Raw genomic sequence first — 461,373 nt, 5'->3', positions numbered from 1 at the left:
CGATTTCTCCTCCCTCGTGGAGCCGCTCGTGAAATCCGGGTACGACGGCTGGTTCATGGTGGAGGCCGAGCAGGACCCCGATGTCGCCGATCCCCTTGAATACGCCCTCCTCGCGAGGCGGTACCTCGCCGAGGAGCTGGGGGTCTGATCGAATCCGCCCGCCGAGTCGGTGGGCGCGGGGGAGGAGGCCGGTCGTCGGGTCCGCGTCTTAGACTGGTCCTCGGCCCCCGCCGCGTTCGTGAGGGCCGGACGACGAGGCGAGAGCGAGAGACGAAGGATGAGGCCCATGCCCACGCGAGAAGCGACGGGACGACCGGTGTACGTCGCGAGGCGGCAGGGGCTGACCGAGCAGGTCCAGGAAGCTCTCATCGAGATGATGCTCGAGGGGCTCATCGCCGATGACGCGCCGATCCGGATCGATTCGCTGGCGGAGGCGCTGGGGGTGTCGGCCACGCCGGTCCGCGAGGCGCTGGCGCGCCTGGAGGGGCTGGGACTGGTCATCCGGTCGAGTTACAAGGGGTATCGGACGGCTCCGCGGTTGTCGGGGGCCGAGCTCGCCGATCTGATGAGCGTGCGGCGCCTGCTCGAGCCGGAAGCCGCGCGGCTGGCGTGCGCCCGGTGCGATGAGGCGTTCGTCGAGCGCCTGGCGGGGATCGTCGCCGAGCAGCGGCGGTCGCTGTCGCTCGACGGGGTGGAGGAGACGCGGGCGTTCATGCGCGCAGATCAGGAGTTCCACCGGGCGATCCATGCGGCGTCGGGCAACCGGTTCTTGGCGTCGTCGGCGGACGAGCTGGGCGGGAACGTTCAGCGGTGGAGGCATTTCAAGGACCGGATCGTCACCGATGCGGATCATTCGCTGGCCGAGCACGAGCGGATCGTCGAGGCTTTCCGGTCGGGGGATCCTCAGGCGGCGGCTGACGCGATGACCCGTCACATCGATCGTCTGGCGGAGCGTTTGCGCGCGGAGACCGAGGACTGAGGAGCCGTTTCCGAGGGCTGGGGGAGAGGACCTCTTCTTTCTTCTCATACAGAATATATGATCTTTTATGTAGACAATCTGATGTTTGATCGGATACGGTGATCCACAGCACGCAAAGAGGCGTGCCCGTCGAAAGCAGGAACACATGCACGACACACCACTGGCCGTCGTCACCGGCTCGGGGCGAGGAATCGGGCAGGCGATCGCCGAACGGCTCGCCGACGATGGGATGCGCCTGATCATCGCCGACATCGACGACGACACCGCCCGCCAGACCGCCGAGCGCATGACCGCCTCGGGACGCACCGCCCACGGCATCGGCCTCGACGTCGCCTCGCCCGAATCCGTCGCCCGGGCCGTCGCCGAGACCACCGACCGCTTCGGCCCCATCCGCGTCCTCGTCAACAACGCCGGAATCGTCTCCAATACCCCGTGGGAGGACACCGGCCTCGACGAGTGGAACACGGTCCTGGCGATCAACCTCACCGGGACCATGCTCATGACTCACGCCGTCCTCCCCGTCATGCGCGACGCCGGATGCGGGCGCGTCATCAACATCGTCTCCCTCGCCGGGCGCAACGGCGGCGTCAGCGTCGGACCCGCGTACGCCGCCTCCAAGGCCGGCGTCATCGGACTGACCCGCCACTACGCCGGCAAAGTCGCCCGCGACGGGATCACCGTCAACGCCGTCGCCCCGGGAACCACCGCCACCGCCATGGCCTCCCGATTCACCCCCGAGCAGATGGCCGCCATCAACGACTCGATCCCCGTCGGCCGCCTCGGTCGCGTCGACGAGATCGCCGCCGCCGTCTCCTACTTCGCCGGCCCCCACGCCGGCTTCACCACCGGCGCCGTCCTCGACGTCAACGGCGGCATGCACTTCGCCTGAAAACCCCACCGATCCCATCACAGGAGGAACGATGTCCACCAGCTACCTCGCATGGATGGCCGAGAACACTCCCAGCCGCTACTGCAACGACTCGGCCCTGACCAGCACCATCACCAGAGCCCTCGACAACGGGGCCGTCGGCGTCACCACCAACGCCCCCCTGTCCTACGAGGCCCTGACGACCTCGGAGCCCCAGGACCTCGACCCCGAGTCCAGCGTCGACGCCTCCGCGACCGGCGACGAACGGGTCGTCGAGCTCCTCGGCCGCGTCGTCCGCCCCATCGCCAGGAGGCTCATGCCCCTCTACGAGGCCTCCGACGGGCTCTACGGATACGCCCGATCCCAGGTCCAGCCCAGCGCCTCCCACGACTACGACGCGCAGCTCGCCCAAGGGCTGGCCATCGCCGAATTCGGCCCCAACGTCATGGTCAAGATCCCCGGGACCGAATCCGGGGTCCGCGTCCTCGAGGAACTCGCCGCGCGCGGCATCCCCACGACCGCGACCGTATGCGTCTCCGCCTCCCAGATCCTCGCCGTCGCCGAGGCCTACGAGCGCGGCGCCGAGCGCGCCCGCCAAGCCGGCATCGCCCCCGCCCGCTCGACCTCCGCCTTCGTCATGGGGCGTCTCCAGGACTACCTCGCCATCGTCAACGAGAAGGAGAACAAGGGCCTGGCCACCGAGGACCTCGAAGAAGCGGTCGTCGCCGTCGCCCGCCGACTCCTCGACGCCCTCGCCGACCGCCCCGGGGCCCCCGTCCTCATGCCCGCCGCATTCCGCCACCCCCGTCAAGTCACCCTCCTGGCAGGGGCCCCCTTCGAGGCGACCATCCACCCGAAGATCCAGGACGCCCTCATCCAGTGGGACGCCGAATCCGGGATCCCCCGCGAATCGGGTATCTCCGCGCCCCTCGACCAGACCCGGATCGATCGGGTCCTCGACGCCATCCCCGACTTCGCCCGCGCCTACGAACTCGACGGGCTCGCTCCGCACGAGTTCGACGACTTCGGCGCCACGAAGTTCACCCTCAGCGGCTTCTCCGCCGCATGGGACCAGTTGCGCACCCTGTAGCCCCATCGCAGCGGCGAGCGCCCCGCTCTCGCCGCACCCGCCGGCAAGCCGGACGTCGTCACCACCAGGACCGTCGACGCCCCGCTCGGCCGCGCCCTCGAGACCCCGGCCGACCCGCCCCGACCTCCCGGACGCACGGTCGACCGCCTTCCCGACCCCCGTCGCTCACAGCGCCGTGAACGAAAGGAACCCCATGTCCGCCCGTACCGCACCCCGCCACAGGAGGACCCGATGATCGCCCTCCTTTGGCTCGCACTGTCCATCGTCGTCATCGTCGCCCTGATCCTATGGGTTAAGCTCCACCCCGCCGTCTCCCTCGTCATCGGCACCCTCCTGCTCGGCGCCCTCCTGGGCATGCCATTGCTGGACATCGCCACGACCACCACCCAGGGATTCGGCTCCCTGATGACCAGCCTCGGGCTCTCCGTCGGCTTCGGCATCATCCTCGGCCAGCTCCTCTCCGACTCCGGCGGCGCCAAAGTCATCGCCCGCACCCTCGTCGGACTGACCTCCGACCGCTTCGCCATGTACGGCCTGGCCTTCGCCGCCTTCGTCCTGGCGATCCCCGTGTTCTTCGACGTCACCTTCGTCATCCTCGTCCCCCTGGCCATCGCCATCGCCCGAGAGGCCCGCAAGCCCCTGCCGCTGGCCATCGGCTCGGTCGCCATGGGCGCCGGCGCCGCCCACACCCTCGTCCCCCCGACCCCCAACCCCCTCGCCGCCGGCGACATCATGGGATTCTCCGTCGGCTACATGGTCGGCGTCGGCGGGATCATCGGCCTGATCGCCGTCATCGGCGGCGTCACCGTCTACTCGATGATCATCGACAAGGTGTGGAAGCCCGAGCACGACGTCGCCGAAGAGCCCTCCCTGCGGGCCGTCCCCGGGGAGGACAAGGAACCCGGCTTCTGGCTGTCCCTCCTGCCGATCCTCACCCCCCTGATCCTCATCCTCATCGGCACCGTGTGGGGGGCCGTCACCGACGCGGAGATGCCGGTCCTCCTCCACTTCGCCTCCGACAAGACCGTCGCCCTCCTCATCGGCACGCTCGTCGCCTATCTCGTCGCCTCGCGCAACCTGAGCCGGTCGGAGATGGAAGAATCCGCCAACAACGCGATCCAGTCGGCCGGCATCGTCCTGCTCATCACCGGGGCCGGCGGCTCCTTCGGCGCCGTCATCAAGGCCGGCGGAGTCTCCGACCTCATCGCCGAGGCCGTCGCCGGCCTGGGCGGCGGGCACCTCGTCGGCCTCCTCGCCTGCTACTTCGTCGGCATGTCCTTCCGCGTCGCCGTCGGATCGGGGACCGTCGCCTCCATCACCACCATGACGATCTTCGCCTCCCTGGCCCCCACGATCGGCATCCACCCGGTATGGGTCGCCGCCGCCTGCCTGGCCGGCGCCCTGTCGATCGGGCACATCAACGACTCCGGCTTCTGGGTCACCGCCAAGATCCCCGGATTCTCCATCACCGGCGGACTCAAGGTCTACACCCTGCCGCAGTTCATCGCCTCCGTGTTCACGATCATCCTCGTCATCCTCGGCTCCTACATCGTGCCGATCTCCTGACGGCATCGCGCCCGCCGAATCGCACCGGTCCGGCGGGCGCGACACGACCCACGAGTCCGGGTGGGGCGGCCGCGACCGCCCCACCCGGACCGTCGTCACGACCCGGGAAGAGCGCCGATCGCCGCCCGGTAGGCCTCCTCGAACGCCTCGAGCCTCGAATCGTAGGCGCCGCGCAGCTCCCCGCGCGTCCGAACCGCCTCGCCGACCGGCACGCGGTAGTCGGCCTCCCCGCCCAGCAGGGCGCGAACGGCCATGAGGGCCGCCCCTCGCATCGTGATCCTCTCGCCCACTACCGGGGCCAGGTCGACCCCCAGGCAATCGGCGACGAGCGGCAGGATCTCCGGGTAGTGGCGCACGACGCCCCCCGACGCCAGGACGATGTCCGGGCGCGCCCCGGCCTCGACGAGCTGACGATGGATCCGCAGATAGCTCAGCGCCAGCCCCTCGCCGACCGCCCGCCACGCCTCCCGCGGCCCGGTGGCGGCCGTCACCGACGACAGCCCAGCGCGAGCCCGACCGGCCCACCCCGTCGATCGCTCGCCCGTGAGGAACGGGAGGAACACCGGGGCGCCGTCGACCGGCGGGGCCGACCAGACCCGGCGCCTGTCCTCGGTGTCCAACGGGACGGCGAGAGCCCCCCACCACGTGAGGACGCGGCCGACGTCGTTGAGGGCGCCGCCGACCAGCGCGTCCCCGTGCGACACCCGGTACGACCACAGCCCCCGCGGGATCGGGCCGTCGGAAGAGGGCACGAGGACCCGCATCGCCCCCGAGGTCGCCGCCGACAGGGCGAGCGCCGACGGCCCGATCGCGCCCACTCCCCAATTCGATGCCAATCCGTCGGGGACGGGGGCGAACCACTGCGCCGAGGCCGCCTGCGGCCAGCGCGAGGCGGCGCTGCCGGGGGCGGCGGCGACCCGCTGCGTCGGATCCGCGAGCGGCGCGAACCAGTCCGGCCGCGCGTCGACGAGTCCGAGCACCGCATCGCAGTAGCCGGCGCCCCGACGGTCGAGCAGCCCCGACCACGCCGCCGACGAGATCGATTCGATCCGCCGGCCCGTCAGCCTGCGGACGACGTATGTGCCGATGGACTCGACGGCCGCCGTCTTGTCGAGGAGCCCCGGGGACTCCTCGCGCAGCCACGCGAACTTCGGCGCGTGGTACGAGGTGTGCAGGCGCGCGCCCGTGAGCTGGTGGATCTCGTCCTCGTCGACTCGGGCCCGCAACTCGTCGAGCTGCGCCCAGGAACGGGAGTCGGCGTAGGTCAGGCAGGGGGTCAGCGCGTCGCCGGCGGCGTCGACGCAGATGAACGACGAGGCGAAGGAATCGGCGGCCACCGCGTCGACCGCCGTCCGGCCGAGGGCCAGGAGCGTCTCCCCGATCGCCGCGGCGCACCCGTCGACGACGAGATCCGCATCGATGACGCTGGCCCCGTGGGAGTCGGTGGCGAAGTCGTGGCGCCGCTCGGCCGCGCATCCGTGAAGGGCGCGGCCCCGGGCGTCGAAGACGCAGGTCCTGACGGAGGTCGACCCGATGTCGATGGCCAGGACGAGGGGCCGCTGGGCGCGGCGCGCCTCGACGTGCGGGTCGTGGTCGGACGCGGGGACGAACGAGACTGCCATGGGTGATCCTCCGATCCGCGAGGACCCGCACCGTCATGCCCGGTCGGCTCGATCCTGTCCGACCTGCTGCCTGATGCGCTCGCGCTGGTTATCGATGTGGTCGAGCATCGCCTGCGACGCCGCCGCCGGGTCCCCCGACTCGAGGGCGAGGAGGATCCGCTCGTGCTCGGTCACCGCGATGTCCCGGTCGATGATCAGTCCGGGGGTGAACCGCCTCCAGCGGTGGATAACGCCCCCGAGCATCCCGAGCATATCCGCGATGTACCTGTTCCCGGTCCCCTCCCAGATGGCGCGGTGGAACGCGTCGTCGGCGTGCATGAAGGCCAGGTAGTCCTCCATGGTCTCGGTGCGCCCGGTGCGCTCCTGCTCCTCGTACGCCTCGCGGACACGGCGCACGACGGGGGCGCCGTGCGAGCAGGCCAGTTCCGTGGCGGCCGGCTCGAAGATCCGCCGGGCCGCCATGATCTGGTCCATCTCGAAGGGAGTCGGGGGGTTCGACACCTCGAAGCCGATGTGGGCGCGGCGCCCGACGAGGCCGGCGGACTCGAGCATCGTCAGGGCCTCCCGGACCGGGGTCGTCGAGACCCCGAACTCTTCGGCGAGGGTCCTCGTGCGCAGGAAGTCCCCCGCGTTGTACTGCCCGGCGAGGATCCGATCGATGAGGATCGACTCGATCTGATCGGCGAGAGTGCCCCGCAGTAGAGCCGGCGGCGGTTGCGTCACGTGTGTCCCCCAGGAGCGAAGATGCGTCAATGCGGCGGGTCTCAGCATAGTGCCCGAACGGGGCCGTCCACGCGCGTGGACGGCCCCGCGGGCGGTCTCTCAGCCGAAGTACGCGCCGCCGTTGACGTCGAGGAGGACCCCGGTGGTGAATGCCGCCTCGTCGGACGCCAGGTAGCACACGGCGGCGGCGATCTCCGAGGGCTCGCCGAGCCGGCCCAGGAGGATGTGGCGCGCCTGGTTCTCGATGCGCTCGGGGGAATACCCGTCGAGGATCGCCGTGCGGGTCGTCGCCGGGCACACCGCGTTGACGGTGATGCGGTGCTGGGCCAGGTGGCGGGCCATCCCCCGGGTGATCGAATTGACCCCGCCCTTGGCGGCCGCGTAGCTCATCGCCCCCTCGAACCCGCCGTTGCGCCCCGTCAGCGAGGAGATGTTGATGATCCTCCCGGCGCCGGACTCCTTGAGGTAGGGCAGGGCCGCCTGGGAGGCGAAGAACGTGCCCGACAGGTTGATGTCGAGGACGCGGTTCCACTCGCCCGTCCGCTCCATCTCCTCGATGCTCGTCGTGCCGAGGACGCCCGCGGAGTTGACGATGATGTCGATACCGTCGTGCGCATCGGCGATGGAGGCCATGGCGGCGCGCAGGCCCGCGCCGCCGTTGACGTCGACGCGGACTCCCAGCGCGCGTCCGCCGGCCTCGACGATCGAGTCGGCGACGGCTCGCGCCCGATCCTCCTGGAGGTCGGCGACGGCGACCCTGGCGCCCAGGTCGGCGAGGGCGCGGACGATGGCCTCGCCGATGCCCTGGGCCGCTCCGGTGACGACGGCGGATTTTCCATTGAGATCGAACATGGGGGTTCCTCTCGGGAATCGGGTCAGAAGCGGATGGACGAACGGTCGAGGACCGCCAGCCGCTCGATGCGGGCGGCCTCCTCGATGTGCTTGAGGTAGCGCAGCCCCCGGTCGGCGCACTCGCGCCCGGTGGGGAAGGCCTGGGACTCGATGGTGATCCAGTCGTCGTACCCGATGTCGAAGAGCGCGTGGTAGTGGCTCTTGAAGTCGATGCACCCGCCGCCCGGGTAGGCGCGGTTCGAGTCGGAGAAGTGGACGTAGCCGATCCACTCGCCCCATCGGCGCACGGCGGCGAAGGGGTCGCGCTCCTCCATGTGCATCGAGTGGGTGTCGATGTGCATGGTGACGTTGGGCCTGTCGATCTCGAGGAGGAAGGACCCGAGCTCGTCGAGGGTGTTGAGCCAGTTGGAGATGTACTGGAGGATGTTCTCGACGACGATGTGCCCCCCGGTCGAGTCGGCGTGGTCGGCGAGGGCGCCGAGGGCGTCGACGAGGCGCGCGCGTGACGCCCGTGGAGGCGAGGTCGGGGATGTTGCCGCGCATCGTGCCGACGACGACCGAGCAGTCGAGCTCGGCGGCGAAGTCGAGGTGGCGCTTGAGGCGATCGACGGCCGCGCTGCGGGTCGCGGCATCGTCGACCGTCAGCCCCAGGCCGTTGACGAGGAGCTCCTGGCCGGTGCAGATGCTGGCGAATCCGAGGCCCCGATCGCCGGCCACGGCCCGGTAGGCGGCGGCGTCGTGGTCCTGGGGGCTGTGCATGTACAGCTCGATGCCGTCGTAGCCGAGTTCGGCCGCGGTGGCGGTGACCTCGTCGAAGTCGCCGCGCAGGACGACGGGCATGCGGCTCGGGAGGTCGTCGAGGGCGACCTGGACCCCGTACTTGAACGTCATTGTTCGTCCCTCCTGTAGTCCCGGCGGATCCGGCGCCGGGCGGGGCGCGCAACGCGCCCCGCCCGGTCGGCCGTCACTCCTGGCCGAGGATCGTGTTGGACAGCTGCTGGTAGATCCGCAGGAGGCTCGAATGGTCCTCCCCGTCGAATCCGTGGCTCTTGAGCGAGGACATCATCTGCCGGGCGATGGCGGTCAGGGGCATGTAGGAGTCCGTCTCCGCCCCGGTGGCCAGCGCGTTGTTGAGGTCCTTGATGTGCAGGTTGATGCGGAAGCCGGGGGAGAACTCCTGGTTGAGCATCTTCTCCGCCTTCTGCTCCATGACGGCCGAGCCGGCCAGGCCGCCGCGGATCGCCTGGACGACGGAGGCCGGGTCGACCCCGGACTTCTGCGTGAGGACGAGGGCCTCGGCGAGGACCGCGATGTTGACGGCGACGATCGACTGGTTGGCGAGCTTGGCGATGTTGCCGGCGCCGAGGGGGCCGACGTAGGTCGCGGACTTGCCCATCGTCAGCAGGAGGTCCTTGACGGATTCGAAGACCTGCTCGTCGCCGCCGACCATGATCGCGATGGTCCCGGCGATGGCGCCGGGCTCGCCGCCCGACACGGGGGCGTCGATCATCGCGGCGCCGGCGGCCTCGACGATCTGCCCGGCCTGACGGGACACGGCGGGCGCGATCGAGGACATGTCGATGAAGACCTTCCCGGCCGACAGGCCGGCGGCGATGCCGTCCTCGCCCGTCAGGGCGGCGAGGACGTCGGGGCCGTTGGGCAGCATCGTGATGACGACGTCGGACGCCTCGGCGACCGCGCGCCCGCAGCCGGCCGAGACCGCTCCGGCTTCGACGACGTCGGCGACGGCGGCCTCGTTGAAGTCGAAGCAGACGACCTCGTGCCCGGCCTTCATGACGTTCTTGGCCATCGGGCGGCCCATGATGCCCAGGCCGATGAATCCAACCTTCATTGCGTGTTACTCCATTCCGTGTGGTGTGAGCGCGGTCCGGGACTGCGGATCAGTCGAGGTCCTTGGCCTCGGGCAGGCCGTTGGCGGTCCATCCGCCGTCGATGAACAGGGTCTGGCCGGTGATTCCGGAGGCGTCGTCGGAGGCGAGGAAGGCCACGCCGGCGGCGATCTCGGAGGCTTCGAGGAATCGCTTGTTCGGCAGGATCGACATGATCGCGTCGACGTCGATGATCCCCTCCTCGATCCCCTTCTTGACCATGTCGGTCATGACGTACCCGGGGGCGACGGCGTTGACGCGGATGCCGAAGCGCCCCATCTCGTTGCCCAGCGCGGCGACGAGCGCGTTGACCCCGGCCTTGGAGATCGCGTACGGGGTGCGCTTGGAGGTCGGTCGGGCGGAGTTGCCCGACGAGGTGCAGACGACGACCCCGCCGCCCTGCTTCTTGAAGTGGCGGGCGGCCGCCCGTGTCGCGAAGTAGTAGGCCTTGAGGTTGAGGTCCATGAGGAAGTCGTACTCCTCCTCGGGGAAGTCCGTCGCCCACTTGCGGATCTGCACGCCCGCGTTGTTGACGAGGACGTCGAGGCGCCCGTGTGTGTCGACGGTGGAGTCGATCATCCGGTCGATCTCGTCGACCTTCGTCAGGTCGATGACGTAGGGCTCGGCCTCGTACCCGGCGGCGCGGAACTCCTCGACGGTCCGGTCGAGGGCCTCGGCGTTGATGTCGGCGAGGATCATCCGGCCGCCCTCAGAGGCGAGGCGCTCGGCCATGGCCTTGCCGAGCCCCTGGGCCGCTCCGGTGACGATGCAGACCTTGTCGGTGAATCTCATGGGAGCTCCTCAGCCGATCGTGGCGGCGAGCAGGGGGGCCCACCCGTCGTTGATGAACTGGTCGGTGGTGCGGTTCGTCGACCCGAAGGTGATGAACTCCTCGGGGGTCATGCCGTCGACCTCGTAGGCCTTGCGGAACTCGGGCATCGTCATCAGCCGGTCGATGACGTCCTCGTCGACGGGGACGTCGATCCTCTCCTCGAACGGGCCCTCGAGCTCGCCGAGGGCGTCGGCGATCTTCGGGGCGATGGACATGATCATTGTCGCGCCGGCCAGTTCGGTGATGTGGTAGGCGCCGCGGCAGCCGGCGGGCATGAGGTAGGCCTCGTAGCCGCGCTCGGCGAAGATCGAGTAGGCCCTCTTGATGCAGGCGGTGCCCGCCTGGATGATGTCGGACTCGGTGACGACGTCGCTGGAGTCCTGGGCGACGTCGCGCAGGTAGTCGTCGAGGCGGCCGACCATGAGGACGGCGACGTTGAGGCCGGGCTCAATACCCGCCGCCCGGGCCCGCTCGATGCCGCGCTGGAGGGCGGCGCCGGTGGCGAGGACCTGGGGGACGGTGAACGAGACGGTGACGACGACGTTGTAGCCCTTCGCCGACAGCTCCTCGGCGGCGCGGATGCCGGACTTGGTGGCCGGGACCTTGAGACACACGCGCGGGTCCCACTGGGCGTAGCGCTCGGCCTGGGCGAGGACCGCCTCGTAGTCGCCGGTCTTGTTGGGATTGGTCTGGGCGCAACAGCGGCCGGTGCGCACGTCGGCCTCGTCGTGCACGGGGTCGAGGGCCTCCTTGACGTGGAGGGTGACGCGCTTGACGAGCTCTTCGACCTTCTCGGTGCCCTCGAGGTCGGCGGGCACGTCGGCGATGAGGGGGGCCCAGTAGTCGGGGCGGGCGGCGAGGGTGGAGGCGACGAGGAAGGGGTTGGTGGTCACGCCCTTGGCCCCGTTGCCCAGGGCGATCTCGAGCTCGTCGATGATGGCGCTGTCGTGCCAGTAGACGGAGTCGGTGGTCGAGGTCATCCAGCGCAGGAATTCGTTGTTCTCTTTCATGTCGTCTGCCAGGGGGATCCCGTGGCTCTCCTTCCGGGTCGATAGCAGTGCTCCGGGCGGCGCCTGGCGCCGTTCGCGCGTCGGGTCGAGGGAGTCGTCGCGATGCGCAGCCGAGGGAGTCGTCGAGGGACCGCATTGTCCTCGATGCGTCCAAGGTAACATCTTGATGCATCATATGCAATGCATCTGCTACAGTGCGGAGCGTGCTCGGGGACACCGCCCCGAGCGGACAAATGGCGAGGGCTCGCGGGTCTGCGCGAGGATCCCCGCCGTTCACCGACATCCGTAGGCAACGACGCAAACGGAGCGCATACGACGCCGGGACCGCCAGAACCCCGTTCGGCGCCGCGTCAACCGCTGAATCGCCCGAGGCGATCGAGCAGCACCCATCCACAAGACCCAGTACCTAGGAGTACTCGCATGAGTCTTCACCGAACCGGTCTCACCGCTAAGACCACCAGCACCCACCAGGACGGCGGGCCCCGATGAGCGCACTGAGCCTGTTGATCATCGCCCTGATCGCCATCGCGGTCCTCCTGCTCCTCGTCATCGTCCTCGACGTGCCCGCCTACGTCTCCCTCCTCCTCGTCGCGATGGGCACGGCCCTCGTCGCCGGCATCCCCATCGCCGATGTCGTCCCGACGATGATCGAGGGGATGGGCAAGACCCTCGGGTCCGTCGCCATCGTCGTCGGCCTGGGCGCCATGCTCGGACGGCTCGTCGAGGTCTCCGGCGCCGCCGACCACATGGCCCGGGCCTTCACCGAGAAGCTCGGCGCCGCGCGCGTCGTCATGGCCGTCACCGCGGCCTCCTTCATCCTCGGCATCCCCGTCTTCTTCGACGTCGGCTTCATCATCCTCGCCCCGCTGATCTTCGCCTTCGCCCGCAATGCGAAGCTCTCGCCCCTGGCCATCGCCTTCCCCGTGTGCGTCGCCATGACGACCCTCCACACGATCATCCCGCCCCATCCCGGTCCCGTCGCGGCCGCCGCCGCCCTCGAGGCCGACGCCGGGCTCGTGACGATGTGGGCGCTCCTCATCGCCCTCATCGTCACCGTCATCGGGTACTTCGTCATCAAGCCGATCAACTTCAAGAAGATCGCACTCGCCCCGTCCCCCGCCGAGAGCGCCCAGGGCTCGACGTCCGTCCAGTACGGCCCCGCCGAGGGCGGCAGGGTCCCCGGCGCCGGGACGACCGTGTTCGTCATCGTCCTGCCGATCCTTATGATCATGGCCGGCTCCATCATGGTGATGAACCTGCCCGAGACCTCGGCGATCCGGCCGATCGCCGACTTCGTCGGCAAGCCCGCCACCTCCCTGCTCGTCGGCGTCCTCGTCGCCTACGTCCTCATCATGCGCATCACGAAGTGGAAGAAGGGGCAGATCGCCAAGGTCGCCGACTCCGCGCTCGACGCGGTCGCCATCGTCATCTTCGTGACCGGGGCCGGCGGCGTCTTCGCCAACGTCCTCGTCAAGACCGGGATCGGCACCGCCTTCTCCGACCTGCTGACCTCCATCGGCATGCCGACGATCCTCGCCGGCTTCGTCATCGCCGCCGCCCTGCGCGTCGCTCAGGGATCGTCCTCCGTGTCGATCCTCACCGCCGCCGGCCTGATCTACCCGGCGGTCGTCGCCGGCGGGTACTCGCCGACTCAGGTCGCGCTCATCACCATCGCCATGGGATTCGGCGGCCTGTTCTGCAGCCACATCAACGACTCGGGATTCTGGATCGTCACCAAGTACCTCGGGCTCTCCGTCTCGCAGGGCCTGCGCACATGGACCGTCCTGACCACCGCCGTGTCCGTCGTCGGATTCCTCGTGACGGCCGCGCTGTTCATGGTCGTCGGCTGACCGCCACCGGGTCGGGACCGCTCGCCACCTCCTGCGCGACAGCGGTCCCGGCCCGGTTCTCCTGAGACAATCGTCCCCACGAGACGCCCATGATCGGAGCCCCCATGAAGTTCGTCCTCGCCCCCGACTCCTTCAAGGAGAACATGACGGCCCAGGAGGCCGCCGACGCGATGGCCGTCGGCGTGCGCGACGTCCACCCCGACGCCGACTGCGTCCTCGTCCCGATGTCCGACGGCGGGGAGGGCTTCATCCAGGCGGTCGCCGCCGCCTGGGGAGTCGCTCTCGTCGAGACCGACTCGGTCGACGCCCTCGGCCGTCCCATCCGGGCCGCCTACGCCTGCTCCGGCGACAGCGCCGTCCTCGACGTCGCCTCCTGCGCCGGCATCGAACTCGTCGCCCCCGCCGACCGCGATGTCGCCTCGTCGAACACCGACGGCCTGGGCGTGATCATCCGCGACGCCCTCGACCGGGGCGCGCGCCGACTCCTCATCGGCATCGGCGGATCGGCCACCAACGACGCCGGCATCGGCATGCTCCACCGGCTCGGCGCCCGCTTCTACGACGCCGAGGGCGCCGAACTGCGGCCCCTCCTCGCCGACCTCGCCCGTATCGCCCGCGTCGACACCGCCGACCTCGACGTCCTCCTCGACGGCGTCGACATCCGTGTCGCCTGCGACGTCACCAACCCGCTCAACGGCTCCACGGGCGCCTCGGCCGTCTTCGGCCCCCAGAAGGGCGCCACCGACGAGCAGATCCCCGTTTTCGACGCCGCTCATCACCGTTTCGCCGTCGTCTCCGGGCACGAGGACGACGCCCTCCTGCCCGGATCCGGCGCCGCCGGCGGCCTCGGCTTCGCCCTGCGCGCCTTCTGCGGCGCCGAACTGGTCCCCGGGGTCGACCTCGTCGCCGCCGCCGTCGGCCTCGACGAGAAGGTGCGCGGGGCCGACTGGGTGTTCACCGGCGAGGGATCCGTCGACTCCCAGACGATCGACGGCAAGACCCCTGCGGGCGTGACCGCTGTCGCGCGGGCCCACGGCGTCCCCGTCATGGTCTTCGGCGGGCGCATCAAGGACGGGTCGGAGAATCTCCTCGGCATCGGCGTCACCCGCATCGTCAAGGTCGGCGACCCCGATGAGCCCCTCGAGGAGGCCCTGCGCAACGGCCAGAAGAACCTGCGCCGCGCCGTCGCCCAGGCTCTGGCCGACCTCTGACCGCGCGTTAGCCCCGGGCGGCGCTGCCCGAGCGGGGCCGGCCCGCAGGCGTCCGGGCGCAGACGGCGGCCGCTGCGAGGGGAGCCGACTGCGGGGGGTCGGACGAACGCGGCGACCATTCGCGACGGGGGGTCAAGGCCCTGCCTCGATTCGGCCGCTGACGGATCAGGCGCCCGGCCATTGCAGCGCCGAGCGGTTCTTCAGGCGTCCTCCCGCCGGGACAACAGCGCAACCGCGAATGACGGCGCAATCGGAAGAGAAGGGATGAGCGTCGCCTGAAGCGCGTGGTAGATATCGGGTTTGCCTGACCAGGTCCCCGACGCGGGGGCGTTCGTCGCATCGAGCTCCTCGCGCCACGCCCCGGGGCGTTCGATGAGGTGCTCGCGCGCCCAGTTCCAGAAGACCTCGATGTCGGCGCCGTAGGAGGAGTCGCCCGAGGCCGCCCGGAGCGTCGCCGCCGCTCCGATCGCTTCGCACAGGACCCAGTACATCCGTTCGTGCACGACGGGGCGCCCATCGAAGTCGACCGTGTAGACGAATCCGGATTCGCCGTCGACTCCCCACCCCTCCATGAGGGCTCGGCGATACATGTGAGCGGGGGCGACGTGGAGCAGGTCGTGGTGGGGCAGGCCGGCCGCATCGCAGGCGAAGGCGACCTCGATCATCAGCCTCGACCATTCCAGCCAATGCCCGATCGTCGAGCCGAAGGGCCGGAAGGGGTCCGCCGGCCGATCCCGGTTGTAGTCGAGGAGAGGACTCCAGTGCCGGTCGAAGTGTTCGGGCAGGCGGAATCTGTGCGCGATGAAGACGTTGACGATCCTCGCGCAGATCCGCTCCGCGCGTTCGAGGAGGATCCGGTCGTCCGTGGCGCTCCACGCGGCGAGGAGGGCCTCGACCATGTGCATATTCGCGTTCGCGCCCCGGTAGGGGTCGAGGGAGAGGTCGTGCGGATCGCGCGCGTCCACGACCATTCCGGAGTCCTCGTCCCACCACAGGTCCTCGAAGGAGTCGAGCGCCGCCGAGAGGAGTGTCTCGGCGCCGGGGACTTCGGCGACGAGGCCGGTCGCGGCCGCCAGGATGACGAAGCTGTGGTCGTAGGAGACGCGTGCGCCGGGCATCGGTGCGCCGTCGGCGTCGACCCCGGAGTGCCAGCCGGATCCGTCGGCCGCTCGCAGCGGCCCGTCGAGGAGCGCGTGGATGCCGTGTTCGGCGAGTGCGGGGGCATCGGTGTCGCCCAGGAGGCGGCCGAGGGCGAAGCAGTGCGTCATCCGTCCGGTGATCCACAGGCGGGTGCCCATTGAGGGGGCGATGCGGCCCTCATCGTCGAGCCATCCGAAGCCGTGAGCGGCGCGCGCCGCCTTGGCGAAGTCGAGGAGGGCTGCCCCCTCGAGCTGGAGTTCGTTCGAGAGCGTGTGCGACATGTCAATTCTCTTTTCCCGCCGGCGTCTTCGGAGTAAGGATCTCGACGTTCGCGCGGTGAAGGCTTTCGAGGAGTTCGGCCGAGGGCTCCATATCGGTGATGAGGTAGTCCGCCAGGGACAGTGGGCCGATGGAGGCGAAGAGGCGGCGTCCGGCTTTCGAGGAGTCGGCGAGTATTGCGACGCGGCGCGCCCTCTCGGCCATGTGGGCGAGCATTGCGGCCTCGTCGAGGTTGCTCGTCGAGAAGCCGTTCTCGTCGAACGCCCCGACGGCGATGAAGGCGAGATCGGCGCGGATGTCGTTCTCGATACCGGAGATCGAGCTGGCGAAGGCGACCGGTCCGATCGTCACCTGCCCGGAGATCCGGACGTGCCCGCCGAAGACGTAGAGGTCTCGGCATGAATCCGGGTTGAGTTCGGAGGCGAGGCGAAGATTGTTCGTCGCGATGATGAGTTCCCGTTTGATGCCCAGTTCGTGGATGAGGGGGAGGACGGTGCTGCCGCCGTTGATGAACAGGACGGCTCCGTCGCAGACGAGGCCGGCCGCGAGGGAGGCGATCGCCCTCTTCTGCTGGGGCTGAAGGCGGAGGCGGTCGTCGATGCGCGTGTCGTGCCAGGGGACGGCGAAGGTCGACATCGCCCCGCCATGGGTGCGGATGAGTGCGCCGTCGGAGTCCAGTTGGTCGAGGTCGCGGCGAATCGTGTCGGAGGAGACGTTGAAGTGCTGGGCGAGAGTTGTCACCGTCACCTGTCCCAGGGAGTTGACCTGCTGAATGATGGCGGCCTTGCGGCCTGCGGGCAGGCGGTTCGAGGTGCTCTCCATGAGGGAAGTGTACCGCTTTCAGTGTGTCAATGCGCCTAGTTACGTAATCGTTATCTTTAGTAGTCTAGAAGTTCGAAGAAAATCGCTCTAATCTTGCACTGAAACATCTTGAAACAGAGAAAACATGCAAGATGTTGCACATTGCATCAACGACGATGGAGATGATCATGCGCAGTACTCGGTGGCTTGCTGCGTTATCCGCAGCAGCCGTGGCATCAATAGGGCTCGCCGCCTGCGGCGGCGGAGGAGACTCCGCGGGCGAATCGACTTCCGGCGGCAACGGCGACGAGGTAATGCTCGAATTCGCCCAGTGGTGGGAGCCTGAACTTCCAGACGGTTCCTTCCGCGCGCTCATGGACGAGTTCGAAAAGGAGAACCCGGGCATCAAGGTGAAGCTCCTGTCGGGGCCGTACGCGTCGACGAAGGAGCAACTCGTCGCCGCATCCGCCTCCGGCACGATGCCCGACGTCGTCGGACTCGACGGAGCATGGGTGTCCGACTTCTCCAAGCAGGGGGCGATCGCGGACCTGACGGCGCTCATGAAGGACAACGGCTACGACGACTCCCAATTGGCGAGCCAGATCGCGATCGACGGAGCGACCTACATGATCCCCGTCGTCAACTTCGTCTACCCGATGTTCACGAACACGACCCTCCTCGACGAGGCCGGAGTCTCTGCGGTCCCGACGAATCGGAGCGAGTTCGAGGACGCCGCGAAGAAGATCCGCGCCACGGACTCCGATGTCAGCGGGTGGGCCCTGCCCCTCTCCCTGGAGACCCCCAACGGAATCCAAAACGACGTCATGTCGTGGGTGTGGGCCTCCGGCGGAACGATGCTGACGAAAGACGGCAAACCGGATGTCGCGAACGAGGACGTCAAGAGCGCCGCCGAATACATCAAAGGACTGTGGGATGCCGGAGTCGTCTCACCCGGCGCCTTCACGATGAAGGAGCAGGACAAGGTCGAGGACTTCACGAACGGTCGCGTCGGCTTCATGATCGACTCCCTCGCCCACATCAACACCATTCGCGAGGGCAATCCGGACCTCGCGTTCGAGATCTCCGCGATTCCCGCGAAGGACGGCTACACAGGGGAACGCGGAATGCCCTACGCCTCGTGGGGGATCGGGGTCTCGGCGAGCTCGGAGCACCCGGAGGAGGCGTGGAAGCTCGTCGAATTCCTCATGTCGAAGGAGACGAACGCGACCCTCGCCAACGATGCGAAGGCCTTCCCGGGGAACAACGAGGCCGTGCCCGCGTTCGTCAACGATGACGAACTCTTCAAGAAGGCCTTCGAGATCTGGGACTCCGGAACACCCGCGAACGAGTTCACGGGCCTGCCCGTCGCCGAAACGCTCATGCGCGAATTCGACGAACCGTTCCAGAAATACCTCAACGGGGAGATGGACGTCGACACGATGCTGAAAACCGCCCAGGACTCGTGGATGGAGGAGTTCTGACCGACCGGCCGTGGGGCGCCCTCGGGCGCCCCACGGCCGACGGCTGACACTCATCATGACAACTCGAACGGACTTGCCCACGAGAGCCGACCGCCCCATCGAGAATCGGCCGCCCCTCGCCGAGCGCGCGAAACAGATGACGGTCCCCTACGCCTACCTCGCTCCGACGCTCGCCCTCCTCGCGATGCTCATGGCGGTGCCGATCGTCATGGTCGTCTGGTACTCGTTCCACAGCGGAGCGATCACCGACAAGAACCCCCATTTCGTCGGACTCGAGAACTACGCCGACATCCTCACCGACTCGAAGTTCCACACCGCCCTCGCGAACACCGCGTGGTTCGTCGGGGCCTCCGTCATCGTGCACATGATCATCGGCCTCGCCTTCGCCATGCTCCTCAACGCCTCATGCCTGTCGGCGGTCACCAAGACGATCTTCAGAACCCTCTTCGTCCTCCCATGGCTGCTCACCGTCGCGATCATCGCGATCCTGTGGCGGCTCATCCTCAACCCCAACGGCGTCGCCAACGCGCTCCTGTCCGGCATCGGCCTCGTCGACCCCCACAAGGAATGGCTCGCCGACCCCCACCTCGCGCTCCCCGCGATCATCTTCATCAACATCTGGTCGGGATACCCGTTCTTCATGATCTCGATCCTCGCCGGCCTGCAGGGAATCCCCACGGATCTCTACGAGGCGGCCGAAGTCGACGGTGCCGGGCCGATCCGCAGATTCTGGTCGATCACGCTTCCCCAGCTCAAACCGATCATCGTCTCGATGGCCCTCCTCGACGTCATCTGGACCTCTCAGCAATTCGCCCTCGTCTGGATGACGACGGGCGGAGGGCCCCTCAACAAGACGGACATGCTGTCGACCTACACCTACAAACTCGCCTTCGCCGAGTACTCCTTCTCATCGGCGTCGACGAGCGCCGTGATCGTCCTCGTCCTGTCGATGGTCCTCGCATTCCTCTACGTCCAGAGCCAAAGAACGAGGGAGTGACATGCTGACCAAGAAGCGACGTACCGTTCTCACGCGCATCCTGACATGGATCGGGCTCCTCGCCGGCGCCTCATTCGCCGCTCTCCCGGTGCTGTGGATGATCTCGTCCTCGTTCAAGCCGAATCCGCGAATCTTCGCGACCCCGCCGAGTCTTGTCGAGAAGGGGAGCTCGCTGAGCGCCTACCTGTCGATCTTCCACGACCCGGAGAAGATCCGATTCTTCATCAACAGTTACGTCGTCGCGCTCTCGGTCTCGGCGCTGACGCTCATCGTCGCCATCCTCGCCGCCTTCGCGTTCAGTCGCTTCGACTTCTCGGGCAAGCGGATCCTCACCGTCGTCATCGTCTCGGTGCAGGCCGTTCCGCCGATCACGCTGCTGATCCCCTTCTTCGGGCTCATGGTCGCGCTCAAGCTGTACAACACGTACTACGGACTCATCCTCACGTACATGGTGTTCACACTGCCCTACGCGATCATCATGCTCACCGGCTACCTCAACACCCTCCCCCGAGAGCTCGACGAGGCGGCGAAAGTCGACGGAACGACCTCGTTCGGGGCGCTGTGGCGGGTACTCGTCCCGATCTCGATCCCCGGGATCGTGTCGGTCGGCATCTACACCTTCATGATCGCGTGGAACGAATACCTCTTCGCGCTCACCCTGACGAGGACGAACGACATGCGCACCGTTCCCATCGGCATTCAACTCCTCATGGGGCAGCACTCCTACGAGTGGAACGAAATGATGGCGATGTCCGTCCTCGGCTCGATCCCCGTGCTCCTGCTCTTCATCTTCTTCCAGCGCTACTTCATCGGAGGTATGACCGCTGGATCCGTCAAGAACTGATCTTGACACCCTCAATGAAAGAAAGGTCCACACATGTTGTGCACAGGCGATGAGATTCTGTCGGTCGCGAATACTCACGGCTTCGCCGTCCCCGCATTCAATATTTCGAGCTACTCGATGCTGAGGGCAGTGGTCGACGCATGCGAGGAGAAGAGGTCTCCCCACATCATCGCGATCCATCCGGACGAGTTGACGCACATCGGCACCGACATGCTCGCGTCGATCATCAAGATCGCGTACACGTCCTCGGTACCAACCGCGATCCACCTCGATCACGGCGCCTCCTACGAGCAGGTGCTCCTCGCGATCCAGTCCGGTTTCACCTCGGTGATGATCGACAAGTCGTTCTCCCCCTTCGACGAGAACATCGCGGAGACCTCGCGCGTCGTCCGCGCCGCCCACGCGGTCGGCGTATCGGTCGAAGCAGAACTCGGAACGATCGGAGTGTCGGACAAATACGGGGAGACCGGCTCGGAGGAGATCCTCTACACGGACCCCGATGACGCCCAGCGATTCCTGGAGGAGACCGGAGTCGACTCGCTCGCCATCGCGATCGGGACCCGGCACGGCCTGTATCCCTCCGAGGTGAAGCCCGAACTCAGGATCGACCTGCTCGCCGAGATCAAGGACCGTCTGAGGATCCCCCTCGTCCTCCACGGCGGATCGAACAACTCGGACACGGAGATCGCCAGCGCCGTCCACGCCGGCATCAACAAGATCAACATCTCCTCGGACATCAAGGCCGCCTACTTCCTCAAGATGCGCGAAGTCCTCACGGACATCCACCTGCGCGAGCCCAACGTCATCGAGCCCCCCTGCGAAGAGGCCATGCGCGAATGCGCCGCCCAGAAGATTGATCTCTTCGAATCCGCCGGCAAGGCCGGTCTCTACTGAGGGGTGAATCGTGGAAGAGGGAAGGATCGTCCTCGGTCTGGGGGGGACCGTTGACCATGAAGTCGTCTGGGACCCGTCGAAGGTGCAGGAACTGGCGGAACGAATGGCCGTCACCATGGACGAGATCGAGGACGATCCGACCCCCTTCGCCGAGGACGCGAGATCGGCGTTCGTCTACCTCTTGCAGATGATGCATCGGGGCAGGGGCGGAGAATGCCATGTCCGCGACATCCGCTCCCTGATGGACCTGGACCGCGAATTCGAGAGCCGCACGACTCTCGGCGGCACGTGCGTGAGGGCCGCACTCGCCATGGACAGGATCGGGATCGCGACGACCGTTCACCTGGTCTCGATCAACGACGATGTCAGACGGCTCCTCCCGCCGGGCGTCGCCCGGATCTGCAGCGCGGATGACGATTCGTTCGAACCCCACGTCATCGTCCAGTTCCCCGCGGACGAGGAGGTGGCGGTCGAGGGCGGAGTCGTGCGCAGCGGGCGCCCCAACAGGGTGATCCTCGTCAACGACCCCCCGAACGAGCTCATGAGGCTGAGCCCCGACCTCGCGCCCGCGGTGGCTCGGGCGGGCGCGGTGATGATCTCGGGGTTCAACACGATGAAGTCCTCGGCGCTGCTGCGCGAGCGGCTCGCCGAACTGCGCAGGCTGCTCGGCGGCGTCGGCGCGGGAACGCCGATCGTGTACGAGGACGCGGGCTTCCACGACGAGGGGATGCGCGCCGTCGTCCTCGAGACGATCCCCGATCTCGTCTGCGTTCATTCGCTCAACGAGGACGAGGCCGCCGCCTACCTGGGACGGGGCTTCGACCCGGGGTCGGGCGCACAAGTCGCCCGCCTCATGGAGGACCTGAGGGAGCGCCTGAGGGCGCGAGCCGTCCTCCTCCATACGAGCCACTACGCGGCGGTCATCGGCGAAGACGCGGAGAGGATCGCGCATGCGGCCGACTCCGGGTGCCGGATGGCGTCGACGAGATTCGCCTACGGAGACGATTTCACGCGCGATGAGTTCGAACGGACCCGGTCGGCGCCCCTCGACAGCATCGGGGCGCGCCTTGCGAGCGATTCGGACATTCGTCGGCGCGGAATCCGCATCGCGCCGTCGTACGACATCGATGCGCCCCGCCCCACGACGATCGGACTCGGAGACTCGTTCATCGGAGGGTTCATGGCCGCCTTCGCGCCGACGGCCTAGAGACGGACGGAGTCAGCCGGGTCGGGCCCGCTCGGGGCCCGTCGAGATGCGCCGCACGGGCGTTCTTCGGCGCGCACGTCGCAGCCCTTCCAGTAGTCGTACGTGAACAGGTACGTGCCGGCGGGTCTTCGCGATCGCGTTGTCCGGGCAGACGCCGAAGCGGCCGTCGCAGGACATGCGGCGGGGGCCTCGAAAAGCGCCGACTCTCATCCGCCCCGGACGGCCTCGTCGAAAGCCGACGATCGGCGCACGGCCTCGAACTTCTCGCGAGCCCGATGCGGAGCAGTGCGCAGTGCCGGGCGGCATCCGCTCGAAGGAGGCGTCCGGGTGCTTGGCCGCCGGGCCCGCCCCGTCACTCCCCGTAGCGGCTCGCGAAACTCTCCTCGAGGCGCTCCAGCGAGACCCCCCGCGTCTCCGGCACGACGAACAGGTAGAAGCACAGGGCCACGACGTTGATCCCGGCGAAGACCGCGTACGTGCGAGCCGCGCCCACGTGCTCCATCATCACCGGGAACACGTAGGTCACCACCGCGTTCATCAGCCACCCGCACCCCACGGCCAGGCCCTGGGCGACGCCGCGGATGCGCGACGGGAAGATCTCCGACAGGAGCACCCAGTTGACCGTCCCCGACTGCTTGGCGAACACGAACAGGCAGACGAGGACGACGACGAGCCACGGGAGGACACCGGGAACGGACGGGGCGATCGTCCCGTCGGCCAGCATGTGCGGGCCGATGCCCACGGCGAAGACGAGGGCCAGGGACGCCAGCGACAGCGTCACCGCCGTCTCCTGGTAGATGCCGACGTGGCGGCGGGCCAGCCGGCCGACGAGCCACAGGCCCAAGCCGGCGCCCGCGCAGGCCACCGCCCCGGTGACGACGTTGATCGAGATCGAATCGGCCGACGAGAAGCCCGCCGCGTGGAGGATCTTCGGCAGGTAGTACATCGCCGTGTTGATCCCCGTCAACTGGTCGAAGCAGGCCAGGCCGACGCCGACGAGCATCAGCCGGCGCGTCCAACGCGTCGACAGGGTCCGCCGCAGGGACCAGCGACCCTCGACGGCCTCCCGCTCGCGCGCGTCGATGATCTCCTGGACCTCCCCGGCGATGTCGTCGCCGTCCGAGCGGACCCGCTTGAGGGAGGCGACCGCCTCGGCGTAGCGCACGTTGGCCGCGTACCAGCGGCCCGACTCGGGCATGAGGCGCATCCCCACCCACAGGCAGATCGCCGGGATCGTCGCCAGGACGAGCATCCACCGCCACGCCTGGCCGTTGCCCGCGTCGACGACGACCCCGCCGATGCGCGCGAGGTCGTCCCACGCGCGCCAGGCCCCCGCGTCGACGGCTCCCGTCGGATCCGACGCGACCCGCGCCCGGGGGCCGCCGTGCCCGTAGGACAGGGCCGCGTTCATCGAGTAGGCGAGGAACTGGCCGAAGACGATCATGAACTGGTCGAGGGCGACGAGCGGGCCGCGCACACGGGTCGGCGCCTGCTCCGACAGGTAGATCGGCACGGTCGCCGAGGCCCCGCCGACCGCCCACCCGAGGACGAAGCGGAAGACGTACAGCGCCCACACGTTCGGCGAGAACGTGCAGCCCAGGGTCCCGATGACGAAGATCGCGGCGAGCAGGAGGATGTTGTGCCGCCGCCCGTACCGGTCCGACAGGCGCCCTCCGGCGATCGCCCCGACAGCGGCGCCGATCGCGAGGATCGCTCCGACGAGGCCCTCCTCGAACTCGTCGATCGCCAGGCCCCCGGCCTCGGCCGGCATGTACATGTACGGCAGGGCCCCGGCGATGACGCCGGTGTCGTAGCCGAAGAGCAGGGAGCCGAAGGTCGCGATGGCGGCGAGCAGGCCGATGCGGCGCGAGGGCCCCGAGGCCGGCGTATCGGCGACGAGGCGGGCGATCTCGTCTCGGGTCGGCGCGCAGGGGGCGCCCGGGTGGCGTGAGGTCATGGGGCCCATTGTGCGCTCTTCGCCCGCTCGGGAGGGAGAGCGGGCTGTGCCTTTTGACCCTCCTCGAGTCGTGACACGGGTTTTCCCCGGTGTGCCGGCTTGTGCGCCCGCCTGGAGGCTGCGGGTCCTCAGGGGTCTGTTTCCGGCCCGCCCGGGGTGAGGGCTTATCTCGGCGGCCTTGACCCGGTCAGTATCGGTCGTAGACTTCGCGGCGGTGACCAGCTCGAACGACGGTCACTACCAGCTCGCTGTCGGTGACGTCGTAGATCACTCGGTAGTTGCCGACACGGATGCGCCAGGCGTCGTGTTCCCCGACGAGCTTCTTCGCTCCGTGCGGTCTGGGGTCGTCTTGTAGGTCGTCGATCGCGTCAAGTACGCGATCGCGTGCCGGCCGCGGGAGTTTCTTGATCTGACGAGCCGCAGCGGTGGTGAACTCGACGCGGTAGATCATGAGGCGAGATCGGCGCGCAGCTCATCGAGTGTGACGCGAGTGCCGTCGTCGTCGGCTTTGGCCTGGCGGTAGGCGGCGACATCTTGGGCCATCTCGAATTCTTCGAGGGCTTGTAGATCGGCAACGCTGACGACGACGGCCGCGAGCTTGCCATTGCGGGTCACGCCGATGCGCTCACCCGCGTACATGGCGCGGCCGAGCACGTCGGAGAGCTGGCTGCGCAGTTCGCGCGTTGAGAGTTCGGTTGTCAGAGTATCCACGTCAACATAGTAGCATATTGCGTCATTGTGTACACAATGACGCCGTGCGGCCTATTCGACCGGGCGACACGGGGGCATGGGTGCGCGTCGGGTGCGACGCCGCCGGGACCCTCCCGTCACCGCCCCGGCCGGTCCGACGAGAGGATCCGTGACTTCGCGCCTCGAAGCAGCCCCGGCTGTTAGGGGCATGAATCAAGCGAGGAACCCTGCCGGCGCTCTCATGTCGGCGCACCCCCGCTGCGGGACCGGATCGCTGAGTGCGGGATAGGAACAAAGTGGGGAGCCCACCGGCGCGTGCGCGTTGGCGGACTCCCTGCTTTTCTCATGCGGTTGCGAGGTAGGCGATGACCGCTTTGCGGATGAGAGCGGACTTGGGCAGGTTCTCCTGTCGGGCTCTCTCAGTCAAAGCAGCATCCAGTTCATCGGTTGCTCTGGTTTTCCACGTGTGCCGCGCTGTTGCTTCCTCCATTCGAGGCCTCCCGGTCGCCATGAAGACGTCGGCGAGGTTGATCGGGCGGCCATCGCCTTCGTAGATGCGGCGCACGGTCTTCAGATCGCCGCGCTCGGCTCGCTCGGCGAGAGCCTCGTAGTCGGTCGTGTCATTGATCGCTGTCATTTCCATTCCTTTTCCACACCAGGTCGGGGCGATCCATCGCATGGAAGATCACCACGGTCCGCCAAGGCTTCAAGGCGGCGAACACCTCGATCACCCGATCTGTCTGGGCGTGAGGATGTCCAACGAAGGCGATCGTCCTATCGCCCGGCTCCCCATCGATCTCATCGACTGTGAGCGGATGAGTCATCGCCCAGTACGCATCAACCTTGCTGATGCCATGCTTGGCTGCCGACTGGGTGAACTCCACCTCGTCCTCATTGAACATGTCTACAGCATGCCATCAATAGGGGCCACAAAGTATGGCCCTTCATGATTGACTCCGTAGCGGTTCGTGTTTTCAGGGTCGGTGCGGGTGCCGCTCTGGGGGCGGTCGACTGGGCCCGTCCTGCGGCCTATTCGACCGGGCGACATGGGACGGAGGAGGGCATGGGTGCGCGTCGGGTGCGACGCCGCCGGGACCCTCCCGTCACCGCCCGGGCCGGCCCCGGCGGGCATCACGATCCCGCGCGATCATCGCGATCTGCCACAGCGCGTAGGCGACGAGGCCGCCGACCAGCGCCCACCGCGCGACCCCCTTGGCCGCCGGGGGGACCAGGCTCACCGCATACCCCAGGCCGGGCACCCAGTAGCGGCGGACGCCGCGGATCTGCTCCGGGACGACGGGGACGGGATCCGCCTCGTCGTTCGCATCACCGGCGAGGACGTAGCGGGTCGATCCGTCGCTGGCGGTCGAGCGCGTGAGGATCCGGTGGGTGACGATCTCGTCGGAGTCGGGCTCGGGCAGGTAGGCGACGACGGTTCCCGGGTCGAGGGCCCGCGCCCGGGCCCCGTCGACGGGGGCGACGACGACGAGGCTCCCGGCGGGCATCGCGGGGGACATCGAGCCGGTGACGACCGTCAACGGGACCCACCCGGTCAGGGCGGGGATCGCGGTCGCGAGGATCAGGGCCGCGCAGCCGACGGCGACGAGGATCGCCTCGATACCGGTCAGGGCGCGCCGCAGCACCCGCGCCCGCCGAGCGCTGCGGCCGCGGCGGGACGGGGGGCGGGAAGACGCGGGGTTCGGGGGCATCTCGGATCGGCGCCTCGCCTTCCCCGCCGCGTCGATCCGGCGGGCGCGGCGGGGAAGGCGGGGTGTCAGCCCTCGAAGGGCTTCTGCGCGGGGCGCAGCTGCTGTTCGAGGACGACTCGGAAGCCCGAGATCGCCACCTGCTCGTTCTGCTGGCCGGGCGCCGCGACCCAGCCGTCGCCGTGGGAGCCGTCGCCGTTGAGTTCGGGCAGGGCGGATCCGGAGTTGTCGGCCGTGCCGATCGGGTACTCGATCGTCGCTGTCACCGTGCACTCGGCGCCGTCGTCGGCGGCGGTCAGGGCGGCGGTGTTGGCCCCTCCGCAGTCCACGGTCGGGGTGATCGTCACGCCGGCACGGGGGTCGTTCAGCCCTTCGGGCAGGACCGCGAGGGAGGCCCTGAGGTTCTTGCCGACGAGGCCGAGCCTGACCTTCGTCGTGTAGGTGACGACGTCGCCGGGGACGATCCGGTCGACGGCGGGGTCGAAGGGGAGGGTGGCGTCCGCTGTCTCGTCCGTGTCGGGCGCGTTGATCCGCCAGTGCTGGGAGTCCGGGACGGGGGAGACGCGCAGGGACCCGGTGGTGACGGATTGGGAGGTCAGCGAGGCCTCGTCGTACCAGCGGGCGAAGGTGGCGCCCGATCCGGCGATGAGGACGGCGGCGGCGGTCAGGGCGAGGGCGGCGCGGGTGGCGCGTGACATGGTGTGCTCCTTCACGAGGACGGGGTGGGGCGGGCGGTGGGCGACGGCCGGGAGGCCGGCGCCCACCGCGGGGTCATCGGCGGGCGACGAGGACGTCGGAGCCGCCGCGTCGGACGACCATGAGGTCGCCGGCGGGAACTGTCGTGCGGGTGGTCGCCGTCGAGGAGAACCCGGTCTGGAGTCGCGCGGTGGTCCCGCGCACGAGGGCGAGGCTCTCGGCCCCGTCGCCGTCCCAGTCCCCCACGTAGACGCGGTCGGAGGCCCGGCCGATCTGGACGGTGGCGACGGGAACGGCGTCGCGGGCGTTCGCCTCGTAGAAGACGACGCGCCCGAAGGTGCGCACCGCGTAGGTCGCGTGCCCGTCGCCGTCCCAGTCGCCCCACAGGACGGTCGTGTTCTGCTGCCCGGCGGCCCTCTCGACGTGGAGGGGGGCGACCGCGGGGGTGACGGCGATCGTCGCCTCGGCACTGGCCAGAGGGGCCCCGTCCTTCCCGGTCAGGGTGGCGGTGACGGGGTAGTCCCCGGCCTTGGCGTCCTTGGGGACGGCGATGGTCACGGAGGCGGAGGCCGGGCCCTCGGCGGCGTCCTCGACGACGACCTCGGGGGCGCTCCACCCGTCGGGCAGCCCGCTCAGGGTCAGGGAGCCGCCGACGGCCCCTGGGGCGACGTAGTTGTCGATCGAGACGGTCACGGTGGTCGACGTGGTGCCCTGCTCGATCGCGGGCGCGTCGGCCGTCATCGTCTGGCACACGCCGCCGACCCATCCGATGGGGAAGGAGCGGTAGTAGATGGCCTCGGAGCGGTTGTTGTCCTCGCTGAGCAGGCCGATGAGCCCGTCGGCCTGGACGGCGATCGTCGAGTAGCTCGTGTTCCCCTCCCGGAAGACCCGTGCGAACGGCCAGGTGGCGCCGTCGTCGCAGGACATCCAGATCGTCCCGTGGGTCCGGTCGGTCCGGTTCCACCGGGATCCCTGGGCGTTCGAGAAGAGGAGGACCTTGGCGCGCGGGTCGGACGGGTCGGCCGTGGGGAAGGCGCGGATGATCTGGGCGTTGTTGCGCGAGTCGACGAGGCCCCGGTCGTAGCGCAGGTCCTCCCAGGTCTGGCCGGCGTCCCTCGACGTGGCGACGTGGCGCCCCCCGCGTCCGCCGCCGTCGCGCGAGTTGAGCATCAGGGTGCCGTCGGAGAGCTCGACGACTTTGTTCTCGTCCATCTGCGCGCCGATCGGGGAGCCGCGGTGCCAGGTGGCGCCGTGGTCGTCGGAGTAGACGGAGACCGCCTGCACGCCCTGATCGTTGAAGATCGTGAACTGCTGGACGAGCCGCCCGGGACGGGGTCCGTGGACGGTCTGGATGCCCTGGCCGGAGGCGGCGAAGCGCCACAGGTCCCGCTGGTCGGGGTTGACGGCCGGGGTGATGACCTCGTGGGTCCACGTGCGCCCGTTGTCGAGGGACTGGGAGACCTCGACCTGCATGACGTGCCGGTCCTCGGGGTCGTTGCCGCGATTGGCGATCTGCTTGTTGTGGATCGCGGTGATGAAGCTCTTGACGTGGAAGTTGAAGATCGCGCCGGTCTGGCGGTCGACGATGTACGAGGGGTCGGAGTAGCCCTCCTGCTGCTGGCAGTCGAGGGAGGGGCGGCCCCGGTGGATGTCGGTCTGGGGCCCCCAGGTCTTGCCGCCGTCGGTCGAGCGGCGCTGGACGATCGAATTCGGGTTCGGGGAGTCGTCACCAGAGCCCTTCCAGCAGGTGGCGACCCGGGGGCGCTCGTCGTAGGAGGCGAGGATGTCGCCGTTGGGGGCGACGGTGATCGCGGGGATCCGGTAGAAGAGGCTCCCCTCCTGGCGGGCGAGCCGCTCGGGGGCGGTCATGTCCCCGGCCAGGTCGGCGTTCGCGTCCGGGTGCGCCGAGGGCCCGGCCTGCTCGTAGTCGCCGGTGACGGACAGGGCCTGGCCGCGGATCGTCTCCTCGTGGATCTTCTCCTGGCCGGAGAAGGACGCGATGGTGACGCTGGGGAGCCACACCTGGGCGTCGGCGTCCCGCTCGGTCATCGTGTGCGTCAGGCCCGTGCAGGCGACGCGGCCGCCGTCGGCGGCGGAGCAGGCCGCGTCGGAGTCGAAGGTCGAGTCGAGGATCCGGTAGGAGTGCTCGGGGGAGGCTCCCGCGAGGGCGAGCGTGTAGGAGACGGTGTCCCCCGCCGTGTAGGAGGCGGCGCTCTCGCCGTCGAGGGTCAGTCCCTCGCTCCAGAAGTGGGAGGCCCTGACCGGGATCGGCGGGCCGGAGATCGGGCCGGTCTCGGCCAGGACGGGCCCGTCGTAGGACGTTTGGACTTTGAGGGTCACGGTCGGGGTGAACGAGCCGGCGGCGATGTCCTCGGCGGTGACGACGTGGGAGATGAAGCCGCGGCTCGTCGAGCAGTCCGTTTTCGTCTCGTCGGCCTTGATGCCGCTCCACCGGCACGGCTCGAAGGCCGTGAGGTTCGAGGAGGTCGTCGTCACGGCCCGGGTGGAACCGGCGGTGTTCCTCACTTTGAGGAGGAATCCGATCGTGTCCCCGATGTCGTAGACGTCCTTCGGGGCCGAGTCGGGGTCGAGGACGATCTCGACGTCGAGGCCGGCGTCGTCGATCGGCGCGGCGAGGGCGGGCGGGGTGAGTGCCGTCACCCCGGTCAGGGCGAGCGTCGCGGCGGCCGCCAGGGCGGGTAGCCGACGCGCGCGCGAGAGCATCGGTGGTCTCATGCGGGCTCCTGCTATCGAGGGGGAAGCCTCGTCGCTTCCCATCAATGGATCAGACATCAGTTGTCTGATGAATTGACGGTAGTGAGGATCTCCCCGCGCTGACCGCTCATTGTCGAGTCACCCTGAGAAATTTCAGGGGAGGATGAAGAGGAATGTCCTCAAAAACCCTGGTCTTCTCATCGGGGATTCCCCTGAGATCGGGTCGACCGTCGTCTTGCGCACGGGGGAAGGGGCCCGTCGGGCATCACATCGGTGAGGGCCGATCCGCCTCGCCCCCGGGCGCAGGAGGCCAGACGGCGCGTCGTATGCGATGCGGGGTGCTGCCGTGCGCGATGAGGAGTCGACTCCGCCGGTGCCGATCCGCCGGTGCCGAACGGCGCATCCCATATGGGGCGCCCCCATGCGGCGAGCCTCAGAGCATCCACGAGGCGCCCACAGCCCGCGCATAGATTCGAGGCGCTCACTAGGGGGCATTGATCGCAACACCCAAGGAGAGCTCCTCATGACCGCCCTGCCCGTCATCGCCGCCGACCTCGCCGCCATGGCCGTCCTCGTCTTCGGCCTCTACTTCCCCCGCCACCGCCGCGCCGACCTCGTCGCCGCCTTCCTCGGCATCAACGTCGGAGTCCTCGCCGTCGCCACCGTCCTGGCTAACTCCACCGTCTCCGCCGGCCTGGGACTCGGCCTCTTCGGCGTCCTGTCGATCATCCGGCTGCGCTCCGACGAGATCACCCAGCACGAGATCGCCTACTACTTCGCGTCCCTCGCCCTCGGCCTGATCTTCGGCATGTCCCCCTCCCTGACGCCGCTCGTCGCCGGCCTCGTCGCCCTCATCCTCGTCGTCCTCGCCGTCGCCGACTCCCACATGATCTTCGGGCGCTTCCGCAGTCAGCAGATCCAACTCGACCGCGCCGTCACCGACCCGTCCGACCTGCGCGACGCCCTCGCCGACCGCCTCGGAGCCAGGATCCTCAGCACCCGAATCCTCAAAGTCGACTTCGTCAACGACCTCACCCTCGTCGACGTCCGCTTCCGCGCCCGCTGACCGGCGCGCCCGACCCCAGGAGACCCGATGCCCACCGCGACCCTCGAACGCCCCGCCCCCCGCGCCACCGCCACCGGACCCGGCACCGCGCCGACCCCGGCCCCGCTCGTGCCCGACGCCCTCGACCCCATCGGCCTGGACGACCTCAACGCCGCCGCCGCGATGCTCGCCCGCGTCGACCGCAAGTACGTCCTCACCCGCGACGAGGCCGCCGAGGTCGCCGCCCGCCTCCACCCGGGCACCCGGGTCCTCCAGATCGGCCGGGTCCGCGCCCACTCCTACGAATCCGTCTACTTCGACACCCCCGGCCTCGACGCCTTCCGCATGACCGCCTCCCCCCGGCGACGCCGCTTCAAGATCCGCACCCGCGCCTACCTCGACTCCTCCCTGGCCTTCCTCGAGGTCAAGACCCGCGGCGGCCGGGGCCTCACCCTCAAGGAGCGCCTCCCCTACGGGCCCGACGACGCGGCCGCCGCCCGCCTCACCGACGAGGGGAGGAGATGGGCCTCGGCGGTCCTCTCCGGCATCGGCTACGAGGACCGCGCCGCCGCCTCCCTCGCCCCCGTCCTGCGGGGCTCCTACCGGCGCACCACCCTGCTGCTCGCCGGCTCCCAGGGGCGCGCCACCCTCGACTCGGACCTCTCCTGGGTCGACCTGCGCCTCCGGGAACGACCCGACGGGCCCGGCGCCGGACGACCGGCCGGGAGACTGGAAGCCCCCGGCCTCGTCATCATCGAGACGAAATCCGGGTCCTCTCCCTCCGACCTCGACCGGGCCCTGTGGAGATGCGGGCACCGCCCCGCGCGGATCTCGAAATACGCCACCGCCCTGGCCGCCCTCGACCCGTCGCTGCCCCGCAACCGCTGGCACCGCACCCTGCCGAGGCTCGTCGCCGCCTGAGAGCCGGGTCCCGATAGGCTGGCGCCGTCACCGCCCACCGGCGGCACCGGCTCGACCGAGCCGGATCCGTCACACCGGCCCAGCGCCGACCAGACCCGAGGAACCGCCATGACCCTGCCCTCCGCCAAGCTCGCCGAGCTCGGACTCGACCTGCCCCCCGTCGCCGCCCCCGTCGCCGCCTACGTGCCCGCCGTCCTCGACCGCGGCGTCATCCGCACCTCCGGCCAGATCCCCGTCGTCAACGGGGAGCCCGTGTGCGTCGGCGCGGTCGGCGCCGACGGGACCGATCCGGGGGCCGCCAACGAGGCCGCCCGCGTGTGCGCGCTCAACGCGCTCGCGGCCGCCGCCGAGGTCGCCGGCGGGGTCGACCGCCTGGCGGGCGTCGTCAAGGTCGTCGGATTCGTCTCCTCCCGCCCGGGGTTCTCCGGCCAGGCCGCGGTGATCAACGGCGCGTCGGAGCTCTTCGGCGAGATCTTCGGGTCGGCCCACGCCCGGTCCGCCATCGGCGTGGCGGCGCTGCCCCTCGACGTGTCCGTCGAGGTCGAGGTCGAGTTCTCGCTGCGCGAGGACTGATCGGGGTCGCGCCCCGCTCGGAGTCGCCCCCGTCGGGCGGGCGAACGGGAGCGGTGCGGCGCCCGACCCGGTCGCGGGGCCGCCCCGGTGTCGGCGAGACGTCCGGGCGGCCTCGTCCTACACTGAACGGGTACCCCGGCGGGGTATCCCGTCAGCCCCCAGATCGTGAGGACATCATGGCCGAGACCATGCCCGAAGCCGCCCCCCAGGACCAGCGGCAGACCTTCGCACTCGTCGACGCGCGCACCGGGACCGCCGACGCCGCCTCCGGCGGAGGATGCGGTTGCGGCGGCCACGGGCACGGCGGGCGCCACCGCGTCGAGGAGGACCCGTCCACCGCGGAGCAGGCCGAGGACGGTCGCGCCCGGGGATGCGGGTGCGGGGGCCACGGGCACCGCCACGGCCGGCACCGGCACGGCGCGCCGACCGGCGCCGCCCCGGCCGGCGCCGATGAGCTCGTCATCCACTCGATCCCCGCGCTCGTCCGCCACGCGGCCCTCTTCGCCGCCGTCGACGCGATCCCCGTCGGGGAGAACCTGACAATCGTCGCCCCCCACCAGCCCGACCGGCTCTTCGCCCGGCTCCAGCAGTCCGAGGCGCACTACCGGGTCGAGACCCTCGACGCGGGCCCCGTCGACTGGCGCTACCGGATCACCCGGATCTCCTGACCGCCGCTCGGCCCGGGCCCGCCGTTGCGCGAGAGCGCCCGGGCGGTGCGGACGGCGGGCCGATGAGGCCCCGGCCTGACGACCGCTGACCAATGCGGGCCGTCGCCCGCGTCCTCACGAGGCGCCGCGCGCTCCGATCACCGCGTCCGCGCGGTCCCGGCACGAATCGACCAACGCGATGTTGGCGGCGTCGACCGTGCGCACCCAGTGCGCGGCGTCCGCCCGATCCCGGCCGAAGGCCTCGTGCCTGGCCACCAGCCGCCGGTACACGTCCGCGACCGGGGTGTCGATATGGATCAGCAGGTCGATGAGGTCGCGGGCCTCCCTCCAGCCCGGACGGTCCAGCCCGAGGTAGTTCCCCTCGGTGATGACGATCCCCGTCGGCGCCACCGGGATCGACGCCGCCACCGGCTCGTGCAGGTCCCTCCGATAATCCGGCGCGAAGGTCGCGCCCGCCCCCGGGTCGGCGTCCCGGAGCCTGGACAGGAGGGCGACGTACCCCCGTGCGTCGAAAGTCTCGGGGGCGCCCTTGCGCTCGTGCAACCCCCACTCGTCGAGCACCGCGTTCGACAGGTGGAACCCGTCCATCGGCACGACCCCGGCGACCTCGACGTCCGCGGCCCCGCACATCTGCGCGACCAGCGCCGCCACCGTCGTCTTGCCCGTCCCCGGCGGCCCCGTCAGCCCGAGCACGCGGATCGGCCGGCCCGCGGCCAGTCGGTGGACGACCAGGTCCGTCACCTGCCGGGCGACCCTGATGGACGCGGACGCCCCGCCGCCCTCTTCGGCGGCACCGCCCGCGGACCCGCTCATCGCGGGCCTCCCCGACGGATGCGATCGACGCCCGACGCGCTCATCGCCGCTCGACGTCAGGGCCGGATGACCGGCAGCGTCGACCAGGGGAAGTTGATCCACTGGTCCGTTTCGCGCCACACGTAATCCGGGTCGATGATCGACGCCGGCTTCCGGTAGATGACCGCGCACCGGGCGTCGACCTTGACCTGGGTCTCGCCGTCGAGGGACAGCCCGTGCTCGTCGATGAGGTCCATGACCATCTTCAGGGTCTTGCCCGAATCCGCGACGTCGTCGACGACGAGGACGCGCTTGCCGTCCATCGCCGACACGTCCATCAACGGGGGCAGCAGGTGGGGCTCGTCGAGGGTCTCGCCGATGCCCGTGTAGAACTCGACGTTCATGGTGCCGACGGCCTTGACGTCCATCGCGTACGAGATCGCCCCGGCCGGGATCAGCCCGCCCCGGGCGATCGCGACGATGAGGTCGGGGATCCACCCGGAGTCGACGATCCGGCTGGTGAGCTCGCGGGACGCCTCGCCGAACAGGTCCCACGTGAGAACCTCGCGATCGGGCGCCGTCGACGCTTCGGTGTTCACGGCGCCCGTCCCGGCGCCGGCCGTCTGATCCGTCATATCGCTCCTGTATCCCGGGCGGGGGCGGCCCGCCGCACGATGTGGTGCACCTAGTCTCCCACACGCGCCCGCCCCCCTCGTCCCCCGCGAACCCCTCTCATCAGGGACGGGATCGACGAGGCGGGCCGGGCAAGCCGGTTGTCCGGGCTGTCGCGAGGGCGGGGGGCGAGGCCGGTCGGACGGGAGGGGAGCCGGCAGGGCCAGTCCGGGGGGCGGGGCGTCCCCCGTCAGGCGCGGCGACGGCCGCGCAGGATCGACCGCAGCTCTTTCGCGTAGGAGCCGCCGGGGTCCGCGGGAGACCCCTCGAACGTCCACGCGAGGATCCGCCCCGGGTCGAAGACCCGCGAGCACGCCCCGCACGCACTCACCCGCCGGGGCGCGCGGAACAGGCGGCGCTGGGCCCCGCACGCCGGGCACGTGCCGACCCACGGCTCCTGCGGCCTCGGCAGGTCCGCGGGCAGGCGCGCGGCATCCGGGGCGCCGAGTCCGCGCGCCGCCCTGCGCCACACGGCGTCGTGATGGTGGTCCGGGCCGACGAGCGCGTGGGCGATCTCGTGGAGGATCACCCCGCGCACCGTCTCCTCGTCGTACACGTCGACGAGCGGGCCCGACAGGGTGATCGTCCGCGTCGCATGGGTGCACGACCCGGCGCGGCGCTTCGCCCGGTCGAAGCGGAAAGCCCAGTCGGTCAGCCGGGCGGCGTCCATGAGCGCCCGCGCCTGGCGCTTCGCCCGCTCCCGGTTCACCCGGCCCGCGCGCCGTCTCGGCCGGGCGCCCGCGACGACTCCCGCACGACGAGCTCCCCGGGAACGTCGAGGACCCGCGGGGGCGGGTCCTCCCCCGCGGCCCTAGCCGCGATCCTCTCCAGGAGCAGCCCGACCGCGCTTCGCCCGGCGCGCGTGAAATCCTGACGGAACGTCGTCAAGCCCGGATTCCATATGCCCGACAGCGGGTGATCGTCGAAGCCGACGACGCTGACGTCCCCGGGAACCCGGCGGCCGGCCTCCTCAAGGCCCCGGATCAGCCCCATCGCCAGCTCGTCGTTGCCCGCGAAGACTGCGGTCACCTCCCGCGCCGACGCGAGTTCGCGGCCCAGCGCGCGAGCCGACTCGGCCTCCCACCCGCAGCGCATGGCGTGGGGCACCGGCGCCCCGTGGGCCCGCAGCGACGACTCCCACCCGTCCGAACGGCTCATCCCATCGGTGCGGGTCGGCACCTGGACGTGGTGAACGGTCGAGTGCCCCAGGGACAGGAGGTAGTCGGTGAGGGCCCGGCCGCCCTCCTTCTCGCACAGGGACACCCGGTCGTGCCCGTCGCCCTGCCGCCCGCCGATGACGACGACCGGCAGAGCATCCGGCAGGAAGGCCAGGGCCTTCTCGGCGACCGCGTCGTAGCGCAGGACGACGACCCCGCTCGGGTTGAGGTCCAGGACCGTGCTCATCGTCTCGGCCAGGGACGAGGGCGTCGAGTCGTCGAGCTTGGAGATCATCACCGAGTGGCGGCGCACCCGCGCCTCGTCCTCGATGCCCTGGATGGTGACGGCCGATCCCAGGAGGGCCGTGTTCGACGCGAGGACCGCGATGAGCCTCATCGTCGATCCCTTGAGGCCGCGGGCGAAGGAGCTCGGACGGTATCCGAGCAGGTCGATCGCCCGGGCGATCCGCCTCGCGCTGTCCTCGCTCAGGTGCGAGGAGTGATTGAGGTAGCGGGACACGGTCGACACCGAGACTCCCGCGCACGCGGCGACGTCGGAGATGACGGGGGGGCGCCGGTCTCTCTTCGGGGGCATCGGCTGGTTCCTTAGCGCGTGGGTGCGGGTGCGGGACGGCGGGCTCTCACTTCACCGCACCTCCCGTGATGCCCGAGATGATCCTGCGCTGGCCGATGACGAATAGGACGAGCAGGGGCAGCGTCATCACGATGATGTAGGAGAAGATCAAGTGCCAGTTGTTGAGGTACAGGCCTTCGCTGGCAACAGTGTACAAGTTGAGCGGGAGCGTGCTCATCTTGCCCGAGAGGATGAACAGGGCGTAGAAGACGTCGTTCCAGATGTACAGGACGATGAGGATCGTCGCCGATGCGAGCGTGGGGCGCAGGAGCGGCAGGATGATCGTGAAGAACACCCTCGCGGGCCCCGCCCCGTCGATCCGGGCGGACTCCTCCAGGGAGATCGGGATCGTGCGGATGAACCCGGTGATGAAGAAGATGACGATCGACAGGTACACGCCGACGTAGGCGCACACCATGCCGACGGCGGTTCCGGCGAGTCCCGTCATCCTCAGGAGCATCATCAAGGTGATGATCGACGGCGGGAGGACGACCCCGGAGATGAACACCGCGTACACGGCCGCCATCGCGCGCGACGAGCGGCGGGCGAGGACCCACGAGGCCATCGACCCGAAGAGGAGCGCGAGGAAGACGGACGGGATGGTGACGACGAGGCTGCCCAGGGCTGCGGGCCCCATCCGCCCCTGGGCGATGACGGTCTGGATGTTGTCGAGCAGGTGCCAGGAGGAGGGGAGCGCCAGACCGGGGACGACGGCCTCGGCCTGGTCCTTCCCGGCGGTGACGACGGCCACCCACAGGGGCACGCCGAGGAACGAGGCCGTCACCGTCAGGACGAGCAGGGCGTGCAGCACGGCGCCGGGGGTCAGGCGGGCGCGCGACGGGGTCGGTGCGGTGTTCACAGGATCGTGCTCTCCCTTCGGCGGAGCGCGGTGATGAGGGGGACGGCCATGAGGGAGACGAGGAGGAAGAGGACGAGGCTCATCGTCGTCGACTGCGAGTACAGGCCCTTGCCGAAGGTCCGCCAGATGAAGAGGTTGAGGATCTCCGTCGACCCGCCGGGCCCGCCGTTGGTCAGGGACTGGACGATGTCGAAGGAGTTCATCGAGCCGAGCAGCGCGGTGGCGACGTTGAAGGTCAGGGCGGGGGCCAGGAGCGGGAACTTGATCCGCCAGAACACGGCCGTCGGGCGGGCCCCGTCGACCTGGGCGGCCTCGAGGATCTCGTGATCGATGGTCTTGAGGCCCGCGAGGTAGGTGAGCATGGAGAACCCCATCCACTTCCAGGCGTGGACGACGGCGAGGATGACGAGGGTCCATGAGGGGGACCCGAGCCATTCGATGCGGATCTCGTGGCCGCTGAACCAGGAGGCGATCTGGTTGAGGGCCCCGTGGGTCGTGAGGATCGCCTGCCAGATGTAGCCGGCGGCGAGCGCGGACATGAGGACGGGGATGAAGAAGAGGGTCCGGCCGAGCCTGTTGAGGGGCGTGTCCTCCTCGAAGAGGACGGCCAGTGCCAGGCCGAAGAGGTTCTGGAACACGGCGACGAGGAGGGCGTACACCAGGGTGATGCGGATGTCGGCCACGAGGGCCCCGGAGGACAGGAGGGTGCGGAGGTTGTCGAGGCCGTTGAACTCGATGCTCTTCTTGAAGGCCGACCAGTCGGTGAACGCGTAGGCGAAGTTCATCACGGTCGGCAGGAGGAAGAAGGCCGCGAGCATCAGCCCCGCGGGCACGAGGAAGACGAGCGGGTGGCTCTGGGCCGGTCGCGGCCCGCCGGCGCGGGACCGCGTTTTCTCGCCGGTTGCTGTCGTCATTGCTGCGTCTCCATGGGCGTCGTCGGCGCGGGGCCGGTGCGGGCTCCGCGCCGACGACGCCTTCTCGATGGTGATGTGGTCTGGTCCCGTCCTAGAACCCCGCGGCCCCCTGGGCCTTGGCGATCTCGGCGAACTGGTCCTGAGTGGCCCTGGCGGCCTCCTCGGGGGTGACGGTGCCGTTGACCATGTTCGCGAGGTTGAGGTACAGGTCCGGGTTGGCGATCGCCTGCGACTGCATGGAGCCGACGGCGTTCTTCAGGGAGGCGGCCGAGTCGAGGAGGGCCTGGGGGACCGTGTCGGGGGTCTCGACGCTCGTGAGGACGGAGACGATGTTCTGGTCCTTGACGAACGCCTCGTACCCGTCGGACATCCAGAAGCTGAGGAACTGGCGGGCGGCGGCCTCGCGACCGGCGTCCCCCGACTTGAACGCGACGACGCCGCCGGTCTGCTGCGGGATCGAGGTCCCGATGGCGCCCTTCTTCGAGATGGGGAAGAAGCCGATCGTCTCGTCGAGGGAGGCCTTGTCGTTGCCGGCGAGGGCGGCGATCGCGTTGAAGGTGCCGTTCGTCTGGATGATCATGCCGGTCCTCCCCTCCCACAGGGCGGCCGACTGCTCGGTGTCCTTGGCCGACCCCGCGTCCGCGTTGTACAGGCCCCGGTCGAACATGGCCTTGTACTCCTCGATCGCGCCGAGGACGTCGGGCCCGGTGAAGGCGTCCTCGTTGGCGTTGATCCGGTCCCACAGGCCGTCCTTGGCGGCCTCGGCGAGCTGGACGTTGACGGCCCACTGGGTTCCCCACTGGGATCCCGCCATCTCGAAGAGGGGGGACTCCACCCCGGGGACGCTCGCGGCCTTGATCGTCTCGGCCGCCTCGATGAACTCGTCCCAGTTCCCGGGGATCGACGCGATGCCGGCGGCCTCGAAGACCTTCTTGTTGTAGTAGACGCCCTCGACGTCGGGGGAGGAGATGAGGGCGGCGTAGCGAGTGCCGTTGTAGGAGCCGCCCGCATCCGCGATGCCGTCGGCGTAGTCGCCGACCCAGGGGGCCCCGTCGAGGTCTTGGAGGAGGTCCTGGGCGACGAAGCCGGCCAGTGTGGAGGGGACGGGCTGCCAGAAGAGGAGGTCGGGCCGGTCGCCGGTGGCGATCTTCGTCTGGACGTTGGACTCGTAGTTGTCCGGGACGGTGACGACCTCGACCGTGGCCCCGGTGGCCTTCTCGAAGTCCTCGATGACTTTGAGCGGGATCTTGTTCGACGTCTGGGCGGCCCACAGGGTGAGGGTCGTCCCCTCGATCCGGGTGGTCGCGGCGGGCCAGCGCCCGGAGGGGGAGTCGGAGGAGGGGTCGGGTCCGGCCGTGGGATTGGTGCAGGCCCCGAGGACCGCGGTGCCGGACAGGAGGACCGCGGCGAGCGCCGGGGCGAGTCGGTGATGTGTCATGAAGACCTTCTCCCTTGAAGGAATGGCCCGCGGGGTCTCGCCGGTGAGTCGGTCGCGGGCGGGCTGACGATGGTGGAGGCGGGTCGGCGGGCAGCGGCTCGACCCGTGCGAAGACCTTACCAATGGTATCGATCTCATGCAATCTCTTCGAGAGTCTTGGTTTCAATAAATCATTCAGTAATTCCAAGAAGAAGGTTCTTCTGCTCAAGAGAGTGGTATCGTTCCCATTGCACCGTGATTGCCGCATCGGCATCGGCCGCGCGCTGTCGGGAGCCGTGCGCCTCGGAGCGAACAACCCCGGACAACGACGTCCGCCTGAACGAAAGACGCCAGACCCCATGCCACGACTGATACGCCCACTCCTGGCGAGCGCGGCGGCGCTCGCCCTCATCGCCGCCCCCGTGCGAGCGTTCGCGGACGAGCCCCGCCTCGTCAATGTCCTCCTCGGCAGGACTCCGACGACGAACGCCGTCCTCCCGCACGGCGACGGCGACTCGACCGCCCCGCAAGCCGTCATCCTCAACCCCTCCGCCGCGACCGACGGCGACACCGGCTACTCCCCCGACGCCGCCGTCACCACGATCCTCGCGGGCGCGGAGACCGGGAACCCCTCCGACAACAACGGATACGACGCCTGGCAGGACGTCTACCTCCAATACGACCTCGGCGAGCCCCGCGACATCTCGCGCATCCGCCTGTTCCACAACGGCTACCCCGCGGCGAGCTCCACCTTCAAGAACGTCGCGGTCGAGGCCTCGGACACCCCCGACTTCGCCGCCTCGACCGTCATCGGCGGTCCCGCCGACTACCGAGAGACCCGGGACTCCCACTACCAGCCGCAGGTCATCGAGCCCCCGGCCGGGCCCGTCACGGCCCGCTACGTGCGCGTGTGGCAGAGGGGCCACTTCATCGAGAACTTCAACCGCGCCTGGTCCGGATACTCCAACAAGGTCGGATTCCGCGAGATCGAGGTCCTCGCGACGCCCAAGGACGGCGAGGAGGCCCCGCGGGAGGAGCCCCGCAACCTCGCCCTCGGGAGGACCCCCTACGTCTACGGCCTCGAGCCGACGAACATCGCGGCGATCTCGGACGGCCGCCTCGACGGGGAGCCGGCCGTGCACAACAGCCTGGGCAGGCGATGGCTCCAATTCGAGTACCGCGATCCCCACGCGCTCTCGAAAGTCGTCCTCGCCCTCGAACCGGGCACCTACCGGAGCATCACCGTCGACGCGCGCCCGCTGGCATCGTCCGCCCACGGGGCCGTCATCTACTCGCGGCGCGACGTGGAGGTCGGCGAGGAGCCGATCGAGATCCCCGTCGAGGACAAGGGCATCATGGCGGGCGCGGTCCGCTTCACCGTTGAACGGGACCCGTCCTCTCCCACGCGATACCGGGAGATCGAGATCTGGGGCACGGGAGCCCCCGACGACGGGAGGGCCCCCGAGTACTCGCCCCCGGCCAGCGAATACACCAGCCTCGTGTGGAGCGACGAATTCGACGCCGACGCCGTGGACGAGGACAAGTGGAACATCATCGATGGGATGGCCAACCACGGCGCGATCTACACCCGCTCGGCCGTGGGCATCGCGAAGCGGGGCGGAGAGTCCTATCTCTCCATCTCCTCGCGCAACCACGACACGACGAGGGCCCTCGTCGACGCCGTCGGCTGGGATCGGTACGGGGACCAGGAACTCGGCGACAACGTCACGTGGTCCTCCGGGCGCGTCGAGACGAAGAACAAATTCTCCTTCGAGCACGGCCGCATGGCCGTACGGGCCAAGCCCAACGACAGCCAGGGCATCTGGCCGGCGATCTGGATGCTCGCCCAGGACGAGACCGGGCACGACGAGATCGACGTCCTCGAGTACCTCGGGCAGAACCCGTGGGGCGCGTGGACGACGAACCACTACGGCGTTCTCGGGAGCACCAAGGGGTCCGACGGCCACGAGAATATCTCCCCCATCGCCTGGAGCCAGGACTTCCACGTCTTCGAAGTCGAGTGGTCCCCCGAGCGGATCACCTGGTTCATCGACGGTCGGCGCGTCTTCTCCTCCCAGAAGGGCAAGGAGGTCGACGGCATGCACAGCCGCCCGATGTTCCCGATCCTGGAGACCCAGGTCAACGGCGGATGGGTCGGCAGCGTCGACCCGTCCAAGCAGGAGACCAAGCAGTTCAGCGAGTTCCTCATCGACTGGGTGCGCGTCTACCAGAAGGAGGACCAGCCCACGGTCCGTTTCGACGACCTCGACGAGAACGGCGGGGAGACCGGATACGCCATGCGCCCCGTGTCCCGCACCGGCGGATTGAGGGCGCTGAGCACCGGGGAGGCCCAGGACGAGGACAAGGACAACTTCTTCTACGGCGGGCAGCCCCGGTACGAGACCAGCAGGCTCGCGGTCGCCGACGGCGCCTCGGGCGAGCAGTCCCTCGTCTACGAGGTCCCCGCTGTCAAGGACGTTCACCTCACGACGTACTACCAGACCCTCGAGGGCCGCAACGACACCCTCAGAGGGCCCGGCGGCGACGCCTTGGCGCACGGGCACTCGATCCGGGAGGGAGCCGACGGGGCCCACGACTTCACGCTCATGCGCTCGACCGATGGAGAGCTCTGGGAGCCCGTTGCCATGACGACCGTCGAGAACTTCGTCGAGCCGCATCCGGCCTACGCCCGCACGACCTTCGACGCCCGCGACCTGCCCGAGGACACGCGCTTCATCAAGATCGTCTTCCCGAGGCCCCCCGCGCAGGACGCGATCGGGGCCGCCGCTCTCCCCGCCGCCCGATCCGTGTCGCCCACGGACATCCAACTCGCGAAGGTGACGGCGGTGCAGCGACGGGGCGCAGAACCCGAGCCGACTCCGCCCCCGTCTCACGACCCGCACGCACCCGTTCCCGAGCCTCCGGCGCCCAGCGACCCCGCGCAGCCCGCGCCCCCGGCGCCGACTCCGCCGCCCAGCGACCCCGCGCAGCCCGCGCCCCCGGCGCCGACTCCGCCGGAGGGGCGCCGGTCCGACCCGCCCGCTCCGCAGGCGCCCCGGCCACCCGCCCGGACGGGGGCCGATCTGGCGCGGACGGGCGGGGACCTCGCCCTCCCCCTCGCCATCGCCGCTGCCCTGATCGCCACCGGAACGGCCCTGCGCCGCAGCGCCCGACGATGACGATCCGCGAAGAAGAGGAGACCATGTCCCGTACCCATATCCGCCTCAGGAGCCCCGCCCCCTCGCCGCGCCCTCCCGCCGGCCCCCTCCCCACCGAACTCGTCCTGTCCTTCGAGGACGACGCCCTCCCGAGGATCGTCTACTGGGGCGAGGGCCTCGCGGACGCGGATGAGCGGACGGACGGTCTCCCCGACGACGGCCTCGCCGTCGTCGGACGCGCGCAGGTCATGGCGGGGGGCCTCGAATCGGCGGAGCGCCCGACCCTCGTCCCCACCCAGGCGGAGGGATGGACCGGGACGCCGATGCTCTCCGTCCACCGCGGCGGCACGGAGGTCTACCCCTCCTTCACCGTCTCCTCCGTGAGGTCCTCGGCCTCGACGTGCACCGTCGAGGCCGAGGACCCCGAGGTCGGACTGGGACTGCGGATACGGATCAGCATCGACCAGTGCGGCCTCGTCCACGAGGAGGCCCGGCTGACCAACAACGGGGACGACGACATCGACGTGCATCGGCTCTGGCTCTCCCTGCCCCTGCCCGCCGACGCCGTCGACCTGTGGACCCACACCGGGCACCACATGCGCGAGCGCTCCGCGCAAAGACATCCCCTCGTCGACGGCCTCTTCGCGAAGGAGACATGGGTCGGCAGGCCCGACTTCGACGCGACCACCCTCATCATCGCCGGAGAGAGCGGATTCGGCTTCGAGAAGGGCGCCGTGCGCGCTGTCCACCTCGCCTGGAGCGGCAACTCGACCCACTTCGCGCTGCGCACCCCCTACACCCCCGGGCTCGTCGGCGCCGGCGAGCTCCTCCACGCCGGCGAAGTCCTCCTCGGCCCCGGCCAGTCCTACACGACCCCCGGGCTTGTCGCCTCCTGGGGCGAGGGCGTCAACGCCGCCGCTGCCCGCTACCACGACCACCTGCGCTCCCTCCACCCGCGCCTGGACGACGCGCCCCGCCCCCTCACCGTCAACACGTGGGAGGCGTTCTACTTCGACCACGACGTCGAACGGATGCAGCGCCTGGCGCGGATCGGCGCGCGGATCGGCGCCGAGCGCTTCGTCCTCGACGACGGCTGGTTCGCCGGACGGCGAGACGACACCCGCGCCCTGGGCGATTGGACCGTCGACCCGCGCACCTGGCCCGGCGGCCTCCGGCCCCTCTCCGACCTCGTCCACTCCCTCGGCATGGAATTCGGCCTGTGGGTCGAGCCGGAGATGATCAGCCCGGACTCGGACCTGGCCAGGAGCCGCCCCGACTGGGTGCTGCGCCCCGCCCCCGGGCGCCTGCCCCTCCCCGGGCGCCACCAGCAGGTCCTCGACCTGGCGAACCCCTCCGCCTGGCGCCACGTCTTCAACGCCCTGTCCGCCCTCGTCGAGGACGAGGGGGTCGACTACCTCAAATGGGACCACAACAGGTTCGTCACCGAAGCCGTGTCGCCGACGACCGGGCGGCCCGCCGTCCACGGCCAGACCCTCGCCCTCTACCGGCTCATCGACTCTCTCAAAGAGCGCCACCCGGGCATCGAAATCGAGTCCTGCGCCTCCGGCGGGGGCCGTATCGACCTCGGCATCCTCGCGCGCACCGACCGCGTCTGGGCATCCGACTGCACCGACCCGCTCGAACGCGTCGACATCCAGAGGGGCACCTCCCTGCTCGTCCCCCCGGAGATGATCGGCGCCCACATCGCCCAGTCCCCCTCCCATATGACGGGCCGGGCGACCCTCCTGTCGACGAGGGCGGCGGTCGCCCTCACCGCCCACCTCGGCATCGAGTGGAACCTTCTCGACGCCGACGAGGACGACCTCGACGCCCTGGGCCGATGGGCCGACCTGTACAAGGAGATCCGGGGGCCGGGCCGCCGGGTCGTCCACGCCGACTCCGCCGACCCGTCGGTCAGGGTCGACGGGTTCATCGACCCCGACGGGAGGCGGTCGGTCTGGCGGTTCGCCGCGCTGTCCTCCTCGCAGCACTACCCCTACGCGCCGATCCGCCTGCCCGGCCTGCGCCGCGGCGCGCACTACCGGATCCGGCCCCTCGGCGGCCCGGGACTCTACGAGCAGGCGATGAGCCCGATGGCGCGCACCCGGCTCGAATGGTGGAACGAGGAGGGCGCCGTCGTCCCCGGAACGGTCTTGTCCCGCTGGGGGCTGCGGCCCCCCCACCTCCTGCCCGGCTCGGCGGTCCTCATCGAGGTCGTCGAGGCCCCCTGAGGCGAGGCTCCTGAAGCAGGGCCGCCCCCGGCGCCGCCCCGAACAGCCGGTCCCTCCCGCAGCCGATACCGCGTCCCCGCGGGTCAGGCCCCGCCTTGGGAACCGGTCCGGCAGGGGAGGGGCCGCGGTGGAGGAGGCGCGCCGGCGCCGTCGGCAGTCGGGTCGCGGTCCGGCCTCGCCGACGGCACCGCCCGTCGCACGACCCGGCGCGGCGCTCCGCCCGTTCCCGGTTCACCCGGCGTCGCCGACCGGGCCGAGCAGCCCGAGGATCCTCTTGACCGACACCTTCTGAGGGGTCCCCAACTGCTGGGCGAACATCGACACCCGCAGCTCCTGGATCATCCACGAGGCCCGCTCCACCTCCCCGGCGCGCACCGCGTCGTAGGGGAGCGACCGAGTGCGCTCGGCCTCGCGCGCGAGGAGCGCCTCGACCTCGTGGACCCGGCCCATGTCCTCCTCATCGCGCGCCAGCGCCCCCGGAGACGCCCCGGCCCGGGCCAGGCGCACCGCGCCCGCGCGCAGATACCGCGCGAGGTGGGGCAGCGCGGAGAAGGGCGTCTCGACGAGGAAGCCCGGGTGCGACAGGCGCCGGGTGTTCTCCCGGACATCGGCCGTGACCCGGCTCATCGACGCGGCCCCGTGCGAGCGCAGGGCCTCCTCGGCCTCGGCCTGGGCCTCCATCGCCCGCACGACGTGCCCGAGGATCTCGTAGACGCGGTCCTCGTGCAGGTCCCGCGCCCGGGAGGCGATCGCCTCGAACGCCTCGGCCGAGCGGATCGACCCGGGGCCCTGCGGGCCGGCGAGCTCGTCGACGAGGCTGAGGCAGGACGCGGCCTGGGCGTCGGCGACGAGGTCTGCCGTGCCCGGATAGGGGGAGGCGGCGAGCATCAGCGCCTGCCGGCCGGTCCACCGCGTCGTCACGCGCGCCTGCGGGAGGCGCACCCTGATGAGGAGCAGGCGCGCCAGGCCCTCGCGGTGGCGGCGGTCCGCATCGGCGGCGTTCGCCATGATCCGCACCCCGGCCGACGGGTCGGCGGCCGTCCCCTGGGGGACGAGGGCGGGGAAGCCGCGCAGGGTGAGGCCCCGGGCGCCGGGGGACTCCACCGACCGGGGGAGGGGCCGGTCGGGGAAGGCGACGAGGCCGTCGGCGTCGAGGGGCGTCGGGGCCGGGGCGCTGTCGGAGCCCCGGTCGGGCGCGCTCGGGCGGTCGCCGGCGGGCGTTCCGGGAGCGGCGGCGAAAACGGGGGAGCCCGGCTCCGCCGCGCCTCCCGGCCGCTCCTGAGCGGCCCCCGGGTCCCCGCGGCGGCCCTTGCGCCCCCGAGCCGAACGGTTCTGCGCGGCATCCGCGAAGGCCTCGGCGACGGCGCCGCGCACGGCCGAGCGGATCGCCCGATCCGCCTGCCCGGCGAGCGTCCGCTGCAAGTGGGCCAGGTCCTCGCCGGCGCCGAGCTCGCGGCCCGACCGGTCGACGACGACGAAGGTCATCCGCAGGTGCGAGGGCAGGCGCGCCGCCGCATGGGCCAGGTCCGAGTCGGATAGGTCGACGCCGCGCAGGACGCGGACCGCGTGGGAGAAGGCCGTGGCGAACGTCGGGCGCCGCACCGACCAGTCGACGCCCTCGGACGACGACCCGTCGAGGACGCCCCCCGGGGTCGGGCGGGACCCCTCGCCTCCCGCGGCGCAGGACCCGGCGCCGACCGTGGGCGCAGAGGCCGACCCGTTCGGCCCCGGTTCCGGCGCCGCCCCGGCCGCCGAGCGCCGCGCCGACGCCCCCGACCGCGACGCCATCCCCGTCGACGCCCCCCAGCGGGCGAGCCGGTCCATCGCCGCCGACAACGACATCGGATCGTCCCCGTCCGACGGGTCGGCGCCGGCCGGGGCCCGCGCCTCCCCGACGTCGACCCGCCCGTCGAGCGCGCGCCGCATCCACGCCGCCGCCTTCGCGCCGACCTCGGGAGCCGGGGCGAGGAGGCGCCGCTTCGCCTTGGGCAGCGCCCGGATCGTCTCGGTGACGAGCTCCTCGAGCATCCCGGGGACCAGCCAGTCCGTGCCCTCCTCGCTCACCCGATCGAGGACCTCGATGGGGATCGTCATCGTCACGCCGTCGCGCATCGCGCCCGGGGTGAACCGGTAGTCGAGGGGGAGCTCCACCTCGCCCGACGACCACTGATCCGGGAACCCCTCCTCGCCCTCGCCCCTGCCTCGGGGCAGGAGCAGGGACGACGTGTACGTCAGCAGATCCGGCCGTTTCTCGCGCTCGCGCTTCCACCAGTGGGAGAAGTGGCCGGCGGAGACGACGTCGTCGGGCAGGACGTCGTCGAAGAAGCGGGCGCGGGCCTCCTCGTCGGCGACGAGGCCGTGGGTGCGCGACCGGCGCTCGACCTCTCGCGCCTGATCGAGGAGCTCCTCGTTGCGGCGCTGGAAGGCGTGCCGTTCGCGCCACTGGCCGGCGACGAGGCCATGGCGGATCAGCATCTCGCGGGCCAGGGCGCGGGCCGTCAGGGGCTCCTCGTCCTCTCGCGCGCCCACAGGCCCGTCCTCGTGGGCGCCGTCGCGCGAGTCGCGCTCGGCGCCTGCCCCGGTCGTCGGCCGCTCGACATCGACACCGGGGGCCGCCGCCGACTCGGAGACGTCGTGCGCGCCGTCGGAGGGGACTCCTCCGGGCCCCTCCGGGCCCTCGGCGATCCCGGCGAGCTCCCCGGCCAGCGCCATCGCGAGGATATCGCGGCCCACCGACCCGATCGGCTCGGAGCCGAACCCGCCGGACCCCTCCGACGAGCCCAGCAGCCCCTGGGCGATCCCCGCCAGCGTCCCCGGGACCGCCACCGGCCCGCGGCCGACGGAGCCCTCGTCGAGCACCAGATCCCCCAGCCGCCCCAGCAGCACAGGCCGGTCCGCCACCAGCGTCAACCCGTACAGGAGGACCTTCTCCTTGACCATCGCCGCGCCCTTGGACGTCGACCAGAACGGCTCGGAGTACACGCGCTTGAGCAGCGGCCCCGCCACCGGCTCCACCCACTCCGGGCGGATCCGCGCCACCGTGCGGGCGAACAGGCGCGACGTCTCCACCAGCTCCGCCGTCATCACCCACGCCGGGCGGGACCGCGCCAGCCCCGACCCCGGCCAGATCGTGAAGCGCGTCCCGCGCGCCCCCCGGTACTCGCGCTTCGCCTCGTCCCACGACCCCAGATTCGACAGCAGCCCGACGAGCAGGGAGCGGTGGATCTCATCGGCGTCCACCGAGTTCGCGCCCTGCGTGTAGGCCACCACCGCCCGCGCCGCCGCCTCGTCGGCGGGACCGTGCGACGCCATCCACTCGACGTCGTCGGTGGACGGCTCCCCGATGGGATGCGCGTCCAGATCCAGGGGGCGGGCCATCTGCCGCAACTGGGACACGACGTCGCGCCACTCGCGGAAGCGCAGGTAGTGGAGGAACTCCGTCCGGCACAGCCGGCGGAACGCCGCCCCGGACAGGTCCCGCTGCTGGACGTGCAGGTAGCGCCACAGGTTGAGGTACGTGATGAAATCCGAATGGGGGTCCGCCAGGCGCGCGTGCGACGCATCGGCCGCCGCCTGATGCTCCGCCGGGCGCTCGCGCACGTCCTGGATCGACAGGGCCGCGACGATGACGAGGACCTCCGACGCGCAGCCGTTCGCGTCCCCCTCGATGAGCATCCGCCCCAGCCTCGGGTCGATCGGCAGGCGCGCCAGGTCGCGGCCGATCCGGGTGAGCCGGTGGCCGCCCGCGCCCGCCGTCGCATCCGGCTCCAGGGCGCCGATCTCGACGAGCAGCTGGACGCCGTCGCGCACCGCCCGACGGTCCGGCGCGTCGAGGAACGGGAAGTCCGTGACCTCCCCCAGTCCCAGCGACGCCATCTGGAGGATCACGGAGGCCAGGGACGTGCGCAGGATCTCCGGCTCGGTGAAGCGGGGCCGGGCCTCGTAGTCGCGCTGGGAGTACAGGCGGATCGCGATGCCGTCGGCGACGCGCCCGCACCTGCCGGCCCGCTGATCCGCCGACGCCCGGGACACCGGCTCGATCGGCAGGCGCTGGACCTTCGTCCGGTTCGAGTAGCGCGAGACGCGCGCCAGCCCCGGGTCGATGACGTAGCGGATGCCCGGCACGGTCAGGGACGTCTCGGCGACGTTGGTCGCCAGGACGACGCGGCGCAGCCGGTGGGGCTCGAAGACCCGGTGCTGCTCGGCGGCCGTCAGGCGGGCGAAGAGGGGGACGATCTCGATGTCCGAGGCGCGCGCCCCCCGGTCGTGACCGGCGCGGACCCCTCGGGGGCCGAGGTGGTCGAGGAGAGCCTGCTCGGTGTCGCGGATGTCGCGCTCGCCGGGGAGGAACACGAGGATGTCGCCGTCGCCCTCGGCGGCGAGCTCGTCGACGGCTCGGCAGATGGCCTGCTCGACGTCGAGGTCCTCGCCCATGCCGTAGCCCAGGGTCGGCAGGTCGTCGTCGGGGTCCTCGAGGACGAGGTGCTCGCGGCCGGGGGAGTCGGACTCGGGATCCGCGGCGGGCCCGCTCGCCCCGCCGCGCCCGCCGATGTCGGATCCGGGGGGATCGGCGGCGGGAGCGGTGTCGGCGGGGGACTGGGACGAGTACGAGGTCGGCAGGTCGGCGGCGAGGGGGCGGTAGCGGATCTCGACGGGGAAGGTCCGCCCGGACACCTCGATGACCGGGGCGGGGGCGATGAGGCGACCCCTGCCCGGCGCCCCCTCCCACGCCCCGAAGTGCTCGGCGAAGCGCGCCGAGTCGATGGTCGCCGACGTGATGACGACTTTGAGGTCGGGGCGCATCGGCAGGAGCCGCGCGAGGTAGCCGAGGATGAAGTCGATGTTGAGGCTGCGCTCGTGGGCCTCGTCGATGATCAGCGTGTCGTAGCGGCGCAGGAGCGGATCGGATTGGATCTCCGCCAGGAGGATGCCGTCGGTCATCAGCTTGACGAGGGTCGTCGGGCCGACCTCGTCGGTGAAGCGGACCTGATAGCCGACGACCTGGCCCGGGTCCTTGCCGACTTCCTGGCCGAGCTCGTCGGCGATGCGGTCGGCGACGGAGCGGGCGGCGATCCGCCGCGGCTGGGTGTGCCCGATCATGCCGGCGACGCCGCGGCCCAGCTGCAGGCAGATCTTCGGCAGCTGCGTCGTCTTGCCCGAGCCGGTCTCGCCCGAGACGATGACGACCTGATGGTCGCGGATGGCGGCGGCGATCTCGTCGCGGCGGGCCGACACGGGCAGGTCCGGGTAGTCGATGACGGGGATGGCGGCGGCGCGCGCGGCGAGCTGGTCGGCGGTGAAGGGGCGGAACGCGCGGGCGCGTTCGTGGTGGGGGCGGTGGGTCCGGCGGGGCTTCTTCTTCTGAGATTCCTTCGGATTCCTCGGGTTCTCGCGCTTGCGCCGCTTCCCTGCCTCGCCGCTGAGGCGGCGTGGTCGACGTCCGCCGTGCGAGCGACCCGGCTCGCCGGAGCCGCAGGATTCGAGGTTCTCAGGCACTCGGTCAGTCTACCGAGGACGGTGGTCGAGGGGATCGCCCCATGTCGACTATCGTTCGCGGTTCGGGCCCGGCTTGCGCATTCCTCTCGATAGAGTGAAGTGCTGTGCGGATTTCGTCTCCGACCTCAGGAGACGATGAAGATGCGAGGAAGCGGAGGACTGAGAATGCGGGGCTCGAAGGCACGGTCTCAGAGCCGATCTTCGCGCCGCGCATGTGGAGATCGAGATTCGACTTCCCCGTTTTCCGATAGATACGAGCTGTCGTTTTCGGTAGGCGGACTTCTTGAACGTGAGGCCGCGATCATCGTCGCCGTGTACCTCGAGCACGGCGACTGGTCCGTCGTTCGGAGGATTGCAATCGATAAGAATCTTCTCCAAACGAGGACTCGGTCGTCGGCGGTCCGAATGGTTCGGGAGACGATCAAGCGGCTGTCCGTCCTGGTGGGAGATCAGCTGCGTGCACTGCCGGAACTCACGGCGGCCGAACGCGCTCATGTCATGTGGGCGGCCGCCTGCCGACGCTACGCCCTGATTGGGGAATTCGCCGAGGAAGTCTTGCGCGAGCGCTTCCTTACCTTGACCCCGATCGTCGACCGCGAGGCCTATGACACCTTTATCCGCAACAAGGCGATCTGGCACGAAGAACTCGACGCGCTGTCACCTTCGACGGCCGAGAAACTCCGGCAGAAGCTCTTCAAGATGATGACCGATGCCGCTCTGCTTTCCCCGGAGGGAGTCATTGAGCCGGTGATCCTCTCGCCGACCGTTTCCACACTCCTCACCCCTGATGATTTCCGCTTCTTCCCGATGAGAGTGATCTGATGCCCCACGAGACCCGCTCGACTCTGCCGCTCCAGGAGGAGCACCTCTACCGGGTGCTCTCGAGTGAGAGATTCCTCAAGATGGAGGGGCTGGGAAACGAGGTCGCCCACTTCGTCTACGACTACGACCCTTCGTGGGAGGTAGACGTTCGGAAGGCGACGAAGCGCCTGAAGAACAGGCTCGCGAGTGAGCGTGGCATTCGCGTTCTCGAGATCGACTTGTACGAGCTCTGCGTCGCCTTGCTTCGGGACCGCAATGTTTGGGACCGAGTCCTCGCCGCAGAACCGTCCATGGAGAAGGACGAGTTCCTTCGGCTACTTCAGAACATGCTCGATCCGCAAACGCATCTGGCTCCTGCTATCAAAGAGAGGACCGCGGAGAAGGAGTTCGAGATCTTGTTCCTCACCGGCGTGGGGCGGGTCTTTCCCTACATCCGTTCTCATACGGTCCTCAATAATCTGCAGACGGTCGTTTCGGACAAGCCGATGCTGATGTTCTTCCCGGGGAGGTACGACGTGTCCGCAACGCAGGGATCGGCGCTCGTCCTCTTCGGCCGACTCAAGGACGATTCCTTCTACCGCGCGAAGCGGATCCTCGACCAGGAGGCATGAACGATGAAGCTCAATGACATCTTCCTCAAGGACGTCGCCCGCTCGATCGAGGGCGTCGTCAAGGCCGACGACGCGGAGAACCTGGCGGTCGAGGTCGAGGAGTACGTCCTGACGAACGACGCCGCGAAGGGCGTCGCCCCTTTGCTCGAGGAGTACACGAACTACACGAACGCGAACGGCGTGTGGATCTCGGGCTTCTTCGGATCCGGTAAGTCCCACCTCTTGAAGATGCTCGCCCATCTCCTCGGCAACGTTGAGGGTCAAGCGTTCCCGCGGGAGCGAGTGTCCGAGCTCTTCAGCGAGAAGACGGGGGACGCGATGCTGCGGGCTTCTCTTCAGAAGGCCGCATCGATTCCGGCGAAATCGCTGCTGTTCAACATCGATCAGAAGGCGACGCTGATCTCGAAGGATCAGACGGATGCGCTGCTCAAAGTCTTCGTGAAGGTGTTCGACGAGAGCCGAGGCTATTTTGGGAACGATGGCGCCGTCGCGAGGTTCGAGAGCGACCTCGATCGTCGTGGGCAGTACGAGGCCTTCAAGGAGGCCTTCGGGCGCCGCGCGGGAATCCCGTGGTCGCGAGGACGCGAGCAGACCGCGCTCGAGGGGCACAATATCGATGCCGCATTCGAAGAGGTGAACGGACGGGCGAACCCCGGGATCATCGGCCAGTACCAGAAGTCCTACGGGGTGTCGATCGAGGACTTCGCGGTTTCGGTCGCCGAATGGCTCGATGCTCAGGAACCCGGGTATCGCCTCAACTTCTTCGTCGACGAGGTCGGGCAGTTCATCGCAGATGACGTGAAGCTGATGCTCAATCTTCAGACGATCGCAGAGTCTCTCAACACGGCATGCCGGGGGAGGGCGTGGGTCTTTGTCACCTCCCAGGAGGACATGGAGAAAGTCCTCGGCGACCGTACGAAGCAGCAGGGCAATGACTTCTCGAAGATCCAGGCGCGTTTCGCAGTGAAAGTGAAGCTCACGAGCCAGGACGTCGAGGAGGTCATCTCGAAGCGCCTCCTCGAGAAGAACGAGGCGGGCACGGCTGCTCTTTCGCGGGTTTACAGCGAGTACTCGGAGGACTTCTCGACTCTCTTCAGTTTCGCCGAAGGGGCGAAGACCTACCGGAACTACGTCGACGAGGCGCACTTCATCGGCGCTTATCCTTTCGTCACCTATCAGATCCCGATGTTCCAGTCGGCGATCGAGGGGCTTTCGGATCACAACATGTTCGAGGGTCGAAATTCCTCGGTCGGAGAGAGGTCGATGCTCGGAGTCGTCCAGGAGGTCGCGAAGGCTATCGGCTCCGAACAGGTGGGGTACCTGGCGACTTTCGATCAGATGTTCGCGGGTATCCGCGCCTCCTTGAAGTCGGCGGCGCAGAGCGCGATCCTTCAAGCCGAAAGGCACCTTCCGGATCCCAATTCCGAGGTAACTGTCCTCGCGAACCGCTTGTTGAAGGCCCTGTTCCTCGTCAAGTACGTCGACACCTTCAAGGCGACGCCGCGTAATCTCACGATCCTCGTCTACGACCGTTTCGGGTTCGATCTGAAGACTCTTCGGACTCAGGTACAGTCGGCCCTCGATCTGCTCGAGAGTCAGTCGTACGTTCAAAGGAACGGGAACGTTTACGAGTACCTCACCAATGAAGAGCAGGAGATCGAGAAGGAGATCAAGGCGACGGAGATCGACCCTTCCGAGGTGTCGAGTCGGCTGTTCCGCATGATTTCTTCAGACGTCCTCAAGGCCTCGAAGCTGAAGTACGCGAAGAACGGCCAGGATTTCCCCTTCGCCTACAAGCTCGACGATGTCGTTCACGGCCCGCATCAGGAATTGACGATCCACTTCATCACGCCGGAGTCCGGTTACGCGGCCGAAGATGTTCTGACGAGAAGCTTCGGAGTGGACGAATTGCGCGTCGTTCTTTCCGCAGACCGCGATCTTCTGAGGGATCTTCGTTTACTCCTGAAGACGGAGAAGTACATCAAGCATCGGACAAACTCGGGAACACTGCCGTCGACTCAGGCGATTCTCCAGTCGAAGCAGCTCCTCAATGCGGAGCGGGCGAAGGAACTCATGGCGCGGATGAATCGCGCCGTCGGGGCATCTCGAATGATCATCAACGGATCGGAAGTGACGTCGACTTCCACAGATGCCCTTTCGCATGTGACCGACGGCTTCCAGGAACTCATCGGGAGGACTTACTCCCAGCTGGCCCTCCTCGGCGGGAGGACCTATTCGGAGACTCGGGTCGTCGATGTGGCGCATGGCGACGAAGGACTGATCGAGGAGTCGACGGTGTCGGCCCTTAAATCCGCCGCCGCAGAGGTCGAGGCCTGGGTCCTCAGCCTGTCGAGAACGGGCGAGCAGGTGACGATCAAGAAGATCGTCGATCATTTCGATTCCAAGCCCTACGGATGGGATCTCGGCTCAATCGAGGTCGTTGTCGCTTCGCTCGTCAGGGAGAGCAAGGTCGTGTTGTCGATCGACGCGAATCCGATCAGGCGAGAGGACGCGCCTGGTGCGATCAGGAACACGTCTCGCCATGCACACGTCGTCGTCGTGCCTCAAAAGGCCTTCGATCCGCGGAAGGTCTCCTCGCTTCGAGGATTCTGCTCGGACTTCTTCGACGAGGGGCAGACTCCGAGTGATCCTGTGGAACTGGCGCGTTATGCGAAGGACGAGTTGGGCCGCTTGGCGGGTGAACTCGAAGGCATCGTCGCGCGCGACGGGCGGCGCTACCCCTTCCTCGACGGTCTCGCTCCCGTGATCGAGAACCTTAAGAGGGTGGCCACTCAAGGAGCGGACTGGTTCCTCGAAGGATTCGATGCCGCGGATGAGCTGCTTGAACACAAGGAAGATTGGATCGATCCGATCAAGGCCTTCACCAACGGGCCTCAGGCGCAGATCTTCAACGAGGCGGCGCGCTTCTTGCGCGAGCAGGAGAGGAACCTGTCCTACATGCCGACCGGGCGTGCCAAAGATATCGTCATGGCTCTTGAGGATCCGAATGCCTTTCGCGGGAAGATGAACCGCGTGAAGGTCGATCTCGACCAGTTGAAGGGAGAGATGGAGGACCTCGTGGCCGCGAAGAGGGCCGAGGTTGGCGCCGCGATTGAAGATCGCAAGTCGGAGATCGAGCAGAGCGCGAAGTTCTTCGAGGCGAGACCGGCTGCGCGAGAGGAGGCCATTCGGCGGATCGATAGAGTGATCGCCGCCGTTCGGGCGGACAGCTTGATTCCGTCGATCCTCCAACGCGGCTCGGACTTCGAGGATGAGGAGTACCCCAAGATCGTGGGGTTGCTCGACGCCGTAGCTCCGGGCGAGGGGCCGACACCGCCGGTGAAGGCTCCACCGATCTCGGTGAAGAAAGTCCGAGTCGACGAGTCGGGAATCATCGAATCCGCGTCGGACGTCGAGGAGTATCTCGAGAAGCTGCGGAGGGCCCTGATCAGGACCCTCGACGAGGGAAAGCGAATCACCTACTGATGGACACTGCTGCTCTGAAGACTTTCGCCGCCGCGGCGCGGAACGAACTGATCCAGGAGGTCGAGGCGCGCCTCACCGCGGTGCTTCGGCCCGGATCTCCCGAACGCGTTGAGCGATTCGCGGTCGTCGCCTCCCTGGAGAAGGCGATCGAGGCCGCCGGGGGCGGCGAGGAGGGGCGGGCGAAGGTTGTTGATCGTGCAGCCTACATGTGGTTCAACAGGATCATCGCCCTGCGGTTCATGGATGCGAACGGGTACACCGGGGTCGGAGTCGTGTCGCCGGCGGCGGATCTCGTGGGACAGCCGGAGGTCCTGTCCTTGGCGAAGCGCGGTCAGATCGACCGCGAGGTCGTCAAGCGTCCGGCTGTTGCTGATCGAGTCATCGGTCTGCTCAATAGCAGTATTCAGGCGGCGCCCGGGGGTGAGGCCCAGGCAGAGGCGTACGCTCTGCTCCTCACGGAGTACTGCCGCTTCTGGAACTCGACAATGCCCTTTATGTTCGGTCGGGAGGGTGATGAGTCCGAACTGTTGATCCCGTCGAATCTGCTCGCCGAAGGATCGGTTCTCAATCGGGCTGTCGAGGTCCTCACGGTGGAGGCCTGCCAGGACGTGGAAGTCATCGGGTGGCTTTACCAGTTCTACATCTCGGAGCGAAAGGACGAAGTCTTCGCCGGATTCAAGAAGAATAAGAAGGCCGGGGCGAACGAGATCCCCGCAGCGACCCAGCTCTTCACCCCGCATTGGATCGTTCGGTACCTCGTCGAGAACTCGATCGGGCGACTATGGATGCTCAATCATCCGGATTCGCGGCTCGTTGAGCGGATGGAGTACTACATCGCCCCGGTGGAGGAGGAGACCAATTTCCTGCGGATCGCGACGCCGGAGGAGATCACCGTCATCGATCCGGCGTGCGGCTCAGGGCACATGCTGACCTACGCTTTCGATCTCCTCTATGCAATTTACGAAGAGGAGGGCTATGCCCCCTCGCAGATCCCCTCCCTCATTCTCGAGAAGAATCTCTGCGGCACGGAGATCGATCAACGCGCGGGCTCTCTGGCGGCCTTCGCGCTGACGATGAAGGCGGCTGCGAAGAGGAAGCTCTTCCTCAAGAAGCCGACGATTCCGAGGATCTGCGTCCTTGAGCCCATCGTCTTCCTGCCCGATGAGCTGGGTGTCTTGACTCGAGGCGGTGACGATCGGGCTGCTGAAGAGCTGTTCTGGAACCAGTTCGAGAACGCCGATACCTTCGGTTCGCTCATTCAACCCGATCCGGTGATGACTGAGCGGATGGCGGAGCACCTGAGGGAGTTGGAGGGCGAGGATTCCCTCTTCTCCTTCGAGGCTTTGCCGAAGGCTCATCGTGTCATCGAGCAGGCGCAGTACCTCCTGCCGGGCTACTCGGTGGTCGTCGCGAACCCTCCGTACATGGGCAGCAAGCAGATGAACGATCTGCTCTCACGGTTCATGAAAGAGAACTATCCCGACGGGAAGTCGGATCTCTTCGCCGCCTTCATTCAGCGGTGCGCCGACCTAGCCGCGGCGCACGGACTGAGCGCGATGATCACCATGCAGTCGTGGATGTTCCTCAGTTCTTCCGAGAAGCTCCGGCGCTCGCTCTTGCGCGAGCAGTGGATTTCTTCGATGATTCATCTTGGTACTCGGGCTTTCGATTCGATCGGCGGAGAAGTCGTCTCCTCGACGGCCTTCGTGATTGAGAACATCTCGCCTTTGGGACGTCCTGCTGTTTCATCCCGACGCGGAGTCTTCATCCGACTTGTCGATGGGAGGTCCGAGGCCGAGAAGATCGCGATGTTCAGGCGGGCGCAAAACGCAAGGACAGCCGAAGAAGGGTTCCACGGCACAACACATCGAGATTTCACAATGATCCCGGGCAGTCCGATCGTCTACTGGCTCAGTGAAAGGATGCGGGAGGCATTCTCTGTCAACCAGACTCTCGGGGAGAATGCCACACTCGCAGTCGGGCTTCAGACTGGTGACAACGATAGATTCTTAAGGGAGTGGTGGGAGGTGTCGTTCCGTCGTATCGCCTTCGCTTGCACCTCTCGTGAAGATGCCGCACGAAGCGGAGCTCGATGGTTCCCCTACAACAAGGGTGGCGACTTCCGGAAGTGGTACGGGAACCAGGAGTTCGTCGTCAACTGGGAGAACGACGGAGCCGAAATCCGTGTGTTTGGAACTGAAGACGGGGGTCGGCCCCGATCTCGACCCCAAAATACAGATACCTACTTTTCACCGTCTGTGTCATGGTCTGATATCTCCTCTGGAGAAGCTGCGTTTCGACGATATTCGGCTGGGTTCATTCACGACAGTACTGGACATTCTGGTTTTGGTGAGTCAAGCACTCTTGACAGAGTCGCCATGCTGATGAATTCCGCCTTTGCAGTCCGGATGCTACAAGTCTTAGCGCCGACTATGCACTTTCACATCGGCTATGTCGGCCAGGTGCCAGTTTCTAAGGATGCCAGGAAACTATCGGTCGAATGCCTGGATGAGCTTGTTGAGACTTCAAAGAGAGACTGGGATGACTATGAGATCTCATGGAATTTTGAAACCAATCCTCTTGTGTCGATCACTCAAGAACCTGCTTTTTTGCATCGGTAACCAAGGGATTCGAGGAGAAGCTCCAGGAGAGCTCGAAGGAATCCCAGTCTTCTCTTGATTCGTCGATCAACACGGACACAAACTCTAGGTTTTCATCTAATAGTTGTTGAACGATCGGCAATCCGGAAACTTGTCCAACTTCGAAGTTGAGGGTCGGCGCGATTGCCGACAGCTGCTCAAATGCGAGTCGAGAGTTGCTGAATGATAGGAGTGAAATGTGGTCGTCCAGACTCTCGACGAACATGGAAGTTCCGGCAACGTCGAAGATAAATCCGTTCGGGTAATAGCGGAAAGCTGGAGCTCCACTACTGATCTTCGACCATGACACAGACGGTGAAAAGTAGGTATCTGTATTTTGGGGTCGAGATCGGGGCCGACCCCCGTCTTCAGTTCCAAACACACGGATTTCGGCTCCGTCGTTCTCCCAGTTGACGACGAACTCCTGGTTCCCGTACCACTTCCGGAAGTCGCCACCCTTGTTGTAGGGGAACCATCGAGCTCCGCTTCGTGCGGCATCTTCACGAGAGGTGCAAGCGAAGGCGATACGACGGAACGACACCTCCCACCACTCCCTGAGGAAACGGTTGTTGTCAGCTGTGGCAAGCCCCTGCCGAAGGTCTGCGATGCTGGAAAGACTCGGGTTGAGAGCGAAGGATGTACGCATTTTTTCACTGAGCCAGTAGACGATCGGACTGCCCGGAAGAACGGCCATCGTGTCCTGACCAACTCTGAAGAATTTGTCACGAGATGCCAACGCATTTCGTTCGTTGTCTGGAGGGAATTTATTGGGCTTGCCGTCTTGGATGTCGGCGAGTGTGACCCATGTGTATGCTCCAGTGCATGTCGAAGGCCCCTGCTTCTGCCAGACGGTCGCGGATGTTCCGAAGGCTATCCGCATCACCATGTTGTCCAGGTGTGCCATGGAAATGATCGCGCCGTTGTCCTGCAGTTTGGTTCGAAGCTTCTCGAATGAAGAGAGGAACATCCAACTCTGCATCGTCACTTGGGCCATATAGCCGTAGGGTCGGAGCATGACAGGGATACGTTCGAGAAACGCCGCGAACAGATCGGCCTTGCCGTCGGGATAGTTCTCTTTCATGAACCGTGAGTCCTTGGCCGTCTTGTGGCAAGCTCGCGGAAGGCCAAAAAGGTTAGCTACATGCGTCGGCTTCATGAAATGGCTACCCCGATGGCTACCCTTGCACTCCCGAAAAGCGGTAATCATGATGCATGTCGGCATCGAAGCAGCGCAGCAAGGGAACCGGTTCGATTTACTGCAACTCGCGAGGGCAATGGGTTGCCGCGATAGAAGACGGGTGGACCAGTCGGGGAACTCGACGTCGGCTCACCTTGAAGGCGCGGACGGAGGCCGAGGCTCGACGACGCCTGGAAGAGGCTCAACGGCGAATCTCCACCGAAGGCCCGATTCCCAGTTTCTCGACGATCACAGTCAAATGCTGGGCTGATGCATGGCTCGACCATCGGCAGCGGATTGTTCGTCCGGGGACTTACGTCGCCGATCGTTCCGCGGTGACTCGCTGGATTATCCCGACGATCGGTCACATCCGGCTCGATTCCTTGACTCCTGTGGACATCCGCAGGGTGGCAAGGAACCAAGAAGCGGAAGGGCTCGCCCTGACGACCATGCAGAGGACTCACGCCGTCCTTCGCAAACTTCTTGTCGACGCCGTAGCCGACGGTTACCTGGTGAATTCCCGAGCGCGAGAGACGCCTGGACCCGGAGTCGGTGTCTCGCCTCGTCAAGCGCTCAGCGTCGAACAGGCGAAGGCGATCCTCGAGGTCGCCGAATCGCGATCGGACTCCTCCCGTTGGATCGCCGCACTCATCGAAGGTCTTCGCCCAGCTGAAGCCCTGGGTCTCACCTGGGACATGATCGATCTCGAAGACGAGACCATGACCCTCGCTTGGCAGCTCAAAGCCCTCCCCTACAAGGAACGCAGAAACCCCGCGAGTGGTTTTCGTGTTCCTCGAGGTTTTGAGTCCCGCCCCATCGAAGGCGCATTCCACCTCGTTCGACCGAAGACTCGCGCGGGTACGCGAGTCATACCGCTCGCGCCCCGCCTCGCCGCCGAGCTCCGGACCTGGAAAGGACAATGCGACTCCCCGCACGGACTGGTGTGGCCGAGAGAAGACGGCTCCCCGCGCTCTGCCGAGTTCGATAGGGGCCAGTGGTATGCCCTCGTCGACGAGGCCGGCATCCTCGTCACGCTCCCGGACGGGACCACTCGTCGTCCCCTGCTCTACGAAGCGCGCCACACGGCGGCCACGATGCTCCTCTCCGGCGGCGTCGACGAGACCACCATCAAAGCGATCCTCGGGCACTCCTCCGTGCTCAGTACCCAGTCCTACCTGCACACGGACCGGACGAGGACCCGCGCGGCACTCGCAACAAGTGCGGAGCTACTCGGACTCTGAGAGGTAACCTTGATCACGATCAATGGCTACCCGGATGGCTACCCTCGTGGGGCTCACCTGCCGACGCATGGGGAGCCGAGACCCGACGAACCTTCGTGAGGTAACCAGGTGAAGACCCTTGAACAGATCGTGGCGCAGCACCGCGAGGAATGGAAGCAACGGTCTCTCGAACAGCAGCGCCTCGAGATCGAGAACAATGAAGCGGTCGCAAAACTCTACGGGCTCGAAGACGAGATCGACTCCTACGTCCCCCTCGAGCGCGTCTCACTGACGAACAACTCCGCCTTCAGCTGGCCCGACAAGACTCCGGAGGAGAGAGACGCCGCCTTCGACCAGTCCTCGATCGTCGACCTCATCTCCTACTCCGTCGGATGCATGTTCGGGCGCTACAGCCTCGACTCGCCGGGACTGATCCTCGCCGACCAGGGCGCGACGCTCGCCGACTACCTTGCGAAGGTTCCGAACCCGACCTTCATGCCGGATGAGGACAACGTCATCCCGATGCTCGACGGCGACTGGTTCGCCGACGACATCGTCGAACGGTTCCGGCTCTTCCTCCGAACCGTCTTCGGCGAGGAGAACTTTGAAGCGAATCTTCGCTATGTCATCGAGACCCTCGGCGTGAAGACCTTGCGCGACTACTTCGTGAAGACAACGAAACGCAAGATGTCCTCGGCCTTCTACGACGATCACGTCCAGCGCTACAAGAAGCGCCCCATCTACTGGCTCTTCTCCAGCCCCAAGGGCTCCTTCAACGCCCTCATCTACATGCACCGCTATGTGCCCTCGACGGTCTCCGTCGTGCTGCGCTACCTGCGCGAATACATCACGAAGCTCGAAACGCACAGGGAGCAGGCCGAACGCTCCGGCGATGCGAAGGAAGCAGACCGCATACGCGCGATCCTCGTCGAACTCAGCGACTACGAACGTGAAATCCTCTATCCGAAGGCCACCGAGAACATCGAGATCGACCTCGACGACGGCGTGCGCCTCAACTACCCCAAGTTCGGCGCTGCCCTCATCACCATCAAGGGCCTGAAAGGCTCCGGTGACTGAAAGGGCGGCATGAGACGAGGAGGGCGACGATGAAAGACGGCGAACTGATCCTCTACAACGCTGCCGATGGCTCGCAGATGCAACTGCGAGCCTCGGAGGGTACAGTATGGCTCACGCAGGCCGAAATGGCGGACTTGTACGGGACCTCGGTGCCCAATATCGCGCAGATCCTCAGGCGCATCCTCGATGACGGGGAAGTCGACGAAGCAACTATTCACTCAGAGTTAATAGTTCGTCGAGAAGGGGAGCGCGAGGTTCGACGGCGCCTCAAGGTCTACAACCTCGACATGATTCTCGCGGTCGGCTACCGCGTGACGACTCCTCGCGCCGTCCAGTTCCGTCAGTGGGCGACGAGCGTCCTGCGCGAGTACCTCATCAAAGGCTTCGCGATGGATGACGCGCGCCTCAAGGGCGCGGAAGGCTGGGACTACTTCGACGAGTGGTTGGAGCGCATCCGCGACATCCGAGCCTCGGAGAAGCGCTTCTATCAGAAGATCCGCGACCTCTACGCGACCGCCATCGACTACGACCCGAAGTCGGGCGCGGCCAAAGCATTCTTCGCAAAGGTCCAAAACAAGATGCTCTGGGCAGTCACCGGACATACCGCTGCCGAAATCGTCTCTCTCCGCAGCGATCCTGCAGCGGCGAACATGGGCCTCACATCGTGGAGCGGTTTAGTCGTTCGGAAGCACGACGTCGTGGTCGCCAAGAACTACCTCGATGCAGCGGAGATCACGGAGCTTGACCGAATCGTCACCATGTACCTCGACTTCGCGGAGGATCAAGCTAAAAGGCGTCGAGCGATGACGATGAGGGATTGGGAGGAGCGCTTGGACGCTTTCTTGAACTTCAACGAACGAGAGTTGCTCACGCACGCCGGACGGGTCCAGGCAAAGGTTGCGAAGCAGATTGCCGAAGAGCGCTACGTGGAATTCGATGCCGCCCGGAAGCGACAGGAGGCCCTCGCCGCGGATGCGGAAGACTCACGGACGTTGAAGGAACTAGAGAAGAAGCTGGAGGAATGCGAATGAGCGGAGAAGTCGCACAGCACCTGCGCGAGAGACTCGCTCAGAATCGGATCGTCTTCTGGCACGACTCCGAAGGCGAATACGAGAACGAGCTTGATGGTCTCGACCTCGACGGAGTCAATATCATCCGCGTCGACGGTGACGAATTCGGGATTAAGCACAGGCTACTGTCAGACTCGAAGGGTGCCTACCTCGTCTATCGCCCCGGCACGACCCCCGTCGACACGCAGAACTGGCTTCTCGATCTCGAACTTGCCTACGACGTTTTCACCGCCGACAAGACCGCGATGCTTCAACGAGAGCTGGGTATCAACAACCCTGCACTCCTTCCTGTTATCGACGCTCATCAGAAGTTCTTCGGCGCCGCGAGGCGTAGGAAAGCGCTCGAGGACCTTCTTGCCAGGGGCGATGATCCTGCGCGCATGAGGGCCAAGATGTGCCAAGTACTCATCAAATCCTCCGGGCATAAACTCACAGATATCGTCCGCGAACTCCTCATCGACTACGCGAATGGTTCGACGTTGAAGTTCGATGAACTCGCGGTCTTCGGTCTTGACGATTTCTTCTGGGCAGGACTCAAGAACATCTACGGTTATGAAAGTTCGACTCCCACGATCGACGACTTCATCCTCTGGGTATTCCGTCTGGCCGTGAACGACTTCGCAGCAGACGACTCGGAGCAGTACCGAAATATTCGCTCCGACTTCTACTCATTGCGATACGACACGCGAGCTCAAGACACAATGAGGAAGCTCGCCTCACGAGCGGCCGACCAGCTGGACATCGCCTCGAGTCTCGATGACATCGACTTCCGCGATCTCATCGAGGGCATGATCTTCAAGGAGATCGATCAGAGAATCATCGTCGGCCTCGCAGACGCGATCGCCGACCGAACCATGACGCGCAACGAAGTTGCCGAGCTCATCGTTCGCCGCAAAGAAAGCCTCTGGTACGATCAGTACAAGGGCTTCTACCTCGCACTGCTCGACGCTGTGAATGTGCTCGCCATGATCTCCGCGATGCCCGAGTCGATCGCTTCCATCGCCGAGGGCCTCGAAAAATACCAGTCCGAATGGTTCATGATCGATCAGCTCTACCGGCGTTTTACGACGGCATATCGCATGCTTGAAAATCCCCATCCTCTCGAGGGGCTCAAGGCCGAGGTCGACAAGCAGTACGCGAACCGTTTCCTCTTCGGCCTTGGACAGGCTTGGCAGCAGGTTCTCGACACGATGAGCGAATGGAAGACAACAGCTCTTCCCAAGCAATCACTCTTCTACAAGGAGAAGGTCGCTCCTCTCATTTCGGGTGGTCGGAACAAAGCCGTCGTCATCATTTCAGATGCGCTGCGCTACGAAATCGCAGACGAGTTCGCGTCGCGTATCCGCTCAGAGGACCGTTTCAGTGCGATTCTCTCCGCGCGATTCGGAGCGTTACCGAGCTACACTCAGCTTGGAATGGCAGCCCTTCTTCCTCATGAAACTCTTGAACTGACCCCTGAGGGACTTCCCGTACTCGTCGATGGAAAACCAAGTAACGGAACCGCCAATCGCGACAAGATCCTCAAGACCGTCGACGGATGCGCGCTCCAGGCAACCGACATCCTCAACATGAACGGGTCGGAAATGCGCGAACTATATAAGAGCCACACGGTCTTTTTTGTCTACCACAACCGCATCGATGCGGCTGGTGATAAGCCTGCCTCCGAATCGACCGTATTTGAAGCGGCGGACGATGCGATCCGTGAGCTCGTCCGTCTCGTGAAGAAATGGACCAACGCCAACGCGACGAACATTTTCGTCACAGCCGATCATGGATTTCTCTACCAGGATGTCCCCCTCGAAGACGCCTACTACCTTTCCGACAAAGCGCAGGGCGAGCACGTCACGATGAAGAATCGTCGCTTCGTCCTCGGGGAGGCACTCGCTCCCTCGTCCTCGTTCATGACCTTCACCTCCGAGCAGGCGGGGCTCTCCGGAGATGTCGAGATCCAGATCCCGAAGTCGATCCATCGCCTCCGCATGCCCGGCCCGGGTTCTCGATACGTCCACGGCGGTGCCTCCCTGCAGGAAATCGTTGTTCCGGTCGTCGCCATCAACAAGAAGCGCACAAGTGATACCCGCCCCGTCGCTGTCGACCTCATGCCCGAGACTGACAAGATCACCACGGGCCAGCTCGCCGTGAAGCTCGCGCAACGAGAGGCCGTCACAGACAAGATTCACGCCCGACGGGTTCGTCTGGGACTCTACGTTGGAGAGGTACTCATCTCCGATACCCCAATCCTCACCTTCGAGAGCACATCTGAAGAGCCGCGCGACAGGTACCAGAGCACGGTCCTTCACCTCACGCAGGAGGCCGATGACTTCAATCTGCGTCCGGTCGAACTGCGCCTCGAAGAGCCGATCCCCAACACGACTCAATGGAAGACCTTCTCGAAAGCCAACTACATGCTGAGACGTTCCTTCACGACAGACTTCGACTTCTAGGAGAGACATGACCAACCTCGAAGACGCCCTCGGAACGATTGATCCGTTCGTCCAGACTGGAGCGATGGACGGCGAACCCGTGAAGTCCGAACTCGACCGGAAGATCAACGATCACTTCGCTGGATCCGTCGTCCGCAAGGACCTCGTGAAAGCCGTGCGTGGGAATGCAGTCGTCCCCTCCTACGTCCTCGAGTACCTCCTTGGGCAGTACGCCACCTCCGACGATGAAGCGACGATTCAGGCGGGAATCGACAGTGTTCGCAAGATCCTCGCGACCCACTACGTCAATCGCAATGAGCACATGCTCGCCAAATCCGAGATCCGCCGGAAGGGGCACCATCGCGTCATCGACAAGGTCACCGTTACCCTCAATGAGAAGAACGATGTCCACGAGGCCGAGTTCGAGAACCTTCAGATTAAGGGCGTCATCATCGACGACGCCACCGTGAAGAAGAATCCGAAGCTCCTCGTCGGCGGCATCTGGTGTATCTGCGACATTGAGTACTTCCACTCCGACGACCAGAAGGTCGTTCCATGGATTTTGGCTTCGCTCAAGCCGATCCAAGTCGCCGGCGTCGACATCGACCAGTACTACGAGGCCCGAGGAGCCTTCACAACGAAGGAGTGGACCGACCTGCTCATGCAGTCGATCGGTCTCAATCCCGAGCAGTTCACCGAACGCGGCAAGCTCATCGCCCTCACACGGCTCGTCCCCTTCGTCGAGCGCAATTTCAACCTCGTCGAACTCGGCCCGAAGGGCACTGGCAAGTCGCACACCTTCAGCGAATTCTCCCCGAACGGAATCCTTATCTCCGGAGGAGAAGTCACCGTCGCGAAGCTCTTCGTGAACAACGCCTCCGGCCGGATCGGCCTCGTCGGCTACTGGGACTGCGTGGCATTCGATGAATTCGCTGCCAACAGGCGAACCGACCAGAACCTCGTGAACGTCATGAAGAACTACCTCGCGAATAAGTCCTTCTCGCGAGGCACGAGCATCTACGGGGCAGAAGCCTCCATGGCCTTCATCGGCAACACGACGCACACTGTTCCGTACATGCTGAAGAACTCCGACCTCTTCGATGAACTCCCCGATGCTTACCGGGATCCAGCCTGGCTCGACCGAATCCACCACTACATCCCCGGCTGGGAAGTTGCCCCCATCAGGTCCGAGATGTTCTCAACGGGATACGGGTTCGTCGTCGACTACCTCGCTGAGATTCTGCGGGCGAAGCGCTCCGAGGACTTCTCCGACAAATACAAGGAGTACTTCACCCTTGACTCTTCGCTCTCTACACGAGACCAGGACGCTATTCGGAAGACCTTCTCCGGACTCATGAAGCTCATCCATCCGACTGGAGAAGCGACTGAAGAGGAGATGCGCGTTCTGATCGAGTACGCGATCGAGGGGCGCAAGCGGGTCAAGGACTCGATCCTCAGGATTGATGCCACGATGCGCGATGCTCCCGTCCGGTTCCGCTACTCGGATGCTGCGGGTGCATGGCACAACGTGACCTCGCTTGAGGAGAACCAGTACCCGCATCTTTACCTTCGCGATTGGTCGCTTGTCGCGGGCGAAGAGGCCGCGAGAGAAGAGATCATGGGGGCTTCTTCGGAAGGGGTGGTACCCGTGAGGACTCCACTTCCCGGGGTGGCGGCGGATCCGGTCGCGTCGACAAACTCGACGCCTGCTCGTCAGCCGTCTCTCTTCGAAGGCCCCAGAGACTTCTTCGCCGGTCAGAAGGGCGTCTCGTACGAGAATGTCCTCCTGCCGTACTTGCAGGGGGCCGAACGAATCAGGATCACGGACCCGTACATCCGCATGCCTCACCAGGGGCGCAATCTCGCGGATCTTTTGAGCCTGCTCGCGTCCACCAAGGAGGACGCCGATGAGATCGACGTCGAACTTGTGACCGCCGAAGAGAAAAAAGCGGAGTTCAAACAGACGCAGCTCATCATGCTGAAGAACATCAAGGAGGCTTCCGATGCCGTCGGCGTGCGTTTGCACGTTAGATTCGACGACACGATCCACGACCGTCGGATCGAGACAGATAAGGGGTGGAGGATCGATCTTGGCAAGGGCCTCGATATCTGGCAGAAGCCCAGTGAGAACCCGTTCGACTTCGCGCGAAGTCGCCAGGTCTTCCGTCTCGTGGGCTCGAACTTCACAGTTCACTACGTGAAGGTCGTTCAATAGTCCAGCTTTCCTCGCGTGAGCGGTGGCCGCGTGAGGCGAGAGGGGGAAGACGCCCCCGCCCCTGCCACGGTGATCGTCAACCCGGTGCGAGTCGGTTGAATGCGTGAAGGCCGATCCCGACGACGGGCTCGGGCGTGGCCGCTGGTGGGGTATCAGGGGTCGCCGCGGGTGAGAACGGGATGGTCGGCGCTCCGCCCGCGGGGCAGGACGCGACGAGCCCGAGACCCCGACCGCGGCGACGCCGAGGACGCGCTTCGCGCCGAGATCATCGCCGCCGCGATCGGGCCGGAGGGGAACCGCCCTCGTCAAGCCCCGCCCATCGGATAATGGCCGCATGCACGCCCTCATCGCCGGACTGACGACCCTCGACGTCCTCCACACCCTCGACCACCGCCCCGACCCTGAGACGAAGACGACATCCGTCGACCATGCCCTGTCCGCCGGCGGCCCCGCGACCAACGCCGCCGTCACCGTCGAAGCCCTCGAGCGCCTCGCCCGGACCCTCCGCCCGCGACCCGCCCCCGCCCCCCGGCCCGAGGACGCGGATCACGACGAGGCCCCCGCCTCGTCCGCCACCCTCCTCACCGCCATCGGCACCGGCCCCGCCGCCGACCTCATCACCGCCGACCTCGCCGCCGCGGGCGTCACCATCCTCGACGCCGCATCCGCCGACTCCTCCGCCGTCGGACCCGCGATCTCCTCGATCATCGAGCACCCCGACGGGCGCATGGTCGCCTCGACCAACTCCCGCACCCCCCTCGACCCCGACCTCGGGGCCCGCCTCCTCGACCGGGCCCTCCCCACCACCGGCGCCCCCGACGTCGTCCTCGTCGACGGGCACAACCCCGAGCTGGCCCGAGCGGCCCTCCTCGTCGGCGTCGCCCCCCGCGAGAACCCCGCCGGACTGGCCGAACCCGACCCCTTCGCCCTCGTCGACGCCAAACCGGACCACCTGCGCGTCCTCGACGGCGGCTCGTGGAAGGACTGGTTCACCCCGCTCCTGCCCCTCGTCGACGTCGCCATCGTCTCCGCCGACTTCTGCCCGCCCCTGCTCGCCGAGCCCATCGGCTCCGACATCGCCGACTTCCTCCGGGGCTTCGGCATCACCCGGACGATCCGCACCCGGGGCGCCCTGCCCATCCACTGGTGGTGGGACGGCGCCGACGGCGAGGTCCCGGTCGAGGCCGTCGATTCGGCATCGACCCTGGGCGCCGGGGACGTCCTCCACGGGGCCCTGACCTGGGCGCTCGGGAGGATGCACGAGGCCGGGGCGCCGACCCCGGCAGATCCGACGCCGGTCATCGCCTTCGCGTCGGCGGTCGCCACCGCGTCGACCAGGACCTTCGGGACGCGCCGGTGGAGGGACGATCCCGCGCTCGCGGACCTGGTCGGGGGGTTCCTCGACGGGCTCGCCCGCTGAAACGCTGGCGTCCCCGTCCGCCGCCCCGGCCGGAGGTGGGCGTTCATCCGCCGTCGACCAGCGCATGATCGTCGCCGGGGTCACCGCCCCTGGTGGGAAGGGGGTCGTCCGTTCGCGAGGCCCGCGCGCACGCGCGCAGGCCGGACGAGCGGCGGCGACGCCGGTCAGCGCATCGACTGGGTCTCCCGGGCGATCGGCACCCACTGGAGCGCCCACGCGACGGCGTGCGCGTCGAGCCGCTCCACGCCCTCGCCGAGCCCGAAAACCGCGTCGGCGACCACCTCGACCCGCGACCCGTTGGGCAGCAGGGCGAAAGCCTCCTGCGTCATCTCCAAGAGCCCGCTCTCGGCGTCCGCCCCGTCGTGGACGATGAGCGTCGGCGCCTCCAGCCCGTCGAGGAGGCGATCGGCCTCGTTCATCGACAGATCGATGAGGGTCTGCTTGGAGATCGTGAACTGGCGGCGCACCGACGGCGAATCATCCGGGATCGTCGTCGCCCCGTACCGCTCGAGATCGGACAGCTGGATGTCGGAGAAGATCTCCGTCCAGTCGTAGGACACCGGCCCGATCGCCGGCGACGACAAGACGAGGGCCTGCGCCTGCATCGGCCTGGCCGCGAGGGCGACCGTCGCGCCGAAGGAGTGCGCGTGGAGGACCTGGCGCGGCAGGCCCCGATCCGCCAACCACCCGGAGGCCGCCCGCAGGTCCTCGATCAGCGCGTCGAGCGTGATGATCTCGTCGCCGGAGGCCCCGTGCCCGGAGTAGTCGAAGGCGAGGGTCGCGTAGCCCGCCGCCCGGTAGGCGCGCGCGAGGCGGTCGAAATGCCCCGACGAGTGGCGGTCCGACAGGAACGGGTGGGAGAAGACCACCGCCGCATCGCCCGTGTCGACGGGGTCGATGAACGTCCCCGCCAGGCAGACGCCGCGGGGCGTGTCGATCAGGATCTCGCTCACCGTGCCAACCTAACCCGCCGCGACGGCCGAGCGCGAGACCCCGTCCGCCGGTCGCGCATGTGTGAAATCCCGCGTGCCGGCGGTCAGGCCGGACCGGGCTGGGCCGTGACGCCGCGGCGGTGAGGCTGGGCGGGCGGCGACAGCCGAGGGGGAAAGGTCCCGACGGCGCCGACGAGGCGCGGGCACAGCGATCGGATCGCCCAGCGGCCGAGGCCCCGCCGTGCGCGCCGACGAGGCGAGAGTCGCGCGCGAGCCCGCGAAAGGCCCCGGGTCGGACCGATCCGATTCACCCGGGACCGTCTGGCCTTGCGACACCACGGAACGCCCCCGGGTCGGACCGATCCGGCCGGACCCCGGGCGCCCGCCGGGCACTAGGACGGATCGGCGGCCCCGGGTAGGCTGAGGGCCCAACGACGGGCCGACGGCCCGCACGACGAGAGGGGCCGACATGGGCACGAAGTTCGGGATCGCACTGGGGCTCGCCGCGGGATACGTCCTCGGCACGCGCGCCGGCCGCGAGCAGTACGACAGGATCCGCTCGGCCGCCTCCCGCGTGCGCCGCGCCCCCCTCGTGTCCCAACCCCTCGACCGCGCCGGGGAGAAGGTCTCCGATATCGTCCGCATCCAGGGGGAGAAGGTCACCGACAAGGTCGCCGACGCCGTCAAGGAGCGCCTCTTCGGAGCCCCCCCGAACCCCGAGGTCCGGACCCGCGTCGTCTCCGTCGACGAGGACGCCCCCGTCGCCCGCCCCGTCGGCGACGAGCCCCCCGCATCGGCCTCGCCCCGTCGATGACCCCGCCGCAGGCCGTGGGGTCCCCGACGCCCTCGTCGCCGCGGGCCGACGACCCCGCGCCGACGGCCGCGCGCCCCGAGCCGAGCCGGGCCCAGATCCGCCGCTGGCGCCGCCACCTCGCCGAGGAGCGCATGGAGGCGAGGACCTACCGCTCCCTCGCCGAGCGCCGCACCGGCGAGGAGCGCGACGTGCTCCTGCGCCTCGCCGAGGCCGAGCGCCGCCACGAGGAGTACTGGCTCGCCCTGCTCGGCGACCGCGCCCTGCCCGCGCCCCGGCCCCGCCTGTCCGCCCGCCTCAGCGCGTGGCTCGCCCAAATGTTCGGCACGATCTTCATCCTCGCGATGGCCCAACGATCCGAGCAGCACACCGCCTACGACGCCGATGACGACGCCACCGCGCAGATGGCCGCCGACGAGCACATCCACGGCGAAGTCGTCAGGGGCCTGACCGCCCGCTCGCGCGAGACCCTCGCCGGCACCTTCCGGGCCGCCGTCTTCGGCGCCAACGACGGGCTCGTCTCCAACCTCGCGCTGATCCTCGGAGTCGCCGCCACCGGCATGGGCGCCCAGTACGTCCTCGCCTCCGGCCTCGCCGGGCTCCTCGCCGGCGCCCTGTCCATGGCCGCCGGGGAGTGGGTGTCGGTGACGAGCCAGCGGGAGCTCCTCGACGCCTCGATCCCCGACCCCGAGGCCCACCAGGCCGTCCCCTCCCTCGACGTCGACGCGAACGAGCTCGCCCTCGTCTTCCGGGCCCGCGGCGAGACCCCCGAAGAAGCCGACGCCCACGCCGCCCGGGTCTTCCAGCAGGTCGCGACGCCGGCGCGCACCGACTCCGGGGTCATCGCCGTGCGGGCCGCCCTGGGGGAGGGCGCGGCCTGCGCGCGCGGGGCCGACGAGCAGATCGGGACCCCGATGCGGGCGGCGGCGTCCTCCTTCTGCTTCTTCGCGCTCGGCGCGCTCCTGCCGCTCGCGCCCTACCTCGTCGGATTGACGGGCATGACGGCGGTCCTCGTCGCCGCGGGGCTCGTGGGCCTCGCGCTGCTGGGGACCGGCGGCGTCGTCGGGGTCCTGTCGGGGCAGGCGCCGATGCCGCGGGCGATCCGCCAGCTCCTCATCGGCTACGGCGCGGCCGCCGTCACCTCCCTCCTCGGGCACCTCTTCGGGGTGGTTGTCGGCTGATCCGGGGCCCCGCGCCTCGGGCCTCGCCTTCGCGTCTGCCCGTCTTCTCGCCGTGCGCGCGTCGGACGACCGTCGGGGGCGGGGCGCCGGCGCGGGCGGGGCCGAATCGCCCGGCCCCGCAGTCGCCGGAACCAGCGGGACCACCGAGGCCGCCGCGAGCCGTCGGGGCCGCATCGGACGTCGACGAGGGCGGGAGGATCCGGGTCGGGAGCCCCGGGACGAACGGGCAGGCAGCGGGTCCTCCCCACGAGGGCATTTCCCTTGGGCCCGTCGGCACGCGACAATGGTCGACGTGCTCGACGCCCTCAACGAGACCCTCCCGGATCTCTTCCGCGCCATCGACCTGCTCGGGGTCCTCCTCAACGGGGTCCTCGGCGGGCGTCTGGCGCGCACGAAGAACTTCGACGCGGTGGGCTTCGCCGTCCTGGCGATCATGTCGGCCCTTGCCGGCGGGATGCTGCGCGACGTGCTCCTCCAGTCCGGGCCCCCCGTCGCCCTGACCGACCCCTACTACCTGGGGACGGCGCTCGTCGGGGCCGGGATCGCGATGCTGTGGAAGCTCCAGTCGCGCCCGTGGCGCATCGCCCTGATTATCGCTGACGGCACGGTCCTCGGATGCTGGGCGGCGACCGGGGCGCTCAAGACCCTCGACGCGGGGTTCTCCTGGATCCCCGCGATCATGCTCGGCATCATCACGGCGGTCGGCGGCGGCATGATCCGCGACATCTCGGCGGGCAACGTCCCGCAGGTGTTCGGCGGGAACAACCTCTACGCGACCCCGGCCCTGGTGTCGGCGTCGATCATGGTGATCTTCTGCGAGCGGGGCCTGTCGACCGTCGGGATGCTCGTCGCTACGATCGTCGGCTCGGCGTTCACGGTGCTCGCCCACTGGAGGCGCTGGCAGCTCCCGCAGACGGGGGACTGGACGCTCACCTTGACGTCGACCCAGGTGCGCCGTCTCCTGTCCGAACGGTCGATCCGCTGGGAGGGGCCCCGCTGACCTCGGGCGCCACGATCCGCTGGAAGCAGCCCCGACCTCGGGCGCCGCGATCCGCGACGGGGCCGGGGGCGCGCGGCGAACGCAGCGAGGCCGCCGAGGAGCGGGTGGCGAACTCGCGGGACTCGGGGCGCGAGGGGGATGCGGTCTCGGAAGAGGCCGACCGGGTCCGCAGCGCGGGCTCCGAGGGCGCGGGAGAGTTGGGCGAAGACGGACGTTCGACGGGGGCGAGGTCCGTGGCAGCCGAGGGCGTGGGAGGGCCAGGGCAAGACGGCCTTGTCGGTGGGGGCGGGGGCCGAGGGCGCCGAACAGCGGGACCGCCACCGCGTCCGAATCGCGGATGGGCCCGATCTCACGCCCGGCCTGGCGGGACGGGCGAAGTGGCCCCCGCGACCGCCCGAGCACTAGCCTTTCGAGGTCTCACCACGCCCTGAACGAAAGGCCCCCACGTGACCACCCCGCTCGCCCCCGCCCCCGCGGCGCGCCGCTTCAAGAAGCGCCACCTGTCGATGATGGCCCTCGGGTCGGCCATCGGCGCGGGCTTCTTCCTCGGCACCGGGGTCGCCGTGTCCGAGGCGGGCCCCGCCGTCCTCATCTCGTACGCGCTCGCGGCCCTCATCGCCGTGTCGGTGATGTTCGCCCTCGCCGAGCTCGCCGCCGCCCTGCCCTCGACCGGCTCGTTCTCCACCTACGCGGAGGCCGGGATCGGCAGGTGGGCGGGCTTCACGTCCGGCTGGCTGTACTGGGCGATGCTCATCATGGTCCTCGGCATGGAGATCACCGGCGCCGCCGGGATCTTCATCGGTTGGTTCCCGTCGGTCCCGCAGTGGGTCGTCGCCCTCGTCATCGTCGTCGTCCTGGGCGGCATCAACCTCATGGCCGCGGGCGATTTCGGGGAGGTCGAGGCGTGGCTGGCCGGCATCAAGGTCGTCGCCATCATCGCGTTCCTCGCGATCGCGGTCGGCCTGGTGATCGGGGTGGTCCCGGGGCGCACCGACCCGGTCCTCGACACGCTCCTGGGCCACGGCGGGTTCCTCCCGAAGGGGATGGCGGGCGTGGCCGTCGGGCTCCTGGCGATCATCACGTCGTTCGGCGGCATCGAGATCGTGACGATCGCGGCGGCCGAGGCCGAGGACGCGAAAGCCGCGATGGGGTCGGCGATCCGCTCCGTGATCCTGCGGATCCTCGTGTTCTACGTGGGCTCCGTGATCCTCCTGATCTGCCTGCTGCCGTGGGACTCCGAGCAGATGGCGACGAATCCCTTCGCCGCCGTCCTCGAGATGGCGGGGGTCCCGGCGGTCGCGAGGATCATGGAGGCCGTCGTCTTCGTCGCCCTGATCTCCGCGTTTTCGGCGAACATCTACTCGTCGAGCCGCATGGCCTACTCCCTGTCCGCCCGGGGCATGGGGGTCCGCTGGCTCCTCGGGCGCGACGCGGGCTCCCTGGGGGCGTCGCGGGTCGGCGCCGGCGAGCGCGTCGGTGGCCTGGCCGGGGTCGTGTCGAGCGAGGGCGCGGGGGATCTCGCCCGGGGTCAGACACCGCGTCGCGCCGTGTCCGTGTCGATCGCCTTCGCGCTGGTCTCGGTGGCGCTCAACTGGTGGCTGCCCGAGGCGCTGCTCGGGATCTTCATCAATGCGATCGGCATGGTCCTGCTGATCATCTGGGTGTTCATCCTCATCGCGCAGATGCGTTTGCACGATCAGTTGGAGAGCGAGGGCCGACTGGGTCTGCGGATGCCGGGCTGGCCATGGCTGCCGTGGGTGGTGCTCGGGGGCCTGGTGGTCGTCGCCGGGCTCATGGCGTGGAATCCGGTGGCCCGCCAACAGCTCGTCGCGATGAGCGTCCTCACGCTCGTCATCGTCGGCCTCTTCCACGTCAAGGAGTGGTCGATGAATCGTCGGGGCGCGTGAGCGCCGACGCGGAGAGGCGGGCGCCGGGCCGATCGATCCCGGCGCCGGCGGGTTCGGCGCGCTGATCCTCGTCGGTCGGACTGTGCCGACCCCGCCTCGTCGACCGCGATCTGGCCGCCCCGACCCTGCAGCCCGGGGGTTGGCCCTCCCCTCCCCGGCTCCTCCGGTCCGTCGGGGCCGTGTCCTTTACGGCTCCGTCGGCTCGGGAGTCATCCATCACGGTCTCTTTCCTCCCCACCCCGCCCGCCCGGGTCGTGTTGATCGCGATCTTGTCCGTCCCGACCCCGCAGCCCCGACCTCGTCCCTCCCCGCCCCGTTTCGACCCTGTCCGTCGGGGCAGTCCCCGTTCCGGCCGCGTTCGCCCGGGAGTCGTCGACAGCGTCCCGTCCCCCGCCCGGCCGGCCCCGGCCCTGTCCCTCCCCATCCCGCCCGCCCGGGCCTCGTCCACAGGGCGCCGGCGCCGCGATCCCCCGACCGCCCCTGTGGAGGAAGGCCCCAGACGCGGGTGGGGAGCGGCATCATGGGCGCGTCGGTACGCAGAGGGACGAGGACCGCGCCTCGTCCCCCGTCGGGCAGCGGTGAACGGGCGCGGAGCAGAGGGGAGGATCTCTCTCATGGATCGGGTGCTCGGGCGCGCCGGGCGCCGGCGGATCGGCGACCTCGTCGTCGCGGCCGTCGTCGTGGTCCTGCTCGCATGGGCGCTGGTGCCCGGCCTGGGGCCCGATCTGCTCGGGATGGGCGGGCGCTGGGGGTGGATGGGGGCGGGCGGGACCGCCGTCGACGCCCTGCCGGACACGTCAACGGCCCGGGAGCTCAAAACCCTGCCGGTGCGCGGCTTCGAAGAGGAGGCCGCGGCCCCGGACTACGAGCGCGACCGCTTCGGCCAGGCGTGGGCGGACGAGGACCGCAACGGCTGCGACACCCGCAACGACATCCTCGCGCGCGACCTCGCCCGCCCGGCGTTCAAGCCGGGGACGAACGACTGCGTCGTCGTATCCGGCGCCTTGGCCGAGCCGTACGTGGGGGAGACGATCGAGTTCCAGCGGGGCCAGGACACCTCCGGCCTCGTCCAGATCGACCACGTCGTCGCCCTCGCCGACGCCTGGAGGTCCGGGGCCTGGCGGTGGGAGGGGGCGCAGCGCCAGGCCTTCGCGAACGACCCGGTGAACCTGCTGGCCGTCGACGGCCAGGCCAACACGGACAAAGGGGCGGCGTCGGCCGACCTGTGGCTGCCGCCGAACCGGGCATTCCGCTGCGAGTACGTCGCCCGCCAGATCCGGGTGAAGGCGCGGTGGGGGCTCTCGGTCACCGGCTCGGAGAAGGAGGCGATGGCGCGCGTCCTCCTGTCGTGCCCGTGACCGCGGCGCGAGTACTGCGCTCGGGAGTCACAGCCATCCGGACTCCATGGCGATGCGCACCGCCTCGGCGCGCGTGCGCGCCTGCGTCTTGAGCATCGCGGCGGAGACATGATTGCGCACCGTTCCCTGGCCCAACCCCAGATGGTCGGCGATGTCGGCGATCGTGCCGCCGTCGGCGACCGCGCGCAGGACGTCCGTCTCCCGATCCGTCAGAGGCGAGGCCCCGCGCGCCAGGGTCTCGACCGCGAGCACCGGGTCGATGACGCGCAGGCCCGAGGCGACGCGGCGAACCGCGTCCGCGAGCTGCTCGGAGGGGGCGTCCTTGACGACGAACCCGGAGGCGCCGGCGTCGAGCGAGCGCTGGACGTACCCGGGACGGCCGAAGGTCGTCAGCATGAGGACGCGCGTGGTGGGAAAACGTCGCCGGATCGCCGCGCACGCGGCGAGCCCGTCCACTCCGGGCATCTCGACATCGCTGAGGACGACTCCGATCTGGCGCCCGGCGGCGCGCTCGCCCTCGAGGACCGCCAGCGCCTCGGCGCCGTCCCCGGCCTGCCCGACGACCTCGATATCCGATTCAAGGCCGAGCAGGGCGGCGATCGCACCGCGCACGAGGGCCTGGTCGTCGACGACGAGGACGCGGATCGGCGTCCCGGAACTGGTCTGAGTCACGTCGATCAGCCTACGACTCGGCACCCGGGGCGAGAACGGGGCGCCCTGGGCGACCTCGTCGCGAACGCCGGAGGGGAACGGCGCTCGCGAGTCCCGGCCTCCGGACAACCCCCGGCACGGGACACCAGAGTGCGGGACCCGCCCCTGCGCTCCCGCGCCGTCAGGAGCGGCGCCCTACGGGGACAGGACGAGGGACAGCTCCCACATCCGCGCCTCTCCCGGCACCGGCCCCGCGGTGACGATCCCCGCATCGCCGACTCTGTCGCGCAGCCCCGTGATGCCCGAGCTCGAGCCCGAGCCCGAGCGTGCGACCGGCCGGGACCTCGCGAATCCCGAGCGGGGCCGGGGCGCGCCGTCGTTGACGACCCGCACCCCGTCGGATCGTATGGTCACCGTCACCCCGTCCGGGCTCGCGTGCCGCAAAGCGTTCGTCACGCCCTCGCGAATCACGTGGGCGACGAACACCGCGGGCGCCCCCGGGTCGGGCTCCCCCTCCCGGACGACGACGAAGCGCGCCCCAGAGGCCTCGACGAGTCCGCGCGCCGACTCGATCTCCGAATCTGGGTCGAGGGTCCGATTGCGGGCGACCACCGCGCGCACGTCCTCCAGCGCCTCGCGCGACAAGTCGGTGAGCTCGTCGATCCGCGCCCGGGCCTCGTCGATCCTGCCCGCGTCGACGAGGCGCCCCGCCAGATCCGCCGTCACCGTGATCCCCGTGAGCGTCTGCCCGAGGATGTCGTGCAGATCGGCGCTCAGGCGGGTCCGCTCGCGCTCGGACGACAGGAGGAGGTCCTGCTGGTGGGCGAGCCGGTTGCGGTCCTCGCGCAGGATCGACTCGCGCGCCATCAGGCACACGACGAGGCTCATGACGACGGTGAGGATCGCCATCGGCGGCTCTCCGGGCAAGAGGATCACCTGGAGGGCACTCAGGGCGATGGTCGCCGCCGCCAGGGGCCAGACGAGGCCGACCGGGCTGAGCAGGGCCACCGCGGCCGCGAGGTAGGACGCGAGGTAGGGCCCGCCCGTGCCCCCGGCGACGCGCGAGATGACCACGGCGAGCGCCGTCTGGACGAGGGCGAGGAGCACGATCGTCGTGATGAACCGCCCGGTGACGCGCCGCGAGGCCGGGGCCGTCGGGTTGACGATCCAGGACGCCACGTAGGTCAGGGCGAGGACGCCGACGCAGACGAGGACGGCCAGCGACTCGGGCCGGTCGAGACCGGCGTCGATGGAGGCGGCGACGGGGAACCCGAGGAAGACGAGGAACGGCGACGCCCAGGCCAGGGCGATGAGCCGTTCGCGCCGGGTCGTCCCCGACGGGCGGTTCGCGACGGGGGAGAGGGGGTCGGCGTCGGGCGGCATGGGGATGACTCTAGGGGTCACCGGGCGGTGTCGCGGCTCTGGGCGCGGATCGCCACGACGGCGAGGAGCGCGGTCCAGGCCAGCCAATTGGCCGCCCACTGCCATTCGATGTTCTCCCAGCCGAACAGGGGGGTTTGGGCGAGCTTCATCATCCCGTAGAACGGGGACCACGGGGCCAGGGCCGTGAAGAATCGCCCCATCTGCTCCAGGGGGATGAACATCCCCGACAGGAACGAGCCGACGACGCTGACGATCGAGGTCAGGGCGAACACGCCGTCGGAGCGCACGAGGAACCCGGCCGCCAGGCCGAGAGCCGTCGGCATAATGGTGGAGGCGACGATGATGAGCGCGGAGGCGGCCCATGCTCCGGCGTCCATGCGAGAGCCGGTGGAGGCGCCGACGGCGAAGAGGATGGCGATGACCACTCCCGACACCATGACGGAGGCGATGACGCGGGCGGCGATGATGGCCGCCGACGAGATCGGGGTCATGGCGAAGAGGCGGGAGACGCCGGAGACCCGTTCGAGGGAGACGTTGGCGCCCATGGACGAGGCCGTCATGATGACCCCGTAGATCGCCATGTTGATGAGGACGGCCGCGGCGACGTTCCCGTGCCCGATGTCGTGGTCGGCGTAGGAGGCGTTGGTGCCGAACATCAGGTACATGAAGATCGGCAGCCCGATGGAGAACCCGAGGGAGAACGGGTTGGTGATGAGGGTGAAGAACGACGACCAGGCGAGGGAGCCGAGGCCGTCCCAGCCCGATCCGGGGCGCCGCTCGGCGGCTGACCTGATCCGGGGGGCCGGTTCTGGGCCGGGGCCTGCGGCGGTCGTGGGGAGAGGGGATGTCATCGTTCACTCCTGAGTCTGGACGAGGGCGGCGAAGGCGTCCTCGAGGGTCGCGGTGGTCAGGTGGAGGTCGTGCGCGCCCGGGATCGCCAGGAGGGCGCGGGCGGCGTCGTCGAGGTCGCGGCCCTCGACGGACACGAGGGCGTCGGGGGATGAGCCGGGCGTCTCCTCGTCGTCCCAGCGGACGCGCCAGGACGGGGAGTCGGCGAGGCGGGTGAGGGCCGCTTCGGCGTCGGGCCGTGACGTTCGGGGGAGGTGGATGCTCAGGCGCCGGGTCCGCGTCTCGGCGCGGATCTCGTCGGTGGGGCCGTCGCGCAGGACGCGTCCGTCGCTCATGATGATGGTCCGCTCGGCGAAGTCCTGGGCCTCGGCGAGATAGTGGGTGGCGAAGACGATGGTTCGGCCCTCGTCGGCCTGGTCGCGCATGAGGGCCCAGAAGGCGCGGCGGGCGACGGCGTCCATGCCTGCGGTGGGTTCGTCGAGGATCAGGAGGTCGGGGTCGGGCAGGAGGGCGAGGGCGAGGCGTAGGCGCTGGCGCTCGCCCCCGGAGAGCCTGCCGACGCGGCGCCGGGCGAGGCCGGTGAGGGCGGTGAGGTCGAGGAGGGCGTCGAGGTCGAGGCTGCGCGTGTGGGTGGCGGCGAAGAGGCGGAGGGTGCGGTCGACCGTGTAGTCGGGGAGGAGGGCGCCGCTCTGGTGGACGACGCCGACGAGGCCTCGGCGGATGGCGTCGCGTGGGGCGAGGCCGAAGAGCCTGGCGCTCCCGTGAGTCGGGTGCTGCAGTCCGAGGGCGAGGTCGATGAGGGTGGTCTTGCCGGCGCCGTTGACGCCCAGGAGAGCGGCGACCTGCCCGCGCGGGATCGTCAGATCGACTCCTGCGACGGCGGTCACGGTCCCGAAGGACTTGTGGGCGCCCCGGACGTCGATGACGGGCGGCGCGGGGGAGTGGGGGTCTGGTGCTGTCATGGGGATGATCGTCGCCGGTGCTCCGGGCGCTCGGCAGTGCCGAAGGGGAGGGGGAATCCCATGACATATGTCAGGGGGAGGCCCCTGGTCGGATCTTTTCGCTCCCGCGGCTCGACGATTTCCCCGGAAAACGAAATTCAGGGCCTGTTTTTCGCGGGAAATGTTCGTTTTCGGGGGAAATGGTGAGAAGGGGGGTGTGGCCTATGCCATATCTTTACCTTCTTGTGACGTTCTGTGACCGAATCGCAATGCACACATGATGGACCCGTCAAACACCCGATGGATGGCCGTGTATAGGGTCACGACGTATCCGGTCGAACACCGCCGGACTTCCCCTTCAACAGGAGGACTCTCCATGAATCTCAAGAGGACCTGGCTGGCAGTCCCGGCAATCCTCGCCCTCGGCCTGACCGCCTGCTCCGGCGGCAACGGCGGTTCCGCCGCCTCCGGCTCCGATTCGGCCGCGACGGGCAGCGCAGTCATCACGACGAACGGCTCCGAGCCGCAGAACCCCCTGATCCCGGCCAACACGAACGAGGTCGGTGGCGGCAAGATCCTCGACCTGATCTTCGCCGGACTCGTCTACTACGACGCCAAGGGCGCCACCCACATGGAGATGGCCGAGTCCATCGAGCCCAACGACGACTACACCCAGTGGACGATCACCCTCAAGAAGGGCAAGAAGTTCTCCGACGGCACCGAGGTCAAGGCCAAGAACTTCGTCGAGGCCTGGAAGAAGGCCTCGGCCGAATCCATGCTCAGCGTCAACTTCTTCGCCATGTTCGAGGGAACCGACGACGAGGGCGCCGGCGAGATCACCGGCCTGGAGGCCTCCGACGACTACACCTTCACCGCATCCCTCAAGGAGTCGACCCCCGACTTCGCCGACCGCCTCGGCTACTCCGCGTACTTCCCGCTGCCCGACTCCACCCTCGACGACATGGACAATGGTGGCCAGCACCCGGTCGGCAACGGCCCCTACATGGTCGACGGCGAGGACGGCTGGGAGCACAACGCCCAGATCAAGCTCGTCCCCAACCCCGAGTACGCGGGCGACAGGACCCCGAAGAACGACGGCGTGACGATCATCTTCTACTCCTCGCAGGACGCCGCCTACCAGGACCTCCTCGCGAACAACCTCGACGTCCTCGACGCCATCCCGGACTCGGCCTTCTCCACCTATGAGACCGAGCTGTCGGGCCGCTCCGTCAACCAGGCCGCCGCGATCTTCCAGTCCTTCACCCTCCCCGCCCGCATCGAGCACTTCTCCGGGGAGGAGGGCAAGCTCCGCCGCCAGGCCATCTCCATGGCGATCAACCGCGAAGAGATCACCGAGACGATCTTCGGCGGCACCCGCACCCCCGCCAAGGACTTCACCTCCCCCGTCGTCGACGGCTACAACGACTCCGTCGCCGGCTCCGAGGTCCTGACCTACAACGCCGACAAGGCCAAGGAGCTGTGGGCCCAGGCCGACGCCATTTCGCCCTTCACCGGTACCTTCACCATCGGCTACAACTCCGACGGCGGACACCAGGCGTGGGTCGACGCCGCGACCAACTCCATCAAGAACACGCTGGGCATCGAGGCCGAGGGCGCGCCCTACCCGGACTTCAAGTCGCTGCGCGACGACGTTCACAACCGCACCATCGCCGGCGCCTTCCGCACCGGCTGGCAGGCCGACTACCCGGGCAAGTACAACTTCCTCGCCCCGACCTACGCCACCGGTGCCGGCTCCAACGACGGTGACTACTCGAACCCCGAGTTCGACGCGCTCCTGACCCAGGCCGCCGCCGTCACCGATCACGCCGAGTCCGCGAAGATCCTCGACGAGGCCCAGACGATCCTCTTCCAGGACCTCCCGGCCATCCCGCTGTGGTACGCCAACGTCAACGGGGGCTGGTCCGAGAACGTCGACAACGTCGTCTTCGGCTGGAACTCCGTCGCCCTGTACTTCGACATCACCAAGAAGTGACGACCCGGCGACCCGGTCTTGCGGCCGGGTCGCCCGCGAGACTCATCCGCCGGGGGCGGTGGGGGCAACCCCACCGCCCCCGGCGTATCCGGGCCCTGTGATCTGCCAGACGAATCGGGTTCGGCCGTGGACGCCGTCCCCGCGCGTCCGGGGCCTGTCGCGCCCGCGCTGGTTCCGAGGAATCACCGGCTCCCCATCGCTCCGCGCGCCGCTGTGAGCGTTCGCCTCGTTCCGCGGAGCGGATCATCCCCCGTTTGCCGATCGTTTACCCTATGATGCCCAGAGTGCGCGCAGGCCCCGCCTCGCGCGCACCGCCGGACCCGAGGGCCCGGGCGCCCCACTGCGCGGCACCCAGCCGCGCCACTATCGAAGGACTGTCCATGCTGCGCTACATCGGACGGCGGCTCCTCCAGACCATCCCGGTCTTCTTCGGAGCGACGTTCCTGATCTTCGCAATGGTCTACCTGATGCCAGGTGACCCCGTCCAAGCCCTCGGCGGCGACCGCGGACTCACCGAGGCCGCCGAGGCCAAGATCAGGGCCGCATACAACCTGGACAAGCCCTTCTGGATGCAGTACCTCCTCTACCTCAAGGGCGTCGTCACCCTCGACTTCGGCGAGACCTTCTCCGGCCAGCCCGTCTCCTCGGTCATGGCCCACGCCTTCCCCATCACCATCAAACTCGCCCTCTACGCGCTGACCATCGAAGCCGTCCTCGGCATCATCCTCGGCGTCATCGCCGGCATGAGGCGCGGCAAGGTCTTCGACTCGACGATCCTCGTCATGTCGCTCATCCTCATCTCCGTCCCGACCTTCGTCCTCGGCTTCGTCTTCCAATTCCTCCTCGGCGTCAAATGGGGGATCTTCCCCACCACCGTCGGCGTCAACGTCTCCCTCGAATCCCTGACGATGCCCGCCATCGTCCTCGGCGGCGTCTCCCTCGCCTACGTCATCCGACTGACCCGCCAGTCCATCTCCGAGAACGTCTCCGCCGACTACGTCCGCACCGCCCGCGCCAAGGGCCTGCCCGGCGGACAGGTGATGACCCGCCACATCCTGCGCAACTCCCTGATCCCCGTCGCCACCTTCCTCGGCGGCGACCTCGGCGCCCTCATGGGCGGCGCCATCATCACCGAGGGCATCTTCAACATCTCCGGCGTCGGCGGCACCCTATGGCAGGCGATCATCAAGGGCGAGCCCGCCACCGTCGTCTCCGTGACGACCGTCCTCGTCCTCGTCTACATCTTCGCCAACCTGATCGTCGACCTGCTGTACGCCGTGCTCGACCCGAGGATCCGCTATGAGTGAGTTCATCCCCTCCGCCGCCATCGCCCGCACGCGCGCCGGCCAGGACCACTACGTCTCCGACATCGACGAGACCGGCCTGGGCGCCGTCGACGCGGTCGCCGACGACTCCGCCCCCTCCTCCATGTGGGGCGAGGCGTGGAAGAACCTGCGCCGCCGACCGATCTTCTGGATCGCCGCCGTCATCATCGGCCTGGCCCTCGCCCTGGCCGCCTTCCCCTGGCTCTTCACCAGCCAGGACCCGCGCTTCTGCGAGCTGTCCAACTCGATGGCGGCCCCCGGCGACGGCCACCCCTTCGGCTTCAACCGCCAGGGCTGCGACATCTACGCGCGCGTCGTCTACGGCGCCCGCGCCTCCGTCACCGTCGGCGTCGTCACGACCATCCTCGTCGTCCTCATCGGCGGGACCATCGGGGCCCTGGCCGGCTACTTCGGCGGATGGTTCGACTCCCTCCTGTCGCGCATCACCGACATCTTCTTCGCCATTCCCCTGCTGCTCGCCGCCATCGTCTTCATGCAGATGTTCAAGGACAACCGCAACGTGTGGATGGTGATCCTCGTCCTGTCGACCTTCGGCTGGACCCAGATCGCCCGCATCACCCGCGGCGCCGTCATGAGCGCCAAGAACGAGGAGTTCGTCACCGCGGCCCGAGCGACCGGCGCCTCCAAGGCCCGGATCCTCATGAGCCACATCATCCCGAACTCGATGGCCCCGATCATCGTCTACGCGACCGTCGCCCTGGGCACCTTCATCGTCTCCGAGGCGTCCCTGTCGTTCATGGGCATCGGCCTGCCCCCCTCGGTCGTGTCATGGGGCGCGGACATCTCCGCCGCCCAGGCCTCCCTGCGCACCAACCCCATGGTGCTCTTCTACCCGGCCCTGGCCCTGGCCCTGACCGTCCTCAGCTTCATCATGATGGGCGACGCCGTGCGCGACGCCCTCGACCCGAAGGCGCGCAAGTGAGAGAACCGACCGAGCACCCCGTGACCCCCACCGAACTCGACGACGCCGCGATCGCGCCCGACGAACAGGCCGACACCCCTGCCGCGCCCACCGACGCCGAACTCGAGGACGCCGTCACCCGCGCCGTCCTCGCCGGCGCCGATCCCGCCCCGGCCGCCAGCGCCGACCTCCACCCCGACGACCAGAACCCCCTCCTGAAGATCACCGACCTCGAAGTGACCTTCACGACCTCCACCGGCGTCGTCCCCGCCGTGCGCGGCGCCAACCTGACGATCTACCCCGGCCAGACCGTCGCCATCGTCGGCGAATCCGGATCCGGCAAGTCGACGACCGCCGCCGCCGTCATCGGCCTGCTGCCCGGCACCGGCGCCGTCGCCGGCGGCACCATCGAATTCGACGGCCAGGACATCACCCACCTGTCCACCAAGGACTGGGTCTCCCTGCGCGGCTCCGGCATCGGCCTCGTCCCCCAGGACCCGATGTCCAACCTCAACCCCGTGCTCCGCATCGGCACCCAGGTCAAGGAGGCCCTCAAGGCCAACAACGTCGTCCCCAACTCCGAGGTCGGCGCCCGAGTCGCTCAGCTCCTCGAAGAGGCCGGGCTGCCCGACGCCGAGCGCCGCGCCAAGCAGTACCCCCACGAGTTCTCCGGCGGCATGCGCCAGCGCGTCCTCATCGCCATCGGCCTGGCCGCCCGCCCCAAGCTCCTCATCGCGGACGAGCCGACCTCCGCCCTCGACGTCACCGTCCAACGGCGGATCCTCGACCACCTCGGGTCCCTCACCCGCGACCTGGGCACCGCCGTCCTCTTCATCACCCACGACCTCGGGCTCGCCGCCGAGCGCGCCGAGCAGCTCGTCGTCATGCACCGGGGCCGCATCGTCGAATCAGGCCCCGCCCTGGAGATCCTCCAGCACCCCCAGCACCCCTACACGAAGCGCCTCGTGTCCGCCGCGCCGTCACTGGCCTCGGCCCGCATCGAGTCCGCGCACGCCCGCGGCATCCGGGTCACCGACGAGGAGCTCACCGGCTCCGGCAAGGGCGCCACCGCCACCGACGAGATCGTCCGCGTCGAGCACCTCACCAAGGAGTTCGACATCCGCGGAGCCAAGGGCGGGGCCAAGACCTTCCGCGCCGTCGACGACGTGACCTTCGGGCTGCGCCGGGGAACCACCCTCGCCGTCGTCGGCGAGTCCGGGTCCGGCAAGTCGACCGCCGCCAACATGATCCTCCAGCTCCTCGAGCCGACCTCCGGCACCGTCTTCTTCGACGGGCGCGACACCTCGCAGATGAGCGACAAGGAGCTGTTCGCGCTGCGCCGGCGCCTCCAGGCGGTCTTCCAGAACCCCTACGGGTCCCTCGACCCGATGTACTCGATCTTCCGGATCATCGAGGAGCCCCTGCGCATCCACGGCTACGGGACCCGCGCCTACGCCGAGCAGGAGCTGGCTCGCGCCCAGGCCACGGGTCGCGAGCCCGAGGAGTGGATCACGAAGCTCCTGTCCTCGGAGTCATCGAATCTGAGTGCCGCCGAGAAGAAGGAGCTCGATCCGCGCCGCCTGCGCATCAAGCGGGTCTCTGACCTGCTCGACATGGTGGCACTGCCCCGTTCGGCGATGCGCCGCTACCCGAACGAGTTGTCCGGCGGCCAGCGTCAGCGCGTGGCGGTCGCCCGTGCGCTCGCGCTCAACCCGGAGGTCATCGTCCTCGACGAGGCGGTCTCCGCCCTCGACGTGCTCGTGCAGAACCAGATCCTCTACCTGCTCAACGACCTGCAGGCGCAACTCGGCCTGTCGTACCTGTTCATCACGCACGATCTGGCGGTCGTCCGTCAGATCGCCGATGACGTGGTCGTCATGGAGAGGGGGCGCCTCGTCGAGCAGAACACGACCGATGACCTCTTCGCGCATCCCGTCCAGGAGTACACGCGCGAGCTCATCGACGCCGTGCCGGGGCGCCAGATCCAGCTCAACCTCTGAGGCGGCGAGGGGTCCCTGCGGGTCGCTCAGTTCTCATGGCCTCCTCGGGCGGGCATTGCCCCGAGGAGGCCATGAGTGTTTGAGGCCATGGCACCCGGCATTTCCCCCGATAACGAAGGTTTCCTGCGCTATCGGGGGCTGTTTTTGCGTTATGCGGGGAAACGGCCGGGGTCGTGGGGGCGGTGTGTTGGGGGTGCTGTGCGGGGGTGGCGTGCCGGGGTGGTGCGTGGGTGGGGTGCTGTGCGGGGGCGTCGCGCAGGCGATCGGGCGACGCCCCTCCGCCCGGACCCGGTGGACGACGCGCGTTTTCGGCAGGACGAGGGAGTGGCTGAGACCCCGTCCGCCTGGACCGGGCCCCTACCGGAGCATCTCAGCCCCATGGCCTCCTCGGGCGGGCATTGCCCCGAGGAGGCCATGAGCGGTTGAGGCCGTAGCACCTGGTGTTTCCCCCGATAACGAAGGTTTCCTGCGCTATCGGGGGCTGTTTTTGCGTTATGCGGGGAAACGGCGCGGGGAATGATGTGTGGAGAGGGCGTACCGACGGGGCCCTGCTCACCCGCGCCCGGCCCGGGCGAGCAGCACCGGCGGCGAGGGGGATCAGGCCCCGGCCCCGACCAGGCCCTTCGACTCCAGCCAGCGCGCCGCGATCTGAGACGCGCTCGCGCCCTCGACCGTCGACTGCCGGTTGAGCTCGACGAGGTCGGCGGCGCCCAACGCCGCCGACACCCGGTTGAGGACCGCCGCCGCCTCGTCGTCGATCGCGTCGGAGACGACGGGGATCACCCGCGACGACAAGAACAGGGCCTGCGGATCCTCCAGGACGACGAGGTCCGGGTCGGCGAGCACGGGATCGGAGGAGTAGATGTCGACGAGTTGGACGTCCCCGTCGCGCAGGGCCTTGACCGTCAACGATCCGCCGGAGTCCTCGATCGGCGTGAACCCGACCGACACTCCGTAGGTCGAGGCCAGCCCCCGGGGACCGTACGGACGGGTCTCCAACTCCGAATTGCCGCCGAGCACGAGGCCCTCGACGCCCGCCAGGTCGCCGATCGACGTCAGGGAGTGCTCGCGGGCGAAATCCGCGGTGACGACGTAGGAGTCCTGGTCGGACGCCTCGGCCTGATCGAGGACCCGCAGCCCCTCGGGCATCGCCGAGGCCAGGGCCTCGGCGACCTCCTCGGCCCCGGTCTGCGGGGCGTCGGGCACGAGGTACTGGAGAAGATTGCCCGTGTACTCGGGGAAGACGTCGATCGCGCCCTGCTGGAGCTCGGGCATGTAGACCTCGCGCTGGCCGATGCGCAGTTGGCGATCGACCGTGTAGCCGGCGGCCTCCAGGGCCTGGGCGTAGACCTCCGCGAGGATCTCGTTCGAGTAGTAGTCCTGGGAGCCGACGACGATCGAGGGCCCGGACGAGTCCGGCGAGCCGGGGGACGCCGAGGACGCGGAGGCGTCGAGGTCGGCGGCGGAGCCGCAGGCCCCGAGGACGAGGGCGCAGGCGGCCGCCAGTGCGGCGCCGACGGGCCTCAGGGGGCGTGCGGAGGAGAGGGAGAGGACGGTCATAGGGCGTTCCTTTCGGGAGCGGGAGCCTCCGGTCGGAGGCGCCGGTCGAGACGACGCTGGCCGAGGGCCAGAGCGGCGTCGAGGACGAGGGCGAGGAGCACGACGAGGAGAGCCCCGGCGAGCATCTGCGGGTAGTCGCGGGTCTTGAGCCCGGCGTAGAGGAAGCGGCCGAGCCCCGCGTCGGCGGTGTAGGCCGCGAGGGTCGCGGTCGCGACGACCTGGAGGACCGTCGAGCGCAGCCCCGCCATGATGATCGGCGCGGCGGCGGGCAGCTCGACCCGGATGACGATCTGGGTCTCGGTCAGCCCGATGGCCCGCGCCGCGTCGACCGTCGACGGATCGGCGGAGGCGACGCCCGAGTAGGCGCCGGCGAGCATCGGGGGGATCGCGAGGACGAGGAGGGCGATGATGGGGGCGACGACGCCGATGCCGAGCCACAGCCCGGCGAGCGTGAGGACTCCGAGGGTGGGGACCGCGCGGGCCGCCCCGGTCGTCAGGGTGACGAGGCCGCCGAATCGTCGGGTGTGCCCGATGGCGACGCCGACAGGCAGGGCGACGAGGGCGGCGAGGGCGACGACCGCGCCCGTGACCCCCAGGTGCTCGACGAGGCGGCGGCCGATCCCCGCCCCGCCCGTCCAGTGGGCGGGGTCGGCGATCCATGCGAGGGCGTCGAGGAGCAGGCTCATGAGTCCGCCCCCGGTTCGGCGGCGTCGAGGGCGGGGCGCGTCAGGGGTGTTGAGGCCGTCGGGGGCGTGGAGGGGCCATCGGCGCCCCCGGCCTGACCGGCGGTTCGGGTTCCAGCGGCGCTCTCGGTTCGAGCGGCTTGTGAGATCCGGGCGGTTCCACCGGCCTGAACGGCGTCTCCGACCTGAGCGGTTCTCCTGGCCCGAGAGGCCCCTGGCCCGCCCCTGTCGCCGACGCGCGCCCACGGGGTCAGCGCCCCGCCGACGGCGACGGTCGCCGAATCGAGGACGAGGGCGAGGAGGACGGTCGCGACGAGGCCGACGACGACCTCGACCATCAGGCCCCGTTGGAACCCGTCGGTGAAGAGCAGCCCGAGGGACCGCACGCCGACGACCGCGCCGACCGTTACGAGGGACACGGTCGACACGACGACGACTCGCGCTCCCGCGACGATCACCGGCAGCGCCAAGGGCAGTTCGATGGCGACGAAGCGCCGCAGACGGCTGTAACCGGCCGCGTCGGCCGATTCGAGGACCGATGCGGGGACGGAGGCGAACGCCTCGGCGGCCTGCCTGACTAGGACCGCGACCCCGTACAGGGTCAGGACGACGACCATATTCGCCGTCGAGCGGATCGGCACGCCGACGATCAGGGGGACGACGACGAGCATCGGCAGTGAGGGGATCGCGTAGAGGACCGACAGGACGGACAGGACGGGGCCGCCGACCCTGCGGGAGCCGTGCGCCCACCGGCCCAGGGGGACGGACAGGAGCACCGAGGCGACGACGGCGGACACGGAGATCGCCAGGTGGGTCCCGGCCAGGCCCCCGATGAGCCCGAGGTTGGCGGCGAGCCACGTCATCGCCCGGCCCCCGCCTCGTCGTCGAGGTCTGCGTCGAGGTCGTCGAGGACGCCGACGGGCCTGCCGTCGCCGTCGACGACGATCCTGGCCCCTGCCGGGCCGTGGACGCGCAGGCGCCGCCGGGCCGAGTCGGCGCCGACGAAACTGGCGACGAAGTCGTCGGCGGGCGCGGACAGAATCTCCTCGGGGGAGCCGACCTGGGCGATCCGCCCGCCGGCGCGCAAGACGACGATCCTGCTGCCCAGGAGGAGGGCCTCGTCGATGTCGTGGGTGACGAACAGGATCGTCGTGCCCAGGCGGCGCTGGAGTCCGAGCAGCTCGCGCTGGAGGTCGGCGCGGACCAGGGGGTCGAGGGCTCCGAAGGGCTCGTCCATGAGGAGGAGGTCGGCCTCGTTGGCGAGGGCGCGGGCGACCCCGACCCTCTGGCGCTGCCCGCCGGAGAGCTGGGCGGGGAAGCGGCGGGCCATGGACGCGTCGAGGCCGACGAGCTCCATGAGCTCCATCGCGCGGGCCCTGGCCCGGCGCCGCGTCGCCCCGTCGAGGACGGGGACGGTCGCGATGTTGTCGGCGACGGTGCGGTGGGGGAACAGGCCCCCGTCCTGGAGGACGTAGCCGATGGAGCGGCGCAGGCGCACGGGGTCCTGGTCGGCGACGTCGACGCCGCGCACGAGGACGCGGCCCGAGGTCGGCGCGATCATCCGGTTGACCATCCGCATGAGGGTGGTCTTGCCGGAGCCGGACGACCCGAGGAGCACGGTGGTCCGGCCGGCGGGCGCGTGGAGGGTGACGTCGTCGACCGCCGGCTCGTCGGATCCGGGGTAGGTCTTGGAGACGCGTTCGAAGTCGATCATCGGAGGCTCCCGTCCTCGTCCGCGTCGCCGTGGAGGACGCGGATCATCTGCTCGGCGCCGGCCCCGCCCTCGTTCATCGTCCGGTGGGCGTCGACGACGCCGGACAGACTGTGCCGCACGAGGGCGCGGGGGGCGCGGATGCGGCAGTCGGCGATGGCGTCGGGGTGTCCCTGGGGGATGTCGGCGCTGAGGCCGGAGGCGTCGCCCGAGTAGGCGGTCAGGCGCCCACCGGTGGGGACGGTTCGGGTGCGGAGGATCTCCGGTCCCTCGAATTCGTGGAGGACGACGGCGCGCATCATCGGGTCATCGCCCGGCCTCGGCCGCGGATCGGGCTCGTGGGGGCGGGGGCGAGGGGCGGGGGGATCGAGGAGTCCGCGGCGTCGGCGAGTCGGGCGAGAAGGGGGGTGAGGGAGTCGATCTCGTCGGCGGTGAATGGGGCGAGGAGGTCGGTCAGGGCGCGGGCGACGACTGCGGAGGAGACGGCGAGGCGGTGGCGGCCCGCGTCGGTGAGGGTCAGGAGGGTGGCGCGGCGGTCGGCGGGGTCGTGGTGGCGGTCGACGAGGCCGTCGGTTTCAAGGCGGTCGACGAGGCGCGAGGCGGCGCCGATGGTGATGTGCTGGATGCGGGCGATGTCGCGGATGCGGGGGTCGGCGGGGTGGTCGGCGATGGCTCGCATGGTGAGGTAGCGGCCGAGGGTGGCGGCATCGGGTGTGTCCCATAATTCGCGTTCGAGGCGGTTCCATACGGAGATCTCGGCGTGGATGAGGGCGTCGAGGAGGCCGATCGCGCGACTCGAGGATGCTCTCATGCCAATGGATATTGACATATCAAGTATTGGTGCGTCGTCGGATGTGCGCGATCTCCCACTGCGGGATGCGTCCGGATGCGTCGCTGGTGGCGGGATGCGTTCCGGGCGCCGCCCGGGTCCGGTCGCCTCGGCGTTGCGGGGGGCGAGCGCGTGGCGTCCGTCGGCGGTGCGATGCGTCCCGGATCCCGGATCCCGGATGCCGGATCACGGGCTTCGGACTCTGGATGCCGGACGCGGTGGCGGCGCGGCAGTCGTGCCGGCCGGTGCCCGCCGGGCACGGGCCCGTTCGCCGCCGGATCGGGGTGACGACGCAGGCGCGACCGCGGTGGCGGGGCGATCTGCGGCGCGGGGACAACGCGCAAGGGGCGCGACCGCGGAAAGGCTCGGGGTGAATCGGACAGGGGCCGGCGCGCGGCGGATCGTCGCAGGTCGGCCCGGACGTTGATCCGTCGTGGGCGCGTCCCGTAATGTATTCATTTACTGAGGTGAGGCTCACCTCAATTAATTAAAGCAGTTGATTGCTCAGGAGTTGATACCGATGCCCCTCGCCCGATCGCGCCTCGCGACAGCGGCCCTCGCCCTTGCCCTCCTCGTCCCGGTCGGTGTCGCCGCCCCTGCGATCGGCACCCTGCCGGGTGCGTCGACCGTCGCCGCGGGGGCCCATGACTTCGCGTTCGTCAAGGCCCATGCGCAGGCGCAGAAGGCCGAGGGAGAGGACGGGCACGTCGCCGACATCTACGTATCGACGATCAGCACCGATTCAATGGGCCTGCGCACCGTCATGGTCTACGGGCAGTTCCGCCTGCCCACCGACTCGTCCGAAATCAAAGTCGAGACCATCGATTCGACCGACTACCTGCCCCGCGAGAACAGCGCCAACGTCCTGACCCACAACGGGGCGATCACAACCCCGCTCATCTGGTCGACCGAGGACCCCGCCACCGACAAGTGGTCGCGGCGCCTCTTCCAGATCGCCGACCCCATCACGGTGCGCCGCGGCGAGAAGGCCCTGAGCATCACCCTCGAGGGCAAGACGACCGAACTGACGATTCCCGCGGAGGCCGCCACCCTCAACACCGATGACCTCGCCCAGGCCATCACCGAGCACGCCGCCACCTACGAGCACAACATCAGCGCGGGCATGAAGATCTGCAAGGACACGGTCGACGCCTACCTCGCGCAGGACGCGGCCGCCCGCGCACTCCTCGCCCGTGCGACCGGCGGCGGAGCCGACGCCCCCTCCCAGGCGGACGTGGAGAACGCCCGCAAGGCCCTCAACGAGGCCTTCGGCGGCCTCGCCCCCGAGCCCTACGACCGCGCCCCCCTCGCCGCCGCCGTCGCCGAGGCGAACTCCCTCCTCGACGCCAACGGCGCCGACGGCATGCGGCTGACCCCGGCCAGCCGCGACGCGATCGTCTCCGCACTGGGCGTCGGCGCCGACCTGCTCTCGCGCGAAGACCCCGCTCACATCGCCGTCTCCGCCCACGGAGACCCCCTGCCGACCCACCGCGACTTCGACACGGCCCTCGCCGCGCTGCGCGCCGCCCTCGACGCCAAGGCCTACGAGAAACACACCGCCGCGAGTACCGCCCCCCTCACGGCCGCCCTCGACCGCGCCATCCGCCGCGTGCCTGCCGCCGGCAAGGGATTCGAGGCCACCGGCCGCAACGCCCTCATGGACGCCATCGACGACGCCCGGAAGCTGCTCGACGATGCCGCGTACGCGACCGACGAGTCCATCGCCGCCATGGTGCGCCGTCTCGACGACGCCCTCGCGGGCCTCGTCGAGACCGACCTGGCCGACGCCGCGGCGTTCGTCATCACCGTCCGCTACCAGCGCCCGATGACGACCGCCCCCACCGCGATGATCCACGAGTACTTCACCGGCCCCGACTCCGCCCCCATCGAGGAGGCCATCGCGGTCCGCGAGGGCCAGGAGATCCGCCTGCGGCTCGACGACCCGATCATCAAGACGTTCCCCGGCTACCGGCCCGTGAGCTTCCACTACAACTCCGACGACTCGACCCTGCGATTCGTCCGAGTCCTCACCGATTCGACCGGGGCGTCCGTCATCGCCCTGCGGGCGACGACCGCCAATCCCGAGGCCGGAGCCTCCCTCGACATCCGCTACGCGCCCGGTGACGCGGACGCTCACCCGGACCCCGAGGCTCCCGCGGCGCCGACCGATCCGGTCAAGCCGGAGGGCCCGGTTAAGCCCGAGGCGCCCGCGAAGCCCGCTGATCCGGCCGCGCCGAAGGCGCCGACAGCACCCGCCGACCCGGCCGCCCAAGGGGCCGCCCCCGCCCGGACCGACGCCTCCCCGGCCCCCGCTGCGCGCCCGGCCAAGACCCTGGCCTCGACCGGAGCGCACGCCCAGACGGTCGTCGGACTGAGCGCGGTCGTCGCTCTGGCCGGCATCGGCCTGTCCGGCATCGGCCTGGCGAAGCGCCGCCGCTCCTGACGGGCAGCACGGGACGAAACGCCGGGGCCCGGGACCGCGTCGACGACGCGATCCCGGGCCCCGGTTCAGTCCGACGAGGTCAGGCGACCAGACCCGAGTACCGGGTCCGGGCCCGCTCGAAGCGCTCGGCGACGTTCTCCCAGTCGACGACGTTCCACCACGCCTTGACGTAGTCGGCCTTGACGTTCTGATAATCGAGGTAGAAGGCGTGCTCCCACATGTCGATGAGCAGCAGCGGGACCGTCGCCACGGGGAGGTTCCCCTGATGGTCGGTGACCTGGAAGGTCACGAGGCGCTCGGACAGGGTGTCCCACGCCAGGACGGCCCACCCCGACCCCTGCAGGCCCGTCGCGGCGGCCGTGAACTGCCCCTGGAACTTCTCGAAGGATCCGAAGAACTCGTCGATCGCGGAGGCGACCTCGCCGGTGGGCTCGCCGCCCGCATCGGGGGCCATGTTCGTCCAGAAGATCGAGTGGTTCGTGTGCCCGCCGAGGTTGAACGCCAGGTTCTTCTCGTAGAGGTTGATCGCCGCGAAATCACCGGAATCCCGGGCGGCCTCGAGCTTCTCCAGCGCGGTGTTCGCGCCGGCGACGTAGGCCGCGTGGTGCTTGTCGTGATGCAGCTCCATGATGCGCCCCGAGATGTGGGGCTCCAGAGCGGCGTAGTCGTAGGGCAGGTCGGGAAGCGTGTAAACGGTCATGGCGTCTCCTCGTCGTGGGTGCGGTATCAACGCCCGTTCGGGCACACTGCCAGGGTACAGGCCCTAGGTCCCATCCGCTCGGGCGAGGACGCCGGGCCGACGAGAAGGGGCGCTCACGACCCGCCAGATTCTCCTCGATCCACGTCAGGAGCAGCGAATGCCATGCGTGCAGATGAACCACGACGTCGCGAACATTCCTGTCCCGCGTCCAGTGGGCTTCCCCCTATTGGCGACATCGAAGGCGAAAGACGCGCTCGCCTCGTCGGAATCCATGGAATCGAGGAGGCGATCGAGGGCCTCGAAGCGCGAGGTCGCGGCGTTCAGCAGGTCGGCCTTGTTCGTCGGTCGTGCCAATGCGGCCTCCTCGAGGTTCCGGTATGACCGATCCGAGCCTATCGCGAGGTGCTTTCAGCGTGATGAGCACTGAAGAACGTCGCCGGGGACGCCTCAGACGCGAGGGGCGGGAGCCTCCTGCTCGGCCCGCGTCTGCGAGGTTTTCGCCGCGGCCAGAAGCCGCCGCGCACCGAGATAGGCGAACGCCGCCACCGACCCGAGCAGCAGGCCGAAGACACCCGACAGAACCGTCTCGACGATCCACTGGACCGCCGAGCCCGCGTCGGCGACCGCCTCGACCGCGAGTTCGACCACGTGGTGCAGCGGCTCGAAACCGAGGCTCGCCAGAGCCGTGATGACGATGTGCCCGCCGACCCACAGCATCGCGACCGTGCCCACGACGCCGATCGCGATGAACACCTTCGGCATGGTCGAAACGATCCCCGCGCCGAGCGCGGCGACGGCGCCCTTCTTCTTCGCCAGGTGCGCGCCGATATCGTCCATCTTCACGAGGATCGCGACGAGGCCGTAGACGAAGAAGGTCATGAAGAACGCGACGGTGACCATGATGCCCACGCGCACGAGGTTCGAGTCCGAGTCGACGTTCGCCAAGGAGATGAGCATGATCTCCGCGGACAGGATGAGGTCCGTTCGCGTCGCCGAGGAGACCATGTTCTTCTCCGTCTCCTCGGGCGTCACGCGACCCTGCTCGTTGCCGTGGCCCTTTTCCGCGTGACTGGGGACGAGCCCGAATTTCGCGAGCACTTTCTCCGCGCCCTCGAAACACAGATAGGTGCCGCCCAGCACGAGGAGGATCGGTAAGAGCCACGGCGCCACCCACGTGAGCAGCAGGGCGGCCGGCAGGATGATCGCGAGCTTGTTGATGAGCGAGCCGCGCGCGATCTTCTTGATGATCGGCAGCTCGCGGCTCGGGTCCAGTCCGGCGACGTACTGCGGGGTCACGGCCGTGTCGTCGATGACGATGCCGACGGCTTTCGAGGAGGTCTTGACGGCGCCGGCGGCGATGTCGTCGAAGGACGCGGCGGTCATCTTCGCGAGGGTCGCGATGTCGTCGAGGAGGGCGATGAGGCCACCGGGCATGGGCGTTTCCTTCGGGGGTTGCGAGGGCGGGCTCGGTCCGGGCCGCGATTGCGGAGGTGCGGTCGAGGCACTGGCCGACGCGCGCGCCGCGGGTCCAGACCCGCGGCGCGCGAACGCTCCCATCATGCCAGGCCCACGAGCGCGGCGCCTATGCGCGCGGCCGTAGTGAGGCGCTCATTCATCCGGCGATGCGGGCCTCGTCCCTCGGCCCACGCGCATCCTCAACGTGCGCGTGGGCCGAGCCTCAGGATGCGCGTGGATCGACGTTAAGCCTGGGCGACGACCTCGTCGCGCGCCCGGATGAACGCGTCGACGCAGGCCAGGACGTCCTCGCGTGAGTGGGCCGCCGACAGCTGCACGCGGATCCGGGCCCTGCCGCGCGGGACGACGGGGAAGGAGAACGCCGTGACGTACACGCCCAGGTCGAGCATCCGCGCCGCGATCGTGCCCGCCGCGCGCGCGCCGTCCTCGCCGGGGAACATCACGGCGTGGATCGGGTGCGAGCCGGGCAGCAGCTCGAAGCCCGCCTCGGACATGAGCGAGCGGAACAGCGCCGACATGTCGGCCAGGTGCTCCCTCGCGTCGTCGGCGTCCGCCGCGATCCGCAGGGCCTCCCGCGATCCGGCGACGACGGCCGGGGCGAGGGTGTTGGAGAAGAGGTAGGGGCGGGCCCTTTGGCGCAGCATGTCGACGACCGCCCGGCCGGCTGCGACGTAGCCCCCCGAGGCCCCTCCCAGGGCCTTGCCGAGGGTGCCGGTGAGGATGTCGACCCGATCGGCGACGCCGAAGAGCTCGGGAGTGCCCCGCCCACCCGCGCCGACGAAGCCGGTGGCGTGCGAATCGTCGACCATGACGAGCGCGCGGAACTCCTCGGCGAGATCGCAGATGCCCGGTAGAGGGGCGTAGGAGCCGTCCATGGAGAACACGCCGTCGGTGACGACGACGACCTGCTCGGCCCCGGCGTCGCGGGCGGCGGTCAGTTGGGCGCGCAGGTCGTCGAGGTCGGCGTTGCGGTAGCGGTAGCGGGCGGCCTTGCACAGGCGGATGCCGTCGATGAGCGACGCGTGGTTGAGCTCGTCGGAGACGATGGCGTCGGCGGCGGTGAACAGGGCTTCGAAGATCCCGCCGTTGGCGTCGAAGCAGCTGGAGAAGAGGATCGCGTCCTCGGTGCCGAGGAAGGAGGCGATCTCGCGTTCGAGGGCGCGATGCTGGTCCTGCGTCCCGCAGATGAAGCGCACGGAGCTCATGCCGAAGCCCCACCGGTCGAGGGCGGCCTTCGCGGCCTCGGCGGGGCGGGGGTCGCCCGCCAGACCGAGGTAGTTGTTCGCGCAGAAGTTCAGGGCGGTGCCGGCACCGGTCTCGACGGCGGGGCCCTGGCGGCCGAGGATCTCGCGCTCGGACTTGTACAGGCCGGCCTCGCGGATCTCGTCGAGGGCGGCTTCGAGGGCGGGGGTCAGGGTGTCCATGGTGCTGCTCCTTCGCGCTCCGCCCCGGGGGCGGAGTCTCAGATTCCTGGGATGATGGCAGTGCTGGCGACAAGAGACCCAGGGGGCTCTTCTCGACCGTCTGGTTCGGGTGGTCAGCCTCAACTGTGTCATGCCGATGGCGGTTGGGCAGTGGCCTCGGGGCCTCGTTGCCCACTCCCCGGGGAGCGGGCAGAGTCTTCAGGTTCGGGTCGGTGCTCTCTCGATGCCGCTCCTCGATGCGGAGGTTCGCAGCGCGAGGCCCACCATCAAGGGTCGGCCGTGGCCTGCCTCGAAAACCGCGGTTCGGAAGCCGACGTGCGCCTTCGAGCCCTGCGTGCTGCGCCTCGTGAGATCGGGCTCCCCGGTTTCATCGGCGGACGGGCGGTGGCCGGGCGCATCACGCCTCCCAGTCGAGGATCACCTTCCCGGCGGTCCCGGAGGCGGCGGCCGCGAACGCCTCCTGCCACTGCTCGGGGGCGAAGCGGTGGGTGATGATCGAGCGGACCGAGTCCCGCAGGGGCTCGGAGGTCTCCATCATGTAGGTCGCGAGGTACCAGGTGTCGAACATCTCGCGCCCGTAGACGCCCTTGATGGTCAGCATCCGCGTGATGACCTTCCCCCAGTCGACGGGGAAGGCGCCCTTGGGCAGGCCGAGCAGGGCGATCGTCGCCCCGTGCGTGCAGTGCTCGATGAGCGTCGACAACCCGCCCGGGGCGCCGGACATCTCAAGCCCGGCGTCGAAGCCCTCGCGGATCCCGAGGTCGGCCATGACCTCGGGGAGGGTGCGCTCGGTGATATTGAGGGCGACGTCGGCGCCGGCCCGCTCGGCCAGGGCCAGGCGGTCGGCCTGGAGGTCGGTGACGACGACGTGGCGGGCTCCGGCGTGCTTGGCGAGGGCCACGCACATGATGCCGATGGGGCCGGCCCCGGTGACGAGGACGTCCTGACCGGTCATCTCGATCTGCTGGCACGAGTGGACGGCGTTGCCCAGCGGGTCGAAGAGGGCGCCGAGCTCGGGGTCGATGGACGAGGGCTGGGCCCACACGTTCCCGGCCGGGACGACGACGTAGTCGGCGAATCCGCCGTCGCGGTTGACGCCGATGCCGATCGTGCGGATGCACATGTGGCGCCGGCCCGCCCGGCAGTTGCGGCACCGGCCGCACACGATGTGCCCTTCGACGCTGACGCGCTGGCCGACGTGGAGCTCATCGCGGGCGAAGCCCTCGGCCACGCCCGGCCCGATCTGAGTGATCTCGCCGCAGAACTCGTGCCCGAGGGTCTGCGGGGGCGTCAGCGATCCGGGGGCGCCCCCGTCCCAGTTGAAGAGGTGGACGTCGGTGCCGCACAGTCCCGCCCGCTGGACGCGGATCTTGACCTCGCCGAATCCGGGGGTCGGCTCGGGGATCTCGCACAGGTCGAGGCCAGGGCCCGAGGTGGTCTTGCGCAGTGCCCGCATGACGGCTCCTTCGCGGTGTCGACGAGGCGCCGGCCGGGCCGGCGGGAGGGGGGATGAGGACTCCTCCACCATTGTGCGCCCGCGCGCCCGCACCTGGGGAATCGGCGGTGCCTCCCGCGGGTGGGGTCGCCCGCGGGAGGCTACTCGCAGGCCACGCCGTCCTTGTCGCGGTCGAGTCGAGGGGCGTACCCCGGCTCGCCGGCGTCCAGGGGCGCGGCGCCCGCAGCTCGGGCCTCGCTGCAGTTCGCGTAATACGCACTCGGTTCGGGGGCCGGCGGGGCCTCGACGACGGGGGCAAGAGCCTGCTCGGCTGCGGCTTGCTCGGCCACGGCCTGTTCGGCGGCTGCTTGTTCGGCCGCCGCCTGTTTCGCGGCTGCCTCCTCCGCGGCCCTGCGCGCCTCTTCCCGGGCCTTCCGGGCTTTCTTCTCGCGCTCCTTCCGTGCCGATTCCTTCTTCTGCGAGTCTGGCGGCAAGGGGATCGACACGACCGCTGCCGGAGACTCGGCAGGAGGCTCGGGATCATCCTTTCCGGCCGAGGCGCCGGCGCCGATGAGGGCGATGAGGACGACGCCGGTCAGAACACGACCGCGTTTCGTGCGAGGGAGTCGAAGGCCATGAGAGTTTTTCTTTCGCGGGGAGGATGGGATGCAGCCTTGATCGGATCCTCGGAATACCTCAGAGAAAACCCGTGTTTTCCAGTCGGGGCGGGCCCTCGTAGGCTGAGGCCCATGACCCAGACCCCCGTGCCCGCGCTCGACGCGGACCTCATCGAGGCCCTGCGCGCCGACCTCGTCGCCGCGGACTGGACGGGCGCCTCGATCGACGCCCTCCTGTCCGACACCGCGCGCGACGCGCTCGACCGCGCCCAGCGGGTCCCCGCCCTCGTCGAACTCGACGGGCGCGACGAGCCCGCCGCCATCCTCACCCGCTTCTTCCTCCTGGGCGCCGCCGAGACCGCCGACTCCCTCGACGCCGCCCTGCCCGGCCTCGGCGCCGCCGGAGCGATCCGCCTGGGACTGGCCGCCCAGCCGCCGGCCGAACGCGCCCCCTCCCCGGACACCCCCGCCGCCGGAACCCACCCCAGCCGCGGCCTGATCCCCCTCGTCGACCTGCGGCCCCACGACGTCGAACCGCCCGAACCCGAGGCCCCCGGCGGCGCGCGCCCCCGCACCTGGTGGATCGCCTCCGACCTCGGCCAGGCCCAGACCGGCCGGCCCCTGGCGCCCGATCACGTCATGGGCGTGGGAGGGGCGACCCGATCCCTCCTCGCCCTGACGATCCGCCGGCCCGTCGGCTCCGCCCTCGACCTCGGCTGCGGATGCGGCATCCAGGCCCTCGCCCTGGCCTCCCACGCCGACCGGGTCGTCGCCACCGACCTGTCCGAGCGGGCCTGCGCCTTCACCAGCTTCAACGCCGCCCTCAACGGGGTCAGCCTCGACGTGCGCGTCGGCTCCCTCTTCGAACCTGTCGCCGACGAGGCCTTCGACCTCATCGTGACGAACCCGCCCTTCGTCATCACCCCCGAGTCTGTGCGCTCCTCGGGCGGCGTCGGCGTCCTCGAATACCGCGACGCCGGCATGAGCCGCGACCGCCTCGTCGAGACCCTGATCCGCCAGGCCCCCGCGCGCCTGACCGCCGGGGGAGTCCTCCAGATGCTCGCGAACTGGGAGATCCCCGCCGACGCGGACCCCGACGCCGACTGGTCGGCGCGCATCGACCGATGGCTCGAGGACCTGCCGGTGGACGCCTGGGTCGTCCAGCGCGACGTCGTCGACACCGCCCGCTACGTCGAGATGTGGATCCGCGACGGGGGCTCCCACCTCGATGGGCGCGAGGCCTACGAGCGGACCTACGAGAGGTGGCTCGCGGACTTCGCGCGCGCCGGGGTCGGGGCCGTCGGCATGGGGTTCATCGCCGTGCGCCGCATCGACGAGGCCGGGGCCGCGGACGCGGGGGATGGCGCCGGACAGGGGGTGCGGTCCTACGACTTCCAGATCACCGGGGCGGCCCCGGTCGGCGCCGATGCCGAACGCGCCCTCGACGCGCTTCGGCTGCCGGAGGATCTGTGGGGTCTCGTCCTCGTGCGCGCCCCCGACGTCACCGAGGAGCGCCACTACGTGCCCGGAAGCCCGGACCCGACGGTGATGATCCTCCACCAGGGGGCCGCCCTGGGCCGGTCGATCCGGGTGGGGACCGCCGCCTCGGCCGTCGTCGGCGCCTGCGATGGGGAGCTGACGTGCGGGCAGATCGCTGCCGCCGTCGCCCTCCTCACCGACCGGGCGCCCGACGAGGTGCGGGACGAGGTCGGCCCGGTGCTGCGCGACCTGATCCGCGCCGGAATGCTCTCCGTCGCCACCGGCCAGTAATATCCCCGGAAAACGAAATTTAGGGGCTGTTTTTGGTGGGAAATGTTCGTTTTCGGGGGAACGGTGAGAGGAGAGGAGGGCTATGAACGAGACGCCCCCGGCGCTTGAGCGCGCCCTCGACTGGCGGCGCGGCGCCCGCCTCGTCGGTCCCGCCCGCTCGCCCCGCGCCCCCTCCGTCATCGACGCCCTCCTCGCCGCCGGCTGCCTCGCCATCGCTGCCGTCGACGCCTCGCTCATCGGGGACTACGGCCCCCACCCGGCGCTCCTGGCATCGACCGCCCTCGCCGTCGTCATCGGCTGCGCCCAATGGGCCCGCAAGACCGCGCCCATCGCCTCCCTGGCCGTGACCATCCTCGGCCTCCTCGCCTACGCCGTCGTCATCGCCCGCTCGTCACTGTGGCTCGGGTTCTCCCCGATCCTCCTGACCGCCCTGCCCTCCCTCCACGCCGCCATCCGCTGGATCCCCGACCGCCGATACGGCGCAGCGGCCCTCGCCTGGGCGGTCGTCGGCGCCGTCCTCGCGCCCATCGACCTGCTCGTCGTCTCCCCGGCCTCCCCCCTGCGCCGCGGGATGCTCCTCACCGGCTCCCCGCAGGCCCAGGCCCTCAACCTGTGGTCCGTCTCGGGGGGCCTCGCCCTGCTCGGCGTCCTCGCCGTCCTCCTCGTCGCCATCGACGCCTCCAGGCGCCGCAGCCGCGCCCTCGCCGTCGAGGAGCGGCTCGACCGGGAGAAGGACGAGGCCTCGGCGGCCGAGCGCCTGCGCATCGCGCGCGAGCTCCACGACCTCCTCGGGCACGGCCTCACCTCCATCGCCGTCCAGGCCTCCACCGTCCTCGCCGTCGGCACCGACGCCCACCGAGACGACGCCCTCTCCTCCATCGCCTCGACCGCCCGCACCTCCCTCGCCGAGGTCCGCGACCTCGTGCGCGCCCTGCGCGACGCCGACTCCCCCACCGCCCCCACCGCCGACCCCCGGGCCCTCCTCGCCGCCGTCGACAATGCCCGGCGCGCCGGCCTCGTCCTCGACGCCGCCCTCCCCGACCCCGACGAGCTCGACTCCGTCGTGGCGACCTGGCCGGCCACGACCCGCCTGGCCCTCGTGCGCGCCCTCCAGGAGGGGCTGACCAACGCGATCCGCCACGGGGACGGGACCGCCTGCGTGCGCCTGACCTGCGCGCCCGACGGGGCCAGGCTCCTCCTGACCAACCCCCTGCCCGCACGGACCGGCCGACGGGGCTCCCGGGGGACCGGACTCATCGGCCTCGCCGAGCGGATCGCCCTCGCCGGCGGGACCCTCGACGCCTCCCCGGACCCCGGAGGGCGCGTCTTCACCCTCGACCTGCGCCTGCCCGCCGCCCGACGACACGAGGAGCCCCGCCCGTGACCGACATCCGCGCCGTCGTCGTCGACGACCAGCGCCTCGTGCGCGCCTCCTTCGCCATGCTCCTCGACGCCCACGACGGCATCGAGGTCGTCGCCCAGGCACCCACGGGGGCCGACGCCCTCGACGTCCTCCCCCGGGTGGGCGCCTCGATCGTCCTCATGGACATCCGCATGCCCGTCATGGACGGCATCGCCGCCACCCGGGCGATCCGCGCCGACACGCGTCTGCGCGACCTGCCCGTCCTCGTCCTGACGACCTTCGACGACGAGGGCCTCGTCCTCGAGGCCCTGCGTGCCGGCGCCAACGGGTTCCTCCTCAAGGATGTCGATCCGGGCGTCCTCGTCGAGGCGGTCCGGGTCGTCGCCTCCGGCGGGTCCTGGCTCGACCCCGCGGTCACCGGGATCGTCCTCGCGCGCCTCGGCGAGTCCGAGGACGACGGGGCCGAGGCCCCCGATGCGGCCGAGGCCTGCGAGGAGCGGGGGGTCGCCCGCGCGCGGGGACCCCGCCATGAGGGCCGGGGCCTCCACGAGCCGTTGACCGCCCGCGAGGAGGACGTGCTGGCGCTGGTGTGCGAGGGGCTGTCGAATCGGGCCGTGGGGGAGAGGCTCTTCATGGCGGAGTCGACCGTCAAGACGCATGTCACGTCCCTCCTGGGCAAGACGGGGACCTCGAATCGGGTCGAGCTCATCGTCCACGCCTATCGGGTGGGTCTGGCCGACCCCGGCGCCGTGCCCTTGCCCTCCGGTGATTTCCCCGGATAACGAAATTTCGGGCCTGTTTTTCGTGGGAAGCGTTCGTTTTCGGGGGTAATGGCAGGGGAGAGGGGAGGGCCGCTGAGCCGGACGCGGCCCGCCTCCCCCCGAGGGAGGAGGCGCCCGCCCGCGGCCGCCCGAGGAATCCGCCCCACGGGGGATCCGCCCCGCCCTCCCAACGGGGATCGTGGACGCATGAACACGAGAACCCGTATCCGGTCCCACCGGAGCCCGACGTCCCCCATCGCCCCCGGCATCCCCGCGGATCCGACGACCCCGGCCGGCCCTACCGCTCTCGACGCCGATACCGGCCCCATCGCCCCCACCGGCCTGTCGACCCCCGCGGGTCCAGCGGCCATCCCAGCCTCCGCAGGCGGGCACGGTATCCCCACCGGCCTGTCGACCCCCGCGGGTCCGGCGACCCCGACCCGCACCGGCGGCCCCGGCACCCCGACCCGCACCGACCCCGAGACCCCGACCCCGGGCCTCGAACTGCGCGGGATCGACAAGTCCTTCGGCTCCCACCGGATCCTCTCCGGCCTCGACCTCACCGCCCGCCCCGGACGCGTCTACGCCCTCCTGGGACCCAACGGCGCCGGCAAATCCACCGCCCTCTCCATCGCCCTGGGACTCCACCGCCCCGACGCCGGCGTCGTCCTCGTCGACGGGAGGCCCTGGACCCGCGAGGCCCTCGGCCGCATCGGCGCCTCGATCAACGGGCCCGCCCTCTTCCCCCACCTCGACGCGCGGCGCAACCTCCTCGTCCACGCCCACCTCACCGGCACCGACCCCTCGGCTATCGACCCCCTCCTCGACGCCGTCGGCCTGTCGGGCGCGGGACGGACCCGCGCCCGGAGGATGTCGACCGGGATGAAGATGCGGCTCGCCCTGGCCATCGCCCTCCTCGCCGACCCCGACATCCTCCTCCTCGACGAGCCCCAGAACGGCCTCGATCCCCAGGGCGTCATCGACCTGCGCGAGATGCTCATCGACCTGGCCCGAGACGGGCGAACCGTCGTCGTCTCCAGCCACCAGCTCGGGGAGATGGTCCGCATGGCCGACGACGTCGGCGTCCTCGCCCACGGGCGCCTCGTCCACGAGGGGCCGCTGTCGGACCTGGCCGACCCGGACGACGCCGTCGGGCTCGAAGAGGCCTACCTCGCGCTGACCTCCGGACCCGCGCCGACGAGAGGGGAGTCCGTTGGCGCCTCTTCTTCGCGTTCTCAGGGCTCCACCCCCGAACCGACGACAGGGGAGTCGGACGAGAGGGGGGAGGCGAAATGAGTGCCCCGAGGATCCTTCGCGCCGAGGTCGTCCGCCACCGCGGCACCTTCACCTGGTGGTCGCTGCTCCTGCCCATCGGCTTCACCCTGTGGTGCCTCTGGCTGGCCACCGCCGCCCAGAGCTCGGGCCTGGCCTCTTCCGAGGGCAGGTGGGACGGCGACGTCCTCGGATGGCTGTCGTTCTACGCGATCGGCTTCCTCCTCCCGATCTCCGCCCTCGTCGGCGGGGCCTGCCAATGGCGCGAGCAGCACCAGCGCCACGGCGGCGCCCTGTGGCGGGACGTGTCGCCGACCCGGGTCCTCCTCGCTCGGCTCGCGGTCCTGTCCTCGGCGATGCTCGCCTCCCAGGCGGTCGTCATCGGCCTCGTCGTCGGCCACGCCCTCGTCATGGGGGCCGGATGGGGGCCGGTCGACCGGTGGCTGCCGCTCGTCGCCGTCATGTGGGCCGTGGGCTCCTCCGGGGCCGCCGGGGGAGTCCTCGCGGCGAGGGTCGCGGGAGGAACGGGCACGGGGGCCGCGGTTGTCGGCGCCTTCGCGTGGTCGTTCGCCGGGGCCGTGGGGGCCGAGGCCGACGACTGGGCGCTGCGGCCGTGGACGTGGGCGGTGCGGCCGATGCTGCCGCTGCTCGGCACCCACTCGAACTCGGTCGTCCTGGAGGAGGGGGCGCCGGCGTGGGAGTACCCCGTGGCGCCGGGGGTGCTCCTCCAGGCGGGCCTGTGCGCGGTCCTCGTCGTCTGCGTCCTCGCGGCGGACGGGGTGATGCGGGGCGTCGAGGCGAGAGGCTCGCTCTTTCTGCCGGGGTGGGCGCGGGCGCAGTGGATGCGGGGCCTGCGGGCACGTCGCCTGCGGGCGCGGGGCGTCGCCGGCGGGGGTTCGGGGGAGTCCGAGGTCCGCGCCGGGCGTCCGGTGGGGTGCGGGGCCGGTGCCGGGCCTGGGCCTGCTGTCGAGCGCCTGGCGGGGCGCGGGACTGATGCCGGCGGCGAGGCCCGGGCCTCTGTCGGCGCTCGCGGCCTCGGCTCCCCGGGGGCGAGCGTCGGACTCGCCGGCGCCGCCGCGACGGGACCGCGCCGGTTCCCCTCGGTCGTCGCCGCGACGGAGCCGAGCCGGATCCCCTCGGTCGTCGCCGGGGTCGGCCCGCGCGGACGGGTCCGGTCGTTGCGGGCCGTCGCCGCCGTCCTGCCGTGGCCGGCGTGGACGATGCTCGCACTCGTCCTCTTCGCGGTCCTGGCAGTGGCCCGGGTCTATCCGCGGGCCACCGGCGTGGGGGCGCTCGCCCTTCTCGGCATGCCGACGGCGGGCTTCGTCGTCGGAGTCACCTCGTGGACGGCGTTCGAGGGGGCGTGGCGCGGCCTCGTCCTGCGCGTCCGCCCCTGGAGGGTCCTCGTCGCGTGGGCGTGCTGCGCGGGGGCGTTCCTCATGGCGGTCTCCTCGGCGGGCCTGGCGGTTCTCGGCGCTCGATCGGCGGTCGGGGCCCTGGTCCTGACAGCGGTGTCGGTGATGTGCGCCGCCGCCGGGTGGGCGTGCGCCGAGGCGGTGGGCGCCCCCTGGGCGTCGGCCCTCGGGTTCTTCGCAGTACTCTCTGCGGCCGTGGTCTGCGGCAACGAGGCCCTCTCCGCCTCTTGGCTGTGGCTGGGGGCTCCGGCGGGGTGGGGGTGGATCGCGTGGTCGGATCCGACGAGGCTCGGGCCGGTCGTCGTCATGAGCGCGGGGCTCGGCGTCCTCGCCCTGGTCGGGGCGGCGCTGGGGTCGGCGCGGGCGGCCCGGCGGATGAGGTGAGGGCCCGCTCGATGCGGGGACGCGGCCGGGGCCGGTGTCGCCGCTCCCGCGGGTCTTGACGGGGGCTCCGACGAACGATTTCCCCGGAAAACGAATTTCGAGGGCTGTTTTCGGTAGGAAATGTTCGTTTTCGGGGGAGAGGAGCGTGGAGAGGTCGGGGTGCTGAGGGGAGGGGAGACCGCCGGGGCGACGCGCAGGGCGGAGGGCCCCGGGCTCCAGATGCCGACGGTCCGATGTAAGGTCGGGCAACGGCGGGGCATCGGGATCGCACCGGGCCTGGCCGACGGCGTCGGGGATCCCACCTCGCCCGCAGGAGAATCGGAAGGTCAGGAACATGGCAGCGTCGAAGCTGGTCATCGTGGAGTCCCCCGCGAAGGCGTCGACCATCGAGGGCTATCTCGGACCCGACTACCACGTCACCGCGTCCATCGGGCACATCCGAGACCTCCCCCAGCCCAAGGAACTGCCCACCGAGATGAAGAAGGGCCCCTTCGGCCGCTTCGCCGTCGACGTCGAGCACGGCTTCACCCCCTATTACGCCGTCAACCCCGACAAGAAGAAGAAGGTCGCCGAGCTCAAGCGGGCCCTCAAGGAGGCCGACGAGCTCTACCTCGCCACCGATGAGGACCGGGAGGGCGAGGCCATCGCCTGGCACCTCCTCGAGGTCCTCAAGCCCAAGATCCCGGTCAAGCGCATGGTCTTCCACGAGATCACCCGCGAGGCCATCGCCCGCGCGCTGGAGAACACGCGCGACCTCGACACCAACCTCGTCGACGCCCAGGAGACCCGGCGCATCCTCGACCGCCTCTACGGCTACGAGGTCTCCCCCCTCCTGTGGCGCAAGATCCGCCCCTCCCTGTCCGCCGGCCGCGTCCAATCCGTCGCCACGCGCCTCGTCGTCGACAAGGAGCGCGACCGCATGGCGCACGTCTCCACCGAGTACTGGTCGATCGACACCTCCATCGAGGCCAAGGGGGAGGCATTCACCGCCCGCGTGTGGCAGATCGACGGGCACGCGGTCGCCACCGGCTCGGACTTCTCCGAGAAGGGCGCCCTGTCGGACAAGGCCGAGCGGGCCGGAGCCGTCCACCTGACCGGCGAGCGCGCCCGGGAGATCGCCGACGCCCTGACGGCCGCGCCCTCCTCGATCGTCGACTCGGTGACGCACAAGCCCTACCGGCGCCGGCCGGCCGCCCCCTTCACGACCTCGACCCTCCAGCAGGAGGCGTCCCGCAAGCTCCACTGGAACGCGTCCTCGACGATGCGCACCGCCCAGTCCCTCTACGAGTCCGGCTACATCACGTACATGCGCACCGACTCGACGGCCCTGTCCTCGCAGGCCGTCTCGGCCGCCCGCGCCCAGGCCGCCGAGCTCTACGGCCCGGACGCCGTCGCCGCCGAGCCGCGCGTCTACGGCAAGGCCTCCAAAGGCGCGCAGGAGGCCCACGAGGCGATCCGCCCCGCCGGCGATCACTTCCGAACCCCCGCCCAGGTCGCCCCGCACCTGTCGCGCACCCAGCTCGCCCTCTACGACCTCATCTGGAAGAGGACCGTCGCCTCCCAGATGGCAGACGCCGTCGGCTTCACCGCGACCATCCGAGTGCTCACCGGCATCAGCCTGGACGACGGGCGGCACGACGTCGTCTCCTCGGCCTCCGGCACCGTCATCACCTCCCCCGGCTTCCGCCTCGCCTACGAGGAGGGCCGCGACCAGGGCCGCTACGACGCCGAGAAGCAGCGCGAGGACGCCGAGAAGGTCCTGCCCGACGTGGCCGAGGGCGACGCCGCCGACGTGCGCGAGGCCTCCCCCGACGGCCATCGGACCCAGCCCCCCGGCCGCTACACGGAGGCCACCCTCGTCAAGACCATGGAGGAGCTCGGCATCGGCAGGCCCTCGACCTACGCCGCGACGATCCAGACGATCTCCGATCGCGGCTACGTCACCCACCGCGGTCAGTACCTCGTCCCGACGTGGCTCGCCTTCTCCGTCACGCGCCTGCTCGAGGAGAACCTGGCGAACCTCGTCGACTACGACTTCACCGCGTCGATGGAGTCCGACCTCGACCGCATCGCCGCCGGCCAGGAGGACGGCACCGGGTTCCTCACGGGGTTCTTCCTCGGCGACAACGGGCTCGGCGACTCCTCCGGACTCCAGCACCAGGTCGCCTCCCTCGGCGACGACATCGACGCGCGCGCCGTCAACTCCCTCGACATGGGCGGCGGGGTCACCCTGCGCGTCGGGCGCTACGGCCCCTACCTCGAGAAGGAGGACGGGACCCGGGCGAACATCCCCGCGGAACTCGCCCCCGACGAGATCGACGCCGAGAAGATCGACGAGCTCTTCGCCCTGGCCGCCGACGACGGGCGCGAACTCGGCGTCGACCCGGCCACCGGTCACATGCTCGTCGCCAAGAACGGCCGTTTCGGTCCGTACATCACCGAGGTCCTCCCCGACGAGGCCGGCGATGACGCGCCCGAGGGCCGCAAGACCGCCAAGCCCAAGCCCCGCACGGCCTCGCTCTTCAAGACGATGGACCTGGCGACCGTCTCTCTCGACGACGCCCTGAAGCTCCTGTCGCTGCCGCGCGAGGTCGGGGTCGACCCGGCCACCGGAGAGGCGATCACCGCGCAGAACGGCCGCTACGGCCCCTACCTGAAGAAGGGGGCGGATTCGCGGACGCTGTCCTCGGAGGATCAGCTCTTGACGATCACCCTCGACGAGGCCCTCGCGATCTACGCCCAGCCGAAGGCCCGGGGGCGAGCGGCGGCCCGGCCCCCGTTGCGCGAGTTCGGGCTCGATCCGGTCACCCAGAAGAAGGTCACCGTCAAGGACGGGCGCTTCGGTCCCTACATCACCGACGGGGAGACGAATGTGACGGTGCCGCGCGCCGAATCCGTCGAGGACCTCACCGAGGAGCGCGCCTTCGAACTGCTCGCGGACAAGCGCGCGAAGGGGCCGGCGCCCAAGCGCAAGACGTCGGCTCGGTCGACCGCCCGTAAGACGTCCGCGAAGAAGGCGCCCGCGAAGAAGACCGGGACGGCGAAGAAGACGACGAAGGAGTGACGGGCCGGTCGACGGGGGACCCGTCGGCGAGACGGGGTCGCGGACTCAGATGCCCGCGGCGCATGCGAGGATTCTCCCATGGAGCTGACTGAGGTGGAGCACACGATGGCCGACGGCGGCGTCTTCATCACTTTCGAGGGCGGTGATGGCTCGGGCAAGTCCACCCAGATCCAGCGCGTCCGCGCCTGGATCGAGGCGCGCGACCACCACGTCCTCGTCACCCGCGAGCCCGGCGGCACCGCCCTGGGCCATGACCTGCGCCGCCTCATCCAGAACGGCCCCGAGGACGTCGACGCCCGGACCGAGGCCCTCCTGTACGCCGCCGACCGCGCCTACCACGTGGCCACCGTCGTGCGCCCCGCCCTCGACCGGGGGAGGATCGTCCTGTCGGACCGGTACATCGACTCCTCCCTGGCCTACCAGGGCGCGGCCCGCGATCTCGGCGTCGACGAGATCGCCGCCCTGTCCCGGTGGGCGACGAACGACCTTCGCCCGTCCCTGACCTTCCTCCTCGATCTGCCGCCCGAGGTCGGCGCGCGCCGCCGCACCGACGCGCCGGACCGCCTCGAACGGGAGTCCCGGGACTTCCACGAGCGGGTCCGTCACGAGTACCTGCGCCTAGCGGACGCCGAGCCCGACCGGATCGTCGTCATCGACGCGGTCGGGACCCCCGACGAGGTGTTCTCCGAGATCCGGGGCGTTCTCGAGGAGCGCTGGGCGCAGCTCGGCCTCGCGCCGGCGGCCCCCGTCGGCGACCAGGACGGTCCGAGCGGGGCCCGGGGCGCCGACGGGGCGCGCGGCTCCGGGGACGACGAGGAGACGGGCCGGCAGGACGGCCCGCGGGCCGCCGCGCCCGTCGAGGAACCGGTGCGGGGGATCGGGTCGGCCGCGCCGGTCAGGGCCGCGGGCCTGCTGGGCCTCCTCGGCGACGAGGCCCAGGGCGCCCTGTGGGATCCCGCCGAGGACGGCAGCCTCCTATGACGGCCCCCGGCCCGGTCTGGGGCGAGCTCGTCGGGCAGGAGGCGGCGGTGAGGGTCCTCGTCGAGGCCGCCGCCGGAGCCCGGGCTCTCATCGACGGCCCGCGCGGGGAGGGCGACGGCGCTCCCGCGACGGACGACCGGAATGGGGCGGCCTCGGCGGATTCGCGGTCGATGAGCCACGCGTGGCTCATCACCGGGCCCCCGGGATCCGGCCGATCCGTCGCGGCCCGCGCCTTCGCCGCGGCCCTCCAATGCACCGGGCCCGAACCGGGGTGCGGCCGGTGCCCCGGATGCCGCACGACGATGGGCCGCACGAACGGCGATGTCCGCTTCGTCGCCACCGAGGGCTCGATCATCACCACGCAGACCGCCCGGGGCCTCGTCCACCAGGCCCAGTCCGCCCCCTCCCAGGGGCGCTGGCTCGTCATCGTCGTCGAGGACGCCGACCGCCTCAACGAGCAGGGCGCCAACGCGCTCCTCAAAGCCATCGAGGAGCCGCCCGAGAGGACCGTGTGGGTCTTGTGCGCGCCCAGCCCCGAGGACATGATCCAGACGATTCGGTCCCGCTGCCGGCATTTGGGGTTGCGGATCCCCCGGGCCCAGGCGGTCGCCGACCTCCTCGTCCGCGAGGGGGCGGCCGATGCCGCGACGGCCCTCGAATCGGCCCGAGCCGCCCAGTCCCACATCGGCCTGGCCCGGGCACTGGCCCGCGATCCGCAGATGCGCCGGCGCCGACGGGAGATCATCGCCGCGCCCGTGCGCGTGCGCTCCGTCGGCGAAGCCGTGTTCGCCGCCGATCGGCTCCTGGAGACCGCGAAGGAGCAGGCCGAGGCCCAGACGGCCGAGCGGGACGCCCGCGAGAGGGCCGAGCTCATGCGCCAGCTCGGCGTCGAGGACGGGGAGGCCGTGGCCCGTCAGTCCCGGGGCCTCCTCCGATCACTGGAGGAGGACCAGAAGCGCCGGCAGAAGCGGGCCCTCAACGACGCCCTCGACCGCGCCCTCGTCGATCTGCTGGCGATCTACCGGGACGTCCTCATGATCCAGCTCTCCACGGGCCAGGAGCTCGTCAATACGGATCTCGCCGACCTCGTCGCGGAGCTCGCCGGGGACTCGCGTCCGCGCCAGACGATGGAGAGGATCGCGTCCATCGAGGACGCGCGCCGCAGGCTCCTGGCCAACGGGAACCCGCTCCTCGTCCTCGAGGCGATGGCGATCTCCCTGCGCCCCCAGGTCTAGGGAGGATCGGCGGGATCAAGGGCGTCGAGCCGGCCGATCGTCTGGCTCGGGCGGGGGCCGGACCGCCCGGCCGGGCGCGTGACGACGGTGAGATCCCAGGACGTGGGCGGTCCCGCTGGTCGGACCCGTTTCACGACCTCCCACGAGACTCCTTTCATTACGGGCTAGCAACGGTCGCCGCTCGGGCATCGGCGGGATGCGGCGAGGGGCTCGCCGCTCTCGCCGGCCGGGTCTCCCGTGGAGGGGCGAGTCGGTCTTCGGCCGGCTCCGGCTGAGCATCGCGCGAGGAGGCGGATCCGCACGCGAGGGCGGGCCCTCGTACACTGCGCACATGAGAACGCGCAGCATCGGCATCGTCATCGCCTCGGTCCTCGCCGTCATCATCGTCGTCACGATGGTCATCGCGATGATCTGGCAGGGGTTCTCCTCCCCGGTCCGGCCCGCGTCCCCCTCCACGGGCGCGACCACCGCGCAGAGCGCGCCCCCGATCGCCGCCGCGGGCGCCGAGGACTTCTACGCCCAGACCATCGAGTGGACGGACTGCGATCCCGACGCCATCACCTCGAAATCCGAGCGCGCCCCCCGCGACATGTCGTCCTACAGGTGCGCGACCGTCACGGCCCCCCTCGACTGGGACGACCCCCGGGGCGAGCAGATCTCCTTGTCCCTGGCGGTTCACCGCTCGGGGAGGGACGGCGCGCCCGCCCTCTTCTACAACCTCGGCGGGCCCGGCGGGGCGGCCGTCAAGTCGCTGACCCACCAGGTCGGCGAGAACCTCGGCGACGCCCTCGTCGACGCCTACGACATCGTCGCCCTGGACCCGCGCGGCGTCGGAGCCTCCACCCCGGTCGTCTGCATGACCGATGAGCAGCGGGACCGGCACAACGCCGAAAGGGTCGCCGCCGGCGAGGACGACCCCCGGGCGAGGATCGCCCAGATGGAGGAGAACACGCGAGAACTCGCGGCCGGGTGCCGGGAGCTGTCCGGCGACCTGTTCCGCCACATCGACACCGTCTCGGCCGCGCGGGACTTCGACATGGTCCGGGCCCTGCTCGGACAGGAGTCCTTCAACTACCTCGGCTACTCCTACGGGACCTTCCTCGGGGCCACCTACGCCGAGCTGTTCCCCCAGTCCACCGGCCGCCTCGTCCTCGACGGCGCCCTGGATCCGTCGCTGAGCGTCTCCGAGGTGTCCGAACTGCAGATGAGGGGGTTCGAGGCGTCGATCCGGCATTGGGTGGAGGACTGCCAGGCAGCGGCCGGATGCCCCCTCACGGGGGACGTCGACGCCGGGGTCGCCCAGGTCGCCGACTTCCTCGAGCGCCTGGGGGATTCTCCTCTGGAGACCTCCGATCCCGACAGGCCCCTGACCCAGAACCTCGCCCTGACGACGGTCATCGGGCTGATGTACTCGACGCAGACCTATTCGGCGCTGACGGAGGCGATGAGGCAGGCCATCGGCGATAACGACGGTTCTCAGATGCTCTTCCTCGCGGACTTCCTCAACGACCGCAACTCTGACGGGACCTACTCGTCGACGTCGGCCGACGCCCTCATCGCGATCAACAGCCTCGACTACCCGCCCGCGGGCACCCCCGAGGAGTGGGAAGCCCAGGCGAAGCGGCTCAAGGAGGAGCTGCGGGTCTTCGGGAGTTTCGCCGGGTACTCGTCGGTGGGCCTCGACCAGTGGCCGGCCGAGCACGCGCCGCGCGCTCCGATCGCGGCGGCGGGGGTGGGCCCCGTCGTCGTCATCGGGACGACCCACGACCCGGCGACCCCCTACGTCATGGCGCAGTCGCTGGCCGAGCAGCTCGAATCCGGTGTTCTCGTGACGAACGAGGGGTGGGACCACACCGCCTATTCGAAGCTGGCGAACCCCTGCGTCGTCGATGCCGTCGAGGGGTACCTCGTCGGCGGGCGGGTGCCCGAGGACGGGCTGGTCTGCTCGTCGTGAGCGCTCGGATGGGATCGGGACGATGCCGATGATGCTCCGACGCGCGTCTGCTCGCCATGAACGTGGTGGTGGGAGTCGGTCGGCTCTCCTGTGATCGGTTCCATGGGTGGAGGCCTCGGCGGTGGTTTGCTCCGGCGACTCGTGGACGATTACAGTAGGCGCGTTGCCTGAGGTCCTGATGGGATTGCGGGCGCGGCCGCCTTAGCTCAGTCGGCAGAGCGATTCACTCGTAATGAATAGGTCGTGGGTTCGATTCCCACAGGCGGCTCCACGTGAAGCCCCAGGACATCGTTCACCGATGTCCTGGGGCTTCTTCGTGCGCTCGGGGTTTTCGCATGCCGGGGCTGAAGCTGGTGAGTTGTGCCGCGTCGGCGGCGCGCGTGGCTGTGGATGCGATTCGTGCAACTAGTGGACCCGGCGGTGCTCGACTGCGGGGGTGCGGATGGGAGTGTCCGTGTGTGTGGGGGGTCCATCGCCGACTACCTCGATTTCCTGGACTTATCCCCTCAAAAATGATGGCCGGTGAAACTCGCGGTCGAGCAGGATCGATACCTCGGCTCCCCTTTCCCCCGAAAACGAACATTTCCTACCGGATTAGGTGGGAAATGTTCGTTTTCGGGGGAGGAGAAGAGAGGAGGGGGGAGTGCGGAGTGCCTGTTGAGGACGGTACTGGACGAGGACTCGGCGGTCAGAGTCTGCGGTGTTCACCGGTCCGTGTCGTCATGGCTAGTGGGGAGGCCGACCCGATCCGAGGGCGGGGGCCGGGGTCTCGTCCTCGGGAATTCGGCCCGGGGGTTGGGGGAGGGCGAGGCGTGGATTGCCTCCATCGGGTCCGGCCTGAAGGGCGGGGGCCGGGGTTTCCTCCTCGGGTTGTTCCTGCTTTCGAGAGTCCGGCCCGGTCCGGGAGAGGGGAATCGGTGCTCCTCCTTCGGTTGCTCCTGTCCCCCGGGGAGTTCAACCCGACCTAAGGGGTGGGAACCAGGCAACCCGGTCCCCACCCCTCCTCGGGCGCGGCGGTGGATTCCTCCGTGCGTACCGCCGCCGTTAGCCGACGCTCAGCGGTCCCTTCTCCTGCGGGTCAAAGCGGCGAGACCCCCAATCCCCAGAACGAGGCCGAGGCCGGCGAGCATCGCGGCATCGGTACCGGTGGTGGCGAGGGTGGTGGGGGATGTGGTCGTGTGGGGTCGCGGTGTCGGAGCCGGCTTCGACCCGGCCGCGGGCTCGGGTGCGGGTGCCGGCTCCGGTGCGGGGGTGGGGAGGGAGAAGGCCAGGATCGTCAGGGGTGTCGAGGCCGTGCGTGCGCCGGTCTCGTCGACGAGCACGATCCGGTGGTCCCCGACCTCGATCGACGAATCGACCTCGTAGGAGAACACGACCCTGCCGTACCGGTCGGCCACGGTCGACCCGATGAGCACCGAATCGGAGTGGAGCCACGCGCTGACCCGATCACCGGGGGTGAACCCGCGCCCCGTGATCACCACGGTCTGCCCATAGACCACCGACACCCGATCGACGACAACCGACACCTCATCCGGCTGTGGCTGCGGACCCGGCTCAGGCTCAGGCTGTGGACTTGGCTCAGGCTGTGGACCTGGCTCTGGTTGCGGGTCAGGCTGAGGCTGGGGATCTGGCTCTGGTTGCGGTTGCGGCTGGGGCTGGGGATCCGGCTGCGGCTGTGGCTGCGGACTCGGCTCAGGCTCAGGCTGGGGCTGGGGATCCGGCTGCGGTTCGGGAACCGGCGTCGCCTCGATCGTCACCGTGGCCGGAACCGTCAGGCGCGTCGAGCTCCTCGGCGTCCGATCGGCCGCATCGAAGGCCGTCGAACCGTCGGCCCCCACCCAGTCGTTGAGATTCGCCCCGAGGGAATCGACCGTTCCGGTGATGGCGTACGTGCCGGCCGCCGCCGGGTCGACCGAGGACACCTCCCAGGAGACGGGCAGCGTCCCGGTGCCCCTCCCGTGGGCCAGGGTGACATCGATCCGGTCGGGCAGCGCCGCCCGGATCTCGTCGAGGGACGCCCCCTGGGCGAGGGATGCGCCGATGCCCTCGGCGGCGCCGTCCGCGACTGCGGTCGCGTCCGCGTTGCGGATACGGTCGTAGTCGGCCCGGGTCAGGGAGATGATGCCTCCGTGCTTGGTCGACGGGGCCATGAAGAAGTCCGAGGCATCGAGGTACTGCCATCCGGCGTCGAGGTCGTCGGTCCACATCGGTCGGTATCCGGTCGTGGGGATGACATCGACGTAGAGGTACCAGCGGTCTCGGTCGTGGCGCTTGAACACGGCGGGTCCCTCGACTCCTCCGGGGTTGCCTCCCGACCAGCTCGCCCCGATCTTCGTCTGGGTCTTCGTCCATTCGGTCTCCGGCTCCCACCAGCGGGCGGAGGAGGTCGATTCCATGAAGATGCCGTTGCCGAAGGCGTTGTCCTTGGTAATCCGGTAGGTGGTGCCGTGGTCCTGGATCATCGTCGTGTCGATGGCGTTGCCGCCGGTGTCGACGAAGACGCCCCCGTAGCGGTAGGTCGCCTCGGTGAAGTCGGTCGTGGATCCCCACAGGACCCGGTTGTAGGTGGGGCCGGAGTGGGTGGTGTCGGCGGCCTCGAAGGTGTTGGACGACCAGTAGAAGACGAAGGCCCCGGTCCCGTCCTCGTGATAGTCGGGGACCCACAGGGCCTCGGGCGCCCAGGCCATGCCGAGTCGCGGGGAGTCGGGGGTTTGGAGGTCGATCTGGCGCAGGTCGGACCAGTGGACGAGGTCGGTGGACTCCCACACGTTGAGCCGGGTCGATCCGTGGTTGGCCCAGTGGCACCAGTTCGTGCAGCCGGCGCTGCCGGTCTCCCCGCCGAAGACGCGCAGGTCGGTGGCGATGATGTAGTAGACGCCGGTCTCGGGGTTGCGGGTGATGAATGGGTCGCGGACCCCGGTGGTGCCCAGGTGGGAGGCGAGGATGGGCTGCCCGCCGTTGAGAGGGTCCCATTGCTCGGGGTTGTCGCCGCGGGAGATATCGAGGTAAATCTTCTCGGCGTAGCCGGCGGAATCCTCGAGGAAGTGGACCATGAGGTATCCGTAGGTGTCGTGGGCGCCCGCTCGGGGGCGGACGGTGACGGGGATGTCGGCGCTGGCCGTGACGCCGCGGATGGTGGCGGTGGCGGTCAGCGAGGCTTGGATGGGGGCGGCCCCGGTGTCAGGCTGCTCGGCGCGCGCGGTGAGGCCGTCGGGGTCGACGCTCACGGGCGAGTCGGGGGCGGCGCTCCAGGTGACGAGCCCGTTGGAGTCGGGCAGTCGGGTCGTCGAGTCGGTCAGGGAGATCGGGGGGAGGGAGGTGACGAGGTCCTCGGCGGCCCTGGCGAAGCTGTCCTCGTGGAGGAGGGCGTCTTGGGCGGCCAGGTCGGCGATCTCGTCGTCGTTGAGGGCGCGATCGTAGACGCGGAAGGCGGCGACCTGGCCTGCGAAGAGGGGGTCGGGCCAGGGGGAGCGGCCGATGGTGTTGAGGGATTGGTCGGTGATCGAGGCGGGGGTCAGGGCGGTGGCCGCCCGACCGGCGAGGGCCCCGTCGATGTAGTAGGAGATTGTTCCGGCGCCTCCGTCGATGACGCTCGTCAGTTGGTACCAGCGGTGGGGGTCGAGGGTGATGGAGGATCGTGCGTTGTTCTCGCCGGGGTTGGATCCGGTGGTGATGGCCGTGCGGGTCGTGCCCGTGACGGTGGTGAAGAAGTAGCTCTGGTTGACCTCGTTGCCGATGTTCCACACGAAGTTCGGGGTACTGGTCATGGACGGGTCGAGGAGGATCTCGGTGGAGATCGTCGCCGAGTCGGCGGAGACGAGGAGGTCGTCGGGCAGTTCGACCCAGTTGCCGGTGGAGGTCTTCGGGCCGCCGGTGAGGGTCAGCGAATCGCCGGTCCATTGGGAGTCGGCGGAATTGTGGACGAGGGCGGCGCCGAATGCGGAGCCGGCGGCGGTGTTGGGGACTTCGGCGCCGGAGGTCTGGGAGAAGAGGTATTCGACGAGGGGCTCGGTTCCCGGGTCGGGGGTGTCGGCTGCGTGGGCGGGGGCGGCGAGTCCGGCGGCGAGGACGAGGCCGAGGGCTCCCGTCCCGATGCGCCGCAGGGCGGTGCGTGGTCGGTGCTGCGATGCGAGGGGCATGGAATCACCTTCGATTCATCGTGGCGCCGTGGGGGAGGGGCGCCGGTGGGATCGGGCGCGGGCGGTGTGCCGCGCTGGGGGCGGTCGACGTCCGCGTCGGACGCCCCACCATAATGATAACGTTCACACTCGCATGTTTCCAAGGTTTCAGAAGAAGCGAAGACCGGTCATCCCCTCCGGTCCCGCGAGCGATCCGGACGGATCCTCCGCGTTCATCCGGGTTGTGCCCCCGAAAACATCGGCGAACAATGGGCCCGACCGGAAGGAGCGCGATGGGCAACAGGATCGATACGCAGGACCGTCTGATCGCCGCGACGCGCCAGATCATCATCGACGAGGGCGTCGAGGCGACGAGCCTGGAGAGGATCTGCAAGCGCGCGGGATTCACCCGCGGAGCCTTCTACTCGAACTTCGCGTCGAAGGACTCGCTCCTGGCGGCCCTGGCCGAGGACGAGTACGACGGGCTCATCGCCCGCCTGCGCGCGACCGTCGAGGCCTGGGCGGCGCGCCCCGGGATCGCCGCCCCCTCCCGGGGCGCGGGGCCGACAATCGACGGCGCCGATGATCGGCCCCGCCCGGAGGCGGCGGCCGGCGCCGACCCCCGCGCGCCGATGATCGAGACCCTCCTGTACGAGGCCCTGGACGCCATCGGCATCGACAAGGCCCTGTACCTCGTCCACTCCGAGCTCCTCATGCGCTCGATCCGCGACCCCGAGTGGGGCGAGCGCCTCCTCGACATCAACCTCGCCTTCGTCGACGAGCTCGGCTACGTCCTCGAATGGATCCTCGAAGCGGCGGGACGGCGCCTGACCCGCAACCAGCGGGCGATGACCCATTCGGTCATCGGCATCGTCATGCGCGCCGCGGGCGTCGCCGCCTGGCGCGAGGTCGTCGGCCCCCGCTCGCGCTCGACGGGTCCCGCCCGGCCCGAGGCGGGACCCGTCCCCGTGCGCGACTCCTCCGCCCGCGAGGTCCTCGACGTCGTCCTCGAGATCCTCTACGCCTCCTCCGAGCCCGTGGGGGAGGTCGCACCCGAAGCGGGGAAGGGGCCGCGTCATCCCGGATAGTTGGAAACTTGAAATAAAAAGACGACGACTTTCCCGCGAGAAAACGCCGAATATACCGCACCGTATTTGAGGGCCCCGCCCGGGGGGCCCACGCTGGTAGCCGATGAGCAGACCAGAGACCAGCGCGCCGATCCTGCGCTACGGCACCGTCGACTCCGCCCTGACGGTCCTCGCCCGGATCGCCCGCGACGCCCCCGGCCCCGCGCCCCTGACGACCGTCGTCGCCCGCCACCAGACCGGCGGACGGGGGCGTTCCGGGCGCGCCTGGGCCGACGACCCCGGGTCCCTCCTCCTCGCCGTCCTCGTCGACGTACCCGACGCCGACCTCTCATGGACCACCCCCGTCGCCGGCCTCGCCGTCGCCGCCGCCATCGCCGACCTCGGCCACCGCCCCCGCCTCAAATGGCCCAACGACGTCCTCGTCGACGGCCGCAAAGTCGCCGGCATCCTCTGCGAGCACATCGACTCCCCGACAGCCCTGCGCCCCCTCCACCGCGTCGGCGTCGGCATCGGCCTCAACCTCGGCACCGTCCCCTCCGGCGCCGGGCCACTGGCCGGCGCCCTCGACCTGGCCGGCGCCGACCGCGACGAGACCGCCGAGTCCCTGATCCTCGCGATCCGCGACGGGCTCGCCCGCCTCCTCGCCGCCGACCGCCCCGCCTGGAAGCGCGATTACGAGCGCCTCCTCGCCCGTCCCGACGCCCCCTGCTCCGTCCGCCTGCCCGACGGCGCCCGCCTCGACGTGCGCCCCACCGGCGTCGACGACGACGGGGCCCTCCTCGCCCTCGACGCCGACTCCCGCCCCATACGGATCGCCGTCGGCGACGTCGACCTGCCCTCGTCCACCGGCCCCCGACCCCCATCAGGAGTCCACGCATGAGCGCGCACCGCCCCATCCGACGCCTCCTCGTCGCCAACCGCGGCGAGATCGCCGTGAGGATCATCCGCACCGCACGCGACATGGGCATCCCCTCCGTCGCCGTCTACACCGACCCCGACGCCGCCTCCCTCCACGTCGACCTCGCCGACGAGGCCCACCGGATCGGCGCCGCCCCCTCCGCCCACCTCGACGCGGACGCCCTCCTGGCGGCCGCCCGGGTCGGCGGCGCCGACGCCGTCCACCCCGGCTACGGGTTCCTCTCCGAGGACCCCGCCTTCGCACGGGCCGTCGCCGACGCCGGCCTGACCTGGGTCGGCCCGCGCGCCGACGCCATCGAGGCCCTCGGCGACAAGATCCGCGCCCGCGCCCTCGCCGTCGACGTCGGCGCCCCCGTCATCCCCGGCGACGCCCTCGATGCCGACCCGGGCGCCGCCCGCGACCGCGTCCTGTCCTTCGCCGCCGACGAGGGGTACCCCGTCCTCATCAAGCGCGCCGACTCCGGGGGCGGGCGCGGCATCACCCGCCTCGACGACGAGGACGCGGCCCGTCGGTACTTCCGCGACCTGCCCGACGGCGCCTCGATGCTTGGCTGCTTCGTCGAGAAGGCCGTCCTGCGGGCCCGCCACGTCGAGACCCAGTGCGCGCGCGCCGCCGACGGCGGATTCCGCGTCGTCTCGACCCGCGACTGCTCCGTCCAGAGGCGCAACCAGAAGGTCGTCGAGGAGGCCCCCGCCCCCCACCTGCCCGCCGGCGTCGAGGACCTCCTCGCCTCCTCCTCGCGCGCCCTCTTCGACGCCGTCGACTACGTGGGCGCGGGCACCTGCGAGTTCCTCGTCGACCCCTCGGGGCGCGCCTACTTCCTCGAAGTCAACCCCCGCCTCCAGGTCGAGCACACCGTCTCCGAGGAGATCGTCGGCATCGACCTCGTCCGCGAGCAGCTCCTCCTCGCCCAGGGCGCCCCCCTCACCGAGCCCCTGCCGACCCGTGGTCACGCCCTCGAAGTGCGCATCACCTCCGAGGACCCCGCCGACTCCCTCATGCCGACGACCGGGACGATCCGGTCGATGACCTGGCCCGGCGGCCCCGGCGTGCGCATCGACTCCTTCGTGCGGGCCGGCGACGCCATCGGCGCAGGCTTCGACTCCCTCATCGCCAAGCTCGTCGTCTGGGCGCCGACCCGGGACCAGGCTCTCGCCCGCCTGCGCCGGGCCATCGACGAGGTCGAGGTCCAGGGCCTGGCCACCCCCGCCCCCCTCCTGTCGAGGATCGTCTCCCACCCGGACTTCACCGGCCCCGACACCCCCGGGGCCGCGTCCCGACCCGATGGGCCCGACTGCGGCCTGCGCGTCCACACGACGTGGCTGGAGGACATCGGGCTCCTCGACGAGGTCGCCGCGGACACCGCGGGCCTCGCGCGCCCCGCGCCCGACCCGCGCGAGCCCGTCGGGGCCCGGAGCGTCGACCTGCCCACCGAGGAGCTCGTCATCGAGATCGACGGGCGCCGCACCCGCCTGCGCGTCCCCTCCCGCCTCCTGGGGGCGGTCCCGGCCGACCCCGGGGCCGTCCGCCGCCAACCCACCCGGCGCCACCGCGCCCGCGCCGCCCACGCCTCCGACTCGTCCACCGACGTCCTCGCCCCCATCCAGGGCACCGTCGTGCGCATCGCCCTGGGCGAGGGCGACGCCCTCGCCCAGGGCGACCTCGCCGTCGTCCTGGAATCGATGAAGATGGAGAAGCCCGTGTACGCCCCCGTCGCCGGGACCGCCTCCTCCATCCGCGTCGCCGTCGGCGACACCGTCCACCCCGGCGACGTCCTCGTCGCCATCGACCCCGAGGAGCGGCCATGACCCCCGAGCAGATCCTCACCGAGGACGACGCCGACACCGGCATCGTCTCCCGCGCGAACTTCGTCGAGCACAACCGCAGCGTCGTCACCGCCGCCGAGGAGCGGGCCCGCGCCCGCCAGCACCCCCACGGCCGCCAGACCGCGCGCGAGCGCATCGCCGCCCTCCTCGACGACGGGTCCTTCACCGAGCTCAACCGCTTCGCCGGGGGCGACATCGTCAAGGGGTCCCTCGGATCGGCCGTCATCACCGGCATCGGCACCATCGACTCGCGGCCCGTCGCCGTCTACTCCCAGGACTTCTCCGTCATGGGCGGGACCCTCGGGCAGGTCGAGGGCGATAAGATCCTCCACCTCATGGACGCCGCGCTCTCCCTGCGCATCCCGATCATCGCGATGCTCGACTCGGGCGGCGCCCGCATCCAGGAGGGGGTCACCGCCCTGGCCCAGTACGGGAGGATCTTCAAGAAGACCACCGAGTGCTCCGGCGTCGTCCCCCAGATCTCCCTGATCCTCGGGCCCTGCGCGGGCGGCGCCGTCTACGGCCCGGCCCTCACCGACTTCATCATCATGACGAGGCGGTCGTCGTACATGTTCGTCACCGGCCCCTCCGTCGTCAAAGCCGCCACCGGCGAGGAGATCTCCCAGGAGGACCTCGGCGGCGGGGACCTGCACAACACGATCTCCGGCGTCGCCCACTTCCTCGCCGAGGACGAGGCCGAGGCCCTCGACTACGCGCGCACCCTCCTGTCGTACCTGCCCTCCCACTGCAGCGAGGAGCCCCCCCGATTCGCCTACGACCCCGCGACCTGCGCGCCCTCGGCCCCCGAGCGCGTCGGCGACCTCGTCCCCGAGTCCCCCAAGCAGGCCTACGACATGGTCGACGTCATCGAGGCCATCGCCGACAACGAGGAGTTCCTCGAGGTCCAGCCGCTCTTCGCCCCCTCCGTCCTCATCGGCTTCACGAGCTTCGAGGGCCGCCCCGCCGGCGTCGTCGCCTCCCAGCCGCTCAACGACGCCGGGACCCTCGACGTCGACGCGTCGGAGAAGGCCGCCCGATTCGTCCAGTTCTGCGACGCCTTCTCCCTGCCGATCGTCACCCTCGTCGACGTCCCCGGCTACCGGCCCGGCTCCGAGCAGGAGCGCGCCGGCATCATCCGGCGCGGTGCCAAGCTCATCACCGCCTACGCCACCGCCTCGGTGCCGATGGTGACGATCATCGTGCGCAAGGCCTTCGGCGGCGCCTACATCGTCATGGGCTCGAAATCCCTGGGGGCCGACGTTAACTTCTCCTGGCCGTCCTCCCAGATCGCGGTTATGGGCTCCGAGGGCGCCGTCGACATCGTCTTCCGGCGGGAACTGGCCAAGGCCGGCTCGCAGGGCAGGGACGTCGCCGAGCAGCGGGCCCGATACCAGGAGCTCTACGACAAGCACTCGGTCAACCCGAACCTCTCCCTGCGCAACGGCGAGCTCGACGGCCTCATCGAGCCGGGCCGGACCCGCGAGGCCATCTGCCGCTCCCTCTCGCTCCTCATCCGCAAGGAGCGGCCCGCCCCCAGTCCGAGAATCCACGACAACGCCCCCATGTGACCCCTGTGTGACCCCGCCGCGCCCCCGGCTCCACCCCTCCCGACGAACGGACCCGACATGACCTCCTTCCTCACCGGCCTCGACTCCGACTACGCGCTGATCCTCGGCGGCCAGGGCAGCTCCTGGCAGTCCGAGCTCACCCGCGACCTCGGACTGCCCCGCCGGGGCGACGCCCTGCGCGGCGCCGTCGCCTCCGCCCGCGCCCTCCTGGCCCCCGTGGCCCTCGACCTCATGACCTCCGCGCCCGGAGCAGTCGACCGCGTCGACGCGATCCTCGACGGAGCGCCCGCCGACTCCCTCGACACCGCGCCCGCCGTCTGCGTCCCGGCGATCGCCCTCGCCCAGTACTCCGCGCTCCTCGACCTGGAGGCCACCGGCCTCGACCTGCGCCGCTCCCGCCCCGCGGCCCTCCTCGGGCACTCCCAGGGGGTCCTCGGCGTCGAGATCGCCCGAGCCCTCCTCGACTCCGACGAGGAGCGCCTCCACGGGGTCCTCGCCATCGCCTCCCTCATCGGCGTCGCCGCCCAGCGGGTCGCCCGCCAGGCGGGGGCCGTCTCGCGGCCCTCCGGCTCCCCGATGCTCTCCGTGTCCGGCGTCGGCGCCGGCCTCGTCGATCGGGCCCTGGCCGAGGCCCCCGGCGCCGCCGTCGGCGTCGTCAACGGGCCCGAGGCCCGCGTCCTCGTCGCCGCCCCCGCCGATCTCGCCCGGGCCCGCGCCGCCATCGAGGGCCTCGTCGCCGCCCACAACACCGCCCTCGACTCCCACGAGCGCGGCGGGGCCCCCCTCGTCGCCTCCTTCGACTGGCTCCCGGTCGACGCCCCCTTCCACAGCCCCCTCCTGGCCGGCGCCGTCGACCTCGTCGACGAATGGGCCGGGCGCATCGCGGACTCCGGCCGCGCCCTCGACGCCGCGCTCGCCCACGACCTGGCCCGCGCGATCCTCGTCGACCCCCTCGACTGGCCGGCCCGCGTCGACGACGCCCGCCGGCGCGGCGCCTCCTGGTTCCTCGACCTCGGGCCCAGCCCCGTCGTCGGGCGCCTGACCGCCCCCCTCCTGGCGGGCACGGGGTCGGGCGTCGCCGACGCGTCCACCCACGAGGCCCGCACCGGGCTCGACGACGGGACCCTCGTCCCCGAGGCCCCCGTGTCGTGGGACGACTTCGCGCCCCGCCTGGTGTCCCTGCCCGACGGGCGCACCGTCGTCGACACCGCCTTCACCCGCCTGACCGGCAGATCCCCGATCGTCCTGCCGGGCATGACGCCGACGACCGTCAGCCCCGAGATCGTCGCCGCCGCAGCCAACGCCGGGCACTGGGCCGAGATGGCCGGCGGCGGGCAGTACTCCGAGGAGGTCTTCGCCGACAACCTCCAGGGCCTGCGCGACCTCCTCCAGCCGGGGCGCACCGCCGGGTTCAACACGATGTTCTTCGACCGCTTCATGTGGAACCTCCAATTCGGCGTCCAACGGATCGTCCCCAAGGCCCGGCGCGCCGGAGCCCCCATCGACGCCGTCACCATCGCCGCCGGCATCCCCGAGCCCGACGAGGCCGCCGACCTCATCGCCCAGCTCGCCGACGACGGCTTCACCCACCTGTGCCTCAAGCCCGGGACCGTCGAGCAGATCCACGCGTGCCTCGACATCGCCGACGCCAACCCCGGCACGACCCTGATCCTCCAGGTCGAGGACGGCCACTCCGGCGGGCACCACTCGTGGGAGAACCTCGACGACCTCCTGCTCGCGACCTACCCGCGGATCCGGGCGACCCCCGGCGTCGTCCTCGCCGTCGGCGGCGGCATCGGCACCCCCGCCGACGCCGCCCGCTACATCACCGGCCGCTGGTCCACCGATCACGGGCGGCCCGCCATGCCCGTCGACGCGGTCCTCGTCGGCACCGCCACCATGGCCTGCCTGGAGGCCCGGACCTCCCCGCAGGTCAAGCGGCTCCTCGTCGAGACCCCCGGCGTCGGCGGCGACGGCTGGGTCGGCCGTGGGCTCACCGCCGGGGGCATGACCTCGGGCCAGAGCCACCTCGACGCCGACATGCACGAGATCGAGAACTCGTCGTCGCGCGCCTCCCGCCTGATCCACGAGATCGGCGGCGACCCCGACGCCCTGCGCGAGCGCCGCGACGAGCTCGTCGACGCCCTGTCGCGCACCGCCAAGCCCTACTTCGGCGACCTGGAGGAGATGACCTACGCGCAGTGGGCCGAACGGGTCGTCGACCTGTCCTTCCCGTGGGCCGACTGGACGTGGGCCGACCGCGTCCTCGACCTGTTCCACCGCATCGAGGCGCGCCTGGCCGACGCCGACCACGGCGACGTCGAGACCCTCTTCGCCTCCGCCGACGACCTCGACGACGCCCCCGCGGCCCTGGCCGCCCTCCTCGACGCCTACCCGCGGGCCCGCACCACCCCCGTGGCCCCCGCCGACGCCGCGTGGTTCCCCGTCCTGTGCCGCAAGCACCACAAGCCGATGCCCTTCGTCCCCGCCCTCGACGCCGACCTGGCGCGCTGGTGGGGCACCGACACCCTGTGGCAGGCGCAGGACGCGCGCTTCGACGCCGACGCCGTGCGCATCATCCCCGGGCCGAGGTCGGTGGCGGGCATCGACCGGGTCGACGAGCCGATCGGCGAGCTCTTCGCCCGCTTCGAGGCCGCCGTCGCCGACGAGGTGGCCGCCGGCGGTGGGCGGCCGGAGCCGGCGTGGTCGCGCCTGGCCGGGGCGGCCAGCGCCGAGGAGTTCCTGCGCGCCGTGCCGAGCATCGAATGGGCGTCCAACCTCGTGGCCAACCCGGCGCGGACGATGCCCGAGTCCACGTCGGTCGTCGTCGACGGGGCGGGGGCCTCGATCGTCGTCCACTGCGACACCGCGTGGGACCGCCTCGGGGCGGACGCCCCCCACGCGGTCCGCGAGATCGTCCTGCCCCTGACCCTGCCGGAGGGGTGCGCGACGGGCGCCGTGCCCGTCGTCGACATGGAGCGCCTGTCGTCGACCGCCTACGACCTGCTCGCCGGGGCCGCCGGCGTCGGCACGACGACCGTCAACGGCGACCGCATCGACCGGATGCCCCGGGTCGAGCCCGACGAGGGCTTCGGCACCGTTCACGACTCCTTCACCCTCTCGGCGGACCTCGGCGGGGCGCACGCGGCCGTCACCGGCGCCGCCCTGCGGGCCGACCTGGCGCCCATCGTCCCCGACGCCCTCGTCGGCCCCTGCTGGCCGGCGATCTACACGGCGCTGGGCACCGCGGTGCGCGACGGGGTGCCCGTCATCGAGGGCCTCGTCAACGCCGTCCACCTCGACCACACGGTCCGTCTCGACGGCGCCCTGCCGGAGGCGGGCTCGCGCGTCGACGTCGTCTCGCGCTGCGCCGAGCTGTCGGAGTCGAGCGCCGGGCGGGTCGTGCGCGTCGAGGTCGCCCTGTCCCACGAGGGGGTGCCCGTCGCCCGCCTGACCGAGCGCTTCGCGATCCGCGGCCGCGTCGCCTCCTCCCAGCCCCCGTCGCCGGCGCCGGAGCTGGACGGCGAGGCCGGGGCCGTCGACACGCCGCGCTCGTTCCTGCGCCGCGCCGTCGTCACCGCCCCGGCGGACATGACGGCCTTCGCGAACGTGTCGGGCGACTTCAACCCGATCCACACGAGCGCCGCCGCCGCGGGCCTGTCGGGCCTGCACGCCCCCCTCGTGCACGGCATGTGGCTGTCGGCCACCGCCCAGCACGTCGTCGAGGCCGCGGGGACGTCCCCCGCCGACGCCCCGGCCTCGCCGGGCGCGGTCCGCGCCGTCCAGGGGCCCGCGATGCGCCTGGCGTCGTGGCAGTACCGGATGGTCGGCATGGTCGACCTGTCCGACAGCGTCGAGATCACCGTCGAGCGGGTCGGCCTGGTCGGCGGCGCGCTCGTCGTCGAGGCGACGTGCCGGATCGACGGGGAGGTCGTGTCCATCGGCCGCGGCGTCCTCGACGCGCCCCGCACCGCCTACGTGTACCCCGGCCAGGGCATCCAGCGCCCCGGCATGGGGCTGGACAAGCGGTCGGCGGCCGCCCGCGAGGTGTGGGCGCGCGCCGACCGCCACACCCGAGCGGCCCTCGGCTTCTCCATCGAGGCGATCGTCCGGGACAACCCGACGAGCGTGCGCGTCGGCGACCGCGTCCTGCGCCATCCGGAGGGCATCCTCAACCTCACCCAGTTCACCCAGGTGGCCCTGGCGACCCTCGCCTACGCGCAGACCCGCGACCTCGAGGCGCGCGGCGCCCTCGTCGACGGCGCCCTGTACGCGGGCCACTCCCTGGGCGAGTACAACGCGCTGGCGGCGTGCGCCGGCATCTTCCCCTTCGAGAAGGTCCTCGAGATCGTCTACCACCGGGGGTCGGCGATGCACGACCTCGTCGAGCGCGACGACCGGGGGCGGTCCGACTACCGGATGGGGGCGCTGCGCCCCGACCAGTTCGGCCTCGACGACGCCGGGGTGCGCGCCTACGTCGAGGACCTGTCCCGCTCGACCGGGGAGTTCCTCCAGATCGTCAACTTCAACCTCGAGGGGCGCCAGTACGCGGTCGCCGGCACGGTCGCGGGCCTCGACGCGCTGGCCGCCGACGCCGGGCGCCGCGCCGACCTGGCGGGCGGGCGCCGCCCGTTCATGCTGATCCCCGGCATCGACGTTCCCTTCCACTCCGAGCGCTTGCGCGCCGGCGTCGACCCGTTCCGCGCCCGCCTGGAGGAGCTGATCCCCCAGGGCGTCGACACGGGGGCGCTCGTGGGCCGCTACATCCCCAACCTCGTGGCCCGCCCCTTCGAGGTGACGCGCGACTTCGCCGAGGCGATCCTCGAGGTCGTCCCCTCCCGGGCCGTCCAGCGACTCGTCGACTCGTGGGACGAGGCCGCGGACGATCCGGACACGGGCCGGGTCCTCCTCGTCGAGCTCCTCGCCTGGCAGTTCGCCTCCCCGGTCCGGTGGATCGAGACGCAGCGCCTCCTCATGGCCCCGTCCGACGAGGGCGGCGCCGGCGTCGAGCGGGTCGTCGAGATCGGCCTGGGGTCGGCGCCGACGCTGGCGAACCTCGCCGAGCGGACCCTGGCCCTGCCGGGCCGGTGGGGGGACGTCGAGGTCCTCAACTGCGACCGCGACGCCGCCCGGGTCCTCGCCGAGGACGCGATCCCCGCGCCGGCGGAGGCCGTCGATCAGGAGGAGCCGGCCCCCGACGCCCCCGTCGACGCCCTCCCTGCCGCCGAGGCCGCCCGACCCGAGCAGGCGGCGGCCCCGGCGCCCGCCGCCCCGGCCGCGCCCGCCTCGGGGGCCGTCTCCGGCGCCCAGGCCCCCGATCTGCCGTTCCCCGCGTCGCGGGCGGTGCGCACCCTCCTCGCCCTGTCGACGAAGATCCGCCCCGAGCAGATCGACGACGCCGACACCGTCGACACCCTGACGAACGGCGTGTCCTCCAAGCGCAACCAGCTCCTCATGGACATGGCCGCCGAGCTCGGCGTCCCCACGATCGAGGGCGCCGCCGAGGCCTCCGTCTCCGACCTCCTCGTCGCCGTCGACGCCACCGCCTCCTCCTACCGGCCCTTCGGCCCGGTCCTGTCCGAGGCCATCGGCGCCCGCGCCCGCAAGCTCCTCGGATCGGCGGGCCTGCCCGCCGGGCACATCGCCTCGCGCGTCACCGGCGTCTGGGGCCTGCCCCAGGGGTGGGCCGACGCGGTGTCCGCCGAGATCCTCCTGGGCACGCGCGACGCCGACTCGGTGCGCGGCGGGGCGCTCGCGGACCTGCCGACCGCCGCCTCGTCGGCGGCCGACGTCGACGCCCTCGTCGACGCCGCCGTCGCCCGCGTCGGCGAGGCCGCGGGCGTGTCCGTCGCCCTGCCGGGGGCCGCCTCCGACTCGTCGGGCGCGGTCGTCGACTCGGCGGCCCTCGACGAGCTGACGCGCAAGATCCTCGGCCCCGGCGGCGTCCTCGCCTCCCAGGCCCGCCAGACCCTCGCCCTCCTCGGACTCGATGTCCCGGCGTCCGCGGGGGAGCGGGAGGAGTCCCTCGCGGACCTCGCCCAGGCCGTCGAGGCCGAGCTCGGCGCCGACTGGGCCGCCTCCGTGGCCCCGGCCTTCGATGCCGAGCGGGCCGTCCTCCTCGACGACTCGTGGGCCCTGATCCGCGAGGACCTGGCCCGCGTGTTCGCCGGCGCCCTCGACGCCGACGACATCGATCCGGCGCGGATCCGCGGCGCCGGTCGCGATCTGGCCGACCTCGCCTCCTGGTACGCCTCCCACTGCGGGGACGCCGGGCGCGCCGCGTTCTTCGCCCGCGCCGCCGACCTGGCCCGCGAGGACGCCGACCTGCTGTTCGCCGACGACACGGCCCTGGTGACCGGCGCCGCGCCCCGCTCCATCGCCGCGGGCCTCGTCGCCCGGCTCCTGAGCGGCGGGGCGACCGTCGTCATGACCTCCTCGCGCGTCGACGACGCGCGACTGGCCTACGCCAAGGACCTCTACCGGCGCCACGGAGCCGTCGGCTCGGCCCTGTGGCTCGTGCCCGCGAACATCGCGAGCCTGCGCGACGTCGACGCCCTCGTCGACTGGGTGGGGGCCGAGTACGCGGAGACCTCGGGGGCGACGACCACGGTCGTCAAGGAGGCGCTGCGGCCGACGCTCCTCCTGCCCTTCGCGGCCCCGCCGGTGTTCGGTCGCCTGGGCGAGGACCCGCACAGCGCCCTCGCCCAGGAGCGCCTCCTCCTGTGGAGCGTCGAGCGCCTGATCCACCGGGTCGCCGGCCTCGACGCGTCGACCGACATCGCCCGGCGCACCCACGTCCTCCTGCCCGGCTCCCCCAACCGGGGGATCTTCGGCGGCGACGGCGCCTACGGCGAGGCCAAGGCCTCCTTCGACGCGATCTGCGCGAAGTGGCGCAACGAGACCGGGTGGACCGAGCGGACGACCCTGGCGCACCCGAAGATCGGATGGGTCAAGGGCACTTCCCTCATGGGCGGCAACGACGTCCTCGTGCCGGCCGCCGAGGCCGCCGGCGTCCACGTGTACACGAGCGACGAGATGGCCGACCGGCTCGTCGACCTGTTGACCCCCCGGGCGCGGCGCAGCGCCGCCGACGCCGTCCTCGACGTCGACCTGACCGGCGGCCTGGCCGACGCGGGCCTCGACCTGCCCGCCCTCGCCGAGCAGCAGCGCCGGGCCCTGGCCGACGCCCCCGCCCCCCGGGAGGAGCGGCCCGCGGCGAGCATCCGCGCGCTGCCGGGCCTCGTGCGCCCCCGCTTGGCCGAGCGCCTCGACTGGGGCCCCGTCTCGACGCCCCTCGACGACCAGGTCGTCGTCGTCGGCATCGGCGAGGTCGGCGCCTGGGGGTCGGGGAGGACCCGCGCGGAGGCGGAGAACGCCGACTCGGACATCGACCTGACCGCCGCGGGCGTCCTCGAGCTCGCGTGGATGACGGGACTCGTCCACTGGTCGCAGACCCCCGCGCCGGGCTGGTACGACGCGGCCGATGCGCCCGTCGACGAGGCAGACGTGTACGACCGCTTCCGCGACGAGGTCGTCGCCCGCGCGGGCATCCGCCCGTTGAGCGACGACGGGTTCCTCGTCGACGGGGGGTCGGATGACGAGGCCACCGTCTACCTCGACTCCGATCAGGAGTTCGCGGTGCGCGACGAGGCCGACGCCCGCGCCTACGAGGCCGCCGATCCGGCGCGCACCCGCGTGCGTCGCGACCCGGCGACCGGCGAGTGGCTCGTGCGCAAGACGGCGGGCTCGGCGGTGCGCGTCCCGCGCCGCGCGACCCTGTCGCGCAGCGTCGGCGGCCAGATGCCCGACGACTTCGACCCGACCCGGTGGGGCGTGCCCGCGGCGATGGTCGAGGCCCTCGACCGGATGGCCGTGTGGAACCTCGTCACCGCCGTCGACGCGTTCCTCTCGTCGGGCTTCACCCCCGCCGAGCTGCTGGCCGCCGTCCACCCGGCCGACGTGTCGTCGACGCAGGGCACCGGCATCGGCGGCATGGAGTCGCTGCGCCAGGTGTTCCTCAGCCGCTTCCTCGGCGAGGACCGCCCCCAGGACATCCTCCAGGAGGCCCTGCCCAATGTCGTCGCCGCCCACACGATGCAGTCGTATATCGGCGGCTACGGGCAGATGATCCACCCGGTCGGCGCCTGCGCGACGGCCGCCGTCTCCGTCGAGGAGGGCGTCGACAAGATCCTCCTGGGCAAGTCGGACTTCGTCGTCGCCGGCGGCATCGACGGCGTCTCCGTGGAGTCCCTCACCGGCTTCGGCGACATGAACGCGACCGCCGAGTCGGCGGCGCTGGAGCGGCGGGGGATCACGAGCCGTCACTTCTCGCGGGCCGGCGACCGGCGCCGCGCCGGCTTCCTCGAGGCCGAGGGCGGGGGCACGGTCCTCCTGGCCCGCGCGTCGGTGGCCGCCGACCTGGGGCTGCCGGTCCTCGCGGTCGTCGCCTACGCGCGGTCCTTCGGCGACGGCGCGCACACGTCGATCCCCGCCCCGGGCCTGGGGGCTCTCGCCGCCGGACGCGGAGGGTCCCGATCGGCGCTGAGCCGCTCCCTGGAGGCCCTCGGGTCGGGCGTCGACGACGTCGCCGTCGTGTCGAAGCACGACACGTCGACGCTCGCGAACGACCCGAACGAGGCGGAGCTGCACTCGCGCCTGTCGCGGGCTCTGGGGCGAGAGCCGGGCAACCCGTTGCACGTCATCAGCCAGAAGACGGTGACGGGGCACGCGAAGGGCGGCGCCGCGCTCTTCCAGATCGGGGGCCTCGTCGACGTGTTCACCCGGCAGACGATCCCCGGCAACCGGAGCCTCGACTGCCTGGACCCGCAGATGCGCGGCTTCACGCCGCTCGTGTGGCTGCGCCGGCCGCTGGACATGTCGGCCCGCCCGGTGCGCGCCAGCGTCCTGACCTCCTTGGGCTTCGGCCACGTGTCGGCCCTCATCGCCCTCGTCCACCCGTCGGCCTTCGAGTCCCGCCTGGCCGACGAGCGCGGCGCGGACGAGGCCGCCCGCTGGCGCGCCCGCGCCGGCGAGCGCCTGGCCCGGGGTCGGCGCCGACTCGAGCGGGGGATGATCGGCCGCGCCGACCTGTTCACCCCGGTCGACGGGCGCCGACTGCCCGAGGGCGATGCGCACGAGGCGGAGGCCGCGATGCTCCTCGACCCGTCGGCCCGCCTGGGCGCGGACGGCGTCTACGGGGGCGCCCGGCGATGAGCGGGGAGTGCCGAGGGGAGCCGCCCGTCGGGGCGCCCCTCGTCGGTTGGGGGCAGGGGGTCGACCTCGTCGATCTCGCGTCCTTCGCCGACCAGTTGGGCGCGCCCGGGTCGGTCTTCCCCCGGGTCTTCACCGACCGCGAGTGGGCCCGGTGCGCGTCGCGTGACGCGGTCCCCGGCGGCGCGGGAGGGTCGTCGGCGGCGCGGGCCCGGCCGGGCACCAGGGCGGTCGAGTCCCTCGGCGCCCGCTGGGCCGCCAAGGAGGCGGTCGTCAAGGCGTGGAGCCAGGCCCTCGACGGCGAGCCGCCGCCGATCCCGCGCGACGAGCTCGACTTCTCGCAGATCGAGGTCGTCGTCGACCGGTGGGGCAGGCCCTCCCTCCGCTTCCACGGCGGGGTCGCCCGCGCCCTCGACTCCCTCGCACGCTCGCGCGGCGCCCGCGCCTCGTGGGGCGTCAGCCTCTCCCACGACGGGCCCTGGGCGATCGCCCAGGCGACCGTCCTCCTCCTCGCGGACCCCGGTCCGCGGGCCCCGCGGCCCTGACGGGCCCCGGATCCGACCAGCGGCGGGTTCCCCGCCGGAACGAAAGGACATTCGCATGACCACAGCCCCCGCGTCCCCCGTCCTCGTCGACGACCTCCTGCCGGGGCGGACGCTCCTGCGCTCGGCGGCCCTCGTCGGGGCGGGAGCCTGCGCCGTCGGCCTCCTCGCCCAGGCGACGATCCCCCTGTGGCCGGTGCCCGTCACCGGCCAGACCCTCGGCGTCATGCTCGTCGGCGCGGTCCTCGGCTCGCGGCGGGGCGCGGCGGCCCTGGGCCTGTACGCGCTCCTGGGCGTCGCCGGCGTCCCGTGGTTCGCGTCGATGGGCGGCGGGCCCGCCTACGCGCTCCAGCCGTCCTTCGGGTTCGTCCTCGCGTTCATCCCGACGGCGTGGGTCATCGGCCGCCTGTCGGAGCGGTCGTGGGACCGGCGCCCCCTGGCGTGCGTCGGAGCCTTCGGCATCGCCTCTCTCATCCCGTTCCTCATCGGCGTCCCGTGGATGTGGGCGGTCCTCCACCTCCTCCACGGCAAGACCCTCGGGCTGATGGCGACCCTGGAGGCGGGGCTCATCCCGTTCGTCCCCGGAGGCGTCGTCAAGTGGGCGCTCGGCGCGGCGATCCTCATCGGGGCGCGCCGGGCCGTCGGCGGCCGCGAGTGAGCGGACGGCGTCAGCGGTCGCGAGAAACGCGCCGGTGGGCCATGCTTGAGGGGTGTCCGGGCGCCCCCGAGGCGTCGCCATCGTCTGGAAGGAGAACCCCATGAGTGCCGATTCCGCAGGCTTCGCCGCCTCCGACGTCCTGGCCGACGATCTGCAGAAGGTCCTCGTCGACGTCACGGCCCTGTCCCTGGCCTCCAAGCAGCTGCACTGGAACATCGTCGGGACGGGCTTCCGCAGCCTTCACCTGTACCTCGACGACGTCGTCGCCATCGCCCGCGAGGCGTCCGATGAGGTCGCCGAGCGCATGCGCGCGATCCAGGCGGTTCCCGACGGCCGCGCCGATGTCGTCGCCCAGACCGCGACCCTGCCTGCCATCCCCGAGGGCGTCGTCTCGACCGCCGAGGGGATCGATCACGCGGTCGCGGCGATCACCGCGGTCGTCGCGACGATGCGCGATGTGCACGAGAAGGTCGACGCCGAGGACGCGACCTCGGGCGACATCCTCATCGGGTACATCGGGCGCCTTGAGCAGCAGGCGTGGTTCATCCGGTCCCTCGCCGACCGGGGCTGACCCGGGACGTCTCCCGTCCCGGCGCACCCCGGGGCGGGTCGCACGCGCCGTCGCGCACGCACCTGCGCGACGGCGTTCGTGTATAATTATGCGTTTGGTGGAAGACGTGAGATGAGGGCTCCAGCAAAAAGGCTGGGCGATCACTGCTTTTGAGGGATGCGCGTCTTCTCGCGTGGATCTTCTTCGCATGTTCATTCGTCTGATCGTGCGGAATTATGCGTATCGGGTTAGGGTCGACGGGCATGCGCAGACCGACGACCCGATGAGAGGCACCCGTGAACCCCGACCTCGCGCCCGACGACAGACCGCTCGACGAGGCCCTCGGCACGCGCTCCGCGGCCGATATGACGACCGCCGCGGCCGCGGCCATGACCGTATCGGCCCCCGGAACTCCCGCCCCGGTGGCGGGAGCCTCCCCCGACGACGCGCTCCCCGACGAGGCCGACGCCTCCGTCTCCTGGGGCGTCGTCGTCCCCGCGGTCCTCATCGCCCTGGCCCTTATCGCCCCCGTCCTCATCTGGCCCTCCTCGACGCAGGAGATCGTCTCGGCCGTGTCCTCGACCGTCGTCAACGACATCGGCTGGTACTACACGCTCATCGTCGTCGGATTCGTCGCCTTCTCGGTCGTCATCGCCGCCTCCCGCTACGGCGACATCGTCCTGGGCTCCGACGACGACGAGCCCGAGTACTCCCGCACCTCCTGGTTCGCCATGCTCTTCGCCGCAGGCATGGGCATCGGCCTCGTCTTCTGGGGCGTCGCCGAGCCGCTGAGCCACTACGTCGACCCCGTCCCCGGGACCGCCGCCGGCTCCGAGTCGGCGCTCGCCCAGTCCGCGATGAACACGACCTTCCTCCACTGGGGCCTGTCCGCCTGGGCGATCTACGTCGTCGTCGGCGTCTCCATCGCCTACATGAGCCACCGCCGGGGCCGGCCCGTCTCGATCCGATGGATCCTCGAGCCCCTCCTCGGCGAGAGGGTCAAGGGAAGGATCGGAGACGTCATCGATATCGCGGCCCTCGTCGGCACCCTCTTCGGCGTCGCCACCTCCCTGGGGTTCGGCGCCTCCCAGTTCACCGCCGGACTCGAGTTCCAGGGGGTCCTCGCGCAGACCCCGACCGTCCTCCTCCTCGTCGTCCTCGTCATCTCCGCCCTCGCCGCCCTGTCCGTCGCCTCCGGCCTCGACGTCGGGATCAAGATCCTGTCGAACGGCAACCTCGTCCTCGCCGCGGTCCTCATGGTCGCCGTCCTCGTCCTGGGCGAGCCGCTCTTCGTCATGCGCGAGTTCGTCCAATCCCTGGGCCAGTACATCCAGAACTTCATCCCCATGTCGTTCCGCACGCTGCCCTACCAGGGGGTCGACGGCGAGGCGTGGCTCGGCGCGTGGACGACGTACTACTGGGGCTGGTGGATGAGCTGGTCGCCCTTCGTCGGCGTCTTCATCGCCCGCATCTCCAAGGGGCGCACCGTCCGCGAGTTCGTCGTCGGCGTCCTCGGCGTGCCCACCCTCGTCACCTTCCTGTGGTTCACCGTCATGGGCGGCACCGCCCTGTTCCAGCAGATCTACGGCGGCGCCGACCTGACGGCCGACGACCAGTGGACGACGACCGCGCTCTTCGCCATGGTCGACCGCCTCCCCGGCGGAGCCGTCCTCGCCGGACTGTTCATGCTCCTCCTCGTCGTGTTCTTCGTGACGAGCTCCGATTCCGCCTCCTTCGTCCTGGGGATGCTCTCCTCGGGGGGCGCCCAGACGCCTCCACTGGGGATCCGCCTCTTCTGGGCGGCGTTCCAGGGGGTCATCGCCGCCGTCCTCCTGTGGGCCGGCGCGGGCGCCGGGGACCTGACCGCGGGCCTGGGCGCCCTCCAGGTCCTGTCGGTCCTCACGGCACTGCCGTTCTCCATCGTCATGGTCGGCGCGTGCGTGGCGATGACGATGGCGTTCTCCGACGAGCTCGACCGGCGCCGCCGCGCCGAGCGCAGGCTCCTGCGCGAGCGGATCACGAGCCTCGTCGAGGAGACCGTCGAGGCGGCGCCGCGGCGCCCCCACCGCCGATGGATCCCCGCCGAGCCGCTCTACACGGCGCCTCGGCGCCGCCGCCAGGCGCCCGGGAGCGGATCGGGCCCGGCCGGGGGGCGCAGGGGCGCCGACGGCTGAGCCCCGCCGGCGCGGGGCCGGAGCGTCGGACGGGCGAGGCGGCGAATGTGTCCCGTCCCACAGTCGAGTCGCCTCTCTGTTCACCTTCCGTTCACGTGGACCCGTGACGCTACGGATGGCGATCCACCCGGCATCGCCATCCTCAACGGAAGGCGACCACTCCCGTGACCTCCCCCTCGACCTGCGCGCCGACCCGCGGCGCGCGCGCCGGAAACGACCGGCTCTGGCACCTCGGCTTCGGACTCCTCCTCGTCGTCGGAGTCCTCGGGTTCTCCGCCTGGGCGATGGGCTACGTCGGCCCCGGCGCCACCATCGCCCTCCTGCTCCTGACGATCGCCTTCGGCTGCTTCATGGCGTTCAACATCGGGGGCAACGATGTCGCCAACTCCTTCGGGACCTCGGTCGGCGCCGGGACCCTGACCCTCAAACAGGCCCTCGTCATCGCCGCCGTGTTCGAGGTCGCCGGCGCGGTCCTGGCCGGCGGGTCCGTCACCGACACGGTGCGCTCGGGCATCGTCGACCTGGGCGGCATCGACCTCGAGCCGATCCGCTTCGCCTACATCATGATGGCGGCCCTCCTGGGCGCCGCGCTCTGGCTGCTCTTCGCGACCTGGCGCGGCTGGCCCGTGTCGACGACGCACTCGATCATCGGCGGCATCATCGGCGCCGCCGTCGCCCTCGGCCTCACCTCGGGCACCGGCGGCCTCGACATGGTCCAGTGGTCGCAGATCGGGGAGATCGCGATCTCGTGGATCCTGTCCCCGCTGCTCGGCGGCATCGTCTCGTGGTCGCTCTACTCGTGGATCAAGCGGTCGATCCTGTCGTACAACGACCGGGCCAACGCCCAGCTCGAGGAGATCGACCGCGAGAGGCGGGCCCACTCCCAGCGCCACCGGGAGCGCTTCGACCAGCTGACCGCCCTCCAGCAGGCCTCCTACACCGGGTCCATCGCCCGTGACGCCGTCGCCATCCGCCTGCCCGAGTTCGAGCCCGGGCAACTCGAATCCGACTTCTACAAGGAGCTCTTCGAACTCGATCGGCGCGCCGAGTCCGTCAACGCCCACCGGGCCCTCGAGCGCTGGGTCCCGGTGCTCGCGGCGATCGGCTCGATGATCGTCGCGGCGATGGTGGTCTTCAAGGGGCTGCGCAATGTCGACATCGGGCTGAACGCCGGGGGATCGGTCATGGTGATCCTCATGATCGGCGTCCTCGTATGGATGGCGATCTTCACGCTCGCCCGGTCCCTGCGCAAGCTCGCGCTGCCCCGCTCGACCTTCCTCATCTTCTCGTGGATGCAGGTCTTCACGGCGGCGGCCTTCGCCTTCAGCCACGGCTCCAACGACATCGCGAACGCCATCGGGCCGTTCGCCGCCGTCCTCGACGTCCTCAAAACCGGCGAGGTCGGGGAGAAAGCGGTCGTCCCGGCGGCGCTGACGGTCGTGTGCGGCATCGCCCTCGTGTCGGGACTGTGGTTCATCGGCCGCAATGTCATCAAGACGGTCGGCAGCGGGCTGACGGAGATCCACCCGGCGTCGGGCTTCACCGCCGAGCTCGCCGCCGCCTCGGTCGTCATGCTCGCCTCCGCGTTCGGCCTGCCGGTGTCGTCGACCCATATCCTCATCGGGGCGGTCCTCGGCATCGGCGTGGCCAACCGAGCGGCGAATTGGCGCCTCATGCGGCCCATCGCGACGGCGTGGGTCATCACCCTGCCGGCGTCGGCGGCGGCCTCGGCCCTCATCGCCGTCGGGCTCGACGCGATCTTCTGACCGCCGGCCGTCGACCGGCTGCCCCGTCGCGGGGGAGGGGTCGCGGGCCCGATCGCTTGACGACAAAGCGTCACGAACAGGCCGGCGCCAACCCAGTAGCCTGTCCGTCATGACGGAATCGATGAGCGCGTCAGAAAACGACTGCCGCCGCAGCGCCCCGCCCGCGCGCGGGGACGGCGCGCAGCCCCCCGCCGTCGTCCTCGTCAACCTCGGCACCCCCGCCGCGCCGACGACCCGGGACGTGCGCGCCTACCTGCGCGAGTTCCTCTCCGACCGCCGCGTCATCGAGATGAGCCCGCTCCTGTGGCGGCCGATCCTCGAGGGGATCATCCTGCGGGTCCGCCCCGCCCGGACCGCCGAGAAGTACCGGACCGTGTGGATGGACGAGGGCTCCCCCCTCATGCACTACACGAGGAGCCAGGCCCGGCTCCTCCAGGACGCCCTCGGCGGCGCGGCCGTCGTCCGTCCCGCCATGCGCTACGGCGCCCCCAACCTCTTCGACGTCCTCGACGAGCTCTACGCCGCCGGGTGCCGCAGGGTCGTCGTCCTGCCCGCCTACCCCCAGTACTCGGCGACCACCGTCGCCTCGATCAACGACGTCGTCGCCCGTTGGCTCCAGCAGCGCCGCGATCATCTGGACCTGCGCCTCGCCCGCTCCTTCCCCGAATCGGCGACGTACATCGAGGCCCTGGCCACCGCCCTCGAGGCCCACTGGTCCGAGCACGGGCGGCCCGACTTCGCCGCCGGCGACCGGCTGCTCGCCTCCTACCACTCGATCCCCGTCGCCATGCACGAGGCGGGCGACCCCTACCGATCCGAATGCGAGGCCACCTCCCGCGCTCTCGCGGCCCGGCTCGGACTGCCCGCCGGCGCCCTCGAGACGACCTTCCAGTCGGTCTTCGGTCCGGCCCAGTGGCTCACCCCCGCGACCATCGACACCGTCGCCGCCCTCGGCGGGGCGGGGGCGGGCCGCGTCGACGTCGTCTGCCCAGGGTTCATGGCGGACTGCCTGGAGACCCTCGAGGAGATCGACCAGCTCAACCGCGAGACCTTCCACAAGGCCGGCGGGCGCGAGTTCCACTACATCCGGTGGGGCAACGACTCCCCGGGCGCGGTCGCCGCGCTCCTCGACGAGGCCAGGCGCGCCCTCGCCGGCTGGATCGACTGACCGCGCGCCCCGGCGCCGCCCCGTGCCCCCGCGGGCGCCCTCCCGACGTCGCGGCGCCGAGGCCCGCGCCATCCGCCGTCCAGGGGGTCGGCCGCGACTCCCGGACGGCGCCCTCAGTCCTCGTCGAGCCGGCCGGCGATCCGCGTGAACACCCGGTTGAGGACCCTGATCTCCTCGTCGCTCAGGCCGGCGAGGGCGTAGCGGCGGATCACCGCGCGCTGGACCTCGGCGGCGGCCCGGTAGGCCCGCTCCCCGTCGTCGGTCAGCCGGACGATGCCCCCGCGCCCGTCGCCCTGGCAGGAGGTCCGGACGACGTGCCCGCGTTCGACGAGGCGGCGGATCGTGTGCGTCAGGCGCGAGGGGCTGAAGACGACCTCGCGCGCGAGCGCCGACGGTCGGATCCCCTCCGACCCGGCCCGGTGGACCTGGAGGAGGACGTTGTACTCCGGCAGGCTCACCGAGCACTCCGCCTTGAGAGCGGCCTCGATGGCCGTCGACAGGCGGGCCGTCGTCGTGAAGTAGGCCTCCCAGGCGCGTCCTCGCGCGTCGGCTGCCAGCTCGGTCATCGTCGTCCTCCGGGGAGGGTCTCGAGGTCGGAGCATCCGGGATGCTCGCTGACGAGGGGGCCGGTGACCCGGCGGGCGAGGGGTCGGATGCGGGTCGTTCGTGTCCCGACAGCGGAGAGGGGCGCGGGGGAGCGGCCGGCCGGGGATTCGCGGACGGCCTCGGCGGGGCGGGCCGTCGATGAGTGCGCGGGGGCGCCGTCGTCGTTGAGGGCGCTTCCGGTGGTGGGATGGCAGACGCTGATGAGTCCGAAGTGCATGTCAGTCCTGCGGGTCGGGATCGATGAATAAATTTACAACTTTCAACTAAGTGGTGTCAATCGTTTCGCGCCGATCCGCGCGGTCGGCGGGGCGCTCCCGCTAACGGGGCCGTCTCCAGGGGCGGCGCTCATCCCTCGACGCGGGATTCTTTTCCGCGACGGGCGCGAATCGGCGAATGGAATCGTCGAATCCGTGCGACGGGTTATTCGGCGAGAATCCCGCATGATAATAGTGATCGCTCACACGAATGATATCGAGTGCGCCCTTCTTGAATTCCTCTCGTTCCTCCATTAGCGTTCGATACGGAAGTCAATGGGGAAGAAGAATTCGCGCCAGTCGAATTCCAGAAGAAAGGATTCCCATGAAGAAGACCCGCGTCGAGCTCGTCGACGACATCGACGGGACCATCGCCGCTCGCACCGTTTCCTTCGCCTTCGACGGAGTGAGCTACGAGATCGATCTGTCGGAGGAGAACATCTCCGAATTCCGCGACGCCCTCGGGCGCTGGATCGACGCCGGCCGCCGCACCGGAGGCCGCGCCGTTCGCAGCCGCAAGGCCTCCTCGGCGATCGATTCTGGCAAGATCCGCGAATGGGCACGGGCCAACGGCATCGAGGTCTCCGACCGTGGCCGCATCCCCGCCGAGATCGTCGAGAAGTACACCGCGGCCACTAAGTGAGCGAGTGAATTCCAGGGGTTCTCGGACGAGAACCCCTCCCCGACTCGGGCGCCCGGAGAATCCGGGCGCCCGAGTCGAGTCTTATTCGTCGGCGCGCCGACGATGGTGATCGGCCGCACTCCGATCGTCCCGCGCGATCGTGACAAGCCCCTCGGGTCGATGGAACAATGGGGGCATGACATACACACTGGTGCTGCTCCGCCACGGCGAGAGCGATTGGAACGCGAAGAACCTCTTCACCGGCTGGGTCGACGTGCCCCTGTCGGACAAGGGCCGGGCCGAGGCCGTCCACGGCGGCGAGCTCCTCAAGGAGGCGGGCGTCCTGCCCGACCTCCTCTTCACCTCGATGCTGCGCCGCGCGATCATGACGGCCAACCTCGCCCTCGACGCCGCCGATCGCCACTGGATCCCCGTCCAGCGCGACTGGCGCCTCAACGAGCGCCACTACGGCGCCCTCCAGGGCAAGAACAAGAAGGAGATCCGCGACGAGTACGGCGAGGATCAGTTCATGCAGTGGCGCCGCTCCTACGACGTGCCGCCGCCCGCGATCGAGGCCGGATCGGAGTTCTCCCAGGACGCCGACCCGCGCTACGCCGGTGAGCCGATCCCCGCGACCGAGTGCCTCAAGGACGTCCTCGAGCGCCTCCTGCCCTACTGGGAGTCGACGATCGTCCCGGCCATCACCACCGGCAAGACCGTGATGATCGCCGCGCACGGCAACTCGCTGCGCGCCATCGTCAAGCACCTCGACGGCATCTCCGACGACGAGATCGCCGGCGTCAACATCCCCACCGGCATCCCGCTCGTCTACGAGCTCGACGAGGAGACCCTCGCGCCCGTCAAGAAGGGCGGCACCTACCTCGATCCCGAGGCGGAGGCGAAGATCGCCGCCGTCGCCAACCAGGGCAAGTGATCTGATCCGGGACGGCCTCCCGGGATGTGAGAAGGCTCCGAGGATCGTGGTCCTCGGAGCCTTCTCGCGCCTGCCGTCTCGTCGACCCGCAGACCCGCGGGCCGACGAAGGGCTCAGGCGGCGTCGCGCCTGGAGAAGACCGCCCACGCGACGACCAGCGGGATGATCGCCCACGCGGCGAAGATCCACACGGCCTGCGCATGGGTGAGGAACTGCGCCGGATCGGCGTCCGCCCACGTGTGCGCGAGCGAGAACGGGTCGGCGACGGCCGAGGCCACGTTGCCGGGCAGCACCTGAGCGATCTTGGTGGCCCAGTCCCATTTGACCGCCGCGACGCTCAGCGGGATCGTCAGGACGAAGAGGAGGACGGCGATCGCCGTCACGGCTCCGGCGGTCGAGCGCAGGAGGAATCCGAGGGCCGAGGACATCAGGGAGATCCCGGCGTAGGACAGCGCGGTGCCCCACACGTAGCCGAGGTACTCGGGGTCGGTCAGGCCGATCGCGTGCTCGCCGAGGAAGGGGAAGGAGATCCCCCAGGCGATGAGGATGGAGGCGGCTCCCAGGAGGAAGGCCCATGCGGCGCCGACGAGGGACTTGCCGAGGAGGACCCGCGTCCGCTTGGGGGTCGCGGCCAGGGTCGAGCGGATCTGGCCCGAGGAGTACTCGCCGGTGACGATGAGGGCGCCGAGGACCGCGACGACGAGCTGGCCGAAGATCGACCCGGCGGCGATCATGTGGGGGGCCTCGGCGGAGCCTCCATCGAAGGAGGCCAAAGCGATGGTCATTCCCGCGCCGAAGGCGACGGTGATCGCGACGGTCGCCAGGCTCGTCACCCATGTCGAGCGCAGGGAGCGCAGCTTGATCCATTCGGCGCGGACCGCGCGCCACGGGGTCTGCCGTCCGGCGATCGTCCGGCGGCGGGCCGTGGACCAGGCGAAGGGGGAATCGGTCGTCATGGGGGTCTCCTGCGGGTGCTGGTCGGTTCGGGGGGCGGTGGGGGCGTTCATCGGGCGCCCGCCTGGGTGTACTCGACCTCGTCGTGGGTCAGGGCCATGTAGGCCTCCTCGAGGGAGGCGCGGATCGTCACGAGTTCGTGGAGGGCGATGCCCGCCCCGGCTGCGAGGTCGCCGATCCGCTCGGCGGTGGCGCTCGTGGTGATGAGGGAGCCGTCCTCGCCGGGCCCGGCCTCGATGCCATGGGAGGCGAGGAGGGCGCGCAGCTCCTGGGGGCGGGGGGTGCGCAGGCGCACGGAGTCGGAGGTCGTCGCCGCGATGACCTCGTCGACGGGGCCGGAGGCGATGATCCTCCCGCGCCCGATGACGAGGAGCTGATCGGCGGTCTGGGCCATCTCGCTCATCAGGTGCGAGGAGATGAAGACGGTGCGGCCCTCGTCGGCCAGGCGCCGGCAGGTCTGGCGGACCCAGCGCACGCCGTCGGGGTCGAGGCCGTTGACGGGCTCGTCGAAGATCAGGGTCTGGGGGTCGCCGATGAGGGCCGCGGCGATCCCCAGGCGCTGGCCCATGCCGAGGCTGAATCCCTTGACGGGCTTCTTGGCGACCGACGTCAGGCCGGTCAGCTCGAGGACCTCGTCGACGCGCGTCAGGGGGATGCCGTTGGAGACGGCGAGTTGGACGAGGTGGGCGCGGGCCGAGCGCGATCCGTGAACGCCCTTCGCGTCGAGGAGCGCGCCGACCTCGCACAGGGGGGCGGCGAGGTCGCGGTAGGGCTTGCCGTTGACGGTGACGCTGCCCGAGGTCGGGGCGTCGAGTCCCATGATCATGCGCATCGTCGTCGACTTGCCGGCCCCGTTGGGTCCGAGGAATCCGGTGACGGTGCCCGGTTCGATGGTGAAGGAGACGTCGTCGACGGCGGTCGTCGATCCGTATCTCTTGGTCAGTGCGTGGGCCTCGATCATCGGGGCTCCTTCCTCTGTCTGTATCGGTGTGTTAATACAGTGACATAGGAGGAGTGATTGTGTCAAATCATTAATACAGTCGTCGTCCTCTCACGGATTCCGCGCGTGCGCCCGCAGTTCACGCGCGATCCCCGTTTCCCGTCGCGCCACGGTCCGACGCGATCGCGGGGCGGAGCCGCTGCGCCGGGAGGCGCCGGGGCCCACCGGACGATGCCGCGCCCCTCGCAAGTGGCCCTCCAGGCCCCCGGTCCCCGCGCCCGTCGCCCGGGCGCCGACGACGAACACGACCCGATGGGCCACCGACACCGCATGACCCCGAACCTCTCGAGCAAGCGCGCGACCAGCGTCAGATCGACGATCTGCCGACGCGTCAGACCGACCGACCCGTCGACCGCCAGGCGCAGCGCCCGGGTCCGCAGCTCGTCGAGGACGCCGTCGGTCTCCTGGAACAGCCCGACGGCTCAGATCCTGATCGACGATCAGGAGGCGCTCCAGCCGCGATCCTCGCCGCAGCCCCGGGCGCGCTCCCGCCGGCCCACTAGGGTGGAGGCGTGCCCGAGATCGTCACGCTCATCATCGTCGCCGCCCTCGGCGTCGTCGTCGGAGCCGTCGGCGTCGGCGCCTACCGCGTCTCCCAACGCCAGATGAGCGAGGCCCCGCCCCGGAACGACGCCGACGAGCAGGGGCTGAGCCCCGACGCCCTCGCGATCCTCTCCGCCCTGCCGCACATCTCCCTCGTCCTCGACGCGGACCGGACCATCATGCGCGCCGACGCCGCCGCCTACGCCAAGGGCCTGGCCCGGGGGAGGTCCCTCGATCACGAGCGCCTCATCGGCCTCGTCGACCGGGTCGGCGAATCCGGCACCGCCATCACCGAGGACCTCGAACTGCCCCGCTCCAGCGTCGACGACGCCGCGCTCCTCGACTTCCGCATCCGCGTCGCCCCCCTGCCCAAGGGCCGATCCCTGATCCTCGTCGAGGACCGGACGATCCAACGGCGCAACGAGGAGAGCCGGCGCGACTTCACCGCCAACGTCTCCCACGAGCTCAAAACCCCCGTCGGGGCCGTCCGCCTCCTCGCCGAGACCATCGCCGCCAACCCCGACGACGCCGGGGCCGTCGCCCACTTCGCCCCCAAGCTCGTCAGCGAGGCCGACCGCCTCTCCCACCTCGTCACCGACATCATCGACCTGTCCCGCCTCGAAGCCCCCGACCCCCTGGCCGCCGCCCGGCGCGTCGACATCGACGAGGTCGTCTCCAGCGCCCTCGACCGCGAAACCACCCCCGCGGCGGCGGCCGACATCGACCTTGTCCGCCCGTCCGCCCCCAGCCGAGCCCGGGTGTGGGGCGACCGCGACATGCTCGTCACCGCCGTGCGCAACCTCGTCGACAACGCGATCCGCTACTCGCCGCCCGGCTCGTGCGTCGGCATCGACGTCCAGGCCGACGAGGACGTCGTGCGGATCAGCGTCGTCGACTCCGGCGTCGGCATCTCCGCCGAGGAGCAGGAGAGGATCTTCGAGCGCTTCTACCGCGTCGACCCCGCCCGCTCGCGCAACACCGGCGGGACCGGCCTGGGGCTGTCCATCGTCAAGCACATCGCCTCCGACCACGGCGGAGCCGTCGCCGTCTGGTCGAGCCCCGGACGAGGATCGACCTTCACCCTCGTCCTGCCCCTCGTCGACATCGGGGCCCCCGCCCACGACGCCCCCCTCGCCCCCGGAAGGAGCGACCAGCCATGACCGCCATCCTCATCGTCGAGGACGAGGACGCCTACCGGGAGTCCCTCGCCTACAACCTGCGCAAGGAGGGCTTCGACGTCGGCGAGGCCGCGGACGGGGAGACCGGCCTGGTCATGGCCCGCAGCGGCGACTACGACCTCGTGCTCCTCGACCTCATGCTCCCGGGCATCTCCGGCACCGAGGTGTGCCGGCGCCTGCGCCCCGCCCACGACGTCCCCGTCATCATGGTGACCGCCAAGGACGAGGTTGTCGACCGCATCGTCGGCCTCGAACTGGGCGCGGACGACTACGTCTCCAAGCCCTACTCGTTCCGCGAGCTCCTCGCCCGCATCCACGCCGTCCTGCGCAGGCGGGGGACCGCCCCCCTCATCGACGACGATGTGGACGTCCACGAGGTCGGCGCGGTGCGCCTGTCCGTCGACCGCCACGAGGTCAGCGTCGACGGGCGGCCGGTGGCGATGCCCCTGCGCGAGTTCGAGCTCCTCGAATACCTCGCCCGCAACCCCGACCGGGTCCTCACCCGCTCCCAGCTCATGGACCGGGTGTGGGGGCCCGGGTACATCGGCGACACGAAGACCCTCGACGTCCACGTCAAGCGCCTGCGCGCCAAGATCGAGCCCGACCCCTCCCGCCCGGTCCGCCTCGTCACCGTCCGCGGCGTCGGCTACAAGCTCGTCTCCCACGAGTAGGCGCCGGGCCGCCGTCCCCCGACCTCTCCCGCGCACAGGAGGCCGGAACGGCTCTGAACCCGGCCCGAGGGCGTTTGCGCCGCGGATGATAGACTTGGGGCCGCTATCGGCTTAAATGCAGGGAGAGTCTCCATGTCCTTCGAAATCGGCCAGACCGTCGTCTACCCGCACCACGGTGCCGCCACCATCGAAGAGATCTCGACCCGCACGATCCGCGGCGAGGAGAAGACCTACCTCACTCTGCGCGTCAACCAGGGCGACCTGACGATCCAGGTGCCCGCCGACAACGTCGACCTCGTCGGCGTGCGCGACGTCGTCGACGAGGACGGCCTCGAAGAGGTCCTGTCCGTCCTGCGCGCCCCCTACATCGAGGAGCCGACGAACTGGTCGCGCCGCTACAAGGCCAACCAGGAGAAGATCGCCACCGGCGACATCGTCAAGGTCTCCGAGGTCGTCCGCGACCTCACCCGTCGTGACGACCAGAAGAAGCTCTCCACCGGCGAGAAGCGGATGCTCACCAAGGCCCGCCAGATCCTCACCTCCGAACTGGCCCTCGCCCGCGGCATCGACAAGGCCGCCGCCGCCGCGCGCCTCGACGCCGTCCTCGAGGAGGGCCGTGTCGACGACCCCGAATCCGACGCCGCCCCCGCCCAGTGACCCGGCCATGAGCCCCTCCCCCCTGGCCGTCCTCACCGCCGCCGGATCGGGGACCCGCCTCGGGTGCGACGGCCCCAAGGCCCTCGTCAACGTCGCCGGCGCCCCCATGGTCCTGCGCGCCGCGCGCGCACTGGCGGCAGCCGGCGTCCGGGGGATCGTCGTCACCGCCCCCGCCGACCGGCTCGACGCCTTCCGCGCCCTCTTCCCCGACGAGCGCCTCCCCGGCGGGGACGCAGCCCGCGTCCGCGTCGTCGCCGGCTCGCCCCGCTCCCGCCAGGCCTCGGTCGCCCTCGGCTGCCGGGCCCTCGACGCGCTCGCCCGAGAACTCGGCGAGGAACTGACCGACGACACGACCGTCCTCGTCCACGACGCCGCCCGCTGCCTCACCCCCGTCGACGCGATCCGCCGGGTCGTCGACGCCGTCGTCCCCGCACGGCCCGCCGTCGTCCCCGCGATCCCCGTCGTCGACACCCTCGCGCGCATCGACCCCGACCTCGCCGCGGACGGCCCCCGGCCGATCCTCGGGCCCGCCGACCGCCGCGAGCTCATCGCCGTCCAAACGCCCCAGGGATTCTCCTGGCGGGTCCTGCGCCGCGCCCACGAGGCCGGAGCCGGGCGCTCCGTATCGGACGCGACCGCGGCCACCGACGACGCGGGCCTCGTCGCCGCCCTGGGGATCCGGGTCGAAGCCGTCGCCGGCGACCCCCTCGCCCTCAAAGTGACGACCCCCCTCGACCTCGATCTGGCGACCCTCCTGGCCGACCGGGCCCGCTGACCGGCGCGCCCGGTCCGGGATCGCGAGGGCCGTAAAGGTCGTTAAAAAGTCGAAACACTCCGGTGCAATGGGATCTGGTCACGGGGGCGTGATAGTTTCTCGACGGACTCGCGCCCGCGGGTCTGCCGCGGCCATGTCAGGAGCAGGAATGTCCACCACCCCGGCCGTCGCCCCCGAGCAGGGGCGCCCCAAGATCCTCACCCGCCCGATCCTCGAATGGGCCCTGTGGGACTGGGGGTCGGCGGCGTTCAACGCCGTCGCCACGACTTTCGTCTTCTCCGTCTACCTCACCGGCACCGACCGCTTCGCCCCCGGGGACGAGGCCTCCGTCCACCTGACCACCGGGATGACGGTCGCCGGCATCCTCATCGCCGTCCTCGCCCCCATCACCGGCCAGCGCGCCGACCGGCGCGGCAAGGGCGGCGTCTGGCTCGGATGGTTCACCGGCATGGTCGTCCTGTGCTGCGCGGCGATGTTCTTCGTCGCCCCCGACTCTCCGCTGGGCCGCTCGGGCGCCATGTGGCTCGGCATCGGCCTGCTCGGCCTGGGCAACGTCTTCTTCGAGTTCGCCTCCGTCAACTACAACGCGATGCTCAACCACCTGACGACCAAGGAGAACATGGGGCGGGTCTCCGGGCTCGGATGGGGCGCCGGCTATGTCGGCGGCATCGTCCTCCTCCTGATCCTCTACATCGGGCTCATCGGCCCCAACCTCTTCGGCGTGCCCACGGACAACGGCCTAACGGTCCGCGTCTCCATGGTCATCGCCGCCGCGTGGTTCGCCCTGTCGGCCGCGCCAGTCGTCCTGCGCCCGCCCAAACCCGCCGTCGTTCACACGGGCTCCGACGAGCACGAATCCCTCCTCGACTCCTACCGCCTCCTGTGGGGAACGGTGAAGTCCCTCTACCGCGACGCCCCCCAGACCCTGTTCTTCCTCATCGCCTCCGCGGTGTTCCGCGACGGGCTCGCCGGCGTCTTCACCTTCGGCGCGATCCTCGCGGGCACGGCCTTCGGCTTCTCCTCCGGGGACGTCCTGATCTTCGCCATCGCCGCGAACGTCGTCGCCGGCCTGGCCACGGTCGGCTTCGGGGCCCTCGACGACCGCTTCGGACCCAAGAAGGTCATCATCGTCTCCCTCGTCGCCATGGTCGCCTCGGGGATGGGGGTGTTCCTCCTGCACGACCGGGGGCCCGTCGTCTTCTGGAGCCTGGGCCTCGTCCTGTGCGTCTTCGTCGGGCCGACCCAGTCGGCGTCGCGCTCCTTCCTCGGGCGCATGATCCCCAAGGGCCGCGAGGGGGAGGTCTACGGCCTCTACGCGACGACCGGCCGAGCAGTGTCCTTCCTCGCGCCGGCCATGTACGGCCTGTTCCTGCGGATCGGCGAGTCCGTCACCCCCGCCGGCCAGGACTTCACGTACTGGGGGATCCTCGGGATCATCCTCATCCTGCTCGCCGGTCTGCTCCTCACCCTGCCCGTCAAGGCCCACCGGGCCCACCTCGATCACCTCGGGGAGTGACGCGGGGCCGATCCGCTCAGCGGGACCGGTCCCCGGGGCCCGATGGGGTCCTCCCGCGAAGGACCACTCCTCCCCGGACCCCGGGCGCCCGGGGGTCGGGCCTTCGAGATCGACCCGCTCGCCGCCGCCCCTGGGCGTCGGACCCCCGGGCGCCCGCCGCCAGCCCATATTCGGCACCCCCGCACCGCTCCCGCTCACCCCGGACCCCGGTGCGGGGGTCCGCGGGATCACCGCGTCGGCGAGACGAGGACGAGGAGCGCGTCGGCCCGCCGCCCGGCCCCGTGCTCGGCGGTCGCCGGGATGTCGACCCAGTGGTCCTCCGCCATCTCCACCTCCCACGACGCGTCGACGAAGTCGAGGGCGGCGAGCAGCTCCTCCGCCCGGTAGGTCGTCCCATGGTGGCCGCGCCACGGCGGATTGACGGCGTGGGTGGCGACCGCCAGCCTCCCGCCGGGCGCGAGCCGGCGCGCCTGGAGGGCCAACAGTCCCGGTAGGGAGTCTCCGTCGGGGCCTCCGTGGACGAAGAAGACGGTCACCGCGTCGAAGAGCCCCTCGATCGGCGCCGAGAAGGCGTCGCCGACGACGCCCGCGACGCGCCCGCCCACCCCCTGAGCATCCGCCGCCTCCATGAGACGGCGGATCGCCGTCGGCGAGAAGTCCACGCCCACCCCGGTCCAGCCGTGATGGGCGAACCACAGGAGGTCGTCCCCCTCCCCGCAGCCGATGTCGAGGACCCTGCCGGGCTCCCACGCGGCGGCCATCCGGTCGAGCCACGTGTTCGAGCGTCCCGACCACAGTCGATCCGTCGTCGAGTAGCGCTCCTCCCAGCGCTCGGCCGCGGAAACGGGGGAGGAGGGGCAGATCGGGCGATTCGCGTCAGTCATGCGAGCACCTTAGACCACCCCGATCCCGCCGACCTGGGAGGACGCGGACAGGGGAGCGGACCGGTGACGGGCCTCCCCGGATCGCTGGGACGGGCCTCGCCGGGACGTCGGGCGCTGCTGCGGGTGAGGACCGGATCCGAGAACTGAGGGCCCGCCCCGTCACCGGGGCGAGCTCTGGAGGAGCCCCGATCCGCTCGGCGATTCAGGCGCGCACGACGAGGGCGACCGCGGACGCGGCCAGCCCCTCGGAGCGCCCGGTGAACCCCAGGCCGTCCGAGGTCGTCGCCGACACCTGGACCGGGGCGCCGACGACCTGCGACATGCGCGCGCACGCCTCGGGCAGGCGAGCCCGCATCCGGGGGCGGTTCCCCACCACCTGGACGGTCGCGTTGCCGACCCGCCACCCGGCCTCGGTGGCCATCCGCACGACCTCGCGCAGGAACTCCTCGCCCGAGGCCCCGGCCCACTCGGGCCGCGACGTGCCGAACACCGAGCCCATCTCGCCCAGGCCCGTCGCCGCGAGGATCGCATCGCACACGGCGTGCGCGGCGACGTCCCCGTCGGAGTGGCCCTCCAGAGGAGTCTCGCCGGGCCAGGCCAGGCAGGCGAGCATGAGGGTCTTGTCCCGGGCGACCTGCGGGTCCGTGGTGAAGGCGTGGACGTCGACGGCCTGGCCGATGCGGAAGGGGACTGGGGAGTTCGCTTCGCTCATGCGCCCAGGGTAGGGGAGTCCCGATCGACGAGGACGCAGGCCCGGCCCCGTCGAGGGCGACGATTCCGATCCCGGTCCGATGAGAGTCCGGCTCGTTTCGGAGGACGAGCCCGAATCGCGGGAATGACGAACGAGCGCGAGGTGGCCTCCCGCGCCTGTTCGCCACCCCCGAAGTCGACGGGCCAAAACCGCCGAAGCCCGGCGGACGCCTCGGCCCCGCGATCGGGGCGCCGATAGAATCGGTTCGTGCGCTACATCTCGACCCGCCGCCGCCCCGACGACGCCCCCCGCCGCTTCTGCGACATCCTCCTGACGGGCCTCGCCCCAGACGGCGGCCTCTACCTGCCCGAGGAGTACCCGAGGCTCGGCGCCGACGCCCTCGCCCGCGCCCGCCGCACCCTCGACGAGGACGGCTACGCGGCGCTCGCGGCCGACATCCTCGCGCTCTACATCGACGACATCCCCGCCGACGACCTCGCCGGCATCTGCGCGCGCGCCTACAGCGCCCCCGCCTTCGAGGACCCCCGGATCGTCCCCGTCACCCCCCTGGCCGGGGCCACCGACACCCACGGGCGCCCCGCCGACCTGCGCCTCGCCCGCCTGTCCGGGGGGCCGACCGCCGCCTTCAAGGACATGGCGATGCAACTGCTCGGGGAGCTCTTCGACTACGAGCTCGCCCGCCGCGGCGACTGGCTGACCATCGTCGGCGCCACCTCCGGCGACACCGGGTCGGCCGCCGAGTACGCGCTGCGCGGACGCGAGGGCCTCGGAGTCGTCATGCTCACCCCCGCCGGGCGGATGACCCCCTTCCAGCGCGCCCAGATGTTCTCCCTCCTCGACGACAACATCGTCAACGTCGCCGTCGACGGCGTCTTCGACGACTGCCAGGACCTCGTCAAAGCCGTCAACATGGACGCCGAGTTCAAAGAGCGCTGGCACATCGGCGCCGTCAACTCCATCAACTGGGCGCGCCTGCTCGCCCAAGTCGTCTACTACGTCGCCACCTGGATCCGCGCGACGAACTCCGACGACGAACGGGTCAACGTCGTCGTCCCCTCGGGCAACTTCGGCAACATCTGCGCCGCCCACATCGCCCGATCGATGGGCGTGCCGCTGGGGGCGCTCATCGTCGCGACCAACGAGAACGACGTCCTCGACGAATTCTTCCGCACCGGCGTCTACCGGGTCCGCTCGGCCGCCGACACCCTGGCGACCTCGTCGCCGTCGATGGACATCTCCAAGGCGTCGAACTTCGAGCGCTTCGTCTTCGACCTGCTCGGCCGCGACGGGCGGCGCACCGCCGATCTGTTCGGCGCCGCCCTCGGCGACGACGGGGCCTTCGACCTGTCGGGCTCCCCCGAATTCGCCCGCATCCGCGACGACTACGGCTTCGCGTCCGGGTCGTCGACCCACGCCGACCGGCTCGCCGAGATCGCCCGCACCCTCGACGAATCCGGGGAGCTCATCGACCCGCACACCGCCGACGGCGTCCACGTGGCGCGCGAATGGGCCCCGAGGCTCGACGGCCCGGTCGTCGTCATGGAGACCGCCCTGCCCGTCAAGTTCGCCCGGACCATCGCCGAGGCCACCGGGAGCCCCGCGCCCGTGCCCGCGCGCTTCGCCGGCATCGAGGACGGCGAGCAGCGCGTCGTCGACCTGCCGTGCGACGTCGACGCCCTCAAGGACCTCATCGTCGAGAGGATCCGCCCGGGTCGCCGACACGACGGATGAGAGGCTAACCGCCCGCCCCGCCCCGCTCGTCGGCCCTCCCGCTCCACCGCCTCACGACGACCGGCCCCGCCCCCGCGCGCCCACCGGGCCGCGCCGTCCTCGGCCATCGGTAGGATCGACGCCATGACGCTGCACCTGCACGACTCCAAGACGGCCCGCCTCCAGCCCCTCGACCCCGTCGTCCCCGGACGGGTCGGCATCTACCTGTGCGGCGCCACCGTCCAGGGCTCGCCCCACGTCGGGCACCTGCGCGCCGCCGTCGCCTTCGACGCCCTCGTGCGCTGGCTGCGCCGCACCGGCCTCGACGTCGCCTACGTCCGCAACATCACCGACATCGACGACAAGATCCTCACCAAGTCCGCCCAGGCCGACGCCCCCTGGTGGGCCTGGGCCTACCGCTTCGAACGAGAATTCACCGACGCCTACCGGACCCTCGGCGTACTCCCCCCCACCTACGAGCCACGCGCCACCGGCCACATCCCCGACCAGATCGACCTCGTCCGACGCCTCGTCGACCGGGGGCGCGCCTACGCCGACGGACGCGGCAACGTCTACTTCGACGTGCGCTCCCAAGCCGACTACGGGTCGCTGACGCGCCAGCGCCTCGACGACATGCGCACCACCGAGGACGAGGCCCAGATCGACGCCGCCGTCGAGGCCGGCAAACGCGACCCCCGCGACTTCGCCCTGTGGAAGGCCGCCAAACCCGGAGAGCCCGCCACCGCCTCGTGGGAGTCCCCCTGGGGCGCCGGCCGGCCCGGCTGGCACCTCGAATGCTCGGCGATGAGCCGGCGCTACCTGGGCGACGAGTTCGACATCCACGGCGGAGGCATCGACCTGCGCTTCCCCCACCACGAGAACGAGCAGGCCCAGTCGCACGGCGCCGGCTGGGGGTTCGCCCGCCTGTGGGTCCACAACGCGTGGGTGACGACCAAGGGCGAGAAGATGTCGAAGTCCCTCGGCAACGTCCTGTCCATCGGGGCCCTCACCGACGAGCACCCCGCCGCCGCCGTCCGCTGGGCCCTGTCCACCGTCCACCACCGCTCGGCCATCGAATGGGCGCCCGAGACCCTGCCGGCGGCCGCCGCCGCATGGGCGAAGTTCTCCGGCTTCGTCGAGCGGGCCATCGGGGTCGCCGGGGAGGCCGGGGCCGACGAGATCCTGCTCGGGCCCGACGCCCTGCCCGAGGGCTTCGTCGCCGCGATGAACGACGACCTCAACGTCGCCGGGGCCCTGGCCGTCGCCCACGAGCACCTCAAGACCGGCAATACGGCGATCGCCGAGGGGGACGCGGCCGCGGTGCGCCGCGAGCAGGTCCTCGTCCGCTCGATGCTCGACGTCCTCGGCCTCGACCCCGCCTCGCCGCAGTGGCGCTCCTGCCTGGGCGCAGGCGGCGGCGCCGGCTCGGCCGAGCACGACGCCCTCGACGCCCTCGTCCAGGCGCTCATCTCCGAACGAGCCGAAGCGCGCGCCGCGAAGGACTGGGCGCGTGCGGACGCCCTGCGAGACCGCCTGACCGCCGCCGGCATCGCCGTCGCTGACGGGCGCGACGGGGCCAGCTGGCACCTCGGGTGACCGGGGCTGGTCTGGCCGGGACGAGGCTTAGTCCGGTCAGGCCGGGGAATGATCGGCTGGGGCTGGTCCGCCAGCCCCCTCGCGGCCGGGCGGGAGGTGCTGCCGGCGCGGGTCAGACGCGCGCCGCCTGATGCCGGCGTGGACGACCCGGCCACGCGGGAACGACGGAGAACGGGGGAAGGGGGCGCCGCCCTCGTGAATCGAGTCGCATGCCGACGCCGGACGGGGGGCAAACCCCCGCCCGACCGGTAGGCTGACGGGCGGGCGCCGGGATCGACCCGCAGATCGGCGCGCCCCCGCGGCCGAGGCCGCCCCACCCGACTCCGACGTAAGGGGAACACCATGGCCGGAAACTCCGGACGCCGCGGAGCCGTGCGCAAAGCCGGCTCGAAGAAGGGCGCCCAGGTGGGCACCGGCGGGCACTCGCGCCGCCGCCTCGAGGGCAAGGGCCCGACCCCCAAGGCCGAGGACCGCACCTACCACCCCGCCCACAAGCGCAAGGTCGCGCGCGAGAAGCGCGAGGAGCAGGAGGCCGCCATCGCCCGGGCGCGGGCGAGGACCTCGATCAAGATCCCCGCCGGGCACGAGCTCATCGCCGGTCGCAACCCCGTCGCCGAGGCGGTCCGCGCGAACGTCCCCGTCGAGCGGGTGTTCGTCCTCGACACCGTCAAGGACGACCGCGTCGAGGAGGTCATCCGCCTGGCGGCCGGCATGGGCGCCCCCGTCCTGGAAGTCACCCGCCGCGACCTCGACGTCGCCACCGACGGGGCCGTCCACCAGGGGGTCGCCATCGAGGTGCCCGGCTACGAGTACGCCCACGTCGACGACCTCATCGCCGACTCCCTCCAGCAGATCGGCGAGCCCCTCCTCGTCGCCCTCGACCAGGTGACCGACCCGCACAACCTCGGCGCGGTGCTGCGCAGCGCGGGGGCGTTCGGGGCCGACGGCGTCATCGTCCCGGAACGGCGCAGCGCGGGGGTCACCACGACCGCGTGGAAGGTGTCGGCGGGCGCGGCCGCCCGGGTGCCGGTCGCGAGGGCGACGAACCTCGTGCGGGCGCTGGAGGACTGCAAGAGGGCCGGTTTCTTCGTCGTCGGCCTCGACGGCGGGGGAGATGCGGATCTGCGCGGCCTGCCGCTGGCGACGGGGCCCCTGGTCGTCGTCACGGGGGCCGAGGGCGCGGGATTGTCTCGCCTGGTGCGCGAGACCTGCGACCAGGTCGTGTCGATCCCGATCTCGTCTCGCGTCGAGTCGCTGAATGCGGCCGTGGCGACCGGCATCGCCCTGTACGAGGTGGCGTCCGTTCGCGCCAGCGCGGAGGCGCAGTAGTAGCAGAGGCGGCAGTGGAGTCGGAGTGAGGGTCCGGGCAATTCGCGGGCGCCGGCGACTTGCGCGACGGGGTGGGTCCGGGCGCGCGAGGGTCCGGGCGCAGGGCCGCGTGCGAGCCGGGCTTCCCTGGAATGCGGTTTCCCCGGAAAACGAATTTTTGGCCCTGTTTTTGGTGGGAAATGTTCGTTTTCGGGGGAAATGAGGGGAAGGGCGGGGGAGCCGCGGCGCGGGGTATCCGTGTCGGCACGGGGTATCCTGATGGCGCGCCCCGGTTCCCGGGGATGAACCGATTGAGGACATCGGAATGGTTGTCGCAACAGCCGTGTTCCCCGTTCGCACGGGGGTCTGCCTCTCGTTCATGCCGTTGAGTATATATCAATATACATTGATGATATTGGAGTTGTTAGTAAGAGGGTTAGAAACTCTTGCGTCAGGGTTCTTCCTGTGCTCTAATGATTGTGCTGCCAGTCACCATTTACGGGAAGGGGGCGTGCGGTGGCGCGTGAACGATCAGGGGAGGCCATCAGGGGACGGCGGAAGCCCCTCGGAGAGCTCCGGTTCCTCCCTCCCCAGAGCGATCTGACCGACTCCGAACTGTCGGAACGGACGCGATCCTTCTGGGCCAAGAGCGGCAGGAGGAATCCGGAGGAGTGGCTCTCGGTCCCCCAGCACCTGATGGACGCCTGCGATGTTGCAGGACGATTGTTCGACGACTACGCCTCCCCGCATCAGCGGCGCCTCATGGCCTCCGTATGGAAGGGGGACGAGGGCGCGGCCCGCGCGATGCTCGGTTTCCTCGCAGGCCTGCATGATGCGGGCAAAATCAGCCTCGAGTTCTCCTGCCAGGTGCCCTCGCTCGCCCAGTTCATCCGCGACCACGGCATCGACGTGCCCCATTGGCGCGACATCCCCGACAGGGGCCAGCTCCCCCACGGCTTCGTCACGCACTTCGCCCTCGTCGACGCGATCGCCGCCGGCGGCGGGGACCGCCGCAGAGCCGAGCAGTGGGCGGCGATCGCAGGAGTCCACCACGGACGCTACCCGAATCCGGCGATCATGGACACCGCCAGGCGCATGTACAACATCGGTCCGGGATGCGCCTCCGAAGAGCCCGAATGGGCCCGGGCCCGCGGCGAGGTCATCGAATGGATGGCCAGGAGAACGGGATTCCCCCTCGTATCCGAGAAGCCGACGGCCCTCCCGGAGCTGCCGGTCGCAGTGGCCGCCGCCTACGCCTCCCTCGTCGTCATGTCGGACTGGCTGGCCTCGAACGAGCAACTGTTCCCCCTGCTGCATCAGGAGCGCCGGCACGAGTCCATGTCCCCGGGCGCTCAACGGGAGAGAATCGAGGCCGGCTGGGCGAAAGCTCGGATCCCCGCCCCACTGCGGCTCAGCGAGGAGCGCGAGAGCGATATCGCCCGCCGCTACCGGCGCCGCTTCGAATGGAACGAAGGGATCTCCCCGACCCGCGCGCAGATCAGGGCCGTGCAGATCGCCGAGGCCGAGGATCCGGATCTGATGATCGTCGAGGCGCCCACCGGCTCCGGCAAGACCGAGCTGGCGTTCCTCGTCGCCGAGGCCATGATCCGCCGGCGCGGCCTCCAGGGGGTGATGATCGCCCTGCCGACCCAGGCGACGACGGACGCGATGTTCTCCAGGGCGCGGCGATGGTTGACGAATCTGCTCGGCGAGGAGCCCCAGGCGCTCGGCATCCACCTCGCGCACGGGAAGAACGACCTCAACGAAGACTTCGTCCGCATGCTCGACGATGTCGGTGACCCCGTGCAGATCTGCGACGAGAACGGGTCCGGCTTGTACGCGAGCAAGTGGATGGCGGCGCGATGGCGGGCGACGCTGTCCCCGGTGGTCATCGGGACCATCGATCACGTCCTCCTCGCAGCGCTCAAATCCCGGCACGTCCTCATGCGGCATCTGGGCCTCATGGGCAAGGTCGTCGTCATCGACGAGGCGCACGCGGCGGACGACTACATGGAGACCTACCTGGAGTCGGCCCTCACGTGGCTCGGAATGTACGGGGTCCCGGTCGTCCTCCTGTCGGCGACCCTTCCATCCGACCGGCGCCGAGCCCTGGTGGCCGCCTATCGTCGAGGGCGGGCAGGCGGGACTCGCGCCGACGACGTCGGCCTCGACGGGGACATCGGCTACCCGGTCATCACGACGGTCGGCGATGAAGGGCGAACGGTGCGCAGCGAAGCCGTCCCGGGCGGGGGGACTCACGTCCGCAAGAGGATCGTCCCCCTGGACGCGCCTGACGCCGGGGCTCTTGCGGATTTCATCGACGGGCGCCTCGATGAAGGAGGATGCGCGGCGGTCATTCGCAACACCGTCAAGGAGGCGCAGGAGACGTACCGGGCGATGGCCGAGCGCTTCGGGGAGGACTCCCTCACGCTCCTCCATTCGCGGTTCCTGGCCTGCGACCGGGCGGCGAAGGACCGGCTGATGCTCCGCATGTTCGGGAAGAGCCCGGAGGGCAGGCCGCGTCGCCATGTGGTCGTCGCGACGCAGGTGATCGAGCAGAGCCTGGACGTCGATTTCGATCTCATGGTGACCGACCCGGCCCCGATGGACCTGATCCTGCAAAGAATCGGACGGCTCCACCGACACAGCGGCAGAGCCCGTCCCCCGGGGCTGGAGGAGGCCGAGTGCTTCGTCCTCGTCGAGAACGCGGAATCGACGCCGTGGGGGTACAGCCGCGGATCCAAGGTCGTTTACCGGGACCATCGCATCCTGAGAACACTGGCGATCCTCAGCGAACACTCCCAGGGCCTCGTCGTCGCCGCGCCCGAGGACTGCTCGGCGCTCACTCAACGCGCCTACTCGGAGGACCCCGTCGCGGACGGCTCGTGGAGTACCGCTCTGGCCGAAGCCGCCGAGGCGGAGAGGGCCGCGGTGAACAAGTCTCGAGACAAAGCATCCCAATGGTCCCTCGACAGCCCCTCCTTGCCCGCATGGAAGGGCGATGCCCTCTTGGGGTCTTTCGAGGGGAATCTCGCGACCGGAGAAGAGGAGCAGCCGATGAGGGGCGTCGTCGCCCGAGCGGCCGTTCGAGACGCGGAGGACCAGATCCCGGTGATCGTCATCCCGATCGACCCGGCGCTCGGCGGAGTCGCCACGGGGCTGCCGTGGCGGAGCGCTCCCGGAGAACCGGTCATGCTGGACACGAGCGTGTGGCCCGACGCCGAGGCGACGAGGGAGATCCGCTCATGGAGCCTGTCCCTTCCGCCGTGGCAGTTCACGAACCGCGATGAGGATGTGGACGAGGCCATCACCGCAGTTGCCCGTGCCCTCTGGGACGATGAGCGGGTCAGGCAATGGGGCTTTCTGGACCATCCCCTCCTCAAGGGGGAACTGGTCCTGCCGATGATCAAAACCGATGAGCACTCGGATGCGTTGGAGGCCGAGGTGCGGGGACGACGACTCGTGTACACGAATCACCGAGGATTGGAGGTGCAGGACCTGTGAGCGAACCCGACTACAACCTGCTGGACGAGCGGTGGATCCCGGTTCTGCTGTCGGACGGCGCAGTGGAACGGATGGGAATACGAGAGGCGTTCTCCCGGGCGGCCGAGATCGTCGATCTCGCCTGCGAGCTGCCGAGCCAGAGGATCGCCATCGAGCGCATCCTCCTGGCGATCTGCTACCGGGTCATCGACGTGCCCGACCTCGACACCTGGATGGCACTGTGGGACTCCGGCGTCCCCGAAGAGCCCATCCAGGAATACCTCGACCGTTGGGAGGACAGGTTCTTCCTCTTCGGGGGCCGTCGGCCCTTCATGCAGGCCCCGGGCCTGCGCACCGCGAAGGACTCGGTCTCCGGACTGGAGAAGATCGTCGCGGATGTCCCCAACGGGGAGCCGTTCTTCACGATGCGCACCGGCGCCGCCCTCGAAACGATCCCCCCCGATGAGGCGGCGATCTGGTTGATCCACGCCCACGCCTTCGACCCTGCCGGCATCCGATCGGGCGCCGCGGACGATCCCGAGGTCAAAGGCGGCAAGGGCTACCCGATCGGGCCGTCGTGGACCGGGCAGCTCGGCCTCGTCTGGCTCAAAGGCGGGACCCTCGACGAATCCCTCATCCTCAACCTCGTCGCCGCCGACCACGGCTCGCTCCGAGGCCCGGCGAGCACCGGCCCCCTCGGCGCGTGCTCGTGGGAGTCCGATGACATCGAAACGGGCATCCGGCGAGACTACAGCCCGGAGGGGAACCCCGATCCCGACGGGTACGCGGTGTCCCGCCTCCTGACATGGCACTCCCGTCGAGTGCGCCTGGTTGGCGACCGCAGCGGCGTGACGGGTGTGGTCCTCGCCCAAGGGGACAAACTCGGCCCGCAGAACATGCAGCGATACGAGCCGATGAGCCTGTGGAGGTACTCGTCGCCGCAATCGAAGAAGTTCGCCTCGCCGACCTACATGCCGAGGAAGCACGAGCCCGGGCGCGCCTTCTGGCGGGCCCTGCCGGGCGTCCTCCCCTTCGTCCAACAGGTGACCGGCCCCGATCGGCAATCCCACACGGCCTTCCTCCCGAGCGAGACGATCCAATTCCACAAGACGCTCGACTCGTCCACGGCGCCGACGGAATACCCGGTTCGCATCCGAGTCGAAGCCGTCGGGATGGCCTACGGGTCGAACGAGTCGGTGATCGACGACATCTACCACGACGAGGTGACGATGGCCACCGCCCTGCTCCAGGAGAAGAACACGAACCTCTATCAACTCGTCGTCGAGCAAGTCGAGGCGACCGAATCCGCGGCCCAGGCGATCGGGCTCCTCGCCGCGAACATCTCCCGGGCCTGCGGGGAGCGCGGCGACGGAGCCGGCGACGGGGCCCGTGACCGGGCGAAGACCCGTTACTTCGCCCTCGTCGACGATCCCTTCCGCGTCTGGCTCTCTCGCCTCGAATCCGGGAGCAGGATCTCCGCCGAGCGCGCCGCCTGGAGGCGCGAGATCCGTCGCCTCGCCCTGATGCTGGCCGACGAACTCCTCGACCAGGCTCCCCCCACCGCGATCAACGGGCGCGACACCGGCATGACCTTCATGAGCACCGCGAAAGCGGAAAACATCTTCAGAAAAGCCTTGAACGCGATCGCGCCGATCGAGCACCGCGAACAGAAAGGAGAGCAGGAATGACCACAGCACCTCGTGCAGAGCAGGCGGATCCCCCGCGCGATCTCGCGCGCGCCGAGGACGTCAGGACCAGAACCCTCTCGGCGATCTCACGGCTGCGTGGCCCCTCCCCCGCAGCCGTGGCCGGACGGGCCCACCTCAGATCCGCTGTCGGCAAGGAGGTCGGTTCCGTCCCCGCGATCTGGTCCCTCACCCTCGAATCAGGGTCGGAGAAACTCCTCGGCAACGAACCGACCCGAGGGGAGAAGGCAGTGCACCTAGCGTTGACGCTGTGGGCGCTCCACCAGGGGTCCCACGACACCCCGATGCACTTCACCAGCCCCCGGGGGGCCACGATCGGATCATCCGTCAGGAGACTCGCAGTGGCCGGAGCCCCCGACGGGCAGGGACCCGAGACCCACCCGGTGTACCGGCGCCTGTGCGCGATGATCGCTGCGCAGACCTTCACCGCCCTCGCGATCCAGGCGCGAGGCCTCATCCACCTGCTGAGCTCCGCAGACATTCACGTCGATTACGGGCGGCTCGCCTCGGACTTCTACCAGTGGCAGGACCCCCGACTCCGATCCCGCATCATCCGCCAATGGGGACGCGACTTCGCAAGAACCCCCCGATCAGACCGGGAAACCCCGACTCCGCCCCTCCCGGACGACGGCCCCGCAGCCCCCTCATACTCCGACTCCTCCCACTGAAAGGCCCACTCCCATGACGCGTTTCGTCGACATCCACATCCTCCAGACCTTGCCCCCCTCGAACCCCAACCGCGACGACACCGGCGCCCCGAAGAACGCCGTCTTCGGAGGAGCCCGTCGCATGCGGATCTCCTCCCAGGCCATCAAGCGCGCCACCCGAATGGATTTCGAGAGTGCCCTGCCCGAGGGCAACAGGGGGATCCGCACCAAGCGGATCGTCGAACTCCTCCGCGATGCGATCGTCGACCGACGAGCCGACCTCGCCGAGCGCGCCACCGACCTCGCCGAGACCGCGCTGACCGCGATCGGGTTCAAACTCGGCGACCCGCGCGGCAAGAAAACCGACGAGCAGCTCAAAGAAGCCGGATTCCTCGTCTTCCTGTCCGCCAAGCAGATCGAGCACGTCGCCGACGCCATCGTCTCGGTCAGTGACGAGCAGGACGTCAAAGCGGCGTTCAAAGCACTCAAGCCCAAGAGCCTCGTCGACACCGACCACTCAGTCGACATCGCCCTGTTCGGGCGCATGGTCGCCGAGCCCAACTCCCTCAACGTCGACGCCGCCTGCCAGGTCGCGCACGCCCTCGGCGTCGGCGCGGTCGAGTCCGAATACGACTACTACACCGCCGTCGACGACGCCAAGAGCGCCGACGACGAGGCCGACGAAGGGGCCGGGATGATCGGCACCATCGAATTCGCCTCCGCGACCCTCTACCGCTACGCGACGATCAACCTCGACCTCCTCGCCGAGAACCTCGGGTCCGTCGCCGTCGCGGACGAGGCCGTCAGGCTCTTCGTCGACAGCTTCGTGCGGGCCATGCCGACCGGCAAGATCACGACTTTTGCCAACAGGACTCTTCCCGACGCGGTCCTCGTCCACGTGCGCGACGACCAGCCGATCAACCTCGTCGGGGCCTTCGAGACCCCCGTTCAGGCTGACCGCTCCGGGTACGTCGCGCCAGCCGTCGACCAATTCATCGCCTATGAGAAAGCAGTGGAAGAAGGGACAGGAACGGCTCCCCTGGCCTCCCTGGCCGCCTGGACCACCGACCGGGCCGACCGATTCGACGAGCTCGGACACCGAGTCCCCCTCGTCGACCTCGGGACCCAGACCGTCGCAGTCCTCCAGGACGCTCGATGAGCAAGGTCCTCATCCTCAGGCTCGCGGGCCCCATGCAATCATGGGGGGCGTCGAGCCGCTTCACCCAGCGCACCACCGAGGCGTTCCCGACGAAGAGCGGAATCGTCGGACTGCTCGCCGCGGCCCAGGGGCGCAGACGCTCCGACCCGATCGAGGACCTCGCCGGGCTCTCATTGGCCGCCCGGATCGACCAGCCCGGCCAACTCCTCAGGGACTTCCACACGGCTCACCGCGAGCACACGTCCATGCCCCTGTCCCACAGGTTCTACCTGTCGGATGCGGTCTTCACCGCGTTCATCGAGGGGCAGGACCGGCTCATCGAGACGCTGAGCGAAGCGATCCGCAATCCCGTATTCCCCCTGTTCCTCGGACGCCGGGCGTGCCCGCCGACCCTGCCGCTCCTCCTCGACGTGCGCCGGGAGAGCGCGTGGGACGCGCTCGTCGGATTGCCCTGGCAGGCCGCGCGATTTCACCAACGTCAGCACAAAGCGGAAAGAACCGTGAGCCTGCGCGTAGTCGCCGACACCGGGATGATCCCCTCCGCTGCCGATCCAGGACGCAGCATCCAGGACGTCCCCGTGAGCTTCGACTCCGCGCGCAGGCTGTACGGGGTCCGCCAGGTCGAGGAAACGCGCATCCTCATCGACAACCCGGAGTTCGCTGGAACCCCTAACACGCCCGTCCTCGGCGTCACGGCGCACGATCCGATGGAGGTGATCTGATGTACCTCACCCGCATCTACCTCAATCCCTACCGGAGGGGATGCCGGTATCTGGTGGCCTCCCCCCAGCGGATGCACGCCGCCGTCCTCGGCAGTTTCCCGCCCGGGGCATTCGAGGGGGCAGGGGAAGGGCGCGTGCTGTGGAGGCTCGACCGTCCGGGTGGTCGAACCGCGTCGCGGGCGGATCGCGGTCCCGCCCTCGCCCTGTACATCTCCAGCCCAGCGCCCCCCGACCCCGCTGGGATCGTCGAACAGGCCGGATACGAAGTCGACGGCGGCGTCGCCATCAAACGCACCGACGATTTCCTCAACTCGTTGCGGAAAGGACAGCGATGGGGGTTCCGCATCACGGTGAACCCCACATTCCGCCAGAGCGACCAGAGAGGGCGCAAGGGCGAGGAGAAGATCCTCGGGCACGTCACCGTCGCGCAGCAGACGAAGTGGCTGCTCGATCGGGCCGCTCCCAATGGATTCGCGATCCCGACGGCGAAAGAGATCGGCGGGGACCTCCCAACGATGGTCGCTGACGACGGGGAGCGCCGTGACGGCGAGGCGCTGCTGGTGGGCCTCGTCGATCGTCGACACGAGAGATTCATCCGACGGCGCGATGACGGGGCGGATCAGGTGACGTTGAATATCGCGACCTTCGAAGGGGTCCTCAGCGTCGTCGACCCGCAGGCGCTGCGCCGAGCACTGGTCAACGGCATCGGCAGGGCGAAGGGCTACGGCGCTGGTCTCTTGACCCTCGCCCGGCCATGAACGCCCTACCCGGTGCGCGGCCGCCGGATCCGAAGGCCCTGGTTCGAGTCCGCGACCGACTGACCTTCCTGTACGTCGAGAGGTGCGTCGTCCACCGGGATTCCAACGCCATCACAGTGACGGACTCGCGAGGAGTCGCGCATGTGCCGGCGGCAGCCCTATCGGTTCTGATGATGGGGCCGGGCGTGAGGATCACTCATAGCGCGGTGTCGCTCCTGGCAGAAAGCGGGTCGACGGCGGTGTGGGTGGGGGAGAACGGGGTGCGGTACTACGCCCACGGTTCCCCGCCCTCACGGTCATCACGGCTCCTGGAGGCTCAGGCCCGTGCGGTCAGCGATCCGGCCATGCGCCTGTCGGTGGCGCGGAGGATGTATCTCATGCGTTTCCGGGGTGAGAACGTGGCGGCCCTGAGCATGCAGCAGCTGCGGGGCCGGGAGGGCGCGCGGGTGAGGCGCCTGTACAGGGAGAACGCACGACGGACCGGCGTCGAGTGGGATCGTCGCGAGTACGATCCGGACGACTTCGAGTCGGGGTCGGTCGTCAACAAGTGCCTGTCGGCAGCCAACAGCGCGTTGTACGGCGTGATCCATGCGGTCGTCGTCGCTCTGGGGTGCTCGCCTGGATTGGGTTTCGTCCACACGGGGAACTACAGGTCGTTCGTCTACGACATCGCCGATCTGTACAAGGCGGATCTGTCGATTCCCGTTGCTTTCGACGTGGCCTCGGAGGATTTCGAAGCCGGTGTCGGCGAGGAGACCCGACGGCGGATGAGGGATGCGATTCGTCAGGAGCGAATCCTGGAAAGGTCGGTCAGGGATATTAAGGATCTTCTCTCTGCGGCGATCGAGGGGGACGTCGAGGAGGATGATCTCGACGTGGACGATGTGCGTTTGTGGGAGGACGAGGCGACTTCCGTCCCGGCAGGGATTTCCTACTCGACGAGGGACGAACGGTGATCGTGCTTGTCCTGTCCGCGGTTCCCGATGGGCTTCGGGGGCATGTCACGCGGTGGCTTTTGGAGATTTCCCCGGGGGTGTTCGTTGGGAATCTCAGTGCGAGGGTGCGCGAGCAGCTATGGGGAATCGTCGAGGAGGGTATCGGGGCGGGTCGGGCGATCATGGTTTTCCGTGCCGCCAATGAACAGGGTTTGTCTTTTCTCATTGCGGGGGATCCTTGGGAGCCGAGAGATTTCGAAGGATTGAGGCTGATGGTCAGGCCGAATGTTGTGGGGGAGCAGGTGGCTCCCGAACAGCTGCTGGGGGATGGGGAGCGTCGAGGCCGCCCGGGTATCAGCGATTTTGAGAGGAGGCGGAGGGCTCGGCGAGGTTTCCCAAGATCTGATCGACAGGGGCGTTAAAATTCCTGATCACGAAGTGTGTTCCCCGCTCACGCGGGGATGAGCCCCGGCGCTTTGGTGTTTCTGGGCATATACGAATGTGTTCCCCGCTCACGCGGGGATGAGCCCTCATCCGCAGCGCCGGCGCCCCCGTGGTCCTTGTGTTCCCCGCTCACGCGGGGATGAGCCCACGTCAGACATCCACAGCCGTCCCTTATGGGCGTGTTCCCCGCTCACGCGGGGATGAGCCAACATCGCGAACGTCCAGGACTCCGGGGAGGACGTGTTCCCCGCTCACGCGGGGATGAGCCCGCCCTGGCGCGCACGACGTGGGGGCCGTTGGGGTGTTCCCCGCTCACGCGGGGATGAGCCGGCACCGGTTCCGGGCGGGTGGGCTGCGCCGCTGTGTTCCCCGCTCACGCGGGGATGAGCCCCCGGACACCACGCCTTCCAGCGACCCCACGGTGTGTTCCCCGCTCACGCGGGGATGAGCCCACGACAGCGTCACCTCGTAGCCGACGGCCTCCGTGTTCCCCGCTCACGCGGGGATGAGCCCCGCCCCCACCCAGAAGCAACTCTGGGTGGGGGGTGTTCCCCGCTCACGCGGGGATGAGCCCGCACACGACAGAGCCAAGGCCGCGGGGATCGTGTGTTCCCCGCTCACGCGGGGATGAGCCCGGGTCCAGCGGCTCAACCGGAGCCCACTCTACGTGTTCCCCGCTCACGCGGGGATGAGCCCACCGGAGCCGACTCTTGCCACTGGCCCCGCTTGTGTTCCCCGCTCACGCGGGGATGAGCCGCCGGCGCTCGTGGCCGTGGCGACCAACGAGGAGTGTTCCCCGCTCACGCGGGGATGAGCCCGCCGGGGAGTCGTTGGAGACGATTCAGCGCAAGTGTTCCCCGCTCACGCGGGGATGAGCCCGTCCGGCGCGCTCGATGCCACGCTGAAGGTCAGTGTTCCCCGCTCACGCGGGGATGAGCCCCCAGACCATGAGCCAAACAACGCTCGACTTACGTGTTCCCCGCTCACGCGGGGATGAGCCCCAATGAGCACCGTCCTCCTCGCCACGGCTGCCGTGTTCCCCGCTCACGCGGGGATGAGCCCGTGCAAGGGGGGACAAACCGGGATTCGGGCCGGTGTTCCCCGCTCACGCGGGGATGAGCCCTCGGACAGCAGCTCGCCCAGCCACAAGACCCCGTGTTCCCCGCTCACGCGGGGATGAGCCCCGTCCCGGTTGGGGATTGCCGTCGATCACGCCGTGTTCCCCGCTCACGCGGGGATGAGCCCTCCTGGGGGAAGAGATGACAGAGCGATACCTGGTGTTCCCCGCTCACGCGGGGATGAGCCCGCGATCGGGCCTTGGCTGCCTATGAGGAATACGTGTTCCCCGCTCACGCGGGGATGAGCCCCCGCTGCCTTTGGTGGCCGCCGGCCAGCGCATGTGTTCCCCGCTCACGCGGGGATGAGCCGGACTCTTCAAGGGTCCGGTCATCGGACAGCTCGTGTTCCCCGCTCACGCGGGGATGAGCCCACAACGAAAAAGAAGAAGGAGGGGGCCTCCACGTGTTCCCCGCTCACGCGGGGATGAGCCCAAAGCAAGCCCATACCAGACCGCCCCCGTCGCGTGTTCCCCGCTCACGCGGGGATGAGCCCTGGGTCAGGGCCGCAGACGTGGATTGGATGTCGTGTTCCCCGCTCACGCGGGGATGAGCCCGAGAGCCGCCGGCCTGGGTCAACGTGTAGTTGGTGTTCCCCGCTCACGCGGGGATGAGCCCCAGCCAGTCGCTGACAGTGACCCTGTCGCCAGGTGTTCCCCGCTCACGCGGGGATGAGCCCTCTGCGAGTCGTCTCTCCCGCGCAGATCACCAGTGTTCCCCGCTCACGCGGGGATGAGCCCACATCGAAACTCGCCCGCACCCTCGGCTACTCGTGTTCCCCGCTCACGCGGGGATGAGCCCTCACCGCCTACGACATCACTGAGGGGGTGGGGGTGTTCCCCGCTCACGCGGGGATGAGCCCGCTACGCTCCTACGTCGCCAAAGGCATGCTGCGTGTTCCCCGCTCACGCGGGGATGAGCCGTCGGAGGTGTTCCGCATGTGCTTACCTGTGGTGTGTTCCCCGCTCACGCGGGGATGAGCCTCACTCGTGGGCGAATTCTCGGGCCCTGGCCGTGTGTTCCCCGCTCACGCGGGGATGAGCCCGCTCCCGTCAAGAGCGGGCATTCACCCCCGCAGTGTTCCCCGCTCACGCGGGGATGAGCCCGACATGGAACAACGCATCACCACCGCGAGCCGATGTTCCCCGCTCACGCGGGGATGAGCCCAACGCCTCGCGTAAATTCCAGCCCACCCGCATGTGTTCCTCGCTCACGCGGGGATGAGCCCGAGGGCCCGAAGGCCAGCTAGGGCGCCGGCCCGTGTTCCCCGCTCACGCGGGGATGAGCCCCAAGGCCCGATCCCTGCTCGCGGTGCTGGTCTGTGTTCCCCGCTCACGCGGGGATGAGCCCCCCACCATCATCGAGGACACCCAGTGACCACCGTGTTCCCCGCTCACGCGGGGATGAGCCCGCGTTGCAGTTTTTCGCCCAAAAAGCGTGGAGGTCTTCCCCGCTCACGCGGGGACGGATTAATGGCCTATCCAAGACCGTCCGCAATTTCCCCGGAAAACGAATTTTTGGCCCTGTTTTTGGTGGGAAATGTTCGTTTTCGGGGGAAATGAATGAAGGGGGGGGAGGGCGGAGCGCGGAGGAGGAGGATCGGGGAAAAGGGGCCCGGGCGCGGATTATGCACAGACGGTACGAGGACGGCGTTGTCCACAGGCAAGGGCATCGAGCTCGCGCCCGGAATCCCCGTCCTGATCCACTAGGGGGATGACCGATCACGTCGAGCCCCCGGGCCCCCGGATTCTCGTCATCAATGCGGATCCGATGACTGACAGCCACGTGCGAGACCTCGTCTCCCTCGCCGGAGGGACCTTGGTCGACGAGGCCGATGCCGCCGACCTCATCATCACCGGAGACGAACTCGCGCGCCCGACGAAAACGAATACGGGAGCGCCGACGATCCGTGTCGGAGCAGCCGGCCAGTTCCGCATCCCCGGAGACGAGGCGCTCCTCGTCGACGCCATCGCAGCGAGCGCACGTCGACGACCACCAGGCGTTTCTCCCGTTCCCACGACGATTCTCGTCGCCGGATGGCACGGGGGAGCAGGAACGACCCTTCTCGCCCGGGGCCTGGCCCGCACCGCCCCCTCGGTCCTCATCGATGCCTCGGGCGACGCCCCAGGGGTCCTCCAGGCCGACGAGGTCGACCACGGATGCCTCACCTGGGCAGACCTCGACCCCGGAGAGTCCTCATTCCCAGCCGCGATCATCGAGCGGCTCCCGGAAATGGGGGCCTCCCGGGTCCTATCCGCGGACTCCTCATCGGCTGCGACCTGCGCCGACCCGAGAACCATCCCCGTCATCGACGCCGCCCTCGACCATCTGAGGACCACAGCGAACGGGGGAGGCGGGCGGGGGATCGTCATCGACGCCGGTCGTTGGTCGGCGCCTGCCCGATCGCTCGCGCGAGCCCGCGCCGACCTCGTCGTCCTCGTCGGCAGGGGAGACGGCGACACCGACGCATCCCTCGCCGCCTCCACGACGCGTCTGCCGGCGCCCGGTCGGCTGGTCGTCGCCACCACCGCCTCGCGCCCCTCCGGGTGCCTCGGGCTGGGGCTCGACGCGACGTTCATCAGGCACCCGCTGCTGCGCACCCGACCCACCAGCAGGGGGATGGCGTCGCGCCTCACCGGCGGACGTCGTGCCCGCAGGGAACTCCACCGGATCTGGGAGGCCGCCGCCGGCGCGAGCCTCGCCGGCTGGATCGCCGACCCGTCCAGGGGCGAACGATGATCGGGCGCCTCCTGGACTCGCGGCCTCGCCGCGGCGGCTCTCCCCCGCGCCGCCTCCCCGTCCGATGGGACCCCGGATCGTCCGGGACCGCCCCCGGGCCGAGTCGCTCCCGGGGCGCTTCCCCCGCGTCCCCGCTCGACTCCTCGACCCCTCCCGCTTCGCGCGAGTCCGCCCGGGAGGCCTCCCCCGAGGAATCCCGGGCGTTACGGGCCCTGGCCCGAGGCGAGAGCCTCGCCGACGCCGTGCGCGACGGCGCCCGGGCCGGCGCGGGACTCGACGAGATGGCCGACAGCCTGACCCGCGTCCGCGCTCTCTCCCGAGGGCTTGGCCCCGTCCTCGCCCCCGTCCTGGCCGACCCGAGCATCACGGATGTCCTCGTCAACGGCTCCCAGGCGTGGATCGATCGAGGAGGAGGGCTCGAACGCGCGGACCTCGATCTGGGGACCGACGACGACGTGCGCTCCTTGGCGATCCACATGGCTGCGGCTTGCGGGGATCGTCTCGACGAGGCCAGTCCCATCGTCGACGCGACCCTGCCGGGAGGCATCCGACTTCACGCGGTCCTGCCGCCCCTGTCCGCCGCCGGACCGCTGATCTCGCTGCGGACGAGCCGCTCGGGCGGGCTGTCCCTCGCCGACATGGAGGCCGACGGCACGTGCGCGCCCCTCATCGGACGGGTCCTGCGCGCCCTCGTCGACCGCAGGGCGAACGTCCTCGTCTCCGGGGCCACCGGCTCCGGTAAGACGACGCTGCTCGCCTCGCTCCTCTCCCTCGTCCCACCGGACGAGAGGATCGTGTGCATCGAGGAGGTCACGGAGCTGCGGCCCGTTCATCCGCACGTCGTCAACCTGCGAGAGCGGAGGGCGAATGTCCAGGGCGCCGGGGCCGTCACCCTCGCCGACCTGGTCCGCGCCGCCATGCGGATGAGGCCCGACCGCCTGGTCCTCGGCGAATGCCGGGGCCCAGAGGTCCGCGAGGTCCTCACCGCCCTCAACACCGGCCATGACGGGGGGGCGACGATCCACGCCAACGGAGCCGATGAGGTGCCCGCCAGGCTCCAGGCGCTCGGGGCGCTGGCGGGGCTCGGTGAGGCGGCGGTCAGCGCCCAGGCCGTGGCGGCGTTCGACGCCGTCGTCCACATGAGGCGCCGTCCTCGGCGCGCCGGGGATCAGGGGCCGGGCCGGTGGGTCGCCGAGGTGGGAGTGCTCGTCCGGGAGGGTGCGGGACTTGGGTGCGAGCTCGCGGTGCGGGTCTCGCCGGAGGGGGATGTTCGACGTGGACCCGGGTGGGAGCGACTGGCTCGTCGGCTCGGCCTCGATGCCGGCGGGATCGGTGGGGCCGGGGCTGGCGGGGATATTCCCGGCGGGGCGAGCACTGGCGGGGGGATTGACGAGGCCGATGTCGGCGGTGCGGCGAGCCGCCTGGGCGAGGCGGGGGCCGGGCGCCCGCCGGGGGTGTCCTGCGCATTCGGATCCGAGGCGCGGGTCGTCCCGGGGGATGGGACGAATCATGCGGCTCTGGCCCCTGGCGGGGAGGGGCCTGGGCGCGCGGGGCATCCCGTAGTGGGCGAGGCGGTCTTGGTCTTCGAGAGGGAGGGGCTTGGGCGCGCGGGGCGTCCCGTTGGGAGGTTGTGGCTCCCGATCGGCGATCCGCCGCTTCGCCGCGGGGAGGCCTCGTGATCGGGGTGTGGATCGCCGCGCTGTCGGCCTGGGCGCTGGGGATGATCCGTCTCGTCGATCATGCGCGGCGCAGGCGAGTGGTCGACGCGTGGAGGAGGGGAGGCGGGGGCGGGTCTTGGGACCGGCCGCTCCCGGGCCTTGGACGCCCGTACCGGGCTCTTCGCGCTGTCGGCCGGCGAGGAAGGCGAGGACGACTGCCGGGGCCGCCCGAAGGGGGGCGTTTGGCCCTGCTCGTCGCGGAGGTTTCCGCCCGTCTGGACGCCGGCGCTCCCGTCGAGACGGCGTGGCGGGCCGCATGGGAGAGGGCCGGGCTCGAGCCGTCGTTCACCGGGCTCGACGAGGACGGGGTGCCCGTGGTGATACGCGATTTGTCGAGGAGTCCCTGTGCGTTGAGTGCCCGTTCGCTGGCCGGCGTCGTCGAGGCGCTGCGCTCGCGAGGGCCTGCCGGGGCCGCCCGCAGGCGCGCCGCCCGGGCCGTTGCAGCGGCCTGCGTCTTCACCCGCGCTCTTGGCGCGCCCCTGGCGGAGATCCTGAACACCGTCGCGGATGGGGTCGATGAATCCGAGGCCGCCGAGGACGCCCGGAGGGTCGCCAGCGCGGGCCCCGTGGCTTCCGCGCGCATCCTCACGTCCCTGCCCCTGATCGCGTTGAGCGCGGCGTGGGCTATGGGTGCCGACCCCTGGGGTTTCTTCACCGGAGGAGGGGCGGGCGGCGCGTGCGGCCTCGTCGGTGTGGCGAGCCTCCTCGGCGGTCATGCCGTGTCCAGGCGGATGCTCGCCCGTATTCGCGCGTCGAGCGAGCACGTGGATTCGGCGATCATCTGCGACCTGGGGGTCGCGGGCATCGAATCGGGGGCGTCGATCCCTCGGACCGTCGAGGCCCTGGGGACTGCGATCGGGGATCCGGAGGTCTCTCGGATCGGGGTGGAGCTGCGTTATGGAGTGGGCTGGGCGAGGGCTTGGGATGAGGCTCCCGAGGTTGTCGGGGCTCTTGCCGACGCCCTCCAGCCGGCGTGGGAGGACGGGGCCTCGCCCGTTCCCCTGCTACGCCGGGCGGCCTCTCAGATCCGTGGGCGCCGTGCGGCGGACGCCCGGGCCAGTGCCGAGGAGCTGGGGGTTCGCATGGTCGTGCCCCTGGGGATCCTCCTGCTGCCCGCTTTCCTCGCGCTCGGGCTCGCGCCGATCGTCGCGTCGTTGCTGGGCGAGGGCCTCGGGATTTTCGCATAGGAGGGCGTTCTCGTTTGCGAGCATTCGCTGGTGGAACGATTCGGCTGGATCAGCGCCTGCCCGGTCGGATTGTCCACAGGCGGCGCGCGGCTCCCGTGATCCACAGTTCCGCCAGCGGTCATGGCGGTGGCCCGGATGCGGGCGCGACTCTGGAGTCCCCGGGGATTCCGGGGGGAACAGGAGAACACCATGAACCTCATCGATCATGTCGACCGCGCCGTCATCCGGCTCGGGATCACCACCGCCGCAGGCCTCGAGCCTCGCGCCGCCGTTCGCAGAGGCGCCGATCGGAATGTCGCCGACGAAGAGGGGTCGACGACCGTCGAGTACGCGATCGGAGCCGTCGCGACTGCCGGTTTGGCGGGATTGCTCGTCGTCGTCCTCAAATCGGGGGCCGTCAAAGGATTGATCCAGGGGATCATCGAGTCCGCCCTGACGCTATGAGGAGCCGTGCGTGCAGGGGGAACCGCTACTCCGACAGGCGCCGCCCCCGGTCGGTCCCTGGAATACGGCGCCGACGGGGGGATTCCTCTCAGTGCGCGTCCTGCCGTCGGTGGCGTCATCGCGGGACTGGGGGATTCGTCGGCCGCCCGTCCGGTACTCGGTGCGGCGGGGAAAGAAGCGACCTGGAAAGGGGGCGTGGTGGGCTCCTCGGCGTTCCTGGGTCCGGCGTTGGGGGAGCGGCGCGCGGGCGATGGGGTGAATCGGTCTCGTGCGAGGCTCGAGCATCGGACAGGGACAGGGACAGGGACAGGGACAGGGACAGGGACAGGGACAGGGACAGGGACAGGGGCGGTGGATTTCGGCGACGATTGCTCGTCGACACCGCGGGCTTCCATCTGAGATGCCGCAAGCCCCTCGTCGAACACCGCTTCTCCACCAGACGGGAGGCGTCCCAGGACGGCAGTACGACGGTGGAGTTGGCGATCGGGTTCTTCGCGGTCATGGTCGTGATCTCCCTGATCGTCGCCGTCTCCGCCGTCGGTCTGACCCGGTCTGCCCTCTGCCAGTCGGTTCGAGAGGGGGCCCGGGCCGCCTCGATCGGGCAGGAGTCGGCTCAGGAGGCGGCCGCCCGCGCCTATTCACGGGGAGGCCCGGCGCCGGCGATCTCAGTCGCCCGGTCCGATCGGTGGATCACCGTCACCGGAACGGTACCGGTCGCGGGGATCCCGGGTCTGCCTCCGGCCCGGTGCGAGGTGACGACGACGCTCGAGCAGGCGATCCCGTGAGAGCGCGAGTCCGGGCTGAGGAATGGACTCGTGCGGAGGGCGAGGAGGGATCCGGGACGATCCTCGTTCTCGGGGCCGTCCTCGTGGCGAGCCCCCTCATCGCGGTCCTCCTGGTCGTCGGCGGCATCGGCACCGAACAGGCCCGGCTCCAAGCGGTCGTCGATCTCGCGGCTCTGGCCGGCGCTGATGTGTCGGCCGTCGCCCAATGGGAGGATGTCGGGGATAGGCCGTGCGCCGCGGCCCGCTCCGTCGTCGAGGCCAATGGAGAGGTCATGTCGGAGTGTTGGACCGAGGGCGTCGATACGCTCGTCGTCGTTTCGGGGCGCGCGGGGGCAGCGGGGATCGTGATTCCGATCGAGGCGCGGGCACGAGCCGGTGTCGACCCGTAGGTCGATTCCCGGATTGGATTCCCAGGGAAATTTCAGGTTGAGTCGATGGATCTACAAGGAGTGCTTCGTAATGTCGTGCTCATCGGGGAGCGAGAGCCCCGATGAGCAGACAGATGAACAAGAGCCGCACGGTTCGCGAAAGGGTTGCATCGAGAAGACTTGCACTGTGTTGATGGGATCTCAGAAGGGGTCGGCCGTAAGGCCGGCCCCTTCTGGGGTCTGTGGGCGGCTCGGGCTTCGGCTCGACCGTCTCCGCGGATGCGCGGATCGCAGCATGGTGGGTGCTTGCGGCGAGCGGGAGCTCCTGTGTCTCTGCTCACAGCAGTGTTAACGTTATCCCTATGGTGATCGGAGCTTGCGACTCGGCTCCGCCTCGCCGAAGATCGACTCACGTCAACGAGGACACCAGGAGGACATATGACCACGACCGACATCCGCGCCGCCATCGAGAACGGCGAGACCTCCCTCGGCATCGAATTCGGTTCCACCCGCATAAAGGCCGTCCTCATCGGCCCCGACCACCAGCCCCTCGCCTCGGGCGGGCATTCCTGGGAGAACCGCCACGTCGACGGCCTGTGGACGTACACCCTCGACGACGTGCGCGCAGGACTCCAAGACGCCTACGCCCGCCTCGTCGACGACGTCAAGGCCTCGTACGGCGTCGTCCCCACGACCTACGGCTCCCTCGGCATCTCCGCGATGATGCACGGATTCCTCGCATTCGACGCCGACGGCGACCAGATCGCCCAGTTCCGGACCTGGCGCAACACCAACACCGCCGCAGCCGCCGACGAACTGATCCGCGCCTTCGACTTCAACATCCCCCTGCGCTGGTCCATCGCCCACCTCCACCAGGCCATCCTCGACGACGAGCCGCGCATCGCCTCGATCGCCTCGATGACGACCCTCGCCGGATGGGTCCACGAGCAGCTCACCGGCCGCCACGTCCTGGGGATCGGCGACGCCTCGGGCATGTTCCCCATCGACTCGCGGACCATGGACTACGACCAGGCCCGCATCGACGCCTACGACGCCCTCGTCGCCGACCGGGGATTCGGCTGGAGACTGCGCGACCTCCTGCCGACCGTCCTCGTCGCCGGACAAGACGCGGGAACCCTCACCGCCGAAGGAGCCGCCCTCCTCGACCCCACGGGAGCCCTCACCCCTGGCATCCCGATGTGCCCGCCCGAGGGCGACGCCGGCACCGGCATGGTCGCGACGAACTCCGTCGGTCAGCGCACCGGCAACATCTCCTGCGGCACCTCCGTATTCCTCATGGTCGTCCTGGAGAAGGCCCTCGCAGAGCTCCACACTGAGATCGACATGGTCACCACCCCCGACGGGTCGCCGGTCGCCATGGTCCATTCGAACAACGGGGCGTCCGAGATCGACGGCTGGGTGGCGATGTTCGTCCGGTTCGCCCAGATCGCCGGCATCGACCTGTCGACGCCGAAGGTCTACGACCTGCTCTACGAGCACGCGATGACGGGGGCCCCCGACGGCGGGGGCCTGCTCGCCTACAACACGCTGTCCGGCGAACCGCTGATGGGCCTGGAGGCCGGCCGGCCGATGTTCGCCCACGCCCCCGACTCGGACTTCACCCTGGCCAACGCCATCCGCACCCAGTTGATGAGCATCTTCGCGGCGGTGCGCATCGGCATGGACATCCTCGCCGACGAGGACGTCGCCCTCGACAAGCTCTTCGGGCACGGCGGGCTGTTCAAGACGCCGGGCGTGGCCCAGCAGGTTCTCGCCGACGCCCTCGGCATCCCCGTGTCGGTGGGGGCGACGGCTGGCGAGGGGGGAGCGTGGGGGATCGCGGTCCTCGCCCGCTATCTCGTGGCCCGGGCGGAGGACGAGTCGCTGCCGGCCTACCTCGACGAGAGGGTCTTCGCCGATGCGCAGGCGAGCGTCCTGGAGCCCGATCCGGCTGGGCGCGCCGGGTACGACGCGTTCCTCGCGCGCTATCGGGCCGCGTTGCCGGCGGTTCAGTCGATGGCCGATCACAGCTGAGGGCGTCTCCCGTTCGACGGGGTGGTCGACGAGGGCGCCGCGGGCCTTTCGGGGTCCCGGCGCCCGCGTCCGTCGCGCGGTCATTTACGTCGATTACGAAGAAAAGGCCTTCGTTTTCGCAGGAAATGTTCGTTTTCGGGGGAAATGGGGGGAGTGGGGGCCGGGCGCGAGCCGCTACGATGACCCTCATGGGTAAAGCAAGCCGCCGCAAGAAGGTCGCCAATCCGGACACGCTCGCCGCCTACCGGGCGCCGATCCCCTTCGTCGCCCGCCCGTTCGAGGGGCTGTCCAAGGAGGTCGACCTCGTCGCGATGCGCGAGATCATCCCCTGCGCGACGATGACCGCCCGGACCGACGACGCCCACGGAGGCGTCGAGTTCGACCTCGTCACCCTCCTGCCCGATGGCCGCCCCGCGATGGTGCGCTCCGACGGCCGCATCCTCGTCGCCCTCCAGACCCGCTTCAACTCCGCCGACCTCTCCCACGACGTCGCCGCCGCGCTCCTCGCCGCGATCGACGCGCGCGCGGGCGGCGACCAGGGGCTCATCGACATCGACGTGCGCGACCCCTCCGAGCGCCTCCAGGACGTTCTCGACCCCGAGGGGTTCACCGCGATGAAGATCGTCGACGACTTCTCCTACTGGTTCGACCCGGCCGAGGAGGTCGACGACCAGACCCGCAGGGCTCTGGAGCAGAACCGCGAGGAAGTCATCCCCACCGAGGCCGTTCCCGGCACCACCGGCATGTTCTGGTGCGAGATGAACCGGAACTTCGTGCGGTACGCGACGGACATCGAGGAGAGCCCCCTGTTCGACGCCCTGGCCCGCCTGGCCGCGACCGGCCGGGCCCACATGGGCGAGGGGTCGCGCTTCGTCGGCGCGTTCCGCGCCTGCGGCATCGCGATCCCCGTCTTCGAGCTCGCCGAGGGCGTCACCGCCGTCGATGTCGCCGATGACGCGCAGGCCCTGGCCGCCGCTCTCGATGAGGCCCTCGCTTCCTCCAAGCCGCTGACGGCCGACGAGCGGCGTCTGCGCCAGGGCCTCGTCTCCCGGCAGGTGACGATCCGCTAGCCCGAGACGATTCCGAACCGCCCCGACGGCGAACGCGTGACGGACGCCCCGGCGAATGCCGGGGCGTCCGGCGTCGGAGCGCCCGCGCCGCAAGAAGCGCGGACGGAGGAGCGAGAGCGGGCCGTGGCGAATATCATGGACCCGTGAGCTCCTCGGTCACGGTCAGCGGCGGACGCACCGCCCCGCAGCGGGTGGCGGCGATCCTGCCCGCCCACAACGTCGGCCGCGATGTCGCGGCCACTGTCCGGGCCTGTCGGGCCATCCCCGGCGTCGATCTCCTCATCGTCGTCGACGACGGGTCGGACGACGACACCGGCCGCTCGGCCCGGGCCGCCGGAGCAGTGGTCGTCCGCCACTCGGTCGCCCGAGGACGCGCCTCGGCGATCGAGACCGGCGTCAAGGTCGCCGCCATGCGCGACCACGCGGACTGGCCGGCCCGCCACCTCCTCATCCTCTCCCCGGATCTGGGCGAGTCCGCCGTCGAGGCGACCGCCCTCGTCGAGGCCGTGACCTCGGGGATGGCCGATTGCGCGTGCTCCGTCCCCCCGGTCGACCCCTCGGTGTTCCGGGGCCGCGCCCAGCGGCTCGCCCGGGCGGCGATCCGACGCGCCACCGGCTGGGAGCCCCGCTACCCCCTGTCGTCGCAGCGCTGCGCGACCCGCGAGGCGATAACGGCGGCGATGCCCTTCATGTCGGGGTACGGGCTGGAAGTCGCGATGACGGTCGACATCCTCGTCGCCGGGCTGTCGATGATCGAGATCCCCTGCAACTTCGTCCACTCGGGCGCCGACCCGCTGATCGGCGCCCGCAATCGTCCCGCCCGACTGACTGACGCCGCTGTCGCCTCGGCCCGCAAGGTCCTCGCCCACGCCCGCCTGCCGGTCTCGGCTCGTCCCGCGGGCGGTCGCGTCGGGGGGATCGGCGCCCCCTATCCGAGGCCCGCGAGCGAGCGCCGCGCGGCCGAAGGGGCCGCGGCCCCCGCGTCCTCATAACGGCTTCCCCGCGAGAGCCGGCGGCCCTCTACGTCTACCCGGCGGTGCGCAGGCGCAGGGAGTTGAGGACGACCGCCACCGACGAGCACGCCATCGCGGCGGCGGCGAGCATCGGGTTGAGAAGCCCGGCGATGGCCAGCGGCACCATGAGGACGTTGTAGAAGAACGCCCAGAACAGGTTCTGCTTGATCGTGCGCAGGGTGCGGCGGGAGATGCGGATCGCGGTCGCGGCGCCGCACAGGTCCGAGGTCGTCAGGGTGATGTCGGCGACCTCGATCGCCAGATCCGTCCCCGAGCCCATCGCCATCCCCAGCCCGGCGGCCCCCGCCTGGGCGAGCGCGGCGGCGTCGTTGACCCCGTCGCCGACGACGGCGACGACGCGCCCCTCGTCCTGGAGGGTGGCGACGACCTCCCGCTTGCCGTCGGGCATGACCCCGGCGAACACCCGGTCGATGCCGACGCGGCGGGCGACGTGGCGGGCGGCGGATTCGTTGTCGCCGGTGACGAGGATCGGCTCGATCCCGAGGCCGACGAGGGCGGCGACGGCGTCGGCGGAGGTGTCCTTGACGGCGTCGCGCACGACGAGGACGCCGATCGCCCTCCCGGGCAGCGTCTCGGGGAGAGCCCTCCCCGTCGTCGCGTCGGAGAGGACGGAGGGGTCCGGTGCCCAGGCGGTCGGGGTCTGCGGGGCCGGGGGCGCGTCGGGGGAGGGCTCCTGGCGGGAGACGACGGAGGCACAGTAGCCGGCGTCGGTGACGACGCGGACGAGCTCGGCGTCGTCGTGCGGCTCGACGAGGGTGACGGTGGCCTTCTCGGTGGCGAGGTTGACGGAGGCGGACACCCCGGGCAGTTTGCCGAGTTTGCGTTCGACGCGGCCCACGCACGATGCGCAGGTCATCCCCTGGACGTCGAGGGTGACGACGGCGAGGGCGTCGGGGCCGGGCGCGGGGAGGGAGGGCGTTGGGGCGCCGGTAGCGGCGTCGTCGGGCGGTGCGGGCTCCGGGTCGGACCAGTCGGGGACGAGGGCGGCGACGACCGCCGTCGCCCCGGTGGCCTCGGCGTCGTGGACGGCGCGGGCGCACTCCTCGTCGAGCCCGATGCCCAGGCCGGTGATCCACGAGGCCCGCCCGACGAGGACGAGATCGACGGGACGGCCGGGAGCATCGGGGTCTCCTGCGGCGTTCGAGGGGACGAGGGCGGACACTCCCAGCCCGGCGTGGTTGGCGAAGGCCGCGGCGGGGGGCACGGAGGTCCCGCGGGCGCGCGCCGCCGAGCGGATGGCGGCGGCGACCGGATGCTCGGAGGGGGACTCGGCGGCGGCGGCGAGGCGCAGGGCCGCGTCCTCGTCGAGGGGTCCGGTTCCGGGCGCGGGGTGGGCCGGGGAGACGGATTCGAGGGTCATGCGACCGGTTGTCACGGTCCCGGTCTTGTCGAGGACGATCGTGTCGACGGCCCTCGTCTGCTCGAGGACCCGCGCGGATTTGATGATGATCCCGAGGCGGGCGGCCCGTCCGGTGCCGACGAGGAGCGCGGTGGGGGTGGCGAGTCCGAGGGCGCAGGGGCAGGCGACGACGAGGACGGCGACGGCGGAGGCGATGGCCTGCTGGGCGGGGGCGCCGGCGAGGAGCCAGCCGATGAGGGTGGCCGCGGAGACGGCGATGATGACGGGGACGAAGACGGCGGAGACCCGGTCGGCGAGGCGCTGGACGGGGGCTTTGCCGGCCTGCGCCTCGGCGACCATCCGCCCGATGCGGGCGAGCGTCGTCTGGGAGCCGACGCGCCGGGCCCGGACGACGAGCACCCCCCACGTGTTGAGGGTCGCCCCGGTGACGTCGTCGCCGGGGCCGACGTCGACGGGGACGGATTCGCCGGTGAGGAGCGAGGAGTCGAGCGCCGACTCCCCTTCGAGGACCGTCCCGTCGGCGGCGACCTGCTCGCCGGGGCGGACGAGGAAGAGGTCGTCGACGCGCAGGTCCCAGGCGGGGATCCGCCGTTCGGCGCGCGCGCCACCGTCGGCGTCGACGAGGAGGGTCGCCTCCGCGGGCTCGAGTTCGAGGAGGCTGCGCAGCGCGTCGCCGGCCCGGTAGCGGGCCCGGGCCTCCATCCATCGGCCGGCGAGGAGGAAGACGACGATCATGCAGGCGCCCTCGAAGTAGATCTCCGCGTGGTGGCCGGCGTGGGGGGCTCGGGGCAGGAGGGTCATGCTCATCGTCATGCCGAGGCGCCCGGCCCCACCGGCGAGGAGGGCCCACCAGCTCCACAGGGTCGAGGCGGTGACGCCGAGGGAGACGAGGGTGTCCATCGTCGTCGAGCCGTGGCGCCCGGCGGCGATCGCGGCCCGGTGGAAGGGCCAGGCCCCCCAGACGACGACGGGGGCGGAGGCTGCGGCCGCGGCCCATTGCCAGCCGGTGAATTGGAGGGGAGGGGCCATGGACACGGCCATGACGGCGGTCGCGAGGGGCAGGCAGACGAGGAGGCGGCGTTTGAGGTCGTCGGCGCGTCTGCGGGTGGCGTCGCCGATGGGGGCGGCGTCGGGAGCGGGGGTGCGGAGGGCGGGTGGTGCGGCGGCGGGGAGTGTCATCGGGGTCGATTCGTCGGGTGCGGCCGCGCCGGGGCCCCGCCGGTTGGTCGGAGGGCCCCGACGCGGGCGGGGTCACAGGTCGCGGGCGATGCCGACGAGGTCGAAGCCGGCCTCGTCGACGGCGGCCCGCAGGGCGTCGTCGGCCAGGTCGACGTCGGTGACGACGGTGACGGTCGAGGTGCCGCCGGATGCGAGGATGACGTCGATGTTCTTCACGCCGGGGATCTCGTGGAGCTCCTCGGTCACCGACATCACGCAGTGGTCGCAGGTCATTCCGTTGACGGACAGTTCGATGGTGCGGTCGATGGTCGTGGTCATGGTGCTCTCCTGGCGGGGGTGAGGGTGGGGATCAGGATTTGACGAGGCGGGCGATGGCTTTCGTCGCCTCGTCGATCTTTATGCGGGCGGCTTCGTCGGACTCCTGGGCGGCGGCGACGATGCAGTGGCTCATGTGGTCCTTGAGGAGGCACATGGCGACGGAGTCGAGGGCGGATTGGGCGGCGGAGACCTGGGTGAGGATGTCGATGCAGTAGTCGCCGTCGGCGACCATCCGCTGCAGGCCCCTGACCTGGCCCTCGATGCGGCGCAGTCGCGCGAGGTACTGGTCGGTGGTGCCGGCGTAACCGTGGGACATCGACGGGGCTCCTCGGGGTGTCGGTGCGGCCGCGCCCGGTCGGGCGCCACTGATGAAGATACCCCTGGGGGGTATAAGTGTCAATGGTCCCGGCGACGGTGGGCTCGTCGGAGAATCGGAGGCGATGACGGGTGCGGGGCAGGCGTGGGCGCCCCCGGCGGGGGAATGATCGGCTGGTCGCCGGCGATGCTCGGCCCGGAGCATGGCGCGGACCGGCTCCGGCCTCCTCCTGCCGGTCCTTGTCCCGCGGCTCGGCGAGGGGGAGGATCGAGGGATGGCGACGGGAGACGGCGAGGACAGGGGCATCCGAGGGCTCTACGACCTTCTGGTCGACGCGTTCGAGATCGAGGAGTGGTGGCCGGCCGACACCGACTTCGAGATGATGGTCGGCGCGGTCCTCACCCAGAACACGGCGTGGACCAATGTCGAGACCTCCCTGTCGGCCCTCCGGGACACCGGCCTGCTCGATCCCGCGGCCCTGCTCGCCTGCCCGCAGGACGTCCTCGCGGACCTCATCCGCCCGTCCGGCTCCTACAACCAGAAGGCCGGCTACCTGCGCGCCCTCGCCTCCTGGGCCATCGAGAAGGGCGACGCCGCACGACTGATGAGCACCGCCGAACTGCGCGACGACCTGATGGGCGTTCGGGGAGTCGGCCCCGAGACCGCCGACGACATCCTCCTGTACGTCTACGGGCGCCCCGTCTTCATCTTCGACGCCTACGCCAGACGGCTGCTCAAAGCCGCCGGATTCCCCGTCGCGACGACCTACGAGGCGACCCGCCGCCTCCTCGCCCCGGCCGTCGACGAGGCCGGGCTGACCGCCTCCGAGCACGGCCGCCTCCACGGGCTCATCGTCGCCGCGGGGAAGCATGCCCGCGCCCACGGCTGGGAGTCGATTCTCGCGGGGGGTGGGGAAAGGGCGGCGGCCCCGTGAGGCAGCGGCGCGCTCCTGGGCTCGGGGCGCCGCGAAGGGGAGCGCCCGCCGCAGTGCCGACTCTCGGCCGTCGTCGTGATCGCGGGGGCTCTGCCCGCTGATCGCAGGACATCCGCGCGCGGGTCGTCCCGGTCGGGTCCGACAATGGTGCGAGGGGAGGAGGCTTCCAAGCGCGCACGTGTCGTCCAATGGAGGGTTCGTCACAGAGGGGACTCGTCGAACGCATGACTGAGTAAGGTATGCCTCGCCTATCTTTCTCGATGAAAGGACGTCATGCCCACGCGCAGACTCCGCAGGGCCCTCGTCGCGGCGACGGCCCTCAGCCTCCTGGCCCTCCCGGCCACCGCCTCGACCGCCGCCCCGCGCATGGCCGCGCGCCCCGCCCCGGCCGCCCCCCAGCCACTATCCGACGACGACCTCGCCGATCTCGACGACCTCTTCGGCGACGACGACGCGCCGACGAGGGGCGACAAGCCCTCCTCCGGCACCGCCTCGACGGCCTCGGACGAGAAGCCCGGCGCCGCCGGCGCCCGCGAGGAGGACGGCGACCTCGACGCCCTCGATGACCTCCTCGGCGGCGGGGGCTCCCCGACCCCGCCCCGGAGAACCCCGCCCGAATGGGACGAGGACGGAGAGGATTTCCTCGGGGACCCCGACCCCGCCCCGCCCGCATCCCCCGACGCGCCGAGAGCTCCTGACGGGCCGGGCGAGGCCATCGCCTCCCACGCCGACTCCGCCGGATTCCGCTGGACCGGCACCAACGAGCGCTCCCCCTACACGATGCGGATCCGCCTGACCGACCGCGTCCAACTCACCGGGGGCAAGGGCATGGCCTCCTCCCTGCCCGCCACCGGCTGCGACGTCACCGGGGACTCGGCCCCCGACATCGTCGCCGGAGACCCCGTGTCCGGGCGCGTCGACATCATCGACCACATCCCCGTCGGCTCCGGCTCCGACGAGCTGACCCGCGCCATCGACGCCCAACCCGGGCGCATCGCCCTGCCGGCCCCCTCCGGCGCCGCCGGATTCGGCGCGGCCGTCGCCTGCACCTCCCGCGCCCTCGTCGTCGCCGGAACGGACTCGACCCTCTACCGCTACGCGCTGCCCGTCACCGCCGCGTCGACCCCCGTCGCCGTCCGACTCGACGACGGGCCCGTCGCCTCCATCGCCTCCCTGTCGACGCCCGGACGACCCTCCGACCTCATCGCCGTGAGCACCGCCTCGCGCATCCGCGTCATCGACACCGCGGCGCCCGCCCCGACCGATCCGGCCGCGGCCGGCAGCGGAGTCGATATCGTCCATGGACTGACGAAAGCCCCGATCCTCCACGCGATCGGCGACATCACCGGAGACGGGGCCCCCGACCTCGCCGCCGCCCTGCCGGACGCCGGGCGCGTCCTCGTCATCACCGACCTGACCTCCGCCGGATCGGTCGCCGGCCGCGCGTTCTCCGCGACCGCCCCCGCCGGGGGCTCCTTCGGAGCCGCCGTCGCCGCCCTCGGCGACATCACCGGCGACGGCCTCGCCGACTTCGCCATCGGAGCCCCCACAGCCGGCCACGGCGAGGGCGCCGTCGCCGTCGTCAACGGGCGCCGCTCAGGGGACGTCACCGTCGACCTGACCGCCGCCCGATCCGCGCTCACCCCGGTCTCCGACGCCTCCGGAGCCCGCGCCGGCACCCTCCACCGGATCCACGAGCGCCTCGGCCTGGGCGCGGGCCTCGCCCTCCTGCGCGACGACTCCGGCGCGGGCCGCGACGCCCTCGCCATCGGCCTGCCCGACAACAAGGACGACTCCGGGGCCCTCATCGTGCCGACCGCCGAACTCGCCCGCGACCACATCGCCCTCGAAGGGCTCCAGAGCCTCGAAGGGCGGATGATCGCGGCCCTGGCGAACGGGGCCGCCGGCGACGGCGCCGCCCTGGCGGTCCTGCCCCACCGGCCCGGCGACCGCCTGATCCCCCTCCTCGTCGGCAACCGGGACACCGGGCGGCTGGGCGTGTGGACCGTCGACCCGGCCGCCGGGGACGGCCCCTCCGCCGGCCCCGATGCGAAGAACCTCCCGCCCAAGCCGGTCCTCCCGCCGGTCAGGCCCGCCCTGACGCCGACCGACCGCGACGACCTGCGCACCTGGCTCGGCGAGTTCGGCCAGGGCCTCGGATCGACCCTGGCCCGCGGCTCCTGCGACGTCACCGGCGACGGGATCGCCGACATCGTCTCCGGCAACCTCACCCGCTCCCAGTGGCGCTTCGACCCCTTCTACGCCGAGACCACCGAGACCCGCGGCTGGGTCCACAACGTCACCGGCCAGATCCAGGTGATCCCCGGCGGCACCCGCGGCGCGGCCCTGCCCGTCGACGGCGTCGTCTCCATCAACGGCCCCGCCGAATCGGGGACCACCGACTACGACGCCTCCATCGGCCTGTCCGTCGCCTGCCTGCGCGACGCGAACGGCGACGGCATCGGCGACATCGCCTTCGGCTCCCACACCATGGGCCTGGCCTGGGTGGTCTACGGGGGCCCCGACCTGGCGGCCACCGACCTCGACGCCCTCACCGCCGACCGCGGCTACACGATCCGCCTGCCCCGCAAGGGCAACCCCGCCGCCCACCTGGCCGACGCCGGCGACCTCAACGGCGACGGGCTGAGCGACGTCGCCGTCGTCATCCAGAACACCGCGCTCAACAACGCGGCCATCGCCGACGACCAGGCCCTCGGCGTCGCCTACGTCGTCGCCGGCAACGCCGACGGGCACGAGGTCGACCTGTCCCGCGAGGCCGTCGCCGACTCGTCGGACGTCCTCGCCCGCGTCATCACCCCCGCCGGATTCCTCGCCACCTCCCTCGACCCGGTCGGCGACGTCGACGGCGACGGGAGGACCGACTTCGTCCTGGCCGACTACACGCACGCCGAGCGGACCAACGTCGTCTCCGGGACGGCCTGGCTCCTGACCGGCGTCGCCAACGGCGCGCGCATCGACCTGGGGGCCGACGGCTCGTGGACGGGCAGCCGCCTGACCGTCCCCTCGGACGCCTCCTACCGGCTCGGCGTCGGCGCCTCCGTCGCCGCCGCAGGGGACGTCGACGGGGACGGCTTCGGCGACGTCGTCATCGGCTTCGACGGCGGGCACGTCCTCAACCACGCGCGCGGCGGCATCGCCGTCCTCCACGGCGGAGCAGACCTGCCGGAAACCATCGCCCTGAACCCGGCGGGCACCCCCGATCCTCGCGTCTGCGTCCTCACCGCCCCCGGCGAGGGCGCGTGGGCCGGGCACACCGTCGACGTCCTCACGCGAGCCGGCGCCTCCCCGCTCATCGCCTTCGGCTCGCCCGGGGCGCACGAGGGCGACGGGCGCGCCTACCTCGTCGACGCCTCGGCCGTCGAGGGCGCCCGCACCGCCGACGGGGCCGCAGCCGCGGACGGCCGGGGGTGCTCGACGACGATCGAGGCGCTCGGGGACGCCGTGCGCGTCATCGACTCGGCCGCCGAGAAGGGCGCGCGCGCCCGCTTCGGCAAGGGCCTCGCGTTCGTCGGGAACCACCTGGGGATGCCGACCCTGGCCGTGAGCGGCGACGGCGTCATCGACGACGAGCCGAAGGACGTCCTCGGGGTCTCCCACGCCGCGCACGTCATGGCGATCGGGCTCCGTCTGCCGGCGGCCGAGGCCCCGGCCCCGGGCCCCGACGGGTCCGGCTCGGGCACCGCCGATGCGGTCCCGACCCCGCGTCCCGACGAGGGCGGGCGCCCCGCGTCGACGGGCGCCGCTCCCGCGGGCGAGAGGACGGCCGGGGCCGGCCTCCCCGCCCTCGCCCGCACGGGCGGTCCCATCGCCCTGACCCTCCTCGTCGCCGCGGGCCTGGCGGGCCTGGGCGTCGCCGCCGGCCGCAGGAGGACCGATAGGCCCTGACCCGCACGCCGCGCCGGGAGCCCAGCGCTCCCGGCGCGGCTCCGGCCGACGGGGGATTCCCCCCGCCCAGGACGACGGACGCGGGGCGCGGCACCGCCGTTTCCCCGGACGCGACGCCGCCCCCGCATCCGGGGAGGCCATCGGGTCGTTGGGGACCCCCACCCTCCGAGGACCCGCGCCCGGCACCCGAAGGTGTGAACGGCCGTGCGGGGCTCCACGCCCGACGGGGACCGTCCTCCCCGTCGGCGCCCCTGCGCTGGCCCCGGCGCCCGGGCGCGGACTCCGGCGCCGTCCGATACCCTGGCCGCAGACCGGAACGAGGCGGGCGAGCCCCGCCGTCCCGGCCCGAACGATCCGGCCCCGCGGGCGGAAGGAGGGCAGATGCGCGCGCGCCGACGGCCGCGGTTCTACGCGCCGCGCCGAGTCCCCCAGGCATTCGCCCCCGCCCACGTCAGGCTCCGCCTCCTCCCGCTCGCCCCCGCCCTCGCCGCCACCGTCGTCGTCGGCATGATCTCCGAGGCCGCCCTCGTCCCCGACGCGTGGAGGAGCGGCGCGGGCTCACGGGCCCAGGCGATGGGCGCCGACATCTCCCAGCGCTACCAGCGCCTCTTCTTCGACGAGCCCGGCCTCGACACCCTCTTCGTCCGCGGCCTCGCGAGCACCGCGAAAGCCGCCACCGCCATCGGCAGGGCCGCTCTCCGCCTGTCCCGCAGCATCGGCGTCGACCGCGAGAGGGCCGCGGCGATCCTGCCGCTGCTGCCCAGGCGCGGCTACGACATCCTCATGACCGCGATGCTCTCCGTCGGAACGGCCGTCGGCGCCCTGCGCGGCGGGGACATCCACATCGCCGCCCTCTACGACTCCGCGGCCGAGCCCCCCGTCCTCGAGCCCCCCGCGGGCCACGCGCGCCCGCACCTGCGCCGCGTCGATCCCCCGGCCTCCCTGCGGGACATGTGCGCCGATATCGACGACATGTACTGGGCGATGACCGACGGGCAGCCCCTGAAGATCACCCGCGTCGGGCGCGGTCCGCGACGACGCTGGCTCGTCAGCGTCCCCGGGACGGCGCACATGGACTTTCCGTCGAACGCCAATCCGGCGGACATGGAGTCGAATATCCGGGAAATGCTCGGGATGGCGTCGGGGATGCGCGTCGGCGTCATCCGGGCCCTCCACCGGGCCATGGAGATCGACGGGGTCGACCCCCGGGACCGCGCTCGAGAGCCGGTCCTCATCTGCGGGCACTCCCAGGCGGGGGCCATCGCCGTCGCCCTCGCGTCGACGCCGCCCGAGGCCGCCGGCGTCAACGTCGTCGGGATCCTCGCCGTCGGCGCACCGGCCCGGCGAACCCGCCTGCGCCCCGACGTGACCATGGTCGCCGTCCAGCACGACCAGGACGTCGTCCCCGCCATGGACGGCAGCCCCGACCGCGACCCCGACCAGCGGGTCCGCATCGGCCGCTCCCTCGTCAGGCCCCGACGGGACCCCCTCTACTACGCGCACTCGTCGGCGACCTACACCGAGACCGTCCGCCAGCTCGAGCGTAAGACCGCCGTCGCCCCCTGGGGGAGGGCCGCCCAGGCCGTGACCGCGCTCCAACGGATGCTGCCCGCCGACGGCGAGGAGACCCGGGTCGGCGTCTACGAGGTCTGGCAGGACCTCCTCGAGCCCGTCGCCCGGGACCGCCTCGACGCCTTCCTCTCCCTCGACCTCAGCGCCTCCTACGAGCCCGTCGACTACGAATCCGACTACCGGCCGGCCCCGCTCATCGACCTGTCCCGCCCCGACCGCAGGAGGCCCGCCCGGACGGACGCCGGCGGGCGAGCCGCACCCGCCGACGGCGCGCAGGAGGAGCGGGAGGACCGCCGCGCCGACGGACGCCCCGACCGATGCCCGACACGAGAGGACGACGCCCCATGAGCGAGCAGCCCGGAACCGGACAATGGCGGGAGGTGCGCCGCTGGATGCACGCGGCGACCCCCGTCAACAAGACCGTGCCGACCTCCTCCGCCTGGCAGCAGAGGCTCCCCCAGATCGCCAACCCCCTCGTCATCGGCGCGCTCGGCATCGGCGCGATCGGGGCGGGAGTGGCCCTGCGGGCCCTCAAACCGGCTCGCCGCCCGGGCCGCTCGGACCGTTTCCGCACCCTCGTGCTCGCCGCGATCGACGGGCTCTCGGACCGTCCCGATCCTCGCCAGAGTGCCGGGGCCGATTGGTCGGACCGCCCGGGCCCGGCCCCCGCCCAGCGCAGGGAGGTCGGCGTCGACGTCGGGGAGGGCTTCGGCAAGCCGTCGCTCGTCACCGCCGACATCATCCTCCCCGCCGACGACCCCCTCCTCGACGACGGGGGCGCCGCCGGGATCCTCGACCGGGCGACCCGGGCGATCTGGGACAACCGGGAGATCGCGCCGGTCGCCGTCCGGGCGAGGGTCCTCGTGCCCCTCGCCCCCGATGACGACGCGACGGCCAGGTCGGAGCCGAGCGCTCGGACCCGCATGGACGACGCGACGGCCGGAGACGTCGACGAGGAGGCCCCGACCCTCGCCGATGCCCGCGCCGATGCCCGCGCCCCCGGCGTCGGCGACGACCTCCCGGACAGCCCCCCGCCCCGCCGAACGCCCGACGCCGCGCCCCCGCCCTCCCGGGAGCTGCGGCTCGTCGCCGACATGACCGCCCTGGGCTTCGACGACGAGACCGCCCGCCCCGTCGACCTCTACGAGCGCTACGGCGCCCCGGCCTCGGACCCCGCATGGAAACCGTGACCGGCGGCGCGCCGCCCGCCCCTCGGAGAGGAGAGCCCCGGGAGGCCGAGGTCCGGCTCCCGTCCCCGGCCCGATCCGGCCCGGACGGGGCCGGAGCCCCCTGGTGGCGGGGGGCCGTCGTCTACCAGGTGTACGTCCGCTCCTTCCGCGACGCCGACGGGGACGGGATCGGCGACCTCGCGGGCGTGCGCGCGGGCCTCGACGACCTCGCCCGGCTGGGCGTCGACGCCATCTGGCTCAACCCCTGCTACCCGTCGCCCCAACGCGATCACGGCTACGACATCGCCGACTACCGGGACGTCGACCCGGTCTACGGGACGCTCGCCGACCTCGACGCCCTTATCGCCGACGCCCACGCCCGCGGGATCCGCGTCGTCATGGACATCGTCCCCAACCACTGCTCCGACCGGCACCCGTGGTTTCGCGCCGCCGTCGCCGCCGACCCCGGATCCGACGCGCGCTCGCGCTTCCTCTTCGTCGACTCCGACGGATCCGACGAGCCGCCGAACGCGTGGACCTCGGTGTTCGGCGGCAGCGCGTGGACCCGCGTCCCCGACGGGTCGGCGGACCCCCAGTGGTACTTCCACGCCTTCGACTCCTCCCAGCCGGACTTCGACTGGTCCGCCGAGGACGTGCGCGCCGGTTTCGACGACATCCTGCGCTTCTGGTTCGACCGCGGCGTCGACGGGTTCCGCATCGACGTCGCCCACGGCCTCGTCAAGAGGACGCCCCTGCCGATCGACGACCCCTCGCAGGACGGGTTGTGGCGCCAGGGCGGCGTCGTCGACGTCTACCGGCGGTGGCGGCGGATCGGCGACTCCTACCGGGGATCCGACGGCGGGGATGAGCCCCGGTACTTCATCGGCGAGGCATGGGCCGACGACCCGGCGTTCCTCCGGTCGATCACCGCGCCCGACGCCCTCCACCAGTCCTTCGCCTTCGCCCTGCTCATCCAGCCGTGGTTCGCCCACCGCCTGCGCGCCGCCATCGACGCCTCCCTGGCCGCCGCCGGCCCCGAGGGCCCCGCCTGGGCCCTGTCGAACCACGACGTCCACCGGCTCGCCACCCGCCTGGGGCAAGAGCGGATCGACCGGGACTTCGATCCCCTCGACATGCTCAGCGGCGCGCGCAGGACCGGGCCGGTCGACCCCGACCTCGGCCTGCGCCGCGCTCGCGCCGCCGCGGCCCTCCTCCTCGCCCTCCCCGGCACCGTCTACCTCTACCAGGGCGACGAGCTCGGCCTGTTCGAGGTCCTCGATCTGCCCGACGGGGCCCGTCAGGACCCCATCTGGAGGAGGACCGGGGGGCGCGAGCTCGGGCGCGACGGATGCCGAGTCCCCCTGCCGTGGACGGCGGACGGCCCCTCGATGGGGTTCGGGCCGGATGACGGGGCCGCGCCGTGGCTCCCCCAGCCCGAGGACTACCGCGGGCATGCCCGCGACCGGGCCGAGAACGATCCCGCATCGATCCTCGCCCTCCACCGCCGGTTGATCGCCCTGCGCCGGGATCTCGTCGGGTCGGCCGATGGCCTCGAGTGGATCGATCCGGCGCCTCCCGGGGTCCTCGCGTTCGCTGTGGGCGGGCTCGTGTGCGCGACGAACACCGAGGGGGCGGACGCCGCGTGGCGGCCCCCGGCGGGGGCCCGGCTCGTCCTGAGCACCTGCGACGGGGCGGAGCCGGGGGTTGTTCCCGGGGACTCGACGACCTGGTACGCCCTCGATGCCTGAGTCATGGTTTGGTGCCCGTTGTGGGCGTTCAGTCCGTCGATGCGGGCGTTTCCTACCGGAACGAAATCCGGGGCCTGTTTTCGGTGGGAAATGTTCGTTTTCGGGGGAAATGAGGGGAGGGATGGCGGGAGCTCCCGGGGATCCGCGGGTGAACTGCGGGATCCGAGGGCACTGCGAGGGCGCTGCGGGGGCGCGGCCGTAGGGCCTTAGAGGACCCAGCGGGCGATCTGAGGGGCCAGTCCGATGTAGGAGGCGGGGGTCAGTCGCAGGAGCCGCTCCTCGACCTCGTCGGGCAGGCCGAGGCCGACGATGAACTCGCGCATCTGGTCGGCGCCGACGTCGTGGCCGCGCGTGAGCTCCTTGAGGCGCTCGTAGGGGTTCGCCATGCCGGTCGCGCCGCCGATGGCGGCCGCCCGCATCGCCTGCTGGACGGCCTCGCCGAGCACCGCCCAATTCTCGTCGAGGTCGGCGGCCATGCGCTCGGCGTCGATGTCGACGCCGTCGAGGCCGCGCACGAGGTTGTCGTAGGCGAGAACCGAGTGGCCCAGGGCCGTCCCGATGTTGCGCTGAGTCGTCGAGTCCGTCAGGTCGCGCTGCATCCGGGAGGTGACGAGGGTCGAGGCGAGCGAGTCGAGGAGGGCCGCCGACACCTCGAGGTTCGCCTCGGCGTTCTCGAAGCGGATCGGGTTGACCTTGTGCGGCATCGTCGACGACCCCGTGGACCCCTGGGCCGCGAGGTTCTGATGGAAGTACCCCATCGAGATGTACGTCCAGCAATCGGTCGCCAGGTTGTGGCAGATGCGCCCGGCGCGGGCGATGTCGGAGTACAGCTCGGCCTGCCAGTCGTGGGATTCGATCTGGGTCGTCACAGGATTCCACGTCAGCCCCAGCCCCTCGACGAAGGCGCGGGACACGGCGGGCCAGTCGGCGTCGGGCACCGAGACGACGTGGGCCGCCCACGTGCCGGTGGCCCCGTTGATCTTGCCGAGGTACTCGGCGGCCTCGACCCTGCGGATCTGGCGGCCGAGGCGGTGGGCGAACACCGCCATCTCCTTGCCGATCGTCACCGGGGTGGCGGGCTGGCCGTGGGTGCGGGCGAGCATCGGCGCGTCGGCGCCGGCCTCGGCGAGGCGGACGAGGCACTCGTGGAGGGCGCGGACGGCGGGCAGCCACACCTGGTCGACGGCGGCCTTGACGGTCAGCGCGTAGGCGAGGTTGTTGATGTCCTCGGAGGTGCAGAAGACGTGGACGACCTCGCGCAGGCCGGGCAGGGGGGAGTCGGGGCCGAGCGCGTCCGCGGCGGCGTCGAGGTGCTCGCCGATGAGGTATTCGACGGCTTTGACGTCGTGACGGGTCTCGGCTTCGAGCTGGGCGAGCCGGGCGATCTCGTCGGCGCCGAATCGGCGGGGCAGGGCCCGCAGGTAGTCGCGCTCGGCGTCGGCGAGCCGGGGGGCGCCCGGGAGGACGCGGTGGTCGAGGAGGTGGATCATCCACTCGATCTCGACGTGGACGCGGGCGCGGTTCAGGCCGGCCTCCGACAGGTGGTTGGCGAGGGCGGCGACGGCGGGGCGGTAGCGGCCGTCGAGGGGGGAGAGGGGCTCCCCGGAGGAGGCGAGGTCGGCGTAGCCGGCGTCGGGCGAGAAGAGGGGGGAGGGGCGGGTGCTCATGCCCTCATCATTCCAGACCGGGGGGCGTCGGGGCGCCGCGGCGGGGCGGGGGCGTCAGGCGAAGCGGCGGACGACGGCGAGGAGGTCGGCGGCGTAGGCGCGCCCGAAGAGGGCGCAGTGGACGATGAGGATGTGGAGCTGGTGGAGGCCGGTTCTCTCGCGCCATCCGTCGGCCAGGGGGGAGGCCTCGTCGTAGGCGGCGATGATCCTCTCGAGGTGGGGGCATCCGAAGACGGCGAGGGCGGCGAGGTCCTCCTCCGCGTGCCCGCCCTGGGCGGCGGGGTCGATGAGGACGGTCCCATCGGGGGTCCACATGACGTTGCCGCTCCACAGGTCGCCGTGCGTGCGGGCGGCCAGGGCTCCGTGCGCGGCGACGAGGCCGGGCTGGTCGTGGTCGAGCCCCCCGGCGCAGAGGCGGTCGCAGAGACGGTCGATGGCGCGGGCCTCGTCGGGGGCGAAGGCGCCGCAGTCGAGGTAGGGGGCGATCCTCTCGGTCGCGTAGAACTCGCCCCACGAGGCGCTCGCCCGGTCGGGGGAGGGCGGCAGGGTGAGGGGGGCGTCTCCCATCCACCCGTCGCCGTGGTGGCCGGGCGGGGGAGCGCCGAGGTGGGTGGCGCCGGCCGCGTGGGTTCGGGCCAGGGCGCGGCCGAAGTCCTCTGCGGCCCGGGGGGTGGGGCTCGCGCGGGTCAGGAGGGGCTCGTCGATCCATGTGGGCCCGCGGTCGAGGACGGGGACGACGCGGGCGGCGCCGGGGCCGGAGTCGGCGAGCCAGGCGAGGCCGTGGGCCTCGTGGCTGATGCGCGAGGGCGTCGGATCGGTTTTGCGCAAGCGTTCCACGGGGACTCCCGGTCGGTCGGCCCGGCGCCGCGTCCACAGGCGTCGCCGGGGGTGGGTTCTCCACAGTACCCGGCGGGCCCTCCGCCTCGTCCACAGGCGGGGCGCCGGCGCTTCCCGGGGCGTCGCCCGGAGCCCTAGCGTCGGTGGAGACGCAACGACGACGAGGGGAGGAGCGGGAGTGGACGCGCACGGGGGAGGCGCCGCATGGGCGGTCGCCGATGACGGCATGCTGCTCTTCGTCGACAACGGGGGAATGGGGGCCGTGAGGGCGTCCGCCCTCATCGAGGGGGCCGTCGCGGGGGTCGGCGCCGTCGCGCTCGCGTCCTGGAGCGGGCCGGGCTCCGACGAGGCGCGTGCGCGCCTCGAGCGGTGCCGGGGGGCACTGGCGTCGGCGCGGGACCGATGCGAGTCGGCGGTCGCCCAGGCCAGGGTCCATGCACGGGAGGCCCTGATCGGCCCGGGCGTCGGGCCCGCCGGACCGGATGCGCCCTACGGGGGTCGGTGATGGCGGGCGATCCGTTCCTGTCCTCCGTCGTCGTCTCGTCGACGGCGACCAGCGTCGACACGGCGGAGGTGGCCGGGGCCTCCGTCCGGTTGCGGGCCGCGGCCGGGGACGCCAGGGCGGCGGCAGCGGCCCTGGACGCGGCGCGCTCGGACGCCGCCGCCTGGTGGGGGAGGGCCCCGGCCCGCACGGCGGTACTGGCCGCGGAAATCGAGGAGGCCCGGGCCCTGGCCCGGGCGAGCGCCCGGGAGCTCGAGGGCCTCGCCGACGCGTTGAGCCTGGCCGCCGTCGTCTACGCGGCCGCGGAGGGGGACGCCGCCCGTTTCGAATCCGTCCTGGCGGCCGCGTCGGGTCACCCGCTCAGGCCCTTCCCGACGCACGTCGGGCCGGCGGTGCGCCGCTGGTTCGACGGGCACGGCATGAGCGGCTGCCCCGATTGGCTCGTCGACCTCTTCGCCGGCGGCCTCGTCATGACGCCCGTGTCCATGGGCCGCCTCGCCGCCGAGGGCAAGGGGTTTGCCGGCGGGACGGGGGACGCGGCCACGGGGGCCCGCGTGCAGATGGACCTGGCGGCCCTGGCCGACCGTCTCGTCGCCCACACTCTCGTCCTCAAGGGCGAGGGTGCGGATCTCGACGCCCCGGGGGCGGTCGGGGCCGCGCGCCTGGCGGCCTCGTGGGGCGCCGGGCTGGGGGCGGGGGCCGTCGGGGGCTCGACCAGTGTCCTCGTCGCCACGGGCGCGCCGGGCGAGCGGAGGACGAGGGTCGTCGGCACGCGGACCGAACCGGAGTTCGCCGCCGTGTCCGCCCTGCCCGGCGACCCGCTGGGGGCCGTCGCGCTCCTGTCCCTCGCGGGGACCGCGGGCGGCGCCCTCTCGCCGCTGATGAGCCGATCCGATCCGCTGCGCGAGGCGAGGCGCCGCTTGAGCGCCCCCGGCGTGGGCTCCGCGCCGGTCGCCTCGCCGACGCCGATGACGGGCCGCGATCTCCTCGGCGAGCTGGAGGGCATGGAGAGCGGCGAGGGGATCGGGAGGATCAAGATCCTCAAGCACGAGACGCCGGGAGGGTCCGGGACCCGGGTGTCGTGGAGCGTCGTCATCCGGGGGACCCAGGAGTGGACGACCGGCGGGGCCCACCCCCAGGACCTCCTGACGAACCTCCAGGCGGTCGGGGGTCGCGAGTCCGCCCAGGGCGCCGCCGTCGTCGAGGCGATGCGGATGGCCGGCGTCGAGCCGGGCCAGAAGATCGACCTCGTCGGGCACTCCCAAGGGGGGATCATCGCCGCGCAGATCGCCTCCGATCCGCGTCTGGCCGAGGAATTCGACATCGCCTCCGTCCTCACCGCGGGATCCCCCATCGGCGGCTTCGCTCCGCGCCCCGGCGTTGACGTCCTCGCCCTGGAGAACGTCCGCGACATCGTCCCGGCGCTCGACGGGCTGGGCAACCGGGGACCGCGGACGACGACGGTGGCCTTCGACGGGGCGGCCGTCGACGGCGTCGAACCGGGAGGGGGCGTTCCCGCGGCCCACGACGCCGGCCTGTACCGGGAGGCGATGAGGCGCCTCGAGGCCGCCGACGAGGGGCCCGCCGCCGAGGTCGGCGCGTGGGCGGGCCGCCGCCGCCAGGCCCTCGGCCTGACGGGGGAGACGACGACCACCGCGTTCGTCTTCGAGACGACGAGGAGCGCCGGCGACTGAGCCGCCCGGGGCCCGGGGTGGTAATGTGACGCCCGTGACACGGGGTGCCACAGGCTGAGAACACACCCGTTGAACCTGTCCAGTTAGAACTGACGAAGGGAATGTCGCATGCTCACTCACGCGACCGCACGCACCGTCCTCGACTCCGTCCGATCGACGGCGCCGCTCGTCTCGTGCATCACGAACTCCGTGGTCACCAACTTCACGGCCAACGCCCTCCTCGCCATCGGCGCCGCCCCCGCGATGGTCGACATCGTCGGCGAGGCCGGCCCCTTCGCCTCCGTCGCCTCGGGGCTCCTCATCAACCTCGGCACCCCCACCCCCGAGCAGCGCGAGGCCGCCGTCGAGGCCGCCGGCGCCGCGAACGCCGCGGGCACCCCCTGGGTCCTCGACCCCGTGGGAGTCGGCTCCCTCGTCCACCGCACCGAGCTCGCCCACCGCCTCGTCGACATGGGGCCGGCTGCGATCCGCGGCAACGCCTCCGAGATCATCGCCCTGGCCGGCGACGGCAGCGGCGGGCGCGGCGTCGACGCCGCCGACGAGGTCGACGCCGCTCTTGGCTCCGCCCGCCTGCTCGCCGCCCGCACCGGAGGGGTCGTCGCCGTCTCCGGAGCCGCCGACGCCGTCGTCTCCGCCGACGAGACGATCCGCGTCGCCGGAGGATCCGAGATGCTCACGCGCGTCACCGGCGGCGGATGCAGCCTCGGCGCGATGATCGCCTGCTTCCTCGCCGCCGGCCGGTCCGCGGGTGTCGGCGACGCCGATTCGGTCGCGGCCTGCCACGTCGCCTACTCGGCCGCTGCCGAGATCGCCGCCGAGGGCGCCGCGGGCCCCGGGTCCTTCGCCCCCCGCTTCCTCGACGCCCTCTACGGCCTCGCCGGCTCCGACCTCGAACGGATCCGGCTCTCATGACCGCCGCCCGACCCGCCCCCGACCTCACGTGCTACCTCGTCACCGACGAGGACCTGTGCGCCTCGGCCGGGCGCAGCGTCCTCGACACCGTGGTGTCCGCCGTCGACGGGGGAGCGACCTGCGTCCAACTGCGCGCCAAGACGACCGACGGCGGCCCCTTCCTCGACCAGGTGGTCGAGGTCGCCCGCGCCGTCGGCGACCGGGTGCCGATCATCGTCAACGACCGCGTCGACGTCTTCCTCGCCGCCCGCGCCCTGGGGGCGCCCGTCGCCGGCGTCCACGTCGGCCAATCCGACCTGCCCGCGCCCGTTGTCCGCCGCCTCATCGGCGACGACGCCTACCTCGGGGTGTCCGTCGGCACCGACGACGAGGCCCTCGCCGCCCGACGGGAGGGCGCCGCCGATCACGTCGGCCTGTCCGTCCTGCGCTCGACGACAACGAAAACCGACACCCCCGACGTCCTCGGATACGACGGGTGCGAGCGCCTGGCGGCCCTCGCCGGCCTCCCGTCGTGCGCCATCGGCGGGGTCGGCGCCGCCGACGTCGCGCCCTTGGCGGCCGCCGGGGTCGACGGGGCCGCCATCGTCTCGGCGATCTGCTGCGCCCCGGACCCCGCCGCGGCCTGCGCCCAGGTCGTCGCCGCGTGGCGGCAGGCCCGCGCATGAGCGCCGTCAAAACTCTGACGATCGCTGGATCCGATCCCAGCGGGGGCGCCGGCATCCAGGCCGACATCAAATCGATGAGCGCCAACGGCGCCTACGCGATGAGCATCGTCACCGCGCTCACCGCCCAGTCGACCCTCGGGGTCTGCGGGGTCCACCCGGTCCCCGTCGACTTCGTCCGCCTCCAACTCGACGCCCTCCTCGACGACGTCTCCCCCGACGCCACGAAGATCGGCATGCTCGCCACCGCCGACCTCGCCCGCGCCATCGGGGAGTACCTGCCCCGCCTGGCCCACACGGTCCTCGACCCGGTGATGGTCGCCACCTCCGGCGACCGGCTCCTCGACGCCGACGCCACCGCCGCCGTCCTCGACCTGTGCACCCGCGCCGACCTCATCACCCCGAACCTGCCCGAGACCGCCGTCCTCCTCGACCTGCCGGTCGCCACCAGCGTCGACGAGGCCGTCGCCCAGGCCGAGGAACTGGTCCGACGCGGAGTACGACGCGCCCTCGTCAAGGGCGGGCACCTCGACGCCGACGCCACCGACGTCTACATCGACGAGCACGGGCCCGTCCTGCTCACCAGCCGCAGGATCCCCACGAACAACACCCACGGCACCGGCTGCACCCTCTCGTCGGCCATCGCCGCTCAGCGCCCGCGCCACGACACGTGGATCGACGCGGCGCGCGCCGCCAAGGACTACCTCACCGGGGCGCTCGCCGCCGCCGACTCCCTCGGAGTCGGGCATGGGCACGGCCCCGTCCACCACTTCCACGCCCTGTGGGCTCCGAAGGAGACGCCATGACCTTCAGCGACGACGCGTGGGCGGCCATCGCCCCGATCCGGGCCGCCATCGACGCTCACCCCTTCATCGGGGCCCTGCGCGACGGGACCCTCGACCGGGAGGTGTTCGACGGCTACATGACCCAGGACGCCCTCTACCTCGCCGACTACGGGCGGGCGCTCGCGGGCCTGGCGACGATGAGCGACGACCCCGACGACTTCGTGTTCTGGGCGCAGTGCGCGGCGAACTCGATCCTCGTCGAGCGCCAGCTCCACGCGTCCCGCGTCGACATCATGGCGGACGCCGAGGCGTCGCCGACGTGCCAGGCGTACACGAGCTTCCTCCTGGCCTCGCAGTCCGGGGGCGACTACCCGGTCGCGGCGGCCGCCGTCGTCCCGTGCTTCTGGATCTACCAGGTCGTCGGCGATGATCTCCTGGCCGCGGCGGGCGACGTCGGCGATCACCCGTACGGCGACTGGATCGCGACCTACGCGGACCCGGTGTTCGCCGAGCAGACGGCCGCGGTCCGCGGGATCGTCGACCGCCTGGCCGCCGAGGGAGGGCCCGGCGTCGCCAACCGGATGCTCCGCGCGTTCGTCCAGGCCAGCCGTTACGAGTGGATGTTCTGGGACGCCGCCTACCGGCAGGAGACCTGGCCGGTGTGATCCGAGGCCCCGGCCCCGCTTGTCCCCGCTAAGCGTCGTCGCGGCGATGGGAGCGGCCTCGTCGTTTCCCCCGGGACGCCGGGACACGGTGGGCGCCGCTGGGGCGGCAGCGGACCGGGAGCCCGGTCCGGAGGGAGGGGGGGCACCGATGGCCGTCCCGGGGGCCGGGGCTCGCGCAGGGGCGCACGCGCGCCCGGAACGGTCGTCGGGGTTCAGTCCTTGGCGGCGCCGATCAGCCCGGCGACGAGCGACGAGATGACCGCGGTGATGATCGCGCCGATGAAGCACGACCAGAAGCCGCCGGTCTCGAAGGGCAGGCCGATCGCGCCCGCCAGCCACCCGGTGAGCATAAACATCAGGGCGTTCGTCACCAGGGCGAAGACCCCGAAGGTCAGGACGTACAGGGGTAGCGCGAGGGTCTTGACGATCGGCTTGATGATGGAGTTGACGAGGGTGAACACCAGGGCCAGCCCCGCCAGTGTCAGGAGCGTCGTCGTCAGGTCCGTCCCCTGGGGGATCGAGATCGACGGGACGAGGAGCGCGCAGACCCACAGGCCCGCCATGGTCGCGATGAGCCGAACGATGAAATCCATGCCCCGATTCTCCCCGACTCCCAGGCGGGCCGCCACCGGCCCGCCTGCTGAGCCGACGGGTGCGAGGACCCCGCCGATGCGATAGGACTGGGCCATGACCTCCTCCTGCACCGGTGAGCCCGCCCGCGACCCCGCCCTCGGGGAAACCGCCCTCGTCGACCAGGCCCGTCCTGCGGATGGGGCCGTGTCGTCCTTCGACTCGGACTCGCGCCCCCCGGTCACTCCTCCCGGGGGTTCCCGCCCGGTCGCGCCGGCGGCGGGCGCGACCATCTCCACGGTCCCCATCCGCCCCGCCGTCGCCGCCCTGCCCCGCTACGTCCCCGGAGCCGCACCGGCCGGCGCCGACAAGCTCTCCTCCAACGAGATGCCCGACCCGCCCTCGGCGGGCGTCCTCGACGCCGCCGCCCGGGCCCTGGCCCGGATCAACCGCTACCCCGACCTGACCGCCGCCCCCGTGCGCGAGGCCCTCGCCGCCCGATTCGGCGTCGACGCCGACCGGATCTGCGTGGGGACCGGCTCGTCGGCGATCCTCGTCGGCGCCCTGACCGCCGTCTGCGCACCGGGCGAGGCCGTCGTCTTCCCCTGGCGGTCCTTCGAGTCCTACCCGATCGCCGTCCCCGCCTGCCACGGCTCCCCCGTCCCCGTGCCCCTGGCCGCCGACGGGAGCGCCGACCTGGACGCCATGGCGCGGGCCGTGACCGCCGCGACCCGCGCCGTCATCGTGTGCACGCCGAACAACCCGACCGGAACGGCCCTGAGCGCCGCCCGCATCCGGGCCTTCGTCGAGGAGGTGCCGCCCGACGTCCTCGTCCTCGTCGACGAGGCCTACATCGACTTCGCCTCCGACCCGTCGGCGACGACCGCGATCCCCCTGATCGACGAGCACCCCAACGTCCTCGTCATGCGGACCTTCTCCAAGGCCCACGCCCTGGCCGGGGCCCGCATCGGGTACGCGATCGGCGCCCCTTGGATCATCGCCGCCGTCCAGGCCGTCCTCATCCCCTTCGGGGTCTCCGGCGTCGCCCAGGCCGCGGCCCTGGCCTCCCTGGAGCGCATCGACGAGGTCGAGGCCGGCGTCGCCCGCATCCGCTCCGAGCGCGACCGGATGGTCGCCGCACTGCGGGGGGCCGGGTTCGACGTGCCCGACACGCAGGCGAACTTCCTCTTCCTGCCCGGTCGCGGCCCCGGCCTCGTCGAGGACTGCGCGCGGGCCGGCCTCGTCGTCCGCCCCTTCCCCGAGGGGGTGCGGGTGACGGTCGGAGCACCCGATCACAACGACCGATTCCTACGGGCCGTCGGCGTCCTGCCCTGACGCCCGGGGTGCGGTCGGGCGTCCGACACCGCTCAGACGGGCGCGACGAGGGTTGCGACGATCCCGACGCACCACAGGGCCTCGGCCGCCCCGATGACGGCGGGCGCCATGGAACCCCTCCGGCGCCGGATCGCGGGCGTCGCGGCGGCCCGCAGGAGGAGAACCGCCCAGGCGGCGCCCGCCCACCACGAGACGAGGCCGGAGGCGCAGGCCCAGACGACCCCCGCCCCGCAGGCCGCGTGCCAGGCGATGGCGCCGGCCGCCCACCGGGGGTCGTCGCGCCCGCGGAGCAGGGAGCGCACGACGGGCACGGTCCCGAGGAAGTAGGCGGCGAGGACGGCGGTCGCCGCCCAGATGCGCGCGCCCTCGCCCGGCGCGGCGCCGAGCCCGTGGGCGACGGGGGCCATGAGGCAGGACGCGAGGATGCTCGTCGCCCGGGTGATGAGGGCGCGCTCGCGCCGGCGCAGCACCTCCCACAGGGCCAGGGCCGTCATCGGGGCGAAGGCCGGGGCCCAGGAGAGGACGGAGGGCCGGGCCGCGACGAGGGCGAGGCCGCCGACGAGGGACAGCGCCGTCCAGACGGCGAGGGCGGGGAGCAATCCGCGGCGGCGCCGCGCGGGGCGCTTGGCCCACAGCTCGACGGCGTTGAAGCAGCAGAAGGCGCACAGCCACGTCGCGGCGAGGAGGAGGTGGAGGGGCGCGGGCCCGCCGATGAGGGCTCCGACGAGGAGGGGCGCGAGGGTCATCGGCCAGGCGCCGTGCTGGTCGGGGAGCCATCCGTCGCGCATGAGGCCGCGGACGTGTCGGGTCCGGGGGGCGGTGGGCGACGGCGGGGAGGCCATGGGGCCATCGTAGGGTGTGTCAGGTGAGCCTGAGTAGGGCGATCGGGGTCGCCGGGGGCTGAGGGATTTCGATCACTGAGACGACCGGTCCGGATCGTGAAGACAGGTGAACGATGGGCTCATGCCCACGACACAGACACCCCCGATCGACCAGGAGGCGGCCCAGGCCGCCATGGGCGGCGAGGACCGGTCGGCGCGCATCGCCGTCACCGTCTTCCCCGTGATGATCCTCGCCGCCTTCGCCCTGGCGATGATCCTCCCCGACGTCTTCCAGCCCCTCGGGGCCGGCACCAACTGGGCGCTCGGGATCATCATGTTCGGCATGGGGCTGACCTTGACCGTCCCCGATTTCGCGCTCGTCGTTCGACGCCCCCTGCCGGTCCTCGTCGGCGTCCTCGCCCAATTCGTCGTCATTCCCCTCCTCGCGATCCTCCTGACGTGGACCTTCCACCTGCCCGACGCCATCGCCGTCGGCGTGATCCTCGTCGGCTGCGCTCCCGGCGGCACCTCGTCGAACGTCATCTCCTACCTGTCGAAGGGCGACGTCGCCCTCTCCGTGACGATGACGTCGATCTCGACCCTGCTCGCCCCCCTGCTCACCCCGGTCCTCACCGGGTGGCTCGCCGGCGCCTACATGCCCGTCGACGCCGGCGCCATGGCGATGTCGATCGTCAAGATGGTCCTCGTCCCCGTCGTCGGCGGCCTCGCCGTGCGCGCCCTCTTCTCCCGGGTCGTCGAGAGGATCCTCCCGCTCCTGCCATGGGTATCCGTCCTGGGCATCTGCTACGTCGTCCTCGCCGTCGTCTCGAAGTCCGCCGACAAGATCCTGTCCGCCGGCCTGCTCGTCCTCGCCGTCGTCGCCTGCCACAACCTCCTCGGCTACCTCCTCGGGTTCCTCGCCGGCAAGGCCGCCGGAGGATCCGAGCGCGTCAACCGGACGACCTCGATCGAGGTCGGCATGCAGAACTCCGGCCTGGCCGCCACCCTCGCCGCCACCCACTTCGCCTCCACCCCCGAGACGGCCCTGCCCGGCGCCGTCTTCTCCACCTGGCACAACCTGTCGGGCGCCGTCCTGGCGATGTACTACCGGCACCGCCCGCTCGCCGACTGATTCGAGGCCCGGCTCCGGCCCCCGAGTCCCGCCTGCCGATGGACGACGGGGCTCGACAGGGCGCGCCCGTCCCCCAACGAGGCCGGTCCCACAGGCCCTCCCCGCGCGCGCCCGCGTCGGAGTCCCTACGCTGAAAGAATCACGGGGCCGACCCGTGGGGAAAGGCCGCCGTGTTCCTCGCCATCCGGGAGATCCGCCACCAGAGCGCGCGATTCGCCCTCATCACCTCCGTCATCGCCCTCCTCGCCTACCTGACGTTCTTCCTCGTCTCCCTCGCCTCCGGGCTGGCCTACTCCTACCGGGCCGCCGTCGACCAGTGGGGGGACTCGACGATCATCCTCACCCAGACTTCCAACGACTCCCTCCCGGCCTCCCGGATCGACGAGGAGGCCGTCGACGCCGCCGCGACCGCCCTCGCCGACGCCGGCCTCTCCCAGGCCTCGCCGCTGGCCTCGGCCGCCGTCGTCATCGAATCCGAGGACCCCGCCGCCACCCCGGCCGGAAGCGACCTGGCCGACGACGACGGCCTCGTCAAGACGGACGTCTACGCGTGGGGCGTCGATCTGGACTCCCCCCTCGTCCCCGCGGTCGTCGACGGGCGGGGGATCACCGACCCGACCACCCAGGTCCTCGCCGACTCCACCCTCGCCCAGGACGGGTGGAGGGTCGGCGACTCCTTACGGCTCTCCGGCGGCGACGAGGAATGGACGATCGCCGGCTTCGTCGACGACTACACGTTCCAGGCCGCCCCCGTGATCCTCGTCGACCGGCAGGCCCTGACCGACCGGGCGCCCGCGTCGATCGGCGTCACCACCTCCGCGCTCATCGCCCCCGACGCCCTCGACCCGCAGACCCCGGAGGGCGCCGCCGCACTCGCCGCCCTCGACGACGCCGACCTGACGGCCCTGGCCGCCGACGACTTCGTCGACACCCTGCCCGGATACTCCGCCCAGATCCTCACATTCACCCTGATGATCGCCTCCCTCATCGTCATCGCCTCCTTCGTCCTGGGGATCTTCATCTACGTCCTCACCCTCCAGAAGCGCGCGATGCTCGGCGTCCTCAAGGCGCGCGGCGTCCCGACCTCGCACCTCATCGCCGCCGGGGCCGCCCAGACCGGGCTGCTCGTCACCGCCGGAGTCGCCATCGGCCTCGCGCTGACCGCCGCCTCCGGCCTCGCCCTGCCGGCCGCCGTCCCCTTCCGCGCGAACATCGCCCTGTCGGCGCTCATCACCGCGTCGTTCATCATCATCTCCCTCATCGGCGGCCTGATCTCCGTGAGGGTCGTCGCCGGGATCGACCCAGTGGAGGCCATCCAATGAGCCGGACGACACCACCGACCACCGCCCCCGGCGCGGACCAGACCGGAGCGGACGCGGAATCCGCGATCATCCGGGTCGTCGGCGCCTCGAAGACCTTCACCCAGGGCGACGAGGAGATCACCGCCCTGCACCCGACCGACCTGACGATCGGCGCCGGCCAGTTCGTCGCCATCCTCGGCCCCTCCGGATCCGGCAAGTCGACGCTCCTGACGATCATGGGCGGCCTGCGCGCCCCCAGCGCCGGCGAGGTCCTCATCACCGGCAGGCCCTTCTCCACCCTGCCCGAGAAGAAGCGCGCGCGGATCCGGCACCGCTCCATCGGGTTCATCCTCCAGGCCGCCAGCCTCGTCCCCTTCCTCACCGTCGAGGACCAGCTCCTCCACCATGACCGCGTCGAACGCCGCCGCCCCCGGCCCGACCGGGCCGACGAGCTCTTCGACGCCCTCGGCATCGCCAAGCACCGGCGCAAGTACCCGGCGGACCTGTCCGGCGGCGAACGCCAGCGGGCCGCCATCGCCGCCGCTCTCTACCACGACCCCGAGCTGATCCTCGCCGACGAGCCCACCGCGGCCCTCGACTCCCACCGGGCGATGGACGTGGCGACGATCCTCGCCGACCTGACCCACGAGCGCGCCAAGGCGACCGTCATGGTCACCCACGACGAGCGCCTGATCGCCGTGTGCGATCGCGTCCTCGTCATGGAGGACGGAGTCCTCACCGAGCGGTGAGCCCCTCCCCCCGCCCGGGGCCCTCGTCGTCGGGGCCCTCCGGTTCCGGGCCCGTCCCCCCATCGGCCGGACCCTCCCGAGAGGCCTCCGCCTCGGCGCGCAGGGCAGCGGCCTCGACATCGGCCCGCTCGGCGTCCCACCGCTCCTCGACGGCCTCCCAGCGGGGCTCGACCTCGGCCTCGTCGTCGGCCTTGATCTCCTCGACCGCCGCGCGGCTCATCGTCCGGTGCAGGCGCGTGTCGTCGATGTTCGAATCCTCCAGGTAGCCGGCGAGCCGATCGGAGTCCCGGCGCGTGAAGCGCCGTCCGAGCTCCCACTTGCGCCTGACGAGATCGCGGATCCTCATGCGGCGCCGGTGCTCGACGGCGATCGCCTCGCGCTCGCGGGCCCAGGCGACGATGAGGACGGCGACGAGGGCCATGCCGACGTAGCCGATGAGGGGGAACAGGTGGCCGATGAGGGCCTCGAAGCCGACGAAGCTCAGGGCGTAGCCGACGACGAGCAGCCCGGCCATCGCCGGGACGAATAGGCCGGGGCGCTGGGCCGTCACGCGCTTGGCGAGCGCGTAGTACATGCCGATCGCCGTGTTGAAGATCATCCCGAAGATGACGACGGCCATCACCGAGCCGGCCACCGGGTGAATGGCGTTGACGAGGGCGAGCATCGGCATCGGCTTGCCCTGGACGGCCCCGACCTGGGCGAACAGGGAGGCGGCGGCGATGAGCAGGAGGAGGCCGAACGCGGCGCCGCCGACGAGGCCGCCGCGGCCGGCGACCTTGATGTCCGCCAGGTCGCCGCCCATGACCAGGGCCATCGACACTCCGGTCGCCAGGGTCAGACCGACGTAGTTGAGGCTCGAGAGCAGCCAGTTGCCGATGGCGGGGCGGATGTGGGATGCCGCCGCGTCCAGGTCGGCGATCGGCGCGTCGGCGTGCGTCAGGGCGTAGGCGGCGGCGCCGAGGACGAAGACGATGACGAGGGGGGTGAGCATCCCGATGACGGCCGTGACCTTGTCGACGTCGAGGAAACCGACGGCGAAGACGACGAGCGCCATGAGCGCCGAACCTGCCCACACGGGGACGCCGAACTGCTGGTTGAGGTTCGAGCCGGCGCCGGCGAGCATGACGAATCCGATGCTGAACAGCGTGAAGCTGGTGAACGCGTCGAGGAGGCGCGACACGATCGGGTGGGTCACCCGGTCGTAGACGATCGAGTGCTCCTTGGCGAGGAAGTAGCTGCCGAGCTGGAGGATGGCGAACCCGGCGGCGGCGAAGAGGACGGCCGCCAGGAGCGCCCCCCACAGGCCGGTGACGCCGTGGGCGATGAAGTACTGGAGCACCTCCTGACCGGAGGCGAAGCCCGCTCCGACGACGAGGCCGATGAAGGCCAGGGAGATCACGAGCATCTTCTTGAGCATGAGGATTCGTTCCTGTCGGGGACGGGACTCCTCGACTGTAGCCAGGACTGGGCGGGCGGGCCCGCTGGCTTACAGGCTCTTGACGATCCTCACACCCTGTTCGAGCATCCTGATGCCGGTGGTGCGCCATCCGGCGACGGCCTCGTCGGGCAGGTCCTGGGTGAGGACGCCGCATTTGAGATCGTCGGGCAGGGCCCCTGCGTCGCTCGCCGCCATGTCGTCGTGCCACTGCGGGGACCCGTAGTAGTCGATGAGGGCGCGGGTGTCGGCGTCGAGGGCGTCGGCCTCGTCGAGGAGGGCGTCGAACCGGTCGGCGAGGCGGCGCATCCGGTTCATGGTCTCCTCCATGCGCCGGATGCGCGAGGTCCTCTCGTCGCTCATGGGGCCTCCTCGGGAGGGGTCGGGGCCGTCGTCGTGCAATGGGCGCGGGGACGGCGGGCGGTGGTCAGCGGCCGTAGTGGCCCTGGTAGACGCAGTCGAAGGGGGCGTTGCCGCGCATCCGGTTCTCGATGGAGGACACGACGACGTCCTTGGCGGTGCGGGCCGCGTCGAGGGCGGGGGCGCCCTTGGCGATCTCCGCGGTGATCGCGGCGGCGAGGGTGCAGCCGGCGCCGGAGACGCGCTCGGTGCCGACGGCGGGGACCTCGAGGATTTCGAGGGTCTCGCCGTCGTAGTAGACGTCGAGGGCGGTGCCGGTCCCCAGGAGGGTGCCGGCTTTGGCGATGACGATGGGGACGCCCTGGTCGTGGATGCGCTTGGCGGCGTCTGCGAGGGCGTCGACCGTGGTGATGTCGTCGACGCCGGCGAGGGTCCGGGTCTCGAAGAGGTTGGGGGTGGTCACGGTCGCCTTGGGGAGGACGAGGTCGCGCAGGGCGTTGTCGGTGTCGAGGGCGGCGCCGGGCTCCTGGCCCTTGCAGATGAGGACGGGGTCGAGGACGACGTTCGGGAAGTCGTAGTCGTCGAGGGCGGCGGAGACCGCCTCGATGGTCGCCGGGGTGCCGAGCATGCCGATCTTGAGGGCGGCGGGGGTGCCGTGGACGGCGACGGCGGCCTCGATCTGGTCGTGGATGACGGACGGGTCGATGGGGACGAAGCGGTGGCCCCAGTCGTTGGCCGGGTCGAAGGAGACGATGCACGTCAGCGCGGTGGCCCCGAAGACGCCGAGCTGGTGGAAGGTCTTGAGGTCGGTTTGGGCGCCGGCGCCGCCGGAGGCTTCGGATCCTGCGATGGAAAGGGCGAAAACGGTCATGGGGCCTAGGGTGCCCCCGATCGGCGGATAATTCCACTCGACGTGGGTGGGATCTCAGTTTCTTCTGAGAGGCGGTCTTCTAAGGGAGGAGGTCGATGGCTCCTGGTCGGGCTTTCATTGCGTGGATGACCAGTTCGTTTCCGCTGTCGAAGACGAGGACAGCCAGTTCGAGTAGTCGTCCTTTCGTGTCGAATCCGATTCTCAGTTGACGTGATGGGGTGTCTTCGTCGAGGTCTTCGATCCAGAGCGCCCATTCGGCGGCATAGAGTATGTCGTCGCCTTCGATCCCGTGTGTGCGTGCGGAGGGGTTGATCTTCATGCTGGAACCAGTTGGAGCGCCTTGCGGATAACGTCGGAGCGCGTGGTTCCTTCTTCTTTCGCTCGAGAGTCAAGGGCCTGGATCTCCTCTTCGGTGAGACGCAGAGCGATCACGTGCGAAGCTGCTGCCCCGCGTCCGGGACGACCCTTGCCTCGCTTCTTCAGCGCGGCGTAGTCGTATCCACTTTCGGCCTCGTCGGCCCATGCTTGGATTTGTTCTTCGGTGACCGGCTTGCCGTTGATCGTCTCATCGGTACTCATGCGAATATCGTATGACGAAAATAATGTCGGTCAAGAGCCTCGTGCGATGGCCCATTCTCGAAAGCCGCTTCTTCACGGCTCGGAGCACGTGAGCGTGTACAGATCGATCCTTGTCGTGGAAGAGGACTTCTCACGTACTCATGACTGATGCATAAAGAACCCCGGGGCGCCGCATCTGCGGCGCCCCGGGGTTCACGGAGTCGGGGTGGCGGGATTTGAACCCACGACCTCTTCGTCCCGAACGAAGCGCGCTACCAAACTGCGCCACACCCCGTGACCGTTCGAGTATACAGAGGCGGCCCCCCGCCGACAAAACCGCGCCCGACGGCCAACGATCCCCGCCCCGCCGATCGGGGGATCGCCCTCGACCGGCGCTTCAGGCCGACCGCACCCGGATCAGGGAGGCCTCGGGCCTCGTCGCGATCCGCACGCGCGCGTACGGCGACGTCCCCAGGCCCGCCGACACGTGCAGCCACGACCGCCCCTCCGCCGAGCGCCAACGGTGCAGGCCCTTGGCGTAGCGTCGCGGAAGATCGCAATTCGTCACCAGAGCGCCGAACACCGGCACCCCGATCTGCCCGCCGTGCGTGTGGCCCGCGAGGATCAGGTCCGCCCCCGACTCGGTGAAGGAGTCGATGACCCGCCGGTACGGGGCGTGCGTCACCCCCAGGCGCAACGCGAAGGGATCGGCCCAGGCCGGGGCGACCGGCGCGATCCGATCGCGTCGGATGTGCGCGTCGTCGGTGCCCGTCAGGCTGATCGTCACCGATCCGCCCGCCGCGCCGACCGCCAGATCCTCCGACCGGTTCGACAGGTCGATCCAGCCGGCATCGCGCATCATCCGGGTCATCTCCGACCAGGGCAGGTCCGGCACCGTCCGGTTGGGGGTCTTGTGGCGGCCCGTCAGATACGCCCCCCAGTTCTTGCGCAGCGGCGAGTAGTAGTCGTTCGACCCCAGGACGAACGCGCCCGGAGCCCCCAGGAACGGCGCGAACGCGCGGCGGACCAGGTCGAGTCCGTCGGCGGAGCCGAAATTGTCGCCCGTGGCGACCACCAGGTCGAAGGACTCCGAGGCCGCCACATCCTCGAGGAAGTCGATGAGGAACTCCTGGCCGGGGAAGAGATGGAGGTCCGCCAGGTGGAGGATCGTCAGGTCCCCGACGCCCCGCTCGGCGGGCAGGAGGATCTCGTAGCGGCGCAGCGTCGGCCATCGCCGCTCGACCGCCCCCCACGCGAGGGCCGAGGCCCCCATGAGCGCCGTCGCCCCCGCGACGATCCCGGCCGCCCGTCCGGCCGCGATCAGGCGGCGCGGCGCCAGCGACGGCTGATCGGCCAGGGACAGGAGGCGCGTTCGAGGACCCATGCCGCTTACTCCTCCTCTTCCGTGCCCTCGGCGGTCTGAGCGGCCTCGGCGCCGCCCCCCGCGGCAGCGGCCGACTGCGGTTGCTCCTCCGACGCCTCGGCGGGCTCTGGCTGGGGCAGGGCCACCGGAGTGCCGATATTGGCCTGCGGCATCGCCTCGACCGGCGTCCCCGCGAGGGCCGCCGACATGTACGGCGCCCAGATGTTCTGGCCGACGAAGGTCTCGCCGTAGATCGCCGAGTGGAAGACGCCGTTGATGACGACGTTGTTGACCGGCGTCGTCGAGGCCGCCGCGTGCCCGACCCACGCGGAGGTCGCCAGCGACGGGGTGAAGCCGGTGAGCCACGTGTTCGAGTTCGAGTCCGTCGTCCCCGACTTCGCGGCGAAGGGGCGTCCCTCGGCCAGGCGGGTCGACCGGTAGTACTGGGAGGCCGACTGGGACAGGAGCGTCGCCGTCTTGTCCGCGACCTCGGCGGAGACGACCTCGTGGCAGTCCGGCTGGTACTCCTTGAGCGTGACCTCGTCGCGGTCGGTGACGGTCGTCATCGAGTTCGGCATGCACATCCGCCCGTGGTTGGCCAGGGTCGCGAAAGCGGTCGCCATCTCCAGGGGGGAGGCCGACGACGACCCGATGACGTTGGCGGGGAAGGCCTCGGGGACCTCGCCGTTCTCGGTGATGCCGAAGTCGTAGGCGGTCTGGAAGATCTGGCAGAAGTCGACGCGGCTGGCCATGTTGACGAACGCCTGATTGACCGACAGGCCGGTGGCCTTGAGGACGCTCATCGGGCCGTCCTTGCCGGCGAGGTCGTTGACCCGGTAGGGGTCGGTGTAGATCGGGGCCCCGTCGCAGGTGAACGCCGCCGACCCGTAGTCGCGGTTCTTCGATCCGACGGACTGGTAGGCGGTATGGCCCTCCTTGAACCATTGGATCAGGGTGAACACCTTGAACGTCGATCCGACCTGGAACGACCCGTCGGCCGCGTAGTTGCTCATCGTCTGGCCGTCCTCGACGCCGTAGACGGTGTTCTGCGCCATGGCGACGATGTTGCCGGTCGCGGGCTCGACGGACACGAGGGCGTCGTCGACGTCGGAGGGGTCGTCGACGGGGATCGCGCCGGTCAGGGCGTTGAAGGCGTGGCCCTGCTTGTTCGGGTCGAGGGTGGTGCGGATCGTCAGGCCGCCCGTCTTGAGGAAGTGCTCGCGCTCGGCCTCGGTCTCGCCGAACGCGGGGTCGGCGAGGAACTGGCCGAGGACGTAGTCGCAGAAGTAGGCGACCGCCGAGTCCGCGCCGGAGCACCCCTGAGAGGCGTTGGTCGGGGAGAGCATCGCGTCGACGGGGGTGTCGACGCCGGCCTGATACTCCTCCGGGGTGATGACGGCCTGGTCGAGCATGACCTGCAGGACGGTGTCGCGCCGTTCCTGGGCGGCCTCGGGGTAGGAGAGGGGGTCGTATTCGACGGGGGACTGGACGAGGCCGGCGAGGAGGGCGGCGTCGAGGTAGTCGAGCTCGGAGGCGGATTTGGAGAAGTAGCGCTGGGAGGCGGCTTCGACGCCGTAGGTGATGGGGCCGAAGGGGGCGATGTTGAGGTACCCGGTGAGGATGTCCTCCTTCGACATCTTCTGCTCGAGGGCGAGCGCGTACTTGATCTCGCGGAGCTTGCGCTCCTTGGTCTGCTCGGTGGCGGCGGCGACCTGGTCGGCGTCCCCCTCGAGGTAGCCGCGCTCCTGGAGGGTGTTGCGCACGTACTGCTGGGTGATCGTCGACGCGCCCTGGGTGCCCGATCCGCCGAGGTTGTTGAGGGCGGCGCGGGCGATGCCGGTGGGGTCGACGCCGTGGTGCTCGTAGAAGCGCTTGTCCTCGATGGCGACGATCGCGGATTTCATGACGTCGGCGATGTTCGACGCGGGGACGACGATGCGCTGCTTGTCGTAGAAGCGGGCGATGACGGCGCCGGTGCTGTCGAGCATGTGGGATTCCTCGGCGGGCTCGACGACCTGCATGTTGTCGGGCAGCTCGTCGAAGATCGAGGGCGCGGCCTTGGCGGTCAGGGCGGCGGGGCCGGCGACCGGGATCAGCATGCCCGCTCCGACGACGCCCATGAGGGTCGCGACCGAGAGGAACGCGAGCAGGAGCGCGACGAGCTGAGCCGGGCGCATGTAGCGCGAATGCGACGAGGACATGACCCTAAGGATACGTGCCCGAGGGGCGGACGGGGCGGGGCGGCGCGTGGATGGCCGGTGTCGGCCGACGACGGTTTGTCTTCCCCCCATGGTGTGTGTATGGTCACAGTGATTGCTCGATGTTGAGCTGAAGGAGTCCATCCCATGACCTCTCCCGATGACGATCAGAGTTGGGTCGCCAAGGCCCTGTGCGCGGCTTACGAGCCCGATGCCCTTTTCGTCCAGGGGGCGACTCAGCGTCAGGTCAGGCTGCGCTGCCTTCAATGCGAGGTCCGTCTCGAGTGCCTGGCCGACGCGCTGGAGTCGGAGGCGAATTTCGGCGTGTGGGGAGGGCTGACCGAGCGGGAGCGCCGCGCGATGCTCCGCCATTACGCGCATGTGGAGGATTGGCGCGCGTGGTTGGAGTCCTCCGACGACCCCCTGGCGGTCGAGATCCGCTCGCCGAAGGTCCCCAGGGTCCTCGCTCACGTCCGCGGATGACCCTGGGTCGCCGGGGATGGGGGAGGGGGCGCGTGCGGCGGGCCCTCCTGTGACGCACGAGGCGGGGACACGCGTGCGCGGCGACCGTAGGATGTCACCATGACGACGTGGGAATACGCGACCATTCCGCTGCTGACGCACGCGACGAAGGCCATCCTCGACCAGTGGGGCGCTGACGGGTGGGAGCTCGTCCAGGTGATCCCCGGTCCGACGGGCTCGGAGAATCTCGTCGCCTATCTCAAACGGCCGATCGGGGGTTGAGCGCTCGGATGCCCCGGACGCGACGGCGGCCCGGACCATCGTGGTCCGGGCCGCCGTCGTGTCGTCTGGCGGAGGCGTCCGCGTCTCAGCGGGCGCGGCGCGCGAGGCGATCGACGTCGAGGAGCGTGACGGCTCGTCCCTCGAGCCGGATCCATCCGCGCGACACGAAGTCCGCGAGGGACTTGTTGACGGTCTCGCGGGAGGCGCCGACGAGCTGGGCGAGCTCCTCCTGGGTGAGGTCGTGGGGGACGTGGACGCCCTTGTCGGTGGCTGTGCCGAAACGGTCGGCGAGGTCGAGGAGGGCCTTGGCGACGCGACCGGGGACGTCGGAGAACACGAGGTCGGACAGGGACTCGTTCGTGCGGCGCAGACGCTGGGCGAGGGCGCGGAGCATGTGCTTGGCGAGCGCCGGGTTGGTGTCGAGGATCTCCATGAGGTCCTCGTGCTCGAGGTGCAGCAGCGAGGCCGGGGAGACCGCGGTGGCGGTCGTCGACCGGGGCCCCGGATCGAAGAGGGTGAGTTCGCCGATGAGTTCGCCGGGGCCGAGGACGGCGAGGAGGGACTCCCTGCCGTCGTTCGACGTGTGACCGAGCTTCACCTTGCCCTCGGTGACGATGTAGAGACGGTCGCCCAGGTCGCCCTCGTCGAAGAGGACCTCCCCGCGGCGCAGTGTCGTCTGCCCCATCTTCTGCTGGAGGGAGAGCTGCTGGGCCTCGTCCAGACCGCCGAACAGCGGGACCTGGCCGATGAAGTTTCCGTCGCTGATCATCTGGGTGGGCTCCGTTCTGATCATGCCCGTCGAATCGCGTCGGGCGATGGATGTCCTTGCGGGGACCGGCCCTCATCGGGCCCGAAAGTTCCCCTCGTCACACACATTATGCCCTGATCGCCGTGAATTCGCGATCGTCCGGCGAAAAGCCGCCGAACGCCCGTCCCCCGGACTCCAGGATCGGGTCGATCTGGGCCGGGGGGGGAGTGGCGCGGCGGCGCCGGGAGGCGGCTCGGGGAGGGCGGGCCTACCGCGGGGCGGCCGCCTTGGCGGCCTTGCGGCGCTGACGCGCCGAGAAGTAGGCGCCGGCGGGGTTGACCTTCTCGACCTCGGCGCGCAGCGCCTCCTCCGCCCGGCCCCGGCGCCGCGCCGAGTGGGAGACGGCGCCCAGGGCGATGAGCGCGAGCCCCAGGAGGAGGAGTCGGCCGGAGTAGCCGGACGCCTGCGCGTGGTGGACGAGGTTAGCCCCCACCGGGTGCGCGTTCGACACGGAGCGCAGGTAGTCGATGATGAGCCGGCCCCAGTGCGCCGGGGCGACGAGCCACGGCAGGCCGGCGAGCGTCACCAGGACGCCCGTGACCCACGGCCCCAGGGACGAGCGCAGCGAGAGCAGGACGAGGACCAGCCCGAGGACGGCGGCCGCGACGAGCTCGCCGAGCCCGACGGGGCTCAGGGCCCCCGTCGCCAGGGTGTTGCCCTCGGCCAGGGTCATGCGCGCGCCGGCGTCGGCGGCGAGGTACCAGGCGACCGGGACGAGCAGGAGGAAGGAGGCCAGGCTCGCCCAGTGGGCGCCGCCGCGGGAGGGGACCTCGGCGACGACGGTCGCCCCCTCGAAGATCGAGTCGTCGAGGGACCCGGGGGTCTCCTGGACGATCCGCCGTTCGGAGGCGTCCGAGCGGGGCTTCCACGCGGCCTCGAGCTGGGGCTCGCCGGACGAGGGGGTCGCGGTCATCAGGGAGCGGCGCCGGGTCGTCGTGTCCTCGATGGGGTCGACCGCCGTCGAGACGACGGCCACCGGGACGGCGGCCGCGGGATCGGGGGCGCCGGGCCCGGCCTCGGGGGAGGGGACGGGTTCTTCATCCGCGTCCTCGGGGGAGGGGGCCGCATCGGCGGCGCCGACCGGGCCGGGGGCCTCCCCGGACGACAGGCGGTTGGCGAGGAAGTCCGCGGGGGCCTCGTCCGCGGAGGACGCGGCGGGCCCGGGATCGGCGACGGCGTCGGCCCCGGCCTCGTTGGGCGGCGCGACGACGGGGATGGTCGTCGTGTGGGCGCCGACGACGACGGGCTCGATCTGAGAGGTCTCGAGGGGGCTGGCCTCGCCGACGATGTCCTCCTCGTCGACGATCTCGCCGGGCATCTCGATCTCCTCGCCGGTGAGGATCTCCGAGCGGTCGCGCGCCGCGGCCCACATGCTCGCCGAGGCGCTGGCGATCGGCTCGGCAGCCGCAGGGGCCCCGGTGTCGGGATGGCCCTCGTCGGCGGGGGGAGCCGACGACTCGGCGGCATCGTCGGGCATGCGGACGTCGGCCCCATCATGGTTCTCCGCGCCGGCCTGGTCGCTAGCCTCGTCGAGGTTGTCGGAGTCCGTCCGGCCTTGAACGGCGGAGGGGCCGGCTTCTGCTGGGGTCGGCGGCTCGGGGGCGCCGGACCCGTCCTCGACGGCTGATGGGGAGTCCTCGGCGCCGGTCGGCGCTCCGCCCCCGATCGCGGGGGGCTCGCCCGCGGCCCCGGCGTCGGGCTCGGGGGTCACGGGGTCGAAGGAGAACTCCGGGTCGACGATGAAGTCGCCGGTCTCGTCCGGTGCGGTGGGGCGGTCGTCGAATTCCTCTTCGGACATGGGTCCTCCTCGTGATCGGTGCTTCAGACGATAACGAGACTCGCGCGAAGAATCGGCATCAGCGCCCGGCAGGCCGCGGATCGGCGGCTAACGGATCGGTCACGGCGGCCGGGCCGTCCGGACCGGGAGCCTCCTGATCCTCGCAGTCCCGAGCCGGATCGGCGCTCCTGAGGGAACGAGCCCAGTAGATGCCGATCGTCGCCGTGACGAGGGTGAGGCCGAGGGCCGTCGCCACCGGCGCCGCCAAGGACACCCGCGTCATCGTCGAGACCCCGGGAGTGACGACGTGACCGCTGAGAGAGGTCCACAGGGGCAGGAGGAGATACGACGGCAGGATGAGAACCGCCCACGTGACGGACTGCAGGCCGGTCAGCGACCGTCGGGACAAGGAGGCGGCGGCGCCGAGGAGAAGCGCGACGAGCAGGCCCCCGGCGGGCTGGAGGGAATGGGCGGCGACGACGCCGGACATGCTCTCGGCGCCGATCCTCGTGGTGTCGGCCGGGGCGATCTCGATGAGGATGATGTCCGCCAGGAGGATCGCGAGGACGACGAGGACCGTCGCCCATGTCCGCCGGTGGGCGCGCAGCGCCGACGATCGGGTCCCCTCCCCCCGCCGGGCAGGCGCGCCGATCCGATGGAAGGCCACGGCGGTCCCCAGGAGGATCGCCGAGACGATCACCGGGTAGAGGTTCCACAGGACGGTCGCCGTCATGTCGTCGAAGTTGATGGAGGCGGCCATGAGGATCGGTACTTGAACGACGCCGATGAGCTGGAGGAACCCGATAATCATCGACCAGCCGAAGGCCACGTACATGCCGACGGGCGATTGGGCGCAGTTGACCGAGACGAGGCCCAGGAGGATCGCCGCGAGAGCCATGCCGACGAGCCCCTCCACCGACGCCAGGGGCATTCCCAGGGCCGTGAGCGTCTGAACGTCGGACATCGCCGTTCCCATGAGGACGAGCGCGATCGGCGTGAAAACGAAGGCGAACGCTCCGCTGCGCATGTGCGGCGATTCGAGGGCGGCCAATGACGGGTGCATGTGCGCTAGTAAAGCATCGACCGGCCCGCCCCGGGCAGAACCGGGGACCACTTCACCGCTCCCCTCCGGGGCCGTGCCGGCGGATCGCCGGACGGGCCCCGTTGCGGCGTCGACCCCCTCGCGGGGGGCGCGCCTGCGGGCGAGGATCCGATCCGGGTCGTGAGGCGGTGGGGCACCGGTGCGCGGCGCCCGGTCCTCGTCGCCCCCGTACCCTGGTGGGGTGAGCATCGACCCGCTGATCGACCCGGACGCCGCCCTCATCGCCCGCGCGGCCGCCCGCCCCGAGGTCGTCGCCGCCGTGGACGCGGCCACTGCGGCGACGGCCCGCCTGCGCTTCCACGAGGGACTGCGCCGCGGGTGGGAGGAGGCGCGCGCCGAGGCCGCCGTCCGCGAGGCCGCGGCCCTGTCGATCCTCCTGGGCGCGAGGACCAGCGTCGACGACCTGCGCCTCCTGAGCCTGTCCGACGCGCGCGGGGCCGACGCGCAGACCGTTCCCGTCGACCCCCGGGAGGACCCGCTCGCGGACGGGGAGGGCGGATCCTCGCCGTCCGAGGGCGCGGGGCCGGCGGATCGTTCGCGCGACCCGGCCGAGGACCTCGCCCTGGGGCTGTGGCGATCCCAGTGGGGGCTCGCCTCCGGCTTCGACCCGATCAACACGCGCGCCCCTGTGAGGCGCCGACCGCGCCCGCTGCCCGCCCTGACCGCCGCGATCCACCGGGACATCTGCTCGGCCCTGATCGCGTCGGGGCGGCTGGGCCGGGAGGGAGTCGCCGTGCCGGCGGACCCGGCGGCGATGGCGCGCGCCGCCGCCTACATCCGCGCGCCGCTGCCGGCCGTGGCCTGCGCCGGCGCCCTCGTCGCCCACTTCCGCGTCCGAGAGGTCTTCGCCCCGGCGTCGGCCGGGGTCGGCGGGGCCCTCGCCCGGTGGGTGCTCGTTACGCGCGGCGTCGACCCGACGGGGGTCGCGGCGATCTCGGCGGTCGACGCCCTCGATCCGGCGGCGGCCTCGCGGGCGCTGGCCGGGTGGGTGAGCGCGGACGAGGAGGGCGTCGCCCGGTGGCTCGTCCACGTCGCCGGGTCCGTCGAGTACGGGGCCGAGGTCGGCCGCGACATCGCCCTGCGCGTCCAGGCGGGTCGGCTCGGCTCGGGCTGAGGCGAGCGGCCCTTCGCCCCAGCCCCCATTTCCCCCGAAAACGAACATTTCCCACCTGATCCGGTAGGAAATGTTCGTTTTCGGGGGAGGGGAGGAGGGAGAGAGTGAGCGGGTGAGCGAGTTGGCGGGTTCGCGGCAGGAATGCGTGCATGACGTCGGCGCGCCGTCGAGGGTTCAACGCCCGTCTCAGCCTTTTTGGGCTGTCGGCGAACACGCTCAATTCCCGATCGAGCAGAGGGGGCGCTTCGTGAACCTAATGCGCTTGTCGGGTTCGGCCGCCGCGCGGTGGGAGGATGGACCACTGAGACCATCGACGACATGGATGCGGAACCGCCCGGGCCGCGCGCTCGGAGTCCAGACCGGGACGATCTCACAGCACTGGCATGGGGCGAGACCGCGGCCGCTCGAAGATCTGGGGGCCGTCGCCGATCTTCTTGGGGTATCGGTCGCCGATCTGGTAACTCCCCACGATCCGGGGTCTGGCGCTCCCCCGCTAAGTTTCAGCGCCTCATGCGGGGGTAACTCCATGATTCGGGGGCTGGTAGGCCCAGGGGGACTCGAACCCCCAACCCACGGATTAAAAGTCCGCTGCTCTACCATTGAGCTATAGGCCCGGACCGGCGGTCCGCCGGGCCCAGCGGAAGCAGGGCCCGCACTCATTGTAGGAGGTCGAGCGCCCGATGACCCAAATGCGCGCCCCCCGTCGCCCCGCCATGCTCGAACCCGCCCGGGCCGAGGCCATCGTCGGCGACGAGGACCCGGCGCAGGCATCGGCCGTGGCCCACGCCTCCGCCTGGGCCCTCATGGGCGTCGGCGACGCCGACTTCGGCCCAGACGCCCTCGCCCGCCTCGCCGAGGTGATCCGCACCGACGGAGTCGACGTCATCGCCTCCGTGTGGTCGCGCAGCCCCGAATTCACCCTCCCCGGCGCCCTCTGGCGCCTCTACCTCCTCGACGAGTGGTACCGCCGCGACCCCCGGGCCGTCGAGCGCCGTCACGACGAGGGGATGAGGGCCGACATCATCCCCGGCCTCGAACATCCCGTCGACATCCGCCCCCTGGGCGAGGTGATGGACGAGATCGGGGCCCTCCTGGCCGGACGGCGCACGGACGACGATCTCGACGCGATCCTCGACCTCGCCTCCCGCGCGATGCGCGTCCTCGCCGCCGGGGACAGCCTCGGCGCCTCGTGGATCGACGACCCCCGGGACCCCCTCGCCCATCCGGTGACCACCCGGGCCCGCGCGCTCCTGCGCACCGCCGAGGAACTCGACGCCGCAGCCCGGCAGGCGGCGATCGGCGCTCTCGACTGACCAGGGCACCCCTGTCGTGCGGCCTGCGACCGACGACGCCCTACTCGCTCCTCGCCGCGTCGCCCGCCGCGGGCGCGCAGCGCCCCAAGCGGGGGCCGTCCACCGGGCCGAGCAAGACGATCTCCTCGATGAGGGCGTCCACCTCCGCGCTGGCGGCCGATAGCGGATCGGGCAAGTCGATCTGCGGGCGCGGCGGTTCGTCGAGGCGCACATGCGACCAGCCCACCGACAGCTGCCGGCCCGTCCGCTCGCAGGCCTCCACCACTCGGCCGCGCAGCTCGGCGCGCGTCCCGACGGGCGGGCGCCGAGTGGCCCGCTCCACCGCCCCCTCGTCGACGAGCCCGACCATGAGGCCGACGCGCAGGAGATCGTCGCGCAGCCCCGAGGCCCCCGACAGATCGTGGTAGGCCAAATCCGCCCTGCGCACCCGCGGATCGTCCCACCCGCATTCGCAGCGCTGCGCCACCCGGGACAGCACCCGGTGCTTGATCGCCCAATCGAGCTCCGTGTCCACCTCGGAGGCGTCCCCGGTGCGCAGAGCGCGGGCCCCGCGCCGCGCCAGATCGAGGATCGCGTCGGTGAAGGGATCATCCTGCTCGTCGGGCGAGTGGGAGGCCCCGGCCAGACGATCGAGCGCCATGTCCAGCAGGTCCGGGCAGGAGATCGGCCCCATGCCGCCCGCCCGATCGCAGCGCGCCGTCGGATCCTCATTCCACACGTGCGCCGCCCCGGCGGGATCGACCAGCTCGCATTCGGCCAGATCCCACGCCCCGCGCTCGACGAGGGCGAGGGCGCCGTCCACGAGCGCCACTTTGAGCGCCGTCGTCGACGGGCTCATCGCCGAATCCCCGGCCACCACGTGCAGGCGCCGCCACCGGCTCGCATCGGCGTGGGGCTCGTCGCGGGTGTTGATGAAGGCCCGCTCGTGGGTGGGGTCGGCGGAGGTCGCGCCGTGGATGTGGCCGGCCCTCGCCGAGTAGCGCAGCGGTCCGATCGGGCCGTCGTCCGCCCCGACACCGCCCGGCCCATCCGACAACGGGGGCAGCGCGCCGGCGCCCGTGAGGATCTGCCGGGCCGCCAGCAGGCCGATGAGCCCTCCCAGTGGGAGAACGACTTCCCGTTCCACCTGATAGTTCTCATGACAGCCGAAGGTCGCCCCCCAGGCGTCCGTGTTCGATTTGAGCACGTGCAGGCGAGCGCCCCGCGACTCCAGGCGCTCGTTGGCGGCCGCCGTCATCGCGCGCAGGAGGTGATCCCCCGCCAGATCGTGGGCGACGACGTCGATCAGGCTGGCGCACTCCGGCCCGGCGAACTCCGGGTGCAGGCCGACATCGACGTACAGGCGCGCCCCGGTGGCGGTGAAGCGGTGGGAACCGCTGGCGGCGCGCGAGACGTCGCGGAACAGCTCCTCCACCGCCTCCCGAACGCTCAACGGAGCGCCGTCACGAGGACCGCCCACCCAGGCGCTGGTCGCCCCGTACTCGGTCTCGATGCCGACGACGCGGTGGAGGCGCCCGGCCCCGGCGCTCACTGACCGCCCTGCTGGCGGAAGCTCTGCACGAAGGTGAGGGCATTGGTCTCCAGGACGTCGTCAATGCCCTCGAGGACCTCGTCGAGACCTTGCACCTGGGCGCTCGGCGCCGCGGGGGGCTCAACGGGCTCGGGCTCGGGCAGGTCGCTCTGCCGGTTCTGGGCGTGGATGCGGTCACTCATCGCGGTCTCCTGTCGGTGCCGGTGTCGTGGACAGTATGGTGCCGGTCGGCTCGTCGGCGTCGTCGGATTCGGCGGTGCGGTCGGGCTCGGCGTAGAAGCCCTCATCCCAATCGAAGACCTCCGGCTGGTCGGGCACCTCCAGGCCCAGCGCCTCCAGGGCGGCGATCAGGTGCTCGGCGCCGCCCCGCTCCAAGATCCCATCGGCTCCATGCGCGCCCTCGTACGCGTCGCCGCCAGCGCCCCGGCGCAGGGCCTCCTCGCAGGCCCGCTCGACCTCGGCGGCGGTCGGATGGGCCGGGTCGGGCAGGGTGACGCGCAGGAGGCGCTCGGCGTCGACGTCCACCACCAGCGAGGTCCAGCTCGCCGCCCACACCCGCCCGGGGAACAGGCGCAGGAACGCGGCCCGCCCGCCGGCGCGCGTATCGACGGGGGGCTCGGTGACGGCGGCTGCGACCTCGTCGTCGGTCAGGACGCGGCGCACGCTCCCGGCCCGCTCCAGGCGCGCCGCCAGGGACGTCGCGGGATCGACGACCGCGAACTGCAGATCGGCGGCCGCCAGTCGCGGATCATCCCAGCCGCACCCGTACCGGGCCCGCAGCCGCTCGAGAAGGGTCAGCTTGGCGCACCACTCGACCAGGTGGGCGGCGCGCCCCGGCCCCTGCTCGACGGCGTCGAGGGCCTCGGCCCACAGTCCCAGCACCGCGGCCGTCTCCTCATCGGGCTCCTCGTCCCCCGCGCAGGCGAGCACCTCGGCGAGGAACTCGCGCTGAATCTCCAGGGCCGTGGCCTCTCCGCCGGCGGCCAGGGGGCAGGACGCGGTCAGCGACATGTCGCGCGAGAAGACCCGGATGGCCCCGACCGGATCGGCCAGGGCCACCCGGTCCGCCAGGACGCGGGCCCGCCGGGGATCCTGCTCGACGAGGGACAGCACGCAGGCCGTCAGGCCCAGGCGCAGGAAGGCGCTCACCGCCAAGCAGGAGGAGTCCGCGGTGATGACGTGCAGGCGGCGCCACCGGCCCGCATCGGCGTGGGGCTCATCCCTGGTGTTGACGATCGGCCGGTTGCGCGTCGTGTACAGGGACACCTCCTGCTCGACGAAGTCGGCGCGGGCCAGGATCTGGAAGCCCGGCTCCCGGCTCTCCGCCCCCAGCCCCAGCCGGCCCGAGCCGCAGACGATGGAGCGGCTGACCAGCAGGCTGAGCATGACGTCCGACAGCAGATCCCAGCTCACGGCCCGGTCCACGGCGTAGGACTCGTGCGCGCCCCAGGCCGATCCGTGCGCATCGGTCGTGTTCTTGACGATCTGCACGCGAGCGCCCCGCTCCCGGCTCAGCGCCGTCTCCGCGCGGTGCATGAGCAGGTCCCCGGCCCGGTCGTAGCGGGCCGCCGCCAACGGGCCCAGGGCCTCGGGGGAGGCGTACTCGGGGTGGGTGTGGTCGACATACAGGCGGGCCCCGGTGACGGCGTGCGTCGACGACCCCCGGTAGTAGTGCTGGCCGAAGGCGTCCACGCGCTGGATCCACCGCACCGGCGAGCCCGTGAGCACCGCGCCGGCCTCCCGGTCCGTGCGGGCCTCGGGCGGCAGGTCGTGATCCCGCCCGTCGCGCGCGTCCCGTGAGGGCAGCTCCCCGGAGTAGTCGAAGCGGCACCCGGCGCCGGGCGCCAGCGAGCGGCCCTCTTTCGCGGGTACGTGCGGCGTCGAGGGCTGGCCCTCCCGGGCCGCCTGCGCGGCGTACGCGTACAGGAGGTCGACGGCCACCTGCTCGGGGACCGGCCCCGGCCTGGCGTGGTCTACCAGCGCGTACTCGGTCTCGATCCCCATGATGCGTCGAACTGAGATCACGGCGTCTCCTCCCCTGAGGCCGGGACGAGCGCGATGACGGGGTCGGTGCGCCGCCCCCGGCCGACGACGCGCGCCCATTCCTCCGGGTCCGAGGCCCCGGGCTGCTCGGCCGCATCGGCGGCCTCCGCGGCCACAGCGGTCAGCAGATGCTCGGTGGTGATGCCCCGTCGCCCCCTCAGGGCGTCCTTGACGGCGGCTCCCTTGGCCCGCTCGACCACCGAGGCGATCATCGCCCCCGAGACCAGGTCCGCCAGATGCCAGGTCTCGACCGCGCCCGAGCGGCGGTGGACGTGGAGGACCTCCGTGGAGCGGTCGCGGCGGAACAGGGCGTCGAGGACGGCGCGGCTCATCGACTCGACCGCCTCCGGCGCCCCGCCGTGGGCGCGGACCTCCTCGGGAGCCAGGGGCAGGTCCGCCGTGAGGTAGAGGGCGAGGATCTGCTCGCAGGCCCGGCGGTCGGGGCGGTCGATGCGCACCCGCACGTCCAGGCGCCCGGGCCGCAGGATCGCCGGGTCGATCATGTCCTCCCGGTTGGAGGCGCCGATGACCACGACGTTGCGCATCTCCTCGACGCCGTCGATCTCCGCCAGCAGCTGTGGGACGACGGTGGTCTCCACGTCACTGGATACGCCCGTGCCTCGGGTGCGGAACAGGGACTCCATCTCGTCGAAGAAGACGACAACGGGCACGCCGTCGGCGGCCTTGTCCCGGGCGCGGGTGAAGATCATGCGGATGCGCCGCTCGGTCTCCCCGACGTACTTGTCGAGCAGTTGGGGGCCCTTGATGCTCAGGAAGTGGGTGCGCCTGCCGGTGGCCGAGGCCAGGGACGTGGCCACAGCACGGGCGATGAGCGTCTTGCCGACCCCGGGGGGCCCGTACAGGAGCAGGCCCCGCGGCGGGCGCAGCCGGTGCTCGACGAACAACTCTGGATGCCTCATCGGCAGCTCGACGGCGTCGCGGATGCGCTGGACCGTGTCGTCCAGTCCCCCCACGGCCTCCCACGGGGTATCCGGCGCGGCCTCCAGCAGCAGGTCCTCGACCTCCTGACGGGGCACGACGGCGATGGCGGTCCCCTCGCGCACGTCGGCCATGAGGCAGTCGCCCTGCCTGAGCCGCTGCCCGGCCAGGTCGGGCACCAGGCGCAGGACGCGCGAGTCCTCGCCGCGCACCGCGACCAGGGCGTGCCGCTCGTCGAGGCGCTGCTCCATGACGACGAGCTCGCCCACATCGGCCGGATCCCCCAGGGCCACGGCGTGCAGATCCGCGTTGAGCAGCACCGGCGTCCCCGGGTCCAGGCCCCCCAGGGGGAGTCGCTCGCCGGCCCGCACCCGCAGCCGGCGCCCCGCCTGGGACACGTCGAGCAGGCGAGCCCCGGGATCGACCACGCCCACGACCGTGGCGTGCATCAGGGCCGGTTCGGTCAAGCGCGTGATCTCGCGGTGGGCGGCCTCCAGCTCGGCGCGCGCCCGCCTCAGGGCGTGGGCGAGCGCGCGGTTCTTCCGGGCGGCCACCGCGGCCGCGTCCTCCGCTTGCGTCCCGAGGACGGGGGAGGCGTCGTCCATGCGCTGCTCCTTTGCACCGACATCGCCGCCCGCCTATCCCGTGCGGCGGCTGGCGGCTATCTTAGGGAGGAGCGCACCGAGGCGGAAGACCTCTCCTCCCGAGCGACGCCGAGGAACCCGGCGCCGCCGCCCGGCGAGCAGCGGTCGGCGCCCTCGACTGGCCGGACACCGACCCCCTCAGGAGGCCTCATGGCAGCCGACGACACCGCCCCCGCTCCCCCCGATCGCCACGGGGACCAGTCGGCCCCCGCAGAGACGCCCGACTTCGCCGTCGAGACCGCCCTCGCCGCCGAGATGCTGATCCCCGCGTCGGCGCGCGATCGCCTCGTCGGCGTCGAGCACGAGGACTGGGAGTACGACGACGACGCGGACGCCCGGGCCCGCGCCCTCGTCGACGTCCCCGCCGACGTCGACCTGTCTCACCCCCTGGGCGAGGACTGGCCCCTGCCCGACGGGCGCTTCGCCGACCGCGAGCTGTCGTGGCTCGACTTCAACCAGCGAGTCCTCGAACAATCCGAGGACGAGGCCCTCCCCCTCCTCGAACGCGCGTGGTTCTCCGCGATCTTCTCCTCCAACCTCGACGAGTTCTACATGGTCCGCGTCGCCGGCCTCAAAAGCCGCCTGAGCGCCGGCATCGCCCGCACCGGCGCCTCCGGGATCGAGCCGCGCCGCCTCCTCGACGCCCTGCGCAGGCGCACCCGGGACCTCGTCGAGCGCCAAGCCCGCGGACTGCGCAAGACCCTCCTGCCCGCCCTGGCCGACGAGGGCGTCCACCTGCGCCGCTGGGACGACCTCGACGACGATGCCCGCACCGAGCTCACCCGCTACTTCCGCCGCCAGATCTTCCCCGTCCTCACGCCCTTGGCCGTCGACCCCTCCCACCCGTTCCCCTACATCTCCGGCCTGTCCCTCAACCTCGGGGTCGTCGTCAAGAACCCCTTGACCGGCAAACTGCACTTCGCCCGAGTCAAAGTCCCCGCCTCCCTGCCCCGCCTCGTCGCCGTCGGCCCCGGGTGCGGCGCCGTCCCCCTGACCCGGGCCGTCGACTCCGGGGCCTTCGACGTCATCACCTTGGAGGACGTCATCCGCGTCCACCTCGACCACCTCTTCCCCGGCGTCGAGATCGTCGAGGCGCACGCCTTCCGGGTGACCCGCAACGAGGACCTCGAAGTCGAGGAGGGCGACGCCGAGTCCCTCCTGGCCGCCATGGAGGTCGGGCTCCAGCGCCGCCGCTTCGGCCCCGTCGTCCGCCTCGAGGTCGAGGAGACCGTCTCCCCCTTCGTCCTCGACTTCCTCGTCGACAGGCTCGAGATCGAGCCCGCCGACGTCTTCGCCCTGCCCGCGCCCCTGGACCTCACGCTGTGCGACGAGCTCCACGACCTCGACCTGCCCCGCCTCAAATACCGGCCGCACGTGCCCGGCACCGCCCTCGGGCTCGTCGGCGTCGACCCGTCGACCCCCGACCTGTTCGCCCGCATCCGCGAGCGCGACGTCCTCCTCCACCACCCCTACGACTCTTTCGCGACCTCCGTCCAGGCGTTCATCACGCAGGCGGCGCGCGATCCCAAGGTGCTCGCCATCAAGCAGACCCTGTACCGCACGTCCGGGGACTCGCCGATCGTGTCCGCCCTCATCGAGGCCGCCCAGTCCGGCAAGCAGGTCGTCGCCATCGTCGAGATCAAGGCGCGTTTCGACGAGGAGGCGAATATCGGGTGGGGGCGCCAGCTCGAGCGCGCCGGCGTCCACGTCGTCTACGGCATGGTCGGCCTCAAGACCCACTGCAAGCTGTCCCTCGTCGTGCGCTCCGAGGACGACGGGCTGCGCCGCTACTGCCACGTCGGCACCGGCAACTACCATCCGAGGACGGCCCGCGGCTACGAGGACCTCGGCCTGCTCACCTGCGACCGGGACGTCGCCCAGGATCTCACGCGCCTGTTCAACCAGCTTTCGGGCTACGCGCCCCGCTCGACGTTCCGCCGCCTCCTCGTCGCCCCCCTGTCGATCCGCGACGGGCTCGTCGAGCGCATCCACGGGCAGATCGCCCGCAGGAAGGCCGGCGGGGACGCGTGGATCGGCATCAAGGTGAACTCCGCGGTCGACGAGGCCGTCATCGACGCGCTCTACCGGGCCTCGCAGGCGGGGGTGCCCGTCGACATCCAGGTCCGCGGCATCTGCGCGATCCGCGCGGGGGTGCCGGGCCTGTCGGAGAACATCCGGGTGAGGTCGATCCTCGGGCGGTTCCTCGAGCACTCGCGGATCTACGCGTTCGGCCCGCAGGGGGCGGAGGAGGTGTGGATCGGGTCGGCGGACCTCATGCACCGCAACCTCGACCGCCGCGTCGAGGCCCTCGTGCGGATCGTCGACCCCGATCAGGTCTCCTACCTGGCGGGTCTGATCCGCCGGGGCGTCGACGATTCGACGGCCTCGTGGGCGCTGCGCAAGTCGGACAAGTGGCGGCGTCGGGCGACCGCCAAGGACGGGCGGCCGCTGCGGGACGTGCAGGCCGAGCTCATGGCCGAGGTCGCGGCGCGCTCTCACGGGCGCTGAACGCGCGCGCCGGCGGGCGGGGCCTCGTCGCCGTCGGCGGCGGTGCTCCCATGCTGCCCCCGCGCTGAGGGACGGGGCCGACGGCCGGAGGACGACCGGTTCGTCGGTGGGCAGTGCCGCGTCGGGGGAGGGACGTGCGGCGGGCCTGATGCGGTGCCGGTACCCTGGGGATGTGTCCCGTCCGCCCCGCCCCGCACCGATCCCGACGCGACTCGTGCGCGCCGCCGGCGCCGTGGTGTGGCGGTTCGCCGACCCGGGGCGGACGCCCGTCGCCGGAGAACCCATCGACGAGCGCGACCTCGAGGTCCTCATGGTCCACCGCCCCCGGTACAAGGACTGGTCGTGGCCCAAGGGCAAGGCGGAGGCGAGCGAGCCGATCGTGTCGGCGGCCGTCCGCGAGGTCGAGGAGGAGACGGGCCTGGCCGTCGTCCTCGGCGCGCCTCTGACGACTCAGCGCTACCGCCTCGGATCCGGGCAGACGAAGGAGGTCCGCTACTGGGTGGGCTCTGTCGCCCCCTCCGGCGCCGACGGCCCCGTCCTGGCGACCCGGCCCCCCGTCGGTCGCGCCCCCGCCTCGGAGATCGACGAGGCCCGGTGGGCCGGCGTGCGGACGGCCGATGGGATGCTGACCAGGCGCGGGGACCGGCGCCTCCTCGCCGAGGTCGTCGGCAGGGCGCGCGAGGGGGGACTCGTCACCTCGACCCTGATCCTCGCCCGTCATGCGAAGGCCGAGCCCCGGGCCCGCTGGGACGGGTCGGAGAAGGACCGTCCGCTGACCCGCATCGGGTCCCGCCAGGCCGTCGACCTCATGGGGCTCCTCTCGGCCTTCGGCGTTCAATCCGCGGTGTCGTCGCCGTGGGAGCGGTGCGCGCGGACCCTGGCCCCCTGGGCGGGGCTCGGCGGGGCGCCCGTCTCGTGGGCGCCCGAGCTGTCCGAGGAGGCCGTCGCCGCCGACCCGGACGCGGCCCGCCGCTTCGTCGCCGGCCTCGTCGACCGCCCGCACGCGCCGGTCGTCGTCTGCGTCCACCGGCCGACGATCCCCGTCCTGCTCGACCCCATCGCCCGGGCCGCGCCGGCCTCCGTGCGCGCCGCACTGCCGCAGGCCGGGCCCTGGCTGCCCACGGCCGGCCTCCTCGTCGCCCACGTGTCCCACGGCCCCGACGGCCCCGGCGTCATCGCCGCCGAGAGGCACGTCACGCGGACGAAGGACGCATTCGCGTTCTGAACCGAGTGGTCGCCGGCCATTCGCCCGGGCCCGGGAGGACGGGCGCCTGAGCTCCGCAGCGTGAACCGCGGTGGGACGCCGAAGCGCCGATATGCGCCGCCGGATACCGTGCGGCAGAACGGAGAGCCCAAGCTCGTCCCGATCCGCGCCGTCGGCATGGTGTTCCAGCGCCCGACGCGTCGATCGTCGCCCGCAACATGCAGCAGGCGGCGCGCGTCTGCGACAAGACGAGGTTCTTCACCCTGGGGGACAGGGGCCGGCCGGGCGTGCTCGTCGAGTTCGACGACACGGGACTGGTGTTCTTTCGCCCGTCCGAGCGGGCCGCGGAGGACTGGATCTCGGGGCGCTTCGGCTGATCGGGGGCGGCGTCACGTCACAGGCCGGAGCCCTTGACCGATCGGGTGAGGGTCTCGGCGTCCATGGTGCGCACGAGACAGATGATCTGGCGGTCCCCCTGGGCCCAGGACTCCCGTGTGGGGACGAGCCAGGTGACGTCGAGGGCGGAGCTGACGTAGGGGCTGGCGACGTAGTCCTGGAAGCCGTCGACGCACGCGGTTTCGGCGCGCGAGTTGAGGGCGGCGTCGCCGGGGAAGTCGCCGTCGTCGAGGCCGACGACCGTGCTGACCTCCGCCTGGTGGGGGTCGGAGCAGGGGGTGGTCGCGACGGTGACGACGGAGTTCGATTCGGGCAGGTGGAGGCAGTCGCCGACGTCGAGGGACAGGACGGAGGCGTTGGAGCATCCGGCGATCCCCGCTGCTGCTGCGGCGAGGCCGAGGCCGGCGGCGAGGGCGAGGGCGCGGCGGGGGGCGGGGGAGGCGTTCACGTCCCCATCGTCACACACGCGCGGGCGCGCGGTTCGCACGGGGGTCTGCGTCTCGTTCATGCCGTCCATCGTCACACACGCGCGCGGGCGCGCGCGCCGCTGCACCCTCGCCCACGAACTCGTCCACCCATCGTCACACACGCGCGCGGGCGCGCGCCCAGTCGGGGGCCGGGGCGGTCGGAGGGCAGGGGTGGACCGGAGAGCCGGGGGCCGGGGGAGCCGCGGGCCGGGCGCCGGGCGGCCCGACGCGAGTCCCGGGCGGGGCGCGACGGCGGGGCCGGGGTCAGGCGGTGACGAGGAAGTGGACGATCCAGAACATGACGGCGGCGACGCCCGCGGCGGCGGGCAGGGTGAGGAACCAGCCGCCGACGATGTTGCCGGCCACCCCCCAGCGGACCGCCGACAGGCGCTTGGTCGCGCCGACGCCGAGGATCGCGGAGGTGATCGTGTGGGTCGTCGAGATGGGCGCGTGCAGGACGAAGGCCGACAGGTAGAGGACGGAGGCGGCGACGGTCTCGGCGACGAATCCGCGGGCGGGGTCGAGGTCGATCATCCGGCGCCCGAGGGTCCGCATGATCCTCCAGCCGCCCGAGTACGTGCCCAGCGAGATCGCGGTCGCGGCGGCGAGCTTGACCCACAGGGGGATCGTCATCTCGCCGGAGACGGGGTCGAGGATGTTGTGGTGCTCGCCGTAGCCGCCGGCGAGTAGGGCCATGACGATGACGCCCATGGTCTTCTGCGCGTCCTGGAGGCCGTGGCCCAGCGCCATGGCGGCGGCCGAGATGGTCTGGAGGATCCGGAAGCGGCGCATCGTCCGGTGGTACGGCAGGGAGCGCAGCGCCGCCAGGACCGCCTTCATCAGGAGGTAGCCGAGGAGGAAGCCGATGACGGGGGAGGCGAACATCGGGATGATGACGTGGCTGAGGATGCCGCCCCACATGACGACGGTCGACGACGCGAGGCCGGCGCCGACGAGGCCCCCGATGAGGGCGTGGGAGGAGGACGAGGGGAGGCCGAACCACCAGGTGATGAGGTTCCAGACGACGGCGCCGATGAGGGCCGACAGGACGATGACGAGGCCCTCGCGCTGGAGGGCGGGGTCGGTCGACATCGAGTAGTGGGTGATGTCGATGATGCCCTCGCCGATGGTCTTGGCGACCTCGGTGCCGAGCAGGGCGCCGACGACGTTCATCACCGCGGCCATGAGGAGGGCGACCCGGGGGGTCAGGGCGCGCGTCGACACGGAGGTGGCGATGGCGTTGGCGGCGTCGTGGAAGCCGTTCGTGTAGTCGAAGCCCAGGGCGATGACGATGACGAGGACGACGAGGATCAGGTTGAGATCCACGGTGTCAGGACTCCTTCACCGCGATCGCCTCGATGCCGTTGGCGAGGTCCTCGTACGCGTCGCAGGCCTTCTCGAGGACCTCGACGATGTCTTTGAGCTTGATGATCGTCACCGGGTCGAGGCCCGAGTCGAAGATCGTCGTCAGGGTGCGCCGGTAGGCCAGGTCGCCCTCGTTCTCCAGGCGGTTGATCTCGACCCAGTAGTCGCGCAGGTCGAGGGGGGATTTGAGGGAGGGGATCGCCTCGTTCGTCTGCTCGGCGCAGCGGGCGAGGATGTCGACCTGGTCGGACAGGAGGGCGGAGATGGGCTCGGGGATCTCTTCGATGCGGTAGACGACGAAGAGGTCGGCGGCCTCGTCGATGAAGTCCATGCAGTCGTCGAGGTTCGAGGCGAGCTGGCCGAGGTCCTCGCGGTCGAGGGGGGTGACGAAGGTCTGGTTGATCCGCCGGGTGATCGTGTGGTTGAGCTCGTCGCCGCTGTGCTCGACGTCGTGGAGCTGGTCGCGGATCGCGACGCGCTCGGCGGGCGAGGCGCCGAGGATCGAGGCGAGGAGCGAGGTCGCGGTGACGAGGCCGGAGGCCTGCTGGGCGAACAGATCGAAGAAGGTCGGGGCGTCGGTCTTGCCTAGCCGCATGGGGTGCCTCCCAGGTGTGTCGACGGGCGCGCCCGGTGTGGGCGCGGCGCTCCTTCAGAGTAGAGCAGGCCGGGGACCTCGTGAAAACCTGATGGACCCCGATTATTCACCGGATTCGGGGCTTGTGCGATGTCGCACACATCGGTGAGGGACTTAGCGCCCGCGCGGATCCCCGGGCGATCCGTCATGATGGGGGGTGTACGTCGAGGGCGCGACCGCGTCCTCGAATGACCGAGTGCCTCAGGAGGCAAAATGTCCGTGACTGAACAGGATGTGCGCGCTGCCGCTCCGTCGAACGCTCCCGAAGACGTCCTCGCGTGGGTCGCCGAGATCGCTGCGCTGACGACGCCTGACGCCATCGAGTTCTCCGACGGCTCGCAGGAGGAATGGGACCGCCTCACCTCCCTCATGGTCGAGACCGGCATGTTCACCAAGCTCAATGAGGACAAGCGCCCCAACTCCTTCCTGGCCCGCTCCAAGCCCTCCGACGTGGCTCGTGTCGAGTCGCGCACCTTCATCTGCTCCGAGAAGGAAGAGGACGCCGGCCCGACGAACCACTGGGCCGATCCCGCCGAGATGAAGGCGATCCTCAAGGAGAAGTTCACCGGCTCGATGGCCGGCCGCACGATGTACGTCATCCCCTTCTCCATGGGCCCCCTGGGCGGCCCGATCTCCCAGCTGGGCATCGAGATCACCGACTCGCCCTACGTCGTGTGCAACATGCGCATCATGACGCGCATGGGGTCGGCCGCGATGGACCTCATCGCCGAGGGCAAGCCGTGGGTTCCCGCGGTCCACTCGGTCGGCGTCCCGCTGGTCGACGGCGCGGTCGACGACAACTGGCCGTGCAACGACGAGAAGTACATCACCCACTTCCCCGAGACCAACGAGATCTGGTCCTTCGGCTCGGGCTACGGCGGCAACGCCCTGCTCGGCAAGAAGTGCTTCGCGCTGCGCATCGCCTCGACGATGGCCCGCCGCGACGGCTGGATGGCCGAGCACATGCTGATCCTGCGCCTGATCCGCGAGGAGACCGGCCAGCAGTTCCACGTCACCGCGGCCTTCCCCAGCGCCTGCGGCAAGACGAACCTCGCGATGCTCCAGCCCACGATCCCCGGCTACAAGGTCGAGACCGTCGGCGACGACATCGCGTGGATGCGCCCCGGCCCGGACGGCCGCCTGTACGCGATCAACCCGGAGGCCGGCTTCTTCGGCGTGGCCCCCGGCACCTCGTACGACACGAACCCGATGGCGATGGACACGATGAGGGCCAACTCGATCTTCACCAACGTCGCCCTGACCGACGACGGCGACGTGTGGTGGGAGGGCATCGACGGGGAGACCCCCGCGCACCTCATCGACTGGCACGGCAACGACTGGACCCCCGAGTCCGGTGAGAAGGCCGCCCACCCGAACAGCCGCTTCACCGTCCCGGCCGCGCAGTGCCCGATCATCTGCGAGGACTGGGAGGCCCCGCAGGGCGTCGCCATCGACGCGATCCTGTTCGGCGGCCGCCGTGCGACGAACGTCCCGCTCGTCGCCGAGCAGTACGAGGCCGCCCACGGCGTGTTCATCGGCGCCTCCGTGGCCTCCGAGGTCACGGCCGCTGCGACGGACGTCAAGGCCGGCTCGCTGCGCCACGACCCCTTCGCGATGCTCCCGTTCTGCGGCTACCACATGGCCGACTACTGGGGCCACTGGCTCGACATGCAGGCCGAGCTGGGCGACAAGTTCCCGAAGGTCTACCAGGTCAACTGGTTCCGCAAGGACGAGGACGGCAACTGGCTGTGGCCGGGCTACGGCGAGAACTCGCGCGTCCTCGACTGGATCGTGCGACGGGCCGCCGGCGAGGTCGAGGCCGTTGACGGCGTGACCGGCCGCTACCCGAAGTTCGAGGACTTCAACCTCGATGGGCTGGACATCGACCGGGCCACGTGGGACAAGCTCTTCGCCATCGACCCGGACGCCTGGGCGGCCGAGATGGACGACACGGAGGAGTACTTCCAGCAGTTCGGCGACAAGCTGCCCGCGGCGATCACCGAGCAGCTCGGCAAGTTCCGCGAGCGCATCGCCGCCGCCAAGGCCTGACCGTGGCCTGACCGTCGGCCGCTGATCGGCGATCACGAGCGCCCGTCCCCTTCTCGGGGGCGGGCGCTCCGCCGTTGGCGTGGTGCGGGGCCTGCGGGTTCTCGTCGGCATCGGGGCGTCGGCGGTCCTGGACGGGCGCGGGTAGCTAGCGGACGGGAGAAGAGGGCTCTCCCCTCGTGCTCGCGCTCCTCGTACCCGTGGGCCGGCGCTCCATCTCCCGCCGCGCCTGATGCGCAGTCCAGCCCTTTCCTTCGCGCCCGTGAGCCGGTGCCCCACGCCTGCAACCACCACCTCGGCGACGCCGCCCTCTCCTCGCGCCCGTGGGCCGACGGCGGCGTTCTGTCCCCCGTTCACACCGCGGCCTTCCCCTCGCGCCCGCGCGCCGGAGGCGCGCGGCGGGCACGCAGGACGGGGAGAGGTTTGCGCGCGCGGCGGGGAGTCGGTGAGGATGTGCGGGTGCGTGAACCCATGGAGCAGAAACCGTCGAGGACATCCGATGCGGATGAGGGGTCGACGTGGAGGAAATACCTGATCCTTCTCGCGTTGTCGCTGGCGGTGCCGGCCTACGGCGTGGCCGCCGTGGGGACCTCCGTGCTGACCGGCGCCTCGAACGACCTGTCCCTGATCGCGGAGGCGCTCCACATCGAGGACGGCGCGTACGACTACCTCGGCGCACTGGTCGGGGCCCAGGTCGGCATCGCGGCATTGGGGCTGGCGGGCGTCACGCTCCAGCCGAAGCGCTGGAACCGCGGGCGCGAGGACGGCGACGAGTCGGGCTGGTTGGCGGAGGTGCGGTGGACCGCGGGGCAGGAGAACCGCGTGTGGTGGCTGCTCCTCCTCATCTGCATGGTGTCCGGGCTCATCGTGTTCGCGTTGGGCGTGCAGGCGTGGGGGATGCGCAATGGCGTGGCCTGGGTCCTCGTCGCCGTGGTCTTCGGCGTCCATTCGGTGATCGTCGGGGTGCCGTTGATGGTGCGCAGCACGGGGACCGGGTCGGTGGTGTCGTACTGGTCCCAGGTCGAGAGGCTCGCCCGGGTCGTGTCCCTGTCCCCGATGGCGGCTCGGGATCTGCTCGCTGATCGTGGGGGCGCGATCGGCGACTCGCGGTGGAGGTTCCGCTTCCGGGCCTGGTGGAGGCTCGGCGCGTTCTTCGCGTTCGCGGTTCTCATGTTCGTCGTCTTCGTCGGTGCGGTGGCGTTCCTCGCCCCGTGGGCTCTGGCCCTGCTCGGCGGGCTCTCCGTCCTGTCCGTGATCCTGGGACTGTCGATGTGGGCGGGGCATCGCCGGCGAGCGGGCGACCGGTTGAGCGAGTCGCTGCTGATCCTCGGCGTGGTCGCGGCGACCGGGATCTTGGCGATTTCCGTCGTCGAGGCGACCGTGGCGGTCCTCCAGGGGGGAGGCCGGTTCGACGCCGGTGTTCTCGTCGTCACTGTGGTTCTCGGGATCGGCCTTGTCGTCGGGATGGTCCTCGTCTGGCGAGGCGGGGTGTGGACGTGGGGGTGGATGCGCCCGCTCCTGGTGGACGCGGTGGCCGAGTCGGTGCGCGCGGTCGCGGCCGCCCGTGGGGACTGCCGCAGGGACGAGAGGGAGGCTGTCCTCGCCGATGTGCTCCGGGATCGTCCGGGGGCGCAGGCGGATACGGTGCGCCTCCTGGCCGAGCCGGGGGCCGTGGAGGCTTCGGGTGCGCGTGAGGAGGCGGCGGAGCGCTGCGTGCGCCCGTGACCCGGGTTGGGTCGGCTGGGGTGTTGCGGCCGGTGGAGGGCTCGACGGGGACGGGTGTGCGCGCCGTGATCGTCGCCTCCGTGAGCGCGTCGTCGAGGAGGCCGGGTGTGGGCTGGAAGAGGCCGCGAGTCCGCGTTGTCCGGGGCCGACAGGGGGTCGGTCCCTGGGGCCGAGAGCGTGAACGAATGTGATCGCGCGAATGAACGTCTGCTGGTGCGCGCCGTATCACGGGAGAGCAGCTTTTCAGATTGTCAGACGATAAGTTACTGTGCATCCATTGTGCTGCGCCGTCGTGCGCGGCGCACGGCGGCTTCATGCCATCACGCAAAGAGAGCTCGCGCACCCGGCTCGGTGGAAGAAAGGGATTGACCCGGATGAATGTTCATAGCGCGCTGAATCGACGCGGGGGGGGGGGTGCTGGGATTCCTCGTTGCGGTGATCACCGCCGCCGTCGTCATGGTGGGGTCGGTTTTCCCCGCCCATGCGGCCGATGATCCCGCGATCAAGCTGTCGGCGACGAAACTCGTCGCGACGAACGGCGTCGGCGTCGAGTACGACGACCCCAATCATGCGCTGACGTACGGCAATGGCGAGCTGGTCCAGTTAACCGTCGCCTGGGACGCCAGCGAGGTCGAGAAGATCACGACCGACACCTCGTTCACGATCGAGCTCCCCGCCCCTCTGGACAGTCGCATTTTCCCGCGGACCGACCCGATGATCTACACCGATCCGGGCACCGGTCAGGAAGTCACGGTCGGGCAGTGCGTCACCGAGCAGAAGAAGACGGTCTGCACCTTCAATCAGGAGGCCGCCGACCGGTCCGCTCAGGGGTTCAAGAACTTCAAGGGCACCGTGAAGATGCTGATGACGATCCTCAGCGTTCACAGCGAGTCCACTCTTCCCTTCATCCTCAACGGCAAGGTCGTCCCTGTCCCGACGCCCGGGGGCAAGGGCATCGTCGAGGCCCCCTTCACCAAATGGACGTTGAACAAGTGGACCGGGAAACTCGAAAAAGGGCAGACCAAGAACCAGTGGACGATCGCGTGGAACAACGACTACCTGCGCGATAACCTCAAGCCCGCCGGCACGGTGAAGACCGATGGCAGCCGCTCGACCGTCGTCTTCCGCGATGCTCTCGGTGAGGGGCAGAAGTTCGATGCCTCCCGGCCTCAAGAAACCGTTCTCGTACTCAACGGTATTCCTTCTAATCCTTATCGTTATCAGCGTCTGCGCACTCTCAACGGCCCGGTTGACGCCCAAGGCAACGAGTGGGAACTCCAGGTTTCCCCTTCCGCCGATGGGAAGAATATCGACATCACGGTCACCGGCCCGTTCGCGCCTGAGTCGAATATGTCGGTGATCCTGCCGATCGTCTTCGACGAGCCCGTCAAGCCCGGCGTCGTCTACAAGAATCAGGTGCGGATCGACGGGCTCGACAGGGTCGCCAACGAGTCGAACTACTACGTCGAGACCGTCGAGATCACCGTCTCCATGGACCCCGGCTTCGGCACCTTCAAGATCCAGAAGCTCGTCGAGGGCAACGGCTCCGCCCTCGTCCAGGAGGGGACGACCTTCCCCGTCCTCGTCGAATTCACCCTCCCGAAGAAGGCCACCGACTACACGCCGCACTGGGCTCCCCCGGCCGGCTTCACCATGGATGCCGACGGGATCCACGGACGCGGGACGATCAACGCGATCCTCGGCCAGTCCGTCTTCTTCGACAAGAAGATCACCCTCCCGTGGAAGACCCAGGTCACCCTCTCGGAGGACCCGAACCAGTCCAACCCCGCGCCTCGCGTCCAGTGGGGAGAGCCCAAGTTCGACAAGCAGACCTTCGAGGTCCAGGATCAGAAGGCCGTCACCATCATGCTGACGAACACCGCGACGAAACTGCCCGTGGTCTCCGTCGGCGACTACGTGTGGGAGGACCTCGACAAGAACGGCCTGCAGGACGACGGCGAGCCGGGGATCGCAGGCGTTCAGCTGACGCTCGTGGGCCCCGACGGCGCGCAGGTCACCGATGTCAACGGCACCCCGGTCGCGCCGGTGACCACCAACGCCGCGGGCATGTACCTCTTCGAGAACCTGCCCGCCCTGCCGGCCGGCAAGCACTACACGGTCAAGGTCACCGCGCCCGCCGGCTTCCTGCCGACGAAGGACAACGCCGGCGATCGGGCGAAGGACTCCTCCGCCGAGGCCGGCCAGGCCGAGTCGACGGACCTCGTCAACGACGGGGACAAGGACCTCACCCTCGACTTCGGGTACATCAAGGCCGTTCCGGGCATTGATGTCGAGAAGTACGACGGCGACTGGAAGGGCGTGGCATTTAGCGCCGACGGGACTCCGGACCTGACCGACGGCCAGCCGACGGTCCTGCCCGCGGGCGACCGCGACACCGCCGACCAGGCCCTCGTCATCAAGGGCCAGGCCGAGCAGAAGGTCTCCTTCACCGTCACCAACACCGGCCTCGACAAGCTGACCAAGGTGTTCGTCGCCGACAAGACGACCTCCGGCCAGTCGCTCACGGGCATCGTCTGCTCCGTCAACGGCAAGGAATACCCGGCCGACGCCTCGGGCACAGTCTCCCTCGGGGACTATGTGCTCGCCCCGAAGGCGGCGTTCACCTGCACCGCGACGCTCCCGAAGTTCACCGACTCGACCCCGCACGCCGACACCGTCTCGGTCCAGGGCACCCCGGTCTCCGGCGGTGAGCCCGTCACGGACGAGGACCACTGGCACGCCAAGCCGGCCCCGAAGGTCTCCGTTGGCGACTACGTGTGGGAGGACGTCAACCGCGACGGCCTTCAGGACAAGACCGACCGCCCGATCAAGGGCGTGACACTCACCCTGTCCCGCTCCGACGGCAAGACCCCGAAGAACGCCGACGGCTCCGATGCGACCGTGACGACCACGACCGACGCCGACGGCAAGTACGGGTTCTCCGGATTGGAGGTCCTGCCGGCCGGAACCCACTACGTCGTCTCCGTCACCGCGCCCACAGGCTTCGTCCCGACGAAGGACAACGCCGGTGATCGGGCGAAGGACTCCTCGGCCGAGGCCGGGAAAGCCGAGTCCATCGATCTGGTCAAAGACGGGGACAAGGACCTCACCCTCGACTTCGGGTACGTCAAGGCCGTTCCGAGCATTGATGTCGAGAAGTACGACGGTCCGTGGGCCGGGGTCAAGTTCGGCGCCGACGGGACGCCGGAGCTGACCGACGGCCAGCCGACGGTCCTGCCCGCGGGCGACCGCGACACCGCCGACCAGGCCCTCATCCTGGGACGCGATGCCTCGAAGGGCGTGACGTTCACCGTCACCAACACCGGCACCGAGGGCCTGAAGAACCTCACTTTCGTCGACACGACGACCGGAGGCGACAAGCTCCAGGACCTGACGTGCACGATCGGCGGGAAGACGTACACCGCGAAGAACGGCGTCGTCTCGTTCCCCGCAGACGTCGTTCTCAAAGTCGGTCAGTCCTACGAATGCACGGCGACGCTCGCCGCCATGGGCCCGGGTGCCGCGCACTCGGACATGGTCGACGTCTCCGGTAAGGGCGTCGCCTCCTGCAAGCCCGCTAAGGACTCCGACCGCTGGCACGCGAAGACCCCCGGCGAGGTTTCCGTCGGCGACTACGTGTGGGAGGACGTCAACCGCGACGGTCTTCAGGACAAGACGGACCGTCCGATCGCGGGCGTCGAGTTGACGCTGGTCGGCCCTGACGGCAAGCAGGTGACGGATGTCACCGGCAAGCCCGTGGGACCGGTGAAGACCGACGACAAGGGCATGTACCTGTTCGAGGCGCTGCCGGTCCTCAAAGACGGGCAGAAGTACACAGTCAAGGTGACCGCTCCTGCCGGGTTCATCCCGACGAAGGACGGCCAGGGCTGGGATCGCGCGAAGGACTCCTCCGCCGAGGCCGGCCAGGCCGAGTCGACGGGGCTGACCAAGCACGGCGATAAGGATCTGACCCTCGACTTCGGGTACGTCCGTCCGCGCGTGAGCGTCGGCGACTACGTGTGGGAGGACCTCGACAAGGACGGCGTCCAGGACGACGGTGAGCCCGGTATCGAGGGCGTCACCCTCGAACTGGTCGGTCCCGACGCCAAGGCCGTGACCGATGTGTTCGGCACTCCCGTTGGACCGGTGAAGACCGATGGCAAGGGCATGTACCTCTTCGAGAACCTGCCCGTCCTGCCGGCCGGCAAGCACTACACGGTCAAGGTCACCGCGCCCACCGGCTTCGTCCCGACGAAGGACGGTCAGGGCGGCGATCGGGCGAAGGATTCCTCCGCCGAGGCCGGGAAAGCCGAGTCCATCGATCTGGTCAAAGACGGGGACAAGGACCTCACCCTCGACTTCGGGTACATCCGCCCGCGGGTCAAGGTCGGCGACTACGTCTGGGAGGACCTCAACAAGAACGGCCGCCAGGACTCCGGCGAGCCGGGCATCAAGGGGGTCACGTTGACCCTCACCGACTCCCAGGGCAACCCCGTGACCGACGTCAACGGCAAGCCCGTGGGGCCGGTGAAGACCGACGACAAGGGCTACTACGAGTTCACCGATCTCAAGCCCGGCACGTACAAGGTCACCGTCACCCAGCCGGAGGGCTACGACCCGACGACAGCCCACCAGGGTGATCGGATCGGCGACTCGTCCACCGGATTCGAGATCTCGGTCGATCTGATCAACGACGGCGACGAGGACATGACCCTGGACTTCGGCTTCGTCAAGAAGCCCGTCCCGGCTAAGCCCCCGCTCGCTAAGACGGGGTCATCGGCGGCGGTGGTTGCCGGTGGGGCTCTCGTCGCGCTGATCGCCGGTGGCATCCTGCTCGCTGTGCGCAAGCGCCGGCAGTGATCCGGTGGGTCGGGGCTATCGCCTGACGGCAATAGTCTCGACCCGGTGAGCGGACGCTCAAACGGCCCCCGTGCCCTCGGGATATCCCGGAGGCGCGGGGGCCGCTTTGTCGTCGGATTCGGGTCGGAATCGAGTCGTCGAATACCGGGTGACGATCAAGCCGAGCGCTGCTCCGAGAGCGTCCCCCACCTCCCCGCTCGTGACGGTGGAAGAGGCCTCGGCCGGCGTCCATCGGGTGCACGAATGTGCCGGAAGGCCAATCCCTGCCGCAGCAGTGTTCTGCGATGACCCCGGTTCCAGGGACGTGCTCCTCGCGGGAACGGATCGGCCAGACGATGGAATCCCCCGCATTTCAAGACAAACAGTGTTTTAGAGGAAAAGACCCGTGTGGGAGGAACCGTCTGCGCCCCTCCAAAATACAAGAGTTGAAATTTGACCCGCCTCCTGGCGATTGATACCCCTGTCCTGCCGCACTGGTCGTCGGATCGTGCTCGCGGACTCCGGCGACCACTGCTTGTGCTGGCGCCGTCTCGATTCCAGGAAGGTGATGACGTGGGACGACATGTGGCACGGAGCCACGATTTCGTACGGATGAAACACTTCGGAGCGCTCGTGCTTTTGTGCGCACTGCTCCTGCAAGTGATGGTCTTCGTGACCCCGGTTCGGGCCGCGAGGGCCGCGAACCCCTGTGCAGGGACGGTCAGCGACTTCGAATGGCAATCCGGTGACTTCGTCACAGGCGGACGGTTCGTCAGCGGCGGGGACGGCCAGGCCCGCGTCTCCTTCAGATTCGCCCTGGATGCCTCCGCCGCCGCGGGTGACGGATTCACCCTTACCCTGCCCGACGAGCTCGTCGTCCTCGGCCACGAGGCGGATATCCCCCTGAGCATCGAGGGCGTCGAGGTTGGCCGCGGCCACTGGTCCGGGAAGACCGCACAATTCGTCTTCAACTCGCAGATCGAGAAGTACGGGGACGTTTCCGGACAAGCATGGTTCACCGTCGGATGGGATCGTGCGCGCATCACCACGTCCGGCCAGTCCTACCGGATGACTTTCACCGGATGCCGCGGAAGCGGAACGCTCGACGGCGAGTACCTCGCCGATGGCCCCTCCGGCACCTCTCAAGGCAGCGGCAAGACCGGACGACTGCCCGAAGGGAACGAGCTCGGGAACTGGACGGTTTTCGTCGCCACGACCCGCACCGACGTCTACGAGCCCCTGGTGATCGAGGACTCGAACGGCCCGGGCTATGAACTCCTGTGCGAGGGCGTCACGGTCTCCGACCGCACTCCGGCCCCGCACACCGCGATCAAGGACACGCCGATCGACTCGGCGCGGTGGTCCTGCTCCCCGAAGTCGGGCGGGGGAGTGGTCATCTCCTTCAAGCCGCTCTCCGACGGCAGGTACCAGCCGGCCCGCGAGTCTTTGATGATCGAGATCCCCTGGCGCGCCACCGCGCAGATCGCCGACCTCGACGACGTCGTCAACACCGCCCGGATCTCCGTTGCCGAGAACGGGAAGCCGAAAGATGTCACCGGCAAGATCCTCATCCCCCGCCAGGGCGGGGACGCCACGGGGTATCGCGCGAAGTTCACCATCGAGAAGAAGACGACCGGTGACGGGGCCCCGTCGGACGCCCGATTCGAATTCGAGTACAAGTGCCTCGCCGACGAGTTTATCTCGCTGCCGGGAATCCGAGCCGGCGAAAGAACCGCCGAAGTCTCCACCCGTTCCTCCGCCACCTGCATCATCCGCGAGAAGGACCTCCCGCACAACGCCACCCTCTCCCTCGACGTCGTCTCGGGCGGCGCGTCGGTATCCCCCGTCGACGGCGGATTCGCCGTCACTTTCGCGAAGAATGCGCAATCTGAGGTGAGGCTCCTCGCGACGAACCACTACCGCCAGGAGACCGGCACGTTCAAGGTGAGGAAAGCCGTCGAGGCCAATGGGGCCGCCGTGCCGGAAGCCTTCACCGTCCGATACGACTGCGGCGACGGCTCCAAAACCCTCGTGGTCCCCGCGAACGGGACATGGGCGCAATCCGAGCCGATCGCCGCAGGCGCGACGTGCCGTCTGAGTGAGGACGAACGATCCGCCGCGTCCGCCGGCTACCGCCTCGATGCCCGGTTCTCCGACGCTTCCGTGACGATCGTCGGCGGGCGAACCAGCGAGGTCACGCTGACTAATACGTATACGCAGATCCGCGGCGGCTTCAAGATCAAGAAAACTGTCGACGCTCCGCAAGGGGCTCCTGTTCCCGCGCAGTTCCCGTTCCATTACGAGTGTCGTCACGGGCTCACCCCCGTCGCCTCGGGGGACCTGCTCATCGCCGGTGACGGCCGGGCCCACGACGCAGGGGTCTCCGTCCCAGTCGGCAGCCAGTGCACGGTGACCGAGAAGACCGCCGACCCTGCCGTCCGAGTCGACGGGTACACGCTGGAAGGATCCCCCAGGGCCGGCTCCGGCGCCGTCGAGACAACGCTGATGATCGACGAAGACCCCGTGACAGTCGACACCGCGGTCTTCCTCAACACCTATACCCGTGATGCGGGGACGTTCTCGGTGAAGAAGACCGCGACCCAGGAGGCCGTCGGCCACCGCTTCTCCTTCGCCTACACGTGCTCGCTCAACGGCCAGCCGCTTCCGAACGGGAGCGGGCGGATCGCGGCCGTGGCCGGTGGCGAGGCCGTCGGTGTCGGCGCGCAATTCCCGACCGGAGCCTCCTGCGTCGTCTCCGAAATCCAGGACGGTGCGACGATCCCCGGTTTCACTCTGAAGCCCCCCGCTCCGCAGACGATCACGATCGATGCTCCGAATCAGGTTGTTGAGGTCGTGTTCCACAACGCCTATACCCGTGATACCGGAGGTTTCACCGTCCGGAAGAAGGTCGATGGGACCGCCGCGAACCTGGCCGACGGTGCGGAGTTCTCCTTCACCTACACGTGCCTGGACCCCGCAACGTCCAAGACGACGGCTGACGGTCGATTCTCGCTCAAAGCGAACGAGTCGCAGACAATCTCCCCTCTTCCGACGGGCGTCTGCACGATCACCGAGGAAGAGCCGGCCGATGTTGACCACACCGACCGGATGACCACGATCACGGTCAACGGGGAGAGAACGGACGGGACCAGCGCTGAGTTCGCGCTGGAGAAGAACGCGTCGGTGAATATCGAGGTGACGAACACCTACACTCGCCGTCTCGGCAGGTTCTCGATCGCGAAGTCCGTTGAAGCTCACGGGGCCGACGTCCCCGCTGAGTTCACGTTCATCTACGACTGCGGACAGGGCGAGCGGACGATCGTGGTCCCGGGGAACGGGGACCCCGTCGAATCACCGCAGGTCGACGCGGGGACGACATGCACGATCCGTGAGGACACCGCATCCGCCATGGTTCCCGGGTACTCGCTCGATTCGCGCATTTCGCATGCTCAGGTGATCGTCCCCGATGAGGAGATCGTCCGTGTCGCCGCTCGTAACGAGTACTCGCCCATCCCTCCCGCTCCGAGAACCCCCGGGAAGACCGCACCCATGGTTCCGTCGGCGCCTTCGCTGCTCGCCAAGACGGGGTCGTCGGCGGCGGTGGTTGCCGGTGGGGCTCTCGTCGCGCTGATCGCCGGTGGCATCCTGCTCGCTGTGCGCAAGCGCCGGCAGTGATCCGGTGGGTCGGGGCTATCGCCTGACGGCAATAGCCCCGACCCGGTGAGCAGACGCTCATACGGCCCCCGTGATCATGATCACGGGGGCCGTTCTCCATTCCATATTCCATCTGTGCACCGCGATGCTTCTCGACGCGATTTCGCCCCTTGAACGCGTCCAAACGACGCCGAGACGCATGGTTGTGCACACACTGCGCCCCGCGACTCCTCCCCGGCCCGCTAAGCTGATGAATGTGAAGGTTCTCCTGGTGGGCAACGGGGGGCGCGAACACGCACTCGCCCGGGCCCTGATCCGCACCGCCACCGACACCGCCCCGGTCGATCTCATCGTTCAGGCCGGCAACCCCGGCCTCGAGCCTCTCGGCCGCTCCCTCGTCTTCAACCCGCTCGACCCCGCCGACGTCGTGCGCCGGGCCGTGGCCGAAGCCGTCGATCTGGTCGTCATTGGCCCCGAGGCCCCACTCGTCGCCGGCGTTGCCGACGCCGTTCTCGACGCCGGCATCCCCGTCTTCGGACCCACGCGCGACGCCGCCCGACTCGAAGCCTCTAAGTCCTTCGCCAAGCGGATCATGGAGGAAGCCGGGGTGGCCACGGCCCGCTCCTACACCTGTACGACGATGGACCAGGTCGACGCGGCCCTGACCGACCTCGGCGCCCCCCACGTCGTCAAGGACGACGCCCTCGCCGCCGGCAAGGGCGTGATCGTCACCGACGACCGGGATGACGCCCTCGCCCACGCCCGCGACTGCCTGTCGCGCGACTCGGGCGCCGTCGTCGTCGAGGACTACCTCGACGGCCCCGAAGTCTCCCTCTTCTGCCTGGCCGACGGCACGACCGTCGTCCCCCTCGTGCCCGCCCAGGACTTCAAGCGCGTCGGCGACGCCGACCAGGGCCCCAACACCGGCGGCATGGGCGCCTACTCCCCGCTGCCGTGGCTGCCCGACACCGCCGTCGACGAGATCGTCCGCGAGGTCGCCGTCCCCGTCGTCGCCCGCATGGCCCAGCGCGGCACGCCCTTCCGGGGCCTCCTCTACTGCGGCCTCGCCATGACCTGCGCGGGCATCCGCGTCGTCGAGTTCAACGTCCGCTTCGGGGACCCCGAGACCCAGGTCGTCCTCGAGCGCCTCGACTCGCCCCTGGCCCCCCTCCTGCACGCCGCCGCCACCGGGACGCTGGCCGACGCCCCCGCCCCGGCCTGGTCGGCCGACGCCGCCGTCACCGTCGTCATGGCCTCCGGCGGATACCCCGGCCCCCTCGACACCGGCCACGAGATCACCGGCATCGACGAAGCCGAGGCCCTTCCCGGCGTCCACGTGATCCACGCGGGCACCGCCGAGACCATCACCTCCGACCCCGCTGACGTGGCCGCCGGATGCTGCGGCTTCGAACCCGACACGGCCCTCGTCAACTCCGGGGGGCGCGTCCTCGACGTCGTCGGCAGGGCGCGCACCGTCGACGAGGCGCGGACCGCCGCCTACGCGGGCGTCGCGAAGATCCACTTCGACGGGGAGCACCACCGCACCGACATCGCCACCTGGCCGGCCGTCCTCGACGCCCCCGGCGCCTGACCCCGCGAGACACGGAGGAACGACCCCATGACCGCTCACCTCGAACTGGCCGGCTGGGAGCACGTGTCCTCCGGCAAGGTCCGCGACCTCTACGCCCCCGCAGGCCGGTCCGGGTCCCCCGACCGCCTCCTCATCGTGACCTCCGACCGCATCAGCGCCTACGACCGCATCCTCCCCACCACCATCCCCGACAAGGGGACGATCCTCAATCAGCTCGCCGTCTGGTGGATGGGGAGGGTCGACGACATCGTCGGCACCCACCTGATCGCCACCGAGCCGAACCCAGCGGACCCCGCGGATCCGCGGGCCGTCCCTGAGGCCGTCGCCGGGCGCGCCGTCGTGTGCCGGGCCCTCGACATGATCCCCATCGAATGCGTCGTCCGCGGATACCTCACCGGCTCGGGCCTGGCCGAGTACCGCGACCGCGGGAGCGTGTGCGGGATCCGCCTGCCCGACGGTCTCGTCGAGGCCAGCCGCCTCGACGCCCCGGTCTTCACGCCCGCCGCCAAGGCCGAGCTCGGCGACCACGACGAGAACATCTCCTTCGAGGCCGCCGCCCGAGTGGTCGGCCGGCCCCTGGCCGAGCGCCTGCGCGATGTCTCCCTGGCCCTGTACGAGCGCGCCCGCGCGATCGCCGCCGAGCGCGGCGTCCTCATCGCCGACACGAAGTTCGAATTCGGGCTCGACCCGGCCACTGGCGCCCTCGTCCTCGCCGACGAGATCCTCACCCCCGACTCGTCGCGCTTCTGGCCCGCCGACCAGTGGATCCCCGGCCGGGAGACCCCCAGCTTCGACAAGCAGTACGTCCGCGACTGGCTGGCATCGCCAGCCTCCGGGTGGGACCGGGGCTCGAACGCGCCGCCCCCGCCCCTGCCCGACGAGGTCGTCGCCGCCACCCGGGACCGCTACATCGAGGCCTTCCGCCGGATCACCGGCGCCGACCCGAGGCTCTGACCCGCTCCCGGACCACCGGGCCCAAGACCCGGGCATCCGACTGCCGGACGCCCGACACCCAACAAGGAGGAACGCCGTGGGGAGAATCATCGTCGAAGTGATGCCGAAACCGGAGATCCTGGACCCGCAGGGCAAGGCCGTCGGCTCGGCCCTGCCCAGGCTCGGCATCGAGGGCTTCACCGACGTGCGCCAGGGCAAGTGTTTCCACCTGGCGGTGGACGGCCCCGTCACCGACGCCCTCCTCGCCGACGCGCGCCGCGCCGCCGAGGAGGTCCTGTCGAACCCGATCATCGAGGACGTCGTGCGCGTCGAGGAGATCGTCGAGGCCGGGGGCGCCCAGTGACGCGCATCGGAGTGGTCACCTTCCCCGGCACCCTCGACGACCGGGACGCGGCGCGAGCCGTGCGCCTGGCCGGCGCCGAGCCCGTCGCCCTGTGGCACAAGGACGCCGATCTGCGCGGCGTCGACGCGGTGATCCTGCCCGGGGGGTTCTCCTACGGCGACTACCTGCGCTGCGGGGCGATCGCCGCCGTCGCCCCCGTCTGCCGCGAGGTCGTGCGGGCCGCCGGCCGCGGGATGCCCGTCCTGGGCATCTGCAACGGCTTCCAGGTCCTGTGCGAGGCGCACCTGCTGCCGGGCGCGCTGATCCGCAACGACCACCAGACGTTCGTGTGCCGCGATCAGGTCCTGCGCGTCGAGAACGATCGGACCGCGTGGACGCGGGCGCTGACGGCCGGAGAGGAGCTGACCGTGCCCCTCAAGAACGGCGAGGGCAACTTCCAGGCCTCCCCCGAGGAGCTTGAGCGCCTCGAGGGCGAGGGGAGGGTCGTCTTCCGCTACGTGGGCGTCAACCCGAACGGGTCGGCCCGCGACATCGCGGGAGTGTCCAACGAGGCCGGGAACGTCGTCGGCCTCATGCCCCACCCCGAGTACGCGGTCGAGGAGGGCTTCGGCCCGCTCGTGCGCGACGGGGACCTGGCCCGCGCCCACGGCGGAACGGCGGGACTGGCGATCTTCCGGTCCGCCGTCGCCTCCCTCGTCGGCGCCTGACGGGCGCTTCGCGCGTCGACCCTCGGGCCGGCGCCACCCACCTACGACACGCGCCGGCCGGGACCTCCCGAGCCGACGCCCCACGCACGACCGGCGGCCCAGCGCCGCACCCCACCGAATGGAGCCCCGCATGACCGCCGACGACGCGCACGGCGCGCCCCGTGAACTGCCCGATACCGTCGACACCGCCGCCGCCACTCCCGAACGGCCGATGCCGTGGAGGGACTTGGGATTGAAGGAGGACGAGTACCAGCGCATCCGCGACATCCTCGGTCGACGGCCGACGAACGCCGAACTGGCGATGTACTCGGTGATGTGGTCCGAGCACTGCTCGTACAAGTCCTCGAAGAAGCACCTCGTCGAGCAGTTCGGCGCCCGCACCACCGAGGAGATGCGCCGCCGCCTCCTCGTCGGCATGGGGCAGAACGCCGGAGTCGTCGACATCGGCGGCGGGTGGGCCGTGACCTTCAAGGTCGAGTCCCACAACCACCCCTCCTTCGTCGAGCCCTACCAGGGGGCCGCCACCGGCGTCGGGGGCATCGTCCGCGACATCATCTCCATGGGGGCCAGGCCCGTGGCCGTCATGGATCAGCTGCGCTTCGGCGCCGTCGACCACCCGGACACGGCGCGCGTCGTCCACGGCGTCGTCGCGGGCGTCGGCGGCTACGGGAACTGCCTGGGGCTGCCGAATATCGGCGGCGAGACGGAGTTCGACGCGTCCTACCAGGGCAATCCGCTGGTCAACGCCCTGTGCGTGGGGGTCTTGCGCCACGACGACATCCACTTGGCGAACGCCACCGGCGAGGGCAACCTCGTCGTCCTCTTCGGCGCCCGCACCGGCGGCGACGGCATCGGCGGGGCGTCGATCCTCGCGTCGGAGACCTTCGAGGACGGGATGCCCGCGAAACGGCCCTCCGTCCAGGTCGGCGACCCGTTCATGGAGAAGGTCCTCATCGAGTGCTGCCTGGAGCTGTTCGCCGCCAAGGTCGTCCAGGGCATTCAGGACCTGGGGGCCGCGGGCATCTCCTGCGCGACGTCGGAGCTGGCGTCGAACGGGGGCTCGGGGATGCACGTCGATTTGGAGAACGTCCTCCTGCGCGACCCGACGCTGACGGCCGGGGAGATCCTCATGTCCGAGTCGCAGGAGCGGATGATGGCGATCGTCGCCCCCGCGGACCGGGACCGCTTCTTCGAGATCGTCGACAAGTGGGACGTGGAGGCCTCGGTCATCGGGCGCCTGACCGGTGATTCGCGCCTGACCATCGACCACTTCGGGCATCGCATCGTCGACGTCGACCCGGCGACCGTCGCCCACGACGGCCCCGTGTACGACCGGCCCTACGCCCGGCCCGCGTGGCAGGACGACCTCCAGGCGGACACGTCGGCGTCGCTGCCGCGCCCGACCACGGGCGCGGGGCTCGTCGCGGACGTCCTCGCCGTCCTCGGCGACGTCAACCAGGCGTCGAAGGCGTGGGTCACCGACCAGTACGACCGCTACGTCCAGGGCAATACCGCGCTCGCCCAGCCCGATGATGCGGGTGTGATCCGCGTCGACGAGGAGACGAACCTGGGAGTGGCCCTGTCCACCGACGCCAACGGCTGGTACACGAAGCTCGATCCGGCGGCCGGCGCCAAGCAGGCCCTCGCCGAGGCGTATCGCAACGTCGCGGTCGTCGGCGCCGAGCCGGTGGCGATCACCGACTGCTTGAACTTCGGCAGCCCGGAGGACACCGACGCGATGTGGCAGCTCGTCACCGCGATGGAGGCCCTCGCCGATGGGTGCGTCGAGCTGGGGATCCCGGTGACCGGCGGGAACGTGTCCCTGTACAACTCGTCGGGGGCCCAGAAGAACCTGCCGTCCTCCTCGATCAACCCGACGCCGGTCGTCGGGATGCTCGGCATCATGGAGGATGTCACGCGGGCCAATCCGTCGGGGTTCGCCGAGGAGGGCCTGGCCGTGTTCCTCCTGGGGACGACGCGCGAGGAATTCGACGGGTCGGCGTGGGCGCGCATTGTCCATGGGCATCTCGGCGGGCTGCCGCCCGCCGTGGACCTGGGGGCCGAGGTGCGCCTGGGCAACGTCGTGCGCGCCCTGTCGGCGGCGGACGGACCGGATGCGCGCCCGCTGGTGCGCGCCGCCCACGACCTGTCGAACGGCGGTTTGGCGCAGGCCCTGGTCGACGCCTCCCTGCGCTTCGGCATCGGCGGCTCCTTCGACGTGTCGGACGCGGCGCGCCGCGACGGCGTCGGCGACCTGGAGATGCTCTTGTCGGAGTCGCAGGCGCGGGCGATCGTCGCCGTCCCGGAGTACGCGGTGGAGGCCCTCGCGGCGGCGGCCGAGGCGGAGGGCGTGCCGGCGGCTCGCCTGGGGACGACCGGCGGGGACATGCTCGTCGTCACCGGAGTCGACCTCCTGGGGGACACGGGCAACGGCGCGGGGTGGGTGGCGGACCTCGATGAGCTCAGGGAGGCGTCGGAGTCGGCGCTGCGCGACCGCTTCTAGGGGTAGTCGGTCGGGAGTTCGGGTGCGGTCCGTCGAGCGGTGCTGCTGTCCACGAGGGGCGCGGTCCCGTCCGGTGGCCGGGTTTAGGCGGGCGACCGGGGTCACGGGGTCTCGCCCGCCGGGCTCGCGCGTGCTGGCGGGGGCGGTGAGTCGATGGCCGGGCGCCGGTGCGGGGACGAGACCGGCCCTGGCCGGGCGCGGGGCGGGTCGTGGCGCGTGAGGGGACCGGGTCGAACGGGGGCCCGCCCCGCTGCGGGCCCCGTTCGAGGGGATCGGTGGAGGCTCCGATCTGAACAACGGGCCGCCCCGTTGCGGGTCCCCGGGGTGGGACCAGTATCCGGGAATCCCCGGATCTCACCCTGAAAATGCGTCTCGCACTTGTTTCGCATACCCGAAGACGTGCACACTGGTGACCAGGGGCCGAACGCGACCCCCGTCGCGGGTGCGAGTGACGGGGAATGCGCGTCGGCCCCTTTCATATGTGGCAGCATGAGGTCGCGGGCACGCCCGCGCCTGCGACCCGCGCTCGAGATGCCCGCCGGCCCCGACGGCCGCCGACCCGAGGAGTAGATGTGCCCGCTTTGTCGATCAGCTTCGGATTCGACCGGCCGACCGCCGACCCGTCGGTGACACTGCCCCAGCGGGCGGTCGCCTGGGTGGTCCACCTCTTCACGCTCTCGGGCATCGCCTGGGCGGCTCTGGCGACGATCAGCCTGATCAACGGCGACATCGCCGCGATGTGGGCCTGGTTGGGGGTCGCGCTCGTCGTCGACGGCGTCGATGGGACCCTCGCGCGCCGGGCGCGCGTGGGTGAGGCGGTTCCGTGGTTCGACGGGTCCGTCCTCGACATCGTCATCGACTACTTGACGTGGACCTTCCTGCCGGCGCTCTTCATGTACCTGTACCTGCCACTGGGGCCGACGCCGGTGGCCCTGACGATGTTCGTCCTCATCCTCGCGTCGTCGATCTTCTGCTACGCGAACGCGGGGGAGAAGTCGGTGGACAACTACTTCGTCGGGTTCCCGGCGGCGTGGAACGTCGTCGCCGTCATCATGTACGTCCTGCAGACCTCGGGGACGGTCAACATCGTCATGACCATCGCGATGGCGGCCCTGACGCTCGTGCCCCTCCACTACACGCATCCGATGCGCTGCTCGCGCTTCCGGTCGGTGACGCTGGTGGCGGTCGTCGCGTGGATCGCGTCGACGGGGGTCCTCGTCGCCCTTGTCCCGGCCCAGCCGCTGTGGGCGCTCGTCGTCTTCTGGGTCAGCGGCGGATGGTTCGTCGCCACCTGCCTGATCCGCTCCTTCACGGGGCCCGTGAAGGCCTGATCGTCGGCTTCTGCGAATTCCTACTCGATCCGGTCTCCTCACGAGCAGGTTCTCCAGGACGCGCAGACTCGGCCTCGATCCCCTCCCCCTCGACCCATCGCGCAGGGCCGGTCTCCCCGCCTCTGCCGGGCATCCTGCCTGCCCCGTGACTCCTCAGCCGCCTGAAACGGCCTGCCCATCCTCCATGGGCCGGTGCCGGGGTGCCGGGTCGTTCGCTCCACCCGGCGCGGCCGCGAGGAGCCTTGTCGGCCGTGGGGCTGCCGTGATGCCGGAGGGCCGGCTGCCGAGATCAGCGCGCCAAGCCCCGGCGGATCGAGGAGTCCCGCCACCAGCGGATGACCTCCAGGGCGATCGCGCCGACGAACATGGCGGCGATGAACGCGAGGACGCCGAGGGGCGCTTCGCGCCCGTGCATCCAGAAGTACACGTAGGGGGCAACGAAGGTCGCGACCGTCACGCAGAACCCGAGGATCCTCTTCGACAGGCGGCGCCCGGCGACCATGGCGATGATCCCCCACGTGTAGGGGACCGCGGTCACCACGTCGATGGTCCACAGGACCCATACCTTCCCGGTGAACCCGGGGACGAGGACGACCGGGAGGGCGCGCAGCGTCGAGTAGATGAAGACGACGGCGTAGGCGATGAACGTCGGGCTGACGATGAGCTTGATGAGCGCGGACCGGTCGATGAAGTGGGCGCCGGCGCGACTGGCCGCGCGCACCGCGGCGGGCAGTGCGGTCAGCGCGTCGATGCCTCCCAGGGCACGGGCGACAACCCCTCGGCGGGGCCCCTCGTCGTCGGACCAGGCGTCGAGGACGAGGGAGGGGTTGACGGCGACCGGGACGGCGCCGTCGCTCTCGGGCCCGGCGACGGAGACGAGGCCGGGGCCCAGGCGGTCCTCCAACCGGGCGACGTCGCCGGCGGGCAGGACGGACACCCAGAGCCGGTGACGCGACCGGGCGGCTTCGCGCAAGTGGTCGGAGAGGACGCGGACGATCTCGGAACCGTTGTCGGCGAGGTCGCCGGAGGCGCGGGCGACGTCGACGAGGAAGGGGGCGGAGACGACGCTGCGGGCGGTGAGGTCGCCGGGCCGGTCCGCTCCGGCGAGCCGGACGAGGACGTCGGGGTACCAGCTGTGGGAGGAGGCCTCCTCCAGATCGAGTACCGACCTGAAGGTCAGCGCCCTCTCCCAGGTGCTGCGCTCGTCCACCGGCATGAAACCTCCTTCCACCAGTGTCGTCGACGGCCGTGCCCCGCGTCTGTGGGGGGACCCCCTGAAACTCCCCCCCCCGGACTGGGGAGGACGGGCCCGGTTAGGATCCTCTCATGCCGAGACGACGAATCGATCCGACGGACGGCCTCGCGGCCGTGCGCGAGTGGCGCGAGGGGGGAGCCCCGCGCGCCCGGGTGCGGACCGCGGTGCGCTTCAGCCTCGAGGAGCTCGGGGAGCTCCACCCGGGCAGGTCCGTCGAGGTCCGGGTCCCGCCAGTGGGCGCCGTCCAGATCCTCCCGGGGACGACGCATCGGCGGGGCACCCCTCCGGCCGTCGTCGAGACGGACGCGGACACGTGGCTGCGATTGACGGTCGGCGATCTCGCATGGGGCGAGGCCGTCGCCGGGGGGCTCGTCCAGGCGTCGGGGGAGCGGACGGACTTGTCCGAGTTCCTGCCCTATCTGGGGTGAGCGGTCCGCGGGCGCCGATGATTCGACAGCACGACTGAGGGGCTGCGCCCTGGTCGGTCTATGCCGTCACGACGAGGTATCGGGCACGAGGGGGCTCAGGGCATTCGCCGGCCGAATCGCCTGCGGGCGCCGTCAGGCCTCGATGCCGGGGGCCGAGCCCGGGCCGTACCACTTCTTCGCGCGCTTCATCGCGTAGTGCTGGGCGACGGCGACAATGGCGGCGGAGGCGGCGGAGAACAGGACGATCGAGACGAGAGCGGCCTCGTCGTCGCCCTCCTTCGGGATCTTCTTGCCCGTGACGAGCTTCCACCCGGCCTCGGTCAGCTTGTTGGCGCCGAACGCGGCGACGGCGAGCGCCCCGGCACTGGCGAGCTTCCACCCGAGATCGTCCATGACGAGTCCTTCCGATAGGGCCGCCGCATCAGGCCGCCGGTGATCGGGGCCGGGCCCCGCGTCCTGGACCATCATGCCGCACGTCCCCCGCCTCGCGCACGCGGGCCCGGCGTCGTTCTCCACGGTAATCAGGTCCCCTGAGTCCTCCCCGGCTCGCGCATGCGGGCCCGGCATGACGCGCTGGAGGGGCGGGCGGCAGCGTCGATCCGATTCGCGTATGCGAACCCGGTGCTCGTCGGTCCATGCCGCGTATCGGTATCTGCTCCGATTCGCGCGCGCCGGGTCCGGATCCCCGTCCGCGAATACCGCCGGCGTCCGGCGTCTGATGCTGGGCCCGGCGGGCCGACGGGAACCCTCGATCGGGCCGGGCGCGCACGCGGCCGCGCGCCCGGCGGGCACCGGACCGGCACGAGGGGCGGGCCTCGGCGCGGGAGGCCCGAGTCGTCGTCTCGCCTGGGGCGACTTCGCCGCTGTCGAGGGGCTGGCCTCGGCGCAGACGACCCGCGTCGCCGCCGTGACGGGCCGGCGCCCTACACTGAGGGCGATCGACTCGATGGCACGTCGCAGACGAAGGGGCTCCCCATGACCATGACCCGCCTCGCCGCCTCCGCCCTGGCCGCGGCCTGCGCCGCGCTCCTCGCCGGATGCACGGCGTCCGTGGCCCCCACCGCCCCCGCGGACCCCTTCGCCGCCCCCCTCGTCCCGGGCGGGGAGAGCCCCGAGGCGCCCGAGGACGCGCAGTCCGCCCACCCGGGACTCCTGGGCGCCCCCGCCGCCCGAACGGGGCGCGGGATCGTCGTCGTCGCCGTCGTCGAGGGCTCCCGGCTGCCGTCCCGGGTCCGTGCGGCGTTCACTGAGGACACCGGCTTCGACCTGCGGATCGTCGAGGTCGCCTCGGCTCCGGAGGCCCAGGGATCGGGCGCGCAGGTCGTCGTCGGCCTCGACGCCGCCGAGGCGCTGGGGGCCGGCGGGGCACTCGCGGGCGCCCCGCAGGACGCGACGGCGCCCGAGGGGACGGCTCTGGTCGGCGCGCCCGGCGCCATCGCCTACGGCCGGGACGACGTGTGCGTCCTCGCCGACCGCTCGTGGATGTCGGCGAATGCGCTCGCGATGCCCGACTCCGCGGACGCCCTGAGCCGCCCCCCCTACGCCTCCCTCCTGGCGGTGCCCGATCCGCGGGCGACGAGCACCGGGAGGGCGTTCGTCGAGGCGGTCGCCGCGTCGACCGGGGAGGCGCTGGGGGAGTGGGCTCGCGGCCTGGGCGCGAGCGCCGTCATCGCCCCCTCCGTGGATGCGGCGCTCGCGCAGTGGACGGCCGCAGACCTCCTCGTCGACGACGAGGACGAGTCGAGCGAGGACGGCGGGGACGCGCAGTCGGACGCGCCCGGCGACCTGCCGCTCGTCGTCGCCCCGCGGTCGACGGCCGCGCGGGCCCTGAACAACACGGGCACCGAGTCGGCGGCCGTCCCGGTCCCCTCAACGTGCCTGGCGCGCACCGTCTACGCGGCCGGGGTCGCCGACGACGATCGCGAGTCCCTGTCGGACGGCGCGGAATCGCTCATCGCCTGGCTCCTCGGGTGGCGCGGTCAACGGGCGCTGGCCGAGGCCGGGGCCGTCTACCCCCTCGACGAGTCGGCGCTGGGCGACACGGCGGCGGACTGGTTCCTCGCGCCGTCGGGGGCCGAGGCCCCGTCCGACGAGGCGACCGCCGCCGCGGCCGGGCAGCGGGTCGTCATGTGGGAGGAAGGGCTGACGGCGCCGCCCCCCGCCGAAGAGGAGCCGCAGAGCTGAGAGCCGCCGCCGCGTCGGGCGGCGGAGGCTCCGCGGACCGTCTCGCGTCGACGAGGCCGACGAGGACGCGCGTTTAGTCGCGCAGCATCCTCGGGGCCACCCGGCACTCGGAGCCGATCCTCATCGGCCCGATCGCCCCGGACTCGCGCATCTCCTCCAGGCGCGGGACCACCCGTTCGACGACCTGCCAGGGGTCGATGGTGTTGAGGTAGATCCGCGTGCCCCCCTCGAAGCCCGCCAGCGTCGAGATCCGCCACTTGAGGAGGATCCTCCAGCGCATCGGCGTCGCCACCGACGGCGGCCGGTGGTACCACTCCTCGTTGCACGGCACGTCGGCGCCCGTGGCCGCGTGCGCGGCGTGAAGCAGGTCCGACACGGCCCGCATCCGCTCCTCGTCGGCCTGCCACGGCTCGATCGGACCCCCCAGCGGCCAGATCTCGATCCCCGGGAACCGGTGCCCGAAGCCCGCGAACGCGACCGCGTGGTCGTTCTGGGCGATGAGGAGCCGACGGGTCGCCCCGACCCGGAGGATCTCCTCGTAGATCTCCGGCTGGGAGCTCAACCGGTCCAATTCCGCCTCGGTCTGGACCGCCAGGTCGTCGATGGCGACGAGCTGCTTGTGGAGGTGGTCGAAGGACGCGCCCGCCGGCTTGAGCCAGTTCTGGAAGGCCGCGACGTAGCGGACCTGCGGGTTGAGGCCGTACAGGTCGCGCATCGTGCGCGCCGTGTACGCCGTGTACTGGTAGTGCTCGTCGGGGGACAGCGTCCCCGACCCCGCCAACTGGGAGTCGTCGGCGGCCCCGTCGACGAAATGGCGCCTGGCGACGATCAGGTCGTGCCCCCCGGAGAAGAACCCGTTGGCCTCGTGGAGCCTGGACGTCTCCGACATGGCGGCGAACTCCTCCTCGGTCAGCCCCGAGGCCAGGAGGCGCGCACGCACGACCCGCATGATGTGGTCGTAGCCCTCCGACGACGCCAGGTACTCCGCCATGCGGCGGCGCGCGTCCTCGGAGGGGACGTGCCCGTGATTGAGGTTCCAGTACTTGTAGGAGACGATCTCGAAAAGATTGGGGATCCGGCGGAACTCTGCGGTCGTGGCCCCCAGCTTCTCGGCGGGCAGCCCCGACAACTCGTGCCACCCGCCCCCGCCGTCGCGCACCAGACGGGATTTCTCCGGAGGCGTTTCCAGATAGCGGTGCTCGCAGAACGCGCAGTGGTCGCCCTCGTGGGACGGATCCAACGGGCGGTGCTCGCTGCGGGGAATCCCCATCGGCCGGTGGCCCCGCCCCGGAACGGTCCACACCTCCGTGCCCGTCAGCAGATTCTGCTGCTTGACCGTGCCGTCGGCCAGACGCACGATGGCTCGATCCGTTCGGGAGAGCTCCTTTGCCATGCCCCCAGACTACCCGCCCGGGGAGCCGCCCTCCCATCGGGGCCTCGCGCGCTGACCCCCGTCCCCCAGCTCCCCCGGCCGGAAGGGGGTCGTTGCCTCGACGGGGCGCTGCCGGCGGGCCGCCGGCACTGGTTCTAGGCTGTCCCCATGAGCAGAAGCCGCCTCTTCCAGCCGATTCGCGTCGGCTCCGTCGACGTCCCCAACCGCCTGTGGATGCCACCGATGTGCCAGTACTCCGCAGCGCCCTCGGGCCCGGGCCTCGGACGGCCGACGGACTGGCACCTCGTCCATTACGGCGCCCGCGCCCTCGGCGGGGTCGGGGCCGTCGTCGTCGAGGCGACGGCCGTCGTCCCCCGGGGGCGGATCTCCATCAACTGCCTGAGCCTGCACGACGACGCCCTCATCCCCGACTTCGCGCGGCTCGCCGACGTCATCCACGCCGGCGGCGCCCGCGCCTTCATCCAGCTCAACCACGCCGGCCGCAAGGCCTCGGGCCGCCCCATGTGGGCCGAGGCCGACGGCCCCGCCACCCCCGACATCGGCGGATGGGAGCCGGTGGGCCCCTCCCCGATCCCCTTCGCCGAGGGCCTGCCCGTCCCCCGCCCCCTGACCGGGGAGGAGACCGCCGCCGTCCCCGGAGCCTTCGCCGACGCCGCCCGACGCGCCGTCGCCGCCGGCTTCGACGGGGTCCAGATCCACGGCGCGCACGGCTACCTCCTCCACCAGTTCCTCTCGCCCGCCTCCAACGCGCGCTCCGACCGGTGGGGAGGGTCCGGCGAGAACCGCGCGCGCCTCATGCGCCAGACCGTGCGCGCCACCCGCGCCGCCATCGGCGACGCCGCCCTGATGATCCGCCTGTCGGCCACCGACTGGGTCGAGGACGACTCGCGACCGGGCGCCGCCTCGTGGACGCTCGCCGACACCCGGGGCCTCGTCGTCGACCTTGTCGGCGACGGCGCCGACATGATCAACGTCTCGACCGGCGGCAACGTCGTGACGAGGGTCCCCGCCGGTCCCGGGTACCAGGTGCCCGCCGCCCGCGCCGTCCGCGAGGCCCTGCGCTCCGCCGGCGCCCCGGTGCCCGTCGCCGCCGTCGGACTGATCTCCAGCGCAGCCCAGGCCGAGCAGATCCTCGTGTCCGGCGACGCCGACGTCATCGAGATCGGGCGGCCCCTGCTCACCGATCCGATGATCGGGCGCGCGTGGGCGTCCCGCTTGCGGGCCGAGGCCACGGCCCTGCCCGCCCCGCCCCGCCAGTACGAGCGGGGGACGCGCCGCCTGTGAGCCGCTGCGCGCCTCATGCGCGCGACGCCGCCGCCCCGACGGGGGACGGCGGCGCCGCGGCGCTGGGCCCGGTCAGGGCTTGGGGAGCCACCCCTGGGCGTTGCGGCCCAGCTCGGTGAGCAGGTCCGCGGCCTCCTGGGCGCGGTCGGCCTGGACGAACAGGTGGGTCTGACGGGCGGAGGTGATGACGTTGGCGACGATCGACCGGGCGGACAGCACCTGCGAGACCGTCGACGTGATCCCGATGGAGTCGAGATCGGCGGCTAGGCCCAGGGAGATGCGGGCGTAGGTCTTGGCGGTCGGCAGGCCGGCGTCCGCGGCCTGGTCGGTGGACAGGACGACGGTGTAGAGGTCCGCGTCCCGGACGATCGCGAACGGACGGATCCCTGTGGGGATGTCGTCGACGAGAGCGAACACGTACTCCCCCTCGAAGGTGGCCGAGAGAGAGGCGAGCGCTTGATCGAAGTTAGGCATTGAGGACATGGCGCCGAGCGTAGCGCCAGGCGCCCCCGGGATGGAACACGTGTCCAGGTCCCGGGCCGGCCGGCCCGTCACAGCCGGTCGAGGACGTTCGGGTGCGAGCCGGTGCGGCCCGCCTCTCCCTCGTCGAGCGCGTTGATGAGGGCCGTCTCCTCGGCCGTCAACGCGAAGGAGAACACGTCGAGGTTGGCTTCCTGGCGTTCGGGGGACACCGACTTCGGGAAGACGACGTCGCCCCGGTCGAGCGCCCACCTCAGGGCGACCTGGGTGCCGGAGGCCCCGTGGGCCCGGCCGATCCCGGCGAGCACGGGGTCGGATGCGGCCCTCCCGCGCGCCAGGGGCGACCACGCCTCGAACACCATCGAATGGGCGGCGGCGAACGCGCGGACCGAGGAGTTGGAGAAGAACGGGTGGGCCTCGGACTGGAGGACGTGGGGGGCGACCCGGGCGATGTCGAGGACGGCCCGCACGTGGTGGGGCTCGTAGTTCGACAGGCCGATCGCGCGGGCCCGCCCCTGGTCGTGGAACTCCTCGAGGACCGGCCAGGGCCTGGCGACGTCGCCGTCGTAGTGCATCGGCAGCGGCCAGTGGACGAGGAACAGGTCGACGTAGTCGGTGCGCAGGTCGTCGAGGGTCTGATCGAAGGAGGCGCGGGCGGGGCCGGGCTCGTGGTTGCCGTTGTTGAGCTTCGACGTGAGGAACAGGTCCTCGCGGGCGATGCCCGAGTCCGCGATGGCGCGGCCGACCTCGGCCTCGTTGCCGTACATCTGGGCGGTGTCGATGTGCCGGTAGCCGAGGTCGAGGGCGCTGCGCACCGCCTCGTAGACGCCGTCGACGACTTTGTACGTGCCGAAGCCGAGCTGGGGGATCGGCGCGCCGGTGGGCAGCGGGGGCGAGGGGATCGTCATGGCTCCAGGCTAGTGCGCGCGGACCGATTCCTCTGGGCGGCCGGGGCGGGGCGGGGGAGTCCCGTGCCGCGGGCCCCCGTCGGGGGAGGGCGGTCGGGGGCGGGGCGGGGATCGCTCCGCTCGGAGCCGCCGCGCCGGTCGCGCGGTGGGCGCGGACTCGTGCGGGGGGCAGGCGTCGGGTCCTGCCGCGCGAGGGCGGTCAGGAGGCGGGGCCGGCGAACTGGGAGTTGTACAGGCGCGCGTACGCGCCGCCGCGCTCGAGGAGGTCCTCGTGCCGGCCCGTCTCGACGACGTCGCCGTGGTCCATCACCATGATGACGTCCGCGTCGCGGATCGTCGAGAGGCGGTGGGCGATGACGAACGCGGTGCGCCCCTGGCGCAGGCGGTCCATCGCTTGTTGGACGAGGACCTCGGTGCGCGTGTCCACGGAGGAGGTCGCCTCGTCGAGGATGAGGATGTCGGGGCGCGAGACGAACGCGCGGGCGATCGTCATCAGTTGCCGCTCGCCCTGGGAGACGGAGTCGGTCTCGTCCGACACCCGCGTCTCGTACCCGTGGGGGAGCTGGCGGATCAGGCGGTCCGACGCGGTCTGCCGGGCGGCCTCGACGACCTCCTCGCGGGTGGCCCCCTCCGCGCCGAAGGCGATGTTGTCCTCGATGGTGCCGTCGAAGACCCAGGCGTCCTGGAGGACCATGCCGATGTGGGAGCGCAGGACGTCGGCGTCGAGGTCGGCGATGTCGACGCCGTCGAGGGTGATCCGTCCCGAATCGAGCTCGTAGAAGCGCATGAGGAGGTTGACGAGGGTGGTCTTGCCCGCGCCGGTCGGCCCGATGATCGCGACCATCTGCCCCGGCTCGACGCTCAGCGACAGGTCGTTGATGACCGGCGAGCCCTCGACGTAGGAGAAGCGGACGCGGTCGAAGACGACGCGGCCCCGGACCTGCTCGGTCGGCGCGAGGGCGTCGTCGGGGCCTCCCGCGGCCGCCGAGGGGTCGGCGCCCGCCCGGTCGGCGCCGGCGGCGCGGAGGCGGGCCTCGGCGAAGCTGCGGGCCCCCCGCTCGGGGGGCATCTCGTCGGCGTCGAGGAACTCGAAGACGCGCTCGGCCGAGGCGACCCCCGATTGGAGGGAGGTCGCCATCTGGGCGAGCTGGCCGATGGGCTGGGTGAACTGGCGGGAGTACTGGATGAACGCCTGGACGCCGCCGAGGGACATCGATCCGCCGGCGACCATGATCCCGCCGCCGACGGCGACGACGACGTACGACAGGTTCGAGATCATCCCCATGATCGGCATGATGAGGGTGGAGATGAACTGGGCGGCGAAGCTCGACCGGTACAACTGCGAGTTCGACGTGGCGAAGGACTCGGAGAAGTCCTCCTCGAGGCCGTACAGGGCGAGGACCTCGTGCCCGGTGATCGTCTCCTCGACGAGGTCGGAGACCTCGCCCGTGGACTTCCACTGCTGGCGGAAGTGGGGTTGCGCGCGGCGCATGAGGACGCCGGCGACGATGGCGCCCAGGGGGATGACGATCATCGCCAGGAGGGTGAGCCTCCACGACAGGGTGAGCATCATCGCGAGGATGCCGACGACGGTGAGGACCGCTTGGAGCAGTTGGGAGAGCGTCTGGTTGAGGGTCTGGGAGACGTTGTCGACGTCGTTGCTCACGCGCGACATCAGGTCGCCGCGCGAGTGCGCGTCGAGGTAGGACAGTGGGAGGCGCTCGATCTTGTCCTGGACGCGGTCGCGCATGCGCCACGAGGCGTTCTGGACGGCGATCCGCAGGATCCAGCCGGAGGCGAAGCCGATGACGGCCGAGCCCGCGTAGATCGCCAGGCACAGGAGGAGGATCCGTCCGAGGGCGTCGAAGTCGATGCCCTGGCCGGGGACGACCTCCATGGCGTCGAGCATCGCGGCCATGGTGTCCTGGCCGGAGGCGCGCAGGGCGTCGACGGCGGCCTGCTTCGAGGGGGCGCGGGCGATGAGCTTGCCGATGACGCCGGAGAAGATGACGTCGGTGCCGTGCCCGAGGACTTTGGGCGCCCAGACGTTGAGGGCGATGGATCCGGCGGAGACGACGAGGGCGAGGGCGACGAGCCAGTGGTCGGGGCGCAGTTGGCCGATGAGGCGGCGCATCGAGCCGGTGAAGTCCTTGGACTTCTCGACGGGGCCGATGGCGCCGCCGTAGGGGCCGCGGCGAGAGGGACTCATGCTGCTTCCTCCTCGGTCATCTGGGAGGCAACGATCTCCCGGTAGGTGGGGCACGAGGTCATGAGCTCGGCGTGGGTGCCGCGTCCGACGATCCTCCCGTCCTCGAGGACGCAGATCGCGTCGGCGTGGCGGATCGAGGCGACCCGCTGGGCGACGACGAGGACGGCGGCGCCCCCGGTGTAGTCGGGCAGGGAGCGGCGCAGGCGGGCGTCGGTCGCGTAGTCGAGGGCGGAGAAGGAGTCGTCGAAGACGTAGAGGTCGGCGCGCCGGTAGAGGGCGCGGGCGATGGCCAGGCGCTGGCGCTGTCCGCCGGAGAAGTTCGCGCCGCCGGGCTCGACCGGGTGGTCGATCCCGTCGTCGAGGGCGTCGACGAAGTCGAGTGCCTGGGCTCCGTCGAGGGCGCGCCTGACGCGCTCGCGCTGGGCGTCGTCGGGGTGGCGGGTGCCGGACACGGTGGTCGCGATGGTCCCGGAGAACAGGTAGGAGTGCTGGGGGACGAGGGCGATGCGGGATCGGAGCTCGTCGAGGGGCAGGTCGGTCAGGGGGACGCCGTTGGCGGTGACGGCCCCGGAGGTCGGGTCCATCATCCGGGGCAGGAGGTTGACGAGGGTGGTCTTGCCGGCGGCCGTCGGGCCGATGATCGCGGTGGTCGTGCCGGGGGCGAGGTCGAGGCTCACCCGGTCGAGGACGGGCTCCTCGGCGCCGGGGTAGCGCACGACGGCCTCGTCGAGGGCGAAGGACCAGGGGCCGTCGAGGCGGCGGGGCTCGTCGGGGTCGGCGACGGAGGGCTCGTGGTCGATGACGGCGGCGACGCGTCGGGCGGCGACGTTGGCGCGGGGGACGACGATGAAGATCATCGAGGCCATCATCACGGCCTGGGAGATCATCCCGACGTAGTTGATGAAGGCCATGAGGGAGCCGACCTGCATGTCGCCGGCGTCGATGAGGCGGGCGCCGAGCCAGAGGACGCCGATGGTGGCGCCGGAGATGATGAGGCCGATGGCGGGGAACATGAAGGAGAACCAGGCGCCGATCGACAGGGCGACCTCGCGGAGGCGGTCGTTGGCGAGGCGGTAGCGGGCGCGGACGAAGGGCTGGCGCACGAATGCGCGGATCACGCGGATGCCGGTGAGTTCTTCGCGCAGGGCGGTGTTCATCGCGTCGAGGCGCTCCTGCTGGCTGGTGAACAGCGGCGTCAGGCGGCGCATGACGATGAGGATGACGACGGCGAGGGCGGGGACGAGGACGAGGAGGAGGGGGGACATCCGCGCGTTCTGGCGGACGGCCATGATGATGCCGCCGATCCCCATGATCGGGGCGCCGATCATCACGGAGAACGCGAGCATCGTCGTCGTCTGGATCTGCTGGATGTCGTTCGTCGAGCGGGTGATGAGGGAGGAGGCGCCGAAGGAGTGGAAGTCCTGGGCGCTGAAGCGGTGGATGCGGGTGAAGATCCGGCTGCGCAGGGCGGCTCCCAGGGACATCGCCAGGCGGGCCCCGAAGTAGATGGCCAGGGCGGTGCACACCATCTGGATGGCGGTGACGCCGAGCATGAGGGCGCCCAGGCGCCAGATGGCGCCGGTGTCGCCGACGGCGACGCCCTCGTCGATGATGCGCGCGTTGTAGTTCGGCAGTTCGAGCGCGGCGAGGGTGGCGGCCGTCTGGAGGACGACGACGGCGAGGATCTCCCAGATGCGGGCCCTCAGGTGGCGCCAGGCGAGTGAGGCGAGCATTCAATCCCTCCGACATAAAATTTCAGGCTGCTGAAAAGCTTACGTCCCTGGGCCGCTGCGCCCCCTGCCAGTCGCAAGGATGCGGGCGACCTCACAGCCCCGGGCACTAGCATGGGCCCATGGCACCCAAGGCGCGCACCGCGGCGTTCACCGACGAGCAGATCGAGATCGGGCTGCTCCTGTTGATCTCCACCGCCTACCCCGATGCCGTCGGCCCCGACGACGGGTCCGAGGACGCCGCCATCGACGAGGCCCTCGCCCCCCTCGTCGGGCGCCATGGATTCGACGAGGAGCGCATCGCCCCCGCCCGCGCCGGCGCCCTCGCCGCGCGCCGCGCCATCGAGAACGGCTCCTGCCCCGAGGTCTCCGCCGCCCGCATCGACGCCGCCCGCGCCGACCTCCTCGAGCGTTGGGGAGCCTCCTCCTCGCGAGGGGCCCTCGTCTGGCCGCCCGCGTCGCGCACCGTCGCCGTGCGCCTGGGGGCCGGCAGCTGGGCCGACGCCCTCGCCTCCCGATCGATCCCCGTCTCCCGGCTCGGGCGCGCCCGCGGCTCCGGGCGCTTCGGCCCCGAGCGGATCGCCTCGGCCGTCAACGAGTACTTGGAGCACGCCCGCGCCCGATCGCACCCGGCGACCCTCGGCGGCTACGACCGATGGGTCCGTCAGGCCCGGGCCGGCGGGAGGACCGACCTCCCGTCGACCGCCACCGTGCGCCAGCGCTGCGGCACCTGGGACGGCGCCCTCGCCCTCGCGTCCGACCCGCGCTGACGCGTGGAACGGTGCGTGAGTCATGCGTCACAGAACTGTCGGGCCGTGAACCATTGACCGACGCGGTCCGCCGACTGGGGATCCATGCCCCGCGCCGCTACGATTAGCCCAGCCCACCCCCCGCACCGACGATCCTCGTGCGGCACCGATCGGAGACCCCATGTCAGTGCGCAACGCGCTCCTCGCCCTCGTCGCCCAGCAGCCCGCCGGCGTCTACCGTCTCAAGCAGATGTTCGAGGAGCAGACCTGCGGAGCCTGGCCCCTGAACATCGGGCAGGTCTACCAGACCATGCAGCGCCTCGAACGCGACGGGCACGTCGCCTCCCACGCCGAGTCCAGCGGAGGGCGCGACTCCGAGGTCTTCGAACTGACCCCGCTGGGGCGCCGGACCCTCGACGAATGGTGGGCCACCCCCCGTCGCCCGCGAGCACCCCGAGCGCGACGAGCTCGTCATGAAACTCGCCGTCGCCGCCGCCGACCCCACCGTCGACGTCGCCGGGCTCATCCAGACCCAGCGCCGCTCCACCCTCGGCGCCCTGCGCGACGTCACCCGCCTGAAGACCGGCGCCGACGACTCCGAGCTCGCCTGGAAGCTCATCCTCGAACGGCACGTCTTCGACCTCGAGGCCGAGCTCAACTGGCTCGACTACATCGAATCCGGAGCCGTCTCCGAAGCCTCCCGCCGCGCCGCCTTCGCCGCCGCCAAAGGGCGCGCCGTCACCTGGGCAGCCGACGCCTCCCCGACCGCCCAGCGCGCCCCGGCCCAATGACCCCCGTCGCCCCCCTCCGTCTCGCCGGCGTCGGCCAGGAGTACGGAACGGGCCGAGCCGCCGTCCGCGCCCTCGACGGGATCGACCTCGACCTGCGCCCCGGCGAACTCCTCGCCGTCATGGGGCCCTCCGGGTCGGGGAAATCCAGTCTGCTGGCCATCGCCGGCGGACTCGAAGTGCCGACCGAGGGGCGCGTCGAGGTCGACGGCGTCGACATCATCGCGCTCGACCCCGCCGAGCGCGCGACGATCCGCCGCCGGTCCATCGGCTACGTCTTCCAGAACTACAACCTCATCCCCTCCCTGTCCGCCGTCGAGAACGCCGAGATGCCCCTCCAACTCGACGGGGCCTCCCCCAGGGCCGCCCGCGCCGCCGCCCTCGCCGCCCTCGACGAGGTCCACGCCGCCGACCTCGCCGGCCGATTCCCCGAGGAGCTGTCCGGAGGCCAGCAGCAGCTCGTCGCCATCGCCCGGGCCCTCGTCGGCCGCAGGGCGATCATCCTCGCCGACGAGCCGACCGGCGCCCTCGACTCGGTCACCGGCGAGCAGGTGATGATCGCCCTGCGCGACCATATCGACGCCGGCGCCGCCGGTATCCTCGTCACCCACGAGGCCCGATTCGCCGCCTGGGCGGACCGCACCGTTTTCCTGCGCGACGGGCGCATCGTCGATCGGTCCCGCGACGACTCCATCGCCGATCTCCTCACCCGGCCATGAGGGCCCCAAGCCCCGTCGAGCGCTGGCGGCGCGCGCGAATCCCCCTGAAGATCGCCCGGCGCTCCCTCCTGCGCCACCGCTCGCGGAGCCTCCTCGCGATCATCGTCATCGCCCTGCCCATCGTCCTGACCATCAGCTCGATCCTCCTGTGGCACGGCCTCCAATCCCCCCGCTACGTCGCCTCCCGATGGCTCGGATCCGACCCCTCCGTCCAGGCCGTCGCCTCGCGGCTGTCCGAACGCCCCGTCTCCCAGGACGCCACCGGACAGGCCGTCGTCTCCGACGCAACGGGAGCCGCCGCCCCCCTCGACGAAGAGGAGCTCCGCCGCTGGGCGCCCGTCGCCGACGCCGTCCTCGCCGTCGACGTCCTCCACCGGGTGACGGTCCGCTCCCGGTCACGGGCCGCCGCCGCAGTCGTCGAGACCGCGATCCAGACGGGCAGCCTCGACGCCCCGCGCGTCGACCTCGAAGGTCTTAGCGGCGCCATCGGGGCCGGCGAGGCCGTCATTACCGCCGACCTCGCCTCCCAGCTCGCCGTCGGCGTCGGAGACGCCGTCGACCTGTCCCTCGTCGTCGACGGCTCCGGGACCCCCGACGAGATCCGCGGCCGCGCGACGATCACCCGCATCCACCCGGGCCGCGCCCGCACGCTCGTCGTCGGCGACGGGACCCTCGACATCGACCGGTCCGCCGTCGCCCGGGCGACCTACACGTCCTGGTTCGTCGTCGGGCTCACCCCGATCGGGTGGGAGGACGTCCGGCGGCTCAACGCCTCCGGCTACGTCGTCGTCTCCCGCGGCGTCCTCGCCGAACCGCCGGGCGCCGACGAACTGCCCGACGCCGTCGTCGCCTACGGGCCCCCCGACGACGGCGCCCCGGCGCAAGGGTGGCAGAGGCTCCTCCTCGTCTCCGGCGTCCTCCTGGTCCTCATGGAGATCGTCCTCCTCGTCTCCCCGCTGTTCACCGTCGCCCAGCGCTCGGCGATGCGCACCGCCGCCCTCCTTTTCGCCAACGGCGGCGACCGCGTCGACCAGAGGCGCCTGATGATCGACTACGGGCTCCTCATCGGAGCGGCCGCCGGGATCGTCTCCCTCGCCGCCTCCGTCCTCGCCAGGGCGGGGATCGGCTCGTTCCTCGGGCTCGGGGCCTCGATCCTCCCGGTGTGGCCGCTGGCCCCGGCCGGGGCGCTCCCCCTCCTCCTCGCCCTCGTCGCCTCCCTGTCGCCGGCCCGATCGGCGTCGTCGATCGACTCGGCCGCCGTCATCTCCGGGCGCACATGGGTGCCCTCGCGCCTCGTCAAGCGACAGATCGGCTACCCCCTGGCCCTCCTGACCGCCCTGCCGCTCCTCGTCGCCGCCGCCCTGACCGGGTGGATCTGGATCCTGTGCATCGGCGTCGCCCTCCTCGAAGCCGGGCTCATCGGATCCCTGCCCTTCGCCATGACCCGGTGGGGCGGACGTGGGGAGCGCCGGGCGATGAGCCTGCGCCTGGCCCTGCGCGACGCCGTCCGCAACGGGCACCGGACCTTCCCGGCGATGGCGTCGATCCTCACCGTCGTCTTCGTCGCCTCCGCGCTCCTTATCGCCCTGACCTCGTCGAACGAGGCCGCGTGGAGGTCCGTCGCCCACCACGGGCAGCGGGGGCAGGTTGTCGTCGCCGCCGTCGACCCGATGGAGGATCCGGCGCGGATGGTCGCCGTCCAGGATCGCGCGGCCCTCGCCGTCGCTGCGCGCTCCCCGATCACCTCCGAGGCGACGATGCGGGGGATGACGTGGGGCTCGCAGGGCAGCGGCGCCCCCGTGGCCGTCGAGGCCCTCTCCGCCGAGGGGCGCGAGCCCGTGACCCTCTCGATGCGCGCCCCGGCCATGGCCGAGCAGGACCTCGCCTACCTCGTCGACGACGGGAGCTACCTCGTCGCCGCGGGGCTCGTCGACGGCGGCGACATGGTCGAGGCCGTGACGACCCTCGAGCAGGGGGGCGTCCTCGTCCCCGAGGCCCATCTCATCGATGCGTTCGGCCGGGCGCGGATCCGCAGCCTCGACCTGGCCCCCCTCGTCGATCCCGGAGCCGGCGAATCCCCCGACGTCGCAGGGGCCGAGGTCATCGCCTTCGACTCGTTCCCCGCCGCGCTGCTCGACTCCCTCAACGTCGTCGTCCTGTCCCCCCAGGCGGCGCATACCCTTAAAGCCCCCGCTCGTCCGCTCGGACGGCTCCTCACCCTCGAATCCCCCGTCGGCGTCATCGGGGCCTCGGGCTTCGAGAACGCCGTGAGCGCGGAGGTCCCGGCGGCCGCAGTCGACGTCGTCCAGCCGTCGGTCGGCTCGGCCCTGGTGCCCTACATCGCGGCCCTCATCGCCGTCGTCGCCGCGATGGCGACTGTCGCGCTCGTCGTCGTCCTCTCCTCGTCGGACATGAGGCCCGATCTCGATACCCTCGACGCGATCGGCGCCGCTCCGGCCCTGCGCCGCTGGGTGACGAGCGCGCAGGGGGTGCTCCTGTCCCTCACCTGCATTCCCCTCGCCGTCTTGTCGGGGCTGGTCACCGGGGTGCTCGGCGTGCTCGCGCTGGAGCGCTCGGGGACCTTCCCCGACCTGTCGCCCCTCGTCCCGATCGTCCCCTGGGGCGCCCTCGGGGGCCTCCTCGTGGGGATGCCGATCCTGTCGGGGCTCGTGGCGGTGCTGTTCACCCCCCGGCGCCAAGAGCGCCTGCGCCCCGCCGACTGACAGCTGGCCGACTGGCGGACTGGTCGACGAGGACGGGCCCGTCAGTATCAGTAGCGGATGCGCGAATCTCGCCCGCGCAGCGCGTCCAGTTCGCGGCGCTCCTTCTTCGAGGGGCGGCCCGCGCCCCTGTCGCGCACGGGAACCGCGGGGACGAGGAGGCGGGGCCGGGGCTCGCTGAGGTCCTCGTAGCAGGTCCTCGCCTGCGGGGCGCCGACGCGTTTGACGAGCAGGCCCGCGACCCGCAGGACGCGGTCGAAGCCGTCGACGCGCAACCGGACCTCGTCGCCGACGCGGATCTTCTGCGCGGCCTTGGCGGATTCGCCGTTGACCTTGACGTGCCCGGCGCGGGCCGCGGAGGTGGCCTGCGAGCGGGACTTGACGTGGCGGGTGGCCCACAGCCACGTGTCGACGCGCACCGAGTCGCCGGGGGCGAGCGCTCCCGGGGGGATCGGCGGCGGGGTCTCGGCGACGGGCGCGCCGTCCGGGGCGGGGGCGTCGGTCATGGGCAGATCCTAACTCCTGCCGGATCCGTCAGCGGTTGGGATGCATTCCGACACGGGAGGCCCGGTGAGGAGGGCCTCCGCTTTGACGGCGGCGGCGAGGGCTGCGACTCGGCCGGGGGCGCCGGAGCGATCCGTGAGGAGGTCGAAGGGTCAGGCTCGACGACGAACGCCTGGCCGCCGTCGAGGAGCCGCGAGAGGGCCGTCGGGTCGACCCGTCGTCGCCGCGGCGTCATTCCCCCGGGAGATCCTGGCGCAGGGATTCTTCGAGCACGGGCAGATGGTTGTCGATGACATCTCGAACGGTCGCGGCGTCGACGCCGAAGTACTGGTGGACGAGGATGTTCCGAAAGCCGCGGATGCGAGGCCAGGGCACTTCGGGGTGGCGGGAGGTCGTCGCATCGGGCAGGTGCGTGACGGCTTCCCCGATGATCTGAAGATTACGTTCGATGGCATCCGTCGCCATGGAGGACAGGACCGAGTCCCCGTCGCCGTCGTCGAGCGCCCGGAGGTGCTCCCTGCATCGTTCGATCGCCTGGAGGATGTCAGTGACGCGGGCCAGAGGATCCCGGCTCACAGGGCCACCGCTTCTTCCAAGGCCGCCTGGGCCACCGGTTCTTTGAGGAGCTGCACGGGGAAGATGTCGACCGCCTCGGTTCCCAGCAGCGCGCGCGTCTCCTCCAGGAGGCCGGAGGCGCGCATGAGCAGATTCCCATCAGCCGGATCCATCTCGACGAGGATGTCGATGTCGCTGTCCGGATGCGCGGTTCCCCGTGCCACCGAGCCGAAGAGCAGCGGGTTCGTCGCCCCGTACTTCGCGAGCAAGCCGTTGAACTCGACGTGCCGGGCCGCAAGAAGGGCCCGCAATGCGATGGACGCGGGCGTGGCGGTGTCGTCGATCATGGGTCAAGGATAGCGAGCGCCCTCCGGAGGGCGCCGGGCGTCGACAGGGTCGGGGAGGACGGGGGCGCCGACCGCGGGGACGGCGGTGCGGTCGGCCTTCCGGGGCCGACGGAGGGGGCGTCGAGGCCCGGCGGGGCGGAATCGGCGGCCGAGGGCCCGGGCGGGGGCGGTTACTGCCCGGTGGGCCACCAGCCGATGGCGTCGGCGCCGCAGTAGCCGGCTGTCGAGTCGGTGACCGGCAGGTCGGCCGTCCACGTCGTCGCCGTCCCGTCGGTGGGGACCGTGACGCTCGATCGCATCGAGTCGATGTAGCCCCCTCCGAACGATGTGGATGACGAGCCCAGTTCGAAGAACACGTCGATGGAGGGGAAGGCGGACAGGGCCTGGGTGCGCTCGGCGGTGACGGTTCCCTCGAAGTGGGCGTTCGTCGGCGAGGTGAACGAGCACGAGGAGATCGTCACGGTGAGGAAGCTCGAGGGCCGCACCGAGTTGTAGGCCGTGGCGATCGCGACCTTGTCCGGGCAGGCGCTCTCGACGGCCGAGAGGACGGCGTCGTCGGCGAAGGAGAGCCGGGCGGCCTGGGCGGCGGCGTCGTCGACGCCCTCGCGGGTGAAGTCGTGGCACCACGAGTCGGCCTGGGCGGCGGCGATCTTATCGAGGTACTCCGTCCTCTGGGAGTCGAGGTCGGCGATCTCCTCGTTGATGGTCTCGACCTGGGCGGTCAGCTCGGCGGTCTGCGAGGCCGCCGAGGGGAGCCGGATGCCGAAGAGGACCGTCGGGATCAGGCAGAGGACGGCCAGGCCGGCGCCCACGCCGAGGAGGACGCGCATCGCCGTGCGGGAGGGCCCGCGCGCTGGTCGGCCCGGGCCCCCCTGCGCTCCCGGCGGCGGCATCGTGCCGGGGGCCGGTGCGGGGCGCGGGCCCCCGGAGGACGGGGGAGTCGGGGCGCCCGCGAGCGGCGGGGAGAACGGGTTGTCCGGGGTCGTCACTTCAGTCCCTCCCACTCGGCCATGAGCTCGTCGACCTCGTCGGTCAGCTGTTCGAGCTCCTGCTGCGCCCGGGCGTGCTCCTTGCGGGCGGCGTCGAGGCCGGCCTGGGCCCTCACCGATCCCACGGCCACGACGACCGAGGAGACGGCGAGGACGAGGACGACGATCCATGTCGCGACGACCCCCGCGATGAGGCGCTTCGAGGCGCGAGGGCCGGCGGGCCGTCGACCGGGGACCGTCCCCGGCTGCTGGGCGGAGCCCGGGGGTGCGGCCATCGGGTGCGCGGGCGCGTGCGGCCCGGGAGGCGCGACCGGGGAGGCGCCGACCGCGTGCGAGGGGGCTCCTGCCTCGGGCTGATCGATAAGGCGGTCCGTCCACGCGGCCCCGTCCCACCAGCGCAACCGGGCGGAGCCCGCGGGATCGGGGTACCAGCCGGGAATCGGGTTATTCATCACAGCCTCCTGACGCTCATCGGCCTATCGTGACATGGATCGGCCGGGAGTCGGGTCCCGCGTCCGCCCCGGCCCGTCCGCGTGTCGGGAACCACCCATCCGCGGACCCGGCCCCGGCCTCGTCCCTCACTACCCTGGACGGCATGGCCTCCCTGCTCACCGCCAACCACCTGTTGACGCTCTTCTTCGTCGTCGGCCTCGGCGCCGTCCTCGGCGGCATCCGTTTCGGTCCTCTGCGCTTCGGGGCGGCGGGGGCCCTCTTCGTCGGCCTCGCGGTGTCCGCCTGGAGCCCCGGCGCCGGCGAGGGGATGGGGATCGTCCAGCAGATCGGCCTCGCTTTCTTCGTCTACACCGTCGGCGTCTCCGCGGGGTCGACATTCGCCGCCGACCTGCGCAAGCAGGCGGGCCTGCTCGTCTCGTGCGCCCTCGTGTGCCTCCTGGGGGCGATCATCGCCATCGTCCTCGGCCCCCTCCTGGGCCTGAGCAAGGGCCTGACCATGGGGGTGTTCACCGGGGCGCTGACCGCCGCCCCCGCCCTCGATGCCGCCACCCGCGTCACCGGGGATCCCTCTGCGGCCGTCGGATATGCCTTCGGCTACCCGATCGGCGTGGTCATCGGCATCGTCGTCGTCACCGTCGTCGTCTCCCGCCGGTGGACGGGCGCCCGCGACACCCCGTCGCTGGCCGGCGCGGGGCTGGACACGGCGACGGTCCGGGTCCGAGAAACGGTCTGCACGCGCGAGATCGTCCCGTGGCGCGAGCAGAGGATCCGCATGTCCTATCTGCGCCGCGACGGGCGCACCCGCGTCGTCGTCCCCGGCGAGGACCTCCACGAGGGCGACCTCGTCCTCCTCGTCGGCGACCCCGTCAATCTCTCCCAGGCGGCGCCGCTCATCGGCGAGGTCGTCGACCGCCACCTGGAGGACGATCGAACCGATGTCGCCTTCGAGCGGATCGTCGTGTCGAACCCGGATGTCGCCGGGCGCACCGTCTCCGAGCTCAACATCGCCGCCCGCTTCGGGGCCGTCATCACCCGGGTGCGCCGCGGCGACCTCGACCTCCTGGCGCGCGACGACCTCGCCCTTCAGCTCGGCGACCACGCCGCGGTCGTCGTGCCGACGGGGGAGCTCGACGCGATCCAGACGTGGTTGGGGGACTCGCAGAAGCGGGTCGCCGAGGTCGATGCGATGGCCTTCGGCGTCGGCATGGTCCTCGGGGCGCTGCGCCGCACCGGCCCGGTCGTGTGGACCCTGCCGGGGGCGGCGAACCTGACGATCCGCCAGATCGGCCTCATGCTGTTCCTCGCGGCGCTGGGCCTCAACGCGGGCCCGGATCTCTCCTCGCTCCTGGCGTCGCCCCAGGGGTGGCGGGCGGGGGTCCTCGCCGTCGTCGTCGTCGCGGCCTGCTGCTGCGCCCAGGCGGTCGCCGGCCGCGTGATGGGCTTGTCGGCGCCGCGCACCGCCGGCGGGGTCGCCGGGTTCCTCGGTCAGCCCGCGGTCCTGCAGGCCGCGGATGCGCGCGTCCCCGACGAGCGCATCGAGGCCGCGTACGCGACCCTCTTCGCCTTCTCGATCGTCGTCAAGATCCTCATGATCCCGCTGATCTGGGCGCTCTGAGGGGTCGCTGGCGCTGGGGAGGACCGGTTCGGGTGGGCGGCGCGCCGCCGCGCCCGCGACGCTGCCGTCGAGACCGGGGGAGATCGGTTCACGGGTATTCGGCTGGGGGCCCGAGTGCCTGAGCGTCTGGAGCGCCTGGGGCCCGGGCGGGTCTCGGCGCCGCCCTTTATGGGCGGCGATCGATCGGGGTCGTCCCGGGGGCCGCGGGGGGGGGGGCGTGGTTTCCGTGTTCGTCCGCTCGTCCGCCGGGCGCGCCCCCGGGGGCCTTGCGATGAACGAGGCGATCGGGGGGCTGGCTCTGGGCCCCTGCGCGGGGCCGATACGCTGAGCGCATGACCACCCCCGATTTCGTCCTCGAACTGCGCCGCCACGTGGGGCACGCGCCCCTGTGGATGCCCGGCTGCACGGCCGTCGTCCTGCGCCCCGCCGACTCGGCGCCCGCCGCCCCCGGCTGGTCGCTGGGGGATCTCGACGCCCGGGATGTTGAGGTCCTGTGCGTGCGCCGGGCGGACGACGGCGCGTGGACCCCGGTGACCGGCATCGTCGATCCCGGCGAGGAGCCGGCCGCGGCCGCCGAGCGGGAGGTGCTGGAGGAGGCGGATGTGCGGGCGCGCGCGGTCCGGCTCCTGGGCGTGGAGGTCGTCGGCCCCGTGACCTACGGCAACGGGGATGTGACGACGTACCTCGACGTCGCCTTCGCGTGCGAATGGGAGGGGGGACGGCCCCGTCCGGCCGACGGGGAGAACACCGAGGCGCGTTTCGTCCGAGCCGATCGGCTGCCGGAGATGAACGCGCGCTTCACGCGGACCGTCGCCCGAGCGCTCGGGGGCGAGGCCGGGGCCGCGTTCGTCCGGTGAGGACCCTGGGCGCCGCGTGGCGCGCGCGGGGCAACGGCCCGCCGGATCCGGCCGTCCGGGGCGTCGGGGCCGTCACACCGACTCATCACGGGTGATGGGAGACCGGCGGAGCGCTTCGCGCGAGGGAGGGGACGCATGCGAGCGCATACGCCGCCCCGGGCCCAGGGGGCGAGCCTCGGGAGTGGGAGGGCGTGCACGGATCGTGAGCCGATAGTGTGTTCCAGTTGTGGGACCTCGGTCCCAATGGTGTGATGGTGTCATGAATACACCCACTGAGATCGCGTACACCGTCACCTCCGAGAACACCGGCGGCCGTGGAGGCCGAGCCGTCACCGCCGACCCCGAGCTCGCGCTCGACATGCGCGCCCCCCACGAGCTCGGCGGCGCCGGCGGCGGGGCCAACCCCGAGCAGCTCTTCGCCATGGGCTACGGCGCCTGCTTCCAAGGGGCCATGGGCCTGGCCGCGAAGGAGCTCGGCATCCCGACGACCGACTCCGTCGTCCGCACGCGGGTCGGCATCGGTCCCGAGGGCGACTCCTTCGCCCTGGCCGTCGACATCGAGGTCTTCATCCCCGACGTCGACCTGGCCGACGTCCAGCGCCTCGCGGACCGCGCCCACGAGCTGTGCCCCTACTCCAAGGCCACCCGCGGCAACGTCCCCGTGACGGTGACCGCCGTCTCCTCGCTCTGAGCGGGGCGACCCGAGCGCGGCTGGGGGCCGGCGGAATCCGCCGGCCCCCAGCCGCGCGTGTCTGCGCGTAACGACCGGCTCGATCGGTCGGCCTCGGGCGCCTCGGCCCCGGCGAGGAGGGGGGACCGCAGCCGTTCGGGCCGCCGACAGCGCCGAGGCCGAGGCGCCCGCCGCCCGGATCAGGCCCCTGACCAGTACGCCTCGAGGGCCTGCGACAGGGCCAGCAGATCGTCGACGTGGCTCATCTCCCGGGCCGAGTGCATCGACAGCAGCCCGACGCCGACATCCACCGTCAGGAGCCCCAGGCGGGTCGCGGTGATCGGCCCGATCGTCGACCCGCAGGGCATCGCGTTGTTCGACACGAACACCTGCGAGTCCACGCCCGCCCGATCGCACGCCCGACGCCACAGGGCCGCTCCCTCGGCGTCCGTCGCATAGCGCTGATTCGCATTGATCTTGAGCACCGGTCCGCGGCCCAGCACCGGGCGCACGGCAGGGTCGTGACGGTCGGCGTAATTCGGGTGGACCGAATGGGCCGCGTCCGCGCTCACGCACGAGGACGCCGCGAGCATCCGCTCGACCTCGTCCCCCCGGCGCCCCAGGGCGCCCGCCGTGCGCCGCAGCACCGTCTCCAGGATCGGCCCGGCCGCGCCCGTCCTCGTCGCCGACCCGATCTCCTCGTGATCGAAGCACATGAACACGAGGACGTCGCCCGACCCGGCCGTCCCCGTCTCCGCCAGGCGCTCGAGGGCCCGCAGACCCGCGTGCACCGACGACAGGTTGTCCTGGCGCGACGACGCGAAGAACCGACCGCCCTCGCCGAAGGTCCCCGGGCCCTGGGCGGGCGTGAGGATTAGGTCGTGGGAGACGATCTCGTCGCGGCCCGACAGGCCCGCCGCCGTCGCGATGAGATCGAGGAGGTCGGCCTCGGAGTCGACCGTCCACACCGGGTGCATGTGCCGCTGCGGATCAAGACTGAGGGACTCGTTGACGGAGCGGTCCAAGTGGATCGCCAGCTGAGGGATCCGCGCGATCGCCCCCGTGCGGACGAGGACCTGGCGCCCGTCGGCCGTCATCAGGCGCCCGGCGGCCGCCAACTCCCGGTCGAGCCACGAGTTCTGGATCATCCCGCCGTAGATCTCGACGTCGACCTGCCCGAACCCGTCCGGGCCCGCCGACTGCACCGACGGCTTGATCTGGAGCGCCGGGGAATCGGTGTGCGCGCCGACGACGCGGAAGCCGGCGTCCGCGGCCAGACCGTCCGGCACGACCCAGGCGGCGACCGCCCCGGCGCGGACCATGACGTGACCGCCGGGGGAGGCGTCCCACGGGTCCGCCTCGTCCTGGAGGGAGAAGCCCGCGTCCACGAGGCGCTGGGCGACCAGATCGGCGGCGTGGAACGGGGACGGCGAATCGAGGATGAAATGCTGGTAGTCGACGGCGTGCGACTGGGGCGCCGACAGTTCGAATGGGAGGGTCATGCCATCCATGGTAGGACCCTGCCCGCACGCGTATCCTCGGACCCATGACGACGACGCGCCTGCCCGACATCCGCCTCAACGACGGGACCCTCCTGCCGGCCATCGCCCTGGGGACCTACAACCTGCGGGGACGTGCGGGCGCCGACGCGATGGCCGCCGCGATCCGCTCCGGCTACCGCCTCCTCGACTCGGCATTCATCTACGAGAACGAGGGGGCCGTCGGCGAGGCCCTCCGGCTCAGCGGCGCGCCCCGCGACGACGTCGCCCTCACGTCGAAGCTGCCGGGCCGCTACCACCGCTACGACGACGCCGTCTGGGCGGTCGAGGAGTCCCTCATGCGAGCGGGCCTGGACCACTGGGACCTCTACCTCGTCCACTGGCCGAACCCGTCCCAGGGGCTCTACGTCGAGGCCTTCCAGGCGCTCGTCGACCTGCGCGAGCGCGGCCTGATCCGCAGCGTCGGCGTCTCGAACTTCCTGCCCGAGCACCTGCGCGCCGTCGCCGACGCCACCGGCGTCGTGCCCGCCGTCAACCAGATCGAGCTCCACCCGTACTTCCCGCAGTCCGAGCAGATCGAGCTCCACCGGAAGATGGGCGTCGTCACCGAGGCGTGGAGCCCCCTGGCCCGCAAGCTGCGCGTCGTCGACGACCCGACGATCCGGGACCTGGCCGACGAGGTCGGCCGCGCGCCCGCCCAGGTCGTCCTGCGGTGGCATTACCAGCGCGGCGTCGTCCCCCTGCCCAAGTCCGCCTCCCCCGAGCGCCAGGCGTCGAACCTCGACATCGCCGATTTCGAGCTGACCGACGACCAGATGGCGAGGATCTCGTCCCTGGGGCGGCCCGACGGACGGCAGAACGGGCAGGACCCCGCCGTCTACGAGGAGTTCTGAGCCGATCGGCCCCGGGGGCCGACGCGGATCCGCCTCTTCGACCTCCGCGGGCGCCGATAGGAGCGCGCTCGCGGGTCGGCCGGCGCCGTGCGGCGGGTCAGGAGTCGAGGCAGACCCGGTAGACGTTCGTCTCGCGCAGGTCGAAGCCGGCGCGCCGGTACAGGCGGTTGGCGGCCTCGCGCGACGGCCGGCTCGTCAGGTCGACGGTCCGGGCCCCGACGGAGCGGGCGTGGGCCAAAGCCGCCTGGACGAGGGCCTGGCCGGCGCCGTGGCCCCGAGCGGCCTCGTCGACGACGACGTCCTCGACCCATGCGCGCACGCCCGTCGGGATCTCGAAGACGGCCAGGGAGAGCATCCCGAGGATCGGGCGCCGCCCCGACTCGTCGGCCTCGTCGGGGCGGAAGACGAACAGGTGGACGCCCGGCTGGGCGACGAGCCTCGTGCACGCGGCGGCGTCCAGGGGCGCGGCGGAGCGCGAGAGCTGGGGGATCAGGCGCCCCATCGCGTCGACGAGCTCGGGGGTCGATCCGGTCAGGAGTTCAACGGCCACTGGGCCTCCTCGGGTCGCGGGGCGCGCCCTGCTCGGGCGCGGGTACGCGCCGAGTCTACGGGCGACCGGCCCGGCCCTCGGCGCGGCCGCGCCCGGCGCGCCTCAGGAGGCTCTCCGGGCGTCGGGCGTCGATGGTCCAGTCGGTGGGGCGTCGGGAATCGGCCGCGTCACTCCCGCGCGAGCTCCGCGGCGAGGGCAGCCTCGAGGACGTCGAGGGGGGCGTCGACGCCGGTCCACAGGGTGAAGTTGCGGGCGCCCTGGCAGGCGAGCATCCCCAGGCCGGTGATCGTCGTGGCGCCCCGTTCGTCGGCGGCCTGGAGGAATCGGGTGCGCGCGGGGCTGAAGACGACGTCGGAGACGATCATGCCCGGGACGATCGTCGAGTAGTCGATGTCGGGGCGGGCGTCGGAGTCGGGGGAGAAGCCGATCGAGGTCGCGTTGATGAGGACGTCGGTCCCCTCGGGGACGCCGATCCCGGGGGTCCACGCAGAGGCGTCGGCCGAGGCGGGGGTCTGCGAGTCGATGAGGTCGGCGAGGTCGTGGGCGCGGGCGACGGTCCGGTTGATGACGGTGAGTGAGGAGGCCCCGGCCAGGGCGCATTCGACGCCGATGGCCCGGGCGGCGCCCCCGGCCCCGAGGATCGTCACGCGGGCGCCGTCGAGGCCGATGCCGGCGCGGGCCAGGGCCTCGACGAAGCCCTTCCCGTCGGTGTTCTCCCCGATGAGGCGCCCGTCGTCCTCGACGATGACGGTGTTGGCGGCGCCGATGATGCGGGCGGCCGCGGAGAGCTCGTCGAGGAGGGGGAGGACGTCGATCTTGTGGGGCATCGTCAGGTTGACGCCCCGGAAGTTCAGGGCGCGCAGGGCCCGGATCGCGTCGGGCAGGTCCTCGCGGGAGACCTTCATCGTCACGTAGCGGTAGTCGAGGCCGCGGGCGGCGTACCCGGCCTCCTCCATGATCCCCGTGGGGTTGTCGTCGACGGGGTCTCCGAAGAGGCCGGTGAGCTGGGATCGGTAGTTCCTCGTCATGGTGCCTCCCGCGGCGGTGGGGTGCGAAGATGCGCGGACGCGACGCGCGTCTCCACCAGTTTAGGTGGCGCGGGGCGCGCGCGTCAGGCGGAGACGGCGGGGGCGCGGGGCGCGCGCGGGCGGGGGAGGGCGTCGAGGACGCGGGCGGCCCATTGGACGCGGCCGAATACGAGGGTGCGCTGCCCGAGGTAGTTGACGGGGAAGAGCGAGGTCCCGGCAAGGGCGGAGGCGATCCAGACGGGAACGCCGGCCGAGGTCAGGGCGCTCAGGACGGCGTAGGAGGCGAGCATGATCGCCGTCTGCCAGGCGGCGTAGCGCGCGGCGGTCCTCAGGAGGGGCCCGTGGGAGGCGAACACCCGGCGGTTGAGCAGGTAGTTGACGGCGCACGAGGCCGTGCGGGAGACGACGACGGGGGCGAGGAGCCCGCCGACGGCGGCGTTGAGCGCGAGGAGGAGGGTCTGGTCGACGGCCGTGGAGGACAGCGAGGAGGCGAGGTAGCGGATCTGGGTCGCCACGGGCGCGGCCAGGGCCGTGAGCGTATTGGTCGGGCGCGTCGTCATGGTCCCACGATCGCGGGCGTCGGCGTGGGCGGGGTATGGCGCTCCTGTGGGAGGGCTGTGAGGGGGCGGGGCCGGTCAGCGGTGTTCGAGGAGGCAGGCGGCTTCGACGTGGTTGGTGTGGGGGAACATGTCGAAGACGCGGGCGGCCCGGATCGCGTAGGCCCCCATCGATTCGAGGTCGCGCGCCAGGGTCTGCGGGTTGCACGACGAGTAGACGACGCGGGGGATTCCGGACCGGTCGATCCATCCGGCGAGGTCGGCGCCGATCCCGCGTCGGGGCGGGTTGACGACGAGGACGTCGGGGGCGGATCGGGGGTCCTGGTCGCGGGCCCAGGCGGTGGCGTCGGCGGCGATGAAGCGCGCGCGGGATCGCGGTAGTCCGAGGTTTTTCGCGGCGGCGATCGCCGAGGCGATGGCGCTTTCGGACACCTCGACGCCGGTGACCTCTTCGAGGCCGGCGCCGGCGGCGTGGAGGGCGAAGCCGCCGACCCCGCAGTAGAGGTCCCACAGGGTCCTTGGGGCGCGTTCGGACGCGCCGAGGGGGAGCGCGGCCCAGGCGGCGGCCTGGCGGTAGAGGGCGGAGGCGACGCGGGTGTTGGTCTGGGCGAAGCTTCCGGGCCCGAGCATCAGTCGCGCGTCGCCGACGTTCAGGGGGAGGGTGCGCCGGGAGGTCAGGACGATCTCGTCGGGGCCTTCGAGGACGGCCTCGTGGGCGGGGTGGATGTTGGCGGTGACGATGTCGGCGGCGGGCACGAGGTCGCGCAGGAGGGGGAGGGCGCGCCGCAGGTCGGGGACCTTCTCGCGGCTGCGCAGGACGAAGCGGAGCATGAGGCGCTCGTCGGCGCCGACGGTGATGAGGACGCTCTTGAGCTCGCCGCGTCTGGTGGGCACGTCGTAGGGGTCGAGGCGCGCGGCGCGGATCAGTCTTTTGAGGCCGGGGGCGGCGGCGTTGATCGCCGGGTGCTGGATCGGGCAGCCGGGCAGGTCGACGCCGCGCCGGTCGGCTCCGAGGATGCCGAGGGTCGGGCGGCGCCGGGTGCCGCCGACGACGAGTTTGGCGCTCGTGCGGAATCCTGTTTGCGCCGAGGGGCAGGCGGGCAGCCAGTGGATCCCGTCGGATCCGAGCGGGTCGAGGAGGGCGGCGACGCGGGCCTGCTTGGCGGCGAGCTGGTCGGGGTAGGGGGTGTCGATGCGGGTGCAGGAGGGGCAGGCCCGACGGTCCCAGTGCTCGCAGTGCATGGGGATATCGTCGCAGATCGCCGGGCGCTGGACGGTTCGGGTGCGCGGGAGGGGACGCAGATGCGTATGGGTCCTGCGAGGATCGGTGTAGGGCTTTTCGATGGGAGAGGGGTCGTCATGGGGACAGCGCCCGAGGGGCCGTCGCTCTTCGACGCGGCGGCGGAGGATGGACACGGGTTCGACGACACGACGCGACCGCTGGCCGATCGGCTGCGTCCGCGCTCGCTCGACGAGGTCGTCGGTCAGGGGCATGTCCTGGCGGCCGACGCCCCGCTGGGGCGGATGGTCGAGGCGCGGAGGCTGTCGTCGATCGTCCTGTGGGGGCCGCCCGGGTGCGGGAAGACGACGATCGCCCGTCTGCTGGCCGAGCGCACGGGCCTCGTCTTCGAGCAGGTGTCGGCGACGTTCTCGGGGGTGGCGGACCTGCGACGGGTGTTCGCGCAGGCGGCTCGGCGCAGACTGGTCGGTCAGGGGACCTTGCTCTTCGTCGATGAGATCCACCGCTTCAACCGGGCGCAGCAGGACGCGTTCCTCCCGTACGTCGAGGACGGGACGGTGGTCCTCGTCGGCGCGACGACGGAGAACCCGTCTTTCGAACTGAACGGGGCGCTCCTGTCGCGCTGCCAGGTCCTCGTCCTGCGCCGTCTCGACGAGGAGGCCCTCGGGATGCTGATCCGCAGGGCGGAGGCGCTCACCGGGCGAGAGTTGCCGGTCACCGCTGCGGCGCGCCGGGCGCTCGTCTCGATGAGCGACGGCGACGGGCGCTACCTCCTGGGGCTCGTCGAGCAGGTCCTCGCCACCGCGGATCCCACGGCCCCGCTGGGCCCAGAGTCTCTCGCCGAGGTCGTGGCCTCGCGCTCCCCCCTGTACGACAAATCGAGCGAGGAGCACTACAACCTGATCTCCGCGCTCCACAAGTCGATGCGGGGGTCGGATCCGGACGCCGCGCTCTACTGGCTCTCGCGGATGCTCATCGGCGGCGAGGATCCGCTGTACGTCGCGCGCAGGCTCGTCAGATTCGCCTCCGAGGACGTCGGCCTGGCGGATCCGACGGCGCTGCGCGCGGCCCTGGACGCGTGGGACGCCTACGAGCGCCTCGGCTCTCCCGAGGGGGAGATCGCCATCGCCCAGGCCGTCGTCCACCTGGCGACGGCCCCGAAGTCGATTAGCGTCTACCGCTCGTTCAATCGGGCGTGGCGGCTCGCCCGGCGGACGGGTTCGCTCATGCCGCCGGCCCACATTCTCAATGCGCCGACGCGCCTGATGAAGGATCTCGGCTATGGGGCCGGGTACCAGTACGACCCGGATCTGGCCGATGGGTTCTCCGGCGCCGACTACTTCCCCGAGGGCGTGTCGCCCGGGCGGATCTACGAGCCGACCCGCAACGGGATGGAGGCCCCGATCGCCGAGCGGCTCGCCCGGTGGGAGTCGATGCGCGCGGCGAAGAGGCGTGCGGTCGGGGGCGGTGGGGAGTCCTCGGAGGCGTCGGGGTCGGGCGCCCATCGGTCGACGAGGGGCGATGCGGGGGACGCGCGCGACCCGGGAGGCCGTGCGTCTGGGGCCGTGGACGGGGGGTGGAGGGGCGGGGAATAAACGGCGACACAGAGAGTTGAGTCTGGTGAACTCAAGTTCAGGGTTGCTCCGGTTGCATGAGTAATCGGTCGGCTCTAGAGTTGAGCGCAACAGACTCAAGGAAGTGCGGATCCTCCGCACGGGAGCCGGATCCGGGGCCCGCCCCGACCGGGAGGAAAGGACCATCCACATGGCACGAGCAGTCGGAATCGACCTGGGCACCACGAACTCCGCGATCGCCGTCCTCGAGGGCGGCGAGCCCTCGATCATCGCCAACGCCGAGGGTATGCGCACGACCCCCTCGGTCGTCGCCTTCTCCAAGAACGGCGAAGTCCTCGTCGGCGAGATCGCCAAGCGCCAGGCCGTCACCAACGTCGATCGCACGATCTCCTCCGTCAAGCGCCACATCGGCACCGACTGGACGGTCTCCATCGACGACAAGCAGTACACCCCCCAGGAGATCTCCGCCCGGATCCTCTCCAAGCTCAAGGCCGACGCCGAGTCCTACCTCGGCGAGCCCGTCACCGACGCGGTCATCACCGTCCCCGCCTACTTCAACGACGCCCAGCGCCAGGCCACCAAGGACGCCGGGCAGATCGCCGGCCTCAACGTCCAGCGCATCGTCAACGAGCCCACCGCCGCGGCCCTGGCCTACGGCCTGGAGAAGGGCAAGGAGGACGAGCTGATCCTCGTCTTCGACCTCGGCGGCGGCACCTTCGACGTCTCCCTCCTGGAGATCGGCAAGGACGACGACGGCTTCTCCACGATCCAGGTGCGCGCCACCGCCGGCGACAACAAGCTCGGCGGCGACGACTGGGACCAGCGGATCGTCGACTGGCTGATCCAGCAGGTCAAGACCAAGACCGGCGCCGACCTGTCGAAGGACGCCGTCGCCCTCCAGCGCCTCAAGGAGGCCGCCGAGCAGGCCAAGAAGGAGCTCTCCAGCGCGATGAGCACGAACATCTCGCTGCAGTACCTGTCGATGACCGCCGACGGGCCGATCCACCTCGACGAGTCCCTGACCCGTGCGAAGTTCGAGGAGATGACCTCCGACCTCCTCGAGCGCACGAAGAAGCCGTTCCACGACGTCATCCGCGACGCGTCGATCTCCGTGTCCGACATCGACCACGTCGTCCTCGTCGGCGGCTCGACCCGCATGCCGGCCGTCACCGACGTCGTCAAGGAGCTCACCGGCGGGCGCGAGCCCAACAAGGGCGTCAACCCCGACGAGGTCGTCGCCGTCGGCGCCGCCCTCCAGGCCGGCGTCATCCAGGGCGACCGCAAGGACGTCCTCCTCATCGACGTCACGCCCCTGTCGCTCGGCATCGAGACCAAGGGCGGCGTGATGACCAAGCTCATCGACCGCAACACCGCGATCCCGACGAAGGCCTCCGAGGTCTTCTCCACCGCCGAGGACGGCCAGCCCTCCGTGCTCATCCAGGTCTACCAGGGCGAGCGCGAGTTCGCCCGCGACAACAAACTCCTGGGGACCTTCGAGCTGTCGGGCATCGCCCCGGCCCCGCGCGGCATCCCCCAGATCGAGGTGACCTTCGACATCGACGCCAACGGCATCGTCCACGTGTCCGCCAAGGACCGCGGCACCGGCAAGGAGCAGTCGGTGACGATCACCGGCGGCTCGGCCCTGCCCAAGGAGGACATCGAGCGCATGGTCCGCGAGGCCGAGGAGCACGCCGCCGAGGACAAGGCGCGCCGCGAGGAGGCCGAGACCCGCAACCAGGCCGAGCAGGTCGCCTACTCCATCGAGAAGCTCCTCAAGGACGAGTCCGACAAGATCACCGAGGAGACTCGCGCCGCCGTCCAGGCCGACGTCGACGCCCTCAAGGAAGCGCTCAAGGGCGACGACATCGAGGCCGTCAAGAAGGCGATGGACGCGCTCAACGAGTCCGGCATGAGGATCGGCCAGGAGGTCTACGCCGCCCAGCAGGCCGCCGAGGCGGCCCCCGCCGAGTCGGCGCCAGCCGCCGATGACGACGTCATCGACGCCGAGATCGTGGACGAGGACGAGGCCAAGTGACCGACACGGACTCCCAGGGCTTCGAGCCCGCACCCGACGAGGGCGCGGCCGGGACCGATCCCGCGGGATCGGTCCCGGCGGGGGACGGCGACCGGCGCGTCGTCGAGCCCGACGGCCCCTCGGCCCCGCCCGAGGACGACCCCGTCGACATGAGCGCTTTCGAGGACGACGTCGAGGACTCCGATCTCGCCGCGGCCCTGAACCGGATCGCCGAGATCGAGGACCAGCTGGCCCGGGCCAACGCCGACCTCTACAACCTCGGGCAGGAGTACGCGAACTACGTGCGCCGCTCCAAGGAGGCCGCCCCCGCCCACCGCGAGGCCGGCCAGACGGAGGTCATCGAGGCCCTCATCGGCGTCCTCGACGACATCGACGCGGCGCGTGCCCACGGCGATCTCGCCGACGGGCCCTTCGCGGCGATCGCCGTCAAACTCGAGGACGCCCTCGCCTCCCGCTTCGGGCTCGAGCGCTTCGGCGCCGTCGGCGACGACTTCGACCCGCAGCTCCACGAGGCGCTCATGGCCCAGACCAGCGCGGAGGTCGACCACCCCGTCATCGCCCAGATCCTCCAGCCCGGCTACCGTCGCGGCGACCGGGTCCTGCGGGCGACCAAGGTCATGGTCGACAACCCCGAATGACGCGCGACGACCAGCAAGGAGGTGACCGCGGGTGAGTGAGCAGGACTGGCTCGGCAAGGACTTCTACGCGACCCTCGGGGTCGCCAAGGACGCGGACGACGCGGCCATCAAGAAGGCCTACCGCAAGCTCGCGCGCACATGGCACCCCGACCAGAACCCGGGGGACGCCGCCGCGGAGGCGAAGTTCAAGGAGATCGGCGAGGCGTACTCGGTCCTGTCGAACAAGGACCAGCGAGCCCGCTACGACGCGCTGCGCGCCATGGCCGGCGGGGGCGCCCGATTCTCCGCCGGATCCGGCGGCGGCTTCGAGGACGTCTTCGGGGCCTTCGGCGGCCAGGGGGCGCGCGTCAACTTCGGCGGCGCCGGATTCGAGGACATCCTCGGCGGCCTCTTCGGCTCCGGGCAGGGATTCCCCGGCGCCGGTCCGGGCGCCGGCTTCGGATTCGGCCAGCAGGGGCCCCGCCCGATCAAGGGCGAGGACCGCCGCGCCTCGATGACGATCCGCTTCCGGGAGGCCGTCGACGGGGCCGCCGTGTCGATCACCGTCGACTCGACGACCCTGACGGTCCGCATCCCCGCCGGCGTCAAGGACGGGCAGAAGATCCGCCTGGCCGGCAAGGGCCATCCCGGGCGCAACGGCGGCAAGCCCGGCGACCTCGAGGTGACCGTCCGAGTCGAGGAGCACCCCGTGTTCCGCCGCGACGGCGACAACCTGAGGATCACCGTCCCGGTGACCTTCGCCGAGGCGGCCCTCGGCACCGCCATCGACGTGCCCCTCCTCGACGGGACGACGGTGCGCCTCAAAGTGCCCGCCGGCACCCAGTCGGGCGCCGTCCTGCGGGCCCGGGGACGGGGCCTCGCCCTGCCCAAGAGGAAAGCCGGGGACCTCCTCGTCGACCTCGTCGTCACGGTGCCCACCGGGTTGAGCCGCGACCAGAAGAGGGCCGTCGAGGAGCTCGCCCGATCCCTCGACGAGGCCGACCCCCGCGCCGGCCTGCGCGAACGGGCGGGAGTCTGATCGTGGCGCGGGCGGGCGGAGCCGGGGACGCGGAGACGACCTTCGTCATCTCCGTGGCGGCCGAGCTGGCCGGGATGCATCCGCAGACCCTGCGCCAGTACGACCGCCTCGGCCTCGTCATGCCCGCCCGCGCGAAGGGCCGGGGGAGGCGCTACACGCGCCACGATGTCCAGCGCCTGCGGGACATCCAACGGATGAGCCAGGAGGAGGGGATCAACCTCGAGGGCATCCGGCGGATCCTCGACCTGCAGCGCCGGGTCGAGGCCCTGGAGGCCGAGGGCGAGCGGCTGCGCGCCCGGATCGCCGAGGCGGACGCGCGGCGCGACCGGGTGTTCGCCGCCTCCCCCACCGGCGAGGTCCGGCCGATGCGCCGCGGGGAGCGCCCGTGGGCCGATCGGGGCCAGGGCGGGGAGGTCGCCGTGTGGCAGCCGTGGCGCCCGATGTCCCACCCGCCGACCCGCCGGGTCCGAGCCGTCATCGAGGCCGGGCCGTCGGGCGTGCGCATCATCGAGGGCACCGTCCGACCGGTCGATTAACGGTCTCGCCTTGTCGATCCGCTGCGGGGACCGGTGCGCGCCCAAGGTGCGCGGTGCTCTGCGTCGCCCCGCTCCCTCGGCGTGGTCGGGGCCCGGTCCCGACGCGGGGGTATCGGCGCGTGGTCTTCTCCGTCGGTCGCGTCGGCATTCCGTTCTCGGCTCTCTTGGCTGCGCCCGTAGCCCGGCCGCCGGGAACGAGGGTCATCCCCGCCGTAGTGCGCGCCAAGCGCATCACAGAAACCCGGACTTCGGGAACGAGGAGCCTCCCGGTGGGGGGAGACGGCCGGGGGCGTTACCCTGAACCCCATGACCGAGCGAACCCAGGCCCCCGCGCGCCTGCCGTGGCGCACCCGGATCGGCGTCGCCGTCGGCAACGCCGCCCGCGCAGCCTCGCGCGCCCTCGGACGCGGCTCCGGGGGCATGATCGGCGGCGAGATCGCCCAGCGCCTCGCCCCCGCCGTCCTCGCCGACCTCTCCCGGCCCGTGCGATCCGTCATCGTCTCGGGCACCAACGGCAAGTCGACGACGACCCGCATGACCCGCGCGGCCCTCTCGAGCCTCGGCCCCGTGGCCTCGAACACCAACGGGGACAACATGGCCTCCGGCGTCGTCACCGCCCTCATGGACTCCCCCGGCGCGCGCCTGGGAGCCCTCGAAGTCGACGAGATGCACGTGCCCCTCGTCGCCCACGACGTGAACCCGGCCGTCCTCGTCCTCCTCAACCTCTCGCGCGATCAGCTCGACCGGGTCGGGGAGATCGGTTCTGTCGAGCTGCGCCTGCGCCGCGCCGTCGAGGAGCACCCCGGTGCCGTCGTCGTCGCCAACTGCGACGACCCCCTCATCGTCTCGGCCGCCTGCCGGGCGCCGCGCGTCGTCTGGGTCGCCGCCGGCGCCGGCTGGGGGGCGGACGCCACCGCCTACCCGCGCGGCGGCAGGGTCGTGCGCGATGCGGACGGGTGGCACGTCGTCGCCTCCCGCGAGGGAGAGCCCCTCCCCGAGCCCTCCTCGCGCCCCGACCCCCACTGGTGGCTCTCCGACGTCGTCCTCGCGCCGTCCGGGGCCGCCGGCCCCACCGCGGTTCTCCACGGGCCCGATGGTGTCGTCGTCCCCCTCGCCCTGTCCCTGCCCGGGCGCGCCAACCTCGGCAACGCGGCCCAGGCCGTCGCCGCGGCCGTCGCCCTCGGAGCCGACCCCGCCGAGGCCGCCCGCCGGGCCGGGGCCGTCCGCGAGGTCGCCGGGCGCTATGCCACCCACGATGTCGAGGGCCGGACGATCCGCATGATGCTCGCGAAGAACCCCGCCGGATGGCAGGAGGCCATGACGATGATCGACCCCGGCGTCGACCAGGTCGTCATCGGCGTCAACGGCCAGGTCCCCGACGGCCAGGACCTCTCGTGGCTGTGGGACGTCGACTTCTCCGCCCTCGGCGACCGCCGTCGCGTCGTCGCCTGCGGCGAGCGAGGCGCCGACCTCGCCGTCCGCCTCGAATACGCGGGAGTCCCCTGCTCTCTCGCCGCCACCCCGATGGACGCCCTGCGCCGGTGCGAGCCGGGCGGCGTCGAAATGCTCCTCAACTACACGGCGCTGCGCGACTTCAAGGCCCTCCTCGACGCGCGCCCGACGAAAGCGGGACGATGAACGACTCCACCCTGGCCATCGGCGTCCTCCTGCCCGAGGTGCTCGGCACCTACGGGGACACCGGCAACGCCCTCGTCCTGGCCGAGCGCGCCCGACGACGCGGCATCGACGCGACCATCGTCCGCGTCGGGCTGTCCGACCCGATCCCCCACGGCCTCGACCTCTACACCCTGGGCGGTGGTGAGGACGCCGCCCAGGCGGTCGCCGCCGACAAGCTCGGGTCGGACCCGGGTCTCGTCCGAGCCCTCGACGCCGACAGGCCCCTCCTGGCGATCTGCGCGTCCCTGCAGATCCTCGGGCATTGGTACCGCGACGCCTCCGGGGAGCGCGTCTCGGGTCTCGGCGCCCTCGACATCACCACCTCCCCGAGGGGCGCGCGGATCATCGGCGAACTCGTCATCGACCCCCTGATCGACGGACTGGACGATCCGCTCACGGGTTTCGAGAACCACGGGGGCGCGACCACCCTCGGCCCGGGAGCCCGCCCGCTGGGGCGCGTCCTGTCCGGCGTCGGCAACGGGGCTCCCGAAGGACCCGGCGATGGGGCGGTGCCGGTCGACGGGGTCGTCCAGGGCCCGATCATCGCGACCTACATGCACGGGCCGGTCCTCGCTCGTAACCCTCACCTCGCCGATCTTCTCCTGTCCCGAGCCGTCGGCGCGGACCTCGCCCCCCTCGACGTGCCCGGGGTGGCCGCCCTGCGCGCCGAGCGTCTCGCCGCCGCCCAGAGACCCTGAAAATCCCCTGAGAACAAGGTTTTCCTATAGAGCCGTTCGCGTGCTCCATTACGATAGGGATGACGAGCCCCGCCCCGGGGCCACGCCCGATGGAGGAACGATGACTTCGCCCACGCCCCCCGACGAACCTCGTTACGGCCAGCGCGCCGACTCCGGCTCCCCCATGCCCGGCCCCGACGCCCCCCGGCCCTCGGACCCCCAGTCCCCATGGCCCCAGTACGGCCAGGTCGCCGGTCAGAGCGCCCCCTCCTACTCGCAGTACACCGGCGCCGGCGAGCAGGCGGCACCCGCGCCCGGCCCGACCCCGCCCTACGGCGCCCCCGCGGGAGGACAGGGCCAGTGGTCGGCCCCCGCCGCTCCCAGCGCCCTGCCCAGCCGCGTCCCCGGCGTCATCACCCTCGTCCTCGGCATCATCACGATGCTCGTTATCGCCCCGATCGCCGCCTTCATGGGGGTCCTCGGCGGCATCGGCGGGGGAGTCGGCGGCCTCCTCGAGAGCACGACGGTCGTCCCCAACCACTCGACCGTCACCGTCGACGAGTCCGGGACCCTCCTCGTCAGCACCAGCACCGTCAACGTCTATTCGTGCGAGGCGACCGGCCCGTCGGGGACCGTCGCCCTGGAGGGCGGGGGCTCCGTGTCGCAGGGCTTCATCGGCATCAACCTGACTCCTGGCCGGTACGTCCTCGACTGCCAGGGCGAGGGGGATTTCATGCTCACCGCGATGACGGGCACCGGGGTGGACGACCTGACCAGCGCGGGCGTGTCCGCGATGCTGTGGGGGACCATCGCCGGAATCGTCGGCCTGGTCCTGACGATCGTCGGCATCATCCTCATCGTCCGCGCGAACTCGCGACGACGACAGATCCTCCAGCAGTCTCCCCTGCGCTACTGACCCGTTCGCGGCACGGCCGCCGGGACCCGATGTCCGGGCCCTGGCGGCCGATGCGTGCGCGGCCCATGCGCGTGCGCGCCGCCCGAGAGAAAGCACGACATGTCGTACCTGTCCTTCACCGGCCCGTCCTCTGTGCGCTACCCGGCGCCGGATGTCGCCCGGGGGTTCATGCTCCTGCTTATCGCCCTGGCGAACGTCCCCCTCTGGGTGGCTCTCCTGCCGGACTCGGTGGATCCGACGACGGCCGACCACTGGTGGTTCGGGATCCGCGCGGCCCTCGTCGACCGGCGCGCCTATCCGCTGTTCTCCCTCCTCTTCGGATTCGGCCTGATGCTCATGGTGACCCGGAGAATCGAGCGCGACGTCGAGGCCGCCCTGGCGGCTGTCGACCCGGCCGAGTCCGCCCAGTGGCCCGATGACGTGCGCGCCCAGTGGGAGGCGGCCGTCCGGGCCGAGGCCGAGGACGACGCGCGTCGCCTCGTGCGCCGTCGGGGCTGGTGGATGATCTTCTTCGGAGCCGTCCACGCCCTCGTCTTCGCCGGCGACATCATCGGCGCCTACGGCCTCGTCGCCGTCCTCTTCGCCGGGCTGATGACGCGCAGGCGGTGGGGGTGGATGACGGTCGTGGGGATCGTCGTCGCGGTGATCTCCATGCTCATGCTGTACTCCAAGGGGTACTTCCTCTACTCGGGGATCGCCGAGGGCCTGGGGATCGACCCGTCGACCCTGTCCGCCTCTTCCTCGAATCTGACGGTCACCTGGTACTTCCCTCTGGTCTCGCTGGGGATCTGGTCGGTGTCGACGGTGATGACGGTGCTGACGTCCCTGGTGGTGCCGGCGGTGTTCATCGGCGCGCGTGTCGCCTGCTCGGATCTGCTCAGCCGCCCCGACCTGCACCGCGGTCTCCTCGCCGGCCTGGGAGTCGGCGGTCTGGGAGTCGGAGTCGTCGGAGCGATCCCCTACGCGATGGCCCACGCCGGCGCCCTCGACGGCCCCTTGGCTATCGCCGGGCCGATCCTGTTCCACGCTTCCGGCCTGGTTGGCGCGTGCGCGTGGCTCGCGCTGCTCGCCCTTGTCGCCGGGCCCGGAGGGGCGCCGCTGACCGGGATGCGCCGCGTCCTGGCGTCGGTCGGGACGCGGTCGATGACGGCCTATATCGCCCAGACGGTTTGCTTCGCCGTGATCTTCGCGGGACTGGGGCTGGCCGGGGTGACGGCGATCCATTCGACGACGGGCGGTCTCATCGGCCTGGGCGTGTGGGCGGCGACGGTCGTCCTGTGTGTGTCGATGGACGCGAGAGGCCGTCAGCGCGGGCCCCTGGAGCAGCTTTTGCGGCGGGCCGTGGCGAACACCGCCCGCCCCCGCACGCCGGTGCCGCTGCCGGTCCGACTGTGATTGCCGGGTATTTTCCGCTCGCCTAGAATCGCAGGACCGTCCGACCGCAGGAGGAGCCCATGGGACTGTTCTCACCCGCCGCGCCCGACGCGCCGGCCGCGCCGACGCCCCCGGTCACCCAGGAGCGCCTCAAGGAGATCCTCAGCGGGCAGGACTGGCGGTGGTTTGTCGACTCCGAGGGGGATCTGGGCGGGACGTGGAACGATTCGCAGTTCTACTTCCTCCTGACGGGGAAGGACAAGGAGATTCTCCACATCCAGTCGTCGTGGCACCGCACGGTCGAGATCGACGACCTGGAACGGGTGCGGATGTTCCTCCTCCAGTGGAACCACGACCGGCTGTGGCCCAAGTGCTATCACCGGATCATGGACAACGGGGAGATCCGCATCTACGCGGAGAACACGGTCGATTGGGAGCATGGCGCGACCGACGAACAGCTGCTCCAGCAGATCAGGTGCGCGATCGGGACGGCCAACGGCTTCTACGAGGCCTTGGCGGCCGAGGTCGGGGACTGAAGGGAGGCGCGTTCATGGGGTGGTTCTCGAAGAGGGCTCCAGAGCCGGAGCCGGTGTTCGACGAGGTGCGTCCGATCAGTCAGGAGCGCCTGGGGCTGCTGTTCGACTCGCAGGAGTGGGTCTGGGAGATCGACTCGGAGGGGGATCTGGGGGGCAATTGGGGCGGGAACGCCTTCTTCTTCCGATTCTCGGGGAAGCAGCACGAGGTCCTCAACATCGTCGCCTTCTCGGCCCGTGTCGTCGCGCCGGAGCATGAGGCGGATCTGCTGATCCACGTCGAGGATTGGAACCGCGACCACCTGTGGCCCAAGGCGTACTTCCGTCGGGGGGACGAGGGCCTGCGGGTCATGGGCGAGGTGAACGTCGACTACGAGTTCGGGGCGACTGATGCCCAGCTCCTGCAGCAGTGCCATTGCGCCCTGTCGACGACGCTCCAGTTCTTCGACTCGGTGGCGGAGCGGTTCGGTGTGGGCGAGCAGGGCTGATCGGCTGGTCTGAGCGTGGTGCGGGCCGGGTCGTCCTTCGGGGCGGCCCGGCCTCATGCGATTCCCGGGGCGGCCCGGTTGAGGGGGCGGGGGATCCGGGCGGACTCGGTTTCGCGCGTTCGTCTGACGGTTGGGCGTTGGGGGCCGAGGCGGTGCCCGAAACTCGCCTTGGCCCGTCTGTTTGCCGGGGAGCCCGGTCGCCTTGCGGTCGTCGCTGTCGGTGGAGGGGCCCGGTGTCATGCGTTCGACGGGGGGATACGGAGGGAGGAGACCCGGTCGGGAGGCTGAGTCCGGTGATTGGGCTCAGGGCGAAACCGCGCGGAATCCGGGGCTTTCGACGAGCATCCCAACATTGAGCGGAATAGACTCAACTTCAGATCGTTGAGAAGAGCGACCGCGCGAGCAGCCCTCGCGCCCCTCATCCACCGCCCAAGGAGACCCCCATGCCCGTCGACTTCACGACCAGGGCGAAAGAGGCCATCGCCTCCGCCCTCCACTCCGCCCACGCCGCCGAGAACCCCCGCGTCGAACCCCTCCACCTCCTCGGCGCCCTCCTCGAGCAATCCGGAGGAATCGCCCTGTCCCTCCTCGACGCCGTCCGAGCCGACCGCCAGACCATCGGCGCGCGCACCCGCACCGGCCTCGTCGCCCTCCCCTCGGCCCACGGCGCCTCCACCGGCCAGCCGCAGACCGCGCCCGCCCTCATCGGCATCCTCTCCGAGGCCCAGAACCTCGCCGAGCAGGGTCGCGACCGCTACGCCTCGACCGAGCACCTCCTCATCGCCCTCGCCGCATCCGACACCGACGCCGGCAGGATCCTCCGCGACGCAGGGGCCGACCCGAAAGCCCTGAGCGACGCCCTCGCCGACCTGCGACCCGACCCCATCTCCTCGACCGATCCCGAAGGATCCTTCGAGGCCCTGGCCACCTACGGGCGCGACCTCACCGACGTCGCCCGCGAGGGCAAGCTCGACCCCGTCATCGGCCGCGACACCGAGATCCGCCGCGTCATCCAGGTCCTCTCGCGGCGCACGAAGAACAACCCCGTCCTCATCGGCGAGCCCGGCGTCGGCAAGACCGCCGTCGTCGAGGGCCTCGCCCAGCGCATCGTCGCCGGCGACGTCCCCGACTCCCTGCGCGACAAGCGCCTCATCGCCCTCGATCTGGCCTCCATGGTCGCCGGCGCCAAATACCGCGGCGAATTCGAGGAGCGCCTCAAGGCCGTCCTCGCCGAGATCGAGCGCTCCGACGGCGAGATCATCACCTTCATCGACGAGCTCCACACTGTCGTCGGCGCCGGAGCCGGCTCCGACGGGGCCATGGACGCCGGGAACATGCTCAAACCCATGCTCGCCCGCGGCGAGCTCCGCCTCGTCGGCGCCACCACCCTCGACGAGTACCGGGAGAACATCGAGAAGGACCCCGCCCTCGAACGCCGTTTCCAGCAGGTCCTCGTCGGCGAGCCCAGCGTCGAGGACACCGTCGCCATCCTGCGCGGCATCGCCCCCAAGTACGAGGCCCACCACAAGGTGACGATCTCCGACGGGGCCCTCGTCGCCGCCGCGGCCCTGTCCGACCGCTACATCACCGGACGGCAACTGCCCGATAAGGCCATCGACCTCATCGACGAGGCCGCCTCCCGGCTGCGCATGGAACTCGACTCCAGCCCCGTCGAGATCGACGAGCTGCGCCGCGTCGTCGACCGGATGCGCATGGAGGAGTCCTACCTCGCCGAATCCGACCCCGAGCGCCACGACGAGGCCGCCCAGGAGCGCCTCGAACGCCTGCGCGCCGACCTCGCCGACCAGCAGGAGGCCCTCAATGCCCTGACCGCCCGATGGGAGGCCGAGAAAGCCGGGCACAACCGCGTTGGGGAGCTGCGCGTCCAACTCGACGACCTGCGCACCCAACTCGACCTCGCGATCCGGGAGAACCGCTGGGAGGAAGCCGGGCGCCTCCAGAACGGCGAGATCCCCGCCATCGAACGGCGGATCGCCGAGGAGGAGGCCCGCGTCGACCAGCAGGACGCCGCCGACGACGAACCGATGATCGCCGAGAAGGTCGGGCCCGCCGAGATCGCCGAGGTCATCGAGGCATGGACCGGCATCCCCACCGGGAAGCTCCTCCAGACCGAGACCGACAAGCTCCTGCACATGGAGGAGGTCATCGGGCGCCGCCTCATCGGCCAGGCGCGCGCCGTTCGGGCCGTCTCCGACGCCGTGCGCCGCTCGCGCGCCGGCATCGCCGACCCGGACAGGCCCACCGGCTCCTTCCTCTTCCTCGGGCCCACCGGCGTCGGCAAGACGGAGCTCGCCAAATCCCTCGCCGACTTCCTCTTCGACGACGAGCGCGCCCTCGTGCGCATCGACATGTCGGAGTACTCCGAGAAGCACTCGGTCGCCCGCCTCGTCGGCGCGCCCCCCGGCTACGTCGGCTACGAGCAGGGCGGCCAACTCACCGAGGCCGTCCGGCGCAGGCCCTACTCGGTGATCCTCCTCGACGAGGTCGAGAAGGCCGACCCGGAGGTCTTCGACATCCTCCTGCAGGTCCTCGACGACGGGCGATTGACCGACGGTCAGGGGCGCACGGTCGATATGCGCAACACCGTCCTCATCCTCACGTCGAACCTCGGCTCGCAGTTCCTCGCCGACCCCGGCCTGGGCGCGGACGAGGCGCGGGAGGCGGTGATGGACGTCGTCCGGCGCTCGTTCAAACCGGAATTCCTCAACCGCCTCGACGAGACCGTCGTCTTCGACCCCCTGGGCGCCGACGAACTCGCCGGGATCGTCGACCTCATGGTCGCCGACCTCGCCAGACGCTTGGAGCCGCGGCGCATCCGCCTGGACGTGTCCGAGCCGGCGCGCGGGTGGTTGACGCACACCGGCTACGACCCGGCCTATGGCGCGCGTCCGCTGCGCCGCCTGATCCAGCGGGAGATCGGGGACCGGCTGGCGAGGATGCTCCTGTCCGGGCAGGTCGTCGACGGCGACGAGGTGCGCGTCGACGTCACCGCCGACCTCGACGGCCTGTCCATGGCCCAGGCGGGCGACTCGCGCCGGGAGGATTCTCCGGGGCAGGGGTGATCGCGGCGGGGACTGTGTGGCACCATGGGGGGCATTGACCTGCGAGCGGATGACAGTTGGAGGTGGGGCCGTGGCCGAGCAGCGGCGCGTCCGACGCGACCACACCGGGAGCACCTCCACCCGTGAGGCGATCCTCGAAGCGGTCATGGGCCTCATCGCCGAATACGGGTACACCGGGTTCTCGCTCAGGGACATCGCCCGCGAGGTCGGCGTCTCCCACCCGGCGGTCGTCTACCACTACCCGTCGAAAGAAGAGCTCCTGCGCACCGTCATCGAACGCGCCGAGGCCGCGATGGGCATCTCCGGCATCTTCTTCGCAGACGAGCCCCAGGAGGGGGAGGGCCGGACCGCCGATGCCGGCGGCGCTGGGCCCGACGGCGCCGACCCCTACCGCACAGTCATCGGCCTCGTCGTCGCGCTCATGCGGTTCGCCCAAAAGCCCGAGGCCCCCGTCGTCCTCGCGCTCGACGGGATGCTCACCGCGGAATCCGCCTCGCCCCTGCACCCCGCGCACGAGCACTACCGGGATCGGCTCGCCTCGATCGAGCAGAGCATCGTCGCGGAGATGACCCGGATCAGCCGCGAATGCGGGGTCGAGCTCCCCGCCGACCCGGCGTTCCTCGGACGCGGCCTGATGCGCCACTGGTACGGGGAGATCCTCGCGGCCCGCTACCGCTCGGAGACGATCGACGCCCCCGAGTTCATCGCCGAATACCTCTCGGTCTGCGCGCACATGATCGACATGCCGCCGGAGATCCTCCTCGACATCGGGGCGACCCTGCCCGACGACGTCCTCGAGATCTACGGCCGGATCCTGCGCAAGGTGCGGGACAAGCGCAGATGATCGCCCTCGACGATGTCCCCTTCGATCATGCGGTCGGATTGCTCAGCGGCGGCGCCCTCTGCGCCGCGCACGGGGACCTGTCCGCCCGCCGCCCCCTCGCCTCGGTCACGAAGCTCGTGACCGCGTGGTCGTGTCTCGTCGCCGTCGACCGCGGCCTCCTCGGCCTCGATGACCCAGCCGGCCCCGAGGGCTCGACGATCCGCCACCTGCTCGCCCATGCGTCCGGCCTGCCCGTCGACGCCGAGGAGCCCCAGGCGGCCCCCGGCAAACGGCGCATCTACTCCAACGCCGGATACGACCTCCTCGGGCGGGTTCTCTTCGAGGCGACCGGCGCCCCGGTCGGGCGGTGGATCGAGGAAACGGTTCTCGAACCCCTCGGCATGAGCGCTACCGAGGTGCCCGGGTCCCCCGCCCGGTCGGGCGTCGGCACCGTCGAGGACCTTCTCGTCTTCGGCGCCGAGATGCTCGATCCGCGGCTGATCCGCCCGGAAACGGCGGCCGAGGCGATGAGAGCCCAGTTCTCGGACCTGGCGGGCGTCGTCCCGGGCTACGGCCGTCAGTCGCCGTGCCCGTGGGGGCTGGGTCCCGAGATCAAAGGGGGGAAGTCCCCGCATTGGATGGCGCCAGGGGCGTCGCCGGAGACGGTCGGTCACTTCGGCGTGTCCGGGTCGTTCCTGTGGGCGGATCCGACGAGGGGCGCGTGCGCGGCGTTCCTCGGCGAGGAGCCCTTCGGGGCCTGGCATCGTGAGCATTGGTCGAGGCTCAACGCCGCGCTCGTCGACATCGTCGACGGCGCGTGAGGGCGGCGCGGGCCGACGCGCACATCTGCTGTCGTGGTGCTCGGCGGTCGGTGCTCGGTGCTCGGTGCTCGGTGCGTAGCGCGGGCGCCTGGGCCTGGCTCGGCGGGGTCGCTCCCCGTGGCCCGTCGGCCTGTCGGGATGCGGGGTCGGCGCGACGAGGGGGCTCAGTCGATCTCGACGATCACCGGCACGTGATCGGACGCGCCCTTGCCCTTGCGCTCGTCGCGGTCGATCTGCGCGCCCGTTACCCGCGGCGCCAGGGCAGGGGAGCAGTAGGCGAAGTCGATCCGCATCCCTTCGTTCCGGGGGAATCGGAGCTTCTGGTAGTCCCAGTACGTGTAGTTCGTCACCCGTCCGCGTGTGGCCTCGACCCAGCCGTCGTCGGCGAACGCGCCGAACGCCTCGCGCTCGGGGGCAGAGACATGGGTGGCCCCCTCGAACACGGACATGTCCCACACGTCCTCGTTCAGCGGGGCGACGTTCCAGTCGCCGACCATGACGATGAGGGATTCCGGGCGGGAGGCGAGCCACGAGCGGGCGGCGGCGCGCAGGGCGCCGAACCACTGGAGCTTGTAGTCGTAGTGCGGATGGGTCAGCTCGCGCCCGTTGGGGGCGTACAGGCTCCACACGGTCAGGCGCCTGTTCCCGTCCTCTCCGCCGAGGTCGATGGATGCGCCGAGCGCCCGGGCCTCGACGACTGGGGGATCGCCGAAAGCGGGTTGCCCGGCGAAACTGTCGACGACCTCGACGATCGGCAGGCGGGAGGCGATGGCCACGCCGTTCCACTGGTTGAGGCCGTGGGCGGCGACCCGGTAGCCGGCTTCCTCGAATGCGGCCGTGGGGAACTGGTCGGGTCGGCATTTGATCTCCTGCATCGCGAGGACGTCGATGTCGGAGCGGTCGAGGAAGGCGAGGACGCGGTCGATGCGGGTGCGGATCGAGTTGACGTTCCAGGTCGCGAGTCTCATGGGGTCAGCCTACGGGAGGGGCTGCGGGCGTTGCCGACCGCCTGCGTGGGGAGTGAGCCGTTGAAAAGGTCCGTTCTGTGCGTATTCGCAGGTGAGGGGGACCTTATTTTAGGAGGGGATCTTCTGTAGATATTCAATACTTGAAATGGTGTGCTGATGAGCGTACCGTTGTCAGGCTCGCACCAACCATCAGGCGTCGTCATGCCGTTTCGCTGAGTCCTCACCCGTCAGCGCGTCGTGCCGTGCCATCCGTAACCGTCGATCGTGTAAGGCGAGAGGAACCATTTCTGATGAGGAAGAAAGGCTGGGCGGCGGCCCTTGGGCTGGCCCTGACATTTTCGCTGGGGGGGGGGTAGTCCCTGCATTCGCCGACCAGGCGAATGAAACCTTCTACCCCATGGGAGACTTCAAGAACTGGAGCGTCGTCTCCTTCGGGGACCTGTCCATCACCGGCGAAGCGGAGATGCCCGTCGCCGTCAAGGGCGCTGTGAAGTGGACGAACACCAATGTCATGCACAAGGTGTCGACCCAGGAGCAGCCCTACACGCTCGTCGCCGGACGTCTCGATTTCGCCGGATCCCAGGGGCAGCTCAAGCTCCTGTCGGGCAAGGCCAAGGTCGCGATCGACGATCCGAGCAACCTCGATGTCCTGACGAAGGATTCCAACGGCGCGCAGGTTATGCCCCATATCGTCGCCAAGGGCTCGTCGTACGACACGCAGCCCAATGTCGAGGCCCAGTGGCATCAGTCGGACGGTAGTGAGTTCGAACTGGGCAAGGGCGTGTTCGACTCCCTGTTCAGCCAGGACCGCGCCCAGAAGAACGCCGACCGAGTGGCGAAGATCGCCGGATCCTCCTGCGTCGCCAACATCGCCCGAGTCGTTCAGCCCAAGTATGAGGGAGACGGCACCAGGGTGGTCCTCGATCTGGGGACTGAGACGAACTACTGGACGATCAGCGCCGCCGAGCTGAGCAAGCTCAAGGAGATCAACACCGGCAACACGGCGGCGAAGGTCCTCGTCATCAATGTCACCGGGACGGACGCGCTGACTCTCGGCCTCAACCTCACGGGCAACACGAAGCTCGGGCACGTCCTCATCAACGCCCCGCAGGTCGCGTCCATCGATGTCAAGGACACGATCGACGCGTCGATCCTCGCCCCGCGTGCGAAGTTCGTGAAGACGGGCGGCAACACGCAGGGGCACGTCGTCGTCGGCTCCGCCGAGCTCGGCGGTTCCGAGGAGCACCTCAACGTCGAGCACGAGTTCACGTGGCCCTTGACCGATTGCACCGAGGAGACCCCTGCTCCTGTGGTGGGGTCGTTCTCTGTGGTGAAGAAGGTTGAGGGCGCGGTTGCTGGTGAGAAGAAGTTTGAGTTCTCGTATGAGTGCTCTGATGGTTCTCGTGGTTCGGTGTCTGCTAAGGGTGATGGTGTTGCTGTTCCGGTTGGCAAGGATTTTGCTGTGGGGACCGAGTGCACTGTTACTGAGGATGTGTCGAAGGCGAAGCTGGATGGGTACACGCTTGTTCGTGAGCCCAAGCCGGTGAAGGTTGTTGTTGAGAAGGCGCCGAAGGTGGTGTCTGCGTCGTTCACGAACATCTATGAGAAGCCTGCTCCTGTGGTGGGGTCGTTCTCTGTGGTGAAGAAGGTTGAGGGCGCGGTTGCTGGTGAGAAGAAGTTTGAGTTCTCGTATGAGTGCTCTGATGGTTCTCGTGGTTCGGTGTCTGCTAAGGGTGATGGTGTTGCTGTTCCGGTTGGCAAGGATTTTGCTGTGGGGACCGAGTGCACTGTTACTGAGGATGTGTCGAAGGCGAAGCTGGATGGGTACACGCTTGTTCGTGAGCCCAAGCCGGTGAAGGTTGTTGTTGAGAAGGCGCCGAAGGTGGTGTCTGCGTCGTTCACGAACACCTATGAGAAGCCTGGCCAGCCCAAACTCGCCAAGACGGGTGCCAGCACCCCGATCATCGCAACAGTTGCGGGCCTGACCCTCCTCGCAGGCGCAATCGCGACCGTGATCGCCAAGCGTCGTCGAATGACCCGCTGAACAGGGAGAACACCGCTAAATAGGTGAATCCCAGCGGCGCGGACCGGATTCTCGGTCCGCGCCGCTTCCCTATGCCCTGAAACCGCCAGAAGACACCCAGTCGACGACGCCCGCCATCACGAAACCGACGACCCATCGACCAAAAGCCCAGAAACGTCAAACCGTCGGAGGCCGCCACGATGACCGGTCGACCGCTTCGTCGGATCGACCAAGAGCCGGATCGGCCCCGGCAGAAAGCGCGGAAAAAGAACGGTCCCCCGTCCCATCCTCGGCGCGTGCCCGAGCGCTCATCCGCGAATAGAGGACCGACAAAGCGAAGCAGATCATCCCGGCGACGAAAAGGGCGACGATCCTCGAAATCGAATCATTGAAACCGAGATCGATGACGGCGAGCTTGAGAACCGTAAGAATCACCAGGGCCAACCCCGTCAAACGTACCGCGGACGCGCGCCAGGCAAACCCTCCCCAGATCGCGATCGCGCCGACGAGAAGAACCGCGAGCGTCTGCGGCCACCCGAGCTCAGCGACCCCCGTGACCGCATGGCACGCCAGACGCGCCGCCTCGGCGCCGACGACGACCACCAAGACACCATGCGCCCTCGCCCACGAGACCGGCCCCACCGCCCACGCCAGCACGGCCGCCGTCCCAACCAATGCCAGCGCGAGGAGGAACTCCGACGCGACCACGAGGACACCCCCCGCACCGTGGCCCCCGGCGACGAAAGAACCATGGACGAGCTCGTCGAAGACCTCGGGCAGCACATGCATGAGGACGAACCCGACACCGAGAACCAGGAACGGCGGGAAAAGCCCCGTGCGCTCAGACGTCCCCATGACGTCGTCGACCCCAGTCCGCCCCAGACGGGCCCTCGCCAGCCACAGATCCGCCGGGCGGATCCTCGGGGAGGACAAACCGAGGAGGACGAGCCCGCTGAAAACCGTCAGGCCGAGCACCGCGCACAGGGCCGCCGACGGCGACTGCCGGAACCACGCGCCATCGTCGACGAGCAGGGAGAGCATCCACGGAACGGAGAAGGAAGCCGTCGCCGCCGTCAACCACGACGCCGTCATCCCGGCCCACCTGGGGCAGGACAGGCGGGTATCGGCCCAGACGGTCCCGGCGATCGCAGTGACCATGACGAGGAGGAGGACCACGCCCTCAAGGCGCGTCGAATGACCGATCATGACGGAGGCGAAGCCGAGCCCTGGCAAGATCGGCAGGGGGAGCCACGAGCCCCGTCGGGTCAACGACCATCCGGCCCCTACCAGGACCGTCCACACGCCGAGGATCACCCAGGCCGAACGCGGTGGCTCTACCCCCGAGACCGCCCCGATGATCAGGGCGGCGACGACCAGAGCCGGCTCGGCGACCCCCAATCCCGGGCCGGCGAGCCTGCGCGAACCCGCGACGATGAGAGACAGGACCAGGAACAACAGGTGGGCGAGGACCACCCACAGCTCAGCGGACGCGGAGCCCCGAACGACCGACCCGACCTGCAGGAATGAGATGACGACGAGCAGGCCCGCGCCGATCCACGCCCAATTCCACATGAGCCCCCGGTCCTCCCGGATCGTCAGGAGGATCGAACCGATCGCGAAGACCAGCAGCACCCCGTGCAGGACCGATGCCACGGGGGCGCTCGTTTCCCACGCCTCGCGCAGATTCGTCAGGAAGGTCGCCGGAGCGGTGACGGCCATCGAGGAGGCGAGGAGCGCGAGGCGGCTGCGCCCGGCTGCCGCCGTGAAAGCGCAGAAGGCCGCAGACGCCAGGATCGCAGCCGAGTATGCGGTCGTCAGCGCGAGCGCCAGGAGCGCCTGCTCCGGGTGGTCGAAGCTGTGGCGGTCGATCATCGTCAAGGTCGCGATGCCTCCGACCGCCGTCGCCACCAGGGTGAATGGCATCCTCTCGCGGCTCGCGACGAGGGTCATCGCGATCGACCAGACGAGGAGGACGACGAAAGCCCCGATCGGGGCGAGCACCCCGAGGATCGCAGTCCCGATGCCCGCGACGTAGCCGAGGGCAGTCCCGATCCCGGTGAGGGTCGCCGCCGGGATCGACGGGCGCCCGCCGCGCCTCGCCCAGAACGTTCCGCCCACGACCGATGCAAGGGCGACGACGCCGACGATACCGATCTTCGTGATGTCGGGGATCCGATCCCACAGCAGGGCGATGAGGCTCGCGCCGGCGAGGACGACGAGGAGAGCCGCCAGGCCCGAGAGGATGAAGACCCCGGCCCTGGACTCCCGGGCCCCGGCGTCGACCGGCGCCGAAGCAGGGGACGTCGCCGGGGGAGCGGGGCGAAAGGCGGGAGAGGACGGGACGATCGGCGCGCCCGGCGCCCGCCCGGTGCTTTCGGCTGCCGCGGGGGCGGCGAAAGGCCGAGCAGGATGCTGCGAGAAGGCACTGGCCCCACCCACCGGATGCTGCCATCCCTGCGGGACGGGAGGCCCGCTGACCGGCGGAGGCCACGCGGCGGCCGGCGCAGGAGGTGGCGGTGCCGGCGCGTTGACGCCGCGCTCGTCCCACGGGGTGGCGAGCGGCTCGCGATTCGGGACGGGAAGCGCCTCTTGGGGGCTTCCACTGGCAGCGGGTTCGGTCGGGGCCGAAGGAAGGATGCCCAGGACGCGGAGCCGCTCATTGAGTAGGTCGACGGACGCGCGCAGCCGCACGACTTCCGCTGCGAGGGCCTCAGCGGGATCCAGGGACTCATCAGGCATGGGCATGGCGATCCATTCGTCGAGGACTGACGTCCTCAACGGTAGAGCCTCCCACTCGTATGAGCCACCTCTCATCCACAGCTGTGGATTCGTCTGCGCCGGCTCCCCTGCCCATTCCTGTCGCGCCCCTCGCGAGCCCCCGCGTACCCTGGACGGATGGGAACCGCACTGGTCACCGGGGCCACCTCCGGCCTCGGAGAAGAATTCTGCTGGCAGCTCGCCTCCGCCGGCCACGACCTCGTCCTCGTCGCCCGGCGCGAGCGCCTCCTCGACGAGCTCGCCGACCGATTGCGCAACGTCGCCGGAGTCCGGGCGCAGGTCCTCGTCGCCGACCTCGCGGATCCGACCGATCTCCAGCGGGTCTGCGACAGGCTCGACGCCGACTCCGGCACGGACGGCACCGGCCCGGTCGGCCTTCTCGTCAACAACGCCGGATACGGCCTCGGCGTCCCATTCCCCGACGACGACCTCGAACGAGAGCTCCGGGCCCTCGACGTCATGGTCCGGGCCGTCATGGTCCTGGCCCACCACGCGGCCCGATCGATGCGCCGACGCGGTCGCGGCGCGATCCTCAACGTCGCCTCCGTCGCCTCGCTGACCGGGGCGGGCACCTACTCGGCCCACAAGGCGTGGGTCGTCGCCTTCACCGAAGGGCTGTCCGAAGAACTGCGGGGTACGGGGGTGACCGCCTCCTGCGTGTGCCCCGGCCCGACCCGGACCGCCTTCTTCGACAACGCGGGCGTTGACATGTCGCGCACCCCCCACTGGGCGATGGCCTCCCCCGAGCGGGTCGTCGGGGAGGCCCTCGACGCGGTCCGCTCCCGCCGAGTCCTCGTCACCCCCACTCCCGTGCACAAGGCGGCCATGGGGGCGATGCGGCTGAGCCCCCGATGGGTCGTCCGCAGGGTCATGCGGGCGATCCCTCACATGTAGAGCGTGCACGGCCATGCGTTTCGACGCGGTTTCTCGCCTCCTCGGTGCAGAAACTCCGTCGAAACGCACGACGGTGCACATCAGCCCGGGTACCCGAGGGCCTTTGGGGCATGCGGGGGCTTCGCGAGCCCCAAGCGCAAGCAGATCTCCTCGACGACCCGGCGGGGGTCGCGCAGCTCGAAGCCCTCGAAGCGCACGACCGGCAGGCCCGAGGAGACCAGGAGCTTTTCGCGCTGATCCCGAGCGGTCAGCGAGGACAGGATCTCCCCGGACTCCCGGCCGTATTTGCCCTTCCCGTCGAATTCGATGGCGAGACTCCCGCGACGGGAATCGATCTGGAAGTCGACGAAGAACCGTCGCCCTGCGACCCGATGCTCGACCTGGGTGCGAGCCCCCGAGAACCCCGCCGCCTTGAGCATCCACAGCAAGCTCCTTTCCGGGACCGACTCGCAGCCGGCGTCCGACGCCGCGAGCACGGCCCGGGCTCTCCTGCGGCCGCGCGGGGCGACCCGGTCCTCGAGCACGGCGAGGAGGCGCGCCCGCTCGATGCTTTCGCGCTCGCGGCTCGTCTCCAGGTCGAAGCGCGAGAACCCCGACAGGGCGCGCAGCGCCCCCGACGCGCAGATCACCGCCTGCCGCGGATCCAGCGAGGCGGCGCATTGGACGGCGGCCAGGTCGAGGGGGAGGCAGGGGACATCGAGGACCGGGTACACGAGGGGAGGATTCTCGTTGTCGCAGCAGTGGCGGATCACTGGGCACGAGGAGAGCACGCGGCCTCCGGGGAGCCGCACCGCGGGAGCCGTGTCGGGGCCGTGAGCGCCGGTCAGCGAGACGAGGTGGACGGCGGTGAGGGCCGGTCGGTCGAGTTCGACGCCGTGCGCGAGCAGGGCGCTGGCGTGGGACAGGGCCCCGCGGCCGCGGGCGTGGATTCCCACGGCCATCGTCCGGGCGAGGTGGGCGGTCAGGAGCAGCTCGAACGGGTTGAGGACACGGTGAAGATCCGTGAGGAGCCCGGTGCGCACGAAGACGTTCCGGTACAGGCGCACGAGTTCATCGCGGCGCCTGAGCCGTTGGCAGTGGGCATGAGAGGCGCGGGTGGAGACGACGAGCGCCTCGCGCACCGCTGCGATCAGGTCGGTGTGGCGGAATGAGAGGTCCATGCCCCGAGGCAACCCGCTCAGTCAATGGGCGCGCACGTCCTCGCGCAAGCCCTGTGGAGGGGCGGGCCGGACCGCCGCCTGTGCACGGCCATGCGTTTCGACGCGATTTGCAGCCGATGAGGGAAGAAAAACGCGCCGAGAAGCATGGCGGTGCACAGCCCGATCAGGACAGCCCGACGTCCTCCAGCCCGAGCGCATGGAAATAGGGGAAGCCCTCGGCCTCGATGGCCTCCTTGGCGCCTGTCGCCCGATCGACGACGACGGCCACGGCGACGATCTCGGCCCCGGCCTGCGTCAGGGCGCGCGCGGCTTCGAGGGGGGAGCCGCCCGTCGTCGACGTGTCCTCGAGGACGACGACGCGCCTGCCGGCGACCTCGGGGCCCTCGATCCGTCGTTTCATCCCGTGGTCCTTGGCCTCCTTGCGGACGACGAAGGCGTCGAGGTCGAGGCCGCGCGAGGCGGCCGCGTGCATCATCGCCGCCGCCACGGGATCGGCCCCCATCGTCAAGCCGCCGCACGCGTCGTAATCGACGCCGGGGGCGAAGCCCGCCTCCTCCAGGAGGTCGAGCATGACGTGCCCGATGAGGGGCGCCGCCTCGTGGTGGAGGGTCGCGCGGCGCATGTCGACGTAGAAGTCGGATTCGCGCCCGGAGGCGAGGGTCACCTTCTCGTGGACCACGGCCAGGTCCTTAACCAGTTCGGCCAGTCGCGCCTTGTGGGAGTCGTTCGTCATGTCTTCAGACTAGCGGGGTCGTGTCGGCGGGATGTATTCGATTCGTTCTCGCCCGCTCAGCAAGATGTTACGCTATAAAAATCTACACGTGTAGATATAGGAGGTTTCATGAGAAGACGACTGAGCGCTGCAATCGCCGCCGCAGCTCTTGCCCTGATCGTTGTGAGTCCGAATGCGGAGGGTGCTGCCCGAGTCGGTTCCAGTACTGCGGTTCCGATCCTTTCATCGGTCGAGGGACGGCACTTCTATGCCTATGCCCCATCGGTCATCCGGGAAGGCGACAAGGAATGGGTGTGGACCTGTCAGAACTCGCAGGACGGGAGAATCGTCGATGACATACGCCTGGACCTGCTCGATTCCGGCTCGCTCAGCCGGTCGGCGAGAGCTCTGACGGCATCTGAAGACGGCTGGGATCGCTTCCACATTTGCGACCCCTCTGTTGTGAGAGTCGATGCGACATGGCAAGGAGTGAGTTATCGCTATGCGATGTTCTATCTCGGAAATGATCGTGATGCCAGTGCCCATAATCAAGTGGGCATCGCATACGCGAATGATATGTCCGGGCCGTGGGTGAAAAACCCTACTCCCGTCGTATCCTTCGATCCGACGAAAGCCCCCTCTCGGTGGGGGGTGGGACAGCCGAGTGCGACGACCATCGACCCGGAATCGGGGACGGTGCTCCTCTTCTGGGTTGAAAACTATACCGGGCCTCATCGAGATACCCGGGTGTACAGGATGCCGCTCGATCTGAATGAGGAAAGCGGGGTGATCGCAGGGGTCCCGCTCGAAGTGACGACCGCGGGGCTCCGGGGAGAGGACGGGGCGCAGGACTGGCTCAATAACGCCGACTTCTCCTACGATCCTCCGTCGGATCGATTCTACGTCGTACGCGAGCGGCACCCTTATCCCTCGGGGATCCCCGACTGGGTCGGGGCGGGAGTCGAACTCGTATCGATCGACGGTGCGAGCATCTGGTCCGGTGGAGGGGCCTGGAGGCAGGAGGCTGTTATAGGTCCTGCTCAAACCGGTTATCCCCGGAATCATAATGCGGGCATCGTAAGGACCGAATATGGGACCTTGCCTTCGCCGGAAAGGATTGAGATCCTCTTCACGGCGTCGTGTGCGGACTGTGAAGACTGGCTGTGGAGTTATCGTCTGCGACGCGTGCCCGTCGAATTCAGGTGACTTCTCGTGAGGGGGGCGGGACGTTTCAGTCGCGCCCCTCTCGCTCGAGTCAAAGAACGGAGCAACCGCACGAGGCTCGGGGTCGGAGCGAATGGGTGACGACGATATGCTCGCCGCGCTTCTCGGAGTTGCCGAGGAGCGTCGAAACCGCTTGTGCCGCCATAACACTGAGCGGCTGCTCGATGACACTGAGCGGAGGCGTGGCGAAGCGCGCCTCTTGCGTCCCGTCGAAGGAGAGCGTGGCGCAGTCTTCGGGAATGCGTCGCCCCGCCTCGTGCAAGGCCCTCAATGCGCCGATCGCTTGGATGTCGGAAGCGACGAAGAGTGCTGTGAAATCAGTTGTCGAATCGAGGAGGGAGCGGCATGCCGCGAACCCCGCTTCTCGGGAGTGCTCGGAGCGCATGAGGAGACCGCTGTTCGGCCTCAAGCCGGTGACGTCTTGCCATGCCTGGACTCGCGCGTCCGCTGCGGCGCTCCCGCCGGGGCCTGCGATCATGGCGATTCTGGTATGACCGTGTTGTTTGAGGTGATCGATTCCGCTGAGGGATGCGGTGTAGTCGTCGATGCTGATGGTGGGGATATCGATTGTGGTCTCAGTGGCGTCCAGGGCGACGGCGGGGATGCGGTTGAGGCGAAGAGGGGAGAGATCGGTCTGAGCGGTTCGGCCGATGATGATGACGCCATCGGGCTGCCGTTCTGCGATGAAACGGATCTGATCCTGTTCGATGGAGGAGGTGCTTCCCGAGTCGTTGAGGATCAAGGCGTAGCCGTAGGTTGAGGCTTCTTCGCGCACCGCTCGTGCCAGTTCTGCGAAGAAGGGGTTCGAGATGTCTGGGACGAGGAGTCCTATGGAGTTCGATTTTTGCAGTCGGAATGCCCGGGCGGCAGAGTTGGGGCGGTAGTCGAGCTCGCGGACGGCGGCGAGAACCTTCTGGCGCGTCTGCTCGGAGACCGGGCGGGGGCCGTCGTTGAGGACATAGCTGACGACGGCGCTTGAGACGCCGGATAGGCGGGCGACATCATCCCTGGTCGGTCGTTTCATGGAGTTCATGGTTCTCGTCCTTCCCCGCTTCTCGCCGATTTCGGAACGCCTCTGTGAGCTGCTTGCGCAATCAATGATGACATTCTAATATCTACACGTGTAGACATTCCGTGTAGATCAAAAAGGGGGGAGAGGCCGTGGACGCAGAGGTCCTAGTCGTAGGAGCGATCAATCAGGACATCGTCATCGGAGTGTCGCGGCATCCGCAGCCGGGAGAAACCCTCATGGCGACCCGGACCTCGCAAGGGCCGGGAGGGAAAGGGGCGAATCAGGCGGCCGCCGCTGCACGTGTGGGCGCTCGGGTGGCGCTGGCATCGGCTGTCGGAGATGACGAGATCGGCCGCGAGCAGAAGCGAGCCCTCGAACGCGACGGTGTCGACATCTCCCTCGTCCGGAACGTCGTCGGAGTCCCCACCGGGACCGCCCACATCCTGGTTGATGAATCCGGCGAGAACACGATCGTCGTCGCTCAAGGCGCCAATGCCTATGCGATGTCGAGCCTGGAGACGTCGTCCCATCGCGCGAAAGTCGTCCTCGTTCAGAACGAGGTCCCCTTCGGGGCGCTCAGCGATGCGGCGAGATTCGCGCGAAAGTGCGGAGCCCGCCTCATCGTCAATGTGGCGCCCGTCCCCGAAGCGCCGCTCGACTTCTATCCTCAGGCCGACCCCCTCGTCGTTAATGAACATGAGGCGCTTCTACTCGCCGAGTCGGACAATACAGATCCGCAGAGCCTCGCCCGTGAACTGATGGCGAGGATCGGCATGCGAAGCGTCGTCATCACTCTCGGCGCGCGAGGCTGCCTCCTCGCAGAAGGCGATGCGATTCGATCGATTCCCGCCGTCCGAGTCGACGAAGTGGTCGACACCACAGGTGCCGGCGATGTCTTCGTCGGAGTCCTCGCGGCCCGATTGTCTGCGGGCGACGGCCTCATCGAAGCCGCGGAACGGGCCGTCGCGAGTGCCGCGGACGCGGTGACCTGGGCGGGAGCCCGCCCCGAGCAAGCCACATAGGAATAGTCATCATCACAAGAAAGACCTCAAAGGAGAGATCATGAACAACACGAAAAGATGGGCGATGGCGGCCCTCGGCGGCCTCGGAGCCATGAGCCTTGTCGCATGTTCAACAGGGGGGAGCGCCTCGAACAGCGAATCCGGCGGCAGTGATGGCGCCACGACGAGCATCACTTTCGTCGGAGCAGATCCGGAATCGGCCTTCGCCCCTCTCATCGAGGCCTTCGAGGCGAAGCACCCCGATATCGACGTCGCCTACGAGAACATCCCCTTCGACCAGTACAACAACGTCATCCAGCAGCGCGTCGGCGCCGGTGACGCCTCCATCGACGTTCTTCTCGTCGATGCCGGAGCCGCAGGATCGATGGCGTCGAAGGGGTGGCTGACCGACCTGAGCGAACTGGCTCCCGAAGTGGAGAAGACCTCGGTCGGCGACGGCGTCGCCGCCAACAGCTGGGACGACAAGATGTGGGCGTTGCCCATGTGGACCTCCGCGCAGTACCTCTACTACAACAAGGCCCTGCTCCAAGCCGCCGGCGTCGAGGCTCCGCCGATGCAATCGGATCAACGATGGACCTGGGAACAGACGGTCGAAGCGGCCAAGAAGGCCCAAGCGGCCGGAGCCGAATGGGGCCTCCTCTTCGATCAGACCGACAGGTACTACCAGCTTCAGCCCCTCGCCGAGTCCGCAGGAGGCGGCAGCGGCGCCACCGGTGATGATCTCCTGACTGCGGACATCACCAACGAGGGCTGGATCAAAGCAATGACGTGGTACGGGTCCCTTTTCGAAGAAGGCGTCGCACCGCGGGGAATCGCCACGGATCAGATGGCCGTTCTCTTCGCTTCCGGAAAATCGGCGTTCTTCGTCGGCGGCGCCTGGTCGACCACACCGATCAGTCAAGCCGATCCCATGATCGACTGGGGAGTCGCCCCCAACCCGATGTTCGAGGGCGGAACCCCCGCGATGTCCACGGGCTCCTGGGCGATCGGAGTCTCATCGTCGACCGACTCCTCCGAGGCGGCGGTCGAATTCGCCAAGTTCGCCTCCCTCGACCTCGAAGGCAATTCTGCGGCGACCGCGGCGATCCTCATCCCCCCAACGAATGAGGCGGCTTTCGACACCTACGTCACTCGCCTCGATGAATCGGTTACCCCCAACAGTGAAGGCATGGGCGCCCTCATGCTGTCAGAGCTCGAGAGCGCAGCCGTCAACAGGCCGAACACGATCGGGTTCACCCAGATGCAGGATGTTCTGGGACGAGCCTTCGCCGATATCCGTAACGGCGAGCCTGTCGACACGACTCTGAGCGAGGCCCAGGCCGAACTGCAAGGGCTGTGGGATCGACTGTGAGCGCTCGAAGGACACAGCGGGGAGGCGGGCGAGGGCCTCTCCTCACGGTGATTCTCTTCCTCCTCCCCGCCGTCGTTCTTCTCATCGTTCTGCGCCTGCTTCCCATGATCGGCGCGGTGATCGCCTCGTTCCAGAAGGGTGCGAATACGCTCAAAGGCCCTCAATGGGTCGGGCTGGAGAACTACGCCTATCTGCTGGGAAACCCCTCCTTCTGGGACGTTCTCGCCGTCACGGGGAGATTCCTCGTCATCATCATCCCTCTCCAAGTGGTGACGGCCCTCTTCCTCGCGATCATTCTCAATGAAAGGGTCCCCGGGATCGCCTTGGTCCGCACGGCGGTGTTCATCCCGGTGGCGGCTCCCGCAGCCGTGGCCTCCGTCATCTGGGGAATCGCCTATCAGCCGAGAGGACCGATCAACGCCGTCCTCGAATCCATCGGGCTTCCGCCCCAGCCGTTCCTCACCGATTCTGATCAGGCGCTGCAGGCGATCATCGTGCTGATGTCGTGGATCGGAGTCGGTTATTGGACGCTCTTCATCATCGCCGGCCTTCAGGAGGTTCCCCGCGAGCTCTACGAAGCCGCCGCCATCGATGGCTCCGGATGGTGGCGAACTCTTGTCCACATTACTCTGCCCTCGATTCGACGCACCCTCGCATTCGTGGTCGTCGCCGACACGGTCTCATCGGTTCTGGCATTCGTGCCCGTGCAGATCCTGACGCAGGGCGGTCCCGCCGATTCCACGAGACTGGTGATGTACGACCTTTACAACAACACCTTCCAACTCGGTGACGCCAACCTCGGACAGACCCAAGTCGTGGTTCTGCTCCTCTTCCTCGTCATCATCACCGCAGTGCAGTTCCGGATGCTCAACAAGGAGGGGGACTGATGGCTCTGCCCCATGAGATCGCGACCACACGCCTGCGCACGATCCTGGTGACGATCCTCGCCTGGTCGATCGGAATCTGTTTCGCGCTCCCATTGATCTGGATGTTCGTGTCGTCGTTTCGGACGGGCACGGAGATCTTCTCCTCCCTCTACCCGCTCGGTCCTGCGCTTCTCCTCCCGGAGAGGATCACACTGGAGAACTACCAGTCGCTCCTCGATTCGCCATTCGCCCTGTCCGTGGGGAACTCGTTGATCGTCACCGCGATCACGATCATCATCGGCTTGATGATCAGCGCTTCTGCGGCGTTCGCGCTCAGCGCCCTCGACTTCAAGGGATCGAAAGCGGTGTTCGGAATCGTCGTTCTCAGCTTCCTGATCCCCTTCGATGCGATTGCGGTTCCCCTAGCCAACCAATTCAGGGATTGGGGACTCGCGAACACTTACACCGCTCTGATCCTGCCCGGTCTCGCGAACGGTTTCGCGATCTTCGTGCTGCGCCAATTCTTCTTGGCGATTCCGCGAGAACTCGCTGAAGCTGCGACTCTTGACGGGCTGGGCCCCTGGGGAGTCTTCTGGAGGATCTATCTCCCCTTATCGCGAACGGCCCTCATCGGCGCTGGATTCACGCTTTTCCTCTTCCAATGGGGCGCATATCTCTGGCCGCTTCTCATCGCCACCGATCCCTCGATGGTTCTCGGACCGGTCGCTCTGGCGAATCTGAACGGACAGTTCGAAGTGAACTTCGGACGGATTTTCGCCGCCTCCGTGCTGTTGACGATCGTCCCGCTCGTCCTCCTCCTCTTCTTCCAGAAATACTTCACCGCATCTTTGGCGACCTCAGGTTCCAAGGGCTGATCGCCCAGAACCCCTGACATTCGACACACTCGGCTAGGAATGACATGACAGCTCAATTGATCCTCGACACCGACATCGGCACCGATGTCGATGACGCCCTCGCTCTCGCGCTGATTCTGGGCTCTCCGGAACTCTCGCTACGGACGGTCACAACGGTCTACGGCGATACGGTCCTACGCGCGAAACTGGCTTCGCGCCTGTGCACGCTGAGCGGCGGAAGCGCTTCGCCCGAGATCATCGCCGGGCAAGGGGAAACCCTTTCGGGCCGGGATGTGTGGTGGCCGGGGCATGAGGGGACGCAGTTCGTCGACCTCAACGCCGAGGACTATGGCGGTCGGATCGATGCGGTCGATCATCTCGTGACTGAGGTTCTCAATCACCCGGGGGAGATCGATGTCCTCGCAGTCGGCCCGTTGACGAATATCGCCGAGGCGATGCGCCGCGAGCCGGACTTCGCTTCAGCAATGAGGGGCCTGTACATCATGGGTGGGGACTTCCGGGACGAGAGAAGGATCCGTGAACACAATTTCTTGTGCGACGCGACTGCGGCTGATGAGGTCTTTCGATCCGGAGCGAGAATCACCGTCACAGGGTTGGACGTCACCGAGACGATCGCCTTCCGACCGGAGCAGGTCGAGCGCATCAGGAACGCCGGTCTCCTGGGGCGCGCCCTCGGTGCTGAGATCGACATCTTCTGGAACTTCCACGGCAAGCCGTGGAACAATCCGCACGATGCGATCACTGCCCTGACCTTGGTCCGTCCCGATCTTTTCGACGCGCACGAGGCTCGTGTCCGCATCGAAGCCTCGGGAGTGGATGCGGGATTGGTCATCGATGATTCGGACGCCGCGCTGGTGACGGTCATCGACCGTGCGAAGTCGGAACGGGTGTGCGAGGAATTGGTCGCGCGGATCATCGCGGCCGCCTGAAGGGCGGGCCGTCCGAGCCCGCCGATCGCCGCGCTCGGGGCGGCGCTCAACGGGCGGGGTCAGCCGGCGACGGCGTCGACGAGCTCGATGAGCTCCCCGATGCCCTCGTGGATCCCGAAGGGGCGGAAGGGGTACTGCTCGATCTGCTCGAGGGACGTCGACCCGGACAGGACGAGGTGCGTGCGCAGCCCCGCCTCGACGCCCGCCTGCACGTCGGTGTCCATCCGGTCGCCGACCATCGCCGCGTCCTCCGAGTGGACGCCGATCTTGTTGAGGCCGGCGCGGATCATCACGGGATTGGGCTTGCCGATGAAGTACGGCTGCTTGCCGGTGGCCGCGGTGATCATCGCGGCGATCGACCCCGTCGCCGGCAGCGTGCCCTCGTCGGAGGGGCCCGACACGTCGGGGTTCGTCGCGATGAACTTGGCGCCGGCCTCGATGAGGCGCACGGCGCGCGTGAGGGCGTTGAAGTCGTAGGAGCGGACCTCGCCGAGGACGACGTACTCGGGGTCCTGGTCGGTCATGATGTAGCCGGCGGCGTGCATCGCCGTGGTCAGCCCGGCCTCGCCGATGACGTAGGCGGTGGAGTTGGGGGACTGCTGGGACAGGAACGCGGCGGTGGCGTTCGCGCTCGTCCAGATGCGGTCCTCGGGAACGTCGAGGCCGGAGTTGGCCAGGCGCGCCGACAGGTCGCGGTTGGTGAAGACGGAGTTGTTCGTCAGGACGAGGAAGGGGTACCCCTTGCGGCGCAGGGCGTCGAGGAACTGCTGGGCGCCGGGCAGGGCGCGGTTCTCCTTGACGAGGACGCCGTCCATGTCGGACAGCCAGGCGGTCACGGGCGGGAGGTCTCGCAGGGATGTGGACTCAACTGATGCTAATGCCATGCGACCAGGGTATCGGCTGGATGGGCGCCGCGGGAGCCCCCGGCGGGGGCGTTCGGGCGCGCGTTCGGGCCGCTGGGCGCTGAAAGCCCGGGGACGTTCGTGTCCGGGGCACGGGTCGGGGCGTCCTCGACGGCCGGATCGGCGGTAGTCGTCTGACCGGGGGTGGGGCGCGGCCGTCCGCCGGGGCGGCGGCATCGAGGGCGCCTGCGAGGCCACGGGCGGGCTCGCTCGCGGCCCTAGGGCATGTCTCCCAATAGGTGGGGTGTTATGGCGGCAGTCTGGGTTGGTGGCGATGCGAGGGGCAACGTCGTCGAACGCTCTTTCAACCTCATGAAGCAGTGGCGCGGCCTGGCCGCCCGCGCACGGCTTGCTCGCCATCACCTACCGCGCTGCCGTCGCCCTCCTCGCAGTCATCACCTGGCTACGCGCATAAAGGAGACACGCCCTAGTCGGTGGGGTCGGCGTCGACGGCGCCCTGGACGTCGTGGAAGAGGAGGTCGGTGATCTCGACCTGGACGGTCTCGACGCGGGGGATGTCGACGAGGACGAGGGGGTCGTCGGCGCTGGTCTGCAGGGTGAGGGTGCCGCATCCGAAGAACCTGTCGGACAGGCCCCGCTCATGGGTGACGTCGGAGATGCGCGACAGGGGCAGGTCGTGGCCGCGCTTGGTGAAGACTCCGTGACGCGTGATGATCCTCTTCGACGTCAGCGTGTAGGTCGTCGTCGCCCACCGCACCAGGGGGATGAGGAGGAGGGGGATGAGGAGGACGGCGACGAGGGACCAGGCGACGACGTGGCTCCATGGGGCGTAGCGTTCGGGCAGCATGGCTGAGGCGGTCGCGCCGGCGATGACGAGGACGAGGGAGGCGGCGATGTTCGCGAGGATCGCCTTGACGTGGGTGCGCATGTGGCGGACGACGACCTCGTCGCGGCTCAGCAGGTTCTTCGACAGTGCCATGCCCCCATCGTGCCACCTCGGCCGCCGGTCGTCCTCTTCCGGGCGCTATCGTGGCCGGATGACCTCCTCGCCCCGTGACGGAGCCGCGACCGGGCCCGTGGGCGCCCCGCCGTGGCCCTCGGCCCCCGATCAGTGGCCCGACGACCCCCGCTACGACCCGGAGCTGCTCGCCCTGGGCGACGCCCGCAACGTCGAGGACCGGTACAGGTACTGGACGGTCGACGCGATCCGCGCCGATGTGGCGTCGCGCGCCCTGCCGTTCGAGGTCGCCGTGGAGAACCTCGGGCACGACTTCAACATCGGGTCGATCGTTCGCACGGCGAACGCCCTGGGGGCGCGGAGCGTTCACATCGTCGGGCGGCGCCGCTGGAACCGCCGCGGGGCGATGGTCACGGACCGCTACATCGACGTCGATCATCTGCCCGATGCGCGGGCGCTCGCCGACCACTGCCGCGCTCGCGGCCTCGTCCTCGTCGGGGTCGACAACATCGACGGCTCCGTCCCCTTGGAGGGAGCGCGTTTGCCGGCGCGCGCGTGCCTCGTTTTCGGGGAGGAGTCGAACGGGTTGAGCGAGCAGATGGTCGACGTGTGCGAGAGGGTCGTCGCTATCACCCAGCGCGGATCGACGAGGTCGATGAACGTCGGCCATGCGGCGGCGATCGCCATGTGGGCGCAGGCCGGGGCGTGCGCGGGAGCGGGACTTCCATCCTCATCCGGGACGGGACGGATGTGAAACAATAGGAGGTGACAGTCTGTCACTCGATTAGGAGGCTACCGTGCCGATCGCAACCCCTGAGGTCTACGCCGAGATGCTCAACCGCGCCAAGGAAGGCAAGTTCGCCTACCCCGCGATCAACATCACCTCGTCGCAGACCGTTACCGCCGCCATCCAGGGCTTCGCCGAGGCCGAGTCGGACGGCATCATCCAGGTCTCCGTGGGCGGCGCCGAGTACGCCTCAGGCTCGACCATCAAGAACCGCGTCACCGGTTCGCTGGCCCTGGCCGCCTACGCCACCGAGGTCGCCAAGAACTACGGGGTGACGATCGCCCTGCACACCGACCACTGCGCCAAGCAGAACATCGACTCGTGGATCCGCCCCCTGATGGAGATCGAGGCCGAGCAGGTCGCCGCCGGCGGCCTGCCGACCTTCCAGTCGCACATGTGGGACGGCTCGGCGGTGCCGCTCGACGAGAACCTCGAGATCGCCAAGGAGCTCCTCGCCCTGTCGCAGAAGGCCAACACGATCCTCGAGATCGAGATCGGCGTCGTCGGCGGCGAGGAGGACGGCGTGGTCGGCGAGATCAACGAGAAGCTCTACACGACCACCGAGGACGCCCTCAAGACTGTCGAGGCCCTCGGCCTGGGCGAGAACGGCCGCTACCTGACGGCCCTGACCTTCGGCAACGTCCACGGGGTGTACAAGCCCGGCCACGTCAAGCTGCGCCCGGAGATCCTCGGCACCATCCAGGAGGAGGTCGCCGCCAAGGTCGGGTGGAAGAACAACCGTCCGTTCGACCTCGTCATGCACGGCGGCTCCGGCTCGACGGCGGATGAGATCGCCCTGGCCGTCGCCAACGGCGTCATCAAGATGAACGTCGACACCGACACCCAGTACGCCTACACCCGCCCGGTCGTCGAGCACATGTTCCGCAATTACGACGGCGTGCTCAAGATCGACGGCGAGGTCGGCAACAAGAAGATGTACGACCCGCGCTCGTGGGGCAAGGCCGCCGAGGCCGGCATGGCCGCCCGCGTCGTCGAGGCGTGCGAGCGCCTCGGCTCGGTCGGCACGAAGATGAAGTGATCGTCGACTGACACATCCTGTCGCCGGGGCCCGCCGCTGATGCGGCGGGCCCCGCGTCGCGTTCGGGCGCGTTCTAGGCTTCGACGACGAGCTCGCGCCCTGGGAGTCCCGCGTGATCTTGCTTCGCGCCCGTCCGGCAAACCGAAGCACACCCCTCGTCCGCCATTGACTCGCGCCGAACGACCGATCGTCCGAATCCTGCGGGATGCGGCTCTGCGGATCGCCCACGCCGCGTTCAGGGGTGGCGAGTGAGGATTCCCCGCGCGGCCCAGCCGCGGCGACGAACCGGGCCGAAATGAGGGGGCCGGGGTCTCGCGCGCCGCGCCGGGACACGGGACAATAGGTGCTCTGGCATGATGGAGACGAGGCCATCACCGGCACGGAAGGCGGAGAACCATGAACCAGGAGTGGACCCGAATCGAGGGCATGATCATCGGGCGCGACCTCGATCCGGCGGATGTGGCCCGCGAACTGGGCGAGCGCGGAGTCCTCGCGCAGCTCGAATGGTTCCCCTCCTCGCCCCAGCTCCTCGGCCTCAACCTCGCCGTCGCCGACGGCGCCGTCGCCGCCCTCGACGAGCAGGGCTCCGTCTCTCCGGGCCCGTCCCCAGACGACCTTGCCGACGACCTCGCCGTCCTATTCGACGCGGAGGTCCGCATCGGCTCGTCCACCGCCGACCACCTCCCCGACGACGACCCCGACCCGAGCCGGGCGGATCCGGACGACGACCCCGACGCGCGCGAATCGGCCTCGAGGATCGTCGAGATCGGCCGGACCCCCGCCTCGTCCGTCCCCCTGCTCGCCGCCCTCGAGGGCCTCGACCTGGGCTCCCTCGACCTGGCCGACGACCACCGGGCGATCCTCGCCGACCTGCCCCCGGAGAAGGCCGGCTGGAACTTCGGGGACCTGCCCCTCGTCACCCTGTCGATGACCGACGGCGACCTCCAGGCCTTCCTCGTCACCGACGACCACCTCGAGCACGTCGTCACCCACAACTGGGGGATGCGCACCCGCATCGTCCCCGGCCCCCTCGACGACGCGCACCTCCTCGCCGACGAGGTCCTCGACCTCGTGGGGGACCGCCCCGACCTGGCGGCCATCGCCGACGCGGTGCCCGGCGCGGACGCAGACGCCCTGTGGGAGTGCGCCGGCGCCGACGGCGACGACGCCGTGTGGCGCGTCGTCCGGGCCCTCGGACTGCCCCAGGGGGTCGCCGGGTTCCTCCTGGGCGCCCTCGACGCCGCCGACGTCGAAGGGGTGACGGTCCACCTGGCGCGGGGCATTTCGAACGCGATCGGCCGCAGCGTCGACATCATGCTCGGCGAGCCGGAATCCCCGGTCAAGCCCCTGTGGAGCGGCTATCAGAACATCGCCTCGGACAAGCCGTGGGTCATCCGCGTCGCCGCCACCGTCGAGGCGATCGCCGGCGCGGGGATGCTCGTCGGGGCGATCCGCGCCCCCAGGCCGCGCTCCGGGTGGCTCATCGCGGGCGGCGTCGTCGGCGGTCTCCTCCTCGTCGACTCGATCGCCGAACTGTCCCTCGCCAAGTACGTCGCCCAGCGCCAGCGGCGCCGGGCGGGCCTGGCCCGGGATTGAAGCGCGCGTCTTCCCCAGAGGGCCCGCCTCATCGGACGTGGGATCCTCGCCTCGGTCATGTTCACGGGGTGCGTACCGCTGCCCTGAATGCGGCGCGCTGGGCAGGAGGTCGGATCCGCTGGATTCGAGGAATCCACTGAGTCGGTGGTGAATCAGCCCGAGGTCCACGCATCGATCGGGGCCTTCAACGAAAGGATGTCGGGCATCGGCGCCGTCCAGTCCCTTGTGCCGGAGCCTCGCAGGACGGTGGCAGGCTCCTCGCAGGGCTCGGCCTCGCCGATCGGATGAGCCGCGCGGCACTGGTAGGCGGACAGCTCCACATCAGGGTTCACGTCTGAGCGCTGGATCGAGGGCGGGCGAGCCGCTCCCGCGCGGCATCGATGTCTTCAACGAAACGGATTCTGCCCCATCCGCGTCACGCCACGGATGCCGGGGCGTGTCACTGGCCCGGATCGCCCTCCGAGGGTCGGTACACGGTGGCAGCGTCCAGCCTTCCGGTGGATCGCCTCAAGCGTTAGATTTCGCGACATGAGTAGTACGACTACGCAGCGACCTGCCCTTGGAGTATCCGGTGCGCGGTCTCAGCGGATCATGAGGACGATTGCTTTCCTCTTCCTCCCCGTGCTCCTCCTACTCCTCTTCGGTCTCGTCGCCAACGCGATCCACGTCGCCCACACTCAAGGGCTCAGAGGAGCCCTGGGCGATCTGGGTGAAATATGGCTCCGGATCATGCAGATCCGTGTTCCCAATTCAACACTTTTAACCGTTCAAGGAGTCCTAGTATTTACGCTCCTCGGGCTCTCGTCCATCGAGAATCTCACCTCCGAATCCTTACCGTTGGATAAAAGGATTAATGTCGAGTGGTTCGAGACTCAGAAACGAATCTTGCGCAAACTATCGGAAAACGATTTTCTTCTGTCCGTCGCGGGGGTGATATCCGCAGGAGTGGCTGCTGTTTCATGGATTGGATTCATTAACAGGCTGCTCGCCTCAGCGACGCCCCCCGATTGGGAGAGCGCACTGCTCGCGGCGATTCTCTTCTCCGTGTTGTACGGGACAGTCTTCTTCCTCTTTGTCGCCGAGTCGGAGCGGTCCCGGCTTGTTTCGGAGACCTTCCTACGGCTCGTCGACGTTCACCACGCCATTGTGGATGTGCGAGCCGTAACGTCAGATCCTCATCCGTCACGAGGAGGGGGGATCAGCATGTGGACCATGCGGCGCGGACGCGATCTGCTCTCTCTGCCGGACGAGGTGGTCGATAAGCTTGAGGCAGAAGAAGATCCGCCGGCGCAGCGTTCGCCCGCCGACAGCGACGGGAGGGAAGCATCGCTCCCCTGGAGGCTCCTATTCACCAGTGCCGCGGCGCGTTCTTTCCCCGCCGTCGGGCTCTCGATCCCCCTACTGGTGGGAATCCTGCTCTTATCGGTCGGGAGCGCGCGTCCCGCTCACAGAGTCATTCTCGCCCTGCTGGCGGCTGCACTCTTCATCGCCGTGCTGTTCATTGTGTCGATTGTTTTCCTCATCGAAGCGCTCTATTTGAGGATCGCCCAACGATCATTCGCCTCCGAGTACTTTCTTAGCTGGACTATTTTTATCCTCGTGATACTCCTGTGGCCGATATCGGTGCTCAAAATACTCGTCATCGATAGCTCGACCGCCCCGGCCCTTCTGTGGGTCTCAGTCGGATTCGCATTCGCGCCATTCGTCTCATGGGCCCGATTCCTCATCGACCCCCTGAGAGATACGCGCTCTCCGACAATTCGGGCGATCATCGATCACGCTGAAAAAGTGCTCCACGAGGAGCGGGATCGATTGATCGACGCCCTCAGACGGGCTCGCAAGAAGAGCCGGTAACGCCCTCGCCGCGGCTGACCCGCCCCCATCCGTAGCCGAGCCAGTCGAACGGCCCTGATGCGGGCGCGCTGGGCAACCCCGGCACGAGGAGCACCAGCCTTGCGAAGGCGCTCGTGCTCATCGCGACGCGGATGCGGACCGGTTCCCGGCAACGCCCGCCCTCCGGGTTCGCGCAGCCTGGGCCCAGGCGCAGGGGCGCTGTTCGGGCTCACCCCGACGACAACCCGGCGGCCACGCCCACGCTCCCCCGTGCACGCGCCCATCGATCGCCGCCATAAACACGGCCGTCGCGCTCCTCAAACGACGCGGCCCGCACAACCCCCCAGACTCTTCGAGTATGACGAGGACCGCTAGACCCCGTCCATCAGTGGCCGCCCCCGACCGTGCGTGCCCGCCTGGACGTACGGGCCCATGCTCCTCGATAGCCTCGATCTCGCAATGGAGGCGGCTCGTGCTCGGGGCTCAGATGACGAATCGTCGATACGCCGCCCGGGCTTTCATCGCATGAATGATCTCGATCTCGCCGTCGTCCCACAGCAGAACGACGACCTCGAGGAGGCGCCCGGCGGTATCCAGCCCGATCCTCAGCTCGCGCTGAGGATCGTCGTCATCGAGCGGACCGCCGGCCAGGACCGACCGCGCGGCCTCGATCGCGTCCTCATCGCTGATTCCGTGCTTGCGAGCAGAGGGGGAGACGATCACGCGCGGACCCACTCGCGAACGGCGGCGCGGATCGCCGCAGAACGATCCAGGCCCTCGCGCTGAGCCCGTTCCATCAGCTCATCCAATTCCTCATCGGAGAATCGGGTGGGGACCACACGAGATGCCTTGCCCGCGCGCGGCGGACGGCCCCACCTGCGCGTCAATTCTTCGACGTCGTAGCCGGCCTCCGCCTCATCCGCCCACGCCTGCACCTGAGCATCCGAGATCTCCCGGCCCCGAATCATGCGCTTTCCCATGGCGTCATCATATTCCGTAATACGGAAGAGGTCGAGCTGTTGACGGCCCCACAACCGGTCCGTTAAAGCCCCGGTGCCAGCGTCGCGTGGAGGCCGGGGCGCTCACCCTGCGAACCGACGGAATACCCGCGCCCGCTCGATCACCGGGCCCGGGTTGGTCAGCGGGTCAGCGCTTCGGCTGGGAAGTCCTGAGGGCGGTCGGTGAACACGCCGGTGACCCCCCACGAGGCCAGCTCGATCGCCCGGTCGACGTCGTTGACCGTCCACACGTTGCAGTCGAAGCCCGCCTCGCGGATCTGTTCGACCTCGGCGCGCGTCAGCCCCTCGACGCTCGGGTGGACGGCGACGCACCCCAGGTCCGCCGCGCCCTCCTGCCAGGTCGGCCCCGGCTGGCCGTGGCGCTCGAAGAGCCAGCCGAGCGCGATCTGCGGGCACGCCCGGTGGAAGCGGGCCAGCGCCTCATGGTCGAAGGAGGAGACGATCAGGCGCGACGGGTCCGCGACCTGGGAGACGGCGACCCGCAGGTTCTCCACGAGCGTCTCGCGCAGCTCCATCCCCCCGTAGCACGGCTTGATCTCCAGGTTCATCCCCAGGTGCGAGGCGTTCGCGAAGGAGATGACGTCGGCGGCCTCGGGGATGCGCTCGAAGCGGTACGTGTCGGAGAACCAGGCGCCCGCGTCGAGGCGGCGGATCGCCGAGTAGTCGAGGCCGTAGTAGCGGCCCGACCCGTTCGTCGTCCGGTCGAGCGTGTCGTCGTGGATGACGATGAGCGACCCGTCGGCGATGACGTCGACGTCGAACTCGATCCACGTCGCGCCCGCCTCCATCGCCTTGGAGAACGCGGCGATGGTGTTCTCCGGCGCCAGGGTGGGGGCCCCGCGGTGGGCGTAGATCCTCGGGTAGTCGGTCATCGGTCCTCCTAGGGTGGGGTCGCGGCGGCGGGGCGGTCGGGCCGCCCCGGTCACCACAGGTCGGGGTCGTCGGCGGCGCTGGCCGCCTCGTCGGAGGAGATGAGGATCGCCTCGTCGCGCTTGGCGGGCAGGACCTCGGCGACGTAGGAGGCGATGACCTCCTCGAAGGGCACATCGTATCCGGCCTGCTGGGAGCGGTACCACCGGTGTTCGAGGAACTCGTGGAAGATCTGTGCGGGTTCGAGCTTGCGGGCCAGTTCGGCGGGGACGGCGCGGACGACCGGCTCGAACACGCTCGACAGCCACTCGTGGGCGACGATCTCCAGGGGGGCGTCGGACCGTCCCGTCGTCGCCCGGAAGGTCTCGATGTCGTTGAGGAGGCGGCGCGCCTGGTTCTCGCCGACGTCCATGCCGGTCAGCCGCATGAGCTTGCGGTGGTGGTGGCCGGCGTCGACGACCTTGGGCTGGATCTCCAGCCGCGTCCCGGACGCGTCCGTCGTCATCTTGAGCTCGCCGACATCGAAGCCGAGGTCGTTGAGGCGGCGGATCCTCTGGGCGACTCTGAGCCGCGGATTCGCCCCGACGGTCTCGACGGTCTCGACGGCGGTGAGCTCGTTCCACAGGTCCTCGTAGCGGGTGCGGATCCGATCGCCGATGTCGATGGGGTCGGCGTCGGCGGGGAAGTACAGGCCGGCCTGGAGGTCCATGAGCTCGCCGATGATGTTCGTCCGGGCCAGGTCGACGTCGTACTCGCGCTGCCCGCGGGTCAGCGCCGGGTGGAGCTCGCCGGTCTCGGCGTCGACGAGGTAGGCGCTGAAGGCCCCGGCGTCGCGGCGGAACAGCGTGTTCGACAGGGACACGTCCCCCCAGTAGAAGCCGAGGAGGTGGAGTCGGACGAGGAGGACGGCGAGGGCGTCGATGAGGCGCGTCGCCGTGTCGGCGCTCATGTGCTGGCTGAACAGGGCCCGGTAGGGCAGGGAGAATTGGAGGTGCTCGGTGACGAGGACGGCGTTGAGCTCCTCGCCGACGGGGGTGCGCCGCCCGGTGATGACCGCGGTCGGCAGCACCGAGGGTGCGTCGAGGCGCGATAGGTCGCGGAGCATGTGGAACTCGTGGTGGGCGACGCTCGGGCCGATCTCCTTGACGGCGATGACGCGGTTCGACAGGTTGACGAATCGGACGGTGTGGCGGGAGATGCCCCGGGGCAGGGCCGCGAGGATCTCGTCGGGCCATTCTTCGAGCGGCACCTCCCACGGCAGGTCGAGGAGGGCGGGGTCGACCGTGGCCGCGGTGATCTCCAAGAGGTCAGACATGCCGGTATTGTCCCTTATCGCTGGCGGTTGCGGGAACGGTCCGGCTCCGTCCACCGTGGGAACAGTCCGCTGACGGGGACCGCCCCGGCCCCGCCCGGTGAGGGCGGGGCCGGGGCGGTGCGCCCGGGCGCGTCGGATCAGTCGGGCAGGCGCACGCCGGTGGAGGCGGAGAAGTTGTGCTGCTGGCCGGGGATGACGCGCGTGTGGATGACGCCGCCGCGGTCGGGGGCCGTGCGCGGGGGGACGCGGACGATGAGCTGACCGGCCTTCGCCCCCTCGTCGGCCGAGCCGATGTTCTGGGCCTCGCGGCCGCCGGCGAGGCGGCCGTACACGTAGGCGTCGGAGCCGAGCTCCTCGACGAAGTCGACCTCGATGGGAATCGTGTTCTCCGTGTCGGCGGAGACGACCTCGAGGCCCTCGGGGCGGAACCCGATGGTGATCTTCCCGTTGTCCTCGGGGGCGACGGCCGCGCGGGTGGCGGCCGACAGGGGGATGCGGGCCGAGCCGAGGACCGCGGAGTCCCCGTCGATGTCGAAGGCGCCGAGGTTCATCGCGGGCGAGCCGATGAAGCCGGCGACGAACTCGTTGGCGGGGCGCTCGTACATCTCCTGGGGGGTGCCGACCTGCTGGAGGAGGCCGTTGTTGAGGACGGCGATGCGGTCGCCCATGGTCAGGGCCTCGGTCTGGTCGTGGGTGACATAGACGGTGGTGACGCCCAATTCTCGCTGGAGGGAGGCGATCTGGGTGCGGGTCTGGACGCGGAGCTTGGCGTCGAGGTTCGACAGCGGCTCGTCCATGAGGAACACCTGGGGCTTGCGGACGATCGCGCGGCCCATGGCGACGCGCTGGCGCTGACCGCCGGACAGGGCCTTGGGCTTGCGGTCGAGGTACTGGGCGAGGTCGAGGATGCGGGCGGCCTCGTCGACGCGCTTGGCGATCTCGTCCTTGGGGGTGCCGGCGATCTTCAGGGCGAAGCCCATGTTCTCGCGGACGGTCATGTGCGGGTAGAGCGCGTAGTTCTGGAAGACCATCGCGATGTCGCGGTTCTTCGGCGGGACGTCGGTGACGTCCTTGTCGCCGATGAGGATGCGGCCGGAGTTGACGTCCTCCAGGCCGGCGAGCATGCGCAGCGAGGTCGACTTGCCGCAGCCGGAGGGGCCGACGAGGACGAGGAATTCGCCGTCGGCGATTTCCAGGTCGAGCTGGTCGACGGCGGGCTTGTCCGAGCCCGGGTAGATCCGTGTCGCCTTGTCGAAGGTCACGGTTGCCATGAGTGTTCTCCTCCCACCGGCAGGTACGTGCCGGACGATCCGAGTGGGTTCGGTTGTGCGCCGGATGGGTCACCGGCGCGGCGGGGGGCGCGGCGTCGCGCACCGCCTCCCCGAACCTACCACCTGGAGGGGGTCGAGGGGGGAGTTCGGCGGTGTCGTTCGCGCCCGGCGGGCGGGGGCGGCGGCACCGCCCGCTGAGCGCCTCGGCGTCAGTCGGCCGGCGTCTGCGGGACGAGGGCGGTGGGAGCCGCGGGCAAGTCGCGCTCGACGAGGTGCCGGCGTCCGTGGGACGAGGGCGGCGGCGTATGCGATGCGCTGCGACGCGCGAAGCCCGGTGCCCGGGGGCGGCGCCTGCGCCTGGGCCCGGACCGCCGCCTCGCGGCCGCGAGGCCCGGGGCCGGGGACTTAGGGGAGCGCGGTGGGAGTGGCGTCGCCGGAGGGGACGAGGCCTCGAGGTGGGGGCGGCGGCCTGTAGCCTGGCCGGGTGGAAGCAGGAGACGAGATCGGCGGCTACGCGCTCGTGAGGCGGCTGGGCTCCGGCGGCGCCGGGACGGTCTGGCTCGCCGAGGACGGCGCCGGCCAGCGCGTCGCCTTCAAGGCGATCCACCCGGCCCTCGCCTCCTCCGAGGCCGCCCGCGCGCGCCTCGTCCGCGAGGCCCGGACCGTCAACTCGGTCGCCTCGACGGCCGTCGCCCACGTCCTCGACATCGAGGCCGACGCCTCCCAGCCCTTCATCGTCTCCGAGTACATCGACGGCCCGACGCTGTCCTCCCTGATCCGCTCGGGCCCCATCGGCCCCGTCGGCGTCGCCGCCCTCGCGCACCGCCTCGCCGACACCATCGGCGCCGTCCACGCCGCGAGCATCGTCCACCGCGACATCAAGCCGTCGAACATCATCTGCTCGCCCGACGGGCCCGTCCTCATCGACTTCGGCATCGCCATGACCGGCGACGACGACCGGCTGACCGGCACCGGCCTCGTCTCGGGGACCGCCGGGTACACCTCGCCCGAGCTCCTGCGCGCCCAGGAGTGCGACGCCGCCGCCGACTGGTGGGCGTGGTGCGCGACCCTCCTGTCCGCCGCGACGGGGCGGCCCCCCTTCGGGTCGGGCGACGTCCAGGGCGTCATCATGCGGGTCCTCGACGGGGACCCGGACACCCGCGGGCTGCCGGCGAGGACCGCGGCCGCGCTCGCGGCCGGTCTCGACCCCGACCCGCGGCGCCGCCCCTCGCCGGCGCTCATCGGCGCCGACCTGGCGGCCGACGCCGGATGGCCGCCGAGCGCCTTCGACGACCCCGGCCTCGACTGGGCGCGGGCCCTCGCCCCAGGGGAGGCGACGCAGGTGGTCCCCGACGCTGGCGCCGTGACGCGCGCTCTTCCCGCCCGGGCGTGGGGCGCCCCGATGGTCCCCGACGCGACGGCCGCCGATCGGACGCGGCCGCTGCCCGTCGTCGAGGACGCGCCGGCGGACCCGACGCAGGTCCTCCCCGCCCCCGCTCCCCAAGTCCCGCCGCCCGTATCTCAGTGGATGCCGGTCGACGCCCCCTTCTCCCCCGCACCGGCCGCCCCCGGCGCCCCGCCCTGGGCTGGGGATGCCCTCGCGGATGGCGAAACGCCGGGCGCTCCGCACCCGTGGGAGCAGGCCCCGCCGTGGGAACAGCCCGCCCCCCTCTACGCGCCCGATCGGCCCCGCACCGCATGGGTCCTCGGAGCGTTCCTCATGATGCCGCTGGCGATGCTCCCCCTGATTCTCGGGGCGACCGGGACCGCCTCCGCCGTCCTGGCCCTCGTCGTCCCGGCTCTCGTCGGCGCCGTCCTCGAATGGCGGGAGCGCCGCCGCGTCCGGCGGGGCGGAGCGAGCCCCTGGGACACCGCCGCCGCCCTCGCGATGTCCCCGCTCCTGGCGGTCCGCGTCCTCGCGGGCCTCGTCGTCGGCGCCGCCGTCGCCGCCGTCGTCCCCTACGGCCTGTGGGCCGCGCGCACGGCCTTGCTCACCGGCGCCGTCCCGTGGGCCAGGCCCCTCGACGTCCTCGCCTCGCCGACCCCGCTCATCGGCGTCGACCCGGTGCTCTCGGCCCCCTCGGAGGCCGCGGTCGCGTGGGGACTGGGGTGGCTCTTCCTCGTCGGCGTCTGGGCGATGCCCACCTCAGCGGATCTGCGCGCTGGGGTCTCCCGCGGCGCCAGGCGTTTCCTGGGGCCCCTGTGGTCGAGGATCCTCGCCGCGACGGCCTGCTTCGGTGTGGTCGTCGCCACATGGATCATCATCACAGGCGGGATGTTGTAGGGCGCGGATCCCGAGCCGTCTGGGTACTGTGAATCCAGTTATCTCCTGGAAAGGTCCTCACATGGCGAAGAACACCGTTCCCCCCAGTGACGCCGCTCGGGTCAAGGCCCAGCAGATGCGCCAGGCCCAAGAGCGCGCCGACAAGCGCACGCGCAACATCATCATCGGCGTGGTCGCGGCCGTCGTCGTCGCAGTGATCGCCGTGGTCGCCATCGTCGTCGGCAACCAGATCGCCAAGAACGCTCGCGCCCACGACAGCGCGAACACGGCGCTCCTCGGCTCCTACGAGGACGGCGGGCCGATCGTCGTCTCCTCGAAGGGCGTCGGCGTCGCCGACGACTCGGTTCCGACCCTGACCGAGTACTTCGATTACTCCTGCCACGCGTGCGCCGACATCGACGGATTCATCGGTAGGGACCTGAGCGACGGCGCCCTCGCCGGCGACTACACTCTCGAGATCCAGCCGGTCACGGTCGTCGGGGTGGAGTACGCGGGGCCGGCGACGACGGCCTCCCTCATCGTCGCCGATCAGGCCCCCGACCACTGGATCGAGTTCCACCACGCGCTCCTGGCCTACTTCGGCAGCCAGTACAGGGCCGGCGAGGGCCGCGTCGTCTCGAACGAGGAGGCCTCGTGGAAGCAGGTCAAGAGCATCGCCCTCGAGGTCGGCGTCCCCCAGGAGATCGTCGACTCCTTCCCCGTCAACGTGTCCGACGCGTATCTCGAGCGGGCGACGAACGAGTGGAGGGAGGCGCCCATCGCCGGGCGCGAGGGCCTGGGGACCCCGGAGTTCGTCAAGGATCACAGCACGAAGATCGTCCTGAGCGGCACGGACGCTCCGTCGATCCTGGAGACGATCCGCACGGGCATGGGCCTCGAATCGGCCTCCGCCCAGTAGTCGGTCTCGGCGCTCGGTGAGCGCCGATGGCGTCGTGCGGGGCCCGGGCGGATTCGTCCGGGCCCCGGCCGTCATGGCAAGATACGCGTGTCGCCGCCTTAGCTCAGTTGGTAGAGCAGCTGTCTTGTAAACAGCAGGTCATCGGTTCGAGCCCGATAGGCGGCTCGGCTGTTCGAGCATTGCAATCTCCCGGGGAGCCCCGATGAAGAGGCTTCGCCCTATGCGTGCTATGCGCGCGACATGACCTTTTCTTCAGCCACTGCGATCAATGATGGGTGTGCGTTCCCCGACGAAGACCCATCGTCCTGCGTGCATGGGAGCAGGCGGGTTTCCTGCTGTTTCTTCACTCGGTGGCCCTCTGTCGCCTCGTGAATGAGGCGGGGACGGGTCCGGCGCGTCGCTGATGCGTCGGTATTGCCTGTGTCGACGGGCCGTGCGGCCCGTCGACGAGGCCCCGCCCCGTTACGGCAGCGACCAATCGACGGCGGACGCCCCTTGGGCGACGAGCAGCTCATTCGCCCGCGAGAACGGTCGCGACCCGAAGAACCCGTAGCGGGCCGACATCGGCGACGGGTGCGGGGATTTGACCACCGGCACGTCGCCCAGGCGGGGTTCGAGCGTCTGGGCGTCCTTGCCCCACAGGATCGCCACCAGCGGACGCCGCCGTCCCTCCTCGTCCGTGCGCGCGACGAGGGCGTCGATCGCGCACTCGGTGACCTCCTCCCACCCGCGCCTGCGGTGCGATCCCGGAGCCCCCGGACGAACGGTCAGCACCCGGTTGAGCAGGCACACCCCCTCGCGCGACCACGCCGACAGGTCGCCGGACGTCGGGCGGGCCGCCCCCAGGTCGGATTCCATCTCGGAGAAGATGTTCTGCAGGGACCGGGGGATCGGCACTCCCGGCGCCACGGAGAAGCTCAGCCCCATCGCATGACCCGGCGTCGGATAGGGGTCCTGGCCGACGATGAGGACCTTGATCTCGTCGAAGGGGTAGGTGAACGCCCGCAGGACGTCGGTGCCGGCGGGCAGGTAGTGGCGGCCCTCGGCGATCTCGCGGCGCAGCATCGCGCCGATCTCGTGAATGCGGTCCTCGACGGGGGCGAGGGCCCGGGCCCACCCGGGATCGACGAGGGCGGACAGGGGCTGCGGTTCGTTCTCGGTCACGGCCCCAGCGTAGGACAGGCGACCGGCGCGCCCGCAGTGGAGCCGCGCGCGCGTGCGGCTTGCCGTTAGTCTGAACGGGTGAGTGCACAGTACCCCAAGGACGAATTCGACCGCGCCGGCGACGACATGCCCATCGGCATGCATCGCGCCCAGCCGTCGAAGTGGAAGAACGTCTGGCCCTTCCTCGCGCTGCTCGTCATCGTCCCGCTTCTGGGATGGGGCGTCTCGACGATCCTGACGAATCGCGGTATCGACGCGGGGAGCCTGGTGCCCTCCGCTCAGGCGCCCCAGTCCGCGCCCGCCCAGCCCGCCGCCCCGGAGCCCCAGTCGAGCCCCGCCCAGTCGGCGGCTTCCGAGCGCGACGAGGACTCGCGCCGCGAGGAGCCGCAGTCCGCTCCCGACGAGGCGGAGTCCGCCCCCGAGACCTCCCCGGCTGACGAGGTCGATCACAACGCCGTCGTCTCAGTCCTCAACGGCACGGGCATCCAGGGGCTCGCGGCCGATCGCGCGGGGACTTTGACCGGTGCCGGGTTCGTCGCCGTGTCCGCGGCGAACGCCCAGGGGTGGCAGACCGAGGTCTCGACCGTCTACTACGAGGACCCGGCGATGCGGGTGACGGCCGAGGCTGTCGGCGAGGCGCTGGGCATCGCGAACGTTCAGGCGACGACCGGCCTGGGCAATCCCGACGTCGTCGTCATCCTGCGCTGACGCCGTCCGCGCCCGAGAGCCCCCGTCGCCGTTCCCGGCGACGGGGGCTCGGCGTCGGCTCTCCGGCGACCTGCGGGAGGGGAAGGGGATGCGAGGACGGCGGACGCGGGGATCGCCCAGGGCTGAATCGGGCGGCGCCCGCGTCCCTCGTCTTGCACTCGCATGAGGTGAGTGCCAAACTTGCCGTTGGCACTCGCCACGGCAGAGTGACAAGACGAACGGGTCAGGTGAGGCCCGGCGCCGGGCGCTCAGAACGCGTCCGGCGCCCGGTCGTCCGTCGCGGGCACCGGCCCAGATCCGCACTGCGGAAGGAAGACAGCATGTCCAAGATCATTCACTTCGACGAAGACGCCCGTCGCGGCATGGAGCGAGGCCTCAACCTCCTGGCCGACACCGTCAAGGTCACCCTCGGCCCCAAGGGCCGCAACGTCGTCCTCGACAAGAAGTGGGGCGCCCCGACGATCACCAAGGACGGCGTGTCCGTCGCCAAGGAGATCGACCTGGAGGACCCCTTCGAGCGCATCGGCGCCGAGCTCGTCAAGGAGGTCGCCAAGAAGACCGACGACGTCGCGGGTGACGGCACGACCACCGCGACCGTCCTCGCCCAGGCGCTCGTCCACGAGGGCCTGCGCAACGTCGCCGCCGGCTCGAACCCGATCGCCCTCAAGCGCGGCATCGACCAGGCCGTCGTCGCCATCGTCGAGCAGCTCCACAAGGACGCCAAGCCCGTCGAGACCACCGAGCAGATCGCCGCCACCGCGTCGATCTCCGCCAACGACGCCGAGATCGGCTCGCTCATCGCCCAGGCCTTCGAGAAGGTCGGCGCCGAGGGCGTCGTCACCGTCGAGGAGACCAACTCCTTCGACACCACCCTGGAGACCACCGAGGGCATGCGCTTCGACCGCGGCTTCCTCTCGGCCTACTTCGTCACCGACAACGAGCGCCAGGAGGCCATCCTCGAGGACGCCTACGTCCTCCTCATGGACTCGAAGATCTCGAACGTCAAGGACATCGTCCCCGTCCTCGAGAAGGTCATGCAGACCGGCAAGCCGCTGGCGATCATCGCCGAGGACGTCGAGGGCGAGGCCCTGGCGACCCTCGTCGTCAACAAGATCCGCGGAACCTTCAAGTCCGTGGCCGTCAAGGCCCCCGGCTTCGGCGACCGTCGCAAGGCGATGCTCCAGGACATGGCGATCCTCACCGGCGGCCAGGTGATCTCCGAGACCGTCGGCCTGTCCCTGGAGAACGCCGAGCTCGACCTGCTGGGCCGTGCCCGCAAGATCGTCGTCTCCAAGGACGAGACGACCATCGTCGAGGGCGCCGGCGACAAGGACATGCTCGACGGGCGCGTCCGCCAGATCCGCCAGGAGATCGAGAACACCGACTCCGACTACGACCGCGAGAAGCTCCAGGAGCGCCTCGCCAAGCTCGCCGGCGGCGTCGCCGTCATCAAGTCCGGCGCGGCCACCGAGGTCGAGCTCAAGGAGCGCAAGCACCGCATCGAGGACGCCGTGCGCAACGCCCGCGCCGCCTCCGAGGAGGGCCTCGTCGCCGGCGGCGGCGTCGCCCTGATCCAGGCGGCCGCCAAGGCGCTGCCCTCGCTCGACGCCCTGACCGGCGATGAGGCGACCGGCGTCAACATCGTCCGCGTGGCGATCTCCGCCCCGCTCAAGCAGATCGCCGAGAACGCCGGTCTCGAGGGCGGCGTCGTCGCCGATCGCGTCGCGGGCATGGAGCCCGGTCACGGCCTTAATGCTCAGACCGGCGACTACGGCGACCTCATGGCCGAGGGCATCTCCGACCCGGTCAAGGTCACCCGCTCGGCCCTGCAGAACGCCGCGTCCATCGCCGGCATGTTCCTGACGACCGAGGCCGTCGTCGCCGACAAGCCGGAGCCGCCGGCCGCTCCCGCCGCCGGCGGGGACGACATGGGCGGCATGTACTGAGCCGACCATGATCGGGCGCTGAGCCGATGATCCGCGCGCCGGGGCCGTCCCGTCAGGGACGGCCCCGGCGCCGTCGTCCAGGCGGCTACCCGGCGAAGAGCGAGACGGAACGGGCCTCCGCCTCCGCGTAGGCGTTCGCCGCGAGCCCCATCTGCGAGCCGATCGCCTCCAGGGCGGTCTCCACCTGGACCTGCGTCGCCCGCCACTGGGACACGCACTCCTGGAAGCTGAGGCTCGCGGCCCCCGTCCAGGAGCCCTGGAGCGCCAGGAGCTCGGCGAGCATCGCCTGGACCTCGACACGGATCCGATCGGCGGTCGCCGCGGTGCGCGCGGCGACGACCGCCACCTGATCCGAATCCACCATGTACATCGCCATCGGGTCCCCCCTCGGTTCGGGCGCCCCGGATGGGCGCCGATGCTCCGACGCTACGGACTGCCGCCCCGGGGAGGACACCGGCGGGGGCCTCCTTGTGGAGGGGGAGGGGCGGGCGTCGCCTGTGGATCAGCCTCTCGGGAGGGTCAGGACGCCGAGCCCCCGGGCAGGTCCATGCTCTCGATCGCCGACTCCAACGAGGAGGCGGTCTCACCGGACTGCGCCTCGGGCGCCTGCGGGGCGATAGGGGCGAGGACCGGCAGCGCGCCGGTCGGCATGGGGGCGTCGTCGGCCACCGGGCACGGGTTCTTCTTCAGGGCGCGGCGCTTGATGATGATGGTCCCGGTCGACGTGACCTCTTCGGGGGCGTCGTCCTCGTCGTCGTCCGCGGTCGAGTCCCCGTCGAGCCCGCCGTCCTCGCTCAGGGCGCCGAGGCGCTCGTTGATCCTCGCCAGCTCGACTTCGAGATTCGCCCGGGTCGACGACTCCCACGAATCCCCCAGGGGGGACAGGTAGATCGCGTCCAGGGCGAGGAGTTTGACGATGAAGGCCCGGCGGGCCCGGTAGTAGGTCGGGTCGTCGAGGTCGGCCAGTTCGAGCCGCAGGTTCTCCCGGTGCTTTTTGTACTCCTGGGGGCTGGCCGCGAGCATCGCGTGGTTGGCGTCGACGAGGACCTGGGCGTCGAGGTCGTCGCGGGGGGCGCGGTGGCGCATGAGGAAGGCGATGAGTTCGTCGATGCGGGCGACGACGTCCTCGGAGACCCCCAGGTCCGTCAGGCGGTTGTGGGCGTGATCGATGCACCGGGTCGTCGAGCAGTCGACACCGGCCCATTTGATCTCCAGCGCCTTGTTGAGGAAGGCGCCGTGGTACCAGGCGGCGATCCGCAGGACGTCGGGATCGTGGGCGGTCGAGGCGATCTCGTCGATATGGGTGAGGACGTCGACGAGATGGCGGAGGTTGTGGACGTGGCGCTCGGGCGCGCTCCACCGCTCGATGAGGTCGCGGGCCTCGGCCGTCAACCGCTCGGTCGGCGCCGTGGCGCCGACCTGCTGCATGGCGTCGACGAAGGCGCCGGGCAGCCACTGAGGCGCTGATGCACCCATGACTTCACTCCTGTCTGAGGAATACGCGGCCATGCTAGCCATGCTCCGGTCCGATGGCACGTCCGGTGGTCCGTGTCACGCGGGGCGCCGGGGGTGCGTCGTCGCGGGGGCGCCGGCCTGCTCGGCCCGTGTCAGCGGCAGTTCGATCCGCACGGTCAGGCCCCCGCCCTTCGTCTTGGCCAATTCGGCATTGCCGTGGTGGGCGGCGAGGATGCTCGAGACGATCGACAGGCCCAGGCCGGACCCCCCCGAGTGCCGGTTGCGCGAGGAGTCGGCGCGGTAGAAGCGCTCGAAGACGCGGGTCCGGTCCGCGTCGGCGATCCCGGGCCCGTGATCGCGGAATTCGACGACGGCGGACTTGCCGACCCGGTTGAGCGCGATCTCGACGGGGGAGCCCTCGGGCGTGTAGCGGATGATGTTGCCGATGACGTTGGTGAAGACCTGCTGGATCCGGTCCCGGTCGGCGGAGACGACGAGGGTCATCGGGGGGTTGAGCCCGGTGAGCGATTGGAGGGAGGCGGTCCTCGTCGGGTCGAGGGCCTGGAGGTCGAAGACCGCGTTGTCCGCCATCTTGACGAGGTCGACGTCGGTGAGGTCCAGGGGGCGTCCTTCGTCGAGCCGGGCGAGGGTCAGGAGGTCCTCGACGAGGGCGGACATGCGGGTCGACTCCGAGGAGATCCTCCCCATGACATCATCGGTCCGGTCCTGGGGGACTCCGCCCATGGAGTAGAGCTCGCAGTACCCGGAGATCGCCGCCAGGGGCGTGCGCAGCTCGTGCGAGGCGTCGGAGACGAATCGTCGGATCCTGCGCTCGGAGGCCTGGCGGGCCTCGAAGGACTGCTCGACCTGGGAGAGCATCGCGTTGAGGGACAGGGCCAGCGACCCGACCTCGGTCGTCGCGGGCCCGGGCCTGACGCGCTGGGTGAGGTCGCCGGCGGCGATCTTCCCGGCGGTGTATTCGATCGTCCGCAGGGGCGAGAGGGAGCGGCGGACGAGCCAGTTGGCGATGGTGCCGCCGACGACGACGATGACGGCGGCGGCGATGGTCAGGTACATGCCGGTCGCCGATAGGGTGCGCTGGACTCCGGTCAGCGGCAGGGCGATGGTGAGGACCCCGATGGGCTGGGCGGATTCGCTCGTGTAGAGCGGGATGGCGATGGCCCTCCACAGGGAGCCGGGGAGCGAGGACTTGACGGTGACGGGGAGGGTCGCCCCGGAGGGGGTTGCGGCCTCCTGCCCGACGGGGAGCAGTTCGGGGATGATCGGGGTCCCCGATTCCTCGAGGGTTTCGGGGTAGTAGACGCTCGTCGCCTCTTGGCCGCGGATCTTCTGGCGGATGTAGTAGAGGGAGGGCAGGGCGGTGCTGGTCTCGCTGGGGGCGCTCATCTGGGGGGCGGAGAGGGTGACCGAGGCGTTCGCGAGCTGGTCGTCGATCTGGGAGACGAGGTGGCGCTGGAGGAGGCCGATCATCACGGTACCGGACATCATCAGGCCGGCGGCGAGCAGGCTCGTGATGACGGCGACGAGCTGGAACGACAGGGGGCGCCTCTCCCATGTCTCCTGGAGCCGCTTGATGGGGCCGATGCCCATGGAGTCAGTCCTCGGCGCGAAGGATGTAGCCGACGCCCCTCTTCGTGTGGATCAGCTCCCCGGAGGCCCCCTCGACGGCGAGTTTGCGCCGCAGGTAGGAGATGTAGGACTCGACGATGGCGACTTCGCCGTCCCAGTCGTACTCCCACACGTGGTCGAGGATCTGCATCTTGGAGACGACGCGGCCCTCGTTGAGGACGAGGTAGCGCAGGAGCTTGAACTCGGTGGGGGACAGGTCGATGTCGACGCCGGCCCGCGTCACCTCGTGGGCGTCCTCGTCGATGGTCAGGTCCCCGATGCGCAGAAGGGCGTCGTCCTCGTCGGCGCCCATCGTCCGCCGGAGGATCGCGCGGATGCGGGCGACGACCTCCTCGAGGCCGAAGGGCTTGGTCACGTAGTCGTCGCCGCCGACGGTCAGCCCTTGGATCTTGTCGCGCATGTCGTCGCGCGCGGTGAGGAAGAGGACGGGGACGGTGACGCCGGCGTCGCGCAGTCGGCGGGTGACGGTGAAGCCGTCCATGTCGGGGAGCATGACGTCGAGGACGATGAGGTCGGGGTGCTCGTTCATGGCCTGGTGGTAGGCGGAGTGCCCGTCCTCGGCGACGAGGACCTCGAATCCGGCGAATCGCAGCGACGAGGCGAGGAGGTCGCGGATGTTCGGCTCGTCGTCGACGACGAGGAGACGGGCCTCGGCCCCCGGTGAGTGAGCATTCATGGGTCCATTGTCGACGATGGGACTGAAGGTTGTCTGGGAGTTCGCGGGGAATAGGAGATGGGGCGCCCGGCCCCTGGGTGGAAACGAGGGGGAGGCGTGCGACAATGACGCCGAAGAGAAAGGATTGCCATGGTTGACGACGCATCCGCGCTCCCCTCGGGCCATGGATCGGCGGAGCCCTCCCGCAGCGGGGGCGGCGCCGGCCTGTTCGCCCCGAGCGACCTCGTCTTCTCCCCGGTCTCCCCGGCGCTGGCCAAGGTCCGCATCATCGGCAACCTCATCTGGCTCGTTCCCGTGGCCCTCGGCTTCGCGGCCGGCGCGATCCTCGCCGATCTCCCCCTCCTGTGGATCGGGACCGCCGTCGCCGCCGCCCAGGCCGCGTGGTTGTGCTGGCTGATCCCCCGGCAGGTCCGCGCGATGGGCTTCGCCGAGGGCGATGACGAGTTCGTCATCCGTCGGGGCGTGATGTTCCGGTCGATGACGCTCATCCCCTACGGGCGCATCCAGTACGTCGACGTCGCCGAGGGCCCGATCGCCCGGATGTTCGGCATCGCCCAGATCAAGCTCAACACCGCCTCCGCCCAGACCGACGCGACTCTCGACGGGGTCCCCGTCGCGGAGGCCTCGCGCCTGCGCGATCTCCTGGCCGAACGCGGCAGCGCGGAACTGGCGGGCCTGTGAGGGCCGGGGACCGGGAGGGCGCTCCCGCTAAGATCCGCGCCGTCGACGAGGGGGTGCCCGCCGACCTGTGGCGGCGCGTCCACCCGTTGTCGCCGGTCATCAGCGCGTGGAAGGCGCTGCTGGCGCTCCTCGCCTTCATCACCTATCAGAACCTCGATCAGGTCCGCGGCCTCCTCGACACGGACCTCGCCCACTCCTTCGGCCTCCGGGCGATCCTGCTGGGGGCCTTCGGCGGGGTCATCGTCTTCGTCCTCATCGCGGGACTGTACTCGTGGCTCGCGTGGCAGCGGACCTCCTACGCGGTGACGGCGACAGCCGTCTGGTTCCGCTCGGGGATCCTCGCCCGCAGCCAGCGCCATGCCCGCCTCGACCGGATCCAGACCCTCGACATCCACCACCCCCTGCTCGGCCGGATCTTCGGCCTGGGACGCCTGACCATCGAGGTCGCCGGTGGATCCGACTCGAACTTCGCCATCGGCTTCCTCAAGACCGCCGAACTCGAGGAACTGCGCGCCGAGGTGCTCGCGCGCGCCGCGGGCCTCGACCCCGACGCCCCCCGGGAGGATGCGTCGGCGGTCGCCTCCGAGCGCGCGCCGATCCCGGTCGCCCCCGAGCGCGTCGTCTACACGGTGCCCGTCGGGCGCCTCCTCGCCTCGCTCGTGATGTCGATGGGGATCCTCGCGTCGGTCCTCCTGGCCCTGGGGGTCGTCATCGGCGCGATCGCCTTGACGGCGATCTTCGGGCCGGGCGTCCTGTCCTCCCTGTTCTCCCTGGTCTTCATCATCGGCGGCGTCGCCTCCTACCTGTGGGGGCGCTTCGCCGGGGAGTTCAACTTCACCGCCGCCGTGTCCCCCGACGGGATCAGGATCCGTTCGGGACTGACCTCGACCCGCGCCCAGACGATCCCCCCGGGGCGTGTTCACGCCGTCACCGTCATCCAGCCGCTCCTGTGGCGCATCAAGGGCTGGTACCGGGTGACGATCACCCAGGCCGGAGTCGGCTCCCCCATCGGGCGCGAGGAGGGCGCGCACCCGCAGAGCCTGTCCGTCCTCCTGCCGGTGGGCGGGCGCGCCGACGCGGAATACGCGCTGTGGCTCGTCGTCCGCGACCTCGGCGTCGACGACCCGCAGGCCTTCATCGAGGCGCTGCTCGACGGAACGGGGGAGGGACAGGGATTCGTCCCCGTGCCCGAGAGCGCCGGGATCCTCGACCCGCTCGCCCGCGCGCGCCGCGCCCACGCCCTGTCGCGCACGTGCCTGGCGGTGCGCGACGGGTGGATGACCCGCACCTCCCTCCTCGTGCCCGTCGAGCGAGCCCAGTCGCTGTCCGTCTCGCAGGGGCCCCTCGAACGGCGCCGCGGCCTGGCCGACGTGGAGGTCGAGATCGTCCCCGGCGAGCACCGCCCCATCGCCCGCCACGTCGACGCGGTCATCGCCCGGCGCCTCCTCGCCGACCTGCGCGTCGCCTCCCGCGTCCGCCGCAGTGCCGAGCCCCCGGAGAAGTGGATGCTCCGCGTCTCCCGGGCCCTGCCCGACGAACCGGAGTCCCCGCAGCCCCCGGCGACCGACGATCCGGGCGCCGACGCCCCCGACGGGGGCGCCCTCATCGGAGGGGCGCTGCCCCCCGGCGCGGGCACGGCACAGGCCGGCGGGATCGCCGGCCAGGACAGCGCCCGATGAGCCGACCGGCGGCCGACCGCCTCGGCATCGGCGTCATCGGCATGGGCCACGTCGGCCCCGTCATCGGCTCGGCCCTGCGCGCGGCCGGTCACGCGATCGTCGGAGTGTCCGCCTCCTCGGCGGGCTCGCGCGAACGCGCCGAGACCATGCTCCCCGGGGTGCCCGTCCTCGACGTCGAGGAGGTCGCCCGCCGCAGCCAGGTCGTCGTCCTCGCCGTCCCCGACGACCAGATCGAGCCGATGGCCGGGGGGCTGGCCGGGCTCGGCGCCTGGCAGACCGGCCACATCGTCATCCACCTGTCGGGGGCCCACGGCACGTCGATCCTCGACGCCGCCGCCCGCGCGGGCGCCATCCCCCTGGCGATCCACCCGGCGATGACCTTCACCGGGTACTCCTTCGACGTCCAGCGCCTCGTCGGCACCCCCTTCGCCGTGACCGCCGCAGCCCCCTTCCTGCCGATCGCGCAGGCCCTCGTCGTCGAAATGGGCGGGGAGCCCGTCGTCGTCGCCGAAGAGGACCGCGTCCTCTACCACGCGGGGCTCTCCCACGGGGCGAACTCCCTCGCCGGGCTCGTCGTCCAGACGACCCGGATCCTCGCCGAAGCCGGGATCGCCGACCCGGCGGCCTACGCCCGACCGCTCCTGAGCGCCGCCCTCGACCGGGCCCTGACGGAGGGGGCAGGGGGCATCTCCGGCCCCGTCGCGCGCGCCGACGCCGGCACCGTCGCCGCCCACGTCCGGGCCCTGGCCGCCCGCCCCGGGCTCGATGCCGAGCTCGGCTCCTACCGGGAGCTCACCGGCGCCCTCATCTGCCTCCTGACCGAAGCCCGACTCCTCGACGAGCGCGCCGCGACCGAGATCCGCACGGCCCTGCTCGACGCCGACGCCGACCCCGGGCCCGGTGGCCCGCGCGCATGACGGACCCGGATTTCCCAGCGCGCTGGGCGTGGGCGGCGATGGACCGCGGCCCGCGCGCGTGACGGACGCGACTCGATATGCGCCGCGGCCCCCGGCGGCGCGACAATGGCCCCATGTCTGAGCGCCCCGCCCTGGTCCGTACCCGAGCCGAACTGTCCGCCGCCCTCGCCGGCCTGACGGGCAGCCGCGCCCTCGTCATGACGATGGGGGCCCTCCACGAGGGGCACCTCAGCCTCGTCCGCGAGGCCGCCACCCTCGCCGACCACGTCGTCGTGACGATCTTCGTCAACCCCGCCCAGTTCGCCCCCGGCGAGGACTTCGACGCCTACCCGCGCACCCTCGACGCCGACCTCGACGCCCTCTCCGGCGTCGGCGCCGACCTCGTCTGGGCCCCCCAGCCCGACGACGTCTACCCCGAGCCCACCCGGGTCTCCATCGACCCGGGCCCCATCGGCCGCGTCCTCGAAGGGGCCTCCCGGCCCACCCACTTCGCCGGCGTCGCCCTCGTGTGCACCAAGGTCGTCGGCCTCGTCCGCCCCGACGTCGCCCTCTACGGGCGCAAGGACGCCCAGCAGCTCGCGATGCTGCGCACCGTGTTCCGCCAGCTCGACATCCCCGTGCGCGTCCACGCCGCGCCCATCGTCCGCGACGACGACGGGGTCGCCCTGTCGAGCCGCAACCGGTACCTCAGCGCCGACGAGCGGACCCGGGCGCGCGCCCTGTCGCGGGGGCTGCGCGCCGCCGCCGACCTGGCGGCCCGGGGCGCTCCCGCCGCCGACCTCGTCGCCCGCGTCGTCGACGAGATCGACGCCGAGGGGGGCATCGACCTCGACTACGCGGCCGTCGTCGACGACGAGACCTTCGACGTCCTCGCCGCAACCCCCGGCGTCGCCCCCGCCGACCCGCGGGACAGCGCCCGCGCCACCGCGGCCCCCGGCGGGGGGCGCGCCGCGAGGATCCTCGTCGCCGCCCGCGTCGGCACGACCCGGCTCATCGACAACACGGGGGCGGCGCTCCTCCACGCCGACGACCAGGGGGAGCGCCGATGACCGGGGTCCTGCGCGAGATGATCCAGGGGAAGATCCACCGGGCGACCGTCACCGGGGCGGACCTCCACTACGTCGGGTCGGTGACCGTCGACGAGGACCTCCTCGACGCGGCGGACATCCTCCCCGGCCAGCGGGTCGACATCGTCGACGTCGACAACGGCGCCCGCCTGTCCACCTACACGATCGCGGGGGAGAGGGGGTCGGGAATCCTCCAGCTCAACGGCGCCGCCGCGCACCTCGTGAACGTCGGCGACCTCGTCATCGTCATGGCCTACGCGCAGGTCCCCGACGAGCTCGCGCGCGACTGGCGCCCATCCGTCGTCTTCGTCGACGGGGCCAACCGGGTCGTCGAGCGGGGGGACGACCCCGGGGCCGTCCCCGAGGACTCCGACCGGGCCAGGAGCCTCCAACTGGCGTCGAGCGGGACCGGCCGCTGAGGCGGGGAACGTGGACCCGATCGACCTGCTCGCCGACGACGCCGTCGACGTCGCCCCGCTCCTCCTGGGCGCGGTCCTCGCCGTCCGCGACCCGCGCGCCCCGGACGCGCAGACGGTCGCCGTGCGCCTGACCGAGGTCGAGGCCTACGGGGGCGCCGAGGACCCCGGGTCGCACGCGTACACCGGCCGCACGCCCCGCAACGCCTCGATGTTCGAGGCCGGGGGGATCCTCTACGTGTACTTCACCTACGGGATGCACCATTGCGCGAACATCGTCTGCGGGCCCGCCGGACGGGCGTCCGCCGTCCTCCTGCGCGCCGGCGAGGTCGTCGCGGGAGGGGAAACGGCCCGCTCGCGCCGCCCCGCCGCCCGCAGGGACGCGGATCTGGCGCGGGGGCCGGGGAGGCTGTGCGCGGCGCTGGGCCTGACGCGGGCCGACGACGGGGCGCGCCTGGGACGCGCGGGGAGCCGGGCGAGCCTCGTCCTGCCCGACGAGCCGGTCCCCCCGGGACTCGTCAGGACCGGTCCGCGCACGGGGGTCTCCGGCCTCGGAGGGGACGGGACGGCGTTCCCCCGGCGCTTCTGGATCGACTCCGACCCCACGGTGTCGCCCTACCGGCCCGCGAGGCGCCGGAGGGGATGACGCCGGCCCGGGGCGGGGATTCTCCGCGCTATGTCGCGGCGGTGGGGCTGCGAGCTGGCGCGGGAGCGGCATCGAGGATCAGCGCCACGAGGAGAGAGGCGCAAGACCGAGCCCACCCCTACGCGCCGGCGAGATCCCGGCGAACGAACCACTCGAGGGTGAAGAACCCGAACGCGATCCTCCGGGCGGTGCCCGTGCTGCGTGCGAGTCGGGCCTCCAAGACAGGACATGGCGACCGTATTCTTCTGCTCGGGGCTCGGTCCGAACTGCTCCCGCGACGTCTGACTGCTCATCGAGCCGTCTTACGCGAACGTGGGGCACGTATGCCGGTACACAGCTTCCATGTGCGCCGACTTCGATATGCGCGAATATGAATAGCTGCTAATATCGAGGGGAGCGACGGTTGTGCGGGTCGTTTCGTCACTAATGGTGCGTGGTGAGCGCTGATCCTCGAACCGGATGCACATGCCTGTGCCCTCTGCGATCCTGATCCGTGAAGGAAGGAGTGGAGGTGCTCAGTTACAGGACAGTATTCGAGATCAATGTCGATCGTTCCGTGGGGATCTCTCGGCAGGATGCGATTGATGTCATTCTCGGGGAGGCGTTCAACTGGATCCGCGACAAGAAGCGCGTCAAGGAGATCGACACGCTCGAGCCCTGGGTTGAGAAAGAACTTTCGAACGGCGGGCGCGTAATTTACGGGAAGGGGGCGACTCCGGCTGACGACCAGTACGGGAAATTCGTCTACTTCGACCCCCCTCAGAAGGTTGGGCAGTGGGTGACGACCCTCCTAATTGGGGCACGGCCGAAGAATCCGCACGCGGTGATCGTCTCGATCGAGATCGACGCTCCTGAGGATCCCGGGCGACCGAGGGCCCCTCATTTCGCCTCCTGTCCCGTGCTCGTGAAGAACATCCTCGACGGTTTCGACTGCTACGACATGGGCGTCAAGATATCCGACCACCCGATCCGAGTCGACGACGAGGAGCAGCTTGAAGGCTTTCTCAATGCGCTCGAGGATCCGGGCCGCAGAGGGCTCATCATCGCCTGCGGAACCGATGGGACAGTCCCCGAATCCGAGTGGTTGGGGATTTTCGACGAGATCACCTCCCAGTGCTCGGGGCAGGCCGCGGTCTTCCTCCTCGACAAGGCGATGATGGGGCGTTACAACGAACATCCTCGAGTATCCGAGGGACATCGGCTGCGCCCCTATTCGATCCGTACCTTCAAGCCGGGTGCCAGGATCGACGCGGCCGAGGATGGACTCAGGCATCGTTTCCTCGCTCCACGCACGTTGCTTTCGAGAAGAAAGTCCGAACTCATCGACTTCTATGGGCGACTGTGCCGTGCGCACGCGCGTGAACTCCCGCAAGACCGCTACATCCGCCGCCTCGATGCTTTCGCCTCGGCCGAGCTGGATCGCGTTGCCCTCCAAGCCTCTCGTATCGAGCGCTTCTCCCGGGGCGATTCGACGATGAAGGCTTCTGCGACCGGGGCTCGGGACGCGGTATCCGCACTCGCGCATCTCGCCGATGCTGGGCCCGAGAACTCCGCTGTCCCTGTGGAGCGTCGTTCCGCCCAGGCGTCGGCGACGGCTCAGCGGGCCGTAGCGAAGCCCGACGCTATCAGAGCAGGAATGACGGCGAAGCCCTCGGCCGCACCGCTTCCCGTGACTCAGAAGCAGAATCCTGCGCCGGTCGTGTCATCGAAGGCAGATCGAGGGAGAGTCGAGAAGATCGAGCGCGAGAACGAGGAGTTGAGGGCTCAGAATTCGAGCAACGCCGAGACGATCGCGGTGTTGCGTGACAGGGTTGAGAGGCTCAGCCGCCGGATCGATGAACACGAAGGCCGATTCGAGGAGGAGCTCAACCGCTGTCTCGACGAGCAGCGCGCCGAGGATATCTCGCAATACGAGGATCGCATCGACACTTACAAGGAACGGGAGCGTGAGCTCTGCGAAAAATACGAGTTGGCACTTCTCGAAGTCCAGGACAGGAACAGCGAGCTCGAGGAGCGGGACAAGCAGGTCAGAAAGCTGCAATACCATCTCAAAAGAGCACAAGAGCTTATTCGCTCGCATAATCTCAGCGACCAGGAGACCCGGGATATCCCCAAGGATCCTTATGAGGAGTGGGAGATCTATACCTGGGAGGAGCTAGAGATTTTCTTCGATGAGATGTTCAAGAATCTGGTGCCGCCACAGGACTGGAAGCCGACATTCGAGCTCGACGCCCAACAGGAGTCGGCGACCTGGTTGCAGACGACTCTCAAGATCCTCAAGACGCTCGATCAGTACGTCGCGTTCAAATCGACGGAAGAAGGCAGAGCATTCGGTGGGGATCTCAGGAAGTATCTGAGCCATGGTGCCTCCTCTGCGGGACGCTACACCTTCTCCGCCGAGCGCTACCGCTCCTCCGAGTCGCAGACGACGATGAATCAGTGGGGCAGTGAACGCGATTTCAAGGTGCCCGAAGAGGTCGACGCCTCCGGTCTGCTCCGCATGGTTAAACATGTCGAGATCCAGACCCGTGGGTCCATCAGTCCCAGACTGTACTTCGAGGACCGCATCAAGGAGCAGAGCCGGATCGTCATCGGATACATCGGACGCCATCTCACGAACACGAAAACCTGCTGACCCCGGCGTCGAGGAGGAGGTCTGGTGGATTCGGCGCGACGATCACCACGTCCTCGTGAAGGCGTCGGAGGCCGGCGGACGGTTACGATGGTCGGGTGACTGACGCGATCCAGATTCCCGCCGCCGAGGCCGACGACGCCCCCGAGCAGGTCAGGGTCCGCGCCGACAAGCGCGCCCGCCTCCTCGAATCCGGTCAGGAGGCCTACCCGGTCGTCCTCGCCATCACCTCGTCCATCGCCGAGGTCCGCGAGAAGTACGCGCACCTGGAGGCCGGCGAGGAGACCGACGACGAGGTCGGCATCGCCGGGCGCGTCATGCTCGCCCGCAATGGCGGCAAGCTGTGCTTCGCGACCCTCATGGACGGGGCGGGCAACCGCATCCAGGTCATGCTCTCCGCCGCCGAGGTCGGCCTCGAGTCCCTCGCCGACTACAAGGCCGACGTCGACCTCGGGGATCACCTCTTCGTCCATGGCCGCGTGATCTCTTCGCGCCGCGGCGAGCTGTCGATCATGGCCCGCCCCGGCACCGCCCCCGCGGGTCTGTTCACCCCCGGCATCGCCGAGGGCGAGGAGGTCCCGGCCTGGCGGATCGCCGCGAAGTCCCTGCGCCCCCTGCCCAAGACGTACACCGCCGAGGACGGGACCGAGATGTCCCTGTCGGAGGACATGCGCATCCGCCGGCGCTACCTCGACATGATCGTGCGCCCCTCGGCCCGCGACATGGTGCGGACGCGGTCGAAGGTCGTCAAGTCCCTCCGGGACTACTTCGATGAGGCCGGCTTCATCGAGATCGAGACGCCGATGCTGCAGAACCTCCACGGGGGCGCCGCGGCCCGCCCGTTCTCGACGCACATGAACGCCTACGACACCGAGCTGTTCTTGCGGATCGCGCCCGAGCTGTTCCTCAAGCGCGCCGTCGTCGGCGGCGTCGACAGGGTCTTCGAGATCAACCGGAACTTCCGCAACGAGGGCGCCGACTCGTCCCACAGCCCCGAGTTCACGATGCTCGAGGCGTACGAGGCCTACGGCTCCTACGACACGATGGCCCGCCGGACCCGCGAGTTCGTCCAGAAGGCCGCCCGCGACGCCCTCGGCACCGAGGTCGTCACCCTCGCCGACGGGTCGTCCTACGACCTGTCGGGCTCGTGGCGGGAGATCTCGATGTTCGAGGCGACCGCCGAGGCGCTGGGCCGCGAGTTCACCGCGCAGACGCCGCGCGACGAGCTGGTCCGCATCGCCGAGGGGCTGGGCGAGGACGTCGCCGACCACTGGGGCCCGGGCAAGATCGCCGAGGTGATCTTCGAGGCCGCCGTCGGCGACTCCCTGTGGGAGCCGACGTTCGTGCGCGACTACCCGGAGGACTCCTCGCCGCTGACGCGCGGGCACCGGTCGAAGCCGGGCGTCGTCGAGAAGTGGGACCTGTACGTGCGCGGCTTCGAGCTGGCGACGGCCTACTCCGAGCTCGTCGACCCGGTGATCCAGCGGGAGCGCTTCGAGGCGCAGGCGCTGGCCGCCGCCAACGGCGATCCGGAGGCGATGGTTCTCGACGAGGACTTCCTCATGGCGATGGAGTACGGGATGCCGCCGGCGGGTGGCATGGGGATGGGGCTGGACCGCCTCCTCATGGCGCTGACCGGCCAGGGGATCCGCGAGACGATCACCTTCCCGCTCGTCAAGAAGCTCTGAGGCCATCGGCCCGTCCCGCTCGGTGAGGGCCGGGCCGTGGGCGACCGCATTCCCCGCCGACTCCTATTTCAGGCGCCGGAGAAACTGAGTATGCTGGTCGAACCGTCGATCCGACCCGGAGAGGTGCCCATGCCCGCCGCAGACCAGTCCGCCCAGGGACGCGGCCAGGGCCGCCCCGCGATCCTCAGCCGGGAGAAGATCATCGCCGCGTCCCGCCGGATCGACGCGGACAGGGTCTCGATGCAAGCGGTCGCCGCCGCCCTCGGCGTCGACCCCACCGCGCTCAACTACCATGTCGGCGGGCGCAAGGGCCTGCTCGCCCTCGTCGCCGCAGACAGGATGATCGCGGCGATCGAGAGCGCCCCCGCCGCCCCGCTCGGGGAGGACGTCGGCTGGGAGCAGGCCCTGCGCGACTACGCGGCGCTCGTGCGCAACGCGGTCGTTTCCGTCGGGCCCCTGGCCGAGCACCTCGACATGGAGCGGGTCGGCATCGACCCCCTGATCGCCCCGTTGGAGAGGGCCCTGGCGGCCCTCGATCGAGCCGGCTTCGACGAGGAGCTGTCCGTCCGCGCGGTCGGCGCGGTCTCCCACGCGGCCGCCGCCGCCGGGCGGACTGCCGCGTGCCCGGCCGTCCCTCCCCGTGGGCGTCACGGCTCCCGCAGCGCCCACGCCGGCCTTGTCGACGCTGTCGAAGCCCGGAGCGCCGAGTTCCCGCACGTCGCCCGGCTCCTGTCGGCCCTTCGCACGGATGCGGCGCCCGGCCCTGAGGAGCCCGCCGACGACGGGCTCGACGAGGCCCTCGAAGTCCTCCTCGCCGGTTTCGCGGCCCTGCGGGACCGCCGCTGAGGGGCGTCAGCGCCACGAATCGGCCCCTGCGCGTCGCGCAGATCCTCGTTCAATCCCGCGGGAGGCGGGCCGCCGCCCCGTGCTGGACCGCATGACGGACGCCTCTGGGGACGGACCGGTGTCTCCATGCGCGCCTCCCGGCCGTCGATCGGCGCTTCGGCACCGAGGGTCGAGTTCCCGCGCCCCTGGACGATCCAGGGATCTTGCCGTACCGTGGGCCCACTCGTTAATGAACTCGATGAGGAGGAACACGAGTGATCCCCGAGTACTGCGTCCGTGAACTGGCGAACACCGGAGGCTCTGTCGCCCCCGTTCTCATTCTCGCGATCGGGGCCGCCCTCGTCGGCGCGACCCTCGTCGTGCGACGACGGTCCCGCGCGGGCCTGGCCGTCGTCCTGGCCCTCGTGCTCGTCCCCGCTCTTCTCGCAATCCCCCATCGGGCCGAGGCCGGTGCCGCCAAGCAGTGCCCCGCCGGATACCGGTACGTCGCCGCCCTCGACACGGACGCTCAGAACGGCTCGACGCAGCCAGTCCCCGCACCGCCCGAGCACCGCTCCGACCATGACGAGTCCTGGATGCGCCCCCGCACCGTTTTCACCCTCAAGGCCGACGGCACCACCGGCCTGACGGCCACGGGCGAGGACCTTCCCAACTGGGACATCGCCCGCGCCACCATCCGCGCCTACATGAACGCCGGACGGGACGGCATCGCCGACAAATCCGAATCCCCCTACATCGCCGACGTCACGGCGATCACGACCGCCAGGGCCGACGAGATCGCGGCCGCCTGCACGAGCGCCGCCCAGGCCGGGAAGAAGCCCGCCGCCGTCTTCGACGCCGATGACACGACGCTGTGGACCTACGACATGGAGGACGGGGCGATGCACTTCGCCTTCACCCACGCCAAGCAGCAGGAGTGGTTCGACCACCACCAGATGCCGGCCACCCCGGGCATGGTCGCCCTCGTCACGAAGGTCCATGCCGCCGGATGCGACATCATCGGCCTGACCGGGCGCAACGACGCGCAGAAGGACTACACGCTGAAGAACCTCGCCGACGCCGGGTACGTCGACGACAGCGGGGCGCCGTTGTTCACCGCCGACAAGTACTACACGAAGTTCCTCAAAACGGCCCCCATGCCCGACTACCTCGCGGCCCAGGGGCGGTGCGACACCGCGAACAACACGTGCACCACCGTCCAATTCAAGGCCGGCACCCGTCAGCACCTCATCGAGGACCTCGGCTACACGATCGTCGGCAACTTCGGCGACCAGTGGTCCGACCTCCAGGGCGGCTACGCCGACTCGTGGATCAAACTGCCCAACGCGACGTACTACCTGCCCAGCCCCGACCTGCCCGAGGCCGAGGCGGCGGACGCCGCGGCCGGCATGGCTCCGCCCGAGGCGACCTATGAACTGGCGCCCGACGGATCCTCCGGCAGGCGCGAGGGCGTCAAGGACCACATGATCCCGAACATGGACATCGTCAAGAAGACCCTGCGCACCTACTACGGCGCCACGAAGGACGACAAGCTCGGCCAATACGTCGCGGATACATCGGAATCGCCGTACATCTCGGATGTCACCGCGGTCGTCGACCGGGCCCGGACCGAGGTCGTCGCGAACTGCCGGGCCGCCGTCGCCCGGGGAGAACGGCCGGCGATCACCCTCGACGCCGACGACACGACGCTGTGGACCTACGACATGGAGGAGTGGATGGAATTCACCTTCTCCCCCGAGAAGCAGACCGAGTACCTCAAAACCGATTACCACGCGCTGCCGGCGACGCCGGGCATGGTCGGACTCGTCCACGCCGCGAAGGACGCGGGGTGCGAGATCATCGGGCTCACCGGCCGATCGGACAGCCTCAAGGAGGTCACCCAGCGCAATATGGACGAGGTCGGCTATCCGTCGATCGACCCCGCGCTCTACTTCACGAAGACGTCGTCGTCGGCGGCCGAGCTGCCGGCGTGGGTGACATGCGCGGAGCCCAAGTGCACGACGATCGAGTTCAAGTCCTCCGTGCGCAAGCACATCGAGGACGACCTCGGCTACCGGATCGTCGGCAACTTCGGCGACCAGTACTCCGACCTCATCGGCGGGCACGCCGATGTCGCGTACAAGCTGCCGAACCCGACGTACTACCTGCCGTGACGCGGGGCCGGCCCGCCCGAAGGACCCCGGGCCCCTCGGGCGGGCCGGCCGTGCGCCCGCCGGCCATCGGCGGTCGTCGCACCGCCCGGAGCGCGCCCGCGAGGCGCGACTGCCCAACGATCGGCCGCGCGACCGCGCGAGGCCCTTGTCGCAGGCCCAGGCCCCGCTCGGTCGTGAGACCGGCGACGAGTCGTCGTCGCCTCGTCCACGTGGGCGCCTCGCCGCCCCGCGCGGCGTCCGCCCCTGACGGTCGTCGGCCCGGGGTCGGCGGTCTCAGCGCTGGGCGTCGGACCAGGCGGCCCGCGTCGTCAGGTCGAGGAGCATCCGGGTGTTGCCCAGGGTGTTCGGCTTGTACGAGGCCAGGTCGAGGAACTCCTTGACGCCGTCGTCGTGCGTGTGGAGCATCTCGTGGAACACGTCCTCGCCGACGGGGGTCCCGGTGATCTCGGCGAAGCCGTGGCGGGTGAAGAAGTCGACCTCGAAGGTCAGGCAGAAGACGCGGCGCAGCCCCAGGAGGATCGCCCTCTCGATGAGGGCCTCGAGGATCGCCGAGCCGACGCCTCGGTGGAGGAATTCGGGGGAGACGGCGAGGGTGCGGATCTCGGCGATATCGTCCCACATGACGTGCAGGGCCCCGCATCCGATGAGGCTGCCGGTCTCGTCGTCGACGGCGACGACGAACTCCTGGACGTCCTCGAAATAGGCGATGAGCTCTTTGGTGACGAGGATCCGCCGCATCGCGTAGGGGCGGACGAGGTCGGCGATCCCGCGGACGTCGGTGGGCCGGGCGTAGCGGATGCGGAAGGTCACCGCGCGCCCCTCGCGGTGGTCGTGCGGGTGCGGACGAGTTCGATGAGTTCGCGCGCCGCGCCGTCGTCGAGGACGAGGTCGGTGACGACGCGGGCCCGCAGCGCCCCGAGGAGGGGGAGGGCCTTCGAGGCGCCCGAGACGACGCACAGGCGCCGCGGGATGGCGCGCAGGGTGTCGGGGGAGGGGCCGGAGGCGCGGTTGTTGAGGGCCATGTCGGTTGAGCCGTCCTCGCGGATGAGGAAGGTGCAGACATCGCCGACGACGCCATCGCGCTGGACGGCGGCGAGCTCCTCGGGGTCGAGGAAGCCGCCGGAGTAGACGTGGGAGGGCAGGCGGGCCGACATCGAGCCGACGCCGAAGAGGGCGATGTCGCACTGGTCGATGGTTTTGAGGACGGTGCGGATGGAGCGCTCGCGCCACAGGGCGGTCTTCGTGTCCTCGTAGTCGAAGAAGGCGGGGACGGGGAAGTTGACCATCCGCCCGCCGATGGAGTGGGCGATTCGGGAGATGATCGCGTCCGCGTAGGGTATGCCGGACTCGGTGGCGGTCGCGGCTCCGTTGAGCTGGACGACGGTGGATCCGGGGAAGGAGACGCGGGGCATGCACCGGCTGATCTCGGCGGTGGTGTTGCCCCAGGCGATGCCGAGGGTCGCGCCGGGGGCGAGGATGTCGACGAGGCGCTCGGCGGCGACGAGGGAGACGTTGTGGAGCCGGTTGACCTCGGTGTGGACGTCGTGGACGGGGACGACGGAGGCCTGGACGCCGAAGATCTCGGAGATCTGGCCGGCGAGGGTGCCCTTGTGCCCGGGGGCGGCGGCGACGGAGATCCTCACGAGGCCGGTGTCGCGCGCGTAGGACAGGAGCCTGGACACGGAGGAGCGGGATACTCCGAGGTGACGGGCGATGGTCTCCATCGTCTGCCCCTGGAGGTAGTACATCGATGCGGCTTCGTGGGCCTGCTCGTCTCTGATTGTCACGTGACACAGTGTGCCATGCACAAGCGTGCATCGGGGCGATCTTCTACGTGCACGTGCGGTGGGAAATGACCGGGGATGCGAGGCTCATCACATTTGCTCAGGGGCGTGGAAAAGTGCGGCACACACGTTCACTTGCGGGGAATCGATGTGCAGGGGCGTCATACTGGATGCGGCCAAGCCGGAATGATCCCGTCGCACCAGTGCTCTCGACGACGTGGGGATTCGATTCGCAGTGACGCCCCGAAGCCCGGGAGCGAATCGGACAGCGATGTCCCGGCACAGGACTTCAGCGGTTCTCCGTTGAACGATCCGATGCGATGGCGCATCGAGAAAGTACATAGGGAAATGCTCTCGACACTTCTTCCCATGGCTCCCCACGAGCTGACATCGACACACATCTTCATGTCCGAGTTCCTCGGGACCGCGATCCTCCTCCTCCTCGGTGGCGGCGTCGTCGCCACCAACCTCCTGCCCAAGTCCAAGGGCAAGGGCGGCGGATGGCTGATGATCAACTGGGGATGGGGTCTGGCGGTCCTCGCCGGCGTGTACGTCGCCTACGACACGGGGGGCCACCTCAACCCCGCCGTCACCCTGGCCAAGGTCGTCGGCCACATGTTCGACTCCTCCGTCGAGCTCGCCGGGGGCGTCGCCGTCACCGCGGCGAATGTCGCGATCTATATCGTCGCCCAGTTCCTCGGCGCATTCTGCGGCGCCGTCCTGTGCTGGCTGACCTTCAAGCAGCACTTCGACGAGGACTGCGACCCGGCCCTCAAGCTCGGCGTCTTCTCGACCGGCCCGGAGATCCGCTCCTACGGCTGGAACTGCGTCACCGAGGCCATCGGCACCGCCGTCCTCATCCTGTGGGTGTGGGTCTCCGGCTACACGCAGACCGCCATCGGCCCCCTCGGCGTCGCCCTGATCATCGTCGTCATCGGCACCTCGCTCGGCGGCCCCACCGGCTACGCCATCAACCCCGCCCGCGACCTCGGCCCCCGCATCGCCCACGCGATCCTGCCGATCAAGGGCAAGGGCGGCTCCGACTGGGGCTACTCGTGGGTCCCCGTCGTCGGCCCGATCATCGGCGCCGTCGTCGCGACGATCATCGCCTTCACCTCCGGCCTCGCCTGACCCCGGCCGGTCGCCACAACTGACGAGGGGTCCCGGGCGGACTCGCCCGGGACCCCTCGCGCCGTCACACAACGAAGTGAACGAGAAGGGAAACGGACACCATGTCTGAAGAAAAATTCGTCCTCGCCATCGATCAGGGAACGACCTCGACCCGCGCGATCGTCTTCAACCACGCTGGTGAGATCGTCTCCATCGGCCAGCAGGAATTCACCCAGATCTTCCCGAACCCGGGCTGGGTCGAGCACGACCCGATCGAGATCTGGGAGTCCGTGCGCACGGTCGTCGCCGATGCCCTCCAGAAGGCCGACATCAACCGCCACTCCCTCGCCGCCGTCGGCATCACCAACCAGCGCGAGACCACCGTCGTGTGGGACAAGAACACCGGCGAGCCGGTCTACAACGCGATCGTCTGGCAGGACATGCGCACCGCGCCCATCGTCCGCGAGCTCGAGGGCGACGAGGGCCCCGACCGCTTCCGCGACATCTGCGGCCTGGGCCTGTCCCCCTACTTCTCCGGCACCAAGATCAAGTGGATCCTCGACAATGTCGAGGGCGCCCGCGAGCGCGCCGAAGCCGGCGGCCTCTACTTCGGCACCACCGACTCGTGGGTCCTGTGGAACCTCACCGGCGGCGTCAACGGCGGCGTCCACGCCACCGACGTCACCAACGCCTCGCGGACGATGCTCATGGACGTGCGCACCCTCCAGTGGCGCGAGGACGTCTGCGAGATCTTCACGGTCCCCATGTCGATGCTCCCCGAGATCAAGTCCTCCTCCGAGATCTACGGGTACGGCCGCAAGAACGGCCTGCTCATCGACACCCCGATCTCGGGCATCCTCGGCGACCAGCAGGCCGCGACCTTCGGCCAGGCCTGCTTCGAGAAGGGCATGGCGAAGAACACCTACGGCACCGGCTGCTTCATGCTGATGAACACCGGCACCGAACCCGTCTTCTCCGAGAACGGCCTGCTGACGACCCTCGCCTACAAGATCGGCGACGAGCCGCAGGTCTACGCCCTCGAAGGATCCATCGCCGTGGCCGGATCCCTCGTCCAGTGGCTGCGCGACAACCTCGGGATGATCGTCAAGTCCTCCGACATCGGCGAGCTCGCCTCGACCGTGGAGGACAACGGCGGCGTCTACTTCGTCCCCGCGTTCTCCGGCCTGTTCGCCCCCTACTGGCGCGACGACGCGCGCGGCGCCATCGTCGGCCTGACGCGCTACGTCAACAAGGGCCATATCGCCCGCGCCGTCGAGGAGTCCACGGCCTTCCAGTCCGCCGAGGTCCTCGACGCGATGAACGCCGACTCGGGCGTGCCGCTCAAGGAGCTCAAGGTCGACGGCGGCATGACCCACGACGACCTCGTCATGCAGTTCCAGGCCGACCTGTGCGGCGTCGACGTCGTCCGCCCGAAGGTCATCGAGACGACGGCCCTGGGTGCGGCCTACGCCGCGGGCATCGCCGTCGGCTTCTGGAAGGGCACCGAGGACGTCGTCGCCAACTGGGGCGAGGGCAAGCGCTGGACGCCGTCGATGGACGAGGCCGAGCGCGACCGCACCTACCGCCTGTGGAAGAAGGCCGTGACGAGGACCTTCGACTGGGTCGACGAGGACGTCAAGTGAGCGTCGCCCCCATCGGCGTCCGGGGCTGAGCGCCCCGCGCCCGCCGCGGCCCCGTCCTCGTCCCCCGCGAGGACGGGGCCGCGGCGTCGGTCGACGCCTGGAAACGGCGCCGTTCCTCAACGCCTCGCCGGGCCGATAGGCTGCTCGCATGACCATTAACGAGCAGAACCCCCATAAAGACAACGGCATGACCTACCTCGTCATCGACGGGGAGAACATCGACGCGACGCTCGGCCTGTCCGTCCTCGACCGGCGCCCCAATCCCGAGGAGCGCCCGCGCTGGGACCGCGTCCTCGAGGCCGCGGGCGAGCAGTGGGGGGAGGAGGCCAAGGGCCTCTTCTTCCTCAACGCGTCGTCGGGATTCCTCCCGATGGGCTTCGTCCAGGCGCTGACCGCCATGGACTACTCGGTGATCCCCCTGTCGGGCCCCGAGGACGTCAAGGTCGTCGACGTCGGCCTCCAGCGGACGATGGAGGCGATCTGCCAGCTCGAGTCCGGGTCGGTGATCCTGGCCAGCCACGACGTCGACTTCCTCCCGCAGGTCGAGGAGCTCCTCGACCAGGGCCGCCGCGTGGCGATCATGTGCTTCAGGGAGTTCTTGTCGTCCCAGCTCCAGGACCTGCAGGAGCGGGGATTGGAGATCATCGACCTCGAGTACGACGTCAAGGCGTTCCAGGTCACGCTCCCGCGCCTGCGTATCATCGACATCGACGAATTCGACCCCTTCGAGTTCCTGTGATTCGCAGGGGACAACGGATGAGGGGCCCGCGATCCGCGGGCCCCTCATCCATCCGACCGGTCGGCCGGATCAGTTCGTCTTCTTCAGGGCCGCCAGGCGGGCCTCGATCTCCAGGTCGGAGGAGTCCGTCTCGAGCTCGGCGAACTGGGCGTCGAGCGAGGACGCGGCGACCTCGGCCTTGCCCTGGGCGAGGGCCTCGGTGCGACGGACCTTCTCCTCGTAGCGGGACAGCTCGGAGGCGGGGTCGAGGACGTTGATCGACGAGATCGCGTCGGTGACCTGGGCCTGTGCCTCGGCGCTGCGCTGGCGGGCGACGAGCTGGTCGCGCTTGGAGCGCAGCTCGGCGAGCTTGTCCTTCATCTGGGCCAGGCCGGACTTGAGCTTGTCGACGACCTCCGTCTGGGAGGCGATCATCGGCTCGGCGGCGCTGGCCTCGGACTCGAACTGGATCTGCTTGCCGAGGGCGACCTTGGCCAGGCCGTCCCACTTGTCGGCGCCCGCGGCGTCGCCGGAGGCGCGCAGGTCGTCGGCCTTGGCGGAGGCGGCGGCGGCCTTGCGCCCCCAGTCCTGGGCGGCGGCGATGTCCTCGGCGTGGTCCTTCTCGGCCAGGCGGAGGTTCCCGACGGTCTGGGCAACGGCGGTCTCGGCGTCGGCGATCGAGTTCGTGTAGTCGCGGATCAGCTGGTCGAGCATCTTCTCGGGGTCTTCGGCGCGATCGATGAGCGCGTTGATGTTGGCCTTCGCGAGCTGCGCGATGCGGCCGAGGATCGATTGCTTCTCTGCCATAAGTGGCTCCTTCGATGACGAGGACTGCACGGCGGGGACCGCGCTGCCCCACGAGTCTATCCGAGCGCGGGCGCGCCCAATAGGTTCCCGCGGTCAGAAGCTCGATGTTCGCCCTCCGCCGAATCCTCCTCCAAAACCGCCTCCGAAGCCTCCGCCGAAGCCGCCGGGGAACCCGCCCCCGAAGCCTCCGCCGAACCCGGAGTCGTGCGAGCCGCCCCCCGAGTGGCGGCCCCCGCCGAGGAGGACCGACCACATGAGGGCGTCGCCCAGGGTCGACCCGGTGGCGGTGCCGGGCGCGCCCGCGCCGAACCCGCTCGGGTCCGCCCACGCGGGGGCCGAGAGCACCTGCTGCGACAGCGAGCGGGCCTCGCGCGCGCGCGGGATCGCGGCGTCCGGGTCGGACTCGACGAGGCGCTGGGCGTCGGCGAGGGCCTGCTCGGCCCGGGTCGCCAGGGAGCGCACGTCGAGGCCGATGACCCCCCGGCGGGCCTGGATGTGCGCCTGGGCGCCGGCGACGGCCCCGGCGGCGTCGGAGACCTCGCGGCGGGCGGCCTCCAGTTTGCGCGCCCGCGCCTCCTCGGCGGTGCGCAGGGGCTCGAGGGCGGCGTCGAGGGCCGCTTCGGCCAGCCGCAGGGATTCGAGGGCGGCCAGCGGGTCGGCGCCGGCGCCTCGCGCCGCCCGTCCGGCCTCGACGGCCGCCGAGGCGTCGGCGACGAGGGGGGCGAAGGCGCCGGGGTCGGCGCCCAGGTGGGTGACGTCGGAGATGTCGGAGGTGATCGAGGCGATGGCCGCGGTCAGCGACTCCTCGATCCGGTCGAGGTCGTCCTTGGCCCCGGTGATGGCGCCGATCTGGTGGTGGGCCATGGCCAGGGCCCGGCGCGCGGTGTCGATGGAGGACAGGGCCGCCGCCGGGTCGGTGGGGACGAGGCCGTCCGCGCGGTCGGCGGCAGCGGTGGCCGACGCGAGGAGCGCCTCGGCCTGCTCCGGGTTGTCCATGAGCGACGCCAGGGACGTCGCCGGGTACAGGCCGGTCAGGGAGGCGAGTTCGGTGCGCGCCAGGTCGAGATCGCGGTGGGCCTCGGCGATCCGCGTCCTCATGTCGGCGACCTGCTCGGCGGCCCCGGCCTCGGAATCGCGCAGTCGGGCGAACTCCTCTTGGCGCTCGACGAGGCCGGGCATGACGGCGTCGAGGGCGGAGAGGATGCGGCGGGCCGTTTCCCCGCGGCCGGCGGCCAGGGCCGGGTCGTTCATCTGCGCCTGGAGGGCGAAGCCCTCGGAGACGGCGGTTCGCGCGGCGTCGAGGGCGCGCGCGTAGGGGTCGGTTCGGCCCTGGCCGAACTGGGCGCGCGCGTAGGCGAGCTCGTCGTCGGCGCTGCGGATCATTTCGTCGGCCTCCAGGAGGCGGCGGTTCGCCAGGTCGACGGCGGTCTCGTCCTGCGCGGCGGTCCGGGCCTCGTCCCGAGCGATCCCTTGTTTCGTCCGCCTGCGCGAGGCGAGGAGGACGACGGCGATGGCGACCGCGGCGACGATCCCCAGGATCGGGAGGATGGGGAACGACGATGAGCCGGATCCGTCGGCGGAGGGCGCCGTCGGGGAGGGGGCGCCTGCGGCGGCGGCCCGAAGGGAGGAGGCGAGGGTGGAGGCCGCCTCGGCCGTCGCCTGGGGGGATAGGGGGGTCGACTTGGCGAGGACGTCCTTCGCATCGGCCATGGCGGACGTCAGTTGGGCGTTGGTGACGGCCCCGTCGACGTTGCCGCACGTCGTGTGCTGGCGCTCCTCGTAGGCGATGACGTAGACGATGGAGGAGTCCGCCAAGCGCGAGCCGACCCCGACCTGCTCGCACCAGGCGACGGGCTCGGCCCCCGACAGGTCGGGGACGAGGACGACGTACAGGTCGACGCCCTCGTGGGCGGCGTCCTCGACGGCGTCGACGACGGAGTTCGCCTGGTCGGCGGAGAGGAACCCCTCGGGGTCCGTCACCGGGTCGGAGACCGTCACCGGGGAGGAGGCCCAGGCGGGGACGGCCAGGGCCGCCGCGGCGAACAGGCTGACGAGGGCGGCCCCGAGAATTCGGGGCGCGGTCCGGATACGGGTCACGGGTCCTCCTTGGCTCTTGCGTGGCTCTTGGCGGGGCCTGTCGCGCCCAGCCTACGCGGCTCGGGCCCGTCGGGGGACCGCAAGTCGTCGCCGCGCCCGCGCGGAGGACGCGTCCCCGGGGAGCCGGGGCGCCCCGGCTCCCCGTATCATGGGGGGACGCCCATGCGGGGCGGACGACGACAACGGAGGGGAGGCGGCCATGCCGACCGGCAAGGTGAAGTTCTTCGACGCCGATCGCGGCTTCGGTTTCATCGGGGGCGACGACGGAGTCGAGGTGTTCCTCCACGCCTCCGCCCTGCCCGAGGACGCTCCCGCGCCCCGCGCCGGCACGCGCGTCGAGTACGGCGTCGCCGATGGCCGCAAGGGCCCCCAGGCCCTGTCGGTGAGGATCCTCCAACAGCCCGCCTCCATCGCCCAGCACCGCCGCCGCAAGCCGGAGACCATGGTCGGTGTCGTCGAGGACCTCATCAAGCTTCTCGATGGCTCCTCCGGGTCGCTGCGCCGCGGCAAATACCCCGACAACGCCGAGATGATCGCGAAGGTGCTGCGCGCCGTCGCGGAGGACTTCGATGCCTGAGAAGACCGCGCGCACGCGCACAGTGAAGAAGGACGCGGTCCTCGAGGCCGCCGTCGAGACCGCCCGCGAGGCCGCGCGGTCGATCGCCCATCCGCGCGAGGTCGGCGACCATATCGCCTTCACCATGGACGCCGACCGGTTGGGGACCCACTGGTTCGCCTGCACCGAGCCCGGGTACTCCGGGTGGTGCTGGACCGTGTCCGTGGCCCGTGTGCCCCGGGGGCGCACGGCGACGGTCTGCGAGGTCGACCTGACGCCCGGCGAGGGCGCGCTCCTCGCCCCCGAATGGGTCCCCTGGGAGGATCGGCTGCGCCCGGGCGACCTGACCCGCGAGGACGTCCTCCCTTACGTCGTCGACGACGAGCGCCTCGACCAGGGGTTCGAGGACACCGGCGACGACCCGGATCTGCCGGTGATCCGCGAACTCGGGCTCGGCAGGCCGCGCGTCCTGTCCGCGCACGGGCGCGCCGAGGCGATCGCCCGCTGGTACCGCTCCGAGCAGGGTCCCGAGCGCGGGCGCAGGCCCCGCAGCACGTGCTCGAGTTGCGGGTTCCTCCTCAAGATGGCCGGCGGCATGAGGACGATCTTCGGCGTGTGCGCCAACGAGTGGGCCCCCGACGACGGGCGCGTCGTCAGCCTCGACCACGCGTGCGGCGCCCACTCGGAGACGGACGTCCCCAAGACCGGCACCGCCTGGCCGGTGCGCCCCTCGCGGATCAACGACGGGGCGATCGACTCCGAGCCGATGCCCCGCGACCGCGGGACGGACGAGTCCGCCCGGTAAAACCTAGGATCGCCCGACCGGGGACCGGCGGGCGCGTCGGTGGAAGCGGCGAATGTCACGGTGAACGCCTTTGCCACCGGATGTCATCGCCGTGCACGATTAACCTGTGAGCACACGCACCAAGGCCGTCTCATCCCCATCATCGGCCGCACAGTCCATCGACCGTTTCTTCCACATCACGCAGCGCGGATCGACCGTCGCCCGTGAGATCCGAGGAGGAGTCGTCACGTTCTTCGCGATGGCCTACATCCTCGTCGTCAACCCCGCCATCCTCGGTGCAGCACTGCCCGAGGATGGTTCCATTACGAGCGCCGGAATCGCCGCGGGCACCGCCCTCGTCGCCGGCGTCATGACGATCCTCATGGGCGTCGTCGCGAACTACCCGCTCGCCCTGGCCGCCGGCCTGGGCATCAACGCCCTCGTGGCCTTCACCCTCGTCCTCGGATCGGGCCTGTCCTACGGGGAGGCGATGGGCGTCATCGCCTGGGAGGGCATCCTCATCACCCTCCTCGTCCTCACGGGCTTCCGCGAGGCCGTCTTCAAGGCGGTCCCCGCCCACCTCAAGACCGCGATCACCGTCGGCCTGGGCCTGTTCGTCGCCCTCATCGGCCTGGTCAACGCCGGCATCGTCCGCGCCGGCGCCACCCCCGTCGAGTTCGGCATCTCCGGCTCCCTGTCCGGCTGGCCGGCCCTCGTCTTCGTCGTCGGCCTGTTCCTCATGTTCGTCCTCTACGTGCGCAACGTGCGCGGTGCCGTCCTCATCGCCATCGCCGTCGCCACGGTCATCGCGGTCCTCGCCGAGTCCTTCGGGCACCTCGGCCTGCGCTCTCAGGAGAACGCGACCGGCTGGGGCCAGACCGTCCCGGCCCTGTCCGGATCGCCGATCGCCCTGCCCGTCTTCGACACCCTCGGCAAGGTCGACATGCTCGGGGCCTTCTCGACGCTCGGCGTCGTCTCGGTGTGCCTGACGATCTTCTCGCTCATGCTCGCCGATTTCTTCGACACCATGGGGACCATGGTCGCCGTCGGATCCGAGGGCGGCCTCCTCGACGAGAACGGCAACCCCGAGCGGACCCGTCAGATCCTCCTCATCGACTCCCTCGCGGCCGTCGCCGGCGGCGTCGGCGGGGTCTCCTCGAACACCTCCTTCGTCGAGTCCGCGTCGGGCGTCGCCGACGGCGCCAGGACCGGCCTGTCCTCGGTCGTCACCGGCGTCCTCTTCCTCCTGTCGACGTTCCTCGCCCCGCTCGTCGAGGTCGTCCCGACCGAGGCCGCCTCGACGGCCCTCGTGTTCGTCGGCTTCCTCATGATGACGCAGGTCACGGACATCGACTGGAAGGCCCCGGAACTGGCCATCCCGGCGTTCCTGACGATCGCCCTGATGCCGTTCGGGTACTCGATCTCCGTCGGCATCGGCGTCGGCTTCATCTCCCACGTCATCCTCATGGTCGCCAGCGGCAAGGCGAAGAGGATCCATCCGATCATGTGGCTCGTCGGCGCGCTCTTCGTCGTCTACTTCCTTATGGGGCCGATCCAGGCCCTGCTCGGCTGAATCGCCGATTCCGCACGACGGACCCGCGGGAGCGCCTCCCGCGGGTCCCTCGTATCCTCGGAGACGATCCCCGCACCCCAGGAGGTGGACCGTCGTGTCCCGGACGTTCCAGTCGCTGTCCCATGTCAACTTCCGGCTCTGGTTCTTCGCCAGCCTCATCGCCTCGACCGGGTCGTGGATGCAGCGCGTCGCCCAGGACTGGCTCGTCCTGACCGTTCTCACCGACAATTCCGGGACGCAGATCGGCGTCGTCACCGCCCTCCAGTTCCTCCCGATCCTCCTCCTGTCCCCGTGGGCGGGGGTCCTCGTCGACCGCCTCGACAGGCGGCGGATCCTCCAGGCCTGCCAGGGCGCTACCGGGGCGTGCGCCCTGATCCTCGGCGCCCTCGTCCTGACGGGGACGGCCCAGCTGTGGCACGTCTACGTCCTCGCCCTGATCGGCGGGGTTGCCGGGGCCGTCGACTCGCCGGCGCGCCAGGCGTTCGTCTCCGAACTGGTCCCCGTCGACTCCCTGGCCAACGCCGTGGGCCTCAACTCGACGGCGTTCAACGCGGCCCGCCTCATCGGCCCGGCCGTGTCCGGCCTGCTCATCGACGCCGTGGGCACGGGATGGGTCCTCGTCGCCAACTCGCTGTTCTTCGCCGCCCCCATCACCGCGCTCGCCCTCATGCGCCGCGACCTCCTCGTCGCCCGCACGGCGGTCCCCCGCGCGAAGGGCCAGATCCGCGAGGGCGTCGCCTACGTCCTGGCGCGGCCGGACATCCTGATGATCCTGTGCACGGTGACCGTCGTCTCCGCGTTGGGCATGAACTTCCAGATGACGAGCGCCCTCATGGCGACCGAGGTCTTCGGCAAGGCGGCCGGGGAGTACGGCCTCCTCTCGTCGTGCATGGCGGTCGGCGCCCTGGCCGGGTCGCTCCTCGCGGCCCGGCGCGCCCATCCCCGGCTGAGGATGATCATCGTCGCGGCCGCCCTCTTCGGGGTTCTGGAGATCCTCCTGGGCCTCGCGCCGACCTACGTGGCCTTCGCGGCCGCCTCGATCCCGACGGGGCTGGCGATGCTGACGATGGTGACGGCGGCGAATGCGACGATCCAGATCTCGACGGACGAGCGGATGCGGGGTCGGGTCATGAGCCTGTACACGATGATCTTCCTCGGCTCGACGCCGGTCGGGGCGCCCCTCGTCGGGTGGATCGGCGAGCAGTGGGGGGCCCGGTGGTCGATCCTCGTCGGCGGCATCGGGTCGCTGCTCGTCGCCGTCTTGTGCGGGGTGTGGGCGATGATCCACTGGGACGTGCACGTGCGGCTCTCGCATTCGCGGCGCCGGCCGATCGTGTTCGAGGGGCCGGTCGAGCGGGCGCGGATGTCCCAGGAGGCGGCCGCCGTCGAGCGCCTGGCGAACCAGACGGATTGAGGCGGCCGCGGCGGCGCGGGGTCAGCCCATGGCGGCGAGGGTGAAATCCAGGCAGGCGAGGAGCGCCTCGACGTCCTCCGTCGGCGTCGACGGCCAGGTCGCGATGCGCATCTGGTTGTCGCCGACCCCCCGGTAGGCGCCCAGGTCGACGATCCCGTGGGCGCGCAGGTGGTCGGCGATGGCGCGGGCGTCGACGGAGGCGTCGAATTCGACGGTTGCGACGACGGGGGAGCGCAGCGCCGGGTCGTCGACGAAGGGGCGGGCCAGGGGGCAGGCCTCGGCCCACCGGTAGACGAGGTCGGAGGCGGCGCCCGCCCGCGCGGCGGCGGCCTCGATCCCCCCGAGACCGAGGAGCCAGCGGATCTGCTCGTCGAGGAGGACGAGGGTGGCGATCGCGGGGGTGTTGAGGGTCTGGTTGTTGAGGGAATTGCGCGCTGCGGCGTCGAGGTCGAGGAAGGCGGGAACCCATCGGCCTGGGGCCCGTGACAGCTCCCGGGCCCGGTCGAGGGCCGCGGGGGACAGGACGGCGATCCACAGCCCCCCGTCGGATCCGAGGGCTTTTTGCGGGGAGAAGTAGTAGGCGTCGGTCTGGGCGAGGTCGACCCGATGGGCCCCGGCGATCGAGGTGGCGTCGACGAGGGTCAGGGCGTCGGCCGGCCCGAGGCGCTCGACGGGCGAGACGACGCCGGTGGAGGTCTCGTGGTGGGGGTGGGCGAAGACGTCCGCGTCCTCGTCGCCGTTCAGGCGGGCGAGGCGCCCGGCGGGGGCCTCGACGACGATCGGATCGTCGAGGTGGGGGGCGCGCCGCGCTTCGTCGGCGAATTTCGCGCCGAAGGCGCCGAAGACGGCGAAGGCGGCTCGTTCGCGGATCAGGCTCGCGCAGGCCGCATCCCAGAAGGCGGTGGCCCCGCCGTTGCCCAGGACCACCTCGTAGCCGTCGGGGGCGCGCAGGAGATCGCCGAGCCCGCGGCGGATCGACGAGACGAGGCCCTTGACGGGCGCTTGCCGGTGGGAGGTGCCGAGCAGGGGGGAGGCGGCGAGGGCTCGCGTGTGGCTCGGGCGGATCCGCGAGGGCCCGGATCCGAAACGGCCGTCGGCGGGCAGCAGGCGCGGGGGGATCGAGGGGAGCTCAGGCATGGCCCCAATGTAGCGTCGCGCAATTCGATGACGGGACCGATGCGCATATTCCGGTCGGAACGGGCGGCTCTAACGGCGGTCTTCGGCGCCGGGAGGCCATTCCCGTGAGAGGTTCCTCGGCCCGGCATATCCTGGTCGGACCACGGATCGGCGCGCGCCTGGAAGGAGCTCATTGTGGGCGACCTCATCGATACCACCGAGATGTACCTCAAGACCATCCTCGAGATGGAGGAGGACGGGGTGACCCCCCTGCGTGCGAGGATCGTCGAGAGGCTGGGCCATTCCGGGCCGACGGTCTCCCAGACGGTGGCGCGCATGGAGCGCGACGGGCTGCTGCACGTCATGGGGGACCGGCGCCTGGACCTGACGGAGGAGGGCCGTCGTCTGGCCACCGACGTCCTGCGCAAGCACCGCCTCGCCGAGCGCCTCCTCCTCGACGTCATCGGCCTGGACTGGGCGCTCGTCCACGAGGAGGCGTGCCGGTGGGAGCACGTGATGTCGGATCGGGTCGAGACGCGCCTCGTCGATCTCCTCGAGACCACCGATGTCGACCCCTATGGGAATCCGGTTCCGGGCGCGGGCCTCGAGCGCCGTGGGGAGTCCGTGGAGATCGCGGTGCGCACCCCGGACGATCTCATCATGCGGATCGTTCGCATCGGGGAGCCCATTCAGGCCGAGGAGGGCCTCATCGCGTCCTTCGCCGAACTCGGCCTCGTCCCGGGCGCCCGGGTGGGGCTGTCGGTCCACGGCGACGTCGTGCGGATCAGCGCGATCGACGAGGCCGGCGCGGTGTCCGGGTACGTGACGATTCCCGTCGCCCTGTCCCCCCATCTCTTCGTCGAGAAGGAGTGAGCGGCGGGGCCGGTTATCGGACACGACACAGTGTCGTTACCGTCGCGTGACATTCGGCTCGGGAGTCGTTACTCTTGCTCTTGGTCGATCGACCACCCCGCTCCTCATCCACCGAGGTTGGACCGTGAGGAGTGCGGGACATCCGGTCCAACACGGGGGAACCATCTTCGGCCCGACAGGGCCTTGGGGTGAAGCTCGGGAAACCGAGCCGGGCTCTCCTGCCCGAATCCGACAGCTGACCTCGTAGGTTCAACAGGGAGAAAAACCACACGTGACTACAGCTCAACCCGCTCCGCGTCATCGCATGGCCCGCCGTCCGATGGCTCCGGTCACTGAACTGGCTGACACCATTACCTCCATGAGCGCCGTCCGCCCGGTCGCGCTGGCCTCCGTCACCGGCCTGGCGCTGACCGCCGTCGTCGGCGGGGCCGCGAACGCCGCCCCGACCGAGGCGCCCACCGCCCCCGCTCGCGCCGTCGAGCCGATGACCGTCGCCGCCCAGCCGGTGATGACCATCGACGTCCCCGACATCGCGTGGGACCTCGAGGAGATCACGGCGACCGCCGAGGGCCCGGCCGCTGAGCCGGCCGTCGAGGACGCCGCCCAGGCGGCCGACCGGTCCGAGTCCCGCGCGGAGATCGACGGCGCGTCGACGATCGGCGCGGCCGCGGCCCTCAACGCCGCCGGCTCCGACATCGCGTCGATCGCGCTGGCCCTGACCGGCATCCCCTACGTCTACGCCGGGGAGAGCCTGGCCGGGCTCGACTGCTCGGGCCTCGTCAAGTACGCCTACGCCCAGGTCGGCATCAACCTCCCGCATTCGTCGTCCGCGCAGGCGGCCGGCGGGACCATCGTGTCGGACCCGCAGCCCGGCGACATCGTCGCCTACCCGGGTCACGTGGCGATCTACATCGGCGGGGGGCAGATGGTCGAGGCCACCGTCCCCGGCGCGCTCTCGCGAGTGTCCGCTGTCCGCGGCGGCGGCTACTACGTGCGCTACTGAGCTTTCTCTTTCCTTTCGGGGGCTCGTCGACCGTCCGGTCGACGAGCCCCCGGCCTTTTCCGGGGAAGGCGTTCACCGGATCGGCGATGATGAGGCACAATAAGAGTGACTCACATCACGAGGAGGACATCATGGGTTCCACCGAAGTCATCCTGGTCGGCGTGGACGGCTCGACGGAGAGCCTCGCCGCCGTTTCCTGGGCCGCAGGCCGCGCCGCCCGAACCGGAGCGCGCATCCACGTCCTGTGCACCTACGCCCTGGCCTCATACTCGGCGGCCGCCCTCGACGGCGGGTACGCGATCCTCGACGACGAGGCCCTCAGGCGGGGCGCCCAGCAGGTCGTCGACGAGGCCGTCGACCACGCCCGCGCTCACGGCGGCTCCATCGTCTCCGGGTCGATCGAGCCCGGCGACCCCGCCGGGGTCCTCGTCGAGATGTCCCGCGAGGTCGATCTCGTCGTCGTCGGATCGCGAGGAGGAGGCGGATTCGCCGATCGGCTCCTCGGCACGGTCTCGTCCGCGCTCCCCGCCCACGCCAAATGCCCCGTCGTCATCGTCCCCAAGCACACGTCCGGCAAGAAGTTCATGCCCGTCGAGAGGATCGTCGTCGGCGTCGACGGCTCCGACGTCCCCTCCTCGGCCCTGCGACGGGCCATCGACGAGGCGCAGACGTGGGACGCGCGCCTGACCGCGGTCTCGGCCATCCCCATCCAGACGGGTGCGACGATGGTCGCGTGGATGCCGACGGGCGCCGACCACGCCGGGCTCCTCAGGGACGTCCGCAAGGGGATGGGGGCCGCCATCGACGAGGCCCTCGCCGGGCGCCGCATCGACGTCGCCCGGCACGCCCTCGACGGGACCCCCTCGTCGCTCCTCGTCGAGTTCTCGACCGCCGTCGACCTGGTCGTCGTCGGGACGCGGGGCCGCGGCGGCCTGGCGGGCGTCCTCCTCGGATCGACCTCGCAGACGGTGATCTCCCACTCGACGTGCCCGGTGATGGTCGTCCCCTCCGACCACCTCGCCGCGGCCGAGAGCGCGTCGGCCCCCGACTGGGAGAGGCGCTGAATCCGAGCCCCCGCCCGCGGGCCCGACGGACGCGGACGGGGGCGCTCGGGCCCGTCGGCGGACCCGCCGTCGCTCGGCTGGTAGACTCCCCCATGCGCGCGCGGTCCGTCCGCGCGCCGCGCCCTCGTAGCTCAGGGGATAGAGCACCGCTCTCCTAAAGCGGGTGTCGGACGTTCGAATCGTCTCGGGGGCACTTAAATCCCTGGCTTACCAGGGGAAACGGGTCGGGGTTCCGAGTTGCGGAAGCGCTCGGGACCCCGATCTACTCTTTTATCTACTCTCTTTGCTTTGGGATCAGACCCCTGGCGGGGTCCGGGAGACCTCTTGGAGGTCGGGCTGTCCCGTGAGCGTCCTGTTCCCGAGTGGACTGCCGCAGTCCGGCCTCCGCCTACTCGGGAGGTCATGATGACTACTTCAACTGCTGTTCGTCCCGCCGTCTGGCTCGCTTGTTTGTCCTGCTACAACGAGGGGCGCTTGGTCGGGGCCTGGTTCCCATGCGATGGCCTCGAGGAGGTTTCGCTCGCTGAGGTCCATGGAGGCGCCGAGAACGTCCGTGAGGGCTGCGAGGAGGTCCTCGGCCTGGATTCCGAGCACCTGCCTGCCGGGGTTGGCGAGGTCACCCAGGATGAGGCCGCTGCCTGGGGCGAGTTGTTCACCGAGGTTGGGGATAGCCAGTGGCCCGCCCTGCTCGCTTGGTGCGAGCACTGCTCGCGTTCCCTCGACGTCAACGGTACCCCCTCAGTGGTCGAGTTCGAGGAGGCTAACCAGGGCTGTTGGGGTTCGTTTCGTGAGTTCGTGCAGTCCTGGGCCGAGGACTGCGGACTGTTCTACGGCTGGACCGAGGAAGCGATCAGATACTTCGACTGGGATGCCTATGAGCGCGACTGCCGTTACGACTTCGCCGTGCTTGATGTCCCTGACGGCGGCGTGCGTGTGTTCCGGGACTGCTGAGGGGGCGGGCATGAGCGACTATGGCCGTGCGAGAGCCTACGTGGCCGCGTTCCGTTCTGACGCCGACGATCCCAACCTGTCTCTAGGGGAGGCTGAACTGCGGGACCTTGCTCTCCTGCGGGATGCAGTGGACGAGGTGATCGCCGTCCATGTGCGCGAGCTCGTCGCCTTCGAGGGCCTGTCATGGGCGGCGGTGGCAGCTGCAATCGCACCGAGTCCTGCGAGTCTGCGCCTCCGCTACGGGCACGCCAAAAGCGAGTGAGGATCGACGTCGAGCTGTGCGGCAAGCGCTTCGATCGAATCCAGTGTCAAGTTGCGCTCGCCGCGTTCGATCGCGGCGAGGTACCGGGGTGTGATCCCGAGCTGCTCGGCGAGACTCTCCTGGGTGAGGGCGCGGCGGTGGCGCTCGGTACGCACGTTGGCACCGAGCGCCTTACGCAGGACTTTCGTCGGCTTGCCGCTCACCCTGTCAATCGTCGTTAGTGGCACTGAGGCGTTCCAGGTACTTATCAGTACCGGGAACGCATTGGTTCCCCTATGATGTTGTCTGTCGCGTAATGGAGATGACCATAGGTGCAACCTATTTAGGGAGAAAGATGTCTTCATGTGTTCCTCAGGGAAGGGACGCCCTCCAACCCTGGTTGGCACGCCTTCGTGACCTACTTCGAGACCTCAGGCTGTTGGATGCCCAAAAACGGCAGGTGCTGTCTGGGTATCGCCCACTCATCCAGTCGAGGGGGGCGGTTGCCTCAGACGATCAGTTGTTGGTGATCACTGCCTTTGTGGGTGTGTTTATCGAGCTGTTCTATCTCGCCCTCGGAGTTTCTGATCTGGTGTCGATGGTGGTCATGACGGCTGTGTTCATCGCTGTGGCGTATTCGCTGACGAAAATGATTTGGAAGGTTTTCAAGCTTCGTAGAACCAACGAGGTTCTTGTCGTCATCTCGGATCGAACCTTCATTGCCCGCCAACTTCTCGCAACGCTGCTCGTGGCAGACCTATTCCTCCTCGTCGTCCAGTTCCTCCTCTTCCCGCCCGTTCTCATTGCTATTGTGACCGGAGCGGCCATCCTCATAGGGATTGTGGTTGGTCTTGTCGTTGCCTTTGTTTCAAGAAAACGCGCTGCGAGTTTCAACGTGCGAGCCGAGGAATCAAATCGTGTGGCGATGGCAGCCAATGCTGTCATCGAACAGAATGCATTGGCGATCTCTCAACGTATGAACGAGTTGAGTCGTGCACTTCAAAACGAGTACATCGGCGTCTTCCCAAATCAGTACTTTGATGAGGGTATAGTCACCTACCTGTTCACCCTCGTGGACAACTACCGTGCCACCACTTTGCCGGAAGCGATCAATCTCTTTGAGGAAGAGCAGCACCGGATGCGGATGGAACGTGGCCAGCAGCAGATCATCGAAGAGCAGAAGCGAATGCAGCGCCTTCAAGTGATGTCCACCATGATCAATACCGCGATGCAGGCGGCGACGATTAGTGAGATCCGTACTCAAGGTCAAAATATCGCGGCCGCAGCATCCGCACCTCGCGCCGTTGAAATACGGCGCGGGTAGAACAAGGTGCAACTGTTAGAGGAAAACATGAAACTCAGATTTGAACCACGCACACCAAGTTTCGGTGAGACCATGCACAACGGTCTCGAACAATCAGCGAAGAGTGCGGTTTTGATGACCGGTGGCCTAATGCTCGGTGGCGTCGCACTCGGGGCGGCTGCGGTCAAGAGTCGCCGGATTCGCTTGAAGCTCATGGCAGTCGCGCACTTTCCCATCTCGTTCTTGATCGCTTGGATGGTCTTGCTTTACGCAAGTATGCGGATTGTGGGTGTAGGAAGTGAACAAGAAACACAGGCCCTCGTATCAGCACTTCCCTGGATAGTCCTTGCTGCTGTGATAATTTCACTGGTCTGGTCGATTCTGTTCATCAAGCGATACATCCGCCCAAAGCTCAAAGAAATCAGTGATGCAGAATACGCGGCAGCAGCCGCTGCCGCACACGCTGCCCAAACAAGCCCAGATATCATCTACCCACCTGGATATCACCCCTACTAAAACCCTGCGACACAGGAGTCCTCAGTGACACCCCCACAGCACAATGACCAAAACAAACGCTCTACGACAAGCACCCACCGTCTCAACCCAAAGCACTGGACCACGCGAACAAAGATCATCGCCTCCATCGCAGTCCTCGCTCTCATCCTGACCGGAGTGGGGAGCGGTTTTGCCTACCGCGCCTACACTGTCGAACGTGACTGCAAGGCCCAGGGCAAGGTCTTCACCGACCAGAAGGACAACCTCAGCAAGGCCGTAGGCGAGGCCCATGACGCTCTGGACAGCGTTGATGCCTCCGTCAAGGTTGGCGAGGGCAAGCGTCTGGAGCACACCGACGACTTCCCGCTGTCTCCTGAGGGTCAGAAGGCCATCACAGACCTCAACAACGCTCTCGGCAAGGCCGAAGAGCACAGTAAGGACACCGCTCCCGAACAGTGCTCCGATGGCAAGACACTCACCGCGCTGACGACTCTCACCGGCGCTCGTCAGGCCGACCTGGATGCTCTCAAGACCCAGACGGCGACCTTCACCGAGACTGTCGAGAAGTACCGTCTCGACAAGGCGACCGAGGAGGCAGAGACCTCCATGGACACAGCCAAGACTGACCTGGCTGCTGCTCAGAAGGACGCCACCGACCAGCTCGCCGTCGTGGACGGCGACACTGCCCTCCAGAGCGATGCCACCGTCAAGGCCGCCTATGACGCACTCAAGAGCACTGAGGCTGAGTCGCACAGTGTCTCCACGACCGTGACCACCTCGACCTACGACGAGGCTGTGGCATCCATCGACAAGGCCAAGACGGTCGCTACCAAGACCGCCGAGGTCAACACCGCCACCCAGGCTCTCAAGGACGCCATCAAGGCGTACCAGGATGCCAAGGCTGTTGAGACTACTGCCGCTCAGGCTGCTTCTGGTTCTGGTGAAACCTCTGAATACTCCGGTGGGAGTGGCTCTGGCTACTCTAGCGACTACAGCGGCAGCTCGTCCTCCAGTTACTCGGGTGGTGGGTCCTACAGCGCCCCTGCGCCTGCTCCCTCGAACAACAGCAGCAACAGCTCGTCCGGTAGCGGTGGGGACACGATGATTGACTGGGGCGACACCAGCGGAGAGCTGGACACGACTCCCGGTAAGTGCTGGTACATCGAAGGCCAGGCTTACTGCAACTGAGATTCGCCAGCCACCACGATCACCACCCACGCCCACTGGTTCACCCAGTGGGCGTGGGTGCGTTTTACGCATCTATCAACCGAGCGGAACCGGGTAATAGTTCCAACCAACCCATCATGTCAACCGAGTGGAACCAGTTCATGGTTCCGACACTGAAAGAAGAACCATCATGACTTATGCCGTCATTTCCCAGCCCATGCGAGGTATCGAACCCGACCGAGTGCGCACCGCACGTCAAACCGCCGAAGCAGAACTCACCGCTGCGGGCTACGACATCCTGCCAGATGCGTACGACACCACATTCCAATACACCGACGAACCGGATGAGACTATCACCAACCCCGCTCTGTGGCACATGGGGAAGGCCCTCATGAGGTTATCTCACGCCGAGGTGATCTACATGTGCCCTGGCTGGTCCAAAGCCCGAGGCTGTCGCATTGAACACAGCGCCGCCATCGAGTTCGGTCTCACCATCCTCGGCTACGAAGAGTAAGGACTCCCATGACCATGACAAAGCCACCGCCGTCTGAACCTCTGGACATCGACGAGCTCACCTCCGGCCCCACCGGCCTGGACCTGTTCAGCATCGTCCGTGAACGCATGGGATGGACCGACGAGTACCTCGCCGAGGTTAACGACCCCTCCCACCCGCTGCTCCAGGACATCGACACCATGTGTGCCGCTCTGGAGTACCTCAGAGTTCGTCAGATGCCACTCGTCGTCGTCCCCGACTTCGACACCGACGGCATCTGTGCCGGGATGATCCTGTACGCAGGGCTTTCCGAGCTGGGCATGGACGTGCGCCTGCACGTGCCCGACTACCACCTCGGCCACGAGATACAACCTGAGGTGATCGATGCAGTCGTCGCTGCTCATCCTGATGCCAAGGCTGTCATCACGTGCGACGCGGGGACGAACAGCACCGGGGCGCTGAGTCGCGCCAACGAGCTGAGCCTGCTGACGCTGGTGACTGACCATCACGTGGAGGAGGAGTGTGGACGAAACTCGCAGAATGTCATTAATTTCGGCTTGTCGAACACCTGTTCGATTGGCGATAATTGTTGTGCAAGCAATTCGCGAGAAAGGGAGGAATCATGGCGGAAATGCACGATGCGGAGAAGTTCGTCCGCGTCCTCGATCATGCGCTCTTCAGGCCGGTCCACTTCGTCCGTTACAACCTTGAAGGCCTGTCTGATGGGCAGCTCGCCGAGGTCGTCAAGTTCTGCAACGCGGACGAGGCGTTCAAGGATGGCGAAGTCTGCAAGACGGCGAGGCGGATCCGCAAGCGCAGGCTTGAGTCAAATCTGCGGCAGGCGCGGCTGGCGCTGCTCGAGTCTGAGCTGGACGCTGGAGCAGAGAGCGAGGGTGTGGGGATCGAACTGTGAATGTCGAAACGACGATCGGGAAGTGCTCCCGGCGACCGATATGGTCGCCGGGAGCACTTGTTTGTTGAGCATGTTGTCCGGCTCAGAGGCTGAGGTCGACATCGGGCTCGTCCTCGACGATCTCAGGTAAGCGTCCACGCCACCGTTCGGCTGCTGTTGTAATCCGAGCCGGCGGTGCCTCCTTGCCGGGTGCTCGCTTGGCGGGCTTCCCCTCCTGCTCTTCCTCCATGAGCGGCACAACGGGCACGGGTGTTGCCTGCTGGGCGTGAGCCTTGAAGACTTCGCTCGCCTTGTCGGCAGTGAAGTCCGGGCACAAAGCCGAGGCCTTCTTCCTGCCGATCTTGCCGTTGTCCTCCCGCCGCATCTTGAACGACCAACCGTCGCGGTTAGTGACCGCGAGGCGCACGTCCTGCTCGGCGAGGACTTGCTCGAACGATGCCCGGTCCATCGAGCGCGGATCGGTGAGCGCATCGTTGACGATGTCACCGAGGCGTTGCTCGAAGCCTCCGGCAGTGAAGTCCTCCCGCCGCTGGAGCCACTCGGGCTTCGGACGCTGAGGGTCCGGTAGTACCTGGAGGCCCTCCTCCCTCATGATCTGATCGTTCAGCTGGCGTAGGCCGTGCCTCCAACTCGTGTAGCGGGTGAGTGCCTTCCCGGTGAGGTTGTCGTGGTTCGTCACGGTGATATGCGCGTGTGCGTGGTGGCCTCTCGCGTCGGTGTGAACGGCGATGAGGTAGTCCGCCGAGTGCATCGCCTCGGTGAGGTGTTGCGCGACCTCACACACCCGCTGCATGTCCTCCGGTTTCGTCACGTCGAACTCGTCCGGATGGAAGGCGAGGACGTAGGTGTAGGCCTCGACTTTGCGCCCGTGCAGTCTCGCTAAGGCTTGCGCGCGGGCGAGGAACTGCTCAGGGGTGGCCGTGCCGTCTGCCGTGTGGACAGTGAGCGCAGAGGCACGGGTGCGCCCCTCCCGATGAAGGAAAGAGCGCACCTTCGCATCCGAACCGTAGAGCACGTAGTTCACCGCCGAAGCGGCGGACCTCGAAGACTTGACGTTGATCGTGCTCATGTCCCGATCACCGTCCCATCTCCGAGCGACCGGCGCAGCTCGTCAACGGCGCGTGCGAGGTCACGCACGCGGGCATCGTCAACGACCGAACCGCGCCGAAGCGCCTGGTTGAGGTTGACGCCCACCCGCCGAAGTTGCTCGACGGCGCGGGCAACGTCGGGCGAACCCGGAGCCGGAGCCTGGGGCACCGCCTCCGGGAGCGGGTTCGAGGCATTCAGCGCATGGAGCGCGGCTGCCCTCACCCACGAGCTCGGCCTCACGCCGAGCGCCATCGCACGCCGCATGATCGCGTCGTGCTCGGCCCCGGACAGTCGCACAGTGATCCTGTTCGAGCGACCGCCGGGATCGGTGTCCCCACCCGCCTGCTTGGGCAGTGATTGTGGTGTGAACGCCGGTCGGCCAGCAGGGAACTTGTCAGACACTGCGGGCATGACGCCCTCGTGTCTGACGTCGTTCCGCTGGCCTCCGTCCTCACTCACTGCGCTCGTTGCGGGCGGAGGGGAGGGCGCCGCGCCGACCCCTTGCGGGGCGGACGCGAGCGACCGAGCCCGCTGGGTCCGCATAGCCTCTCGCAGCGCCTTCCGAGCCTCATACATCGGGTCGTACAGGCTAGTCATGCTGCATCGCCCCCTTCCTGCTCATCGGCCCGGACATCGCCCTGCACCGGCTGCTCTGAGGTCGAGGCAGCCTTCGCGCGAGACGAGCGCGTCGCTCGCTCCTCGGCGAGGAGACGGCGAGCCTCTTCCTCGAACCGCTGGTAGGTGTCGGGGTGCTTGTCTCGGATGAGGTGCGCGGTGCGCAACGCCAGGCGCTCCTCGTCCTTTCGTGCTTGCTCGCGTAGGCGACGCACACGCTTCTGATAGGCGGCGCGCTCCTTGGCAAGGAGATCATCGAGGGCGTGATCGCGGTTGTTCATGCTGGTATTCCTTTTCCTTGAGGGGTTGGTGCAGGCGCCCATCCCGGCCGGTGGGGCGAAGCCGCTCAGGCTTCCGGGTCTGTTTCTTCATCGACTCGATGCACTTCTTGATCGAGAAGTTGTCGTATGTACCGTCGCTCCTAAAGAAGAGGAAGTTCCTTGTGCCCCAGTCAGGCACGGTGCCGACATAGAAGAACGCGATGCCGGGCCCTGCCTTGCGACGGGCCTCGGGATGATGAGAGAAGAGGTCCGCGACGAACGCAGCGTCCTCGCCCTCCACAGCGAAACCGGGAACCGCGCGATGCAAGACGATCCGCGCGTAATCGGCAACCGCCGTCGCGGTCTCGAAGGACTTGCCACCGAGGATGTAGCTCATGAGAGCTCTCCTTCCTCGGAGAGTGGGTCGACGAGCAGCATCTCCTCCACGTAGGGCGCGATCTCATCGAGCTCGACCTCGATCTGCCTCTCGACCTTCGAGCGCGCATGGCTCCAGAACCGTTCCTTCGGTCGGGGGAGCCCGAAGGCTTCAAATGCGTCAAGGCGCTCAGCCAGCGGCGCGGTGGAGTCCAGCCAGGGGATCGTGATGACACCCTGGCGGTGGGCAATGACGATTCCCTTACTGATGCGGTCGAGGCGCTCGGCCTCGCAGACCCGACCGTCCTCATCGAGGAGGGCATCAAGCCGGTCGAAATAGTCGTTCCACTGATCCCGAGTGCGCCTAACCGGAGACCTCTCCCAGACAACCTCGCCGAGGTCCTTGTCGAAGCGCTTGAGACCTTTATCGACCGAACGGCCCAGCATCGCCTCTTGGGCGTCTTCCCATGGGATGGTGTGGACGTGTGCGACCTCGTAGACATCGTCGCCGACCTCGACAAGGTGGGCCGTCATGCCGTCCCGGACGGGTCGACGCTTGCGATCAAACTCGATGGTCAACTGCTTGTCGACGATCTTGGGAGCGAAGTCGAGACGGTGCTCGGTGCGGGTGAGCTCCTGAACGGACGGGAAGACCTTCATTGTGACCGGCAGGGCCCCGTCACGACTGACCATGAGTTCATACATCAGATCGCGATCCTCCTGCGAGTCCTCAACGATCCCCTCGGGGAGCTTGTACCCCCCGTGTGCGAGCACACCGCTCGGCTCACGGGAGAAGTTCGCTCGCGTGGTGATGTTGAGGAGGTCCTGCTGATGGTGCTTGCGTTCCCACATGTTGCGAGACCCTGTCAGCGCTTCACGGGACTCTCGCCACAGCTCAGCGAGACCGAAGAGGTCGAGACCATCAACGACGCCCAGCGGTGCATCCGTAATAAAGCCGTCGGTCGTGCACGAGGGCGTTGAGTACCCGAGATCATGCAGTTGGTTGAGGGTCGCGAGAAGGACAGCCCGGACCAGGGCAGTCGTCATGGTCGCGTGGTAGGGGGAGGTGATAGCGGACCCACCTACGTCGTCGCGCTCTTGAGCCCAGGCATTCCAGCCGCGCTGGCCCATCACTCCCTGAGCGAGTTTCCCGTATGGGGAGTTGCCCATGAGCTTGAGAACACCCTGCTCGAAGGACTTGGGGCCGAACTCCTCCTTCGCCCGAGCACGGTCGTCGAGGAGTTGTTGATAGGCACCGCGCAGGAGCCGGGATGGTTCCTCGACGACTCGACGGACACGGGCGAAGTGGCCGATCTGGCAACTCACATCAGCGCCGAGAGTCAACGCGAGCCACACCTCCGGCCCAGTCGCCCACACACCCCGAGCCCCACCCGAGGACCTTGGGTAGACCATCGAGCCGTCGAGCGGGACTGGCAGACACGGGTAGGCAACTGACCTCGGGAACTCGAAGGAGACGAAGCCGGCGAACGGGGTGAGCGGCCCGAGTTCCGTGAAGTTGTCAAGGCTCAGAGAGTGGTTGTTCACCGTCCGTTCGATGACCCCACCGTCGGCGAGGAAGTCCACGTCGAGGATCGTTGATGAGCTCGTGGGATAGCAGGAGATCAGGTCGAAGTCGTGCGTCTCCTGGGGAAAGAACCCGATCTCCGAGCACATGTTGTACCCACCCCTGAAGCTCAGCGCACAAGAGTGGCTCCACGTGGCCGAGGCCCCATCCAGGGGCACCAGCTCACGCTTGCGGTAGTAGGCGAGCTCGTTTTCGTGGCTCGTCGTGGCGTCGACGGTCTTGTCGATCTTGGTCAGACCACCGAAGACGCCGTTGAACGTGGCTGAAGAGGTCCCGAGGACCTCGCCGTGCACCTGCTCGACGATGTCTCCACCGCACAGCTGCTTGGTGATGTGCCTGCGCATCATCGCCGCTGCACCCGTTGGTAGCGACAGCGGGAAAGAGCGGTCATGCCCATAGAGCGCGGTCACGTATTCCAGGGCGATGACGGCGTCGTTGGCCGCATACTCAAGGAACTCGACGGGGTACTCAGCCAGATAGTCGTCCATGCGCGTGATGAAGTCGCCGGGCACGTCAAGCTTTGGGACGCCGACCGAGTCGCCGAGCACCTTGAGGCTCACAGCCCCAGACTGGGCCATGGTGTCCCTGATCGAGACCTCGACCGGGCGCTTCCAACGCCAGTTGTCACCGTCGAGGATGAGCCGAACCGGGGTGGGGCTGACCATCCCTGCGGAGGCGCTGATGACGGCACGCAGGATGTCAGGAGCAGCGTTGTCGAGCCAACGAGCGCGACGGGACTCATGCCCAGCCTGCTCGGACACCTTCCGTGCCCTGCTCGGGTAGGCCTCGTTCCAGGTGTTCACCGCCTTGCGCTTGTCGACGAAGGTCGTCAGATCAGCGTGTTGGAAATGCGCGACGAGGGTGAGGGGCAGCGCCCTGGACGGACAGCCCTTGCGATACCACGCTGAGGGGCGGCGTACGCCCTTAGAGTCCACACAGTCAGAGTCGGGCACGCCCTTCTCACTCCACCCCTGAGCGAGAGGGTGCTCGTGCAGGCCGAGGGCCGTGATCGCGATTTCGAGTGCCCTCTCAAAGCTCAGCCTCGCGACGCGCACGCCGACGGGGCCTGGGTACTCATGGGGCAGGACCACTGCGAGTCGCAGCCGTGTGTCGTCGGTTGGATCGAGTGCGGCGAACTGGTAGGAGATCACCCTCCGGGCGACCTGTTCGCTCTCACCGATCCATCCCCGCTGAGGGTCCAGCTCGTCCGCTCCCACAAACTCGGTATCGAAGCCGATGACGATGCCCGGCGCTCCGCCCGCGCCCATCGCCTCGATCGACGGGTAATCGCGGAACGTCGATCCAGCTCCTGACACCGAGCGCGCGACCGTCCGGGTCAGCACTGTGAACTCTGCCGGGTGCTTCTTCGAGGTCGCCGTGTCGCGAGCCTCGGTGGCGGACCAGCTTGCCGCGACCGCACTGGCGGCAGCGGCGGCAACGGGGGCTACCCCATAGGGGGCTGCCGCCAGTCCGAGATTCGCCTGGTCTTCCAGGCGAATCGAAGGGGTGCTCCGTGAAGATAAGGCCTTATCGTCACGCGAGTGCTCTTCCTCCGCACCCCGCTGGGGCACCCCAACGGTGCCCACAGGCTGACTGGCGGTGATGGAGGCGGTGCCGGTCATCGACGACCACCCCCAACGAGGTGGGCATCAGCCCATGCGCGGAGGTCCTCAACGCGGTAACGGACGTTACGGGCCGAAACGGCCACGTAGGCAGGTCCGCGTCCACGGCAGCGCCAGGTGCGCAGTGTGTCTGGCGAGACGGCGAGATACTCACCGGCCTGCTCCGTGGACAGGAGATAAGGGGAGGTCGGCAACTGTGCCGTGATTGTAGGGGTAGTCATCGGAGGTTCCTTTGCGGGTAGCAAAGGTTGCGATCTCAACGATGGCGATGTCCCCGACCGATACTCCCAGGAAGGCGTCGTCTCCAGCCTGGGCGGGACCTCCTGAGGCTCCTCACCGAACCGGGGGAGGTCTCCCGGCTGCGGCTCCTGCACGGTGCGGTTCACGAATGGCCCCGTGCGGCCTGCCCCTTATCAACATCGCACCGGCACCAGGGGCTTACCGGCGGGCGGTAGCGAACCGCTCACTCCAACGTGGGCCGCGATCCCACGAGGGCAACCGCACCGGACCATCCGGTGCACCCCCAGTCTACAACTGTGGCCTCCATTGCACAACCTACCGTAACAATCTACTCTCTTTGGTATGGCGAGAGCGAAACTGCAACCGGGCGAGGACACAATCAAGTCGGTCACGCCTCGCAAGACCGAGACCGGCTATGAACTGCGCTGGCGCGTACGCGACTTCGAGGGCCGTCTCCACGCGAAGCGGACACAGGCGCGGACGGTCGGCGAGGCCCGCCGTAGGGCCTACGAGAAGGCCGAGCAGATCAAGAGGGCGACCTCCGGTGTGACGACCTCGTGGAGCCCTGCCGACTCGATCACGGACTTCCTCGACCGTGAGGTCGAGCCTGTCATCAAGGAGAAGCGGCTCTCCGAGGCGTCGAGGGCGCGCTACCTGGAGGTCCTGGCCCACTATCGGCGCTACACGCTGGGGAAGTCGATCGGCGCCGCCACGAGCGCCTCCTCGCTCATCCGCACCCTCAAGGTCATCTCCAAGGAGATCGGTCCCGAGACGGCCAGACAGACCCGCTCCGTCGTGTCCAACTACGTGTTCGGCCAACTCATCGTCCATCAGGTCGTGCCCTCGAACCCCATCCGGGGAATGTCCTTCGACTTCTTGAGGGCTGAGGACCGCGAAGAGAAATACTTCCCGACTCAGGCCGAGTGGAGGGCCTTCCTCGACTATGTGCTCGCCGATGACCCCGACTCGCCCATGCCGGGCAAGGAGAACGTGCCCCAGGCGCACAAGGCCGAGGCGAAGGCCCGGCACGCGCGGATCATCCAAATGACCGAACTTCAACTCGCCACCGGCCTGCGAGCCTCCGAAGCCCGGCAGATCACGTGGGCCAACGTCAGCGAGGCCGACGGGACGGTCTGGGTGACCGTGCCCGCGACCATCTCGAAGACGAAGGTCGGGCGAACCATCCCCGTGCTCGTGCCCGAGGTCGGCGAGAGGCTCCTTGCTCGCAGGGGTGAGGACGATGCCCTGGTGATCCCCCAACCGACCTCCGGCAGGCCGTGGGACAAGGCAGGCGTCCACAAGGCGGTCCGGGAATACTACGAGGGTGTGGCGACGAAGAGCGAGGAACTGGCCTTCCTAGCGAAGGTGCGCTCGCACGCCTGGCGTGGTGCGCTCAACACGATCACGGCACCCCACCTCAGGCCGGACATCCGCGCCGCCTACTTCGGGCACACGGAAAAGGTGAACGCACGCGCGTACACGGATCATGTCAACGTGCGGCCCATGATGGAGGCCGTCGAGGCCCTGACCCGAAGAGAGTAGATCTACTCTCTTATCTACCCTCTTTGAAGGCAACATCGAGCAATATCCGACAATACTCAGCAACGTTAAGCTCCCGAGAAACCTGTAGAATCAAGGGGAAATGCGGCTCTGAGCGGCGGGATGCTCGAACTGCCCACCCTAAAGCGGGTGTCGGACGTTCGAATCGTCTCGGGGGCACGCGCAGCCGCACGGCGGTCCAATCGCCGCGTCCCCGGCGAGGCCGCCGCGCCGCCGGCGGTACTCCCCACTACCGTGAGGGCGTGGCTTCCAGTTTCTTCACCCGGCACTCCTCCTCGGACGAGGGGCCCCGCGACCGCGACCAGCAGGCCGACCCCGATCAGGTCACGGCCCGCCTCGACGAGGCCGTCGCCAGGTGGCGCCGGGAACTCCTCCTCCTCACCGAGACCGACGGCGAGGAGGCGCCCCGCCTGACCATCGGGCAGGCCCACCCCGGCGGCCTCGCCCAGCTCTACACCGAGCACCCGACGCGCCTGGCGCTCCTCGTGCGAGAAGCCGCCTCCCACCGGCGCGCCCTCGAGCGCGCGCGCCAGATCATCGCCCGGTCCGAGGACCTCGCCGCGCGCCACGGCGTCGGCACGATCCACTTGTCCATCGGGCAGGCCAGATGGGAGACCCCCGACGGTCCCGTCTTCTCGGCCGCGATCCTGCGCCCCGTGGCCCTCGCCGAGCAGGGGGACGACGTCGTCATCACGCTCCTGCCCGGCACGGGGCTCGACCCCGTGCTCCGCAGCGCCCTGAGGAACGGGGGCATGGACATCAACCCCGGCGAGGTCGTCGCCCGGGCGACGACCGCCCACGGCTTCTCCGCCTCCCGCGCCCTCGCGGACCTGCGGCTCGCCGGCGCCGTCCTCGACCGGTTCGAGCTGCGCGACGAACTCGTCCTGGGGATCTTCGAGCACCCCGCCTCCGGGCTCCTGCGCGAACTCGACGCGGCCCCGACACTCGCCTCGTCGATCCTCGTGCGAGCCCTTGCCGGAGACCCCGACGCGGCGGCGCAGACCCGCGCCCCCCTGCCGACCCCCGACCCCGGGGACCGCGATCCGTGGCGCGAACGCGGTGTCGGCGACCTCACCCCGCGGCAGCAGGACGTCGTCGAGGCCGTCTCCCAGGGCCGCAGCCTCGTCGTCGACGTCCCGGACGGCGCCGACGACACCGCCGTCGTCGCCGCGATCCTTGCCGATGCGGGCGCCTCCGGCCGCTCCGTCGTCCACATCGGCGGATCCCCCTCGCGCACCGCGCGCGCCGAGGAGCGCCTGCGCGACCTCGGCCTCGACGAGATGACGATCCGCCTCGACGGGGCCTCCCGCGCAGGGCGCGCCCTCGCGCCCAAGGTCCGGGCCGCGATGAGCGACACGACCCCGGTCGCCGACCAGCACGAGGTCGACGAGATGCGCGCCGACCTGAAGTCCGCCCGTCAGGTCCTCGCGTCCTACACGACGTCCCTCCACCAGCCCTTCGGGGCGTTCGGCGTCTCCGCGTTCGACACCCTCCAGGTCCTCACCGACCTGACGAGCGGGCACCCCGCCCCCGCCACCCGCGTCCGCCTCCCCGAGGAGGTCCTCTACGCAATCGGCCACGATCGGGGAGAGGCGGCGCGCGACCTCCTCCACCGCGCCTGCCGGCTCGGGATCTTCAGCCGCTCCACCGCCCACGCCGCGTGGAGGGGGATCGTCATCAACGCCCGCGAGCAGGTCTCCGACGCCCTGACGCGGATCACCCGCTTGTCGACCCGGACCCTGCCCGAGCTGCGCCTGCGGATGAGCGCCGTCGCCGGGGAGGCCGGCATCGCCCCGGCGACCAGCCTCGTCGAATGGGAGGAGCAGCTGAGGATGTTCGACGGGGTGCGGGACGTCCTCGACGTCTTCCACGCCCGGGTCTTCGAGCGCTCCGCCGCCGACATGGTCATCGCCACCGCCTCGAAGGACTGGCGCCGCGCCCACGGGATCACGATGAAGCGCGCCGAGCGCATCCGGCTGACCCGTCAGGCCGAGGACCTCGTCCGCCCCGGGGTCCACGTCGAGAACCTCCACCGGATGCTCCTGCTCGTGCAGGAGCGGCGCGACGCGTGGCGGGCCGTCGCCGAGGACGACGGGTGGCCGACGCTGCCCCAGCGCCTCGACGAGGCCGAGCAGCTGACCGCCGACGTCCGCGAGGACCTCGAGCGCCTGGCCCCGATGTTCTCCACCGCACACCCCCACCTCGACCGGATGCCGGTGGCGGATCTCGCGGGGCTCCTCGAACGGCTCGACGCCGACCAGGAGGGCGCACGCGAGCTGCCCCGCAGGGTCGCCGTCCTCAAGGACCTCGCCGCGATCGGGCTGGACCCCCTGGTCCAGGACCTGCGCGAGCGCCACGTCGACGAGGGCCTCATCGACGCGGAGCTGGATCTGGCCTGGTGGGCCTCCCTCCTGGGCCTCATGCTCGCCGGCGATTCGCGCCTGGGCGGGATCGATCCGGCGCGCCTGGAGGCGTCGCTGGCCGTCGGCCGCGCCCGTGACCTCGAGCAGGTCGAGTCCCTCGCCCCGCAGGCCATCGGGCAACTGCGTCGGCTGCGCCTCCAGGCGCTGGCGACCCGCCCCGAGCAGCACGCCGACCTCGCCGCCGCCCTCGACGCGGACCCCGCCGATCTCGACCTCCTCGAACGCTTCCCCCTCGTGCGCCACCTCGTCCCCGTCGCCCTGACGGTGCCGACCCTCGTGCCCGCCCTCGTGCCGGAGGGGCACCGGGTCGACCTGCTCGTCCTCGACGACGTCGACGCCCTCCCCCTGGCCGAGCTGGTTCCGATCGTCGCCCGCGCCCGCCAGGTCGTCCTCCTCTCCGATCTCGCGGCGGCCCGGCCGGACGGGCCAGCCCGGGCCCTCGCATCCGTCCTGCCCTCCCTGCGGATGGATGTCTCTCCGGCGCGGCTCAACGACCAGGTGGCCCTGATCCTCGCGCGCCACGGGATCGACCACACGGGGGTCCCCGTGCCGTGGACCGCGACCGACGCCCCGGTGACCGCCGTGTGGTGCGACGGGTCCGGGATGCCGGCCCTGGGCGCCTCGGCAGTGGAATCGACAGCCGTCGAGGTCGACGCGGTCATCGATCTCGTCGTCGAGCACGCCGTCGAGCAGCCCGATCGGTCCCTGGCCGTCATCGCCCTCAACGAGCGTCACGCTGAGCGGATCCGCCAGGCGGTCTCGCGCCTGCGCGCCGCCGAGCCGGGGCTGGCGGGGTTCTTCGATCCGACTCGCGCCGAGCCCTTCGCGGTCGTCGGTCCGGCGGGCGCCAAGGGCCTGTCCCACGACCGGGCGATGATCTGCGTCGGATTCGCCAAGACCCCCCATGGGAGGGTCATCCACGACTTCGGCGAGCTGTCGGGCGAGCATGGCGGAGCCCTCATGGGCGACGTCCTCAAGGCGGTGCGCGGCGATCTGACGGTCGTGTCGTCGCTGCGGCCCGGCGACCTCGACCGGTCGCGGCTGACGACGGACGGCCCGCGGATCCTCATCGATCTGCTCGAAGTCGCCGAGGGGCAGTCGGGCCGGACGGGGGAGCAGTGGCCGGTCCTCGAAGAGGAGCCGGATCGGCTCCTCGTTGACCTGGCCGACCGCCTCTACGGGATGGGGCTCGAGGTCGTTCCGAACGTCGGCGTGCCCGGCGGCATGAGGATCCCCCTGGCCATCGGGCACCCGGAGGTCCCCGGGAGGCTCCTCGTGGCGGTCCTGACGGATGACGAGGCGTATGTGCGCGAGCCGTCCCTGCGCGTGCGCGACCGGATGTGGCCGGCGATGCTTCAGGCCCAGGGGTGGAAGGTCCACACGGCCCTGTCGATGGCGGTCTTCATCGATCCGGCCAAGGAGGCCGACGCCATCGTTCAGCTCGTCCTCGACGCGGTCGACGAGTTCACCGGGGCGGGCGCCCCCGTCGTCGAGATCCCCCGGGAGGCCACCGACGAGATCGATGCGGTCCTCGACGAGGAGGCCGGGGCGGGCCCGTCGGTCGATGAGCGTCTCGACGGGATCGTCGCCGAGACGAGCCTGGCGCGGGAGCGCTCGGATGCGCGCTCGGACGAGATGGCGACGGGAGGCCCCGCCGAGCAGGACGCGGCCCCCGATCGCGGCCCCCGCCCGTCGATCGCCCGCGGGCTCCCGCTGGCGGCGTACTCCGACGACCAGCTCGACGAGATGGCCGCCTGGGTGAGCTCCGACGGAGTCGAGCGCACCGACGAGGAGGCCGTTGAGGAGCTGCGCCTCGCCCTGGGGATCACCCGGCGGGGCTTCCAATCCGACGCGGTCCTCGGCAATGTCGTGCGGCGCATCCGCCGGCAGGCCGAGCGGGGGCGGGGATGACGGACGAGGGGCGGTCGCGTCGCAGGAGGATCGCCGTCCACGTGTCCGAGGTCGATCGTCGGCTCATCGAGCGGGGGATCGCCCCGTCGTGGGAGGACCGGGTTGGCCCCGGGGATCGCAGGCCCGGCGCTATGGCTGACTCGCCCGACCGGGGGGACGGGGCGAACGACCGGAGGCTCGTGGAGAACGTGCCCCCTCATGCCCAGCCCCGGGCGTGACGTCGGCGTCGAGCCCGTCTCGCCCGGGGGAGGGGGAGGCGGGATCTCATCGGCTCTCGAAGGCGGCCCCTCGTCTCGCGGCGGCGCCCGGGGAGGTGGCCGGGATCGGCCGGGTCCCCGATGGCCCGGGGGAGGGGACTCCCGTATGGCGGCTGGTCTCGCGTCGAAGCCGGGGGGCGGGGCGGCGCTCCTAGACCCCGTCGAGGGGCGTGCCGAAAGACGGAACGGGTCCTGCGCTCATGCGCAGGACCCGTTCGCCTCGGGCGGGTATCAGTCGAGGGGGGTGCGGGCGACGAGGGCGTCGCGGATCTCGACGAGCAGCTGGGCCTCATCGGACAGGGCCACGGGCTCCTCCTCGGCGGGGGAGGCGGCGGCCCTGCGCTCGGCCATCTTGTTCATCGGCATGACGATGAACAGGTAGAGCGCGAGGGCGACGAGGAGGAAGTTGACGAGGGCGGTGAGGACCGCGCCCGGCTGGACGACGGCGTCGCCGAGGGAGAACTCGAGGAAGCTGTCGAAGTTCGGCTTGCCGATGAGGCCGCCGATGAGCGGGTTGATGACCTGCTCGACGAGGGCGGTGACGACGGCGGTGAAGGCGGCGCCGATGACCATGCCGACGGCCAGGTCGATGGCGTTGCCCCGGGAGATGAAGTCCTTGAAGCCCTGGATCATGAGGGGTGTCTCCTGTGTTGGGAGCCCGTGCGTCTTCCCGTGCTCAGCGGCTGGTGCGGAGAGCCAGGCTCAGGTTCTCGGCCCCGGAATGGCCCAGGACCGCTGATGAGTCCCGCTCGTCGACGATCACATCGATCCGCAGGAGCGGGGAGGACTGCCAGTGCGGCCCCTCCTCCTTCAAGATCGAGACTATGCGGACGCCGCCGGCCAATAAAGACGAGGAGCAGCCGCGTTCGTCACATTCGCCGGGGATCGACCACACGTCGACCGTGTCTCCCGCCTCGAGCCGCGGGACACGGGCTTCCTCGACAACCAGTGAGATCCTCGCCTCATGCGGGCCGAGGGCCCGTGAATCGACGGATCCGGCGACGAGGGACTCGGTGAGGATCGTCCCGGAGGCCACGGGCAGGGACCTCCACGACTGCGGGAGGCGGTCCTGACCGTTCAGCGCGTCCGACGCCGCCGCCTCCTCGGGGACGCGGACGATGCGCACGTCCGCGGGGGCCAGGGCGTCTCCCGTGGTGAGGTCGCGGGCGGCGACGAGGACGTCGCGGCCCGGCTCGGCGGCGCGCATCGCGAGGAGAGAGCCGGCGACGACGCCGGCGAGGGCCAGGGAGGTGAGCACGATGCGCAGGACGGGGCGGCGGGTCAGTCGTTCCATGGCACGAGGATGAGCCGATGGGGAGGAGCCTGACCAGGGGGCGGCGGGGGACCTGTGGACGGGGCGATCCCGTCGCCGCCTGTGGAGGGAGGGACGGGCCCGCCGCTCGCGGGCGCCCCGGGTCCAGCGCTCGCGCGAGCACGATCGCCGGACCCCTTCGGCGCGGACGACGATGATGGCGGGCATCGGCCGCGGATCCGCCGCCGCTGTCTCCGGTGTTTGCCGCGAAGATCGCCCATGGGCCGCGGATGAGCACGGCCACTGCGGATGCGTGGATCCGTCATGCGACGACGGGAGCGAGGGCCCGTGCCGCGGACCGCGGGGCTCCCGGACACCCGGACTCCCGGGCGCCCCGGTTGCGCGCGACCGCCCCGCCCCGCTGAACGGACCCGGGCGCTACCGGTCCAGGAGGAGGGCCCGCGTCGGCGTGATCGCCGCGTCGACGCGGATGTCGTGGGCGCACGACGGCAGCTCCCCCTCGCCGAGCACCTCGTCGTCGAAGACCGCGGCGATCACCGGCGCCCCCGGCCGACGATGGACGAGCGCCCGGTCGTACCAGCCGCCCCCCTGGCCGATGCGCGTCCCCGAGGCGTCGACCCCCAGGGCGGCGACGAGAACGGCGTCGGCGCCCCCCAGCGCCTCGGGCCCCAGGATCGGCGAGGACGGCTGCCGCGCCGCGGCCCCCGCCGCGCGCACGAGCGCGCCCCCTCGCCGATGAACCCCCCACGCGGGCCCGTCGAGCCGGCGCCCCCCGTCGGCCAGGATCGGCAGGAGGCACTCCTCGTACAAGCCGATGACGGCGCGGACGTCCGGTTCCGTGCGGGTCGGGACGAACAGCGCCGGCCTCGCCCCGTCGACCCCGAGGAGGGCGAGCGCCTCGCGCCACGACTCGACAAGGCCCAGCGCCTCCGCCGCGTCGGCCCCGCCCCCGCCGCGCCTGGCCGCCCTCGACAGCCGGATCCCCTCGCGGATTCCCGCCTTGCCCCCGCCCATCTGCGCCCTCCCCGAACCCCTGCACTAATGTGGCCATCATGACAGACACACCCGATCCCGTCGTCCACGCAGTCGTCCCCTCCGCCGGACGCGGCACCCGCTTCCTGCCGATCACCAAATCCATCCCCAAGGAGATGCTCCCCATCGTCGACCGCCCGTCGATCGAGTACATCGTCCGCGAGGCCACCGACGCCGGCATCGAGGACGTCCTGTTCGTCACCCGCGCCGGCAAGACCTCCATCGAGGACTACTTCGACGCCGAGGGAGACCTCGAGGCGGAACTCGAACGGGCCGGCAAGACCGGGGCCCTGGAGACGATCCGCGAGTACCTGGGGTACGCCCGCGTCCACTCCGTCCGCCAGGGCAAGCCCTTGGGCCTGGGGCACGCGATCCTCCAAGCCAAGCGCCACGTCGGCGACGCCCCCTTCGTCGTCATGCTCCCCGACGACCTCATGGAACCGGGCTCCCGGCTCGTGTCGAAGATGATCCAGGTCCGTCGAGCCCTCGGCGGGTCCGTCGTCGCCCTCCTCAAGGTCACGCCCGAGCAGGCCACCGCCTACGCCTCCACCTCCGTCGAGTTCCTCGACATCCCCGAGGGCGTCGACCTGGAGGACGGCGAGCTCGTGCGGATCACCGACGTCGTCGAGAAGCCCCCGATCGACCAGGTCAAGTCCGAGTACGCCGTCATCGGCCGTTACCTCCTCGACCCGGCGGTCTTCGAGGCCCTCGAGCAGATCGAGCCGGGCGCCGGCGGCGAGTACCAGCTCACCGACGGCTACGCCCGGATGATCGACCGCGACCCCGCCGACGGCGGCGGCCTCTACGGGGTCGTCGTCAACGAGAGGCGCTTCGACACCGGCGACAAGCTCGGCTACCTCGAGGCCAACGTGTCGCTCGCCCTGGCCGACCCGAGGCTCGGCCCGGCGCTGCGCGACTACCTGCGCGCCGAGCTTCAGGACTGAGGGGACCGACATGCGCTCGGTCGCCGAGTTCTACCAGGATTGCCTCGCCGCCGTCGCCCAGCAGCCCCCCCTCGAGGTCCAGCTCGCCGACGCCGTCTCCTGCGTCCTCGCCGAGGACGTCGAGGCGCCCTTCGACCTGCCGGTCGCCGACCTGGCGGCCTGCGACGGGTACGCGGTGCGCGCCGAGGACCTCGCGGGCGCCCGCCCGGACGCCCAGGTGGAGTTGGCCGTCACCGACGAGATCCGCGCCGGGGACGTCAACCCGGCGGCCCTCGTCCCCGGCACGGCGATCCGCATCGCCTCGGGTGCGCCCCTGCCGTCCGCGGCCGACGCCGTCATCGCCCTCGACTTCACCGACCACGGCCTGGCCAGGGTGCGGGTGCGCACCCAGCCGGCCATCGGGGAGAACATCCGGCGGCGCGCGGAGGACGTGGCCGAGGGCGACGTCGTCCTGCGGGCCGGGACCCGCGTCGGCGCGCGCCAGGTCGCGCTCCTGGCGGGGGTCGGGCGTTCGCGCGTCCTCGTCCACCCGCGTCCGCGGGTCGTCATCTTGTCGATCGGCGACGAGATCGTCGAACCGGGGCGCCCGGCGCGCCCCGGCACGGTCTTCGACGCCAACGGGCACGCCCTGTCGACGGCGATCGCCGACGCGGGTGCGCAGACCTTCCGCGTCGCCGCCGTCCCCGACGAGCGCCACGCGCTGCGCGAGACCATCGAGGACCAGCTCGTGCGCGCCGACCTCATCTTGACGACCGGGGGCATCTCCTACGGCTCGGGCGACACAGTGCGCGAGGTCCTCGGCGCCCTGGGCACCGTCCGCTTCGACAACGTCGCCGCCTGGCCGGGACACATCCTCGGCGTCGGATCGGTCGGCGCCGACGAGCAGGGGCGCGGGGGCATCCCGATCTTCTGCCTGCCGGGGGACCCGGTCTCCGCCCAGGTGTGCTTCGAGGTGTTCGTCCGGCCGGCGCTGCGCCACATGCAGGGGTGGACGGTGCTGACCCGTCCGAGCGTGCGCGCCGCCGTGGACCGCTCGTGGTACTCGCCCAGGGGGCGCCGGGAGTTCGTCCGCGTCCGCCTCGTCGGCGACCCGAAGGCCGGGTATCAGGCGCGCGTCATGGGGGCGCCTGCCTCGCTGCTGCTGTCGGCGCTGGCGGACTCCAATGCGCTCGCGGTCGTGCCCGAGGAGACGACGAACGTGCGCGCGGGGGACCTCCTTCAGTGCCTCGTCCTCGAATGATCGGGTTCCCCCACAGGGCGTGGGGGCGGCCGGTCCTGGATCTGACGGTCGTCGTCGACGACCCGGTCGGCCGTGGGATGATCCGCTCGTCGCCCGGGGGGGAGGATCCGCGCAGGCTCGTGGTGCGCCCGGCGTTCGGCCGCGATCACGCCCGGATCGACGAGGTCCGACGGGCGAACTCCGAGTGGCTCTCCCCGTGGGAGGCGACGCTGCCGGCGGGGTCGACGGAGATCCTCCCGGGTCTGGGGGAGTATCGTCGCCGGGCCGACGGCCAGCAGCGACGGGGTGAGGCGCTCTTCCTCGTCGTCGAGGCGGATGGGCGGGCGATCGGGCAGGTGTCGATCGCCAACGTCCACGGGGGGGCGATGTCGCAGGCGATGATCGGCTACTGGATCGCCGGGGAGTGGGCCGGCCGGGGAGTGGGGCCCCTGGTGACGGCCGTGGCCCTCGACATGGCCCTCGGCGATCTGGAGCTGCATCGCGTGGAGATCTGCGTGCGCCCCGAGAACGACCGATCGCTGGCGGTGTGCCGGCGCCTGGGCCTGCGCGAGGAGGGGCTGCGGGAGCGGTACATGAACATCGCCGGGCGGTGGGCCGATCACGTGGTGTTCGTCGCGGATGCCGAGTCGGTCCCTCCCGGGGGATACGTCGTCGCCGGGTGGGGCCGGGGGGTCGACGAATAATCCTCGATGCTCTGAGCCGCAGGCCCGAACGTGTGGCTGGTGTGGCGAATGTGATGGCTGTGGTGATGATGCGGGGGCCTCGCCGATCCGACCTCCGACACACGCCCGACGGGGGGCCCGCGTCGGGGCGGCGGGCCGTAGCGTGAGGAGGTGGAACTCGGGGGGCTCATCGTCATCATCGCCGTCATCGCGGCGCTGTCGGCGCTCCCCCAGATGGTCGCCCGTCGGACGGCGATCACGCAGTCGCGGGAGATCGACCGCTTCTCCCCGCGGATGCGGCTCCTCCACCCCCCGCGCGACACCGCAGTGCAGTGCGAACAGGCGACCACCGCCCTGCTCCCGCACTCCCGGCGGATCGCCATCGAGACTGGAGACGATATGGACACGGCCGCCACCTCCCGGACCCGCGCCGCACGGCCCGTGACGCCCCGGGTGCGCGAGATCGCCAACCTCCGGGCCCGTCGAGCCGCTCGGATCTCCGCCGAGGCCGCGGCGGGCCGCCGCCGCATGGCCGTCTGCGCCGCCCTCGCCGTCGCCGTCCTCGTCATCGGGGTCGTCGCCGCTATGACCCCCCTCACGTGGCCGTGGGTCCTCGTCCCCGTCGCCCTCCTGGGCGCCGAGCTCGTCGCCTCCCGCCTGGCGGCGCGCCGCTCGCGGGCGGTCGGTGCCGCCGAGCTCGACCTCCTGCGCGAACTCCGAGACGGGGCGCCCCGTCCCGCCGCCCGCCCGATCGTCGTCGAGGCGTCGACCGGCGGCGACCGGTCCCAGGACCGCCCCTCCGCCGCTGCCGATCCGGTGTCCTCCCCCGCGGAGGAGGCGTCGGAGGGCGCTGTCGAGGAGGTCGCGCAGCCCCTCGAGCGCGAGGATTCCCCGGACCTCGCGGACGCCCCCGCGCCCGTCGAGCGCCGCACGTGGTCCGTCGCCCCCATCCCCGCCCCCACGTACGCGATGCGCGGGAGGGTCTCCGGGAGGATGATCCACCCGGACACGGATCTGCGCGGCATCCCCAAGGTGGAGGCGAGGGTCCCCGGGCGCCCAGTCGCGGCCACCGGCGCCCCCGGCGCTCGCTCGACCGACGAGGTCGTCGCCTCCTCCCCCGTGGCCCTCGACCTCGACGCCGTCTTGGAGGCCCGGCGCGCCCAGTGAGCGCGGCGGCGCTCTGCATGCTCGTCGATTTCACAAGCAGGGGCGTCTGGATTAGAATGGTCGCGTCCTTGGGGCTATGGCGCAGTTGGTAGCGCGTCTCGTTCGCAATGAGAAGGTCGGGGGTTCGAATCCCCCTAGCTCCACCGCAAAAGGCTCATCCCCGCGTCCGGTCATCCGGCGCGGGGTTTTCCGTTTCCAGTCCGGTCGTGCTTGCGCAGGGCGCGAGGAGGCGCCCGTTCGCAACGGCGGGCCCGGCCTGTGCGTACACCCCAACGGGCGGCGGGGGTGCCCCGCAGCCGCCGGCGCGGCGCCGTTCGCGAGGAAGCCCGGATCGCCGCGGCGATAGGGGCTTTCCGTTCGACGGATCGTCTTGGTCCCGGTCCGGATCAGCCGATACCCTGGGGGAGCCCCAATAGCTCAGTCGGTCAGAGCAGCGGACTCATAATCCGTCGGTCGTCGGTTCAAGCCCGACTTGGGGCACTGTTCGTGCGGCGAGATGTGCACGAGGATGCGTCTCGACGACGATTCTGCGTCTCCACGGGCGAAAACCTCGCCGAGACGCACGCCGGTGCACAGGCGCCCGCGACCACCGATGCCACGGGCCCGTGAATCGCAGCACAAAGGCGAGATCGTGTTGAGAGGGCGCCCTCGTGTGCCTACGATGAGTATTTGCGTCTTATTGTGCCCGAGGTGAGCCGTACCCACCCGCTGTTACAGGCGCTGAGCGGGGAGCGGACGGTTTCAGATAATGGGCCGCAGGCGCGTTGCGCAACGGATTTGCAGGGAAGGATCCCCTTTGGCTGCCAGTAGCACTGCCAACCAGCCCAGGAACCGCATCTCATTCGCCAAGCTCAGCGAACCCCTCCAGGCCCCCAACCTCCTGGGCCTGCAGGCCGAGAGCTTCGATTGGCTGCTGGGCAACGACGCGTGGAAGACCCGAGTCGACGCCGCCAAGGCCGATGGGCGCACCGACGTCCCCGACGTCTCCGGGCTTGAGGAGATCTTCGACGAGATCTCCCCGATCGAGGACGTCGCTGGCACGATGTCGCTGTCATTCCGCGATCACCGCCTCGAGAAGCCCAAGTACTCCATCGACGAGGCCAAGACCAAGGACTACACCTACTCGGCCCCGATGTACGTCACCGCCGAGTTCATGAACTACGAGACCGGCGAGATCAAGTCGCAGACCGTCTTCATGGGCGACTTCCCCCTGATGACCCCGCGCGCGACCTTCATCATCAACGGCACCGAGCGCGTCGTCGTCTCCCAGCTCGTCCGCTCGCCCGGCGTCTACTTCGAGCGCCTCTCCGAGCGCTCCACCGACAAGGACACGTTCAACGCCAAGATCATCCCCGGGCGCGGCGCCTGGCTCGAGTTCGAGATCGACAAGCGCGACGCCGTGGGCGTGCGCATCGACCGCAAGCGCAAGCAGTCGGTGACCCACTTCCTCAAGGCCATCGGCATGACCGACGCCGAGATCCGCGACTCCTTCAAGGACTACCCGGTCCTCCTCGAGACCCTGGAGAAGGACTCCGTCCAGACCCAGGAGGAGGCGCTCCTCGACATCTACCGCAAACTCCGCCCCGGCGAGCCCGCGAACGTCGAGGCCGCCCAGATGCTCCTCAACAACTTCTACTTCGACGACAAGCGCTACGACCTGGCCAAGGTCGGCCGCTACAAGATCAACAAGAAGCTGGGCATCGACGCGGACCCGAAGTCCTCGACGCTGTCCCTCGAGGACATCGTCGCCACCGTCAAGTACATGCTCGCCCTCCACCAGGGCCAGAAGACCTTCACCGGCGTGCGCAACGGCGAGGCCGTCGAGGTCCGCGTCGAGTCCGACGACATCGACCACTTCGGCAACCGCCGCATCCGCGCCGTCGGAGAGCTCATCCAGGCTCAGGTCCGCACCGGCCTTGCCCGCATGGAGCGCACCGTCCGCGAGCGCATGACGACCCAGGAAGCCGACTCGATCACCCCGCAGTCGCTCATCAACATCCGGCCCGTCGTCGCCGCGATCAAGGAGTTCTTCGGGACCTCCCAGCTGTCGCAGTTCATGGACCAGAACAACCCGCTCGCCGGCCTGACCCACAAGCGCCGCCTCTCGGCCCTGGGCCCCGGCGGCCTGTCGCGCGACCGCGCCGGCATGGAGGTCCGCGACGTCCACCCGTCGCACTACGGGCGCATGTGCCCCATCGAGTCCCCCGAAGGCCCGAACATCGGCCTCATCGGCTCGCTGGCCACCTTCGCGCGCATCAACCCCTTCGGCTTCATCGAAACGCCCTTCCGCAAGGTCCGCGACGGCAAGGTGACCGACGAGGTCGAGTACCTGACCGCCGACGACGAGTTCGGGCACTACATCGCCCAGGCGTCGTCCCCCCTGGCCGAGGACGGCTCCTTCGCCGAGGAGCATGTCCTGTGCCGCATCGCCGGCGAGGACCCGTCGCTCGTGGCCCGCGACCGCGTCGACTACATGGACGTGTCCGCCCGCCAGATGGTGTCGGTGGCCGCCGCGTTCATCCCCTTCCTCGAGCACGACGACGCCAACCGCGCCCTCATGGGCGCGAACATGCAGCGCCAGGCCGTCCCGCTCCTGACCACGCAGGCGCCGCTCGTCGGCACCGGCATGGAGCGCCGCGCCGCCGAGGACTCCGGCGAGATGGTCATCGCCGCGCACTCGGGCGTCGTCTCCGAGGTCAGCGCCGACATGATCATCGTCTCGACCGATGAGGGCGGGCGCGACACCTACCGCCTGGAGAAGTTCGAGCGCTCGAACCCCGGCAACTGCACCAATCAGCGCGTCATCGTCGATGAGGGCGACCGGGTCGAGGCGGGCACCGTCCTGGCCGACGGCCCCGCCACCGACAACGGAGAGGTCGCCCTGGGCAAGAACCTCCTCGTCGCCTACATGTCGTGGGAGGGCCTCAACTACGAGGACGCGATCATCCTGTCGCGCCGCGTCGTCGAGGAGGACATCCTGACCTCGATCCACATCGAGGAGTACGAGGTCGACGCCCGCGAGACCAAGCTCGGCGAGGAGGAGATCACCCGGGACATCCCCAACGTCTCCGAGGAGTCCCTCGCCGACCTCGACGAGCGCGGCATCATCCGCATCGGCGCCGAGGTCACCGCCGGCGACGTCCTCGTCGGCAAGGTCACCCCCAAGGGCGAGACCGAGCTGACCAGCGAGGAGCGCCTCCTGCGCGCGATCTTCGGCGAGAAGGCCCGCGAGGTCCGCGACACCTCCCTGCGCGTCCCCCACGGCGAGGAGGGCATCGTCATCGGCGTGCGCGAGTTCAACGACGAGGAGGACGACCTGAACCCCGGCGTGCGCCAGACCGTGCGCGTCTACGTCGCCCAGCGCCGCAAGATCACCATCGGCGACAAGATGGCCGGGCGCCACGGCAACAAGGGCGTGGTCTCGAAGATCCTGCCCGTCGAGGACATGCCGTTCCTCGAGGACGGCACCCCCGTCGACATCATCCTCAACCCGCTGGGCGTGCCTGGCCGTATGAACGTCGGACAGGTCCTCGAGTACCACCTCGGGTGGCTCGCCCACCAGGGGTGGGACGCCTCCGGGGCCGTCGAGGCCGGAGAGGACTGGACCCGCCGCCTGCCCGAGGAGGGCATCGTCGTCGACCCGCAGACGCTCGTCGCCACCCCCGTGTTCGACGGCCTCGAGGCCGATGAGCTGCGCGGTCTGCTGCGCAGCGTCAAGCCGAACGAGGACGGCATGCGCCTGACGAACGACGAGGGCAAGGCCCGTCTCTTCGACGGCCGCTCGGGCGAGCCCTTCCCGTACCCGATCGCGGTGGGCTACACGTACATGCTCAAGCTCCACCACCTGGTCGACGACAAGATCCACGCCCGCTCGACGGGCCCCTACTCGATGATCACGCAGCAGCCGCTGGGCGGTAAGGCCCAGTTCGGCGGCCAGCGCTTCGGCGAGATGGAGGTGTGGGCGTTGGAGGCCTACGGCGCCGCCTACGCCCTCCAGGAGCTGCTGACCATCAAGTCGGACGACACGACCGGCCGCGTCAAGGTGTACGAGGCGATCGTCAAGGGCGAGGACATCCCCGAGCCCGGTATCCCCGAGTCCTTCCGCGTCCTCATCCAGGAGATGCGCTCGCTGTGCCTGAACGTCGAGGCCCTCGACGCCGCCGGCAACGCCATCGACCTGCGGGACCAGGACGAGGACTTCAATGCGCGCGAGGACCTGGGCATCTCCCTGGAGGCCCGTCCCAACGCCGCGGCGACCATCGACGCGATCTGATAGGAAGAGAAGACTTTGCTGGACGCCAAAACGTTCGACAGCCTGAAGATCACCCTGGCTACGGGCGAGAACATCGCCTCGTGGTCCCACGGTGAGGTCAAGAAGCCGGAGACCATCAACTACCGCACGCTCAAGCCCGAGCGCGACGGCCTGTTCGGTGAGCAGATCTTCGGCCCCACCCGCGACTGGGAGTGCGCCTGCGGCAAGTACAAGCGGGTGCGCTACAAGGGCATCATCTGCGAGAAGTGCGGCGTGGAGGTCACCCGGTCGAAGGTCCGCCGCGAGCGGATGGGCCACATCGACCTGGCCGCCCCGGTCACCCACATCTGGTACTTCAAGGGCGTGCCGTCGCGCCTGGGGTACGTGCTCAACCTCGCGCCGAAGGACCTGGAGAAGGTCATCTACTTCGCGGCCTACATGATTACCGAGGTCGACGAGAAGGGCCGAGCGGAGGACCTGATGGACCTGCGCTCCGAGCTCGAGGTCCAGAAGTCGCAGATGGAGAACATGCGCGACTCGGCGATCAACGACTTCGCCGAGAAGCTCGAGGCGGATCTGGCGAGGATGGAGTCCGAGGACGCCACCGCCGCCGAGCGCGAGCGGGCCCGCAAGGCCGGCGAGCGCGAGATGGCCAAGATCCGCAAGCGCTTCGACGCCGACATCGACGGCCTCGAGGAGGTCTGGGACCGCTTCAAGAACCTCAAGGTCGGCGACCTCGAGGGCAACGAGCGCCTGTACCGGTCGATGGTGGCCCGCTACGGCACGTACTTCAAAGGGGACATGGGCGCCTCGGCGATCCAGAAGCGCCTGGAGACCTTCGACCTCGCCTCCGAGGTCGAGGCCCTGCGCCAGACGATCGCCAACGACTCGGGCCCGCGCAAGGCCCGTGCCATCAAGCGCCTCAAGGTCATCAACGCCTTCGTCGCCACGGGCAACGCCCCGGCGTCGATGGTGCTGACGAAGATCCCCGTCATCCCGCCGGACCTGCGCCCCATGGTCCAGCTCGACGGCGGGCGCTTCGCGACCTCGGACCTCAACGACCTGTACCGCCGGGTCATCAACCGCAACACGCGGCTCAAGAGGCTCCTGGAGCTCGGCGCCCCCGAGATCATCGTCAACAACGAGAAGCGGATGCTCCAGGAGTCGGTCGACGCCCTGTTCGACAACGGGCGGCGCGGTCGTCCGGTGGCGGGCCCGGGCAACCGCCCCCTCAAGTCGATCTCGGACATGCTCAAGGGCAAGCAGGGGCGCTTCCGCCAGAACCTGCTCGGCAAGCGCGTCGACTACTCGGGCCGCTCGGTCATCGTCGTCGGCCCGCAGCTGCGCCTCCATCAGTGCGGCCTGCCCAAGCAGATGGCGCTCGAGCTGTTCAAGCCCTTCGTCATGAAGCGCCTCGTGGAGAAGAACTACGCGCAGAACGTCAAGGCCGCCAAGCGCAAGGTCGAGCGCCAGCGCCCCGAGGTGTGGGACGTCCTCGACGACGTCATCCGCGAGCACCCGGTGCTCCTCAACCGAGCCCCCACGCTCCACCGCCTCGGCATCCAGGCGTTCGAGCCCCAGCTCATCGAGGGCAAGGCGATCCAGCTGCACCCGCTGGCCTGCGGCGCGTTCAACGCCGATTTCGACGGCGACCAGATGGCGGTCCACCTGCCGCTGGGCGCCGAGGCGCAGGCCGAGGCCCGCATCCTCATGCTGTCGACGAACAACATCCTCAAGCCGTCGGACGGGCGCCCCGTGGCCATGCCCTCGCAGGACATGATCATCGGCCTGTTCCACCTGACGAGCTCCCCGGACCCCTCGGTCGAGGTGCCGGTCGACGCCGAGGGCGCCCCGCAGCTCCCGTCGTTCTCCACGCCCGCCGAGGCGCGCATGGCCTTCGACAACGGGGACCTGGATCTCAACGCGACCGCCCGGATCCGCTTCCAGGGGATCGTCCCGCCGCTCGACTGGCAGGCCCCCGAGGGATGGCAGGCCGGCGACGACGTCGTCCTGGAGACCTCCTTGGGCCGGGCGATCTTCAACGAGCAGCTGCCCGTGGACTTCCCGTTCGTCAACGAGGTCGTCGGCAAGAAGCAGCTGGGCAACATCGTCAACACGCTGACCCAGCGCTACCCGAACGTCCTCGTCGCCGAGTGCCTCGACGCCCTGAAGTCGTCGGGCTTCCACTGGTCGACGTGGTCGGGCATCACCATCGCGTTCTCCGACATCCAGGCGTCGCCTCGCAAGGAGGAGATCCTCGCCTCCTACGAGGAGAAGGCCGCTCAGATCCAGGACCAGTACGACACCGGTTTCATCTCCGAGGACACGCGTTACGAGGAGCTCGTCTCCCTGTGGCTCGAGTGCACGGAGAAGGTCGCCGAGGACATGCGCGCCAACTTCGAGGAGCGCAACACCGTGTACCGGATGGTCAACTCCGGGGCCCGCGGCAACTGGTCGCAGGTCCAGCAGCTCGCCGGTATGCGCGGCCTCGTGTCCGACCCGAAGCAGAAGCTCATCGAGCGCCCGATCAAGGCGAACTACCGCGAGGGCCTGACGGTTCTCGAGTACTTCATCGCGACCCACGGCGCCCGCAAGGGCCTGGCCGACACGGCCCTGAGGACCGCCGAGTCCGGCTACCTCACGCGCCGCCTCGTCGACGTGTCGCAGGACGTTATCGTCCGCGAGGCCGATTGCGGCACCCGCCAGGGCGTGAGAATCGCCATCGCGGAGAAGGGCGCGGACGGCCGGTGGGAGCCTGTCGACACGATCGACACCACCGCCTACGCCCGTAATCTCGCGCGCGACGCGGTCAACGAGGCCGGCGAGGTCGTCCTGCCGGCGGGCTCGGACCTGGGCGATGACGAGCTCGCGATGCTCGTCGAGTCCGGGGTCGCCGAGATCACCTGCCGGTCGGTCCTGACGTGCGAGTCCCACGTGGGTACGTGCGCCGCGTGCTACGGGCGTTCGTTGGCTACCGGCAAGCAGGTCGACATCGGCGAGGCCGTCGGCATCATCGCCGCCCAGTCGATCGGCGAGCCCGGCACGCAGCTGACGATGCGGACCTTCCACACGGGCGGCGCCGCGTCGGCGGCCGACATCACCCAGGGTCTGCCGCGCGTCCAGGAGCTCTTCGAGGCCCGCACCCCCAAGGCCGAGGCGAAGATGAACGAGGCCGCCGGCCGCGTTCACATCGACGACGAGGATCCGGCGGCGCGCCGGGTCGTCATCACGCGGGACGATGCCAAGGAGGATCTGGTCATCGAGCTGTCGAGGCGCCAGAAGCTCCTCGTCGCCGAGGGCCAGCACATCGACGCGGGCACGCCGCTGACCGAGGGCCAGCTCGATCCGAAGGAGATCCTGCGGATCATGGGCCGCAACGTCACCCAGAAGATGCTGGTGGACGAGGTCCAGAAGGTGTACCGGGATCAGGGCGTGGGCATCCACTCCAAGCACATCGAGGTCATCGTGCGCCAGATGCTGCGCCGCGTGACGATCCTCGAGCCGGGCGACACGACGTTCATGCCGGGCGAGCTGGTGGACCGCATGGCCTACCTGTCCCAGAACCGCCAGGTGGCGGCCGAGGGCGGTCAGCCGGCGTCGGGCCGACCGATGCTCATGGGCATCACGAAGGCGTCGCTGGCCACGGATTCGTGGCTGTCGGCCGCGTCCTTCCAGGAGACGACGAAGGTGCTGACCGAGGCCGCGATGAACGGCAAGTCGGATGCGCTCGTGGGCCTGAAGGAGAACGTGATCCTCGGCAAGCTGATCCCGGCGGGCACCGGCCTGGCGCGGTACAACCGCGTCACCGTCGAGCCGACGGCGGAAGCGCTGGCGAACTCGAACTACTCCGAGCTGGATTTCCAGGACGGGGAGGTCTCCGAGGACTTCCTCGACGCCCTCGGGTCGATCGACTTCGGCATGACCTTCCACGAGTGAGCTGAGCAGTCAGGGGAGCCCCGGCGGGCCCGCGCGAGCGGGCCCGCCGGGGCTCCGCGCATGCCCGGGCGTCCTCCTCAGCGGGCCGCAGATGATCGCCGGGGCTCCTGTAGGCGTGACCGGCTCGTCCCCGCGCGAACGGGGAGCGCCTGATCGACGGCATGCGATCGCTGCCCCGCTCGGGCTCGTTCCTGGGCGAGCGGGGAGCGCGCGATACCGGGGCAGCTTTCCCGTGTCGACAGGATTCGTCCGACGCCTGAGCGGGGACGGCATCACGTGGAGCTCGCCCAGGAGGTCGACCTCCCACTCGTCCAGACGCCTGAGCGGGGAGGGCATGGCGCCGACGACCGCGAGGATCACGGTGGGCCTCAGCCCTCAGGGGCCCACCAGCCCTCAGCCCGGCGCATCATGCGCAGTCCCGTACCGGGGCCGGCTCAGGCGGGAGCCAGGGGAAGCACTCTCGTCGGGAGGGCTGCGGCGACGACGGGCCCCGACGGCTCGGCGCCCTCGCGGTGCAGTTCGATGCGCTCGCCCGCGTCGTACATGCCGGCGAGGAGCCGCCCGGCCAGGCCGTCCTCCAGGCGCGCCGCGTCGGCGCAGGAGAACGCGAGGACCGTGTCCGCCCCGTAGTCCAGGAGGGCCGGCGAGGCCGGCGTCGACGGGCCGACGACGATCGTCCGCGGGCAGTCGGCGGTCAGGGCGAGCAGTCGCGGCGCGGTCTTGTTGACGAACGACGAGCCGGTGATGAACACGAGGTCGCAGGAGGCCAGCTCGTACTCGCAGGCGCTGTCCGGATAGTCGCCGTCGCGAGTGCTCCGTTCGAGGATGACGACCTCGCCGGCCTCCGCCAGGGCGCGGCGAGCGAAGGGGAAGTGCCCGATGACGCCGACGCGCCTACCCCGGGCCTCGTCGATCCACGGGTCGAAGAGGTGCGCGAAGTTGTTCATCAGGCAGGGGGCGAACCCGTGAGCGGAGGCGACTTCGGGGGCGGCGTACCACGCGTTGAGGGCCGCCGCGCCCATGCCGGCCTCGGCGAGGTTCCAGCTGCGGGCCAGGGCGGCCGCGTCGCGCAGCCCCATCCCGACGACCTCGTCGTCCTGGCGACTGCGCGGCCGCGACTGCTCGGGCAGGTTGAAGGCCATGCCGACCCCGCCGCAGTCGGATCCGACACGGCACCACTGGCCGGAGCGCACGGCGCTGGTCACGCGCGGCTCGGGCGGGATCTCGTCGATGAGGCGCTCGTAGAGCTCCCACGGATTCGTCATGATCCCGACCTCCTGATCCTCCACCGTTCGACGCTGGACTGATCGTCCCAGAACTCCCGGTAGGTGCCGCCGGCGGCGTACAGGGCCTCGTGGGTGCCGACGGCCTCGATTCTCCCGCCGTTGAGCACCGCGATGCGGTCGGCGCGCCGGATCGTCGAGAGCCGGTGGGCGATGACGAGAACGGTCCTGCCCTCGGACAGCTCGGCCAGCGCCCGTGTCACCGACGCCTCGTTGATGCCGTCGAGGGCGCTCGTCACCTCGTCGAGGAGGAGGATCGGCGCGTCCTTGAGGAAGGCGCGGGCCAGGGCGACCCTCTGGCGCTCGCCGCCCGACAGGGCCGAGCCGCCCTCGCCGACGCGCGTCGCCCACCCGTCGGGCATTCGCTCGACGACGTCGGTGAGGCCCGCCCGCCGGGCGGCCAGGGCCACGTCGTCGTCGGGCGCCCCGGGGCGCCCGACCCTGACGTTCTCGATGATCGTCGTGTCGAAGAGGTACACGTCCTGGAACACCATCGACATGGCGCCCATCAGCCGTTCCTCGGGGATGTCGCGCACATCGGCCCCGCCGACGCGGATCGAGCCGGCGTCGACGTCCCAGAAGCGGGCGACGAGCCGCAGGAGGGTCGACTTCCCGGAGCCGGAGGGCCCGACGAGGGCGGTGACGGAGCCCGCGGGCACGTCGAGATCGACGCCGCTGAGGACCGGGCGGCCGGCCCCGTAGGAGAAGTCCACGCCCGTGAGGGCGATGGACACCGGGGGACGGGGGGAGCGGGCGCGATCGGGTCCGGGCTCGGGCAGGGTGGGGGAGAAGAGGATGGAGGAGATGAGGTCGAGGGCGACGCGCGCCTGATGGAGGGGGTCGACGTAGAACGCGAGCATCCCGATGGGCTCGGCGAAGCGCACCGCCATGAGGGCCAGGGCGATGAACGTCGTCGGTGACGAGTGACCGCCCAGGAGGCCGAATGCGCCGATGCCGAGGGCCAGGAGGAGAGATCCTTCGACGCCGGCGTGGAAGAGCGAGCCGGCCGGTCCCTTCGACAGGCCGGCGCGATCCGTCGTCTCGTGCTCGTCGGCGAGGGCCCTCTCGAGGGGCTCCCATCCGTCGGCGAGGGAGTCGGTGGCGCGCAGGACGGGCTGGAGCTGAGCGAATTCGATGATCCGGGAGGACAGGGCCTCCATCGCCTTCTCCTCGGCCCGGTGCTCGACGACGACGGCCTTCTTCAGGGAGCGCAGGGCGATGAGGGCGACGGGCACGGCGAGGAGGAGCGCCAGGCCCATGCGCCAGTCGTGGAGGAAGGAGGCGACGAGGACCGCGGCGGCCGCCCCGCCCATGGACATCAGCTCGGGCAGGACGATGGACGGCAGGTGCGACAGCGTGTTGATGCTCGTCGAGGTGGCCGTCGTGATCCGCCCGGTGGCGCCCTCGTCGAACCATCCGAGGGGGAGCTGCTGGACTCGGGCCCCGACTCGGCGGATCAGGGTCCCGCACAGGTCGAAGGAGGCCACCCTGAAGGCGACGATCGACCCGGTGATGCTCGCGGTCACGGCGATGAGGACGGAGGCGACGATGCCGGCGAACCAGCGGGGGTCGGCGCCTGCTCCGGTGAGGAACCCGGACAGGAGGGGCACGAGGAGGGCCAGGGCGATGCCCTGGAAGACGCCGCCGACGGCGTGGGCGGTCAGGCAGAAGAGGGTCGCTCGGCGCGACTCGATGAGGTTGAGGAGTTGGCGGATCATTGCTGGGCCTCCCACATCGCGGCGTAGGTACCGCCGAGTTCGACGAGCTCGCGGTGAGTCCCGGATTCGACGAGGCGCCCCTCGTCGAGGACGAGGATCTGGTCGGCGTCGACGATGGTCGAGAGCCGGTGGGCGATGACGATCGTCGTGCGGCCGCGGGCGAGGGCGCCGAGGGCCTCCTGGATGCGGCGCTCCGAATGGGGGTCGGCCTGGGCGGTGGCCTCGTCGAGGAGGAGGACGTCGGGGTCGCCGATGAAGGCGCGGGCCAGGGCGATGCGCTGGGCCTCGCCGCCGGAGAAGTGGACGCCGGGGGAGCCGACGACGGAGTCGTAGCCGTCGGGCAGTTCGAGGATCCGGTCGTGGATCCGGGCGGCCCGAGCGGCCTCTTCGACCTGGGCGCGCGAGGCGCCGGGGTGCCCGAGGCGGATGTTCTCCTCGACGGTGTCGGCGATGAGCCCGCCGTCCTGGAGGACGATGGCCATCCGCGAGAGGAGGTCGGAGGAGGCGAGCTCGGTGATGGGAGTACCGGCCAGGAGGATGCGTCCGGAGGAGACGTCCCAGAAGCGGGCGATGAGCGTGACGAGGGTCGATTTGCCCGAGCCGGAGGGGCCGACGACGGCGGTGACGGAATCGGCGGGGAATCGGGCGCTGATGGAGTGGAGGGCGTCGGGGGCGGTGTCGGAATAGCGGAAGGACACGTCGTCGAAGACGATGTCGGCGGCGGCCCCGTCGGGGATGGTCGCGGGACTGGCCGGCTCGGCGAGGGGCTCCTCGTCGAGGAGGGCGCTGATCCGCTCGGCGGCGTCCTTGCCCTGGGCGAGGAGGTGGGCGAGGGGGATGACCCTGGAGAGCCCGGAGGGGAGGGTGACGCCGACGAGGAGGAAGGGGACGATGAGGACCGGGTCGATGAGGCCGAGCCGGTCGAGCCCCCAGGCGCCCAGGAGGATCGGGATGAGCAGCCCGGCGGGGGAGAAGAGCGCCATCGTCACCGCCATGGGCGTGCCCGGCCCCTTCATCCACTCGTAGGAGGCGGTGGTGTAGCGGTCGAGGGCGTCGGAGAAGCGCTGGAACAGGCTCGTGGACATGCCGAAGGCCTTGACGGTGGCGATCCCGTCGGCCAGTTCGATGGTCGATGAGGTGAGGTCCTTCTCGGCCTCGGTGAAGACCTCGATGGAGCCCGACGGGGTGGCGAGCATCCCGAGGAAGAAGACGAGGAGGCAGGCGACGAGCCAGCCGACGAGGAGGAGGGCGTACTGCCACGACAGGGAGAAGAGGTAGGCGGAGCCGAGGAGGAGGGTTCCCAGGGCGTGCCCGAGGTCGGTGCCGGAGTGGGCGATGATCGTGTGGATCTTCGTCACGTCCTCGGAGACGATGGTGCGGACCCGGCCGGAGGACTCGGCGGTGTGCCAGCCGAGGGGCAGTCGCGCGAGGTGGTGGGCGATGCGCGAGCGCAGGTCGTGCCGGAACGCGGACTCGACGATGTGGGCGCGACCGGTGGCGGCCAGGACGATGAGGTGGGAGGCGGCGAATCCGACGGCGATGGCGGCCAGGCACAGCCAGGCGGTCGGCGCGTCCAGGGTGGCGTCGAGGGCGCGGGAGGCGAGGGCGGTGACGGCGATCGGCGCCATGAGCGTGAAGGCGGAGGCGAGGAAACCGGCGGCGAAGACCGCGATCATCATCGTCCTCACGGGGCGCAGGAGTCGGGAGAGTTCCATAGGGGGTCCATCGGTTCTAGGCGAATCTGCGTTGGAGGCCGAATCCGTCGTCCCAGAAGGCGGCGACGAGGGCGGCGGTGGCGGCGAGGGCGAGGAGGAGGACGAGGGTGTCTCGGGCGCGCCACACGAAGTCCGTCCTCTCGGTGCGCGTCGGGTGGGCGCCGAAGGCCCGGGCGTCCATCGACATGGAGACGCGCTCGGCGTGGCGCACGGCGGCGGCGACGAGGGCGGGGACGGAGCGCAGCCAGCGGGCGGCGGTGCCGATGAGGGGCAGGTCGAGGCTGGATCCGCGCAGCATCTGGGCCTCGAGGATCGACTGCTGCTCGCGCCGCAGGACGCCGATGAAGCCGAGGGCGGCGGTGCCGGCCTGCCCGATCCTGCTGGGCATCCTCAGGTGGACGACGAAGGCGCGGATGGTGTCCTCGGGGCTGCTGAGCAGTCCCGCGGTGACGATGAGGGAGACGATCGAGGCGATGCGGCTGCTGAGGTTGATCCCGGACGCCCATTGGCCGGGGGAGAGCAGGGGCAGGCCGGTGGGGGCGTCGGGGGAGGGGGCGGCCGCGGGGTCGGCGGACCAGCCGGCCCCGAGGGTGAGCAGGGAGGCGAAGACGAGGATCAGCGCGGCGGCCCGGAGGCCCCGTCGGGGCTGGGCGAGGACCATCAGGGGGACCGCGACGGCCAGGGCGAGGGCGCCGGGCTCGGGGGAGTACGAGGTGGCGATGACGGCGATCACGGGCAGGATCGCGAGGAAGGGGGCCAGGGGGTCGAGGCGGAGCACGCCGGCGAGCCCGGATGGAGCCGGGCGGGGCGGGGGCAGGACGGGGGCGCTCATGGGAGTCCCGCTTCTGCGGCCGGGGCGAGGTCGTCGAGGGACAGCCAGGCCGGGACGTCGATGCCTCGGGCTCGGGCGCGTTCGGCGATGAGGGCGACGGGGGTGGGGCGCAGCCCCGCGGAGCGCAGGAGGAGGTGGTCGGCGAGGACGGTCCGGGCGGGGCCGTCGACGACGATGCGCCCGCGGTCGAGGACGACGGCCCGGTCGGCGTAGGCGGAGGCGATGGACAGGTCGTGGGTGGCGAAGAGGACGGCGCCGGAGTCCTCGGCGAAGGCGCGCATGTGCTCCATGAGGGCGTGGACGTGCCGATCGTCCTGGCCGAAGGTGGGTTCGTCGAGGAGGACGAGGTCGCGGGGGATGGTGAGGGCGGCGGCGACGCTCAGGCGCCGCTTCTGGCCGCCGGAGAGGGTGAAGGGGTTGCGGTCGGCGAGGCCTGTGAGGCGGTAGTCGTCGAGGAGGCGGGCGACGGTCCGGTCGATGACGTCGGAGGGGAGTTTCGCCAGGCGCATGGCATGGGCGAGCTCGTCGCGGACGGTGCCGGTGACGAACTGGTGCTCGGGGTTCTGGGTGACGAGGGTGACGGGGCGGTTCGACGGGCGGCGCGTCGGGCCGGCGGTGCGGACGGAGCCGTCGGAGAGCCTTTGGATCCCGACGAGGGCGCGCAGGAGCGTCGACTTCCCGGAGCCGTTGGCGCCCAGGAGGGCGATCATCTCGCCGCCCCCGATCTCCAGGTCGATGCCGTAGAGGATCGTCTCGTCTCCCCGTCGGACGCACAGCCGGTGGGCGCGCAGGACGGGGGCGGGGCGCTCCGGCGGCGGGAGGGGGGCCGGGGCGTCGTCGGGGGCTCCGTCGATGCGGGGGGAGAAGCTGGTGGCGAGGGCGGCGAGGGTCTCCTCGGGCCCCAGGGGCGGGGGGCTGACGGAGAGGCGCCTGCCGAGGTCGATGGAGGTGGGCAGGCGGATGCCGGCGGCGGCGAGGGAGTCGGCGGCATCGACGAACACGTCGCGGGGGGTTCCTTCGGCGATGAGTCCCCCGTCCTCGTCGAGGGCGATGACCCGGTCGACCCGGTGGGCGAGGTCGTCGAGGGAGTGCTCGATGATGAGCAGGGAGGTTCCGGTCGTCGTGAGTCCGGCGATCCGGGTGTGCAGGTCGTGGGCGGCCGCGGGGTCGAGGTTGGCGGTGGGCTCGTCGAGGACGAGAATCTTCGGCCGTTGGGCGAGGGCCCCGGCGAGGACGACCCGTTGGCGCTGGCCCCCGGACAGGGTCCAGGGGTCGCGGGCGGCGAGGTCGGCGATGCCGAGGTCGGCGAGGGCCCTGCCGGCGCGCTCGATGATCTCGTCGGCGGGCAGGAGGAGGTTCTCCAGGGCGTAGCAGACCTCGTCCCACACGGTGCGGGTGACGATCTGGGCGTCGGGGTCCTGCATGACGATGCCGACGCGGGTCGCCAGGGGCGCGATGTCGGTGTCGGCGACCTCGGAGCCGTCGACGAGGATCGAGCCGCGGTAGTCGGAGGGCACGGAATGGGGGATGAGGCCGTCGATCGTCAGGGAGACGGTGGATTTGCCGCAGCCGGAGGGGCCGATGAGCAGGGTGGAGGTGCCCTCGGGCAGGTCGAGGGTCAGAGGCGAGGCGGGGACCCAGGTGTCGCTGCCGTGGTAGCGGATCTGGACCCGATTCAGACTGGCGGGGACTGCGGGCGTCACCGGGTCACCGCGACTCCGGCGCTCTGGAGGGACCGGCGCAGGAGGAAGCACAGGGCGAGGGTCGCGTAGCAGGAGATGAGGGACACGACGATGGCGATGACGAATTGCGCGGGGGTCTGGGTGACGCCGTAGCCGGTGCCGTACATCGCGGCGTTGAGGCCGCCGAAGACGGTGGCGCCCATGCCGTAGGTCCACCACGTCCACTTGCGGTAGAGGAAGAGGGCGATCGGGATCTCGAGGAAGGCGGCGCCGATGACGTTGCCGATGATCGCGGTGGGGCCCAGGGGCGTGGTGAAGGTCGAGATGATCCCCATGAGGAGGCCCGCGACGAGGAACGCCCCGGGCTTGGGGACGACGAGGCCGGGCAGGAGGTAGGCGAGGTACCAGGCGCCCATGACGGCGCACAGGATGAGGATGGATCGGGGCGTGGTGGCGAAGATCGGGGTGAAGATCGACAGGGGGACGACGACGAGCGAGCCGACGACGGAGAGGGCGGCGAGGGTCATGAGGTTGCGGGTGCCCAGGACGGAGTCGCGCAGGCCCGAGCGCGAGGAGGTGCGGATCGTCTCGTCGAGTTCGGACATTGATGCGCCTTTCCACGGAGTCGGCGGCCCATTATCGAGGCCGCGCTGATGAGAATGAGGATAGGCTCATATTAGAATTGTTCGGCCAGGTCGGGAGAGGACCTTCCTCACACTGGACGGCCCGATCTCCGCAGCGCGATGGGCGCGGGGGTGCGCTCCACGTCACCCCCGGGGCCTTTGACCCGCGAGGGTTCCGGCCCGTATCCTGGCCGAGGTTCCCGTGGCTTCGCGGGTCCTCATCCGCCGGTCCCGCACCGGCAGCGGGCTCCGTCCGTCGGAGCTCCGGGCGTCATCCTCTGACCCGGTAGGCACCGCCTCCTCGTCATCATGGCGCACCGGCCCCTGACGGACACTCGTGCGCCCGCGGGGGGATCCATCGGTCATGGAAGACTGACACAAGGGCGCGGCTCATCGGGCCGTGCCTCCGACGGAAAGAAACTGGAGTCCCAGTGCCTACCATTCAGCAGCTCGTCCGCAAGGGCCGCAGCTCCAAGCGCGCGAAGGCCAAGACCCCCGCGCTCAAGGGCTCGCCCCAGCGCCGCGGCGTGTGCACCCGCGTGTACACCACCACCCCGAAGAAGCCGAACTCGGCCCTTCGTAAGGTCGCCCGCGTGCGCCTCTCCTCCGGCATCGAGGTCACCGCGTACATCCCCGGTGAGGGCCACAACCTGCAGGAGCACTCGATCGTCCTCGTTCGCGGCGGTCGTGTGAAGGACCTGCCCGGCGTGCGCTACCGCATCGTCCGCGGCTCGCTCGACACCCAGGGCGTGCGGGGCCGCCAGCAGGCCCGTTCGCGTTACGGCGCCAAGAAGGAGAAGAAGTAATGCCCCGTAAAGGCCCCGCTCCCAAGCGTCCCCTCGTCGACGACCCGGTCTACGGCTCGAAGGTCGTCACCCAGCTCGTCAACCGCATTCTCCTCGACGGCAAGAAGACCGTCGCCGAGCGCATCGTCTACGGCGCTCTGGAGACCGTTCGCGAGCGCACGGACCAGGAGCCCGTCTCCGTCCTCAAGCGCGCTCTCGACAACATCCGCCCGGCCCTCGAGGTTCGCTCCCGCCGAGTCGGCGGCGCGACCTACCAGGTCCCGGTCGAGGTCCGTCCCGCTCGCGCGACGACCCTCGCGCTGCGCTGGCTCGTCGACTTCTCCCGCCAGCGGCGAGAGAAGACGATGACCGAGCGCCTCGCCAACGAGATCCTCGACGCCTCCAACGGCCTGGGAGCCGCTGTCAAGCGCCGCGAGGACATGCACAAGATGGCCGAGTCGAACCGCGCGTTCGCTCACTACCGCTGGTGATCCCCTGTCGGCGGGGGAGGCCGCGGTCCCCCTCGCCGACGGGATGACCCGCGAGTCACTCACCCACTTCGACCGAAGGAACCTCACTCGTGGCACAAGAGGTGCTCACGGACCTCAACAAGGTCCGCAACATTGGCATCATGGCTCACATCGATGCCGGCAAGACGACCGTGACGGAACGCATCCTGTTCTACACGGGCATCAACTACAAGATCGGCGAGACGCACGACGGCGCCTCGACGACCGACTGGATGGAGCAGGAGAAGGAGCGCGGCATCACGATCACGTCCGCCGCGGTCACCTCCTTCTGGAACGGCAACCAGGTCAACATCATCGACACCCCCGGCCACGTCGACTTCACCGTCGAGGTCGAGCGCTCGCTGCGCGTCCTCGACGGCGCCGTCGCGGTGTTCGACGGCAAGGAGGGCGTCGAGCCCCAGTCGGAGACCGTGTGGCGCCAGGCCGACAAGTACGAGGTCCCCCGCATCTGCTTCATCAACAAGATGGACAAGATGGGCGCGGACTTCTACTTCTCCGTGTCGACCATCAAGGACCGCCTCCACGCGACCCCGATCGTCATGCAGCTGCCCATCGGCGCCGAGAACGAGTTCGAGGGCCAGATCGATCTGCTGACCATGGAGTCCCTGCGCTACCCGGCGACCGACGACAAGGGCCAGCCGACCCTCGGCTCGGTCATCGTCCGCGGCCCGATCCCCGAGGACCTCCAGGAGCGCGCCGAGGAGTACCGCGAGGCGATGGTCGAGGCCGCCGCCGAGGGCTCCGACGAGCTCACCGAGGCCTACCTCGAGAACGGCGAGCTGACGAACGAGCAGATCAAGGAGGGCATCCGCCTCCTGACGGTCTCCGGCAAGGCCTTCCCGGTCTACTGCGGCACGGCCCTGCGCAACATGGGCGTCCAGCCGGTCCTCGACGCGGTCGTCGACTTCCTCCCGTCCCCCCTCGACGTCGAATCCGTCAAGGGCTTCAAGCCCGGTTCCGACGACGAGGAGAAGACCGAGTCGCGCACGCCCTCCGAGGCCGAGCCCTTCGCGGCCCTCGCGTTCAAGATCGCGGCCCACCCGTTCTACGGCAAGCTGACCTTCGTGCGCGTCTACTCGGGCAAGGTCGAGTCGGGCGCCCAGGTGCTCAACTCCACCAAGGGCAAGAAGGAGCGCATCGGCAAGATCTTCCAGATGCACTCGAACAAGGAGAACCCGGTCGACGAGGCGCACGCCGGACACATCTACGCGGTCATCGGCCTCAAGGACACGACGACCGGCGACACGCTGTGCGCGATCGACAAGCCGATCGTCCTGGAGTCGATGACCTTCCCCAAGCCGGTCATCCAGGTCGCCGTCGAGCCCAAGTCGAAGGCCGACCAGGAGAAGATGGGCGTCGCCATCCAGAAGCTCGCCGAGGAGGACCCGACCTTCACCGTCGAGCTCGACGCGGAGACCGGTCAGACGATCATCGGCGGCATGGGCGAGCTCCACCTCGACATCATCGTCGACCGCATGCGCCGCGAGTTCAAGGTCGAGGCGAACGTCGGTTCTCCGATGGTCGCCTACCGCGAGACCATCCGCAAGACGGTCGACAAGTACGAGTACACGCACAAGAAGCAGACGGGCGGCTCCGGCCAGTTCGCGCGCGTCATCATCGCCCTGGAGCCGCTCCCGGCGGGCTCCGACAGCGAGTACGAGTTCGAGGACAAGGTCACCGGCGGCCGCGTTCCGCGCGAGTACATCCCCTCGGTCAACGCGGGCATCCAGGACGCCATGCAGTCCGGCGTCCTCGCCGGCTACCCGATGGTCGACATCAAGGCGACGCTCCTCGACGGCGCCTACCACGAGGTCGACTCCTCGGAGATGGCGTTCAAGGTCGCGGGCTCCATGGCCCTCAAGGAGGCCGCGAAGAAGGCGTCCCCGGTCCTCCTCGAGCCGATCATGGCCGTCGAGGTCCGTACTCCCGAGGAATACATGGGCGACGTCATCGGCGACCTGAACTCGCGGCGCGGCTCGATCCAGTCGATGGACGAGCAGCACGGCGTGCGCGTCGTCAAGGCGCAGGTCCCGCTCTCGGAGATGTTCGGCTACATCGGCGATCTGCGCTCGAAGACGCAGGGCCGCGCGGTCTACGCGATGGAGTTCGACAGCTACGCCGAGGTCCCGCGCAACGTCGCGGAAGAGATCATCGGAAAGTCTCGGGGCGCGTGAGTCCCACCGGGTGCGCTCGCCGGGCCCCGTCCCTTCGGGCGGGGGCCAGCGAGCCGCCTCACACCAAATAAAACCCAGTAGGTCTCATGCCCCGGCAGTGTTAGAGTGACACCAGCCAAAGGCTGAGAAAAACTACCCGAGTCCAGGAGGACACAAGTGGCGAAGGCCAAGTTCGAGCGCACCAAGCCGCACGTCAACATCGGCACCATCGGTCACGTTGACCACGGCAAGACGACGCTCACCGCAGCGATCACCAAGGTGCTTCACGACAAGTACCCCGAGCTCAACGAGTTCACCCCCTTCGACCAGGTCGACAACGCCCCCGAGGAGCGCGACCGCGGCATCACCATCAACGTGTCCCACGTTGAGTACCAGACCGAGGCGCGTCACTACGCCCACGTCGACGCCCCCGGCCACGCCGACTACGTCAAGAACATGATCACCGGCGCGGCCCAGATGGACGGCGCGATCCTCGTGGTCGCCGCCACCGACGGCCCGATGGCCCAGACCCGCGAGCACGTCCTGCTCGCCCGTCAGGTCGGTGTCCCCACGATCCTCATCGCCCTCAACAAGGCCGACATGGTCGACGACGAGGAGATGCTCGAGCTGGTCGAGGAGGAGTGCCGCGACCTCCTGGAGTCCCAGGGCTTCGACCGCGACGCCCCGATCATCCAGGTCTCGGCCCTCAAGGCCCTCGAGGGCGACGCCCAGTGGACCGCGAAGGTCGAGGAGCTCATGGAGGCCGTCGACGCCTTCGTGCCGACCCCCGAGCGCGACATGGACAAGCCCTTCCTCATGCCGATCGAGGACGTCTTCACGATCACCGGTCGTGGCACCGTCGTCACCGGCCGTGTCGAGCGCGGCAAGCTCCCGATCAACTCCGAGGTCGAGATCCTCGGCATCCGCGAGCCCCAGAAGACCACGGTCACCGGCATCGAGATGTTCCACAAGTCGATGGACGAGGCGTGGGCCGGCGAGAACTGCGGCCTCCTCCTGCGCGGCACCAAGCGCGACGAGGTCGAGCGCGGCCAGGTCGTGGCCGTCCCCGGTTCGATCACGCCCCACACCGACTTCGTCGGCCAGGTCTACATCCTCAAGAAGGAAGAGGGCGGGCGTCACAACCCGTTCTTCTCGAACTACCGTCCGCAGTTCTACTTCCGCACCACCGACGTGACCGGCGTCATCACCCTCCCCGAGGGCACCGACATGGTCATGCCCGGCGACACCACTGAGATCACCGTCGAGCTGATCCAACCCATCGCCATGGAGCCCGGCCTCGGCTTCGCCATCCGCGAGGGCGGCCGCACCGTCGGCTCCGGCCGCGTCACCGAGATCAAGAAGTGATCGACGCGGAGCCTGTCCGCTGACGATCCTCTGCGGGACCCCCGCTCGCTTCGGCGAGCGGGGGTCCCGTTCGTTCTCGGCGGGGCGAGGGGGATCGACCGGGTCGGAGCGGGCTGATCGCTGTCCGGCGCTGCGTGTCCGGTCGCGTCCTGTCCTCGTGGGGCTCGTCCGCCGATGGGGGCGCTCGCCGTGCCGATAACCCGATATATCGTCATATGGTTCATGACCTGCGTTAATGCGAAGAATTCTTTTTCCCTCCGCGACAATTTCTCTCGGTCTTCTCCACAGTTATTAGGGACGATTTGCTCGGGGGGGGGGGGAGGTTATTATTCAGTAAGTTTCAAGAGTGCAAAGAAGATTGAAAAGCGCGTGCTGGTGTCGTGATGGCGTTGCGTTCGATCGTCGAGTCGGGAAGGTGCGCATATGCGGCATCGTGGGATAACGTATCGAAATAGACGGGTCCGCCACGCGCGTCGCCGTCATGGCGCGACCTCGGGCGTCGTCACCGCTGTCTGCTCCCTCGTGCTCATCGGGGCCGTCGTGCTGCCGCAATCCTCGGCCGCCGCGGACGAGCCCGCCGATCCCGTGGTCGCGGAGTCTCCCGTGGATTCTCCGCAATCCGGTGAGGGGGCCGGAGTGCCGGATCAGCCCGAGGTCGAGTCCGACTCCTCCGCTCCGCTCCGCCCCGGCGAGGATGTCGAGGACCTGGAATCGGAGGATCTCGACGAGGAGGGTCGCACCCCTGCGGCATCCCCCGACGATGTTGAGCCGGAGGCCCTTATCGAGCCGAGGGCGGTCCGCGGCCCCGCTGCGAATCCCCTGAGGTCCCGGAATGCGCCCCTGTCGTGCGGGGCCGGGGACTACTACACGATCGCCGACAACGGCGAGGTCCGCCTCGTCACGTCGGCGAATGGGATTCCCCGTCCGTCGACAGTCCCCGCCTTCAGCTTTCCACGCGATTATTCGCGTACCTACCGAGATGAGGGGGACCATTACAATGGGCTCGCCATCGGAGACGGGGGCCGTGTCGCCTACGCCTACAACCGCAACAACAACCGGCGGCTGACGATCCGCAGGTGGACTCCCAACGACGGGGTGAGAGCCCTGTACACCGGTGATATCCCAACCCTGAAGAACGTCTACAACTATCATCGGAAGCCGGTATACGGCGTTGACCAGGGATCGCTGATCGCCGGCGGCATCGACCCCACCGACCCGAACAGCGCCTTCTACTTCGGGGGGTTCTTCGAATTCAAACCGGATCGATACGGCCATCACAACGTTTATTTCCATCTGCTGAAGTACGAGGGCGGACGAGTCGTATCCGTGGGGTACGTCTATGTGCGCGAGCACGGCGCCGATTCCGGTAATGGGGATATCGCCTTCAGCTCTGCGGGCGACCTCTTCATCCTCTGGAACGATGGGAAGAAGCACACGAAGGTCGTCCCGGTCCTTAAAGAAGAGCTCGACCGCGCTCGCGGTGGCGAGATCCGCCCGTCCGGCAAGACCGCGGATCTCAAAGCCTCGAAAGGCCAGGCCAATGGGCTGGCCTTCGACAGCGAAGGGAACTTGTTCGTCCAATACTCCAAGGGCGGCCGGACTCGAAACTACTCGATCGATCCCGATACGGGCGAGGCCAATGGGCGCGACATCGAGCTTCAGGGCATGCCCGGGGGTCATGCGGGGAGCGACCTGGCCAGTTGCGCCAACCCCTCGACCCTCTACCTCGTCAAGAACCTCGTCGGACGCGAGAAGGCCGGGGACCAGTTCAGGATATCCGTTCTCGGCAAGGGGGGCGTCCTCCTCGCCCAGGACGAGACCCAGGGGACGGGAACCGGGCACCTCGCCTCCGCAGGGGTCTTCATCGTGAAGAAGGGCCGCGAGTACGTCATGAAGGAGGAGCCGCTCAACGGGGCGAGGATGAGCGACTACGACACGACGTTCCACTGCGTCGACCAGTACACCGGCAACCCGGTGGAGGCGACCCGCAAGCCCGGCGCGAACCCCACGTACGGCCTGTACGTCGCCCCGGGGGACTCCAGGGACTTCCTGTGCACCTTCACCAACACGCCCAAGCCGAAGGTCGGGGACGTCACCTGGCGCAAGGTCTCGTCGGCGACCGGGGAGCGCCTCGGGGGCTCGACGTGGCGGATCATCCCGGCCGACGGCTCGACCCCCATCGAGGTCGCCGACAACACCGGCCAACCCGGCTACTCCGGCCGGGACGCCGATCCTGCCGTCGGCGCGTTCGCCGTCAAGGGGCTGCCACTGGGCAGATACACCCTCCACGAGGACACGGCGCCCAGCGGATACGTCCCGGGGAACGACAGGCCATTCGAACTCGACGCGGGCAGCGCCTCGACCCCCGTCGCCCTCGGGGACATCGAGAACACCCCGATCACCGGCGCGGTGACGTGGCGCAAGACCGACGCCCAGGGCCGGCCCGTCGGAGGATCCGTATGGGTCCTCACCCCGACCGACCCTGCCGGATCGGCGCGGACGATCGAGGACTGCACGAGCGCCCCGTGCGGCGCCTCCGGAGACCAGGATCCGCGACCGGGGCACTTCACGCTCGCCTCCATCGCCTTCGGGACGTACGCCCTCACGGAGAAGACCCCGCCCACGGGCTACATCGCGACCGACAAGACCACGACCGTCGTCGTCAAGGACAACGGCGCGACCGTCGACGCGGGCGCGATCGCGAACAAGCGCCTGCCCCGGGTGAGCTGGACGAAGGTCGGAGACACCAGTGGGGGAGCCCGGCTCGGCGGATCCGCGTGGACCTGGCAGCCGACCGACCCCGCGGGAGCGGCGATGACCGTCGACGACTGCGTCGCGGACTCCGCAGCCGAATGCGCGGGCGCCGACATCGATCCCGCGGAGGGCGCCTTCCTCCTGAAGGACGTCGCCCTCGGGACGTACACCCTGACGGAGAAGACCGCTCCCCACGGCTACCAACTCGATTCGACGGCCCACAGGGTGTCCGTCGAGGCGGCGGACGCCGATACGACGATGACCCTCGGCCCCTTCGTCAACGTCAAGCTCACGGGGCCCGTCGTCTGGTCGAAGACCGATGCCGATAACGGCGCGGCCCTTGGCGGGTCGGAATGGGCCCTGACCGGACCGGGCGTGCCCCCGGGCACCGTGATCGCGGACTGCGAGGAGGCCGTCTGCCCGGCAGGGGCGTTCGCGGACCGGGATCCGGCCCCCGGCCGGTTCGAAGTCGCCGATCTGCAGGCGAGCGACGAGAAGTACTCGCTCACCGAGGCGAAGGCGCCGGCGGGGTATGTACTCGATGCCGTTCCGCACGACTTCCGCATCTCGGACGCCGGCGGTTACGCCTTCAGCGAGGCCTTCACGAACGCGAAGGCGAGGGTTCCCGGCCTGCCCCTGACCGGGGGGCTGAGCACCGATTCGCTCCTCCTGGCGGGCGCGGCCTCCCTCCTGTGCGCGGGAGGGACCGCGATGGCCGTTCGCAAGAGGAGGGCGCGGCGATGATGCGCCCGATGAATGAGGACTTGGTGCGCGCGCTATTCCGCGTGGCGCATTCAGGGCTCCGTCGCGCGACGGAGCGGAGAGTCGCACGGGAAGGGTTGTCGAATGGCGATCGCGTCGCGTATCCGGCTCTTCCTCAAGGAGGAGGCGCATGACGCCGAACGTGACGACTACTCGACCCACCCCCCGAAGCACAATGCTTCGGATCAACACTGAGAGGAAACATCCCGTGAACACGAAAATCCCGCGCTTGGGGCGTCGGGCGATCGCCGTCGTAGGGGCCTTGGCCCTCGGCGTCGTCGCTCTGGGCTCACCGGCATTCGCAGCCGATGGCAACATCGATCCGAATGCCAAGGGTTCGATCTTGGTGCATAAGTATGAGTCGGGTTCGTTGTCGCCTTTCGGTACGCCTGATGGCAAGACAAACATCGACAAGAAAACGCCGGTCGCGGATGTCCTTTTCACCGCCTATCAGATCAAGAACCTCGACCTGACCAAGCAGGCCGATTGGGGCAAGCTGCCCGCTTCGGTTCCTGCGGACGCCTGTGGCGCCGATTTCAAGACGCCGATGCTGACCCTCAAGGACGGCCTTGCCGCCACTTTCGATTCGGGCAAAGCGGCGGAAGCGAAGACCGATGCCCAGGGCGATTCCAAGATTTCCGAGCTGTCTGTCGGCGCCTACCTGGTGTGCGAGACGGAGGCTCCGAAAACTGTGCACAGGCGTGCTGCTGCTTTCCTCGTGACGATTCCTTTCCCGGATAATGGTGCATCCGTTGATTCCGGTGCCGACAACAATCCTGATAATGATCCGGATACCGAGTCGAAGACGAAAGGGTGGCTGTACGACGTCAACGTCTACCCGAAGAACACCGTCGTTGTTGCCCCGACTAAGGACATTCAGGTCGATGGCGCCAAGCACGGCATCCAGACCGGTGAGCAGTTGACCTTCCCGGTGACCGCCAAGGTGCCGAGCATCGGCAAGGACGACGCCTTCAAGTACTTCATCATTCAAGACGACTTCGATTCGAGCCTGGAGAACGGCAAGGTCGCGTCGGTCACTCTTAAGGGCGTCGAACTGAGCGCAGGCCAGGACTATACGAAGACCGACGGCGATCCCGCGTCGATCGCCTTCACCAAGGCGGGCCTCGACAAGCTGAAGGCCGCCCCCAACGAGAGCGTCGTCGTAACCTTCACCGCTGACGTGAAGAGCGTTCCGGCCGATGGCGCTATCAAGAACACCGCGAACCTCTACCTCGACACTATGCCCGGGACACCGGATGACCCGCAGACTCCGCCGCAGACGCCGCCGAGCACCCCGCCCAACGACAACCCGGGCGTGCCGACGAACCCTGTTGCCTCCAACTGGGGCGATCTGACCATCACCAAGCACGACAAGGACAACTCCAAGGCTCTCAGTGGCGCCACCTTCAAGATCTACAATGCCAAGGAGTCTTTCGCGGGCGCCTGTACCACGGAGATCGCGGCCGATGATCCCGCTACTTCTGGTGATGAATCTCAGCCGATCACCGTCAACGGTCGTTCCGAGTTCACCACGGGCGGCGACGGCACTGTCAGGGTCGAGGGCCTGTTCATCGATAAGAAGGTCGGCGCCGCAGGCGCGGACTCAGTGACTCCGGACCACGCCGACCGATGCTACGTCCTCGTCGAGACCGCTGCCCCTGCGGGCTACGTCCTGCCGGCCGGCGATGCCGCTAAGACCGCGGTGAAGGTTTCCGCGGGTACCGTCACCACGGATGACATCACTATCGACAACACCAAGCAGAACGTCCCCCAGCTCCCGCTCACGGGTGCCAACGGCCAGCTCCTGCTGACCATCGGCGGCGTCTCGCTCCTGCTCCTCGCCGTCGGCGGGACCCTCGTCGTCCGCCACCGTCGCGAGAAGCGGTGAGGATCGGCCGGACGGCCTCCTTCGGGCCGGGCCATCCGGCTGACCGCATCGAGAATCAACGGCCGTGGTGGGGAGGCGTCGCCTCCCCGCCACGGCCGTCACCCCATCAGAAGGACCCCATGGCAACGGCTCGCAGCCCCCAGCACCTCGCCCACGTCCCCCATGGGGACGGCGCCTCCCCGGCCTCGCCCCCGCCCCGCGCGACTCCCGAGCGAAGATGGCGGCTCAACGCGTTCTCCCTGATCCCCGCGGTCTTCGCCGTCGTCGGGATGCTCGCCCTCAGCTACCCCACGGTCGCCTCCTGGATCAGCCAGTACAACCAGTCGAAAATCGTCTCCGGCTACCACGCCCAAGTCGACGGCGCCGAACCCGAACGAGCCGTCCAGCTTCAAAAGGCCAGGGAGTACAACGACGCGCTCTCCGCCGGGGCGCTCCTCCAAGCCAACACGAACGTCCCCACGGGCAGCGGCACCTCCTCGGACGACACCCTCGACTACCGCGCCATCCTGACGGCGAACGCCTCGGGACTCATGGGGCGCATCAAGATCCCCAGTATCGACGTCGACCTGCCGATCTACCACGGGACCTCGGAGGCGACCCTTCTTGAGGGGATCGGTCATCTTGAGGGGACGTCTTTGCCCGTCGGGGGCGCGGGTACGCGCACCGTCCTCACCGGGCATCGGGGGCTGGCGGACGCGACGATGTTCACCGATCTCGACAAGGTGGAGATGGGCGATACTTTCACCCTCGAGGTGTTCGGTGAGGTCCTGACGTACGAGGTGAACGACAAGAAGGTCGTCGAGCCCGAGGAGACCGAAACCCTGCGGGTCGAGCAGGGGCGCGACCTGGCCACCCTTGTCACCTGCACGCCGCTGGGCATCAACACCCATCGGATCCTCCTCACCGGGGAGCGCATCACGCCGACCCCCATCGCGGACGTCGAGGACGCCGGCAAGGCCCCGACCATCCCGCATTTCCCGTGGTGGGCGATATGGATCCCCGCGGGCCTCGTCCTCGTCGGCCTCTACATCTGGTGGGCGGGGACTCCCGTAGCGCCGGCATCCCCGAGGGATGCGACTGCTCGCTCAGCGGCCCCGGCCTCCACGCGCTGATCCGCCACCCACACCGGCCATCGCTCGACCGTCCCGCGTTCCCCGCGGTGGGCGATGCGGATGGGCGGCTCTGGGCGATCGCGGCGAAGCCGTGACACGCCGCGCAGTGGCGGCCCGAAACACGTTTTCAATCGTTTCTGGGCGTCGTGGTAGTCCTTGAGAAGTCAGACCACCGAGTGCGGACTCGGTCAGACTCTTGATGCCGACCCTTCGGCCGATAAGGTCGTGGACGACGCTGCTGGCCATGACCTCGCTTCTCGCCAGTCCAACGCTCGAAACACGAGCGGGTCCCCTGGGCGCAGGTACTCGCGTCGGGCGACCCGCTGTCGGACGCCTCGCCCGACGCAGGCAGTCGAGGGACACGCCCACCCACCGCCCCGACGCATGGGTCGTCGCGGCGCGCATGACCAAGGGGTGTCGCGCGTGAGACGACGGTGGTCAGGGTGGTGGACGCGCAGGTCGTCGCCGATCGCCGGGTGCTGGTTCTTGATCCGGGTCAGGCCCTTGCTTTCGCCCGCCCCGGGCTGGTCGCCCCCGAGCGCCAACAGCGGGAGTTCCTAGGGGTGCTCAAGCGCCCCGAGCCGGTCGAGTCCGGGGCGGCTCTCCGGGTCGAAGACGACGCGCAGCTGCTTCTTGGGACGAGTCAACGGTCATGAGACCAGGGGCGGCGCGTGCTCGGGCATCGCCGCCGACTCAGCGCGTGGCTTCGCCGTCATCGCCTCCACGGCGCGCGGGCTGTCCGCATCGATCGCTCGGACCTCCAAGCGAGTGCGGAAACGCTCCTCCTGTCAACGCGCCTCGTCCTCCGGAGTCGATGCCCCACGCTCCCAGGCCGGATAGCCGGCGACAACTTGGTTGGCGATCTCGCGCATGACATCAGCAACCTGGTTGGGAGTCAGTGCTCTGGGTCTGCCGGTGTGAGAGCCTCGGGCGCGTGCGGCTGCCAGGCCTTCCCCGGGTTCGTTCTCGGATGAGAGCCCGCTCGTATTCCGCGAACGCGTCGACGACGTGGGAGGCCGACCGACCGGTGTGGTGATGTCGATCCCCTCGGCCGGTGAGCGGAACTCGACGCCGCGAGCCCGATTGCCTCGGCTTTGATCGAAGGATCGTGGCGCCCTGCCCGAGAGGTCCGCTTTCCCTGGGAATATCCTTGGAAGAATCGTTGTGATTTTCAGGATTTTCTCAAATTGAGGGACTTCTTGTTCAGCATTCTTTAATTAATGGTGATTACAGTCGCTGCAGGTTATTCCTGTTTCTGATTGAAATCAGTGAAAAGCCTGAGATAATTCTGATTCTTCAAAAAGGTCTTCGACATGACTCGACACTCATCTCGGCACGGCGGGCATCGATGCGCGGCAGCATTCGCGTCCGCCCTGCTCGTCTGCGCAGGCGGCGGGTGGGCATTGGCCGCCCCTCCGGCATGGGCCGCCGACGGGCCCCAGGACCCGTCCCCGGCCCTCGCGGCAGAATCCCCCGGCGAGGAGGGCTCCGACGATGCGATGGGTCAGGAGGGGCCAGTCTCGCCTGGGCCGAATCCTCCATCAACGGCCGCCGGCGAGGAGGGGGGCGACGACTCTCCCGCCTCGGATACGAGCGACAGCGGTCCAACCCCTGCCGATCCCCAGCAAGACTCCTCCGACCCGGCTCCCGGCCCGGAGGGAACCGCCGGGGACTCGGGCCCGCATGAGGCCGTGGTCGACCAGGCGCCGCCCGAGATGCCTCCAGCCGGCCAGGTCGGCTCGATCCCCCTGAAAGTCGAGGCGCAGGTCGCCAATCACCGGGGGACGGATCAGCGGGGCAACCGAGTCGACGACTCGCAGGACGCCATCCGCTACGGATCTGCCGCCGAGGGCACGACCACGGGTCTGATCCCTAATCCGGGAGGGGACGAGAAGTCGAGCGGATTCGTCGGTCCTGGGAAGACCGCCTACTCCGCCCATGGCCGAGTGAATGTCTGCCGATTCACAATCTTCGGAATCTGTATCGGGACACGATACGAGGGGGATGAGAAGGACCTCAATCTCGACCGGAAGAGCACCCTGGGATTCTCCCCCCGTGATCCCGGGTCCGTCGATACCGGGAAGAGATTCAACCTCGGCTACTTCGTCCACGTGAACAACCCGGTGGACGGGGCCGACGACCCCGGTTCGCCGGGAAAATGGTTCTCCGCCGACCTCAATATCCGCGTGACGTTCAACGACAAGCAGACGACCCTCACCTTCCCCTGGAGGATCCACGAGACGCCGAACGCGGGCGCCCGCCACGACGACGTTTTGACCTTCACCTCGACCATCGCCCCCCAGACCTTCGATCCGGGCAACGGCGTGAAGTACACGATGACGATCCATGGATTCACCCAGGACAACACCCAGAAGTGTGAGGATCCCGGGACGCCCCTGCGCAGCGAGTTCCTCACCGTCGAGGGGGCGAAGACCTACGGGTGCCTGTGGGCCTCGGTCGAGCAGGTCCGCCCGGTGACTGTCGTCAAGAGGATCGTCGCCGCGGACGGCGCGGTCACCGATCCCGCTCCGGCCTCATTCGGTTTCACGGCGACCGGCGGCCTCGCGAACCTGTGGGGCGGTACCGGCGACGGCGCGTTCTCGCTGACGCCGGCCGCCATCGGTCAGGAGCAGTCTCTGCGCGTCGATACCGGCTACACCACGGGCAGCGAGCTGACGATCGTGGAAAACCCGGTCGGCTCGGACGAATGGGCCCTGACGAGCCTGACCTGCCTCGACGGCAAGGGCCGCTCCGTCGGCAAAATCTCGGGGAACTCCTTCACCCTTGGAACCGGGCTGCGCGAAGACGACCCCAAAGCCGTGCCCATCACCTGCACCTACGTCAACACCTACACGCCGAAGGCCCTGCTGACCCTGACGAAGACCGTCGAGGGAGCACCCGACCTCGCGAACCAGTGGACGTTGACTGCGGCATCGCAGGGCAAGAGGATCACCGGGATCACGGGAGTTCCCGAGGTCACCGGCGCGACGGTCGAGCCGAATACCGGCTACGTCCTCAGCGAGGCGCCGATCGACGGCGGCACTCGCGCCGACGCCTACGAGCTCAGGGGCTGGGCGTGCACGGCCGACCGAGGCGCCGTCCGCTACGACGCGGCGACGACCACCGTGACGCCCGCACCCGGCCAGCACGTCACGTGCACCGCCACCAACGCCCCCAGGCTCGCGACCCTCACCCTCGTCAAGACCCTCGATGAGACCGCCAGCACCCATGCCTGGGCCCTCGGGGCGCAGGCGCAGGACTGGACCCTCACGGCCTCCGGAGACGGCCGGACCATCTCCGGGACGACCGGGTCCGACGCGGTGACGAAGCAGGAACTCGCCCCCGGCGCCTACTCCCTGAGCGAAACCGCGAAGGCCATCAGCGGCGGCCTGCCCGCTCAGGCCTACACCAGCGGCCAGTGGACGTGCGACAACGCGACAGTCGACAAGGGGACGGTCCGCCTCGAACCCGGCCGGGACTACACCTGCACGGTGACGAACGCCCTCAGGGCCTTCCCCCTCACTTGGCGCAAGACCGACGAGGCCGGACGCCCGCTCGGCGGCGCGCAGTGGACCCTCATCCGGGTGGGAGCCGACGACGCGGCGATCGACGTGCCCGCATCTGCCGACGGCTCCTACACGGTCGAGGGACTGCCGATGGGCGACTACTCGCTCACGGAGACCGCCGCCCCGGTCGGCTACCGCAGGCTCGCAGAGCCGCTGACCATCCGGATCGATGCGGACGGGCGCGTCGCGGGCCTGCCGCCGAACGGCGGCATCGCCAATGAGAAGGCGGCCGCCCCGCTCCTGCCCCTGACCGGCGGCATCGGAGGCGAACACCTCATCATCGCCACCGCGCTCCTTGGCGGACTCGCCCTCGGCGCCGACCTCGTGAGAAGGCGACGGGCGGGCACCCGCAACGACTGACACCCCGGGCGGCTCCACCGCGGCGCCCCGAACCGATCGGTGCAGGACGCCTCCCGCGCCCCTCATTCCACGAACCCCCACCGAATACATACCGGGTACCCCCGAAAGGCATAAACGAATGAACACACGCGTACTCGCTCGGCGCCTCCTCGCCGCCGCCGGATCGGCCGCGCTCGCCGTGGCCGGCCTCGGATCGGCCGCGCTCGCCGCCGACACCGCCGCCATCGACCCGCAGGCGACGGCGACGCTGACGATCCACAAACTGGCTAACACCGGCCAAACGGGTCCGACGAGCGGAACCGAGCAGCAAGTCCCCGGCGCCGTCCCCATCGAGCACGTCACCTTCAGGATCTGCAAGGTCGCCCAGGCGGATCTATCGACCCCCGAGGGATGGACGATCGCCGAGGGCTTCGCGAACCAGTCCCTGACCGTCGAGGGGGACAAGGTGACGCTCGCCCCGTCCAGCGCCAGCCACGCCCTCACCGACTGCCAGGACGCGACGACCGATGAACAGGGGACGACCACCCGCGAGGGCAGACCCGCCCTCTACGTCGTCCAGGAGATCGACGCCACCAAGGCGCGGATCGCTGGCCAGACCGCCACGGTCATCTCCACCGCTGCGCCCTTCGCCGTCACCATCCCCATGGACAACCTCGCCGATCACACGTGGAACTACCGGGTCCACGTCTACCCGAAGAACACCGTCGGCAGCGCCCCCGTTAAGACCGTCTCCGCCCCGACGGCCATCACCGGGCGACTCGACTGGGCGGTCGCCCAGAAGCTCCCCGCGTTCGACGAGGCGAACCCCCTCACGTCTTTCCAGCTGGTCGATGATCTCGCCCAGGCGGGGGACCTCGCGAACGTCCTCGCGACCGTCAAGGTAAAAGTCGACGACAAGGACAGGACGAGCGATTTCGCCGTCTCCCTGGTCGACGAACGGAAGCTGACGATCACGGCGAAGAACCCGGGCGCCCTGCCCTCGGGCGCCTCGATCGTCACGACCTATTCGACGGTCGGTTCGCAGGAGGCGCAGACGAACTCCGTGACCGCCTACATCGATGACGCAGTGATCGGCACGGCGACCGCTCGCGGGCCCCTGAACAAGGTGATGCTCACGAAGAAGAACGAGGCGGGGGCGCTTCTCAAGGGCGCGGAGTTCGAGCTGTGCGCGACACGGGTCGATGGGGTCTCGGATGCCCAGGCGTGCACGTCCGCAACCGCTACCGATGACCAGGGCGTCCTCGTCATCGACCGTCTCAAGCCCGGTACCTATACCCTCAAGGAGACGAAGGCCCCGGCCGGCTACCAGAGGGTCGCCGACATGGAGGTGACGGTCACCGACGACAGGACGCCCGTGCAGATCGAGGTCGTTGATCCGAAGGTCCAGGTCCCGACCCTGCCGGTCACCGGCGCCGACGGGCAGCTGCTGATGACGGTCACCGGCATGGCCCTCGCCCTCCTGGCGGGCGGAGTCGTCCTCGTGACCCGCAGACGCGCGACGGTGGGGGATTGATCCTCCATCCCCCTACCCGTGCGACCGGCTCGAACTCGCGTCGGCCGGGCGTGCCGTGGTCCGGGCTCCTCCCCCGGACCACGGCACGCGAACTTCCGGTCGGAGCCGGCTGAGGAACGGCCGATGAGAACGGATGGCCCATGAATGAGCGAAGCCACTGGGATCCGCGGAGCCCGGCAAGAGCGGAGGGCGCGAACCGGATCCGCCGCCGATGGCATCCCGATGCCATGGGCGTCCTCGCCTCCGTGCTCGCACTGGCCGCGCTGCTCGTCTTCACCTATCCGCGCGCGGCGTCGTGGTTCTCCGACTACTACCAGTCGCAGGTCGTCGTCTCCTACGGGGAGGCGGTGGCGTCGGTGACTCCCAGCGCCGACGAGCAGCGCGCAGAGGCGCGCGCGTACAACGAGGCCCTGTCCTCGGGGGCGGTCCTCGAGCGGAACGCGAGTGTCCCGGTGGGCGACGGGCGGGGGGTGGGCCCCGAGTTCGACTACGGGTCGATGCTCAACGCCGATGGGGCGGGGCTCATGGCCCGGGTGAGGATCCCGGCGATCGACCTCGACCTGCCGGTGTATCACGGGACGGACGAGGCGACGCTGCTCTCCGGTTTGGGGCATTTGCAGGGGACGTCTCTGCCGGTGGGGGGCCCGTCGACGCGGACCGTGATCACGGGGCATCGGGGGTTGGCGTCGGCGACGATGTTCACCCGCCTGGACGAGGTGGGAGTGGGGGACCTGTTCGTCATCGAAGTCTTCGACGAGGCCCTGACCTACCGCGTCGTCGATACGGCGGTCATCGAACCGGAGGAGACGGAGTCGTTGCGGGCGCAGGCCGGGCGCGACCTGGCGACGCTCGTCACCTGCACGCCGCTGGGGATCAATTCCCACCGGATCCTCGTGACGGGGGAGCGGGTGCTGCCGACGCCGGTCGCTCAGGCTGCTCGTCTGGGCGAGCGCCCCGAGGGCCCGGGCTTCCCCTGGTGGGGGGTGATCCTCGTGATCGGTCTGTGCGGGATCGGCGCGTACCTGTACCGCTCCGGGCGTACACCCCGGGAGCAGTGCGAAAAGGCTCGGGGCCGAGCCGAGGAGGAGTGGTCGAATAGCGTCTGAGGGTGCATCCGCACCTCGAATGGGGGCCGTAGGGGCGCCGGGCGGTGCGGCGAGCGCGCTGAGGGCCCGGGCTTCCCCTGGTGGGGGATATGGATCCCCGCGGGCCTTTTCCTCGTCGGCCTCTATATCTGGTGGGCTGGCCTTCCCGTCCTTCCGAAGCAGGGGCGCCGGAAGAAGGGCGACAAGGCGGTTGTCTTGATGGTGCGGCGGCCGCGATGGATGCGAACGCGCAGGATGATCGCTACTGCGATCCGATGACCTGCGAGGTCATGCATGAAATCCCTCCTTATGTGGCCTGGCGCTGCCTCGTGCGGGACGGAGCGCCGATGTCGGAAGATGCCTGCGCATGGGTGGGAATAGGGCTTCGATGCGCGCCTTGCGGTCCGCGAGGTCGATCCGGACGGTCGACGCGCCGTCGAGGCGATGACTGTGAAGCGCGATGACCGTAAAGCGCGATGACTGTGAAGCGCAATGACCGTAAAGCTTTGCGCTGAACTGGCGGACACGCCCAAACCTCACCCCCCCTCACTGTGAGGCTTTATCAAAATCGTGATGCCCAACTAGGCGAAATAGAGCATCAGAGTCCGCATAAAACATCACAGTGAGGGAAACGAGGGCGAGCGACGGGCTGAGGGGAGGCCTTTCTTCATCCACAGGCGCGAGGAGCGCGCCTTGCCCGCGCCGATGGGAATCCGGAAGAGTCCGTACATGGACTTGCCTCCTCTCGCACTGCAACGCACCCGCGGGAAAACAGCCCCGGATCAGCGTGACGGGGCGCGGCTCCTGAGAATCAGGCGCGGTTTTGCCCTCGATCCCCGTGAACTGCCGGACACCCTCAAGCCTTGGGAAGCGCGAAGACTCGTCGCCGAGGCCCGCATCCACGCGACCGCCGCCGCGCACGAGGAAGTCGTCCTCACACGGGAATCGGCTCTTGTCCTTCACGGCATCCCCGCGTGGGCGGACAATCCCGACGTGTGGGTGCGAATGGATTCGCGCGGCACGCTGCGACGATTTCCCGCGGTCGAAGGGGAGAACTGGTTCGTGCCGTCGGCTCGGATCAGGCAGGACTCCAGGCCCTCGACCGATGAGCCGGTCGTTGTCGATGGGATCACAGTCGACTCGCTCGAGACAACGGCCGTCCTCTGCGCGCTGTCTCTCCATCCGATCGAGGGCTTCACAGCCGCATGCGGGATTATTCGGAGGCTGTGCGGGTTTAACCGCTTCGACATCGCGGAGTCGAGGCGTCGCGAAGAAGAGGTGCGCACCGATCTTCTTCGTCGCTTGCACTCGATGACGGTGAAGCGCGGTGCGAAACGAGCCAACGTCATCCTCACGTACGCGAGCGGCGCATGCGAATCGGTCGGCGAGGCCGCGCTGCTCTGGTACGTCCTCACTGTCGCGCAGCACGATGTCGAGACGCAGGTCGAGGTCCGAGCCGACGGCCGCCGCTACTTCGCCGACATCGCGATCCCGGCGCTCGGACTCATCCTCGAATTCGACGGCATGGGGAAGCTCGGCGGTAACGAGGTCGAGTTCGCGCGCTCGCGGGCAGCGATGATGAAGCGCGACCTGGATCTGGAACGGGGCGGATGGCGGGTCGCGCACTTCCAGATGACGGACTTCGCCGCGCCTGACGCTCTTCGGCGCAGGCTCGCGGCGCTCGTCGATGACGGTGGCCCGCTGCTCGACGTCCCGGCTGCTGGCATGTGGGCGCCCATCGACTCCCGCATCAACGGCAATGCCCGGCGCCTGCAACGGCGGGCCGCTCCTCCTCCCCCCGCGCTGTGATGCTTTGCCAACGCCGTGATGCTTTAGAGGTCCTCATAGAGCATCAGCATCGCCACAGAGCATCACAGTGGGAGTAAAATTTTGCGACACGCCCGAGCGCGGGGTAGTGTGTCTCCTCGGTGCCGCTGTCTCCCCGGCCACGGGGCGTCGGCGGCGAAGGATCCACTGCCAGCCTTGTCGGGCGATTCACACGCCCGGCGTCGACGTGCGGCTTGTGAACGCCGCATCCGATCTGGAAGACTGGCACGGTTGCCCCGTCAGGCGCGGGGCGGTCCCATCCGGCCATCCGGTCGGGCGGGCCGGGCGATTCGCCCAAGATCTTTGGACAAGACAACGGTCCGCCTCCGAACAGACGGGGGACCGCGAACATGATGAGCCCGACGGGCTCAGTGGTCGCGGGGACCGGTGACGAATCTGTACGAGAAGAGGTAAGACGGCATGGCGGGACAGAAGATCCGCATCCGGCTCAAGTCGTATGACCACGAGGTCATCGACAGCTCCGCGCGCAAGATCGTGGACACCGTGCAGCGCGCGGGCGCCACAGTCGTGGGCCCGGTGCCGCTGCCGACCGAAAAGAACGTGTTCGTCGTCATTCGGTCGCCCCACAAGTACAAGGACAGCCGTGAGCATTTCGAGATGCGCACCCACAAGCGGCTGATCGACATCATCGACCCGACCCCCAAGGCCGTCGACTCGCTCATGCGCCTCGATCTGCCGGCGGACGTCAACATCGAGATCAAGCTCTGAGGACTTCTGCAATGACAACTGACAACAAGCAGCAGGCTGCCGCGCCCGTCAAGGCGCTGCTCGGCCGCAAGCTCGGCATGACCCAGGTCTGGGATGCCGACGGCCGTCTTGTGCCCCTCACTGTCGTGCAGGTCGGCACCAACGTCGTCACCCAGGTCCGCGACCTCGACACCGACGGCTACACCGCCGTTCAGCTCGGCTTCGAGGAGATCGATCCCCGCAAGGTCACCAAGCCCCTCGCCGGGCACTTCGCCAAGGCCGGGGTCGCCCCCCGCCGCCACCTCGCCGAGGTCCGCACCTCCGCCGCCGACTCCTTCGAGGTCGGCCAGGAGCTCGACGCCGCCGTCTTCGAGGCCGGCCAGCGCGTCGACGTCTCCGGCAACACCAAGGGCAAGGGCTTCGCCGGCGTCATGAAGCGCCACGGCTTCGCGGGCGTCTCCGCCTCCCACGGCGCCCACCGCAACCACCGCAAGCCCGGCTCGATCGGCGCTTGCGCGACCCCCGGGCGCATCTTCAAGGGCCTGCGCATGGCCGGCCGCATGGGTGGCGTCCGCCGTACCGTCCAGAACCTCAAGGTCCAGGCCGTCGACACCGAGAAGGGGCTGCTCCTCATCAGCGGCGCCATCCCCGGTCCGAAGAACGGCGTGGTCCTGGTTCGCTCCTCCGTGAAGGGTGCGTGATCATGTCTGACGCCCGTACCGTCAACGTCCTCGATCTCGAAGGCAAGAAGGCCGGCACCGTCGACCTGCCCGCCGAGATCTTCGACGTCGAAACGAACATCCCGCTGATGCACCAGGTGGTCGTCGCCCAGCTCGCGGCCGCCCGCCAGGGCACGCACTCGACGAAGACCCGCGGCGAGGTCTCCGGCGGCGGCAAGAAGCCGTTCCGCCAGAAGGGCACCGGCAACGCCCGCCAGGGCTCGATCCGCGCCCCGCACTTCACCGGCGGCGGCATCGTCCACGGCCCGCGCCCGCGCGACTACGACCAGCGGACCCCCAAGAAGATGAAGCAGGGCGCCCTGCGCTCGGCCCTGTCCGACCGCGCCCGCGCCGGCCGGATCCACGTCGTCACCGCGCTCATCGAGGCCGAGAAGCCCTCGACGAAGACCGTCCTGGCCTCCCTGCGCCCGCTCGTCGCGGACCGCCAGGCCCTGGTCGTCCTCGAGCGCACCGACGAGGTCACCGCGCTCAGCCTGCGCAACATCCCCGAGGTTCACGTCCTGTGGGCCGACCAGCTGAACACCTACGACGTCCTCGACGCCGACGACATCGTGTTCACCCGGGCCGCCCTCGAGTCCTTCCTCGGCACCAAGGAGGAGACCAAGTGAGCACGATCGAAGCGGGCAAGAACCCCCGCGACATCATCCTGAAGCCCGTCGTCACGGAGAAGTCCTCGATCCTCATGGACCAGGGCAAGTACACCTTCGAGGTGGACCCCCGTGCGAACAAGACCGAGATCAAGATCGCCATCGAGCGCATCTTCGGCGTCAAGGTCGGCTCCATCGCCACCCAGAACCGCAAGGGCAAGACCTACCGGACCCGCAACGGCCTCGGTAAGCGCAAGGACGTCAAGCGCGCCATCGTGACCCTTCGCGAAGGCACCATCGACATCTTCGGCGATCAGGCCTGAGAACCGGAGAGGGACAGAGAAACATGGGAATCCGCAAGTACAAGCCCACGACCCCCGGTCGTCGCTTCTCGTCGGTCTCCGACTTCGTCGAGATCACCCGCAGCGAGCCCGAGAAGTCGCTGGTGCGCCCCCTGCACAAGACGGGCGGCCGCAACTCCAACGGTCGCGTGACCTCGCGTCACCGCGGCGGCGGACACAAGCGCCAGTACCGCGTCATCGACTTCCGTCGCCACGACAAGGACGGCGTGCCGGCCACGGTCGCCCACATCGAGTACGACCCCAACCGCACCGCCCGCATCGCGCTGCTGCACTACGCCGACGGCGCCAAGCGCTACATCCTCGCGCCGACCGGCCTCAAGCAGGGCGATCGGATCGAGGCCGGCCCCTCGGCCGACATCAAGCCGGGCAACGCGCTCCAGCTGCGCAACATCCCCCTAGGCACCGTCGTCCACGCCGTCGAGCTCAAGCCCGGCGGCGGCGCGAAGATCGCCCGCTCGGCCGGCACCTCGGTCCAGCTCGTCGCCAAGGAAGGCGCCTACGCCCAGCTGCGCATGCCCTCCGGCGAGATCCGCAACGTCGAGGTCGCCTGCCGCGCCACCGTCGGCGAGGTCGGCAACTCCGAGCAGTCGAACATCAACTGGGGCAAGGCCGGCCGCATGCGCTGGAAGGGCAAGCGCCCGCACGTGCGCGGCGTCGTCATGAACCCGGTCGACCACCCGCACGGCGGCGGCGAGGGCCGCACCTCCGGCGGCCGTCACCCGGTTAGCCCGTGGGGCAAGCCCGAGGGCCGCACCCGTCGTCCCAACAAGGCCAGCGATCGCCTGATCGTTCGCCGTCGTAAGACCGGCAAGAATCGCTGAGTAGGAGTCGATAAGAATGCCGCGCAGTTTGAAGAAGGGCCCGTTCGTCGACGACCACCTGCTCAAGAAGGTCGACGCCGCGAACGAATCCGGTTCCAAGAACGTCATCAAGACCTGGTCGCGCCGCTCGGTCATCACCCCCGACTTCCTCGGGCTGACCTTCGCCGTGCACGACGGTCGCAAGCATGTCCCCGTCTTCGTCACCGAGTCGATGGTGGGCCACAAGCTCGGGGAGTTCGCCCCCACGCGGACTTTCCGCAGCCACGACAAGGACGATCGAAAGGGACGTCGGCGCTGAGCCGGCCCCACGGAAGAAGAGGCAGATTCTATGGAAGCCAAGGCGCAGGCGCGGTACATCCGCGTAACGCCCCAGAAGGCGCGCCGTGTGGTCAACGAGGTTCGTGGCAAGCGCGCTCTTGAGGCGGCCGACATCCTGCGGTTCGCCCCGCAGGCCGTCGCCGTCGACGTCCGCAAGGTGCTCCTCAGCGCCGTCGCCAACTCCAAGGTCAAGGCCGAGCTGGCCGGGCAGACCTTCAACGAGGCCGACCTGCTGGTCCTCGAGGCCTACGTGGACGAGGGGCCGACGATGAAGCGATTCCGTCCTCGTGCGCAGGGGCGCGCGGGACGCATCCTCAAGCGCTCGAGCCACATCACCGTCGTGGTCGGCACGAAGGAAGACAAGAAGAAGGGAGACCGCTGACATGGGCCAGAAGGTCAACCCCACCGGGTTCCGCCTGGGGATCACCACGGACCACCGGTCTCGCTGGTTCTCCGACTCCACCACCAAGGGACAGCGCTACTCGGACTACGTCGCCGAGGACGTCGCCATCCGCAAGACCCTGACCGACACGCTCGAGCGCGCCGGCATCTCGAAGGTCGACATCGAGCGCACCCGCGACCGCGTCCGCGTCGACCTGCACACCGCCCGCCCGGGCATCGTCATCGGCCGCCGCGGCGCCGAGGCCGACCGGCTCCGCCAGGACCTGGAGAAGCTCACGGGCAAGCAGGTCCAGCTCAACATCCTCGAGGTCAAGAACCCCGACATGGACGCTCAGCTGGTCGCCCAGGGCATCGCCGAGCAGCTCGCAGCCCGCGTCTCCTTCCGCCGCGCCATGCGCAAGGGCATGCAGTCCGCGCAGCGCGCCGGCGCCAAGGGTATCCGCGTGCAGGTCTCCGGCCGCCTCGGCGGCGCCGAGATGAGCCGCTCCGAGTTCTACCGCGAGGGGCGCGTGCCGCTGCACACCCTGCGCGCGAACATCGACTACGGATTCCACGAGGCCCGGACGACCTTCGGTCGCATCGGCGTCAAGGTGTGGATCTACAAGGGCGACATGACCGAGCGCGAATTCGCTCGTCAGCAGGCCGAGCAGGCCACCCGCGGCGGACGCCGCGGCGATCGCCGCGGCCCGCGCCGCGGCTCGCGCCCGACCCAGGACACCACCCAGCAGCAGGCGCCGGTCGAGGCCGCAGCCCCTGCCGCTGCCGAAACCGGAACGGAGGCCTGAGCCCCATGCTCATTCCCCGTCGTACGAAGTGGCGCCGTCAGCACCGCCCTCACCGCACCGGTAACGCCACCGGTGGCACCGAGCTGGCGTTCGGCGAATACGGCATCCAGGCCCTCGAGGGCGCGTACATCACGAACCGTCAGATCGAGGCGGCCCGTATCGCGATGACCCGCCACATCAAGCGAGGCGGCAAGGTGTGGATCAACATCTTCCCGGACCGCCCGCTGACCAAGAAGCCCGCCGAGACCCGAATGGGCTCCGGTAAGGGCGCTCCCGAATGGTGGGTCGCCCCCGTCAAGCCGGGACGAATCCTGTTCGAGCTGGACGGCGTCGACGAGAACCTCGCCCGCGAGGCCATGCGCCGCGCCCAGCACAAGCTTCCGATCAAGACCCGTTTCGTGGTCCGAGAGGGTGGTGACATCTGATGGCAGAGAAGGGTCTGACCGCCTCTGACCTCGATGCCATGGACGAGGCCCAGCTGTCCAAGGAGCTCGAGAAGGCCAAGGCCGAGCTGTTCAACCTGCGTTTCGCGCAGGCCGTCGGCTCCCTCGAGGATCACGGCCGCATGAAGACCGTGCGCCGCGACATCGCCCGGATCTACACGATCGCGCGGGAGCGGGAGCTCGGCTACCGCACCGCCCCGAGCACTGAGGAGTGAGCCCGATGGCAGAAACCACCACCGCTCGCAACGAGCGCAAGGTCCGTCGCGGCTACGTCGTGTCCGACAAGATGGACAAGACCGTCGTCGTGCAGATCGAGGACCGCGTCAAGCACGCCCTCTACGGCAAGGTCATGCGCAAGAACACGAAGGTCAAGGTCCACGACGAGGCCAACGAGTGCGGCGTCGGCGACTACGTCCTCATCATGGAGACCCGTCCGCTGTCGGCCACCAAGCGCTGGCGCGTCGTCGAGATCCTCGAAAAGGCCAAGTGAGCCCTTCCGGCTCAACGGGCCCGGCACCCTCCACGGGGCCGGGCCCGTCCTGCGTCCGCGGACGTTGACGCAGGAGCCCCGGGCGGTGGGGAGCCTCGCCCATGGGAGAGGTCACGCCGAGGCCGGTTTCGCTTGACCGCGGCGATGAGATAGGCTGGCCCGGTTGCGTGGTCCCGGGTGCAGTGCATCCGGAGCCGATAGTGCGAGCGAGCAACATCTCCTGGCGAGGTGCGTTCGGGCTGTCATCCGCGATGATGCGCAACAGTCAATGCACGAATGCACGTTCGGCAAGGCTCGCGGGAAGTAATGCTCCCAAGAGAACCGGCTCGACGACTAGGAGCAAGAGAATATGATCCAGCAGGAGTCGCGACTCAAGGTCGCCGACAACACGGGTGCGAAGGAGATCCTCACCATCCGTGTCCTCGGCGGTTCAGGTCGACGCTACGCCGGAATTGGCGACACCATCGTCGCCACCGTCAAGGACGCCATCCCCGGCGGCAACGTCAAGAAGGGCGAGGTCGTCAAGGCCGTCGTCGTTCGCACGCGCAAGGAGACCCGTCGTCCCGACGGCTCCTACATCCGCTTCGACGAGAACGCCGCCGTCATCCTCAACTCGAACGGCGAGCCGCGCGGCACGCGCATCTTCGGCCCCGTCGGCCGCGAGCTGCGCGACAAGAAGTTCATGCGCATCGTGTCGCTCGCACCGGAGGTGATCTGACATGGCAGCCAAGATCCGCAAGGGCGATCTCGTCGAGATCGTCCGGGGCCGCACGTCCGACGAGAAGAAGCTCGCCGAGCGCAATGCGCGCCGCATCGAGGAGGGGCTCGAGCCCCTCAAGCCCGGCGACAAGGGCAAGCAGGGACGCGTCATCAAGGTCTTCCCGGCCGAGGGCAAGGTCCTCGTCGAGGGCGTCAACCTCAAGACCCGTCATGTCCGTCAGGGGCAGACCCAGGGAGCCGCCGGCGGCATCGAGACCATCGAGGCCCCGATCTCGCTGGCCAAGGTCGCCCTCGTCGATCCTGAGACCAAGCAGCGCGTGCGCGTCGGGTTCCGCGAGGACACCGTCGAGCGCAACGGCCGCACCCGCACGGTCCGCGTCCGCGTGACCCGCGGCGGCGCCAAGCGCGGCATCGAGCAGGGCAAGGAGATCTGAGCATGGCCCCGCGTCTGAAGGAAAAGTACGCCTCCGAGATCCGCGAGGCGCTGCGCGAAGAGTTCAAGCACGAGAACATCATGCAGGTCGGCGGTCTGACGAAGATCGTCGTCAACATGGGCGTGGGCGAGGCCGCTCGCGATTCCAAGGCCCTCGAGGGCGCCATCCGCGACCTGACCGCGATCACCGGTCAGAAGCCGGTGACGACGAAGGCCAAGAAGTCGATCGCGCAGTTCAAGCTGCGCGAGGGCCAGCCCATCGGCGCGCACGTCACGCTGCGCGGCGATCGCATGTGGGAGTTCCTCGACCGCCTGCTGTCCACCGCGCTTCCCCGCATCCGCGACTTCCGCGGCCTGTCGGCCAAGCAGTTCGACGGCCACGGCAACTACACCTTCGGTCTGACGGAGCAGTCGATGTTCCACGAGATCGATCAGGACTCGATCGACCGAGTTCGCGGCATGGATATCACGGTCGTCACCTCGGCCGCCACCGACGACGAGGGCCGCGCCCTCCTGCGTCACCTCGGCTTCCCGTTCAAGGAGGACTGAACCAATGGCCAAGACGTCCCTGAAGATCAAGGCCGCGCGCGCCCCCAAGTTCGGCGTGCGCGCCTACACCCGGTGCAACCGGTGCGGCCGCCCGCACTCCGTGTACCGCAAGTTCGGTCTATGCCGCGTGTGCCTGCGCGAGCTCGCCCTGCGCGGCGAACTCCCCGGCGTCACCAAGAGCAGCTGGTAATCACTGACGTCGCAGGTCCCGGTGCGCCGGAGAAACCGCGACGAGGAAGGGGAATATCCCCATGACAATGACTGATCCCATCGCAGACATGCTGACGCGTCTGCGCAATGCGAATCGCGCGCATCACGACACGGTCTCCATGCCGTACTCGAAGCTCAAGAACGCGATCGCGAACATGCTGGTCGAGGAGGGCTACATCGCCTCGACCTCCGTCGAGGATGCCCGCGTGGGCAAGACCCTGACGCTCACCCTGAAGTACGGCTCGAACCGCGAGGCCGCGATCCAGGGCCTGCAGCGCGTGTCGAAGCCCGGTCTGCGCGTGTATGCCAAGTCCACCAACCTGCCCAAGGTCCGCGGCGGCCTCGGCGTGGCGATCCTGTCCACGTCCTCCGGCCTGCTCACCGACCGTCAGGCGGCCGATAAGGGCGTGGGCGGGGAAGTCCTCGCCTACGTCTGGTGATGAGGAGGCTGAACAATGTCGCGAATCGGTAAGAACCCCATCGCCATCCCCGCGGGCGTCGACGTCGCCATCGACGGCCAGGCCGTCACGGTCAAGGGCCCCAAGGGCGAGCTGAGCCACGTCGTCGCCGAGCCGATCACCGCCGCCGTCGAGGACGGCCAGGTCGTCGTCTCCCGGCCCAACGATGAGCGGACCTCGCGCTCCCTGCACGGGCTGACGCGAACCCTCATCGCCAACATGGTCGTCGGAGTCACCGAGGGCTACCAGAAGAAGCTCGAGATCACCGGCACCGGCTACCGCGTCGTCGCCAAGGGCAAGGACCTCGAGTTCTCCCTCGGCTTCTCGCACACGATCACCGTGGCCCCGCCCGAGGGCATCGAGTTCACCATCGAGCCCAAGTCGCAGACGCTCTTCACGGTGTCGGGCATCGACAAGCAGCTCGTCGGCGAGACCGCGGCCCGGATCCGCAAGCTGAAGAAGCCCGAGCCCTACAAGGGCAAGGGGATCCACTACGTCGGCGAAACGATCCGTCGCAAGGTCGGAAAGGCTGGTAAGTGATGGCGTACGCGATCAAGGGCAAGGGCAAGGTCGTCGCGCGCAAGCGCCGCCACCTGCGCCTCCGCAAGAAGATCAACGGCACGGCCGAGCGCCCCCGTCTGGTCGTCACCCGTTCGAACCGCCACATGGTGGCCCAGGTCATCGACGACACCGTCGGTCACACCCTGGTCTCCGCCTCGACGATGGAAGCCGATCTGCTCGCCGCGGAGGGCACGAAGTCGGACAAGGCTCGCATGGTCGGCGCTCTCATCGCGGAGCGCGCGAAGGCCGCCGGGATCTCCGGCGTCGTCTTCGACCGTGGCGGCAACAAGTACCACGGCCGCGTCGCGGCCGTCGCCGATGCCGCCCGCGAGGGCGGACTCGAGCTGTGAACGAGCCTCAAGGAAAGAGAGATCAACTGATGGCTGCACAGCAGCGAGACAGGAACGGTCAGGGAGGCTCCGGCGCAGGCGAGAACGAGCGCCGGGACCGCCGCTCCGGCCGCGGCAACGACCGCGACCGTCGGGGCACCAACGAGAACAAGAACGAGTACATCGAGCGCGTCGTCACCATCAACCGCGTCTCCAAGGTCGTCAAGGGCGGACGTCGGTTCTCCTTCACGGCCCTGGTCGTCGTCGGCGACGGCGAGGGCACGGTCGGCGTCGGCTACGGAAAGGCCAAGGAAGTCCCCCAGGCCATTTCCAAGGGCGTCGAGGAGGCGAAGAAGAACTTCATTCGCGTCCCGATGATCCGCCGCACGATCACCCACCTGGTCGAGGGCCGCGACGCCGCCGGCGTCGTGCTCCTGCGCCCGGCGTCCCCCGGTACCGGCGTTATCGCCGGCGGTCCGGTCCGCGCCGTGCTCGAGGCCGCGGGCGTCCACGACGTGCTGACGAAGTCCCTCGGGTCGTCGAACGCGATCAATATCGTCCACGCGACGATCGACGCGCTCAAGCAGCTCGAGCAGCCCGAGGCCGTCGCCGCCCGCCGCGGCCTGCCGCTCGAGCGCGTCGCCCCGGCGTCGATGCTCCGCGCGCGCGCCGAGGGCGAGGCCGACAAGAAGGCCGCGGCCGAGCAGGCCGAGGCCGAGAAGGCCGCCCAGGGGGTGACTGAGTGATGGCGAATCTCAAGATCACGCAGGTCAAGTCCACGATCGGCACCCTGCAGAACATGAAGGACACCCTGCGCACCCTCGGGCTGCGCAAGATCGGCCAGAGTGTCGTCCGCGAGGACACCGCCGCGGTTCGCGGCGCGGTCCGCACCGTGCGCCACCTGGTGACCGTTGAGGAGGTCGACTGACCATGGCGGACTCCACCGAGAAGGTGCAGATCGTTAAGCTGCACCACCTGCGTCCGGCTCCCGGCGCCAAGACCGCCAAGACCCGCGTGGGTCGAGGCGAGGGCTCCAAGGGCAAGACCGCGGGCCGCGGGACCAAGGGCACCAAGGCCCGCTACCAGGTCCCCGCGGGCTTCGAGGGCGGCCAGATGCCGATCCACATGCGCCTGCCCAAGCTGCGCGGGTTCAAGAACCCGTTCCGCGTCGAGTACCAGGTCATCAACGTCGGCAAGCTTGGGGAGCTGTTCCCCGAGGGCGGCAAGGTGACCGTCGAGGATCTCATCGCCAAGCACGCGGTGCGCGACAGCGCCCCGGTCAAGGTGCTCGGCACCGGTGAGATCTCCGTCAAGCTCGAGGTCGAGGTCGACTCCTGGTCGTCCTCCGCCGAGGCCAAGATCACGGCTGCGGGCGGATCCTTGTCGGTCCGCTGACGCCTCTACCGGGGGTGGTCCGCTCATGCGGGCCACCCCCGAACCGCGTCCGGGTCTCCCCGGACGCCGACTTTCAATAGGTCCTGGCAGCGCCCGAGCAATGTCGGGTACGCTTGCCGGGTCGCTCCGGGAGACCCCGGTATGCCCATCTCGTAGGAGGAAGCCTTGCTCAGTGCTTTCGCACAGGCGTTCCGCACCCCCGACCTTCGTCGGAAGCTCCTGTTCACGCTGTTCATCATGGCGGTGTACCGCCTGGGTTCGTACATCCCGACGCCCGGCGTCGACTCCCAGGCGATCCAGACCTGCTTGTCACAGGAGTCGGAGGCGTCCCTCCTCGACCTCGTCAATCTCTTCTCCGGCGGCGCCCTGCTCCAGCTGTCGATCTTCGCGCTCGGCATCATGCCGTACATCACCGCGTCGATCATCATCCAGCTGCTCAGGGTCGTCATCCCCCGCTTCGAGGACCTCCACCAGGAGGGGCAGACCGGGCAGGCCAAGCTCACCCAGTACACCCGCTACCTGACGATCTTCCTGGGCGTCCTCCAGTCGACGACGACGATCTCGCTGGCGCGCTCGGGGCAGATGTTCTCGACCTGCTCCGAGTCGGTCATCGCCGACGACTCGGTGTGGATGTTCCTCGTGATGATCATCGTCATGATGGCCGGCACCGGCGTCATCATGTGGCTCGGCGAGCTCGTCACCGAGCGCGGCATCGGCAACGGCATGTCCCTCCTGATCTTCACGTCGATCGCCGCCCGCATGCCCTCCCAGCTCTTGAGCGTGGGCCGGGCGGGCAAGTGGGGCTCCGTCGTCGCGATCCTCCTGATGCTCCTGGCCGTCGCCCTGGCCGTCGTCTTCGTCGAGCAGGCCCAGCGCCGGATCCCCGTCCAGTACGCCAAGCGGATGATCGGCAGGCGCCAGTACGGGGGGACGACGACGTACATCCCGCTGAAGATCAACATGTCGGGCGTCATCCCGGTGATCTTCGCGACCTCGATCCTCGCCCTGCCGCCGATGATCGCCCAGTTCGGAGATCAGACGGCCCCGTGGGTCCAGTGGATCAGCGCCCACTTCACCCAGAACTCGTGGTTCTACCTGACGCTGTACGCGCTGATGACGCTCGGCTTCGCGTTCTTCTACACGGCGATCACCTTCAACCCCGATGAGATCGCGGACAACATGAAGCGCTACGGCGGGTTCATCCCCGGCTATCGGGCGGGACGCCCGACCGCGGAGTACCTGCGCTACGTCATCAACCGGATCACCTCCGCCGGCGCCCTGTACCTCGTCGTCATCGCGCTGCTGCCGTCCCTGCTCATCATCCCGCTCAACCTGACGAGCGCTCAGATGCCGTTCGGCGGCACGACCCTCCTGATCATCGTCGGCGTCGGCCTGCAGACGGTCAAGGAGATCAACACTCAGCTCCAGCAGCACCACTACGAAGGATTCCTCGCATGACCGCCATCATCCTCCTGGGCCCCCCCGGGGCGGGCAAGGGCACTCAGGCCTCGCGCATCGCCGAGCGCCTGGGCGTCCCGGCGATCTCGACCGGGGAGATCTTCCGGACGAACATGGCCGAGGGCACCGAGATCGGCAAGCAGGCCAAGGCCTTCATGGACCGCGGCGAATTCGTCCCCGATTCGGTGACGAACGCGATGGTCAAGGCCCGCCTGGCGGCCCCGGACGCCGCCGGGGGCTTCCTCCTGGACGGCTACCCGCGCACCGTCGCTCAGGCGCACGTCCTGCGCGACATGACGATGGACCTGGGAGCGGCGATCGACCTCGTCCTGGAGATCCAGGTCGACGAGGACGAGGTGGTCGCCCGGATGCTCAAGCGCGCCGAGGAGCTTCACCGCGCCGATGACACGGAGCCGGTGATGCGCCATCGCCTCGAGGTCTACCACCGTCAGACCGAGCCGGTCGCCACCTACTACGCCGACCAGGATCTTCTCCATGTCGTCGATGGGACCGGCACGGTCGACGAGGTGACGGATCGGATCTTCGCGATCCTCGATCGTCTGGCCTGAGCCCAGATGTCGCGGATCGAGATCAAGAGCCGCCGGCAGATCGGCTGGATGCGCGAGGCGGGCCTCGTCGTCGCCGACATCCACAAGTCCTTGCGGAGCGCGGCGCGCCCGGGGGTGACGACGGCGGAGCTCGACGCCGTGTCGGCCGAGGCGATCGCGCGCGCGGGGGCGACCTCGAACTTCCTCCACTACTACGGCTATCCGGCGACGGTGTGCATCAGCGTCAACGACGTCGTCGTCCACGGGATCCCCGATGACCGCGTTCTGGCCGAGGGCGACCTCGTGAGCTTCGACTGCGGGGCGTGGGTCGGCCACGACTCCCGTCAGTGGCACGGGGACGCCGCCTTCTCGATGATCGTCGGCCGGGAGTGGATCGGCGACGCGGACTTCGCGGCGGGGGCCCGGTCGGCCGATCGCGTACCGGCGGACGCGGATCCGGCGGTGCGCCGGCGACACGAGCTCGACGACGTCACTCGCGAGTCCCTGTGGGCGGCCCTCGCGGCGCTCGCGACGGGCCGCAGGGTCTCCGCCGTGGGCCGCGCCGTCGAGGAGGTCGTCGCCGAGCGCGCCGAGGCGCTGGGCTGGGAGGCGGGGATCATCGAGGAGTACACGGGTCATGGGATCGGCACGGCGATGCACCAGGCGCCCGATGTCCTCAATTTCAACGCCCGGGGGATCTCCCCGAAGCTGCGTCCGGGGATGGTCCTGGCCGTCGAGCCGATGCTGGTGGCGGGCTCCATCGAGACGAGTACGGACGCCGATGAATGGACGGTGCGCACGGTCGACGGGGCGGACGCGGCCCATTGGGAGCATTCGATCGCGCTCCTCGACGACGGGGTGTGCGTTCTGACGGCCCCGGATTGCGGTGCGGCGGGTTTGGCCCCCTACGGGGTGGCCCCGGTGGTCCTGTAGTAGCAGAGCGAGTCGTTGGCCCGGCGCCCCCGTGGGGATAACCCCACGGGGGCGCCGGCCTCTCGCCATCGGGCAATGGGGGTGGTGTTACGCGTCGACGGCGCGGCGCGAGCGCCAGTACCGGTACCACAGGTGGGCGGCGTGCCCGGCGTAGACGAGGGCGGCGACGGCGAAGAGGAGATTCCATTTCGCGGCCGTGGCGGCCATCAACCCGATGAGAAGGGCGCTGCCGGTCTGCCACGCGGCATGGGAGAGGGGAGAGGAGGCGAAAGGGGAGTTCACGGGGATGATGCTCCTTTCCGAGGAAAGCCTCCCGCGCCCCGGGGCCTTGGGCGAGAAGCCCCATCGGCGACCACGACGAGGCGGTCACGAGCGGGCGGCGTCGCGTGGCGAGGAACCCCGTCGGGCCCGTTGCCCGATCATCTCCCGTTGCTCGCGCTAGCGGCCGAGTTCAGTGTAGATGGCGCTCTCCTCGTGAGGAGGGCGAACGCATCATGTTCGTGAGACGACATGCGCTCGTCTTCGTGCCAGTCCGGTCGATGAGGGTGAGGCAGCCGACAAGGGCAGCGACTACCACGAAACGATGCTTATGTCGTAGAGTTGATCTTCGGGCGTGTCTGCGCGCGTCGTCAGTCGTGCGCGTTCGCCCGGCGGCCCAGGCCGTCCCTATCCGAGACATGTAGAGGACAGACGGAGGATATGGCGAAGAAAGACGGCGTCATCGAGATGGAGGGCACGGTCGTCGAGGCCCTGCCCAATGCGATGTTCCGCGTGGAACTGAAGAACGGCCATGTTGTTCTCGGCCACATCGCGGGGAAGATGCGTCAGCACTACATCCGCATCCTGCCCGAGGACCGCGTCGTCGTCGAACTGAGCCCTTACGACCTCTCGCGGGGCCGTATCGTCTACCGCTACAAGTGACCGAACGACACTGACCGCCTCTGGGCGGTGGAGGTATCAACCATGAAGGTCAAGCCGAGTGTCAAGAAGATCTGTGACAAGTGCAAGGTGATCCGTCGCCACGGCAACGTCATGGTCATCTGTGACAACCCCAGGCACAAGCAGCGCCAGGGCTGACGCCCGCTGCCGACCCAGGGCCCAGCGCCCGACAGCACCAGTTCGCCCGCCGTCAGGCGACCCCCGGTTCGGAGGCCGGGGCCGGATGCTCATCCGGAAGGACTGGTGACGACCTCCGAGGAACAACTGGAGCATCATCACCATGGCACGTATTGCCGGCGTCGACCTCCCCCGCGAGAAGCGGCTGGAGATCGCGCTCACCTACATCTACGGAGTCGGCCGCACCCGCGCCGCCGAGACCCTCGCCGCCACCGGCGTCTCCCCCGACGTGCGCGTCAAGGACGCGACCGAGGAGGACCTCGTCAAACTCCGCGAGTACATCGAAGCGAACTTCAAGGTCGAGGGCGACCTGCGCCGCGAGGTTCAGGCCGATATCCGTCGCAAGATCGAGATCGGTTCCTACCAGGGCCTCCGTCACCGTCGTGGCCTGCCTGTCCACGGTCAGCGGACCAAGACCAACGCGCGCACCCGCAAGGGCCCCAAGCGCACCGTCGCAGGCAAGAAGAAGGCCAAGTAAGGCCGCGGGGGCGCCCTGCGGGCACCCCTCTCACGACTGAAGAAGGAACTGACAGATCAAAATGGCATCTGCGAAGACCGCGCGCAAGCCGCGCCGCAAGCTTTCCAAGAACGTCACCCACGGCCACGCCTACATCAAGTCGACGTTCAACAACACCATCGTCTCCCTCACCGACACCACGGGCGCCGTCATCGCCTGGGCCTCCTCCGGCCAGGTGGGCTTCAAGGGCTCGCGCAAGTCGACCCCCTTCGCCGCCCAGCTCGCGGCCGAGGCCGCGGCGCGCCGCGCCCAGGAGCACGGCATGAAGAAGGTGGACGTGTTCGTCAAGGGCCCCGGGTCCGGGCGCGAGACCGCGATCCGCTCCCTCCAGGCCGCCGGCCTCGAAGTGGGCTCGATCCAGGACGTCACCCCCCAGGCCCACAACGGCGCTCGTCCCCCGAAGCGTCGTCGCGTCTGATCCGCGCGCCGAGGCGCGGCGCCGTCCCGCCTCCACGTCCGAGCCCGCGTCAGCGGTGCTCGCACCCCCTGTCCCGCTTTCGCGGGATCCGCTGTCCGGCGTCATATAGCGGTCGCCGGTAAGAAAGGACCACGACGTGCTCATTGCAGAGCGACCCATCCTCAGCGAGGAGAAGGTCAGCGACTTCCGCTCCCGCTTCACCCTGGAGCCCCTGGAGCCCGGATTCGGCTACACGCTGGGCAACTCCCTGCGCCGCACCCTTCTGTCGTCGATCCCCGGCGCTGCGGTCACGTCCATCCGCATCGATGGCGTGCCCCACGAGTTCCGCACGATCGAGGGCGTCAAGGAGGATGTCGCCGAGATCATCCTCAACATCAAGCAGATCGTCCTCTCCTCGGAGAACGACGAGCCGGTCGTCATGTACCTGCGCAAGGCGGGCCCCGGCGCCGTCGTCGCCGGCGACATCACCCCGCCGGCGGGCGTGGAGATCCACAACCCCGACCTCCATCTGGCCACTCTCAACGAGAAGGGCAAGCTGGAGATCGAGCTGACCGTCGAGCGCGGCCGCGGCTACGTCTCGGCTGCCCAGAATAAGGATCCCCAGGCCGAGATCTCGCGCATCCCGATCGACTCGATCTACTCGCCCGTCGTCAAGGTGACGTACAAGGTCGAGGCGACCCGCGTCGAGCAGCGCACGGACTTCGACCGCCTCGTCATCGACGTGGAGACGAAGCCGGCGATCGCCCCGCGCGACGCCCTCGCGTCGGCGGGCAAGACGCTGGTCGAGCTCTTCGGGCTCATGCGCGAACTCAACGAGGAGGCCGAGGGCATCGAGGTCGGGCCGTCGACGACGGACGCGACCCTGGCTGCGGACCTCGCCCTGCCGATCGAGAACCTCAATCTCCAGTCGCGCTCGTACAACGCGCTGCGCCGTCGGGGCATCCTCACGGTCGGCGAGCTCGTCGCCCACTCGGAGGCCGATCTGCTCGACATCCGCAACTTCGGCACGAAGTCGATCGAGGAGATCAAGGAGTCCCTCGCCGGCCTGGGAATGACCCTCAAGGACTCGGTCATGCCGAGTTTCGGCGAGTCCGAGTCCGGTTCGATCTTCAGCGACGACCAGTCCATCTGACCCCGTGCGTCCGGTGGACGCATTCAATCCGTAGGAGACACCTATGCCCACCCCGAAGAAGGGCGCCCGTCTGGGCGGCAGCCCGGCACACCAGAAGCTCATCCTGTCGAATCTGGCGACCCAGCTCATCGAGCACCGCGCGGTGACGACGACCGAGGCCAAGGCCAAGCTGCTGCGCCCGTACGTCGAGAAGCTCGTCACCAAGGCCAAGCGCGGCGACATGCACGCTCGGCGGACTGTGGCCAAGAAGATCACGTCGAAAGAGGCCGTCTACCTCTTGTTCGACGAGATCGTCCCGGCGATGGATCCCGAGCGCAGCGGCGGCTACACCCGTCTGATCCGCGTCGGCAACCGCAAGGGCGACAACGCCCCCCTGATGCGCATCGAGCTCGTCATGGAGAAGGTCGCGAAGAAGGCCGTCGTCAAGGAGGCCGAGAAGGCCGCTGAGACCGCCGCCGAGCCGGTTGTCGAGGACGAGGGCACCGAGGAGGCGCCGGTCGAGGAGACCGAGGCCGCGGAGGCCGCCGAGGCTCCCGAGGCCAAGTCCGTCGAGGAGTCCTCTGACGAGGAGTGACCGCCCGTCACGCCGTCGACGACCGGGGCGCCCGTTTGGGCGGCCCGGTCGTCCGTTATCCGGCGCCCCTCAGGCGCGTCGCGGCGCCGCCGCTCCGTCGTCATCGCGGGGCTCCGGGGGTGTCCGCGTGTCGGGCCGGGGGAGCGGGGAGGAGAATGGCCGGGTGAATGAGGAGCTCGTGGAGACCGTGCTGCGCGTGGTCGAGGCGATCCCCGAGGGGGAGGCGGCGACGTATGGGATGATCGCCCGCGTCGTCGGGACGGGGCCGCGCGTCGTCGGCAGGATCATGGCGCAGTGGGGGGAGTCGGTCCCGTGGTGGCGAGTCGTGAGCGCTCACGGAACTTTCCCGACAAGCATCAGATCGAGCGGAGTCGAGCGGTGGCGGGCCGAGGGGATGCCGCTGCGCCCGGGAGGGGAGGGGCTCGACCTCTCCAGATGTCTGACAAATGAGGAGCGACTCCTGAACGTCTGTGCGCAAATAATCTGTGACCTGCGGAGATAGTGATTCGGTTAACGACGGGCGGATCGCTGTCGGTTGCGCTTCGATAACGGCGGCTCGTTCTGCGTCGACGCGTCCTCGACGGATGCTCTATCGTGTGATGTACGCCAAGGACGGCGTCCTCGTGTCGGCCAAGCCGTTAGCGCTAACGACATGAGAGCACACTCCAGGAACGTTGGGGTTCCTGGTACCCGAGGGGTGAGAAGTGACGAACTTGCTTGAGTTGAAGGGGATCTCCAAGACCTTCCCCGGCGTCAAAGCGCTGTCCAACGTGGACCTCGACCTGCGCGCCGGAGAGATCCTGGGGCTCTGCGGGGAGAACGGCGCCGGCAAATCGACGTTGATGAAGATCCTCACCGGGATCTACAAGGCCGACCCGGGCGGTGAGATCCGGCTCAACGGGGAACGGGTGGAGATCGCCAACCCCAACCACGCGCGCTCGCTGGGCCTGAGCATCATCCACCAGGAGCTCAACATCATCCCCGACCTCACGGTCGCCCAGAACCTCTACATCGGTCGCCCCGGCTCCCACCGTGCCGGCTACATCAGCGATCGTCAGATGGTCAAGGACGCCGCCGCCCTCTTCGAGCGCCTCAACATGCAGATCGACCCCACCGCGATGTGCCGCGACCTGCCTGTCGCCCGCCTCCAGATGGTCGAGATCGCCCGCGCGCTGTCCTACGACTCGAGGGTCCTCGTCATGGACGAGCCCACCGCCCCGCTGACGACCACCGAGACCGAGTCCCTCTTCGAGCTCATGCGCAGGTTCATCACGCCCGAGACGGGTCTGATCTTCATCACCCACCGCATGCCCGAGCTCACCGAGATGACCGACCGCATCGCCGTCCTGCGCGACGGCCAGTACATCGGCACCGTCGGCACCGCCGAGACGCCGATGCGCGAGGTCATCAAGATGATGGTCGGCCGCGAGGTCCCCGCCGACGCCCGCCCCACCACCGCGCCGCTGTCCGACGAGCCCATGCTCACCGTCGAGCACCTGTCGACGAAGAAGGCCGTCCACGACGTCTCCTTCGAAGTCCGCAAGGGCGAGATCTTCGGCTTCGCCGGACTCGTCGGCGCCGGGCGCACCGAGGTCGCCCGCGCCCTGTCCGGCGCCGACCCGCACACCGAGGGCAGGGTCGTCGTCAACGGCAAGGAGGTCAACATCCGCAACGCCTCGGCGGGCGTCAAGGCCGGCATCGGCTACCTGTCCGAGGACCGCAAGCAATTCGGCCTTCTCCTCGACAAGGACATCTCCTTCAACACGGCGCTCGCCTCGATGGACCGGTTCTCCACGGCGACCGTCATCAACTCGAAGAAGATCCGTTCCGTCGCCCAGGAGTACGTCAAGAAGCTGCGCACCCGCACCCCCGGCGTCGACGCCGAGATCCGCTCCCTGTCGGGCGGCAACCAGCAGAAGGTCGTCGTCGCCAAGTGGCTCGTCCGCGATTCCGACGTCCTCATCTTCGACGAGCCCACTCGCGGCATCGACGTCGGCGCCAAGGACGAGATCTACACCCTCCTCGAAGAGCTCGCGGCCCAGGGCAAGGCGATCATCGTCATCTCCTCCGAACTCCCCGAGGTCCTGCGCCTGGCGAACCGCATCGCGGTCATGGCCCACGGGCGCATCATCGGCGTCCTCGACAACGAGGACGCCACCCAGGAAAACATCATGGAACTGGCCACCGTCGGCCAGGACGAAGCGAATGGAGCAGTCGCGTGACCACCACCGTCGATGCCAAGGCGGGCAAGTCCACCAACCCGGTGGCCGCCTTCTTCAAGACCAACATGCAGCTGGCGCTGGTCACCCTGGCGCTCGTCGTCATCTACGCGTACTTCATGTTCGCGGCCCCGAACTTCGCCCATTTCAACATCTTCACCGACATCCTCCTGCAGACCGCCTTCACCGGCGTCATGGCCCTGGGCGCCACCTTCGTCATCGCCACCTCCGGCATCGACCTGTCCGTCGGCACCGGCATGACGATGGTCGCCGTCATGGGAGGCATCTTCCTGTCCGGCGACCACATGAACCTGCCCCTGGGCATCGGCCTTCTCGGCATGCTCGCCGTCGGCGCCCTCATCGGCCTCATCAACGGCACAAACATCTCGATCCTCGGCCTGCCGCCCTTCATCGCCACCCTCGCGATGATGATGGTGTGCCGCGGCCTGGCGCTCATCGTCTCCGACAAGTCGACGATCTCCATCGCGAACAAGCAGTACATCGCCCTGTCCACCGGAGAGCTGATCCCCGGCATCTCCAACGCCGCGATCATCCTCGTCGTCCTCGTCGTCATCGCGGCCTTCCTCATGAACCACACCCTCCTGGGCCGTTACGCCCTGGCGTTCGGCTCCAACGAGGAGGCCACGCGCCTGTCCGGCGTCAACGTCCGACTGTGGAAGATCGTCATCTACGTCGTCGCCGGCGTCTTCATGGCCGTCTCCGCCATCCTCTACTCCGCCCGCTTCGGCTTCGTCCAGCCCGCCGAGGGCGCCGGCTTCGAGATGGACGCCATCGCCGCGGCCGTCATCGGCGGCACCTCCCTGGCCGGCGGCCGGGCCTCGATCCCCGGCGCCCTCGTCGGCGCCCTCATCATGATGACCCTGAAGAAGGGCCTGACGATGATGGGCGTCGCCTCCGAGTGGCAGATGGTCGTCACCGGTATCGTCGTCATGCTGGCCGTCTTCGTCGACAACATCCGCCGCGCTCGCGAGAACGCGGCCTGAACACCAGACTCTCGCCCCATCGGACATCGCCGTCCATCCCAACAGGCAGTGCGCCCGCACCGCCCTCCCATGAAAGGAACACCAATGCGCCCCATCGGACGTATCGTCGCCGCCGCAGCCGTCGGCTCCATGGCACTCGGCCTCGCCGCGTGCTCGACCTCCACCGACTCCGCCTCCACCGACTCGAAGGACACGAAGGCCCAGTCGACCGCCACCAGCAAGCCCGCCGAGGAGGTCAAGGAGCAGTCCACCGACGTCCCCAAGGGCGACGGCACCCAGACGATCTACCTCGTCTCCAAGGGCTTCCAGCACCGCTTCTGGCAGGCCGTCAAGGAGGGAGCCGAGGAGGCGGGCACCGAGTACGGCTACAAGATCGAGTTCATCGGCCCCAAGGACGAGACCCAGGTGACCGAGCAGATCGGTCAGCTCCAGGCCGCCCTCGACTCCAAGCCCGCCGCCGTCGGATTCGCCGCCCTCGACTCCGGCGCCGCCGCCGACCTGCTCGGCAAGATCAACGACGCCGGCATCCCCGTCATCGCCTTCGACTCCGGCGTCGACTCGGACATCCCGCTGACCACCGTCCAGACCGACAACTTCGCCGCCGCCGAAGAGGCCGCCAAGCACATGATCGAGCTGCTCGACGGCAAGACCGGCTCGGTCGGCGTCGTCTGCCACGACGCCACCTCGCAGACCGGCAAGCAGCGCTGCGAGGGCTTCAAGGAGTACTTCAAGGCGAATGCCCCCGAGGGCCTCAAGCTCCTCGACGAGCAGATCGCCGGCGAGGTCGGCAAGGCCGCCGACGCGTCCAAGGCCATCATCCAGGCGAACTCCGACATCGTCGGCATCTACGGCTCCAACGAGGCCGCCGCCTCCGGCGTCATCCAGGGCGCCAACGAGTCCGGCAAGGAGGTCACCGTCGTCGGCTTCGACTCCGGCAAGACCCAGTTGGCCGCCATCCGCGACGGCTCGCAGGCCGGCGCCGTCACCCAGGCCCCCAAGCTCATGGGTTACAAGACCGTGACCGCCGCCATCCAGGCGATCAACAACATCGCGCTGCCCAAGGTCATCGACTCGGGCTTCGCCTGGTACGACAAGACCAACATCGACTCCGACGAGATCGCGCCGAACCTCTACGAGTGATGTGAACGGAGGCGGGGCGGGATCCACTGGACCCCCGCCCCGCCCCCCGTCCCACCGGATCCGAGGGGGTGCGCACGCCCCCGCAGACAGTCGAGACAACACGAAGGAACGAAGGCACATGACTACTCACCCCCGAATCGGAATCCGCCCCGCCATCGATGGACGACGCCGCGGAGTCCGCGAGAGCCTCGAGGACCAGACGATGGGCATGGCCCAGCGCGTCGCCGCCCTCTTCACCGAGAACCTGCGCTACCCCGACGGCGAGCCCGTCGAGGTCGTCATCGCCGACACGACGATCGGCCGCGTCAACGAGGCCCAGGCCTGCGCCGAGAAGTTCAAGGCGAACAACGTCGGCCTGACCCTGACCGTCACCCCCTGCTGGTGCTACGGCACCGAGACCACCGACATGGACCCGACGATGCCGCACGCGATCTGGGGCTTCAACGGCACCGAGCGGCCCGGCGCCGTCTACCTCGCCGCCGCCCTCGCCGGGCACGCCCAGATCGGCATCCCCGCCTTCGGCATTTACGGCACGGAGGTCCAGGACTCCGACGACGAGACCATCCCCGAGGACGTGCGCACCCGCCTCCTCGACTACGCCACCGCGGGCCTGGCCGTCGCCCAGATGCGCGGCGCCTCCTACCTGTCCATGGGCTCGGTCTCCATGGGCATCGCCGGCTCGGTGGTCAACCCCGACTTCTTCCGCGAATACCTCGGGATGCGCAACGAGTACATCGACATGTCGGAGTTCACCCGCCGCATCGACGAGGGCATCTACGACCACGACGAGTACGAGAAGGCCTACGCCTGGATCCGCGAGAACTTCACCCAGGGCGAGGACTTCAACGCCCCCGAGGAGCAGTTCCCCGAGAAGTGGGACGAGTGGTGGCAGTTCGTCACGAAGATGACGCTCATCGCCTCCGACCTCATGCACGGCAACGAGAAGCTCGCCGAACTGGGCTTCGGGGAGGAGGCCGGCGGCCACGGCGCCATCGCCGCGGGCTTCCAGGGCCAGCGCCAGTGGACCGACCACTTCCCCAACGGCGACGTGATGGAGACGATCCTCAACACGAACTTCGACTGGAACGGCAAGCGCCAGCCCTCCGTCATGGCGACCGAGAACGACTCCCTCAACGGCGCGTCCATGCTCTTCGGCCACCTGCTGACCGGCACCCCCCAGATCTTCTCCGACGTGCGCACCTACTGGAGCCCCGAGTCGATCGAGCGCGTCACCGGCTGGAAGCCCGAGGGCCGCGCCGCCGACGGCCTCCTCGACTTGCGCAACTCCGGGTCGACGACCCTCGACGGAGCCGGACAGGCGACGCGCGACGGCGAGCACGTCATCAAGCGCTGGTGGGAGATGACCGACGAGGATCAGAAGGCGGCCCTCGACGCGACGACCTTCCACCCGGCCAACACCGGGTACTTCCGCGGTGGCGGCTTCTCGACGCACTTCCGCACCGCCGGCGAGATGCCCGTGACGATGTGCCGCATCAACCTCGTGCGGGGCCTCGGCCCGGTCATGCAGATCGCCGAGGGGTGGACGGTCGAACTGCCCGAAGAGGTCGCCACGACCATCGAGAACCGCACCGACCGCGCGTGGCCGACGACCTGGTTCGTCCCCAACCTCACCGGCGAGGGGGCCTTCGCCAGCGTCTACGACGTGATGAACAACTGGGGCGCCAACCACGGGGCGATCTCCTACGGCCACATCGGCGGCCAGCTCATCACCCTGGCCTCGATGCTGCGCATCCCGGTCAACATGCACAACGTGCCCCAGGAGCGGATCTTCCGCCCCAAGGCGTGGTCGCTGTTCGGCACCGAGTCGCTCGAGGCCGCGGACTTCCGCGCCTGCCAGACCTTCGGGCCGATGTACGCCTGAACGACTCGCACCGGTGGGCGCCGGATCCTCGGCGCCCACCGGTCCGGGCCGGATCCGATCGGCGGACGGACCCGGGGCGGCGCCGAGCCGACGGCCCGGCCGCAGGGCTCGGGCGTAGGATCAGGCCACCGGGCCGCCCGACCGGTCTCCGCCGCCCCGCCAGATCGAACCTCTTAGAAGGGAACCAGCGATGACCACCGCACTTGCCGTCGATCTCGGATCCGCCTCGGGTCGTGTCCTGGCAGGGACCCTCGTCGACGGGCGCATCGAGGTCGTCGACGTCCACCGCTTCGCCCACGAGGCCCAGCGCCGCGACGGCTCCCTCATCTGGGACGTCGAGACCATGTGGGAACAGGTCGTCGAAGGCCTGACCCGCGCCGTCGAGCAATTCCCCGATGCCGTGTGCGTCTCCGTCGACACCTGGGGCGTCGACTTCGCCCCCCTCGACTCCGACGACCGCCTCGTCGGCCCCGTGCGCGCCTACCGCGACGAGCGGACCGCCCGCACCCTCGACGCCTTCCGCGCCCGCATCGGCGACCGCGAGTTCTTCGACCTGACGGGCAACCAGCCCGCGACGATCAACACCGCCAACCAGCTCTTCGCCCTCGTCGCCGAGGAGCCCGAGCTCGCCGAGCGCATCGACTCCGTCCTCTTCCTGCCCGACTACTTCGCCTGGCGGCTCTCGGGCGTCAAGGGGTGGTCGCGGTCCATCGCCTCGACCTCGGGCCTGTGCACGCCGGGCGCCACCGACTTCAACGCCCCCGTCTTCGAGCGCCTGGGGCTGAACCGCTCCTGGGTCGGCGACCTCGACGCCGACCTCACCGTCATCGGGCAATGCACGGTGCCCGGCCTCGAACGGCTCGCCGTCGTGCGCGGCGGGGCCCACGACTCGGCCTGCGCCGTCCACGGGCTGCCCATCGACGAGGGCGCGCGCGCCTACTTCCTGTCGTGCGGGTCGTGGTCGGTCCTGGGCGCGATGGAGGACCACGCGCTGATCTCCGACGCCGCCTTCGACATCGGGCTGACCAACGAGGGGCGGACCGACGGGGGAGTGCGCCCCCTCTTCAACATCACCGGCATGTGGATCCTCCAGGAGATCCAGCGCCAGTGGGCGCGCGAAGGCACCCCCACCGACACCGACGACCTCGTCGCCCAGGCCCGCCAGTGCCCGCCGTGCACCAGCTTCTTCGACCCGGACGACCCGAGATTCGCCGAGCCCGGCGATATGCAGCGCAAGATCGACGAGGCCCTCGACGAGCAGGGGGCCGATCACCCGACCTCGATGCCCGGGTACGTCCGGTTGATCATCGAGTCCTTCGCCCGCCGCTACGCCCGCGCCGTCGACGAGCTCACGGCGGTCACGGGCGAGGCCCCCGACCAGCTCAACCTCGTCGGCGGCGGGGCGCGCAACCGGCTCCTGTGCGACCTGACGGCGACCCTGTCCGGCGTGCGCGTCGTCCGGGGCCCCATCGAGGCCTCGACACTGGGGTCCCTCATCGCCCAGCTCGAGACCCTCGGCCACCTCGACGCGGCCGACCGGCCGGCCGTCATCGCCGCCTCCGCGAAGACCCACGTCCATGAACCCGAGGGACGCTAAGAGGGTCTCCCTCGCCGATGTCGCGGCCACGGCGGGGGTGTCGACGAACACCGTCTCGCGCGTGGTCCGCGGCGACCCGGAGGTCTCCGACGCGACGCGCAAACGGATCTCCCGGCTCCTCGACGAGATGGGGTATCGGCCGAACTACGCGGCCCGGGCGCTGGCCTCCAAGCGCACGGGGGTGCTCCACGTCCTCCTGGCGGCGCCGATGTTCCACGGGCACGGGCGGGTCCTCCTCTCGGTGCTCGACGCCGCCTCGCAGGCCGGCTACCACGTGTCGATGAGCAACGCGTACGGGGCCGACGGGATGCCGGCCAGTCAGATGGCCCCCTTCGACGTCGACGGGGTGGTGATCCTCGGCGGTCAGGACCCGACGATCGACTTGGCAATCGACATCGGCAGGCGCCGCCACACGGTTCTCGTCCTGACGAGCGAGCACGGCCTCGACGGGATCTCGACCGTCGCCATCGACAACGTCCGTGGCGCCCGGCTGGCCACGGAGCACCTCCTGACCCAGGGCGTCGAGGACCTCGTCCACATCGCGGGTCCGCGCGGCTGGTCGGACGCGGTGGGGCGCCGACTCGGGTTCGAGCAGGCGTGCGCCGACGCCGGCGTCGAGCCGCGCGTCGTCCAGGCCGATTCGTGGAACTCCCAGGACGGCTACGACGCGATGAGCTCGTTGGCGCGGATGCCCCAGGCGATCCAGACGGCGAACGACCAGCTGGCCCTCGGCGCGATGCGGCTGATCCACGAGCGGGGCCTGTCCGTGCCCGGGGACGTCCGGGTCGTCGGATTCGACGATATCGACGGGGCCGACTGCTACACGCCGCCGTTGACGACGATCCGCCAGCCCTTCGACAGGGTGGGGCGCACCGCGGTCCGCCTCGTCCGCTCCCTCATCGAGGGAGGTCAGGCCCAAGACATCACCATCGCCCCCGAACTGGTCATCCGGGCCAGTTCCTCCCTGTGAAAGGACCGACAATGCTCTACGGACCCATGACCCACCCGCAGTTCCTGCGCGCCCTGGCCGCCGCCGGCCACGGGTCGAAGATCCTCCTGGCGGACGCGAATTACCCGCATACGACGGGGGTGTCGCAGCGCTGCGAGCTCGTCTCCCTCAACTATGCGCCGGGGATGCTCGACGTCCTCCAGGTCCTCGAGGTGCTCAAGCGGACGATCCCGATCGAGAAGGCGGAGATCATGGTGCCCGCCCCGGACGCCGAGCAGGTCGAGATCCCGATCCACGACGAGTTCCGCTCCCAGCTCCCCGATATCGAGTTCGGCGAGCTGTCCCGCTTCGACTTCTACGACGCGGCGCGCGGCGAGGACGTCGGCATCGTCGTCGCGACGGGCGAGCAGCGCCTGTACGGGAACCTTCTCCTGACGGTCGGCGTGCGCCAGCCGGGGGAGTGATCCCGCCCCGTTCGAGGGCCCGGTGCGGCGAGTCCGCACCGGGCCCTCAGTGAACGCTCTCATTGTGTGATCGCCCTTGCAAATTTTCGTTTGCTTCGCTAAAGTGAAAGCAATCGAAAATTATTCGATAGAACTCGAAGGTGATGGGGGGTGCGATGAGCCGCGCCGAGCGCACGAGTCATATCCTCAATCGCCTGGCCGCCGACGGCGAAGTCTCGGTCAGCGCCCTCGCCGAGGACCTCGGCGTTTCCCTCGTGACGATCCGGACGACCCTCAAAGACCTCGAGGACGCCGGCTACCTCGTGCGCACCCACGGCGGGGCCCGCCCCGTCGCCTACCGCAACATCCGCCTGCGCCAATCCGACTGCCTCGAGCAGAAAGAGCGCATCGCCCGGGCCGCCGCCGACATGATCCACGACGACGACCGGATCATGATCGAGGCCGGCACCACCTGCGCCCTCCTCGTCAAATACCTCGCGGCCAAGCGCGGACTGCAGATCGTCACCAACTCCATGCTCGTCTTCGCCAACGCCCGCTCGAACCCCAACCTCAACATCACCCTGACCGGCGGGCGCTTCCGCGCCGAATCCGAGTCCCTCGTCGGCCCCGTCGCCGAGCGCGCCATCAACGACTTCAACGCCCGCATCGTCTTCCTCGGCACCGACGGCTACAGCGTCGACCGGGGACTGACCACCCAACTCGTCGAAGGGGGCCAGGTCGCCACCGTCATGCGCAGGCGCGCGGAGGAGACCTGGCTGCTCGCCGACTCGTCGAAGTGCGGCCGCGCCGGCTTCGTCAGCTTCATGGGGGTCGAGGACGTCACCGGCATCATCACCGACGACCAGATCCCCGAAGAATCCATCACAGAACTGACCGAGCGCACCCGACTGCGCATCGTCTAGGAGGAAAAACATGGCCACCATCGTGGTGATGCCCCAGTTGGGCAACTCCGTCGAGTCCTGCCTGATCGTCGAATGGGCGGTTGCAGTCGGCGACGTCGTCGCCGTCGACCAGACGCTGTGCTCGATCGAGACCGACAAGTCGACGATGGAGGTGCCCAGCACCGACGCCGGCACCGTCCTGAAGATCCTGTGGGAAGAAGGCGACGAGGTCCCCGTCAAGGACCCCCTCGTCATCCTCGGGGAGCCCGGCGAGGACATCTCCGACCTCGCCCCCGCCGACTCCGCCCCCGACCGGGCCCCCACCGTGCCCGACCCCGCCGACGCGCCCGAGCCGGCCGCCCAGGCCCCCGCCCCGTCGTACGCCACCACCGCCTCCACCGGCGCCGTCTCCCCCCGGGCCCGGGCCCTGGCCGGAGCCAAGGGCGTCGACACCGCCTCGATCGCCGAGGGCTCCGGCCCCCACGGCCGCATCATCGAGCGCGACGTCGCCGCAGCCATCGCCGCCGGCCCCGTCCTCACCTCGGCCGCCCGGGCCCTCGGGGGCACCGCCGACACCGGTACCGGCATCGGCGGGCGCGTCACCACCGCCGACCTCGCCGCCCCCGCGCAGCCCTCCGCCGCCCCCGCGGTCACGCAGGCCGCCCCGGCCGCCGACTTCCCCGGCGCCACCTCCTCCGAGCCCCTCAAGGGCGTGCGCAAGGTCGTCGCCCAGCGGATGATGGCCTCCCTCCAGGAGAGCGCCCAGCTCACCTTGACGACCACCGCCGACGCCACCGGACTGCTCGCCCTGCGCGCCAAGCTCAAGAACTCCGACGAGTCCCTGGGCCTGACCCGCGTGACGATCAACGACCTCGTGTGCTTCGCCGTCGCCAAGACGCTCCCGAAGTACCCGGTCTTCAACGCCACCCTCGAGGACGGGGTCCTCACCACCTACGAGCAGGTCCATCTCGGCTTCGCCGCCGACACCCCCCGCGGCCTCCTCGTCCCCGTCATCCGGTCGGCCCAGGCCCTGACCCTCAAGCAGTTCTCCGCCGAGGCCAAGCGCCTCGGGGCGGACGCCGTCAACGGCGCCATCTCCCCCGAGTACCTGTCCGGCGGGACCTTCACCGTGTCGAACATCGGCGCCTTCGGCATCGAAACCTTCACCCCCGTCATCAACCGCCCCCAGACCGCGATCCTCGGCGTCGGGGCGACCACCCCCGCCCCCGTCGTCGCCGATGGGACCATCGGCGTCCAGCAGCGCATCAACTTCTCGCTGACGATCGACCACCAGGTCATCGACGGGGCGGATGGGGCCCGCTTCCTCAAGGACCTCGTCGCCGCCATCGAGGCCATCGACGTCACGGTCTTGGCCTGACCGGACGACACAAGGAGCACACACCATGACCGACACACACTTCGACGTCATCATCCTCGGGGCCGGCCCCGGCGGATACCTCGCTGCCGAGCGCCTCGGGCACGCCGGCAAGAAGGTCCTCCTCATCGAGGAGAACGCCCTGGGCGGCACCTGCCTCAACGTCGGCTGCATCCCGACCAAGACCCTCCTCGCCGGGGCGAAGAACTACCTCCACGCCAAGGAAGCCTCGCAGTTCGGGGTCGACGCCACCGGCGTCACCTACGACTGGGCGCGCATGCAGGAGTGGAAGAACACGGTCGTCTCCGGCCTCGTCGCCGGCGTCACCGCCACCGAGAAGAAGGCCGGCGTCACCGTCGTCAACGCCCGCGGGCACCTCGACGGGCCCGGCCGGGTCAGCGCCGACGGCATCCAGTACACCTGCGACCACGTCATCATCGCCACCGGCTCCGTCCCCGCGGTCCCGCCGCTTCCCGGGGTTGAGAACAACCCCGCCCTCGTCGACTCCACCGGCATCCTCTCCCTCGAGGAGGTCCCCCAGCGCCTGGCGGTCATCGGCGGCGGCGTCATCGGCGTCGAATTCGCCTCCCTGTACGCGACGCTCGGATCCGAGGTCACCGTCATCGAGATGACCCCCGAGATCCTCCCGTTCATGGACGACGACATGGCCGCGAAGATGCGCGGCGTCACCACGGGCATCACCTTCGAGCTCGGGTGCCGCGTCGAATCCCTCGACGGGGCCACCGTCCACTACTCCAAGGGGGACGAGAAGAAGTCCGTCGAGGCCGACATCGTCCTCATGGCCGTCGGCCGTCGCCCCGCCACCCAGGGGTGGGGGGCCGAGGAGGCCGGGCTGGAGATCAACCGCGGCATCGTCGTCGACGACCGCATGCGCACGAACCTGCCCAACGTCTGGGCCATCGGCGACGTCACCGGGCGCTCCCTGCTCGCCCACGCCGCCTATCGCATGGCCGAGATCGCCGCCGCCAACATCCTCGACCCCCAGGCCCACACCTCGGGCGAGGTCATGCGCTGGCACACCGTCCCGTGGGCCGTCTTCTCGATCCCCGAGGCCGCCGGCGTCGGGCTCACCGAGTCCGCCGCCAAGCGCGAGGGCCGCGATGTCCTCGTCGCCAAGGTGCCCGCCCAGATGTCCGGGCGCTTCATCGCCGAGAACGGCTTCAAGGCCCCCGGAGAGGCGAAGATCCTCGTCGACCCGACGACCCACCAGGTCCTCGGCATCCACGTGCTCGGCGCCTACGCCGCCGAGATGATCTGGGGCGCCCAGGCCGTCCTCGAGATGGAGCTCACCGTCGAGGACCTGCGCCAAGTCGTCTTCCCCCACCCCACCGTCTCCGAGGTCATCCGCGAAGCCGCCTGGGCCGTCACACTCTGAACGCTCCGAACGCCGCCGGGCGAGCCGCCCGGCCGGGCCCTGACGGGCCGCCGCCATCCCTCGACCGAACCCACCGAAAGAAGTAGATACCGATGACTCAGTCCCTGATCGTCGACCCGAGCAAGGTCCGCGCCCCCGGTCGCGTCGAATTCCCCGAGGTCCCCATCAACCAGTACTCGTTCGACCTCGACGCGGAGATCGGCCGCCACGGCGAGGACGGCCTGGTCAACATGCTCCACGACATGATCGTCGTGCGCACCTTCGAGTCGATGCTCGACTCCATCAAGAAGACCGGCGAATGGCAGGGCGTCGCCTACAACCACAAGGGCCCGGCCCACCTGGGCATCGGCCAGGAGTCCGCCTACGTCGGCCAGGCCGCCGTGCTGACCCCCGACGACCAGGTCTTCGGCTCCCACCGCTCCCACGGCGAGATCCTCGCCAAGTGCTACTCGGCGATGCGCCAGCTGCCCGCCGACCAGCTCGAGCAGATCATGACCACTTTCCTCGACGGCGAGACCCTGTCCTTCGCCGAGAAGATCGACTACTCCGACACCCTCGACCTCACCGAGAACTTCATCCTCTTCGGCGCCCTCGCCGAGATCTTCGCCCGCAAGTCCGGCTTCAACCGGGGCCTGGGCGGCTCGATGCACACCTTCTTCCTGCCCTTCGGCTCCTACCCGAACAACGCCATCGTCGGCGGGTCCGCGCCCGTGGCCAACGGCGCCGCCCTGTTCAAGCGGATCACCCGCAAACCCGGCATCGTCGTGTCCAACGTCGGCGACGCCGCCTTGGCGTGCGGCCCCGTGTGGGAGGCCATGAACTTCGCCGCCATGGACCAGTTCCGCACCCTGTGGCGCGAGGAGGACGGCGGCAATCCGCCGATCCTGTTCAACTTCTTCAACAACTTCTACGGCATGGGCGGCCAGACCTACGGCGAGACCATGGGCTACGACGTCCTCGCCCGCGTCGGCGCGGCCCTCAACCCCGAGGCCATGCACGCCGAGCGCGTCGACGGCATCAACCCCCTGGCCGTCGCCGACGCGGTCTCCCGCAAGAAGAAGATCCTCGAAGAGGGGCGCGGCCCCGTCCTCATGGACACGATCACCTACCGCTTCTCCGGGCACTCGCCGTCGGACGCCTCCTCGTACCGCACCAAGGACGAGGTCTCCCTGTGGGAGGAGGTCGACTGCATCGCGACCTACTCCGACCTGCTGATCTCCAACGGTCTGACCAGCCGGTCCGACATCGACGACTACACGGCCGGCCTGACGGAGAAGCTCGTCAAGGTCCTCCAGCTGGCCATCGACGAGGAGAACTGCCCTCGCGTCGCCGACGGCTACATCGACACCGTGATGTTCTCCAACACCCCCGTCGACGCGATGGAGGAGGGCGAGGCCGAGATCGATCTGACGGACAACCCCCGCGTCAAGGCCCTGGAGAAGAAGATCCGCACCGCCGTCGACGAGAATGGCAAGCCGGTCTCCAAGATGCGGATGTACCAGTTCCGCGACGGCCTCTTCGAGGCGATGCTCCACCGCTTCACAGAGGACCCGACGATGGCCGCCTGGGGCGAGGAGAACCGCGACTGGGGCGGCGCCTTCGCCGTCTACCGCGGCCTCACCGAGGCCCTGCCCTACCGGCGCCTCTTCAACTCGCCGATCGCCGAGGCCTCGATCGTCGGCGCCGGCGTGGGCTACGCGATGGCCGGCGGCCGCGCCGTCGTCGAGCTCATGTACTGCGACTTCCTCGGGCGCGCCGGCGACGAGGTCTTCAACCAGATGGCGAAGTGGCAGTCGATGTCCGCCGGTCTGCTCAAGATGCCGCTCGTCCTGCGCGTGTCCGTCGGCAACAAGTACGGCGCCCAGCACTCCCAGGACTGGTCGGCCCTGACGGCCCACATCCCCGGCCTCAAGGTCTACTTCCCGACGACCCCCACCGACGCCAAGGGCATGCTCAACCTCGCCCTGCGCGGCACCGACCCGGTGGTCTTCTTCGAGTCCCAGCTCCTGTACGACAAGGGCGAGGAGTTCGAGCCCGGCGGCGTCCCCGAGGGCTACTACGAGACTCCCGAGGGCGAGCCCGCGATCCGGCGCGAGGGCACGGACATCACCATCGCCGGCTACGGCGCGACGATGTACCGGGCGATGGAGGCCGCGCAGGTCCTCGAGGACGAGTACGGGATGAGCGCCGAGGTCATCGACCTGCGTTTCGTCGCCCCGCTCAACTACGACACGCTCATCGAGTCCGTGAAGAAGACGGGCCGCCTGCTGCTGACCTCGGACGCGGTCGAGCGCGGCTCCTTCCTCAACACGGTCGCCGCCAACGTCCAGACCCTGGCCTTCGACGCCCTCGACGCGCCGATCGCCATCGTCGGGTCGCGCAACGGCATCACGCCCGGCCCCGAGCTGGAGTCGTACTTCTTCCCGCAGGTCGATTGGATCATCGACGCGATCCACGAGCGGATCGTCCCGTTGCCCGGTCGCGTCCCGTCGACCGCACACCAGACCGAGGGCGAGATCGCGCGACTGAACCGACTCGGACTGTGAGACGCGGCCGGTCGGACGCACTCGCGGCGATGGCGCCGCCGAGCCGTCCGACCGGCCCGCAGCGCGGCGACGGCGCCGCGCCCGCCCCCAGCGGACCCTTTTTGTCCCCACCCCTGCCGACCACATGCACGAAGCGATGCGAGGAGCCATGGACGCCATCAACGACGCGACCCTGAGCCAAGAGGAACGACTCGACGCCCTGCGCCGGGCCATTCCCGATGAGGACTTCCCCGAATGGGTCGTCGAATCCAACAACCACATCCACACCTGCTACTCCTTCAGCCCGTACACGCCGACCGCGGCCGCCCTCAACGCCCGTCGCAACGGGCTGCGCGTCGTCGGCTCGGTCGACCACGACTCCATCGCCGCCGCCCACGAGATGACCGAGGCGACGCGGCTGCTCGGCATGGGCTCGGTCACCGGTTTCGAGATCCGCGCCTTCTTCGACCCCGAGGGGCCCCTGGGCGAGCGCAAGCTCAACAACCCCGACTCCGCGGGCATCGCCTACATGACCGTCCAGGGCGTGCCCCACCAGGCGCGCGACGCGGTAGACGCCTGGCTCGCCCCGATGCGCGCCGCCCGCCTGGAGCGGACCCTGGCGATGGCCGAGGCCGCCAACGAGATCCTCGTCGGCCTCGGGCTGGAGCCCTTCGATCCGCAGGCCGACATGGTCGGCATCTCCCAGTACGCGTCGGGCGGGGGAATCACCGAGCGCCACCTCCTCGCCGCCATGGCGACCGCCCTCATCACGGGCTTCGGCCGAGGGCCCTCCCTCGTCGAGGGGCTCGAATCGATGGGCGTGACCGTCCCCGGCCCGCTGGCGGCCGCCCTCGCTGACGCCGAGAACCCGCACCTGATGTACGACCTCCTCGGCGTCCTCAAGGCGGAGTACCTCGACCGGATCTACATCCAGCCGACCGACGAGTGCGTCACCGCGAAGGAGGTCGTCGCCTTCGCCGACTCCATCGGGGCCATCGCCACTTACGCCTACCTCGGGGACGTGTCCGCCTCCCCGACGGGCGACAAGAAGGCCGAGAAGTTCGAGGACGACTTCCTCGACGAGCTCTTCGAGGCGATGGAGGACACGGGGCTGCGCGCCGTGACCTACATGCCGCCGCGCAACACCCCCGCCCAGCTCGCCCGCATCCATGAGCTCGCCGTCAAGCACGGGATGCTCGAGATCTCCGGGGTCGACATCAATCAGCCGCGCCAGGCGTTCACCTGCCCGGAGCTGCGCCGCCCCGAGTTCGCCGGCCTCAACGAGGCCACGTGGGCCATGGTCGCCCACGAGGCCCTGTCCACCATCGACCCGGGCCTCCACCTCCTCGGATCGGGCCGCCCGACCCCCGAGCGCCTCGCCGAGCGCATCGCCGAATACGCCCCCCTGGGCCGGGCCATCGCCGACGGCGAGGACCCCGCCTCCGTCGCGCGCCGCGCCACCCGGGCCTGACCCGCCGATCTCCCACGACCAAGGAGCACTCCATGTCCCACGCCCCCGCATTGCGCGGCCTCCTCCTCAAGACCCTCGGCCGGCCCGTCATCGTCCGGGCCACCGACGGGGCCCCCGTCCTCGACCTGCCCGCCGACCTGAGCGGAGCCGAGGCCCTCGTCGACCTCGAACTCCCCGCCGTCGTCGCCGTCGACGGGCACTCCTACGAGGTCTCGACGACCTCCCGCTCCGAACGGGAGATCTCCGGGCGCGTCGCCGTCGTCACCGGCGGCGCCCAGGGGTTCGGCGCCGAGATCGCCAAGGGCCTCGTCGACCAGGGCTGCTTCGTGTACATCGCCGACCTCAACGGCGACGGCGCGGCCGCCAAGTCCGCCGAGCTCGGATCCGACGTCACCCACCCGATCACCGTCAACGTCGCCGACGAGGACTCCGTCGCCGCGATGGCCGCCGAGATCGAGCGGGTCACCGGCGGCCTCGACCTCGTCGTGTCGAACGCCGGGATCGTCCGCGCCGGATCCGTTCTCGAGCAGGACCTCGGGGCCTTCCAGCTGTCGACCGACATCAACTATGTCGCGTTCTTCCTCGTCACCAAGCACCTCGGCGGGCTCCTCGCCCGTCAGCACGAGACGTCCGGCGGCGCATGGCTCACCGACATCATCCAGATCAACTCCAAGTCCGGCCTCGTCGGCTCGAATAAGAACGCCGCCTACGCCGGATCGAAGTTCGGCGGCATCGGCCTCGTCCAGTCCTTCGCCCTGGAGATGGTCGAGCACGGCGTCAAGGTCAACGCGATCTGCCCGGGTAATTTCTACGACGGCCCCCTGTGGTCCGACCCGGTCAAGGGCCTCTTCGTCCAGTACCTCGAATCCGGGAAGGTCCCCGGGGCCCGCACGGTCGCCGACGTCAAGGAGTTCTACGAGTCGAAGGTCCCCATGCGCCGGGGAGCCACCGGCGTCGACGTCCTGCGCGCGATCTACTACATCGTCGAGCAGGCCTACGAGACCGGGCAGGCGCTGCCCGTCACCGGCGGCCAGGTGATGATGAACTGACCGTCGACGCCACACGATCCGGGCCCCGCCCGCCCGCTCGCCGAGACCGGCCGCGCAGCGGGGCCGAGGGCCTCCCGCACTCCCCAGAGGGCCCGACGGCCCGGCGCGAGACCACCAGACAGACTCCCCAGTAGTAAGGACCCGTCCCATGACCGAGTACCCCGACAGCCAGTACGCGATCCAGATCGTCGGCCAGGAGCAGTTCATCGTCAACGACAGCAAGCCCATCGACCCGGTCGGGCCGCATCAGATGATGCTCCGGGTCGAGGCCTGCGGCATCTGCTTCTCCGACACGAAGCTCCTCCACCAGTTCGACACCCACCCGCGCAAGTCGGAGGTCGTCGCCGGCATCGACCTCGACGCCCTCGCCGAGATCCCCAGCTACCACCCGGGCGCGCAGCCGACCACCCCCGGCCACGAGCCCGTCGCCCGCATCGTCGAGGTCGGGGAGAAGGTCACCCATTTCGCGGTCGGCGACCGCGTCCTCGTCCAGGCGGACTGGAAGCACCTGCGCACCGCGAAGTCCAACGGGGCGTTCGGCTACAACTTCGACGGCGCCCTCCAGGAATACGTCGTCGTCGACGAGCGCTGCGTCGTCTCGCCCACCGGCGAGGAGTTCCTCATCCACGTCTCCGACGGCCCCTCCGCGGCCGCCGTCGGCCTCATCGAGCCGTGGGCCACCGTCGAGGGCTCCTACGCGTGGGCCGAGCGAAACCACCTCGCCGACGGGGGCCGTCTCCTCGTCGTCGGGGAGGGCTGCGTCGACTCCCTGACGGCCTCCCACGCGCCCGCCGAGACCGTCGCCGTCGCCTGCGACGAGGTCGATTCGCTGGCCGGCCAGGAGTTCGACGACGTCGTCGTCTTCTGCGCCGACCCCGCCGTCATCGAGAAGGCGGCCCTGCTGCTCGGCACCCGCGCGGTGATGTGCGTGGTCCTCGACGGCCAGACCATCCCCCGGAAGGTGTCGCTCGACATCGGTCGCGTCCACTACGACTTCATCCGCTTCTGCGGGACCACCGGCTCCGACCCCGCCGACGGATACGCGTGGATCCCCGCCGACGGCGACCTGCGCGAGAACGACAGGTGCGCGTTCATCGGCGCCGCCGGGCCGATGGGCGTCATGCACACGATGCGCGCGGTGACCTCCGGGGTTCCGGGCCTGTCGGTGGTCGGCACCGACCTGTCCGACGAGCGCCTCGAGAGCCTGACGAGGGTCGTCGGGCCCGTCGCCGAGAAGAACGGCGTCCCCCTCGACATCGTCAACACGTCGACGTCGCCCCTCGAATACGGGTACACCCACGTCACCTGCCTCGTGCCGGTGCCGGCGCTCGTCTCCCAGGCGGTCGACATCTGCGCCGATGGGGCGATCCTCAACGCCTTCGCGGGGATCCCGGCGGGCACGTTCGGCGACTTCGACCTGCAGGGGATCATCGAGCGGAGGATCTTCATGCTCGGCACGTCGGGCTCCGACGTGTCCGACATGCGCACGGTCCTGCGCAAGATCGAGGACGGGGTGATCGACACGACGATCTCGCTGTGGGCGGTCACGGGCATGGCGGGCTTCGGCGACGCGATCACGTCGGTGATCGAGCGGACCTCCGGCGGCAAGATCATGGTGTTCCCGATGCTCCACGACCTGGGGCTGACCCCGGTCGGCGAGCTGGAGCAGGAGTACCCGCAGGTCGCGGCCCTGCTCAACGACGGCCTGTGGACGAAGGAGGCGGAGGAGGCGCTCCTGGCGTCCGCCCGCTGACCCCGTTCACGCCCTCGGCCCCGGCGTCTCGTGTCATCGACGGCGCCGGGGCCGACTCGTGCGCGCGGGGGAGGAAGTCCCGTCCGGGCCAGGGCGTCGGGCCCCGTCCCGGGAACGCGATCCCCGGCGACGCCGTGAAGCGCCTCGCCCGCCGCGTCCGGCCCCCACTGGACGCGCGTACCGCACGAACCGCTACCGCAGGAAGAGCCAGTCGACGAGCCGATCGAGGTCGGAGGCCACGGAGCGCTTCGAGACCGCGCGGATCGCGGCCTCCGGCCGATCGGTGATGATCCCGTCGACGTCGGCCGCGGCGAATCGGGAAAGGGCCTCCGGCGTGTTGACCGTCCATACGAACACGCGCTTGCCGGCGGCCCGGGCGGCCGCCAGCGCCGCGTCGGTCGCCGCCCCCTCCTCCATGACGAGGTAGTCCGCGGGCAGTCGGGAGACGTCCCCGAAGGCGAAGAAGTAGAGGTAGCCGGAGGCGATGTCCGGATGGGCGCTCTCGCAGTAGTCGATGAGGGCCGGATCGAGGCTGAGGATCACCGCAGAATCGACCATGTCGCGCTCGCGGATCATCGCGACGGCCTCGTCGACCATCCGCGGGTCGGCCGTCTCCCCCTTGAGTTCGACGAACAACCGGATCCGGCCGCGGGCAGCGTCGAGCATCTCCTCGAGCGTGGCCACCGGGCGGGCGGGCCGGCCAGGGGCGAAGCCGTTGGCGATCCGCACGGCGCGGACCTCGTCGAGGCTCATGTCCGACGACCGCTTCTCCACCCCGCCGACGCGGGCGAACGTCGCGTCGTGGTTGATGACGTAGTGCCCGTCGGCGGTGCGCTGGACGTCGATCTCGGACCATTGGGCGCCCGCCGCGATCGCCGCCTCCAGTCCGGCCAGGGAGTTCTCCGCGTCGAGTTCGCCGCCTCCCCGGTGGGCGGCGACCATCACGGGCCGGGAGGCGGGGGTCAGCTCCCCGGGGAACGCGGCGAGGAGGCCGGCGACCGCGACCACGGCGACCGCCGCCGACGCCGCCGACGCCGCGAGTCGGCGCGCGGCGGCAAGATCGGCGAGGCCGACGGCGCTCCGCCCGTCGCGGGGAGAGTCCCGCCGCGCCCGGTCCGCCTCCCGCCGACCGGCCTCGTCGAGCAGAGCGCCCGGATCGGCCTCGTCCCGCTCCCCGCCGCCGACCCCGCCGGTCGGATCGGCGCAGATCGCATGCCGCTCCCAGGTGACGAAGCGCCTCGTCACCACGCGCAGTTCACGGGGGATGGCGAGCGCCACCGCGCCACCGATGGACAGGACGATGCCCAGGCCGGTGAAGAGGATCATGAAGCGCTCCGCCGCGACGCCGTCGGGCAGGAGCAGCGACGACAGGGAGACGCTCGCCGCGAGTCCCGCCCAGGAAACGAGGAGGGCCGCCCCGAGGACGAGGAGGGAGAGCGCGATGTCCGCGAGCAGTCCCCGCCACTGGCGCGCGACGAAGCGCGCGGAGGAGCCCATCGCCTGCCATGGGCTGCACCCGCGAACGAGCATCGCCGGGATCGTCGCGATGAGGAGGAACGCGAGGACGCTGAAGGCCAGGAGCGCGCAGGCGTACGCCAGGGAGTACAGGGGATCGGCGAGGATCACGTCGGCGACGAACGCGGGCACGCGCACCCAGTCGAGTTCGGCCAGAGAGGGGCCGATCCCCGCCAGGGGCGCGATGAGGATGAAGTGGGAGACGAGGAGCAGCGTGCCGGGGTGGACGAAGCGCGGCAGCGTGGCCAGGGCCTCGACGAGGAGGCGCCGTGCGGAGGGGGGAGCCTCCCCGCGCAGGCGGGCCAGTTCGGCCAGGGAGAATGCCGCGATGTCGGTGACGAGGAGGACAGTGACGAGGGCAAGGCTCAGGAGGACGACAAGGGCGCCCGGGATGCTCAGCAGGAAGCCGGTGAGGTCGCCGGAGGTGATGCTCGTGCGCCCGGAACTGCGGATGAGGAGCCGGACGAGGACCCCGTAGGCGGGCATGACGAGGAGCGCGGTCAGGATCTTGGATAGGAGGAGGTAGCGGATGTCGAGCCAGAGGGCGGCGAGCGCTCCCGGGCGGATGGCCCCCGCGAGCCGGGTGAGCCGGGGGAATCGGGGGATCCGGGGGGCGCGGAGCCGGCGGTTCGTCCTCGCGGGGTGGTTCATTGCATCCTCGTGGCGGTGTCGTGGTCGGGTCGGAAGCGGGGGAGAACACCTCGGCCCCGGTTGCCGTCAAGGGGCGACGGGCCGGGGCCGGGTGCGCGGTCCGGTGCGCGGTGGTCGCGCCGGTTCATATGGGATGGATGGTGCGGGTGGACGGCCGGCGGGTCGCCGGGGGCGTCACCCGAGGGGCGTCTGCCCGGAGAACTCACTGCTGCCAGTAGTCGAGATCCTCGGTGATCCCGATCGAGGCGGCCCGGAAGTGGGGGTTGACGCCCTCGCGTCGCTGACGCTGGTAGTCGTCGGCGCAGTCGATCGCCTTCTTGCCCAGGAGGACGATGACCGGCAGGTTGATCAGGGCCATGAGGCCCATGAGGATGTCTCCCAGGCTCCACGCCACTTTGAATTCGAGGAAGGCCCCGAGGAAGACGAGGATGACGGCGACGGAGCGGAACGCGGTGAACCCCCAACGGGGGATGTCGATGCGGCGCAGGACGAAGCGGAAGTTGACCTCGGCGTAGTAGAAGTTGCCGATGAGCGTCGTGAAGGCGAAGAGCAGGAGGGCGAAGGAGACGAAGGGGGCGGCGAACCCGCCGAGGACGGTCGACATCGCGCTCTGGACGAGCGGGGATCCGGTGGTCTCGCCGTCGATGCCGATGCCCGACGACAGGACGATGAAGGCGGTGAGCGTGCAGATGATCATCGTGTCGATGAAGACGGAGAGCATCTGGACGAGCCCCTGCTTGGCGGGGTGGGAGACCGAGGCGGAGGCGGCGGCGTTGGGGGCCGAGCCGACGCCGGCCTCGTTCGAGTACAGGCCGCGCTTGATGCCGTGCATCATCGCCGACCCGGCGAAGCCGCCGAAGATCGCGGCGAAGTCGAAGGCCTGGGTGAAGATCGCGCCGAACATGGCGGGGACGTTGCGCCAGTTGAGGACGATGACGAGCAGGCCGAAGGCCAGGTAGATCATCGCCATGATCGGCACGAGGACGCCGGTGACGGTCGTCAGCCGCCGGGTCCCGCCGAAGATCGCCGCTCCCATGGCGATGGCGAGGACGGCCCCGACGATGTAGGGGGTCCACTCGTCGTAGGCCCACTCGTAGGCCTTGAACGCGTCGGAGACGTTGAACGAGGCGAGCAGGTTGAAGCCGCCCATGTAGGTGATGATGAGGATGACGGCGAAGAGCGTCGCCAACCAGTTCTGCTTGAGGGCGATCTGGATGTAGTAGGCGGGGCCGCCGTATGAGTTCCCGTGGGCCGAGCGCTTCTTGTAGATCTGCGCGAGGGTCGACTCGATGAAGGCCGAGGCGCCTCCGAGCAGGGCGATGACCCACATCCAGAAGACGGATCCGGCGCCGCCCAGGGCGATGGCGGTGGCGACGCCGGCGATGTTGCCGACGCCGACGCGCGAGGCGGTGGAGACCATGAGGGCCCGGAAGGAGGAGACCTCCCCGTCCTCGTGCGGCGGTTCGAGGACGACGCGGACGGCTTCGCCGAAGAGCCGCAGGGGCAGGGCGCGCGTGCGGATGAAGAAGTAGAGGCCGACGAGGATCAGCAGCGCGATGAGGATGTAGCTGTAGAGCGCGTCGCTGACGACGCTCAGGACGGAGCTCAGCATGGGGCCCTCCCAGAAGAGGCGGTTGACATGATCGATGAGGGCGGAGTCGAGGTCGGCCGATTCGCGTGGTCGAGGTGCGTCTCGAGTCTCCAACGTTTGCCGAGCATAGTGGAACAGTCAATAGTTCTTAAAAGTCTTGGTGTTGCGTAGGGGATGGCCCTGGGCTGCGCCGCCGACGAACTGCCCGCGGCCATCGCTCGTCTGGATCCGGCACGAGCCGGAATCATCGCGTTCATCCCGTTTCCGGCCGAGGTCTGCCAACAGATCCGGGGAGGATAAACCCGTTGAACGGTCGAACCGCCAGAACCGCCGGCGCACCGACTCAGTGAGGGCGTCCCCAACCGCGACGTGATCGCTTCGGCTCGTTGGCGCCGTGCTGGCCGGGCAGGCCGACGAATGGGCCGGGCAATACCATCACCTCGGTTTCGAAGCCGTGCCTTCGGCGGCAGCACCCCGCAGGACATGCCCCCGTGCTGGCCGAGGAGACCGTCGAATGGGCCGGGCGATGTTGATGTCTTGGGTTTGCAGTCGTTGTCAAGAGTCGTTTGGTCTTGTCGCCGTCGATCCGCTCCGGGAGGAAGCCCGCACGTCGACCCTGGCCGGCTGAACCCCGCCCCGAAAAGTCACCGTCGGCTGCACGACCTCACGGAAGGTGCCTCGTGCTGGCGGGGCAGGCCGATGAACGGGGCCGGCGCCGTCGTCGCTTCGGTTTCGAAAGAGCGCCATTGGCGGCGGTGCTGCGCAGGAGGTGGCCTCGTGTTGGTTGGGCAGGCTGGTGTGGGGCCCGGTTTCGTGGGTTTTGAGGTTGTCGTTAAGAGTGGTCGTGGCCTTTTCGTCGTATCGGGGTCGCCACCGTGTCCGGAGGCGTTTACCTGCAGGCGGGGGCCTCATTATTTGGAGGTTTCGTGGCCGGGAAGCGCTGCCAGGCCGTTACGAGGGAGTTGGCCGGCTCTGGTTCAAGCTGAGAGGTCGGCGTCCGACAACCCGAAAGGTCGGCGTCTGGCAACCCGAGGGGGCGTCGAGGTTGTTGTCGAGCCCGGGGGTGATGGCCTGTCGGTTGGCAGGCCATCATTCGTCCCGGATCGGCGGCTACTGGTGCCGGGGCGGCCTTGCTCCCCTCACCTGCGGGGGT

General features: G+C 70.1%; 382 protein-coding genes, 7 tRNA genes, 4 pseudogenes, 1 CRISPR repeat array and 1 riboswitch (1 of these 395 only partly in view). Of the genes and pseudogenes, 257 read left to right on the top strand and 136 right to left on the bottom strand.

Annotated features, from left to right (window positions below; all coding sequences use genetic code 11):
- The 5 genes from iolE to M3T53_RS01930 form a co-directional block, all read left to right on the top strand.
- Nucleotides 1-148 carry the 3' portion of a myo-inosose-2 dehydratase gene (iolE, locus tag M3T53_RS01950; protein WP_272432755.1) on the top strand. The gene continues 740 nt to the left of window position 1, outside the view, so only the last 148 of its 888 coding nucleotides appear in the window; the start codon falls outside the window, past its left edge; it ends in the stop codon at nt 146-148.
- Between the two features lie 138 nt (nt 149-286).
- A complete protein-coding gene (locus M3T53_RS01945; RefSeq protein ID WP_272432754.1) occupies nt 287-979 on the top strand; it encodes a GntR family transcriptional regulator in 693 nt (230 codons plus the stop codon).
- A 145-nt stretch (nt 980-1,124) separates the two neighbouring features.
- Nucleotides 1,125-1,868 carry an SDR family NAD(P)-dependent oxidoreductase gene (locus M3T53_RS01940; protein ID WP_272432753.1) on the top strand — a complete coding sequence of 248 codons (744 nt, stop codon included), beginning with the start codon at nt 1,125-1,127 and terminating at the stop codon, nt 1,866-1,868.
- 31 nt (nt 1,869-1,899) lie between these two features.
- Nucleotides 1,900-2,937, top strand: coding sequence for a transaldolase family protein (locus M3T53_RS01935; protein WP_272432752.1), 1,038 nt, complete (start codon nt 1,900-1,902; stop codon nt 2,935-2,937).
- Nucleotides 2,938-3,168: 231 nt separating this feature from the next.
- Entirely contained in the window at nt 3,169-4,503 is a 1,335-nt protein-coding gene (locus M3T53_RS01930) for a GntP family permease (RefSeq protein WP_272432751.1), read from the top strand.
- 95 nt (nt 4,504-4,598) lie between these two features.
- Here M3T53_RS01930 and M3T53_RS01925 read toward each other — a convergent pair whose 3' ends face one another.
- The 8 genes and pseudogenes from M3T53_RS01925 to M3T53_RS01895 all read right to left on the bottom strand — a co-directional run bounded on the left by M3T53_RS01925 (nt 4,599) and on the right by M3T53_RS01895 (nt 11,431).
- Nucleotides 4,599-6,125, bottom strand: coding sequence for an FGGY family carbohydrate kinase (locus tag M3T53_RS01925; protein WP_272432750.1), 1,527 nt, complete (start codon nt 6,123-6,125; stop codon nt 4,599-4,601).
- Nucleotides 6,126-6,158: 33 nt separating this feature from the next.
- Complete coding sequence (locus M3T53_RS01920; protein WP_272432749.1) at nt 6,159-6,848, bottom strand: GntR family transcriptional regulator; 690 nt, start codon at nt 6,846-6,848, stop codon at nt 6,159-6,161.
- Between the two features lie 99 nt (nt 6,849-6,947).
- A complete protein-coding gene (locus tag M3T53_RS01915) occupies nt 6,948-7,700 on the bottom strand; it encodes an SDR family NAD(P)-dependent oxidoreductase (protein WP_272432748.1) in 753 nt (250 codons plus the stop codon).
- A 23-nt stretch (nt 7,701-7,723) separates the two neighbouring features.
- On the bottom strand, nt 7,724-8,332 hold the full coding sequence (locus tag M3T53_RS01910; protein ID WP_272432747.1) for a sugar phosphate isomerase/epimerase family protein: 609 nt from the start codon (nt 8,330-8,332) through the stop codon (nt 7,724-7,726).
- Nucleotides 8,295-8,459, bottom strand: a pseudogene (locus M3T53_RS09845) (hypothetical protein); the annotation flags it as partial. The gene M3T53_RS01910 and the pseudogene M3T53_RS09845, both read right to left, overlap by 38 nt.
- Nucleotides 8,460-8,664: 205 nt before the next feature.
- A complete protein-coding gene (locus M3T53_RS01905) occupies nt 8,665-9,552 on the bottom strand; it encodes a 2-hydroxy-3-oxopropionate reductase (RefSeq protein WP_272432746.1) in 888 nt (295 codons plus the stop codon).
- Nucleotides 9,553-9,601: 49 nt separating this feature from the next.
- Nucleotides 9,602-10,381 (bottom strand): SDR family NAD(P)-dependent oxidoreductase, encoded by a 780-nt coding sequence (locus tag M3T53_RS01900; RefSeq protein WP_272432745.1) that lies wholly within the window; start codon nt 10,379-10,381, stop codon nt 9,602-9,604.
- Between the two features lie 9 nt (nt 10,382-10,390).
- Nucleotides 10,391-11,431, bottom strand: a complete 1,041-nt coding sequence (locus tag M3T53_RS01895; protein ID WP_272432744.1) for a transaldolase family protein — start codon at nt 11,429-11,431, stop codon at nt 10,391-10,393.
- Between the two features lie 485 nt (nt 11,432-11,916).
- On the opposite strand from M3T53_RS01895, the gene M3T53_RS01890 reads away from it, so the two are divergent.
- Together M3T53_RS01890 and M3T53_RS01885 are read left to right on the top strand one after the other, a co-directional pair.
- Nucleotides 11,917-13,281, top strand: a complete 1,365-nt coding sequence (locus tag M3T53_RS01890) for a GntT/GntP/DsdX family permease (protein ID WP_272432743.1) — start codon at nt 11,917-11,919, stop codon at nt 13,279-13,281.
- An 89-nt stretch (nt 13,282-13,370) separates the two neighbouring features.
- Nucleotides 13,371-14,492 (top strand): glycerate kinase, encoded by a 1,122-nt coding sequence (locus tag M3T53_RS01885; protein ID WP_272432742.1) that lies wholly within the window; start codon nt 13,371-13,373, stop codon nt 14,490-14,492.
- A gap of 200 nt (nt 14,493-14,692) precedes the next feature.
- Here the strand turns inward: M3T53_RS01885 and M3T53_RS01880 are convergent, their stop codons facing one another.
- Nucleotides 14,693-15,913, bottom strand: coding sequence for an AGE family epimerase/isomerase (locus M3T53_RS01880; RefSeq protein ID WP_272432741.1), 1,221 nt, complete (start codon nt 15,911-15,913; stop codon nt 14,693-14,695).
- A 1-nt stretch (nt 15,914) separates the two neighbouring features.
- The gene (locus M3T53_RS01875; RefSeq protein ID WP_272432740.1) at nt 15,915-16,733 is read right to left on the bottom strand and encodes a DeoR/GlpR family DNA-binding transcription regulator; all 819 of its coding nucleotides are present in this window, start codon (nt 16,731-16,733) and stop codon (nt 15,915-15,917) included.
- 167 nt (nt 16,734-16,900) lie between these two features.
- Here M3T53_RS01875 and M3T53_RS01870 point away from each other — a divergent pair, with 167 nt between their 5' ends.
- The 5 genes from M3T53_RS01870 to M3T53_RS01850 are packed head-to-tail and all read left to right on the top strand — an operon-like array spanning nt 16,901 to nt 22,135.
- Nucleotides 16,901-18,193, top strand: a complete 1,293-nt coding sequence (locus tag M3T53_RS01870; RefSeq protein ID WP_272432739.1) for an ABC transporter substrate-binding protein — start codon at nt 16,901-16,903, stop codon at nt 18,191-18,193.
- A gap of 55 nt (nt 18,194-18,248) precedes the next feature.
- A complete protein-coding gene (locus M3T53_RS01865) occupies nt 18,249-19,190 on the top strand; it encodes a carbohydrate ABC transporter permease (protein WP_272432738.1) in 942 nt (313 codons plus the stop codon).
- A 1-nt stretch (nt 19,191) separates the two neighbouring features.
- Nucleotides 19,192-20,034, top strand: coding sequence for a carbohydrate ABC transporter permease (locus M3T53_RS01860; protein ID WP_272432737.1), 843 nt, complete (start codon nt 19,192-19,194; stop codon nt 20,032-20,034).
- A 33-nt stretch (nt 20,035-20,067) separates the two neighbouring features.
- Complete coding sequence (locus tag M3T53_RS01855) at nt 20,068-20,928, top strand: ketose-bisphosphate aldolase (protein WP_272432736.1); 861 nt, start codon at nt 20,068-20,070, stop codon at nt 20,926-20,928.
- A gap of 10 nt (nt 20,929-20,938) precedes the next feature.
- Nucleotides 20,939-22,135: an ADP-dependent glucokinase/phosphofructokinase gene (locus M3T53_RS01850; RefSeq protein WP_272432735.1), complete on the top strand. Its 1,197-nt coding sequence runs from the start codon at nt 20,939-20,941 to the stop codon at nt 22,133-22,135.
- A gap of 352 nt (nt 22,136-22,487) precedes the next feature.
- Here M3T53_RS01850 and M3T53_RS01845 read toward each other — a convergent pair whose 3' ends face one another.
- The 8 genes from M3T53_RS01845 to M3T53_RS01810 form a co-directional block, all read right to left on the bottom strand.
- On the bottom strand, nt 22,488-24,092 hold the full coding sequence (locus tag M3T53_RS01845; protein WP_272432734.1) for an MFS transporter: 1,605 nt from the start codon (nt 24,090-24,092) through the stop codon (nt 22,488-22,490).
- Between the two features lie 187 nt (nt 24,093-24,279).
- On the bottom strand, nt 24,280-24,543 hold the full coding sequence (locus M3T53_RS01840) for a type II toxin-antitoxin system RelE family toxin (RefSeq protein ID WP_272432733.1): 264 nt from the start codon (nt 24,541-24,543) through the stop codon (nt 24,280-24,282).
- Nucleotides 24,540-24,803, bottom strand: coding sequence for a type II toxin-antitoxin system Phd/YefM family antitoxin (locus M3T53_RS01835; RefSeq protein WP_272432732.1), 264 nt, complete (start codon nt 24,801-24,803; stop codon nt 24,540-24,542). The genes M3T53_RS01840 and M3T53_RS01835 overlap by 4 nt, the downstream gene beginning before the upstream one ends.
- Nucleotides 24,804-25,125: 322 nt before the next feature.
- Nucleotides 25,126-25,419, bottom strand: coding sequence for a CopG family transcriptional regulator (locus tag M3T53_RS01830; protein WP_272432731.1), 294 nt, complete (start codon nt 25,417-25,419; stop codon nt 25,126-25,128).
- Entirely contained in the window at nt 25,403-25,684 is a 282-nt protein-coding gene (locus tag M3T53_RS01825) for a hypothetical protein (protein WP_272432730.1), read from the bottom strand. The genes M3T53_RS01830 and M3T53_RS01825 overlap by 17 nt, the downstream gene beginning before the upstream one ends.
- A 201-nt stretch (nt 25,685-25,885) precedes the next feature.
- Nucleotides 25,886-26,425: a signal peptidase I gene (locus M3T53_RS01820; protein ID WP_272432729.1), complete on the bottom strand. Its 540-nt coding sequence runs from the start codon at nt 26,423-26,425 to the stop codon at nt 25,886-25,888.
- A gap of 131 nt (nt 26,426-26,556) precedes the next feature.
- Nucleotides 26,557-27,186, bottom strand: a complete 630-nt coding sequence (locus M3T53_RS01815; protein ID WP_272432728.1) for an alternate-type signal peptide domain-containing protein — start codon at nt 27,184-27,186, stop codon at nt 26,557-26,559.
- Nucleotides 27,187-27,259: 73 nt separating this feature from the next.
- On the bottom strand, nt 27,260-29,920 hold the full coding sequence (locus M3T53_RS01810; RefSeq protein ID WP_272432727.1) for an exo-alpha-sialidase: 2,661 nt from the start codon (nt 29,918-29,920) through the stop codon (nt 27,260-27,262).
- A gap of 502 nt (nt 29,921-30,422) precedes the next feature.
- Here M3T53_RS01810 and M3T53_RS01805 point away from each other — a divergent pair.
- The 4 genes from M3T53_RS01805 (at nt 30,423) to M3T53_RS01790 (ending at nt 33,106) form a co-directional block, all read left to right on the top strand.
- A complete protein-coding gene (locus M3T53_RS01805) occupies nt 30,423-30,965 on the top strand; it encodes a DUF4956 domain-containing protein (protein WP_272432726.1) in 543 nt (180 codons plus the stop codon).
- A gap of 27 nt (nt 30,966-30,992) precedes the next feature.
- Complete coding sequence (locus M3T53_RS01800) at nt 30,993-31,865, top strand: polyphosphate polymerase domain-containing protein (protein WP_272432725.1); 873 nt, start codon at nt 30,993-30,995, stop codon at nt 31,863-31,865.
- Between the two features lie 108 nt (nt 31,866-31,973).
- On the top strand, nt 31,974-32,438 hold the full coding sequence (locus M3T53_RS01795) for a RidA family protein (protein ID WP_272432724.1): 465 nt from the start codon (nt 31,974-31,976) through the stop codon (nt 32,436-32,438).
- Nucleotides 32,439-32,614: 176 nt separating this feature from the next.
- Nucleotides 32,615-33,106 carry a DUF2249 domain-containing protein gene (locus M3T53_RS01790; RefSeq protein WP_272432723.1) on the top strand — a complete coding sequence of 164 codons (492 nt, stop codon included), beginning with the start codon at nt 32,615-32,617 and terminating at the stop codon, nt 33,104-33,106.
- 114 nt (nt 33,107-33,220) lie between these two features.
- Here M3T53_RS01790 and M3T53_RS01785 read toward each other — a convergent pair whose 3' ends face one another.
- The 7 genes from M3T53_RS01785 to M3T53_RS01755 form a co-directional block, all read right to left on the bottom strand.
- The gene (locus M3T53_RS01785) at nt 33,221-33,919 is read right to left on the bottom strand and encodes an AAA family ATPase (protein WP_272432722.1); all 699 of its coding nucleotides are present in this window, start codon (nt 33,917-33,919) and stop codon (nt 33,221-33,223) included.
- Nucleotides 33,920-33,975: 56 nt separating this feature from the next.
- On the bottom strand, nt 33,976-34,533 hold the full coding sequence (locus M3T53_RS01780; RefSeq protein ID WP_272432721.1) for a phosphoribosyltransferase: 558 nt from the start codon (nt 34,531-34,533) through the stop codon (nt 33,976-33,978).
- A 227-nt stretch (nt 34,534-34,760) separates the two neighbouring features.
- The gene (locus M3T53_RS01775; RefSeq protein WP_272432720.1) at nt 34,761-35,279 is read right to left on the bottom strand and encodes a SprT-like domain-containing protein; all 519 of its coding nucleotides are present in this window, start codon (nt 35,277-35,279) and stop codon (nt 34,761-34,763) included.
- The gene (locus M3T53_RS01770) at nt 35,276-36,322 is read right to left on the bottom strand and encodes a LacI family DNA-binding transcriptional regulator (RefSeq protein WP_272432719.1); all 1,047 of its coding nucleotides are present in this window, start codon (nt 36,320-36,322) and stop codon (nt 35,276-35,278) included. The genes M3T53_RS01775 and M3T53_RS01770 overlap by 4 nt, the downstream gene beginning before the upstream one ends.
- A 46-nt stretch (nt 36,323-36,368) precedes the next feature.
- Nucleotides 36,369-37,220, bottom strand: a complete 852-nt coding sequence (locus tag M3T53_RS01765) for a carbohydrate ABC transporter permease (RefSeq protein WP_272432718.1) — start codon at nt 37,218-37,220, stop codon at nt 36,369-36,371.
- Nucleotides 37,217-38,134 (bottom strand): carbohydrate ABC transporter permease, encoded by a 918-nt coding sequence (locus tag M3T53_RS01760; RefSeq protein ID WP_272432717.1) that lies wholly within the window; start codon nt 38,132-38,134, stop codon nt 37,217-37,219. The genes M3T53_RS01765 and M3T53_RS01760 overlap by 4 nt, the downstream gene beginning before the upstream one ends.
- A 91-nt stretch (nt 38,135-38,225) precedes the next feature.
- Nucleotides 38,226-39,572: an ABC transporter substrate-binding protein gene (locus M3T53_RS01755; RefSeq protein ID WP_272432716.1), complete on the bottom strand. Its 1,347-nt coding sequence runs from the start codon at nt 39,570-39,572 to the stop codon at nt 38,226-38,228.
- Between the two features lie 338 nt (nt 39,573-39,910).
- On the opposite strand from M3T53_RS01755, the gene M3T53_RS01750 reads away from it, so the two are divergent.
- Together M3T53_RS01750 and M3T53_RS01745 are read left to right on the top strand one after the other, a co-directional pair.
- On the top strand, nt 39,911-42,730 hold the full coding sequence (locus tag M3T53_RS01750) for a family 16 glycosylhydrolase (RefSeq protein ID WP_272432715.1): 2,820 nt from the start codon (nt 39,911-39,913) through the stop codon (nt 42,728-42,730).
- Between the two features lie 23 nt (nt 42,731-42,753).
- On the top strand, nt 42,754-44,940 hold the full coding sequence (locus M3T53_RS01745; RefSeq protein WP_272432714.1) for an alpha-galactosidase: 2,187 nt from the start codon (nt 42,754-42,756) through the stop codon (nt 44,938-44,940).
- 231 nt (nt 44,941-45,171) lie between these two features.
- Here M3T53_RS01745 and M3T53_RS01740 read toward each other — a convergent pair whose 3' ends face one another.
- Nucleotides 45,172-50,436, bottom strand: coding sequence for a DUF3418 domain-containing protein (locus tag M3T53_RS01740; RefSeq protein ID WP_272432713.1), 5,265 nt, complete (start codon nt 50,434-50,436; stop codon nt 45,172-45,174).
- A gap of 135 nt (nt 50,437-50,571) precedes the next feature.
- Between M3T53_RS01740 and M3T53_RS01735 the strand changes: the two genes are divergently transcribed.
- The 4 genes from M3T53_RS01735 to pglX are packed head-to-tail and all read left to right on the top strand — an operon-like array spanning nt 50,572 to nt 57,976.
- Entirely contained in the window at nt 50,572-51,258 is a 687-nt protein-coding gene (locus tag M3T53_RS01735; protein ID WP_334540119.1) for a DUF1819 family protein, read from the top strand.
- Nucleotides 51,258-51,869, top strand: coding sequence for a DUF1788 domain-containing protein (locus tag M3T53_RS01730; RefSeq protein WP_272432710.1), 612 nt, complete (start codon nt 51,258-51,260; stop codon nt 51,867-51,869). Before M3T53_RS01735 ends, M3T53_RS01730 begins: the two co-directional genes overlap by 1 nt.
- 3 nt (nt 51,870-51,872) lie before the next feature.
- Nucleotides 51,873-55,355 (top strand): BREX system P-loop protein BrxC, encoded by a 3,483-nt coding sequence (gene brxC, locus M3T53_RS01725; protein WP_272432709.1) that lies wholly within the window; start codon nt 51,873-51,875, stop codon nt 55,353-55,355.
- Nucleotides 55,355-57,976: a BREX-1 system adenine-specific DNA-methyltransferase PglX gene (pglX, locus tag M3T53_RS01720; protein WP_272432708.1), complete on the top strand. Its 2,622-nt coding sequence runs from the start codon at nt 55,355-55,357 to the stop codon at nt 57,974-57,976. The genes brxC and pglX overlap by 1 nt, the downstream gene beginning before the upstream one ends.
- Here pglX and M3T53_RS01715 read toward each other — a convergent pair.
- Complete coding sequence (locus M3T53_RS01715) at nt 57,945-59,075, bottom strand: hypothetical protein (protein WP_272432707.1); 1,131 nt, start codon at nt 59,073-59,075, stop codon at nt 57,945-57,947. The genes pglX and M3T53_RS01715 overlap by 32 nt on opposite strands.
- 131 nt (nt 59,076-59,206) lie before the next feature.
- Here M3T53_RS01715 and M3T53_RS01710 point away from each other — a divergent pair, with 131 nt between their 5' ends.
- The 6 genes from M3T53_RS01710 to M3T53_RS01685 all read left to right on the top strand — a co-directional run bounded on the left by M3T53_RS01710 (nt 59,207) and on the right by M3T53_RS01685 (nt 68,596).
- The gene (locus M3T53_RS01710) at nt 59,207-60,412 is read left to right on the top strand and encodes a tyrosine-type recombinase/integrase (protein WP_272432706.1); all 1,206 of its coding nucleotides are present in this window, start codon (nt 59,207-59,209) and stop codon (nt 60,410-60,412) included.
- Between the two features lie 108 nt (nt 60,413-60,520).
- Nucleotides 60,521-61,468, top strand: coding sequence for a hypothetical protein (locus tag M3T53_RS01705; RefSeq protein ID WP_272432705.1), 948 nt, complete (start codon nt 60,521-60,523; stop codon nt 61,466-61,468).
- A 29-nt stretch (nt 61,469-61,497) separates the two neighbouring features.
- Complete coding sequence (locus tag M3T53_RS01700; protein WP_272432704.1) at nt 61,498-62,499, top strand: virulence RhuM family protein; 1,002 nt, start codon at nt 61,498-61,500, stop codon at nt 62,497-62,499.
- Nucleotides 62,496-64,982, top strand: a complete 2,487-nt coding sequence (pglZ, locus tag M3T53_RS01695; RefSeq protein ID WP_272432703.1) for a BREX-1 system phosphatase PglZ type A — start codon at nt 62,496-62,498, stop codon at nt 64,980-64,982. Before M3T53_RS01700 ends, pglZ begins: the two co-directional genes overlap by 4 nt.
- A 7-nt stretch (nt 64,983-64,989) precedes the next feature.
- Nucleotides 64,990-67,176 carry a BREX system Lon protease-like protein BrxL gene (brxL, locus tag M3T53_RS01690; protein WP_272432702.1) on the top strand — a complete coding sequence of 729 codons (2,187 nt, stop codon included), beginning with the start codon at nt 64,990-64,992 and terminating at the stop codon, nt 67,174-67,176.
- A 334-nt stretch (nt 67,177-67,510) separates the two neighbouring features.
- A complete protein-coding gene (locus M3T53_RS01685) occupies nt 67,511-68,596 on the top strand; it encodes a kinase (RefSeq protein ID WP_272432701.1) in 1,086 nt (361 codons plus the stop codon).
- 164 nt (nt 68,597-68,760) lie between these two features.
- Here M3T53_RS01685 and M3T53_RS01680 read toward each other — a convergent pair whose 3' ends face one another.
- Complete coding sequence (locus M3T53_RS01680; RefSeq protein ID WP_272432700.1) at nt 68,761-69,549, bottom strand: alpha/beta hydrolase; 789 nt, start codon at nt 69,547-69,549, stop codon at nt 68,761-68,763.
- Nucleotides 69,550-69,997: 448 nt separating this feature from the next.
- On the opposite strand from M3T53_RS01680, the gene M3T53_RS01675 reads away from it, so the two are divergent.
- The 5 genes from M3T53_RS01675 (at nt 69,998) to M3T53_RS01655 (ending at nt 75,785) form a co-directional block, all read left to right on the top strand.
- Entirely contained in the window at nt 69,998-70,342 is a 345-nt protein-coding gene (locus M3T53_RS01675) for a YtxH domain-containing protein (protein ID WP_272432699.1), read from the top strand.
- Entirely contained in the window at nt 70,339-71,520 is a 1,182-nt protein-coding gene (locus M3T53_RS01670; protein ID WP_334540113.1) for a VIT1/CCC1 transporter family protein, read from the top strand. Before M3T53_RS01675 ends, M3T53_RS01670 begins: the two co-directional genes overlap by 4 nt.
- Before the next feature lie 283 nt (nt 71,521-71,803).
- Nucleotides 71,804-72,520: a trimeric intracellular cation channel family protein gene (locus tag M3T53_RS01665; RefSeq protein ID WP_272432698.1), complete on the top strand. Its 717-nt coding sequence runs from the start codon at nt 71,804-71,806 to the stop codon at nt 72,518-72,520.
- A gap of 506 nt (nt 72,521-73,026) precedes the next feature.
- On the top strand, nt 73,027-74,427 hold the full coding sequence (locus M3T53_RS01660; protein ID WP_272432872.1) for an amino acid permease: 1,401 nt from the start codon (nt 73,027-73,029) through the stop codon (nt 74,425-74,427).
- Nucleotides 74,428-75,041: 614 nt separating this feature from the next.
- On the top strand, nt 75,042-75,785 hold the full coding sequence (locus tag M3T53_RS01655; RefSeq protein WP_272432697.1) for an HNH endonuclease family protein: 744 nt from the start codon (nt 75,042-75,044) through the stop codon (nt 75,783-75,785).
- A gap of 27 nt (nt 75,786-75,812) precedes the next feature.
- Here M3T53_RS01655 and M3T53_RS01650 read toward each other — a convergent pair whose 3' ends face one another.
- From M3T53_RS01650 to M3T53_RS01635, 4 genes are all read right to left on the bottom strand, one after another.
- The gene (locus M3T53_RS01650; protein WP_272432696.1) at nt 75,813-76,457 is read right to left on the bottom strand and encodes a response regulator transcription factor; all 645 of its coding nucleotides are present in this window, start codon (nt 76,455-76,457) and stop codon (nt 75,813-75,815) included.
- A gap of 174 nt (nt 76,458-76,631) precedes the next feature.
- Nucleotides 76,632-77,819 (bottom strand): sensor histidine kinase, encoded by a 1,188-nt coding sequence (locus tag M3T53_RS01645; protein WP_272432695.1) that lies wholly within the window; start codon nt 77,817-77,819, stop codon nt 76,632-76,634.
- A gap of 17 nt (nt 77,820-77,836) precedes the next feature.
- The gene (locus M3T53_RS01640; protein ID WP_272432694.1) at nt 77,837-78,670 is read right to left on the bottom strand and encodes an ABC transporter permease; all 834 of its coding nucleotides are present in this window, start codon (nt 78,668-78,670) and stop codon (nt 77,837-77,839) included.
- Between the two features lie 3 nt (nt 78,671-78,673).
- Nucleotides 78,674-79,630 (bottom strand): ABC transporter ATP-binding protein, encoded by a 957-nt coding sequence (locus tag M3T53_RS01635; protein WP_272432693.1) that lies wholly within the window; start codon nt 79,628-79,630, stop codon nt 78,674-78,676.
- A gap of 355 nt (nt 79,631-79,985) precedes the next feature.
- Here M3T53_RS01635 and M3T53_RS01630 point away from each other — a divergent pair, with 355 nt between their 5' ends.
- The 4 genes from M3T53_RS01630 to M3T53_RS01615 all read left to right on the top strand — a co-directional run bounded on the left by M3T53_RS01630 (nt 79,986) and on the right by M3T53_RS01615 (nt 85,849).
- The gene (locus M3T53_RS01630) at nt 79,986-81,602 is read left to right on the top strand and encodes a peptide ABC transporter substrate-binding protein (RefSeq protein WP_272432692.1); all 1,617 of its coding nucleotides are present in this window, start codon (nt 79,986-79,988) and stop codon (nt 81,600-81,602) included.
- Nucleotides 81,603-81,982: 380 nt separating this feature from the next.
- Nucleotides 81,983-82,909: an ABC transporter permease gene (locus M3T53_RS01625; RefSeq protein ID WP_272432691.1), complete on the top strand. Its 927-nt coding sequence runs from the start codon at nt 81,983-81,985 to the stop codon at nt 82,907-82,909.
- Nucleotides 82,902-83,870 carry an ABC transporter permease gene (locus M3T53_RS01620; protein ID WP_272432690.1) on the top strand — a complete coding sequence of 323 codons (969 nt, stop codon included), beginning with the start codon at nt 82,902-82,904 and terminating at the stop codon, nt 83,868-83,870. Before M3T53_RS01625 ends, M3T53_RS01620 begins: the two co-directional genes overlap by 8 nt.
- A 50-nt stretch (nt 83,871-83,920) precedes the next feature.
- Nucleotides 83,921-85,849, top strand: coding sequence for a dipeptide ABC transporter ATP-binding protein (locus M3T53_RS01615; protein WP_272432871.1), 1,929 nt, complete (start codon nt 83,921-83,923; stop codon nt 85,847-85,849).
- A 597-nt stretch (nt 85,850-86,446) separates the two neighbouring features.
- Here the strand turns inward: M3T53_RS01615 and M3T53_RS01610 are convergent.
- The 6 genes and pseudogenes from M3T53_RS01610 to M3T53_RS01585 form a co-directional block, all read right to left on the bottom strand.
- On the bottom strand, nt 86,447-87,409 hold the full coding sequence (locus M3T53_RS01610) for an ABC transporter substrate-binding protein (RefSeq protein ID WP_272432689.1): 963 nt from the start codon (nt 87,407-87,409) through the stop codon (nt 86,447-86,449).
- Nucleotides 87,406-88,095 (bottom strand): ABC transporter permease, encoded by a 690-nt coding sequence (locus M3T53_RS01605; protein ID WP_272432688.1) that lies wholly within the window; start codon nt 88,093-88,095, stop codon nt 87,406-87,408. The genes M3T53_RS01610 and M3T53_RS01605 overlap by 4 nt, the downstream gene beginning before the upstream one ends.
- A 227-nt stretch (nt 88,096-88,322) precedes the next feature.
- Nucleotides 88,323-88,955, bottom strand: a pseudogene (locus M3T53_RS01600) (ABC transporter permease); the annotation flags it as partial.
- Complete coding sequence (locus M3T53_RS01595; protein WP_272432687.1) at nt 88,952-89,806, bottom strand: ABC transporter ATP-binding protein; 855 nt, start codon at nt 89,804-89,806, stop codon at nt 88,952-88,954. The pseudogene M3T53_RS01600 and the gene M3T53_RS01595, both read right to left, overlap by 4 nt.
- Nucleotides 89,803-90,105 (bottom strand): hypothetical protein, encoded by a 303-nt coding sequence (locus M3T53_RS01590; protein WP_272432686.1) that lies wholly within the window; start codon nt 90,103-90,105, stop codon nt 89,803-89,805. Before M3T53_RS01590 ends, M3T53_RS01595 begins: the two co-directional genes overlap by 4 nt.
- Nucleotides 90,102-90,614: a MarR family winged helix-turn-helix transcriptional regulator gene (locus M3T53_RS01585; RefSeq protein ID WP_272432685.1), complete on the bottom strand. Its 513-nt coding sequence runs from the start codon at nt 90,612-90,614 to the stop codon at nt 90,102-90,104. Before M3T53_RS01585 ends, M3T53_RS01590 begins: the two co-directional genes overlap by 4 nt.
- A 538-nt stretch (nt 90,615-91,152) precedes the next feature.
- Here M3T53_RS01585 and M3T53_RS01580 point away from each other — a divergent pair.
- A complete protein-coding gene (locus M3T53_RS01580; RefSeq protein ID WP_272432684.1) occupies nt 91,153-93,075 on the top strand; it encodes a hypothetical protein in 1,923 nt (640 codons plus the stop codon).
- Nucleotides 93,076-93,154: 79 nt separating this feature from the next.
- On the opposite strand, the gene M3T53_RS01575 is transcribed toward M3T53_RS01580, so the two are convergent.
- From M3T53_RS01575 to M3T53_RS01555, 5 genes are all read right to left on the bottom strand, one after another.
- Nucleotides 93,155-93,775, bottom strand: a complete 621-nt coding sequence (locus tag M3T53_RS01575) for a superoxide dismutase (RefSeq protein WP_272432683.1) — start codon at nt 93,773-93,775, stop codon at nt 93,155-93,157.
- A 447-nt stretch (nt 93,776-94,222) separates the two neighbouring features.
- Entirely contained in the window at nt 94,223-95,209 is a 987-nt protein-coding gene (locus M3T53_RS01570; RefSeq protein WP_272432682.1) for a DUF808 domain-containing protein, read from the bottom strand.
- 266 nt (nt 95,210-95,475) lie between these two features.
- Nucleotides 95,476-96,675: a glycine C-acetyltransferase gene (locus tag M3T53_RS01565; RefSeq protein ID WP_272432681.1), complete on the bottom strand. Its 1,200-nt coding sequence runs from the start codon at nt 96,673-96,675 to the stop codon at nt 95,476-95,478.
- Nucleotides 96,676-97,072: 397 nt separating this feature from the next.
- A complete protein-coding gene (gene tdh / locus M3T53_RS01560) occupies nt 97,073-98,131 on the bottom strand; it encodes an L-threonine 3-dehydrogenase (protein WP_272432680.1) in 1,059 nt (352 codons plus the stop codon).
- A 140-nt stretch (nt 98,132-98,271) separates the two neighbouring features.
- Nucleotides 98,272-98,616 carry an excalibur calcium-binding domain-containing protein gene (locus tag M3T53_RS01555; protein ID WP_272432679.1) on the bottom strand — a complete coding sequence of 115 codons (345 nt, stop codon included), beginning with the start codon at nt 98,614-98,616 and terminating at the stop codon, nt 98,272-98,274.
- Between the two features lie 243 nt (nt 98,617-98,859).
- Between M3T53_RS01555 and M3T53_RS01550 the strand changes: the two genes are divergently transcribed.
- The 10 genes from M3T53_RS01550 (at nt 98,860) to M3T53_RS01505 (ending at nt 113,197) form a co-directional block, all read left to right on the top strand.
- Nucleotides 98,860-100,497, top strand: a complete 1,638-nt coding sequence (locus tag M3T53_RS01550) for a methyltransferase (protein WP_272432678.1) — start codon at nt 98,860-98,862, stop codon at nt 100,495-100,497.
- Between the two features lie 82 nt (nt 100,498-100,579).
- Entirely contained in the window at nt 100,580-101,881 is a 1,302-nt protein-coding gene (locus M3T53_RS01545; RefSeq protein WP_272432677.1) for a sensor histidine kinase, read from the top strand.
- Nucleotides 101,878-102,642: a response regulator transcription factor gene (locus tag M3T53_RS01540; RefSeq protein WP_272432676.1), complete on the top strand. Its 765-nt coding sequence runs from the start codon at nt 101,878-101,880 to the stop codon at nt 102,640-102,642. The genes M3T53_RS01545 and M3T53_RS01540 overlap by 4 nt, the downstream gene beginning before the upstream one ends.
- A gap of 186 nt (nt 102,643-102,828) precedes the next feature.
- Entirely contained in the window at nt 102,829-103,917 is a 1,089-nt protein-coding gene (locus M3T53_RS01535) for an ABC transporter ATP-binding protein (RefSeq protein ID WP_272432675.1), read from the top strand.
- On the top strand, nt 103,914-105,692 hold the full coding sequence (locus M3T53_RS01530; RefSeq protein WP_272432674.1) for a hypothetical protein: 1,779 nt from the start codon (nt 103,914-103,916) through the stop codon (nt 105,690-105,692). Before M3T53_RS01535 ends, M3T53_RS01530 begins: the two co-directional genes overlap by 4 nt.
- Before the next feature lie 334 nt (nt 105,693-106,026).
- On the top strand, nt 106,027-108,756 hold the full coding sequence (gene topA / locus M3T53_RS01525) for a type I DNA topoisomerase (RefSeq protein WP_272432673.1): 2,730 nt from the start codon (nt 106,027-106,029) through the stop codon (nt 108,754-108,756).
- 105 nt (nt 108,757-108,861) lie between these two features.
- Nucleotides 108,862-109,737 (top strand): dTMP kinase, encoded by an 876-nt coding sequence (gene tmk, locus M3T53_RS01520; RefSeq protein WP_272432870.1) that lies wholly within the window; start codon nt 108,862-108,864, stop codon nt 109,735-109,737.
- Nucleotides 109,734-110,972 carry a DNA polymerase III subunit delta' gene (locus M3T53_RS01515; protein ID WP_272432672.1) on the top strand — a complete coding sequence of 413 codons (1,239 nt, stop codon included), beginning with the start codon at nt 109,734-109,736 and terminating at the stop codon, nt 110,970-110,972. Before tmk ends, M3T53_RS01515 begins: the two co-directional genes overlap by 4 nt.
- Nucleotides 110,973-111,303: 331 nt before the next feature.
- Nucleotides 111,304-112,926, top strand: coding sequence for an alpha/beta hydrolase (locus M3T53_RS01510; RefSeq protein WP_272432671.1), 1,623 nt, complete (start codon nt 111,304-111,306; stop codon nt 112,924-112,926).
- Nucleotides 112,927-113,121: 195 nt separating this feature from the next.
- Nucleotides 113,122-113,197, top strand: a tRNA-Thr gene (locus M3T53_RS01505).
- Between the two features lie 784 nt (nt 113,198-113,981).
- Here the strand turns inward: M3T53_RS01505 and M3T53_RS01500 are convergent.
- Complete coding sequence (locus M3T53_RS01500; protein WP_272432670.1) at nt 113,982-117,065, bottom strand: LamG-like jellyroll fold domain-containing protein; 3,084 nt, start codon at nt 117,063-117,065, stop codon at nt 113,982-113,984.
- 272 nt (nt 117,066-117,337) lie between these two features.
- On the opposite strand from M3T53_RS01500, the gene M3T53_RS01495 reads away from it, so the two are divergent.
- From M3T53_RS01495 to hemH, 11 genes are all read left to right on the top strand, one after another.
- Nucleotides 117,338-118,132: a TetR/AcrR family transcriptional regulator gene (locus M3T53_RS01495; protein WP_272432669.1), complete on the top strand. Its 795-nt coding sequence runs from the start codon at nt 117,338-117,340 to the stop codon at nt 118,130-118,132.
- Nucleotides 118,133-118,235: 103 nt separating this feature from the next.
- Nucleotides 118,236-119,012: a biotin--[acetyl-CoA-carboxylase] ligase gene (locus M3T53_RS01490; protein WP_272432668.1), complete on the top strand. Its 777-nt coding sequence runs from the start codon at nt 118,236-118,238 to the stop codon at nt 119,010-119,012.
- Entirely contained in the window at nt 119,009-120,859 is a 1,851-nt protein-coding gene (locus M3T53_RS01485) for an ATP-binding protein (protein ID WP_272432667.1), read from the top strand. The genes M3T53_RS01490 and M3T53_RS01485 overlap by 4 nt, the downstream gene beginning before the upstream one ends.
- The gene (locus M3T53_RS01480) at nt 120,856-122,445 is read left to right on the top strand and encodes an acyl-CoA carboxylase subunit beta (protein ID WP_272432666.1); all 1,590 of its coding nucleotides are present in this window, start codon (nt 120,856-120,858) and stop codon (nt 122,443-122,445) included. The genes M3T53_RS01485 and M3T53_RS01480 overlap by 4 nt, the downstream gene beginning before the upstream one ends.
- A 57-nt stretch (nt 122,446-122,502) precedes the next feature.
- On the top strand, nt 122,503-131,658 hold the full coding sequence (locus M3T53_RS01475) for a type I polyketide synthase (protein ID WP_272432665.1): 9,156 nt from the start codon (nt 122,503-122,505) through the stop codon (nt 131,656-131,658).
- Nucleotides 131,655-132,200 (top strand): holo-ACP synthase, encoded by a 546-nt coding sequence (locus M3T53_RS01470; protein ID WP_272432664.1) that lies wholly within the window; start codon nt 131,655-131,657, stop codon nt 132,198-132,200. The genes M3T53_RS01475 and M3T53_RS01470 overlap by 4 nt, the downstream gene beginning before the upstream one ends.
- Before the next feature lie 55 nt (nt 132,201-132,255).
- Nucleotides 132,256-132,855 carry a biotin transporter BioY gene (locus M3T53_RS01465; protein WP_272432663.1) on the top strand — a complete coding sequence of 200 codons (600 nt, stop codon included), beginning with the start codon at nt 132,256-132,258 and terminating at the stop codon, nt 132,853-132,855.
- Between the two features lie 100 nt (nt 132,856-132,955).
- Nucleotides 132,956-133,426: a Dps family protein gene (locus M3T53_RS01460; RefSeq protein WP_272432662.1), complete on the top strand. Its 471-nt coding sequence runs from the start codon at nt 132,956-132,958 to the stop codon at nt 133,424-133,426.
- A gap of 275 nt (nt 133,427-133,701) precedes the next feature.
- Nucleotides 133,702-135,579 (top strand): BCCT family transporter, encoded by a 1,878-nt coding sequence (locus M3T53_RS01455; protein WP_272432661.1) that lies wholly within the window; start codon nt 133,702-133,704, stop codon nt 135,577-135,579.
- Between the two features lie 164 nt (nt 135,580-135,743).
- The gene (locus M3T53_RS01450; protein WP_272432660.1) at nt 135,744-137,345 is read left to right on the top strand and encodes an inorganic phosphate transporter; all 1,602 of its coding nucleotides are present in this window, start codon (nt 135,744-135,746) and stop codon (nt 137,343-137,345) included.
- A gap of 121 nt (nt 137,346-137,466) precedes the next feature.
- Nucleotides 137,467-138,513, top strand: coding sequence for a ferrochelatase (gene hemH, locus M3T53_RS01445; protein ID WP_272432659.1), 1,047 nt, complete (start codon nt 137,467-137,469; stop codon nt 138,511-138,513).
- Nucleotides 138,514-138,626: 113 nt separating this feature from the next.
- Here hemH and M3T53_RS01440 read toward each other — a convergent pair whose 3' ends face one another.
- Both M3T53_RS01440 and M3T53_RS01435 read right to left on the bottom strand, forming a co-directional pair.
- Nucleotides 138,627-139,079: a MarR family winged helix-turn-helix transcriptional regulator gene (locus tag M3T53_RS01440; protein ID WP_272432658.1), complete on the bottom strand. Its 453-nt coding sequence runs from the start codon at nt 139,077-139,079 to the stop codon at nt 138,627-138,629.
- Complete coding sequence (locus M3T53_RS01435; protein WP_272432657.1) at nt 139,076-139,336, bottom strand: hypothetical protein; 261 nt, start codon at nt 139,334-139,336, stop codon at nt 139,076-139,078. Before M3T53_RS01435 ends, M3T53_RS01440 begins: the two co-directional genes overlap by 4 nt.
- A 362-nt stretch (nt 139,337-139,698) precedes the next feature.
- Between M3T53_RS01435 and M3T53_RS01430 the strand changes: the two genes are divergently transcribed.
- Both M3T53_RS01430 and M3T53_RS01425 read left to right on the top strand, forming a co-directional pair.
- Nucleotides 139,699-140,016 carry a histone-like nucleoid-structuring protein Lsr2 gene (locus M3T53_RS01430; protein WP_272432656.1) on the top strand — a complete coding sequence of 106 codons (318 nt, stop codon included), beginning with the start codon at nt 139,699-139,701 and terminating at the stop codon, nt 140,014-140,016.
- Between the two features lie 175 nt (nt 140,017-140,191).
- A complete protein-coding gene (locus M3T53_RS01425; RefSeq protein ID WP_272432655.1) occupies nt 140,192-140,929 on the top strand; it encodes a phosphoglyceromutase in 738 nt (245 codons plus the stop codon).
- Between the two features lie 113 nt (nt 140,930-141,042).
- Here the strand turns inward: M3T53_RS01425 and M3T53_RS01420 are convergent, their stop codons facing one another.
- Both M3T53_RS01420 and M3T53_RS01415 read right to left on the bottom strand, forming a co-directional pair.
- Nucleotides 141,043-141,936: an ABC transporter permease gene (locus M3T53_RS01420; RefSeq protein ID WP_272432654.1), complete on the bottom strand. Its 894-nt coding sequence runs from the start codon at nt 141,934-141,936 to the stop codon at nt 141,043-141,045.
- On the bottom strand, nt 141,933-142,844 hold the full coding sequence (locus tag M3T53_RS01415; RefSeq protein WP_272432653.1) for an ABC transporter ATP-binding protein: 912 nt from the start codon (nt 142,842-142,844) through the stop codon (nt 141,933-141,935). Before M3T53_RS01415 ends, M3T53_RS01420 begins: the two co-directional genes overlap by 4 nt.
- Nucleotides 142,845-143,395: 551 nt before the next feature.
- Here M3T53_RS01415 and M3T53_RS01410 point away from each other — a divergent pair.
- From M3T53_RS01410 to M3T53_RS01390, 5 genes are all read left to right on the top strand, one after another.
- Nucleotides 143,396-144,586, top strand: a complete 1,191-nt coding sequence (locus M3T53_RS01410; protein ID WP_272432652.1) for a sensor histidine kinase — start codon at nt 143,396-143,398, stop codon at nt 144,584-144,586.
- A complete protein-coding gene (locus M3T53_RS01405) occupies nt 144,583-145,275 on the top strand; it encodes a response regulator transcription factor (RefSeq protein WP_272432651.1) in 693 nt (230 codons plus the stop codon). Before M3T53_RS01410 ends, M3T53_RS01405 begins: the two co-directional genes overlap by 4 nt.
- A gap of 132 nt (nt 145,276-145,407) precedes the next feature.
- On the top strand, nt 145,408-145,932 hold the full coding sequence (locus tag M3T53_RS01400; protein ID WP_272432650.1) for a CarD family transcriptional regulator: 525 nt from the start codon (nt 145,408-145,410) through the stop codon (nt 145,930-145,932).
- Nucleotides 145,933-145,939: 7 nt separating this feature from the next.
- A complete protein-coding gene (locus M3T53_RS01395; RefSeq protein ID WP_272432649.1) occupies nt 145,940-146,707 on the top strand; it encodes an IspD/TarI family cytidylyltransferase in 768 nt (255 codons plus the stop codon).
- A 148-nt stretch (nt 146,708-146,855) separates the two neighbouring features.
- A complete protein-coding gene (locus tag M3T53_RS01390) occupies nt 146,856-148,223 on the top strand; it encodes an MFS transporter (protein ID WP_272432648.1) in 1,368 nt (455 codons plus the stop codon).
- A gap of 227 nt (nt 148,224-148,450) precedes the next feature.
- Here the strand turns inward: M3T53_RS01390 and M3T53_RS01385 are convergent, their stop codons facing one another.
- Both M3T53_RS01385 and ispF read right to left on the bottom strand, forming a co-directional pair.
- Nucleotides 148,451-149,107 carry a class I SAM-dependent methyltransferase gene (locus tag M3T53_RS01385; protein ID WP_272432647.1) on the bottom strand — a complete coding sequence of 219 codons (657 nt, stop codon included), beginning with the start codon at nt 149,105-149,107 and terminating at the stop codon, nt 148,451-148,453.
- A gap of 202 nt (nt 149,108-149,309) precedes the next feature.
- Nucleotides 149,310-149,819: a 2-C-methyl-D-erythritol 2,4-cyclodiphosphate synthase gene (gene ispF, locus M3T53_RS01380; RefSeq protein WP_272432646.1), complete on the bottom strand. Its 510-nt coding sequence runs from the start codon at nt 149,817-149,819 to the stop codon at nt 149,310-149,312.
- Between the two features lie 246 nt (nt 149,820-150,065).
- Between ispF and thrC the strand changes: the two genes are divergently transcribed.
- The 20 genes from thrC to M3T53_RS01280 all read left to right on the top strand — a co-directional run bounded on the left by thrC (nt 150,066) and on the right by M3T53_RS01280 (nt 176,739).
- Entirely contained in the window at nt 150,066-151,550 is a 1,485-nt protein-coding gene (gene thrC / locus M3T53_RS01375; protein WP_272432645.1) for a threonine synthase, read from the top strand.
- Between the two features lie 123 nt (nt 151,551-151,673).
- Entirely contained in the window at nt 151,674-153,125 is a 1,452-nt protein-coding gene (gene cysS / locus M3T53_RS01370; RefSeq protein ID WP_272432644.1) for a cysteine--tRNA ligase, read from the top strand.
- A 342-nt stretch (nt 153,126-153,467) separates the two neighbouring features.
- A complete protein-coding gene (gene rlmB, locus M3T53_RS01365; protein WP_272432643.1) occupies nt 153,468-154,454 on the top strand; it encodes a 23S rRNA (guanosine(2251)-2'-O)-methyltransferase RlmB in 987 nt (328 codons plus the stop codon).
- 495 nt (nt 154,455-154,949) lie between these two features.
- The gene (gene cas3, locus M3T53_RS01360) at nt 154,950-157,937 is read left to right on the top strand and encodes a CRISPR-associated helicase Cas3' (RefSeq protein ID WP_442866912.1); all 2,988 of its coding nucleotides are present in this window, start codon (nt 154,950-154,952) and stop codon (nt 157,935-157,937) included.
- Entirely contained in the window at nt 157,934-159,604 is a 1,671-nt protein-coding gene (gene casA, locus M3T53_RS01355; protein ID WP_272432641.1) for a type I-E CRISPR-associated protein Cse1/CasA, read from the top strand. The genes cas3 and casA overlap by 4 nt, the downstream gene beginning before the upstream one ends.
- Nucleotides 159,601-160,290 (top strand): type I-E CRISPR-associated protein Cse2/CasB, encoded by a 690-nt coding sequence (casB, locus tag M3T53_RS01350; RefSeq protein WP_272432640.1) that lies wholly within the window; start codon nt 159,601-159,603, stop codon nt 160,288-160,290. Before casA ends, casB begins: the two co-directional genes overlap by 4 nt.
- 13 nt (nt 160,291-160,303) lie before the next feature.
- Nucleotides 160,304-161,428, top strand: coding sequence for a type I-E CRISPR-associated protein Cas7/Cse4/CasC (cas7e, locus tag M3T53_RS01345; RefSeq protein WP_272432639.1), 1,125 nt, complete (start codon nt 160,304-160,306; stop codon nt 161,426-161,428).
- Nucleotides 161,425-162,150, top strand: coding sequence for a type I-E CRISPR-associated protein Cas5/CasD (gene cas5e, locus M3T53_RS01340; RefSeq protein ID WP_272432638.1), 726 nt, complete (start codon nt 161,425-161,427; stop codon nt 162,148-162,150). The genes cas7e and cas5e overlap by 4 nt, the downstream gene beginning before the upstream one ends.
- Nucleotides 162,150-162,908: a type I-E CRISPR-associated protein Cas6/Cse3/CasE gene (cas6e, locus tag M3T53_RS01335; RefSeq protein ID WP_272432637.1), complete on the top strand. Its 759-nt coding sequence runs from the start codon at nt 162,150-162,152 to the stop codon at nt 162,906-162,908. Before cas5e ends, cas6e begins: the two co-directional genes overlap by 1 nt.
- Nucleotides 162,905-163,864 (top strand): type I-E CRISPR-associated endonuclease Cas1e, encoded by a 960-nt coding sequence (cas1e, locus tag M3T53_RS01330; RefSeq protein ID WP_272432636.1) that lies wholly within the window; start codon nt 162,905-162,907, stop codon nt 163,862-163,864. Before cas6e ends, cas1e begins: the two co-directional genes overlap by 4 nt.
- Nucleotides 163,801-164,265, top strand: a complete 465-nt coding sequence (gene cas2e, locus M3T53_RS01325; protein ID WP_334540081.1) for a type I-E CRISPR-associated endoribonuclease Cas2e — start codon at nt 163,801-163,803, stop codon at nt 164,263-164,265. The genes cas1e and cas2e overlap by 64 nt, the downstream gene beginning before the upstream one ends.
- Before the next feature lie 18 nt (nt 164,266-164,283).
- A CRISPR array of direct repeats spans nt 164,284-166,813; the repeat unit is 29 nt; unit sequence GTGTTCCCCGCTCACGCGGGGATGAGCCC.
- 302 nt (nt 166,814-167,115) lie between these two features.
- Nucleotides 167,116-168,141, top strand: a complete 1,026-nt coding sequence (locus tag M3T53_RS01320) for a hypothetical protein (protein WP_272432634.1) — start codon at nt 167,116-167,118, stop codon at nt 168,139-168,141.
- Nucleotides 168,138-169,820: a TadA family conjugal transfer-associated ATPase gene (locus M3T53_RS01315; protein ID WP_442866911.1), complete on the top strand. Its 1,683-nt coding sequence runs from the start codon at nt 168,138-168,140 to the stop codon at nt 169,818-169,820. The genes M3T53_RS01320 and M3T53_RS01315 overlap by 4 nt, the downstream gene beginning before the upstream one ends.
- Nucleotides 169,821-170,209: 389 nt before the next feature.
- Nucleotides 170,210-171,046, top strand: coding sequence for a type II secretion system F family protein (locus tag M3T53_RS01310; RefSeq protein WP_272432633.1), 837 nt, complete (start codon nt 170,210-170,212; stop codon nt 171,044-171,046).
- 189 nt (nt 171,047-171,235) lie between these two features.
- On the top strand, nt 171,236-171,490 hold the full coding sequence (locus M3T53_RS01305) for a DUF4244 domain-containing protein (protein WP_272432632.1): 255 nt from the start codon (nt 171,236-171,238) through the stop codon (nt 171,488-171,490).
- A 368-nt stretch (nt 171,491-171,858) separates the two neighbouring features.
- Nucleotides 171,859-172,275, top strand: a complete 417-nt coding sequence (locus tag M3T53_RS01300; RefSeq protein WP_272432631.1) for a TadE/TadG family type IV pilus assembly protein — start codon at nt 171,859-171,861, stop codon at nt 172,273-172,275.
- Nucleotides 172,272-172,664, top strand: coding sequence for an Rv3654c family TadE-like protein (locus M3T53_RS01295; RefSeq protein WP_272432630.1), 393 nt, complete (start codon nt 172,272-172,274; stop codon nt 172,662-172,664). Before M3T53_RS01300 ends, M3T53_RS01295 begins: the two co-directional genes overlap by 4 nt.
- 417 nt (nt 172,665-173,081) lie before the next feature.
- Nucleotides 173,082-174,677: a xylulokinase gene (locus tag M3T53_RS01290; protein WP_272432629.1), complete on the top strand. Its 1,596-nt coding sequence runs from the start codon at nt 173,082-173,084 to the stop codon at nt 174,675-174,677.
- Nucleotides 174,678-174,865: 188 nt separating this feature from the next.
- The gene (locus M3T53_RS01285) at nt 174,866-175,747 is read left to right on the top strand and encodes a DUF5926 family protein (RefSeq protein ID WP_272432628.1); all 882 of its coding nucleotides are present in this window, start codon (nt 174,866-174,868) and stop codon (nt 175,745-175,747) included.
- A 143-nt stretch (nt 175,748-175,890) separates the two neighbouring features.
- Entirely contained in the window at nt 175,891-176,739 is an 849-nt protein-coding gene (locus M3T53_RS01280; RefSeq protein ID WP_272432626.1) for a glycosyltransferase family 2 protein, read from the top strand.
- 34 nt (nt 176,740-176,773) lie between these two features.
- On the opposite strand, the gene M3T53_RS01275 is transcribed toward M3T53_RS01280, so the two are convergent.
- The 3 genes from M3T53_RS01275 to M3T53_RS01265 all read right to left on the bottom strand — a co-directional run bounded on the left by M3T53_RS01275 (nt 176,774) and on the right by M3T53_RS01265 (nt 179,954).
- Entirely contained in the window at nt 176,774-179,320 is a 2,547-nt protein-coding gene (locus M3T53_RS01275) for an HAD-IC family P-type ATPase (protein WP_272432625.1), read from the bottom strand.
- Between the two features lie 72 nt (nt 179,321-179,392).
- The gene (locus tag M3T53_RS01270; RefSeq protein WP_272432624.1) at nt 179,393-179,638 is read right to left on the bottom strand and encodes a heavy-metal-associated domain-containing protein; all 246 of its coding nucleotides are present in this window, start codon (nt 179,636-179,638) and stop codon (nt 179,393-179,395) included.
- Nucleotides 179,639-179,669: 31 nt separating this feature from the next.
- Nucleotides 179,670-179,954, bottom strand: coding sequence for a metal-sensitive transcriptional regulator (locus M3T53_RS01265; RefSeq protein WP_272432623.1), 285 nt, complete (start codon nt 179,952-179,954; stop codon nt 179,670-179,672).
- Between the two features lie 274 nt (nt 179,955-180,228).
- Here M3T53_RS01265 and M3T53_RS01260 point away from each other — a divergent pair, with 274 nt between their 5' ends.
- The 5 genes from M3T53_RS01260 to M3T53_RS01240 all read left to right on the top strand — a co-directional run bounded on the left by M3T53_RS01260 (nt 180,229) and on the right by M3T53_RS01240 (nt 189,283).
- A complete protein-coding gene (locus tag M3T53_RS01260) occupies nt 180,229-180,888 on the top strand; it encodes an endonuclease III domain-containing protein (protein ID WP_272432622.1) in 660 nt (219 codons plus the stop codon).
- 273 nt (nt 180,889-181,161) lie between these two features.
- Nucleotides 181,162-184,794 carry an integrin alpha gene (locus tag M3T53_RS01255; protein WP_272432621.1) on the top strand — a complete coding sequence of 1,211 codons (3,633 nt, stop codon included), beginning with the start codon at nt 181,162-181,164 and terminating at the stop codon, nt 184,792-184,794.
- Between the two features lie 381 nt (nt 184,795-185,175).
- Nucleotides 185,176-186,714 carry an alpha/beta hydrolase gene (locus M3T53_RS01250; protein ID WP_272432620.1) on the top strand — a complete coding sequence of 513 codons (1,539 nt, stop codon included), beginning with the start codon at nt 185,176-185,178 and terminating at the stop codon, nt 186,712-186,714.
- A complete protein-coding gene (locus M3T53_RS01245) occupies nt 186,711-187,556 on the top strand; it encodes a pyridine nucleotide-disulfide oxidoreductase (RefSeq protein ID WP_272432619.1) in 846 nt (281 codons plus the stop codon). The genes M3T53_RS01250 and M3T53_RS01245 overlap by 4 nt, the downstream gene beginning before the upstream one ends.
- Nucleotides 187,544-189,283 carry an alpha-amylase family glycosyl hydrolase gene (locus M3T53_RS01240; RefSeq protein WP_272432618.1) on the top strand — a complete coding sequence of 580 codons (1,740 nt, stop codon included), beginning with the start codon at nt 187,544-187,546 and terminating at the stop codon, nt 189,281-189,283. The genes M3T53_RS01245 and M3T53_RS01240 overlap by 13 nt, the downstream gene beginning before the upstream one ends.
- Nucleotides 189,284-189,489: 206 nt before the next feature.
- Here the strand turns inward: M3T53_RS01240 and purB are convergent, their stop codons facing one another.
- A complete protein-coding gene (gene purB / locus M3T53_RS01235) occupies nt 189,490-190,950 on the bottom strand; it encodes an adenylosuccinate lyase (RefSeq protein WP_272432617.1) in 1,461 nt (486 codons plus the stop codon).
- A 54-nt stretch (nt 190,951-191,004) separates the two neighbouring features.
- Complete coding sequence (locus M3T53_RS01230) at nt 191,005-191,787, bottom strand: fructosamine kinase family protein (protein WP_334540074.1); 783 nt, start codon at nt 191,785-191,787, stop codon at nt 191,005-191,007.
- A gap of 178 nt (nt 191,788-191,965) precedes the next feature.
- Between M3T53_RS01230 and M3T53_RS01225 the strand changes: the two genes are divergently transcribed.
- The 6 genes from M3T53_RS01225 (at nt 191,966) to M3T53_RS01200 (ending at nt 197,007) form a co-directional block, all read left to right on the top strand.
- Entirely contained in the window at nt 191,966-192,292 is a 327-nt protein-coding gene (locus tag M3T53_RS01225; RefSeq protein ID WP_272432879.1) for a hypothetical protein, read from the top strand.
- Nucleotides 192,292-193,983, top strand: coding sequence for a hypothetical protein (locus M3T53_RS01220; RefSeq protein ID WP_272432615.1), 1,692 nt, complete (start codon nt 192,292-192,294; stop codon nt 193,981-193,983). The genes M3T53_RS01225 and M3T53_RS01220 overlap by 1 nt, the downstream gene beginning before the upstream one ends.
- Nucleotides 193,984-194,091: 108 nt before the next feature.
- Nucleotides 194,092-194,895, top strand: a complete 804-nt coding sequence (thiM, locus tag M3T53_RS01215; RefSeq protein ID WP_272432614.1) for a hydroxyethylthiazole kinase — start codon at nt 194,092-194,094, stop codon at nt 194,893-194,895.
- Complete coding sequence (gene thiE / locus M3T53_RS01210; RefSeq protein ID WP_272432613.1) at nt 194,892-195,560, top strand: thiamine phosphate synthase; 669 nt, start codon at nt 194,892-194,894, stop codon at nt 195,558-195,560. Before thiM ends, thiE begins: the two co-directional genes overlap by 4 nt.
- A complete protein-coding gene (gene thiD / locus M3T53_RS01205; protein ID WP_272432612.1) occupies nt 195,557-196,363 on the top strand; it encodes a bifunctional hydroxymethylpyrimidine kinase/phosphomethylpyrimidine kinase in 807 nt (268 codons plus the stop codon). Before thiE ends, thiD begins: the two co-directional genes overlap by 4 nt.
- Entirely contained in the window at nt 196,360-197,007 is a 648-nt protein-coding gene (locus M3T53_RS01200; RefSeq protein WP_272432611.1) for a TenA family protein, read from the top strand. The genes thiD and M3T53_RS01200 overlap by 4 nt, the downstream gene beginning before the upstream one ends.
- Nucleotides 197,008-197,219: 212 nt before the next feature.
- Here M3T53_RS01200 and M3T53_RS01195 read toward each other — a convergent pair whose 3' ends face one another.
- Complete coding sequence (locus M3T53_RS01195; RefSeq protein ID WP_334540070.1) at nt 197,220-197,696, bottom strand: phage holin family protein; 477 nt, start codon at nt 197,694-197,696, stop codon at nt 197,220-197,222.
- 172 nt (nt 197,697-197,868) lie between these two features.
- Here M3T53_RS01195 and M3T53_RS01190 point away from each other — a divergent pair, with 172 nt between their 5' ends.
- A complete protein-coding gene (locus M3T53_RS01190; RefSeq protein WP_272432866.1) occupies nt 197,869-198,912 on the top strand; it encodes a histidinol-phosphate transaminase in 1,044 nt (347 codons plus the stop codon).
- Between the two features lie 32 nt (nt 198,913-198,944).
- Here M3T53_RS01190 and M3T53_RS01185 read toward each other — a convergent pair whose 3' ends face one another.
- On the bottom strand, nt 198,945-199,754 hold the full coding sequence (locus tag M3T53_RS01185) for a YwiC-like family protein (RefSeq protein WP_272432610.1): 810 nt from the start codon (nt 199,752-199,754) through the stop codon (nt 198,945-198,947).
- A 121-nt stretch (nt 199,755-199,875) separates the two neighbouring features.
- On the opposite strand from M3T53_RS01185, the gene M3T53_RS01180 reads away from it, so the two are divergent.
- From M3T53_RS01180 to M3T53_RS01170, 3 genes are all read left to right on the top strand, one after another.
- On the top strand, nt 199,876-200,865 hold the full coding sequence (locus tag M3T53_RS01180) for a bile acid:sodium symporter family protein (protein ID WP_272432609.1): 990 nt from the start codon (nt 199,876-199,878) through the stop codon (nt 200,863-200,865).
- A 170-nt stretch (nt 200,866-201,035) separates the two neighbouring features.
- On the top strand, nt 201,036-202,187 hold the full coding sequence (locus tag M3T53_RS01175; RefSeq protein ID WP_272432608.1) for an ABC transporter permease: 1,152 nt from the start codon (nt 201,036-201,038) through the stop codon (nt 202,185-202,187).
- On the top strand, nt 202,184-202,915 hold the full coding sequence (locus M3T53_RS01170) for an ABC transporter ATP-binding protein (protein ID WP_272432607.1): 732 nt from the start codon (nt 202,184-202,186) through the stop codon (nt 202,913-202,915). Before M3T53_RS01175 ends, M3T53_RS01170 begins: the two co-directional genes overlap by 4 nt.
- Here M3T53_RS01170 and M3T53_RS01165 read toward each other — a convergent pair.
- The 8 genes from M3T53_RS01165 to M3T53_RS01130 all read right to left on the bottom strand — a co-directional run bounded on the left by M3T53_RS01165 (nt 202,902) and on the right by M3T53_RS01130 (nt 209,703).
- Entirely contained in the window at nt 202,902-204,332 is a 1,431-nt protein-coding gene (locus tag M3T53_RS01165; protein ID WP_272432606.1) for a YkvI family membrane protein, read from the bottom strand. The two genes, M3T53_RS01170 and M3T53_RS01165, sit on opposite strands and share 14 nt — an antisense overlap.
- Before the next feature lie 69 nt (nt 204,333-204,401).
- Nucleotides 204,402-204,713 (bottom strand): DUF4298 domain-containing protein, encoded by a 312-nt coding sequence (locus M3T53_RS01160; protein WP_272432605.1) that lies wholly within the window; start codon nt 204,711-204,713, stop codon nt 204,402-204,404.
- A gap of 64 nt (nt 204,714-204,777) precedes the next feature.
- Nucleotides 204,778-205,581, bottom strand: a complete 804-nt coding sequence (locus M3T53_RS01155) for a hydroxymethylpyrimidine/phosphomethylpyrimidine kinase (protein WP_272432604.1) — start codon at nt 205,579-205,581, stop codon at nt 204,778-204,780.
- Nucleotides 205,582-205,660: 79 nt separating this feature from the next.
- A complete protein-coding gene (locus tag M3T53_RS01150) occupies nt 205,661-205,900 on the bottom strand; it encodes a toxin (RefSeq protein WP_272432603.1) in 240 nt (79 codons plus the stop codon).
- Nucleotides 205,897-206,160: a ribbon-helix-helix protein, CopG family gene (locus tag M3T53_RS01145; protein WP_272432602.1), complete on the bottom strand. Its 264-nt coding sequence runs from the start codon at nt 206,158-206,160 to the stop codon at nt 205,897-205,899. Before M3T53_RS01145 ends, M3T53_RS01150 begins: the two co-directional genes overlap by 4 nt.
- A gap of 200 nt (nt 206,161-206,360) precedes the next feature.
- A tRNA-Pro gene (locus M3T53_RS01140) sits at nt 206,361-206,434 on the bottom strand.
- Nucleotides 206,435-206,536: 102 nt separating this feature from the next.
- On the bottom strand, nt 206,537-207,523 hold the full coding sequence (locus M3T53_RS01135) for a metallophosphoesterase (RefSeq protein ID WP_442866910.1): 987 nt from the start codon (nt 207,521-207,523) through the stop codon (nt 206,537-206,539).
- A 5-nt stretch (nt 207,524-207,528) separates the two neighbouring features.
- Complete coding sequence (locus M3T53_RS01130) at nt 207,529-209,703, bottom strand: transglycosylase domain-containing protein (RefSeq protein WP_272432600.1); 2,175 nt, start codon at nt 209,701-209,703, stop codon at nt 207,529-207,531.
- A 144-nt stretch (nt 209,704-209,847) separates the two neighbouring features.
- Between M3T53_RS01130 and M3T53_RS01125 the strand changes: the two genes are divergently transcribed.
- Nucleotides 209,848-210,183 (top strand): WhiB family transcriptional regulator, encoded by a 336-nt coding sequence (locus M3T53_RS01125; RefSeq protein WP_272432599.1) that lies wholly within the window; start codon nt 209,848-209,850, stop codon nt 210,181-210,183.
- Between the two features lie 99 nt (nt 210,184-210,282).
- Nucleotides 210,283-210,444: a DUF4177 domain-containing protein gene (locus M3T53_RS01120; protein ID WP_272432598.1), complete on the top strand. Its 162-nt coding sequence runs from the start codon at nt 210,283-210,285 to the stop codon at nt 210,442-210,444.
- Nucleotides 210,445-210,529: 85 nt separating this feature from the next.
- Here the strand turns inward: M3T53_RS01120 and M3T53_RS01115 are convergent, their stop codons facing one another.
- The 3 genes from M3T53_RS01115 to M3T53_RS01105 all read right to left on the bottom strand — a co-directional run bounded on the left by M3T53_RS01115 (nt 210,530) and on the right by M3T53_RS01105 (nt 214,092).
- Nucleotides 210,530-211,213, bottom strand: coding sequence for a Crp/Fnr family transcriptional regulator (locus tag M3T53_RS01115; RefSeq protein WP_272432597.1), 684 nt, complete (start codon nt 211,211-211,213; stop codon nt 210,530-210,532).
- Nucleotides 211,214-211,460: 247 nt separating this feature from the next.
- A complete protein-coding gene (locus tag M3T53_RS01110; protein WP_272432596.1) occupies nt 211,461-213,050 on the bottom strand; it encodes a hypothetical protein in 1,590 nt (529 codons plus the stop codon).
- 58 nt (nt 213,051-213,108) lie between these two features.
- Nucleotides 213,109-214,092 carry a hypothetical protein gene (locus M3T53_RS01105; protein ID WP_272432594.1) on the bottom strand — a complete coding sequence of 328 codons (984 nt, stop codon included), beginning with the start codon at nt 214,090-214,092 and terminating at the stop codon, nt 213,109-213,111.
- Nucleotides 214,093-214,312: 220 nt separating this feature from the next.
- Between M3T53_RS01105 and M3T53_RS01100 the strand changes: the two genes are divergently transcribed.
- The gene (locus M3T53_RS01100; RefSeq protein WP_272432593.1) at nt 214,313-215,245 is read left to right on the top strand and encodes a hypothetical protein; all 933 of its coding nucleotides are present in this window, start codon (nt 214,313-214,315) and stop codon (nt 215,243-215,245) included.
- A 539-nt stretch (nt 215,246-215,784) separates the two neighbouring features.
- Here M3T53_RS01100 and M3T53_RS01095 read toward each other — a convergent pair.
- Nucleotides 215,785-215,859 (bottom strand) — tRNA-Lys (locus M3T53_RS01095).
- Between the two features lie 66 nt (nt 215,860-215,925).
- On the opposite strand from M3T53_RS01095, the gene M3T53_RS01090 reads away from it, so the two are divergent.
- Nucleotides 215,926-216,558 carry a hypothetical protein gene (locus M3T53_RS01090; RefSeq protein WP_272432592.1) on the top strand — a complete coding sequence of 211 codons (633 nt, stop codon included), beginning with the start codon at nt 215,926-215,928 and terminating at the stop codon, nt 216,556-216,558.
- Nucleotides 216,559-216,598: 40 nt separating this feature from the next.
- On the opposite strand, the gene M3T53_RS01085 is transcribed toward M3T53_RS01090, so the two are convergent.
- From M3T53_RS01085 to arc, 4 genes are read right to left on the bottom strand one after another with little or no spacing between them, the layout of a single operon-like run.
- Nucleotides 216,599-218,089, bottom strand: a complete 1,491-nt coding sequence (locus M3T53_RS01085) for a proteasome accessory factor PafA2 family protein (RefSeq protein WP_272432591.1) — start codon at nt 218,087-218,089, stop codon at nt 216,599-216,601.
- Nucleotides 218,086-218,271 carry a ubiquitin-like protein Pup gene (locus M3T53_RS01080; RefSeq protein ID WP_272432590.1) on the bottom strand — a complete coding sequence of 62 codons (186 nt, stop codon included), beginning with the start codon at nt 218,269-218,271 and terminating at the stop codon, nt 218,086-218,088. Before M3T53_RS01080 ends, M3T53_RS01085 begins: the two co-directional genes overlap by 4 nt.
- Nucleotides 218,264-220,114, bottom strand: a complete 1,851-nt coding sequence (locus tag M3T53_RS01075; protein WP_272432589.1) for a proteasome accessory factor PafA2 family protein — start codon at nt 220,112-220,114, stop codon at nt 218,264-218,266. Before M3T53_RS01075 ends, M3T53_RS01080 begins: the two co-directional genes overlap by 8 nt.
- Entirely contained in the window at nt 220,111-221,676 is a 1,566-nt protein-coding gene (arc, locus tag M3T53_RS01070; RefSeq protein WP_272432588.1) for a proteasome ATPase, read from the bottom strand. The genes M3T53_RS01075 and arc overlap by 4 nt, the downstream gene beginning before the upstream one ends.
- A gap of 189 nt (nt 221,677-221,865) precedes the next feature.
- On the opposite strand from arc, the gene M3T53_RS01065 reads away from it, so the two are divergent.
- The 3 genes from M3T53_RS01065 to M3T53_RS01055 all read left to right on the top strand — a co-directional run bounded on the left by M3T53_RS01065 (nt 221,866) and on the right by M3T53_RS01055 (nt 225,804).
- The gene (locus M3T53_RS01065) at nt 221,866-224,223 is read left to right on the top strand and encodes an RNA degradosome polyphosphate kinase (protein ID WP_272432587.1); all 2,358 of its coding nucleotides are present in this window, start codon (nt 221,866-221,868) and stop codon (nt 224,221-224,223) included.
- Nucleotides 224,224-224,395: 172 nt separating this feature from the next.
- Nucleotides 224,396-225,448, top strand: a complete 1,053-nt coding sequence (locus M3T53_RS01060; RefSeq protein WP_272432586.1) for an NUDIX hydrolase — start codon at nt 224,396-224,398, stop codon at nt 225,446-225,448.
- 197 nt (nt 225,449-225,645) lie between these two features.
- Nucleotides 225,646-225,804, top strand: coding sequence for a hypothetical protein (locus M3T53_RS01055; RefSeq protein ID WP_334540063.1), 159 nt, complete (start codon nt 225,646-225,648; stop codon nt 225,802-225,804).
- A 17-nt stretch (nt 225,805-225,821) separates the two neighbouring features.
- Here M3T53_RS01055 and M3T53_RS01050 read toward each other — a convergent pair whose 3' ends face one another.
- The 3 genes from M3T53_RS01050 to M3T53_RS01040 all read right to left on the bottom strand — a co-directional run bounded on the left by M3T53_RS01050 (nt 225,822) and on the right by M3T53_RS01040 (nt 228,250).
- Complete coding sequence (locus M3T53_RS01050) at nt 225,822-226,271, bottom strand: septum formation family protein (RefSeq protein ID WP_272432584.1); 450 nt, start codon at nt 226,269-226,271, stop codon at nt 225,822-225,824.
- A 283-nt stretch (nt 226,272-226,554) separates the two neighbouring features.
- Nucleotides 226,555-227,616: an inorganic phosphate transporter gene (locus M3T53_RS01045; RefSeq protein WP_272432583.1), complete on the bottom strand. Its 1,062-nt coding sequence runs from the start codon at nt 227,614-227,616 to the stop codon at nt 226,555-226,557.
- A 4-nt stretch (nt 227,617-227,620) separates the two neighbouring features.
- Nucleotides 227,621-228,250: a DUF47 domain-containing protein gene (locus M3T53_RS01040; protein WP_272432582.1), complete on the bottom strand. Its 630-nt coding sequence runs from the start codon at nt 228,248-228,250 to the stop codon at nt 227,621-227,623.
- Nucleotides 228,251-228,502: 252 nt separating this feature from the next.
- Between M3T53_RS01040 and M3T53_RS01035 the strand changes: the two genes are divergently transcribed.
- The 10 genes from M3T53_RS01035 to M3T53_RS00990 all read left to right on the top strand — a co-directional run bounded on the left by M3T53_RS01035 (nt 228,503) and on the right by M3T53_RS00990 (nt 247,982).
- Nucleotides 228,503-230,338: a phosphoenolpyruvate carboxykinase (GTP) gene (locus M3T53_RS01035; RefSeq protein ID WP_272432581.1), complete on the top strand. Its 1,836-nt coding sequence runs from the start codon at nt 228,503-228,505 to the stop codon at nt 230,336-230,338.
- 456 nt (nt 230,339-230,794) lie between these two features.
- Entirely contained in the window at nt 230,795-232,060 is a 1,266-nt protein-coding gene (locus M3T53_RS01030) for a hypothetical protein (RefSeq protein WP_272432580.1), read from the top strand.
- A 435-nt stretch (nt 232,061-232,495) separates the two neighbouring features.
- Complete coding sequence (locus M3T53_RS01025; protein WP_272432579.1) at nt 232,496-236,920, top strand: SdrD B-like domain-containing protein; 4,425 nt, start codon at nt 232,496-232,498, stop codon at nt 236,918-236,920.
- 612 nt (nt 236,921-237,532) lie between these two features.
- Nucleotides 237,533-240,574, top strand: a complete 3,042-nt coding sequence (locus M3T53_RS01020) for a DUF5979 domain-containing protein (RefSeq protein ID WP_272432578.1) — start codon at nt 237,533-237,535, stop codon at nt 240,572-240,574.
- Between the two features lie 235 nt (nt 240,575-240,809).
- On the top strand, nt 240,810-242,144 hold the full coding sequence (purD, locus tag M3T53_RS01015) for a phosphoribosylamine--glycine ligase (protein ID WP_272432575.1): 1,335 nt from the start codon (nt 240,810-240,812) through the stop codon (nt 242,142-242,144).
- A gap of 27 nt (nt 242,145-242,171) precedes the next feature.
- The gene (locus M3T53_RS01010; RefSeq protein WP_272432574.1) at nt 242,172-243,098 is read left to right on the top strand and encodes a phosphoribosylaminoimidazolesuccinocarboxamide synthase; all 927 of its coding nucleotides are present in this window, start codon (nt 242,172-242,174) and stop codon (nt 243,096-243,098) included.
- A 76-nt stretch (nt 243,099-243,174) separates the two neighbouring features.
- A complete protein-coding gene (locus M3T53_RS01005; protein ID WP_272432572.1) occupies nt 243,175-243,441 on the top strand; it encodes a phosphoribosylformylglycinamidine synthase subunit PurS in 267 nt (88 codons plus the stop codon).
- Nucleotides 243,438-244,148: a phosphoribosylformylglycinamidine synthase subunit PurQ gene (gene purQ / locus M3T53_RS01000; RefSeq protein ID WP_272432571.1), complete on the top strand. Its 711-nt coding sequence runs from the start codon at nt 243,438-243,440 to the stop codon at nt 244,146-244,148. The genes M3T53_RS01005 and purQ overlap by 4 nt, the downstream gene beginning before the upstream one ends.
- Before the next feature lie 130 nt (nt 244,149-244,278).
- Nucleotides 244,279-246,651, top strand: coding sequence for a phosphoribosylformylglycinamidine synthase subunit PurL (gene purL / locus M3T53_RS00995; protein WP_272432570.1), 2,373 nt, complete (start codon nt 244,279-244,281; stop codon nt 246,649-246,651).
- A 572-nt stretch (nt 246,652-247,223) separates the two neighbouring features.
- A complete protein-coding gene (locus M3T53_RS00990) occupies nt 247,224-247,982 on the top strand; it encodes a CDP-alcohol phosphatidyltransferase family protein (protein ID WP_272432569.1) in 759 nt (252 codons plus the stop codon).
- Between the two features lie 289 nt (nt 247,983-248,271).
- On the opposite strand, the gene M3T53_RS00985 is transcribed toward M3T53_RS00990, so the two are convergent.
- Nucleotides 248,272-249,192 carry a hypothetical protein gene (locus tag M3T53_RS00985; protein ID WP_272432568.1) on the bottom strand — a complete coding sequence of 307 codons (921 nt, stop codon included), beginning with the start codon at nt 249,190-249,192 and terminating at the stop codon, nt 248,272-248,274.
- A gap of 116 nt (nt 249,193-249,308) precedes the next feature.
- Between M3T53_RS00985 and M3T53_RS00980 the strand changes: the two genes are divergently transcribed.
- The gene (locus M3T53_RS00980) at nt 249,309-249,665 is read left to right on the top strand and encodes a sterol carrier family protein (protein WP_272432566.1); all 357 of its coding nucleotides are present in this window, start codon (nt 249,309-249,311) and stop codon (nt 249,663-249,665) included.
- Nucleotides 249,666-249,797: 132 nt separating this feature from the next.
- Here M3T53_RS00980 and M3T53_RS00975 read toward each other — a convergent pair whose 3' ends face one another.
- Nucleotides 249,798-250,058: a DUF4235 domain-containing protein gene (locus tag M3T53_RS00975; RefSeq protein ID WP_272432565.1), complete on the bottom strand. Its 261-nt coding sequence runs from the start codon at nt 250,056-250,058 to the stop codon at nt 249,798-249,800.
- A gap of 582 nt (nt 250,059-250,640) precedes the next feature.
- On the opposite strand from M3T53_RS00975, the gene M3T53_RS00970 reads away from it, so the two are divergent.
- Nucleotides 250,641-251,849, top strand: a complete 1,209-nt coding sequence (locus M3T53_RS00970) for a hypothetical protein (protein WP_272432564.1) — start codon at nt 250,641-250,643, stop codon at nt 251,847-251,849.
- Between the two features lie 73 nt (nt 251,850-251,922).
- Here M3T53_RS00970 and M3T53_RS00965 read toward each other — a convergent pair whose 3' ends face one another.
- Nucleotides 251,923-253,242 carry a DUF4921 family protein gene (locus M3T53_RS00965; protein WP_272432563.1) on the bottom strand — a complete coding sequence of 440 codons (1,320 nt, stop codon included), beginning with the start codon at nt 253,240-253,242 and terminating at the stop codon, nt 251,923-251,925.
- Between the two features lie 147 nt (nt 253,243-253,389).
- On the opposite strand from M3T53_RS00965, the gene M3T53_RS00960 reads away from it, so the two are divergent.
- Nucleotides 253,390-254,526, top strand: a complete 1,137-nt coding sequence (locus M3T53_RS00960; RefSeq protein WP_272432562.1) for an oxidoreductase — start codon at nt 253,390-253,392, stop codon at nt 254,524-254,526.
- 72 nt (nt 254,527-254,598) lie between these two features.
- Here M3T53_RS00960 and M3T53_RS00955 read toward each other — a convergent pair whose 3' ends face one another.
- From M3T53_RS00955 to M3T53_RS00940, 4 genes are all read right to left on the bottom strand, one after another.
- A complete protein-coding gene (locus tag M3T53_RS00955) occupies nt 254,599-255,009 on the bottom strand; it encodes an ACT domain-containing protein (protein WP_272432561.1) in 411 nt (136 codons plus the stop codon).
- Nucleotides 255,010-255,077: 68 nt separating this feature from the next.
- The gene (locus M3T53_RS00950) at nt 255,078-255,914 is read right to left on the bottom strand and encodes an aldo/keto reductase (RefSeq protein ID WP_272432560.1); all 837 of its coding nucleotides are present in this window, start codon (nt 255,912-255,914) and stop codon (nt 255,078-255,080) included.
- 199 nt (nt 255,915-256,113) lie between these two features.
- Nucleotides 256,114-258,123 carry an ABC transporter ATP-binding protein gene (locus tag M3T53_RS00945; RefSeq protein WP_272432558.1) on the bottom strand — a complete coding sequence of 670 codons (2,010 nt, stop codon included), beginning with the start codon at nt 258,121-258,123 and terminating at the stop codon, nt 256,114-256,116.
- Nucleotides 258,120-259,856 (bottom strand): ABC transporter ATP-binding protein, encoded by a 1,737-nt coding sequence (locus M3T53_RS00940; protein WP_272432557.1) that lies wholly within the window; start codon nt 259,854-259,856, stop codon nt 258,120-258,122. Before M3T53_RS00940 ends, M3T53_RS00945 begins: the two co-directional genes overlap by 4 nt.
- 119 nt (nt 259,857-259,975) lie before the next feature.
- On the opposite strand from M3T53_RS00940, the gene M3T53_RS00935 reads away from it, so the two are divergent.
- From M3T53_RS00935 to M3T53_RS00915, 5 genes and pseudogenes are all read left to right on the top strand, one after another.
- Nucleotides 259,976-260,623: a hypothetical protein gene (locus tag M3T53_RS00935; RefSeq protein ID WP_272432556.1), complete on the top strand. Its 648-nt coding sequence runs from the start codon at nt 259,976-259,978 to the stop codon at nt 260,621-260,623.
- Between the two features lie 160 nt (nt 260,624-260,783).
- A pseudogene (locus tag M3T53_RS09840) lies at nt 260,784-260,960 on the top strand (PadR family transcriptional regulator); the annotation flags it as partial.
- A gap of 115 nt (nt 260,961-261,075) precedes the next feature.
- Entirely contained in the window at nt 261,076-261,393 is a 318-nt protein-coding gene (locus M3T53_RS09835; RefSeq protein WP_272432864.1) for a hypothetical protein, read from the top strand.
- Nucleotides 261,390-262,109: an ABC transporter ATP-binding protein gene (locus M3T53_RS00920; RefSeq protein WP_272432863.1), complete on the top strand. Its 720-nt coding sequence runs from the start codon at nt 261,390-261,392 to the stop codon at nt 262,107-262,109. Before M3T53_RS09835 ends, M3T53_RS00920 begins: the two co-directional genes overlap by 4 nt.
- Nucleotides 262,106-264,832: an ABC transporter permease gene (locus M3T53_RS00915; protein WP_272432555.1), complete on the top strand. Its 2,727-nt coding sequence runs from the start codon at nt 262,106-262,108 to the stop codon at nt 264,830-264,832. The genes M3T53_RS00920 and M3T53_RS00915 overlap by 4 nt, the downstream gene beginning before the upstream one ends.
- Nucleotides 264,833-264,879: 47 nt before the next feature.
- On the opposite strand, the gene M3T53_RS00910 is transcribed toward M3T53_RS00915, so the two are convergent.
- From M3T53_RS00910 to M3T53_RS00890, 5 genes are all read right to left on the bottom strand, one after another.
- The gene (locus M3T53_RS00910; RefSeq protein ID WP_272432554.1) at nt 264,880-265,335 is read right to left on the bottom strand and encodes an RNA-binding S4 domain-containing protein; all 456 of its coding nucleotides are present in this window, start codon (nt 265,333-265,335) and stop codon (nt 264,880-264,882) included.
- 229 nt (nt 265,336-265,564) lie between these two features.
- On the bottom strand, nt 265,565-265,909 hold the full coding sequence (locus M3T53_RS00905) for a HepT-like ribonuclease domain-containing protein (protein WP_272432553.1): 345 nt from the start codon (nt 265,907-265,909) through the stop codon (nt 265,565-265,567).
- Nucleotides 265,906-266,235 (bottom strand): nucleotidyltransferase family protein, encoded by a 330-nt coding sequence (locus M3T53_RS00900; RefSeq protein ID WP_272432552.1) that lies wholly within the window; start codon nt 266,233-266,235, stop codon nt 265,906-265,908. Before M3T53_RS00900 ends, M3T53_RS00905 begins: the two co-directional genes overlap by 4 nt.
- Before the next feature lie 170 nt (nt 266,236-266,405).
- Entirely contained in the window at nt 266,406-267,224 is an 819-nt protein-coding gene (locus tag M3T53_RS00895) for a hypothetical protein (RefSeq protein WP_272432549.1), read from the bottom strand.
- A complete protein-coding gene (locus tag M3T53_RS00890) occupies nt 267,221-267,676 on the bottom strand; it encodes a DUF2510 domain-containing protein (RefSeq protein WP_272432548.1) in 456 nt (151 codons plus the stop codon). The genes M3T53_RS00895 and M3T53_RS00890 overlap by 4 nt, the downstream gene beginning before the upstream one ends.
- Before the next feature lie 143 nt (nt 267,677-267,819).
- On the opposite strand from M3T53_RS00890, the gene M3T53_RS00885 reads away from it, so the two are divergent.
- The 3 genes from M3T53_RS00885 to M3T53_RS00875 all read left to right on the top strand — a co-directional run bounded on the left by M3T53_RS00885 (nt 267,820) and on the right by M3T53_RS00875 (nt 270,840).
- Nucleotides 267,820-269,292, top strand: a complete 1,473-nt coding sequence (locus M3T53_RS00885) for a TrkA C-terminal domain-containing protein (protein WP_272432547.1) — start codon at nt 267,820-267,822, stop codon at nt 269,290-269,292.
- Nucleotides 269,293-269,624: 332 nt separating this feature from the next.
- Nucleotides 269,625-270,149 carry an NUDIX hydrolase gene (locus M3T53_RS00880; RefSeq protein ID WP_272432546.1) on the top strand — a complete coding sequence of 175 codons (525 nt, stop codon included), beginning with the start codon at nt 269,625-269,627 and terminating at the stop codon, nt 270,147-270,149.
- 259 nt (nt 270,150-270,408) lie between these two features.
- Complete coding sequence (locus M3T53_RS00875) at nt 270,409-270,840, top strand: organic hydroperoxide resistance protein (protein WP_272432545.1); 432 nt, start codon at nt 270,409-270,411, stop codon at nt 270,838-270,840.
- Nucleotides 270,841-271,019: 179 nt separating this feature from the next.
- Here M3T53_RS00875 and M3T53_RS00870 read toward each other — a convergent pair whose 3' ends face one another.
- Nucleotides 271,020-272,321 (bottom strand): M18 family aminopeptidase, encoded by a 1,302-nt coding sequence (locus tag M3T53_RS00870; protein WP_272432544.1) that lies wholly within the window; start codon nt 272,319-272,321, stop codon nt 271,020-271,022.
- Between the two features lie 44 nt (nt 272,322-272,365).
- On the opposite strand from M3T53_RS00870, the gene M3T53_RS00865 reads away from it, so the two are divergent.
- Complete coding sequence (locus M3T53_RS00865) at nt 272,366-273,211, top strand: aldo/keto reductase (RefSeq protein WP_272432543.1); 846 nt, start codon at nt 272,366-272,368, stop codon at nt 273,209-273,211.
- Nucleotides 273,212-273,308: 97 nt separating this feature from the next.
- Here M3T53_RS00865 and M3T53_RS00860 read toward each other — a convergent pair whose 3' ends face one another.
- The 4 genes from M3T53_RS00860 to M3T53_RS00845 form a co-directional block, all read right to left on the bottom strand.
- Nucleotides 273,309-273,761, bottom strand: a complete 453-nt coding sequence (locus M3T53_RS00860; protein ID WP_272432541.1) for a GNAT family N-acetyltransferase — start codon at nt 273,759-273,761, stop codon at nt 273,309-273,311.
- A gap of 167 nt (nt 273,762-273,928) precedes the next feature.
- A complete protein-coding gene (gene aroE / locus M3T53_RS00855) occupies nt 273,929-274,789 on the bottom strand; it encodes a shikimate dehydrogenase (protein ID WP_272432540.1) in 861 nt (286 codons plus the stop codon).
- Between the two features lie 83 nt (nt 274,790-274,872).
- Nucleotides 274,873-275,349 carry a GtrA family protein gene (locus M3T53_RS00850; RefSeq protein ID WP_272432539.1) on the bottom strand — a complete coding sequence of 159 codons (477 nt, stop codon included), beginning with the start codon at nt 275,347-275,349 and terminating at the stop codon, nt 274,873-274,875.
- A gap of 75 nt (nt 275,350-275,424) precedes the next feature.
- On the bottom strand, nt 275,425-276,588 hold the full coding sequence (locus tag M3T53_RS00845; RefSeq protein WP_272432537.1) for a methyltransferase domain-containing protein: 1,164 nt from the start codon (nt 276,586-276,588) through the stop codon (nt 275,425-275,427).
- Nucleotides 276,589-276,705: 117 nt separating this feature from the next.
- On the opposite strand from M3T53_RS00845, the gene M3T53_RS00840 reads away from it, so the two are divergent.
- The 14 genes from M3T53_RS00840 (at nt 276,706) to M3T53_RS00775 (ending at nt 292,779) form a co-directional block, all read left to right on the top strand.
- The gene (locus M3T53_RS00840; RefSeq protein ID WP_272432536.1) at nt 276,706-278,181 is read left to right on the top strand and encodes a replication-associated recombination protein A; all 1,476 of its coding nucleotides are present in this window, start codon (nt 276,706-276,708) and stop codon (nt 278,179-278,181) included.
- Nucleotides 278,182-278,350: 169 nt separating this feature from the next.
- Nucleotides 278,351-280,195, top strand: coding sequence for a molecular chaperone DnaK (dnaK, locus tag M3T53_RS00835; protein WP_272432535.1), 1,845 nt, complete (start codon nt 278,351-278,353; stop codon nt 280,193-280,195).
- Complete coding sequence (locus tag M3T53_RS00830) at nt 280,192-280,833, top strand: nucleotide exchange factor GrpE (RefSeq protein WP_272432534.1); 642 nt, start codon at nt 280,192-280,194, stop codon at nt 280,831-280,833. The genes dnaK and M3T53_RS00830 overlap by 4 nt, the downstream gene beginning before the upstream one ends.
- Nucleotides 280,834-280,864: 31 nt before the next feature.
- Nucleotides 280,865-281,851 (top strand): DnaJ C-terminal domain-containing protein, encoded by a 987-nt coding sequence (locus M3T53_RS00825; protein ID WP_272432533.1) that lies wholly within the window; start codon nt 280,865-280,867, stop codon nt 281,849-281,851.
- Between the two features lie 2 nt (nt 281,852-281,853).
- Nucleotides 281,854-282,387, top strand: coding sequence for a heat shock protein transcriptional repressor HspR (locus M3T53_RS00820; protein ID WP_272432532.1), 534 nt, complete (start codon nt 281,854-281,856; stop codon nt 282,385-282,387).
- A 306-nt stretch (nt 282,388-282,693) separates the two neighbouring features.
- Nucleotides 282,694-284,025 (top strand): MurT ligase domain-containing protein, encoded by a 1,332-nt coding sequence (locus M3T53_RS00815; RefSeq protein ID WP_272432531.1) that lies wholly within the window; start codon nt 282,694-282,696, stop codon nt 284,023-284,025.
- Nucleotides 284,022-284,762, top strand: a complete 741-nt coding sequence (locus M3T53_RS00810) for a type 1 glutamine amidotransferase (protein WP_272432530.1) — start codon at nt 284,022-284,024, stop codon at nt 284,760-284,762. Before M3T53_RS00815 ends, M3T53_RS00810 begins: the two co-directional genes overlap by 4 nt.
- A gap of 100 nt (nt 284,763-284,862) precedes the next feature.
- A complete protein-coding gene (locus M3T53_RS00805) occupies nt 284,863-285,657 on the top strand; it encodes a hypothetical protein (RefSeq protein ID WP_272432529.1) in 795 nt (264 codons plus the stop codon).
- Between the two features lie 99 nt (nt 285,658-285,756).
- Nucleotides 285,757-287,052, top strand: coding sequence for a DUF418 domain-containing protein (locus tag M3T53_RS00800; RefSeq protein ID WP_272432528.1), 1,296 nt, complete (start codon nt 285,757-285,759; stop codon nt 287,050-287,052).
- Nucleotides 287,053-287,111: 59 nt separating this feature from the next.
- Nucleotides 287,112-287,567, top strand: coding sequence for a YbjN domain-containing protein (locus M3T53_RS00795; RefSeq protein ID WP_272432526.1), 456 nt, complete (start codon nt 287,112-287,114; stop codon nt 287,565-287,567).
- A gap of 14 nt (nt 287,568-287,581) precedes the next feature.
- Complete coding sequence (locus tag M3T53_RS00790; RefSeq protein ID WP_272432525.1) at nt 287,582-288,052, top strand: YbjN domain-containing protein; 471 nt, start codon at nt 287,582-287,584, stop codon at nt 288,050-288,052.
- Nucleotides 288,053-288,495: 443 nt separating this feature from the next.
- Nucleotides 288,496-291,135: an ATP-dependent Clp protease ATP-binding subunit gene (locus M3T53_RS00785; RefSeq protein WP_272432524.1), complete on the top strand. Its 2,640-nt coding sequence runs from the start codon at nt 288,496-288,498 to the stop codon at nt 291,133-291,135.
- Between the two features lie 70 nt (nt 291,136-291,205).
- Entirely contained in the window at nt 291,206-291,979 is a 774-nt protein-coding gene (locus M3T53_RS00780) for a TetR/AcrR family transcriptional regulator (protein WP_272432522.1), read from the top strand.
- Nucleotides 291,976-292,779, top strand: a complete 804-nt coding sequence (locus tag M3T53_RS00775; protein WP_272432521.1) for a serine hydrolase domain-containing protein — start codon at nt 291,976-291,978, stop codon at nt 292,777-292,779. Before M3T53_RS00780 ends, M3T53_RS00775 begins: the two co-directional genes overlap by 4 nt.
- A 164-nt stretch (nt 292,780-292,943) precedes the next feature.
- Here the strand turns inward: M3T53_RS00775 and M3T53_RS00770 are convergent, their stop codons facing one another.
- Nucleotides 292,944-293,747: an exodeoxyribonuclease III gene (locus tag M3T53_RS00770; RefSeq protein ID WP_272432520.1), complete on the bottom strand. Its 804-nt coding sequence runs from the start codon at nt 293,745-293,747 to the stop codon at nt 292,944-292,946.
- Nucleotides 293,748-294,144: 397 nt separating this feature from the next.
- On the opposite strand from M3T53_RS00770, the gene M3T53_RS00765 reads away from it, so the two are divergent.
- Nucleotides 294,145-295,791, top strand: a complete 1,647-nt coding sequence (locus tag M3T53_RS00765) for a DUF5979 domain-containing protein (protein ID WP_272432519.1) — start codon at nt 294,145-294,147, stop codon at nt 295,789-295,791.
- 156 nt (nt 295,792-295,947) lie between these two features.
- On the opposite strand, the gene M3T53_RS00760 is transcribed toward M3T53_RS00765, so the two are convergent.
- On the bottom strand, nt 295,948-298,209 hold the full coding sequence (locus tag M3T53_RS00760; protein ID WP_272432518.1) for a DUF2339 domain-containing protein: 2,262 nt from the start codon (nt 298,207-298,209) through the stop codon (nt 295,948-295,950).
- A 456-nt stretch (nt 298,210-298,665) separates the two neighbouring features.
- Here M3T53_RS00760 and M3T53_RS00755 point away from each other — a divergent pair, with 456 nt between their 5' ends.
- On the top strand, nt 298,666-299,442 hold the full coding sequence (locus M3T53_RS00755) for an SDR family NAD(P)-dependent oxidoreductase (protein WP_272432516.1): 777 nt from the start codon (nt 298,666-298,668) through the stop codon (nt 299,440-299,442).
- Nucleotides 299,443-299,522: 80 nt separating this feature from the next.
- Here the strand turns inward: M3T53_RS00755 and M3T53_RS00750 are convergent, their stop codons facing one another.
- Together M3T53_RS00750 and pyrE are read right to left on the bottom strand one after the other, a co-directional pair.
- Nucleotides 299,523-300,602 (bottom strand): hypothetical protein, encoded by a 1,080-nt coding sequence (locus M3T53_RS00750; protein WP_272432515.1) that lies wholly within the window; start codon nt 300,600-300,602, stop codon nt 299,523-299,525.
- A 163-nt stretch (nt 300,603-300,765) separates the two neighbouring features.
- Nucleotides 300,766-301,335: an orotate phosphoribosyltransferase gene (gene pyrE, locus M3T53_RS00745; protein WP_272432514.1), complete on the bottom strand. Its 570-nt coding sequence runs from the start codon at nt 301,333-301,335 to the stop codon at nt 300,766-300,768.
- Nucleotides 301,336-301,443: 108 nt separating this feature from the next.
- Between pyrE and M3T53_RS00740 the strand changes: the two genes are divergently transcribed.
- Complete coding sequence (locus M3T53_RS00740) at nt 301,444-302,520, top strand: hypothetical protein (RefSeq protein ID WP_272432513.1); 1,077 nt, start codon at nt 301,444-301,446, stop codon at nt 302,518-302,520.
- A gap of 49 nt (nt 302,521-302,569) precedes the next feature.
- Here the strand turns inward: M3T53_RS00740 and M3T53_RS00735 are convergent, their stop codons facing one another.
- Nucleotides 302,570-303,571 (bottom strand): LacI family DNA-binding transcriptional regulator, encoded by a 1,002-nt coding sequence (locus M3T53_RS00735; RefSeq protein ID WP_272432512.1) that lies wholly within the window; start codon nt 303,569-303,571, stop codon nt 302,570-302,572.
- Between the two features lie 128 nt (nt 303,572-303,699).
- Here M3T53_RS00735 and M3T53_RS09805 point away from each other — a divergent pair, with 128 nt between their 5' ends.
- The 5 genes from M3T53_RS09805 to M3T53_RS00710 all read left to right on the top strand — a co-directional run bounded on the left by M3T53_RS09805 (nt 303,700) and on the right by M3T53_RS00710 (nt 308,593).
- A complete protein-coding gene (locus tag M3T53_RS09805) occupies nt 303,700-304,572 on the top strand; it encodes a ribokinase (protein WP_334540040.1) in 873 nt (290 codons plus the stop codon).
- Between the two features lie 40 nt (nt 304,573-304,612).
- Nucleotides 304,613-305,923 (top strand): ABC transporter substrate-binding protein, encoded by a 1,311-nt coding sequence (locus tag M3T53_RS00725; protein WP_272432510.1) that lies wholly within the window; start codon nt 304,613-304,615, stop codon nt 305,921-305,923.
- Between the two features lie 104 nt (nt 305,924-306,027).
- A complete protein-coding gene (locus M3T53_RS00720; RefSeq protein ID WP_272432509.1) occupies nt 306,028-306,810 on the top strand; it encodes a carbohydrate ABC transporter permease in 783 nt (260 codons plus the stop codon).
- Nucleotides 306,810-307,664: a carbohydrate ABC transporter permease gene (locus tag M3T53_RS00715; RefSeq protein WP_272432508.1), complete on the top strand. Its 855-nt coding sequence runs from the start codon at nt 306,810-306,812 to the stop codon at nt 307,662-307,664. Before M3T53_RS00720 ends, M3T53_RS00715 begins: the two co-directional genes overlap by 1 nt.
- Before the next feature lie 44 nt (nt 307,665-307,708).
- Nucleotides 307,709-308,593, top strand: a complete 885-nt coding sequence (locus M3T53_RS00710; protein ID WP_272432507.1) for a nucleoside hydrolase — start codon at nt 307,709-307,711, stop codon at nt 308,591-308,593.
- 59 nt (nt 308,594-308,652) lie between these two features.
- On the opposite strand, the gene M3T53_RS00705 is transcribed toward M3T53_RS00710, so the two are convergent.
- Both M3T53_RS00705 and M3T53_RS00700 read right to left on the bottom strand, forming a co-directional pair.
- Nucleotides 308,653-309,477 carry an HAD-IIA family hydrolase gene (locus M3T53_RS00705; protein ID WP_272432506.1) on the bottom strand — a complete coding sequence of 275 codons (825 nt, stop codon included), beginning with the start codon at nt 309,475-309,477 and terminating at the stop codon, nt 308,653-308,655.
- A gap of 445 nt (nt 309,478-309,922) precedes the next feature.
- A complete protein-coding gene (locus tag M3T53_RS00700; RefSeq protein WP_272432505.1) occupies nt 309,923-310,435 on the bottom strand; it encodes a PH domain-containing protein in 513 nt (170 codons plus the stop codon).
- Between the two features lie 58 nt (nt 310,436-310,493).
- On the opposite strand from M3T53_RS00700, the gene M3T53_RS00695 reads away from it, so the two are divergent.
- From M3T53_RS00695 to M3T53_RS00685, 3 genes are all read left to right on the top strand, one after another.
- Nucleotides 310,494-311,168: a TrmH family RNA methyltransferase gene (locus tag M3T53_RS00695; protein ID WP_272432504.1), complete on the top strand. Its 675-nt coding sequence runs from the start codon at nt 310,494-310,496 to the stop codon at nt 311,166-311,168.
- A 43-nt stretch (nt 311,169-311,211) separates the two neighbouring features.
- Nucleotides 311,212-312,240 carry a class II fructose-bisphosphate aldolase gene (gene fbaA / locus M3T53_RS00690; protein ID WP_272432503.1) on the top strand — a complete coding sequence of 343 codons (1,029 nt, stop codon included), beginning with the start codon at nt 311,212-311,214 and terminating at the stop codon, nt 312,238-312,240.
- Between the two features lie 396 nt (nt 312,241-312,636).
- Nucleotides 312,637-313,836, top strand: coding sequence for a hypothetical protein (locus tag M3T53_RS00685; protein ID WP_272432502.1), 1,200 nt, complete (start codon nt 312,637-312,639; stop codon nt 313,834-313,836).
- 152 nt (nt 313,837-313,988) lie between these two features.
- Here M3T53_RS00685 and M3T53_RS00680 read toward each other — a convergent pair whose 3' ends face one another.
- Nucleotides 313,989-314,168 carry a hypothetical protein gene (locus M3T53_RS00680; protein ID WP_272432501.1) on the bottom strand — a complete coding sequence of 60 codons (180 nt, stop codon included), beginning with the start codon at nt 314,166-314,168 and terminating at the stop codon, nt 313,989-313,991.
- Nucleotides 314,169-314,427: 259 nt separating this feature from the next.
- Here M3T53_RS00680 and M3T53_RS00675 point away from each other — a divergent pair, with 259 nt between their 5' ends.
- Nucleotides 314,428-315,690, top strand: coding sequence for a hypothetical protein (locus tag M3T53_RS00675; protein WP_272432500.1), 1,263 nt, complete (start codon nt 314,428-314,430; stop codon nt 315,688-315,690).
- 462 nt (nt 315,691-316,152) lie between these two features.
- Here the strand turns inward: M3T53_RS00675 and M3T53_RS00670 are convergent, their stop codons facing one another.
- The 5 genes from M3T53_RS00670 to M3T53_RS00650 all read right to left on the bottom strand — a co-directional run bounded on the left by M3T53_RS00670 (nt 316,153) and on the right by M3T53_RS00650 (nt 320,144).
- Nucleotides 316,153-316,392: a hypothetical protein gene (locus M3T53_RS00670; RefSeq protein ID WP_272432499.1), complete on the bottom strand. Its 240-nt coding sequence runs from the start codon at nt 316,390-316,392 to the stop codon at nt 316,153-316,155.
- On the bottom strand, nt 316,389-316,649 hold the full coding sequence (locus M3T53_RS00665; RefSeq protein ID WP_272432498.1) for a ribbon-helix-helix protein, CopG family: 261 nt from the start codon (nt 316,647-316,649) through the stop codon (nt 316,389-316,391). The genes M3T53_RS00670 and M3T53_RS00665 overlap by 4 nt, the downstream gene beginning before the upstream one ends.
- A 158-nt stretch (nt 316,650-316,807) precedes the next feature.
- A complete protein-coding gene (locus tag M3T53_RS00660) occupies nt 316,808-317,560 on the bottom strand; it encodes a glycerophosphoryl diester phosphodiesterase (protein WP_272432497.1) in 753 nt (250 codons plus the stop codon).
- A gap of 50 nt (nt 317,561-317,610) precedes the next feature.
- Nucleotides 317,611-318,873, bottom strand: coding sequence for a DUF4032 domain-containing protein (locus tag M3T53_RS00655; RefSeq protein WP_272432496.1), 1,263 nt, complete (start codon nt 318,871-318,873; stop codon nt 317,611-317,613).
- Between the two features lie 137 nt (nt 318,874-319,010).
- The gene (locus M3T53_RS00650; RefSeq protein WP_272432495.1) at nt 319,011-320,144 is read right to left on the bottom strand and encodes an ABC transporter ATP-binding protein; all 1,134 of its coding nucleotides are present in this window, start codon (nt 320,142-320,144) and stop codon (nt 319,011-319,013) included.
- Between the two features lie 484 nt (nt 320,145-320,628).
- On the opposite strand from M3T53_RS00650, the gene M3T53_RS00645 reads away from it, so the two are divergent.
- From M3T53_RS00645 to M3T53_RS00635, 3 genes are all read left to right on the top strand, one after another.
- Complete coding sequence (locus tag M3T53_RS00645; RefSeq protein ID WP_272432494.1) at nt 320,629-322,428, top strand: serine/threonine-protein kinase; 1,800 nt, start codon at nt 320,629-320,631, stop codon at nt 322,426-322,428.
- A gap of 61 nt (nt 322,429-322,489) precedes the next feature.
- A complete protein-coding gene (locus tag M3T53_RS00640; protein ID WP_272432493.1) occupies nt 322,490-323,326 on the top strand; it encodes a DsbA family protein in 837 nt (278 codons plus the stop codon).
- A 92-nt stretch (nt 323,327-323,418) separates the two neighbouring features.
- Nucleotides 323,419-323,491 (top strand) — tRNA-Thr (locus M3T53_RS00635).
- A 297-nt stretch (nt 323,492-323,788) separates the two neighbouring features.
- Here the strand turns inward: M3T53_RS00635 and M3T53_RS00630 are convergent.
- The gene (locus tag M3T53_RS00630) at nt 323,789-324,490 is read right to left on the bottom strand and encodes a uracil-DNA glycosylase (RefSeq protein ID WP_272432492.1); all 702 of its coding nucleotides are present in this window, start codon (nt 324,488-324,490) and stop codon (nt 323,789-323,791) included.
- A 78-nt stretch (nt 324,491-324,568) separates the two neighbouring features.
- On the opposite strand from M3T53_RS00630, the gene M3T53_RS00625 reads away from it, so the two are divergent.
- Together M3T53_RS00625 and groL are read left to right on the top strand one after the other, a co-directional pair.
- Nucleotides 324,569-325,198 (top strand): LytR C-terminal domain-containing protein, encoded by a 630-nt coding sequence (locus M3T53_RS00625; RefSeq protein WP_272432491.1) that lies wholly within the window; start codon nt 324,569-324,571, stop codon nt 325,196-325,198.
- Nucleotides 325,199-325,518: 320 nt separating this feature from the next.
- Entirely contained in the window at nt 325,519-327,144 is a 1,626-nt protein-coding gene (gene groL / locus M3T53_RS00620) for a chaperonin GroEL (RefSeq protein WP_272432490.1), read from the top strand.
- Between the two features lie 85 nt (nt 327,145-327,229).
- Here the strand turns inward: groL and M3T53_RS00615 are convergent, their stop codons facing one another.
- From M3T53_RS00615 to M3T53_RS00600, 4 genes are all read right to left on the bottom strand, one after another.
- Nucleotides 327,230-327,520 (bottom strand): WXG100 family type VII secretion target, encoded by a 291-nt coding sequence (locus M3T53_RS00615; RefSeq protein WP_272432489.1) that lies wholly within the window; start codon nt 327,518-327,520, stop codon nt 327,230-327,232.
- A gap of 143 nt (nt 327,521-327,663) precedes the next feature.
- Nucleotides 327,664-328,620, bottom strand: a complete 957-nt coding sequence (locus tag M3T53_RS00610; protein ID WP_272432488.1) for an HD domain-containing protein — start codon at nt 328,618-328,620, stop codon at nt 327,664-327,666.
- Between the two features lie 75 nt (nt 328,621-328,695).
- Nucleotides 328,696-330,210 (bottom strand): sensor histidine kinase, encoded by a 1,515-nt coding sequence (locus tag M3T53_RS00605; RefSeq protein ID WP_272432487.1) that lies wholly within the window; start codon nt 330,208-330,210, stop codon nt 328,696-328,698.
- Between the two features lie 4 nt (nt 330,211-330,214).
- Nucleotides 330,215-330,925, bottom strand: coding sequence for a response regulator transcription factor (locus M3T53_RS00600; protein WP_272432486.1), 711 nt, complete (start codon nt 330,923-330,925; stop codon nt 330,215-330,217).
- 129 nt (nt 330,926-331,054) lie between these two features.
- On the opposite strand from M3T53_RS00600, the gene M3T53_RS00595 reads away from it, so the two are divergent.
- The 10 genes from M3T53_RS00595 to M3T53_RS00550 all read left to right on the top strand — a co-directional run bounded on the left by M3T53_RS00595 (nt 331,055) and on the right by M3T53_RS00550 (nt 343,650).
- Nucleotides 331,055-331,606 carry a PH domain-containing protein gene (locus M3T53_RS00595; RefSeq protein WP_272432485.1) on the top strand — a complete coding sequence of 184 codons (552 nt, stop codon included), beginning with the start codon at nt 331,055-331,057 and terminating at the stop codon, nt 331,604-331,606.
- Entirely contained in the window at nt 331,603-333,285 is a 1,683-nt protein-coding gene (locus M3T53_RS00590; protein ID WP_272432484.1) for a PH domain-containing protein, read from the top strand. Before M3T53_RS00595 ends, M3T53_RS00590 begins: the two co-directional genes overlap by 4 nt.
- Nucleotides 333,282-334,202 carry a Rossmann-like and DUF2520 domain-containing protein gene (locus tag M3T53_RS00585; protein WP_272432483.1) on the top strand — a complete coding sequence of 307 codons (921 nt, stop codon included), beginning with the start codon at nt 333,282-333,284 and terminating at the stop codon, nt 334,200-334,202. The genes M3T53_RS00590 and M3T53_RS00585 overlap by 4 nt, the downstream gene beginning before the upstream one ends.
- A gap of 113 nt (nt 334,203-334,315) precedes the next feature.
- Nucleotides 334,316-335,251, top strand: coding sequence for a pantoate--beta-alanine ligase (panC, locus tag M3T53_RS00580; RefSeq protein WP_272432482.1), 936 nt, complete (start codon nt 334,316-334,318; stop codon nt 335,249-335,251).
- Nucleotides 335,248-335,688, top strand: coding sequence for an aspartate 1-decarboxylase (gene panD / locus M3T53_RS00575; RefSeq protein ID WP_272432481.1), 441 nt, complete (start codon nt 335,248-335,250; stop codon nt 335,686-335,688). Before panC ends, panD begins: the two co-directional genes overlap by 4 nt.
- Nucleotides 335,689-335,698: 10 nt before the next feature.
- Entirely contained in the window at nt 335,699-336,331 is a 633-nt protein-coding gene (locus M3T53_RS00570; protein ID WP_272432480.1) for a DNA-3-methyladenine glycosylase, read from the top strand.
- Nucleotides 336,332-336,842: 511 nt separating this feature from the next.
- Nucleotides 336,843-338,966: a hypothetical protein gene (locus M3T53_RS00565; protein WP_272432479.1), complete on the top strand. Its 2,124-nt coding sequence runs from the start codon at nt 336,843-336,845 to the stop codon at nt 338,964-338,966.
- A 95-nt stretch (nt 338,967-339,061) separates the two neighbouring features.
- On the top strand, nt 339,062-340,651 hold the full coding sequence (locus M3T53_RS00560; protein WP_272432478.1) for a lysine--tRNA ligase: 1,590 nt from the start codon (nt 339,062-339,064) through the stop codon (nt 340,649-340,651).
- Nucleotides 340,652-340,780: 129 nt separating this feature from the next.
- The gene (locus tag M3T53_RS00555) at nt 340,781-341,497 is read left to right on the top strand and encodes a TetR/AcrR family transcriptional regulator C-terminal domain-containing protein (protein ID WP_272432477.1); all 717 of its coding nucleotides are present in this window, start codon (nt 340,781-340,783) and stop codon (nt 341,495-341,497) included.
- A gap of 254 nt (nt 341,498-341,751) precedes the next feature.
- Entirely contained in the window at nt 341,752-343,650 is a 1,899-nt protein-coding gene (locus M3T53_RS00550) for an HAD family acid phosphatase (protein WP_272432476.1), read from the top strand.
- 273 nt (nt 343,651-343,923) lie between these two features.
- Here the strand turns inward: M3T53_RS00550 and M3T53_RS00545 are convergent, their stop codons facing one another.
- Together M3T53_RS00545 and M3T53_RS00540 are read right to left on the bottom strand one after the other, a co-directional pair.
- Nucleotides 343,924-344,460: an amino-acid N-acetyltransferase gene (locus tag M3T53_RS00545; RefSeq protein WP_272432475.1), complete on the bottom strand. Its 537-nt coding sequence runs from the start codon at nt 344,458-344,460 to the stop codon at nt 343,924-343,926.
- Entirely contained in the window at nt 344,457-345,398 is a 942-nt protein-coding gene (locus tag M3T53_RS00540; RefSeq protein WP_272432862.1) for a sugar-binding transcriptional regulator, read from the bottom strand. The genes M3T53_RS00545 and M3T53_RS00540 overlap by 4 nt, the downstream gene beginning before the upstream one ends.
- Nucleotides 345,399-345,782: 384 nt before the next feature.
- Here M3T53_RS00540 and M3T53_RS00535 point away from each other — a divergent pair, with 384 nt between their 5' ends.
- The 3 genes from M3T53_RS00535 (at nt 345,783) to M3T53_RS00525 (ending at nt 348,926) form a co-directional block, all read left to right on the top strand.
- Complete coding sequence (locus M3T53_RS00535) at nt 345,783-346,565, top strand: MIP/aquaporin family protein (protein ID WP_272432474.1); 783 nt, start codon at nt 345,783-345,785, stop codon at nt 346,563-346,565.
- Between the two features lie 101 nt (nt 346,566-346,666).
- Nucleotides 346,667-348,187, top strand: coding sequence for a glycerol kinase GlpK (glpK, locus tag M3T53_RS00530; RefSeq protein WP_272432473.1), 1,521 nt, complete (start codon nt 346,667-346,669; stop codon nt 348,185-348,187).
- A gap of 148 nt (nt 348,188-348,335) precedes the next feature.
- Nucleotides 348,336-348,926 carry a nuclease gene (locus M3T53_RS00525; protein WP_272432472.1) on the top strand — a complete coding sequence of 197 codons (591 nt, stop codon included), beginning with the start codon at nt 348,336-348,338 and terminating at the stop codon, nt 348,924-348,926.
- Between the two features lie 69 nt (nt 348,927-348,995).
- Here the strand turns inward: M3T53_RS00525 and M3T53_RS00520 are convergent, their stop codons facing one another.
- Together M3T53_RS00520 and M3T53_RS00515 are read right to left on the bottom strand one after the other, a co-directional pair.
- Nucleotides 348,996-349,712, bottom strand: coding sequence for a PspA/IM30 family protein (locus tag M3T53_RS00520; RefSeq protein WP_272432471.1), 717 nt, complete (start codon nt 349,710-349,712; stop codon nt 348,996-348,998).
- 93 nt (nt 349,713-349,805) lie between these two features.
- On the bottom strand, nt 349,806-351,809 hold the full coding sequence (locus M3T53_RS00515) for a TPM domain-containing protein (RefSeq protein WP_272432470.1): 2,004 nt from the start codon (nt 351,807-351,809) through the stop codon (nt 349,806-349,808).
- A 199-nt stretch (nt 351,810-352,008) separates the two neighbouring features.
- Here M3T53_RS00515 and M3T53_RS00510 point away from each other — a divergent pair, with 199 nt between their 5' ends.
- The 4 genes from M3T53_RS00510 (at nt 352,009) to M3T53_RS00495 (ending at nt 356,136) form a co-directional block, all read left to right on the top strand.
- Entirely contained in the window at nt 352,009-352,386 is a 378-nt protein-coding gene (locus M3T53_RS00510; RefSeq protein WP_272432469.1) for a cold-shock protein, read from the top strand.
- Nucleotides 352,379-353,170 carry a DUF3027 domain-containing protein gene (locus tag M3T53_RS00505; RefSeq protein ID WP_272432468.1) on the top strand — a complete coding sequence of 264 codons (792 nt, stop codon included), beginning with the start codon at nt 352,379-352,381 and terminating at the stop codon, nt 353,168-353,170. The genes M3T53_RS00510 and M3T53_RS00505 overlap by 8 nt, the downstream gene beginning before the upstream one ends.
- Before the next feature lie 106 nt (nt 353,171-353,276).
- The gene (locus M3T53_RS00500; RefSeq protein ID WP_272432467.1) at nt 353,277-354,722 is read left to right on the top strand and encodes an NCS2 family permease; all 1,446 of its coding nucleotides are present in this window, start codon (nt 353,277-353,279) and stop codon (nt 354,720-354,722) included.
- A gap of 94 nt (nt 354,723-354,816) precedes the next feature.
- On the top strand, nt 354,817-356,136 hold the full coding sequence (locus M3T53_RS00495) for an MFS transporter (protein WP_272432466.1): 1,320 nt from the start codon (nt 354,817-354,819) through the stop codon (nt 356,134-356,136).
- 21 nt (nt 356,137-356,157) lie between these two features.
- On the opposite strand, the gene serC is transcribed toward M3T53_RS00495, so the two are convergent.
- Nucleotides 356,158-357,273, bottom strand: coding sequence for a phosphoserine transaminase (gene serC / locus M3T53_RS00490; protein ID WP_272432465.1), 1,116 nt, complete (start codon nt 357,271-357,273; stop codon nt 356,158-356,160).
- A gap of 174 nt (nt 357,274-357,447) precedes the next feature.
- Here serC and M3T53_RS00485 point away from each other — a divergent pair, with 174 nt between their 5' ends.
- The 6 genes from M3T53_RS00485 to M3T53_RS00460 all read left to right on the top strand — a co-directional run bounded on the left by M3T53_RS00485 (nt 357,448) and on the right by M3T53_RS00460 (nt 361,405).
- Nucleotides 357,448-358,125 (top strand): metal-dependent transcriptional regulator, encoded by a 678-nt coding sequence (locus tag M3T53_RS00485; RefSeq protein WP_272432464.1) that lies wholly within the window; start codon nt 357,448-357,450, stop codon nt 358,123-358,125.
- Nucleotides 358,126-358,255: 130 nt separating this feature from the next.
- Nucleotides 358,256-358,390, top strand: a riboswitch (cyclic di-AMP (ydaO/yuaA leader).
- Between the two features lie 93 nt (nt 358,391-358,483).
- Nucleotides 358,484-359,128, top strand: a complete 645-nt coding sequence (locus M3T53_RS00480) for a C40 family peptidase (RefSeq protein ID WP_272432463.1) — start codon at nt 358,484-358,486, stop codon at nt 359,126-359,128.
- 131 nt (nt 359,129-359,259) lie between these two features.
- On the top strand, nt 359,260-360,192 hold the full coding sequence (locus tag M3T53_RS00475; RefSeq protein ID WP_272432462.1) for a universal stress protein: 933 nt from the start codon (nt 359,260-359,262) through the stop codon (nt 360,190-360,192).
- A 120-nt stretch (nt 360,193-360,312) separates the two neighbouring features.
- A tRNA-Arg gene (locus tag M3T53_RS00470) sits at nt 360,313-360,385 on the top strand.
- Between the two features lie 209 nt (nt 360,386-360,594).
- Nucleotides 360,595-361,143 carry an antirestriction protein ArdA gene (locus tag M3T53_RS00465; protein WP_272432461.1) on the top strand — a complete coding sequence of 183 codons (549 nt, stop codon included), beginning with the start codon at nt 360,595-360,597 and terminating at the stop codon, nt 361,141-361,143.
- A gap of 10 nt (nt 361,144-361,153) precedes the next feature.
- Entirely contained in the window at nt 361,154-361,405 is a 252-nt protein-coding gene (locus M3T53_RS00460) for a hypothetical protein (protein ID WP_272432460.1), read from the top strand.
- Here M3T53_RS00460 and M3T53_RS00455 read toward each other — a convergent pair.
- Nucleotides 361,381-361,608 (bottom strand): helix-turn-helix domain-containing protein, encoded by a 228-nt coding sequence (locus M3T53_RS00455; protein ID WP_272432459.1) that lies wholly within the window; start codon nt 361,606-361,608, stop codon nt 361,381-361,383. The two genes, M3T53_RS00460 and M3T53_RS00455, sit on opposite strands and share 25 nt — an antisense overlap.
- A gap of 299 nt (nt 361,609-361,907) precedes the next feature.
- Here M3T53_RS00455 and M3T53_RS00450 point away from each other — a divergent pair, with 299 nt between their 5' ends.
- From M3T53_RS00450 to M3T53_RS00435, 4 genes are all read left to right on the top strand, one after another.
- Nucleotides 361,908-362,708: a hypothetical protein gene (locus tag M3T53_RS00450; RefSeq protein WP_272432458.1), complete on the top strand. Its 801-nt coding sequence runs from the start codon at nt 361,908-361,910 to the stop codon at nt 362,706-362,708.
- A gap of 27 nt (nt 362,709-362,735) precedes the next feature.
- Nucleotides 362,736-363,203 (top strand): hypothetical protein, encoded by a 468-nt coding sequence (locus M3T53_RS00445; protein ID WP_272432457.1) that lies wholly within the window; start codon nt 362,736-362,738, stop codon nt 363,201-363,203.
- Between the two features lie 24 nt (nt 363,204-363,227).
- Nucleotides 363,228-364,370, top strand: coding sequence for a hypothetical protein (locus M3T53_RS00440; RefSeq protein WP_272432456.1), 1,143 nt, complete (start codon nt 363,228-363,230; stop codon nt 364,368-364,370).
- 169 nt (nt 364,371-364,539) lie between these two features.
- Entirely contained in the window at nt 364,540-364,863 is a 324-nt protein-coding gene (locus tag M3T53_RS00435; RefSeq protein WP_272432455.1) for a DUF4406 domain-containing protein, read from the top strand.
- Here the strand turns inward: M3T53_RS00435 and M3T53_RS00430 are convergent.
- Nucleotides 364,851-365,246 carry a hypothetical protein gene (locus tag M3T53_RS00430; RefSeq protein ID WP_272432454.1) on the bottom strand — a complete coding sequence of 132 codons (396 nt, stop codon included), beginning with the start codon at nt 365,244-365,246 and terminating at the stop codon, nt 364,851-364,853. The genes M3T53_RS00435 and M3T53_RS00430 overlap by 13 nt on opposite strands.
- Between M3T53_RS00430 and M3T53_RS09830 the strand changes: the two are divergent.
- Nucleotides 365,130-365,372 (top strand): annotated as a pseudogene (locus M3T53_RS09830) (DHH family phosphoesterase); the annotation flags it as partial. The gene M3T53_RS00430 and the pseudogene M3T53_RS09830 overlap by 117 nt on opposite strands.
- 92 nt (nt 365,373-365,464) lie before the next feature.
- On the top strand, nt 365,465-365,755 hold the full coding sequence (locus tag M3T53_RS00425; RefSeq protein ID WP_272432453.1) for a hypothetical protein: 291 nt from the start codon (nt 365,465-365,467) through the stop codon (nt 365,753-365,755).
- A gap of 82 nt (nt 365,756-365,837) precedes the next feature.
- On the opposite strand, the gene M3T53_RS00420 is transcribed toward M3T53_RS00425, so the two are convergent.
- The 6 genes from M3T53_RS00420 to M3T53_RS09825 form a co-directional block, all read right to left on the bottom strand.
- Complete coding sequence (locus M3T53_RS00420) at nt 365,838-366,824, bottom strand: relaxase/mobilization nuclease domain-containing protein (RefSeq protein WP_272432452.1); 987 nt, start codon at nt 366,822-366,824, stop codon at nt 365,838-365,840.
- A complete protein-coding gene (locus M3T53_RS00415; protein WP_272432451.1) occupies nt 366,821-367,246 on the bottom strand; it encodes a plasmid mobilization protein in 426 nt (141 codons plus the stop codon). Before M3T53_RS00415 ends, M3T53_RS00420 begins: the two co-directional genes overlap by 4 nt.
- Nucleotides 367,247-367,437: 191 nt before the next feature.
- A complete protein-coding gene (locus M3T53_RS00410; protein ID WP_272432450.1) occupies nt 367,438-367,740 on the bottom strand; it encodes a hypothetical protein in 303 nt (100 codons plus the stop codon).
- Nucleotides 367,712-368,116 carry a DCL family protein gene (locus tag M3T53_RS00405; RefSeq protein WP_272432449.1) on the bottom strand — a complete coding sequence of 135 codons (405 nt, stop codon included), beginning with the start codon at nt 368,114-368,116 and terminating at the stop codon, nt 367,712-367,714. Before M3T53_RS00405 ends, M3T53_RS00410 begins: the two co-directional genes overlap by 29 nt.
- Complete coding sequence (locus tag M3T53_RS00400) at nt 368,113-371,301, bottom strand: hypothetical protein (protein WP_272432448.1); 3,189 nt, start codon at nt 371,299-371,301, stop codon at nt 368,113-368,115. Before M3T53_RS00400 ends, M3T53_RS00405 begins: the two co-directional genes overlap by 4 nt.
- Nucleotides 371,298-371,522, bottom strand: coding sequence for a helix-turn-helix transcriptional regulator (locus M3T53_RS09825; RefSeq protein ID WP_442866909.1), 225 nt, complete (start codon nt 371,520-371,522; stop codon nt 371,298-371,300). Before M3T53_RS09825 ends, M3T53_RS00400 begins: the two co-directional genes overlap by 4 nt.
- Nucleotides 371,523-371,883: 361 nt before the next feature.
- On the opposite strand from M3T53_RS09825, the gene M3T53_RS00395 reads away from it, so the two are divergent.
- The 3 genes from M3T53_RS00395 (at nt 371,884) to M3T53_RS00385 (ending at nt 377,653) form a co-directional block, all read left to right on the top strand.
- Nucleotides 371,884-373,083, top strand: a complete 1,200-nt coding sequence (locus M3T53_RS00395) for a tyrosine-type recombinase/integrase (RefSeq protein ID WP_272432446.1) — start codon at nt 371,884-371,886, stop codon at nt 373,081-373,083.
- A gap of 260 nt (nt 373,084-373,343) precedes the next feature.
- On the top strand, nt 373,344-377,435 hold the full coding sequence (locus tag M3T53_RS00390; protein ID WP_272432445.1) for a prevent-host-death family protein: 4,092 nt from the start codon (nt 373,344-373,346) through the stop codon (nt 377,433-377,435).
- Nucleotides 377,432-377,653 carry a toxin gene (locus M3T53_RS00385; protein ID WP_272432444.1) on the top strand — a complete coding sequence of 74 codons (222 nt, stop codon included), beginning with the start codon at nt 377,432-377,434 and terminating at the stop codon, nt 377,651-377,653. The genes M3T53_RS00390 and M3T53_RS00385 overlap by 4 nt, the downstream gene beginning before the upstream one ends.
- 270 nt (nt 377,654-377,923) lie before the next feature.
- Here the strand turns inward: M3T53_RS00385 and mscL are convergent, their stop codons facing one another.
- The 3 genes from mscL to M3T53_RS00370 all read right to left on the bottom strand — a co-directional run bounded on the left by mscL (nt 377,924) and on the right by M3T53_RS00370 (nt 379,979).
- Nucleotides 377,924-378,325, bottom strand: coding sequence for a large conductance mechanosensitive channel protein MscL (mscL, locus tag M3T53_RS00380; RefSeq protein ID WP_272432443.1), 402 nt, complete (start codon nt 378,323-378,325; stop codon nt 377,924-377,926).
- Nucleotides 378,326-378,368: 43 nt separating this feature from the next.
- On the bottom strand, nt 378,369-378,986 hold the full coding sequence (locus M3T53_RS00375; RefSeq protein WP_272432442.1) for an SAF domain-containing protein: 618 nt from the start codon (nt 378,984-378,986) through the stop codon (nt 378,369-378,371).
- A gap of 396 nt (nt 378,987-379,382) precedes the next feature.
- Complete coding sequence (locus tag M3T53_RS00370) at nt 379,383-379,979, bottom strand: 5-formyltetrahydrofolate cyclo-ligase (RefSeq protein WP_272432441.1); 597 nt, start codon at nt 379,977-379,979, stop codon at nt 379,383-379,385.
- 38 nt (nt 379,980-380,017) lie between these two features.
- On the opposite strand from M3T53_RS00370, the gene M3T53_RS00365 reads away from it, so the two are divergent.
- The 8 genes from M3T53_RS00365 (at nt 380,018) to M3T53_RS00330 (ending at nt 392,198) form a co-directional block, all read left to right on the top strand.
- Nucleotides 380,018-380,941, top strand: coding sequence for a UTP--glucose-1-phosphate uridylyltransferase (locus tag M3T53_RS00365; protein WP_272432440.1), 924 nt, complete (start codon nt 380,018-380,020; stop codon nt 380,939-380,941).
- A gap of 10 nt (nt 380,942-380,951) precedes the next feature.
- Nucleotides 380,952-382,181 carry a molybdopterin molybdotransferase MoeA gene (locus tag M3T53_RS00360; RefSeq protein WP_272432439.1) on the top strand — a complete coding sequence of 410 codons (1,230 nt, stop codon included), beginning with the start codon at nt 380,952-380,954 and terminating at the stop codon, nt 382,179-382,181.
- Nucleotides 382,178-382,864, top strand: coding sequence for a GNAT family N-acetyltransferase (locus M3T53_RS00355; RefSeq protein ID WP_272432438.1), 687 nt, complete (start codon nt 382,178-382,180; stop codon nt 382,862-382,864). Before M3T53_RS00360 ends, M3T53_RS00355 begins: the two co-directional genes overlap by 4 nt.
- A 150-nt stretch (nt 382,865-383,014) precedes the next feature.
- Entirely contained in the window at nt 383,015-384,010 is a 996-nt protein-coding gene (locus M3T53_RS00350) for a hypothetical protein (RefSeq protein WP_272432437.1), read from the top strand.
- A 70-nt stretch (nt 384,011-384,080) separates the two neighbouring features.
- Nucleotides 384,081-384,153: transfer RNA gene (locus tag M3T53_RS00345), tRNA-Ala, on the top strand.
- 263 nt (nt 384,154-384,416) lie between these two features.
- Nucleotides 384,417-384,490, top strand: a tRNA-Ile gene (locus M3T53_RS00340).
- 316 nt (nt 384,491-384,806) lie between these two features.
- Nucleotides 384,807-388,283, top strand: a complete 3,477-nt coding sequence (gene rpoB / locus M3T53_RS00335; RefSeq protein WP_272432436.1) for a DNA-directed RNA polymerase subunit beta — start codon at nt 384,807-384,809, stop codon at nt 388,281-388,283.
- A gap of 15 nt (nt 388,284-388,298) precedes the next feature.
- Nucleotides 388,299-392,198 (top strand): DNA-directed RNA polymerase subunit beta', encoded by a 3,900-nt coding sequence (locus M3T53_RS00330; RefSeq protein WP_272432434.1) that lies wholly within the window; start codon nt 388,299-388,301, stop codon nt 392,196-392,198.
- A 434-nt stretch (nt 392,199-392,632) separates the two neighbouring features.
- Here the strand turns inward: M3T53_RS00330 and M3T53_RS00325 are convergent, their stop codons facing one another.
- The 6 genes from M3T53_RS00325 to M3T53_RS00300 are packed head-to-tail and all read right to left on the bottom strand — an operon-like array spanning nt 392,633 to nt 400,033.
- Nucleotides 392,633-393,463, bottom strand: coding sequence for a Rossmann-like domain-containing protein (locus tag M3T53_RS00325; protein WP_272432433.1), 831 nt, complete (start codon nt 393,461-393,463; stop codon nt 392,633-392,635).
- Nucleotides 393,460-395,199, bottom strand: a complete 1,740-nt coding sequence (locus M3T53_RS00320) for an ABC transporter ATP-binding protein (protein ID WP_272432432.1) — start codon at nt 395,197-395,199, stop codon at nt 393,460-393,462. The genes M3T53_RS00325 and M3T53_RS00320 overlap by 4 nt, the downstream gene beginning before the upstream one ends.
- Nucleotides 395,196-396,914, bottom strand: a complete 1,719-nt coding sequence (locus M3T53_RS00315) for an ABC transporter ATP-binding protein (RefSeq protein WP_272432431.1) — start codon at nt 396,912-396,914, stop codon at nt 395,196-395,198. The genes M3T53_RS00320 and M3T53_RS00315 overlap by 4 nt, the downstream gene beginning before the upstream one ends.
- A gap of 16 nt (nt 396,915-396,930) precedes the next feature.
- Nucleotides 396,931-397,746 carry an energy-coupling factor transporter transmembrane component T gene (locus M3T53_RS00310; protein WP_272432430.1) on the bottom strand — a complete coding sequence of 272 codons (816 nt, stop codon included), beginning with the start codon at nt 397,744-397,746 and terminating at the stop codon, nt 396,931-396,933.
- A complete protein-coding gene (locus M3T53_RS00305; protein ID WP_272432429.1) occupies nt 397,743-399,449 on the bottom strand; it encodes an ABC transporter ATP-binding protein in 1,707 nt (568 codons plus the stop codon). The genes M3T53_RS00310 and M3T53_RS00305 overlap by 4 nt, the downstream gene beginning before the upstream one ends.
- Nucleotides 399,446-400,033, bottom strand: coding sequence for an ECF transporter S component (locus tag M3T53_RS00300; protein WP_272432428.1), 588 nt, complete (start codon nt 400,031-400,033; stop codon nt 399,446-399,448). The genes M3T53_RS00305 and M3T53_RS00300 overlap by 4 nt, the downstream gene beginning before the upstream one ends.
- Before the next feature lie 449 nt (nt 400,034-400,482).
- On the opposite strand from M3T53_RS00300, the gene rpsL reads away from it, so the two are divergent.
- The 35 genes from rpsL to M3T53_RS00125 all read left to right on the top strand — a co-directional run bounded on the left by rpsL (nt 400,483) and on the right by M3T53_RS00125 (nt 433,001).
- Nucleotides 400,483-400,857 (top strand): 30S ribosomal protein S12, encoded by a 375-nt coding sequence (rpsL, locus tag M3T53_RS00295; RefSeq protein ID WP_272432427.1) that lies wholly within the window; start codon nt 400,483-400,485, stop codon nt 400,855-400,857.
- Nucleotides 400,857-401,327, top strand: a complete 471-nt coding sequence (gene rpsG / locus M3T53_RS00290; RefSeq protein ID WP_272432426.1) for a 30S ribosomal protein S7 — start codon at nt 400,857-400,859, stop codon at nt 401,325-401,327. Before rpsL ends, rpsG begins: the two co-directional genes overlap by 1 nt.
- 89 nt (nt 401,328-401,416) lie before the next feature.
- Nucleotides 401,417-403,540, top strand: coding sequence for an elongation factor G (gene fusA, locus M3T53_RS00285; protein WP_272432424.1), 2,124 nt, complete (start codon nt 401,417-401,419; stop codon nt 403,538-403,540).
- A 156-nt stretch (nt 403,541-403,696) separates the two neighbouring features.
- Nucleotides 403,697-404,884, top strand: coding sequence for an elongation factor Tu (gene tuf / locus M3T53_RS00280; RefSeq protein WP_272432422.1), 1,188 nt, complete (start codon nt 403,697-403,699; stop codon nt 404,882-404,884).
- 603 nt (nt 404,885-405,487) lie between these two features.
- Entirely contained in the window at nt 405,488-408,382 is a 2,895-nt protein-coding gene (locus tag M3T53_RS00275; protein WP_272432421.1) for an MSCRAMM family protein, read from the top strand.
- Between the two features lie 226 nt (nt 408,383-408,608).
- On the top strand, nt 408,609-410,288 hold the full coding sequence (locus M3T53_RS00270) for a SpaH/EbpB family LPXTG-anchored major pilin (RefSeq protein WP_272432420.1): 1,680 nt from the start codon (nt 408,609-408,611) through the stop codon (nt 410,286-410,288).
- 119 nt (nt 410,289-410,407) lie between these two features.
- Nucleotides 410,408-411,400: a class C sortase gene (locus M3T53_RS00265; protein WP_272432419.1), complete on the top strand. Its 993-nt coding sequence runs from the start codon at nt 410,408-410,410 to the stop codon at nt 411,398-411,400.
- 1,691 nt (nt 411,401-413,091) lie between these two features.
- The gene (locus M3T53_RS00260; protein WP_272432418.1) at nt 413,092-415,326 is read left to right on the top strand and encodes a SpaA isopeptide-forming pilin-related protein; all 2,235 of its coding nucleotides are present in this window, start codon (nt 413,092-413,094) and stop codon (nt 415,324-415,326) included.
- A 118-nt stretch (nt 415,327-415,444) separates the two neighbouring features.
- The gene (locus tag M3T53_RS00255; protein WP_272432417.1) at nt 415,445-416,839 is read left to right on the top strand and encodes a SpaH/EbpB family LPXTG-anchored major pilin; all 1,395 of its coding nucleotides are present in this window, start codon (nt 415,445-415,447) and stop codon (nt 416,837-416,839) included.
- A 140-nt stretch (nt 416,840-416,979) separates the two neighbouring features.
- Complete coding sequence (locus tag M3T53_RS00250; protein WP_272432416.1) at nt 416,980-417,945, top strand: class C sortase; 966 nt, start codon at nt 416,980-416,982, stop codon at nt 417,943-417,945.
- 708 nt (nt 417,946-418,653) lie between these two features.
- A complete protein-coding gene (locus M3T53_RS00245; RefSeq protein ID WP_272432415.1) occupies nt 418,654-419,733 on the top strand; it encodes a hypothetical protein in 1,080 nt (359 codons plus the stop codon).
- A 438-nt stretch (nt 419,734-420,171) separates the two neighbouring features.
- Nucleotides 420,172-420,480 carry a 30S ribosomal protein S10 gene (rpsJ, locus tag M3T53_RS00240; RefSeq protein ID WP_003790631.1) on the top strand — a complete coding sequence of 103 codons (309 nt, stop codon included), beginning with the start codon at nt 420,172-420,174 and terminating at the stop codon, nt 420,478-420,480.
- Between the two features lie 11 nt (nt 420,481-420,491).
- On the top strand, nt 420,492-421,160 hold the full coding sequence (gene rplC, locus M3T53_RS00235) for a 50S ribosomal protein L3 (RefSeq protein WP_272432413.1): 669 nt from the start codon (nt 420,492-420,494) through the stop codon (nt 421,158-421,160).
- A 2-nt stretch (nt 421,161-421,162) separates the two neighbouring features.
- A complete protein-coding gene (gene rplD, locus M3T53_RS00230) occupies nt 421,163-421,807 on the top strand; it encodes a 50S ribosomal protein L4 (RefSeq protein ID WP_272432412.1) in 645 nt (214 codons plus the stop codon).
- Nucleotides 421,804-422,109 (top strand): 50S ribosomal protein L23, encoded by a 306-nt coding sequence (rplW, locus tag M3T53_RS00225; protein ID WP_272432411.1) that lies wholly within the window; start codon nt 421,804-421,806, stop codon nt 422,107-422,109. The genes rplD and rplW overlap by 4 nt, the downstream gene beginning before the upstream one ends.
- Before the next feature lie 23 nt (nt 422,110-422,132).
- Nucleotides 422,133-422,969 carry a 50S ribosomal protein L2 gene (gene rplB, locus M3T53_RS00220; protein WP_272432410.1) on the top strand — a complete coding sequence of 279 codons (837 nt, stop codon included), beginning with the start codon at nt 422,133-422,135 and terminating at the stop codon, nt 422,967-422,969.
- Between the two features lie 16 nt (nt 422,970-422,985).
- On the top strand, nt 422,986-423,267 hold the full coding sequence (rpsS, locus tag M3T53_RS00215) for a 30S ribosomal protein S19 (protein ID WP_005962242.1): 282 nt from the start codon (nt 422,986-422,988) through the stop codon (nt 423,265-423,267).
- A gap of 30 nt (nt 423,268-423,297) precedes the next feature.
- Nucleotides 423,298-423,669: a 50S ribosomal protein L22 gene (gene rplV, locus M3T53_RS00210; RefSeq protein ID WP_272432409.1), complete on the top strand. Its 372-nt coding sequence runs from the start codon at nt 423,298-423,300 to the stop codon at nt 423,667-423,669.
- Nucleotide 423,670: 1 nt separating this feature from the next.
- Nucleotides 423,671-424,474 (top strand): 30S ribosomal protein S3, encoded by an 804-nt coding sequence (gene rpsC, locus M3T53_RS00205; RefSeq protein WP_272432408.1) that lies wholly within the window; start codon nt 423,671-423,673, stop codon nt 424,472-424,474.
- A 5-nt stretch (nt 424,475-424,479) separates the two neighbouring features.
- On the top strand, nt 424,480-424,899 hold the full coding sequence (rplP, locus tag M3T53_RS00200; protein ID WP_272432407.1) for a 50S ribosomal protein L16: 420 nt from the start codon (nt 424,480-424,482) through the stop codon (nt 424,897-424,899).
- Nucleotides 424,899-425,132, top strand: a complete 234-nt coding sequence (gene rpmC / locus M3T53_RS00195; RefSeq protein WP_272432406.1) for a 50S ribosomal protein L29 — start codon at nt 424,899-424,901, stop codon at nt 425,130-425,132. Before rplP ends, rpmC begins: the two co-directional genes overlap by 1 nt.
- Before the next feature lie 5 nt (nt 425,133-425,137).
- Nucleotides 425,138-425,407, top strand: a complete 270-nt coding sequence (gene rpsQ / locus M3T53_RS00190; protein WP_272432405.1) for a 30S ribosomal protein S17 — start codon at nt 425,138-425,140, stop codon at nt 425,405-425,407.
- A gap of 349 nt (nt 425,408-425,756) precedes the next feature.
- Complete coding sequence (gene rplN, locus M3T53_RS00185; RefSeq protein WP_272432404.1) at nt 425,757-426,125, top strand: 50S ribosomal protein L14; 369 nt, start codon at nt 425,757-425,759, stop codon at nt 426,123-426,125.
- Between the two features lies 1 nt (nt 426,126).
- The gene (gene rplX, locus M3T53_RS00180) at nt 426,127-426,561 is read left to right on the top strand and encodes a 50S ribosomal protein L24 (protein WP_272432403.1); all 435 of its coding nucleotides are present in this window, start codon (nt 426,127-426,129) and stop codon (nt 426,559-426,561) included.
- A 2-nt stretch (nt 426,562-426,563) separates the two neighbouring features.
- A complete protein-coding gene (gene rplE, locus M3T53_RS00175) occupies nt 426,564-427,109 on the top strand; it encodes a 50S ribosomal protein L5 (RefSeq protein WP_272432401.1) in 546 nt (181 codons plus the stop codon).
- 4 nt (nt 427,110-427,113) lie between these two features.
- Nucleotides 427,114-427,299: a type Z 30S ribosomal protein S14 gene (locus M3T53_RS00170; protein WP_022867514.1), complete on the top strand. Its 186-nt coding sequence runs from the start codon at nt 427,114-427,116 to the stop codon at nt 427,297-427,299.
- A 61-nt stretch (nt 427,300-427,360) separates the two neighbouring features.
- Nucleotides 427,361-427,759, top strand: coding sequence for a 30S ribosomal protein S8 (rpsH, locus tag M3T53_RS00165; protein WP_272432400.1), 399 nt, complete (start codon nt 427,361-427,363; stop codon nt 427,757-427,759).
- A gap of 15 nt (nt 427,760-427,774) precedes the next feature.
- The gene (gene rplF / locus M3T53_RS00160; protein WP_272432399.1) at nt 427,775-428,317 is read left to right on the top strand and encodes a 50S ribosomal protein L6; all 543 of its coding nucleotides are present in this window, start codon (nt 427,775-427,777) and stop codon (nt 428,315-428,317) included.
- Entirely contained in the window at nt 428,317-428,688 is a 372-nt protein-coding gene (gene rplR / locus M3T53_RS00155; RefSeq protein ID WP_272432398.1) for a 50S ribosomal protein L18, read from the top strand. The genes rplF and rplR overlap by 1 nt, the downstream gene beginning before the upstream one ends.
- 29 nt (nt 428,689-428,717) lie before the next feature.
- Nucleotides 428,718-429,413 (top strand): 30S ribosomal protein S5, encoded by a 696-nt coding sequence (rpsE, locus tag M3T53_RS00150; protein ID WP_272432397.1) that lies wholly within the window; start codon nt 428,718-428,720, stop codon nt 429,411-429,413.
- Entirely contained in the window at nt 429,413-429,595 is a 183-nt protein-coding gene (rpmD, locus tag M3T53_RS00145) for a 50S ribosomal protein L30 (protein WP_334539991.1), read from the top strand. Before rpsE ends, rpmD begins: the two co-directional genes overlap by 1 nt.
- Nucleotides 429,596-429,597: 2 nt before the next feature.
- Nucleotides 429,598-430,062 (top strand): 50S ribosomal protein L15, encoded by a 465-nt coding sequence (gene rplO, locus M3T53_RS00140; RefSeq protein WP_272432395.1) that lies wholly within the window; start codon nt 429,598-429,600, stop codon nt 430,060-430,062.
- Between the two features lie 165 nt (nt 430,063-430,227).
- On the top strand, nt 430,228-431,520 hold the full coding sequence (secY, locus tag M3T53_RS00135; protein ID WP_272432394.1) for a preprotein translocase subunit SecY: 1,293 nt from the start codon (nt 430,228-430,230) through the stop codon (nt 431,518-431,520).
- Nucleotides 431,517-432,089, top strand: coding sequence for an adenylate kinase (locus M3T53_RS00130; RefSeq protein ID WP_272432393.1), 573 nt, complete (start codon nt 431,517-431,519; stop codon nt 432,087-432,089). The genes secY and M3T53_RS00130 overlap by 4 nt, the downstream gene beginning before the upstream one ends.
- Nucleotides 432,090-432,095: 6 nt before the next feature.
- Nucleotides 432,096-433,001, top strand: a complete 906-nt coding sequence (locus tag M3T53_RS00125) for a type I methionyl aminopeptidase (RefSeq protein ID WP_272432392.1) — start codon at nt 432,096-432,098, stop codon at nt 432,999-433,001.
- A gap of 87 nt (nt 433,002-433,088) precedes the next feature.
- Here the strand turns inward: M3T53_RS00125 and M3T53_RS00120 are convergent, their stop codons facing one another.
- Nucleotides 433,089-433,283, bottom strand: coding sequence for a hypothetical protein (locus M3T53_RS00120; protein ID WP_272432391.1), 195 nt, complete (start codon nt 433,281-433,283; stop codon nt 433,089-433,091).
- A 417-nt stretch (nt 433,284-433,700) separates the two neighbouring features.
- Between M3T53_RS00120 and infA the strand changes: the two genes are divergently transcribed.
- From infA to M3T53_RS00015, 21 genes are all read left to right on the top strand, one after another.
- Entirely contained in the window at nt 433,701-433,922 is a 222-nt protein-coding gene (gene infA, locus M3T53_RS00115) for a translation initiation factor IF-1 (RefSeq protein WP_003790580.1), read from the top strand.
- A 42-nt stretch (nt 433,923-433,964) separates the two neighbouring features.
- Nucleotides 433,965-434,078 carry a 50S ribosomal protein L36 gene (gene rpmJ, locus M3T53_RS00110; protein ID WP_003790577.1) on the top strand — a complete coding sequence of 38 codons (114 nt, stop codon included), beginning with the start codon at nt 433,965-433,967 and terminating at the stop codon, nt 434,076-434,078.
- 142 nt (nt 434,079-434,220) lie between these two features.
- Nucleotides 434,221-434,595 carry a 30S ribosomal protein S13 gene (rpsM, locus tag M3T53_RS00105; protein WP_115726742.1) on the top strand — a complete coding sequence of 125 codons (375 nt, stop codon included), beginning with the start codon at nt 434,221-434,223 and terminating at the stop codon, nt 434,593-434,595.
- 61 nt (nt 434,596-434,656) lie between these two features.
- Nucleotides 434,657-435,052, top strand: coding sequence for a 30S ribosomal protein S11 (rpsK, locus tag M3T53_RS00100; RefSeq protein ID WP_272432389.1), 396 nt, complete (start codon nt 434,657-434,659; stop codon nt 435,050-435,052).
- Between the two features lie 136 nt (nt 435,053-435,188).
- Complete coding sequence (locus M3T53_RS00095) at nt 435,189-436,184, top strand: DNA-directed RNA polymerase subunit alpha (RefSeq protein ID WP_272432388.1); 996 nt, start codon at nt 435,189-435,191, stop codon at nt 436,182-436,184.
- Between the two features lie 43 nt (nt 436,185-436,227).
- On the top strand, nt 436,228-436,758 hold the full coding sequence (gene rplQ / locus M3T53_RS00090) for a 50S ribosomal protein L17 (RefSeq protein ID WP_272432387.1): 531 nt from the start codon (nt 436,228-436,230) through the stop codon (nt 436,756-436,758).
- Nucleotides 436,759-436,921: 163 nt separating this feature from the next.
- Nucleotides 436,922-437,260: an MGMT family protein gene (locus M3T53_RS00085; protein ID WP_272432386.1), complete on the top strand. Its 339-nt coding sequence runs from the start codon at nt 436,922-436,924 to the stop codon at nt 437,258-437,260.
- A gap of 202 nt (nt 437,261-437,462) precedes the next feature.
- The gene (locus M3T53_RS00080; protein ID WP_272432385.1) at nt 437,463-438,980 is read left to right on the top strand and encodes a sugar ABC transporter ATP-binding protein; all 1,518 of its coding nucleotides are present in this window, start codon (nt 437,463-437,465) and stop codon (nt 438,978-438,980) included.
- The gene (locus tag M3T53_RS00075; RefSeq protein ID WP_272432384.1) at nt 438,977-439,981 is read left to right on the top strand and encodes an ABC transporter permease; all 1,005 of its coding nucleotides are present in this window, start codon (nt 438,977-438,979) and stop codon (nt 439,979-439,981) included. The genes M3T53_RS00080 and M3T53_RS00075 overlap by 4 nt, the downstream gene beginning before the upstream one ends.
- Nucleotides 439,982-440,065: 84 nt before the next feature.
- Nucleotides 440,066-441,121, top strand: coding sequence for an ABC transporter substrate-binding protein (locus M3T53_RS00070; RefSeq protein ID WP_272432383.1), 1,056 nt, complete (start codon nt 440,066-440,068; stop codon nt 441,119-441,121).
- A gap of 118 nt (nt 441,122-441,239) precedes the next feature.
- Nucleotides 441,240-443,003 carry an L-fucose isomerase gene (locus M3T53_RS00065; protein ID WP_272432382.1) on the top strand — a complete coding sequence of 588 codons (1,764 nt, stop codon included), beginning with the start codon at nt 441,240-441,242 and terminating at the stop codon, nt 443,001-443,003.
- Nucleotides 443,004-443,193: 190 nt separating this feature from the next.
- Nucleotides 443,194-444,600: a rhamnulokinase gene (locus tag M3T53_RS00060; protein WP_272432381.1), complete on the top strand. Its 1,407-nt coding sequence runs from the start codon at nt 443,194-443,196 to the stop codon at nt 444,598-444,600.
- Nucleotides 444,581-445,570, top strand: coding sequence for a LacI family DNA-binding transcriptional regulator (locus M3T53_RS00055; RefSeq protein WP_272432380.1), 990 nt, complete (start codon nt 444,581-444,583; stop codon nt 445,568-445,570). Before M3T53_RS00060 ends, M3T53_RS00055 begins: the two co-directional genes overlap by 20 nt.
- 11 nt (nt 445,571-445,581) lie before the next feature.
- Nucleotides 445,582-446,013, top strand: coding sequence for an RbsD/FucU family protein (locus tag M3T53_RS00050; protein ID WP_272432379.1), 432 nt, complete (start codon nt 445,582-445,584; stop codon nt 446,011-446,013).
- Nucleotides 446,014-446,168: 155 nt separating this feature from the next.
- On the top strand, nt 446,169-446,915 hold the full coding sequence (locus tag M3T53_RS00045) for a DeoR/GlpR family DNA-binding transcription regulator (protein WP_272432378.1): 747 nt from the start codon (nt 446,169-446,171) through the stop codon (nt 446,913-446,915).
- Nucleotides 446,916-446,925: 10 nt separating this feature from the next.
- Complete coding sequence (locus M3T53_RS00040; protein ID WP_272432377.1) at nt 446,926-448,272, top strand: dihydrolipoamide acetyltransferase family protein; 1,347 nt, start codon at nt 446,926-446,928, stop codon at nt 448,270-448,272.
- A 25-nt stretch (nt 448,273-448,297) separates the two neighbouring features.
- Nucleotides 448,298-449,665 carry a dihydrolipoyl dehydrogenase gene (gene lpdA, locus M3T53_RS00035; protein WP_272432376.1) on the top strand — a complete coding sequence of 456 codons (1,368 nt, stop codon included), beginning with the start codon at nt 448,298-448,300 and terminating at the stop codon, nt 449,663-449,665.
- Nucleotides 449,666-449,757: 92 nt separating this feature from the next.
- The gene (locus tag M3T53_RS00030) at nt 449,758-452,211 is read left to right on the top strand and encodes an alpha-ketoacid dehydrogenase subunit alpha/beta (protein ID WP_272432375.1); all 2,454 of its coding nucleotides are present in this window, start codon (nt 449,758-449,760) and stop codon (nt 452,209-452,211) included.
- Nucleotides 452,212-452,359: 148 nt separating this feature from the next.
- A complete protein-coding gene (locus M3T53_RS00025; RefSeq protein ID WP_272432374.1) occupies nt 452,360-453,661 on the top strand; it encodes a PHP domain-containing protein in 1,302 nt (433 codons plus the stop codon).
- Between the two features lie 32 nt (nt 453,662-453,693).
- Nucleotides 453,694-454,710, top strand: a complete 1,017-nt coding sequence (locus tag M3T53_RS00020; RefSeq protein ID WP_272432373.1) for an SDR family NAD(P)-dependent oxidoreductase — start codon at nt 453,694-453,696, stop codon at nt 454,708-454,710.
- 148 nt (nt 454,711-454,858) lie between these two features.
- Nucleotides 454,859-456,463: an alcohol dehydrogenase catalytic domain-containing protein gene (locus M3T53_RS00015; protein WP_272432372.1), complete on the top strand. Its 1,605-nt coding sequence runs from the start codon at nt 454,859-454,861 to the stop codon at nt 456,461-456,463.
- Between the two features lie 192 nt (nt 456,464-456,655).
- Here the strand turns inward: M3T53_RS00015 and M3T53_RS00010 are convergent, their stop codons facing one another.
- Together M3T53_RS00010 and M3T53_RS00005 are read right to left on the bottom strand one after the other, a co-directional pair.
- Nucleotides 456,656-458,629 carry a glycerophosphodiester phosphodiesterase family protein gene (locus tag M3T53_RS00010; protein WP_272432371.1) on the bottom strand — a complete coding sequence of 658 codons (1,974 nt, stop codon included), beginning with the start codon at nt 458,627-458,629 and terminating at the stop codon, nt 456,656-456,658.
- Between the two features lie 202 nt (nt 458,630-458,831).
- Nucleotides 458,832-460,241, bottom strand: a complete 1,410-nt coding sequence (locus M3T53_RS00005) for an alanine/glycine:cation symporter family protein (RefSeq protein ID WP_272432370.1) — start codon at nt 460,239-460,241, stop codon at nt 458,832-458,834.
- Nucleotides 460,242-461,373: the final 1,132 nt, after the last annotated feature.

It is taken from the genome of Actinomyces sp. B33, assembly GCF_028437565.1.
GTDB lineage: Bacteria > Actinomycetota > Actinomycetes > Actinomycetales > Actinomycetaceae > Pauljensenia.
This window is presented reverse-complemented; position numbering and strand designations above follow the sequence as displayed.

Excerpts from the sequence above, each read along its gene's own strand:
- M3T53_RS01945 (WP_272432754.1), top strand. The coding sequence starts at position 287 with ATGCCCACGCGAGAAGCGACGGGACGACCGGTGTACGTCGCGAGGCGG.
- M3T53_RS01940 (WP_272432753.1), top strand. The coding sequence starts at position 1,125 with ATGCACGACACACCACTGGCCGTCGTCACCGGCTCGGGGCGAGGAATC.
- M3T53_RS01935 (WP_272432752.1), top strand. The coding sequence starts at position 1,900 with ATGTCCACCAGCTACCTCGCATGGATGGCCGAGAACACTCCCAGCCGC.
- M3T53_RS01930 (WP_272432751.1), top strand. The coding sequence starts at position 3,169 with ATGATCGCCCTCCTTTGGCTCGCACTGTCCATCGTCGTCATCGTCGCC.
- M3T53_RS01925 (WP_272432750.1), bottom strand. The coding sequence starts at position 6,125 with ATGGCAGTCTCGTTCGTCCCCGCGTCCGACCACGACCCGCACGTCGAG.
- M3T53_RS01915 (WP_272432748.1), bottom strand. The coding sequence starts at position 7,700 with ATGTTCGATCTCAATGGAAAATCCGCCGTCGTCACCGGAGCGGCCCAG.
- M3T53_RS01910 (WP_272432747.1), bottom strand. The coding sequence starts at position 8,332 with ATGCCGCGACCCGCAGCGCGGCCGTCGATCGCCTCAAGCGCCACCTCG.
- M3T53_RS01905 (WP_272432746.1), bottom strand. The coding sequence starts at position 9,552 with ATGAAGGTTGGATTCATCGGCCTGGGCATCATGGGCCGCCCGATGGCC.
- M3T53_RS01900 (WP_272432745.1), bottom strand. The coding sequence starts at position 10,381 with ATGAGATTCACCGACAAGGTCTGCATCGTCACCGGAGCGGCCCAGGGG.
- M3T53_RS01895 (WP_272432744.1), bottom strand. The coding sequence starts at position 11,431 with ATGAAAGAGAACAACGAATTCCTGCGCTGGATGACCTCGACCACCGAC.
- M3T53_RS01890 (WP_272432743.1), top strand. The coding sequence starts at position 11,917 with ATGAGCGCACTGAGCCTGTTGATCATCGCCCTGATCGCCATCGCGGTC.
- M3T53_RS01885 (WP_272432742.1), top strand. The coding sequence starts at position 13,371 with ATGATCGGAGCCCCCATGAAGTTCGTCCTCGCCCCCGACTCCTTCAAG.
- M3T53_RS01880 (WP_272432741.1), bottom strand. The coding sequence starts at position 15,913 with ATGTCGCACACGCTCTCGAACGAACTCCAGCTCGAGGGGGCAGCCCTC.
- M3T53_RS01875 (WP_272432740.1), bottom strand. The coding sequence starts at position 16,733 with ATGGAGAGCACCTCGAACCGCCTGCCCGCAGGCCGCAAGGCCGCCATC.
- M3T53_RS01870 (WP_272432739.1), top strand. The coding sequence starts at position 16,901 with ATGCGCAGTACTCGGTGGCTTGCTGCGTTATCCGCAGCAGCCGTGGCA.
- M3T53_RS01865 (WP_272432738.1), top strand. The coding sequence starts at position 18,249 with ATGACAACTCGAACGGACTTGCCCACGAGAGCCGACCGCCCCATCGAG.
- M3T53_RS01860 (WP_272432737.1), top strand. The coding sequence starts at position 19,192 with ATGCTGACCAAGAAGCGACGTACCGTTCTCACGCGCATCCTGACATGG.
- M3T53_RS01855 (WP_272432736.1), top strand. The coding sequence starts at position 20,068 with ATGTTGTGCACAGGCGATGAGATTCTGTCGGTCGCGAATACTCACGGC.
- M3T53_RS01845 (WP_272432734.1), bottom strand. The coding sequence starts at position 24,092 with ATGACCTCACGCCACCCGGGCGCCCCCTGCGCGCCGACCCGAGACGAG.
- M3T53_RS01840 (WP_272432733.1), bottom strand. The coding sequence starts at position 24,543 with ATGATCTACCGCGTCGAGTTCACCACCGCTGCGGCTCGTCAGATCAAG.
- M3T53_RS01830 (WP_272432731.1), bottom strand. The coding sequence starts at position 25,419 with ATGACAGCGATCAATGACACGACCGACTACGAGGCTCTCGCCGAGCGA.
- M3T53_RS01825 (WP_272432730.1), bottom strand. The coding sequence starts at position 25,684 with ATGTTCAATGAGGACGAGGTGGAGTTCACCCAGTCGGCAGCCAAGCAT.
- M3T53_RS01815 (WP_272432728.1), bottom strand. The coding sequence starts at position 27,186 with ATGTCACGCGCCACCCGCGCCGCCCTCGCCCTGACCGCCGCCGCCGTC.
- M3T53_RS01810 (WP_272432727.1), bottom strand. The coding sequence starts at position 29,920 with ATGAGACCACCGATGCTCTCGCGCGCGCGTCGGCTACCCGCCCTGGCG.
- M3T53_RS01805 (WP_272432726.1), top strand. The coding sequence starts at position 30,423 with ATGACCGCCCTGCCCGTCATCGCCGCCGACCTCGCCGCCATGGCCGTC.
- M3T53_RS01800 (WP_272432725.1), top strand. The coding sequence starts at position 30,993 with ATGCCCACCGCGACCCTCGAACGCCCCGCCCCCCGCGCCACCGCCACC.
- M3T53_RS01795 (WP_272432724.1), top strand. The coding sequence starts at position 31,974 with ATGACCCTGCCCTCCGCCAAGCTCGCCGAGCTCGGACTCGACCTGCCC.
- M3T53_RS01790 (WP_272432723.1), top strand. The coding sequence starts at position 32,615 with ATGGCCGAGACCATGCCCGAAGCCGCCCCCCAGGACCAGCGGCAGACC.
- M3T53_RS01785 (WP_272432722.1), bottom strand. The coding sequence starts at position 33,919 with ATGAGCGGGTCCGCGGGCGGTGCCGCCGAAGAGGGCGGCGGGGCGTCC.
- M3T53_RS01780 (WP_272432721.1), bottom strand. The coding sequence starts at position 34,533 with ATGACGGATCAGACGGCCGGCGCCGGGACGGGCGCCGTGAACACCGAA.
- M3T53_RS01770 (WP_272432719.1), bottom strand. The coding sequence starts at position 36,322 with ATGCCCCCGAAGAGAGACCGGCGCCCCCCCGTCATCTCCGACGTCGCC.
- M3T53_RS01760 (WP_272432717.1), bottom strand. The coding sequence starts at position 38,134 with ATGACGACAGCAACCGGCGAGAAAACGCGGTCCCGCGCCGGCGGGCCG.
- M3T53_RS01755 (WP_272432716.1), bottom strand. The coding sequence starts at position 39,572 with ATGACACATCACCGACTCGCCCCGGCGCTCGCCGCGGTCCTCCTGTCC.
- M3T53_RS01750 (WP_272432715.1), top strand. The coding sequence starts at position 39,911 with ATGCCACGACTGATACGCCCACTCCTGGCGAGCGCGGCGGCGCTCGCC.
- M3T53_RS01745 (WP_272432714.1), top strand. The coding sequence starts at position 42,754 with ATGTCCCGTACCCATATCCGCCTCAGGAGCCCCGCCCCCTCGCCGCGC.
- M3T53_RS01735 (WP_334540119.1), top strand. The coding sequence starts at position 50,572 with ATGAAGATGCGAGGAAGCGGAGGACTGAGAATGCGGGGCTCGAAGGCA.
- M3T53_RS01730 (WP_272432710.1), top strand. The coding sequence starts at position 51,258 with ATGCCCCACGAGACCCGCTCGACTCTGCCGCTCCAGGAGGAGCACCTC.
- brxC (WP_272432709.1), top strand. The coding sequence starts at position 51,873 with ATGAAGCTCAATGACATCTTCCTCAAGGACGTCGCCCGCTCGATCGAG.
- pglX (WP_272432708.1), top strand. The coding sequence starts at position 55,355 with ATGGACACTGCTGCTCTGAAGACTTTCGCCGCCGCGGCGCGGAACGAA.
- M3T53_RS01715 (WP_272432707.1), bottom strand. The coding sequence starts at position 59,075 with ATGAAAGAGAACTATCCCGACGGCAAGGCCGATCTGTTCGCGGCGTTT.
- M3T53_RS01710 (WP_272432706.1), top strand. The coding sequence starts at position 59,207 with ATGTCGGCATCGAAGCAGCGCAGCAAGGGAACCGGTTCGATTTACTGC.
- M3T53_RS01700 (WP_272432704.1), top strand. The coding sequence starts at position 61,498 with ATGAAAGACGGCGAACTGATCCTCTACAACGCTGCCGATGGCTCGCAG.
- pglZ (WP_272432703.1), top strand. The coding sequence starts at position 62,496 with ATGAGCGGAGAAGTCGCACAGCACCTGCGCGAGAGACTCGCTCAGAAT.
- brxL (WP_272432702.1), top strand. The coding sequence starts at position 64,990 with ATGACCAACCTCGAAGACGCCCTCGGAACGATTGATCCGTTCGTCCAG.
- M3T53_RS01685 (WP_272432701.1), top strand. The coding sequence starts at position 67,511 with ATGCACGCCCTCATCGCCGGACTGACGACCCTCGACGTCCTCCACACC.
- M3T53_RS01675 (WP_272432699.1), top strand. The coding sequence starts at position 69,998 with ATGGGCACGAAGTTCGGGATCGCACTGGGGCTCGCCGCGGGATACGTC.
- M3T53_RS01670 (WP_334540113.1), top strand. The coding sequence starts at position 70,339 with ATGACCCCGCCGCAGGCCGTGGGGTCCCCGACGCCCTCGTCGCCGCGG.
- M3T53_RS01665 (WP_272432698.1), top strand. The coding sequence starts at position 71,804 with ATGGTCGACGTGCTCGACGCCCTCAACGAGACCCTCCCGGATCTCTTC.
- M3T53_RS01660 (WP_272432872.1), top strand. The coding sequence starts at position 73,027 with ATGATGGCCCTCGGGTCGGCCATCGGCGCGGGCTTCTTCCTCGGCACC.
- M3T53_RS01655 (WP_272432697.1), top strand. The coding sequence starts at position 75,042 with ATGGATCGGGTGCTCGGGCGCGCCGGGCGCCGGCGGATCGGCGACCTC.
- M3T53_RS01645 (WP_272432695.1), bottom strand. The coding sequence starts at position 77,819 with ATGCCGCCCGACGCCGACCCCCTCTCCCCCGTCGCGAACCGCCCGTCG.
- M3T53_RS01640 (WP_272432694.1), bottom strand. The coding sequence starts at position 78,670 with ATGACATCCCCTCTCCCCACGACCGCCGCAGGCCCCGGCCCAGAACCG.
- M3T53_RS01635 (WP_272432693.1), bottom strand. The coding sequence starts at position 79,630 with ATGACAGCACCAGACCCCCACTCCCCCGCGCCGCCCGTCATCGACGTC.
- M3T53_RS01630 (WP_272432692.1), top strand. The coding sequence starts at position 79,986 with ATGAATCTCAAGAGGACCTGGCTGGCAGTCCCGGCAATCCTCGCCCTC.
- M3T53_RS01625 (WP_272432691.1), top strand. The coding sequence starts at position 81,983 with ATGCTGCGCTACATCGGACGGCGGCTCCTCCAGACCATCCCGGTCTTC.
- M3T53_RS01620 (WP_272432690.1), top strand. The coding sequence starts at position 82,902 with ATGAGTGAGTTCATCCCCTCCGCCGCCATCGCCCGCACGCGCGCCGGC.
- M3T53_RS01610 (WP_272432689.1), bottom strand. The coding sequence starts at position 87,409 with ATGACCGTCCTCTCCCTCTCCTCCGCACGCCCCCTGAGGCCCGTCGGC.
- M3T53_RS01605 (WP_272432688.1), bottom strand. The coding sequence starts at position 88,095 with ATGAGCCTGCTCCTCGACGCCCTCGCATGGATCGCCGACCCCGCCCAC.
- M3T53_RS01595 (WP_272432687.1), bottom strand. The coding sequence starts at position 89,806 with ATGATCGACTTCGAACGCGTCTCCAAGACCTACCCCGGATCCGACGAG.
- M3T53_RS01590 (WP_272432686.1), bottom strand. The coding sequence starts at position 90,105 with ATGATGCGCGCCGTCGTCCTCCACGAATTCGAGGGACCGGAGATCCTC.
- M3T53_RS01585 (WP_272432685.1), bottom strand. The coding sequence starts at position 90,614 with ATGAGAGCATCCTCGAGTCGCGCGATCGGCCTCCTCGACGCCCTCATC.
- M3T53_RS01580 (WP_272432684.1), top strand. The coding sequence starts at position 91,153 with ATGCCCCTCGCCCGATCGCGCCTCGCGACAGCGGCCCTCGCCCTTGCC.
- M3T53_RS01575 (WP_272432683.1), bottom strand. The coding sequence starts at position 93,775 with ATGACCGTTTACACGCTTCCCGACCTGCCCTACGACTACGCCGCTCTG.
- M3T53_RS01570 (WP_272432682.1), bottom strand. The coding sequence starts at position 95,209 with ATGCCCGGTGGCCTCATCGCCCTCCTCGACGACATCGCGACCCTCGCG.
- M3T53_RS01565 (WP_272432681.1), bottom strand. The coding sequence starts at position 96,675 with ATGGACACCCTGACCCCCGCCCTCGAAGCCGCCCTCGACGAGATCCGC.
- tdh (WP_272432680.1), bottom strand. The coding sequence starts at position 98,131 with ATGCGGGCACTGCGCAAGACCACCTCGGGCCCTGGCCTCGACCTGTGC.
- M3T53_RS01550 (WP_272432678.1), top strand. The coding sequence starts at position 98,860 with ATGACCCAGACCCCCGTGCCCGCGCTCGACGCGGACCTCATCGAGGCC.
- M3T53_RS01545 (WP_272432677.1), top strand. The coding sequence starts at position 100,580 with ATGAACGAGACGCCCCCGGCGCTTGAGCGCGCCCTCGACTGGCGGCGC.
- M3T53_RS01535 (WP_272432675.1), top strand. The coding sequence starts at position 102,829 with ATGAACACGAGAACCCGTATCCGGTCCCACCGGAGCCCGACGTCCCCC.
- M3T53_RS01530 (WP_272432674.1), top strand. The coding sequence starts at position 103,914 with ATGAGTGCCCCGAGGATCCTTCGCGCCGAGGTCGTCCGCCACCGCGGC.
- topA (WP_272432673.1), top strand. The coding sequence starts at position 106,027 with ATGGCAGCGTCGAAGCTGGTCATCGTGGAGTCCCCCGCGAAGGCGTCG.
- tmk (WP_272432870.1), top strand. The coding sequence starts at position 108,862 with ATGGCCGACGGCGGCGTCTTCATCACTTTCGAGGGCGGTGATGGCTCG.
- M3T53_RS01515 (WP_272432672.1), top strand. The coding sequence starts at position 109,734 with ATGACGGCCCCCGGCCCGGTCTGGGGCGAGCTCGTCGGGCAGGAGGCG.
- M3T53_RS01510 (WP_272432671.1), top strand. The coding sequence starts at position 111,304 with ATGAGAACGCGCAGCATCGGCATCGTCATCGCCTCGGTCCTCGCCGTC.
- M3T53_RS01500 (WP_272432670.1), bottom strand. The coding sequence starts at position 117,065 with ATGCCCCTCGCATCGCAGCACCGACCACGCACCGCCCTGCGGCGCATC.
- M3T53_RS01495 (WP_272432669.1), top strand. The coding sequence starts at position 117,338 with ATGGGCAACAGGATCGATACGCAGGACCGTCTGATCGCCGCGACGCGC.
- M3T53_RS01490 (WP_272432668.1), top strand. The coding sequence starts at position 118,236 with ATGAGCAGACCAGAGACCAGCGCGCCGATCCTGCGCTACGGCACCGTC.
- M3T53_RS01485 (WP_272432667.1), top strand. The coding sequence starts at position 119,009 with ATGAGCGCGCACCGCCCCATCCGACGCCTCCTCGTCGCCAACCGCGGC.
- M3T53_RS01480 (WP_272432666.1), top strand. The coding sequence starts at position 120,856 with ATGACCCCCGAGCAGATCCTCACCGAGGACGACGCCGACACCGGCATC.
- M3T53_RS01475 (WP_272432665.1), top strand. The coding sequence starts at position 122,503 with ATGACCTCCTTCCTCACCGGCCTCGACTCCGACTACGCGCTGATCCTC.
- M3T53_RS01470 (WP_272432664.1), top strand. The coding sequence starts at position 131,655 with ATGAGCGGGGAGTGCCGAGGGGAGCCGCCCGTCGGGGCGCCCCTCGTC.
- M3T53_RS01465 (WP_272432663.1), top strand. The coding sequence starts at position 132,256 with ATGACCACAGCCCCCGCGTCCCCCGTCCTCGTCGACGACCTCCTGCCG.
- M3T53_RS01460 (WP_272432662.1), top strand. The coding sequence starts at position 132,956 with ATGAGTGCCGATTCCGCAGGCTTCGCCGCCTCCGACGTCCTGGCCGAC.
- hemH (WP_272432659.1), top strand. The coding sequence starts at position 137,467 with ATGAGCGCGTCAGAAAACGACTGCCGCCGCAGCGCCCCGCCCGCGCGC.
- M3T53_RS01440 (WP_272432658.1), bottom strand. The coding sequence starts at position 139,079 with ATGACCGAGCTGGCAGCCGACGCGCGAGGACGCGCCTGGGAGGCCTAC.
- M3T53_RS01435 (WP_272432657.1), bottom strand. The coding sequence starts at position 139,336 with ATGCACTTCGGACTCATCAGCGTCTGCCATCCCACCACCGGAAGCGCC.
- M3T53_RS01430 (WP_272432656.1), top strand. The coding sequence starts at position 139,699 with ATGAAGAAGACCCGCGTCGAGCTCGTCGACGACATCGACGGGACCATC.
- M3T53_RS01425 (WP_272432655.1), top strand. The coding sequence starts at position 140,192 with ATGACATACACACTGGTGCTGCTCCGCCACGGCGAGAGCGATTGGAAC.
- M3T53_RS01420 (WP_272432654.1), bottom strand. The coding sequence starts at position 141,936 with ATGAACGCCCCCACCGCCCCCCGAACCGACCAGCACCCGCAGGAGACC.
- M3T53_RS01415 (WP_272432653.1), bottom strand. The coding sequence starts at position 142,844 with ATGATCGAGGCCCACGCACTGACCAAGAGATACGGATCGACGACCGCC.
- M3T53_RS01405 (WP_272432651.1), top strand. The coding sequence starts at position 144,583 with ATGACCGCCATCCTCATCGTCGAGGACGAGGACGCCTACCGGGAGTCC.
- M3T53_RS01400 (WP_272432650.1), top strand. The coding sequence starts at position 145,408 with ATGTCCTTCGAAATCGGCCAGACCGTCGTCTACCCGCACCACGGTGCC.
- M3T53_RS01395 (WP_272432649.1), top strand. The coding sequence starts at position 145,940 with ATGAGCCCCTCCCCCCTGGCCGTCCTCACCGCCGCCGGATCGGGGACC.
- M3T53_RS01390 (WP_272432648.1), top strand. The coding sequence starts at position 146,856 with ATGTCCACCACCCCGGCCGTCGCCCCCGAGCAGGGGCGCCCCAAGATC.
- M3T53_RS01385 (WP_272432647.1), bottom strand. The coding sequence starts at position 149,107 with ATGACTGACGCGAATCGCCCGATCTGCCCCTCCTCCCCCGTTTCCGCG.
- ispF (WP_272432646.1), bottom strand. The coding sequence starts at position 149,819 with ATGAGCGAAGCGAACTCCCCAGTCCCCTTCCGCATCGGCCAGGCCGTC.
- cysS (WP_272432644.1), top strand. The coding sequence starts at position 151,674 with ATGACGCTGCACCTGCACGACTCCAAGACGGCCCGCCTCCAGCCCCTC.
- rlmB (WP_272432643.1), top strand. The coding sequence starts at position 153,468 with ATGGCCGGAAACTCCGGACGCCGCGGAGCCGTGCGCAAAGCCGGCTCG.
- casB (WP_272432640.1), top strand. The coding sequence starts at position 159,601 with ATGACCACAGCACCTCGTGCAGAGCAGGCGGATCCCCCGCGCGATCTC.
- cas7e (WP_272432639.1), top strand. The coding sequence starts at position 160,304 with ATGACGCGTTTCGTCGACATCCACATCCTCCAGACCTTGCCCCCCTCG.
- cas5e (WP_272432638.1), top strand. The coding sequence starts at position 161,425 with ATGAGCAAGGTCCTCATCCTCAGGCTCGCGGGCCCCATGCAATCATGG.
- cas6e (WP_272432637.1), top strand. The coding sequence starts at position 162,150 with ATGTACCTCACCCGCATCTACCTCAATCCCTACCGGAGGGGATGCCGG.
- cas1e (WP_272432636.1), top strand. The coding sequence starts at position 162,905 with ATGAACGCCCTACCCGGTGCGCGGCCGCCGGATCCGAAGGCCCTGGTT.
- M3T53_RS01320 (WP_272432634.1), top strand. The coding sequence starts at position 167,116 with ATGACCGATCACGTCGAGCCCCCGGGCCCCCGGATTCTCGTCATCAAT.
- M3T53_RS01315 (WP_442866911.1), top strand. The coding sequence starts at position 168,138 with ATGATCGGGCGCCTCCTGGACTCGCGGCCTCGCCGCGGCGGCTCTCCC.
- M3T53_RS01305 (WP_272432632.1), top strand. The coding sequence starts at position 171,236 with ATGAACCTCATCGATCATGTCGACCGCGCCGTCATCCGGCTCGGGATC.
- M3T53_RS01290 (WP_272432629.1), top strand. The coding sequence starts at position 173,082 with ATGACCACGACCGACATCCGCGCCGCCATCGAGAACGGCGAGACCTCC.
- M3T53_RS01285 (WP_272432628.1), top strand. The coding sequence starts at position 174,866 with ATGGGTAAAGCAAGCCGCCGCAAGAAGGTCGCCAATCCGGACACGCTC.
- M3T53_RS01275 (WP_272432625.1), bottom strand. The coding sequence starts at position 179,320 with ATGACACTCCCCGCCGCCGCACCACCCGCCCTCCGCACCCCCGCTCCC.
- M3T53_RS01270 (WP_272432624.1), bottom strand. The coding sequence starts at position 179,638 with ATGACCACGACCATCGACCGCACCATCGAACTGTCCGTCAACGGAATG.
- M3T53_RS01265 (WP_272432623.1), bottom strand. The coding sequence starts at position 179,954 with ATGTCCCACGGTTACGCCGGCACCACCGACCAGTACCTCGCGCGACTG.
- M3T53_RS01260 (WP_272432622.1), top strand. The coding sequence starts at position 180,229 with ATGGCGACGGGAGACGGCGAGGACAGGGGCATCCGAGGGCTCTACGAC.
- M3T53_RS01255 (WP_272432621.1), top strand. The coding sequence starts at position 181,162 with ATGCCCACGCGCAGACTCCGCAGGGCCCTCGTCGCGGCGACGGCCCTC.
- M3T53_RS01250 (WP_272432620.1), top strand. The coding sequence starts at position 185,176 with ATGCGCGCGCGCCGACGGCCGCGGTTCTACGCGCCGCGCCGAGTCCCC.
- M3T53_RS01245 (WP_272432619.1), top strand. The coding sequence starts at position 186,711 with ATGAGCGAGCAGCCCGGAACCGGACAATGGCGGGAGGTGCGCCGCTGG.
- M3T53_RS01240 (WP_272432618.1), top strand. The coding sequence starts at position 187,544 with ATGGAAACCGTGACCGGCGGCGCGCCGCCCGCCCCTCGGAGAGGAGAG.
- purB (WP_272432617.1), bottom strand. The coding sequence starts at position 190,950 with ATGAGCACCCGCCCCTCCCCCCTCTTCTCGCCCGACGCCGGCTACGCC.
- M3T53_RS01220 (WP_272432615.1), top strand. The coding sequence starts at position 192,292 with ATGGCGGGCGATCCGTTCCTGTCCTCCGTCGTCGTCTCGTCGACGGCG.
- thiM (WP_272432614.1), top strand. The coding sequence starts at position 194,092 with ATGCTCACTCACGCGACCGCACGCACCGTCCTCGACTCCGTCCGATCG.
- thiE (WP_272432613.1), top strand. The coding sequence starts at position 194,892 with ATGACCGCCGCCCGACCCGCCCCCGACCTCACGTGCTACCTCGTCACC.
- thiD (WP_272432612.1), top strand. The coding sequence starts at position 195,557 with ATGAGCGCCGTCAAAACTCTGACGATCGCTGGATCCGATCCCAGCGGG.
- M3T53_RS01200 (WP_272432611.1), top strand. The coding sequence starts at position 196,360 with ATGACCTTCAGCGACGACGCGTGGGCGGCCATCGCCCCGATCCGGGCC.
- M3T53_RS01195 (WP_334540070.1), bottom strand. The coding sequence starts at position 197,696 with ATGGCCCAGTCCTATCGCATCGGCGGGGTCCTCGCACCCGTCGGCTCA.
- M3T53_RS01185 (WP_272432610.1), bottom strand. The coding sequence starts at position 199,754 with ATGGCCTCCCCGCCGTCGCCCACCGCCCCCCGGACCCGACACGTCCGC.
- M3T53_RS01180 (WP_272432609.1), top strand. The coding sequence starts at position 199,876 with ATGCCCACGACACAGACACCCCCGATCGACCAGGAGGCGGCCCAGGCC.
- M3T53_RS01170 (WP_272432607.1), top strand. The coding sequence starts at position 202,184 with ATGAGCCGGACGACACCACCGACCACCGCCCCCGGCGCGGACCAGACC.
- M3T53_RS01165 (WP_272432606.1), bottom strand. The coding sequence starts at position 204,332 with ATGCTCAAGAAGATGCTCGTGATCTCCCTGGCCTTCATCGGCCTCGTC.
- M3T53_RS01160 (WP_272432605.1), bottom strand. The coding sequence starts at position 204,713 with ATGAGCGACGAGAGGACCTCGCGCATCCGGCGCATGGAGGAGACCATG.
- M3T53_RS01155 (WP_272432604.1), bottom strand. The coding sequence starts at position 205,581 with ATGACCGTTTTCGCCCTTTCCATCGCAGGATCCGAAGCCTCCGGCGGC.
- M3T53_RS01150 (WP_272432603.1), bottom strand. The coding sequence starts at position 205,900 with ATGAAGATCAACCCCTCCGCACGCACACACGGGATCGAAGGCGACGAC.
- M3T53_RS01145 (WP_272432602.1), bottom strand. The coding sequence starts at position 206,160 with ATGAGTACCGATGAGACGATCAACGGCAAGCCGGTCACCGAAGAACAA.
- M3T53_RS01135 (WP_442866910.1), bottom strand. The coding sequence starts at position 207,523 with ATGGGTCCTCGAACGCGCCTCCTGTCCCTGGCCGATCAGCCGTCGCTG.
- M3T53_RS01130 (WP_272432600.1), bottom strand. The coding sequence starts at position 209,703 with ATGTCCTCGTCGCATTCGCGCTACATGCGCCCGGCTCAGCTCGTCGCG.
- M3T53_RS01125 (WP_272432599.1), top strand. The coding sequence starts at position 209,848 with ATGACCTCTCCCGATGACGATCAGAGTTGGGTCGCCAAGGCCCTGTGC.
- M3T53_RS01120 (WP_272432598.1), top strand. The coding sequence starts at position 210,283 with ATGACGACGTGGGAATACGCGACCATTCCGCTGCTGACGCACGCGACG.
- M3T53_RS01115 (WP_272432597.1), bottom strand. The coding sequence starts at position 211,213 with ATGATCAGCGACGGAAACTTCATCGGCCAGGTCCCGCTGTTCGGCGGT.
- M3T53_RS01110 (WP_272432596.1), bottom strand. The coding sequence starts at position 213,050 with ATGTCCGAAGAGGAATTCGACGACCGCCCCACCGCACCGGACGAGACC.
- M3T53_RS01105 (WP_272432594.1), bottom strand. The coding sequence starts at position 214,092 with ATGCACCCGTCATTGGCCGCCCTCGAATCGCCGCACATGCGCAGCGGA.
- M3T53_RS01090 (WP_272432592.1), top strand. The coding sequence starts at position 215,926 with ATGACCCAAATGCGCGCCCCCCGTCGCCCCGCCATGCTCGAACCCGCC.
- M3T53_RS01080 (WP_272432590.1), bottom strand. The coding sequence starts at position 218,271 with ATGAGTGACCGCATCCACGCCCAGAACCGGCAGAGCGACCTGCCCGAG.
- arc (WP_272432588.1), bottom strand. The coding sequence starts at position 221,676 with ATGGACGACGCCTCCCCCGTCCTCGGGACGCAAGCGGAGGACGCGGCC.
- M3T53_RS01065 (WP_272432587.1), top strand. The coding sequence starts at position 221,866 with ATGGCAGCCGACGACACCGCCCCCGCTCCCCCCGATCGCCACGGGGAC.
- M3T53_RS01055 (WP_334540063.1), top strand. The coding sequence starts at position 225,646 with ATGCAGCAGGCGGCGCGCGTCTGCGACAAGACGAGGTTCTTCACCCTG.
- M3T53_RS01040 (WP_272432582.1), bottom strand. The coding sequence starts at position 228,250 with ATGCGGCTAGGCAAGACCGACGCCCCGACCTTCTTCGATCTGTTCGCC.
- M3T53_RS01035 (WP_272432581.1), top strand. The coding sequence starts at position 228,503 with ATGTCCGTGACTGAACAGGATGTGCGCGCTGCCGCTCCGTCGAACGCT.
- M3T53_RS01010 (WP_272432574.1), top strand. The coding sequence starts at position 242,172 with ATGACCGCTCACCTCGAACTGGCCGGCTGGGAGCACGTGTCCTCCGGC.
- purL (WP_272432570.1), top strand. The coding sequence starts at position 244,279 with ATGACCGCCGACGACGCGCACGGCGCGCCCCGTGAACTGCCCGATACC.
- M3T53_RS00980 (WP_272432566.1), top strand. The coding sequence starts at position 249,309 with ATGCCGAGACGACGAATCGATCCGACGGACGGCCTCGCGGCCGTGCGC.
- M3T53_RS00975 (WP_272432565.1), bottom strand. The coding sequence starts at position 250,058 with ATGGACGATCTCGGGTGGAAGCTCGCCAGTGCCGGGGCGCTCGCCGTC.
- M3T53_RS00970 (WP_272432564.1), top strand. The coding sequence starts at position 250,641 with ATGACCATGACCCGCCTCGCCGCCTCCGCCCTGGCCGCGGCCTGCGCC.
- M3T53_RS00965 (WP_272432563.1), bottom strand. The coding sequence starts at position 253,242 with ATGGCAAAGGAGCTCTCCCGAACGGATCGAGCCATCGTGCGTCTGGCC.
- M3T53_RS00960 (WP_272432562.1), top strand. The coding sequence starts at position 253,390 with ATGAGCAGAAGCCGCCTCTTCCAGCCGATTCGCGTCGGCTCCGTCGAC.
- M3T53_RS00955 (WP_272432561.1), bottom strand. The coding sequence starts at position 255,009 with ATGTCCTCAATGCCTAACTTCGATCAAGCGCTCGCCTCTCTCTCGGCC.
- M3T53_RS00950 (WP_272432560.1), bottom strand. The coding sequence starts at position 255,914 with ATGACGATCCCCTCGCCCCCGCTGCCCACCGGCGCGCCGATCCCCCAG.
- M3T53_RS00945 (WP_272432558.1), bottom strand. The coding sequence starts at position 258,123 with ATGAGTCCCTCTCGCCGCGGCCCCTACGGCGGCGCCATCGGCCCCGTC.
- M3T53_RS00940 (WP_272432557.1), bottom strand. The coding sequence starts at position 259,856 with ATGCTCGCCTCACTCGCCTGGCGCCACCTGAGGGCCCGCATCTGGGAG.
- M3T53_RS00935 (WP_272432556.1), top strand. The coding sequence starts at position 259,976 with ATGGCACCCAAGGCGCGCACCGCGGCGTTCACCGACGAGCAGATCGAG.
- M3T53_RS09835 (WP_272432864.1), top strand. The coding sequence starts at position 261,076 with ATGAAACTCGCCGTCGCCGCCGCCGACCCCACCGTCGACGTCGCCGGG.
- M3T53_RS00920 (WP_272432863.1), top strand. The coding sequence starts at position 261,390 with ATGACCCCCGTCGCCCCCCTCCGTCTCGCCGGCGTCGGCCAGGAGTAC.
- M3T53_RS00915 (WP_272432555.1), top strand. The coding sequence starts at position 262,106 with ATGAGGGCCCCAAGCCCCGTCGAGCGCTGGCGGCGCGCGCGAATCCCC.
- M3T53_RS00910 (WP_272432554.1), bottom strand. The coding sequence starts at position 265,335 with ATGACCGACGCCCCCGCCCCGGACGGCGCGCCCGTCGCCGAGACCCCG.
- M3T53_RS00900 (WP_272432552.1), bottom strand. The coding sequence starts at position 266,235 with ATGATCGACGACACCGCCACGCCCGCGTCCATCGCATTGCGGGCCCTT.
- M3T53_RS00890 (WP_272432548.1), bottom strand. The coding sequence starts at position 267,676 with ATGAATAACCCGATTCCCGGCTGGTACCCCGATCCCGCGGGCTCCGCC.
- M3T53_RS00885 (WP_272432547.1), top strand. The coding sequence starts at position 267,820 with ATGGCCTCCCTGCTCACCGCCAACCACCTGTTGACGCTCTTCTTCGTC.
- M3T53_RS00880 (WP_272432546.1), top strand. The coding sequence starts at position 269,625 with ATGACCACCCCCGATTTCGTCCTCGAACTGCGCCGCCACGTGGGGCAC.
- M3T53_RS00875 (WP_272432545.1), top strand. The coding sequence starts at position 270,409 with ATGAATACACCCACTGAGATCGCGTACACCGTCACCTCCGAGAACACC.
- M3T53_RS00870 (WP_272432544.1), bottom strand. The coding sequence starts at position 272,321 with ATGACCCTCCCATTCGAACTGTCGGCGCCCCAGTCGCACGCCGTCGAC.
- M3T53_RS00865 (WP_272432543.1), top strand. The coding sequence starts at position 272,366 with ATGACGACGACGCGCCTGCCCGACATCCGCCTCAACGACGGGACCCTC.
- aroE (WP_272432540.1), bottom strand. The coding sequence starts at position 274,789 with ATGACGAGGAACTACCGATCCCAGCTCACCGGCCTCTTCGGAGACCCC.
- M3T53_RS00850 (WP_272432539.1), bottom strand. The coding sequence starts at position 275,349 with ATGACGACGCGCCCGACCAATACGCTCACGGCCCTGGCCGCGCCCGTG.
- M3T53_RS00845 (WP_272432537.1), bottom strand. The coding sequence starts at position 276,588 with ATGCACTGCGAGCACTGGGACCGTCGGGCCTGCCCCTCCTGCACCCGC.
- M3T53_RS00840 (WP_272432536.1), top strand. The coding sequence starts at position 276,706 with ATGGGGACAGCGCCCGAGGGGCCGTCGCTCTTCGACGCGGCGGCGGAG.
- dnaK (WP_272432535.1), top strand. The coding sequence starts at position 278,351 with ATGGCACGAGCAGTCGGAATCGACCTGGGCACCACGAACTCCGCGATC.
- M3T53_RS00815 (WP_272432531.1), top strand. The coding sequence starts at position 282,694 with ATGACCGAGCGAACCCAGGCCCCCGCGCGCCTGCCGTGGCGCACCCGG.
- M3T53_RS00810 (WP_272432530.1), top strand. The coding sequence starts at position 284,022 with ATGAACGACTCCACCCTGGCCATCGGCGTCCTCCTGCCCGAGGTGCTC.
- M3T53_RS00805 (WP_272432529.1), top strand. The coding sequence starts at position 284,863 with ATGACTTCGCCCACGCCCCCCGACGAACCTCGTTACGGCCAGCGCGCC.
- M3T53_RS00800 (WP_272432528.1), top strand. The coding sequence starts at position 285,757 with ATGTCGTACCTGTCCTTCACCGGCCCGTCCTCTGTGCGCTACCCGGCG.
- M3T53_RS00795 (WP_272432526.1), top strand. The coding sequence starts at position 287,112 with ATGGGACTGTTCTCACCCGCCGCGCCCGACGCGCCGGCCGCGCCGACG.
- M3T53_RS00790 (WP_272432525.1), top strand. The coding sequence starts at position 287,582 with ATGGGGTGGTTCTCGAAGAGGGCTCCAGAGCCGGAGCCGGTGTTCGAC.
- M3T53_RS00785 (WP_272432524.1), top strand. The coding sequence starts at position 288,496 with ATGCCCGTCGACTTCACGACCAGGGCGAAAGAGGCCATCGCCTCCGCC.
- M3T53_RS00775 (WP_272432521.1), top strand. The coding sequence starts at position 291,976 with ATGATCGCCCTCGACGATGTCCCCTTCGATCATGCGGTCGGATTGCTC.
- M3T53_RS00770 (WP_272432520.1), bottom strand. The coding sequence starts at position 293,747 with ATGAGACTCGCGACCTGGAACGTCAACTCGATCCGCACCCGCATCGAC.
- M3T53_RS00765 (WP_272432519.1), top strand. The coding sequence starts at position 294,145 with ATGGGAGACTTCAAGAACTGGAGCGTCGTCTCCTTCGGGGACCTGTCC.
- M3T53_RS00755 (WP_272432516.1), top strand. The coding sequence starts at position 298,666 with ATGGGAACCGCACTGGTCACCGGGGCCACCTCCGGCCTCGGAGAAGAA.
- M3T53_RS00750 (WP_272432515.1), bottom strand. The coding sequence starts at position 300,602 with ATGGACCTCTCATTCCGCCACACCGACCTGATCGCAGCGGTGCGCGAG.
- pyrE (WP_272432514.1), bottom strand. The coding sequence starts at position 301,335 with ATGACGAACGACTCCCACAAGGCGCGACTGGCCGAACTGGTTAAGGAC.
- M3T53_RS00740 (WP_272432513.1), top strand. The coding sequence starts at position 301,444 with ATGAGAAGACGACTGAGCGCTGCAATCGCCGCCGCAGCTCTTGCCCTG.
- M3T53_RS00735 (WP_272432512.1), bottom strand. The coding sequence starts at position 303,571 with ATGAACTCCATGAAACGACCGACCAGGGATGATGTCGCCCGCCTATCC.
- M3T53_RS00725 (WP_272432510.1), top strand. The coding sequence starts at position 304,613 with ATGAACAACACGAAAAGATGGGCGATGGCGGCCCTCGGCGGCCTCGGA.
- M3T53_RS00720 (WP_272432509.1), top strand. The coding sequence starts at position 306,028 with ATGATCGGCGCGGTGATCGCCTCGTTCCAGAAGGGTGCGAATACGCTC.
- M3T53_RS00715 (WP_272432508.1), top strand. The coding sequence starts at position 306,810 with ATGGCTCTGCCCCATGAGATCGCGACCACACGCCTGCGCACGATCCTG.
- M3T53_RS00710 (WP_272432507.1), top strand. The coding sequence starts at position 307,709 with ATGACAGCTCAATTGATCCTCGACACCGACATCGGCACCGATGTCGAT.
- M3T53_RS00705 (WP_272432506.1), bottom strand. The coding sequence starts at position 309,477 with ATGGCATTAGCATCAGTTGAGTCCACATCCCTGCGAGACCTCCCGCCC.
- M3T53_RS00700 (WP_272432505.1), bottom strand. The coding sequence starts at position 310,435 with ATGGCACTGTCGAAGAACCTGCTGAGCCGCGACGAGGTCGTCGTCCGC.
- M3T53_RS00695 (WP_272432504.1), top strand. The coding sequence starts at position 310,494 with ATGACCTCCTCGCCCCGTGACGGAGCCGCGACCGGGCCCGTGGGCGCC.
- M3T53_RS00685 (WP_272432502.1), top strand. The coding sequence starts at position 312,637 with ATGAACCAGGAGTGGACCCGAATCGAGGGCATGATCATCGGGCGCGAC.
- M3T53_RS00675 (WP_272432500.1), top strand. The coding sequence starts at position 314,428 with ATGAGGACGATTGCTTTCCTCTTCCTCCCCGTGCTCCTCCTACTCCTC.
- M3T53_RS00665 (WP_272432498.1), bottom strand. The coding sequence starts at position 316,649 with ATGGGAAAGCGCATGATTCGGGGCCGGGAGATCTCGGATGCTCAGGTG.
- M3T53_RS00660 (WP_272432497.1), bottom strand. The coding sequence starts at position 317,560 with ATGACCGACTACCCGAGGATCTACGCCCACCGCGGGGCCCCCACCCTG.
- M3T53_RS00655 (WP_272432496.1), bottom strand. The coding sequence starts at position 318,873 with ATGTCTGACCTCTTGGAGATCACCGCGGCCACGGTCGACCCCGCCCTC.
- M3T53_RS00650 (WP_272432495.1), bottom strand. The coding sequence starts at position 320,144 with ATGGCAACCGTGACCTTCGACAAGGCGACACGGATCTACCCGGGCTCG.
- M3T53_RS00640 (WP_272432493.1), top strand. The coding sequence starts at position 322,490 with ATGGCGAAGAACACCGTTCCCCCCAGTGACGCCGCTCGGGTCAAGGCC.
- groL (WP_272432490.1), top strand. The coding sequence starts at position 325,519 with ATGTCCAAGATCATTCACTTCGACGAAGACGCCCGTCGCGGCATGGAG.
- M3T53_RS00615 (WP_272432489.1), bottom strand. The coding sequence starts at position 327,520 with ATGGCGATGTACATGGTGGATTCGGATCAGGTGGCGGTCGTCGCCGCG.
- M3T53_RS00610 (WP_272432488.1), bottom strand. The coding sequence starts at position 328,620 with ATGGGTGCATCAGCGCCTCAGTGGCTGCCCGGCGCCTTCGTCGACGCC.
- M3T53_RS00605 (WP_272432487.1), bottom strand. The coding sequence starts at position 330,210 with ATGGGCATCGGCCCCATCAAGCGGCTCCAGGAGACATGGGAGAGGCGC.
- M3T53_RS00600 (WP_272432486.1), bottom strand. The coding sequence starts at position 330,925 with ATGAATGCTCACTCACCGGGGGCCGAGGCCCGTCTCCTCGTCGTCGAC.
- M3T53_RS00595 (WP_272432485.1), top strand. The coding sequence starts at position 331,055 with ATGGTTGACGACGCATCCGCGCTCCCCTCGGGCCATGGATCGGCGGAG.
- M3T53_RS00585 (WP_272432483.1), top strand. The coding sequence starts at position 333,282 with ATGAGCCGACCGGCGGCCGACCGCCTCGGCATCGGCGTCATCGGCATG.
- panC (WP_272432482.1), top strand. The coding sequence starts at position 334,316 with ATGTCTGAGCGCCCCGCCCTGGTCCGTACCCGAGCCGAACTGTCCGCC.
- panD (WP_272432481.1), top strand. The coding sequence starts at position 335,248 with ATGACCGGGGTCCTGCGCGAGATGATCCAGGGGAAGATCCACCGGGCG.
- M3T53_RS00555 (WP_272432477.1), top strand. The coding sequence starts at position 340,781 with ATGCCCGCCGCAGACCAGTCCGCCCAGGGACGCGGCCAGGGCCGCCCC.
- M3T53_RS00540 (WP_272432862.1), bottom strand. The coding sequence starts at position 345,398 with ATGTACTACCTCCAGGGGCAGACGATGGAGACCATCGCCCGTCACCTC.
- M3T53_RS00535 (WP_272432474.1), top strand. The coding sequence starts at position 345,783 with ATGCTCTCGACACTTCTTCCCATGGCTCCCCACGAGCTGACATCGACA.
- glpK (WP_272432473.1), top strand. The coding sequence starts at position 346,667 with ATGTCTGAAGAAAAATTCGTCCTCGCCATCGATCAGGGAACGACCTCG.
- M3T53_RS00525 (WP_272432472.1), top strand. The coding sequence starts at position 348,336 with ATGACCATTAACGAGCAGAACCCCCATAAAGACAACGGCATGACCTAC.
- M3T53_RS00520 (WP_272432471.1), bottom strand. The coding sequence starts at position 349,712 with ATGGCAGAGAAGCAATCGATCCTCGGCCGCATCGCGCAGCTCGCGAAG.
- M3T53_RS00510 (WP_272432469.1), top strand. The coding sequence starts at position 352,009 with ATGCCGACCGGCAAGGTGAAGTTCTTCGACGCCGATCGCGGCTTCGGT.
- M3T53_RS00505 (WP_272432468.1), top strand. The coding sequence starts at position 352,379 with ATGCCTGAGAAGACCGCGCGCACGCGCACAGTGAAGAAGGACGCGGTC.
- serC (WP_272432465.1), bottom strand. The coding sequence starts at position 357,273 with ATGCCTGAGCTCCCCTCGATCCCCCCGCGCCTGCTGCCCGCCGACGGC.
- M3T53_RS00480 (WP_272432463.1), top strand. The coding sequence starts at position 358,484 with ATGAGCGCCGTCCGCCCGGTCGCGCTGGCCTCCGTCACCGGCCTGGCG.
- M3T53_RS00475 (WP_272432462.1), top strand. The coding sequence starts at position 359,260 with ATGGGTTCCACCGAAGTCATCCTGGTCGGCGTGGACGGCTCGACGGAG.
- M3T53_RS00465 (WP_272432461.1), top strand. The coding sequence starts at position 360,595 with ATGATGACTACTTCAACTGCTGTTCGTCCCGCCGTCTGGCTCGCTTGT.
- M3T53_RS00460 (WP_272432460.1), top strand. The coding sequence starts at position 361,154 with ATGAGCGACTATGGCCGTGCGAGAGCCTACGTGGCCGCGTTCCGTTCT.
- M3T53_RS00445 (WP_272432457.1), top strand. The coding sequence starts at position 362,736 with ATGAAACTCAGATTTGAACCACGCACACCAAGTTTCGGTGAGACCATG.
- M3T53_RS00435 (WP_272432455.1), top strand. The coding sequence starts at position 364,540 with ATGACTTATGCCGTCATTTCCCAGCCCATGCGAGGTATCGAACCCGAC.
- M3T53_RS00430 (WP_272432454.1), bottom strand. The coding sequence starts at position 365,246 with ATGAGCAGCGACGACTGCATCGATCACCTCAGGTTGTATCTCGTGGCC.
- M3T53_RS00425 (WP_272432453.1), top strand. The coding sequence starts at position 365,465 with ATGGCGGAAATGCACGATGCGGAGAAGTTCGTCCGCGTCCTCGATCAT.
- M3T53_RS00420 (WP_272432452.1), bottom strand. The coding sequence starts at position 366,824 with ATGAGCACGATCAACGTCAAGTCTTCGAGGTCCGCCGCTTCGGCGGTG.
- M3T53_RS00410 (WP_272432450.1), bottom strand. The coding sequence starts at position 367,740 with ATGAACAACCGCGATCACGCCCTCGATGATCTCCTTGCCAAGGAGCGC.
- M3T53_RS00405 (WP_272432449.1), bottom strand. The coding sequence starts at position 368,116 with ATGAGCTACATCCTCGGTGGCAAGTCCTTCGAGACCGCGACGGCGGTT.
- M3T53_RS00400 (WP_272432448.1), bottom strand. The coding sequence starts at position 371,301 with ATGACCGGCACCGCCTCCATCACCGCCAGTCAGCCTGTGGGCACCGTT.
- M3T53_RS09825 (WP_442866909.1), bottom strand. The coding sequence starts at position 371,522 with ATGACTACCCCTACAATCACGGCACAGTTGCCGACCTCCCCTTATCTC.
- M3T53_RS00395 (WP_272432446.1), top strand. The coding sequence starts at position 371,884 with ATGGCGAGAGCGAAACTGCAACCGGGCGAGGACACAATCAAGTCGGTC.
- M3T53_RS00385 (WP_272432444.1), top strand. The coding sequence starts at position 377,432 with ATGACGGACGAGGGGCGGTCGCGTCGCAGGAGGATCGCCGTCCACGTG.
- mscL (WP_272432443.1), bottom strand. The coding sequence starts at position 378,325 with ATGATCCAGGGCTTCAAGGACTTCATCTCCCGGGGCAACGCCATCGAC.
- M3T53_RS00375 (WP_272432442.1), bottom strand. The coding sequence starts at position 378,986 with ATGGAACGACTGACCCGCCGCCCCGTCCTGCGCATCGTGCTCACCTCC.
- M3T53_RS00370 (WP_272432441.1), bottom strand. The coding sequence starts at position 379,979 with ATGGGCGGGGGCAAGGCGGGAATCCGCGAGGGGATCCGGCTGTCGAGG.
- M3T53_RS00365 (WP_272432440.1), top strand. The coding sequence starts at position 380,018 with ATGACAGACACACCCGATCCCGTCGTCCACGCAGTCGTCCCCTCCGCC.
- M3T53_RS00360 (WP_272432439.1), top strand. The coding sequence starts at position 380,952 with ATGCGCTCGGTCGCCGAGTTCTACCAGGATTGCCTCGCCGCCGTCGCC.
- M3T53_RS00355 (WP_272432438.1), top strand. The coding sequence starts at position 382,178 with ATGATCGGGTTCCCCCACAGGGCGTGGGGGCGGCCGGTCCTGGATCTG.
- M3T53_RS00325 (WP_272432433.1), bottom strand. The coding sequence starts at position 393,463 with ATGACGAATCCGTGGGAGCTCTACGAGCGCCTCATCGACGAGATCCCG.
- M3T53_RS00320 (WP_272432432.1), bottom strand. The coding sequence starts at position 395,199 with ATGATCCGCCAACTCCTCAACCTCATCGAGTCGCGCCGAGCGACCCTC.
- M3T53_RS00315 (WP_272432431.1), bottom strand. The coding sequence starts at position 396,914 with ATGGAACTCTCCCGACTCCTGCGCCCCGTGAGGACGATGATGATCGCG.
- M3T53_RS00310 (WP_272432430.1), bottom strand. The coding sequence starts at position 397,746 with ATGAGCGCCCCCGTCCTGCCCCCGCCCCGCCCGGCTCCATCCGGGCTC.
- M3T53_RS00300 (WP_272432428.1), bottom strand. The coding sequence starts at position 400,033 with ATGTCCGAACTCGACGAGACGATCCGCACCTCCTCGCGCTCGGGCCTG.
- rpsG (WP_272432426.1), top strand. The coding sequence starts at position 400,857 with ATGCCCCGTAAAGGCCCCGCTCCCAAGCGTCCCCTCGTCGACGACCCG.
- M3T53_RS00265 (WP_272432419.1), top strand. The coding sequence starts at position 410,408 with ATGGCAACGGCTCGCAGCCCCCAGCACCTCGCCCACGTCCCCCATGGG.
- M3T53_RS00255 (WP_272432417.1), top strand. The coding sequence starts at position 415,445 with ATGAACACACGCGTACTCGCTCGGCGCCTCCTCGCCGCCGCCGGATCG.
- M3T53_RS00250 (WP_272432416.1), top strand. The coding sequence starts at position 416,980 with ATGAATGAGCGAAGCCACTGGGATCCGCGGAGCCCGGCAAGAGCGGAG.
- M3T53_RS00245 (WP_272432415.1), top strand. The coding sequence starts at position 418,654 with ATGGACTTGCCTCCTCTCGCACTGCAACGCACCCGCGGGAAAACAGCC.
- rpsJ (WP_003790631.1), top strand. The coding sequence starts at position 420,172 with ATGGCGGGACAGAAGATCCGCATCCGGCTCAAGTCGTATGACCACGAG.
- rplC (WP_272432413.1), top strand. The coding sequence starts at position 420,492 with ATGACAACTGACAACAAGCAGCAGGCTGCCGCGCCCGTCAAGGCGCTG.
- rplD (WP_272432412.1), top strand. The coding sequence starts at position 421,163 with ATGTCTGACGCCCGTACCGTCAACGTCCTCGATCTCGAAGGCAAGAAG.
- rplB (WP_272432410.1), top strand. The coding sequence starts at position 422,133 with ATGGGAATCCGCAAGTACAAGCCCACGACCCCCGGTCGTCGCTTCTCG.
- rpsS (WP_005962242.1), top strand. The coding sequence starts at position 422,986 with ATGCCGCGCAGTTTGAAGAAGGGCCCGTTCGTCGACGACCACCTGCTC.
- rplV (WP_272432409.1), top strand. The coding sequence starts at position 423,298 with ATGGAAGCCAAGGCGCAGGCGCGGTACATCCGCGTAACGCCCCAGAAG.
- rpsC (WP_272432408.1), top strand. The coding sequence starts at position 423,671 with ATGGGCCAGAAGGTCAACCCCACCGGGTTCCGCCTGGGGATCACCACG.
- rplP (WP_272432407.1), top strand. The coding sequence starts at position 424,480 with ATGCTCATTCCCCGTCGTACGAAGTGGCGCCGTCAGCACCGCCCTCAC.
- rpmC (WP_272432406.1), top strand. The coding sequence starts at position 424,899 with ATGGCAGAGAAGGGTCTGACCGCCTCTGACCTCGATGCCATGGACGAG.
- rpsQ (WP_272432405.1), top strand. The coding sequence starts at position 425,138 with ATGGCAGAAACCACCACCGCTCGCAACGAGCGCAAGGTCCGTCGCGGC.
- rplN (WP_272432404.1), top strand. The coding sequence starts at position 425,757 with ATGATCCAGCAGGAGTCGCGACTCAAGGTCGCCGACAACACGGGTGCG.
- rplX (WP_272432403.1), top strand. The coding sequence starts at position 426,127 with ATGGCAGCCAAGATCCGCAAGGGCGATCTCGTCGAGATCGTCCGGGGC.
- rplE (WP_272432401.1), top strand. The coding sequence starts at position 426,564 with ATGGCCCCGCGTCTGAAGGAAAAGTACGCCTCCGAGATCCGCGAGGCG.
- M3T53_RS00170 (WP_022867514.1), top strand. The coding sequence starts at position 427,114 with ATGGCCAAGACGTCCCTGAAGATCAAGGCCGCGCGCGCCCCCAAGTTC.
- rpsH (WP_272432400.1), top strand. The coding sequence starts at position 427,361 with ATGACAATGACTGATCCCATCGCAGACATGCTGACGCGTCTGCGCAAT.
- rplF (WP_272432399.1), top strand. The coding sequence starts at position 427,775 with ATGTCGCGAATCGGTAAGAACCCCATCGCCATCCCCGCGGGCGTCGAC.
- rplR (WP_272432398.1), top strand. The coding sequence starts at position 428,317 with ATGGCGTACGCGATCAAGGGCAAGGGCAAGGTCGTCGCGCGCAAGCGC.
- rpsE (WP_272432397.1), top strand. The coding sequence starts at position 428,718 with ATGGCTGCACAGCAGCGAGACAGGAACGGTCAGGGAGGCTCCGGCGCA.
- rpmD (WP_334539991.1), top strand. The coding sequence starts at position 429,413 with ATGGCGAATCTCAAGATCACGCAGGTCAAGTCCACGATCGGCACCCTG.
- rplO (WP_272432395.1), top strand. The coding sequence starts at position 429,598 with ATGGCGGACTCCACCGAGAAGGTGCAGATCGTTAAGCTGCACCACCTG.
- M3T53_RS00130 (WP_272432393.1), top strand. The coding sequence starts at position 431,517 with ATGACCGCCATCATCCTCCTGGGCCCCCCCGGGGCGGGCAAGGGCACT.
- M3T53_RS00125 (WP_272432392.1), top strand. The coding sequence starts at position 432,096 with ATGTCGCGGATCGAGATCAAGAGCCGCCGGCAGATCGGCTGGATGCGC.
- infA (WP_003790580.1), top strand. The coding sequence starts at position 433,701 with ATGGCGAAGAAAGACGGCGTCATCGAGATGGAGGGCACGGTCGTCGAG.
- rpmJ (WP_003790577.1), top strand. The coding sequence starts at position 433,965 with ATGAAGGTCAAGCCGAGTGTCAAGAAGATCTGTGACAAGTGCAAGGTG.
- rpsM (WP_115726742.1), top strand. The coding sequence starts at position 434,221 with ATGGCACGTATTGCCGGCGTCGACCTCCCCCGCGAGAAGCGGCTGGAG.
- rpsK (WP_272432389.1), top strand. The coding sequence starts at position 434,657 with ATGGCATCTGCGAAGACCGCGCGCAAGCCGCGCCGCAAGCTTTCCAAG.
- rplQ (WP_272432387.1), top strand. The coding sequence starts at position 436,228 with ATGCCCACCCCGAAGAAGGGCGCCCGTCTGGGCGGCAGCCCGGCACAC.
- M3T53_RS00070 (WP_272432383.1), top strand. The coding sequence starts at position 440,066 with ATGCGCCCCATCGGACGTATCGTCGCCGCCGCAGCCGTCGGCTCCATG.
- M3T53_RS00065 (WP_272432382.1), top strand. The coding sequence starts at position 441,240 with ATGACTACTCACCCCCGAATCGGAATCCGCCCCGCCATCGATGGACGA.
- M3T53_RS00060 (WP_272432381.1), top strand. The coding sequence starts at position 443,194 with ATGACCACCGCACTTGCCGTCGATCTCGGATCCGCCTCGGGTCGTGTC.
- M3T53_RS00055 (WP_272432380.1), top strand. The coding sequence starts at position 444,581 with ATGAACCCGAGGGACGCTAAGAGGGTCTCCCTCGCCGATGTCGCGGCC.
- M3T53_RS00050 (WP_272432379.1), top strand. The coding sequence starts at position 445,582 with ATGCTCTACGGACCCATGACCCACCCGCAGTTCCTGCGCGCCCTGGCC.
- M3T53_RS00045 (WP_272432378.1), top strand. The coding sequence starts at position 446,169 with ATGAGCCGCGCCGAGCGCACGAGTCATATCCTCAATCGCCTGGCCGCC.
- M3T53_RS00040 (WP_272432377.1), top strand. The coding sequence starts at position 446,926 with ATGGCCACCATCGTGGTGATGCCCCAGTTGGGCAACTCCGTCGAGTCC.
- lpdA (WP_272432376.1), top strand. The coding sequence starts at position 448,298 with ATGACCGACACACACTTCGACGTCATCATCCTCGGGGCCGGCCCCGGC.
- M3T53_RS00030 (WP_272432375.1), top strand. The coding sequence starts at position 449,758 with ATGACTCAGTCCCTGATCGTCGACCCGAGCAAGGTCCGCGCCCCCGGT.
- M3T53_RS00025 (WP_272432374.1), top strand. The coding sequence starts at position 452,360 with ATGGACGCCATCAACGACGCGACCCTGAGCCAAGAGGAACGACTCGAC.
- M3T53_RS00020 (WP_272432373.1), top strand. The coding sequence starts at position 453,694 with ATGTCCCACGCCCCCGCATTGCGCGGCCTCCTCCTCAAGACCCTCGGC.
- M3T53_RS00015 (WP_272432372.1), top strand. The coding sequence starts at position 454,859 with ATGACCGAGTACCCCGACAGCCAGTACGCGATCCAGATCGTCGGCCAG.
- M3T53_RS00010 (WP_272432371.1), bottom strand. The coding sequence starts at position 458,629 with ATGAACCACCCCGCGAGGACGAACCGCCGGCTCCGCGCCCCCCGGATC.
- M3T53_RS00005 (WP_272432370.1), bottom strand. The coding sequence starts at position 460,241 with ATGCTGAGCTCCGTCCTGAGCGTCGTCAGCGACGCGCTCTACAGCTAC.